This is a genomic window from Streptomyces sp. MAI_2237 (assembly GCF_054189285.1).
This window is the reverse complement of record NZ_JAJPGQ010000005.1, coordinates 952,923-1,407,302: the sequence shown is the minus strand read 5'-3', so window position 1 is coordinate 1,407,302 and position 454,380 is coordinate 952,923. Positions and strand designations below refer to the sequence as shown.

Annotated in this window: 392 protein-coding genes, 15 pseudogenes and 1 riboswitch (2 of these 408 running past the window's edge); of the genes and pseudogenes, 208 read left to right on the top strand and 199 right to left on the bottom strand. The window is 72.7% G+C overall.

Annotated features, from left to right (window positions below; all coding sequences use genetic code 11):
• Window positions 1–999 carry the 3' portion of an acyl-CoA dehydrogenase family protein gene (locus LN251_RS34735; protein WP_458248108.1) on the top strand. Its footprint begins 228 nt before the window's first position, so only the last 999 of its 1,227 coding nucleotides appear in the window; its start codon lies off the left edge, out of view; its stop codon occupies window positions 997–999.
• 158 nt (window positions 1,000–1,157) lie between these two features.
• Here LN251_RS34735 and LN251_RS34730 read toward each other — a convergent pair whose 3' ends face one another.
• Together LN251_RS34730 and LN251_RS34725 are read right to left on the bottom strand one after the other, a co-directional pair.
• Window positions 1,158–1,829 carry a response regulator gene (locus LN251_RS34730; RefSeq protein WP_458248107.1) on the bottom strand — a complete coding sequence of 224 codons (672 nt, stop codon included), beginning with the start codon at window positions 1,827–1,829 and terminating at the stop codon, window positions 1,158–1,160.
• Complete coding sequence (locus tag LN251_RS34725; RefSeq protein WP_458248106.1) at window positions 1,826–3,094, bottom strand: sensor histidine kinase; 1,269 nt, start codon at window positions 3,092–3,094, stop codon at window positions 1,826–1,828. Before LN251_RS34725 ends, LN251_RS34730 begins: the two co-directional genes overlap by 4 nt.
• A 217-nt stretch (window positions 3,095–3,311) precedes the next feature.
• Between LN251_RS34725 and LN251_RS34720 the strand changes: the two genes are divergently transcribed.
• The 3 genes from LN251_RS34720 to LN251_RS34710 all read left to right on the top strand — a co-directional run bounded on the left by LN251_RS34720 (window position 3,312) and on the right by LN251_RS34710 (window position 7,404).
• A complete protein-coding gene (locus LN251_RS34720) occupies window positions 3,312–4,052 on the top strand; it encodes an ABC transporter ATP-binding protein (protein WP_458248105.1) in 741 nt (246 codons plus the stop codon).
• On the top strand, window positions 4,052–6,616 hold the full coding sequence (locus tag LN251_RS34715) for an FtsX-like permease family protein (RefSeq protein ID WP_458248104.1): 2,565 nt from the start codon (window positions 4,052–4,054) through the stop codon (window positions 6,614–6,616). The genes LN251_RS34720 and LN251_RS34715 overlap by 1 nt, the downstream gene beginning before the upstream one ends.
• A gap of 116 nt (window positions 6,617–6,732) precedes the next feature.
• A complete protein-coding gene (locus tag LN251_RS34710) occupies window positions 6,733–7,404 on the top strand; it encodes a thiaminase II/PqqC family protein (RefSeq protein WP_458248103.1) in 672 nt (223 codons plus the stop codon).
• 69 nt (window positions 7,405–7,473) lie between these two features.
• On the opposite strand, the gene LN251_RS34705 is transcribed toward LN251_RS34710, so the two are convergent.
• The 5 genes from LN251_RS34705 to LN251_RS34685 form a co-directional block, all read right to left on the bottom strand.
• Window positions 7,474–7,710, bottom strand: a complete 237-nt coding sequence (locus LN251_RS34705) for a DUF6213 family protein (RefSeq protein ID WP_058926770.1) — start codon at window positions 7,708–7,710, stop codon at window positions 7,474–7,476.
• A gap of 25 nt (window positions 7,711–7,735) precedes the next feature.
• Entirely contained in the window at window positions 7,736–9,121 is a 1,386-nt protein-coding gene (locus LN251_RS34700; RefSeq protein ID WP_458248102.1) for an NADP-dependent succinic semialdehyde dehydrogenase, read from the bottom strand.
• A 73-nt stretch (window positions 9,122–9,194) separates the two neighbouring features.
• Entirely contained in the window at window positions 9,195–9,680 is a 486-nt protein-coding gene (locus LN251_RS34695) for an NUDIX domain-containing protein (RefSeq protein ID WP_458248101.1), read from the bottom strand.
• Window positions 9,677–11,215 carry an ATP-dependent DNA ligase gene (locus LN251_RS34690; protein WP_458248100.1) on the bottom strand — a complete coding sequence of 513 codons (1,539 nt, stop codon included), beginning with the start codon at window positions 11,213–11,215 and terminating at the stop codon, window positions 9,677–9,679. The genes LN251_RS34695 and LN251_RS34690 overlap by 4 nt, the downstream gene beginning before the upstream one ends.
• Before the next feature lie 103 nt (window positions 11,216–11,318).
• Window positions 11,319–12,236, bottom strand: coding sequence for an NAD(P)/FAD-dependent oxidoreductase (locus LN251_RS34685; RefSeq protein WP_458248099.1), 918 nt, complete (start codon window positions 12,234–12,236; stop codon window positions 11,319–11,321).
• A 79-nt stretch (window positions 12,237–12,315) separates the two neighbouring features.
• Here LN251_RS34685 and LN251_RS34680 point away from each other — a divergent pair, with 79 nt between their 5' ends.
• Complete coding sequence (locus LN251_RS34680) at window positions 12,316–12,894, top strand: helix-turn-helix domain-containing protein (RefSeq protein ID WP_458248098.1); 579 nt, start codon at window positions 12,316–12,318, stop codon at window positions 12,892–12,894.
• A gap of 58 nt (window positions 12,895–12,952) precedes the next feature.
• On the opposite strand, the gene LN251_RS34675 is transcribed toward LN251_RS34680, so the two are convergent.
• Entirely contained in the window at window positions 12,953–13,294 is a 342-nt protein-coding gene (locus LN251_RS34675) for a helix-turn-helix transcriptional regulator (protein ID WP_458248097.1), read from the bottom strand.
• A gap of 132 nt (window positions 13,295–13,426) precedes the next feature.
• On the opposite strand from LN251_RS34675, the gene LN251_RS34670 reads away from it, so the two are divergent.
• From LN251_RS34670 to LN251_RS34645, 6 genes are all read left to right on the top strand, one after another.
• A complete protein-coding gene (locus LN251_RS34670; RefSeq protein ID WP_458248096.1) occupies window positions 13,427–14,170 on the top strand; it encodes an ANTAR domain-containing protein in 744 nt (247 codons plus the stop codon).
• A gap of 117 nt (window positions 14,171–14,287) precedes the next feature.
• Complete coding sequence (locus LN251_RS34665; RefSeq protein WP_458248095.1) at window positions 14,288–15,265, top strand: NADPH:quinone oxidoreductase family protein; 978 nt, start codon at window positions 14,288–14,290, stop codon at window positions 15,263–15,265.
• Complete coding sequence (locus LN251_RS34660) at window positions 15,262–16,446, top strand: acyl-CoA dehydrogenase family protein (protein WP_458248094.1); 1,185 nt, start codon at window positions 15,262–15,264, stop codon at window positions 16,444–16,446. Before LN251_RS34665 ends, LN251_RS34660 begins: the two co-directional genes overlap by 4 nt.
• Entirely contained in the window at window positions 16,443–17,516 is a 1,074-nt protein-coding gene (locus LN251_RS34655; protein WP_458248093.1) for an acyl-CoA dehydrogenase family protein, read from the top strand. The genes LN251_RS34660 and LN251_RS34655 overlap by 4 nt, the downstream gene beginning before the upstream one ends.
• A gap of 171 nt (window positions 17,517–17,687) precedes the next feature.
• Window positions 17,688–18,551 (top strand): phosphatidylinositol-specific phospholipase C/glycerophosphodiester phosphodiesterase family protein, encoded by an 864-nt coding sequence (locus LN251_RS34650; RefSeq protein ID WP_458248092.1) that lies wholly within the window; start codon window positions 17,688–17,690, stop codon window positions 18,549–18,551.
• Window positions 18,552–18,653: 102 nt separating this feature from the next.
• The gene (locus LN251_RS34645; RefSeq protein WP_458248091.1) at window positions 18,654–18,848 is read left to right on the top strand and encodes a hypothetical protein; all 195 of its coding nucleotides are present in this window, start codon (window positions 18,654–18,656) and stop codon (window positions 18,846–18,848) included.
• Between the two features lie 12 nt (window positions 18,849–18,860).
• Here LN251_RS34645 and LN251_RS34640 read toward each other — a convergent pair whose 3' ends face one another.
• From LN251_RS34640 to LN251_RS34630, 3 genes are all read right to left on the bottom strand, one after another.
• Complete coding sequence (locus LN251_RS34640; RefSeq protein WP_458248090.1) at window positions 18,861–20,099, bottom strand: phosphodiester glycosidase family protein; 1,239 nt, start codon at window positions 20,097–20,099, stop codon at window positions 18,861–18,863.
• 75 nt (window positions 20,100–20,174) lie between these two features.
• Window positions 20,175–20,534 carry a DUF779 domain-containing protein gene (locus LN251_RS34635; RefSeq protein WP_458248089.1) on the bottom strand — a complete coding sequence of 120 codons (360 nt, stop codon included), beginning with the start codon at window positions 20,532–20,534 and terminating at the stop codon, window positions 20,175–20,177.
• Between the two features lie 65 nt (window positions 20,535–20,599).
• The gene (locus tag LN251_RS34630; RefSeq protein ID WP_458248088.1) at window positions 20,600–21,115 is read right to left on the bottom strand and encodes a GNAT family N-acetyltransferase; all 516 of its coding nucleotides are present in this window, start codon (window positions 21,113–21,115) and stop codon (window positions 20,600–20,602) included.
• Between the two features lie 181 nt (window positions 21,116–21,296).
• On the opposite strand from LN251_RS34630, the gene LN251_RS34625 reads away from it, so the two are divergent.
• From LN251_RS34625 to LN251_RS34610, 4 genes are all read left to right on the top strand, one after another.
• Window positions 21,297–23,372 carry a molybdopterin cofactor-binding domain-containing protein gene (locus LN251_RS34625; RefSeq protein ID WP_458248235.1) on the top strand — a complete coding sequence of 692 codons (2,076 nt, stop codon included), beginning with the start codon at window positions 21,297–21,299 and terminating at the stop codon, window positions 23,370–23,372.
• A 21-nt stretch (window positions 23,373–23,393) separates the two neighbouring features.
• Complete coding sequence (locus LN251_RS34620) at window positions 23,394–23,855, top strand: (2Fe-2S)-binding protein (protein ID WP_458248087.1); 462 nt, start codon at window positions 23,394–23,396, stop codon at window positions 23,853–23,855.
• 79 nt (window positions 23,856–23,934) lie between these two features.
• Window positions 23,935–27,309 (top strand): pyruvate carboxylase, encoded by a 3,375-nt coding sequence (locus LN251_RS34615; protein ID WP_458248234.1) that lies wholly within the window; start codon window positions 23,935–23,937, stop codon window positions 27,307–27,309.
• A 371-nt stretch (window positions 27,310–27,680) separates the two neighbouring features.
• On the top strand, window positions 27,681–28,169 hold the full coding sequence (locus tag LN251_RS34610) for a DUF1360 domain-containing protein (RefSeq protein ID WP_458248086.1): 489 nt from the start codon (window positions 27,681–27,683) through the stop codon (window positions 28,167–28,169).
• Window positions 28,170–28,193: 24 nt separating this feature from the next.
• Here LN251_RS34610 and LN251_RS34605 read toward each other — a convergent pair whose 3' ends face one another.
• From LN251_RS34605 to LN251_RS34590, 4 genes and pseudogenes are all read right to left on the bottom strand, one after another.
• On the bottom strand, window positions 28,194–28,664 hold the full coding sequence (locus tag LN251_RS34605; RefSeq protein ID WP_458248085.1) for a nucleotide triphosphate diphosphatase NUDT15: 471 nt from the start codon (window positions 28,662–28,664) through the stop codon (window positions 28,194–28,196).
• Window positions 28,604–29,244: pseudogene (locus LN251_RS34600) on the bottom strand (beta-galactosidase). Before LN251_RS34600 ends, LN251_RS34605 begins: the two are co-directional and overlap by 61 nt.
• A 142-nt stretch (window positions 29,245–29,386) precedes the next feature.
• A pseudogene (locus LN251_RS34595) lies at window positions 29,387–29,761 on the bottom strand (substrate-binding domain-containing protein); the annotation flags it as partial.
• Window positions 29,762–29,923: 162 nt separating this feature from the next.
• Window positions 29,924–31,081, bottom strand: coding sequence for an FAD-dependent oxidoreductase (locus tag LN251_RS34590; protein WP_458248084.1), 1,158 nt, complete (start codon window positions 31,079–31,081; stop codon window positions 29,924–29,926).
• Between the two features lie 57 nt (window positions 31,082–31,138).
• On the opposite strand from LN251_RS34590, the gene LN251_RS34585 reads away from it, so the two are divergent.
• Window positions 31,139–31,825 carry a TetR/AcrR family transcriptional regulator gene (locus LN251_RS34585; protein ID WP_458248083.1) on the top strand — a complete coding sequence of 229 codons (687 nt, stop codon included), beginning with the start codon at window positions 31,139–31,141 and terminating at the stop codon, window positions 31,823–31,825.
• A gap of 84 nt (window positions 31,826–31,909) precedes the next feature.
• On the opposite strand, the gene exaC is transcribed toward LN251_RS34585, so the two are convergent.
• The 7 genes from exaC to xylB all read right to left on the bottom strand — a co-directional run bounded on the left by exaC (window position 31,910) and on the right by xylB (window position 40,613).
• On the bottom strand, window positions 31,910–33,433 hold the full coding sequence (gene exaC, locus LN251_RS34580; protein WP_458248082.1) for an acetaldehyde dehydrogenase ExaC: 1,524 nt from the start codon (window positions 33,431–33,433) through the stop codon (window positions 31,910–31,912).
• Window positions 33,434–33,556: 123 nt separating this feature from the next.
• Complete coding sequence (locus LN251_RS34575) at window positions 33,557–34,822, bottom strand: GAF domain-containing protein (RefSeq protein ID WP_458248081.1); 1,266 nt, start codon at window positions 34,820–34,822, stop codon at window positions 33,557–33,559.
• Window positions 34,823–34,989: 167 nt separating this feature from the next.
• Window positions 34,990–35,589, bottom strand: coding sequence for an N-acetylmuramoyl-L-alanine amidase (locus LN251_RS34570; protein WP_458248080.1), 600 nt, complete (start codon window positions 35,587–35,589; stop codon window positions 34,990–34,992).
• 40 nt (window positions 35,590–35,629) lie between these two features.
• Window positions 35,630–36,643 carry an acetamidase/formamidase family protein gene (locus LN251_RS34565; protein WP_458248079.1) on the bottom strand — a complete coding sequence of 338 codons (1,014 nt, stop codon included), beginning with the start codon at window positions 36,641–36,643 and terminating at the stop codon, window positions 35,630–35,632.
• Window positions 36,640–37,602 (bottom strand): hypothetical protein, encoded by a 963-nt coding sequence (locus tag LN251_RS34560; protein WP_458248078.1) that lies wholly within the window; start codon window positions 37,600–37,602, stop codon window positions 36,640–36,642. The genes LN251_RS34565 and LN251_RS34560 overlap by 4 nt, the downstream gene beginning before the upstream one ends.
• A gap of 349 nt (window positions 37,603–37,951) precedes the next feature.
• Window positions 37,952–39,160 (bottom strand): ROK family protein, encoded by a 1,209-nt coding sequence (locus LN251_RS34555; protein WP_458248077.1) that lies wholly within the window; start codon window positions 39,158–39,160, stop codon window positions 37,952–37,954.
• 10 nt (window positions 39,161–39,170) lie between these two features.
• Window positions 39,171–40,613, bottom strand: coding sequence for a xylulokinase (xylB, locus tag LN251_RS34550; RefSeq protein WP_458248076.1), 1,443 nt, complete (start codon window positions 40,611–40,613; stop codon window positions 39,171–39,173).
• Window positions 40,614–40,766: 153 nt separating this feature from the next.
• Here xylB and xylA point away from each other — a divergent pair, with 153 nt between their 5' ends.
• Together xylA and LN251_RS34540 are read left to right on the top strand one after the other, a co-directional pair.
• Window positions 40,767–41,933, top strand: coding sequence for a xylose isomerase (xylA, locus tag LN251_RS34545; protein ID WP_403956396.1), 1,167 nt, complete (start codon window positions 40,767–40,769; stop codon window positions 41,931–41,933).
• 132 nt (window positions 41,934–42,065) lie between these two features.
• On the top strand, window positions 42,066–42,494 hold the full coding sequence (locus LN251_RS34540) for a hypothetical protein (RefSeq protein WP_458248075.1): 429 nt from the start codon (window positions 42,066–42,068) through the stop codon (window positions 42,492–42,494).
• A 53-nt stretch (window positions 42,495–42,547) separates the two neighbouring features.
• Here the strand turns inward: LN251_RS34540 and LN251_RS34535 are convergent, their stop codons facing one another.
• Window positions 42,548–43,810: an SWIM zinc finger family protein gene (locus LN251_RS34535; RefSeq protein ID WP_458248074.1), complete on the bottom strand. Its 1,263-nt coding sequence runs from the start codon at window positions 43,808–43,810 to the stop codon at window positions 42,548–42,550.
• Window positions 43,807–46,707: an SNF2-related protein gene (locus tag LN251_RS34530; RefSeq protein WP_458248073.1), complete on the bottom strand. Its 2,901-nt coding sequence runs from the start codon at window positions 46,705–46,707 to the stop codon at window positions 43,807–43,809. Before LN251_RS34530 ends, LN251_RS34535 begins: the two co-directional genes overlap by 4 nt.
• Before the next feature lie 207 nt (window positions 46,708–46,914).
• Between LN251_RS34530 and LN251_RS34525 the strand changes: the two genes are divergently transcribed.
• Window positions 46,915–47,976: a fatty acid desaturase family protein gene (locus tag LN251_RS34525; RefSeq protein ID WP_458248072.1), complete on the top strand. Its 1,062-nt coding sequence runs from the start codon at window positions 46,915–46,917 to the stop codon at window positions 47,974–47,976.
• Window positions 47,977–48,102: 126 nt separating this feature from the next.
• The gene (locus LN251_RS34520) at window positions 48,103–48,285 is read left to right on the top strand and encodes a hypothetical protein (RefSeq protein WP_058928543.1); all 183 of its coding nucleotides are present in this window, start codon (window positions 48,103–48,105) and stop codon (window positions 48,283–48,285) included.
• Window positions 48,286–48,289: 4 nt separating this feature from the next.
• Here LN251_RS34520 and LN251_RS34515 read toward each other — a convergent pair whose 3' ends face one another.
• From LN251_RS34515 to LN251_RS34505, 3 genes are all read right to left on the bottom strand, one after another.
• Complete coding sequence (locus LN251_RS34515; protein ID WP_458248071.1) at window positions 48,290–49,681, bottom strand: tannase/feruloyl esterase family alpha/beta hydrolase; 1,392 nt, start codon at window positions 49,679–49,681, stop codon at window positions 48,290–48,292.
• Window positions 49,682–49,949: 268 nt separating this feature from the next.
• Window positions 49,950–50,834, bottom strand: a complete 885-nt coding sequence (locus tag LN251_RS34510; protein ID WP_458248070.1) for a hypothetical protein — start codon at window positions 50,832–50,834, stop codon at window positions 49,950–49,952.
• 134 nt (window positions 50,835–50,968) lie between these two features.
• On the bottom strand, window positions 50,969–51,265 hold the full coding sequence (locus LN251_RS34505; protein WP_458248069.1) for a hypothetical protein: 297 nt from the start codon (window positions 51,263–51,265) through the stop codon (window positions 50,969–50,971).
• A gap of 99 nt (window positions 51,266–51,364) precedes the next feature.
• On the opposite strand from LN251_RS34505, the gene LN251_RS34500 reads away from it, so the two are divergent.
• Window positions 51,365–52,261: an oxygenase MpaB family protein gene (locus LN251_RS34500; RefSeq protein ID WP_458248068.1), complete on the top strand. Its 897-nt coding sequence runs from the start codon at window positions 51,365–51,367 to the stop codon at window positions 52,259–52,261.
• A 6-nt stretch (window positions 52,262–52,267) separates the two neighbouring features.
• Here LN251_RS34500 and LN251_RS34495 read toward each other — a convergent pair whose 3' ends face one another.
• A complete protein-coding gene (locus LN251_RS34495; RefSeq protein WP_458248067.1) occupies window positions 52,268–52,867 on the bottom strand; it encodes a class I SAM-dependent methyltransferase in 600 nt (199 codons plus the stop codon).
• Window positions 52,868–53,019: 152 nt separating this feature from the next.
• Here LN251_RS34495 and LN251_RS34490 point away from each other — a divergent pair, with 152 nt between their 5' ends.
• From LN251_RS34490 to LN251_RS34470, 5 genes are read left to right on the top strand one after another with little or no spacing between them, the layout of a single operon-like run.
• Window positions 53,020–53,793: an MHYT domain-containing protein gene (locus LN251_RS34490; RefSeq protein ID WP_458248066.1), complete on the top strand. Its 774-nt coding sequence runs from the start codon at window positions 53,020–53,022 to the stop codon at window positions 53,791–53,793.
• Between the two features lie 55 nt (window positions 53,794–53,848).
• On the top strand, window positions 53,849–56,368 hold the full coding sequence (locus LN251_RS34485; RefSeq protein WP_458248065.1) for a sensor histidine kinase: 2,520 nt from the start codon (window positions 53,849–53,851) through the stop codon (window positions 56,366–56,368).
• Complete coding sequence (locus LN251_RS34480) at window positions 56,365–56,802, top strand: roadblock/LC7 domain-containing protein (RefSeq protein WP_458248064.1); 438 nt, start codon at window positions 56,365–56,367, stop codon at window positions 56,800–56,802. The genes LN251_RS34485 and LN251_RS34480 overlap by 4 nt, the downstream gene beginning before the upstream one ends.
• Window positions 56,803–56,824: 22 nt before the next feature.
• Window positions 56,825–57,238: a DUF742 domain-containing protein gene (locus LN251_RS34475; RefSeq protein ID WP_458248063.1), complete on the top strand. Its 414-nt coding sequence runs from the start codon at window positions 56,825–56,827 to the stop codon at window positions 57,236–57,238.
• A gap of 50 nt (window positions 57,239–57,288) precedes the next feature.
• Entirely contained in the window at window positions 57,289–57,957 is a 669-nt protein-coding gene (locus LN251_RS34470) for a GTP-binding protein (protein ID WP_458248062.1), read from the top strand.
• 24 nt (window positions 57,958–57,981) lie between these two features.
• Here LN251_RS34470 and LN251_RS34465 read toward each other — a convergent pair whose 3' ends face one another.
• On the bottom strand, window positions 57,982–58,410 hold the full coding sequence (locus LN251_RS34465) for a PPOX class F420-dependent oxidoreductase (RefSeq protein ID WP_458248061.1): 429 nt from the start codon (window positions 58,408–58,410) through the stop codon (window positions 57,982–57,984).
• Window positions 58,411–58,504: 94 nt separating this feature from the next.
• Between LN251_RS34465 and LN251_RS34460 the strand changes: the two genes are divergently transcribed.
• Both LN251_RS34460 and LN251_RS34455 read left to right on the top strand, forming a co-directional pair.
• Window positions 58,505–58,918: a roadblock/LC7 domain-containing protein gene (locus tag LN251_RS34460; RefSeq protein WP_458248060.1), complete on the top strand. Its 414-nt coding sequence runs from the start codon at window positions 58,505–58,507 to the stop codon at window positions 58,916–58,918.
• Window positions 58,919–59,044: 126 nt separating this feature from the next.
• Complete coding sequence (locus tag LN251_RS34455; protein WP_458248059.1) at window positions 59,045–59,968, top strand: DUF6397 family protein; 924 nt, start codon at window positions 59,045–59,047, stop codon at window positions 59,966–59,968.
• Window position 59,969: 1 nt separating this feature from the next.
• Here the strand turns inward: LN251_RS34455 and LN251_RS34450 are convergent, their stop codons facing one another.
• Together LN251_RS34450 and LN251_RS34445 are read right to left on the bottom strand one after the other, a co-directional pair.
• The gene (locus LN251_RS34450; protein ID WP_458248058.1) at window positions 59,970–60,836 is read right to left on the bottom strand and encodes an acyl-CoA thioesterase; all 867 of its coding nucleotides are present in this window, start codon (window positions 60,834–60,836) and stop codon (window positions 59,970–59,972) included.
• Between the two features lie 19 nt (window positions 60,837–60,855).
• Window positions 60,856–63,369, bottom strand: coding sequence for a DEAD/DEAH box helicase (locus tag LN251_RS34445; protein ID WP_458248057.1), 2,514 nt, complete (start codon window positions 63,367–63,369; stop codon window positions 60,856–60,858).
• 145 nt (window positions 63,370–63,514) lie between these two features.
• Here LN251_RS34445 and LN251_RS34440 point away from each other — a divergent pair, with 145 nt between their 5' ends.
• A complete protein-coding gene (locus LN251_RS34440) occupies window positions 63,515–64,309 on the top strand; it encodes a metal-dependent hydrolase (RefSeq protein WP_058926814.1) in 795 nt (264 codons plus the stop codon).
• 53 nt (window positions 64,310–64,362) lie between these two features.
• On the opposite strand, the gene LN251_RS34435 is transcribed toward LN251_RS34440, so the two are convergent.
• The 4 genes from LN251_RS34435 to LN251_RS34420 form a co-directional block, all read right to left on the bottom strand.
• Window positions 64,363–64,635 carry a type B 50S ribosomal protein L31 gene (locus tag LN251_RS34435; protein ID WP_458248056.1) on the bottom strand — a complete coding sequence of 91 codons (273 nt, stop codon included), beginning with the start codon at window positions 64,633–64,635 and terminating at the stop codon, window positions 64,363–64,365.
• 36 nt (window positions 64,636–64,671) lie between these two features.
• On the bottom strand, window positions 64,672–65,142 hold the full coding sequence (locus LN251_RS34430) for a DUF5709 domain-containing protein (protein WP_458248055.1): 471 nt from the start codon (window positions 65,140–65,142) through the stop codon (window positions 64,672–64,674).
• 417 nt (window positions 65,143–65,559) lie between these two features.
• Window positions 65,560–67,341 carry an ABC transporter ATP-binding protein gene (locus tag LN251_RS34425; protein WP_458248054.1) on the bottom strand — a complete coding sequence of 594 codons (1,782 nt, stop codon included), beginning with the start codon at window positions 67,339–67,341 and terminating at the stop codon, window positions 65,560–65,562.
• Window positions 67,338–69,164, bottom strand: coding sequence for an ABC transporter transmembrane domain-containing protein (locus LN251_RS34420; RefSeq protein ID WP_458248053.1), 1,827 nt, complete (start codon window positions 69,162–69,164; stop codon window positions 67,338–67,340). Before LN251_RS34420 ends, LN251_RS34425 begins: the two co-directional genes overlap by 4 nt.
• A gap of 132 nt (window positions 69,165–69,296) precedes the next feature.
• Between LN251_RS34420 and LN251_RS34415 the strand changes: the two genes are divergently transcribed.
• The gene (locus LN251_RS34415; RefSeq protein WP_458248052.1) at window positions 69,297–70,034 is read left to right on the top strand and encodes a L,D-transpeptidase family protein; all 738 of its coding nucleotides are present in this window, start codon (window positions 69,297–69,299) and stop codon (window positions 70,032–70,034) included.
• 57 nt (window positions 70,035–70,091) lie between these two features.
• On the top strand, window positions 70,092–71,684 hold the full coding sequence (locus LN251_RS34410) for a peptide-N4-asparagine amidase (protein WP_458248051.1): 1,593 nt from the start codon (window positions 70,092–70,094) through the stop codon (window positions 71,682–71,684).
• Between the two features lie 138 nt (window positions 71,685–71,822).
• Here the strand turns inward: LN251_RS34410 and LN251_RS34405 are convergent, their stop codons facing one another.
• The gene (locus tag LN251_RS34405; protein ID WP_458248050.1) at window positions 71,823–72,281 is read right to left on the bottom strand and encodes a MarR family winged helix-turn-helix transcriptional regulator; all 459 of its coding nucleotides are present in this window, start codon (window positions 72,279–72,281) and stop codon (window positions 71,823–71,825) included.
• Window positions 72,282–72,385: 104 nt separating this feature from the next.
• Here LN251_RS34405 and LN251_RS34400 point away from each other — a divergent pair, with 104 nt between their 5' ends.
• Both LN251_RS34400 and mltG read left to right on the top strand, forming a co-directional pair.
• The gene (locus LN251_RS34400; RefSeq protein ID WP_458248049.1) at window positions 72,386–74,188 is read left to right on the top strand and encodes an ABC transporter ATP-binding protein; all 1,803 of its coding nucleotides are present in this window, start codon (window positions 72,386–72,388) and stop codon (window positions 74,186–74,188) included.
• Between the two features lie 43 nt (window positions 74,189–74,231).
• On the top strand, window positions 74,232–75,083 hold the full coding sequence (gene mltG / locus LN251_RS34395) for an endolytic transglycosylase MltG (RefSeq protein ID WP_458248048.1): 852 nt from the start codon (window positions 74,232–74,234) through the stop codon (window positions 75,081–75,083).
• A 13-nt stretch (window positions 75,084–75,096) separates the two neighbouring features.
• Here mltG and LN251_RS34390 read toward each other — a convergent pair whose 3' ends face one another.
• The gene (locus LN251_RS34390; RefSeq protein WP_458248047.1) at window positions 75,097–76,173 is read right to left on the bottom strand and encodes an NAD(P)-binding domain-containing protein; all 1,077 of its coding nucleotides are present in this window, start codon (window positions 76,171–76,173) and stop codon (window positions 75,097–75,099) included.
• 85 nt (window positions 76,174–76,258) lie between these two features.
• Here LN251_RS34390 and LN251_RS34385 point away from each other — a divergent pair, with 85 nt between their 5' ends.
• A complete protein-coding gene (locus LN251_RS34385; protein ID WP_362986669.1) occupies window positions 76,259–76,687 on the top strand; it encodes a YjbQ family protein in 429 nt (142 codons plus the stop codon).
• A gap of 18 nt (window positions 76,688–76,705) precedes the next feature.
• On the opposite strand, the gene LN251_RS34380 is transcribed toward LN251_RS34385, so the two are convergent.
• From LN251_RS34380 to LN251_RS34370, 3 genes are all read right to left on the bottom strand, one after another.
• On the bottom strand, window positions 76,706–77,929 hold the full coding sequence (locus LN251_RS34380; RefSeq protein WP_458248046.1) for a cytochrome P450: 1,224 nt from the start codon (window positions 77,927–77,929) through the stop codon (window positions 76,706–76,708).
• Between the two features lie 157 nt (window positions 77,930–78,086).
• Window positions 78,087–79,271, bottom strand: coding sequence for a cytochrome P450 (locus tag LN251_RS34375; RefSeq protein WP_458248045.1), 1,185 nt, complete (start codon window positions 79,269–79,271; stop codon window positions 78,087–78,089).
• Between the two features lie 181 nt (window positions 79,272–79,452).
• Window positions 79,453–80,241 (bottom strand): IclR family transcriptional regulator, encoded by a 789-nt coding sequence (locus LN251_RS34370; protein WP_458248044.1) that lies wholly within the window; start codon window positions 80,239–80,241, stop codon window positions 79,453–79,455.
• 240 nt (window positions 80,242–80,481) lie between these two features.
• Between LN251_RS34370 and LN251_RS34365 the strand changes: the two genes are divergently transcribed.
• The 5 genes from LN251_RS34365 to LN251_RS34345 all read left to right on the top strand — a co-directional run bounded on the left by LN251_RS34365 (window position 80,482) and on the right by LN251_RS34345 (window position 85,031).
• Complete coding sequence (locus LN251_RS34365; protein WP_458248043.1) at window positions 80,482–80,757, top strand: hypothetical protein; 276 nt, start codon at window positions 80,482–80,484, stop codon at window positions 80,755–80,757.
• A complete protein-coding gene (locus tag LN251_RS34360; protein ID WP_458248233.1) occupies window positions 80,640–81,068 on the top strand; it encodes a tetratricopeptide repeat protein in 429 nt (142 codons plus the stop codon). Before LN251_RS34365 ends, LN251_RS34360 begins: the two co-directional genes overlap by 118 nt.
• Before the next feature lie 74 nt (window positions 81,069–81,142).
• Window positions 81,143–82,405, top strand: coding sequence for an MFS transporter (locus LN251_RS34355; protein ID WP_458248042.1), 1,263 nt, complete (start codon window positions 81,143–81,145; stop codon window positions 82,403–82,405).
• Window positions 82,406–82,547: 142 nt separating this feature from the next.
• On the top strand, window positions 82,548–83,738 hold the full coding sequence (locus LN251_RS34350) for a cytochrome P450 (RefSeq protein ID WP_458248041.1): 1,191 nt from the start codon (window positions 82,548–82,550) through the stop codon (window positions 83,736–83,738).
• Window positions 83,739–83,807: 69 nt separating this feature from the next.
• On the top strand, window positions 83,808–85,031 hold the full coding sequence (locus LN251_RS34345; RefSeq protein WP_458248040.1) for a cysteine desulfurase-like protein: 1,224 nt from the start codon (window positions 83,808–83,810) through the stop codon (window positions 85,029–85,031).
• Between the two features lie 7 nt (window positions 85,032–85,038).
• Here the strand turns inward: LN251_RS34345 and LN251_RS34340 are convergent, their stop codons facing one another.
• Entirely contained in the window at window positions 85,039–85,647 is a 609-nt protein-coding gene (locus tag LN251_RS34340; protein WP_458248039.1) for a nucleoside deaminase, read from the bottom strand.
• Window positions 85,648–85,802: 155 nt separating this feature from the next.
• On the opposite strand from LN251_RS34340, the gene LN251_RS34335 reads away from it, so the two are divergent.
• Window positions 85,803–88,994, top strand: coding sequence for an amidohydrolase family protein (locus LN251_RS34335; protein WP_458248038.1), 3,192 nt, complete (start codon window positions 85,803–85,805; stop codon window positions 88,992–88,994).
• A 363-nt stretch (window positions 88,995–89,357) separates the two neighbouring features.
• On the opposite strand, the pseudogene LN251_RS34330 reads toward LN251_RS34335, so the two are convergent.
• The 3 genes and pseudogenes from LN251_RS34330 to LN251_RS34320 all read right to left on the bottom strand — a co-directional run bounded on the left by LN251_RS34330 (window position 89,358) and on the right by LN251_RS34320 (window position 93,354).
• Window positions 89,358–90,598: pseudogene (locus LN251_RS34330) on the bottom strand (vWA domain-containing protein).
• A pseudogene (locus LN251_RS34325) lies at window positions 90,595–91,831 on the bottom strand (AAA family ATPase). Before LN251_RS34325 ends, LN251_RS34330 begins: the two co-directional pseudogenes overlap by 4 nt.
• Before the next feature lie 131 nt (window positions 91,832–91,962).
• On the bottom strand, window positions 91,963–93,354 hold the full coding sequence (locus tag LN251_RS34320) for a hypothetical protein (protein ID WP_458248037.1): 1,392 nt from the start codon (window positions 93,352–93,354) through the stop codon (window positions 91,963–91,965).
• 137 nt (window positions 93,355–93,491) lie between these two features.
• On the opposite strand from LN251_RS34320, the gene LN251_RS34315 reads away from it, so the two are divergent.
• On the top strand, window positions 93,492–94,478 hold the full coding sequence (locus LN251_RS34315; RefSeq protein ID WP_458248036.1) for a helix-turn-helix domain-containing protein: 987 nt from the start codon (window positions 93,492–93,494) through the stop codon (window positions 94,476–94,478).
• Between the two features lie 297 nt (window positions 94,479–94,775).
• Here the strand turns inward: LN251_RS34315 and LN251_RS34310 are convergent, their stop codons facing one another.
• Window positions 94,776–95,672 carry an SDR family NAD(P)-dependent oxidoreductase gene (locus LN251_RS34310; protein WP_458248035.1) on the bottom strand — a complete coding sequence of 299 codons (897 nt, stop codon included), beginning with the start codon at window positions 95,670–95,672 and terminating at the stop codon, window positions 94,776–94,778.
• Between the two features lie 54 nt (window positions 95,673–95,726).
• Between LN251_RS34310 and LN251_RS34305 the strand changes: the two genes are divergently transcribed.
• The 3 genes from LN251_RS34305 to helR all read left to right on the top strand — a co-directional run bounded on the left by LN251_RS34305 (window position 95,727) and on the right by helR (window position 100,528).
• Entirely contained in the window at window positions 95,727–96,581 is an 855-nt protein-coding gene (locus LN251_RS34305; RefSeq protein WP_458248034.1) for a helix-turn-helix transcriptional regulator, read from the top strand.
• 144 nt (window positions 96,582–96,725) lie between these two features.
• Entirely contained in the window at window positions 96,726–97,934 is a 1,209-nt protein-coding gene (locus tag LN251_RS34300) for a glycosyltransferase (protein WP_458248033.1), read from the top strand.
• Between the two features lie 419 nt (window positions 97,935–98,353).
• Window positions 98,354–100,528 (top strand): RNA polymerase recycling motor ATPase HelR, encoded by a 2,175-nt coding sequence (gene helR, locus LN251_RS34295; RefSeq protein WP_458248032.1) that lies wholly within the window; start codon window positions 98,354–98,356, stop codon window positions 100,526–100,528.
• Here helR and LN251_RS34290 read toward each other — a convergent pair.
• Window positions 100,515–101,450, bottom strand: coding sequence for an EamA family transporter (locus tag LN251_RS34290; RefSeq protein ID WP_458248031.1), 936 nt, complete (start codon window positions 101,448–101,450; stop codon window positions 100,515–100,517). The two genes, helR and LN251_RS34290, sit on opposite strands and share 14 nt — an antisense overlap.
• A gap of 68 nt (window positions 101,451–101,518) precedes the next feature.
• Here LN251_RS34290 and LN251_RS34285 point away from each other — a divergent pair, with 68 nt between their 5' ends.
• A complete protein-coding gene (locus LN251_RS34285) occupies window positions 101,519–102,376 on the top strand; it encodes a LysR family transcriptional regulator (protein WP_458248030.1) in 858 nt (285 codons plus the stop codon).
• A gap of 54 nt (window positions 102,377–102,430) precedes the next feature.
• Here the strand turns inward: LN251_RS34285 and LN251_RS34280 are convergent, their stop codons facing one another.
• From LN251_RS34280 to LN251_RS34255, 6 genes are all read right to left on the bottom strand, one after another.
• On the bottom strand, window positions 102,431–103,147 hold the full coding sequence (locus tag LN251_RS34280) for an alpha/beta fold hydrolase (RefSeq protein WP_458248029.1): 717 nt from the start codon (window positions 103,145–103,147) through the stop codon (window positions 102,431–102,433).
• Window positions 103,148–103,164: 17 nt separating this feature from the next.
• Window positions 103,165–104,139, bottom strand: a complete 975-nt coding sequence (locus LN251_RS34275; protein WP_458248028.1) for an alpha/beta hydrolase — start codon at window positions 104,137–104,139, stop codon at window positions 103,165–103,167.
• A 108-nt stretch (window positions 104,140–104,247) separates the two neighbouring features.
• Complete coding sequence (locus LN251_RS34270) at window positions 104,248–105,123, bottom strand: helix-turn-helix domain-containing protein (protein WP_458248027.1); 876 nt, start codon at window positions 105,121–105,123, stop codon at window positions 104,248–104,250.
• A 110-nt stretch (window positions 105,124–105,233) separates the two neighbouring features.
• A complete protein-coding gene (locus LN251_RS34265) occupies window positions 105,234–107,042 on the bottom strand; it encodes a BTAD domain-containing putative transcriptional regulator (RefSeq protein ID WP_458248026.1) in 1,809 nt (602 codons plus the stop codon).
• 16 nt (window positions 107,043–107,058) lie between these two features.
• On the bottom strand, window positions 107,059–109,845 hold the full coding sequence (locus LN251_RS34260; RefSeq protein ID WP_458248025.1) for a BTAD domain-containing putative transcriptional regulator: 2,787 nt from the start codon (window positions 109,843–109,845) through the stop codon (window positions 107,059–107,061).
• Window positions 109,846–109,932: 87 nt separating this feature from the next.
• Window positions 109,933–110,580 (bottom strand): TetR family transcriptional regulator, encoded by a 648-nt coding sequence (locus LN251_RS34255; protein ID WP_458248024.1) that lies wholly within the window; start codon window positions 110,578–110,580, stop codon window positions 109,933–109,935.
• A 58-nt stretch (window positions 110,581–110,638) separates the two neighbouring features.
• Between LN251_RS34255 and LN251_RS34250 the strand changes: the two genes are divergently transcribed.
• From LN251_RS34250 to LN251_RS34225, 6 genes are all read left to right on the top strand, one after another.
• Window positions 110,639–111,325: a class II aldolase/adducin family protein gene (locus LN251_RS34250; RefSeq protein WP_458248023.1), complete on the top strand. Its 687-nt coding sequence runs from the start codon at window positions 110,639–110,641 to the stop codon at window positions 111,323–111,325.
• Window positions 111,322–112,260, top strand: coding sequence for a carbohydrate kinase family protein (locus tag LN251_RS34245; protein WP_458248022.1), 939 nt, complete (start codon window positions 111,322–111,324; stop codon window positions 112,258–112,260). The genes LN251_RS34250 and LN251_RS34245 overlap by 4 nt, the downstream gene beginning before the upstream one ends.
• Window positions 112,261–112,347: 87 nt before the next feature.
• Window positions 112,348–113,901, top strand: a complete 1,554-nt coding sequence (locus tag LN251_RS34240; RefSeq protein WP_458248021.1) for an MFS transporter — start codon at window positions 112,348–112,350, stop codon at window positions 113,899–113,901.
• Window positions 113,902–113,932: 31 nt separating this feature from the next.
• The gene (locus LN251_RS34235) at window positions 113,933–114,673 is read left to right on the top strand and encodes a VOC family protein (protein WP_458248020.1); all 741 of its coding nucleotides are present in this window, start codon (window positions 113,933–113,935) and stop codon (window positions 114,671–114,673) included.
• A gap of 95 nt (window positions 114,674–114,768) precedes the next feature.
• Window positions 114,769–115,710, top strand: a complete 942-nt coding sequence (locus LN251_RS34230) for an NAD-dependent epimerase/dehydratase family protein (protein WP_458248232.1) — start codon at window positions 114,769–114,771, stop codon at window positions 115,708–115,710.
• Window positions 115,707–116,642, top strand: coding sequence for an RNA polymerase sigma-70 factor (locus LN251_RS34225; RefSeq protein WP_458248019.1), 936 nt, complete (start codon window positions 115,707–115,709; stop codon window positions 116,640–116,642). The genes LN251_RS34230 and LN251_RS34225 overlap by 4 nt, the downstream gene beginning before the upstream one ends.
• Before the next feature lie 9 nt (window positions 116,643–116,651).
• Here LN251_RS34225 and LN251_RS34220 read toward each other — a convergent pair whose 3' ends face one another.
• The 5 genes and pseudogenes from LN251_RS34220 to LN251_RS34200 form a co-directional block, all read right to left on the bottom strand.
• Window positions 116,652–117,077 (bottom strand): VOC family protein, encoded by a 426-nt coding sequence (locus tag LN251_RS34220; protein ID WP_458248018.1) that lies wholly within the window; start codon window positions 117,075–117,077, stop codon window positions 116,652–116,654.
• Window positions 117,078–117,103: 26 nt separating this feature from the next.
• Window positions 117,104–117,859: a LuxR C-terminal-related transcriptional regulator gene (locus LN251_RS34215; protein ID WP_458248231.1), complete on the bottom strand. Its 756-nt coding sequence runs from the start codon at window positions 117,857–117,859 to the stop codon at window positions 117,104–117,106.
• 257 nt (window positions 117,860–118,116) lie between these two features.
• Window positions 118,117–118,398, bottom strand: a pseudogene (locus tag LN251_RS34210) (enolase C-terminal domain-like protein); the annotation flags it as partial.
• A gap of 125 nt (window positions 118,399–118,523) precedes the next feature.
• Window positions 118,524–120,128, bottom strand: coding sequence for an NlpC/P60 family protein (locus LN251_RS34205; protein WP_458248017.1), 1,605 nt, complete (start codon window positions 120,126–120,128; stop codon window positions 118,524–118,526).
• Window positions 120,129–120,136: 8 nt separating this feature from the next.
• Window positions 120,137–120,296: riboswitch (cyclic di-AMP (ydaO/yuaA leader) on the bottom strand.
• 218 nt (window positions 120,297–120,514) lie between these two features.
• Entirely contained in the window at window positions 120,515–120,922 is a 408-nt protein-coding gene (locus LN251_RS34200; protein WP_458248016.1) for a DUF5997 family protein, read from the bottom strand.
• A 58-nt stretch (window positions 120,923–120,980) separates the two neighbouring features.
• Between LN251_RS34200 and LN251_RS34195 the strand changes: the two genes are divergently transcribed.
• From LN251_RS34195 to LN251_RS34185, 3 genes are all read left to right on the top strand, one after another.
• Window positions 120,981–121,727 carry a LysR family substrate-binding domain-containing protein gene (locus LN251_RS34195; RefSeq protein ID WP_458248015.1) on the top strand — a complete coding sequence of 249 codons (747 nt, stop codon included), beginning with the start codon at window positions 120,981–120,983 and terminating at the stop codon, window positions 121,725–121,727.
• A gap of 651 nt (window positions 121,728–122,378) precedes the next feature.
• Window positions 122,379–124,979 carry an ATP-binding protein gene (locus LN251_RS34190; protein WP_458248014.1) on the top strand — a complete coding sequence of 867 codons (2,601 nt, stop codon included), beginning with the start codon at window positions 122,379–122,381 and terminating at the stop codon, window positions 124,977–124,979.
• Between the two features lie 107 nt (window positions 124,980–125,086).
• Window positions 125,087–126,475 carry an FAD-binding oxidoreductase gene (locus LN251_RS34185; RefSeq protein WP_458248013.1) on the top strand — a complete coding sequence of 463 codons (1,389 nt, stop codon included), beginning with the start codon at window positions 125,087–125,089 and terminating at the stop codon, window positions 126,473–126,475.
• A gap of 75 nt (window positions 126,476–126,550) precedes the next feature.
• On the opposite strand, the gene LN251_RS34180 is transcribed toward LN251_RS34185, so the two are convergent.
• Complete coding sequence (locus LN251_RS34180; RefSeq protein ID WP_458248012.1) at window positions 126,551–129,652, bottom strand: carboxyl transferase domain-containing protein; 3,102 nt, start codon at window positions 129,650–129,652, stop codon at window positions 126,551–126,553.
• Between the two features lie 82 nt (window positions 129,653–129,734).
• On the bottom strand, window positions 129,735–130,211 hold the full coding sequence (locus LN251_RS34175; protein WP_058928549.1) for an Lrp/AsnC family transcriptional regulator: 477 nt from the start codon (window positions 130,209–130,211) through the stop codon (window positions 129,735–129,737).
• Window positions 130,212–130,404: 193 nt separating this feature from the next.
• Between LN251_RS34175 and LN251_RS34170 the strand changes: the two genes are divergently transcribed.
• Window positions 130,405–131,901 carry an FUSC family protein gene (locus LN251_RS34170; RefSeq protein WP_458248011.1) on the top strand — a complete coding sequence of 499 codons (1,497 nt, stop codon included), beginning with the start codon at window positions 130,405–130,407 and terminating at the stop codon, window positions 131,899–131,901.
• Window positions 131,902–131,991: 90 nt separating this feature from the next.
• Entirely contained in the window at window positions 131,992–133,023 is a 1,032-nt protein-coding gene (locus LN251_RS34165) for a lactonase family protein (RefSeq protein ID WP_458248010.1), read from the top strand.
• A 102-nt stretch (window positions 133,024–133,125) separates the two neighbouring features.
• Here LN251_RS34165 and LN251_RS34160 read toward each other — a convergent pair whose 3' ends face one another.
• From LN251_RS34160 to LN251_RS34145, 4 genes are all read right to left on the bottom strand, one after another.
• On the bottom strand, window positions 133,126–134,049 hold the full coding sequence (locus tag LN251_RS34160) for a sirohydrochlorin chelatase (RefSeq protein ID WP_383671154.1): 924 nt from the start codon (window positions 134,047–134,049) through the stop codon (window positions 133,126–133,128).
• A gap of 161 nt (window positions 134,050–134,210) precedes the next feature.
• The gene (locus LN251_RS34155; RefSeq protein ID WP_458248009.1) at window positions 134,211–135,233 is read right to left on the bottom strand and encodes an N-acetylglucosamine kinase; all 1,023 of its coding nucleotides are present in this window, start codon (window positions 135,231–135,233) and stop codon (window positions 134,211–134,213) included.
• Window positions 135,230–135,907 (bottom strand): uracil-DNA glycosylase, encoded by a 678-nt coding sequence (locus LN251_RS34150; RefSeq protein ID WP_458248008.1) that lies wholly within the window; start codon window positions 135,905–135,907, stop codon window positions 135,230–135,232. Before LN251_RS34150 ends, LN251_RS34155 begins: the two co-directional genes overlap by 4 nt.
• 73 nt (window positions 135,908–135,980) lie before the next feature.
• Window positions 135,981–137,066 carry a WD40/YVTN/BNR-like repeat-containing protein gene (locus tag LN251_RS34145; protein ID WP_458248007.1) on the bottom strand — a complete coding sequence of 362 codons (1,086 nt, stop codon included), beginning with the start codon at window positions 137,064–137,066 and terminating at the stop codon, window positions 135,981–135,983.
• 270 nt (window positions 137,067–137,336) lie between these two features.
• Here LN251_RS34145 and LN251_RS34140 point away from each other — a divergent pair, with 270 nt between their 5' ends.
• A complete protein-coding gene (locus LN251_RS34140; RefSeq protein WP_458248006.1) occupies window positions 137,337–137,921 on the top strand; it encodes an Rv1733c family protein in 585 nt (194 codons plus the stop codon).
• An 86-nt stretch (window positions 137,922–138,007) separates the two neighbouring features.
• Here LN251_RS34140 and LN251_RS34135 read toward each other — a convergent pair whose 3' ends face one another.
• Together LN251_RS34135 and LN251_RS34130 are read right to left on the bottom strand one after the other, a co-directional pair.
• The gene (locus LN251_RS34135; RefSeq protein ID WP_458248005.1) at window positions 138,008–140,020 is read right to left on the bottom strand and encodes a HEAT repeat domain-containing protein; all 2,013 of its coding nucleotides are present in this window, start codon (window positions 140,018–140,020) and stop codon (window positions 138,008–138,010) included.
• A gap of 96 nt (window positions 140,021–140,116) precedes the next feature.
• A complete protein-coding gene (locus LN251_RS34130; protein ID WP_458248004.1) occupies window positions 140,117–141,796 on the bottom strand; it encodes a DNA alkylation response protein in 1,680 nt (559 codons plus the stop codon).
• 71 nt (window positions 141,797–141,867) lie between these two features.
• Between LN251_RS34130 and LN251_RS34125 the strand changes: the two genes are divergently transcribed.
• A complete protein-coding gene (locus LN251_RS34125; RefSeq protein ID WP_458248003.1) occupies window positions 141,868–142,614 on the top strand; it encodes a PaaX family transcriptional regulator C-terminal domain-containing protein in 747 nt (248 codons plus the stop codon).
• A gap of 66 nt (window positions 142,615–142,680) precedes the next feature.
• On the opposite strand, the gene LN251_RS34120 is transcribed toward LN251_RS34125, so the two are convergent.
• Window positions 142,681–143,484: a pectate lyase gene (locus LN251_RS34120; protein ID WP_458248002.1), complete on the bottom strand. Its 804-nt coding sequence runs from the start codon at window positions 143,482–143,484 to the stop codon at window positions 142,681–142,683.
• A 51-nt stretch (window positions 143,485–143,535) separates the two neighbouring features.
• Window positions 143,536–144,513 carry a pectate lyase family protein gene (locus tag LN251_RS34115; RefSeq protein ID WP_458248001.1) on the bottom strand — a complete coding sequence of 326 codons (978 nt, stop codon included), beginning with the start codon at window positions 144,511–144,513 and terminating at the stop codon, window positions 143,536–143,538.
• 405 nt (window positions 144,514–144,918) lie between these two features.
• On the opposite strand from LN251_RS34115, the gene LN251_RS34110 reads away from it, so the two are divergent.
• The 4 genes from LN251_RS34110 to LN251_RS34095 all read left to right on the top strand — a co-directional run bounded on the left by LN251_RS34110 (window position 144,919) and on the right by LN251_RS34095 (window position 151,992).
• A complete protein-coding gene (locus LN251_RS34110) occupies window positions 144,919–146,253 on the top strand; it encodes an extracellular catalytic domain type 1 short-chain-length polyhydroxyalkanoate depolymerase (protein ID WP_458248230.1) in 1,335 nt (444 codons plus the stop codon).
• Between the two features lie 177 nt (window positions 146,254–146,430).
• Complete coding sequence (locus tag LN251_RS34105) at window positions 146,431–147,414, top strand: hypothetical protein (RefSeq protein WP_458248000.1); 984 nt, start codon at window positions 146,431–146,433, stop codon at window positions 147,412–147,414.
• Window positions 147,414–151,706 (top strand): HAD-IC family P-type ATPase, encoded by a 4,293-nt coding sequence (locus LN251_RS34100; RefSeq protein WP_458247999.1) that lies wholly within the window; start codon window positions 147,414–147,416, stop codon window positions 151,704–151,706. The genes LN251_RS34105 and LN251_RS34100 overlap by 1 nt, the downstream gene beginning before the upstream one ends.
• A 112-nt stretch (window positions 151,707–151,818) precedes the next feature.
• Entirely contained in the window at window positions 151,819–151,992 is a 174-nt protein-coding gene (locus LN251_RS34095) for a hypothetical protein (protein WP_458247998.1), read from the top strand.
• Between the two features lies 1 nt (window position 151,993).
• Here LN251_RS34095 and LN251_RS34090 read toward each other — a convergent pair whose 3' ends face one another.
• Entirely contained in the window at window positions 151,994–153,073 is a 1,080-nt protein-coding gene (locus LN251_RS34090; RefSeq protein WP_458247997.1) for an NADH:flavin oxidoreductase/NADH oxidase, read from the bottom strand.
• 101 nt (window positions 153,074–153,174) lie between these two features.
• On the opposite strand from LN251_RS34090, the gene LN251_RS34085 reads away from it, so the two are divergent.
• Window positions 153,175–153,528 (top strand): ArsR/SmtB family transcription factor, encoded by a 354-nt coding sequence (locus LN251_RS34085; protein ID WP_458247996.1) that lies wholly within the window; start codon window positions 153,175–153,177, stop codon window positions 153,526–153,528.
• Here LN251_RS34085 and LN251_RS34080 read toward each other — a convergent pair.
• Window positions 153,451–154,836 carry a nucleobase:cation symporter-2 family protein gene (locus tag LN251_RS34080; protein WP_458247995.1) on the bottom strand — a complete coding sequence of 462 codons (1,386 nt, stop codon included), beginning with the start codon at window positions 154,834–154,836 and terminating at the stop codon, window positions 153,451–153,453. The genes LN251_RS34085 and LN251_RS34080 overlap by 78 nt on opposite strands.
• A 120-nt stretch (window positions 154,837–154,956) precedes the next feature.
• Window positions 154,957–156,321: an FAD-dependent oxidoreductase gene (locus LN251_RS34075; RefSeq protein WP_458247994.1), complete on the bottom strand. Its 1,365-nt coding sequence runs from the start codon at window positions 156,319–156,321 to the stop codon at window positions 154,957–154,959.
• Window positions 156,322–156,511: 190 nt separating this feature from the next.
• On the opposite strand from LN251_RS34075, the gene LN251_RS34070 reads away from it, so the two are divergent.
• A complete protein-coding gene (locus LN251_RS34070) occupies window positions 156,512–156,979 on the top strand; it encodes a DUF6214 family protein (protein WP_458247993.1) in 468 nt (155 codons plus the stop codon).
• Between the two features lie 33 nt (window positions 156,980–157,012).
• Here the strand turns inward: LN251_RS34070 and LN251_RS34065 are convergent, their stop codons facing one another.
• Window positions 157,013–157,708, bottom strand: a complete 696-nt coding sequence (locus tag LN251_RS34065) for a TetR/AcrR family transcriptional regulator (protein ID WP_458247992.1) — start codon at window positions 157,706–157,708, stop codon at window positions 157,013–157,015.
• 268 nt (window positions 157,709–157,976) lie between these two features.
• Here LN251_RS34065 and LN251_RS34060 point away from each other — a divergent pair, with 268 nt between their 5' ends.
• Complete coding sequence (locus LN251_RS34060; protein ID WP_058926876.1) at window positions 157,977–158,225, top strand: DUF2630 family protein; 249 nt, start codon at window positions 157,977–157,979, stop codon at window positions 158,223–158,225.
• A gap of 17 nt (window positions 158,226–158,242) precedes the next feature.
• On the opposite strand, the gene LN251_RS34055 is transcribed toward LN251_RS34060, so the two are convergent.
• From LN251_RS34055 to LN251_RS34045, 3 genes are all read right to left on the bottom strand, one after another.
• Window positions 158,243–158,932, bottom strand: coding sequence for an HAD family hydrolase (locus LN251_RS34055; protein ID WP_458247991.1), 690 nt, complete (start codon window positions 158,930–158,932; stop codon window positions 158,243–158,245).
• 45 nt (window positions 158,933–158,977) lie between these two features.
• The gene (locus LN251_RS34050) at window positions 158,978–159,667 is read right to left on the bottom strand and encodes a phosphatase PAP2 family protein (protein WP_458247990.1); all 690 of its coding nucleotides are present in this window, start codon (window positions 159,665–159,667) and stop codon (window positions 158,978–158,980) included.
• 222 nt (window positions 159,668–159,889) lie between these two features.
• On the bottom strand, window positions 159,890–160,432 hold the full coding sequence (locus tag LN251_RS34045; RefSeq protein WP_458247989.1) for a DUF5134 domain-containing protein: 543 nt from the start codon (window positions 160,430–160,432) through the stop codon (window positions 159,890–159,892).
• A 164-nt stretch (window positions 160,433–160,596) separates the two neighbouring features.
• Here LN251_RS34045 and LN251_RS34040 point away from each other — a divergent pair, with 164 nt between their 5' ends.
• The 3 genes from LN251_RS34040 (at window position 160,597) to LN251_RS34030 (ending at window position 165,473) form a co-directional block, all read left to right on the top strand.
• Window positions 160,597–162,249 carry an FUSC family protein gene (locus LN251_RS34040; RefSeq protein WP_458247988.1) on the top strand — a complete coding sequence of 551 codons (1,653 nt, stop codon included), beginning with the start codon at window positions 160,597–160,599 and terminating at the stop codon, window positions 162,247–162,249.
• Window positions 162,246–162,785: a MarR family winged helix-turn-helix transcriptional regulator gene (locus LN251_RS34035; RefSeq protein ID WP_458247987.1), complete on the top strand. Its 540-nt coding sequence runs from the start codon at window positions 162,246–162,248 to the stop codon at window positions 162,783–162,785. Before LN251_RS34040 ends, LN251_RS34035 begins: the two co-directional genes overlap by 4 nt.
• A gap of 84 nt (window positions 162,786–162,869) precedes the next feature.
• Window positions 162,870–165,473 (top strand): cellulosome protein, encoded by a 2,604-nt coding sequence (locus tag LN251_RS34030; RefSeq protein ID WP_458248229.1) that lies wholly within the window; start codon window positions 162,870–162,872, stop codon window positions 165,471–165,473.
• Between the two features lie 48 nt (window positions 165,474–165,521).
• Here the strand turns inward: LN251_RS34030 and LN251_RS34025 are convergent, their stop codons facing one another.
• Window positions 165,522–165,914: a VOC family protein gene (locus LN251_RS34025; RefSeq protein WP_458247986.1), complete on the bottom strand. Its 393-nt coding sequence runs from the start codon at window positions 165,912–165,914 to the stop codon at window positions 165,522–165,524.
• A 71-nt stretch (window positions 165,915–165,985) separates the two neighbouring features.
• Between LN251_RS34025 and LN251_RS34020 the strand changes: the two genes are divergently transcribed.
• A complete protein-coding gene (locus LN251_RS34020) occupies window positions 165,986–166,522 on the top strand; it encodes a GNAT family N-acetyltransferase (RefSeq protein ID WP_458247985.1) in 537 nt (178 codons plus the stop codon).
• Between the two features lie 3 nt (window positions 166,523–166,525).
• On the opposite strand, the gene LN251_RS34015 is transcribed toward LN251_RS34020, so the two are convergent.
• Window positions 166,526–167,209, bottom strand: coding sequence for a glycerophosphodiester phosphodiesterase (locus tag LN251_RS34015; RefSeq protein ID WP_142149706.1), 684 nt, complete (start codon window positions 167,207–167,209; stop codon window positions 166,526–166,528).
• A 387-nt stretch (window positions 167,210–167,596) separates the two neighbouring features.
• Here LN251_RS34015 and LN251_RS34010 point away from each other — a divergent pair, with 387 nt between their 5' ends.
• The 5 genes from LN251_RS34010 (at window position 167,597) to LN251_RS33990 (ending at window position 172,239) form a co-directional block, all read left to right on the top strand.
• Window positions 167,597–168,994 carry a DUF6421 family protein gene (locus tag LN251_RS34010; RefSeq protein WP_458247984.1) on the top strand — a complete coding sequence of 466 codons (1,398 nt, stop codon included), beginning with the start codon at window positions 167,597–167,599 and terminating at the stop codon, window positions 168,992–168,994.
• Between the two features lie 59 nt (window positions 168,995–169,053).
• On the top strand, window positions 169,054–169,803 hold the full coding sequence (locus LN251_RS34005) for an SDR family NAD(P)-dependent oxidoreductase (RefSeq protein WP_458247983.1): 750 nt from the start codon (window positions 169,054–169,056) through the stop codon (window positions 169,801–169,803).
• Window positions 169,800–170,873, top strand: a complete 1,074-nt coding sequence (locus LN251_RS34000) for a threonine aldolase family protein (protein WP_362990162.1) — start codon at window positions 169,800–169,802, stop codon at window positions 170,871–170,873. Before LN251_RS34005 ends, LN251_RS34000 begins: the two co-directional genes overlap by 4 nt.
• An 80-nt stretch (window positions 170,874–170,953) precedes the next feature.
• Window positions 170,954–171,538, top strand: a complete 585-nt coding sequence (locus LN251_RS33995) for a transglutaminase-like domain-containing protein (RefSeq protein WP_458247982.1) — start codon at window positions 170,954–170,956, stop codon at window positions 171,536–171,538.
• Entirely contained in the window at window positions 171,535–172,239 is a 705-nt protein-coding gene (locus tag LN251_RS33990) for a B3/B4 domain-containing protein (protein WP_458247981.1), read from the top strand. The genes LN251_RS33995 and LN251_RS33990 overlap by 4 nt, the downstream gene beginning before the upstream one ends.
• A gap of 10 nt (window positions 172,240–172,249) precedes the next feature.
• On the opposite strand, the gene LN251_RS33985 is transcribed toward LN251_RS33990, so the two are convergent.
• The 3 genes from LN251_RS33985 to LN251_RS33975 all read right to left on the bottom strand — a co-directional run bounded on the left by LN251_RS33985 (window position 172,250) and on the right by LN251_RS33975 (window position 174,546).
• Window positions 172,250–172,978, bottom strand: a complete 729-nt coding sequence (locus LN251_RS33985; protein WP_458247980.1) for a class I SAM-dependent methyltransferase — start codon at window positions 172,976–172,978, stop codon at window positions 172,250–172,252.
• Between the two features lie 241 nt (window positions 172,979–173,219).
• Window positions 173,220–173,948, bottom strand: coding sequence for a lysophospholipid acyltransferase family protein (locus tag LN251_RS33980; protein WP_249839314.1), 729 nt, complete (start codon window positions 173,946–173,948; stop codon window positions 173,220–173,222).
• Between the two features lie 190 nt (window positions 173,949–174,138).
• Window positions 174,139–174,546 (bottom strand): DUF4395 domain-containing protein, encoded by a 408-nt coding sequence (locus LN251_RS33975; RefSeq protein WP_458247979.1) that lies wholly within the window; start codon window positions 174,544–174,546, stop codon window positions 174,139–174,141.
• Between the two features lie 75 nt (window positions 174,547–174,621).
• Here LN251_RS33975 and LN251_RS33970 point away from each other — a divergent pair, with 75 nt between their 5' ends.
• The 4 genes from LN251_RS33970 to LN251_RS33955 all read left to right on the top strand — a co-directional run bounded on the left by LN251_RS33970 (window position 174,622) and on the right by LN251_RS33955 (window position 177,807).
• Complete coding sequence (locus LN251_RS33970; RefSeq protein WP_458247978.1) at window positions 174,622–175,035, top strand: TlpA family protein disulfide reductase; 414 nt, start codon at window positions 174,622–174,624, stop codon at window positions 175,033–175,035.
• Between the two features lie 207 nt (window positions 175,036–175,242).
• A complete protein-coding gene (locus LN251_RS33965; protein ID WP_458248228.1) occupies window positions 175,243–175,758 on the top strand; it encodes a flavin reductase family protein in 516 nt (171 codons plus the stop codon).
• A gap of 221 nt (window positions 175,759–175,979) precedes the next feature.
• Entirely contained in the window at window positions 175,980–176,768 is a 789-nt protein-coding gene (locus tag LN251_RS33960; RefSeq protein WP_249839312.1) for an electron transfer flavoprotein subunit beta/FixA family protein, read from the top strand.
• A gap of 76 nt (window positions 176,769–176,844) precedes the next feature.
• Window positions 176,845–177,807, top strand: coding sequence for an electron transfer flavoprotein subunit alpha/FixB family protein (locus LN251_RS33955; RefSeq protein ID WP_458247977.1), 963 nt, complete (start codon window positions 176,845–176,847; stop codon window positions 177,805–177,807).
• Between the two features lie 60 nt (window positions 177,808–177,867).
• Here the strand turns inward: LN251_RS33955 and LN251_RS33950 are convergent, their stop codons facing one another.
• Window positions 177,868–178,812 carry an endonuclease/exonuclease/phosphatase family protein gene (locus LN251_RS33950; protein ID WP_458247976.1) on the bottom strand — a complete coding sequence of 315 codons (945 nt, stop codon included), beginning with the start codon at window positions 178,810–178,812 and terminating at the stop codon, window positions 177,868–177,870.
• A gap of 212 nt (window positions 178,813–179,024) precedes the next feature.
• Between LN251_RS33950 and LN251_RS33945 the strand changes: the two genes are divergently transcribed.
• Window positions 179,025–180,329: a DUF6986 family protein gene (locus tag LN251_RS33945; RefSeq protein WP_458247975.1), complete on the top strand. Its 1,305-nt coding sequence runs from the start codon at window positions 179,025–179,027 to the stop codon at window positions 180,327–180,329.
• 96 nt (window positions 180,330–180,425) lie between these two features.
• Window positions 180,426–182,433 (top strand): annotated as a pseudogene (locus tag LN251_RS33940) (protein kinase domain-containing protein).
• On the opposite strand, the gene LN251_RS33935 reads toward LN251_RS33940, so the two are convergent.
• Both LN251_RS33935 and LN251_RS33930 read right to left on the bottom strand, forming a co-directional pair.
• Window positions 182,379–183,158: a hypothetical protein gene (locus tag LN251_RS33935; RefSeq protein ID WP_458248227.1), complete on the bottom strand. Its 780-nt coding sequence runs from the start codon at window positions 183,156–183,158 to the stop codon at window positions 182,379–182,381. The pseudogene LN251_RS33940 and the gene LN251_RS33935 overlap by 55 nt on opposite strands.
• A 124-nt stretch (window positions 183,159–183,282) precedes the next feature.
• Window positions 183,283–184,392, bottom strand: coding sequence for a LacI family DNA-binding transcriptional regulator (locus tag LN251_RS33930; RefSeq protein WP_079078538.1), 1,110 nt, complete (start codon window positions 184,390–184,392; stop codon window positions 183,283–183,285).
• 188 nt (window positions 184,393–184,580) lie between these two features.
• Here LN251_RS33930 and LN251_RS33925 point away from each other — a divergent pair, with 188 nt between their 5' ends.
• Window positions 184,581–185,528, top strand: a complete 948-nt coding sequence (locus LN251_RS33925; RefSeq protein ID WP_458247974.1) for an ROK family protein — start codon at window positions 184,581–184,583, stop codon at window positions 185,526–185,528.
• A gap of 67 nt (window positions 185,529–185,595) precedes the next feature.
• On the opposite strand, the gene LN251_RS33920 is transcribed toward LN251_RS33925, so the two are convergent.
• On the bottom strand, window positions 185,596–187,641 hold the full coding sequence (locus LN251_RS33920) for an NPCBM/NEW2 domain-containing protein (protein ID WP_458247973.1): 2,046 nt from the start codon (window positions 187,639–187,641) through the stop codon (window positions 185,596–185,598).
• Between the two features lie 215 nt (window positions 187,642–187,856).
• On the opposite strand from LN251_RS33920, the gene LN251_RS33915 reads away from it, so the two are divergent.
• Complete coding sequence (locus LN251_RS33915) at window positions 187,857–188,060, top strand: hypothetical protein (protein ID WP_458247972.1); 204 nt, start codon at window positions 187,857–187,859, stop codon at window positions 188,058–188,060.
• 135 nt (window positions 188,061–188,195) lie between these two features.
• Window positions 188,196–189,239 (top strand): NUDIX hydrolase, encoded by a 1,044-nt coding sequence (locus tag LN251_RS33910; protein ID WP_458247971.1) that lies wholly within the window; start codon window positions 188,196–188,198, stop codon window positions 189,237–189,239.
• A gap of 90 nt (window positions 189,240–189,329) precedes the next feature.
• Here LN251_RS33910 and LN251_RS33905 read toward each other — a convergent pair whose 3' ends face one another.
• Entirely contained in the window at window positions 189,330–189,734 is a 405-nt protein-coding gene (locus tag LN251_RS33905) for a MerR family transcriptional regulator (protein WP_458247970.1), read from the bottom strand.
• 434 nt (window positions 189,735–190,168) lie between these two features.
• Between LN251_RS33905 and LN251_RS33900 the strand changes: the two genes are divergently transcribed.
• Entirely contained in the window at window positions 190,169–191,659 is a 1,491-nt protein-coding gene (locus LN251_RS33900) for a SulP family inorganic anion transporter (RefSeq protein WP_458248226.1), read from the top strand.
• Window positions 191,660–191,698: 39 nt separating this feature from the next.
• Here LN251_RS33900 and LN251_RS33895 read toward each other — a convergent pair whose 3' ends face one another.
• From LN251_RS33895 to LN251_RS33885, 3 genes are all read right to left on the bottom strand, one after another.
• The gene (locus LN251_RS33895) at window positions 191,699–192,778 is read right to left on the bottom strand and encodes a protein kinase family protein (RefSeq protein WP_458247969.1); all 1,080 of its coding nucleotides are present in this window, start codon (window positions 192,776–192,778) and stop codon (window positions 191,699–191,701) included.
• A gap of 11 nt (window positions 192,779–192,789) precedes the next feature.
• The gene (locus tag LN251_RS33890; protein WP_458247968.1) at window positions 192,790–193,494 is read right to left on the bottom strand and encodes an MBL fold metallo-hydrolase; all 705 of its coding nucleotides are present in this window, start codon (window positions 193,492–193,494) and stop codon (window positions 192,790–192,792) included.
• A gap of 62 nt (window positions 193,495–193,556) precedes the next feature.
• The gene (locus LN251_RS33885; protein WP_458247967.1) at window positions 193,557–194,912 is read right to left on the bottom strand and encodes a M20/M25/M40 family metallo-hydrolase; all 1,356 of its coding nucleotides are present in this window, start codon (window positions 194,910–194,912) and stop codon (window positions 193,557–193,559) included.
• A 132-nt stretch (window positions 194,913–195,044) separates the two neighbouring features.
• Between LN251_RS33885 and LN251_RS33880 the strand changes: the two genes are divergently transcribed.
• On the top strand, window positions 195,045–196,346 hold the full coding sequence (locus LN251_RS33880) for a geranylgeranyl reductase family protein (RefSeq protein ID WP_458247966.1): 1,302 nt from the start codon (window positions 195,045–195,047) through the stop codon (window positions 196,344–196,346).
• Here the strand turns inward: LN251_RS33880 and LN251_RS33875 are convergent.
• Entirely contained in the window at window positions 196,336–196,785 is a 450-nt protein-coding gene (locus tag LN251_RS33875) for a nitroreductase family deazaflavin-dependent oxidoreductase (protein ID WP_058926903.1), read from the bottom strand. The genes LN251_RS33880 and LN251_RS33875 overlap by 11 nt on opposite strands.
• A gap of 175 nt (window positions 196,786–196,960) precedes the next feature.
• Between LN251_RS33875 and LN251_RS33870 the strand changes: the two genes are divergently transcribed.
• The 3 genes from LN251_RS33870 to LN251_RS33860 all read left to right on the top strand — a co-directional run bounded on the left by LN251_RS33870 (window position 196,961) and on the right by LN251_RS33860 (window position 200,182).
• The gene (locus LN251_RS33870; protein ID WP_458247965.1) at window positions 196,961–197,668 is read left to right on the top strand and encodes a TetR/AcrR family transcriptional regulator; all 708 of its coding nucleotides are present in this window, start codon (window positions 196,961–196,963) and stop codon (window positions 197,666–197,668) included.
• A gap of 616 nt (window positions 197,669–198,284) precedes the next feature.
• Entirely contained in the window at window positions 198,285–199,520 is a 1,236-nt protein-coding gene (locus LN251_RS33865) for a sensor histidine kinase (RefSeq protein ID WP_458247964.1), read from the top strand.
• Entirely contained in the window at window positions 199,517–200,182 is a 666-nt protein-coding gene (locus tag LN251_RS33860; RefSeq protein WP_458247963.1) for a response regulator, read from the top strand. Before LN251_RS33865 ends, LN251_RS33860 begins: the two co-directional genes overlap by 4 nt.
• On the opposite strand, the gene LN251_RS33855 is transcribed toward LN251_RS33860, so the two are convergent.
• Both LN251_RS33855 and LN251_RS33850 read right to left on the bottom strand, forming a co-directional pair.
• Window positions 200,143–200,427, bottom strand: a complete 285-nt coding sequence (locus tag LN251_RS33855; protein ID WP_458247962.1) for a DUF6332 family protein — start codon at window positions 200,425–200,427, stop codon at window positions 200,143–200,145. The genes LN251_RS33860 and LN251_RS33855 overlap by 40 nt on opposite strands.
• Before the next feature lie 70 nt (window positions 200,428–200,497).
• Window positions 200,498–201,982, bottom strand: coding sequence for an MFS transporter (locus LN251_RS33850; RefSeq protein ID WP_458247961.1), 1,485 nt, complete (start codon window positions 201,980–201,982; stop codon window positions 200,498–200,500).
• An 86-nt stretch (window positions 201,983–202,068) separates the two neighbouring features.
• Here LN251_RS33850 and LN251_RS33845 point away from each other — a divergent pair, with 86 nt between their 5' ends.
• Entirely contained in the window at window positions 202,069–202,446 is a 378-nt protein-coding gene (locus LN251_RS33845; RefSeq protein WP_058926908.1) for a MarR family winged helix-turn-helix transcriptional regulator, read from the top strand.
• Between the two features lie 40 nt (window positions 202,447–202,486).
• Here the strand turns inward: LN251_RS33845 and LN251_RS33840 are convergent, their stop codons facing one another.
• Together LN251_RS33840 and LN251_RS33835 are read right to left on the bottom strand one after the other, a co-directional pair.
• On the bottom strand, window positions 202,487–203,221 hold the full coding sequence (locus LN251_RS33840) for a maleylpyruvate isomerase family mycothiol-dependent enzyme (protein WP_458247960.1): 735 nt from the start codon (window positions 203,219–203,221) through the stop codon (window positions 202,487–202,489).
• A 45-nt stretch (window positions 203,222–203,266) separates the two neighbouring features.
• On the bottom strand, window positions 203,267–203,800 hold the full coding sequence (locus tag LN251_RS33835; protein WP_458247959.1) for a VOC family protein: 534 nt from the start codon (window positions 203,798–203,800) through the stop codon (window positions 203,267–203,269).
• A 120-nt stretch (window positions 203,801–203,920) separates the two neighbouring features.
• Here LN251_RS33835 and LN251_RS33830 point away from each other — a divergent pair, with 120 nt between their 5' ends.
• The gene (locus tag LN251_RS33830; protein WP_458247958.1) at window positions 203,921–204,382 is read left to right on the top strand and encodes a GNAT family N-acetyltransferase; all 462 of its coding nucleotides are present in this window, start codon (window positions 203,921–203,923) and stop codon (window positions 204,380–204,382) included.
• Between the two features lie 213 nt (window positions 204,383–204,595).
• Here LN251_RS33830 and pepN read toward each other — a convergent pair whose 3' ends face one another.
• Window positions 204,596–207,040, bottom strand: coding sequence for an aminopeptidase N (gene pepN / locus LN251_RS33825; protein WP_458247957.1), 2,445 nt, complete (start codon window positions 207,038–207,040; stop codon window positions 204,596–204,598).
• 583 nt (window positions 207,041–207,623) lie between these two features.
• Between pepN and LN251_RS33820 the strand changes: the two genes are divergently transcribed.
• Window positions 207,624–208,388 (top strand): hypothetical protein, encoded by a 765-nt coding sequence (locus LN251_RS33820; RefSeq protein ID WP_458247956.1) that lies wholly within the window; start codon window positions 207,624–207,626, stop codon window positions 208,386–208,388.
• A gap of 25 nt (window positions 208,389–208,413) precedes the next feature.
• Here LN251_RS33820 and LN251_RS33815 read toward each other — a convergent pair whose 3' ends face one another.
• Entirely contained in the window at window positions 208,414–209,586 is a 1,173-nt protein-coding gene (locus tag LN251_RS33815) for an MFS transporter (RefSeq protein ID WP_458247955.1), read from the bottom strand.
• A 184-nt stretch (window positions 209,587–209,770) separates the two neighbouring features.
• Between LN251_RS33815 and LN251_RS33810 the strand changes: the two genes are divergently transcribed.
• From LN251_RS33810 to LN251_RS33800, 3 genes are all read left to right on the top strand, one after another.
• Window positions 209,771–210,310 carry a hypothetical protein gene (locus LN251_RS33810; RefSeq protein ID WP_458247954.1) on the top strand — a complete coding sequence of 180 codons (540 nt, stop codon included), beginning with the start codon at window positions 209,771–209,773 and terminating at the stop codon, window positions 210,308–210,310.
• A 103-nt stretch (window positions 210,311–210,413) separates the two neighbouring features.
• A complete protein-coding gene (locus tag LN251_RS33805) occupies window positions 210,414–211,952 on the top strand; it encodes a CYTH and CHAD domain-containing protein (RefSeq protein ID WP_458247953.1) in 1,539 nt (512 codons plus the stop codon).
• Between the two features lie 67 nt (window positions 211,953–212,019).
• Entirely contained in the window at window positions 212,020–212,259 is a 240-nt protein-coding gene (locus tag LN251_RS33800) for a hypothetical protein (protein WP_458247952.1), read from the top strand.
• Window positions 212,260–212,523: 264 nt separating this feature from the next.
• Here the strand turns inward: LN251_RS33800 and metG are convergent.
• The 3 genes and pseudogenes from metG to LN251_RS33785 all read right to left on the bottom strand — a co-directional run bounded on the left by metG (window position 212,524) and on the right by LN251_RS33785 (window position 216,245).
• Window positions 212,524–214,047, bottom strand: a pseudogene (metG, locus tag LN251_RS33795) (methionine--tRNA ligase).
• Between the two features lie 296 nt (window positions 214,048–214,343).
• Window positions 214,344–215,498 (bottom strand): S1 family peptidase, encoded by a 1,155-nt coding sequence (locus tag LN251_RS33790; protein ID WP_458247951.1) that lies wholly within the window; start codon window positions 215,496–215,498, stop codon window positions 214,344–214,346.
• A 147-nt stretch (window positions 215,499–215,645) separates the two neighbouring features.
• On the bottom strand, window positions 215,646–216,245 hold the full coding sequence (locus LN251_RS33785) for a gamma carbonic anhydrase family protein (protein ID WP_458247950.1): 600 nt from the start codon (window positions 216,243–216,245) through the stop codon (window positions 215,646–215,648).
• Between the two features lie 211 nt (window positions 216,246–216,456).
• Between LN251_RS33785 and LN251_RS33780 the strand changes: the two genes are divergently transcribed.
• Genes LN251_RS33780 through LN251_RS33770 form a run of 3 tightly spaced genes read left to right on the top strand, consistent with a single transcriptional unit; the run spans window position 216,457 to window position 218,885 of the window.
• Complete coding sequence (locus LN251_RS33780) at window positions 216,457–217,800, top strand: sensor histidine kinase (RefSeq protein ID WP_458247949.1); 1,344 nt, start codon at window positions 216,457–216,459, stop codon at window positions 217,798–217,800.
• 15 nt (window positions 217,801–217,815) lie between these two features.
• Complete coding sequence (locus tag LN251_RS33775; protein ID WP_458247948.1) at window positions 217,816–218,253, top strand: glutaredoxin domain-containing protein; 438 nt, start codon at window positions 217,816–217,818, stop codon at window positions 218,251–218,253.
• Complete coding sequence (locus LN251_RS33770) at window positions 218,250–218,885, top strand: hypothetical protein (RefSeq protein WP_458247947.1); 636 nt, start codon at window positions 218,250–218,252, stop codon at window positions 218,883–218,885. Before LN251_RS33775 ends, LN251_RS33770 begins: the two co-directional genes overlap by 4 nt.
• A 7-nt stretch (window positions 218,886–218,892) precedes the next feature.
• On the opposite strand, the gene LN251_RS33765 is transcribed toward LN251_RS33770, so the two are convergent.
• A complete protein-coding gene (locus LN251_RS33765; RefSeq protein ID WP_458247946.1) occupies window positions 218,893–220,113 on the bottom strand; it encodes a GNAT family N-acetyltransferase in 1,221 nt (406 codons plus the stop codon).
• Between the two features lie 108 nt (window positions 220,114–220,221).
• Between LN251_RS33765 and LN251_RS33760 the strand changes: the two genes are divergently transcribed.
• Entirely contained in the window at window positions 220,222–220,866 is a 645-nt protein-coding gene (locus LN251_RS33760; RefSeq protein WP_458247945.1) for a LuxR C-terminal-related transcriptional regulator, read from the top strand.
• Between the two features lie 44 nt (window positions 220,867–220,910).
• Here LN251_RS33760 and acs read toward each other — a convergent pair whose 3' ends face one another.
• Window positions 220,911–222,893 (bottom strand): acetate--CoA ligase, encoded by a 1,983-nt coding sequence (gene acs / locus LN251_RS33755; protein ID WP_458247944.1) that lies wholly within the window; start codon window positions 222,891–222,893, stop codon window positions 220,911–220,913.
• Window positions 222,890–223,534, bottom strand: coding sequence for an acetate uptake transporter (locus LN251_RS33750; RefSeq protein WP_249839278.1), 645 nt, complete (start codon window positions 223,532–223,534; stop codon window positions 222,890–222,892). Before LN251_RS33750 ends, acs begins: the two co-directional genes overlap by 4 nt.
• Before the next feature lie 283 nt (window positions 223,535–223,817).
• Between LN251_RS33750 and LN251_RS33745 the strand changes: the two genes are divergently transcribed.
• Both LN251_RS33745 and LN251_RS33740 read left to right on the top strand, forming a co-directional pair.
• Window positions 223,818–223,949, top strand: coding sequence for a hypothetical protein (locus LN251_RS33745; RefSeq protein WP_458247943.1), 132 nt, complete (start codon window positions 223,818–223,820; stop codon window positions 223,947–223,949).
• Window positions 223,950–224,084: 135 nt separating this feature from the next.
• Window positions 224,085–224,543 carry an SRPBCC family protein gene (locus LN251_RS33740; protein WP_458247942.1) on the top strand — a complete coding sequence of 153 codons (459 nt, stop codon included), beginning with the start codon at window positions 224,085–224,087 and terminating at the stop codon, window positions 224,541–224,543.
• Between the two features lie 87 nt (window positions 224,544–224,630).
• On the opposite strand, the gene LN251_RS33735 is transcribed toward LN251_RS33740, so the two are convergent.
• The gene (locus LN251_RS33735) at window positions 224,631–224,894 is read right to left on the bottom strand and encodes a GlsB/YeaQ/YmgE family stress response membrane protein (protein ID WP_458247941.1); all 264 of its coding nucleotides are present in this window, start codon (window positions 224,892–224,894) and stop codon (window positions 224,631–224,633) included.
• A 115-nt stretch (window positions 224,895–225,009) separates the two neighbouring features.
• Between LN251_RS33735 and LN251_RS33730 the strand changes: the two genes are divergently transcribed.
• Window positions 225,010–225,318: a DUF3040 domain-containing protein gene (locus LN251_RS33730; protein ID WP_458247940.1), complete on the top strand. Its 309-nt coding sequence runs from the start codon at window positions 225,010–225,012 to the stop codon at window positions 225,316–225,318.
• 54 nt (window positions 225,319–225,372) lie between these two features.
• Window positions 225,373–226,903: pseudogene (locus tag LN251_RS33725) on the top strand (FAD-dependent oxidoreductase).
• Between the two features lie 53 nt (window positions 226,904–226,956).
• Here LN251_RS33725 and LN251_RS33720 read toward each other — a convergent pair.
• On the bottom strand, window positions 226,957–228,426 hold the full coding sequence (locus tag LN251_RS33720; protein WP_458247939.1) for an arabinose isomerase: 1,470 nt from the start codon (window positions 228,424–228,426) through the stop codon (window positions 226,957–226,959).
• A 50-nt stretch (window positions 228,427–228,476) separates the two neighbouring features.
• Window positions 228,477–229,778, bottom strand: a complete 1,302-nt coding sequence (locus LN251_RS33715) for an MFS transporter (protein ID WP_458247938.1) — start codon at window positions 229,776–229,778, stop codon at window positions 228,477–228,479.
• A 270-nt stretch (window positions 229,779–230,048) separates the two neighbouring features.
• On the opposite strand from LN251_RS33715, the gene LN251_RS33710 reads away from it, so the two are divergent.
• Window positions 230,049–234,017 carry a glycosyl hydrolase gene (locus tag LN251_RS33710; RefSeq protein WP_458247937.1) on the top strand — a complete coding sequence of 1,323 codons (3,969 nt, stop codon included), beginning with the start codon at window positions 230,049–230,051 and terminating at the stop codon, window positions 234,015–234,017.
• On the opposite strand, the gene LN251_RS33705 is transcribed toward LN251_RS33710, so the two are convergent.
• Window positions 234,000–235,019, bottom strand: a complete 1,020-nt coding sequence (locus LN251_RS33705) for a LacI family DNA-binding transcriptional regulator (protein WP_458247936.1) — start codon at window positions 235,017–235,019, stop codon at window positions 234,000–234,002. The two genes, LN251_RS33710 and LN251_RS33705, sit on opposite strands and share 18 nt — an antisense overlap.
• Window positions 235,020–235,308: 289 nt before the next feature.
• A complete protein-coding gene (locus LN251_RS33700) occupies window positions 235,309–237,603 on the bottom strand; it encodes an FdhF/YdeP family oxidoreductase (RefSeq protein ID WP_458247935.1) in 2,295 nt (764 codons plus the stop codon).
• Between the two features lie 161 nt (window positions 237,604–237,764).
• Between LN251_RS33700 and LN251_RS33695 the strand changes: the two genes are divergently transcribed.
• Window positions 237,765–238,679: a LysR family transcriptional regulator gene (locus LN251_RS33695; protein ID WP_458247934.1), complete on the top strand. Its 915-nt coding sequence runs from the start codon at window positions 237,765–237,767 to the stop codon at window positions 238,677–238,679.
• Between the two features lie 136 nt (window positions 238,680–238,815).
• Window positions 238,816–239,295, top strand: coding sequence for a polyketide cyclase (locus LN251_RS33690; protein ID WP_458247933.1), 480 nt, complete (start codon window positions 238,816–238,818; stop codon window positions 239,293–239,295).
• A gap of 61 nt (window positions 239,296–239,356) precedes the next feature.
• Here LN251_RS33690 and LN251_RS33685 read toward each other — a convergent pair whose 3' ends face one another.
• Window positions 239,357–240,124: an alpha/beta hydrolase gene (locus LN251_RS33685; protein ID WP_458247932.1), complete on the bottom strand. Its 768-nt coding sequence runs from the start codon at window positions 240,122–240,124 to the stop codon at window positions 239,357–239,359.
• A 192-nt stretch (window positions 240,125–240,316) separates the two neighbouring features.
• Complete coding sequence (locus tag LN251_RS33680; protein WP_458247931.1) at window positions 240,317–241,162, bottom strand: SDR family oxidoreductase; 846 nt, start codon at window positions 241,160–241,162, stop codon at window positions 240,317–240,319.
• A gap of 84 nt (window positions 241,163–241,246) precedes the next feature.
• Here LN251_RS33680 and LN251_RS33675 point away from each other — a divergent pair, with 84 nt between their 5' ends.
• From LN251_RS33675 to LN251_RS33650, 6 genes are all read left to right on the top strand, one after another.
• Window positions 241,247–241,852 carry a TetR/AcrR family transcriptional regulator gene (locus tag LN251_RS33675; RefSeq protein WP_458247930.1) on the top strand — a complete coding sequence of 202 codons (606 nt, stop codon included), beginning with the start codon at window positions 241,247–241,249 and terminating at the stop codon, window positions 241,850–241,852.
• 100 nt (window positions 241,853–241,952) lie between these two features.
• A complete protein-coding gene (locus LN251_RS33670; protein WP_458247929.1) occupies window positions 241,953–243,038 on the top strand; it encodes an S-(hydroxymethyl)mycothiol dehydrogenase in 1,086 nt (361 codons plus the stop codon).
• On the top strand, window positions 243,038–243,667 hold the full coding sequence (locus tag LN251_RS33665) for an MBL fold metallo-hydrolase (protein WP_458247928.1): 630 nt from the start codon (window positions 243,038–243,040) through the stop codon (window positions 243,665–243,667). Before LN251_RS33670 ends, LN251_RS33665 begins: the two co-directional genes overlap by 1 nt.
• A 227-nt stretch (window positions 243,668–243,894) precedes the next feature.
• Window positions 243,895–244,257 (top strand): bifunctional 3-phenylpropionate/cinnamic acid dioxygenase ferredoxin subunit, encoded by a 363-nt coding sequence (locus LN251_RS33660; protein WP_458247927.1) that lies wholly within the window; start codon window positions 243,895–243,897, stop codon window positions 244,255–244,257.
• A complete protein-coding gene (locus LN251_RS33655; protein WP_458247926.1) occupies window positions 244,254–245,414 on the top strand; it encodes an NAD(P)/FAD-dependent oxidoreductase in 1,161 nt (386 codons plus the stop codon). Before LN251_RS33660 ends, LN251_RS33655 begins: the two co-directional genes overlap by 4 nt.
• A 160-nt stretch (window positions 245,415–245,574) precedes the next feature.
• A complete protein-coding gene (locus tag LN251_RS33650) occupies window positions 245,575–246,714 on the top strand; it encodes an aromatic ring-hydroxylating oxygenase subunit alpha (RefSeq protein WP_058926938.1) in 1,140 nt (379 codons plus the stop codon).
• Here LN251_RS33650 and LN251_RS33645 read toward each other — a convergent pair.
• Both LN251_RS33645 and LN251_RS33640 read right to left on the bottom strand, forming a co-directional pair.
• A complete protein-coding gene (locus tag LN251_RS33645) occupies window positions 246,702–247,448 on the bottom strand; it encodes an IclR family transcriptional regulator (protein WP_383667606.1) in 747 nt (248 codons plus the stop codon). The two genes, LN251_RS33650 and LN251_RS33645, sit on opposite strands and share 13 nt — an antisense overlap.
• Window positions 247,449–247,589: 141 nt before the next feature.
• Window positions 247,590–248,567: a quinone oxidoreductase family protein gene (locus tag LN251_RS33640; RefSeq protein ID WP_458247925.1), complete on the bottom strand. Its 978-nt coding sequence runs from the start codon at window positions 248,565–248,567 to the stop codon at window positions 247,590–247,592.
• A 145-nt stretch (window positions 248,568–248,712) separates the two neighbouring features.
• Between LN251_RS33640 and LN251_RS33635 the strand changes: the two genes are divergently transcribed.
• The 6 genes from LN251_RS33635 (at window position 248,713) to LN251_RS33610 (ending at window position 254,356) form a co-directional block, all read left to right on the top strand.
• Complete coding sequence (locus LN251_RS33635) at window positions 248,713–249,054, top strand: ArsR/SmtB family transcription factor (protein WP_458247924.1); 342 nt, start codon at window positions 248,713–248,715, stop codon at window positions 249,052–249,054.
• Window positions 249,055–249,200: 146 nt separating this feature from the next.
• A complete protein-coding gene (locus LN251_RS33630; protein ID WP_458247923.1) occupies window positions 249,201–250,139 on the top strand; it encodes an ATP-binding cassette domain-containing protein in 939 nt (312 codons plus the stop codon).
• Window positions 250,136–250,984 (top strand): ABC transporter permease, encoded by an 849-nt coding sequence (locus tag LN251_RS33625; RefSeq protein WP_458247922.1) that lies wholly within the window; start codon window positions 250,136–250,138, stop codon window positions 250,982–250,984. The genes LN251_RS33630 and LN251_RS33625 overlap by 4 nt, the downstream gene beginning before the upstream one ends.
• Window positions 250,985–251,003: 19 nt before the next feature.
• Window positions 251,004–252,299 carry a sensor histidine kinase gene (locus LN251_RS33620; RefSeq protein ID WP_458247921.1) on the top strand — a complete coding sequence of 432 codons (1,296 nt, stop codon included), beginning with the start codon at window positions 251,004–251,006 and terminating at the stop codon, window positions 252,297–252,299.
• Window positions 252,296–252,964 carry a response regulator gene (locus tag LN251_RS33615; protein ID WP_458247920.1) on the top strand — a complete coding sequence of 223 codons (669 nt, stop codon included), beginning with the start codon at window positions 252,296–252,298 and terminating at the stop codon, window positions 252,962–252,964. Before LN251_RS33620 ends, LN251_RS33615 begins: the two co-directional genes overlap by 4 nt.
• Window positions 252,965–253,291: 327 nt before the next feature.
• On the top strand, window positions 253,292–254,356 hold the full coding sequence (locus LN251_RS33610) for a sodium:calcium antiporter (protein WP_458247919.1): 1,065 nt from the start codon (window positions 253,292–253,294) through the stop codon (window positions 254,354–254,356).
• A gap of 21 nt (window positions 254,357–254,377) precedes the next feature.
• On the opposite strand, the gene LN251_RS33605 is transcribed toward LN251_RS33610, so the two are convergent.
• The gene (locus LN251_RS33605) at window positions 254,378–255,595 is read right to left on the bottom strand and encodes an erythromycin esterase family protein (RefSeq protein WP_458247918.1); all 1,218 of its coding nucleotides are present in this window, start codon (window positions 255,593–255,595) and stop codon (window positions 254,378–254,380) included.
• A 58-nt stretch (window positions 255,596–255,653) separates the two neighbouring features.
• Between LN251_RS33605 and LN251_RS33600 the strand changes: the two genes are divergently transcribed.
• The gene (locus tag LN251_RS33600; RefSeq protein ID WP_458247917.1) at window positions 255,654–256,415 is read left to right on the top strand and encodes a TioE family transcriptional regulator; all 762 of its coding nucleotides are present in this window, start codon (window positions 255,654–255,656) and stop codon (window positions 256,413–256,415) included.
• Between the two features lie 37 nt (window positions 256,416–256,452).
• Here LN251_RS33600 and LN251_RS33595 read toward each other — a convergent pair whose 3' ends face one another.
• The gene (locus tag LN251_RS33595) at window positions 256,453–257,385 is read right to left on the bottom strand and encodes a LysR family transcriptional regulator (protein WP_458247916.1); all 933 of its coding nucleotides are present in this window, start codon (window positions 257,383–257,385) and stop codon (window positions 256,453–256,455) included.
• Between the two features lie 117 nt (window positions 257,386–257,502).
• On the opposite strand from LN251_RS33595, the gene LN251_RS33590 reads away from it, so the two are divergent.
• Genes LN251_RS33590 through LN251_RS33580 form a run of 3 tightly spaced genes read left to right on the top strand, consistent with a single transcriptional unit; the run spans window position 257,503 to window position 259,255 of the window.
• Window positions 257,503–258,624, top strand: coding sequence for a diaminopropionate ammonia-lyase (locus LN251_RS33590; RefSeq protein ID WP_458247915.1), 1,122 nt, complete (start codon window positions 257,503–257,505; stop codon window positions 258,622–258,624).
• Window positions 258,618–259,055, top strand: a complete 438-nt coding sequence (locus LN251_RS33585) for a LysE family translocator (RefSeq protein WP_458247914.1) — start codon at window positions 258,618–258,620, stop codon at window positions 259,053–259,055. The genes LN251_RS33590 and LN251_RS33585 overlap by 7 nt, the downstream gene beginning before the upstream one ends.
• The gene (locus tag LN251_RS33580) at window positions 258,959–259,255 is read left to right on the top strand and encodes a LysE family translocator (RefSeq protein ID WP_458248225.1); all 297 of its coding nucleotides are present in this window, start codon (window positions 258,959–258,961) and stop codon (window positions 259,253–259,255) included. The genes LN251_RS33585 and LN251_RS33580 overlap by 97 nt, the downstream gene beginning before the upstream one ends.
• Here LN251_RS33580 and LN251_RS33575 read toward each other — a convergent pair.
• The 13 genes and pseudogenes from LN251_RS33575 to LN251_RS33515 form a co-directional block, all read right to left on the bottom strand.
• Window positions 259,235–259,900, bottom strand: a complete 666-nt coding sequence (locus LN251_RS33575; protein WP_458247913.1) for a carbonic anhydrase — start codon at window positions 259,898–259,900, stop codon at window positions 259,235–259,237. The two genes, LN251_RS33580 and LN251_RS33575, sit on opposite strands and share 21 nt — an antisense overlap.
• A gap of 80 nt (window positions 259,901–259,980) precedes the next feature.
• Window positions 259,981–260,706 (bottom strand): DUF6348 family protein, encoded by a 726-nt coding sequence (locus LN251_RS33570; protein WP_458247912.1) that lies wholly within the window; start codon window positions 260,704–260,706, stop codon window positions 259,981–259,983.
• A gap of 10 nt (window positions 260,707–260,716) precedes the next feature.
• Window positions 260,717–261,496, bottom strand: a complete 780-nt coding sequence (gene arsM / locus LN251_RS33565) for an arsenite methyltransferase (RefSeq protein ID WP_458247911.1) — start codon at window positions 261,494–261,496, stop codon at window positions 260,717–260,719.
• 100 nt (window positions 261,497–261,596) lie between these two features.
• Window positions 261,597–262,253, bottom strand: coding sequence for an aggregation-promoting factor C-terminal-like domain-containing protein (locus LN251_RS33560; protein WP_458247910.1), 657 nt, complete (start codon window positions 262,251–262,253; stop codon window positions 261,597–261,599).
• 189 nt (window positions 262,254–262,442) lie between these two features.
• Window positions 262,443–263,141, bottom strand: coding sequence for a response regulator (locus LN251_RS33555; protein WP_458247909.1), 699 nt, complete (start codon window positions 263,139–263,141; stop codon window positions 262,443–262,445).
• A gap of 23 nt (window positions 263,142–263,164) precedes the next feature.
• On the bottom strand, window positions 263,165–264,346 hold the full coding sequence (locus tag LN251_RS33550) for a sensor histidine kinase (protein ID WP_458247908.1): 1,182 nt from the start codon (window positions 264,344–264,346) through the stop codon (window positions 263,165–263,167).
• Window positions 264,347–264,409: 63 nt separating this feature from the next.
• Window positions 264,410–266,605: an MMPL family transporter gene (locus LN251_RS33545; RefSeq protein ID WP_458247907.1), complete on the bottom strand. Its 2,196-nt coding sequence runs from the start codon at window positions 266,603–266,605 to the stop codon at window positions 264,410–264,412.
• Window positions 266,606–266,875: 270 nt separating this feature from the next.
• Window positions 266,876–269,777: pseudogene (locus LN251_RS33540) on the bottom strand (glycoside hydrolase family 2 TIM barrel-domain containing protein).
• A gap of 27 nt (window positions 269,778–269,804) precedes the next feature.
• The gene (locus tag LN251_RS33535; RefSeq protein WP_458247906.1) at window positions 269,805–270,674 is read right to left on the bottom strand and encodes a carbohydrate ABC transporter permease; all 870 of its coding nucleotides are present in this window, start codon (window positions 270,672–270,674) and stop codon (window positions 269,805–269,807) included.
• The gene (locus LN251_RS33530; protein ID WP_249838458.1) at window positions 270,671–271,639 is read right to left on the bottom strand and encodes a carbohydrate ABC transporter permease; all 969 of its coding nucleotides are present in this window, start codon (window positions 271,637–271,639) and stop codon (window positions 270,671–270,673) included. The genes LN251_RS33535 and LN251_RS33530 overlap by 4 nt, the downstream gene beginning before the upstream one ends.
• Before the next feature lie 20 nt (window positions 271,640–271,659).
• Window positions 271,660–272,926 (bottom strand): annotated as a pseudogene (locus LN251_RS33525) (ABC transporter substrate-binding protein).
• A 245-nt stretch (window positions 272,927–273,171) separates the two neighbouring features.
• On the bottom strand, window positions 273,172–275,016 hold the full coding sequence (locus tag LN251_RS33520) for a glycoside hydrolase (RefSeq protein WP_458247905.1): 1,845 nt from the start codon (window positions 275,014–275,016) through the stop codon (window positions 273,172–273,174).
• Window positions 275,017–275,027: 11 nt separating this feature from the next.
• Complete coding sequence (locus LN251_RS33515) at window positions 275,028–276,272, bottom strand: ROK family transcriptional regulator (RefSeq protein ID WP_458247904.1); 1,245 nt, start codon at window positions 276,270–276,272, stop codon at window positions 275,028–275,030.
• A 320-nt stretch (window positions 276,273–276,592) separates the two neighbouring features.
• Between LN251_RS33515 and betA the strand changes: the two genes are divergently transcribed.
• Complete coding sequence (gene betA / locus LN251_RS33510) at window positions 276,593–278,263, top strand: choline dehydrogenase (RefSeq protein WP_458247903.1); 1,671 nt, start codon at window positions 276,593–276,595, stop codon at window positions 278,261–278,263.
• A 3-nt stretch (window positions 278,264–278,266) separates the two neighbouring features.
• Window positions 278,267–279,103, top strand: a complete 837-nt coding sequence (locus LN251_RS33505; protein WP_458247902.1) for a 5,10-methylenetetrahydrofolate reductase — start codon at window positions 278,267–278,269, stop codon at window positions 279,101–279,103.
• Between the two features lie 152 nt (window positions 279,104–279,255).
• Here the strand turns inward: LN251_RS33505 and purU are convergent, their stop codons facing one another.
• The gene (gene purU / locus LN251_RS33500) at window positions 279,256–280,137 is read right to left on the bottom strand and encodes a formyltetrahydrofolate deformylase (RefSeq protein WP_458247901.1); all 882 of its coding nucleotides are present in this window, start codon (window positions 280,135–280,137) and stop codon (window positions 279,256–279,258) included.
• A gap of 217 nt (window positions 280,138–280,354) precedes the next feature.
• Here purU and LN251_RS33495 point away from each other — a divergent pair, with 217 nt between their 5' ends.
• From LN251_RS33495 to LN251_RS33450, 10 genes are all read left to right on the top strand, one after another.
• A complete protein-coding gene (locus LN251_RS33495) occupies window positions 280,355–281,824 on the top strand; it encodes an aldehyde dehydrogenase family protein (RefSeq protein ID WP_458247900.1) in 1,470 nt (489 codons plus the stop codon).
• A 20-nt stretch (window positions 281,825–281,844) separates the two neighbouring features.
• A complete protein-coding gene (locus LN251_RS33490; protein WP_107416203.1) occupies window positions 281,845–282,933 on the top strand; it encodes a quaternary amine ABC transporter ATP-binding protein in 1,089 nt (362 codons plus the stop codon).
• Window positions 282,933–284,945 (top strand): ABC transporter permease, encoded by a 2,013-nt coding sequence (locus LN251_RS33485; RefSeq protein ID WP_458248224.1) that lies wholly within the window; start codon window positions 282,933–282,935, stop codon window positions 284,943–284,945. The genes LN251_RS33490 and LN251_RS33485 overlap by 1 nt, the downstream gene beginning before the upstream one ends.
• Before the next feature lie 14 nt (window positions 284,946–284,959).
• Complete coding sequence (locus LN251_RS33480) at window positions 284,960–285,928, top strand: ABC transporter substrate-binding protein (protein WP_458247899.1); 969 nt, start codon at window positions 284,960–284,962, stop codon at window positions 285,926–285,928.
• A 215-nt stretch (window positions 285,929–286,143) separates the two neighbouring features.
• Window positions 286,144–288,582 carry a GcvT family protein gene (locus tag LN251_RS33475; RefSeq protein ID WP_458247898.1) on the top strand — a complete coding sequence of 813 codons (2,439 nt, stop codon included), beginning with the start codon at window positions 286,144–286,146 and terminating at the stop codon, window positions 288,580–288,582.
• 127 nt (window positions 288,583–288,709) lie between these two features.
• Complete coding sequence (locus LN251_RS33470; protein ID WP_458247897.1) at window positions 288,710–289,570, top strand: bifunctional methylenetetrahydrofolate dehydrogenase/methenyltetrahydrofolate cyclohydrolase; 861 nt, start codon at window positions 288,710–288,712, stop codon at window positions 289,568–289,570.
• The gene (glyA, locus tag LN251_RS33465) at window positions 289,567–290,853 is read left to right on the top strand and encodes a serine hydroxymethyltransferase (RefSeq protein ID WP_458247896.1); all 1,287 of its coding nucleotides are present in this window, start codon (window positions 289,567–289,569) and stop codon (window positions 290,851–290,853) included. The genes LN251_RS33470 and glyA overlap by 4 nt, the downstream gene beginning before the upstream one ends.
• Window positions 290,850–292,082 (top strand): sarcosine oxidase subunit beta family protein, encoded by a 1,233-nt coding sequence (locus LN251_RS33460; RefSeq protein ID WP_458247895.1) that lies wholly within the window; start codon window positions 290,850–290,852, stop codon window positions 292,080–292,082. The genes glyA and LN251_RS33460 overlap by 4 nt, the downstream gene beginning before the upstream one ends.
• A gap of 20 nt (window positions 292,083–292,102) precedes the next feature.
• Window positions 292,103–295,321, top strand: coding sequence for a sarcosine oxidase subunit alpha family protein (locus tag LN251_RS33455; protein WP_458247894.1), 3,219 nt, complete (start codon window positions 292,103–292,105; stop codon window positions 295,319–295,321).
• A complete protein-coding gene (locus LN251_RS33450) occupies window positions 295,314–295,916 on the top strand; it encodes a sarcosine oxidase subunit gamma (protein ID WP_458247893.1) in 603 nt (200 codons plus the stop codon). The genes LN251_RS33455 and LN251_RS33450 overlap by 8 nt, the downstream gene beginning before the upstream one ends.
• A gap of 10 nt (window positions 295,917–295,926) precedes the next feature.
• Here LN251_RS33450 and LN251_RS33445 read toward each other — a convergent pair whose 3' ends face one another.
• Window positions 295,927–296,778, bottom strand: a complete 852-nt coding sequence (locus LN251_RS33445) for a class I SAM-dependent methyltransferase (protein WP_458247892.1) — start codon at window positions 296,776–296,778, stop codon at window positions 295,927–295,929.
• Window positions 296,779–296,852: 74 nt separating this feature from the next.
• Here LN251_RS33445 and LN251_RS33440 point away from each other — a divergent pair, with 74 nt between their 5' ends.
• Together LN251_RS33440 and LN251_RS33435 are read left to right on the top strand one after the other, a co-directional pair.
• Entirely contained in the window at window positions 296,853–297,326 is a 474-nt protein-coding gene (locus tag LN251_RS33440; protein ID WP_458247891.1) for a helix-turn-helix domain-containing protein, read from the top strand.
• A gap of 108 nt (window positions 297,327–297,434) precedes the next feature.
• Window positions 297,435–298,913 carry a glutamate-cysteine ligase family protein gene (locus LN251_RS33435; protein ID WP_458247890.1) on the top strand — a complete coding sequence of 493 codons (1,479 nt, stop codon included), beginning with the start codon at window positions 297,435–297,437 and terminating at the stop codon, window positions 298,911–298,913.
• A gap of 19 nt (window positions 298,914–298,932) precedes the next feature.
• Here LN251_RS33435 and LN251_RS33430 read toward each other — a convergent pair whose 3' ends face one another.
• Window positions 298,933–299,334: a helix-turn-helix domain-containing protein gene (locus LN251_RS33430; RefSeq protein ID WP_458247889.1), complete on the bottom strand. Its 402-nt coding sequence runs from the start codon at window positions 299,332–299,334 to the stop codon at window positions 298,933–298,935.
• Window positions 299,335–299,542: 208 nt separating this feature from the next.
• Here LN251_RS33430 and LN251_RS33425 point away from each other — a divergent pair.
• The 6 genes and pseudogenes from LN251_RS33425 to LN251_RS33400 form a co-directional block, all read left to right on the top strand.
• Window positions 299,543–299,770, top strand: a pseudogene (locus LN251_RS33425) (YceI family protein); the annotation flags it as partial.
• Window positions 299,771–299,899: 129 nt separating this feature from the next.
• A complete protein-coding gene (locus LN251_RS33420) occupies window positions 299,900–301,123 on the top strand; it encodes an aminotransferase class V-fold PLP-dependent enzyme (protein ID WP_458247888.1) in 1,224 nt (407 codons plus the stop codon).
• Between the two features lie 237 nt (window positions 301,124–301,360).
• Window positions 301,361–303,373: a galactose-binding domain-containing protein gene (locus LN251_RS33415; RefSeq protein ID WP_458247887.1), complete on the top strand. Its 2,013-nt coding sequence runs from the start codon at window positions 301,361–301,363 to the stop codon at window positions 303,371–303,373.
• 28 nt (window positions 303,374–303,401) lie between these two features.
• Complete coding sequence (locus LN251_RS33410; RefSeq protein WP_458247886.1) at window positions 303,402–303,992, top strand: TetR/AcrR family transcriptional regulator; 591 nt, start codon at window positions 303,402–303,404, stop codon at window positions 303,990–303,992.
• Window positions 303,993–304,128: 136 nt separating this feature from the next.
• A complete protein-coding gene (locus LN251_RS33405) occupies window positions 304,129–305,790 on the top strand; it encodes a cellulase family glycosylhydrolase (RefSeq protein ID WP_458247885.1) in 1,662 nt (553 codons plus the stop codon).
• A gap of 85 nt (window positions 305,791–305,875) precedes the next feature.
• Window positions 305,876–306,214 (top strand): PadR family transcriptional regulator, encoded by a 339-nt coding sequence (locus tag LN251_RS33400; protein WP_458247884.1) that lies wholly within the window; start codon window positions 305,876–305,878, stop codon window positions 306,212–306,214.
• Window positions 306,215–306,467: 253 nt separating this feature from the next.
• Here the strand turns inward: LN251_RS33400 and LN251_RS33395 are convergent, their stop codons facing one another.
• A complete protein-coding gene (locus tag LN251_RS33395; protein ID WP_458247883.1) occupies window positions 306,468–307,514 on the bottom strand; it encodes a LacI family DNA-binding transcriptional regulator in 1,047 nt (348 codons plus the stop codon).
• A gap of 199 nt (window positions 307,515–307,713) precedes the next feature.
• Here LN251_RS33395 and LN251_RS33390 point away from each other — a divergent pair, with 199 nt between their 5' ends.
• A complete protein-coding gene (locus tag LN251_RS33390) occupies window positions 307,714–308,775 on the top strand; it encodes a glycoside hydrolase family 5 protein (RefSeq protein ID WP_458247882.1) in 1,062 nt (353 codons plus the stop codon).
• Window positions 308,776–308,854: 79 nt separating this feature from the next.
• Here the strand turns inward: LN251_RS33390 and LN251_RS33385 are convergent, their stop codons facing one another.
• The 7 genes from LN251_RS33385 to LN251_RS33355 form a co-directional block, all read right to left on the bottom strand.
• Window positions 308,855–309,529, bottom strand: a complete 675-nt coding sequence (locus LN251_RS33385; RefSeq protein ID WP_458247881.1) for a LuxR C-terminal-related transcriptional regulator — start codon at window positions 309,527–309,529, stop codon at window positions 308,855–308,857.
• A gap of 105 nt (window positions 309,530–309,634) precedes the next feature.
• Window positions 309,635–311,395: a protein kinase domain-containing protein gene (locus tag LN251_RS33380; protein ID WP_458247880.1), complete on the bottom strand. Its 1,761-nt coding sequence runs from the start codon at window positions 311,393–311,395 to the stop codon at window positions 309,635–309,637.
• A gap of 121 nt (window positions 311,396–311,516) precedes the next feature.
• Window positions 311,517–313,088: an oleate hydratase gene (locus LN251_RS33375; protein ID WP_458247879.1), complete on the bottom strand. Its 1,572-nt coding sequence runs from the start codon at window positions 313,086–313,088 to the stop codon at window positions 311,517–311,519.
• 128 nt (window positions 313,089–313,216) lie between these two features.
• Complete coding sequence (locus tag LN251_RS33370) at window positions 313,217–314,431, bottom strand: globin domain-containing protein (protein WP_458247878.1); 1,215 nt, start codon at window positions 314,429–314,431, stop codon at window positions 313,217–313,219.
• 214 nt (window positions 314,432–314,645) lie between these two features.
• The gene (locus tag LN251_RS33365) at window positions 314,646–315,452 is read right to left on the bottom strand and encodes an SAM-dependent methyltransferase (RefSeq protein ID WP_458247877.1); all 807 of its coding nucleotides are present in this window, start codon (window positions 315,450–315,452) and stop codon (window positions 314,646–314,648) included.
• A gap of 84 nt (window positions 315,453–315,536) precedes the next feature.
• Window positions 315,537–315,788, bottom strand: coding sequence for a DUF397 domain-containing protein (locus LN251_RS33360; RefSeq protein ID WP_058926992.1), 252 nt, complete (start codon window positions 315,786–315,788; stop codon window positions 315,537–315,539).
• Window positions 315,785–316,660 carry a helix-turn-helix domain-containing protein gene (locus tag LN251_RS33355; RefSeq protein WP_458247876.1) on the bottom strand — a complete coding sequence of 292 codons (876 nt, stop codon included), beginning with the start codon at window positions 316,658–316,660 and terminating at the stop codon, window positions 315,785–315,787. Before LN251_RS33355 ends, LN251_RS33360 begins: the two co-directional genes overlap by 4 nt.
• A 263-nt stretch (window positions 316,661–316,923) precedes the next feature.
• On the opposite strand from LN251_RS33355, the gene LN251_RS33350 reads away from it, so the two are divergent.
• Window positions 316,924–317,364 (top strand): ATP-binding protein, encoded by a 441-nt coding sequence (locus LN251_RS33350; protein WP_458247875.1) that lies wholly within the window; start codon window positions 316,924–316,926, stop codon window positions 317,362–317,364.
• A 15-nt stretch (window positions 317,365–317,379) separates the two neighbouring features.
• Here the strand turns inward: LN251_RS33350 and LN251_RS33345 are convergent, their stop codons facing one another.
• Window positions 317,380–318,639 carry a PP2C family protein-serine/threonine phosphatase gene (locus tag LN251_RS33345; protein WP_458248223.1) on the bottom strand — a complete coding sequence of 420 codons (1,260 nt, stop codon included), beginning with the start codon at window positions 318,637–318,639 and terminating at the stop codon, window positions 317,380–317,382.
• Between the two features lie 245 nt (window positions 318,640–318,884).
• Between LN251_RS33345 and LN251_RS33340 the strand changes: the two genes are divergently transcribed.
• Window positions 318,885–319,670 carry an SAM-dependent methyltransferase gene (locus tag LN251_RS33340; RefSeq protein WP_458247874.1) on the top strand — a complete coding sequence of 262 codons (786 nt, stop codon included), beginning with the start codon at window positions 318,885–318,887 and terminating at the stop codon, window positions 319,668–319,670.
• Between the two features lie 558 nt (window positions 319,671–320,228).
• Here LN251_RS33340 and LN251_RS33335 read toward each other — a convergent pair.
• Genes LN251_RS33335 through LN251_RS33325 form a run of 3 tightly spaced genes read right to left on the bottom strand, consistent with a single transcriptional unit; the run spans window position 320,229 to window position 321,459 of the window.
• Window positions 320,229–320,546, bottom strand: coding sequence for a hypothetical protein (locus LN251_RS33335; protein WP_458247873.1), 318 nt, complete (start codon window positions 320,544–320,546; stop codon window positions 320,229–320,231).
• Window positions 320,543–321,013 (bottom strand): nitroreductase family deazaflavin-dependent oxidoreductase, encoded by a 471-nt coding sequence (locus LN251_RS33330; RefSeq protein WP_458247872.1) that lies wholly within the window; start codon window positions 321,011–321,013, stop codon window positions 320,543–320,545. Before LN251_RS33330 ends, LN251_RS33335 begins: the two co-directional genes overlap by 4 nt.
• Window positions 321,010–321,459: an OsmC family protein gene (locus tag LN251_RS33325; protein WP_458247871.1), complete on the bottom strand. Its 450-nt coding sequence runs from the start codon at window positions 321,457–321,459 to the stop codon at window positions 321,010–321,012. Before LN251_RS33325 ends, LN251_RS33330 begins: the two co-directional genes overlap by 4 nt.
• A 246-nt stretch (window positions 321,460–321,705) precedes the next feature.
• Between LN251_RS33325 and sqr the strand changes: the two genes are divergently transcribed.
• Genes sqr through LN251_RS33310 form a run of 3 tightly spaced genes read left to right on the top strand, consistent with a single transcriptional unit; the run spans window position 321,706 to window position 323,770 of the window.
• Window positions 321,706–322,947: a type III sulfide quinone reductase, selenoprotein subtype gene (sqr, locus tag LN251_RS33320; protein ID WP_458247870.1), complete on the top strand. Its 1,242-nt coding sequence runs from the start codon at window positions 321,706–321,708 to the stop codon at window positions 322,945–322,947.
• Between the two features lie 17 nt (window positions 322,948–322,964).
• Window positions 322,965–323,282: a TusE/DsrC/DsvC family sulfur relay protein gene (locus tag LN251_RS33315; protein ID WP_458247869.1), complete on the top strand. Its 318-nt coding sequence runs from the start codon at window positions 322,965–322,967 to the stop codon at window positions 323,280–323,282.
• Window positions 323,283–323,296: 14 nt separating this feature from the next.
• Complete coding sequence (locus tag LN251_RS33310; RefSeq protein WP_404148365.1) at window positions 323,297–323,770, top strand: DsrE/DsrF/DrsH-like family protein; 474 nt, start codon at window positions 323,297–323,299, stop codon at window positions 323,768–323,770.
• Here LN251_RS33310 and LN251_RS33305 read toward each other — a convergent pair.
• From LN251_RS33305 to LN251_RS33295, 3 genes are all read right to left on the bottom strand, one after another.
• On the bottom strand, window positions 323,763–324,038 hold the full coding sequence (locus LN251_RS33305; protein WP_058927000.1) for a hypothetical protein: 276 nt from the start codon (window positions 324,036–324,038) through the stop codon (window positions 323,763–323,765). The genes LN251_RS33310 and LN251_RS33305 overlap by 8 nt on opposite strands.
• Window positions 324,039–324,614: 576 nt before the next feature.
• Window positions 324,615–326,168, bottom strand: coding sequence for an acetolactate synthase large subunit (locus LN251_RS33300; RefSeq protein ID WP_458247868.1), 1,554 nt, complete (start codon window positions 326,166–326,168; stop codon window positions 324,615–324,617).
• Window positions 326,169–326,190: 22 nt separating this feature from the next.
• Window positions 326,191–327,564 carry an FAD-binding oxidoreductase gene (locus LN251_RS33295; protein WP_458247867.1) on the bottom strand — a complete coding sequence of 458 codons (1,374 nt, stop codon included), beginning with the start codon at window positions 327,562–327,564 and terminating at the stop codon, window positions 326,191–326,193.
• Window positions 327,565–327,805: 241 nt separating this feature from the next.
• Here LN251_RS33295 and LN251_RS33290 point away from each other — a divergent pair, with 241 nt between their 5' ends.
• From LN251_RS33290 to LN251_RS33270, 5 genes are all read left to right on the top strand, one after another.
• The gene (locus tag LN251_RS33290; protein ID WP_458247866.1) at window positions 327,806–329,524 is read left to right on the top strand and encodes a SulP family inorganic anion transporter; all 1,719 of its coding nucleotides are present in this window, start codon (window positions 327,806–327,808) and stop codon (window positions 329,522–329,524) included.
• Window positions 329,521–329,943: a pyridoxamine 5'-phosphate oxidase family protein gene (locus LN251_RS33285; protein WP_458247865.1), complete on the top strand. Its 423-nt coding sequence runs from the start codon at window positions 329,521–329,523 to the stop codon at window positions 329,941–329,943. The genes LN251_RS33290 and LN251_RS33285 overlap by 4 nt, the downstream gene beginning before the upstream one ends.
• 3 nt (window positions 329,944–329,946) lie before the next feature.
• Window positions 329,947–330,372, top strand: a complete 426-nt coding sequence (locus LN251_RS33280; RefSeq protein WP_458247864.1) for an ATP-binding protein — start codon at window positions 329,947–329,949, stop codon at window positions 330,370–330,372.
• Between the two features lie 120 nt (window positions 330,373–330,492).
• Window positions 330,493–330,843 (top strand): ArsR/SmtB family transcription factor, encoded by a 351-nt coding sequence (locus LN251_RS33275; RefSeq protein ID WP_058927006.1) that lies wholly within the window; start codon window positions 330,493–330,495, stop codon window positions 330,841–330,843.
• A 256-nt stretch (window positions 330,844–331,099) separates the two neighbouring features.
• Complete coding sequence (locus tag LN251_RS33270) at window positions 331,100–332,821, top strand: LCP family protein (RefSeq protein WP_458247863.1); 1,722 nt, start codon at window positions 331,100–331,102, stop codon at window positions 332,819–332,821.
• 388 nt (window positions 332,822–333,209) lie between these two features.
• Here the strand turns inward: LN251_RS33270 and LN251_RS33265 are convergent, their stop codons facing one another.
• A complete protein-coding gene (locus LN251_RS33265) occupies window positions 333,210–334,496 on the bottom strand; it encodes an MFS transporter (RefSeq protein ID WP_458247862.1) in 1,287 nt (428 codons plus the stop codon).
• 152 nt (window positions 334,497–334,648) lie between these two features.
• Between LN251_RS33265 and LN251_RS33260 the strand changes: the two genes are divergently transcribed.
• Window positions 334,649–335,008, top strand: coding sequence for an ArsR/SmtB family transcription factor (locus LN251_RS33260; protein WP_458247861.1), 360 nt, complete (start codon window positions 334,649–334,651; stop codon window positions 335,006–335,008).
• A 15-nt stretch (window positions 335,009–335,023) separates the two neighbouring features.
• On the opposite strand, the pseudogene LN251_RS33255 reads toward LN251_RS33260, so the two are convergent.
• Both LN251_RS33255 and LN251_RS33250 read right to left on the bottom strand, forming a co-directional pair.
• Window positions 335,024–336,103 (bottom strand): annotated as a pseudogene (locus tag LN251_RS33255) (glycerophosphodiester phosphodiesterase family protein).
• Between the two features lie 177 nt (window positions 336,104–336,280).
• On the bottom strand, window positions 336,281–336,919 hold the full coding sequence (locus LN251_RS33250; RefSeq protein ID WP_458247860.1) for a TetR/AcrR family transcriptional regulator: 639 nt from the start codon (window positions 336,917–336,919) through the stop codon (window positions 336,281–336,283).
• Window positions 336,920–336,968: 49 nt separating this feature from the next.
• Between LN251_RS33250 and LN251_RS33245 the strand changes: the two genes are divergently transcribed.
• The 3 genes from LN251_RS33245 to LN251_RS33235 all read left to right on the top strand — a co-directional run bounded on the left by LN251_RS33245 (window position 336,969) and on the right by LN251_RS33235 (window position 341,273).
• Window positions 336,969–338,708, top strand: coding sequence for an ABC transporter ATP-binding protein/permease (locus LN251_RS33245; RefSeq protein ID WP_458247859.1), 1,740 nt, complete (start codon window positions 336,969–336,971; stop codon window positions 338,706–338,708).
• A 328-nt stretch (window positions 338,709–339,036) separates the two neighbouring features.
• Complete coding sequence (locus tag LN251_RS33240) at window positions 339,037–340,137, top strand: GNAT family N-acetyltransferase (protein WP_458247858.1); 1,101 nt, start codon at window positions 339,037–339,039, stop codon at window positions 340,135–340,137.
• A 152-nt stretch (window positions 340,138–340,289) separates the two neighbouring features.
• Window positions 340,290–341,273 (top strand): S1C family serine protease, encoded by a 984-nt coding sequence (locus LN251_RS33235; protein ID WP_458247857.1) that lies wholly within the window; start codon window positions 340,290–340,292, stop codon window positions 341,271–341,273.
• A gap of 18 nt (window positions 341,274–341,291) precedes the next feature.
• On the opposite strand, the gene LN251_RS33230 is transcribed toward LN251_RS33235, so the two are convergent.
• The 5 genes from LN251_RS33230 to LN251_RS33210 form a co-directional block, all read right to left on the bottom strand.
• On the bottom strand, window positions 341,292–341,873 hold the full coding sequence (locus LN251_RS33230) for an AMIN-like domain-containing (lipo)protein (RefSeq protein ID WP_458247856.1): 582 nt from the start codon (window positions 341,871–341,873) through the stop codon (window positions 341,292–341,294).
• A gap of 82 nt (window positions 341,874–341,955) precedes the next feature.
• Entirely contained in the window at window positions 341,956–343,473 is a 1,518-nt protein-coding gene (locus LN251_RS33225) for an amidohydrolase (protein ID WP_458247855.1), read from the bottom strand.
• Between the two features lie 75 nt (window positions 343,474–343,548).
• A complete protein-coding gene (locus tag LN251_RS33220; protein WP_458247854.1) occupies window positions 343,549–344,202 on the bottom strand; it encodes a hypothetical protein in 654 nt (217 codons plus the stop codon).
• 131 nt (window positions 344,203–344,333) lie between these two features.
• Window positions 344,334–346,172: a glycoside hydrolase family 15 protein gene (locus LN251_RS33215; protein WP_458247853.1), complete on the bottom strand. Its 1,839-nt coding sequence runs from the start codon at window positions 346,170–346,172 to the stop codon at window positions 344,334–344,336.
• Between the two features lie 181 nt (window positions 346,173–346,353).
• The gene (locus tag LN251_RS33210) at window positions 346,354–347,133 is read right to left on the bottom strand and encodes a DeoR/GlpR family DNA-binding transcription regulator (RefSeq protein ID WP_458247852.1); all 780 of its coding nucleotides are present in this window, start codon (window positions 347,131–347,133) and stop codon (window positions 346,354–346,356) included.
• A gap of 121 nt (window positions 347,134–347,254) precedes the next feature.
• Here LN251_RS33210 and LN251_RS33205 point away from each other — a divergent pair, with 121 nt between their 5' ends.
• A complete protein-coding gene (locus LN251_RS33205) occupies window positions 347,255–348,136 on the top strand; it encodes an SIS domain-containing protein (RefSeq protein ID WP_458247851.1) in 882 nt (293 codons plus the stop codon).
• A 25-nt stretch (window positions 348,137–348,161) separates the two neighbouring features.
• Window positions 348,162–349,010: a class II fructose-bisphosphate aldolase gene (locus LN251_RS33200; protein WP_458247850.1), complete on the top strand. Its 849-nt coding sequence runs from the start codon at window positions 348,162–348,164 to the stop codon at window positions 349,008–349,010.
• On the opposite strand, the gene LN251_RS33195 is transcribed toward LN251_RS33200, so the two are convergent.
• Window positions 349,011–350,141, bottom strand: a complete 1,131-nt coding sequence (locus LN251_RS33195) for a methyltransferase (protein ID WP_458248222.1) — start codon at window positions 350,139–350,141, stop codon at window positions 349,011–349,013.
• A 177-nt stretch (window positions 350,142–350,318) separates the two neighbouring features.
• On the opposite strand from LN251_RS33195, the gene LN251_RS33190 reads away from it, so the two are divergent.
• From LN251_RS33190 to LN251_RS33175, 4 genes and pseudogenes are all read left to right on the top strand, one after another.
• Complete coding sequence (locus LN251_RS33190) at window positions 350,319–351,569, top strand: site-2 protease family protein (protein WP_458247849.1); 1,251 nt, start codon at window positions 350,319–350,321, stop codon at window positions 351,567–351,569.
• Between the two features lie 23 nt (window positions 351,570–351,592).
• A pseudogene (locus tag LN251_RS33185) lies at window positions 351,593–352,234 on the top strand (alpha-ketoglutarate-dependent dioxygenase AlkB family protein).
• 36 nt (window positions 352,235–352,270) lie between these two features.
• On the top strand, window positions 352,271–353,509 hold the full coding sequence (locus LN251_RS33180; protein ID WP_458247848.1) for an ROK family protein: 1,239 nt from the start codon (window positions 352,271–352,273) through the stop codon (window positions 353,507–353,509).
• Window positions 353,510–353,645: 136 nt separating this feature from the next.
• On the top strand, window positions 353,646–354,101 hold the full coding sequence (locus tag LN251_RS33175) for an RpiB/LacA/LacB family sugar-phosphate isomerase (protein ID WP_458247847.1): 456 nt from the start codon (window positions 353,646–353,648) through the stop codon (window positions 354,099–354,101).
• Window position 354,102: 1 nt separating this feature from the next.
• Here the strand turns inward: LN251_RS33175 and ilvY are convergent, their stop codons facing one another.
• Window positions 354,103–354,990 (bottom strand): HTH-type transcriptional activator IlvY, encoded by an 888-nt coding sequence (gene ilvY / locus LN251_RS33170; RefSeq protein WP_458248221.1) that lies wholly within the window; start codon window positions 354,988–354,990, stop codon window positions 354,103–354,105.
• Between the two features lie 66 nt (window positions 354,991–355,056).
• Between ilvY and LN251_RS33165 the strand changes: the two genes are divergently transcribed.
• Both LN251_RS33165 and LN251_RS33160 read left to right on the top strand, forming a co-directional pair.
• Entirely contained in the window at window positions 355,057–356,526 is a 1,470-nt protein-coding gene (locus tag LN251_RS33165) for a ketol-acid reductoisomerase (RefSeq protein ID WP_458247846.1), read from the top strand.
• 43 nt (window positions 356,527–356,569) lie between these two features.
• The gene (locus LN251_RS33160) at window positions 356,570–357,097 is read left to right on the top strand and encodes an SMI1/KNR4 family protein (protein ID WP_458247845.1); all 528 of its coding nucleotides are present in this window, start codon (window positions 356,570–356,572) and stop codon (window positions 357,095–357,097) included.
• A 72-nt stretch (window positions 357,098–357,169) separates the two neighbouring features.
• Here LN251_RS33160 and LN251_RS33155 read toward each other — a convergent pair whose 3' ends face one another.
• The 3 genes from LN251_RS33155 to LN251_RS33145 are packed head-to-tail and all read right to left on the bottom strand — an operon-like array spanning window position 357,170 to window position 359,261.
• Complete coding sequence (locus LN251_RS33155) at window positions 357,170–358,078, bottom strand: phosphotriesterase family protein (protein ID WP_458247844.1); 909 nt, start codon at window positions 358,076–358,078, stop codon at window positions 357,170–357,172.
• Window positions 358,075–358,659: a DUF4865 family protein gene (locus LN251_RS33150; protein ID WP_458247843.1), complete on the bottom strand. Its 585-nt coding sequence runs from the start codon at window positions 358,657–358,659 to the stop codon at window positions 358,075–358,077. The genes LN251_RS33155 and LN251_RS33150 overlap by 4 nt, the downstream gene beginning before the upstream one ends.
• An 11-nt stretch (window positions 358,660–358,670) precedes the next feature.
• A complete protein-coding gene (locus LN251_RS33145; RefSeq protein ID WP_458247842.1) occupies window positions 358,671–359,261 on the bottom strand; it encodes a TetR/AcrR family transcriptional regulator in 591 nt (196 codons plus the stop codon).
• 163 nt (window positions 359,262–359,424) lie between these two features.
• Here LN251_RS33145 and LN251_RS33140 point away from each other — a divergent pair, with 163 nt between their 5' ends.
• The 3 genes from LN251_RS33140 to LN251_RS33130 are packed head-to-tail and all read left to right on the top strand — an operon-like array spanning window position 359,425 to window position 363,016.
• Window positions 359,425–359,712, top strand: a complete 288-nt coding sequence (locus tag LN251_RS33140; RefSeq protein WP_200701645.1) for an SHOCT domain-containing protein — start codon at window positions 359,425–359,427, stop codon at window positions 359,710–359,712.
• Window positions 359,709–360,458, top strand: a complete 750-nt coding sequence (locus LN251_RS33135; RefSeq protein WP_458247841.1) for an ABC transporter ATP-binding protein — start codon at window positions 359,709–359,711, stop codon at window positions 360,456–360,458. The genes LN251_RS33140 and LN251_RS33135 overlap by 4 nt, the downstream gene beginning before the upstream one ends.
• Window positions 360,455–363,016, top strand: a complete 2,562-nt coding sequence (locus LN251_RS33130; RefSeq protein ID WP_458247840.1) for an ABC transporter permease — start codon at window positions 360,455–360,457, stop codon at window positions 363,014–363,016. Before LN251_RS33135 ends, LN251_RS33130 begins: the two co-directional genes overlap by 4 nt.
• Window positions 363,017–363,036: 20 nt before the next feature.
• Here LN251_RS33130 and LN251_RS33125 read toward each other — a convergent pair whose 3' ends face one another.
• Window positions 363,037–363,567: an ATP-binding protein gene (locus tag LN251_RS33125; RefSeq protein ID WP_458247839.1), complete on the bottom strand. Its 531-nt coding sequence runs from the start codon at window positions 363,565–363,567 to the stop codon at window positions 363,037–363,039.
• A gap of 216 nt (window positions 363,568–363,783) precedes the next feature.
• The gene (locus LN251_RS33120) at window positions 363,784–364,107 is read right to left on the bottom strand and encodes a hypothetical protein (RefSeq protein WP_458247838.1); all 324 of its coding nucleotides are present in this window, start codon (window positions 364,105–364,107) and stop codon (window positions 363,784–363,786) included.
• 330 nt (window positions 364,108–364,437) lie between these two features.
• On the opposite strand from LN251_RS33120, the gene cds1 reads away from it, so the two are divergent.
• Entirely contained in the window at window positions 364,438–365,559 is a 1,122-nt protein-coding gene (gene cds1 / locus LN251_RS33115) for an L-cysteine desulfhydrase Cds1 (RefSeq protein WP_458247837.1), read from the top strand.
• Between the two features lie 147 nt (window positions 365,560–365,706).
• On the opposite strand, the gene LN251_RS33110 is transcribed toward cds1, so the two are convergent.
• Window positions 365,707–366,183: an SRPBCC family protein gene (locus LN251_RS33110; protein WP_458247836.1), complete on the bottom strand. Its 477-nt coding sequence runs from the start codon at window positions 366,181–366,183 to the stop codon at window positions 365,707–365,709.
• Window positions 366,184–366,280: 97 nt separating this feature from the next.
• Window positions 366,281–367,099 carry a DeoR/GlpR family DNA-binding transcription regulator gene (locus LN251_RS33105; RefSeq protein ID WP_383664808.1) on the bottom strand — a complete coding sequence of 273 codons (819 nt, stop codon included), beginning with the start codon at window positions 367,097–367,099 and terminating at the stop codon, window positions 366,281–366,283.
• Window positions 367,100–367,387: 288 nt separating this feature from the next.
• On the opposite strand from LN251_RS33105, the gene LN251_RS33100 reads away from it, so the two are divergent.
• Window positions 367,388–369,730 carry a hypothetical protein gene (locus LN251_RS33100; RefSeq protein ID WP_458247835.1) on the top strand — a complete coding sequence of 781 codons (2,343 nt, stop codon included), beginning with the start codon at window positions 367,388–367,390 and terminating at the stop codon, window positions 369,728–369,730.
• Here the strand turns inward: LN251_RS33100 and LN251_RS33095 are convergent.
• The 4 genes from LN251_RS33095 to LN251_RS33080 form a co-directional block, all read right to left on the bottom strand.
• Window positions 369,700–372,135 (bottom strand): right-handed parallel beta-helix repeat-containing protein, encoded by a 2,436-nt coding sequence (locus LN251_RS33095; RefSeq protein WP_458247834.1) that lies wholly within the window; start codon window positions 372,133–372,135, stop codon window positions 369,700–369,702. The two genes, LN251_RS33100 and LN251_RS33095, sit on opposite strands and share 31 nt — an antisense overlap.
• A gap of 111 nt (window positions 372,136–372,246) precedes the next feature.
• On the bottom strand, window positions 372,247–372,852 hold the full coding sequence (locus LN251_RS33090) for an Rv1733c family protein (protein ID WP_458247833.1): 606 nt from the start codon (window positions 372,850–372,852) through the stop codon (window positions 372,247–372,249).
• A 202-nt stretch (window positions 372,853–373,054) separates the two neighbouring features.
• Window positions 373,055–373,882, bottom strand: coding sequence for an MOSC domain-containing protein (locus LN251_RS33085; protein ID WP_458247832.1), 828 nt, complete (start codon window positions 373,880–373,882; stop codon window positions 373,055–373,057).
• Window positions 373,883–373,924: 42 nt separating this feature from the next.
• Entirely contained in the window at window positions 373,925–374,359 is a 435-nt protein-coding gene (locus LN251_RS33080) for a DUF6643 family protein (RefSeq protein WP_458247831.1), read from the bottom strand.
• A gap of 299 nt (window positions 374,360–374,658) precedes the next feature.
• On the opposite strand from LN251_RS33080, the gene LN251_RS33075 reads away from it, so the two are divergent.
• Window positions 374,659–375,963: a TerD family protein gene (locus LN251_RS33075; protein ID WP_458248220.1), complete on the top strand. Its 1,305-nt coding sequence runs from the start codon at window positions 374,659–374,661 to the stop codon at window positions 375,961–375,963.
• A gap of 15 nt (window positions 375,964–375,978) precedes the next feature.
• On the opposite strand, the gene LN251_RS33070 is transcribed toward LN251_RS33075, so the two are convergent.
• Window positions 375,979–377,178, bottom strand: coding sequence for a glycosyltransferase (locus tag LN251_RS33070; protein ID WP_458247830.1), 1,200 nt, complete (start codon window positions 377,176–377,178; stop codon window positions 375,979–375,981).
• Between the two features lie 39 nt (window positions 377,179–377,217).
• On the opposite strand from LN251_RS33070, the gene LN251_RS33065 reads away from it, so the two are divergent.
• Both LN251_RS33065 and LN251_RS33060 read left to right on the top strand, forming a co-directional pair.
• Complete coding sequence (locus tag LN251_RS33065; protein WP_458247829.1) at window positions 377,218–378,003, top strand: glutamate racemase; 786 nt, start codon at window positions 377,218–377,220, stop codon at window positions 378,001–378,003.
• 77 nt (window positions 378,004–378,080) lie between these two features.
• The gene (locus LN251_RS33060) at window positions 378,081–378,626 is read left to right on the top strand and encodes a hypothetical protein (RefSeq protein WP_458247828.1); all 546 of its coding nucleotides are present in this window, start codon (window positions 378,081–378,083) and stop codon (window positions 378,624–378,626) included.
• A 42-nt stretch (window positions 378,627–378,668) separates the two neighbouring features.
• Here the strand turns inward: LN251_RS33060 and LN251_RS33055 are convergent, their stop codons facing one another.
• Window positions 378,669–379,718: an O-antigen ligase family protein gene (locus tag LN251_RS33055; RefSeq protein WP_458247827.1), complete on the bottom strand. Its 1,050-nt coding sequence runs from the start codon at window positions 379,716–379,718 to the stop codon at window positions 378,669–378,671.
• 265 nt (window positions 379,719–379,983) lie between these two features.
• On the opposite strand from LN251_RS33055, the gene lnt reads away from it, so the two are divergent.
• From lnt to LN251_RS33035, 4 genes are all read left to right on the top strand, one after another.
• Window positions 379,984–381,594: an apolipoprotein N-acyltransferase gene (gene lnt, locus LN251_RS33050; RefSeq protein ID WP_458247826.1), complete on the top strand. Its 1,611-nt coding sequence runs from the start codon at window positions 379,984–379,986 to the stop codon at window positions 381,592–381,594.
• A 100-nt stretch (window positions 381,595–381,694) separates the two neighbouring features.
• A complete protein-coding gene (locus LN251_RS33045) occupies window positions 381,695–382,174 on the top strand; it encodes an NUDIX hydrolase (protein WP_458247825.1) in 480 nt (159 codons plus the stop codon).
• A 54-nt stretch (window positions 382,175–382,228) separates the two neighbouring features.
• Entirely contained in the window at window positions 382,229–383,029 is an 801-nt protein-coding gene (locus tag LN251_RS33040) for a 3-hydroxybutyrate dehydrogenase (RefSeq protein WP_458247824.1), read from the top strand.
• Between the two features lie 76 nt (window positions 383,030–383,105).
• A complete protein-coding gene (locus LN251_RS33035; protein WP_458247823.1) occupies window positions 383,106–385,055 on the top strand; it encodes a helix-turn-helix domain-containing protein in 1,950 nt (649 codons plus the stop codon).
• 40 nt (window positions 385,056–385,095) lie between these two features.
• On the opposite strand, the gene LN251_RS33030 is transcribed toward LN251_RS33035, so the two are convergent.
• The 9 genes and pseudogenes from LN251_RS33030 to LN251_RS32990 form a co-directional block, all read right to left on the bottom strand.
• Window positions 385,096–386,484 (bottom strand): MFS transporter, encoded by a 1,389-nt coding sequence (locus LN251_RS33030; RefSeq protein ID WP_458247822.1) that lies wholly within the window; start codon window positions 386,482–386,484, stop codon window positions 385,096–385,098.
• Window positions 386,485–386,754: 270 nt separating this feature from the next.
• Complete coding sequence (locus LN251_RS33025) at window positions 386,755–387,396, bottom strand: cutinase family protein (RefSeq protein ID WP_458247821.1); 642 nt, start codon at window positions 387,394–387,396, stop codon at window positions 386,755–386,757.
• A 95-nt stretch (window positions 387,397–387,491) separates the two neighbouring features.
• On the bottom strand, window positions 387,492–388,727 hold the full coding sequence (locus LN251_RS33020) for a PucR family transcriptional regulator (RefSeq protein ID WP_458247820.1): 1,236 nt from the start codon (window positions 388,725–388,727) through the stop codon (window positions 387,492–387,494).
• A gap of 122 nt (window positions 388,728–388,849) precedes the next feature.
• Window positions 388,850–389,794, bottom strand: a complete 945-nt coding sequence (locus LN251_RS33015; protein ID WP_458247819.1) for an alpha/beta hydrolase — start codon at window positions 389,792–389,794, stop codon at window positions 388,850–388,852.
• A gap of 22 nt (window positions 389,795–389,816) precedes the next feature.
• Window positions 389,817–393,779, bottom strand: coding sequence for an acyltransferase domain-containing protein (locus LN251_RS33010; protein WP_458247818.1), 3,963 nt, complete (start codon window positions 393,777–393,779; stop codon window positions 389,817–389,819).
• On the bottom strand, window positions 393,776–395,497 hold the full coding sequence (locus LN251_RS33005; RefSeq protein ID WP_458247817.1) for a fatty acyl-AMP ligase: 1,722 nt from the start codon (window positions 395,495–395,497) through the stop codon (window positions 393,776–393,778). Before LN251_RS33005 ends, LN251_RS33010 begins: the two co-directional genes overlap by 4 nt.
• A gap of 131 nt (window positions 395,498–395,628) precedes the next feature.
• Window positions 395,629–397,098, bottom strand: a complete 1,470-nt coding sequence (locus LN251_RS33000; RefSeq protein WP_458248219.1) for an acyl-CoA carboxylase subunit beta — start codon at window positions 397,096–397,098, stop codon at window positions 395,629–395,631.
• Between the two features lie 233 nt (window positions 397,099–397,331).
• Window positions 397,332–398,759, bottom strand: a complete 1,428-nt coding sequence (locus tag LN251_RS32995) for a purine-cytosine permease family protein (protein WP_458248218.1) — start codon at window positions 398,757–398,759, stop codon at window positions 397,332–397,334.
• A gap of 129 nt (window positions 398,760–398,888) precedes the next feature.
• A pseudogene (locus tag LN251_RS32990) lies at window positions 398,889–400,275 on the bottom strand (glyceraldehyde-3-phosphate dehydrogenase).
• 240 nt (window positions 400,276–400,515) lie between these two features.
• Between LN251_RS32990 and gndA the strand changes: the two are divergent.
• From gndA to LN251_RS32960, 6 genes are all read left to right on the top strand, one after another.
• A complete protein-coding gene (gene gndA, locus LN251_RS32985) occupies window positions 400,516–401,955 on the top strand; it encodes an NADP-dependent phosphogluconate dehydrogenase (protein ID WP_458247816.1) in 1,440 nt (479 codons plus the stop codon).
• 46 nt (window positions 401,956–402,001) lie between these two features.
• Window positions 402,002–402,487, top strand: a complete 486-nt coding sequence (locus LN251_RS32980) for a hypothetical protein (protein WP_458247815.1) — start codon at window positions 402,002–402,004, stop codon at window positions 402,485–402,487.
• Window positions 402,488–402,627: 140 nt separating this feature from the next.
• Window positions 402,628–404,127: a purine-cytosine permease family protein gene (locus LN251_RS32975; RefSeq protein WP_458247814.1), complete on the top strand. Its 1,500-nt coding sequence runs from the start codon at window positions 402,628–402,630 to the stop codon at window positions 404,125–404,127.
• A complete protein-coding gene (locus LN251_RS32970) occupies window positions 404,124–404,672 on the top strand; it encodes a cysteine hydrolase family protein (protein ID WP_458247813.1) in 549 nt (182 codons plus the stop codon). The genes LN251_RS32975 and LN251_RS32970 overlap by 4 nt, the downstream gene beginning before the upstream one ends.
• Entirely contained in the window at window positions 404,669–405,403 is a 735-nt protein-coding gene (locus LN251_RS32965; RefSeq protein ID WP_458247812.1) for a Type 1 glutamine amidotransferase-like domain-containing protein, read from the top strand. The genes LN251_RS32970 and LN251_RS32965 overlap by 4 nt, the downstream gene beginning before the upstream one ends.
• Window positions 405,404–405,590: 187 nt before the next feature.
• The gene (locus LN251_RS32960; RefSeq protein WP_058927056.1) at window positions 405,591–405,992 is read left to right on the top strand and encodes an SseB family protein; all 402 of its coding nucleotides are present in this window, start codon (window positions 405,591–405,593) and stop codon (window positions 405,990–405,992) included.
• A 233-nt stretch (window positions 405,993–406,225) separates the two neighbouring features.
• Here LN251_RS32960 and LN251_RS32955 read toward each other — a convergent pair whose 3' ends face one another.
• The gene (locus LN251_RS32955) at window positions 406,226–407,206 is read right to left on the bottom strand and encodes an AraC family transcriptional regulator (protein ID WP_458248217.1); all 981 of its coding nucleotides are present in this window, start codon (window positions 407,204–407,206) and stop codon (window positions 406,226–406,228) included.
• A 151-nt stretch (window positions 407,207–407,357) separates the two neighbouring features.
• On the opposite strand from LN251_RS32955, the gene LN251_RS32950 reads away from it, so the two are divergent.
• Window positions 407,358–408,479 carry a hypothetical protein gene (locus tag LN251_RS32950; protein ID WP_458247811.1) on the top strand — a complete coding sequence of 374 codons (1,122 nt, stop codon included), beginning with the start codon at window positions 407,358–407,360 and terminating at the stop codon, window positions 408,477–408,479.
• 340 nt (window positions 408,480–408,819) lie between these two features.
• Here LN251_RS32950 and LN251_RS32945 read toward each other — a convergent pair whose 3' ends face one another.
• Window positions 408,820–409,737 carry an oxidoreductase gene (locus tag LN251_RS32945; RefSeq protein WP_458247810.1) on the bottom strand — a complete coding sequence of 306 codons (918 nt, stop codon included), beginning with the start codon at window positions 409,735–409,737 and terminating at the stop codon, window positions 408,820–408,822.
• 100 nt (window positions 409,738–409,837) lie between these two features.
• Between LN251_RS32945 and LN251_RS32940 the strand changes: the two genes are divergently transcribed.
• Window positions 409,838–410,437, top strand: coding sequence for a TetR/AcrR family transcriptional regulator (locus LN251_RS32940; RefSeq protein WP_458247809.1), 600 nt, complete (start codon window positions 409,838–409,840; stop codon window positions 410,435–410,437).
• On the opposite strand, the gene LN251_RS32935 is transcribed toward LN251_RS32940, so the two are convergent.
• The 6 genes from LN251_RS32935 to LN251_RS32910 all read right to left on the bottom strand — a co-directional run bounded on the left by LN251_RS32935 (window position 410,438) and on the right by LN251_RS32910 (window position 415,783).
• Window positions 410,438–410,824: a MarR family winged helix-turn-helix transcriptional regulator gene (locus LN251_RS32935; protein WP_458247808.1), complete on the bottom strand. Its 387-nt coding sequence runs from the start codon at window positions 410,822–410,824 to the stop codon at window positions 410,438–410,440.
• A 72-nt stretch (window positions 410,825–410,896) separates the two neighbouring features.
• A complete protein-coding gene (locus tag LN251_RS32930; protein WP_458247807.1) occupies window positions 410,897–411,247 on the bottom strand; it encodes a VOC family protein in 351 nt (116 codons plus the stop codon).
• A 300-nt stretch (window positions 411,248–411,547) separates the two neighbouring features.
• Window positions 411,548–412,579: a LacI family DNA-binding transcriptional regulator gene (locus tag LN251_RS32925; protein WP_458247806.1), complete on the bottom strand. Its 1,032-nt coding sequence runs from the start codon at window positions 412,577–412,579 to the stop codon at window positions 411,548–411,550.
• Window positions 412,576–413,481: a carbohydrate ABC transporter permease gene (locus tag LN251_RS32920; RefSeq protein ID WP_458247805.1), complete on the bottom strand. Its 906-nt coding sequence runs from the start codon at window positions 413,479–413,481 to the stop codon at window positions 412,576–412,578. Before LN251_RS32920 ends, LN251_RS32925 begins: the two co-directional genes overlap by 4 nt.
• Complete coding sequence (locus tag LN251_RS32915) at window positions 413,478–414,455, bottom strand: carbohydrate ABC transporter permease (protein WP_458247804.1); 978 nt, start codon at window positions 414,453–414,455, stop codon at window positions 413,478–413,480. The genes LN251_RS32920 and LN251_RS32915 overlap by 4 nt, the downstream gene beginning before the upstream one ends.
• Window positions 414,452–415,783 (bottom strand): extracellular solute-binding protein, encoded by a 1,332-nt coding sequence (locus LN251_RS32910; protein ID WP_458247803.1) that lies wholly within the window; start codon window positions 415,781–415,783, stop codon window positions 414,452–414,454. The genes LN251_RS32915 and LN251_RS32910 overlap by 4 nt, the downstream gene beginning before the upstream one ends.
• A 231-nt stretch (window positions 415,784–416,014) precedes the next feature.
• Between LN251_RS32910 and LN251_RS32905 the strand changes: the two genes are divergently transcribed.
• The 3 genes from LN251_RS32905 to LN251_RS32895 all read left to right on the top strand — a co-directional run bounded on the left by LN251_RS32905 (window position 416,015) and on the right by LN251_RS32895 (window position 420,165).
• Entirely contained in the window at window positions 416,015–418,036 is a 2,022-nt protein-coding gene (locus tag LN251_RS32905) for a beta-galactosidase (RefSeq protein WP_458247802.1), read from the top strand.
• 86 nt (window positions 418,037–418,122) lie between these two features.
• Window positions 418,123–419,682, top strand: a complete 1,560-nt coding sequence (locus LN251_RS32900; protein ID WP_458247801.1) for a glycosyl hydrolase 53 family protein — start codon at window positions 418,123–418,125, stop codon at window positions 419,680–419,682.
• Window positions 419,683–419,877: 195 nt separating this feature from the next.
• Complete coding sequence (locus LN251_RS32895; RefSeq protein ID WP_458247800.1) at window positions 419,878–420,165, top strand: ArsR family transcriptional regulator; 288 nt, start codon at window positions 419,878–419,880, stop codon at window positions 420,163–420,165.
• A gap of 34 nt (window positions 420,166–420,199) precedes the next feature.
• On the opposite strand, the gene LN251_RS32890 is transcribed toward LN251_RS32895, so the two are convergent.
• The gene (locus tag LN251_RS32890; RefSeq protein WP_458247799.1) at window positions 420,200–421,039 is read right to left on the bottom strand and encodes a ribonuclease BN; all 840 of its coding nucleotides are present in this window, start codon (window positions 421,037–421,039) and stop codon (window positions 420,200–420,202) included.
• A 181-nt stretch (window positions 421,040–421,220) separates the two neighbouring features.
• On the opposite strand from LN251_RS32890, the gene LN251_RS32885 reads away from it, so the two are divergent.
• From LN251_RS32885 to LN251_RS32840, 10 genes are all read left to right on the top strand, one after another.
• Window positions 421,221–422,183 (top strand): SMP-30/gluconolactonase/LRE family protein, encoded by a 963-nt coding sequence (locus LN251_RS32885; RefSeq protein ID WP_458248216.1) that lies wholly within the window; start codon window positions 421,221–421,223, stop codon window positions 422,181–422,183.
• A 168-nt stretch (window positions 422,184–422,351) separates the two neighbouring features.
• Window positions 422,352–422,813, top strand: a complete 462-nt coding sequence (gene crcB, locus LN251_RS32880; protein WP_458247798.1) for a fluoride efflux transporter CrcB — start codon at window positions 422,352–422,354, stop codon at window positions 422,811–422,813.
• Window positions 422,810–423,190 carry a DUF190 domain-containing protein gene (locus LN251_RS32875; protein ID WP_458247797.1) on the top strand — a complete coding sequence of 127 codons (381 nt, stop codon included), beginning with the start codon at window positions 422,810–422,812 and terminating at the stop codon, window positions 423,188–423,190. Before crcB (LN251_RS32880) ends, LN251_RS32875 begins: the two co-directional genes overlap by 4 nt.
• Window positions 423,187–423,561: a fluoride efflux transporter CrcB gene (crcB, locus tag LN251_RS32870; RefSeq protein WP_458247796.1), complete on the top strand. Its 375-nt coding sequence runs from the start codon at window positions 423,187–423,189 to the stop codon at window positions 423,559–423,561. Before LN251_RS32875 ends, crcB (LN251_RS32870) begins: the two co-directional genes overlap by 4 nt.
• A 73-nt stretch (window positions 423,562–423,634) precedes the next feature.
• On the top strand, window positions 423,635–424,471 hold the full coding sequence (locus LN251_RS32865; protein ID WP_362986260.1) for an undecaprenyl-diphosphate phosphatase: 837 nt from the start codon (window positions 423,635–423,637) through the stop codon (window positions 424,469–424,471).
• 167 nt (window positions 424,472–424,638) lie between these two features.
• A complete protein-coding gene (locus LN251_RS32860; protein ID WP_458247795.1) occupies window positions 424,639–425,316 on the top strand; it encodes a FadR/GntR family transcriptional regulator in 678 nt (225 codons plus the stop codon).
• Window positions 425,313–426,764, top strand: coding sequence for an amino acid permease (locus tag LN251_RS32855; protein WP_458247794.1), 1,452 nt, complete (start codon window positions 425,313–425,315; stop codon window positions 426,762–426,764). Before LN251_RS32860 ends, LN251_RS32855 begins: the two co-directional genes overlap by 4 nt.
• A gap of 31 nt (window positions 426,765–426,795) precedes the next feature.
• Window positions 426,796–427,812, top strand: a complete 1,017-nt coding sequence (locus tag LN251_RS32850; protein ID WP_458247793.1) for an asparaginase — start codon at window positions 426,796–426,798, stop codon at window positions 427,810–427,812.
• A 120-nt stretch (window positions 427,813–427,932) separates the two neighbouring features.
• Complete coding sequence (gene aspA, locus LN251_RS32845) at window positions 427,933–429,345, top strand: aspartate ammonia-lyase (RefSeq protein ID WP_458247792.1); 1,413 nt, start codon at window positions 427,933–427,935, stop codon at window positions 429,343–429,345.
• 46 nt (window positions 429,346–429,391) lie between these two features.
• The gene (locus tag LN251_RS32840; protein WP_458247791.1) at window positions 429,392–430,330 is read left to right on the top strand and encodes a glutaminase; all 939 of its coding nucleotides are present in this window, start codon (window positions 429,392–429,394) and stop codon (window positions 430,328–430,330) included.
• Window positions 430,331–430,343: 13 nt separating this feature from the next.
• Here LN251_RS32840 and LN251_RS32835 read toward each other — a convergent pair whose 3' ends face one another.
• Window positions 430,344–431,108 carry an alpha/beta fold hydrolase gene (locus tag LN251_RS32835; protein WP_458247790.1) on the bottom strand — a complete coding sequence of 255 codons (765 nt, stop codon included), beginning with the start codon at window positions 431,106–431,108 and terminating at the stop codon, window positions 430,344–430,346.
• A 171-nt stretch (window positions 431,109–431,279) separates the two neighbouring features.
• On the opposite strand from LN251_RS32835, the gene mptB reads away from it, so the two are divergent.
• Window positions 431,280–432,677: a polyprenol phosphomannose-dependent alpha 1,6 mannosyltransferase MptB gene (gene mptB, locus LN251_RS32830; protein ID WP_458248215.1), complete on the top strand. Its 1,398-nt coding sequence runs from the start codon at window positions 431,280–431,282 to the stop codon at window positions 432,675–432,677.
• Complete coding sequence (locus tag LN251_RS32825) at window positions 432,674–434,029, top strand: glycosyltransferase 87 family protein (RefSeq protein ID WP_458247789.1); 1,356 nt, start codon at window positions 432,674–432,676, stop codon at window positions 434,027–434,029. Before mptB ends, LN251_RS32825 begins: the two co-directional genes overlap by 4 nt.
• 35 nt (window positions 434,030–434,064) lie before the next feature.
• Here the strand turns inward: LN251_RS32825 and LN251_RS32820 are convergent.
• Window positions 434,065–434,811: pseudogene (locus LN251_RS32820) on the bottom strand (D-alanyl-D-alanine carboxypeptidase family protein); the annotation flags it as partial.
• Between the two features lie 247 nt (window positions 434,812–435,058).
• Window positions 435,059–436,141, bottom strand: coding sequence for a hypothetical protein (locus LN251_RS32815; protein ID WP_458247788.1), 1,083 nt, complete (start codon window positions 436,139–436,141; stop codon window positions 435,059–435,061).
• A gap of 121 nt (window positions 436,142–436,262) precedes the next feature.
• Here LN251_RS32815 and LN251_RS32810 point away from each other — a divergent pair, with 121 nt between their 5' ends.
• Window positions 436,263–436,871 (top strand): cation transporter, encoded by a 609-nt coding sequence (locus LN251_RS32810; protein WP_458247787.1) that lies wholly within the window; start codon window positions 436,263–436,265, stop codon window positions 436,869–436,871.
• A 7-nt stretch (window positions 436,872–436,878) separates the two neighbouring features.
• Here the strand turns inward: LN251_RS32810 and rho are convergent, their stop codons facing one another.
• Window positions 436,879–438,021, bottom strand: a complete 1,143-nt coding sequence (gene rho / locus LN251_RS32805) for a transcription termination factor Rho (protein WP_458247786.1) — start codon at window positions 438,019–438,021, stop codon at window positions 436,879–436,881.
• A gap of 396 nt (window positions 438,022–438,417) precedes the next feature.
• On the opposite strand from rho, the gene LN251_RS32800 reads away from it, so the two are divergent.
• The 3 genes from LN251_RS32800 to LN251_RS32790 are packed head-to-tail and all read left to right on the top strand — an operon-like array spanning window position 438,418 to window position 440,692.
• The gene (locus LN251_RS32800) at window positions 438,418–439,140 is read left to right on the top strand and encodes a nuclear transport factor 2 family protein (RefSeq protein ID WP_458247785.1); all 723 of its coding nucleotides are present in this window, start codon (window positions 438,418–438,420) and stop codon (window positions 439,138–439,140) included.
• Window positions 439,140–439,436, top strand: a complete 297-nt coding sequence (locus tag LN251_RS32795; RefSeq protein ID WP_458247784.1) for a YciI family protein — start codon at window positions 439,140–439,142, stop codon at window positions 439,434–439,436. Before LN251_RS32800 ends, LN251_RS32795 begins: the two co-directional genes overlap by 1 nt.
• A complete protein-coding gene (locus tag LN251_RS32790) occupies window positions 439,433–440,692 on the top strand; it encodes an RNA polymerase sigma factor (RefSeq protein ID WP_458247783.1) in 1,260 nt (419 codons plus the stop codon). Before LN251_RS32795 ends, LN251_RS32790 begins: the two co-directional genes overlap by 4 nt.
• A gap of 21 nt (window positions 440,693–440,713) precedes the next feature.
• Here the strand turns inward: LN251_RS32790 and LN251_RS32785 are convergent, their stop codons facing one another.
• On the bottom strand, window positions 440,714–441,121 hold the full coding sequence (locus LN251_RS32785; protein ID WP_458247782.1) for a nuclear transport factor 2 family protein: 408 nt from the start codon (window positions 441,119–441,121) through the stop codon (window positions 440,714–440,716).
• Window positions 441,122–441,215: 94 nt separating this feature from the next.
• Here LN251_RS32785 and LN251_RS32780 point away from each other — a divergent pair, with 94 nt between their 5' ends.
• Together LN251_RS32780 and LN251_RS32775 are read left to right on the top strand one after the other, a co-directional pair.
• Complete coding sequence (locus LN251_RS32780) at window positions 441,216–441,938, top strand: class I SAM-dependent methyltransferase (RefSeq protein WP_458247781.1); 723 nt, start codon at window positions 441,216–441,218, stop codon at window positions 441,936–441,938.
• A gap of 127 nt (window positions 441,939–442,065) precedes the next feature.
• Window positions 442,066–442,290 (top strand): DUF2180 family protein, encoded by a 225-nt coding sequence (locus tag LN251_RS32775; protein WP_458247780.1) that lies wholly within the window; start codon window positions 442,066–442,068, stop codon window positions 442,288–442,290.
• Between the two features lie 36 nt (window positions 442,291–442,326).
• On the opposite strand, the gene LN251_RS32770 is transcribed toward LN251_RS32775, so the two are convergent.
• The 8 genes from LN251_RS32770 to LN251_RS32735 form a co-directional block, all read right to left on the bottom strand.
• Window positions 442,327–443,217: a universal stress protein gene (locus tag LN251_RS32770; protein WP_458247779.1), complete on the bottom strand. Its 891-nt coding sequence runs from the start codon at window positions 443,215–443,217 to the stop codon at window positions 442,327–442,329.
• A 164-nt stretch (window positions 443,218–443,381) separates the two neighbouring features.
• Window positions 443,382–444,128 (bottom strand): GntR family transcriptional regulator, encoded by a 747-nt coding sequence (locus tag LN251_RS32765; RefSeq protein WP_458247778.1) that lies wholly within the window; start codon window positions 444,126–444,128, stop codon window positions 443,382–443,384.
• A gap of 131 nt (window positions 444,129–444,259) precedes the next feature.
• Window positions 444,260–445,426 carry a serine hydrolase domain-containing protein gene (locus LN251_RS32760; RefSeq protein ID WP_458247777.1) on the bottom strand — a complete coding sequence of 389 codons (1,167 nt, stop codon included), beginning with the start codon at window positions 445,424–445,426 and terminating at the stop codon, window positions 444,260–444,262.
• Window positions 445,427–445,588: 162 nt separating this feature from the next.
• A complete protein-coding gene (locus LN251_RS32755) occupies window positions 445,589–445,993 on the bottom strand; it encodes a nuclear transport factor 2 family protein (RefSeq protein ID WP_458247776.1) in 405 nt (134 codons plus the stop codon).
• A gap of 10 nt (window positions 445,994–446,003) precedes the next feature.
• On the bottom strand, window positions 446,004–446,972 hold the full coding sequence (locus tag LN251_RS32750; RefSeq protein WP_458247775.1) for an acetylxylan esterase: 969 nt from the start codon (window positions 446,970–446,972) through the stop codon (window positions 446,004–446,006).
• A 215-nt stretch (window positions 446,973–447,187) separates the two neighbouring features.
• The gene (locus LN251_RS32745; protein WP_458247774.1) at window positions 447,188–447,781 is read right to left on the bottom strand and encodes an Rv1733c family protein; all 594 of its coding nucleotides are present in this window, start codon (window positions 447,779–447,781) and stop codon (window positions 447,188–447,190) included.
• Window positions 447,782–447,929: 148 nt separating this feature from the next.
• Window positions 447,930–448,706, bottom strand: a complete 777-nt coding sequence (locus tag LN251_RS32740; RefSeq protein ID WP_458247773.1) for a ferredoxin reductase — start codon at window positions 448,704–448,706, stop codon at window positions 447,930–447,932.
• The gene (locus LN251_RS32735; RefSeq protein ID WP_458247772.1) at window positions 448,699–449,304 is read right to left on the bottom strand and encodes a sulfite oxidase-like oxidoreductase; all 606 of its coding nucleotides are present in this window, start codon (window positions 449,302–449,304) and stop codon (window positions 448,699–448,701) included. Before LN251_RS32735 ends, LN251_RS32740 begins: the two co-directional genes overlap by 8 nt.
• 275 nt (window positions 449,305–449,579) lie before the next feature.
• On the opposite strand from LN251_RS32735, the gene LN251_RS32730 reads away from it, so the two are divergent.
• Window positions 449,580–450,323 (top strand): GNAT family N-acetyltransferase, encoded by a 744-nt coding sequence (locus LN251_RS32730; RefSeq protein ID WP_458247771.1) that lies wholly within the window; start codon window positions 449,580–449,582, stop codon window positions 450,321–450,323.
• On the opposite strand, the gene LN251_RS32725 is transcribed toward LN251_RS32730, so the two are convergent.
• Window positions 450,287–450,724 carry a MarR family winged helix-turn-helix transcriptional regulator gene (locus LN251_RS32725; protein ID WP_458248214.1) on the bottom strand — a complete coding sequence of 146 codons (438 nt, stop codon included), beginning with the start codon at window positions 450,722–450,724 and terminating at the stop codon, window positions 450,287–450,289. The genes LN251_RS32730 and LN251_RS32725 overlap by 37 nt on opposite strands.
• An 82-nt stretch (window positions 450,725–450,806) precedes the next feature.
• Between LN251_RS32725 and LN251_RS32720 the strand changes: the two genes are divergently transcribed.
• Together LN251_RS32720 and LN251_RS32715 are read left to right on the top strand one after the other, a co-directional pair.
• The gene (locus LN251_RS32720) at window positions 450,807–451,862 is read left to right on the top strand and encodes a hypothetical protein (RefSeq protein WP_458247770.1); all 1,056 of its coding nucleotides are present in this window, start codon (window positions 450,807–450,809) and stop codon (window positions 451,860–451,862) included.
• Window positions 451,863–452,036: 174 nt separating this feature from the next.
• Window positions 452,037–452,822: a putative protein N(5)-glutamine methyltransferase gene (locus tag LN251_RS32715; RefSeq protein WP_458247769.1), complete on the top strand. Its 786-nt coding sequence runs from the start codon at window positions 452,037–452,039 to the stop codon at window positions 452,820–452,822.
• Between the two features lie 155 nt (window positions 452,823–452,977).
• On the opposite strand, the gene LN251_RS32710 is transcribed toward LN251_RS32715, so the two are convergent.
• Both LN251_RS32710 and LN251_RS32705 read right to left on the bottom strand, forming a co-directional pair.
• Entirely contained in the window at window positions 452,978–453,733 is a 756-nt protein-coding gene (locus tag LN251_RS32710) for a hypothetical protein (protein ID WP_458247768.1), read from the bottom strand.
• Between the two features lie 138 nt (window positions 453,734–453,871).
• Window positions 453,872–454,380, bottom strand: partial view of a SpoIIE family protein phosphatase gene (locus tag LN251_RS32705; protein WP_458247767.1) — the 3' end only. 1,555 nt of this gene lie beyond the right edge of the window; the window shows 509 of its 2,064 coding nt (coding positions 1,556–2,064); its start codon lies off the right edge, out of view — the gene reads right to left on this strand; it ends in the stop codon at window positions 453,872–453,874.

Here is a 454,380-nt window from a genome sequence, read left to right as displayed (position 1 = left end):
GAGCTCTTCTGGGGCGACGCGGGCATCGCCCTGTCGATCGTAGGCACGGGTCTGGCCGCCGTGGGCGTTCTTGCCAACGGAACCGAGGAACAGATCGGCACCTGGATCCCCCAGATGTACGGCGACGCCAACGACGTCAAGGTCGCCGCCTTCTGCTCCTCCGAGCCCGACGCCGGCTCCGACGTGGCCTCCATGCGCACGCGTGCCGTCTACGACGAGGCCAAGGACGAGTGGGTGATCAACGGCACGAAGACCTGGGCGACCAACGGCGGCATCGCCAACGTCCACGTCGTCGTCGCGGTCGTCGACCCCGAGCTCGGCTCCAAGGGCCATGCCTCCTTCATCATCCCGCCGAACACGCCCGGTCTGTCGCAGGGCCAGAAGTTCAAGAAGCACGGCATCCGCGCCTCGCACACCGCCGAGGTCGTCCTGGAGAACGTCCGCGTCCCCGGCTCCTGCCTGCTCGGCGGCAAGGAGAAGCTCGACGAGCGCCTGGCCCGTGCCCGCGAGCGGGCCAAGCAGGGCGGCGAGCGCGTGAAGAACGCCGCCATGGCCACCTTCGAGGCGTCCCGCCCGGCCGTCGGCGCTATGGCGGTCGGCACCGCCCGCGCCGCCTACGAGGTCGCCCTCGACTACGCCAAGACCCGCGAGCAGTTCGGGCGGCCGATCATCGACAACCAGGGCGTCGCCTTCCAGCTCGCCGACATGCGCACCTCCGTCGACGCGGCGCGGCTGCTGGTCTGGCGGGCCTCGTGGATGGCGATCAACGGCAAGCCGTTCACCGCCGCCGAGGGCTCGATGTCCAAGCTGTTCGCGAGCGAGACGGCGAAGAAGGTCACCGCGCAGGCGATCCAGATCCTCGGCGGCAACGGCTACACGCGGGAGTACCCGGTGGAGCGCATGCACCGGGACGCCGCCATCTATACGATCTTCGAGGGCGCGAGTGAGATCCAGCGCCTGGTGATCGCCCGCACCCTGTCGGGCATGCCGATCCGCTGAGCGCTCCGCTGAGGTGCCGCGATGTGCGGTCGGTCGTCCGCGGCGCCGTCGTGGCCGGTCGCGCTCCCGCGGCGGAGCCGCCTGTCGATCGCAGCCCCGCGCCCCTGCGGGGCGCTGCCGGACCGCAGCGGACTTCACCGGGTCCGCTCAGCGCGGGCTCAGCGGCCCGAGCGCGGTACGACCAGGCCGCTGTCGTAGGCCAGGATCACGGCCTGGACCCGGTCGCGCAGGCCGTACTTCTCCAGGATGTGGGCGATGTGCGTCTTCACCGTCGTCTCGCCCACGCCGAGTTCGAGGGCGATCTCCGCGTTCGACAGACCGCGGCTGAGCGCCCTCAGCACGTCCAGCTCGCGCCCGGTGAGGGCGTCGAGCCGGGCCGGCACGGGCGCCTCGGCGGGTGCGCCCAGGTGCGCGAAACGGTCCAGCAGCCGGTGGGTGACGCGCGGCGAGAGCACGGCGTCCCCCTCGGCGACCGTGCGGATCGCCCCCACCAGGGAGTCGGCGGGGCCGTCCTTGACCAGGAACCCGCTGGCTCCGGCGCGCAGGGCGTCCACGACATGGGCGTCCAGGTCGAAGGTCGTCAGAATCACGATCCTGCTGGCCGAACCCCCCTCCACGATGCGCCGCGTGGCCTCCACGCCGTCCGTGCGCGGCATGCGGATGTCCATCAGGACGACGTCCGGGCACAGTGTCCCGGTCAGCTCGACGGCCTCCGTGCCGTCCGCCGCCTCGCCCACGACCGTGATGTCGGGCTCCGCTTCGAGGATGAGCCGGAATCCCGTGCGGATCATGGGCTGGTCGTCGACCAGCAGGACCCGTATGGCCTTCATGCGTTGTGTCCTTCGTGCCGGGGTTCGGGGACCGGGAGCGGGATGACGGCGTGCACGCAGTAGCCGCCGCCCGGTCGGGAGCCGGTGTGCAGGGAGCCGCCCACCGCGCCGACCCGCTCGCGCATGCCGACCAGGCCGTGCCCGGTGCCGTGCGCCGCGACGGGCGGCCGCACCGGCTCGCCGTCGGAGACGGGTCCGTCGTCGCACAGCCGCACCGTGAGCCGCTCGCGCTCCGGCTCCCAGGCCAGGGTGAGCGCGGTTTTGGTGCGGCCCGCGTGCTTGAGCGTGTTGGTGAGCGCTTCCTGTGCGATCCGGTACACGGCGAGGTGTGACCCGGCGGGCAGTTCGACCGGTTCACCGCTGGTGCTGAAGTCGACCCGCAGCCCGGCCGCGCGCACCGAGTCCACCAGCGCGGGCAGTGCCTCGACGGTGGGCTGCGGCGGTTCCCTGCTCGGGTCGCCCGGCCCCTCCTCGTCGGTGCGCAGCACGTCGAGGAGATGGCGCAGTTCGGTGACGGTGGCCCGCCCGGTCTCCTCGATGGCGCCGTGCAGTTCGTGCGCCTTGTCCCGGTCGCGGTCCTGGACGCGGTCGGCGGCGATCGTCTGCACCACCATCAGACTCACGTTGTGCGCCACGATGTCGTGCAGCTCGCGGGCGATCCGGGCGCGCTCCGCCATGACCGCCGCCCGCGCGTCGGCGGCCTGCTCCCGTTCGAGCGCGGCGGCCCGCTCCAGCGCCTGGTCCCGGATCGCGGCCCGTGCCCTCGCCAGCCGCCCCAGCGCCCAGGCGGCGATCAGCAGCACCCCTTCGGTCAGCAGCGCGGCGACGCGGTGCCCGGACGGGGCGACCACCGCCTCCGTCACGGCGGCCGCCGGAATGAGCACCGAGCCGACCAGGGCCGCGATTCGCGGTGTGGTGCGGGTGGCGGTGAGGAAGACGGCCGTGGCGACGGTCAGGTAGGTGGGGCCGATGGACGTGCCGTCGGGCCCGGACAGGTCCGGGACGTAGTGGCGGCCCTGCAGCACGCCCGCGGCCGCCGCCATCACCAGCAGGGCGGGCAGCGGGCACAGCCGGTGCACCGCCAGCGGGAGTGTGGTCAGCAGGACGAGGACCGCCCAGGTGGCGTCCGGCTCGCGCAGTTCCGGGCCGCCGTGCGGCATCGCCAGCGGCAGGAGCAGACAGCCGGCGGTCAGCAGCACGGCGAGAGCCGCGTCGGTGACGGCCCGCGGCCAGGGGCGCCCCGCCAGCGACTCCATCCGGTTCATGGCTCTTACCGTAGACGGACCGCGAACCCCCGTGATCTCACCTGAGGTGGAAAGCCGGGGCCGCCCTCCTCCGTGCAGTCTCCTCCGTGAGGAGGAGACGCCCACCCGCCTCGCCCACCAGGCCGAGACACCGGTTCGACTGCGTGGCCGAGGCCGAGTCCCGTCGCCCGGGATGCACTTGAGACATCACTGACGGACAGTCGCAAGGGGAGTCACGGTGCGCGCAAGCCGGTACGCGGTCCACCTCACGGACGTGACCAAGCGGTACGGGGAGGGCCCGGACGCCGTCCTCGCCCTCGACGAGGTCAGCGCGGGCATCGAACCCGGCACCTTCACGGCGGTGATGGGCCCCTCGGGCTCCGGGAAGAGCACCTTCCTGCACTGCGCGGCCGGCTTGGACCGGCCCACGACGGGCGAGGTGCGCCTCGGCGACCAGGACCTGTCGGCGCTGAAGGAGGGGCGGCTGACGGAACTGCGGCGCACCCGGATCGGGTTCGTCTTCCAGGCCTTCAACCTGCTGCCCTCGCTGACCGTCGAGCAGAACATCCTGCTGCCGCTGCGCCTGGCCGGGCGGCAGCCCGAACCGGACCGGCTGCGCCACATCGTCGGCGCCGTCGGCCTCGGCGGGCGGCTGACCCGCTACCCCGCGCAGCTCTCCGGCGGCCAGCAGCAGCGCGTCGCCATCGCCCGTGCCCTGGTCACCCGGCCCGAGGTGATCTTCGCCGACGAGCCCACCGGCGCCCTCGACCCCGAGACCGCCCGCGACATCCTGCTCCTGCTGCGCCAGGCCGTCACCGACCTGCACCAGACGGTCGTGATGGTCACCCACGACCCGGTCGCCGCCGCCCACACCGACCAGGTCCTCTTCCTCGGCGCCGGACGCGTCGTCGACGGCATGGTCACCCCGAGCGCGGACCGCGTCGCCGAGGTCATGACCGGCCTGCGGAGGGCGGCGTGATGCTCGGACTCGCTCTGCGCACCCTGAAATCCCGTGCGGCCGGGTTCGCCGGCACCTTCGTCGCGCTGCTGCTGGGCGCCGCCGTGCTCAGCGCCTGCGGCATCCTCCTGGAGTCCGGCATCCGGGCGGGCTCCCCGCCCGAGCGGTACGCGGCGGCCGACGTCCTCGTCACCGGCCGGCAGGAGGTCGAGCTCACCCTGAAGGACGTGGACGGCTCGACGCTGAAGCAGTCCCAGCCGCTGCCCGAGCGCGTACCGCTGCGGGCGTCCCTGGCGGAGCGGATCCGGAAGGTGCCCGGCGTCCGCGCGGTGACCGAGGACGACGGCGCGACCGTACGCCTGGCCACGGCGGCGGGCCGGTCCGTGCCGGGCCGGCACGGCAGCGCACCCCAGGCCCACAACTGGTCGGGCCTGGCCCTCGGCGACTTCCGGCTCACCCGCGGCCACGCGCCCCGCACGGCGGGCGAGGCGGTCCTGGACACCGAACTCGCCGGCCGGGCCGGCATCCGCCCCGGCGACACCGTGAGGCTGATGACCGCCTCCGTGCCCCGCGTGTACACCGTGAGCGGACTCGTCGCCCTCGACGGCGGCCGGGCGCCCCGCCAGTCGGTGCTGTTCCTGAGCGGCCCGGGCCTGCGCCAACTCGGCCCCGCGGCCTACGCGTTCGGCGTCCGCGCCACTCCCGGTACCTCACCCGGCCGCCTCGCCGACGCCCTTCGCTCCGCGCTCGGCGACGACCGGCTCGCCGTGCACACCGGGGAGGGGCGCGGCCGGGCGGAGTTCCTCGACGTCGCCGTCAGCGGATCCGACCTCACGGTCCTGGCCGGCGCCGTCGGCGGGAACGTCCTGCTCATCGCCGTCTTCGTCCTGTACGCCACCAGCGCCCTGTCCGTCCGCCACCGCCGCCGCGAGATCGCCATGCTGCGCGCCATCGGCACCACCCCCGGCCAGTTGAGGCGGATGCTGGCCGCGGAGGCGGCCGTCACCGGGCTCGTCGCGGGGCTGCTGGGCTGCCCGCTCGGCCTGCTCCTGGTGCACTGGCTGCGCGACCGGTTCGCCGGACACGGCATCGTGCCGCCCGACTTCGCGCTCGCCCTCAGCCCGCTGCCGTTCCTGGCCGCGGTCCTGGTGACCGTGCTGACCGCGCTGGCCGCCGTCCTGATCGCCGCCCTGCGCGCCGGGCGCATCCGGCCGACCGAGGCGCTGGGGGAGGCGGCCGTGGAGCCCGCCGGCCTCGGCCGCGGACGCCGGATCACCGGCGGGGTGCTGCTGGCCCTCTCCGCGGGCGTCTTCGTCACCGGCCTGGTGCAGCACGCAGACTTCCTCACCCTGGTCGGCCTCGCCAACTCCCTCGTCCTCCTCCTGGTGATCGCCGGCGCCGTCCTCGGGCCGCTCCTCGCCCGGACGGCCGTACGCCTGCTGTCCCCGCTGCTGGAGCGGACCGGCGTCACCGGCCACCTCGCGGCGGCCAACTCCCGTGCCAACGCCGGACGCCTGGCGGGCGCGATCACCCCGCTGATCCTCGCCGTGTCCTTCGCCTCGACCGTCGTCTTCACCCAGACCACCGCCCTGCGGGAGTCCGCCGACCAGATCCGCTCCGGCCTTCTCGCCGACCACGTGCTCACCGCGCCGGCCGGGGTGTCACCCGACCTCGCGGCGAAAGCGCGGGGACTGGGCCAGGTGGCGGCAGCCACCGGACTGGTGAAGTCCAAGGTCGTGGCCGCGGGCGAACTCATGGGTGCACAGGAGGCCGTGTCGCTGAGCGCGCAGGGCGTGGACCCGCGCGCCCTCACCGCCACCCTCGACCTGCGCACCAGCGAGGGCGACCTGGCCTCCCTCGCGCCCGGCACGGTCGCGCTCAGCACCACCGCGGCCTCCTGGCTCGGCCTCGGCGTCGGCGACACCGCACGCCTCCACCTCGGCGACGGCACACCGTTCCGGGGCCGGGTGATCGCCGTCTACGGCCGGGGCCTCGGCTTCGCCGACGTCACCCTCGACCACGCCCTCCTGCTCGCCCACACCACCCGCAAGGCCGACACCTCGGTCCTCGTCCGCGCCGCGCCCCGGGTGCACGGCCTCTCCCACGCCCTGGCCGGGCTCACCGCGGCCTACCCCGGCACGACGGTACGAAGCGGCCTCACCGCCGACGACCAGCTGGCGGAACAGCGCGCGAACGCCTGGGTCAACTACCTCGTCGTCGGCGTCATCATCGCCTACACCGCGATCACCGTCGTCAACTCCCTCGCGATGACGACCGCCGCGCGCCGCCGCGAGTTCGCGCTGCTCAGGCTGTCCGGCACCGCCCGCCGTCAGGTCGCCGGCATGATGCGCAGGGAGAGCGCCGTCGTCGTCCTGGCCGGCGTGGGCACCGGCACGCTGCTGTCCGTCTTCCCGCTCCTCCTGGTCGCCCTCGCGCTGGGCGGAACGCCGTGGCCCGCCGTGCCCCCGCTCGGCTACGCGGTGATCGCCGGCGCCCTCGCGGCCCTGGCCACCGTGGGCGTGATGGTGCCGACACGGCTGCTGCTGCGGATCCGCCCGGTCGAGGCGATCGGCGTCCGCGAGTGAAAGCGCTCCTCGACCACGCGGCCGACAGGGCGATGTTCCCGCGGCGGGCTGCTTCCGCCCCCGCGATCCGTGCCAAGGTCGGAGCAGGAGCCCCCACCCGATCGACGGAGGACACGATGGCGCCGACGGCCGCGGAACTGCTGGAGAGCACCACCGCACAGCTCGCCCCGGACCCGCACGCCAATCCCCTCGTCCCCCTGATCGCCCGCGGCGAGGCCCCGCGCGACGCGCTCGCCACCCTGGCCCTGGAACAGCAGTGGGTGATCCCCGCGGACCGGGCGGCGTTCCGTCATCTGGCCGAGCGCGCGAACGAGGAGCCGGAGGCGGCGGCGTTCTTCACGATGCTCGCCGAGGGGGAGTCGCTGGCCCAGGAGCGGCTGCGGCCGTTCGCTTCGGCGTGCGGCGTCGACGAGGCCCGCTCCCGCGCCTACGACCCCCTGCCCGGCTGCCAGGCCTACCCGGCCTACGTCGCCTGGCTCGCCCTCAACGCCTCCCCGGCCGACACGGTCCTGGCGATCACCGCCAACTTCTCGGCGTGGGGCGGCTACTGCCGGCGGATCGCCAGGGGCCTGCGGCTCCACTACGGCTTCAAGGACGACGCCTGCGCTTTCTTCGACCTCTTCGCGCAGCCGGCGCCCGAACTGGACCGCACGGCGCGGGCGGCGGTGCAGGCGGGCCTGGACGCGGGAACCCTGAGCGAGGAACGCGCCCACGCCTACGGCCGGCTGCTGCAGAGCTACGAGGCGATGTTCTGGAGCACCCTGTCGACGCTGCCCTCGCTGCCCTGAACCCCCTAGGCCCTGTCGTCAAACTCCCGCCTGCTCGGCGGGCGGACGACGGGAATTTGACGACAGGACCTACGGCGCACCTCCGCTGCTGTGGGCGATGCACGCCACGTCGATCCGGTCGGCGAGCTTGGCCAGCTCGATCGTCAGCGCGGCCACCGTGTCCTCGTCAAGACCCTGCTCACCGGCCTCCACGAGGTGCAGCCACCGACCGCCCACGGTCCGCAACAACTTGCTCACGTCGGCGGCGGCCACCTGAAGGGTCCCGCGGTCGTCGACGATCAGAGGCAGAGTCACTTCGCGGTTCACAACCGGGATGTTAGCCGCGCAACACTCACGCCCCGTGCCAAACCGTCGTGATGTTGCAGAACTCGCGGATTCCGTGCCCGGCCAGCTCACGCCCGTACCCGGACCGCTTGACCCCGCCGAACGGGAACGCCGGGTGGGAGGCGGTCATGCCGTTGAAGAACACGCCGCCGGCCTCGAGGTCTCGGACGAACCGGTCCACCTCCGCCTCGTCCCGGGTCCACACGTTCGAACTGAGCCCGAACGGCGAGTCGTTGGCGATGAGTACGGCCTCGTCCAGGTCCGCCGCCCGGTACAGCGTGGCGACCGGCCCGAACGCCTCCTCGCGGTGGATGCGCATCTCCCGGGTGATCCCGGCGAGCACGGTCGGCGGGTAGTACCAGCCGGGTCCGTCCGGCCGCTGCCCGCCGCACAGCACCTCGGCGCCGCTGCGCCGCGCGTCGTCGACCAGTTCCTCCAGATCGGCCCGCCCCTGCTCGCTGGAGAGCGGCCCGACCTCGGTGTCCTCCTCCAGCGGGTCGCCCACCCTGAGCGCCTTCATGCCCTCGACGAACCGCTCGGCGAACCGGTCGTAGACGTCCGTGTGCACGATGAACCGCTTTGCGGCGATGCACGACTGCCCGTTGTTCTGCACCCGCGCGGTGACCGCGATCCGGGCGGCCCGGTCGATGTCGGCGGAGGGCATGACGACGTACGGGTCGCTGCCGCCCAGCTCCAGCACCGTCTTCTTGATCATCTCGCCGCAGGTGGAGGCCACTGCCCGCCCGGCCGGCTCGCTGCCGGTCAGGGTGGCCGCCTTGACCCGGTCGTCGCGCAGGATGTCGTCGATCGCGCCGGAGCCGACGAGCAGCGTCTGGAAGCAGCCCTCGGTAAAGCCGGCCTGGTGGAAGAGGTCCTCCAGGAACAGGGCCGTCTGGGGAACGTTGGAGGCGTGCTTGAGCAGGCCCACGTTGCCCGCCATCAGCGCGGGCGCGGCGAACCGGACCACCTGCCACAGCGGGAAGTTCCACGGCATCACCGCTAGCACGGGGCCCAGCGGCCGGTAGCGCACCCGTACCCGTGACGCACCCGAGTCCTTGACGTCGGAGTCGGCGGGCTCCTCGTCGGCGAGGAGTTCCTCGGCGTGCTCGGCGTACCAGCGCATCGCCTTGGCGCACTTGGCGGCCTCCGCACGGGCCTGCTTGACCGGCTTGCCCATCTCGGTGGTCATCACCCGGCCGATGTCCTGCTGCATCCCGTCGAGCAGTTCGGCGGCCCGGTTCAGCAGGCGGGCGCGCTCGGCGAACGACGTCGTCCGGTACGTGCGGAACGTCGCCTCCGCGAGCTGGAGCCGGCGCTCGAGCTCCTCCTCGCCCATGGCCTCGTACGTCTTGAGCGTCTCGCCGTTCGCCGGGTTCACCGTCGCGATGGGCATGGCCGACCTCCCTGCGGCTTGGTGTTACGACCTTCCCGCGCGGGGCGGGCGACCGCAACGCGTGTGCGTCTGCTCAGGGCTCCACGGAGCCCCGTCGGGCCGAGTGCTCCGCCAGCCGGTCGAGAAACGCGGCCTGCGCCTTGACGATCACCTCGCGGCCCCGGTCCAGGCCGAACCAGGCCACGCGGTCCAGTTCGGGGAACTCCTGCGTCCGGCCCGACCTCGGCGGCCACTCCATGACGAACGTGCCGGGAGTGATCGACGCCGGGTCCAGGTCGGCCTCGATGGCCCACGCCGTGACGGTCTTGCCGTTGGTCTGGCGCACCTCGCCCAGCTCCACGGCCCGCCCGTCGGGCGGCTCCAGTCCCAGCTCCTCGCGGAACTCCCGGCGGGCCGCCTCCCAGGCGGGCTCGTCGGGTTCGTACTCGCCCTTCGGGATGCTCCACGCGCCGGCGTCACGTTTCGCGAAGAACGGCCCACCCATATGGCCCAGCAACACCTCCAGGCCGTCCTCGGTGTGCCGGTACAACAGCAGGCCCGCGCTGCGCCGTGCGGTCACACCCCCACCTCCGGGTGCGCGGCGAGCAGGGTCTCGACGGTGTCGGCGTCCTCGGGGCGCTTGTCCTCGCGGTAGCGCAGCACGCGGGCGAAGCGGAGGGTGACGCCGGCCGGGTAGCGGGTGGAGCGCTGCAGGCCGTCGTAGGCGATCTCGACGACCAGCTCCGGGCGTACGGTCACCACGTGGCCGCTGCTGTCGACGGCCAGGTCCCGCAGCCGCTCGGTCTGCCACTCCAGCATCGCGTCGGTCATGCCCTTGAAGGTCTTGCCGAGCATCGCGAATCCGCCGTCCGCGGTGCGGGCGCCGAGGTGGAGGTTGGAGAGCTTGCCGGTGCGCCGGCCGTGGCCCCACTCGGCGGCCAGGACGACCAGGTCGAGGGTGTGCACCGGCTTGACCTTCAGCCAGGACGCGCCGCGCCGGCCCGTGCTGTAGACGGCGTCGAGGGCCTTGACCACGACCCCCTCGTGGCCGCGTGCGAGGGTCGCGGCCATGAAGGCCTCGGCCATGGCGGTGTCCTCGGGTCCGGTCACGAGCGCGCGGCGCACCCGCATCGGCTCCGGCACCAGCGACGCCAGTTCGGTGTGCCGCTCGGAGAACGGCAGGTCGAGCAGGTCGCGGTCGCCGACGGACAGGGCGTCGAAGAAGACGGGGGAGACGGGGACGGACTTGGCGGCCGTGGCCACGTCGACCCGCGAGCCGACGCGGCCGGCCGTCTCCTGGAAGGAGCGGGGCCGGCCGTCCTCGCCGAAGGAGATGACCTCGCCGTCCAGTACGAACCGCCGCCCCCGCAGCCGCAGCGCGGCGCCGGTCACCTCGGGGAGGCGGTCGGTGATGTCGTCGAGGGTACGGGTGTAGACCCGTACGGCGTCGCCGTCGCGGTGCACCTGGACGCGGATGCCGTCCAGCTTCTCCTCGACGGCGCAGGCGCCGAGCTTGTCGATCGCCTCGGTCACCGAGGAGGCGGTGTGCGCCAGCATCGGCAGGACCGGACGGCCGACGGTGAGGCGGAAGCGGTCCAGCGCCGTGGGGCCCTCGCTCAGCAGGGCCTCGGCGACGGTCTGCAGGGAGCCCGCCAGCATCACCGCCCGGCGGACGTCACCCGGCGGCGCCCCGGTGGCCTGCGCCAGCCCCTCCACGGCGACGGCGTCCAGGGCTCCCTGCCGCACCTCACCGGTGAGCAGGCCGAACAGGAAGCGCTGTTCCTCCTTGGTGGCGGCGCCCATCAACTCGCCCACCAGCCGTCCGCGTTCGGCCTGCGAGCCGGGGCCCGCGACCTTGCCGAGGCCGGTGAGCAGGGCGTCCACCTCGCGCACGGTCAGGGTGGGTTCGGCGGCGGGGGCGACCGGGCGGCTGAGCACCTTCCAGCCGACGCCGAGCCGCCCCTGGGGCAGCCGTCCCGCCAGATACGGGATCACGATCGGTACGTCGTCCGCCTCGGCGTCGCCGAAGAGTTCGGCGAGCAGGGCGATCTTCCGGGACCGCGCCGAGGTGGCGGCGACCTCCTGGGACACATGGGCCAGGCGGGCAAGGAGCATGCTGCCATGGTGCAACGCGCTCGCCCCGGTGACACCTGGACGACCGGGTCCGGGTGCCGGCCGCGCCCGTGCGGCGGGGCCGTACCCCGACCCGGCGGCCCCGCTACGGCGTCGCGTCCAGGTCGGTCATCAGCAGCTCCCCGTTGATCGTCGCGCCCGCCCGGTAGCCGCCCGCCGCCGCGTTGACGACCTGCTCGGCGAAGCCCATCGCGTTGCCGGCCGCCCAGACACCGGGCACGGTCGTCAGTCCGGTCTCGTCGACCACGGGATACGCGCCGAACGGCGTCTCGCGCAGTTCGGCGCCGAGCCGCTCCAGCAGATCCGTCCGCGGCACCGCCCGGGGTGCGACGAAGACGACCTCGCGGGCGTGCGTCGTGCCGTCCGCCAGCCGGACGCCGGTCAGCCGGTCGCCCTCGACGACCAGCTCCGCGACCTCGCCCGGCACCACCTTCACGCCGGCCGCGGCCAGCCTGCGCAGGTCGTCGTCCGTCAGCTCCCGCTCCTCGACGGTGTGCAGGAACAGCGTCACGTCCTTCGACCACTGCGACACCATCAGCGCCTGGTGCACGCTCATCGGAGTGGTGGCCAGCACGCCGAAGGCCCGGTCGCGCACCTCCCAGCCGTGGCAGTACGGGCAGTGCAGCACATCGCGGCCGAACCGCTCGGCGACCCCGGGGACCGCCGGCGGCTCGTCCTTGAGACCGGTGGCCACCACGAGGCGCCGAGCCCGTACCGTCCGCCCGCTCGCGAGCGAGACGGTGAAGCCGGGTGCGACGTCCACCGCCCGATCCCGGACCAGGTCGACGCCGTACCGGGCGATCTCCTCCCGACCGGCGGCCAGGAACTCGGCGGGCGGCATGCCGTCCCGGGTCAGATAGCCGTGCATGTGGGCCGCGGGCGCGTTGCGCGGCTCGCCGGCGTCGACGACCAGGGTGCGGCGCCGGGCCCGGCCCAGCACCAGCGCGGCGGAGAGCCCCGCCGCTCCGCCGCCGACGACGATCACTTCGTACTGCTCGGTCATGGGTGACCACCTCCACGCCCGACGGTCGCCGCACCGGTGCCGGATTGACAAACGCGTTTGCCGAAACTGCAATGACGTCATGACGGACGACACGGACGGTGTCCTCGCGGAGGTCGGCCCCCGGCTGCGCCGCATCCGCAAGGAGCGAGGGGGCACGCTCGCCGGTCTGGCGACGGCGACCGGCATCTCGGTGAGCACGCTGTCCCGGCTGGAGTCGGGGCTGCGCAGACCCAGTCTGGAGCTGCTGCTGCCGATCGCGCGGGCGCACCAGGTGCCGCTGGACGAGCTGGTGGGCCAGCCGCGGACGGAGGACCCGCGCGTCCACGGCAAGCCGGTCGTCCGTCACGGCCGCACCTTCTGGCCGCTCACCCGGCAGCCCGGCGGACTGCAGGCGTTCAAGGTGCTGGTGCCCCGCAGCACGGAGGAACCCGAGCCGCGCACCCACGAGGGCTACGAGTGGATGTACGTGCTGTCCGGGCGGCTGCGGGTGGTGCTCGGCGAGCACGACGTGGTGCTCGCGGCGGGCGAGGCGGCGGAGTTCGACACCCGGGTGCCGCACTGGTTCGGCTCGACCGGGGAGGGGCCGGTGGAGTTCCTGAGCCTGTTCGGGCCGCAGGGGGAGCGGATGCACGTGCGGGCACGGCCCAAGCGGGCGTGACCCGCCCGGACGGCAACGCCCGCGGGTGACCCGGCCCGCGCCTGATCCGGCCCGCGGATCAGGCCGGGGTGTGCGGCCGGTTGTCGGAGGCGGTCCGGTCGGCCTCGGCGCGCGCCAGCACCGACAGCAGGGACGCCACGGTCAGGCCGGCCTCGGCCGGGTGGCGCAGGACCATGCTCGGCTCGATGCGGTAGGTGTTGGTGCGCCCCTCCCGGACATGGGAGAGGTAGCCGTCCCGTTCCAGGTCGGAAATGATCTTCTGCACGGCCCGCTCCGTGAGCCTGCAGTGCGCGGCGATGTCGCGGATCCTGGCGCTCTGGTTGTCGGCGATCGCGGCCAGCACGCGTGCGTGATTCGTCAGAAACGTCCATCCGGTGTGTGACTCGGGCACTCCGTCCATGACTCCACTCTAGCGAGCGACCATTCACGTATTCAAAAACCGGAACATGATTTCGTGTATTGGTTGACGTGCTTGGGGCACAAGGGGGAATCTGAGGGTGCCATGCAGACGTGTACACGAGGGAGAAGGGCCATGCCGGAATCCGCGGACTCGGCGCAGCCCCTCATCGCCCAGGAGTCCCCGGGACGGTCGCCCGTTGACGTTCCGCGAGCCGCGGTGCCGTGTCTGGCCGCGATCGAGTCCGTCACCGAAGGCGACCGCGCGCTGGTCACCGTGCACGGTGAGCTCGATGCCGGCGGCGCCGGGCTGCGGACCGCGCTCGGTGACGTCCTCGACCGCTCGGCCGCCGGGATCGACCTCGACCTGACCGCGGTCGGCTTCTGCGACTGCGGCGGCCTGAACCTCCTGCTCGACCTGCGGCGGCAGGCCCTCGACCGGGGCAAGACCGTCGGGGTGCGGGCCTGCAGTCCGGCGGTGGCCCGGCTGTTCGAACTGACCGGCACGCGCGAGCTGTTCGCGCCCACCGCCGTCGGCGGACGGGGCGCCGCCCCCGTCGCCGGGGCCCCCGTCCGGCGCGTGGACGCCGATCAGGAGCTGCGCACGGAGGTCGCCCAGCTGCGCCGGGCCATGCAGACCCGGCCCGCCATCGACGTGGCCCGCGGCATCCTGATGGCGAGCTTCGGACTGAGCGCCGACGCCGCCTGGGCCGTCCTCGTCACCGCTTCCCAGAACAGCAACACCAAGCTGCACCAGCTCGCCCAGGACCTGATGGGCGCCGTCGACGGCTCCGCGCTGTCCGCGGAGGTGCGGCAGCGGATGGCGGACGCCGTCGCCGTGGTGCGGGAGCGGCAGGACGGCACCCGGCCGCCGGTGTAGTGGACGAGGTGTGACGTTCCCGGCAGTCCTGTTCCCTCTATGGCAAGCGACCGCTTAGTATGCGGTGGATCCCGGTCGATACCCCGGTCCGACGACGCTGTCCCGTGGAGGCACCGCATGCAGGCATGGCAAGTGCACGAGCTCGGCGAGCCGAGTGAGGTGATGCGGCTCCAGGACGTCCCGGCGCCCACCCCCGGCGACGGCCAGGTGCTGCTGAAGGTGCGGGCCGCCAACATCAACTTCCCGGACGTGCTGATGGCCCGCGGCCACTACCAGGTGCGCCCGCCGCTGCCGTTCACGCCCGGCGTGGAGATCTGCGGCGAGACCGAGGACGGCCGCCGCGTGCTGGCCAACCCCGCGCTGCCGTACGGCGGTTTCGCCGAGTACGCCGTCGCGGACGCCGCCGCCGTACTGCCCGCCCCGGACTCGCTGGACGACGCCGAGGCCGCCGCCCTGCACATCGGCTACCAGACCGGCTGGTTCGGCCTGCACCGCCGCGCCCGTCTGGAAGCCGGCGAGACACTCCTCGTCCACGCCGCCGCCGGAGGGGTCGGCAGCGCGGCCGTGCAGCTCGGCAAGGCGGCCGGGGCGACGGTCATCGGTGTCGTCGGCGGCGCCGAGAAGGCCGCCGTGGCCCGCGAGCTGGGCTGTGACGTGGTCGTCGACCGCAAGAGCGAGGACGTCGTCGCCGCGGTCAAGGAGGCGACCGGCGGCCGGGGCGCCGACGTGATCTACGACCCCGTGGGCGGCGAGGCCTACACCCAGTCCACCAAGGTCGTCGCCTTCGAGGGCCGGATCGTCGTCGTCGGCTTCGCCAGCGGGGGCATCCCCAGCCCGGCGCTCAACCACGCCCTGGTGAAGAACTACTCGATCCTGGGCCTGCACTGGGGTCTGTACAACACCAAGAACCCGAAGCTGGTCCTGCACTGCCACGAGCAGCTCACCGAACTGGCTGCCCGGGGCGCCATCAAGCCGCTGGTGAGCGAGCGCGTGCCGCTCGGTGAGGCGGCCGCCGCCGTGCAGCGCGTCGCCGACGGTGTCACCACCGGCCGGGTCGTCGTCGTCCCGTCCCTCGCGAACGGAGCCGCCGCATGAGCGTCGACGCAGCCGAACTCCGGCGGCGCACCGCCGAGTTGCTGAAGGCGCATCCGCCGGCCACGACCGAACGGCTGGACTTCCTGCGCGCCCGCTTCGACGCGGGACTGTCGTGGGTGCACTACCCGGAGGGCCTCGGCGGCCTCGGCGCCCCGCGGACCCTCCAGGCCGTGGTGGACGCCGCGCTGGAGGCCGCGGGCGCCCCCGACAACGACCCCCGCAGGATCGGCATCGGCCTCGGCATGGCCGCGCCGACCATCCTCAAGTACGGCACCGAGGAGCAGAAGCAGCGCTATCTGCGGCCCCTGTGGACCGGCGAGGAGGTCTGGTGCCAGCTCTTCAGCGAGCCCGGCGCCGGCTCCGACCTGGCCGCGCTCGGCACGCGGGCCGTGCGTGAAGGCGAGGACTGGGTCGTCAACGGGCAGAAGGTGTGGACCTCCAGCGCCCACCTCGCCCGCTGGGCCATCCTCATCGCCCGCACCGACCCGGACGTGCCCAAGCACGCCGGCATCACCTACTTCCTGTGCGACATGACCGACCCCGGCGTCGAGGTCCGCCCGCTGCGGCAGATCACCGGCGAGGCCGAGTTCAACGAGGTCTTCCTCACCGACGTCCGCATCCCCGACTCCCGCCGCCTCGGCGAGGTCGGCGACGGCTGGCGGGTCGCGCAGACCACGCTCAACAACGAGCGCGTCGCGATCGGCGGCATGCGGCTGCCCCGCGAGGGCGGCATGATCGCCCCGGTCGCGAAGACCTGGCGCGAGCGGCCCGAACTGCGCACCCACGACCTGCACCAGCGGCTGCTGAAGCTGTGGGTGGAGTCCGAGGTGGCCCGGCTCACCGCCGAGCGGCTGCGCCAGCAGCTCGTCGCCGGCCAGCCCGGCCCGGAGGGCGCCGGCATGAAGCTCGCCTTCGCCCGCCTCAACCAGGAGATCAGCGGCCTGGAGGTGGAACTGCGCGGCGAAGAGGGCCTGTTGTACGACGACTGGACCATGCGCAGGCCCGAACTGGTGGACTTCACCGGCCGCGACGCCGGCTACCGCTACCTGCGCTCCAAGGGCAACAGCATCGAGGGCGGGACCAGCGAGGTCCTGCTGAACATCGTCGCCGAGCGCGTCCTGGGCCTGCCCGCCGAGCCGCGCACCGACAAGGACGTCGCCTGGAAGGACCTGGCCCGATGACCGACCTGCTGTACTCGGAGGAGGAAGAGGCGCTCCGGGCCGCCGTACGGGACCTGCTCGCCGACCACTGCGACGCGCCCGGCGTCATCGCGCGCACCGAGTCCGACGCCCCGCACGACCTCTCCGCCTGGAAGGCGCTCGCCGACGGCATGGGCCTCGCCGGCCTGCTGGTGCCCGAGGCTCAGGGCGGGCAGGGAGCCGGCCACCGCGAAGTGGCGGTCGTGCTGGAGGAGTTGGGGCGGGCCGTCGCCCCCGTGCCCTACCTCACCAGCGCGGTCGTCGCCACCGAGGCCCTGCTGGAGTGCGGGGACGAGGAACTGCTCGGCCGACTGGCCTCCGGGCGGACCGTGGCGGCCCTCGCGGTCGGGCTGCACCGCGCCCCGGGCACCGCCTTCGCCGTCGCACGGCTGGAGAACGGCACACTGCACGGGGAGCTGACCGGCATCGCGGACGCGGCGGCGGCCGACGTGCTGCTCGTGCCGGCCGAGGACGGCGGCCTGTACGCCGTGCAGGGGTCCGACGCCACCGTCACCCCGCAGGTCTCCCTCGACCTCACCCGGCCGCTGGCCGGCGTCGTCCTCGCCGGCGCCCCCGGCCGCCGCCTCGGGGACGCCGAGCCGGCCGTCCGACGGGCCCTGCGTGCCGGCGCCGGACTGCTCGCCTCCGAACAACTCGGCCTGGCGGAATGGGCGTTGACCGAGACCGTGCGCTATTTGAAGGAGCGCAAGCAGTTCAACCGTCCCGTCGGCGGCTTCCAGGCGCTCAAGCACCGGCTCGCCCAGCTGTGGCTGGAGGTCGTCAACCTCCGTGCCGCCGCCCGCAACGCCGCCGACGCGCTCGCGACCGGCGAGGACGTCGACCTGGCCGTCGCGGTCGCCCAGGCCTACGCGGCGCCCGTCGCCGTGCACGCCGCCGAGGAGGCGCTGCAACTGCACGCCGGCATCGGCATGACCTGGGAGCATCCGATCCACCTGTACCTCAAGCGCGCCAAGGCCGACTCGATCGCCTACGGCACGTCGGGCGCGCACCGCTCCGAGGTGGCCGAACTCGTCGACCTGCAGGCCCCTTGAGCATCCGCCGGTGAAGCCCGCCCCACCTGGGGCGGGCTTCTTCGTGCGGCTCGGCACAAGGAGTGAACGGACGGCGGCGGTCCGGCCAACTCCTGGCACGTACAGATACTTTGGGGCTTCGGCGGCCCCATACTCCCTGTGGTTCCGACCCGCCCCACAGGGAGGCAGACCATGGCCCTCGTCACCCGCCGCAGAGCCCTCACCGCCTTCGGCGCCACGCTCGCCGCCGTCCTCGCCCCGCCCGCCGGCAGCGCCTTCGCCGCCCAACGGCGGCACCGCAAAGCCCCGTTGTGGCGCGCCCACGCCCACAACGACTACGAGCACCCCCGCCCCCTCTTCGACGCCCTCGACCACCGCTTCGGCAGCGTCGAGGCCGACATCTTCCTCGTCGACGACCAGCTCCTGATCGGCCACACCGAGAGCGACCTCGACCCGACCCGCACCCTGGAATCGCTCTACCTCGACCCGCTGGCCGCCCTCGTCAAGGCCAACCACGGCTCCGTGTACCGCGGTTACCGCAAGCCGCTGCAGCTGCTGATCGACATCAAGACCGAGGGCTCCTCGACCTACCTCGAACTCGACCGTCACCTGCGGCGCTACCGGCACCTGTTCACGACCTGCGCCCACGGCCGCGTGTACCCCGGAGCGGTCACCAACGTCATCTCCGGCGACCGGGCCGCCCGTATCCCGATGGAGGCGCAGAGCGTGCGCCGCGCCTTCTACGACGGCCGGCTCACCGACCTCGGCACCGCCGCGCCCGCCTCCTTCATCCCGCTGATCAGCGACAACTGGCAGCTCAACTTCACCTGGCTCGGCGCGGGCGCCTTCCCCGACGCCGAGCGGCAGAAGCTGCGCGCCCTCCTCGCCCAGGCCCACGCGGCCGGACAGAAAGTCCGCTTCTGGAACACCCCGGACCTGCCCGGGCCCGCCCGTGACGCGCTGTGGTCCGAACTGCTGGACGCCGGCGTCGACTACCTCAACACCGACGACCTCGCCGGCCTCGAATCCTTCCTCGACGCCCACCGGACGGCGTAGAACCACACGTTCGGCGGACAGGTCAGCCGTGCCGACCGGCCCTCCGCTACGCCACACTTGCGGCCTAACGCCGCGAAACGGGCGTGGCGGAGGAGGTTGACGATGGCGATTTCCATCTCTGTGGTGCTGCTGCTCCTGATCCTGGCGGTGATCTTCCTGCGCAGCGGCGGGCTGAAGTTCTCCCATGCCCTGGTCTGCGCGCTGCTCGGGTTCTTCCTCGCCGGCACGAGCGTGGCGCCCACGATCCACAGCGGCGTCACGGCGACCGCCGGCATCCTCGGCAGCCTGCGGCCCTGAGCCGGCCCGCGGTCAGGGCGTCGTGAACACCCCGATGCCGTTCGGCACCGGGCGTTCCGCGTCGCCCGAGGGATGGTTGCGCACGGTCACCGTGCTCGCGCCCGGAGCACGCGCGACCAGCGTGGTGGAACCGCCGCCGTCCAGACTGAAGGCATCGCTCGCCCCCAACTCGCGCATTTCCTCCGCGACTTCGGCGATGGTCAGACCCTTGCGGTAGTCGGGCGCGCCGTCCAGTGCGAACAGCAGCAGCCGCCTGCCGCCGTCCGTGATGCCGACGGCCGTGCGGACGGCCGAGGTGGTGCCGTCCAGTCCGGGCAGCGGCTGTCCGCGCCGGAGCACGGGATAGCCGCCGAGGGCGAAGCGGTAGGCGACCTTGGAGCGGGTCGCGACCAGGCGATGCGTCACCTTCACCGGCTCGCCCTCGGCGAGTTTCCGCAGCTGCCGGGCGCCCTCCTCGCGGCCGACGAGCACCGTGGTGCCCGCGGCGACGGGCCCCTGCCCCGGGGTGTCGGCCGCCGCCACGACCCGGCCGCGGCGGACGGTGACCTCGTAGGTGTCCGTGCTGCACGCGGCGCCCCGGTCGGTGTCCGTGCCGCAGGTCGCGCGGACCCGGGAGGCCGCCCCCCAGTCCGAGGTGAACGCGCCGATCGAGTTCTCGGGCAGCGCGAACTGGTTGAGTCCGCGCAGCGGCAGGCGTCCGGCCGGGGTGCGGATCGTGCCCTCCAGGGCGAGGCCGTCCAGCCGGGCCCTGCGGTCGACGCCCACGCCGAACACGTCCTCGGTGCTGGTGCCGGGCGGCAGGGCGGGGCCGAAGCGCTGACCGTCGGGCACCGCCCCCTTCAGGACGTGCCCCGCGGCGATCGCGGGTCCGTCGGTGGCGCCGGTCGCCTCGACACCCGGGTGCTGGGTCTCCGAGATGTTGAAGAAGTCGCCGTTGACGCCCGCGACGGCGCCCTGCGCGTCGGCCAGCCGCGAGACCGTGGCCCGGGCGGCGACCGCCCCCGGATACAGCAGGCCGAGCCGTACGCGCGGATCGCGCAGGTCGACGGTGAGCAGGTGCGCGTGGGCCGGCCCCTTGCGCCCCCTGAGGTCGAACTGCCGGTAGGTGACGCCCGGCGCGATCGCGGTGGCGCCGGACGCGGCGCCGGCCGGTGCCGCCCCCACCAGGGCCGCACCGGCCAGCGCGCCGAATGCCGTGACGAACGAGAGTACGGATCTGCCTGCTCTGGAAAGCTTCTGACGGCGCGTCACTGTGCCCCCTGAGGTCTCGTCAACTCTTCGAACGCTCAGGGGAAGTGCAGCAGACCGCGGTGGTCCGCGCAGCGACTACGCGTCGACTACGCGAGAACGGGTGAGAAAACGCACCCCCTCGGGTGCCTCCAGCGAGAAACCGCTGCCGCGGCCGGTGACGACGTCCACGATCAGCCGGGTGTGGCTCCAGGCCGCGTACTGGCCGCGGGACATCCAGAACGACACCGGCTCCGGCACCCCCTCCACCTCCAGCTCCGCCAGCAGCACGTCGGAGTCACCGGTGCGGAACTCGCCCTCCGGGTAGCACATGGGCGCGCTGCCGTCGCAGCAGCCGCCGGACTGATGGAACATCAGCGGACCGTGCGTGGCCCGCAGGGCACGCAGCAGGTCGGCGGCGGCCGGGGTGAGTTCGACGCGCGGGATCTCCTCGTCCATGCCGGCCAGAACACCACGGGCAAGGTTGCGAGAGGGTTGCGCGGCAGCAGGGGCCGCGGCAGTGGCTAGGGAGCGGCCCAACACCCCAGGGACACCAGCTGGTCCGGCGCCCAGCGCCGCTCCACCACGGCCAGCAGCTCCCAGCCGAGCCGCTCGTACAGGGCCGTCGCCGCCGTGTTGGAGACGACGACGTCGAGCACCGGATGCAGACCGCGCGCCCGCGCCTCCGCGACCGCCCGGGCCATCAGTTCGGCGCCGAGACCGTGCCCGTGCGCGGCGGGCGACACGAACAGGCGCCCCACCACGGCGGTGTCGGCCACACCGACCCCGGCGCGGGCGCTCCACAGGCCGGGCGCCACATCGCCGCCGTCGGGCCGAGACAGCTCCACGTGCCCGACGACACGGCCGTCGAGTTCGGCCACCCAGGCGGCCTCCATCGAACGCGGGGTGAGCCAGCGAGCGGGGTCCGGCGGCCAGTTGACCGGGTAGCCGCTGTGCCGGTGCACGGCGGCGAGAGCCGCCACACAGGCGTCGAGATCGTGGTCGGCGCGCCGCCGGACGCGGGATTCGTCGGTCGTCATGATCGGCCAGTATCCCGTGGGCCAGCAGAGGCCACAGAGTCGCCGGTGGCGGGAAGGGAACCCACAGGGCGGCCGGCCCCTCCTATCGGTTGACGCAGTGGCCGACCCGATCGAGGAGTGTCTGTTGGACGGCATCGACGCCTCCACCGCCGGACCGCGCACGGTCTCCCGCCGCCGGTTCATGGTGTACTCCCTGTCCACGGCCGGCCTCGTCGTGGCCGCCCCGCTCGGCTGCGACACCTCGACGGCCCAGGGGTCCGAACCCGCCCGCGCGCCGGCCGACACGGTGGTGACCGGTACCGACGACGAGATGCTGGTCCTGGAGGTCACCCGGGAGAACAAGGTGGTCGTACGACTGCCCCGGGTCGAGGTCGGCCAGGGCATCACGACCGCCGTCGCCATGATGATCGCCGAGGAGTTGGACGCCCGCCTCGCCGACGTCGACATCCCCCTCGCGGACGCGCGGACCAAGGGCAACCAGAACACGGGCGGCTCGGACTCCGTCCGCTCGCTGTACGACCCGGCCCGCCGGCTGGCGGCCACGGCACGCGCGCGCCTGGTGACCGCGGCCGCCCGCCGCTGGCGCGTCCCCGCCTGGAGCCTGCGCACCGAGGACACCAAGGTCATCGCCCCGGACGGGCGCACCGCCACCTTCGGCTCGCTGAGCGCGTCCGCCGCCCGGGTGCGCCGCACCGCGGTGTCCGACCGGCCCAAGCCGGCCTCCCGGCACCAGCTGATCGGCCGGCCCACGAACCGCGTCGACGGCCGCGACATCGTCACCGGCAAGGCCACCTACGCCGGCGACCTGCACGTGGCCGGGGCGAAGCCGACGGTGGTCGCCAGGCCGCCGACGTTCGGGGGGAAGGTGGTCACCGTCGACGACCGGGCCGCCCGCGCCCTGCCGGGGGTCCACGCGGTCGTACGGGTCCCCGGCGGGATCGCCGTCGTGGCCGAGACCTTCCACCACGCCTTCCAGGGCCGCGACGCCCTGAGGATCAAGTGGGCGCCGGGCCCGCTGGGCTCGCTGTCCGACGCCGGCATCCGCGCCCGGCTCAAGGCCGCCGTCCCGAAGCTGGGCACGCCGCCGCGCGGGTCGAAGCAGGTCGAGGGCGAGTTCGAGTTCGCCTTCGTCAGCCACGCCCCGATGGAGGTCCTGACCGCCATCGCGGACGTGCGCGCCCACCGGGCCGAGATGTGGTTCTCCGCCCAGGGCCCCATGTCCGCCCGCGACGACATCGCCTCCGCGGTCGGCCTTCCGGCCTCGGCGGTCACGGTCCACGTCATGCGCGGCGGAGGCTCCTTCGGGCGGCGCCTGACGCATGAGGCCGCCGTCGAGGCCGCCCTGATCTCCAAGGCGGCCGGCCGGCCGGTCAAGCTCATGTGGAGCCGCAACGACGACACCCGCCACGGCCGGATGCGCCCGGCCACCCACCACCGCGTCCGCGCCAGCCACAAGGACGGCCGGGTCGTCGCCTTCGCCCACGCCATGGCCTCCGTCGACGAGTCCTACGGCAGGAAGGGCGGCGCCCAGCAGGCGCTCTTCGTCCGGCCGGCGGCCCGCCCCGCCCCCAGCGACTCCGGGCTGTACAACTTCGGCCGCCTGTCCGGGGATTCGGGTGGCGTCGAACTCGCGATTCCGGTGGGTGCCTGGCGTTCGGTGGACTCCGGGACGATGCGCACCGCGGAGGAGATCCTCGTCGACGAGATCGCCGGGAGCCTGGGCGTCGACCCGGTCGCCTTCCGCCGTACGACCCTGCGGAGCAAGGCGGTGCGGGCCGTGCTCGACAAGGTCGCCGAGGCCGGGAGCTGGAACGCGCCGCTGCCCGCCGGACACGGGCAGGGCGTCGCCGTCCACGAGGAGTACGGGTCCTGCGTGGCCTGCCTCGCCGAGATCGACGCCACCGACCCGGGGAAACCGAGGGTCGTCAAGGTGGTGATGGCCGCCGACGTCGGCACCGCCGTCAACCCGCGCGGCCTTGAGGCCCAGCTCATGGGCACCGCCGTCGACGGGATCTCCACGGTGCTGAGCGCCGGGCTGCACATCGACCGGGGCGCCGTCCGCGAAGGCAGCTTCGCCGACTTCCACTGGGCCCGCCAGCGCAACGCCCCCCTGCACTTCGAGGCGCACATCATGCCGTCCACCGCCGAGCCCGGCGGCGCGGGCGAACTCGGCGTGCCCGCCGCCTCCGGGGCCGTCGCCAACGCCTACGCCCGGGCGACCGGCACCAGGCCCCGCCGCTTCCCGCTGAACTTCTGAGACCCTTTCGAGAAGGTGCCGATGCCGTCCTACTCCTTCGTCCTCAACGGCGAGAAGGTCACCGTCGAGGCCCCGGCCGACATGCCGCTGCTGTGGGTGCTGCGCGACCTGCTGCACGTCACCGGCCCCAAGTACGGCTGCGGTGTCGGCGTCTGCCGGGCCTGCACCAGCCATCTCGACGGCGAGGAGATCCAGCCCTGCGTCGTCAAGGTCAAGGACTGCGCGGACCGCGAGGTCACCACCATCGAAGGCCTGGCCGACGGCGACACCCTGCACCCCGTGCAGCAGGCCTGGCTCGACTGCGACGTCTCCCAGTGCGGCTTCTGCCAGCCCGGGCAGATCATGGCCGCCGTCGCCCTGCTGAAGAAGACGCGCCACCCCACCGACGAAGACATCGACGGCATCGAGAACGTCTGCCGCTGCGGCACCTACGCCCGCATCCGTGAGGCGATCAACAAGGCGGCCACGAAAATCACTCCCTGAGTGGCCCGGGTCACATGGCCACGGGCGCATGGCACCGACACCATGGGGGACGTTCGTCGGCAGGCTGAAGGGAGCGGTGATGTTCCGCAAGGTGCTGGTCGCCAACCGTGGTGAGATCGCGATCAGGGCGTTCCGCGCCGGCTATGAGCTGGGCGCGCGGACGGTCGCCGTCTTCCCGCACGAGGACCGCAACTCGTTGCACCGGCTCAAGGCCGACGAGGCCTACGAGATCGGCCAGCCGGGCCACCCCGTGCGCGCCTACCTGTCGGTCGAGGAGATCGTCCGCGCCGCCCGCCGGGCCGGCGCGGACGCCGTCTACCCCGGCTACGGCTTCCTGTCGGAGAACCCCGAGCTCGCCAAGGCCTGCGAGGAGGCCGGCATCACCTTCGTCGGGCCGAGCGCGCAGACGCTGGAGCTCACCGGCAACAAGGCCCGCGCCGTGGCCGCCGCCCGCGCGGCCGGCGTGCCGGTTCTCGGCTCCTCCCAGCCCTCCACCGACGTCGACGACCTCGTGCGCGCCGCCGAGGAGATCGGCTTCCCGGTGTTCGTGAAGGCGGTCGCGGGCGGCGGCGGGCGCGGCATGCGCCGCGTCGAGGACCCGGCCGCACTGCGCGAGTCCATCGAGGCCGCGTCCCGCGAGGCAGCCTCCGCCTTCGGCGACCCGACCGTCTTCCTGGAGAAGGCCGTCGTCGACCCCCGCCACATCGAGGTGCAGATCCTCGCCGACGGCGCGGGCGACGTGATCCACCTCTTCGAACGCGACTGCTCCCTCCAGCGCCGCCACCAGAAGGTCATCGAGATGGCGCCCGCGCCCAACCTCGACCCGGAGCTGCGGGACCGGATCTGCGCCGACGCGGTCCGCTTCGCGCGCGAGATCGGCTACCGCAACGCGGGCACGGTCGAGTTCCTCCTCGACCGTGACGGCAACCACGTCTTCATCGAGATGAACCCACGCATCCAGGTCGAGCACACGGTCACCGAGGAGGTCACCGACGTCGACCTCGTCCAGGCCCAGCTGCGCATCGCCTCCGGCCAGACCCTCGCCGACCTCGGCCTCTCCCAGGACACGGTCAAGTTGCACGGCGCGGCCCTGCAGTGCCGTATCACCACCGAGGACCCCGCCAACGGCTTCCGCCCCGACACCGGCCGCATCAGCGCCTACCGCTCGCCCGGCGGCTCCGGCATCCGCCTGGACGGCGGAACCACCCACGCCGGGACGGAGATCAGCGCGCACTTCGACTCGATGCTGGTCAAACTCACCTGCCGCGGACGGGACTTCAAGGCCGCGATCGGCCGGTCCCGGCGCGCCGTCGCCGAGTTCCGCATCCGTGGCGTCGCCACCAACATCCCCTTCCTGCAAGCCGTGCTGGACGACCCGGACTTCCAGGCCGGGCGGGTGACGACGTCGTTCATCGAGGAGCGCCCGCACCTGCTGACCGCCCGTTCCTCGGCCGACCGCGGCACCAAGCTGCTCACCTACCTCGCCGACGTCACGGTCAACAAGCCGCACGGCGAGCGGCCCGAGCTGATCGACCCGGACACCAAGCTGCCCCCGCTGCCGGCCGGTGAGCCCCCGGCGGGCTCCCGCCAACGGCTCGTCGAGCTCGGCCCCGAGGGCTTCGCCCGCGCCCTGCGCGAGTCGCCGACCATCGGCATCACCGACACCACCTTCCGCGACGCCCACCAGTCGCTGCTCGCCACCCGGGTGCGCACCAAGGACCTGCTGGCCGTCGCGCCGGTGGTGGCCCGCACGCTGCCCGAGCTGCTCTCCCTGGAGTGCTGGGGCGGAGCGACGTACGACGTCGCCCTGCGCTTCCTCGCCGAGGACCCCTGGGAGCGGCTGGCCGCCCTGCGCGAGGCCGTCCCCAACCTCTGCCTGCAGATGCTGCTGCGCGGCCGCAACACGGTCGGCTACACCCCGTACCCGACGGAGGTCACCGACGCCTTCGTGCACGAGGCCGCCGCCACCGGCATCGACATCTTCCGCATCTTCGACGCCCTCAACGACGTCGGCCAGATGCGCCCCGCCATCGACGCCGTGCGGGAGACGGGCACCGCGGTCGCCGAGGTCGCCCTCTGCTACACCTCGGACCTGTCCGACCCGAACGAGCGCCTGTACACGCTGGACTACTACCTGCGGCTGGCCGAGCAGATCGTCGCGGCCGGCGCGCACGTGCTGGCGATCAAGGACATGGCCGGTCTGCTGCGCGCTCCGGCCGCCGCGAAGCTGGTCTCCGCGCTGCGCCGCGAGTTCGACCTGCCGGTCCACCTGCACACCCACGACACGGCGGGCGGCCAGCTCGCCACCTACCTCGCCGCGATCCAGGCCGGCGCGGACGCGGTGGACGGAGCGGTCGCCTCCATGGCGGGCACCACCTCCCAGCCGTCGCTGTCGGCGATCGTCGCCGCCACCGACCACTCCGAGCGGCCCACCGGGCTCGACCTCCAGGCCGTCGGCGACCTGGAGCCGTACTGGGAGAGCGTCCGCAAGATCTACGCCCCCTTCGAGGCGGGCCTCGCCTCCCCGACCGGACGCGTCTACCACCACGAGATCCCCGGCGGGCAGCTCTCCAACCTGCGCACCCAGGCCGTCGCGCTCGGCCTCGGCGACCGCTTCGAGGAGATCGAGTCGATGTACGCGGCCGCCGACCGCATGCTCGGCCGGCTGGTCAAGGTCACCCCGTCGTCCAAGGTGGTCGGCGACCTCGCCCTGCACCTCGTCGGCGCCGACGTCACCCCGGAGGACTTCGAGGCGACGCCGAACAGGTTCGACATCCCCGACTCGGTGATCGGCTTCCTGCGCGGCGAGCTGGGCACCCCACCCGGTGGCTGGCCGGAGCCCTTCCGCAGCCGGGCGCTGGAGGGCCGTGCGGAGCCCCGGCCGGTGCAGGAGCTGACGCCGGAGGACCGCGAAGGCCTGGCCAAGGAGCCCCGCGCGACCCTCAACCGGCTTCTCTTCCCCGGCCCTACGCGCGAGTTCGACAGCCACCGCCAGACCTACGGCGACACCAGTGTCCTGGACAGCAAGGACTTCTTCTACGGTCTGCGCCCGGGCAAGGAATACGCCGTAGACCTCGAACCCGGCGTCCGGCTGCTCATCGAGCTGGAGGCCGTCGGGGAGGCCGACGAGCGCGGCATGCGCACCGTGATGTCCACGCTGAACGGCCAGCTGCGGCCCATCCAGGTCCGCGACAAGGCGGCCGCCTCCGACGTCCCGGTCACCGAGAAGGCCGACCGGTCCAACCCCGGCCACGTGGCGGCGCCGTTCGCCGGTGTGGTCACGCTCGCGGTCGCCGAGGGCGACGAGGTCGACGCGGGCGCGACCGTGGCCACGATCGAGGCGATGAAGATGGAGGCCGCGATCACCGCGTCCCGGGCGGGCCGGGTGAACCGGCTGGCGATCAACCGGATCCAGCAGGTGGAGGGCGGCGACCTCCTGGTCGAGATCGGCTGAGACGACACCAGGACAGCGTCACCGCGCCGGCGGCGCCTGCGACGACGGGCGCCGCTCAGTGCCGGGGTCCGGTGCGGTCAGGAGTCGCGCAGGGTGCTGTGCCGTGGGCGGACTCCGGGCGCTTCTCCGAGGTGATCGGGCCCTGCGGGCGGAGCTGGCCCGGCGCGCAACGCGCCCGAACCGACCTGCGTGGGCGCCGACCCGCGCGCGAGGGCTGATCTTCCGGCCCACGCCGCGCGGTTCCGGGGGCGGGAGCGCGCGGGGGAGGAGGGGGTGGGGAGCCCGTGTTCCTCTCTCGCGTGTGACCTGCACCGACCTGGGAACCCGGGGCGCGCCCGAGGCAGGGAGCACGGGTGGTCCAGGGAGGTTCCATGAGCGGGCAGACCGCGCAGTACGACGACGGGGGCACCCCTCTCGCGGGGTACGCAACCCTCGCCGCCGCCTTCACGGCCGGTGTCACCGCCTTCGCCGCGTTCGTACGGCGGCGCGGGATCCGGCCGCCCCGTGAAGTCCCGCCCTGGGACGTCGCCCTCATGGGCGCGGCCACGTACAAGGCGTCCAGGCTGTTGACGAAGGACGAGATCACGAGCTTCGTCCGGGCGCCGTTCGCCCGCCGCAGCGGCGAGGGCGAGGGCCCGGAGGTCATGGACGAACCGCGGGGCCACGGCGTGCACCGCGCCGTCGGCGATCTGGTGACCTGCCCGTTCTGCACATCCGTCTGGGCGGCCGGCGTGCTGGTGTGCGGGTACACCGTCGTGCCCCGCGCCACCCGGCTGGTCTGCGCGGGACTCGGCGCCGTGACCATGGCGGACTGGCTGCAGTACGCCTGGACCTGGACCCAGCAGGCGGCCGAGGACTGAGCACCCGCCCCCGGCACGCTCCCGTCAGCCGGAGGACAGCGGGTAGCGGTGAACGGGTGGCAGGTCCCGCAGGACGCCGGGCCGGAAGACATCGATGACGTGCGCGCTCGGTGTGAACAGGGGTTCGGTGAGGACCGGAAGGCGGTCGACGTCGTGCCACTCCCAGCGCTGGACCAGGTGCGGTTCGGTGACGGACGGTTCGCCCTGGTACGCCGTGACGTGGACGGCGGCCGTGAGGCGGGGCATCCCGTCCACGCTGTCCATCAGCAGGGCCAGCAGCCGCACCCCGTCGCGGTCGGCCTTCAGCCCTGTCTCCTCCTCCAGCTCCCGCACGGCCGTGTCGCGGAAGTCCTCGCCCGGCTCGTTCTTGCCGCCGGGCAGCTCCCACACCCCGCGGGTCGACCAGCCCAGCAGGAGGCGACCGGCCGGATCGGTCACCACGACTCCGGCGCCGGTGAGAGCGTGCGGCGAAGGCCGTCCCTTGTCGGCGTACATGAGCCTCCCTGCCCGGTGGGTCGGCCCCGCGCCGGGCCGGTCGACGAGTGCCTACCCAGCGCGGACCCTTGGGAACTCGCCAGGTCGGCCCAGGTGGACAGGCGATGTGACCAGTAGACCAGGCCCCACTCGCGGTTCAGGGTCTCGACGTCGCCGTACTTGTGCCGCAGATGGTCCAGGAAACGCTGGAAGACGCCGTGGTCGTGCAGGAGTTCCGGGCCGGGTTCGTTGTCCACCTGGAAGCCGATGACCGCGGGACGGTCCGCGTACCGGCCGACGATCGCGCGGACGACCCGCTCGGCGTGGAAGCGGAACGCGGGGTGGGTGAGTCCACTTCCTGCCGGGCGCCCCAGCCGATGCGCTCGCCGGTGCGCCGTTCACCGGTGATCTCGGGGTACTGGCGGGCCGGCCACGGCGGGACGGCGTACGTCGGCGTGCCGAGGACGACGGAGATGCCGCGCTCGTGCGCGACGTCCGACACCGGCCGCAGCCAGTCGAGTTCGAACCGTCCGTTCTCCGGCTCCCAGGTCGACCAGACCGACTCGCCCACCCTGATCACGGTGAAGCGGGCCTCGGCCATCAGATCGAGGTCGGCCTTCAGGCGTTCGGCGGGGCGTGCGGTGCCGTAGGAGGGTCGGTACTCGTGGTAGTACGCGGCACCGAACAGGACGCGTGCAGGCAGAACCGCCATGAAGGGAACCTCCGAGACGAGGAAGGAGGGGTCAACGTCCGTTCGGCGGTGCGGTCGACGCGCGGACGATCAGGTCGATCGGCGAGCCGTCCGACGGCAGCGGGTCGGCCTGAGGGTTCTCGAGGGCGTGCACCAGACGCTTGAGTCCTTCCTGTGCCACGGCGTCGAAGGGTTGCCGCACCGTGGTCAGGGGAGGCGTCACATAGGCGGCGACAGGGATGTCGTCGAATCCGACGACGCTGACGTCCTCCGGCACCCGCCGTCCGGCCTCCGTCAGCGCGCGGATCAGGCCGATCGCCATGTCGTCGTTGGCGGCGAAGACCGCCGTGACGCCCGGATCCCGGGCGAACTCGCGTCCCGCCGCGTAACCGGACGCGGCGGACCAGTCGCCCTCGACGGGCTCGGGCCTGTTCGGCCCGCCGGAGCCGCCGCTCCGCCCTGTGCCTCGCGTCATGCTGCCTCCCGACAGGGCCCTGCCTGTCTAACCCCGCGCACCGTCTGACTGCGTAGTCATGTCTGCGCAGTCAGAGAGGTGGCGTCAAGGGTGCCGACACGTCGTCCCGGTGGGTCAGGAAGGCTGGACCTCTTCGAACAGGGTGAGGGCTTCGGCGGGGTCGGGGCTCACCAGGCGTTCCAGACCGGCCGTCGTGATCTTCGCCCACCTCTCGGCCCGGGCCCACATCCGTTCCTCGAAGGCACGGACGGTCGCGTCCAGATCGGCGGGCCCGGTGGCGCCCGCCTCGGTGAGTCCTATGGGTCCGGAGCCCGTGGCGATGGCCTCCGCGAGTTCGGCGCCCTCCAGCATCGCGAGGTTCGCGCCCGCGCCCAGCGGGGGCATCAGATGCGCGGCGTCGCCCAGCAGCGTCACCCCCGGGACGTGCGGCCAGGTGTGGGAGACCGGCAGCACGTACAGGGGGCGGTGGGCGAAAGCGGCGCCCTGGCGCAGGAGTTCGAGAACGGCAGGAGCCCAGCCCTCGTACAGGGTCAGCAGGCTCGATCGCACCGCCTCGGCGTCGGAAAGGTCGAGGCGAGCGTGCCAGTCCAGCGGCGCGCGGAACTGGGCGTACACCTTGACGTGCCCGCCGCTGTTGCGCTGGGCGACGAGCGTCCGGTTCACGCCGTACACGGCCATGGACCCCTCCCCGATCAACCGGGCGAGATCGGGGTGGCGGGTGTCGACGTCGTCCAGTGAGGTCTCCATCGCGGTGATGCCGGTGTAGTGCGGCGTCTTTGGCGAGACCGCCGGCCGGACCCGCGACCAGGCGCCGTCGGCGCCGACCACGAGGTCGAACGTCTCCTGCCGCCCGTCCGCGAAATGGACCAGTACGCCGTCCTCGGCCCCCGGCGTCACTTGCCTCACGCCCCGCCCCCACCGCACGTCGAGCGGGCCGAGCAGCAGGTCACGGAGCTGCCCGCGGTCGATCTCGGGGTTGGCCCGCTCGTCCGGACGCGGCCGCCAGTCGCGCAGGACCGTGCCGTCCGTGTCCAGGATGCGCATGGCCTGCCCCTCGGGACGGGACAGCGCCAGGAACTCCGTGAGCAGCCCCGCCTTGTCCATCGCGAGCTGGCCGAGCCCTTCGTGCAGGTCCAGTGTGCCGCCGGGTGGACGGGCGTCGGGGGAGGGGTCGCGTTCGAAGACGGTGACGGGGTGGCCGTGGCGGTGCAGCACCCGGGCGAAGGTGAGGCCCCCGGGACCGCTCCCGACTACGGCGATACGATGTCTCATGTCGATACACTGTATTTCTCGCTTACGATGCACCGCAAGCAACAGAACGGTGTGATCATGACTGTGTGGGACCGGCCCGAACCGCCGGCTCGCCCCGCGCCGCTCGACCGGGAGCGGATCGTCGCCGCCGCCGTCGCGCTGGCCGACGAGGGCGGCCTGGAGGCGGTGTCCTTGCGCAAGGTCGCCGCCCGGCTCAACGCCGGACCGATGCGGCTCTACGGCTACATCTCCACCAAGCAGGAGCTGTTCGACCTCATGGTCGACGAGGTCCAGGCCGGGATCCTCCCCGAGGAACCGCCCGGTGACTGGCGGGAGGCGTTGAGCACCCTCGCCCACCGCACCAGGCGGGCCGCCCTCCGGCACGAATGGCTGGCCGACCTGCTCGGCGGCCGCCCGAGCCTGGGCCCCAACGGGCTCGCCGTGACCGAGGCCACCCTGGCCGCCCTCGACGGTCTCGCCGACATCGACACGGTCATGCGCGCCGTCGAGACCGTCGGCGCCTATTTCACCGGCGCGATCCGGCGCGAGATCGCGAACATCCGTGCCGAGCGGGCCACGGGCCTGTCGAAACGGGAATGGCAGCGCGCCTCGGGCCCCCATGTGACGCGGATGCTGGCCACGGGCCGCTTCCCGGCACTGAGCAGGGCCGTGCACGACGGCACGGACGTGGACGCCGAGACCACCTTCACGACCGGCCTGGACTGGGTCCTCGACGCCGTGGCCGTGAAGCTGCAGGGCGCCTGACCCGGTGATCGGCGATCGACCGGGTCAGGCGCCTGGTGAGTACGGCTGTGGCTGCCGTGACGGCTGCGGCTGCGGCTAGAAGATCTAGAAGAAGCCGAGCTTCTTCGGCGAGTACGACACCAGCAGGTTCTTCGTCTGCTGGTAGTGCTCCAGCATCATCTTGTGCGTCTCGCGGCCGATGCCCGAACCCTTGTAGCCGCCGAACGCCGCGTGCGCCGGGTAGGCGTGGTAGCAGTTCGTCCAGACGCGGCCCGCCTGGATCGCACGGCCCGCCCGGTACGCCGTGTTGATGTCACGCGTCCACACACCCGCACCGAGCCCGTACAGCGTGTCGTTGGCGATCTTGATGGCGTCGTCGAAGTCGTCGAACGAGGTCACGGACACGACCGGCCCGAAGATCTCCTCCTGGAAGATCCGCATCCGGTTGTCGCCCTCGAAGATCGTCGGCTGGACGTAGTAACCGCCCTTCAACTCACCGTCGTACTCGATGCGTTCGCCACCGGTGAGGATCTTCGCGCCCTCCTGCCGGCCGATGTCCAGGTAGGAGAGGATCTTCTCCAGCTGGTCGTTGGAGGCCTGCGCGCCGATCATCGTGTCCGTGTCCAGCGGGTGGCCCGTCTTGATCTGCTCGGTCCGGGCGACCGCCGCCTCCATGAACTCGGCGTAGTGGCCGCGCTGCACCAGCGCCCGGGACGGGCAGGTGCACACCTCGCCCTGGTTGAGCGCGAACATCGTGAAGCCCTCGAGCGCCTTGTCCCGGAAGACGTCGTCGACCGCGGTGACGTCCTCGAAGAAGATGTTCGGGGACTTGCCGCCCAGTTCCAGGGTGACCGGGGTGATGTTCTCCGACGCGTACTGCATGATCAGACGGCCGGTCGTGGTCTCCCCGGTGAACGCCACCTTCGCCACCCGCGGGCTGGACGCCAGCGGCTTGCCCGCCTCCACGCCGAAACCGTTGACGATGTTGATCACGCCCGGTGGAAGCAGATCGGCGACCAGGCTCAGCCAGTAGTGGATGGACGCCGGCGTCTGCTCGGCCGGCTTCAGCACGACCGCGTTGCCCGCGGCCAGCGCCGGCGCCAGCTTCCAGGTCGCCATCAGGATGGGGAAGTTCCACGGGATGATCTGCGCGACCACCCCGAGCGGCTCGTGGAAGTGGTACGCCACCGTGTCCTCGTCGACCTCGCCGAGCGAACCCTCCTGCGCCCGGATCGCGCCCGCGAAGTAGCGGAAGTGGTCGATGGCGAGCGGGATGTCGGCGGCCAGCGTCTCCCGGATCGGCTTGCCGTTCTCCCAGCTCTCGGCGACCGCGAGCCTCTCGAGGTTGGCCTCCATACGGTCGGCGATCTTCAGCAGAACGTCGGAGCGCTGAGTCATCGACGTACGTCCCCACGCCGGAGCCGCCGCGTGCGCCGCGTCGAGCGCCCGTTCCACGTCCTCCGCGGTGCCGCGCGCGATCTCGGTGAACGGCTGCCCGTTCACCGGGGACGCGTTCTCGAAGTACTGCCCCCGGGCCGGCGGCACGTACTCGCCCCCGATGAAGTGGTCGTAGCGCGCCTGGTAGGAGACGATCGCGCCCTCGGTGCCGGGCGCCGCGTAACGGGTCATGCTGGTGCTCCTTCAGAAGCGCTGCCCGCCGTTGGGCAGCTTTCCTGCGGAGGCTAGGGACGGGGACGTTGCAACCACGTTGCCGGTCGGTCGAACGGGGGTCGCGGCCGGGGAGCTCGTCGGTCAGCGCGGGCGCGCCGTCGGTGCCGCCAGTTCCGTCTCCAGTGCCGTCAGCCGCGACCGTACCGCCGGCGTCGGGCGTACCGCGGCGAGCGCCCGCCACACGTCGAGGTCGTCCTCGCCCCAGGGCGCGTGCGCCCAGTCCGCGAGGAGGTCCGGGTCACGGCGGGCGATCAGCGCCGTGCGCAGGCCGTCGGCGAGGCGCTGCCTGAGCCGCACCACCGCCGGGGCGTGCGAACCGGGCAGCAGCGGTCCCGCGTACGCCCTCGCGGCCGCCGTGACCGCCCCTGTCTCCAGCCGTCGCTCGACCACGGCGACGTCGCACTCCACCGGTACCGTCAGCCGGTAGGGCCGCGAGGCCAGCAGCCCCGGTCCCAGGACCCTGCGCAGCCGGGCCAGTTCGGCACGCAACGTCACCGGCGTCACCGACTCGTCCTCGTACAGCGCGCACAACAGCTCGTCGCCGGTCAGCCCCTCCGGGCGTCGCGCCAGCAGCACGAGGATCTCGCTGTGCCGGCGGCTGAGCCGGATCCTGCGCCCGTCGATGCGGAACTGGGCCTCGTCCCGGCCCAGCACGGTCAGCTCGGGCGTGTCGGTGCCGGGACGCTCCGGCACGAGCAGCGCCAGCTGCGATTCGGCGGCCCGCGCCACGGCCTGCACGAAGCCCAGGCTGTGCGGATGCGCCAGCCCGTCGCCACCGGTGATGTCCACGGCGCCGAGCACCCGCCCGGTCCGCGGATCGTGCACCGGTGCCGCCGCGCAGGTCCAGGGCTGTACCCGCCGGATGAAGTGCTCGGCCGCGAACACCTGCACCGGCCGGTCCACGGCGACCGCGGTCCCCGGCGCGTTCGTCCCCATCGCGTTCTCCGCCCACCGGGCGCCCGGTACGAAGTTCATCCGTCCCGCGTGCCGCCGGGTCGTCGGATGGCCCTCGACCCACAGCAGCCTGCCGTGTGCGTCGCACACCGCCAGCAGATGCTCGCCGTCGGCGGCGAACGTCCCCATCAGCTCCCGGAACAGCGGCATCACCCGCGCCAGCGGATGCTCGGCCCGGTAGGCGCCGAGGTCGCCGTCCATCAGGTCCACGTCCGCCAGTCCGTCGGGTCCCACACCGGCCCGCGCCGAACGCCGCCACGACTCGGCCACGACGGAACGCACCGGGCGGGTCACGGTGCCCGCCTCGGTGAACGTCTCGTGCGCCCGGCGCAGCATCCGTGTGCGCTCGGTGAGGTCGGCCCCCGGCTCCAGGGCCACCCACGGATCGGTCAACTCGGCCTCCCCGGAAAACGATGCGGCTGGGGACATCGTCACTCGGGGTACGCGTCCCGACAACCGTTTCGACCACGATCACCCGGACGGCGCGCCGATCCCTCGTGCATCAAGCGAACAGGTCCCTCGTGCGTCGAGCCAGCCGAAAGGTGCGCCATCCCGCCGGATCACGCGAAGTTGACCATCCTTATAAAACGCGTCCAGTCCCAGTCGGGCCCGGGGTCGGTGTGGTCCGTGCCGGGAACCTCGTAGTGGCCGATGATGTGCGCCCGGTCCTTCGGGATACCGTATTTGGCGCAGACCGCCGCCGTCAGCTTGGCCGACTGCTCGTACAGGGCATCGGTGAAATAGGTGGGTTTGTCCACCCAGCCCTCGTGCTCGATGCCGATGCTGCGGGTGTTGTAGTCCCAGTTGCCCGCGTGCCAGGCGACGTCCTTCTCCCGGACGCACTGCGCCACGTGCCCGTCCGCCGAGCGCACCAGGTAGTGAGCGGACACCGCCTTCGTGGAGTTCTGGAAGATGGCGAGGGTGTCCGCGTAGGTCTCCTGGGTGACGTGGATGATCACGTAGTCGAGCGGATAGGACGTCGGCCGGTTGGACGCCGTGTAGTTGGAGGTCGTCGCGGGCTGCCATTCCGCTGTCGGGTAGTCGACGGCCTGTACGTCGGCGTCGGCCCGCGCGTCGGGCAGCAGCACGTACGGAACGGCGGCCAGCGCGGCCCCCTTGAGGAACCGTCTTCTGGAGATGCCGGGTCTTGCTCGCTCCATCGAGCCGTACCTTTCGTGTGGGGGGACGGGGTGGGCCCGCTCAGCGCCGCAGCGCGGCGGCGGTCTCGCGAAGCCGGGCGTGCATCCCGCGGTAAGTCTCGCGCTCGGGCAGCCACTGCTTGCGGATCTTGGCCACACACGTGTAGTTGGTGTCGCACACGTTGGCCAGCGGTGATTCCACCGCCTGGGTGGCGAACTGGTACGCGTCCAGCTCACTGAACCCGTAGTCGCGCACCAGCCACTGCACCAGGTCGAGCTGCGAGATCCGGAACGCGTCCTCGAGCGGGCGGGCCGAGCCGGTCGAGATGAGGTGCGTGTCCGACTCGATGCGCGGCCAGGGCGTGGCCACTCCCTTGAGCAGCTCGACGATCACCACGGTGTTCATGGCGCACTCGACGGCGACCCCGCAGGTCTCGCCCTCGCCCTGCCGGGCGTGCCCGTCGCCCAGACTGAGCAGCGCCCCTTCCACGTTCACCCCGAGATAGCAGGTGACGGCGGCCCGCATCTCCGGCGTGTCCATGTTGCCGCCGTGCGCGTCGGGCACCAGCGCGGAGCGGACCTCCAGGTTCGCGGGCGCGACGCCCACCGTCCCGTGCATGGGGTCGAGGGGCAGTTCGGCCTCGATGTCGCTGTCGTGCGCCCGGAACAGCGCCGTGCGCCGGGTGAGGTCGAGCTGCCAGATCCACACGGTCTCCGGCAGCGGCGGCTGCAGCGTAGCCGTGGCGTGGGTGGAGGTGAGCGCGCCGAACAGGGGCACGGTGGTCGACGCGGCCCAGTCGCGCGCCGGTTCGATCGACACGAAGTGCACGGCGACGGTGTCTCCCGGCTCGGCGCCCTCCACGTGGAACGGTCCGGTCTGCGGATTGAGGAACGGGAACTCGCAGACCTCGGACACCAGGTCCTTCTCGGACCGAACCCGCCCGGCGAAGCAGTCCTCCGTGTACAGGTCGAGGACCGTGCCGGGCGTCACGCGTGCCACGGGCGGTGCGCCGCCGAACGTCCAGGCGTACTCGCCCGGTTGGGGCCGGACGGTGAGGATGCGGGCGTCGCTCATCGGTGTGTCGCTCCGTTCTGCGCGGGATCGGCGGGATCGGCGGGATGGGTGGGGGCGGGTTCGTCGAGGTAGACGCGGGCGGTCTCGGCTATGCGCCCGGGATGGCGCCGCATCAGTACGACCAGCACCACGATTCCCGCGGCCATCCATATGCCGACTATCGGTCCGCCGTAGGACACCGGAGCGGTCAGTTGGGTGACGAAGTCGAAGACGGGCAGGCCGGCGGCGGTCAGCAACGCGGGAACGAACGCGGCGATACCCAGCGCGGGCAGCAGCAGATGCCGCACCGGCTTGAGCGATTCCCGCCCGCGACGCAGGAAGTAGCCCGCGCAGGCGAGGTTCACCACGATGTACACGCCGATCACGACGGTCACGATCAGCGTGGTGAGCAGCAGGAAGGCAGTCACCGGGTCGTAGCCGAGCCCCAGTCCGAGCACCGCACCGACCGCCACGGCACTCTGTACGGCGATGCCGGCGACGGGGGAGCGGTACCGCGGGTGGAGGACGGCGAAGCCCGCGGCCGTGATGACCGCTCCTCCCGCGAGGGCCCACGGCCACCACAGGTCCGCCGGGTACGAGGACCACTCCTGGTGCAGCGTGCCCGCCGTGGTGAAGCCGAGCTGAAGAAGCGGCAGGGGTGGGACGAGCGCCTCCACGAAGACGTACCCCCAGCCCACCAGGAACCCGACGACGGGGTGCAGCCCCTGTGCCGCGTACGTGGACACCGAGCCGGCCGCCGGGAGTTCCCGGGCCAACTCGGCCATGCGGGAAGCGGTGAACGGACAGGCGACCAGCGCGATCAGCACCGCGAGGGGCAGACTGCCTCCCGCGAACGCCGCGCCGGACGCAATGGACGCAGCGACCGCCGCGGCCGGGGCCATGGCCGTGATGCTCTGGGACAGCACCTCGCGCAGTCCGATCGCGTCGCGCCTGAGCCCCGCCCCCGATTCCCCCGACAAGTGAATCCCCCTTAACCCGCGCCGACTTGCCCGACGCCCTCGACACCGACGGCTGCGCCTCGCGTGATTCACGGTACGGCGCACTCGGGATGGGCAGAAGGGCATGGCGTGCTTCGGTGGACGACGCCGCGGATGTGGATAACTCGGCCACTCGAACGGGTGAAGCGGGCGTGATCCGGCACCCTCGGCGCGGTGGTTCGGGGCCGTGGACGGGGTGGCGCGGTCGGTCTACCGCGTTCCGCCACCGCCGCCGGTGCGGTGGTTCGGGCCCGGTGCCGCGGTCGGGTTCAGCCGTGGTCCGGCGCCTGGGCGATACCGCGGGCCAGTCCTCCGAGCGGCGCGATCGGGGTCACGCCCGCTCCGCCACCGCCGCCGGATCGTCGAGGACTGCCCGTACCACCGAGTGCGCGGCGCCCAGGAGCGGGCCCTCGGAACCGAGGCCCGACACCGTCACCGGGCAGGCGGGGCCGGCGGTGCGCCGGGCCAGCTCGGCCTCCAGCGACGGCAGCAGCCACGGCGCGAGTCCGGCCAGCGCGCCGCCCAGCACCACGCCCTCGGGATCCAGCAGGTTGACCGCCCCCGTCAGGGCTATGCCGAGTGCCTCACCGGCGTCGTGCAGGGCCCGCCGTACCTCGATGTCACCGTCGGCGGCCCGGTTCGCGAGCAGGCCGACGCGATCCTCGCCGGGTTCCAGTCCCGCCGCCCGCAGCACCGCCTCCTCACCGGCGTACTGCTCCAGGCATCCCCGGCCGCCGCAGGGGCAGGGGGGTCCTTCCGGACGCACCGGCACGTGTCCCAGCTCGCCGGCGAACCCACGAGTCCCGCGCAGCAACCCGCCGGCCACGACGACCGCGGCACCGATGCCGATCTCCGCGGACACGTGCAGGAAGTCGCGCGGCGTGCCCTCGCCGAGCCAGAGTTCGGCGAGCGCGCCGAAGTTTGCCTCGTTTCCGACGGTCAGCGGCCAGTCGGGCGGCAGCAGCGCGCCCAGGTCGGTGTCCTGCCATTCCAGGTTCGGGGCGCGGACGACGGTGCGGGCGTCGCGGGCCACCAGGCCGGGCACGGCCACCGCGAGCCCCGCGGGCCACAGCCTCTCGCCCTGTGCCTCTGCGACGACCCGGTGCACCAGTTCGGTGAGTTCCGCGATCACCGGCTCGGGGGAGCGGCCGCGGTTCGCGCCGTGGCGGACGGCCTTCGCCCGCACCTGTCCGCGCAGGTCGACCGCGCACACCGCGAGATGGTCGACACCGACCTCGGCGCCGATGCCGGCGGGGCCGTGCGCGCTGACGGCGAGTGCCGAGCCGGGGCGGCCCACCCGGCCGGGCCGCTCGGGGCCCAGCTCTTCGAGCAGGCCCGAGCGTATGAGCTCGTCGACGAGGCTCGACACCGCCGCCCGGGTCAGTCCGATGCGGGAGGCCACGGTGGCGCGGGAGAGCGGGCCGTCGGCGCTGACGGTGTGCATCACCCGGGCCAGGTTGCGGCGGCGCATGCCCTGCTGGGTGTCCGGCAGTGCCCGGCCGGGCCCGGCCGGGTGTACCTCGTGCAGCGGTGCGCTCATGCCCCCGTCCTCAGCCGTTCTCGGTGCTCCGCTCCAGCAGCGGGGCCGCGTCGGAGAGTACCCCGGCGATCCTTTCCAGCGTCTGGTCGTCCCGCTCCACGGCATCGAGCACCGGCCCCGCGGCCGTGTTCCAGCGCCGGGCGACCGCGGCCGGGTCCTCGCCGGTCAGCAGCCCCGCCGCCTGCGCCGCGGCGCCCAGCGCGACCAGCTCCTTGGCCTCGGGCACCTGCACCGCCCGGCCCGACAGCCGTCGTACGGTCTCCTGCCAGGCCCGGCCGCGAGCGCCGCCACCGATCAGCAGCAGCGGCACGGAGCGGTCCGCGTCCGCGTCGAGGACGAGGTCGAGCGCGCCGAGCAGGGAGTGCACGGCACCGTCGTAGGCGGCCTGCAGGAGCTGGCCGGCGGTCGTGTCGTGACGCAGGCCGTGCAGCAGCCCCGATGCGCCGGGCAGGTTCGGGGTGCGCTCGCCGTCCAGGTAGGGGAGCAGAGTGACGCCGGTCGGTTCCACTGCCTCGCGGTCGAGGCCCAGCAGGGCGGCGACGCGGTCGACGGCGAGGGTGCAGTTCAGGGTGCAGGCCAGTGGCAGCCAGTCGCCGTGGGCGTCGGCGAAGCCCGCGACGGTGCCGGTGGGGTCGGCCGGGCGGCGCCAGGAGACGGCGTACACGGTGCCCGACGTGCCGAGGCTGAGCACGGGGGCGCCGGGCCGCAGCCCGAGGCCCAGCGCGGCCGCCGCGTTGTCGCCCGTGCCCGGCGCGACCAGGGTGCCTTTGGAGAACGGCAGGTCGTGGCTGTCGCGCACGGTGCCCGCCACCTCGCCCGGCCGCACCACGCGGGGCAGCATGGCGGGGTCCAGCCCGACGTGCGCGAGGGTCTCCTCGTCGTACGCCTCCGTCCCGGACGCCCACCAGCCCGTGCCCGAGGCGTCGCCGCGGTCGGTGGTGCCCTGTCCCGTCAGACGCTCGGTGAGGTAGTCGTGGGGCAGACGCACCGCCCGGGTGGCGCGGACCGCCTCCGGCTCGTTCTCGGCCAGCCACGCCCATTTGGTGACCGTGAACGACGGGCCGGGGACGCTGCCGGTGCGCTCCGCCCAGGCCTTCGGGCCACCGAGCTCCTCGATCAGACGGCGGGCCTGGGGGGCCGAGCGCACGTCGTTCCACAGCAGGGCGGGGCGCACCGGTTCGCCCCGCTCGTCCAGCGTGACCAGGCCGTGCTGCTGACCGCCGATCGACACGGCGGCTGCCTCGTGCGCCGCGTCGCCGCACTGGCGCAGCGCCTCGCACAGGGCGTCCCACCACTGGCGCGGGTCGCTCTCGCGGCCGGCCCCGGAGGAGACCGTGTGGGGGGCCTGGCCGCTCGCGACGACCTGGCCGGTGGCCGCGTCGACGACGAGCGCCTTGGTGGACTGGGTGGACGTGTCCACGCCGACGACGAGCGGTCCCTCGGCTGCTGACATCGAGCTCTCCCTCTTCCGCGGCTCAGCGGGATGTTCTGTGACAGACCCCCTGGACTCTTCCCAGGGCTGCGTCCGCATACTAATTTGTAAACGGCCATGACGAAATAGTTCTTCATGGTCCGCCCGACAGTCTGTGAAGCAAGGAGCCGCGGCATGAGCTACCAGCCCACCCCCGAGGACAGGTTCACCTTCGGCCTGTGGACCGTCGGCTGGCAGGGAAGGGACCCGTTCGGCGACGCCACGCGGCGTGCCCTCGACCCGGTCGAGACGGTGCAGCGCCTGAGCGAGCTCGGCGCCTACGGCGTCACTTTCCACGACGACGACCTGATCCCCTTCGGATCCTCCGACAGCGAGCGCGAGTCGCACATCAAGCGCTTCCGCCAGGCCCTCGACACGACCGGCATGACCGTGCCGATGGCCACGACGAACCTCTTCACCCACCCGGTCTTCAAGGACGGCGCGTTCACCGCCAACGACCGCGACGTGCGTCGCTACGCCCTGCGCAAGACCATCCGCAACATCGACCTCGCCGTCGAGCTGGGCGCGAAGACCTACGTCGCCTGGGGCGGCCGCGAGGGCGCCGAGTCCGGCGCCGCCAAGGACGTACGGGTCGCCCTGGACCGCATGAAGGAGGCCTTCGACCTCCTCGGCGAGTACGTGGTCTCCCAGGGCTACGACCTGAAGTTCGCCATCGAGCCCAAGCCGAACGAGCCGCGCGGCGACATCCTGCTGCCCACCGTCGGCCACGCCCTCGCCTTCATCGAGCGCCTTGAGCGCCCCGAGATGTACGGCGTCAACCCCGAGGTCGGCCACGAGCAGATGGCCGGCCTGAACTTCCCGCACGGCATCGCGCAGGCCCTGTGGGCGGGCAAGCTGTTCCACATCGACCTCAACGGCCAGTCCGGCATCAAGTACGACCAGGACCTGCGCTTCGGCGCCGGCGACCTGCGTGCCGCGTTCTGGCTGGTCGACCTCCTGGAGAGCGCCGGCTACGCGGGCCCGAAGCACTTCGACTTCAAGCCGCCGCGGACCGAGGACCTCGACGGCGTCTGGGCGTCGGCCGCGGGCTGCATGCGCAACTACCTGATCCTCAAGGAGCGCGCCGCCGCCTTCCGCGCCGACCCCGAGGTGCAGGAGGCCCTGCGCGCCTCGCGGCTGGACCAGCTCGCCGAGCAGACCGCCGCGGACGGCCTGGAGGCGCTCCTGGCCGACCGCAGCGCGTTCGAGGAGTTCGACGCCGAGGCGGCCGCCGCGCGCGGGATGGCCTTCGAGCGGCTCGACCAGCTGGCGATGGACCACCTGCTGGGGGCGCGCGGCTGATCACACACACGCGCGTGTCGGTGAACGGGCTCCGCACGGAATGCACCGGAATCGTACGGTCCACGGAATGGGGCCGTATCAAGTTCCGTGCGGGGCTCGCACGTCCTCCGCTTCGAGGCGACTCTGGACGGTATGGCCATGCCGCCGGTACCGCCTCGCCCACCCGGACCACCGGGCGACACGCCGCCTCCGGGCGGCGGCTTCGGACCGCCCTCCTACGACGACCGGCCGTCGGGCCCCCGACCGCCGCAGGAGCCGGACCCGCCACCGGGGTCAGGACGGCGGCGAGGCCCGTTCTCCGTCCTGCTGGTGGCGGTCGCCGCGATCGTGGCCGTGGCCGTCGTGGTGCTCATGGCCACCTCCCGGCACGACGGCTCACCGGGCAAGAAGTCGCCGACCCACGGCGGCACCGGTGCCGGCGGCTCACCGTCGGCGTCCCGTGGCTTCCCGACGAAGCTGCCCAGCGCACTGCCGTCGAAGCTGCCCAGTCGACTGCCGAGCGAGATCCCGAGCGGCATCGAGTCGCTCATCCCGTCCTTGGGCAGCGTCCAGCTGCCGTGACCGTCGTCGGACACGGCACCCCTCGCGGGCCGGATCGAGGGAGGCCCCGCCCGTCAGCCCTCCTCCTCTGCCGCGTCCAGTGAGGCCAGTGCCGTCGCCGGGTCCCAGGACGCCCCGCCGGCGGGCACCCAACGCCCGCGCTCCTCGCGATACGGCCACCAGCGCCCGTCCCGCCCCAGCCGCAACTGGGCCGGCGCCTCCACGACCGTCCACCGGTTGCCGACGGCCCGTAGCGACGGCCGCTCCTCGTCGTCCCACGCCCCCTCCAGGGCGGCACGCGCGCGGGTGAGTGTTTCGCCCGAGACGGTCCACTCCTCCTCCAGCACCGCCGACGCGGCCGCGCCGCCGAGCTCCCACGCGCGCGTGGCCAGCGCCAGCCCCTCGCGGTCACGTCCGGAGCCCTCGGCCAGCCGGTCCGCCACGGCCTCCGAGGGCGCGCCGAGGGCCAGCCGCACCGCGTCCTGAGGGACCGTCAACTCTTCCACTGCGCACTGCGGTTCCACTTCCGCATGCAGTACCTCGGCGAGCAGCTCATGCGCCTCCGCGGCGGTCCGCGCCGCCAGATGACGGAGTGCGCCCGGATCGATGCCCGCGGCGGGCGGGGTGTCGGTGTCGAGCGAGGGCGGTGTGCCGGGTTCCGCGGGCAGGTCCGGCAGGGCGGGCAGCGACGGCAGGATGCCGCCGGCCGCGTACGCCTCCGCGGCGTCCACGCCCTCGTCCGTGGACGCTTCCGCCGCAGGTGACGCACTGCGGGCCTGAAGGCCGGTCAACAATGCCCGTTCGCCCCGTCCTCGCATCAGGAGCAGGGCCAGTGGAGCCTCGTCCAGCAGGCGTGCAACCTGGTAGCACAGGGCCGCGGTGTGTCCGCAGTGATCCCAGGCGTCGCAGTCGCACCGCGCCTCAAGGTCGCCCATGCCCGGCAGCAGGTCGACACCGGCGGCGGCCGCGTCCTCGACCAGGTGCGGCGGCATGTCGCGATCCAGAAGGGCCGCGACATGTCCGGCCCGCTCGACCGTCATGTCCAGCAGGCGGTTCCACTGGTCGTCGTCGAGTACCGCCAACAGCACGTCGGCGCGGTACGCACTGCCGTCGCGATCCTGGACCACGGCGGTGATGCGCCCCGGCCGGACGGACACCGCACCCACGCCTCCCAAGCGGGCGAGGCGGCGCCCGGCCTTGAGCTGAGCCGAGTCCAGCGCCGCGTCCTCCAGGGCGTTCAACCAGGATCGGCCCCACCACGTTCGCGCGAAAGCCTGCCCGTGCGCGGGTGGCTGCGGCGCGAACGTGCGCTCGGTGTCTGCGTCGTGCCGGCTCATCGTGCGCTCCCTCGCAGCCTTACCAGATCGGCCAGTTCGGCATCCGTCAGCTCGGTGAGAGCCGCCTCGCCGGAGCCCAGCACCGCCTCGGCGAGCTCCTGCTTGTGGGCCAGCATCTCGGCGATGCGGTCCTCGACGGTCCCCTCCGCGATCAGCCGGTGCACCTGGACGTGCCGGTTCTGGCCGATCCGGTACGCCCGGTCGGTCGCCTGGGCCTCGACGGCCGGGTTCCACCAGCGGTCGTAATGCACGACGTGCTCGGCCCGCGTGAGGTTCAGGCCCGTGCCCGCGGCCTTCAACGACAGCAGGAAGACGGGCACCTCGCCGTCCTGGAACCGCCGCACCATCGCCTCCCGTCCTGCGACGGAGATGCCGCCGTGCAGGAGCTGGGAAGGCACCCCGCGTGCCGTCAGATGCCGTTCCAGCAGGCGTGCCATGCGCACGTACTGGGTGAAGACCAGAACGCTCGCCCCCTCGGAGAGGACGGTGCCGAGCAGTTCGTCCAGCAGTTCCAGCTTCCCGGAGCGCCCGCCGGTCGTCGGCAGCTCCTCCTTGAGGAACTGCGCCGGATGGTTGCAGATCTGCTTCAGCCCCGTCAGCAGCTTCACGATCAGGCCGCGCCGCGCCATGCTGTCGGCTCCGGAGATTTTCGCCAGCGTCTCGCGCACCACCGCCTCGTAGAGCGCCGCCTGTTCCTCGGTGAGCGACACGGCGCGGTCCGTCTCCGTCTTCGGTGGCAGCTCCGGCGCGATGCCCGGGTCCGCCTTGCGCCGCCGCAGCAGGAACGGCCGTACCAGCCGCGCGAGCCGCTCGGCGGCGGCCGGGTCCCCGCCGCCCTCGACGGCCCGCGCGTAGCGGCCGCGGAAGGTGCCGAGCCGGCCGAGCAGCCCCGGGGTCGTCCAGTCGAGAATCGCCCACAGTTCCGACAGGTTGTTCTCCACCGGGGTGCCGGTGAGCGCCACGCGTGCGCGTGCGCCGATGGAACGCAGCTGTCGCGCGGTCGCGGAGTACGGGTTCTTCACGTGCTGTGCCTCGTCCGCGACGAGCATGCCCCAGGGCACCTCCCCGAGTGCGCGGGCGTCCAGGCGCAGCGTGCCGTACGTGGTAAGCACGAACTCTCCGTCGCCCACGCCGTCCAGGCCGCGGCCGGGGCCGTGGAAGCGGCGCACGGGCGTGCCGGGTGCGAACCGCTCGATCTCCCGCTGCCAGTTGCCCATCAGCGACGTCGGACACACCACGAGGGTGGGACCGGCCGTGGGTGTCTCGGCCTGCCGGTGCAGATGCAGGGCGATGAGCGTGATCGTCTTGCCGAGCCCCATGTCGTCGGCGAGACAGCAGCCCAGACCGAGCGAGGTCATCCGGACCAGCCAGCTCAGGCCCCGCACCTGGTAGTCCCGCAGTGTGGCCGCGAGCGCGGCGGGCTGTCCGACGGTCTCGTGGGCCTCGGGATCCGCGAGCCGCTCGCGCAGGGCTTCCAGCCGGCCCGTGAGGTGTACGGCGACCATGTGGCCGTCGACCTCCGTGGAGCCCGTCAGGGCGGCTCTGAGGGCGTCGACGGGCGTGATCCGGTGATCCTGTCGCGCGCGGGCCCGCTGGACTTCCCGGGGGTCGACGAGGACCCACTGGTCGTGCAGGCGCACGACAGGGCGCTTGGCCTCGGCGAGCTGGTCCAGCTCCTGCCTCGTCAGCCGCCGGTCGCCCAGTGCGAAGCGCCAGTCGAAGGCGAGGAGCGCGTCGGCGGACAGCGACGCCGGGGCGTCGTACTCGCCCCGGCGGGCCGTCGCCTCGTCGTCCGGCGGACCGATCACCGCGCCGACGGTCAGCCCGCGGGCCGGCTCCTTCGGCCAGTGCACGTCGACACCGGCCGCGGCGAGCGCCCGCGCTCCCTCGGAGAGGAGGTCGGTGATCTCCTCGTCGGCGAGCTCGACCGCCTCCGGCACGCTTTCCGACAGCAGCGGGGTGAGCGGCGGCCAGGCTCGCGCCGCACGGCGCAGCGCCACCACGGTGTCCAGTCGCGCACGAGGACCGAATCCCATAGCGGTGTCGGCGGCGGCGTCCCACACGTCGGCGGCATCCGCGACGAGCCCCGGATCGTTCACCCCGTGCACCTGCGGCACCGCCCGGAACGTGACCGCCGCGTCGTCCACGGCCGGGTCCGCGAGGCCGGTCATCTCGATCCGCAATGACAGCCGGACACCGGCGTCGTGGCCGGACGCGATGTCGGCGGCCCAGTCGCGCAGCTCCGGCATGCGCCGGGCTTCGCGGGCCGCGTAGGCGGGGCCGCCGGTCACCAGCGGTGCCGCGGGGGAGCGCGGCAAGGTGTCGGCGACCGAGTCCAGGAAGGCGCGCAGCAGCCGTTCCGGGTCCGGGAGACGCCAGGGCCCGGTGCCGCTCAGTGGTGTGGCGTGCGCCTCCGGCGGCATCGCGGCGGCCAGTCGGCGCACGCGCTCGGCGTCCTCCGGGGACAGCGGACCGACACGCCAGGCGTCGTGGTCGCCGGGCGACAGACCGGGCAGCAGCAGTCCGCGTGCCACCAGGTGGAGGGCGAACATGCCCGCGGCGCCCCAGAACACGGTCGCCCGGGGCCCGTGCGCGTCGCCATGCGCGCGCGTGAGGACCGGCAGGGCCGCCCGCACCGGCAGCACGGTGGCGGGCACGTCGACCCGTTCGAGACCGTGCTCGCCCGGCAGGACGAGGCCCACCTCCCGGACGTGTCCGGCGGCGGGGGACGGAGGGGCGGCGCCGTCGGGCCGCCAGAAGGCGACGGTGCCGTCACGGGCTGGGTCACCGGGCAGGAAGACAGCGCTGCACAGGGTCAGTTCATGAGCTTCGGACGGTGTGGCCAGAGGGGTCCTCCGCACGGCTGTACCGCACTCCTCAAATTTGACTACTGACATCGGGAGGTCGAGAGTACAGCAACCCGGCAGGAGATCCGCGGGGATCGGGGGCGAGGGAATTCCTCACCTCCTGGGTGCTGCCAGCCCCCCTGTGTGCCACGGGCTGACACCAGGTCGCACACGGGTGGTGGCGCCATGGTCGCGAGGCGTCGCCGTTCCGTACGTTTCTCCAGGTCAGACCGTTGCCCACAGAGCCGGAGACCGGTCATGCCCGAGCCCGTCACAGCCGTCGTCGACCCGATCCCCCACGCGCGCGCCGCACCGCCCTCCGCAAGCGAGTTCGCGCTCCTGCTGCGTACGGTGAAGGGCCAGGGCCTCCTCGAACGGCGCCGCACCTGGTACGCACTCGGCATCGCCGTCAACGCGCTCGCCCTGGCGGGAGTGGTCACCGGTGTCGTCCTCGCCGGCGACTCCTGGTGGTCCCTCCTCCTGGCCCCGCCGCTGGCGGTCCTCTCCGCCCGCACCGCGTTCATAGGCCACGACGCGGGACACTCCCAGATCACCGGTGACAGGACCCGCGCCCGTGCCATCGGCCTGATCCACGGCAACCTGCTCCTGGGGATGAGCTACGCCTGGTGGAACGACAAGCACAACCGCCACCACGCCAACCCCAACCACATCGACAAGGACCCCGACGTCGTCGCCGACGTCCTGGTCTTCACCGCCGCGCAGGCGGCTCACCGTTCGGGCTTCCGCCGCTGGCTCACCCGCAACCAGGCCTGGCTCTTCTTCCCGCTCACCCTTCTCGAAGGCGTCGCCCTGAAGGTCCACGGCTTCAAGGACCTGCGCCGACAGCCCCTCCGGGAGCGCGCGGTCGAGGGCGGCCTCCTGGTGGCGCACGTCGCCGCGTACGCGACGCTGCTGCTCACCTCGCTGTCGCCCGGCAAGGCGCTGGCCTTCGCCGCCCTGCACCAAGCGCTGTTCGGTCTGCACCTTGGACTGGCCTTCGCCCCGAACCACAAGGGCATGGAGATGCCGGACCCCACCGGCGAGCGGTGGGGGCATCTGCGCCGGCAGGTCCTCACCTCGCGCAACATCCGCGGCGGAGCGCTGACCGACTGGTTCCTCGGCGGCCTCAACTATCAGATCGAGCACCACCTCTTCCCCAGCATGCCCCGCCCGCATCTGCGACTCGCCCGGCCTCTGGTGCGCGCGCGCTGCGAGGAGTTGGGTATCCCCTACGCGGAGACCGGGCTCGTCGACTCCTACCGGCAGGCCCTGCTCCACCTGCGCGAGGTGGGGGAGCCCCTGAGGCCGGCACGGCCGTAAAGGGCTCTCAGGGACGAGTCGGGGTCAGGACTCAGGGTCGTCTCAGGGTCGCGGCCCGGAACCGCGGGGAGCGCGGGCCCGTTTTCAGGACAGAGAGCGGCAGTGGCCGCGAAGGAGGCGACGCACATGTCGAAGAACGCGAAGATCGCCATAGGAGGTGTGGCGCTCGGGCTCTTCCTGTGGATCTGGCTGCCCTTCTGGGCGGTGGTCCTGATAGTCATCGGAGTCCCGACGGCCGCGTACCTGACGCTTGACCCGTCACAGCGGCGCAGGCTGCGTCGCATCAGCCGTAAGGAGCTGGGCCGCTGAGGCGCTACCGCGACGAAGCGCCCGGATCGGCGAGGGCGCACGAGTCGACCACATCGCCGCCCGAGGGCCGTGCGACGGTGTGGTCGGCGGGCGGCCGGGTGCCCTTCTCCACCCAGGAGACCAGCGAGTCGAAGGCCGACCGGTAGCAGGGCAGGATGGGTCGCAGCCGGTCCGGATAGGTGTCGTACAGGCCGTCCACGTGCGTGCCGCCCTCGATCGTGTAGTAGCGGTGCAGCGGGCCGCGTCCGCTCGCGTCCACCATGCGCGCGTACACGTCCGAGTCGGCGGCCTTCGGCAGTAGGGCGTCCAGGTCGCCGTGCAGCGTGATCAGCGGCCTGCCTATCCGGCCGGTGAGCGACACACGCGCCACCGCCCGGTGCACGGCGGCGGGCCGTGCGGCGTAGTCGTACACGGCATCGGCGGGGCACGGCGCCAGGATCCGGTCCGCCGTGCTTCCGGCGGACGCACCGGGGCAGTCGGGGTCGTAACCGGGATCGAACTCGGCGCGGTAGATCTTCTGCGTGACCCCCCAGTAGGCCTTCTCGTGGTACGGCCACAGGAATTCCGAGCCGCGCGCGAAACCGACCGCGTACATGTCCTCGTCCCGTGCCGAACCCAGCGTCCGGGCCACCGCCGTGGGCAGGGAGGTGAGCAGGTTGGGCCCGTCCGGGGTCCACAGCGCGCCCTCCCAGTCCACGCCGCCGTCGTAGAGCTCCGGATGGTTCTCGAGCTGCCACCGGGTCAGATAACCGCCGTTGGAGATGCCGGTCATGTACGTGCGGCGCGGGGCGTGACCGTACCGCTGGGCCACCGCGCGCTTGGCCGCCCGGGTCAGCTGGGTGGTGCGCGCGTTCCATTCGGCGATCGCGTCACCGGGGCGTGTTCCGTCCCGGTAGAAGTCCGCGCCGCTGTTGCCCTTGTCGGTCGCCGCGTAGGCGTAGCCCTCGGCGAGCACCTGGTCGGAGATCGCCTTGTCCGTCGCGTACTGCTTGCGGGTGCCCGGCGCGCCGGTGACCACCAGGCCGCCGTTCCAGCGGTCGGGGAGCCGGATGACGAACTGCGCGTCGTGCGCCCAGCCGTGGGTGGTGTTGACGTGGGAGGAGTCCGGGAAGTACCCGTCGATCTGCAGCCCTGGCACGCCCGACGGAGTGCGGGTGCCGGCGGCGGTGAGTCCCGCCTGGTCGGCCGAGTCGGTGTACGGCGTCCCGGCCAGCCCGGTCGTGGTCAGGTCGGGCAGACAGGCGCCGCGCTGCAGGGCCGCGCCGGGCACGCGCACGCGCTCCTGCCGGGCGCAGTGCTCCCCGCCCACTGCCGCGGCCGACGCGTGGGCCGGCCAGGCCAGGGCCGCCGCGAGCAACGTGGCGGCAGCGAGCGGAACACCGCGGATGGGACGCATGACGGGCCTCCTGAGGCAGCGCTGGGTGACGGCGCCCGAGGGAGACGGGCGCCGAGAGCTGCCTCATGGTGCGGCTCGGCGTTTAGGGCATCCATGGGTCGGGACCCCATGGAATGAGGCTGTCGTATGGGGAATCAGCACAGGCGGCGGGAGCTACCACCCGCCCTGCGCCTCAGGGGAGCACCACGGAACGGGCGAGCCACGGCAGCTGCCGAGCGTGTCCGCGGGAGAGGAGGAGCGCCCTCGAGCACCCTCGACGCCTCGCGGCTCAGCTCGGGCGTACGGCCATCTTGTCCAGGGCCTCCAGCAGCCCCGGCAGCTCCGGCCCTCGGCCGACCGGCAGGACCTCGCCGGGCTCCGCGTCGAGCAGCACGAACGCGATGTCGTCGGTCCGCGCCACCAGCGACCAGCCGGGACCGTCGGCGCGCAGGGTGCGCGCGTCGCCCGGGGCGAACGACGAGCGGACCCGGCCGAGTGGCGGCGGCGAGTCGACGTAGGCGCGGGCCTCGGCGAGCACACGTCGGATCCCGTCGTGGCCCGGGGGATTCGCCGGCCGGCCCTCGGCGCCCGACTCGGCCTGATCGGCCTCACCGGCCTCCTCCGCGTTCTGCGAGCCTTCGTCGGCCGTCGGGGCGCCGTCCGTGTTCGCGAAGGACCCGTCGTCGATCTGCTCCCGCCACAGGGCCCACTGCAGGGCGATCTCGTCGGCGCCGAGGCGCCGCTGGGCCGGACCCCAGGTGGTCGTGTCCGGCGGCGCCAGCGGGGCACGCTCCGCGACCTCGGGATCGGGGTCGTGCGGCTCGGGCACGCCCGGGGCCGCGACGGCGACCGCGAGCGGCCAGCCCGGCAGAGCGGCCACGACGGAACGCTCGTCGGGCGACAGGTCGTACTCCATGCCGCAGTCCCACGACGCGATGGCGACGGCGACCAGCGAGACGTCGTCGACGACGACGGTCCACCGGGCGCCGTCCCCGTCCTGGCCGATCACCAGGCCGTATCCGTCGGCGAGCGGCGCGAGGCCGAGCGCCGCGCAGGCCTCCGGATAGTCGTCGCCCAGCACGCTCGGAAACTTCGCCGGCGTCAACAGCACCGCCGTGAGCACATAGAGCGCGTCGTCCGCGGCGGCGACGGCGCCTTCGTCCGTCCCGGCCATCCCAGCCTCCCCATCGTTCGTCCAACGGCGCGCACCCTAATGCGCGCGGAAGGCGCTTGTCACGACGCACAAGCGCACCCGGAGCTGCAGTTTTCCGGGTGGACGGGGCGAATCGACCTTCGTTCCCGCGCGTGTCAGGCCGCCGGAAGTCCCAGGAGAGTACGGGCCACGGCCCGCGGTGACTCGTCCCGCTCCCGGGCCAGAGCGATCAGCGCACGGCAGGCCAGCTCGTTGACCCCGAAGGACAGCGCCTCCGGCGACACCCAGCCCGCCGCCTCGTCGATCCGCTCCTGGTCGTCCTCAGCGCACGCCGAGACGTACGCGGCAGCGGCTTCGAAAAGATTGTGTGTACGTTTGTCCCGGCCGTCGCTCATCCCCGCGCGCGCGGCGGTGAGGAATCTGGCACCGGACTTGCGCAGCCTGCCCCACATGCTGATCGCCTTCCCCCTGCGTCGTTGCCCTGACCCATCGTCCATCTCCTGCTACTCAACGTAGAGTTGCAGTCGCGGCGGCAGAAGGGGGAGGACGCGGTGAAGCGCTTCACACGGCTCGAGGAGATCCGGCGGCTGGACCCGTACCGGGACGCGTCCGAGATCTACCGCCTCAGCTCGGCCTACGAATTCCCGTGGGACTACACCCGCGCGCTCGAACTCGCCCTCTACCGGACGTACGCGGTGCCCTCCATCGGCCGGTTGCTCGCCGAGACCGCGGAGCTCACCGGGCGCGCGCAGAAGCGGTACGACGACACCACGCTGCTTCTCGACGCCGTCGTGGAGCACGGCTTCCGCAGCGCGGAGGGCCGCACGGCCATCCGCCGGATCAACCAGATGCACCGCAGCTACGAGATCACCAACGAGGACATGCGCTACGTCCTGTGCACGTTCGTGGTGATGCCCAAGCGGTGGATCGACGCCTATGGCTGGCGCAGGCTGTCACGGCACGAGATCGTCGCCACGGCCGAGCACTACCGCACCCTCGGCCGCCACATGGGCATCCAGGGCATCCCCGGGTCCCACGAGGAGTTCGAAGCGCTTCTCGACGCCTACGAGGAGACCCACTTCGCCTTCGACGCGGGGGCGCGGCGGGTCTCCGACGCCACGCTCGACCTGATGACCTCCTGGTATCCGCGCCCGCTGGCTCCCCTCCTGCGCACCTCGACTCTCGCGCTGCTCGACGACCGCCTCCTGAGGGCCTTCCGCTACACGCCGCCGAGCCCCGCCACGCGCGCGTTGGTGGACCGCGGGGTACGCGCGCGTGGACGGCTCGTCCGTCTGATGCCGCCGCGGCGGACACCGCACCACGCGCGACAGAACCGCGAGGTCAAGGGCTACCCCGACGGCTACCGCCTGGAGCGGCTGGGCACCTGGCCGGTTCCGGGCGTGCGGGGTTGCCCCGTCCGGCACCTGGACGTGACCGCCGGCGAATGAGCCGGTCTACCCCTCCCGCACGGCAAGCGCGAGGAAGCGGGTGTCCTCGTCGACGTACGACGTCATCCGCCATCCCGAACCGGCCAGCAGCGGCCGCAGGTTGGGCTCCGCGCGCAGGTCGTCCGGAGTGATCGTGCGGCCCTGGCGCGCCGCGAGCGCCGCCCGGCCGATGGGATGGAACAGGGCGAGCGTCCCGCCGGGACGGACGACGCGCGCCAACTCCCGCAGGTTCTGGTCAGGCCGGGGCAGATGCGCGATCAGTCCGGCGGCGAACACCGCGTCCAGCGACCCCGACCGCAGCGGCAGCGCGGCCACGTCGGCCAGCAGCAGCCGCCCGTCACGGTCCCTGCCCGCCCCTACGGCGGCCTGGAGCATGGCCGGGGTCAGATCGACCCCCACGACCACTCCCGTGGCGCCCACGGCGGCACGCAGGGGCGTCAGGGCCCGCCCGGTGCCGCAGCCGGCGTCGAGCACCCGGTCGCCCTCGCGCAGGCCGAGGTCGGCGACCGCGGAGGCGTAGGCGGGGCCGTCGTCGGGGAACCGGCTGTCCCAGTCGGCGGCGCGGGTGCCGAAGAACTCCTGCACGTGTGTGTGGTCGTCGCTCATAATCCGCATGATCCCTCACCGACACGGATGACGCCCTGGTGCGCATGTTCGGGCGGGACGCGGTCTTTCAGGCGCACCGCTGCGTCACATTGCAACACCTTTCGAAATGCGCCCCCTTCGTGCGCCTGCGCTCCCGCTAGCGTCCCGGGGCCATGGGACACCTGGACCATGCCACCTTCGGCTGGCTGACCCCCGTACTGTCGTACGTGATGGCCTGCACGGGCGCCGCCCTCGGGCTGCGCTGCACGGTCCGCGCTCTCGGCGCCACCGGACGCTCACGCCGCAACTGGCTCCTCACCGCCGCCTCCGCCATCGGCACGGGCATCTGGACCATGCACTTCGTCGCCATGCTCGGCTTCGGCGTCAGCGGCACCGACATCCGCTACGACGTGCCGCTGACGCTCCTGAGCCTGCTCGTCGCCATGCTCGTCGTCTGCGGCGGAGTCTTCGCCGTCGGCTACAGCAAGGACCGCACCCGGGCGCTGCTCCTGGGCGGACTCGCCACCGGCATCGGCGTGGCGAGCATGCACTACCTGGGCATGGCCGCGGTACGGCTGCACGGCCGCGTCGCCTACGACCCGGCTCTCGTCGCGCTCTCCGTGGTGATCGCCGTGGTTGCGGCCACGGCGGCCCTGTGGGCGGGGCTCAACATCAAGTCACCGGTCGCCGTCGCCGTCGCCTCGCTGATCATGGCCGCCGCGGTCACCAGCATGCACTACACCGCGATGTTCGCGGTGCGGGTCCACGTCGTGCCCTCCGCCAGGGCCCTGCCCGGGGCCACGGCGATGCAGTTCATCTTCCCCCTCGCCGTCGGCCTCGGCTCCTACCTGTTCCTGACCTCGGCCTTCGTCGCGCTGTCGCCGACGACCGGGAAGCGCGAGGAGGCCGCCTCCGCCCAGCGGCCGGTCGAGAGCACCGCCTCGTAGGCGCGGCTCCGGCCGCGACGGCACGCATCCCGAACCACTCCCGAGCGAGGAGTCCATGCGCACACCCCGTAGGACGTCCACCAGCGGCGCCGAGACACCCCCCGGGTCTCTCCCGCGCGGTCGGCGCGCCCACGCCGGACCGCCGGCCGACGAACGCGAGCAGGAGTACGACGGCACGGCACCGGGCGAGCTGCCCCCGCGCGCGACGCGGCGCCGAATACGCCCGCGCACCATCCGGGCCAGGGTCGTGTGCCTGCTGATGGTGCCGGTCGTCTCGCTGCTGGCCCTGTGGGCCTACGCCGCCGTCACCACCGCCCAGGACGTCTCCGGGCTGCGGCAGTTGCAGCGCGTCGACGAGGAGATCCGCACGCCCGTCACCGAGGCCGTCGCCGCCCTGCAGGCCGAACGCACCGCCGCTGTGCGCTGCGCCACCGACCCCTCGCCCCGGCACAGGGACGACTACAAGCAGCTCGCGGACCGCACCGATCGCGCCGTGGCCCGGCTGCGGCTCGGGGACGACAGCACCGTCGCCGACGGCACGGAACTCCCCGCGGACGTGTCCCGGCGGCTCAAGGCGTTCGTCACCGGCGCCGGAGAACTGAACTCGCTGCGCAGCGCCGTACTGGACCACCGCGCCGGCTGGACGCGCGCGTACGGGGGTTACACGGGGACCATCGCCACCGCGTTCGCGGTGGACGGCGCGCTCGGCGGCATCCGGGACGCCGACCTCGGCACCGACGCGCGCGTACTGCTCGAGTTCTCCCGCGCGGGCGAAGCCCTCGCCCAGGAGGACGCGATACTGGCCGGCGCGCACCGCGTCCACGGTCTCAGCGACGCGGGACTGCGGCTGTTCACCGGAGCGGTGGACACCCGCAGGACCCTCACCGGGATCGCCGTCGCCGACCTGCACGGCATCGACCGCGACACCTGGCGCGCACTGGCCCGCAGCAGTGCCTACCGGGCGGTCAACGCCGCCGAGTACCACGTCCTGGCCGGCACCCCCGGCCCGCTGAGGGCCACCGCGTCGCAGGACGCCTGGAACAGCGCACACGCACGCGTGCAGGCCGGCATGCGGGCCATCGAGTCCGGCGCCGGACGCGAGGTCGCTGGCCGGGCCGATCCGTTCACCCGCGGCCTGCTCACCCCGGCCGGCGCCGCCGTCCTCCTCGGTCTCGCCGCCGTGGCCGCCTCCCTCGTCATCTCCGTGCGCATCGGCCGCGGCCTCGTCGTCGAGCTGGTGAGCCTGCGAGACAGGGCCCTGGAGATCGCCCGGCGCGGTCTCCCCGAGGCGATGCGGAAGCTGCGCGCCGGCGAGGAGATCGACATCCGGTCCGAGGCCCCGCCCGGACCGCCCGCAGAGGACGAGGCCGGACAGGTCGCCGAGGCCCTCGGCATCGTGCACCGCGCCGCCCTGCGGGCCGCCGTCGAGCGCGCCGAACTCGCCAGCGGCATCTCGGGCGTCTTCGTCAACCTCGCCCGTCGCAGCCAGGTCCTCGTCCACCGCCAGCTGACCCTGCTCGACGGCATGGAACGCCGCTCCGACGACCCGAACGAACTCAGCGACCTCTTCCGGCTCGACCACCTCACCACCCGGATGCGGCGGCACGCCGAGAGCCTGATCATCCTCTCCGGCGCGGCGCCCGGCCGTGCCTGGCGCACGCCGGTGTCGCTGACCGACGTGGTGCGCGCGGCCGTCTCCGAGGTCGAGGACTACGCGCGCGTGGAGGTACGGCAGCTCCCCGAGGCGTCCGTGGTGGGCACGGCCGTCGCCGACCTCACCCACCTGCTGGCCGAACTCGTCGAGAACGCAGCCCAGTTCTCCCCACCGCACACGCGTGTGCGCATCACGGGAGAACCCGTCGGCAACGGCTACGCCCTGGAGGTCGAGGACCGCGGCCTGGGGATGGGCAAGGAGACCCTGGCCGAGGCCAACCGGCGCATCGCCCGGTCCGAGACGCTCGACCTCTTCGACAGCGACCGCCTCGGCCTCTTCGTGGTCAGCAGGCTCGCGGCCCGCCACGGCGTCAAGGTGCAACTGAGCACCTCGCCTTACGGCGGCACGACGGCCGTCGTCCTACTGCCGACCGCACTCCTGCACGCCGAAGCGGCTAAACGTTCCCCCGGTGAGGCGGCCGACCCGCGGCGGCCGGTGGCACGCCAGTACGCGCGCGTGCCCGGCGCCACCCCGCCCAAGGAGTCCGTGCACGCCCTCGCCGAGCGGCCGGCGCTGTCGGCACCGGCCGCGGCGGCGGAACCGGCGTCCGACCCCCCGCCCCCTGGAGTGACCACCTTGCGCCTGCACCGTCCCGAGGACGACGTCGAAGCATCGGATGACCTGCCCCGCCGGGTGCGCCAGGCGAGCCTCGCCCCTCAGCTGCGCGGGCACCGCGCCGAGGAACCGGAACGGCGCCCCTCCGGCACGCTCGCGGACGACCAGCGCACCCCGGAGGTCGTACGCGCACGCATGGCGGCCTACCGCGACGGCTGGGCACGCGGCGGCGGCAGGCAACCGGGCCGCGGGGCCGGCCCTGATTTCACAGCGGGCAGCGACAGCAACGAAGGAGATCGCGCATGATCCAGGACCCGAGCACCAGAGCCGCCCAGCGGGGCGGCGAACTCGACTGGTTGCTGGACGACTTGGTGCTGCGCGTGGCCGAGGTGCGGCACGCCGTGGTGCTGTCCAACGACGGGCTCGCCGTGGGCGCGTCCACCGATCTGCGCCGTGAGGACGCGGAACACCTCGCCGCCGTCGCCTCCGGCTTCCACAGCCTGGCCAAGGGCGCGGGCCGGCACTTCGGGGCCGGCGGCGTGCGCCAGACCATGGTGGAGATGGACGACGCCTTCCTGTTCGTGGCCGCCGCGGGCGACGGCTCCTGCCTGACCGTGCTGACGGCCGTGACCGCCGACATCGGCCTGGTCGCCTACGAGATGGCACGCCTGGTCAAACGCGTCGGCGAGCACCTGTACACCGCGCCGCGCGCCGGCGCGCGGCCGCCCGCCGCAGGATGAGGCGCGAGGACGGTCCGCTCGAATGAACACCGACAGGACCGGCGTGGCCCAGCAACCGGGCAGCCAGTGGTACGACGGCGAGGCGGGGCCGCTCGTGCGCCCGTACGCCATGACGGGCGGACGTACCCGGCCCGGGCCGACCGGTGTCCGCTTCGACCTGATCGCCCTGGTCACCCTGGACGCCGGCGCGCCCGGCGGGGCCGACGACGCCGCGCTCGGCCCGGAACACCGGACCCTGATCGCCCTGTGCCGCACGGAGACGCAGTCGGTCGCCGAACTCGCCGCCGGCACCGACCTGCCCGTGGGCGTGGTCCGTGTCCTCCTCGGCGACCTGCTGGAGTCCGGCCGTGTGACCGTCAGCCGTCCCGTGCCACCCGCTCAGCTTCCCGACGAACGCGTTCTGCGCGAAGTGATCGAGGGGCTACGGGCTCTTTAGAGGGGCTGCGGGTCCTTCAGACGAACCGAAACATCCGAGAGAAGTGATCGATGATCTCCGAGTACCACGAGCAGTCCGAGCAGTCCGAGCAGTTCGAGCAGACCGCGCAGTCCGCGCAGTACGGACACTCCGACGCCCAGGACGGCGAGACGGCCCCGCTCGCGTTGAAGATACTGGTCGCCGGCGGCTTCGGCGTGGGCAAGACCACCCTGGTGGGCGCGGTCAGCGAGATCAAGCCGCTGCGCACCGAGGAACTGCTCAGCGAGGTCGGTCAGTCGGTGGACGACACCGGCGGCGTGGACCAGAAGGTCACGACGACCGTCGCCATGGACTTCGGCCGCATCACCATCCGCTCCGGCCTGTCCCTCTACCTCTTCGGCACACCGGGCCAGGACCGCTTCTGGTTCCTGTGGGACGAGTTGGCGCAAGGGGCGCTGGGTGCCGTGGTCCTCGCCGACACCCGCAGGCTCGACGACTGCTTCCCCGCGGTCGACTACTTCGAGCACCGGCACATCCCGTTCGTGGTGGCCGTCAACTGCTTCACCGGCGCCCGCAGGTACACGGACCAGGAGGTCTCGCGCGCCCTCGACCTGGACCCGGGTACGCCGGTGGTGCTCTGCGACGCCCGGGACCGCGCCTCGGGGAAGGAAGTGCTGATCCGGCTCGTCGAGTACGCCGGGCGGATGCACACCGCCCGGCTGCTCGACTCGGTCGGCTGACGTCCCACGCGGCCCGGTGGACGGTCAGCCGGAGACGGCCTTCTCCGCCAGCACCTTGTCGATCGCCATCCGCACGAGGAGTTCGCCGGGTACGCCGTTGCGGGCCCCGAACTCCTCCGCCCGCTCCTCGCCCATGTACCGCGCGCCGATACGGGTGGCCCAGTGCCGCAGTTCCTCCGGGTCCTCCGAGATCCGGGCCCGGCCCCGCAGCACCACGTAGGCGTAGGGCGGCCGGTCGTCGTCCACACACAGCGCGGCACGCCCGTCGCGGGTCAGATTCCGCCCTTTCACACTGGTCTTCGCGGTGTTGAACACGACGTCGTCCCCGTCCAGCACGAACCAGATAGGCGTCACGTGCGGGCTCCCATCGGCCCGGACGGTCGAGAGTTTCGCGGTGCGGGTGCCGTGCGAGACGAACGCCCGCCATTCCTCATCGGTCATCTTCTGTGCCATGCCCCCATCCTCCTTGCTCGCGGGCGTGGTGTGGGGAAGGCTGACGGGCAGATCCTCCGGCCAGGGGGAGTCGTCACACGGGGAGTTTTCGACCATGGTGCAGAACCAGACACTTGGCTGGCTGCTGGACGATCTGACCGAGCGGGTGGAACAGGTGCGGCACGCCCTGGTCCTGTCCAACGACGGTCTGGTCACCGGCGCGAGCACGAGCCTCAGGCGCGAGGACGCCGAGCATCTCGCCGCCGTCTCGTCAGGACTGCACAGCCTGGCCAAGGGCTCGGGACGCCACTTCGGCGCGGGCGGAGTGCGCCAGACGATGGTGGAGTTCGACGACGCCGTGCTGTTCGTGACCGCGGCCGGCGCGGGCAGCTGTCTGTGCGTGCTCAGCGCGGCGGAGGCCGACATCGGTCAGATCGCCTACGAGATGACCCTGCTCGTCAACCGGGTCGGCGAACACCTCGACATCGAGGCCCGCCAGCCCGACCCGGCCTCGGCAAAAGACTTCTGACCTGCGGGTTCTCCCTCCCCAGTGGAGTTATCCACAGGCCCGCCACATGATCCGCCGGAGCGGCTACGGTTTTTCCCGAGGCCGCGCGGACGGCGCGGACCACCGACTCCACGGGGGAGACCAGTCATGCAGGGCAACATCGTCACGCCATCGACCCGCACGACCTGTACGCCCAGCCGCGCGGCCAGGGAACTGGGCTTGAAACGAGGCGAGTTCGACCTCGCCGTGCACCTCGGACACATCAGGACCGCGCCCGACGAAGGCGGTGGCGGGCCGCGTGTCCCACGCGCCGAGATCGACCGGTTGCGGGCCGGGGAGGGCTTTCCCGAGACCCTGCGCACACGCGTCGCGACCGTGGGCACCAAGGAGGGCGCCAGCCTGCTCGACGTACCGCCGGGCCGGTTCACGCGACTGGCCAGGCTCGGTGTCGTCGTGCCGGTCAAGTTCTATCTCAACCGTTATCGAGCGGTGGTGTGGCTCTATCTCGCCGAGGAGCTGCGGCAGTTCGCGGCGGACGAGAACAACGCGCGTCTGCTGAGCGGGCGTACGCCACGGGGACTGCGGGAACAGCTGAAGGAGGGCCTGGACGTCCGGGCGCGCAACTGGCGGGTACGGCAGCTGGGCTTTCTGCGGCGGCAGAGCGCGGGCCATCCGTGGGCGCAGGCGGCCGCCGTCGCCTCCCTGCTCGATCCGGCCCAGCTCGCGGAGATCGTGCCGGACCCCTACGAACGCGCCCACGTGAACCGGTTCCTGCCCAAACCCACGATGTACGGCGCGCCGGACTCGCCCACCGCCGAGGTGGCCGCACGGATCCTGCGGGCCACCGACCCCGAGGAGATCGCCTGGTACCGTGCCGACCTCGAACAGGCGGTGCGCGAGGCCCATGCCGCCCAGCCCGCACCCCGCCCGGCCGCGGTACACAGCCCGGCCCGACCACAGCGGCCACCCGTCCCGCCCGCCCCGCCCGTCGTGCCGCGACAACCCCCGCGGGCCGCGGAGACCGGAAGGTCGCGCGGCCTGCTGGGCCGGCTCCGCCGCAGGCACGCGTGAGCTACAGCCGGCGGAACAGACCCTCCTGAACCACGGACACCAGCAGCCGGCCCTCCACGTCGTAGATCCGTCCGCGGGCGAGGCCCCTGCCGCCGACCGCGATCGGCGACTCCTGGTCGTACAGGAACCACTCGTCGGCGCGGAACGGGCGGTGGAACCACATGGCGTGGTCCAGCGACGCGATGTCGAAGCTCCGCGGCCCCCACAGGGGCTGGACCGGGATGCGGACGGCGTCCAGGAGGGTCATGTCGCTGGCGTAGGTCAGTGCGCAGGTGTGCACGACCGGGTCGTCGCCGAGCGGCCCGACCGCGCGCATCCACACGGCGCTGCGCGGCTCGGCGTCCTCGATCTCCTCGGGCGTCCAGCGCAACCGGTCCACATAGCGGATGTCGAAGGGCTGGCGGCGGGACATCCGCTCCAACTGCTCGGGCAGCGTGCCGTGGTGCTCACGGATCTCCTGGGCGACCGTCGGCAGGGACTCCGGGTCGGGGACCTTGCGGGCCGGCGGCAGCTGGTGCTCGAAGGACCCTTCCTCAGGTTTGTGAAAGGAGGCGGTGAGGTTGAAGATCGTGCGGCCCTGCTGCACGGCGGTGACCCGGCGCGTGGTGAACGACCTGCCGTCCCGGACCCGTTCGACCTGGTACACGATCGGCACACCCGGCCGGCCCGGACGCAGGAAGTACGCGTGCAGGGAGTGCACGGGGCGTTCGCCGTCGGTGGTGCGGGCGGCGGCGACCAGCGCCTGGCCCGCCACCTGGCCACCGAAGACCCGCTGCAGGGACTCGTTCGGGCTCAGGCCACGGAAGATGTTGACCTCGATCTGCTCCAGGTCGAGCAGGTCGACGAGTCTTTCGGCCGGGTTCGTCATGCGGGAGTCGCTCCTAGGCTCACAGCTGACCGACATCGGTGACACGGACGACCGCACGGCCCTCCGCGTCGGAGGCCGCGAGGTCGATCTCCGCGCTGATGCCCCAGTCGTGGTCGTCGTTCGGGTCGTCGAAGATCTGCCGGACGCGCCAGACGCCGTCCTTGGGCGCCTCCTCGATCACGAGCAGCTTCGGGCCGCGGGCGTCCGGACCGGTACCGAGGTCGTCGTACTCGTCCCAGTACTTGTCCATCGCCTCGCCCCACGCATCGGCGTCCCAGCCGTTCTCGCCGTCCATCTCGCCCAGTTCCTCCACCTGGTCGAGCGCGGCGAGCTCGACGCGGCGGAAGAGGGCGTTGCGGACCAGGACCCGGAAGGCGCGCGCGTTGGCGGTGACCGGCTTGACCTCGTCGGCCTTCTCCTGGGCCTCCTCGGCGGTCATCTCCTCCGGGTTGGCCAGCTGCTCCCACTCGTCCAGCAGGCTGGAGTCGACCTGGCGGACCATCTCGCCGAGCCACTCGATCAGGTCCTGCAGGTCCTCGGACTTCAGGTCGTCCGGGATGTTGTGGTCGAGGGTCTTGTAGGCGCTGGCCAGGTAGCGCAGCACGATGCCCTCGGTGCGGGCCAGCTCGTAGAAGGACACCAACTCCGTGAAAGACATGGCCCGTTCGTACATGTCGCGGATGACGGACTTCGGCGACAGCGGGTGGTCGCCCACCCAGGGATGGCTCTTGCGGTATGTGTTGTAGGCGTGGAAGAGCAGCTCCTCCAGGGGCTTGGGGTAGGAGATGTCCTGGAGACGCTCCATGCGCTCCTCGTACTCCACGCCGTCGGCCTTCATCGCCGCCACGGCCTCGCCCTTGGCCTTGTTCAGCTGGGCGACGAGGATCTGTCGGGGGTCGTCCAGCGTCGACTCGACGACCGACACCATGTCCAGTGCGTAGGACGGGGAGTCCGGGTCGAGGAGCTCGAACGCGGCGAGCGCGAACGTGGACAGCGGCTGGTTGAGCGCGAAGTCCTGCTGCAGATCGACGGTGAGGCGGACGATACGGCCGGTGGGGTCCGGCTTCTCGAGCTTCTCGACGATCCCGCCGTCCAGCAGCGAGCGGTAGATGGCGATCGCCCGCCGGATGTGCCGCAGCTGCTGCTTGCGCGGCTCGTGGTTGTCCTCCAGCAGGTGCCGCATGGCGTCGAAGGCGTTGCCCGGACGGGCGATGACCGACAGCAGCATCGTGTGGGTCACGCGGAAACGGGAGGTCAGCGGCTCCGGCTCGGAGGCGATGAGCTTCTCGAAGGTGTTCTCGGTCCAACCGACGAAGCCCTCGGGCGCCTTCTTGCGGACCACCTTGCGCCGCTTCTTCGGGTCGTCACCGGCCTTCGCGAGGGCCTTCTCGTTCTCGACGACGTGCTCGGGCGCCTGCGCGACGACGAAGCCCGCCGTGTCGAAGCCCGCCCGCCCGGCCCGGCCGGCGATCTGGTGGAACTCACGGGCGCGCAGGGTGCGCACGCGGCTGCCGTCGTACTTGGTCAGCGCCGTGAACAGCACCGTGCGGATGGGGACGTTGACGCCGACGCCCAGCGTGTCCGTGCCGCAGATGACCTTCAGCAGGCCGGCCTGGGCGAGCTTCTCCACCAGACGCCGGTACTTGGGCAGCATCCCGGCGTGGTGGACGCCGATGCCGTGCCGGACGTAGCGGGAGAGGTTGCGGCCGAACTTGGTGGTGAAGCGGAAGTTGCCGATCAGCTCGGCGATCTGCTCCTTCTCCTCCTTCGAGCACATGTTGATGCTCATCAGCGCCTGCGCCCGCTCCACCGCCTGCGCCTGGGTGAAGTGCACGATGTAGACCGGGGCCTGCCTGGTCTGCAGCAGCTCGGTGAGGGTCTCGGTGAGCGGGGTGAGCCGGTACTCGTAGGAGAGGGGAACCGGGCGGGTCGCCGAGCGGACCACCGAGGTGGGGCGGCCGGTGCGGCGCGTGAGGTCCTGCTCGAAGAAGGAGACGTCGCCCAGCGTCGCCGACATCAGGATGAACTGCGCCTGCGGCAGCTCCAGGATCGGGATCTGCCAGGCCCAGCCGCGGTCGCCCTCCGCGTAGAAGTGGAACTCGTCCATGACGACCTGGCCGACGTCGGCGCCCTTGCCGTCACGCAGCGCGATCGACGCCAGCACCTCCGCGGTGCAGCAGATGACGGGGGCGTCGGCGTTCACGGAGGCGTCACCGGTGAGCATGCCCACGTTCTCGGTGCCGAAGAGTTTGCACAGCTCGAAGAACTTCTCCGAGACCAGGGCCTTGATCGGCGCCGTGTAGAAGGTGACCTCGTCACGGGCCAGGGCCGCGAAGTGGGCGCCCGCCGCGATCATGCTCTTGCCCGAACCCGTGGGAGTCGACACGATCACGTTCGCGCCGGAGACCACCTCGATCAGCGCCTCCTCCTGGTGGGGGTAGAGCGTCAGACCGCGCTCCTGGGCCCACGACTCGAAGGCTTCGTAGAGAGCGTCGGGGTCGGCGGTCGGCGGCAGCTGATCGATGAGTGTCACGCACCCATCTTGCCTGGCCTCCTGCTCCATCGGGGAATCGGCTGCGGCGGCGAAGATCACGAGCAGTACGCTGTGACGCCGACGGAGCGTCAGCGCACCCGGTCAACTGGACAGCGGCACACGAAGAATGGGGCGGGGAACGGCCATGATGGGACCAGCACACTCACTGTCGGGGGCCGCGGCCTGGCTGGGCGTCGGCGCGGCGGCCGCCGCGACCGGGCACACGATGCCCTGGCCGGTCCTGCTGGCAGGTGCCCTGATCTGCGCCGGAGCGGCTCTCGCCCCGGATCTGGACCACAAGGCGGCCACCATCTCCCGGTCCTTCGGACCCCTGTCCCGTTGGGTGTGCGAGATCGTCGACAAGCTCTCCTACGCCGTCTACAAGGCGACCAGGAAGCAGGGCGACCCGCGCCGCTCCGGCGGCCATCGCACGCTCACCCACACCTGGCTGTGGGCGGTGCTGATCGGTGCGGGTTCGTCGGCGCTGGCCGTCAGCGGTGGTCGCTGGGCGGTGCTGGCCATCCTCTTCGTCCACATGGTGCTGGCCATCGAGGGCCTGCTGTGGCGGGCGGCGCGCGGCTCCAGCAGCGACGTGCTGGTCTGGCTGCTGGCCGCGACCAGCGCCTGGATCCTCGCCGGGATCCTGGACAAGCCGGGCAACGGTTCCCACTGGCTGTTCACCGAGCCGGGCCAGGCGTACCTGTGGCTGGGTCTGCCGATCGTGCTGGGCTCGATAGTGCACGACATCGGGGACGCACTGACGGTCTCCGGCTGCCCGATCCTGTGGCCGATCCCGGTCGGCCGCAAGCGCTGGTACCCGATCGGCCCGCCGAAGTTCATGCGGTTCCGGGCTGGCAGCTGGGTCGAGCTGAGGGTGCTGATGCCGGTGTTCATGCTGCTCGGCGGGGTGGGCTGTGCGGCGGCCCTGAACTTCATCTGAGGCAGCGGGTCCCTCGGCGGGAAGGGCCGGTGAGGCGGGCGAAGCCGCGGGACTCAGCCGTCGCCGCCCTGGCCCTGAGCCGCCCCGCCCCCGTAGCGCCGCTGGAACTGGGCGATGCGGCCCTCCGAGTCCACGGTCCGCGCCTTGCCGGTGTAGAAGGGGTGGCTCTCGGAGGAGATCTCGACGTCCACCACGGGGTAGGTCTCGCCGTCGTCCCACTCGATGGTCCGGTCGCTGGTGGCGGTGGACCGGGTCAGGAAGGCGTAACCGGCGGCGCGGTCGCGGAAGACGACCGCGTGGTAGTCGGGGTGCTTGTCCTGCTGCATACATGCTCCTCGTGCGCAGTGCGGGCGGCGGACAGGTCAGCCGTAGAGGGAATCGTCGTCGACGATGTGCATCGCCGCCTCCTCGGCGGAGGCCGCGGCGCCGTCGATCCCCACGTCGGTGGCGATCAGGGCGCTCTCCTCGTCCTCGTGCGCTCCCTCGTCGGGGGCCACGAGGCGGCCGGAGCGCACGGCGCCGACCTCGTTGTCCAGCAGCTCCCCGTCCGTGCCGTCGACATCGCCGAGGCCGTCTCCGTCGGGCGCGACCAGGTCCGGGAGCTCCTCGGCCAGGCGTTCCTCCAGCGTCTCCCCGTGGTGCCGCTCGGCGGCCGTCACATCGGCGCGCTCCACCGCCCACGGGCGTTCCGGAGGGGACCAGCCGCGGTCGAGGGGGTCGTCGACACCGTCGTACTCCAGGGTGTCCTCGGAGTCGAGCAGCCCGGTGTCCTCCCGCTGGTCGGATCCGTCGGGCTGGTAGACGTCGTCTCCCCATCCCTCGGCGCTGTTCACGGGGTACCTCCAGGTGCTGGGGACGGGCCCGTTCCGGTCAGGCCCGGCGTCGGGCCGCCGGTGCGCGGAGCACAGGCCGTGCCCGTGCGGACGGTGGGGTCCTCGGGACACTCCCCGAGCCGGTGCCGGTATCCAGACTTCCACTGTCGATCGGCACCGCGCAACGGCACGCCCCGAGCGGGCCGGGCGGCACGGGCGCCGGGCCCGCGGATCACCTCCGTGCGGCGGCGCCCCGCAGCGCCTCCGCGCCGGCCGGCCTGCGAGGACGCCGGCCGGTGGTTCCGCGCCCTCACCGGGACCGGGCTTCGACCCCTCGGTACCGCCCCGGGGCTCGGTCCCGCGCCCTGCGGCCAGGGGTTCCGTACCTGCTCGGCCTCAGCCACAGCGCCTGGCCCGGGGTTCCGTACCCCCTCGGCCTCACCCGTGCCAGGACCGCCACAGGGCCGCGTAGGCCCCCTGGGCGGCGACCAGCTCGTCGTGGCTGCCGAGCTCGCTGATGCGGCCGTTCTCGACGACGGCGATGACGTCCGCGTCGTGCGCGGTGTGCAGACGGTGGGCGATGGCGACCACCGTGCGGCCGTCGAGGACGCGGGCCAGGGAGCGTTCCAGGTGGCGGGCCGCGCGCGGGTCCAGCAGGGACGTCGCCTCGTCCAGGACCAGCGTGTGCGGGTCCGCCAGCACGAGGCGGGCCAGCGCGATCTGCTGGGCCTGGGCCGGGGTCAGCGCCAGGCCGCCGGAGCCGACCTCGCTGTCCAGGCCCTCGTCCAGGGCCCGGGCCCAGCCGTCCGCGTCGACCGCGCCCAGTGCCGCCCACAGCTCGGCGTCCTCGGCGTCGGTCCGGGCGAGCAGGAGGTTGTCGCGCAGGGAGCCCACGAAGACGTGGTGCTCCTGGTTGACGAGGGCCACGTGGGAGCGGACGCGTTCGGCGGGCATCCGGGACAGTTCCGCGCCGCCCAGGGCGACCTGCCCGGTCCGCGGGGCGTAGATCCCGGCGAGCAGCCGGCCCAGGGTGGACTTGCCGGCGCCCGAGGGGCCGACCAGCGCCAGACGGGTGCCGGGAGCGACGTCCAGGGACACCCGGCGCAGTACGTCCACGCCCTCGCGGTAGCCGAAGTGCACCTGGTCGGCGTGGAGGTCACGGCCGTCCGGGGCGAGCGCCTCGTCCCCGGCGTCCGGTTCGATGTCCCGGACCCCGACGAGGCGGGCCAGCGACACCTGGGCCACCTGGGGCTCGTCGTACCAGCGCAGGATGAGGTTCACCGGGTCGACGAGCATCTGTGCGATCAGCGCCCCCGTCGTCAGCTGGCCCACCCCGATCCAGCCCCGCAGGGCGAACCAGCCGCCGATCATCAGGACCGAGGCGAGGACCGTCACATGGGTGAGGTTGATGACCGGGAAGAGCACCGACCGCAGCCACAGGGTGTAGCGCTCCCAGGCTGTCCACTCGCGCACCCGGCGGTCCGACAGCTCGATCCTGCGGTCGCCGAGGCGGTGGGCCTCCACCGTGCGGCCGGCGTCGACCGTCTCGGCGAGGGCGGCGGCCACGGCGGCGTACCCGGCGGCCTCGGAGCGGTAGCCGTGGGGCGCCCGCTTGTAGTACCAGCGGCAGCCGATCACCAGCAGCGGCACGGCGACCAGCACGGCGGGCGCCAGCGGCGGCACGGTGACGACGAGGCCGCCGAGCAGCAGCACCGCCCACACCACGCCGATGGCCAGCTGCGGTACGGCCTCGCGCATCGCGTTGGCGAGCCGGTCGATGTCGGTGGTGATGCGGGAGAGCAGGTCGCCCGTGCCGGCCCGTTCGAGGACGCCCGGCGGCAGCCCGACGGACCGCACCAGGAAGTCCTCGCGCAGGTCGGCCAGCATCCGCTCACCGAGCATCGCCCCGCGCAGGCGCACCTGCCGCACGAACACGGCCTGCACGGCGAGCGCCAGCACGAACAGGGAGACGGTGAGGGGCAGATGGAGTTCCCGGGCGCCGTCCGACACCCGTTCGACGAGGTCGCCCAGCAGCAACGGGCCGGCCAGCGAGGCCAGGACGGACGCCGTGTTGACGGCGATCAGGACCAGGAAGGCACGGCGATGCCGGCGGAACAGCTCGGCCACGTAGGCGCGTACGGTCGCCGGGGCGCCGACGGGCAGGGTGTTCGCCGTGGTCGGGGCCGCCGGGTCGTAGGCCGGTGGCGCCACGCCGATCATGCTGTCTCCTCGATCTCTTCCAGTACGTTCAGTTCCTCGAGCGCGCCGTTCAGGGCGGCCTCTTCGTCGGTCTCGCGGGTCACGACGGCCCGGTACCGGGGTTCGGTGTGCACCAGTTCGCGGTGCACGCCGATCGCCGCGACCTCGCCCTCGTGCACGAGCACGACCCGTTCCGCGCGGTCCAGAAGCAGCGGTGAGGAGGTGAAGACCACGGTCGTGCGCTCCTGCCGCAGGGCGCGCAGCCCTTCCGCGATCCGCGCCTCGGTGTGCGAGTCCACGGCCGAGGTCGGCTCGTCCAGGACCAGCACCTCGGGATCGGTGACGAGCGACCGGGCCAGGGCGAGCCGTTGGCGCTGGCCGCCGGACAGGGACCGTCCGCGTTCGGTGATCCGGATGTCCATCGGGTCCTCGGCGTTCAACGACCCCTGGGCCAGGGCCTCCAGGACGTCCGCGCACTGGGCGGCCGCCAGCGCGTCCCGCGCGGTGACGACACCGGAGGCGGGCACGTCCAGCAGCTCGCGCAGCGAACCGGACAGCAGCACCGGGTCCTTGTCCTGGACCAGTACCGCCGCGCGGGCGGTGTCCAGGGGCAGTTCGTCGAGCGGGACCCCGTCCAGCAGTACGGACGTGCCCGGCTCGGCGGGGTGTCCGCCCAGCCGTTCGGCGAGCAGTCCCGCCGCGTCCGGGTCGCCGCACACCACCGCGGTGAGCAGGCCGGCCGGGGCCAGCAGACCGGTGGCGGGGTCGTACAGGTCACCGGACGGTGCCTCGTCCCGCGGCGCAGCGCCCCCGTCGGGGTCGTCCTGCCGGGCGCCTCCCGAGTCCGTGGCCCGCTCCAGCGACAGCACCCGTGCCGCCCGCTTGGCCGACGGCCGCGAGAAGGAGTACGCCATCGCGATCTCCTCGAAGTGGCGCAAGGGATAGGTAAGGACCATCACCGAGCTGTAGACGGTGATCAGTTCGCCGATGGTGATGCGGCCCTGCCGGGCCAGATGGACGCCGTACCAGACCACGGCGATCAGCAGCAGGCCCGGCAGCAGGACCTGGATCGCGGAGATCAGGGACCACATGCGGGCGCTGCGCACGGCGGCGTGGCGGACCTCCTGGGAGGCGCGGCGGTAGCGGTCGAGGAAGAGTTCCTCGCCGCCGATGCCGCGCAGCACGCGCAGTCCGGCGACGGTGTCCGAGGCCAGTTCGGTGGCCCGTCCGGCCTTCTCGCGCTGGACGTCGGCCCGCCGGGTGGCGCGGGGCAGCAGCGGCAGCACCGCCACCGCCAGCAGGGGCAGTCCGACGGCGACCACCACGCCGAGCGCGGGCTGGTAGACCAGCAGGGCGACGCAGACGATCACGACGGTCGTGGCCGCCGCGGTGAACCGGGAGACGGCCTCCACGAACCAGCCGATCTTCTCGACGTCACCGGTGGACACGGCCACGACCTCGCCGGCCGCCACCCGCCGGGTCAGGGCCGAGCCGAGCACGGCGGCCTTGCGGGCGAGCAGTTGCTGGACGCGGGCGGCGGCCGTGATCCAGTTGGTGACGGCGGCGCGGTGCAGGAAGGTGTCGCCCACCGCGACGCACACGCCGACGAGCAGCAACAGCCCGCCCGTCAGCGCCAGTCGGCGACCGGAGCGGTCGACCACGGCCTGGACGGCGAAACCCACGCAGAAGGGCAGCGCGGAGACGGCCACGAAGTGCAGCAGCCCCCACGCCAGGGACTTGACCTGACCGCCCAGTTGGTTGCGGCCCAGCCACCACAGGAACCGGGGACCCGAGCGCGCGTCCGGCACACCCGGATCGGTATAGGGGAGGTCTTGGATCTGCATGACGACTGTCGTCCCGGTGGCTCGTGTCAGGGGTGGACGGAAACCGCGTTCGGCGGCAGCAAACCGTGACAGGTTCGCCTCGCAGCGTGGTCAATGGCAAACGGTTTTCCGGCCGCCGTACAAAATGGGGCGATGCGAAGGAACGGTGCGCCGCGCGCGGCGATCGCGTTGGCGGCCACGGGAACACTGCTGGCCGTACTGGCGGCATGCGGCGACGGCCGGCACGGTGGCCCCTCGCGGCAAGACGGTCGGACCGGCGCCGCCGGCAAGGCGGCCGACGCCCCCGCCCACAGCGGCATCCCGGGCGTCGGCGAGCGCCTGGCGCGGCGCATCCCCGCCGACGCAGGGCAGGTCGTCGCCGTCTACGGAGAGGGCAGGGATTCGCCGGACTCGAAGGTCGTCCTGTACACGAAACGCGGCTCGGCCTGGCAGGAGACGCGCAGTTGGCCCGCGCACAACGGCAAGAAGGGCTGGAGCGCCGATCACCACGAAGGCGACCGGCGCAGCCCCGTCGGCGTGTTCACGCTCACCGACGCGGGTGGTGTCCTGCCCGACCCCGGCGCCCGGCTGCCGTACACGCGGGACGCGTCCTTCGGGGCCCCGCGCTGGTGGGCCGAGTCGCACTGGCACGACTTCGACTACGTCATCGCCATCGACTACAACCGCGTCAAGGGCACCCCGCCGAACGACCCGTCCCGGCCCGAGGGCGATTCCAAGGGTGGCGGGATCTGGCTGCACATGGACCACGGAAGCGGTACGTCCGCCTGCGTCAGCCTGTCCCGGGCGGCGATGGAGTACCTGCTGCGGACGCTGGACCCGGACCGGCATCCGGTGGTCGTGATGGGGGACAGGGCCGACCTGGAAAGCTAGCCCCCGCGCCGGAGGCGTCATTGCCACACGGTGCCGACTCGCCGTAGAACACCGGCCATGAAGAGACGGATCGTCATGTCCATGCTTGCCGGAGCGACCCTCCTGGCGAGCACCCTCCTCGGGGCCGCCCCGGCGCAGTCCGCCGACGTGCCCGCCGAGTTCGGCACCGACTGGCACGACCCGGTGACCGCCGCGCCGCCGATCGAGAAGCCGTCCGGCAAGTCCTGCCAAGTCACCCTGGCGGAGGCGCAGTTCAGGGACTTCACCCCGTACCGCGGCGCGTACGCCCCGCCGAAGGGCTGCGGCGACCGCTGGAGCAAGGTGGTGCTGCGGCTCGACGGCAAGGTCAAGGGCCGGCAGTACGACCGGCTCGGCTATCTGCACGTCGGCGGCGTCGAGATCCTGCGCACCTCCACGCCGGAGCCCTCGCCCGACGGCATCGCGTGGTCCGTCGAGAAGGACGTCACGCGCTACAGCGACACCTTCCGCCACGAGCAGGACGTCGAGATGCTCATCGGGAACGTCGTCGACGACACCTACACGGGCGTGATCGACGTCAAGGTGACCCTCACCTTCTACGCCGGGAGACCGGCCGCCGCCCCCGACCGCGTCCTCACCCTCGGAGAGGCCAACACCCTCACCACCCCGCGCAACAGCGAACGCATCGTCGCCGAGGTGTACGCCACCGGATCGGGCGGCGGCTGCGAGGAGTTCTGGTATCTGGCGGTGCCCGACAAGGCGCCGTACTCCTGTCAGGCCGACGGCGGGCCCTACCGTGAGGTGCAGATCAAGGTGGACGGCCAACTGGCTGGAATCGCCGCGCCGTTCCCGCACGTGTGGACCGGCGGCTGGTCGAATCCCTTCCTCTGGTACGTCGTTCCGGGCCCGCGCGCCTTCGACGTCAAGCCGATCGAGTACGACCTCACCCCCTTCGCCGGGCTGCTGAACGACGGCCGGCCGCACCGCGTCGACGTCTCGGTCGTGGGCGTGCCCGAGGGGCAGAGCGGCTGGAGCGCGCCGGTCAATGTCCTCGTGTGGCAGGACGCGAAGAGCGACCGGGTGACCGGGAAGCTCACCGTGCACAAGGCCGGCGACCTCGCCAACTCCTCCACCTACACGGCCGGTTCGCCGGAACGGGTGGCCACCGACGCCGGCCACCGGCTGGCCGTGGCCGGGTACGTGGACACCTCGCACGGCCGGGTGACCACCACCGTGAACCGCTCGCTCGCGAACACCTCGCAGCACGTGTGGACCGACGGCGAGAACACGGACACTCTCGACGCCACGTGGACGGACGACGAGTCGGTCACCGTCGACGGCCGCGGGTCGGCCCGTACGACGGCCACGCACCGGACGTACACGATGGACGGCTCGATCACGATCGGCACGGACGACCGCTTGCGGACGGTGCTCTCGCTCGGTGACCGGGCCGTGGTCGCGCGGTCGGTCGGCGACCGGCGGACCGTCCGGTCGCGGCTCGACGACACCGTCTCCGGCGACGCCTCCTGGACGCTGAACGTGCCGCGCGACCAGCGCCATGCGGTCGGCACGACGAGCGAGCGGTATCGGCTGTACGGCTCCGGCGGCTGCTACGACCGGACTCTCACCGCCGTCCAGGGGGTGCTGACGGAGGACCGGAGCGCCTGCTGAGGCCGGGGTCGCATATCGGCTGCGGCTGACTGGGGGCTGATCGCGCGGTTCCCCGCGCCCCTGAAGGTGGGACCGGTGCAGGTCCCTGAGGGGCGCGGGGAACTGCGCGACAAGCCACGACCCACCCGCAGTCGCCCGCTACCCGCAGTGCCGTCCCCGCTCCGGCGCCCCGTCCACCAGCGTGTCCAGCAGTCCGCCCAGGACCTCGCGCTGCTCCTCGGTCAGCGGAGCGAGGATCTCCTGCGCGGCCGCCCTCCGCGCGCCCCGCAGCTCGCCCAGCGCCTTGCGGCCGTCGTCCGTGAGCTCGATCCGGATCACCCGGCGATTCGTCGGGTCCGGCACCCGGCGCACCTTGCCGCTCGCCTCCAGGCCGTCGACCAGGGAGGTCACCGCCCGCGGAACGACCTCCAGGCGCTCGGCGAGATCGGCCATGCGCGGGGGTGCGCTGTAGTGCGCCAGGGTGCGCAGCAGCCGGGACTGGGCCGGGGTGACCCCCATGCCGCACTGTTCGATGTGCCGCTTCTGGATGCGGTGGACCCGGCGGGTGAAGCGCAGCAGCTGCTCGGCGAGCGGGCCGTCGGGATCGGGGGTGGTCATGGAGGGAACAATATCAGGATGCAGTTCATTGTGAGTATAGGTAACAATGAGCTAAGCTCCGTCAGTCTTCACCCTCACCGTTCCCTCACCTCACGCAGGAGCCCATGCATCCCGATCGAGAACCCCGCTGGACACCGCCGGCCGACGCCAAGGAGCAGCCCCGGCAGGTGCGCCGCATCCTGAACCTCTTCCGTCCCTACCGCGGACGCCTCGCGATCGTCGGCCTCCTGGTCGGCGCCTCGTCCCTCGTCTCCGTGGCCACGCCCTTCCTGCTGAAGGCGACACTCGACGTCGCCATCCCGCAGGGCCGCACCGGCCTGCTCAGTCTGCTCGCGCTCGGCATGATCGTCAGCGCCGTGCTGACCAGCGTCTTCGGCGTGCTGCAGACGCTGATCTCCACGACCGTCGGCCAGCGCGTCATGCACGACCTGCGCACCTCGGTCTACGGCCGCCTGCAGCGCATGTCGCTGGCCTTCTTCACCCGTACGCGCACCGGCGAGGTGCAGTCCCGCATCGCCAACGACATCGGCGGCATGCAGGCGACCGTCACCTCGACCGCCACCTCCCTGGTCTCCAACGTCACCAGCGTGGTCGCCACGATCGTCGCGATGGTCGCCCTCGACTGGCGCCTGACCCTCGTCTCCCTGCTGCTGCTCCCGGTCTTCGTCTGGATCAGCCGCCGCGTCGGCAACGAACGCAAGAAGATCACCACGCAGCGCCAGAAGCAGATGGCCGCGATGGCCGCCACGGTCACCGAGTCGCTGTCCGTCAGCGGCATCCTGCTCGGCCGCACGATGGGCCGCTCCGACTCGCTGACGCAGTCCTTCGCCGAGGAGTCCGAGGGCCTGGTCGACCTCGAAGTGCGCTCGAACATGGCCGGGCGCTGGCGCATGGCCGTCATCACGATCGTCATGGCCGCCATGCCGGCCGTCATCTACTGGACCGCGGGCATCGCCCTCCAGTCCGGCGGCCCCGACATCTCCATCGGCACCATCGTCGCCTTCGTCTCGCTCCAGCAGGGCCTGTTCCGGCCGTCCGTGAGCCTTCTGTCGACCGGCGTGCAGATCCAGAGCTCGCTCGCGCTCTTCCAGCGCATCTTCGAGTACCTGGACCTGCCCATCGACATCACCGAGCGGGACGAGCCGGTCCACCTCGACCGGATCAAGGGCGAGGTCCGCTTCGAGGACGTCGAGTTCCGCTACGACGACAAGGGCGCCCCCATCCTCGACGGCATCGACATCACCGTCCCCGCCGGCAGCAGCCTCGCGGTCGTCGGTCCGACCGGCGCGGGGAAGTCGACGCTCGGCTATCTCGTTCCGCGCCTGTACGACGTCACCGGCGGCCGGGTCACCCTGGACGGCGTGGACGTCCGCGACCTCGACTTCGACACCCTGGCCCGCGCGGTCGGCGTCGTCTCCCAGGAGACGTACCTCTTCCACGCCTCCGTCGCGGACAACCTGCGCTTCGCCAAGCCCGACGCCACCGACGAGGAACTGCACGCGGCGGCCAAGGCGGCCCAGATCCACGAGCACATCGCGGCCCTGCCCGACGGCTACGACACGGTCGTCGGCGAGCGCGGCCATCGTTTCTCCGGTGGCGAGAAGCAGCGCCTGGCCATCGCCCGGACCATCCTGCGCGATCCGCCGGTCCTCATCCTCGACGAGGCGACCAGCGCCCTGGACACGCGCACCGAGGCGGCCGTCCAGGAGGCGATCGACGCCCTGTCCGCCAATCGCACCACGCTGACCATCGCCCACCGCCTGTCCACCGTCCGCGCCGCGGACCAGATCGTGGTCCTCGACTCCGGGCGGGTGGCCGAGCGGGGCACGCACGAGCAACTGCTCGACCTCGACGGCCGGTACGCGGCGCTCGTACGCCGGGATGCCCAACTGGAACCGACAAGCTGAAGATATGCCGGGTTTGTGACGGTATGCGGGTTACCGTGCCCGCATGTACCTGAACACTCCGCCACGGAGAACGATTCGACTGACGCGCAGGGGCCGGCTCGCCCTCATCGCGACCGGAGCCGTCGTGGCCGGCACCGCCGTGGCGGTGCCGCTGCTGACCCTGGAGAACGAGAAGGACACCAAGCCCACGTCTTTGGTGATCCCGGAGGGCTGGCGCGCGGGGCAGGTCTACGACGCCGTGGACAAGGCACTCGCCCTGCCACCCGGCAGCACGAGGAACTCCCTGGCGAAGGCCAAGCTGAAGCTCCCGAACGATGCCGAGGGCAACCCGGAGGGTTACCTCTTCCCGGCGACGTACCCGCTGCAGGTGAGCGGGAAGAAGGCGACGCCGGAGGCCCTGCTGTCGTCCATGGTCGACACCGCCGACAAGAAGTTCAACGGCGCCCCGGTCGCCGCCGGTGCGCAGCGCAACGCGATGAACGTCTACCAGGCGGTCACCATCGCCAGCATCGTGCAGGCCGAGGCCGCCTCCAAGGCGGACATGGCCAAGGTGGCGCGGGTCATCTTCAACCGGCTGGAGCGCGGGATGCCGCTGCAGATGGACTCCACCATCAACTACGCGCTGAACCGCTCCACGCTCAGGACGAACGCCGGTGACACACGGATCGACAGCGCGTACAACTCCTACCAGCGCATGGGGCTGCCGCCCACGCCCATCGACAACCCGGGCGAGGACGCGATGCACGCCGCGATCAACCCGGCCCCGGGGGACTGGCTGTACTTCGTGACGGTCAAGCCCGGCGACACCCGCTTCACCGCCGACTTCTCCCAGCACCAGCGCAACGTGGCCGAGTTCAACGCCCTTCAGAAGAAGACCGCGAGCCCGGCCAGGTGACGTCGGCGCAGGGTCAGGCGGCCACCGGCTCGTTCGACAGCAGCCGCCTGATGTCCCGTACGGCGGCCCGGCCGGCCCGGTTGGCGCCGATGGTGCTGGCCGACGGGCCGTAGCCGACGAGATGGATCCGGGGGTCGGCCACCGCGCGCGTGCCGTCGACGCGGATCCCGCCGCCGGGCTCGCGCAGCCGCAGCGGCGCCAGATGGTCGACGGCCGCCCGGAAGCCGGTGGCCCACAGAATGACGTCCGCCTCGACGTGCCGTCCGTCCGCCCAGGTCACGCCGTCCGGCGTGATCCGGTCGAACATGGGCCGGCGGTCGAGGACCCCGTCCGCGATGCCCTGCCGGATCGCGTCGTTGAGGGGCAGTCCGGTCACCGAGACGACGCTGCGGGGCGGCAGCCCCTGGCGCACCCGCTCCTCCACGAGGGCGACGGCCGCGCGGCCCACCTCCTCGGTGAACGGGCCCTCCCGGAAGACGGGCGGGCGCCGGGTGACCCAGGTGGTGGCGGCCGCGTGACCCGCGATCTCCAGCAGATGCTGGGTGCCCGAGGCCCCGCCGCCCACCACGATGACCCGCCGGCCCGCGAACCACTCGGGGCCGGGGTACTGCGCGGTGTGCAACTGCCGCCCCAGGAAGGTCTCCTGGCCGGGATAGCGCGGCCAGAACGGCCGGTCCCAGGTGCCGGTGGCGTTGATCAGCGCCCGGGTGGACCACGTGCCGTCCGAGGTCTCGACGAGCAGCCGGCCGCCGTCGCCCTCGCGCACGGCCCGCACGTCGACGGGCCGGTGCACCGGCAGGTCGAAGCGGCGCTCGTAGGCCGCGAAGTACTCGGAGATCACGTCGGCGGACGGCCGCGCCGGATCGGCGTCCGTCAGCTCCATGCCGGGCAGCGAGTGCATCCCGTGGACCTTGCCGTACGTCAGCGACGGCCAGCGGAACTGCCAGGCCCCGCCCGGACCGGGGGAGTGGTCGAGGACGACGAAGTCCCGCTCCGGTACGAAGCCGGTGCGGCGCAGGTGGTAGGCGCTGGACAGACCGGCCTGACCGGCGCCGGTGACGACGACCTCGACCTCGCGCATGTTGTTCATATTTCTACTAACCGGGGAGGCGGCACGGATCTTCCCCCGACCGCTCTCGGGCGCACGGGGTGATGCATGGGTCAGGATGGGAGGCATGTCAGATGCCTTCACCACCCGAGTCCTGAACATCACCACCGGCTCCGCGGAGAGGGTGGTCGACCTGACCCGAGACTGCGAGGCCTTCCTGCGCGAGGTGGCCCCCGGGCGCGACGGCCTGCTGAACCTCTTCGTGCCCCACGCGACCGCCGGCATCGCGATCATCGAGACGGGCGCCGGCAGCGACGACGACCTGCTCGCCGCCCTGCACACCATCCTTCCTGCCGACGACCGCTGGCAGCACCGGCACGGCAGCCCCGGCCACGGCCGCGACCACGTCCTGCCCGCCTTCGTACCGCCCCACGCGACGCTGCCCGTGGTCGACGGCGGGCTCGAACTGGGGACCTGGCAGTCGGTGTGCCTGGTGGACACCAACCGGGACAACGCCGATCGGAAGGTGCGCCTCACCTTCCTCGCGGGTTCCTGACGGACGCCGGCGGCGCCGTCACCGGAGGGTCAGCCGGCCGCGGAAGTTCTCCGGCACCGGGGCGAACCGCAGCGCCATCGTGATCTCGTCCGGCCTGTGGGCCGTCAGACGGTAGCGCGTGCACAGCAGATGACACAGGACCATCAGCTGGAACGTGCCGACGTTGGCGCCCACGCACTTCTTCGGCGCCCAGCCGAACGGCACGTAACTCGTGCGGTCCGCCGGTCCGTGCGGGGCGCCGGGCAGGAAGCGGTCCGGGTCGAAGACGTCGGGCTGCTTCCAGACCCGTTCGTCGCGGTGGATGAGGTGCGGGCTCAGCAGGTACCACTGCCCCGGCTCCAGCCGGGCCCCGCCCAGGTCGAACGCGTACGTGGAGCGCCGCACCAGCAGCAACGGCGGGCTCCACAGCCGCAGCACCTCCTTCACGAACCGGTGGGTCACCGGAGCCGCCCGGATGGGCGCCGCGTGGAACTCCGCCGGATCGACGGCGCACAGTTCGTCCGCGAGCCGGCGCTGCCACTCGGGGTGCCGTACGAACTCGTACAGCAGGCTCGCCGCGGCGGTGCCGGGCGGGCCGCCGATGGCGGTCAGGACGGTGGTCACCACGTCGAGGGCCCGGTCCATGCCGAGTTCCGGCAGCAGGTCCACGAAGGGGTCGGCGAGATCCGGCTCGCGTTCGCGCCGGCCGTCGGCGCGCTGCCGCAGGACCCGCCGCACCACCAGGCCCGCCCGGATCTGGACCACGATGTGCCGCAGGTGGTGCAAGGGACCGCCCGGCTCGGGCGAGACCAGCCGCGACAGCTTCATCTCCAGGTCCCGGCGCACCAGTTCCTCCTCGGCGCAGGTGAGACCGTCGAGCGCGAGGGGCAGCAGCGAGCGCAGGGTCACGTCCTGCATCAGCATGGTCAGGTCGACGTCCTCCCCGAGCCGCTCGTCCAGGACCCGTTCCATGCGCGCGACCAGCCGGCCCTGGTGCTCGGCCGTCGCCAGAGCGTGCAGGCGGGTCATCCAGGCCGAGCGGACCCGGCTCCACAGGATCTCGGGGCTGCGCCGCCGGCGCACCAGGTCGACCAGGCGGTCGTGCATGACGTACCGGTGCCAGTTCGTGGCACTGACCCGGCGCGCCGCCTCCGGCTCGAACACGCCGAGCCGCTGGTCGTCGACCCAGAAGATCCCGTCCTCCCGGGCGCTGCGGCGCCTGATGGAGTGCAGGAAGTCCTCGGGGTGCTGCGGGGTGGTCATCGTGAGCGTTCCCCTCGTGGGGCGCGGGGAGCCGACCCTGGGGCGCCTCCCCGCGCAGGGCCGGTCAGATGTGGTGGTACAGGTACCAGAAGTGCGAGTAGACCTTGCGGACGTTGAGGACCGACTTGGTCTTGGAGTACAGCGCGCGCATGCGGGTTCACCTCCTTCCGGGGCAGCCGTCGGGACGGCTCAGCGTCGCGGTGAACCGCGGCGGAGCCAGCGCCGGACCCACCCGGGGGGCGGCGCCGTCATGAGGGGTGACCGACAGACGCCAGTCACGGGAGAGCAGGCCCACGAGGTCCTCCAGCAGCCGGACGGTGACGGTCGCGCCGGCACAGGTGTGCGGACCGTGCCCGAACGGCAGGTACGCGGCGTCGGGCACCGCCGTCGCCCAGCGCTGCGGGACGAACTCGTCGGGCCGGTCCCAGTGCCCCGGATGCCGGTGCACCAGGTAGCTGCACACCACGAGCCGGTCCCGGGGGGTCACCCGCGTCCCGCCCAGCTCCTGCACCCGGCTCGGCGTGCGGGCGAACAGCCACGCCACCGGCCACAGCCGCAGCGCCTCGCGCACCGTCCAGCTCGGGTCCGCCGCGACGCGGTCGGGATGGGTGCCCATCAGGAGGACGGACCACCCCAGCGCGAACCCGACCGACCCGACCACGGCGAACAGGAACGAGAGGTAGATCTCGACGAGTTCGCGCGGGTCGGCCGCCGGTCCGCCGCCGCAGACCACCACGTCGATGAGGTCGCGCGGTGCGGAGGGGCCGCCGAGTCGGTCCTGCCGGGCGCGTACTTCCCGGCGCAGGGCCCGCAGGGCACGGCGGCGGAACAGCAGCCGGGACGGGGCCGGGTGACGCCAGCGCGCGCCCGCCAGTACCGCGCGGGCGACGATCGCCTCCACCGTCGTGCGCAGGTCGGCCGGCGCGGCCCGGTGCAGCAGCACCTCACGCAGGTGCGACAGGACCAGCAGGTTTCCGGCGTCCGGCCATTCGCTGTGCGGGGCGAGCCGCTCGGCCACCAGGCGGTCCAAGTCGTCTCGGTGGGCGCTGAGATGAGCGCGTATCAGGTCGCGTGCACCGCGCCCGATGGCGATCTGTGCGGAGCGCGGACCGAAGACGCCGTGCCGGTGGTGGTAGAAGTCGGAGGTCTCCGCCACGGTGCCGTGCCGGTTGCCCATCACCGCGCGGACCGCCTCGGGATCGGCCACGCACACCTCTCCGCGGGCCGAGCGCCACACGCCGTGCACGCCGTCGAACTCGCCCTTGATGCGGGCCAGCGGGTCGGCGCGGCGGTCGAGCGGACGCCCCGCACCGCGCACCGCGTGGGTCGGCGACGACTTCATGGTGGTCCCCCGTAGGTCGTGGAACGGATCAGCGGTCGTCCCGCGCGGTTCCTGGTGCGCGGTGCGGGTGTTGGGTTGCTCGGGGCGACGGGATCAGCCTGCTGGGCGGGGGCCGGCCTGTCGCCCGCTGTGCCGCTGAGCGGAACGGCGGGGCGCTGCGCCCGTGCCCTGCCCGTTCCGCTCAGCGGCGGCGTCCGAGCGCCGCCGTGACCGCCGACGCCGCCCGGCGGGCCGTCTCCGCGAGGCGTTCCAGGCGGTGGTCCGGATCGGTCAGGACGCCCATGGCCGCCACCGGTACGCCGCCGGCCGCGAACACCGGTACGGCGGCGCAGCACACGCCCTCCAGGACCTCCTCGCGGTCGTAGGCGACGCCGGACTCCCGGATGCGGGCGGCCTCGTCCGGCCAGGCCCGGGGGAGCGGACCGAGCGGCAGCCCGGGCCCCGCCGAGGTGGCGAGGACCTTGCCGGCCGCCGTGTACCAGGGCCAGATCCGCCGGTCGTCCGGGACCGGCCGGGACAGGTCGGTGGTGGTCCGGTCGAGGATCAGCGTCTGCCCCTCGTACAGCACGGCCAGGGTGGCGGTCGTGCCGGTGGCGGCGGCCAGCCGGCGCAACGGCCGCTGCGCGGCGGCACGCAGCCCCGGGTGCGGCTGCCAGTCCTGGCCCAGACGGAACATGCCGGGTCCGATGCGGTAGCGGCCGGCACGGCGTTCGACGGCCCCCAGCTCCACGAGTTGGTCGAGCAGCCGGTACGCGGTCGTCTTGGGCAGACCGCACGCCGAGGCCAGGGTGGTCACGCCAGCGTCCTCCCGGTGGTGCAGGGCGTCGAGCAGGGCGAAGGCACCCTCCAGCACGCCGCGTCCGGCCGTCGCGGACAGCGGTCCGGCCGGGTCGGGCGAGGGTGCCGGGGCGAGTGGCCCGGTCCGTGGAGGTGTCGCGGCGGTCGCGGTGGCCGTGGTCGATCGATGCACGTGTCTACCCCCGTGTTCACGTGTGAGCCCCGTGTGGTGCCGGTGTGGTGCGTGGTCGCGCGTGCGCCGCGCCGTCGTCCGGAGCGGCGTCGCTCGAACGAGGGTGGGGTGAGCAGGTGGGCGGAGACTTTGCCGAAAGCTTGTCGCCCTGTACACGGACGTGAGGGGACTGGGGATGCCATGTGAACGGGGGGTGGGTGCGGTGCTGCGCCTGTCTCTGTCGGGACCCGTGGAAGCCTGGTGCGTGAGGCGCCGGTGGACCTGGGACCGCCCCAACGCCGTGCCGTCCTGGCCGCGTTGGCGGTGGACGCCGGCCGGTCCGTGCCGGTCGAGGTGCTCATCGACCGGGCGCAGGGCACCGAGCCCCCGGACGTGCCCGCCGCGCCCTGTACGCGCGCATCGCCCGCATCCGGCGCCTCGCCGAGCGCCTGGACGACGCAGGCGAGGGACGATTACCACTTCCGGCCGGCCCACGACCGCGGCAGACAGGCGGTCGCCCTCCACGACATCGGCTGATATCTCGCCGAACTCGGCGAGCTCCGCCAGGCCCTGACCCACTGCCGCAGGGCGTTGCCCCCGTCCAGGCCACCGGCGACCTCAGCGGCCAGGCGCACACCTGCGACAGCCTCGGCCGCATCCACCGCCACCTCGGGCGCCACGCCGATGCCGTCGAGTGCCACGACCGCGCCCTCGCCCTCTTCCGCAGGACGGGCGACCGCCGCAGCGAGGCCATCGGCCTCACCTACCTCGGGGACACCCACGAGACGGCGGGCGCCCCCGGAATCGGGCGCCGGCGAAGTCCTGAACGCCGTCACCCCTTTGTGTGATCTTTGCCGCGTACCGCGTTGTCCCCTCCGCCGCCCCCACCTAGCCTCACCCGCGGAACCACGGGAGGGCTGGCATGCTGAAGACCGTACGGGAACAGGCATCGGGACTCACCAAGGACCAGCGCAACGCCTTCGTCGCCGCCTATCTGGGGTGGGCGATGGACGCCTTCGACTATTTCCTCGTCGTACTCGTCTACAGCGAGATCGCCGACGACTTCGATGTGTCGCTCACCGACATGGCCTTCCTCACCACCGTCACCCTGGTGATGCGGCCGGTCGGTGCCCTGATCTTCGGCATGTGGGCCGACCGCAAGGGCCGGCGTGTGCCGCTCATGGCCGATGTCGTCTTCTACTCGCTGGTCGGCTTCGCGTGCGCCTTCGCGCCCAACTACACCGTGCTGCTGGTGTTGCGGCTGCTGTACGGCATCGGGATGGGCGGCGAGTGGGGCCTCGGCGCGGCGCTGGCCATGGAGAAGATTCCCGCCGAGCGGCGCGGCTTCTGGTCGGGGCTGCTGCAGAGCGGCTACTCGCTGGGGTACCTGCTCGCCGCCGTCGCGTTCCTCGGCATCGAACCCGCCTTCGGCTGGCGCGGGTTGTTCGCCTTCAGCCTGGTGCCCGCCCTCGTCGCCCTGTGGGTGCGCACGCGGGTCGAGGAGAGCGAGGTGTGGGAGAAGAGCGTGGCGCTCAACCGCACCCCCGCGCACCAGGTGTTCCGGAACCCGGCGGTGCTGCGGCGCTTCGTGTACCTGGTGGCGCTGATGACCGCCTTCAACTGGATGTCGCACGGCACCCAGGACGTCTACCCGACCTTCGTGAAGAAGGGCCTGGGCCTGTCGCCGGACACCGCGATCGCCATCGCCGTGGTCTACAACATCGGCGCCATGATCGGGGGTTCCCTGCTCGGGGCCTACTCCGAGCGGCTGGGCCGCCGCCGTACGATCATGGTCGCGGCCGCCGCGGGCCTGGTCGTGGTGCCCTTCTTCGTGCTGTCCACCACAGCGGGCTGGCTGATGCTCTCCTCCTTCCTGATGCAGGTGTGCGTACAGGGAGCCTGGGGCGTCATCCCCGCGCATCTGACCGAGATGAGCCCGGACGCCGTCCGCGGCTTCTATCCGGGCGTCACCTACCAGCTCGGCAACCTGATCGCCGCCCTCAATCTGCCCATCCAGGAGGCCGTCGCCGAGCGCCACGGCTATCCGGCGGCGATGACCTGGACCGTGGTGCCCGCCCTCACCGCCGTGATCGTGCTCAGCGCCGTCGGGAAGGAGGCCAAGGGCATCCGGTTCGGCGCCACCGGCACCCGGGCGCCGACCACCGCGGCGGCCGACAACGCGTAGAGACCGAGAGCGCCGGCCGGCAACATCTGGCACCCGACGGCTCAGAGCACCCGACGGCTCAGAGCACCCGACGGCTCAGAGCACCCGACGGCTCAGAGCACCCGACGGCGCCGGGCCCGCGGTGTCGCGTTTAGCCTTGGGTGTGATCGGATTCCCCCTCGGCGCCTCGACCACGCTCGCCGAACTCGCCCGCGATCCGCACCCGCGCCTGGCCCTCCTGCGCGCGCACGAGCCGGTGTCGTGGCTGCCGGAACTGAACGGCTGGCTGGTGACCCGCCGCGACCTGGCGCTCGACGTGATGCGGGACGCGGCCGGCTTCACCGTCGACGACCCTCGCTTCACCACCGCCCAGGTCGTCGGGCCGAGCATGCTGTCCCTGGACGGCCCCGAACACACCCGCCACCGCGACCCCTTCGCCGCGCCCTTCCGGCCCCGCGCGGTCCGGGAGGGGTTCGCGTCCTTCATCGAGCGGGAGACCGACCGCCTGATCGCCGGGTTCGAGTCGTCCGGCACCGCCGAGCTGCGCCGCGCCTTCGCGGGCCCCCTCGCGGTCGCCGTCGTCACCGAAGCCCTCGGCCTGGCCGGCACCACCACGGACACCGTGCTCTCCTGGTACGAGGCCATCGTGCGCTCGGTCTCGGACCTCACCGCCGGCGTGGCCGCCGGACCCGACGGCGCCGCCGCCTACGCGCGGCTGAAGGACGCCGTGGAGGCCACCGTCGCGGACCGGCGCACGTCCTCGCTGCTCCTCTCCGCCGCCGACCGGCTGGCACCCGCCGAGGTGGCGTCCAACGCGGCCGTGCTGATGTTCGGCGGCATCGAGACCACCGAGGCGATGATCGTCAACGCGCTGCTGCACCTGTTGAGCCACCCCGACCAGCTCGCCCTGGTGCGAGCCGATCCCGGGCTGCTGGACGGCGCGATCGAGGAGTCCCTGCGGCTCGAACCCGGCGCGGCCGTCGTCGACCGCTACGCCACCCGCGACACGCGGCTCGGTCCGGCCACCGTCCGCCGCGGCGACCTCGTCACCGTCTCCCTGGCCGGCGCCAACCGCGACCCGGCCGTCTTCCCCGACCCGGACCGCTTCGACGTCCGCCGCGACAACGCCCGCCTCCAGCTGGCCTTCGCGCACGGCCCGCACCACTGCCTCGCCGCCCACCTCGCCCGCCTGGAGACCCGCATCGCCCTTCAGCGCCTGCTCGAACGGCTCCCCGGCCTTCGCCTCGACCCCGAGCGGCCCGCCGCGCCGTACGGCCTGGTCTTCCGTAAGCCGGACGCCCTGCACCTGCGCTGGGAAGGCCCGTCCGAACCCGAACCCACCACGCCCTCGTGATCACGCCCGGATGCCCATGACAGGCTGAGGTGTCGGAGAAACGGCCCTCGGCACCCACTGGAGCACCACGTGACCTACGACATCAGCGCACTGCGCTCCCGGTTCCCCGCCCTGGCCGCGGGAACCGCCCACTTCGACGGTCCCGGCGGCACCCAGACACCCGAACCCGTCATCCGGGCCGTCGCGGACGCCCTGGCGAACCCCCTGTCGAACCGGGGACAGGTGACAGTGGGGGAGCGCAACGCCGACGCCATCGTCACCGGGGCCCGGCAGGCCATGGCCGACCTCCTCGGCGCCGAGGCGTCCGGGATCGTCTTCGGCCGCAGCGCCACCCAGCTCACGTACGACTTCTCCCGGACCCTCGCCAAGACCTGGGCGCCCGGCGACGAGGTGGTCGTCACCCGGCTCGACCACGACGCCAACATCCGTCCCTGGGTCCAGGCCGCCGCCCTGGCCGGGGCGACCGTGCGCTGGGCCGACTTCGACCCGGCGACCGGTGAGCTGACCGCCGACCACGTCCGGGCCGAGCTGTCCGAGCGCACCCGGCTGGTCGCCGTCACCGCCGCCTCCAACCTCATCGGCACGCGCCCCGCCGTGGCCGAGATCGCCCGGCTGGCGCGCGAGCACGGCGCGCTGACCTACGTCGACGGCGTCCACCACACCGCCCACGCGCTCGTGGACGTGGAGCTGCTCGGAGCCGACTTCTACGTCTGCTCGCCGTACAAGTTCCTCGGTCCGCACCTCGGAGTGCTCGCCGCCCGGCCGGAGTTGCTCGCGACCCTGCACCCGGACAAGCTGCTGCCGTCCAGCGACGCCGTCCCGGAGCGCTTCGAACTGGGCACCCTGCCCTACGAGTTCCTCGCCGGAACCCGGGCGGCCGTCGACTTCCTCGCCGGGCTCGACAGCAGTGCCGCGGGAAGCCGCCGCGAACGCCTGGCCGCCTCCTTCACGGCCCTCGAAGAACACGAGCAAGTTCTGCGTGCCCGGCTCGACAAGGGGCTGTCGGCGCTGGAGGGCGTCACCGTCCACTCCCGGGCAGCCGACCGCACCCCCACCCTGCTGCTGACCTTCGCGCACCACAGCACGGTCGACGCCTACCACTTCCTCGCCGAACGCGCGGTCCACGCGCCCTCGAGCTCCTTCTACGCCATCGAGGCCTCCCGCCGGCTCGGCCTCGGCGACGCCGGCGGCCTGCGCGTCGGCCTCGCGCCCTACAACGACACCGAGGATGTCGACCGGCTGCTGGCCGGACTCGCCGAGTTCCTGGCCCTCCCCGGGACCGACACCCCCTGACCGGCGGCTACTTGGAGCCGCCGCGTGCGTTGTAGACGACGATGTCCCCGGCGTCGACGGCCTCCCGGTAGGCGCGGAACACCGTCAGGGCCTCCTCGCGCAGCACGTCCCCCACGACCTCGATGCCCCGCTCCTCGAACTGCTCGGCCCAGTCCGTGCGCAGCGGTCCCTCGTCGAAGGTGGTGAGCTCCTCCAGCTCCGGTCCGGCGCCGGCGATCACCAGACGCCGGACGCCGGACCACAGGGTGGCTCCGTAACACTGCACGCAGGGACGCCAGTTGACGACCAGCTCGTGCGCCGGGAGTCCCTCGCCGCCGAGATCCCAGCTGCCGGTCGCCCGCTGGGCCAGACCGAGTGCGAGAACCTCGGCGTGCGCGCTGGAGACACCGCAGGCGAGGACGACGTTGACGCCGACCGAGACGATCCGGCCGGTGTCCCGCTCGGCGACGAGCGCCGCGAACGGACCGCCGTCGCCCGCACGCCAGTTGCGGTCGGCCAGGCGGTGCACCAGCCGCATCCGCTCCTCACGGCCCGGGAGGACGGCCGGTACGTCGGCCAGCTCCTCGTCGATCCACGCCGGCAGCGCGACGCGGTACTCCTTGGCGATGTCGATCATGTTCGGCCTTCTGTGCGGTGGCTGGTGGCGGGCGGACCCCACGGCAACGGGTCACCGCCTCGCCCCTTTGTAACAAGATCGGTCGTTCATTTTTGGTGGCCGTCCGTGTGCCGTCGGTTGAATCCGGGGCGTGCGGTGCACCAGTGTGGGGTCCCATGGACCGTGACTGGAGCCCCACCTTCCGTCCGACCCGCCGTCAACTCCTCGCCGCCGCAGGTTCCTTGCCCCTCCTGGGCGCGGCCCCGGCGGCCGCGGCACGACAGCCCACCGGTGCCGCCTCCCTGACCTTCACCCGAGCCACGAACGGCGCGGCCACCCTCGCCCCCGCCGGTGACCACCTCGCCGCCGAGGTGCAGGGCACGCTGTGGTCGCTGCCCCGCACCGGCGGCACCGCCCGCCCCCTGACCCCCGCCGACCTGGAACCGGGCCGTCCCACCCACTCCCCGGACGGCCGGCTCATCGCCCTGTGCGCCTACCGGGACGGCGGGTTCCATCTGTGGACCGTGCGCCCCGACGGCTCCGAGCTGCGCCGGCGCACCGACGGCCCCTGGGACGACCGCGGCCCCGCCTGGTCGCCCGACGGCACCCGGCTCGCCTTCGCCTCCGAACGCGGCGGCGACCCCGTCGACGGCAGCCCCTACCGCATCCACGTCCTCGACCTGCCGTCCGGCCGGATCACCCGCGTCACGGGCCTGCCCGGACAGCAGGGCCCGCTGCAGGACACGCCGTGGGAGGACTTCGACCCCACCTGGGCACCGGACGGGGCCCACATCCTGTTCGTCCGCGCGAAGACCGTCACCACCTCCCTCGGCCTGACCGTGGAGGCCCGCACCATCGCCGCCGTGCCCGCCGACGGCACCGGCCCCGTCACCGTCCGCCACACCGAGACCGAGGCCGCCCAGGTCATGACGCCGGCCCTCGCCGCCGACGGCCGCCTGGCCCACCTGCGGACCACCACCGCCCCGAACGGCTCCTGCACCCTGGTCGTCGACGGCCGCGCCGTCCCCGTCACCGGCGACATCGCCCCGGTGCCCCCACGCTGGACGCGCGAGGGCGAGCTGCTGCTGACCCTCGACGGCGCCTTCACCCTCCTGCGGCCGGACAGCCCCGACCAGCCGCGGACCGTCCCGTTCGAGGGCGTGCTGCCCGTGCGCCGGCCCCGCTACCGGGTCAAGGAGTACGACCTCGGGCAGGCCCGCTCCCGGTCGGTGCGCGGCATCCACCTGCCCGCCCTCTCGCCCGACGGCCGGCACATCGCCTTCGCCGCCCTCAACTCGCTGTGGATCGCCGACAGCTCGGGCGGCCGCCCGCCCCGGCGACTGCGCAAGGCGGACGCCACCCGCTATCTGCTCGGCCCCTCCTGGGCCCCGGACGGACACACGCTCGTCTACGCCGACGACCGGGACGGACTCCTCGGCGTGTACCGGCACGACCTGGCCACCGGCGAGGAGACCGCGCTCGCCACCGGCGGGCGGGTGCATCCCGCGCTCTCCCCCGACGGGCAGCGGCTGGCGTGCCTCGACATGACCGGCAAGCTGATCGTCCGCGACCTGGCGTCCGGCACCGAGCGCGTCCTGGCCGCGCCGCTCGGCGGCGGCGGTCTGCCCGGCCGCCCCAGCTGGTCGCCCGACGGCCGCCACCTCGCCCTGTGCGACCGCAACCGGCTCAACGCCCGCTTCCGCGAGGGCTACAACCTGATCCGGATCGTCGACGCCGCCACCGGCGCCGACCGCCTCCACGCCGTGACCCCCCACACCTCGATCGCCGACCGGTACGACTCCGGGCCCGTCTGGTCGCCCGACGGCCGCACGCTCGCGGTCGTCGTCGAATCCGCGCTGTGCCTGCTGCCCGTCGACCCCGACGGCACCCCGCGCGGTGCACTGCGCACCCTCACCGACGAACCCGCCGACCACCCCTCCTGGTCCGCCGACTCCTCCACCCTGCTCTACCTCTCCGGCGGCCGGCTGCGCCTCGTCGGCGCCGACGGCGGCCCGGCGCGCACCGTCCGCGTCCCCCTCGACGCCCACAGACCCACCCCGCCCGACCTGGTCGTGCACGCCGGACGGCTGTGGGACGGCACCGGCGAGACGACCCGCGACGACGTCGACATCGTGGTGAGCGGCGGACGCATCACGGCGGTCGAACCGCACCGCCCCGGACGCCGGGCCGCCCTGCGCCGGGTCGACGCCTCCGACCGCACCGTCCTGCCCGGCCTGTGGGACACCCACACCCACCCCTGGCAGAGCACCTACGGCGGCCGCCAGACCGTCGGCCAGCTCACCTACGGCATCACCACCGCCGTCTCCCTGGGCGGGTTCGCCTACGAACAGGCCCGCATCCGCGAGGCGGTGGCCGCCGGACAGCTCGCCGGGCCCCGCCTGCTGGCCACCGGCGAACTCCTCGACGGCGCCCGCGTCGCCTACAGCATGGGCCGCGCCCACCGCACCCCCGAGGGACTGCGCCGCTCGCTGGAGCGCGGCGCCGCACTCGACTGGGACTTCGTCAAGACGTATGTCAGGGCGCCGGGTTGGGTGATGCGGGAAGCGGCCCGCTTCGCCCACGAGCGGCTCGGCGTACGCACCGGAGGACACCTGCTCTCGCCCGGCGTCCAGCTCGGCCAGGACCTGACGACCCATCTGCAGGCTACGCAGCGAGTCGAGTTCGGGCACTCCGTCACCGCCGCGGGCCGCGCCTACCAGGACGTCGTGGAGATCTACACCCAGCGGGGCGTGGACTTCTCGATGATCGCCACCCCGTTCACCGCCGCGCCCCTCCTCGGCGCCGATCCCGCCCTCGCCGACGACCCGCGGGTCACCGTGGTGATGCCCCCGTGGGACACGGCGGCGGTCAGGCAGTCGGCGGGCGTCCCGCCCTCCGCTGCCCAGCTGGCCACCCTGCGCACCGAGACCGACATCTACCGGCGCGTCCTGGCCGCCGGCGGACTCGTCGCCCTCGGCACCGACCAGCCGCTCGTCCCCGTGGGCCTCGCGCTGCACCTCGGCCTGCGCGCGCTGCACCGGGGCGGGCTGTCCCCGGCACAGGCCCTGCGCACGGCCACGGTCCTGCCCGCCCGTCTCTTCGGCCTCGACGACCACCTGGGCACGGTCGAGGAGGGCAGGCTCGCCGATCTGACCGTCGTCGACGGCGATCCGTTCACCGACTTCGCCACCCTCGTCCGCACCGTCGCCGTGCTCAGGGGCGGAGTGCCGTACACGACCGAGGAGTTGGTCGCCGCGTTCGAACCCACGGCCCGGCGGACGGCGGCCGCAGAGGACGACTGGCTCGAAAGGGGACGGCTGATGAGGAGGGACGGCTGCTGCGACGGCCACGGGCCGTACGGCGGCTGACGGGGCGGCATCCGACGATATGGCGTCATGCCGCGCGACGGCCTCGTCGGCGAGGGCGACCGTCCGCTGCCGGGCCGCCGGCGCGCGCAACGACGCGGCCCCCGGAGCGGCCGTGGTGCGGCGCGTCGTAGAAGTGCGGGTCGGTGAGGCAGTACACCTCGTACCGCTTGTCCACCGCAGCCTTCTGACGGGCCGGGCGACGGACGATTCGGCCGCCTTCTCGGCGCCTCTTCCCTCTCACGATGGCAGAGGCCCCGGGCGTGGTCATCGATCGTCTGTCACCGGCCGACCGTGACGTTTGCACAGGGCATCCGTGCGTTTCGCACGGTCGCCGGCCCGAGGTCCGCGGGGCGCCCTGCGGCCTCACCCGGGCCCGACGCGGACCACGCGGGCCCAGGCCGGCGGGGTGTCCGGCACGTACTCCGGGTCGTCCTCGTTCCGGGAGTCGTCCGGCCGGGGGAACAGGCCCACCACCGTCCGGCAGGCGGGCCGTTCCTCGGGCCAGGGCGTCTGCCCGTCGGTCAGGACCACGACGACGTCGGGGCCGGGACGGGTGCGCAGCGCCTTGGCGAACCCGGTGCGCAGGTCCGTACCGCCGCCGCCGAGCAGCGGGATGCCCTCCGCGCGGCACAGGGGTGCGCGACCCGCGCCGCCGCGTCGCACGGCACGACGGTGACCAGGTCCCGACGGCCGCCCACGGCACGGGAGATCGCGGCGACCTCCAGCAGCGCGCTGCCCAACTCGGCGTCGCTGACCGAGCCGGAGGTGTCGATGACCACGCACACGCGGGGCGGCCGGCGCCGCAGGGAGGGCAGCACCACGCCGGGCAGTCCGGCCGAGCGCCGCGCCGGGCGGCCGTAGGAGTAGTCCTCGCCCGCACCCGTGGCGGTCGCCGCCGAGCGCACCGCCGCTCCCAGCAACTCCCGCCAGGGCTGCGGCGGATGGAATGCCTCCTCCGCCCACCGCCGCCACTGCTCCGGGGCGTTGCCGGGGCGGCCCTTGATGCCCTGCGCCACCCGGAAGCGGACCGCGTCCCGCTCCTGCTCGCTCAGCCCGTGCGCGCCGTCCGGGCTGAGATCCCACTCCCGTTCCCGCCCGTCGGCGCCGCTGCCGCAGTCGAGCCAGGCCAGGCCCTCGGTGTGCGGACCGAGCCGGAACTGGCGCAGGTAGTCCTCCATCAGCTGCCCGGTGGGCAGTTGAAGGAGGCCGGGGTGGACGGCGCCCTCGGGGCGGGGCAGTCCGTCGCCGTACACGTCGTCGTTGATCTCGAAGTCGGCGGCTATGTTCATCCGCAGCCGTTCGGCCGGGCCGGTCAGCCCGCGCTCCTTCGCGACCCGGTCCCCGCGCCGGTGGTGCTCGCGCAGCAGGTGGGACACCTCGTGCACCCAGACGCCGGCCAGCTCCTCGACCGGCGTGCGGGCCACGAACCCGGGCGACACGTAACAGCGCCAGTGCCGGTCGACGGCCATGGTCGGCACCGTCCGGGACGCGACGGTGTGCAGGGCGAACAGCGCCGTGGCCAGGTACGGGCGGGCGCGGGCGGCCTGCAGACGGGCGGTGAAGAGCTTGTCCTCGTCCAGGGTCGCCGGCGTCTCCCCGCTCATCGCGCCACCCTGGCGGCCGCCTCGTCCGCGCGCCGGGACAGGGACACCACCCCGGCGAGTCGCTCGATCGACGCCGGTACGTCCCAGTCCTCCCGGCGCAGCGACGCCAGCGTGCTCGCCGGGACGACCACCAGGTCCGGTGCGCCGGTCCGCACCGCCCGCACCAGCAGCTCCCACGCCGCGTCCCAGCGCGACTTGTCCGGGCGGGCGCGGACCGCGGCCACCACACCGTCCAGAGCGGCCTGGCGCAGATCCCCCCGTTCGGGCAGGACGGCACCGGCCGGGTCGGCGAGCAGCTCCTCGGGGTCCGGGAGGTCCATCCGGTCAACGCTCGCCAGCAGTTCCAGCCCCGGACCGTCGCCCACGGTCCCCCTGACCAGCAGGGAGAGCACGTCCCGGGAGGAACCGGCCGCGGTCGCGAAGGCGATCAGACACAGGGTCATCTCCCAGCTGCGGGGCGAGGGCCAGGGCCCGCCCCGGCGGGTCTCGCTGCTGGGCAGCCGGTGCACCAGGGTCGGCCGGGCGGCCAGCAGCCCGCACACCGCCCGGCGCGCGAAGTCCACGGCGTCCGGCAGCCGATGCGGGTCGAGCCGGGGCAGGGTGGCCCGAGGCCAGGTCCCGCCGAGGCCGCGGACGACGACCTCGTGGTCGTGGGTCCACTGCAGGTGCACGAACCGGTTGGCGAGCGGCGGGCTCAGCTCCCAGCCGTCGGCCGCCGAGGAGCGCGGGTTGGCGGCGGCCACGATCCGCACGCCGGGCGGCAGCCGCAGCGCGCCGATGCGCCGTTCCAGCACCAGCCGGAGCAGGGCGGCCCTGCACGGCCGGCGGGGCGGTGGACAACTCGTCCAGGAACAGCAGCCCCCGGCCGGCCCGCACCAGGCGCACCGCCCAGTCCGGCGGGGCCATCGGGACGCCCTGCTCGGCGGGGTCGTCGCCGACGATGGGCAGCCCGGAGAAGTCGGACGGCTCGTGCACGCTGGCGATCACCGTGGTCAGCGGAAGATCCAGCGCCGCGGCCAGCTGGGTCAGCGCGGCGGTCTTCCCGATGCCGGGTTCGCCCCACAGCAGCACGGGCAGATCGGCGGCCACGGCCAGGGTGAGCGCCTCCAGTTGGATGTCGGGGCGGGGTTCGGTGGAGGCATCGCGCAGAAGAGCCGACAGAGCGTCGGCGACGTCGAGTTGGGGGTCGTCGGTGGAGATGGGGGACAGGGTGGGCTGAGAGGGTACGGGCATGAGTGATCACCTCGGGTGTTGTGTGGGGTGGAAAGGGTGAGCGGTGGGGGCCGGTTCGTGGCCTCTGAAGCAGCGGGTGCGGGTCGGTCGCGTGGTGGTGTGGCGGGCGCAGATGTTGTCGCGGGCGCGGGTCAGCGGAAGGTGCTGTGGCGCGGGCGGCGGCGCAGGGAACGTGGGCGTGGGGTGCCCGGGAGGATCCGGCCCGGGGCGGGGCCGGACAGACCGGCGCGGAACAGGCCGTAGGCGATGCGCCGTTGGGTGGCCGCCTCCAGTTCCTCCCGCAACGGCCCGTCCCGCAGCACCGCTTCCGGCCCCAGCAGCCCTTCCACGACGGCCAGCGCGCCGGCGGTGTCGCCGTGGTCCAGGCGTTCGCGGACCCCGGCGAGGCAGTCGGGCCGGCGGTGCGCCCGATCGATCGCCTGCAGACAGGGCAGCGGAGTGCCCGTCAGGGCGGCCAGCAGTTCCTCGCGCCGGATCTCGTCCGCCCGGTGATCGAGCGCGGTCAGCACGCCGTCGACCAGAGCGATCCGGTGCGTCTCTCCCCGGCATTCGACGAGGTGCGGCCGGTCCGCCCGCTCGGGGGCCCGTGGGAAGCCGGACGACACCTGAGCGGGGGCCAGCGCGGCCGCCACCAGCGGGTGCAGCCGACCGGCGTCGATCGCACCGGCGCGCAGCAGTTCCAGGTCGGGCGGCACCCAGGTCGCGGCATCGGGCAGCACCGGCAACCCGGCGCCGTCGCCCGGGCGGAGCCGCAGCGGGGCGCCCCCGAGCGGGTCGAGGAGCAGCCGGTAACGGCGGCCCAGCCGCACCACGACGCCGGACGCGTCCGTCGCCGAGGCGCCCGGCGTCCAGTTCGCCCGCTCGTCGGCGCGCAGCACCAGCCGCGCCTCGGCCGGCCAGCGGTCCACGGCACACCGATGCCGATGCGGCGCCGCCCCCGGCAGGACGCGCTCAGCCGCGCCCGACGGCCCGTCGGCCCCGGATCGGGCCGGCAGTTCACCCGCCCTGCGCGCATCCCACAGGTGCCGGTGCAGATCCATCCGGAATCGCGGATGGGGATGCGGATGCGGGCAGCCGACGGCCCCGGAGCCGGTCCGGGAGCCGTCCCACAGCGCCAGGGCGATCCGCTGGCCGGCATCCGCCCAGGCGGGCGGGGTCCGCGCGACCAGATGCACCGAGTAGGGCCCGTCCCGGCCCACGGCGGTGTACCGGGCCAGACCGACCGTCAGGCCGGGCCGCAGCAGCCCGTCGGGGGCGATCCGCGGCATGTGCCAGCGCAGCAGGTCGGGAGCCAGATGGCGCAGGTCGTCCCGGACTCGGCCGGCCAACTCACGGCCGTGGACCCACGCCACGGAACGCGGATCGAGGTCGACGTCGATCCGAGCGGCGGCACACGCACCCGCCCAGTCCCCGGCGAGGCGCCGGGCGGTCGCGGTCTCGATCATGGAGGGCGGCACGGCGAACTCGCGCACGCGCAGCCACAGGGAGAGGCGGGAATCCTCGTTCGCGAGGTGAGTGACCATCAGCACTCACCTTGCGCGGACGGGACCCCCCATCTGTCAACGCAGGAAGTCGTCATCGCGGGCGAGCGTAGCGTCCCCCGCTCCGCGCTGTCAGCCGCATTTTCCCGGGCCCAGGACGCCTGTGATTGACTACGGCCGTGTTGGACGAATCGGTTCTGCAAACCCTGGACCTCCCGGTGGCCGACCGTTTCGAGGCCTGGACCGAGCGTCTGGGCCGCACCCACGCGCCCATGGATCTGGCCAGCGACCGCGCGGCGGACTACCGCGGAACGCAGCGCCTGATCAGCCTGGGCGACGTGACCGTGTGGCCGGCCACCTTCGACCACCTGGTGTTCCGCCGGACACCGAAGCTCGTACGGTGCTCCGACCCCGAGGTCTACCACCTCTCCCTCCTCAGGAGAGGCGAGGGAGCGGCCAGTTGGGGGCGGGAGCAGCTCGCCTACAGCAGCGACGACATCCACGCCAACAGCTCCTCACGGTCGTACGAGATCCACACCGGGAGCGAACCGGTCAGCATGATCGGCGTCGAGATCCCGCGCGCCCTCGTGGCGCTGCCCGACGACCGGGCGGACCGGGTCATCGGCAACCGCATCTCGAGCCGTGAGGGCATCGGGGCGCTGCTGGCGCAGTTCCTCGTCCAGCTCGTCTCGGACACCACGCCCTACCAGCCGTCCGACGCGCCGCGGCTCGGTGCCGTCGTCGCCGACCTGACCACCGCCGTCTTCGCGCACGCCCTGGACGCCGAGCGCCGGGTGCCGCCCGAGACGCACGCCCGGACGCTGACCCTGCGCATCAAGGCGTTCATCCGCCGCCACCTCGCCGACCACGAACTGACCCCCGCCGGCGTCGCCGCCGCGCACCACATCTCGCGCAGCTACCTGTACCGCCTCTTCCAGGCCGAGGGCACGACCGTCGCCGCGTACATCCGCGAGCAGCGGCTGGCCAACGCCCGCCGGGAGCTCACCGATCCGGCGCTGCGGGCCCTGCCGATCCACGCCGTCGCCGCCCGCTGGGGCTTTCCACGGGCCGCGGAGTTCACCCGAGCCTTCCGCACGGCTTACGGCGTCCCACCGAGCGAACTGCGCCGCGAACCGTCCGCCGAGCAGGCGTCGACCGCGCGCTGAGTAGCCGTGGACCGTCCGCCGAGCAGGCATGGACCGTCCGTCGAGCAGGCGTGGGCTGCGCGTCGAGCAGCCGTGGACCGTGTGCTGAGCAGGCGTGGGCTGTGCGCCGAGCAGCCGTGGACTGTGTGCCAAGTAGCTGTGGACCGTGTGCCAACGACAGATCGGCGCGTGTCCGCGCATCCTGTGATCAGCGCGCCGGACATACGGGGCCGACGAGGGCCGGTGCCAGGACCGCGTGGGGAGTCCTGGCCCCGCCCCCGGAACGGTGAAGAGGTGCCGTCGCGGGACGGTATCCGCTCAGGCCCGTATCCCGCCGTCCACCTGCAGCACCGCGCCCGTCACGAACGAGGCACGGTCGCTGAGCAGCCAGGCCGCGGCCTCGGCGATCTCCGACGGGTCGGCCGCGCGGCCCAACGGCGTCTGGGCGGTGAGCTGCGCGACGATGCCGGGGGAGTCGGCCTCCCAGTCGTCGATCATCTCGGTGAGCGTGGTGCCCGGCGCGATGGCGTTCACGCGGATGCCCTCGGGGCCGTACGTCGCCGCGGCCGACGCGGTGAGGCTGTTGAGCGCCCGCTTCGCCGCGCCGTATACCGGCAGCCACGGGTTGGCCATCAGACTGCCCACGCTGGAGGTGTTGACGATCGCCCCGCGCCCGGCGGTGGCCCGGACGGCGGCTATCTCGGCGCTCATCGCCACCCAGGGTCCCTTGAGGTTCACGGCCACGACGCGGTCGAACTCGTCCTCCGGCAACTCGTCCAGCGGCCCCGGAGGCTGCCCCGTCGCGCCGTTGTTGAAGGCCACGTCGAGGCGGCCGTAGACCTCCACCGTCCGGTCGACGGCGGCCCGGACGCTCGCCGGGTCGGCCAGGTCGCAGCGCACGTGGTCGGCGGTGCCGCCGGCCGCCCGGATCTCCTCCGTCACCGCCTTCAGCTGCGCCTCCGTGCGGGACGCCAGCATCACTCGCGCCCCCTCGCGGGCGAACAGCCGCGCCGCGGCGGCGCCGATCCCGCGACCGGCGCCGGTGACGAAGGCGACCTTGCCGGCCAGCAGACCGTCGGTCGCGGTGGGCGCGTCCGGTGTCGTGTGCGGTGCCGCGTGCGGTGCCGCGTGCGGTGCCGTGTCCGGCGTATCGGTCGGTGTCGTGTTCGGTGTGTCGTTCATGCCGACGAGCCTGTGGCCGCCGCCGTTTCCCATCCAGGCACCGGCGGTACCTGGATGCGCTCACGAGCGCCCCCGCACACTGGATTCGTGGACCGACGAGAACTGGCCGACTTCCTGCGCGGCCGACGCGAGCGCATCACCCCCGCCGACGTCGGGCTCCCTCCGGGCCCGCGCCGTCGCACCCCGGGGCTCAGGCGGGAGGAGGTGGCGCAGCTGGCGTACATCTCGACCGAGTACTACACCCGTCTGGAACAGGCTCGCGCCCCGCACCCCTCCCGCGAGGTGCTCGCCCAACTCGCCCGCGCCCTGCGCCTGTCGGACGCCGAACGCGACCACCTCCACGCCCTCGCGGGCACCCCGCGGGGACCGCTGCCGGGACCCTCGCGCGAGGTCCGGCAGAGCATCGCCGACCTGCTGCACCGGCTGCCGCACGCCGCGGTCCTCGTGCTCTCCGCCGCCTACGACGTCCTCGCCTGGAACGACCTCGCCGCCGCCCTGATGGAGGACTTCTCCGCGCTGCCCCGCCGCGACCGCAACCTCGTGCGCCGCGCCTTCCTCGGACCGCGCCCGCCGGGCCGACGGCGGCTCTACGGAGTCTCGGACGCCGAGGAGTTCGGCCGTTCCGCTGTCCAGCAGTTGCGCGCCACCGCCGCCCGCTATCCGGACGACCCCGAGGTGACCGCGCTCGTCGGTGAACTCCTCGCGGGCAGCGAGGAGTTCGCCCGCCTGTGGGCCACCCACGACGTCACCGCCGTGCCCACGCTGTGCAAGACCTTCGACCACCCGCTGGTCGGCCCCGTCACCGTGAACTGCGACGTCCTGGACATCACCGACCGCGACCAGCACGTCGTCATCTACACCGCGACGCCCGGCACACCGTCCGCGGAGGCGCTGCGCCTGCTGTCGGTCATCGGCACACAGCGGATGGACGTGCGGTCCTAGAAACGACGAAGGCAAGGAGTTCACCCACTCCTTGCCACTCTCAACATATAGCGCACCGGGGGGCTTGCGGCAAGGCCCCCGTCGTGCCGCAGAATCGTCGGCCTGAGGTCAGGACCTGCGGAAACGGGGAGTCACTTAGTGCGTGTGGTGTTGTCGACGTATGGATCACGCGGGGACGTCCAGCCGATGGCGGCGCTCGCGTTGCGCCTGCGGGAACTCGGCGCGCAGGTGCGGGTGTGCGCTCCCGCGGACGAGGAGTTCGCGCGGCTGACGGCAGGTGTCGGCGTGCCGATGGTGCCGTTCGGCCCGTCGGCGCGCGTCCTGACCAGGACGGCGCCGCGCTCGCCGGAGGGCCTGCCCCAGCGCGCCGCCGCGCTGATCGCCGGGCAGTTCGAGGTGCTGCCCTCGGTGGCCGAGGGAGCCGACGTGCTGGTGGCGACCGGGATGACGCCGGCCGCGGCCGGTGCCCGGTCGGTCGCCGAGAAGCTCGGCATCCCTTCGGTGTCCGTGACCTTCCAGCAGGTCACCCTGCCGTCGCCGGTCCGGCCGCCGATCGCGTACCCGGGACGGCCCCTGCCACCGGAGGTGACCGACAACCGGGTTCTGTGGGACCTCGACGCGCGGAACGTCGACGCGTTGTTCGGCGAGGCACTGAACACCAACCGCGCGACGCTCGGCCTGCCCCCGGTGGACCACGTCCGCGACCATGTCGTCGGCGACCGGCCGTGGCTGGCCACCGACCCGGTCCTGGACCCGTGGCAGGGGGAGCCGGACCTCGACGTCGTACAGACCGGTGCGTGGCTCCTGCCCGACGAACGGCCCCTCCCGGCCGACCTGTCGGCCTTCCTGGATGCCGGTGAGCCACCGGTGTACGTGGGTTTCGGCAGCATGCCGCTGCACGCGTCGCCGGACGCCGCCGAGGCGGTCGTCGAGGCGGTGCGCGCGCAGGGGCGGCGCGCGGTCGTCGCCCGTGGCTGGGCCGACCTGGCCCCGATCGACGACCTCGCCGACTGCTTCGCCGTCGGCGAGGTCAACCAGCGGGCGCTGTTCGGGCGGGTCGCCGCGGTCGTGCACCACGGCGGCGCCGGGACCACGACGACCGCCGCCCGGGCCGGCGTGCCGCAGGTGGTCGTGCCGCAGCTGGCGGATCAGCCCTACTGGGCGTCCCGGGTCGCCGAACTGGGCATCGGCGTGGCGCACGACGGTCCGGTTCCGGCCGCCGAGTCCCTCTCGGTCGCGCTCAAGGCGGCCCTGACCCCTGAGGTCCGCGCACGGGCGGCCGCCGTGGCCGGCACGGTCCGCGCCGATGGAGCGGACGTCGCCGCGAAGCTGCTGACCGACACCTTCGGCTGAACCGGACACCCCATGTCGGCCGGCCCGGGACCCGGCCCGACAACCGCCCCCGGACGGCGCCCCAGGGCCCGCCACGGACGGCCCCCCCGCCTCCCGCAAGCCGACCGCCGCCGGACCGCGCGTCCCGGCGACCGGGCCGGAGGCGACTCCCAGAGACACAGCACAGCTCCCGGCGGGCCCGCCTCAGGCGGCGCGCCAGGTCCCGCGCGAGGGTCGGCACCGGCCACGTATCCATCACATCCCAGCGACCGAGGCGCCCGCCACGGCCCTCGAAGGACGACCCCCCTCAGACGGCATTGCGGGTCTCACACACCGGCGATTCGACAACCCCAGGCGCCCGCGTCATTGCGCGCTCCAGCCCCGCACACCGCCGCCCACCGCACCACCCCCGCCGTAACCGCAAGATCGGAGTCCTTTCCGTGAAACCCGCGACCACCAGCGCGTTCGCTCTGCCCGGCCGGCTGGCCGCGAAAGCCGACCCGGCGCTGATCGCCGACGACGAGCGGCATTTCGCGGCGATCGCCGCGTGCCTCGACGAGACCATCGCCGAACTGTCCGGCCGCCTCGACGCCGAACGCCGGGCGCCCGGCGGCCTGGGCAGGCACGCGATGGACCGGGACGCCGAGATCCACCGGCTGACCGGCCGGCTGCGCGCCCTGCGCCGCTTCGGACTCGACCTGTGCCTCGGCCGCATGGTCGGCGCGGACGGCACCGAACCCCTCTACATCGGGCGCCTCGGCCTCACCGACAGCATCGGGCGCCGGCTGCTGGTGGACTGGCGCTCGCCCGCGGCCGAACCGTTCTTCGGTGCCACCCACGCGCGGCCGATGGGCCTCGCCAGCCGCCGCCGGTATCGCTGGACCGACGGCCGGATCAGCGACTACTGGGACGAGGTGTTCACCCCCGACGCCTTCGCGGGGCACGCCGCGCTCGACGACCAGTCCGCCTTCATCGCCAGCCTGGGCACCAACCGGTCGGAACGGATGAGGGACGTGCTCGGCACCATCCAGGCCGACCAGGACGCCATCATCCGGGCGGGCTCCCGGGGTGCCCTCGTCGTGGACGGCGGGCCCGGCACGGGCAAGACCGTCGTCGCCCTGCACCGCTCCGCCTACCTGCTCCACTCCGACCCGCGCCTCGCCCACCGCAAGGGCGGCGTCCTGTTCGTCGGCCCCCACCGGCCCTACCTGGCCTACGTCTCCGATGTCCTGCCCAGCCTCGGCGAGGAGGGCGTGCAGACCTGCGTCCTGCGGGACCTCGTCGAAGAGGGCGCGGCGGCGCGGGAGGAGGACGACGCCGAGGTGGCCCGTCTGAAGGCGTCCGCGGAGCTGGTGACGGCGGTCGAGGCGGCCGTCCGGTTCTACGAGGAGCCGCCCACCCGGGGGATGACCGTCGAGACCCACTGGTCCGACGTGTGGCTGAGCCCCGGGGACTGGGCCGAGGCCTTCGAGGCGGCGGAGCCCGGCACCCCGCACAACGAGGCCCGCGAGCAGGTCTGGCAGGAACTGCTGACGATCCTGGCGGACAAGCACGACGGCGAGGAGGTCCCGCCCGACCTGCTGCACCGTTCGCTGCGGCAGAACCGGGAGCTGCGCGCCGCGTTCGACCGCTCCTGGCCGCTGATCGAGGCGGCGGACCTCGTCGCGGACCTCTGGTCGGTCCCCGCCTACCTGCGCCGGTGCGCCCCCTGGCTGGGCCCCGAGGACGTCCGCAGGCTGCAGCGGCCGGAGTCCCCCCAGGCCTGGACGGTGTCCGACCTGCCGTTCCTGGACGCGGCCCGGCAGCGGCTGGGCGACCCGGAGACGGCACGCCGCAGGCGCCGGGACGAGGCGATCCTGGCCGCCCAGCGCGAGCGCATGGAGCGGGTCGTCGACAACCTGATCGAGGCCGTGGCGCACTCCGGGGCCGACGGCGACGACGGTGAGGGCCTGGTGCGGATGCTGCGCGGCGAGGACGCCCGGGTCAGCCTTGTCGACGAGGGCGAACTCTCCGCGGCCGAACCGGACCTCCTCGCCGGTCCGTTCGCGCACATCGTCGTCGACGAGGCCCAGGAGCTGACCGACGCCGAGTGGCAGATGCTGCTGCTGCGCTGTCCCTCCCGCAGCTTCACCATCGTCGGGGACCGTGCCCAGGCCCGGCACGGCTTCGCCGAGTCGTGGCAAGAACGCCTGGAGCGGATCGGGCTCGACCGGATGGAACTGGCGTCGCTGACCGTCAACTACCGCACCCCGCGGGAGGTGATGGCCGAGGCCGAGCCGGTCATCCGGGCGGCGCTCCCCGACGCCAACGTGCCGACCTCCATCCGCAGCGCCGGCATCCCGGTCGGCCACGGCAGCCTCGCCGACCTGGACTCCGTCCTCGACGCCTGGCTCGCCGCGCACGCCGAAGGCATCGCCTGCGTCATCGGCCACCCCGCCTTCCGGGCGACGGCGCGCGTACGGTCCCTGAGCCCGGAGCTGTCCAAGGGCCTGGAGTTCGACCTGGTCGTCCTCGTCGACCCGCAGAACTTCGGCGACGGCATCGAAGGAGCGGTCGACCGCTACGTGGCGATGACCCGGGCAACCCGGCAACTCGTCGTCCTCACCGGACCCTGACCCGGCGGGCCCGTGGACGCCCCGCGCCGAGGATGCTCAGGGCGTTGGCGGCGACGACCGCGCCGATGCCCGCCCACTCGGCCCAGCCCAGGCGCTGGCCGAGCCCGACCCGGCCCACGGCCGCCGCGAGGACCGGGTTGACGCTCATGAACAGGCCGAACGCGGGTGCGGGGACCCGGCGCAGGGTGAACAGGTCGGCGAGGTAGGGCACCGCGGAGGAGAGCACGCCGGCCGCGACGGCGCAGGCCAGCGCGGTGGCGGTCGGCGGATGCCGGAGCACGACGGCCACGCCGACCGGCAGGAACAGCAGGGCCGAGACACCGGCCGCGGCGGCCGAGCCCTGGGCGCCGGGGAGCCGTCGGCCCACGGTGCGGTTGAGCAGGATGTACGAGGCCCAGCAGGCGGCGGCCAGCAGCCCCAGGCCCATGCCGACGTAGTCCGCGGAGGGTCGCGGCCGCATCAGCGTGATGACACCCACGGCCGCGATCACCGCGCAGCAGGCGTCCGCCCTGCGCCGGGCGGCGGCCAGGGCGATGGTGAGCGGGCCGAGGAACTCCAGGGTCACCGCCAGGCCGAGGCCGACGCGGTCGACGGCGCTGTACAGGGACAGGTTCATCGTGCCGAAGACCACGGCCAGCAGCAGCACGGGCCACCACTGCCGCCAGGCGAACGCCCGTAGCCGGGGCCGGCCCACGGCCAGCAGCACGATCGCGGCGACGTACTGGCGGACCGCCACGACCCCGGCGGGCCCGAGCACGGGAAAGGCGAGGGACCCGATCGCGGCGCCGGTCTGGTTGGACAGCCCGCTGCCGACCATCGCGACCACACCGGCCGCACGGGGCCGGGCGGGTCGCGCGGCCGTGGCGGCCGGGGCGGGGACCGGGGGCACGGGTGCGGGTGCGGAGGTGCGGGCGAGGCGCATGACCCGATCGTGAGACCCGGGCGGCCATGCGCAAAATGCGTCCTGCCGCCGATCTATACGCTTGAGTCATGGATGTGGAGATACGACAGCTGCGCTGCCTGGTGGCCATCGTCGACGAGGGCACGTTCACCGACGCGGCCATCGCCCTCGGCGTCTCCCAGGCGGCCGTGTCCCGCACCCTGGCCTCGCTCGAACGAGCTCTGGGCGTACGCCTGCTGAGGCGGACTGCGCGCACGGTGACGCCGACCGTGGCCGGGCAGCGCGTGCTCCGGCACGCCCGTCGGGTCCTCGGCGAGGTGTCGGACCTGGTCCACGCGGCGACCTCGGACCGTGCCGAACTGCGCGTCGGCTACGCCTGGTCGGCACTCGGCCGGCACACGCCCGCCTTCCAACGGCGCTGGGCCCGCGCCCACCCGGAGACCGACCTGCACCTGATCCGCGTCAACTCCGCCACGGCCGGTCTCGCGGAGGGCGTCTGCGACCTGGCCGTGGTCCGCAGACCGCTGGGGCAGGACCGGCGCTTCGACAGCGCCATCGTCGGTCTGGAACGTCGGCTGTGCGCCCTGTCCTCCGACGACCCGCTGGCCAGGCGCCGCTCGGTGCGCCTCGCCGATCTCGCCGACCGCACGCTCCTCGTCGACCGGCGCACCGGCACCACGACCACCGATCTGTGGCCGCCCGACGCCCGCCCGGCCACCGAGGAGACCCACGACGTCGACGACTGGCTCAACGTGATCGCCGGCGGCCGCCGCATCGGCGTGACGGCGGAGTCGACGGCCCACCAGTACCCGCGGCCCGGCGTGGTCTACCGGCCCGTCCGCGACGCCGAGCCCGTCGCCGTGCGCCTCGCCTGGTGGCGCGACGACCCGCACCCGGCCACCCCCGCGGCGATCGAACTCCTCACCACGCTGTACCGCGAGCCCTGACGCCCCGGGTCCAGCCCGCTTCGGTCCGCCGCGGGGTTCACCGCTCGGTGGGCGTCAGCTCGTCGCGCGCACCGCGTCGCGGATCAGGTCGGCGACCTCCTTGGGCCGGGAGACGGCGACGGCGTGCGAGGCGCCCTCCAGCTCCACGGTCGTCGCGCCCGCCCGCTTCGCGCCGAAGCGCTCCACCTCCGGGTTGATCGCCTCGTCCGCCCCGGCGACGAGCGCCCACGACGGCTTGGTCTGCCACGCGGCGGCCGCCGCCGGCTCGTCGAACACCGAGGTGGCCAGGGGCCGTTGGGACACCGCCAGGACCTTGGTGTCCGGGGCGGGCACGTCGGCGGCGAAGATGCCGGGGAACGCCTCGGCCTGGATGGTGACCTCGACGGCCGCCTCCCCGCCCTCGACCGGGTACGTCCACTGCTTGAGGTTGCTCACCAGCGGCGAGAGCGGGAACCGCCCCTGCAGCTCGCCGAGGCTCTCGCCCTCTTCGGGGACATAGGCCGCGATGTAGACCAGGCCGACGACGTTCTCGACGGTACCGGCCACGGTGATGATCGCGCCGCCGTAGGAGTGCCCGACGAGGACGACGGGGCCCTCGATCTGCGCGGCGACGGACGCGATGTACGCGGCGTCGGAGGCCAGCCCGCGCAGCGGGTTCGGCGGCGCGATCACGGGGATGCCGTGGTTCTGCAGCTCCGCGACGACACCGGACCAGCTGCCGGCGTCGGCGAAGGCGCCGTGCACGAGAAGGACGGTGGGTGTGGTGGTCATGTTCGCTGTCTCCGGGCTCAGTCGGTGTGGAGGGCCGTGCGCAGGGTGGCGACGGCCTGGTTGATGGCGGCTTCGGCGGCGTGGGTCTCGCGCAGGGCGTTGAGCATGACGAAGTCGTGGATGATGCCCTGGTAGCGCACGGCGGTGACGGGGACGCCGGCGGTGCGGAGCTTGTTGGCGTAGGCCTCGCCCTCGTCGCGCAGCACGTCGGCCTCGCCGGTGATGACCAGGGCCGGGGGCAGTCCGGTCAGCTGCTCGGTGGAGGCGCGCAGCGGGGAGGCGGTGATCTGCGCCCGCTCGGCCTCGTCGGTCGTGTACTGGTCCCAGAACCACCGCATGCCGTCGCGGCGCAGGAAGTAGCCGGTGGCGAACTGGTGGTAGGAGGCGGTGTCGAAGCTCGCGTCGGTCACCGGGTAGAACAGCACCTGCTGCACCAGGGGTACGTCACCGCGCTCCTTGGCCATCAAGGTCAGTGCGGCGGTCATGTTGCCGCCGACCGAGTCACCGGCCACCGCGATCCGGCCCGCGTCGAGGGCCTTGGACGCGCCCTCCCGCACGATCCAGCGGGCGACGGCGTAGTTCTGCTCGATGGCGACGGGGTAGCGGGCCTCGGGCGAGAGGTCGTACTCGGGGAAGACCACGGCGGCGTTGGCGCCGACGGCGAGTTCGCGGACCAGGCGGTCGTGGGTGTGGGCGTTGCCGAACACCCAGCCCGCGCCGTGGATGTAGAGGATCACCGGAAGGGTGCCGGTGGCGCCGGCCGGGCGGACGACACGCGCCCGGACGCTGCCCGTCGGGCCGCCGGAGACGGTGATCCACTCCTCGTCGACGGCCGGCTTGCCGATCTCGCCGGACTGCACCTCGTCGACCGCCTTGCGGCCCTCGGCGGGCGGCAGGTCGAACAGGTAGGGCGGGTTGGCGGTGGCCTCGACGAAGGCCTGCGCGGCGGGTTCCAGAACCGGCTTCACCGGCTCCGGGGCGGTCTCGGACATGCGTCTCTCCTGAGGTCTCGCGGTGCTTCGACCGGCACGCTAGGTCCGCCGGGGCGGGACGGGTTGCCTGCGGGCGCACGGCCGCTGGTCCCTCAGCGCACGGCCGTCCTACGAGCCGGAGCCGACGCCCGCCGAATCCCGCCACTGACTGGGCGACATGCCGTACGCGGCGCGGAAGACGCGGCTGAAGTGCGGGGCACTGAGGAAACCCCAGCGGCCGGCGACCGCGGCGATGGTGCGGCGGCCGCGCACGCGGTGCAGCAGGTCACGCCGGCACTCCTCCAGGCGGCGGCGCTGGATCCACCGGCCGACGGTCGTCCCCAGCTCCTGCTGGAACAGTTTGTGCAGGTAGCGCACCGAGATGTGATGGGCGGTGGCGATCACCTCGGGGGAGAGGTCCGGATCGGCCAGGTGCTCGTCGACGAACCCCAGCAGCCGGGACAGCAAGGGTGATCGCTCGTCCCCCGGTACGTCGGTGCCGTCCTCGCCCGCCTGCTCGGCCGCGACCGTGGCGAGCAGGTTGACGGCGTTCCAGGCGAGCATCTCGCCGGTCGCGGCGGGGGAGGACAGGACGGTGTCGGCGAGTTCGGACAGGAACGGCGACACCAGGCGGCCCAGACGCGAGGACCGGCCGACGGGCGTCGGGAGCACCCGCCGCAGCGCACGGCCGTTCAGCCCGAGCGCCTCGCGCGGCACCCGGAACACCTTCAGCCGGGCGGACGCGGGAGCGTCCAGCAACGGCGGGTGGTCGACGTCGTAGAAGCAGATGTCCCCGGGGTCGAGCCGGACGGGGCCGCCCTGTTCCACGGCGCCGGTACCGGCCCGAAGCCCGACGAAGAGGTACTCGCCGGGGCTCCCGGCGACGAGACGGAGGGCCCGGGGGCCGGGATGCCGGTCCGCGGGCAGCCGCGCGGGCCCGGGGCCGGGGACGAGGATGTCGAGAGCCAGGGGCATCCGGCACACCGTGTCGATGTCAGATGTCATCCGTCGCCGCCTCCGAACACGACCGAACAGAACCATTCACTGCTCGGAGCCTAAGGACGGCGTGTGCAAAAAAAGTGACAGAGAAGTGAGGGCGGCTCTCCGGCCTGCGGTCATGCGTCCTGCGCCCCGGCCGCCTCGACGGCGAACGGGTGGAGCAGGGGGTGCCCGGCGAAGCGGCCGGGAGCGGTCTCGGAGACGAGGTGGACGTCCGCGAGTTCGTCGAGGAGCGCCCGGGCCCGGCGGACGGGCAGTCCTGCGAGCTCACCGGCGGCCTCCGCGGTGGGCTCCGCATCGGGGTGGCGGGCGAGCAGGCGCAGCATCCGGGCCGCGTCGGCCGACAGGTGCCGCCCGGACGCGGCGAACGCGGCGCGCACACCGGCCAGGGCGTCGAACGAGCCCCGTGACCGGCGGAGTTCGCCGACGAGGGCAGCGAGGGGGAGTTCGGGGCGGTCGGTGAGGTGGGCCGCCACGGCGGCCAGGGCCAGCGGCAGCCGCCCGCAGCGGCGGAGGATCTCGTCGGCCGCCGCGGGCTCGGCCGCCAGGCGGTCCCGGCCGACATGCGCTGCGAGCAGTTCCAGGGCGTCGGCGGCGGACGGCAGGTCCACCCACAGCGGCCGGGCGCCCGCGGTGACCAGGCCGGACAACCCTCGCCGGCTGGTGACCAGCGTCAGACAACCGGGCGAGGCGGGCAGCAGCGGCCGCACCTGCTCGGTGTCGAAGGCGTCGTCGAGCAGGACGAGCGTCCGCCGCCCCGACAGCGTGCTCCGGTACAGCCCCGCCAGGCCGTCCAGGCCGCTGGGCAGGCGCCGCCCGGACACACCCAGCGCGCCGAGCATGCCCCGCAGGGCCTCCGCCGGGGGCAGGGGGTCGGCGCGTGGGTCGAACCCCCGCAGATCCACGTGGAGTTGCCCATCGGGATACCGTTCGGCGACTTCGTGCGCCCAGTGGACGGCGAGGGCGGTCTTCCCCACACCGGCCGTTCCCGTGAGGAGGACGGCGGGCGGTGCGCCGTCGCTGCCCACGAGCGTCCGCAGACCGCGCAGTTCCGCGTGCCGTCCGGTGAACCGCGGCAGGTCGGGCGGCAGTTGCGAGGGCCGTACGGGCGTTCCGCGTGACGTGTCGTGACGGGGTGCGGCCTCCGCCGGGCGTACGTCCTGGCGGAGCACCCGTGTGTGCGCGGCGGACAGTTCGGCGCCGGGTGTGACGCCCAGCTCCCGGGCCAGCGTCAGGCGCACCGACTCGTGGGCCGCCAGCGCCTCGGCCTGCCGACCGGCTGCGGCCAGCGACAGGACCAGCCGGGCGTGCAGGGACTCGCTGAGCGGGTCGAGCACGAGTGCGCGGCGCAGCTGCGGCAGCACCTCTCGGGTGCGGCCGCACAGCAGCGCCGCGTCGGCGGCCATCACCGTCGTACGGACCAGCTCGCGCTCCACCTCGGTGAACACGGTGTGTTCCCGGACGGCCGGCGGAATCCCGGCGGCCACCGGGCCCCGCCACTCGGCCAGGGCGCCGAGGAAGTGCCGCAGGGCCACCTCGGGTCGTCCGGTCGCGGCCGCCCGCTTGGCCCGCCGGGCCAGGCCGCGGAACCGCAGCAGGTCGACCTCGTCGTCGTCGGCGGCCAGCAGGCAGCCGTCGGAGCCGCGCACGATCCGGCGGCCCCCCGCCCGGGGCGGCAGACCGGGTTCCAGCAGCCGGCGCAGCGAACCCATGTACCGGCGCACCACGTTGAGGGCGCTGGCGGGCGGGCGGCCGGGCCACAGCACGTCGACGATCTCGTCCGCCGGCACCGGGCGGCCGGCCCGCACCAGCAACAGGGCCAGCAGGGCGCGCTGTTGGGGGAAGCCGAGGTCGGGCTCCGCCGGCCCCAGCAGCACCCGGAGCGGCCCGAGCACCTCGAACCGTGCCGGCTCCGTGCCCTCCATGACTCGTCGGCCTCCCTCAGGCGAGATCGCGTCGGCCGGCGTCGCCGGACAGCCGCGCACGGACCTCTTCGGCGTCCGGATGACCGAGGCCGGTGAAGAGCGCGAGGGCCTCGCGCCAGGCATTGTCCGCCTCGTCCGGGGCGCCGGTCGCCAGGTGGGTGTCGCCGATCCGGACCAGGGTGCTCGCCTCCAGGTAGGGCACCCCCAGTTCCCGGTACAGCGTGAGGGCGTTGTGGTAGCCGAGCAGGGCGTGCGGATGGCGGCCCAGGCCGTGCTGGGCGTAGGCGATGCTGTCCCAGGTGGATGCCTGGCCGTAGCGGTCGCCCAGGTCCTGGAGCAGGGCCAGTGCCTCGAAGCAGTGGGACAGGGCCTGCCGGTACTCGCCGAGCAGCGCGTGGTACCAGCCCACGGAGTTGAGGACGCTGGCCCGTGCGGCGGGCCGGTCCTGGGCGCGGAACAGCTCCAGCGCCCGCTGATTGTGTGTCAGGGCACCCCGCAGATCGCCCTGTTGCTCGCACTCCCAGCCGAGACTGCGGTGGGTCTCGGCCTGCCCGATGCCGTCGTCCAGCCCGGTGAACAGCTCCAGGGCGCGGCGCAGCCGGGGCAGGGACCGGTCGTGCAGGCCGAGCCGCCCCTCGGCGCGGGCCAGCCCGAGCAGGCCGCGTGCCTCCCAGCCGGGCTCGGACAGCCGGGCGGCCGAGGCGAGCGCGGTGCGCTGGGCGGCCATGCCGTCGTGCCAGTGGCCCCGCCGGTCGAAGAACGGTTCCAGGGACCAGGCCAGCAGGCACACGACGCGGTCGCGACCCGAGCGGGCGGCCGCGTCGAGCACGGCGAGCAGGACGGGGTACTCGGCGGTCAGCCAGGCCAGCGCCTCCCGGTCGCCGGCCAGGGGCTCGGCGGTGACCCCGGCCGGCGGCGGCCCCGGCGGCAGGGGGTCGGCGTGCGGGGCGAGGATGCGGTCGGCGGCATGCGCGGTGTGCAGGACGTACGCGTACAGCCGGTCCACGGCCGCCTCGCGCTCCTCCAACGGTGTCTCGGCTTCCGTGAGTTCGGCCGCATGGGCGCGCAGCAGGTCGTGCAGCGCGTACCGGCCGGGCGCGTGCTCGCTCGCGAGATGCACGCCGGCCAGCTCGTCCAGCAGCCGACGGGTCTCCCGCGCCGGGAGCCCCGCCAGGGCCGCGGCGGCCGGTACGGAGACGTCCGGCCCGGGATGCAGGCCGAGCAGCCGGAACAGGCGGGCCGCGCCGGGCGACACGGCGGCCAGCGACCAGGAGAACACCGCGCCGACGTTCGCGGCGGTGTCGGTCCGGCTGAACGCGTCGAGGCTGCCGTGCGCGGCCCGCAGCTCGGCCGCCACGGCGGACAGCGGGAAGTGCGGATGGGCCGCGGCGCGGGCGGCGACGCAGGCCAGGGCGAGCGGCAGACCGGCGCACAGCTCGGTGATCTCACCCACCGCCCGCTCCTCGCCGACGAGCCGTGCGGCGCCCAGCCGGCGGGCCAGGAACGCCCTGGCGCGGTCGGCGTCCAGCGGGCGCAGGGTCAGGGTGTGCGCTCCGTGCGCGGCGACCAGGGTGGGCAGCCGGCGGCGGCTGGTGACGATGGCCAGGCAGCCGGGCGTGCCCGGCAGCAGGGGCCGTATCTGATCGGTGTCGCGCGCGTTGTCCAGCAGGACGAGCAGCCGCCGCCCGGACAGCAGGCTGCGGTACAGGGCCGCCTGCGCCTGCGTCTCGTGCGGCACCTGCTCGGGGGGTACGCCGAGGGCGTCCAGGAACAGCCGTACCGCCTCGCCCGCGCTCATCGCCGTGCCGGACGGATCGAAGCCCCGCAGGTCGACGTAGAGCTGCCCGTCGGGGAAGCGGCCGGCGATCCGGTGCGCCCAGTGCACGGCGAGGGTGGTCTTGCCGATGCCGGCCATGCCGTCGACGGCGGTGATGAGCAGCGTCCCGGAGACGTTCTCCAAGGGGGCGAGCACCTCGGCCAGTTCCTCCTCGCGGCCGGTGAACATCGGCAGGTCGTGCGGAAGTTGGGCGGGCACCGGCGACACGGGCACGGGATCGAGCAGGACGGCGCGGTGGGCGTCGCGCAGTTCGGCGCCGGGGTCGATGCCGAGTTCGTCGGCGAGCCGGGCACACACCGCGCGGTACACGTCGAGGGCCTCGGAGCGGCGCCCCTCGGCCGCGAGCACGTGGATCAGCCGGGCCGACAGCGGCTCGTCCAGCGGATGGGCGGCCGCGGCCTCGCGGAGCCGGGCCAGTACGGCGTCCGGGACGCCCGCGTCGAGCGCGGCGTCCGCGGCCTCCCGCAGCGCCGCCAGGCGTTCCCGGTCGACGGCGTCGAAACCGGCCCGTTCCCTCACCTCCGGGGAGAGGCCGCCCGCCACCGGGCCGCGCCACAGGTCCAGCGCCGCCGTGAGGAGTCCGACGGCCCGCGAGGGGGCGGCACGCCCGGCCTCCTCCCGCAGCCGCCGGAACCGCAGCAGGTCCAGCGCGCCGTCGTCGGCCGCCCATCGGTACCCGCCCGCGTCCCGCGCCAGCCAGCGTCCGGCCGCCCGGGCGGGCAGTCCCGGCTCCACGAGGCGGCGCAGCGCACCGACATGGCGGCGGACCACGTTGACGGCGCTGTGCGGCGCACGCGGGCCCCACAGCACCTCGACGATCTCGCTCACCGGCACCGGCTGCCCGGCCCGCACCAGCAGCAATGCCAGCAGCGCCCGCTCCTGCGGGCCGCCGAGGACGACCTCCGACCCCGACCGCAGCACCCGGACCGGCCCCAGGACCGAGAACTCCACAGGCTCGAGCACCACCGGCCCGCCCCCCTTGCCTTCCTCTCCCACGCCCCACCCCGACTTTACGTGATCTTTCGGGCCGTCCGGAGCGCAGGCCGGGGCGCGCTAAGCGCGATAGCGGGCCGTGACCGCGGCGAGGTAACCGCGCAGCATCACCTTGGCCTCATCCAGCAGTGCCGCGTCCCCGAGCGGCTCGCGGCGGAAGGCCTCCTGGGCGAGCGCGTCGGCCGCCAGGACCGCGGAATGGCAGGCACGGGCCAGGGCCTCGTCGTCCCGGGCGAGACCGAGGGTCAGCAGGACACGCCGGATCCCGTCGGCGATCCGGCGTTTGTGGTCACGGTCGGCGGCCCGGGTCCGCTCGGTCAGACCACTGCCGAACCACAGCGCCCTGAAGCCGTGTTCGCTGCGGTAGATCCCGGCGAAGGCGTCGAGGAGGACGCCGACCGGGTCCTCCCAGCGCTCGGCCGCCGCGGCCTCGACGAGAGCGTCCATCGCGGCCTCCAGCTTGGCGAAGTACCCGGCCGCGAGCGCGTCGATGATCGCGTCCCGGTCGGGCAGGTACTGGTACAGCGAGCCGACCGACACCCGCGCCGCCGCCGCGACCCGGGTCGTCGTCAGGGCCTCCACCCCGTCCCTGATCAGGATCTGCTCCGCCGTCTCCAGCACGCGCGCCAACCGGGCCCTGCTGCGCGCCTGTTGAGGGGTGCGCCGCAGGGGAGCGGCCCCGCCCGGACGCGTGGTGGGCTCACTCACGGAACGACCTCCGAACCTGAACGTGACTTTGTTTCATGTTTAGGTTACGGTCGCGCCCATGACCGACTCAAGCTCGGCACTGGGGCCGGAGCGGAGCGCCGTGGCGGACGCCTGCCGCCGCCTGGGTGCCGAGGGGCTGCTCATCGGCACGGCCGGGAACGTCAGCGCGCGCCTGGAGGACCGGGTCGCCATCACCGCGACCGGAGCCGTCCTCGCCGAACTCACCCCGGACCAGGTCACCGTGGTCGATCTCGACGGGCAGGTCGTGGCGGGCACCCTCCGGCCGACCTCCGAACTGGACCTCCATCTCGGCGTCTACCGGCGCTACGGCACCGGCGCGGTCGTCCACACCCATGCGCCCATGGCCACCGCGCTCTCCCTCGTCCTCGACGAACTGCCCTGTGTGCACTACCAGTTGCTTGCCCTGGGCGGCACCGTACGGGTCGCACCGTACGCCACCTTCGGCACCCCGGAACTCGCCGAGTCGGTCCTCGCCGCGCTGGAGGGCCGCAGCGCCGCCCTCATGGCCAACCACGGCGCGCTCACGCACGCGGCCACCCTCGACAAGGCCGTCGAGCACGCCCTGCTGCTGGAGTGGGCGTGCGGTGTCTACCAGCGCGCCGCCGCGCTCGGCACCCCGCGCGTACTCGACGAGAAGCGGCAACTCGCCGTCATCGAGGCCGCGATCGCCCGCGACTACGGCACCACCCATCCCGTACCACCCGCGCAGGAGGGAACCCGATGAAGGCACAGCAGGTCGTCACGATGGGCGTGCACGTGCTGGACGTACTGGTGCGGCCCGTGGAGGAGATACCCGAGGGCCAGGGCGCCACCGTCGTCGACGACATCCGCATGACCGCCGCCGGTACGGCCGCCGGCACCGCGCTCACCCTCGCCAAGCTCGGCGCCGAGGTCCGCACCACCGGGGCGATCGGCACCGACCCGACCGGCGACATGCTCGTCCAGCTGCTGAACAGGGCGGGCATCGACACTGAGTTGCTGGTCCGCCGTATCGACACCTCCACCTCCGCCACCGTCCTGCCGATCCGGCCCAACGGCGACCGGCCCTCCCTCCACCTGCTCGGCGCCAACGTCACCTACGGCCTCGACGACGTCCCCTGGGACGCGGTCGCCGAGGCCGGCCATCTCCACCTCGGCGGCCCGGAGCTGATCGGCGCCGACGTGGCGGCGCGCATCCTGCACTTCGCGCGGGAACACGGCGTGGTCACCTCCGTCGACCTGCTGGCCCCCGGCGAACTGGGCACCTACGACCAGATCGAGCCCCTCCTGCCGTACGTCGACTACCTGCTCCCCAACGACGACCAGGTCCTCGGCTTCAGCGAGGAGGAGGACCTGGTCACCGGCGCGAAGAAGTTCCTGGCCGCCGGGGCGGGGCTCGTCGCCGTCACGCGCGGCGGCGACGGCGCGCTCCTGGTCACCGCCGACGGCACCGAATCGGTCCCCGCCTTCGAGGTGGACGTCGTCGACACCACCGGCTGCGGCGACGCGTTCTCGGCCGGGTTCCTGCGCGGCATCGGCCTGGGCCGCACCCCGCGTGAGGCCGCCGTCCTCGGCAGTGCCGCGGCGGCGCTCGTCGCCCAGGGGCTCGGCAGCGACCACGGCGACTTCGACCTCCCCGAGGCCGACGAGTTCGCCATGACCCACAAGACACGGGACTGAGGGCCGGCACGCACCGAGTGGTGAGGCGTACGGCGGGGGCGTACGGTCGGACACTGAACGCCGTCGTTCACCGAGAGCCAGCGCACCATGAGCAGCAGCCCGCAGCCGACCTCCGCAGCACAGGCCACCACCCGGGAACCGGGCGGCGGGGGACACGGCATGGCGCTGCTGGTCATCGCGTCCTGCCAGCTCATGGTGGTGCTCGACATCACCATCGTGAACATCGCGCTGCCGCACATCCAGAGCGCCCTGAACTTCTCCACCACCAGCCTGTCCTGGGTGGTCAACGCCTACACGCTCACCTTCGGCGGGCTGCTGCTGCTCGGCGGGCGCACCGGCGACATCCTCGGCAGACGCAGGATGTTCGTCTTCGGGGTGCTGCTGTTCGCGCTCGCCTCCCTGCTCGGCGGACTCGCCCAGAGCTCCGGTGAACTCCTCGCCGCCCGCGCCCTGCAGGGCGTCGGCGGGGCCATCGCCTCCCCGACCTCCCTCGCCCTGATCAGCACGACGTTCCGCGAGGGGCCGGAGCGCAACCGCGCCTTCGGCGTCTTCGCCGCGGTCTCCTCCGGCGGCGGCGCGATCGGGCTGCTCGCCGGCGGGATGATCGTCGAGTGGCTCAACTGGCGGTGGGTGCTCTTCGTCAACGTGCCCATCGGGGTGCTGATCGCCCTCGCCGCACCCCGCTGGATCAGGGAGTCCGAACGCCATCCGGGCCACTTCGACATCGCCGGCGCGCTGACCTCCACGGTGGGCATGGTGCTGCTGGTGTACGGGTTCATCAGGGCCGCGCAGGAGGGCTGGCGGGACGCGTTCACGCTGGCCTCGTTCGGTGCCGCCGTGGTCGTCCTCGCCGCCTTCGTCCTGATCGAGCGGCGCTCCGACCAGCCGATCACCCCGCTGCACATGTTCGCCGACCGCAACCGCGCGGGCACCTACGGCATCATGCTGAGCCTCGCCGCCGCGATCTTCGGCATGTTCTTCTTCCTGACGCTCTTCGTCCAGGACGTGCTCGGTTTCAGCCCGTTGCAGGCCGGGCTCGCCTTCCTGCCGGTCAGCGCGGTGATCGCGGTCGGCGCGGCGCTCGCCTCCCGGTTCCTGCCCAGGTTCGGCCCCAAGCCCTTCATGGTGGTGGGGGCCGTGCTCGCGGCGGCCGGTCTGGCCTGGCTCACCCTGACCGACGTCGACTCGACCTACGCCGGCAGCATCCTCGGCCCGATCTGCGTCTTCGGCCTCGGCATGGGCATGGAGTTCGTCTCGCTCACCCTCATGGCGCTCTCCGACGTCTCCGCCCGGGAGACCGGCGCGGCCTCCGGGCTCCTCAACGCCATGCAGCAGGTGGGCGGTTCGCTCGGCCTGTCCATCCTGGTCACCATGTTCGGCACGGCCAGCACCAACGAGGCCCGCAAACAGGTCACCGCCTTCCTGGCGCAGGCAACCCCCGCCGAGCGCCTGCGCTTCCGGCAGACCGGCAAACTGCCGAGCCCCTGGTCCGACGAGGTCCTCACGGCCGGCATCTCCGCCGCCTTCGTCACGGCGGCGATCTTCACCGTCGTCGCCGCCCTGGTCGCCGTCCTCGCCATCCAGGTCCGCCCGTCCGACCTGGAACGCCTCAAGGGCGGCGTGGGCCCCGGAGCGGTCTGAACTCCCGCGGTGGGTGCATAGGATCACCGGCATGGCAGTGCGACCTGTTCAGGTGAACATCAAGGCACTCGATTCCGTGGCGGTCGGCCGGTTCTGGGCGCAGGCGCTCGGCTGGAGCGCGTACCACCCCGGCGTGACCACCTACGTCGGACCCGCGGGCGGCCTGATCTGGCCGGACCCGGTCTTCGTCGGCATCGACGTCGTTCCCGTCCCCGACCCCGGGACGACGACGAAGAACCGCCTGCACCTCGACCTCGCCACCACCTCCGAGGCCCACCGGGCGGAACTGGTGGAGCGGGTGCGGGACCTGGGGGCGACGCCCGTCGACGTGGGCCAGGGCAGCGTGCCGTGGACGGTCCTCGCCGACGTCGAGGGCAACGAGTTCTGCGTGCTGGAGCCCCGGGACGTCTACCGCGACACCGGCCCGATCGCCGCGATCGTGGTCGACTGCGCCGACCCCCGGGCCATGGCCCGCTTCTGGGGCGAGGCGCTGGACCGGACCCCGCACGAGGTGGCCGACGACCGCGCGGTCTGGCGGTCGGCCGAGGGCACCGGCCCGTACCTCGAGTTCCTGCGCACACCCGACGCGAAGACCGTCCCGGACCGCGTCCATCTCGACCTGCTGCCCCGCCCCGGTGACGACAAGGACGGCGAGGTGGCCCGGCTGCGGGCGCTCGGCGCCACCGACCTCGATCTCGGCCAGGGCGACGTCCCCTGGACCTGCCTGGCGGACCCGGAGGGCCACGAGTTCTGCGTGCTCGCCCCGTCCTGACGCACGCGACCCGTGCGCGCGGATCACCCGCCCATGTCACAGACACGGGTGGCCGTCTCGTCCTGTCGGTGAGAACTGATGCGGGGACCGGGAAGGTGATCATCGTGCGGGTGTTCGTGGCGGGCGGATCCGGAGTGCTCGGGCGGCGGCTGGTGCCGCAGCTCGTGGCCACGGGACATCAGGTGACGGCTACGACGACCGGCGCCGTCAAACTCGGGCTGCTGCAGCGGCTGGGCGCGCAGGGCGTAGTGATGGACGGGCTGGACGCGGCCTCGGTCGGCGAGGCCGTCGCACAGGCGCGGCCGGACGTGATCGTGCACCAGATGACCGCGATCTCCGTCGCCCACGCCGGCAAACCGGATCTGAAGCACCCCGACCGCTGGTTCGCCACGACGAACCGGCTGCGCACCGAGGGCACGGACCACCTGCTGGCCGCCGCCCAGGCGACCGGCGTCCCGCACGTCGTCGCGCAGGGCTACGCGAGCTGGAACGGCGTCCGCCGGGGCGACCGGGTCAAGACCGAGGAGGACCCGCTGGACCTCTTGGAGGGCACCGCCGCGCAGGCGGGCATGGAGGCGATGCGGCACGCCGAGGAGGCGGTCCTCGCCTACGGCGGCGCGGTCCTGCGCTACGGCGCCTTCTACGGGCCCGGTGCCATCGACGACCAGGTCGTCCTGGTGCGCAAGCGGCAGTATCCGCTGGTCGGCAGCGCCGCCGGGTACAGCTCCTGGATCCACCTCGACGACGCCGCGAGCGCCACGGTGCTGGCGGTGGAGCACAAGGCGGCCGGCGTGTTCAACATCGTCGACGACGAACCGGCCCCCGCCAGCGAGTGGCTGCCCCACCTCGCCGCGTGCGCCGGGGCCAGACCGCCGCGCCGGGTGCCCGTGTGGCTGGCCCGGCTGCTGGCCGGCGACCAGGCGGTGATCATGATGACGGAGGGGCGCGGCTTCTCCAACGCCAAGGCCAAACGGGAACTGGGATGGGAGCTGCGCCACCCCTCCTGGCGGCAGGGCTTCAAGGAGGAGCTGGCGTGACCCGCACCGAGGAGTTCGAGGAGTTGCGGCCGCTGCTGTTCGCGATCGCCTACCGCATCCTCGGCAGCGTGAGCGAGGCGGAGGACGCGCTCCAGGAGGCGTGGCTGCGCTGGCAGGCCGCCGCGACCCGGCCCACCTCCACCAAGGCCTACCTCTCGGCGGTGGTCACCCGGATCTGCGTCGACGTCCTGCGCTCGGCCCGGGTACGGCGGGAGGAGTACGTCGGCCCGTGGTTCCCCGAGCCGCTGCTGGCCGACCCCTACGAGGACCCGGAGCGCTCAGCCGAACTGTCCGACTCGCTGTCGACGGCCGCCCTGTTGCTGCTGGAGCGGCTGACCCCGCTGGAGCGGGCGGTCTTCGTCCTGCACGAGGTCTTCGGCTTCGGCTTCCCGGACATCGCCTCGGCCGTGGGCCGCTCGCAGGCGGCCTGCCGCCAGCTCGCCGTACGGGCCCGCCGGCACATGGACGCCGGCCGGCCCCGGTTCGAGGCCGGCCGCAAGGAGCGGGAGGAACTCGCCGGGCGGTTCTTCGACGCCTTCCGGGAGGGCGACGTCGACGCGCTGCGCGAACTCCTCGCCGCCGACGTGCACATGGCGGGCGACGGCGGCGGCAAGGCGCCGCAACTGGCCAACGCCGTCGTCGGCGCCGAGCGCGTGGCCCGCGTCCTCGCCGAGTTCGCGCCGCAGATCCGCGGCGTCGGTGTCGTACTGGAGCCGCGGCGGGTCAACGGCGCGCCGGGGGCGATCCTTCGCGACCGGGACGGCAGGGTCGTCAGCGCCATGACGCTCGACGTCGTCGACGGACGGGTCCGGGCGATCCGCTCGGTGATCAACCCCGACAAGCTCGGGCACCTGGGGCCGGTGGCGGACGCGTGGGCGCTGCGGCGGGAGGCGGAGCGGGCACGTCGGCTCCAGGCCGGCCGGACCGGCTGAGCGCGCCGATCAGCCGACCGACGTCCCGCCCCACTCCTCGGGAGCCACGTCCGCGAGCGTCTGGGAGAACGTCCACTGGTGACCGGCCGGGTCCTCGGCCGTGTACTGGCGCTCGCCGTACTCGAAGTCGGTCGGCTCCATGAGGATGCGGGCGCCGTGCTCACGGGCCCGCTCGCAGTGGGCCCGGGCGTCCGCCACCCGGACGGTGACCGAGTGGGTGACCTCGCCGGGGCGGGGCGGCCTGCGGTCCTTGCGGACATCTCCGATGATCACCGCCCCGTCGCCGTAGGCGAGTTGGGCGCGGTGGTCCTCGCCGATCCGCACCCGCTCGACGAAGCCGAAGGCCGCGCCCAGCCAGTCGACCGCCGCGCGCACGTCCGGGTAGATCAGGACGGGGATGACCGTCGCGGCGGGGATCGAGCGGTTCGGCTTCATGGCGGGCTCCGAGGGTGACGGCGCCCCTACCGCCGTGCGGACGGTGCGGGCACCAGGCCGAGTTGCTGGGCGCGCAGGACCGTGCTGATGCGGTCGCGTGTGCCCAGTTTGCGGTAGATCTTCTCGATGTGCTTGTGGACCGTACGATCCGAGATGCCGAGCCGGCGGCCGATCGCGTCCGCGGTCAGAGCGTCCGTGAGCAGCAGCAGGACGGTCGTCTCCCGCGGCGTCAGCCCCGTGTCGGCCGCCCGGTCGCGGGCGCTGCCGGCGGACCGCCGCAGGCGCTCCAGCAGGTGCCGCTGCCGGTCGACCGCGGCCAGCAGCGGCTGCACCTCGCGCGCTGCCCGGACATGGTCGTCGGTGAAGTCCTTACCCGAGCGGTAGACCATGCAGCCGGTGATCGGGCCACCCGCCTTCGGCAGTGGGATCGCCAGCACATGGTCCGCGTCCATGAGGCCGCCGATCAGCCGCGCCGTCGGGCTCGTGGACCAGGCGCGGCCGGCCGCCCGGCGGGCGGTGACCGGGGTGCGGTCCCGGCCCGCCGTGTACAGGGGCGCGAAGGGGTAGCCCTCCCGCAGCAGGCCCAGGGACTCGGCGTCGAGCCGGGCGAAGTCGTCGGCGACGGCGGCGGGCATGCCGACCGTGCCCGAGGACGCGTTCCACTCGTCCAGCTTGTAGATCAGCGTCTCGCCGCCGCACAGCGCCGGCAGTGCCTCGGCCAGCAGCGGCCACAGCCGTTCCGGCTCGCTTTCGTTGAGGGCCGCGACGGCCACCGACAGCATGCGTTCATGGGCTCCGACCAGCGCCTGTGCCACGTTTCCGACTCCGCGTACGCAGTTGTACCCATACCGGACGACGTCCACGGTGCCCCAGAATGCGGACGGGCACCAAGACGCTCTCGGAAACACTCCAGCACATCGTCGCTCCGGCGGCCGCGGCGGGGGAGACCCGGCGGTTCGATACGGGGGGACGGCCGGTTCACCTCCGACCCCGGATCCGGTGCGGGCCGCCGGGACGGGGGACCGGCGGCCCGCGGCGTTCACCAGCGCGGCAGTCGCGGCTCGAAGTCGGGCCGGACCCGCCGCATGCAGCCCGTGGAGTCGCGGGTCCGCACCCCCGACTCCACGTACAGCCGGTGCAGCCTGCCCAGCGCCTCGTGGTCCAGCTCCACGCCCAGTCCCGGTCCTTCGGGGACCGCGACCTGGCCGTCGCGGAACTCCAGCACACCCGGACGGATCACGTCGTCGGCGAAGTTCCACGGATAGTGCGTGTCGCAGGAGTGGTCGAGCCGGGGGATGGCCGCGGCGACGTGCGTCACGGAGCCTGTGCAGGGCCTGCCGACAGGTGTGGTGGAGCGGGACGGCATGACGAAGAGCCCCGCGCCGACTGGCGGCGCGGGGCCCGGAACGCTCTTCGGTTGTGGACGGTCGGAGGTGTGACGGAACCTCAGGCCGGGCGTACGGCGATGCGGATCGCCGCCTCGCCGGCGTTGTGGATCGACTCCTCACGGATGACGGAACCCGGTCCGGGGGCGTGGATCATCAGGCCGTTCCCCGTGTAGAGCCCCACGTGGCTGAAGTTGTCGTGGAAGAAGATCAGGTCACCGGGGCGGCTCTCGGCGAGGGGGATCACCGTGCCGGCACTCGACTGCTCGTGCGTGCTGCGCGGCAGCGCGACCCCGGCGGCCTTCCAGGCGGCCTGGGTGAGTCCCGCGTTGTCGTACGACTCCGGGCCGACGGCCCCCCACAGACACGGCCTGCCGATCTGCGCGCGGGCGAACTCCACGGCACGGTCGGCCTTCGTGCCGGTGGGCGTCTCGACGGCCGGGACGCCCGTCTCCAGGACGGTCGGCTGCGGCGCCCGCTGCTCCTCGACCACCGGCACGCCGGTGTCCAGAACCGACGGCTCCCGCAACCGCCGCGCCTCGTCGGCCGCCCGCCGAGCCCGCTCCTGCGCCACCGGGTCCCGCCAGTCGGTCTGCGCAGCCGCGACGATCTGCTGAGCACCCGTGTCCCAGCCGGTCTGTGCCGGGGCGGACGGTGCCATGGTCTGCGCGACGAGTTGCTGTGCCCCGGTGTCCCAGCCGGGTTGGGCCGGGGCGGACGGTGCCATGGTCTGCGCGACGAGTTGCTGTGCGCCGGTGTCCCAGCCCGGCTGCGTCGGCGCGGCGGCGGGCTGCTGGGGTGTGGCTGTCCAGTCCGGCTGGGCCGGTGCGGAGTCGTTCGTCGTGCGTGCCGCGGCCGCCTGCTGGACCTGGGCCGCCCAGCTGGGCTGGGCCGGCGTGGCCTCGATCGCGGCGGGAGCCGCCGCCTGCGGGCCGGCCTGCCAGGTGCTCCGGTCGGGCTGCGCAGCGACGGCGGGGCGCGGAGCGGAGGTCTGCCGGGCGACGTGCCGGTACAGCAGATCGCTGGCCGCGGCGACCTTGCGCTGGCTCTCCTGCTTGGACTTGCGCAGCGAGGTCTGCCGGGACTCCACGGGCGCCGGGGTGGCCGCTTCCTGCCGGGGCTGCGGCACCGCGGGGAGCGCCGCCGTCGGACCGGCGGGCAGCTCGGCCACCGGGCGCCGGGGTCCGGCGGCGGGCAGCTCGGGCACGGCCCGCGCGGGGGCCTCCAGCTCACGAGCCGCACGGGCCTCCACCGGCCGCGCGGGCCGGCCGGCCGCGGGGCGCCTGGCCGGCGTGCGGTCGCCCGGGAGGATCGCCGGGACCGTCGGCCCGATGGACGTCCGGGCCATGTCGAACCACTGCCGGCTGACGTTGTCGAGGTCGGGGTCCGAGGTCCTGCGCGGCTGACCGCCCCGCTCGCCGGTGCCGCGCGCGTTCTGCACGCGGGTCAGGTTGAACTGGCCGGTGTCGTCCTCGGCACGGGCGTACAGGCTGCTCACGCGCTGCTGGACGTCTTCCCGGCTGGGTGCTTCGTCGCCCGGCTGGGGCGAGGCGTCGGCCGTCTGCGAGAACAGGGCCACCGAGGTGAGGGCGGCCGTCGCGAGGGCGGAGTTGCGCATACCGGGGAGGCCGAAGCCTCCGGCACGCGACGATCGTTCCGGCGCCATGGGGGCCGTACTCCTTCCGTGCTCCGCCTACCGAGTTAGCTGTCGGGTTCGGGCGGTCGATTCCGGAAGGCATGCCCTACGGCCCCTGCCCCGAAGGGCGGTCGGGCCGATTCACCCCATGTTCGGTTGGGTCCCCGGTTCCGGCCGCCGCGAAGGCGTACCGAATTGGGCGGAGGCCGCTCTTCCCGACGGGGTTCGTCGGAGTGACACGAGCGGCCTGAGGCCAAGTTAGCCAACTTGTGCGCCTCGTGTGAAGGTTGACGGCCGGAATGTCCGATACGCTTTTGTGACCTTCGTTGTGACGCACCGTCAGATGCCCCGACGGTGGACCGAGGGCGCGCAGATGGTGACAGGGAGTCACCGAACTGCCCTCGCTCGCAGGGTGATCAGGAACGCCGGCCCTGGTCCTGCTCGGCCGCCCGCTCGGCGTTGCGCTTCTTGATCCGCGCGCCCTCCTTGCGGACCTCGGCCTGCGTGGCGCGCTCCTTGACCAGCCACTCGGGCTGCTCCTGCTTCAGCGCCTCGATCTCCTCGGTGGTGAGGGCCTCGGTGACCCCGCCGCGCGCGAGACCCGAGATGGAGATCCCCAGCTTCGCCGCGACCACCGGACGGGGGTGCGGGCCGTTGGCCCGCAGCTCGCGCAGCCACTCGGGCGGGTTCGCCTGGAGCTCGTCGAGCTGGGCGCGCGAGACGGCGCCCTCCCGGAACTCGGCGGGGGTGGCCTCGAGGTACACACCCAGCTTCTTCGCCGCGGTGGCGGGCTTCATCGTCTGGGCGGTCTGGTGCGACTTCATGGGGTCCAGGGTATCGAGCGTGTACGACGCCTCCGACCACGGCCGGTAACCTGGCGGGGTGACAGGCTCGGAAGCATCCCAGACGTTCCGGCTTGCGTACGTCCCGGGGACGACGCCCGCCAAGTGGGTGCGGATCTGGAACGAGCGCCTGCCCGACATCCCGCTGATCCTCCAGCCCGTACCGGCCGCCGAGGCCCCCGGCGTGCTGCGCGCTGGCGAGGCCGACGCGGGCCTGGTGCGGCTGCCGGTGGACCGTACGTACTTCAGCGCCATTCCCCTCTACACCGAGACGACGGTGGCCGTCGTACCGAAGGATCACGTGATCACGGCGGCGGAGGAGATCACCCTCGCCGACCTGGCCGACGAGGTGCTCTTCCACCCTCTCGACGACGTCTTCGACTGGGACGCCCCGCCGGGCGAGCCCGCCTTCGAACGCCCCGCGACGACCGAGGACGCCGTCGAGCTCGTCGCGGCGGGTGTCGGCCTGCTGGTGGTGCCCCAGTCCCTGGCCCGCCTCCACCACCGCAGGGACCTCACCTACCGTCCGGTGACCGACGCGCCCCAGTCGGGCGTGGCCCTGTGCTGGCCGGAGGACGCCACCACCGACCTGGTGGAGGACTTCATCGGCATCGTGCGCGGCCGTACGGCCAACAGCTCCCGTGGCCGCAAGCCCCAGCCGGCCGAGAAGACCGCGGACAAGCCGGCACCCCGCCGCAAGCCCGCGCCGGCCAAGACGCCGGGCCGCAACCCCAGAGCGGGTACGTCGAAGACCCCCAAGCGAGGAAAGCCCCGCCGCCGCTCGTAGTCCCCACGGCGCGGGCCGGGACGCTCCTGGGGCCGACCTGCCGCTCAACGGGAAACCGGCTGGTCCACGAGGGTGGCGAGGTTCCTCCCTGGCCACGAGGGTGAGCACCCCACCGCCGCTCGCAGTCCCCACGGCGCGGGCCGGGACGCTCCTGGGGCCGACCTGCCGCTCAACGGGAAACCGGCTGGTCCACGAGGGCGGCGAGGTTCCTCCCTGGGCACGCGGGTGAGCTCCCCACCGCAGCTCGTAGTCCCCACGGCGCGGGCCGGGACGCTCCTGGGGCCGACCTGCGGCTCAGCGGGGAAACCGGCTGGTCCACGAGGGTGGCGAGGTTCCTCCCTGGGCACGCGGGTGAGCTCCCCACCGCCGCTCGTAGTCCCCACGGCGCGGGCTGGGACGCTCCTGGGGCCGACCTGCGGCTCAGCGGGAAACCGGCTGGCTCATGAGGGCGGCGAGCTCCGCCCCTGTGCACGCAGGCGACCTCCGCCGCCGCGCACGCACCCGCCCGGCACCTCTCGACGGGTCGGCGAAGTACCGCGCCGCGACCCGCCCGGCCTCGCGCGGCCCGCGCCCCCGCGCCCCCGCGTACCGGGCTCTCCGCAGCACCGCACCGCAGGGACGCCGCCCTCGCCCCGGTGGCACAATCGGTGGGTGGACCGGGGGATCCTCGAGCGTGAGCCCGAGCTGGCACTGCTGGGCTCGGCCGCACGACAGGCGGCCGACGGCGCCGGTGCGGTGGCGCTCGTCTTCGGCGAGGCGGGCATCGGCAAGTCGAGCCTGGTCACAGCCCTGCCGGACCGGTTGCCCGGACGGGCGCGGATGCTGGTCGGCCAGTGCGACGACCTCGCCACCCGGCGCCCCCTCGGACCCTTCCGCGACCTCGTCGGCAGTGTCGGCGCCGACCTCGCCCGAGCCGTTACGGAGGGCGGCGACCGCCACCGCGTCTACGAGGCCCTGCACGCCGAGCTCGCCATGACTCCGCATCCCGCGGTACTCGTCGTCGAGGACGTGCACTGGGCCGACGAGGCGTCCCTGGACGCCCTGCGCTTCCTCGTCCGGCGGATGGACCGGTTGCCCGCCCTGCTCGTCCTGACCTACCGCGACGACGAACTGCACCGTGGCCACCCCCTGCGGCACCTCCTCGGCCAGGTCTCCCGAGCGCCCCGCGTGCACCGCCTTCCCCTGGCCCGGCTCTCCCTCGACGCCGTCACCGAGCTCGGCGCGGCCGGCCGGCTCGACCCGGCGCAGGTGTACCAGGTGACCTCGGGAAACCCCTTCTTCGTCACCGAGGTCCTGGCGGCCGGCGGCACCGGGGGAGTGCCGCCCACGGTCGTCGACGCGGTGCTCGCCCGGCTGCGCGGTCTGCGGCCGGCCACCGTGGACGCCCTGGAGCAGCTCGCCGTCATCCCCTCGGCCGTCGAACGCCCGCTGGTCGACGCGCTGCTCGCCGACGGCGTGACGGTCCTCGCCGAGGCCGAACAGCGCGGGCTGCTCACCGTCACCCCGGAACGGATCGCCTTCCGGCACGAGCTGATCCGGCGGGCCGTCGCCGACTCGGTGCCCGCCGCCCGGCGCATCGACCTCGACCGCCACGTCCTCGCCGCGCTCGTCGCCCGGCCCGGCGCCGACGCCGCCCGCGTCGTCCACCACGCCGCCCGGGCCGGCGATCTGGACGCCATCGCCCGCTACGGTCCGGACGCCGCCCGCGACGCCGCCGACGCCGGTGCCCACCGCGAGGCCGCGGCCCAGCTCGGGCTCGTGCTGGGCCAGCGCCACCGCTACGGCCCGGCCGAGCTCGCCGACCTGCTCGAACGCCACGCCGTGGAGAGCTACACCATCGCCGACACGGCCGCCGCCGTCACCGCCGAGCGCGAGGCGGTCGCGCTGCGCCGCTCCCTCGGCGACATCCTCGCCCTCGGCTCCGACCTGCGCTGGCTCTCCCGCATCCACTGGTGGGCCGGGGACGCCGACCAGGCCCAGGCCGCCGCCCGCGAGGCGGTCACCGTCCTGGAGCACGCGGGCGACGACCGGCTGCTCGCCCTTGCCGTCAGCAACATCGCCCAGCTGCGCATGCTCTCCGACCGTTACCCCGAGGCCGTCGAGCACGCCGAGCGCGCCATCGTGCTGGCCCGCAAGGCCGACGACGCGGCGATCCTCTCGCACGCCCTCAACAACCTCGGCACGGCCCGCTGGCGGGGCGGTGACCCCGACGGGCGCAAGCAGCTGGAGGAGAGCCTGGAGGTCGCCCTCGGCGCGGGCGAGGCCGAGCACGCCTGCCGCTCCTACGCCAACCTGATCTGGACCCTCCTGGACAACCTGCAGTTCACGGACGCCGACCGTCTGCTGCCGCGGGCCCTGGATCTGGCCGACCGCGCCGAGCACCTCGGTTTCCTCACCTACCTCCACGTCGAACTGGCCCTGCGCCGCCTCGCCGCCGCCGACTGGGACGACGCCGAACGGCACGCCGAGTTCGGCGTCCACGACTTCCCGCCGGCCCGCTGCCCCGCCCTGACCGTGCTGGCGCGGGTGCGCGTCCGGTGCGGCAGGCCCGGGGTCGGCGAACTCCTCGCCGAGGCCCGGGAGATCGCCGTACGGGCCAGGGAACTGCAGCGCACCGGTCCCGTCGCGGCCGCGCTGGCGGAGGCGGCCTGGCTGCGCGGGGACGCGGACGCCGTGGTGGAGGCCGCGGCCCCGGTCCACGCCCAGGCCCGCCACCTGACGGGCATCCCCTACGGCGCCGAGCTCGGCTACTGGCTCACCAAGGCCGGGCATCCGGTGCCGGACGGCGACTCCGACCACCCCTACGCCCTGCAGGCGCGCGGCCACTGGCGCGAGGCCGCGGCCCTCTGGAAGGCCGCCGGCTGCCCCTACGAGCACGCCGCCGCCGTCGCGGAGAGCCCGCACCCCGCGGACAAGCTCGACGCCCTCGCCGCACTCGACGCCCTGGGCGCCGAACCACTGGCCCGCCTCGTCCGGGCCGAACTGCGCCGGCTCGGGGTGCGGCACATCCCGCGCGGCCCGCTCGCCGCCACCCGCGGCAACCCCGGAGGGCTCACCGAACGCCAGCTCCAGGTGGTGCGGCTGCTCGCCCAGGGCCTGACCAACGCCGAGATCGCCGCGCGGCTCGTCGTGTCCGTGCGGACCGTCGACAACCACGTCCGCGCCGTCCTCGGCAAGCTGGACGCCCCCACCCGCCGGCACGTCGCCGACCGGGCCGCGGAACTCGGGCTGCTGCCCCGGCGCGAAAGGTAGGTATCCCGGGCGGCCGACGTAGGTGATGCCCACCGATGCCCGCACCCGCGCAACCCGAGTAGAACATGCGTAATCAACCCGACTCACGAAGAAACGGGGGATATCGCATGACCACCACACCCGCCCAGGCGGCACGACGGGAACTCGCGGACTTCACGGGAGAGCTGATCGGCCCCGACGACTCCGGATACGAGCAGGCCCGCGCCGTCTACAACGCGATGATCGACCGGCGTCCCGCCCTCGTCGCGCGCTGCGCCGACGCGGACGCCGTAGCCCGCGTGATCGGCTTCGCCCGCGCCCACGACCTGCCCCTCGCCGTCCGCGGCGGCGGCCACCACGGCGCCGGGATGGGTACCGTCGACGGGGGAGTGGTCGCCGACCTGTCCCCCATGAAGGACATCCACGTCGACCCCGGGGCCCGCACGGTCCGCGTCGGCGGCGGCTGCGTGTGGGGCGAGGTGGACCGCGCCACCCACGCCCACGGCCTCGCCACCCCCAGCGGCATCGTCTCCACCACCGGGGTCGGCGGCCTCGCCACCGGCGGCGGTCTGGGCCACCTCACCCGCAGGTGCGGCCTGACCATCGACAACCTCCTCTCCGCCGACGTCGTCCTGGCCGACGGCCGGCAGGTGCGCGCGAGCGCCGACGAGAACAGCGATCTGTTCTGGGCGCTGCGGGGAGGCGGCGGCAACTTCGGCGTCGTCACCTCCTTCCGGTTCCGGCTCCATGAGATCGACACGGTGGTGGCCGGCCCGACGTTCTGGCCCGTCGAGATCAGCGCAGACGTCCTGACCGCCTACCGGGACTTCCTCCCGAACGCGCCCCGCGAGCTCAACGCCTTCTTCCTCCACGGCACCGTGCCGCCGGCCCCGCCGTTCCCAGAGGAGGTCCAGCTGCGCAAGACCGCGGGCGTCGTCTGGTGCCACACCGGCGGTGACCCCGAGGCCGCGGCACGCGAGATGGCGCCGCTGCTGGACGCGCTGCCGGAGCCGATGCTGCACGCCGTCGGACCGATGCCCCACCCGGACCTGCAGTCCATGTTCGACGGGCTCTACCCGCCCGGCCACCAGTGGTACTGGCGCGCCGACTTCGTCGAGGAGATCCCGGACGAGGCCGTCGGACTGCACGCCAAGTTCGGCGCCGAGGTGCCCACCGTCCAGTCGACGATGCACCTCTACCCGATCGACGGCGCCGCCCACGACGTCGGCCCCGACGAGACTCCGTGGGGTTACCGGAGCGCCCGGTGGTCCACCGTCTACGCGGGCGTCGACCCCGACCCGGCCCACGCCGAGCTGGTCAAGCGCTGGGCGGTCGACTACTCCGACGCCCTGCACCCGTACTCGGCGGGCGGCGCCTACGTGAACATGATGATGGACGAGGGCCAGGAGCGGATCCGCGCCAGCTACGGCGGCAACTACGCACGGCTGGCCCGCATCAAGGCCGACCTCGACCCGGACAACGTCTTCCGCCTCAACCAGAACATCCGGCCCGCCTGACCGCGTCCGAGGACCGGACGGTGCCCCGTGCGGGGGACGGGGCACCGTCCGGTCATGCCCGTACGCCCCCCCCGCTCACCAGGTGTCCACGAACGGCCGGTGGCCCGGCTCCGGGACGGGGTGGCCCTCCAGCGCCGCCACGATCCACTCGCGCGACCCGGCCGGATCGACGACCGCGTCGATCTCCAGCGCGGCCGCCGCGTTGACCGCCTTCCCGCGTTCGTACAGCTCGGCGACGCGCTCCTCGAAGGCGCGGGCCCGCTCGGCCGGGTCCGCGATCGACTCCAGCTCCTTGCGGTAGCCGAGACGGACCGCGCCTTCGAGGCCCATCCCGCCGAACTCCCCGCTCGGCCAGGCCGCCGTGGCCAGCGGAGCCCGGGTGGAGCCGCCCATCATGGCCATCGCACCGAGCCCGTACGCCTTACGCAGCACCAGACTCACCAGCGGCACCCGCAGATTGGCCCCCGTCACGAACAGCCGCGCGAAGTGCCGTACGGTGGCGGTGCGTTCGACGTCCGGGCCGACCATGAACCCCGGGGTGTCGCACAGCGAGACCACCGGCAGCCCGAACGCGTCGCACAGCTGCAGGAAGCGCGCCGCCTTGTCGGCCGCGTCCCGGTCGATCGCCCCGCCCAGATGTGCCGGGTTGCTGGCGATCAGCCCCAGCGGCCGCCCCTCGATCCGCACCAGACACGTCAGCACCCCCACCCCGAACTCCGATCGCAGCTCCAGCACCGAGTCCGTGTCCGCGAGCCCCGCGACCGCCGCCCGCATGTCGTACGCCCGTCGCCGGTTCTCCGGCACGACGTGGCGCAGCAGCCGCTGGTCCGGCGCCTCCCAACTCGCCCGCTCCCCTTGGAAGTACGACAGATACCGGCGGGCCACCCGCACGGCCTCAGTTTCGTCGGCGACCGCCACGTCCACGACCCCGTTGGGGACCTGCACCGACAACGGGCCCACCTCCTCGGGCCGGTACACGCCGAGCCCGCCGCCCTCGATCATCGCGGGCCCGCCCATCCCGATGGTCGCGTCGGGTGTGGCGATCACGACGTCGCAGCAGCCCAGCAGGGCGGCGTTGCCCGCGAAGCACCGGCCCGAGGCGATGCCGACCAGCGGAACCGTCCCGCTCAGCCGCCCCATCCGCCCGAAGGTGGTCACGTCCAGTCCCGCGACGGCGGTGGTGTCCGTGTCCCCGGGCCGCCCCCCACCGCCCTCCGCGAACAGCACCACGGGCAGCCGCCGTTGCTCGGCGAGCTCCAGCATCCGGTCGGTCTTGCGGTGGTTCTGCAGCCCCTGGGTGCCGGCCAGGACCGTGTAGTCGTACGACATCACCACGCACGGCCGGCCGTCGACGCTCCCCGTGCCGGTCACCATGCCGTCGGCCGGCGTGGAGCGGATCAGGTCGTCCAGGGACCGGCGGCGGCGCTGGGCGGCGATCGCCAGGGCCCCGAACTCGGTGAAGGTGCCCGGGTCGCACAGGTCGGCGATGTTCTCCCGGGCGGTGCGGCGCCCGAGGGAGTGCCGCTTGACCACCGCCTCCGGACGGTTCTCGTCCAGGCCGAAGGAGTGCCGGTGGACGGCTTCGGCGAGGTCCGGGCGGATCGCGTCGGGGTCGGCCGGTTCCGCGGTGCCGGTGCCCTCGTGTCCGCCCGACAGCTCGTCGAGGGTGGCCAACAGGGCTCCCACGCCCACCGTTTCGCCCACCCGCGCGTGCAGCAGCCGTACCGCTCCGGAGCCGGGCGCCCGTACCACGTGCTCCATCTTCATCGCCTCCAGCACCAGCAACTGCTGCCCGGCGCCCACGCGTTCGCCCGGGGTGACGTCCACGGAGACGACGGTTCCGCCGAGCGGCGCGAGGACCGCGCCGTCCACGGCCGGCGCCCCCGGGCCGGCGAAGACCTCCGTGAGCTCGGCCACCACGCCCGTGTGCGCCCAGAAGCGGGGCTCGGCGAGCACCTCGCGCAGCAGCGGAATCCCGGTCCGCACCCCCTCCACCCCGAACTCGCCCAGCGCCCGCCGCGCCCGCGCACAGGCCGCCTCCACCCCACCGGACGGGACGTGCGCGACCACCTTCGCCAGCAGCGGGTCGTACCGCGTGCCGATCTCGGCCCCCGACCGGACGGCCGTGTCCACCCGGATGCCAGGACCGGTGGGCAGGTCGAAGCGCGAGATCCGTCCGGCCTCCTCGGCGCCGACCCGCGCCTGCACGGCGAACCCGCGCGGCGCGGCCGGCGGCCCCGACAGCCCCAGTTCCGCGAGCGTCGCCCCGCCGGCGATCCGCAGTTGCAGGGCGACCAGGTCGAGGCCGGTCACCTCCTCGGTGACCGTGTGCTCCACCTGGAGACGGGGATTGGCCTCGATGAAGGCGAACTCCTCGCCGCGCACCAGGAACTCGAAGGTGACGAGGCTGGAGCAGTGGGTGGCACGGGCCAGCCGAAGGGCCGCGTCGAGGATCTGTCCCCGTACGCCGTCGCCGAGTTCCGGAGCGGGCGCGATCTCGATCAGCTTCTGATGGCGTCGCTGGGCGCTGCAGTCCCGGTCCCACAGGTGCGTGACGGCGCCGGCCGGGTCACCGACGATCTGCACCTCGATGTGCCGGGCGCCCTCCAGCAGCCGCTCCGCGTACAACTCGCCCCGTCCGAAGCCCTGTTCCGCCTCCGACCGGCATCGCTCCCACGCCTCCTGAAGCTCCTCGGCCCGGCGTACCACCCGCATCCCGCGCCCGCCGCCCCCGCCGGCCGCCTTGACCATCACGGGCCCGTCCGTCAGCAACTCCCGTGCCCCGTCCGGCCCGTCGGCTCCCGCGAGCACCGGAATCCCGAGCCCGGCGGCGAGTTCCCGGGCCCGTCGCTTGTCCCCGAAGACGTCCAGGACCTCCGGCGAGGGCCCGACGAAGACGATCCCGGCCTCCGCGCACCGGCGCGCGAACCCGGCGTCCTCGCTCAGGAAGCCGTAGCCGGGGTGGAGGAGTGCGCACCCGGTGGCGCGGGCGGCGGCGAGCAGCGCCTCGCCGTCCAGGTAGCCGCGGACCGGTACCGCCTCGTCGGCGGCCCGCGTGTGCGCGGTGTCGCCCTCCTCGTGGACCGCGATCGTCCGCAGCCCGGCTTCCGCCGCGGCGCGCAGGACTCGTACGGCGATCTCCCCGCGGTTGGCGACGAGCACGGCGGCAGCACCCATGGGAGTCCTCCTGGACACGGACCTCATCGACCGGCCCGGTCATGATCTCAGGCGCGCCGGCCGAGCGACTCCCGGGTGCGGGTCACTTCCGTGCCGTGCGGCCGATCGACTCGACCAGCGGCAGCAGCCGCTGCGGGACCCGTTCGCGCAGGGCCACCTCGGTGCGGGTGCGGACCACGCCGGGCATGCTGATCAGCTTCTGGATCACGTCCTCCAGGTGGGCGTTGTCGCGCGCCACGACCCGGGTGAGCAGATCGCCGCCGCCCGTGATGGAGAAGGCCTCCACGATCTCCGGGACGGCCGCCAGCGCGTCCCCCACGTCGTCGAGGTGTCCCTGGGTGACCTCGATGTGCACGAAGGCGAGGACCGGGTGACCGAGCGCGGCGGGGGAGAGGGTGGGGCCCGTTCCCGTGATCACGCCGTCCCGCTCCAGCCGGTCCAGGCGGGCCTGGAGGGTGCCGCGGGCGACCCCCAGGATGCGGGCGTACTCGCGCACGCTCGTACGGGGCTGCTCCAGCAGCAGCCGCAGGATGCGGGTGTCGAGTTCGTCGACGGCCATGAGCGCGTTCTCCTCGTGCATGGTCCGATGGCCCGCCCGTTGCCGCCCCCGGACCGATGTCGCTGTGCCAATGGCCCAGCATAATCGGCACCGCTTGAGCCAGCAGGGCGGCGGATGCTGCAATGAGGCCGTCGATGGCGCTGCGGACCCCGCGGCGCCTTTTTCGTGCCGGTGTCCAAGGGGGCGGGTAGGCGTGCTGAAGAGGGTGTTCGTGGCTCCGGACCCGGGGCGGCTGCGGCTGCGGTTCGCCGCGCGCGCCGTCGCCGGGATCGGGGCGGCCGTGGTCCTGTGCTCCGTGGCCGGCCTCTCCCTTCCCGGCACGGTCACCGGCGGCCTGGCCGCGCTGCTCGCCCTGTTCACCGTCTCCGACGCCACCGTCCGCGGGCAGGCGGTCACCACCGCGCTGCTGCCCGCCGTCGGCCTGCCGGTGCTCGCCGCAGCGGCCGAGCTGCACGCCCACCCGGTCGCCCGCGACCTCGTCTTCCTGACCGTCGTCGGCGCCGGCGTGTACGCCCGCCGCTTCGGCCCGCGCGGCCACAGCCTCGGCGTGTTCGCGTTCATGACCTTCTTCATGGCGCAGTTCCTGCACGCGACGACCGGACAGCTGCCCGAGCTGTACGTCGCCGTCGTCCTGTCCGTGCTCACCGTCGCGGCCGTCCGCTTCGGCCTGTGGTGCTACGAGGCCCACCTGCCCCCGGCCGCGGCGCCCGCCCCGCCGCCGGGCTCCGGGCTGGCCCGGGTGACCACCCGCCAGGCGGTCCAGGCGACCGCCGGCGCGGGCTTCGCGCTCCTCGTCGGCCAGTTGGTGTCCGGGCAGCGCTGGTACTGGGCCGTCGGTGCCACCTGGTGGGTCTTCGTCAACACCACCTCGCGCGGCGAGACCCTGGTGCGCGGCTTCCGCCGGGTCCTGGGCACCGTGATCGGCATCGGCCTGGGCGTCCTGATCGCCGTCCCGGTGGACGGAGCGGCCCTCCCCACGGCCGTCCTGCTCGCCGTCTGCGTCTTCGGGATCTTCTACTCGGCCGCGGTCTCGTACACCTGGATGATGCTCTGCGTGACCCTGCTCGCCGAGCTGCTCTACGGGCTGCTGGGCGTGCTCACCCCCGCCCTGCTGGCGCTGCGCCTGGCGGAGACCGCCGTCGGCGCGCTGGGCGCCGCGCTGGCCGTGCTCCTCGTCCTGCCGGTCACCACCCACACCACCACCGACGCCTGGATCCAGCGCGCCCTGCGCTGCGTGCACGCCTGCACCGCGGAGGCCGCCGCGCGCCTCGCGGGCGTCCTCGGCGCCGACCCGGTGCCGAAGGTGGCCGAGCTGGAGCAGCTGCTGGGCCGCGTACGGCTGTCCGTGGCACCCCTCGTGCACCCCCTCAACCCGATGCTGGGCCGCAAGCGGCGCGCCCGCCGGGTGCTGGACCTGCTCGACGACTGCGCCCGCGAGATCCGCGGCCTCGTCGCGGTCGCCGCCGACCCCGAGGCCTCCCACGACGCCCGCCTCGCCGCCGCCTGCTGGAGGGTGGAGGCGGCCGTCGAGGCGCTGACCGGAGACGGGCGCGAGCACCCCATGGCCCTTCTCGGCGAGCCGCCCGTGACCGAACCCGCCCTCACCCACCTGCACGGCCTGGAACGGGCCCTCGCGGAACTCGCGACACCGCTGCGCACCCCGTCGGGCTCACGGCTGGTGGGCGCGTGACCGCCGGCCTTTCCCACCCCTTTGGTCTAGACCTCGGTTGATCGACTGCTACGGTCGCCTCCGACGGCACCCAACCGAGAGGGGACAGCGGTGACAGACGGTGGCGGGCGGCGACTGCGGGCGTTCATCGGGTCGTTCACGGCGGCGGGAGGCCCCGGCATCGTCACGGCGGCCGTGACGGACGACGGCGGCCTGCGCCTTCTCGGCAGCCTCGACGGCCTGCCCGACCCGTCCTACCTGGCCCTGGGCCCCGGCGCGGACACCCTCTACGCGGTCAGCGAGACGGCCGAGGGCGCGGTGGCCGCGTACCGGGTGCGGGGGGACCGGCTGGAACGGGCCGGCGCTCCCGTCCCGGTGGACGGCCAGGAGCCGACCCACCTGAGCGTCTTCGCCGGACACGTCCTCACCGCCAACTACGGCTCCGGCAGCGTCTCCGCCGTACCCGTCCGCCAGGACGGCAGCCTCGCCGACGCCGCCTCCGGCGTCCTGCGGCACACCGGATCGGGCCCTCACGCCCGCCGTCAGCAAGGACCGCACGCCCACCAGGTGCAGCCCGACCCCAGTGGCCGCTGGGCCGTCAGCGTGGACCTCGGCACGGACTCCGTCCGTGTGTGCTCCCTCGACGGCGGCACCCTCGACCTGCACCGCGAGTGCCCTCTGCGCCCCGGCTCGGGCCCGCGCCACCTCGCCTTCCACCCGGACGGCACGCGCGCGTACGTGGTCAACGAACTCACCCCGACCGTCACCGTCTGCCACTGGGACGCCGACGCGGGCACGCTCAAGCCCCTCGCCGAGATCCAGGTGCTGCCCACCGCCCCGGCGGGCGACGCCTACCCCTCGGGGATCGTCGTCTCGCCCGACGGCCGCTACGTGTGGACGGCCACCCGGGGCGAAAACGTCCTGTCCACCTTCGTCGTGGACGGCGACGAACTGCTGCCGGCCGGCACGGTCCCGTGCGGCGGCGACTGGCCCCGGGCCCTCACCGAGTCCCACGGCTTCCTCTACGCCGCCAACGAGCGCTCGGGCGAGGTGACCTGGTTCGCCGTCGACCCGGCCACGGGACTGCCCCGCTACGAGGGCGCGGTGAAGGTCCCCGCTGCCTCGTGCGTCGTCTTCGCCTGAGCCCGGTACAGCCCGGCACAGCTCGGCACAGAGCCGCAGGGCCCGCTCCGAATCCCGGAGCGGGCCCTGCGGCGTTCGTACGGTCGTGCCGTGCGTGTCGGGTCAGCGGGCCGGCGCACCCTGCGGCTGCTGCGGGGCGATGCCCAGGGCCGTCGTGTACTTGGCCAGCGCGAGCTTGCCGATCGCCGGGTACGGGCCGAGCGCCTCGGCGGCGGAGCAGCCCGCCTCCCTGGCCGCCTCCTCGATCAGACCCGGGTCGATCTCCGGCCCTATCAGGTACGGCGCCAGCGCCAGTTGCTGCGAGCCCGAGGAACGCAGCTGCTCGGCCACGGACGCGATCGCGCCCTCCTGGTCCAGGGCCGCGGCCATCACCGGCACGGCCAGGCGCGCGGCCAGCAGCATGCCGGTGATCCCGGCGGCCTGCACCGCCTCGTCACCGCCGACCGAGGCCAGGATGATGCCGTCCGCGGCGGTCGCCACCGTGAACAGGCGGGCCCGGTCGGCGCGGGCCAGGCCGGCCTCCGACAGCCGCACGTGCAGCGCCTCGGCGAGCAGCGGGTGCGGGCCCAGCACATCGGTCAGGTCGGCCGCGACGCGGCTGTCCATGACGGCCTGGCGGATCACGCGCAGCAGCGCGCTGTCCGGGCCGGCCAGCAGCGGCACGACGACGGCCACGGGGCCGTCCGGCTCCTTGACGTCGAGACCGGCGGCCTTGGCCTGCTCATAGCGGGCCGAGCGCTCCTCGGCGGCGTGCGCGAGCACGGACTGGAGCGTGGGGAACTCCGCGTCGTCCCCGTCCAGGTAGCCGATCCGCGCGTCGAGGCCGGGAAGCTCGGAGCGGGCGATGCTCACGACCTCCTCGGCGAGACTGCGCGTGGGAGCGGCGGGAGTGCCCGGCACCGCGAGGACGAGCGCGGGCGCGCCCTCGGGAGCCGCCAGCGGCTCGGGTCGGCGGTGCCGCCCGGGCTGGCGAGGTCGCGGCATTCGTACTGGCAGGCCGGACGCGGGTCCAGTGGGGGAGCTCATGGCGACGCATGTTACTGGCTTCCTGGGCTCCCCTGTTCGGGGAGGGTGCAGGTGAGCGGTATCCGTCCGGTTTTGTCTGATGAGTAACGTACGGATCAGAAGTGATCGGAGTGCGAACCGGGCGCATCACCAAGCATGGGGAGAAGCCCGGGGATGGTCGCTTATCCGGTCACCACAGACAACATCGCCGCGTCACTCGGCAGAGTGAGATCGCCGGCCGCGAGATCGGCCGCGATGCGCACGGTGCCGGTGAGCGGATCGCCGGCGGCCGGCTCCCGCCGCGCCCCCGGCAGCTTCTCGGCCAGTGCCTCCTCCAGCGGTACGAGGAGGGACTCGCCCATCTTGAACAGGCCGCCCGTGAAGGCGACCCGGGGTCGCCCCTCGGACGGGCACACCGCGGCGGCGGACTCGGCCATGTGCCGGGCCGCCTCGCGCAGGATGTCCGCCGCCACGGGATCGCTCTCGGCGCAGGCGGCGACCTCCGGGGCGAAGGAGGCGAGGACGGCCGGGCGGTCCGGACGCGGGTAGAGCCGGCCCGGCAGTCCCGGCAGCGGCCCGAACAGCCCCTCGGCGCGGGCCCGCAGAGCTGCCGACCCCCCGGCCCGCCCGTCGTACGCGCGCAGCGCCGCCTCCAGCCCGGCCCGCCCGATCCAGGCACCGCCGCCGCAGTCGCCCAGCAGATGGCCCCAGCCGTCCGCCCGACGCCAGCCGGTCAGGTCGGTGCCGACGGCGATCAGTCCCGTGCCGGCCGCGACCACGGCGCCGGCCCGCGGACCGAGCGCACCCACGTACGCGGTGACCGCGTCGGCCGCCAGGGCGACGCGCCCGACCCCGAACTCCCGCCGCAGCGCGCCAGGGAGCTCGGCTCTGAGCCCGTCCCCCAAAGTGGCGAGCCCGGCGGCCCCGACGGCCGCCGCCCGCAGCCGGGTCACACCGCTCTCGGCGAGCAACGTCCGCACCATGGGCACCAGTTGCTCCATCAGATGCCCGGGGTCGATCCCGCGTGGCCCGGTCCGCACCGGCAGCGACGACGACGCCTCGGCGAGCGGGGCCCGCTCCGGGCTCGCGACGGCGACGCGCAGCCCCGAGCCCCCGGAGTCGACGGCGAGGACCCCGGCGACACCCCCGTCCCGCCCGGCGGAGGCCGTCTCCGGCTCCGGTCCGTGCGGGTCCCCGCCGGTCACGGCAGACGCCAGTCCACCGGCTGGCCGCCCTGGCCGATCAGCAGGTCGTTGGCGCGGCTGAAGGGGCGGGAGCCGAAGAAGCCGCGGTCGGCCGACATAGGGGAGGGGTGGGCGGACTCGACCGAGGGGAGGCGGCCGAGCAGGGGCCGCAGATTGCGGGCGTCGCGGCCCCACAGGATGGACACCAGTGGTTTCCCTCGGGCGGCCAGGGCCCGTATCGCCTGCTCGGTGACCTCCTCCCAGCCCTTGCCGCGATGCGCGCCCGGCTTGCGCGGGGAGGTGGTCAGCGCCCTGTTGAGCAACAGCACGCCCTGCCGGGTCCACGGCGTGAGATCACCGTTGGACGGCTGGGGCAGGCCCAGGTCGGTGTTCAGCTCCCGGAAAATGTTGATGAGACTGCCCGGCAGCGGCCGCACGTCCGGTGCCACCGAGAAGGACAGGCCCACCGCGTGTCCCGGGGTCGGATACGGGTCCTGCCCGACGATCAGGACGCGTACCTCGTCGAAGGGCTGCTTGAAGGCCCGCAGGACATTCGCTCCGGCCGGAAGGTAGGTACGCCCCGCGGCGATCTCCGCGCGCAGGAAGTCCCCCATCTCGGCGATCCGTCCGGCGACGGGTTCCAGGGCCTGCGCCCAGCCCGCTTCGACGATTTCATGCAACGGTCGTGGTGCCACGGGCGTCACCCTACTGCCGGACGGGCAGCGGAGATCAACCGGTGGCCAAGGCCGTGCGCTCCCCCCGCCCGGCTCATCCGACCACCGCGGCCCGCACACACAGCACATCCGGCAGATGCGACGCCAACTGCCGCCAGCTGTCGCCGTCGTCGGCCGAGGCGAACACCTCGCCGTTGCGGTTGCCGAAGTACACGCCCGCCGGGTCGGCGTCGTCCGTGCACAGGGCGTCGCGCAGCACCGTGCCGTAGTGGTCCTGCGCGGGCAGGCCCGCCGACAGCGGCTCCCAGCTCTTGCCGGCGTCCGCCGTGCGGAACACCCGGCAGCGGTGGTCGGCCGGCACCCGGTCGGAGTCGGCGTTGATCGGGAAGACGTACGCCGTGTCCCCGCGGTGGGGGTGGGCGGCCACCGCGAAGCCGAAGGTGGACGGCAGCCCCTCGCCGATGTCGGTCCAGTGCGCGCCCGCGTCGTCGCTCCTGTACACACCCCAGTGGTTCTGCAGGTACAGCCGGTCGGGGTCGGCGGCGTCCCGGGCGACCTTGTGCACGCACTGACCGAACTCCGGGTTGGGATCGGGCAGGAACACCGCCGAGACACCGGAGTTGGACGGCGTCCAGCTCGCGCCGCCGTCGGTGGTCCGGAACACTCCGGCCGTCGACACCGCGACCGTCACGGCCCGTGGGTCGCGCTGGTCGGTGAGCACGGTGTGCAGCCCCTCGCCGCCACCGCCGGGCACCCACTGGGAACGGGTCGGGTGCTCCCACAGGGGGCGGATCAGCTCGAAGGTCTCCCCGCGGTCCTCCGAGCGGTACAGCGCGGCCGGCTCCGTGCCCGCGTAGACCACGTCCTCCTCCGCGGCCGCCGGGTGCAGCTGCCACACCCGCTCCAGCGACGCTCCCGTGTCCTTGGGGAACTTCACGGCCGGGCGGGCCGGTTCGGTCCAGCTGCGGCCCAGGTCGTCGGAGTGGAACACCGACGGGCCCCAGTGGGCGCTGTCACCGCCGGCCAGCAGCCGGGGACGCCCGCCCCGGGTGTCGATCGCGATCGAGTACACGGCCTGCGCGTTGAAGTAGGGACTCTCGTCGAACTCCCAGGAGCCACCCCGCCTGCGCCCGATGAAGAGGCCTTTGCGCGTGCCCACGGCGAGCAGTACCTCGGTCATGCCGATCACCTCCGCGACGTCTTCGTCCACGACATCGGCCAGTCTGCACCCAGCCACTGACAGTCACCTCTGGAGACGGCATCGCCGCAGTTCAGCGCGGCCCGGGCGGCTCGGCAGGGCGATCTTTCGGACTCTTTCGCGAAGTGGGCCGCGCGCATCGGGCACCCGTGCGACCGTCGAGTCGGGGTACCCGCCTGAGCATCCGGGGATCCCCGCCCGTAAGGGAGGGGGATCGGGGATGGTCATGTGCTCATGAGGAGGCTGCCTTCTATGGCGTTCCGTGGTCCGAGGGTGTGGCTGTGGCGCTGGCGGCGCAACCCGCTGAAACGCCCCACCGACACGGTGGAGGCCTGGGTCGTGCTCGGCGCCTGGCTGGTCACCGTGGTCGCCGGGGTGCTGGCCGGTCTGGCGGCCACCCAGTCCGTGGAGAGCGGACTGGCCCGCGAGCGCGCCGAATGGCACCGCGTCGACGCGGTGCTGACCGCGAAGGCCCCCGGCAAGGCCACCGCCAACTCCCGGACGGCGAGCGGCGACCAGGTGTGGGGCAACGTCCGCTGGACCGCTCCGGACGGCAGTCGGCACACCGGCCAGGTCCGGGTCCGCCCCGGCAGCCCGGCCGGCACCGCGGTCCCCATCTGGTCGGACCCGCAGGGCCACCTGGTCACCCGGCCCGCGAGCGTCACGCAGGCCCATGTACGGGCCTCCCTCATCGGCGTCCTGGTCGGCATCAGCGCCGCTGCGGTCCCTCTCGTCGGCGGACGGGTGCTGTGCGGCCGACTGGAACGCAGGCGCCTGGACCTGTGGGACACCGAGTGGGCCCGCTTCGGGCCCTTGTGGGGACGCAAGACGAGGTGACGCCGCCCCGGCTCACCCGGCCGCCCCGGCTCACCCGGCCGCGGCGGCCCGCCGCCCAGCGGACGGGCGTCCGGGGTGCGCGCTCCCTAGCCGGCTCTCACCCCTTCCCGGCACAGCCGTAGCAGGCGCACGTCGTCGGCGATGTCGTGGCTGCCGTAGCCGTCGAGGGACGCCTGGTGGCGCCGGGGGGAGGCCAGTTCCGCGCGCAGCAGATCGTGCAGGGGCGCGGCCACCGGGCCCAGTTCGGTGACGCACTCCGCCACGGTGGGCCGGGTGTGCGGGTTCGCCGCCCAGGCCGTCCGCAGCACGGGAGCGGCGACGTCGGTCTCGTCGTCCCCGCCGATCCGCCACAGGGCGCACGCCGCCGACGTCCGCTGCCACAGGTCGTCGGTCGCCGCCATGCGGCGCAGGTCGGCCAGGGCGGGACGGCCCGCCGGACCGAGCCGCCCCAGCGCCTCGGCCGCCACCGCTCGCCCGCGCCGCTCGCCCCGCAACTCCCGCAGCAGCACCGGCAGCACGGCGGCCGCGTCGCCCTCCACCGCCCACAGTGCCGCCGCGGCCGCGACCGCCGGCCCGGTGTCCAGCAGGCCCCGCAGCACGGGCGCCGCCTCACCCGCCGCCTCGCCGAACGCCCCCAGCGCGCGGACCGCCGACTCCACCACCGCCTCCCGCGACCGCAGGCCGTCCGGCATGCCCAGCAGCAGGCGCAGCACCTGCGGTACCGACTCCACGTCCCCGAGCGCCTGAAGGGCCCACAGCAGCGGTGCCGCCCGGTCGTACGTCTCGGGGGAGTCGAGCGCAACTTGCCCGAGTCTCGTCCGCAGGGCCGGTGCCAGCGGACGCGCCGCGGTGCCCAGTTCGACGGCCACGCGTCCCAGTTCGTTCGGCACGACCGGCCCGGCCAGCAGCTGAGCCAGCACCGGCGTCGCCCGCGGATCCCCGCACAGGGCGAGGGACTTGAGCGCGGTGCCCAGGGTCGGCGCCCCGTACTCCCACTGCCGCACCCACAGGTCCGGTCGGGAGACGACCAGGGTGTGCAGGTGGTCCGCGGCCGGGGCGGCCAGGTCGAGCAGGCCTTCGAGAACGGACAGCGCCGCCTCCCGCAACCGGTCGTCGCCCGCGGCGAGTTGCGCGCCGATCAGCTCCACCGGTGCGCGGTAGTCGGCGCGCCACTCGCGGAACAGCCCCATGGACATCCACACCGCGTTGCAACGGTCGGTCGCGTCCGGACTGCTCAACTGCCCCAGCAGCAGGGCGATCCGCTCCTCCACCCGGCCACCGAGCGCGCTGTGCAGGGTCCGCAGCAGCTGCGAGCCCTCCTCGTCGGAGGGGCGCAGCCGCCGCAGCCGGCCGACGAGCGTGTCCGTCTCCGGCCGGTCCGGCTCCCCGGTCCGGCACGGCCGTCGCTTCGAGCGCTCCCCGAGCAGTCGTACGACGGTGGGCACCAGGTCCTCGGGGAGCCGGTCGGGGGCGCAGTCCGCGAGCTGCCCGAGGGCGGCCAGCCGCAGCCCGGGCCCGAACGGGGGCGCGCTCTGGGCCGCCAGCAGCTCCACCGCCCCGGCCGCCTGCCCGGGGTGGCGGCGGGCGAACACCCCGAGGGCCTCGGCGAGGGCGAGCAGGACCCGGTCGTCCCGCTCCACGGTGAGCCGCTCCCGCAACAGCCCCAGCACGCGCGCGGGTGCGTCGAGGAACCTCACGAGCGCGCCCGCCGCCGCGCGCCGCACCTCCGCGTCGGGGTCCCGGGTCAGCCGTACGAAGACCTCGGCGCCCGCGCGGACCGCGGCGCGGGCCATGGCGCGGGTGTCGTCGCCGACCCGCTCCTCGCCCTCCTGCCCGATGCTGACCAGCAGGTCCACGATGCCGCCCCGCTCGGGCACCGTCTCGCTCGCCACGAGGGCTAGCAGGAACGGAAGGGACGCCAGCGTCGAGTCGTACACGTCGCCCTGGTGGTGGACCGCCCCGTACATGCCGTCGAGCGCGGTCTCCCGCTCGGCCGGATCGGCCGAGGCCAGGCCCCTCAGCAGTCCGGGCACGTCCTCCGCGCTGCCGTACGCGTGCCTCAGCGAGGCCCAGTCGACCTCGTCGATCCCCGTGAACACGTTTCCTCCCCCAGGCGAAGCGCCAACTGCTCGTGAGTCTGCACCACGCCACTGACAACGGAGCGGGATCGGGGGGTCACTGTGCGCAGATCTCGCCTATGGCAAGGGCGACCGGCCGTCCGGCAGGGCCCGCTCCAGGATCGCGTCCAGGTCCGCGGCGTCGGGCAGTGTGCCGAAGGCGTGTCCCCAGTCGCCGCCCAGCCGGGTGGCGCAGAACGCGTCGGCGACGGCGTGCGGTGCGTGCCGGACCAGTAGAGAGGCTTGCAGGGCCAGCGCCATGAGCTCCACCAGGCGGCGCGCGCCGGCCTCGGAGCCGGTGGTCAGGAGCCCTTCCAGGCGGACCACGGTGGCGTCCAGCCGGGCGTCCGCGCCCCGGGCCAGGGCGAGTTCGTCGAAGAGGGCCTGCGCGGTGCCGGGCTCCCGGCGCAGCGCCCGCAGCACGTCCAGGGCGTTGACGTTCCCCGAGCCCTCCCAGATCGACAGCAGCGGCGCCTCGCGGTAGTGGCGGGGCATGCCCGACTCCTCGACGTAGCCGTTGCCGCCCAGGCACTCCAGGGCCTCCGCGGTGAAAGCGGGGCCCCGCTTGGTGACCCAGTACTTGCCCACGGCCGTGGCGATCCGCCGGAAGGCCGTCTCGGCGGCGTCCCCGCGGACCGCCCGGTCGGCCGCCCCGGCCAGCCGCAGGGTGAGCGTGGTGGCGGCCTCCGACTCCAGCGCGAGATCGGCCAGAACGTTGCGCATCAGCGGCTGGTCGATCAGCCGCGCCCCGAACGCGCTGCGGTGGCGCACGTGGTGGCCGGCCTCGACCAGCGTCTTGCGCATCAGCGTGGCCGACATCATCACGCAGTCCAGACGGGTGCAGTTGACCATCTCGATGATCGTCTTGACGCCCCGGCCCTCGGGCCCCACCAGCCAGGCCACGGTCCCGTCGAACTCCGGCTCGGAGGAGGCGTTGGAGCGGTTGCCGAGTTTGTCCTTGAGCCGCTGGATGCGGAAGGTGTTACGGCTGCCGTCGGGAAGGATGCGCGGCACCAGGAAGCAGGAGAGCCCCTCCGGGGCCTGCGCGAGGACGAGGAACACGTCGCACATGGGCGCCGAGGTGAACCACTTGTGCCCGCGCAGCTGGTACACGCCGGGCTCGGCGGTCGGCCACGCCGTCGTCGTGTTCGTACGGACGTCGGAGCCGCCCTGCTTCTCGGTCATCCCCATGCCGGCGAGCAGGCCGGGCTTCTCGGTCGGCACCCGTAGCGTGGGGTCGTACTCGCGGGCGGTGAGCAGGGGTTCGTAGACCTCGGCCAGGTCCGGCTGGGCGCGAAGGGCCGGGACGGCCGCGTAGGTCATCGACGTCGGGCAGCCGTGTCCCGCGTCGGTGTGCCCCCACACCAGTCCGCCCGCGGTCCGGGCGACGTGCGCACCGGGCCGCGCGTCCGCCCACGGCGCCCCGGCCAGCCCCTCGGCGACGGCGGCCCGCATCAGGTGGTGCCACGCGGGGTGGAAGTCCACCTCGTCGATCCGGTTGCCGTACCGGTCGTGCGTCCGCAGCACCGGCTCGTGGACATTGGCCAGTTCCGCCCACTCCTGCGCTTCCGCGCTGCCGGCCCGCAGCCCCAGCCGCCGCACGCCCTCCTCGGCCCAGCCGGCACCCTCACGGCGCAGCCCCTCCAGCAGGGCGGTGTCCTCGGAGGCGTCGTACGGGGTCAGGGGAGGCGGCTGGTTGGTGACGTCGTGCGTGGCGTACTGCGGCTGCGGCCGCGCGGGAACGGGTGTCGAGACCATGCCGTCATGTTGCATCTTTCCTGCGTCCGCAGCAATGATGCAACAAGAAGGCGCCCGTAGAGTACGTTCCCATGCGCGTGAACGTCTCGGAGAAGTCCGGCGAGGTCGATCTGCGGCCGCTGTCCGCGAGGTCGGTCGTGCTGAGCCTGCTGCTGGGCACGCACCCGCCGGAGCTCGCGGTCAAGGACCTCGTCCGGGCGGTGGAGCCCTTCGGCGTGGGCGGCTCCACGCTGCGTGCCGCGCTCAGCCGCATGGTCACCGCCGGTGACCTGCGGCGCTCCGAGGACTCCGTCTACCGGCTCAGCGACCGTCTGCTGGCCCGCCAGCGCCGGCAGGACGAGGCGGTGGAGGCCGGCACGCGCGCGTGGAACGGCCAGTGGGAGATGGTGGTGGTCACGGCGACGGGCCGCGGCCCCGCCGAACGCGCCGAGCTGCGTGCCCGCCTCACCGCGCTGCGGCTGGCGGAACTGCGGGAGGGGGTGTGGCTGCGTCCCGCCAACCTCCTGCGCCCGCTGCCGGACGACCTGGCGGCGGTGGCCGAGACCGGCACCGCCCGCCCCGACCGCCCGGCGGGTGAACTGGCCGAACGGCTGTGGCCGTTGGACACCTGGGCCGCCACCGCCCGCGCCCTGCTGGCCCACATCGTCCGGGCGGACCGGCCCGCGGACGTGTTCGCGGCCTTCGCCGCGGTCGTACGCCATCTGCTGACGGACCCCGTGCTGCCCGCCGCGCTCCTCCCCGCCGACTGGCCGGGAGCGGCCCTGCGCGTCGCGTACGCGGACTACCAGCGGCAGATCACCCGGGACATGGGTGCCTGACACGGCGGCCGTACGAAGCGCCGCGCCGCGGGTGTGCTTCGTACGGCCTGATCCACCGTGGGGGGACTACTTGTAGGTGATGTCCGAGCTCGCGTACTTGCAGTACGTCCCGTCCGGGCCCGAACCGTTCTTCGGCGGCTCCGCGCCCGTGTTGTTGCCGATGTACTTCTGGCAGGGCACGATCTTCTTGCCGCTGTCACCGACGATGGTGATCTTCTTCAGGGTGGCGCTGTCGCCGTAGTTGGTGTTGATGCCGACGAGCGCGCTGCCCTTGTAGGTGGCCTCGATGGTGTTGAGGTTGATGGTCCGCTTGTACTGCGTCTTGCAGTTGCCGCAGCTGCGCACCAGCTTGCCGAAGTTCTGCACGGCGAAGTTCGAGACGTTGAGCGTGCCGGCGCCGTTGAACTGGAAGACCTTGTCGCTGGCCTCCTTCGCGCCGCCGCCGGAGACGGTGTACACGTTGGAGGACGAGGAGCCCCGGAACGTCGCCGCGTCCTCGCCGACGTCCTCCCACCACACGTTCTGCAGCGTGCAGCTGCCCTCGCAGTGGATGCCGTCCGCGGCGGGCGCGCCGATGATGACGTTCTTCAGGACGGCGCCGGCCGCCAGGTCCAGGATCGGGTCCTGGCTCTCGCTCTGGCCGCCGGTGCCCAGGTCTCCGCTGCCGTAGAGGCGCTTCATCCCGTAGTCCTTGGTGCCGGAGATCGAGATGGTGGCGGTGACGGCCTGGCTGCCGTTGGCGGTCGGCCAGGTCGCGGCGTTCGCCGGGGCGGCCCCGTCTATCATGATCATGACAGACGTGAGCCCGAGCGCGGCCAGGGCGCCGGTCAGCGCGCGCCTGCGGGCGCGTAAGGAAGCTGGTGAAGTCATGTCCCGATGCCTTCTTCCGGATGGGGGGTGGAGTCGGAGCTTTCCGACGGGTCAGAGCTTTCCGGCGCCCGCGCCGCCGGTCACCGAGGCGACGACGGAGGAGGCCGGCTCGGCGGTGTAGCTGTAGGGCGGGCTGGTGAAGGTCCCGACCTGCGAGATCTCGGTCGTGGCGCCGCCCAGGTCGTTGCCCCTGAGGTTGGCGTGACCGTCCTCGTCGCTGTCGCGGCTGGTGGTGACGGCGACCTGGGTGGAGCGGAAGACGTTGTTCTCGACGAGCATCTGCGCGCCCATGCGGGAGTGAACGGCGGTCTCGGCGCCGACGACGTAGTTGTCGTAGAAGTGCCCGGTGCCGAAACGCAGGCTCGGAATGCGGGAGTTGACGTTGTCGAACCAGTTGTGGTGGTACGTCACCCGCAGGTGCCCGGTGTCCTCGCTCGCGTTGTTGTCGCTGTGACCGACCAGGGAACCCTTGTAGTGGTCCTTGAAGGTGTTCCAGGAGACGGTCACGTAGTCGGACGCGTGGGTGATGTCGACCAGGCCGTCGTAGTAGTCCTTGCCGTGGTCGCGGTCGGAGGACAGGGAGTTGTGGTCGATCCACACCTTGGTCGACTTCTGGACCGTGATGGCGTCCGTGCCGACGGCCTTGCTGATGTTCAGGTTGCGGACGATCACGTTCGTGGCGTTCTTCAGCCGCAGTCCGCCTCCGGTGAACCCGGACGACGAACCGACGCCGAGCACCGTGGTGTTGGAGCCGACGTCCACCTGGCCGCTCAGGGAGATCAGGCCACTGACCCTGACGACCTTCGAGGTGCTTCCGGTCACGGCCGACTTGAACGCCGACAGCGTCGTGACGGTCGTCGCGGAGGCACTGCCGCCGCCGGTGGTGCCGGCACCGAACCCGACCGGTGAGGACTCCGCCGCCGAGGCGGACTGAGGCAGGACGAGGACGGTGACGGCGGCGAGGGCGGCCGCCGCGGCCGTCACTGCCGTGGATCTTTGCGCGTGTGTACGTGGGGGGCGAGTACGCATGCGGGTGCGTCCCTTCGACAGCGTGCGTGATCGTGTATGTGAACGATGTTCGCCATGTTGAGCACTGCGCGGAGCTATTGTGACCGTTTGACCCCATGGGGAGGCCTCTCGGTCACGTCGCTGAACGGACCGTAGGGGGTAAGCGCTTTCTGCGTCAACGCTTTGCGCAGAACGATTCCGTCCGGGCGGCGGGCTGCGGCGCCTTGTCCGGATCCGGCCGCGGCAAGTGGTGTGGGAGCGCTTCCATGGTGGTTGTGTCCATGTCACCATGCGGGACGCACGCCTCCCCTTTCCGGGAGATTCCCGGGAGGTTCCGAGAGATTCCCGGAAGGGGTGGCTCACCTTTCCGGAACGCCGAGAACGGAGTACGAGGACGTGTCCACCCGCACCCGCACCCGCTCCCGCATGACCACGAGTCGACCGCCACGGGCGATCCTGTCGGCGCTGGCCGCCGTACTGCTGCCCTTACTCGCCGCGGTGACCCTCACCGCACCCCCGGCCGCAGCCGCACCCCCGGCCGCCGCCGCCCAACGCGCCGCCGCCCAACGCGCCGCCGTCCCCACCGCCACCCTCACCGAGGTCACGAACTTCGGCGCCAACCCCAGCAACCTGCAGATGTACCTCTACGTGCCGAACAGCGTCACCGCGCACCCGGCGGTCGTCGTGGCCGTGCACTACTGCACCGGCTCCGGGCCCGCCATGTACAACGGCACCGAGTGGGCCCGACTCGCCGACACCCAGGGCTTCGTCGTGATCTACCCCTCGGTCACCCGTGCCAGCAAGTGCTTCGACGTCTCCTCGCCCCAGGCCCTCAAGCGCGGCGGCGGCAGCGACCCCGTCGGCATCAAGTCCATGATCGACTGGGTGACCCGCACCTACGACGCGGACACCGGCAAGATCTTCGCCACCGGCATCTCCTCCGGCGCGATGATGACCAACGTCCTGCTCGGCGACTACCCGGACGTCTTCGCGGCCGGCGCCGCCTTCTCCGGCGTGCCCTTCGGTTGCTTCGCCACCACCGACGGCTCCGAGTGGAACAGCGCCTGCGCGAACGGCACGGTCACCCGCACCCCGCAGCAATGGGGCGACCTGGTCCGTGCCGCGTACCCCGGCTACACCGGGCGCCGGCCGCGTATGCAGCTGTGGCACGGCACCGACGACACGACGCTGCGGTACCCCAACTTCGGAGAGGAGATCAAGCAGTGGACCGATGTCCTCGGCGTCGGCCAGACCCCGGCCGCCACCGACGCCCCCGCCTCCGGCTGGACCCGCACCCGCTACGGTTCCACCGGTGACCAGACGCCCGTAGAGGCGATCAGCCTCCAGGGCGTCGGCCACAACCTCTACACCAACGGGATGGCCTCCCGGGCGCTGACCTTCTTCGGCCTCGACGGCTCGGGTTCCACGCCTCCGCCCCAGCCGGGCACCTGCAAGGTGACCGCCACCACCAGCGCCTGGAGCACGGGACTGACGGCCTCCGTGACCGTCACCAACACCGGCACCACCCCGGTCGACGGCTGGCGGCTCGGCTTCACCCTGCCCGCCGGGCAGGCCATCACCAACGGCTGGGGCGCCACGTACGCGCCGAGCAGTGGAGCGGTGACGGCCACCAACGCCTCGTACGACGGGACGATCGCCCCGAACGCGAGCGTGAGCATCGGCTATCAGGCGAACCACAGCGGCAACAGCGCGGCGCCCGTCGCCTTCACGCTCAACGGGACTGCCTGCACTGTGAGTTGATCTTTCCGGGTGACGCGGTGGCCGGGGACGGGCGATCTCCGGCCACCGCGTCGTTCGCCCCGCCCCTCGGGCACCGCTCCTTCACGGTGCTCTCTCTCCTTCGTATCCGGATGACGTGGCGCTGAACGGGAACCCGGCCAATCCGGCAAAGCGAACTCATACGGAACGAGGAGAGCCATGGCTCGGCAGGAGCAACAGTCGTCGTCGACGACCCTTCCGGAGCCGCTGCGGACCGCGGCCTCGGCGCTGCGGCACGTGCCCGGCGCCGGGACGGTGAGCAGGGTGGCCGGAGGAGCGCTGGACAAGATCGGGGCCGTGTCACCGCGGGGGCGGCGCCTGGCGGTCTACACCGGGGCCGGGGTGCTCGGCGTCGCGGGCATCGTGGAGTGGCCGGTCGCCGTCACGGGGGCGGCGGTGGCCTGGCTGACACAGCCGCGGCCGGAGGAGCAGGAGCCCTCCGGGGACTCGGGGGAGTCTAAAGGCGCCGTGCCCGCGGGTGAGATCGGGGTGATCCCGCTGGACGAGGAGCCCGAGGAGCCTGGGGACGAGGTGGGAGAGATGCGCGCCGGCGAGGTGCGGGAGACGCCCTCGGGCCAGGACTCCCAGACCCCCTCGGGGCAGAAGCCATCCTCCACCTCCTCCGCTCAGGTGTTCGACGCGCCCTCGGGTGACGTGGGCACGACGCCCGGTGTCGGTAAGGGCGGAGCGCCCGGCGGCCTGCCGTCCGACTCGCAGCCGGTGATCACCGGCGACACCCAGCTGCCCACCGGCCCCAAGGCCCCGGCGCCCGGCGAGGCCGGGGCGATGACCGGTGGCCCGGACCCGGTTCTCGGCTCACAGGCGCCGATCCTCGGCGCGATGGAGCCGGTCACCGGTGACGGGTGGCAGGCGTCCGGTGCGCAGATGCCGGAAATGCCGGAGCCTGTGGCCGCCGGTGACGCGGAGGAGGAGCCGGTACCCCGTGCGACGGAGCCGGTACCCGGCGAGATGCGGCACGCGTCCGGTACCGAGGCGCCGGGTCCCGTGCTCGCCCGTGATGTGGAGGACCTGCCTGGTCCCGAGGCGCCGGAGCCCGGGGCCGCCGAAGAGGCTGCCGAGGCAGAGCGGGACGGTTCGGACGGGAGCGGCGTCGGCGGGCGTGCCCCGGGGGAGGGGGTGTGATGGTTCTGGGACTGCTGACACGTCCCGCGGCCACCGCGGGCCGGCTCGCCGTGGCCGGTCCGCGGCTGCTGGTCCGCGGCACGGTTCCCGCGGTGGGCACGGCGGCCGGGGCGGTGGCGGGGGCCGCCCGCGCCGGGGTGCGCGGCGCGGACGGCGTCGCGCACGTCACCCGGGTCGTCCGGGCGGCGCTGCCGGGCGGCCGGGGCCCCTGGCGGGCCGGCACCCGGGCGCACATCGCGCTGCAGCCCAAGGAGCCGGACCGGGTGCATCGGGACGGCGGGAAGGAGCATCTGGCGCGGCGGGTCGCCGAGACGCTGGCCGAGCGGCCGGACGTGGCGTACGCGTACTGGGACGGCGGCCTGCGCAGGCTGGTGGTGGTCGCCGCAGAGGAGGCGCTCGGCGACCATGTCGTGGAGGCGGCGACCGAGGCCGCCGAACGGCACGGCCTGGTGCCGACCGACGAGGCGGTGGAGGAGTTCGCCCACCCCGCCGACCCGGCCGGTGTACGGGCCGCAGCGGCGGCCCTCGCGGCCGACGGACTGGGCGTCGCGTTCGCGCTGGCCGGCTACGGCCTGCGGCTGCCGCCGACGCCCCGCCAGGTGACCGCGCTGGTCACGCTGCTGCGCGAGAACCCAAGGGTCCGCGGCTGGCTGCGCGGCCGTCTCGGCCGTACCCGGATGGATCTGCTGCTGGCCGGCGTCAACGCGGCCGTGCACGGAGCCGGCCGGACCCCGACCGCCCTGGTGCTCGACGGTGCGTTGCGCTCCTGCGAGCTGGTCGAGACGGTGGCCCGGGTGACCGCTTTCGAGACGGCGCACGACGAGGTGTGCACCCCTGAGCGGTTCGGCGTACCGGCGGATCACTCTCCGCGCCCGCCGCTGCGGACGTCCCCGGCGCAGGAGTACGCCGGTCACGCCTCGCTCGGCAGTCTGCTCGGTGCCGTGGCCGCCCTGCTGGTCAAGCGCGACACCACCGAGGCCGCCGAGGCGGTCCTCGCGGGCTCGCCCAAGGCAGCGCGCTACGGTCCCGCCGCCTTCCACGCCGTACTGAGCACCGCGCTGTCCCGGACCGGGGTCCTGGTCCGCGACACCGAACGCCTGCGCGAGCTGGAGATGGCCGACACCGTCGTCCTGCACCCGAGCGCCCTGCGCGCACCGGGCGAGGGAGCGGACAAGTGGGCCGAACCGGTCCTGGACGCGGCACGGCGGGCCGGACTGCGCGTCGTGCTCGGCGACGATCCGGCCCTCGCCGACTTCACCGGTCTCGCCGACACCGTGCTGCCCGCCGGCGCGTCGCTGAGCGAGACGGTGCGCCGGCTGCGGGAGGAGGGCGCCACGGTGGTCACCGTCGCCCGGCCCCGGTCGACGGACGACACGGACGTACTGACCGGGCTGCACGCCGGTGACGTGGCGGTCGCGCTGACCGACCACGGCGGTGCCGTCGTCTGGGGCGCGGACGTGCTGGCGCCGCACGGTCTGACCGACGTGTGGCGGCTGCTGTCCGCGATCCCGGCGGCGCGCGCGGTCGGCCGCCGGTCCCAGACGCTCGCCCGCTCCGGGGCCACCCTGTCCGGAATCCTGGTGGCGGTCGGCGAGGCCCGTGAACGGGGCCGGGGCCGCCCGCCGTGGCCCGGCCTGCGCCACACCCCGGTCGACGTGAGCGCTGCCGTGGCGTTGTTCTCCGGCGCCCGCGCGGCCCTGCGCGCCGCGGCCGCCCCCGCGCCGCACCCCCGTCCACGGGTGGCCTGGCACGAGCTGGACCACAAGGGCGTACGACGGCACCTGGAGCGGCTGGCCGAGGCGGAACCGGGCGAGAGGCGGCAGGTCACGGCCCGGGCGGGCCGGGCCGCCCGCCGCGTGGGCCGGCATCCGCTGTTCGCACCGGCACGCTGGTCGGTGCAGCTGGGCCAGGCCGTGCGCGGGGAACTGCACGATCCCCTCACCCCGGTGCTCGCGGTCGGCTCGGCCGCCGAGGCGATCCTCGGGTCCGCCGTGGACGCCCTGCTCGTCGTGGGGGCCCTGGATCTGAACGCGCTGGTCGGCGGGTTCCAGCGGCTGCGGGCCGAACGGGCCCTGTCCGGGCTGCTGGACGAGCACAAGCAGATGGCACGCGTCGCATCCCCGGACGTGGCCGGGCAGGGCGGCACCCGCACCGTCGACGCCGCCGGGCTGCGACCCGGCGACGTGATCGAACTCGGCACCGACGACGTGGTGCCCGCGGACGCGCGGCTGCTGTGGCAGGACGGTCTGGAGGTCGACGAGTCCGCGCTGACCGGGGAGTCCCTGCCGGTGGAGAAGCAGACCGACCCCACGCCGCACGCCGCGGTCGCCGAACGCAGCTGCATGGTCTTCGAGCACACCACCGTCGTCGCCGGGCAGGCCCGTGCCGTCGTGGTGGACACCGGCGAGCGCACCGAGGCCGCCCGCGCCGTCCACCTCGCCTCCCGCACGCCCCCGGCCGCCGGGGTGCAGGGCAGGCTGCAGGACCTCACCGCGAAGGCGCTGCCGTTGACCCTGGCCGGGGGAGCCGCGGTGACCGGGCTCGCCCTGCTGCGCCGTACCCCCATCCGTGAGGCGGTCGCCGGCGGGGTGGCCGTCTCCGTGGCCGCCGTGCCCGAAGGGCTGCCGCTGGTGGCGACGGTGGCGCAGCTCGCCGCCGCCCGGCGGCTCAGCCGCCGCGGCGTCCTGGTCCGCACCCCGCGCACTCTGGAGGCGCTGGGCCGGATGGACATCATCTGTTTCGACAAGACCGGCACCCTCACCGAGAACGAGCTGCGCCTGACCCGCGTCTCGGACGCCGACGGCGGTGTCCACGCGGTGGACGACGAAGCGGCCGGGCCCACGCTGCGGGCCGCGGCGCGCGCCTGTCCGCAGAACGGCGACACCGACCGGATCGTGCACGCCACCGACGAGGCGGTGCTCGACGCGGCCGGACCCGACCCGGACTGGACCCAGCTGGAGGGGCGGCCGTTCGAGGCCGGCCGCGGTTACGCCGCCGCCGTCGGCCGCAGCGCGGACGGCACCCGCGTGCTGGTGGTCAAGGGGGCGCCGGAGAACGTCCTGCCCGGCTGCACCGGTCTGCCCTGCGGCGCCTCCGACACGGCGTCGGCGCTGGCCACCGACGGACTGCGCGTCCTCGCCGTGGCCGAACGCCGGCTGACGGACGGCGAGAAGGAGAGCGACGTACTCGAACAGCCGCTGCGGGAGCTGGAGTTCACCGGTCTGCTGGCGCTGTCGGACCCCCCGCGGGAGACCTCCCCGGCTCTCCTGCGGGGTCTGAGCGAGGCGGGCGTACGGCCGGTCATGCTCACCGGCGACCATCCGCAGACCGCTCGGTCCATCGCCACCGACCTCGGCTGGCCCCAGGACACGGCCGTGGTCACCGGCGACGAGCTGATGGCCGCGGACCGCTCGGCCAGGGCGCGGATGCTGCGGGACGTGGGCGTGGTCGCCCGGGTCGCGCCCGAGCAGAAGCTGCAGGTCGTCGAGGCGCTGCGGGACGCGGGCCGGGTCGTCGCCATGGTCGGCGACGGCGCGAACGACGCCGCCGCGATCCGGGCCGCCGACGTCGGCGTCGGCATCAACGCCCGGGGCTCGGCGGCCGCGCGCAACGCCGCCGACCTGGTGCTGACCGAGGACGACCTGTCGGTCCTGATCGACGCGATCCACGAGGGCCGCGCGCTGTGGCACAGCGTCGCCGACGCCATCGCCATCCTGATCGGCGGCAACGCCGGTGAGGTCGGCTTCGGCATCCTCGGCACGCTCGTGTCGGGCCGGGCTCCGCTGTCGACCCGGCAGATGCTGCTGGTGAACCTGTTCACCGACCTGTTCCCGGCGATGGCGGTGGCGGTCACGCCGGACGAGGAGGCGCAGGCGGCGACGGCCGGATCGCCGGAGGACACCTCCGACGTGCTGGGCGCGCCGTTGATGCGGCAGATCCGGGCCCGTGCGCTGACCACCAGCCTGGGGGCGCTCATCGCCTGGCTGTTCGGCCGCTTCACGCCGGGCACCGTCCGCCGCTCGGGCACGATGGCCCTGTGCGGAGTGGTCGGCACCCAGCTCGCCCAGACCCTGCTGGACCGCCGGGACAGCCCATTGGTGCGGGTCACGTCCATCGGCTCGGCGGTCGTGCTGGTCGGCCTGATCCAGACGCCGGGCGTCAGCCGGCTCTTCGGCTGCACCCCGCTGGGCCCGGTCGCCTGGGCGGGGGTCGTCGCGGCGATCGTGCTGGCCCTGTCGGGGCAGCGGGCCCTGCCCCGGCTGGAGGAGGCGATCCGGCGGCTGGCACGGTGACACAGGATGTTCGCACCATGGGCACAGAAAGCGTCCGTCTTCTCCGCGGTTAAGACCACCTGGCTCTGTTTTATTTGCTGGTCGGCCGTACCGCACCGAGAAGGATCACGCCGTGACACCGAACGCGCACCCCACCGATCACCTGCCCGTCTACGACAGTCTCGTCCGGGAACGCGGTGACGTCGTGGCCGAGACCCGCGAGGTGGCCGAGCTGGCCCAGCACCAGGCGTGGCAGGGCCTGCACGGCCACGTCGTCGCGGCCGGCTCGGACTTCGACTCGCAGTGAGTCACACGGACCGGTGGTACTGGTCCGGCACGTGCACGTCCCCGCCCAGCTCCCGGGCCGCGTGCCGCGCCCAGGACGGGTTACGCAGCAGCTCGCGGCCCAGCAGTACGGCGTCGGCCTCGTCGTTGGCCAGGATCTTCTCGGCCTGTTCGGCGTCGGTGATGAGGCCCACGGCGGCCACGGGCAGCGTGGTCCCGGCCTTCACCCGGGCCGCGAACGGCACCTGGTAGCCGGGCCGGACCGGGATGCGCACCCCGGACGCGTTGCCCCCGGTGGAGACGTCCAGCAGGTCGATGCCGTGGGCCTGGAGGTCCGCGGCGAACCGCACGGTGTCGTCGACTGTCCAGCCGCCCTCCTCGAGCCAGTCGGTCGCCGAGATCCGGAAGAACACCGGCTTGTCCTCGGGCCAGACCTCTCGTACGGCGTCCACCACCTCGAGGGCGAGACGGGTGCGGTTCTCGTAGGAGCCGCCGTAGGCGTCGGTGCGGTGGTTGGAGTGCGGTGAGAGGAACTCGTTGATCAGGTAGCCGTGGGCGCCGTGGACCTCGGCGACCTCGAAGCCGGCGGCGAGCGCGCGGCGGGCGGCGTCGGCGAACTGGCCGACGATCTCCTGAATCTGATCCACCGTCAGCTCGGTCGGCACCGGGTGCCGGTCGTCGAAGGCGACCGCGCTCGGCGCGAGAGGCTGCCAGCCGTACGCCTCGGGCCCCACCGGACCCCCGCCCTTCCAGGTCCGCTCGGTCGAGGCCTTGCGGCCGGCGTGCGCGAGCTGGATGCCGGGCACCGTGCCCTGGGAGACGAGGAAGCGGGTGATCCTGCGGAACGCCTCGACCTGCGCGTCGTTCCAGATGCCCAGGTCGTACGGCGAGATCCGGCCCTCGGGCGAGACGGCCGTGGCCTCGGTGAGGATCAGGCCCGTGCCGCCGGCCGCGCGGGCCGCGAGGTGGGTGAAGTGCCAGTCGTTCGGAGCGCCGGTGCCGGGGCCCTCGGGCTCGGCCGAGTACTGGCACATGGGGGCCATCCAGACCCGGTTCGGGATGGTCACGCCACGCAGGGTGAAGGGCTGGAAGAGGGCGCTCATGACGAGGCTGCTCCGTTCTCGCGGGACCGCAGGACGCTTCGTACGATAGCCATCGTAGTACGCCGAGTGTCAAACTACGACGCCTCTCGTACAATGGTCCCGTGAGTACCGTCCCCGCCACCAGCAGCCGTGACCTGCCGCACCCCGCCGGTGCGGACATCCGGCTGGAAGCAGTGCTGCACGCGCTCTCCGACCCGATGCGGCTGCAGATCGTGCGTGAGCTCGCCGCGGCCGAGGACGAGCTCACGTGTTCGCAGTTCGCGCTGCCGGTGACGAAGTCCACGACCACCCACCACTTCCGGGTGCTGCGCGAGGCCGGGGTGATCCGGCAGTGCTACCGGGGCACGGCCAAGATGAACGGCCTGCGCCGTGACGACCTAGACGACCTCTTCCCGGGACTGCTCGACGCCCTGCTCGCCGCCGCCGACCGGCAGGCCGCCCGCCTCGGGGACTGAGGCCGCCTTGCCGGGAAGGTGGTTGAACAGCAGGTTCAGCACGATCGCCGTCAGGCAGCCCGCGCTGATGCCGCTGTTCATCACGGTCTGGAACCAGTCGGGGAACTTCGCGTAGACCGCCGGCACGCCGACCGGGAGCATGCCCACGGCCACCGACACCGCCACGACCGTGAGGTTGTGGTTGTCCTCGAAGTCCACCTGGGCGAGGGTGCGCAGGCCGCTCGCGGCCACCGTCCCGAACATCACCAGTCCCGCGCCGCCCAGCACCGGCGCCGGGATCGCCGCGACCACCGCGCCCAGCTTGGGCAGCAGGCCGAGCAGCACGAGAATTCCGCCCGCGGCCGCCACCACCCAGCGGCTGCGCACCCGGGTCATCCCGACGAGGCCCACGTTCTGCGCATACGCCGTGTACGGGAAGGTGTTGAAGACGCCGCCCAGCACGGTCGACAGGCCGTCGGCGCGCAGACCGTCCGCCAGCGAGCGCGGCTCGACCCCGCGCCCGGTCAGCTCGCCGACGGCGATCAGGTCGCCGGTCGTCTCGGTCATCGTCACCAGCGCCACCACCAGCATCGAGACGACCGCCGAGACATGGAAGGTGGGCGTGCCGAAGTGGAAAGGTGTGCTGATGCCCAGCCAGTCGGCGTCGCCGACGCCGCCGAAGTCCGTGAAGCCGAAGGGGATCGCCACCGCGAGACCCACCGCGATGCCGATCAGCACCGCGATCCGGCTCAGGAACGCGGGCGCGAACCGCTGGACGCCCAGCACGACCAGCAGCACGAAGAGCGCCAGGCCCAGATTCTTCGGCTCACCGAAGTCCTTCGAACCGGCGCCGCCCGCGGCCCAGTTGCCCGCCACCGGCAGCAGCGACACCCCGATGATCAAGATGACCGTGCCCGTGACGAGCGGCGGGAAGAAGCGCAGCAGCCTGCCGAACACGGGCGCCAGCAGCACGATCGCGAGTCCCGCGACGATCACCGACCCGTAGATCGCGGGCAGCCCGCCGCCGGTCGTCCCGATGAGCACCATCGGCGACACCGCGGCGAAGGTGCAGCCCTGCATGATCGGCAGCCGGACGCCGAACCGCCAGAACCCCACGCACTGCACGAGCGTGGCGATGCCGCACACCAGGAGATCGGCGGTGATCAGGTACGCCAGATCCGCGGGCGACAGCTTCATCGCCCCGCCGACGATCAGCGGCACGGCCACCGCGCCCGCGTACATCGCGAGCACGTGCTGCAGCCCGAAGGCCGCCAACCGCCGTACGGGCGGTATCTCGTCGACGGGATGGACGGGGGCGGGTGCGGTCATGGGGACTCCAGGGCGGCAGGGGCATCCGAACAGCACGAGACCGTACGAGGCTTGAACAGTTTGTTGATGTCTGGCGTGTTGCCGTTCTGTGTACTGCCCACCCGCAGGTGACCGACTCCGCTACGGGGCCGCCGTCCGCGCCGCCGCCAGCAGCGATCCCCAGTCGGCCAGCTTGACCACGCCGCGCCCCAGCGAGGCTCCGAGTGCCGCCTCGGCGCGTTCGATCGCCTGCCAGCCGGCCCACGTCACCGGCTCGACACCGGCCGCGCGCAGGGCCGCGAGCGGATCGCCGGGCACGTCCTTGCGCAGCAGCGCGGGGGCGTCCTCCAGCAGCGAGGCCGCCGTCTCCTTGGCGTCCGGCCGGTTGGTGCCGATCACGCCGGTCGGGCCGCGCTTGATCCAGCCGGCCACGTACTCGCCGGGCCCGACGGCGCCCTCGCGCAGCACCCGCCCGGCGCGATGCGGCACCGTGCCACGCACCGGGTCGAACGGCAGCCCCTCCAGCGGCAGGCCCCGATAGCCCACCGAGCGCAGCACCAGTTGCGCCTCGATCTCCTCGTACCGGCCCGTGCCCGTGACGCCGCCGCGGCCGTCGCACACGGTCCGCTCGAACCGCACCGCGCCCACCCGCCCCTGATCGGCGAGCAGTTCGACGGGGCGCAGGAAGAAGCGCAGGGCGATGCTGCGGGAGGCGGCGGGTGCGGCCCGTCCCGCCCGGTCGGATGTCTCGCCCGCCCAGCCCCGCAGGACCTCTATGTTGCGGCGGCGCGCCGCCGGCAGCGCGGAGGGATCGGCGTACTCCGGGTCCCTCGCCAACTCCTCCGGATCGACGATGACTTCGGTGTGCGGCAGGCCGCTCAGCTCGCGCAGCTCCTTGGTCGTGAAGCGGGCCTGCGACGGCCCGCGCCGCCCCACCATGTGGATGTCGGTGACCCGGCCGGCGGCCAGCGCGCCGAGCGCCGCCTGCGGTATGTCGGTGGTGCTCAGTTCGGCCGCGCGCCGGGCGAGCATCCGCGTGACGTCCACGGCGACGTTGCCGACGCCGACGACCACGGCGGAGCGGACGCCGCGGACGAACCCGTCGTCGACGGCGTCCGGATGGGCGCTGTACCAGGCCACGAACCGCGTCGCCGACCAGCTGCCCGGCAGGTCCTCGCCCGGGATGCCGAGGTGCCGGTCGGTGGCCGCGCCCACGCAGTACACCACCGCGTGGTACAGCTCCCGCAGCCGCGGGGCGGGTATCCCGCCCGGGCCGACGCGGACGCCGCCGAGGAAACGGACCCGCTCGTGCTCCAGCACCGAACGCAGGTTGTTCTGCAGCGACTTGATCTTCTCGTGGTCCGGTGCCACCCCGTACCGCACCAGGCCGTAGGGGCACGGCAGGCGGTCCAGGACGTCGACGAGGACCCCCGGGTCCGCCTGGACCAGGCTCTGGGCGGTGTAGCAACCGCTCGGCCCGGAGCCGACGACGGCGACATGGAGCACGGCGGAACTCCTCACGGAGCCGGATCGCGGACGGCTCAAGGATGGCACCGCCGGTGTTCCGCTGACAGGGTGTCGGCCGGCCACCCCCGTGCGTGTCCGTTGGTATGGAAAGTGATCATGCGGTTACGTTGCGTGTGTGCTAGAAGCATCCTTTCTTAATCTTTCCGATCGTTGTCCGACGGACGGCGCTGTGTCCGTGTGGCCCGCGTGGGAAGTGCGGGAGGGCGGGGACAGTACGGCGTGGTTCCACGTCCGGCTGGCGTTCACCGACGGCGCCCGGGTCGACGCGCTCGCCGTGGCCGGCGGCGGATGTGTCTGCCTGGAGGACGTCCGGGCCCAGCCGGCGCTGTCCCTCGACGACCTCGCGGTGTTCGCCGAGTGGATCGAGGAACCGCTCTTCGAGGCGTCCGGCTTCACCGGGGAACCGGGCGCGGACGGCGAGGAGTCCGCGAGCGGGCGCCGGGCCCGCCCGTCCTGGCCGCGGGGGATCGAGGGGCGATGGCTGGTGGCGCAGGAGTACCGCGCGGCCCAGGAGGAGGGCGTCGACCCCGTCCTCGCGGTGATGTGCGCGACCGGTCACAGCCGCCGCAAGTCGCTCCGGATGATCTCGCAGGCACGGGACGCGGGCTTCCTGACGCCCCGTCATGCGCGCCGCTGACGCGCGGAGACTCGGGCGCCGGCCGAGGCCGGGCTACTTCGGCCCGGCCGGCACCTCCGATCCCTCGTCCGGACCCTCGCCCGTGGCGAAGAACCGTGACAGGTCGGACGGTTGAGTCCCGCCGGACGCTTCCCCGGTGTCCGGCGGGACGCCCATCTCCCGGTCGAGCCGGTAACGCGCGAACAACTCGGCCCGCATGGCGGCCAGTTGCATCGGGACGTTCGGCAGCACCATCGCGTAGACGGCGCCCATCAACAGGGAGCGCAACATGGGGTAGTCGGTGGCCGCGTCCGGCGATCCGTACCGGGCGACGGTGTCCCGCAGCAGTTCGGCGAGCCGCTGCTGCTCCGGGCACTGCACGAAGCCCTCGGCCTGCAGCAGCCCCGCCATGTGCTGGCGCATCAGTACCGGCCGGTCCCGGGCCAGGCCGAGGATCGCGTCGATGGCCCGCGCCATCCGCTCCCGCCCGTCCTCGGTGCGCGGCTCGCGCTCCAGCGCCTCCTCCAGCGTGCGGTGCATCAGCCGGTGCACCGCCGACTGCACCAACTGCCGCTTCCCCGGGAAGTAGTACGACACCAGGCCGCGCGCCGAACCGGCCCGGTCCGCGATGTCGCCGAGCGTCGTCGCCTCGTAGCCGCGCTCGCCGACCATCTCGACAGCCGCCTGCAGGAGCCGCTCCCGAGAACGTCTCCGCAACTCTTCATTGACCGAGGCGCTGCGCGGGGACATGCTGTAACTCCTGCGTTGACTGGCTGCCAGCCAACTATACTCAACGCATCCGGACCGCCACCTCCCAAGGGCGTGGTCAGGGCTGCCGTCCGTCTGGGGCGACACGGGGGATCGTCTCAGGCGGGCGGTCATCACGCACCGAAGGTGTCCTCAGGCGACTGTTTCGGCTCCTTCGCCGCCGTGACCTCCGGTTCTCCCACTCCCGTCGCACAGCGGCCCCCGCGTCCCTACAGTGGGCATCGGTGTCGAGCCGAGGAGGCGTACGGGCATGGAACAGGACGAGCGGATCCTGGCCAGGATCTCGGAGATGGTCGAGGACGAGCGCAGGCTCCGGACGTCCCTCGCCTCCGGGGAGATCGACGGCGAGACCGAACAGCAGCGGCTCGGCCAACTGGAGCGCGAACTCGACCGCTGCTGGGACCTGTTGCGGCAGCGGCGCGCCAAGGCGGAGTTCGGGGAGAACCCGGACGAGGCGAGCGTGCGCTCCTCGTCGCAGGTCGAGGGGTATCTGGAGTAGCGGGCCGCGGACCCGGCTCAGTCGACCAGGTCCAGCACCGGGCGCAGGCCGTCCGGCCGCTGGGCCACCGGCAGATGGTCGACGAAGTGCACCCGGCACCCCAGAGCCGCCGCGCCGCCGTCCGCCTCGCGGCTGTCGCCGACCATCAGCGCCTCGTGGGGCTCGACCTCGAGGGCCTCGCAGGCGAGGGCGAACAGCCGCGGGTCGGGCTTCTGGATGCCGTGCTCGTACGACAGCACATACGTGTCCACGAACCGGTCCAGGTCGTGGGCCGCGAAGACGGGGCGCGGATCCCAGCCGATGTTGCTGACCACGCCGATGCCGAGCCCACGCTCGCACAGCGCGTACAGCACCTCGGCGGCGTCGGGATACGGCGCCCACGCAGCCGGCGTCATGTGGCGGTCGTACAGCGCGTCGTGCAGGGCGGGGTCGGGCAGCGGCACCTGGCGGGACAGGCCGGTGTAGGCGGCCCGGTGCAGCTCGGCGCTGGCGTCCCGTACCCGCCACAGCTCGGCGAGGTCCGCGGGCACCTGCAGCGGGGAGGCCCCGCCAGGGAGCGCGCCCGCCGCCTCCAGCGCCTTCGCCGCCTGCAGCAACTCCTGCTCCGCGAGCGCCGTCCCGGCTTCTGCCAGCGCGGCGCGCAGCCAGGACTCGGTGGACTCGATGCGGAAGACGGTGCCGGAGAAGTCGAAGAGGACGGCGAGCATGGGGAGATCCTACGTGCGGTGATCCGCCGTAAGGGAAGACCTTGCTCAGGCGCCCTCGGGGCCCCACCGGCGGTGGACCATGACGGCGGCCGCGACCAGCGTCGCCCCCAGCAGCCAGCCCCCCAGCACGTCCGAGGGCCAGTGCACGCCCAGCCACATCCGGGTCAGGCCGACACCGGTCACCGAGACCACCGCCACCCACAGGGCCGTCCGCCGCAGGGCGGTGCCCGCGCCGTAGTGGTGGACCAGCCACAGCAGGAGCCCGCAGGCGACCGTGGCGGTCATCGCGTGACCCGAGGGGAAGGCCGCGTAGTGTGCCGAGTCGACCGGGTCGGGCCAGACGGGGCGGGGGCGGCCGACCGCGGCCTTCAGCCCCTGCTGGACCACCGAGCCCAACGCCACCGTGGCCGCGAACCAGCAGGCGGTCCACCACGCCGACCGCCGCCACGCCAGCCACCCCACCGCGAGCGCGCTGACGAGGCGCATCGTCCAGGGGTCCCAGACCCAGTCGGTGAGGATGCGGCAGGCGTGGGTGAGGCCGGGTTCGTCCACGGCCCAGCGATGGGTGGTCCGGGCGACGTCGCCGTCGAGGTCGATCAGGGGACGCCACTCGGCCGCGACCAGGGCGAGGAGGAGCACCGAGCACACCGCGAGCACCCCCGCGGCAGCCGCGGCGCGCGCCGCGAGGCGGTGGTCCGGCGGGCGGGGCGGGGAGTCGACGGGCGGGTTGTGCATGGAGTGATCCTCGCCGACGGGTGAGGCCCGCGGCCACGACGCGGTCGTCGCCTCCGCGGGTTCCCGGAAGACCCCCGCCCGGCCCGGCGCCCTGTGCGGCCTGACCGTCCGTGCCACGGCGCTCGAAGTGTGCTCGTGCGGCAGCGCCCGGAGCGTGCTCGTGGGACAGCGCTCGAAGTGTGCTCGTGCGACGGCGCCCGGGGCGTGCTCGTGGGGCAGCGCTCAGAGGGTGATCAGCATGGCCACCATCGCGATCCCCATCGACAGCCGGCACGCCCTCGCCAGCTCCGGCCGGTCTCCCCATCCCACGGCCCCGCCGCCCGCGGCCACGGGGACCAGCCGCACCCCGGACAGCAGGACGTAGCCCGTGAAGTAGAGCAGCAGCACCCCCGTGAGCAGCGGCACCCCGGACGGTGCGCCGTGCCCGGCGTGGTGGCCGGGGGAGGCGGCCATCACGACCGCCATGTAGACCATCGCCGAGGCCCCGACCAGGTGGTGCAGATGGTGCGGGTCCCGGCGCGCGGCCCACAGGGCGCGCAGCGCGGCGGACCCGAACAGGACCGCGTAGCCGGGCCAGGCCCACGACGGCTGGCTGACCACCGCCGCCGGTACGGCCATCGCGGCCATCCCGAAGCCCATCAGCGCCTCGCCGCCCGCGGAGCGGCGCTGTTCCTCGACGGTGCTGCGCATCCGCAGCAGACAGTAGGCCCCGGTCGCCGTACACAGCGCGACCAGCAGCCAGCCGGGCGAAGCCGGTCCGTGCACGCGCACCTCCCCGCTCGACGGTCTCGACAGTGCGTCGATGCCCGGGCCGTCCGGTGCTCACGCGAGCGCAAGGGTGTACACGGGGAGCATTCGTGGGAGCACGGCAGGTGAGCAGACCCGCGCTGAAATGATTTACGAGTAAAACACCTGATAATCTTATGCCCATGAGCCGTGCGACCCCCGTCCCCACCGTCCCGCGCACCCGCCGCCTCCCCCTGGCCGGTGTCCTGCGCCTCGGCCGCCCCTCCGCCATCTGGTTCAAGCCCGCGCTGAGCGTGGTCGCCTCGGTCGCCCCGCCCAACCTCCTGCTGCTGGCCCTCGGCCGGCTCGACCTGGCCATGTACACCATGGCCGGATCGCTCTGCGCCCTGTACGCCCACAACCGCCCCTACGCCGCGCGGGCCGGGGTCCTGGCGTGGGTCGTCCTGGGCATGGTCGGCGGCCTCGGCGTCGCCCTGACCGCGGCCTCCCTCACCTCCGATGCCGTCGTCCTGGTCACGGTGGGCGCCGTGCTCGCCGCGGTGCAGAAGGTGCTGTGCGACGCCACCCGGGTCGGCCCGCCCGGCAATGTGGTGCTCACCTTCATCAGCTCCGCCTCCCTCTTCGTCCCGCAGGCCCTCACCCAGCTGCCCGGCCACCTCGCCCTGGCCCTGACGGCGGGCGCCTGGGCCTGGCTGGTCGGTATGGCACCCGGTCTGCTGCGTCCGCACGGCCCGGAACGCCGGGCCGCCGCCCAGGCCCTCGACGCGGCCGCCGCGTACGCCTCCGCCCACGCCGGTGAAGACGGCCACCCCCGCTCCCGCGCCGCCGCGGCCGCCGCGATCCAGGCCGCCTGGCAGGCCCTCCTGGCCTCCGGCGCCCTCTCCGCCCGGCGCGCCCTGGAACACCTCGTGGTGCGCGCGGAGGTCGCCCTCGCCGCCCCCTCCGACACCGACCCCGAACTGCTGCGCACCTGGTCGCGTGCCCTGTGCGGCAGCGGCCCGATCCCCGCGCCGCACGACCCGCGGGACGCCGACGAACTCCTCGGCGTCGACGCCGAACTCGCCGTCCCCGCACGGCCCTTGTGGACCAGGCTCGGCCCGCTCACCCCCCTCGCGGTCCGCACCGCGCTGGGCTGCGCCCTGGCCGGCTACGCCTCCCTCGCCCTCGGTGTCGGGCGCCCCTACTGGGCGCTGGTCACCGCGGCCTCCCTGTACCAGGCCAACCTCACCCTCACCTGGAGCCGGGGCGTCCAGCGCGTCGTCGGCAACATCCTCGGTGTGCTGCTCTTCGCCGCCGTCGCCCCGCTCGCCCATCTCGGGCAGCCGGCCCTGGTCCTGTGCTGCCTGGCCTTCAACTTCGGCGCCGAGGCCCTGATCGGCCGCAACTACTGGCTCGGCACCGTCTGCGTGACCCCCATGGCCCTGCTCATCACCGAGTTCAACCGCTATCAGGCGCCCGGAGAGCTGATCACCGAGCGCGTCGTCGACACCGTCGTCGGCGCCCTGGTCGGCTTCCTCGTCGCCGCGGCCGTGACCAACCGCCGCTCCGGCGACCGCGTCGAGCACGCCCTGGCCGACGTCGAACGCGCCCGCGAACGCACCGCCCGCCTGCTGGCCGGGCCCGCGGCCCCCGCCGCCCTGGAGGCCGCCCGCCGCGCGCTCGCCGCAGCGCTCGCCGACCTGCGGGCCACCGTCGACGCCGCGTCCGGCGAGTGGTGGCAGCGCGCTCTGCCCCAGGAGCGGGTCGTACGCGCCGAGCAGGCCGGACACCGTACGCTCGCGGCGACGGTACGGCAGCTGGGGCTGCGCGGCGCGAGGGAGGACGTACGGCCATGACGGCAGCGAACGGGCGGCGGCAGGGCGCGACCGGGGGCGACACCGTCTCCGCGGTCGTCCGGCAGTGGCGGGCCGTCCACCCCGGCCTCGACACCGCCCCCATGGAGATCATCGGCCGGATCAACCGCTGCGCCGCCCTCCTGCAGCAGGCCGAGGACGCCCCGCTGCGCCGTGCGGGCCTGAGCCGCGCGGAGTTCGACCTGCTCGGCGCGCTGCGGCGCACCGGCCACGAACTCACCCCCAGTGAAGTGGCGCGCGAGACCTTCTCCTCCGGCGCCGCCGTCACCAAGCGGCTGAAGGCGCTCACCGAGCGCGGCCTGGTGGAGCGGCGCGGCGACACGCGTGACCGGCGCGTCGCCCACGTCCGCCTCACCGACGCCGGCCGGGACCTCGTCGACTCGATCCTGCCCGAGCAGCTCGCCTACGAGACCTCCGTGCTCTCCGCCCTCCACCCGCGCGGGCAGGGCGAACTCGCCGGACTGCTGGGCGAGTTGCTCGGCCGGCTGGAGGGCACTCCGGGCATGCCGCGGGCCTGAGCGGCGGCTTTCGGAAGTTTCGGAAGCCCAACCCCCGTTGACGCGATCCCCGCGTGCTCCCTAGGTTCGACCAGGCCGGTTCGGATTGTCGGCTGGCGTACGGTATTTCGAACGAAAGAGAGTGCCGTGACGGCCGAGACGCTCACTGTCGACCTGAGCACCGAGACGGGCCCCTTCCACGGCGGCGCGAGCGGCACGCTCTACGGCCTCTACGGCGACGGCGTGCCCAGCCGCGCGGTCGTCGAGGGCATGTACGTCCGCACGGTCACCACCAAGGCCCAGGACGGCGTCCAGCACCCCGGCGCCGACGCCCTGGAGATCCTGCCGTCCTTCGTCGCCTCGGGCGGCAAGGACGTCTACGTGTACACCACCGACATCCACCGCGGCTTCCCCTACGAGTGGCCCGGCGCCACCGGCGAGGAGAAGCTCGACGGTCACCTGGAGACCGTTCGCCGTCAGGTGCGGCAGGCGCAGAAGCTCGGCGCGCTCACCTCCCACCTCGTGTGGGTGCCGTTCAACGAGCCCGAGGGCAACATGTTCGGCACGGGGGAGTGGAGTTACGACGGCGTCTCCTGGCGGACCGAGCCCGGTCCCTTCTTCTCCGCCTGGGCGCGGGCCTACCGTCTCATCAAGGAGATCGACCCCGCGGCGCGCGTCGCCGGCCCCAACACCAGCATCCTCTACCCCGAGGTGCGGGGCTTCCTGGAGTTCGCGCGCGACCACGGCGTCCTGCCGGACGTGGTGACCTGGCACGAGCTGTCGTCCCCGGACGAGGTCCGCACGAAGGTCGCCGAGTACCGCGCCATGGAACGGGAGCTGGGCATCGGCCCGCTGCCCGTCAACCTCAACGAGTACGCGCACAATTACCACCTCTCCGTCCCCGGGCAGATGATCCAGTGGATCGCCGCCGTCGAGGAGTCGAAGGTCGACGCCGACATGGCGTACTGGAACATCGCCGGCAACCTCAACGACTCGGCGGTGGAGGCGAACAAGGCCAACGGGCAGTGGTGGCTGTTCAACGCCTACGGCCAGATGTCCGGCACCACCGTGCGCGTCACAGCGCCGCACCCCAACGTGCAGTACACGCTGCAGGGCGTCGCCACGCTCGACCGCGACAAGCGGCAGGCGCGCGTGCTGTTCGGCGGGGCGGGCGGGGCCGCTGACCTGGTCGTCGAGGGCATCGACGCGGAGGACTTCGGCACCGAGGTGCACCTGAGACTGCAGGAGATCCCCTGGACCGGCCAAGTCGGCTCCTCGGAACAGCCGTTGCGGCTGCGGGACTTCGAACTTCCGGTCGTCGAGGGCGCGGTGACGCTTCCCCTGACCGGTCTCGACGCGATGTCCGCCTACCAGCTGATCCTCTCCCCGGGCGGCAGCGGCGCCGCCCCGCTCGCGCCGTCGACCGGCTGGCGCGGGACGTACGAGGCGGAGGACGCGGCCTACACCGGCGGCGGTTACTCCAGGAACGGCCCCGAGGGATCCCCCTCCGCCGTCGACCGGTTCGCCACCTCCGGCGGCTACCACGTGGGGGGCCTGCGCACCGGCTCCGACGGGGTGCTCGCCTTCGACGTCGAGGTCCCCCAGGAGGGGACGTACGACATCCGTGTCTTCGCCAACTCCTACAACCGCGCCGAGCTGGTGCGCGAGTCGGGCCCCACCAACGTCTTCCTGCGCATCGACGGCGAGGATCCGCGCGAGCTGCTGCTGCCGCTCGGCTACAAGTGGGCCGTGTGGGGCCACGCCGACACCCGTGCCGCTCTGACCCGGGGCGCGCACCGCATCACCCTCGCCGCCCAGGACCCCGACCTCGGCGAGACCCGGGGCGACGCCGTCATCGACCGGCTGGACCTCGCCCTGCGCGACGAAGGCCAAGTGGACTTCTACGAAGCCGAGTTCGCGGCACTGGGCTCGGATGCGCGAGTCGACTGCACGCAGCGCGGCGCCTCCGGCCCCGGCGCCGCGGTCCTGCCGCGCGGCGGCACCGTCACCTTCTGGGTGCACGCCACCGAGGACGGCGAGGCGACGGTCACCGTCGACCTGCTCGGCCCCGGTGAGGGCCTGCTCACCGTCAACGGCGAGGAGACCGAGCTGCCGGCGCGCGGGCTCGTGCCCCTTTTCCTGGCGGGCGGTGTCAACAAGGTGACGGTGACGGCGACTTCGGAGTGCCTGGTCGTGGACCGGCTGACCGTCGGCCCGTCCCGCGGACTGCTGCCGACGACCGTGTACGCGGCCGAGGAGGGCGTCCTGACCGGTGCCGCCAGGGTGGCCGCGTACTCCCACGCCACGGGCGGCAAGGCGGTCGACGGCATCGGCGCCGGTCCCGCCAACGCGCTCACCCTGACGGTGACGGCGGCACACGCCGGCCGGCACGCGCTGACCATCCGCTACTCCAACGGTGAACAGGCGACCGCGACGCACTACAACCCCGACCCCCTCTGCCGGCACGCGGACATCTCCGTCAACGGGGGTGCCCCGCAAAGGGTGTTGTTCCCGACCACCTTCCACTTCGACGACTTCCGGGACCTCGCGGTCCCCGTCACCCTGGACGAGGGCGCCAACACCGTCACCCTCACCGCCGACGAACTCCCCGACTTCGACGGGGACACGAGGAACCCCCACGGCCAGCGCTCGCCCTACGCCCCGGTGATCGACCGGATCACGGTCACACCCCTCGCGGCCCGCGCCTGATCCGTGGCCCTCTGCTCCATCCGGACCGGGCCGTCCGCCGTGGGAGGTTCAGATGCCGGGCCGGTACCGGATGGGGTGGTCCGCCGGCACCTCCACCAGCACGATCCGCGTCCCGTCCGGGTCCTCGATCCACATCTCGATCAGCCCCCACGGCTCCCGCACCGGCGGCCGCACGATCTCGACCCCCTTGGCGCGCAGCTCCTCGTGCGCCGCGTCGGCGTCCTCGACCTGCAGCCACAGCCGTACCGCGGGGGAGGGCGGAACCTCGGAGCGCCCCGAGACCTCCAGGAAGCCACCGCCGAGGAAGTAGACGGTGCCGCGGTCCGGCCCGTCGCCGAACTCGCGGTAGACGGCGAGCCCGAGCTGCTCGCCGTAGAACCGGCGGGAACGCTCGGGGTCCGAGGGGCGGATCAGGGTCCGACTGCTGAGAACGTGCACCATGCACCCGGAGCCTAGCGGCGGCGTTACCCTCGTCGGTGCCCGTGCCGTGCCAGAGATCGGAGAGCCGCACCATGGAAACCGCCGCCGGACTGACCTTCCGCGACGCCACCGACGCCGATGTCGACGCCCTGGTCGCGCTGATCGAGTCGGCGTACCGCGGGGACTCCAGCCGGGCCGGGTGGACCACCGAGGCGGACATCCTCGAAGGACAGCGCACGAACCAGGAGGGTGTGCTCGCGGTCATCAAGTCGCCCGACAGCCGACTGCTCACGGTCGAGCGCGACGGCGTGGTCATCGCCTGCTGCCAGCTCGAACACCGCGGCGCCCACGCCTACTTCGGAATGTTCGCCGTCAGCCCCGGACTCCAGGGCGGCGGCCTCGGCAAGGTGATCATCGCGGAGGCGGAGCGCGCGGCGCGCGAGACCTGGGGCGTCCGCGAGATGCACATGACCGTGATCTCCGTGCGCGAGGACCTCATCGCCTGGTACGAGCGCCGCGGCTACCGCCGTACGGGAAGGATGACGCCCTTCCCGTACGGCGACGAGCGCTTCGGCATTCCGCGGCGCGACGACCTGCAGTTCGAGCTGCTGGTCAAGGAGCTGGGCTGAGCGTCATGCCGTGAAGCGGGCGGTGCGCTTGATCTCCGGGTAGTCGGTGGTCGCGCCGTCCAGCTGCAGGGCCCGGACCAGACGCAGATGGTCCTGGGTGTTGACCACCCAGCCGATGATCCGCAGGTCGGCCTTGCGGGCCCGTTCCACGATCTCCAGCGTCAGCCGGCGGATGTTGAGGCAGACGGTCGCCGCGCCGGCCTCGACCGCGCGGTCGACGATGTCGGTGCCGAAGCGGCTGCCGATCAGCGCGGTGCGCACACCGGGCACGAGGCGGGCGATCTCGGCGACCGCCTCGTCGTGGAAGGACGACACCTCCACCCGGGCGACCAGGTCCCGCTTGAGCATCACCTCGGCCAGCGCCCGGGCGGCCTGCACGTCCTTGATCTCGGCCTGCAGCGGTGTGCGCACCGCGTCCAGGACCTCCTCGAAGACCGGCACGTGCTCGCCGCGGCCCGCGTCCAGGGCGCGCAGCTCGGCGAGCGTCTTCTCGGCGATGGGGCCGGTGCCGTCGGTCGTGCGGTCCACGTCGGTGTCGTGCATGACGACGAGCGCGCCGTCCTTGCTCAGATGCAGATCGAGTTCGATGACGTCGAGGCCGGCCTGCTGGGCGGCGACGAAGGAACGGAGGGTGTTCTCGGGCTCGACACCCATGACTCCGCGGTGACCGATGGTAAGGAAGTTCAACGTACAACTCGCTTCCGTCGACGGGCGGCTCGGACCGCGCGCGGACCGGAGCGGACGGCCGCGCGGGCAGAGCCGCAGCCTAACGGCCCGGCCGCGCGATGAACCCGTGCGTACACGGGGGGATCGGCGTGGCGTACGGGGCGTGTCCGCCCTCCGGCGCCCCGGCCGCTCACCCGGGCGTGGGCGAGTTGCGCGGGCATTGACCGGTTGGCTGATACCCGTGCGGTGCCGTCGTATACCCGCGGCAACCGACTTCACTGCGTCGGACAGGAAAAAGTTCTGTGACGATGCGAGTGCGCAGGATAATTTCCGGAGGGCACACTTGCTGGGAGAAAGCACGTATGTATACGGTCTCCTTACGCAAGCTTCTCCCGTGGAGGATGGGACATGACGGAAATTCTTGTGCAGGCGGCTTCGGGGGAGCAGGTTCCTCCCGCGACCAGGGTGGTCGAGCACCCGGCGTGGCCGGTGCTCAAGGATGCCGTGGAGCAGATCCGGCCATGGCAGTCCAAGGACGGGTCGATCGACTTCGAGGCCGAGGGCGCACCCGACCGCACCGACGCCGAGGCCGCCGTCCGGCGTGTCGCGGAGGCCGTCGAGGAGCTCTCCCCGCTGCTCCCGCACGACACCGCCTACCACGAGGCCCTGGTCAAGGACCTGGAGCGGTGGGTCGTCGACGGCTTCCAGGTGCCCGACTTCCTCGACTCGCTGCTCGCCTTCCAGCCCGCCGCGCAGCGCGCGGACGGCCTGCAGCACCTGGTCGTCTTCCCGATGTACACCCAGAACGGCAACCCCGACCGCAACCTCGAGGCGGTCGTGCTGCGCATGGTCTGGCCGGACTGGCTGGCCGAGCTGGAGCGCACCCGGTACGACAACCCGCTGTTCTGCGGCATCAAGTTCGAGGACTTCACGGCCGGGTACGACACCAACTCCGCCGTCCTCTTCCCCGAGACGATCGCCGTGCGTGAGGCGCCGGAACGATTCTCCTGGGGTGGCATCTTCTGCGACCGCGAGGCCGCCCGCTTCCGCCGGGTCACCGACGCCGCCGTCGACATCCTGGGCCTCGAGCTGCCCGAGGACATCGCCGCGATGGTCCACGACCAGAAGCGCTGCGAGGAGGCCTTCGTCCTGTGGGACATGGTCCACGACCGCACCCACAGCCACGGCGACCTGCCGTTCGACCCGTTCATGATCAAGCAGCGCCAGCCGTTCTGGATGTACGGCCTGGAGGAGCTGCGCTGCGACCTGACTGCCTTCAAGGAGGCCGTCAAGCTCCAGGCCGACGGCGTCCCGCAGGCCCGTGACGTGCAGTACGCGGTCCTCTTCGACCGCATGTTCCGCTTCCCCGTCACCGGCGAGCGCGTGCGCAACTACGACGGCCTCGGCGGCCAGCTGCTCTTCGCCTACCTGCACAAGCACGACGTCGTCCGCTGGACCGACAACAAGCTGCACATCGACTGGCAGCGTGCCCCGCAGGTCACCAACGAGCTGTGCGCCGAGATCGAGAAGCTCTACCGCGACGGCATCGACCGCCCCAAGCTCGTCCACTGGTTCGCCGGGTACGAGCTCGTCTCCACCTACCTCGCCCCGCACCCGGGCTCCAAGTGGGCCAAGGGTCCCGACGCCCTCGACCTGAGCCAGCCGCCGCGGAAACTCGTCGATGACGTGCTTCCGGACGAGTTTCCGCTGAGCATGTTCTATGAGGCCCTCTCCAAGAAGCTCAAGAACGTGATCGCCTCCACCCGGGGCATCACGGCCCAGAGCGCCGAGCGGGCCGCCGCGTGAGCGTACGCGGCACCGGGAACACTGCTCAGCAAGCTCAGCAAGCTCAGGAGGCGAAGAACATGGCGGGGAACGGAGCTCTCAGCGGTGCGGTGATCGCGGTGGCCGGCGCGGGCGGACCCGCCGGCCGGGCGGCGCTGCTGCGGCTGGCCGAGGCCGGGGCGACCGTGGTCGGCGCCGACAACGATCCCGAACGGCTCGCGGAGGCCGTGGACGCGGCCCGGTACGCCTCGGGCGGCGCCACCGTCACCGGTGAGTCCGTCGACCTGCTGGACCTCGAATCCACCCGTGACTGGGCGATGCACATCGAGAAGGACTTCGGCCGCGTCGACGGCGTCGTCCACCTCGTCGGCGGCTGGCGCGGCAGCGAGACCTTCGTCAAGACCAGCCTCGACGACTGGGACTTCCTGGAGCTGCTGCTCATCCGCACCGTGCAGCACACCTCGCTCGCCTTCTCCGAGGCGCTCCAGCGCAGCGACCGCGGCCGCTACGTCCTGATCAGCGCCGCCGGCGCCTCCAAGCCGACCGCCGGGAACGCCGCGTACGCCGCCGCCAAGGCCGCCTCCGAGGCGTGGACGCTGGCCATGGCCGACTACTTCCGCAAGGCCGCGGCCCCGGAGGAGCTGACGTCGGCGGCTGCGATCCTGGTGGTGAAGGCGTTGGTGCACGATGCCATGCGCGCCGAGCGCCCCAACGCGAAGTTCGCGGGTTTCACGGACGTCAAGGACCTCGCGGAGGCCATCGTCGACGTCTGGAGCAAGCCCGCCGCCGAAGTGAACGGAAAGCGTCTGTGGCTGACCGACAAGCCGTGAACCCCCCGAAGACCGACGCCCGCCGCCACCACGACCCGGACGTCCGCGGCTTCGCCAGCGACAACTACGCCGGGGCCCACCCGGAGGTGCTCGCCGCATTGGCCCTGGCCAACGGCGGTCACCAGGTCGCCTACGGCGAGGACGACTACACCGAGAACCTCCAGCGGATCGTCCGCGGCCACTTCGGTGCCACGGCGGAGGCCTTCCCGGTCTTCAACGGCACCGGCGCCAACGTCGTCGCGCTCCAGGCGGTCACCGACCGCTGGGGCGCGGTGATCTGCGCCGAGAGCGCCCACATCAACGTCGACGAGGGCGGCGCGCCCGAGCGCATGGGCGGCCTGAAGCTGCTCACGGTCCCCACGCCCGACGGCAAGCTCACGCCCGAGCTGATCGACCGGCAGGCGTACGGCTGGGAGGACGAGCACCGTGCCATGCCGCAGGTCGTCTCGATCACCCAGAGCACGGAGCTCGGCACCCTCTACACGCCCGAGGAGATCCGCGCGATCTGCGAGCACGCCCACGCGCACGGCATGAAGGTGCACCTGGACGGCTCCCGCATCGCCAACGCGGCGGCCTCGCTGGACGTCCCCATGCGGACGTTCACCAACGCCGTCGGCGTGGACATCCTCTCCCTCGGCGGGACGAAGAACGGCGCGATCTTCGGCGAGGCGGTCGTGGTGATCAACCCCGACGCCGTGAGCCACATGAAGCACCTGCGCAAGCTGTCCATGCAGCTCGCCTCCAAGATGCGCTTCGTGTCGGTGCAGCTGGAGGCCCTGCTCGCCAAGGACCTGTGGCTGCGCAACGCCCGCCACGCCAACGAGATGGCCCAGCGCCTGGCCGAGGGCGTGCGCGCCGTGCACGGCGTGGAGATCCTCTACCCGGTACAGGCCAACGGCGTCTTCGCCAGGCTCCCGCACGACGTCAGCGAGCGGCTGCAGAAGCGCTTCCGGTTCTACTTCTGGGACGAGGCGGCCGGTGTCGTGCGCTGGATGTGCGCGTTCGACACGACCGAGGACGACGTGGACACGTTCGTGGCGGCGCTCAAGGAGGAGATGGCGCGCCAGTAGACCCCCGATGGATGCATAGATATGCGGTCACTCGTAAAGTCATTGACGGTCGAGTGATCGCGTTTCTATGCTCTGCGGGCATGGAGCTGATCCAGAACACCCCCGACCTGTCCGCCTATCTGGCCGCCGACGAGGTCATCGACCATCACCATCCGCTCGTCAGGCAGACGGCGGCCCGGCTCGCTCGGGATGCCGAGGACTCGTATGCCTATGCGCGGCTGGCCTTCGAGTTCGTCCGCGACACCATCCCGCACTCCCAGGACTCCGGGGACCCGCGCGTCACCTGGCGGGCCTCCGACGTCCTGGAGCAGGGCACCGGCATCTGCTACGCGAAGTCCCACGCGCTGGCGGCCCTGCTGCGGGCCGAGGACATCCCGACCGCGCTGTGCTACCAGAAGTTCGACGTGGTGCACGGCCTGATCGCCGTCCGCTTCCGCGGCGCCTGGCACCGGCAGGACCCGCGCGGCAACAAACCCGGCGTGGACGCGCAGTTCTCCCTCGACGGAGAACGCCTGGCCTTCGTACCGGACCCGAAGTCCAATGAGCTGGACTATCCGGTCCTGTATGCTGAACCGCACCCGGCCGTCCTCGACGCACTCAAGGCCGCTCCCGACCGGGCGTACCTGTGGAAGACGCTCCCCACCGCACTCCGAGGCAGACGATGACCCTCTCGCTGACCGTGTCCGACGAGGTCCGCGCCCTCGCGCCCGGCTTCACCCACCTGGCGATCGAGGCGCACGGCCTGGTCAACGGGCCCAGCACCGAGGAGAGTTCGGCCCTGCTGGACGACGCGGCCCGCCGCCTGGCCGCACGCCTGGACGGCCGCGCCCCGCACGAGGACCCGCACATGGCCGCCTGGCGCGCGGCGTACACCGCGTTCGGCTCCAAGCCCTCCCGCACCCGCAACTCGGCCGAGGCGCTGGCCAAGAGGGCCCTGTCGGACGTGGGCCTGCCGCGCGTCAACCTCCTGGTCGACCTCTACAACGCCGTCAGCGTCGCCCACCTGATCCCGGTCGGCGGCGAGGACATCGACCGCATCCAGGGCGGCATGCGGCTCGTGCGGGCGGCGGGTGACGAGGACTTCGTGACGGTGGCCGGGGGCGAGGAGGCCGTCGAACACCCCGACGCGGGCGAGGTGGTGTGGTGCGACGACGCCGGCGTGACCTGCCGCCGCTGGAACTGGCGCCAGGGCCCGCGCACCCGGCTCACCGAGGAGACCGTCTCGGGCGTCTTCCTGCTGGAGGGCATGTCCCCGCTGCCGGTCGCCGAGTTGGAGGCGGCGGGGGCCGAACTCGCGCAATTGCTGGAGAAATTCAGCCCGGGTGTGCGGATCGACGTACGGGCGGCGGAGTCGTCCGCCGGCTGAGCGCGCGGGCTCAGGAGCGGCGGAACAGGCCCGTCCACAGGAAGGGTTCGCCGAAGCGGGCGGAGTCGGGCGGCTCGTCCCGCATCCGGCGTATCTCGATCTCGGCCAGACCGGAGAAGATCCGGCGCAGCGACTCGGGGGTGTAGGCGAGGCCGCCCTCCAGGCGGCCGCGCAGATAGAACTCCGCGTCCGGCAGCTCGGACCCCATAGCGCCGGCGGCGAAACACGTGAGGCCGAACAGGCCGCCGGGCGCGAGACACCGATCGAGCAGCTCCAGATAGCTGATCCGGCGGTGCGGCGGCAGGTGGTGGAAGCAGCCGGAGTCGTGGACGAGGTCGTAGCGGCCGTGGATCTCCGCACCGAGCAGGGCGAAGGCGTCGCCGCACAGGAAGCGGACCTCGGCGTCCGTCTCGCGGGCCCGCTCCCGCGCCCAGTCGATCGCCACCGGCGACAGGTCGACGGCGTCGACCTCGAAGCCCAGCGAGGCGAGGTACAGCGCGTTGCGGCCGGGACCGCAGCCCAGGTCGAGGGCGCGGCCCGGGGGGACCAGGCCGCGTTCGACGCAGGAGACCAGGTTCTCGTCGGGCTTCCCGGCGAAGAACGGGACGGGTCTCGAGCGGTCGGCGTAGAAGTCGTCCCACCAGGAGCCCGCGTCCTGCGTCCACCGGTCGGCCCCCGTGGCGAACAGCCCGTCCAGGAGCCGCAGGACGTCCTCCACCGTGCGTATGTTCCGGTCCACCAGATCCCCTTCCGCCCCTCGGGACCCTAGCCCTGAGCAGCACGGACGCCGAGACCGAGCGGCCGGCGCGGAAGCCGTGGCCGGCTTCTGGAGGGCCTGAGGGAGGAGGGGAGGGGGCAGTCGTGCGGGGCGGGGTGAACCCGGCGTCCCGGTGGCGCGACGGGCCGTCACGCGGCCGTTTCCGGGGAAGCGGCGGGGACTTTTTCGGCGTCGTCGAGCGCGGACGGCCGCCGACGCCGTCTCAGCGGGTCTCCGACTCCCGCACCTGCTCCGGCGTGGGCGCCGTACCGCCCAGATGGGCCGGCATCCACCAGGTGTCGTCGGCGTCCTTGGGACGCACAGGGTAGGCGCGCTGGGCGGCCTCGAGGAGTTCCTGCACCCGCTCGCGCAGCTGACGGGTGATCGCGCCGGCGTACTTGTCCTTCGACGCCTCGATCGCCTCGCCGACCCGGATGGTGATCGGGATGTGGTTGCGCCCGAAGTTGCGCGGTCGCCCCTTGGTCCACAGCCGCTGCGTGCCCCACACCGCCATCGGGATCAGCGGGACGCCCGCCTCCTGTGCCAGGCGTGCGGCGCCGGACTTGAAGGACTTCAGCGTGAAGGACTGGGAGATGGTCGCCTCGGGGAACACCCCGACGATCTCGCCGGACTTCAGCGAGTCCAGCGCGTGCGCGTACGCCGCCTCACCCTGCTCGCGGTCCACGGGAATGTGCTTCATGCCGCGCATCAGCGGACCGGAGATCTTGTGGCGGAAGACCGACTCCTTCGCCATGAAGCGAACGAGTCGCTTCTGCGGCAGGGCCGCGAGACCGTCGAAGACGAAGTCCAGGTAGCTGATGTGGTTGCTCACCAGCACGGCGCCGCCCGAGCGCGGGATGTTCTCCGACCCCTTGCAGTCGATCTTCAGGTCCCACGCCTTGAACAGCGTGAGCGCGAAACCGATGACGGGGCGGTAGACAAGCTCTGCCATGGGACGGAGTGGACCCTTCCTTCTCAGCCTGGGAAGGGATTCCCAGCGGGAAAGTTACGCAGCCGTAGGTTTACGGCTTGTCGCAGATCGTGCCCCAAGAACGGCCCGGGAGCCAGCCCAAGTTCCGGACGGCGGCGGAGATCCTCGTCACGTCGGCCCCGGTGATCCACCTCGCTCTTTTAACCCTCTTTTACTCGGTGCGCGGTGTCACCCTGCGCACCAGCACATACATCTCGCAGCCCAGGCAGTACCCGAAGGCGGCGTTCAGGAAGGCGGCCGCCAACGCGAGCCCCGTGGCGGCCATCCCCAGCCACGCGGGCCCGAGCCCGTACCCGATGAGACCGACAACGGCGAAAACCAGTCCCACCGCCTGGGCGAACCGCGGCGGCTGCGGCGGCTCGAACGCGGTCGGCGGCCCGATCCGGGGCCGTACGACTCTGCGGAACAGCCAGCCGTAGGGCGAGCGTCCCGCCGTGCCCAGCGCGAAGACGAGCGTCTGCCAGGCCAGCAGCCAGGCACTCCCGGTGACCAGTACGAGGACCAGCACCAGGGTCGTCACGGCCGCGCCGAAGCGCGGGCCCCTCACATCGATGTCCATGAATCAAGCATTCCGCATGGAAAATGATTCGGGGGCCCGGGAATCTTTGCAGTCTTGTGAACGCTGGAGCAGTCGATGAGCGGACTGGTGGTGTGCGTGGCGGTGCTCGCGGTGGCGGGCGCCTACGGAGTGCTGCATCGGCGGCGGAGCGGGAGGGTACGCGTGCGCGGACGTGACGAGGGAAAGCGGCTCGGCGCGGCCGAACTGGGCGGGGAACTCGGCGAGCGCGCCACGCTGGTGCAGTTCTCCAGCGCCTTCTGCGCCCCCTGCCGGGCCACCCGCAGGGTCCTCGGCGAGGTGGCCGGCCTGGTGCCCGGCGTGACCCATGTCGAGATCGACGCGGAGGACCGCCTTGAGCTGGTCCGCGCACTGGACATCCTCAAGACCCCCACGGTGCTGGTCCTCGACGCCGACGGCCGCGTCGTGCGGCGTGCCACCGGACAGCCGCGCAAGGCCGACGTCATCGCGGCCCTGGGGGAGGCGGTCTGAACCCGTGACGTGGACGGTGAGGCATCTCCCATATGCCGGAACGTACTTGACTGTGTGCGCCACGTATCGCCAGCCTGGCTGCATGCCCACGGAACCCCTTCTCCACGGGCGGGTCCACATCGACCTGGCCCGCACCGCGAGCGCGCGCTGTCCCGGCTGTTGAGCAGCCACGACTCCGCTCGCCCCGCCTCGCAGAAGGACATCGCCGTGCCGGTCACCCCCGACCTCGACACCCCCGCCGTTCACCTCGCCTCTCCCGACCTGCTGCGCTCCGTCTTCCGGCGGCACGCGGCGGGTGTCGCCGTGATCACCGCGCGGGGCGAGTCCGGCCCGGTCGGCTTCACCGCCACCTCGCTCAGCTCCGTCTCCGCCGAGCCCCCGATGCTCTCGTTCGGCGTGGGCACCGGCTCCTCCAGCTGGCCTGCCGTGGCGGGGACGGACCACGTCGGCGTCCACATACTCGGCGAGCACCAGCAGGAGCTGGCCGCCACCTTCGCCAAGAGCGGCGCCGACCGCTTCGGGGCGCCCACCGCCTGGCGCGAGGGGCCCGAGGGCGTCCCCGTCCTCGACGACGTCCTCGCCTGGCTCGTGTGCCGGGTCGTCGCCCGTGTGCCGGCCGGCGACCACCGCATCGTGCTCGCCGAGGTCGTCCTCGGCGACCCCGCCGGCCCCGGCCGCCCGCTCCTGTACCACCAGGGCCGGTTCAACGGACTGCGTGACTGATCGTCGCGCGCTTCGCCCTGCGGGACGGTCGAGTTCCGATTACGCTGCGTTGCGAAGGTCACAGTTCAAAGCGCTTGCTTAGCGGGAACCAACTGGGTGTACTGACGAGTAATATTTCGCTCGGAGCGCGGGGTCGCCCCGATCGGGATCGGCCGCTAGAGGCGCCTATGCTGCCTGAAAGTAGGCAGCACCGAAATGACGATTGCAGTAGGAGAGCCGGCGTGAGCTTGAGGATCGTTGTCACTGTGAAGTACGTGCCCGACGCCACTGGCGACCGGCACTTCGCCGATGACCTGACCGTCGACCGGGACGACGTGGACGGTCTGCTCTCCGAGCTCGACGAGTACGCCGTCGAGCAGGCGCTGCAGATCTCGGAGAACTCCGACGACGACGTCGAGGTCACCGTCCTGACGGTCGGCCCCGAGGACGCCAAGGACGCCCTGCGCAAGGCGCTGTCGATGGGTGCGGACAAGGCGATCCACGTCGAGGACGACGACCTGCACGGTACCGACGCCATCGGAACCTCGCTGGTGCTGGCCAAGGCGATCGAGAAGGCCGGCTTCGACCTGGTCGTCTCCGGTATGGCCTCCACCGACGGCACCATGGGCGTGGTCCCGGCGCTGCTGGCCGAGCGTCTGGGCGTGCCGCAGGTGACGCTGCTGTCGGAGGTCTCGGTCGAGGACGGCACGGTCAAGGGCCGCCGCGACGGCGACACCGCCTCGGAGCAGCTCGAGGCCTCGCTCCCGGCGGTGGTCTCGGTGACCGACCAGTCGGGTGAGGCGCGCTACCCGTCCTTCAAGGGCATCATGGCGGCGAAGAAGAAGCCGGTGGAGTCCTGGGACCTGTCCGACCTGGAGATCGACGCCGACGAGGTCGGTCTGGCGGGCTCCTGGACGAAGGTCGAGGCGGCTGCCCAGCGTCCGGCGCGGACCGCGGGCACGATCGTCAAGGACGAGGGCGAGGGCGGCAAGCAGCTCGCCGAGTTCCTCGCGAGCCAGAAGTTCATCTAAGGGCCGTCGGCCCTCTTGAGGCTCACCTCCCTTCCCGCCCCTCAGACTTCGCACATCCGCAAGGAGTTTCGTTCCCATGGCTGAAGTTCTCGTCTACGTCGACCACGTGGACGGTGCCGTCCGCAAGCCCACCCTGGAGCTGCTGACCCTCGCGCGCCGCATCGGCGAGCCCGTCGCCGTCGCGCTGGGCGCCGGTGCCGCCGGCACCGCCGCCGCGCTCGCCGAGCACGGCGCCGTCAAGGTCCTCACCCACGAGGCCTCCGAGTACGCCGACTACCTGGTCGTGCCGAAGGTCGACGCGCTGCAGGCCGCCGTCGCCGTCGTCTCCCCGGCCGCCGTGCTGGTGCCGTCCTCCGCCGAGGGCAAGGAGATCGCCGCGCGTCTGGCGCTGCGCCTTGGCTCGGGCGTCATCACCGACGCCGTCGACCTGGAGGCCGGCGACGAGGGCCCGGTGGCCACGCAGTCGGTGTTCGCCGCCTCCTTCACCACCAAGTCCCGCGTCTCCAAGGGCACGCCGGTCATCACGGTCAAGCCCAACTCCGCCGCGGTGGAGGCCGCCCCGGCCGCCGGCGCGGTCGAGGCCCTGGAGGTGTCCTTCTCCGAGCAGGCCACCGGCACCAAGGTGACCAGCCGCACGCCGCGTGAGTCGACCGGCCGCCCCGAGCTGACCGAGGCCGCGATCGTGGTCTCCGGCGGCCGCGGTGTCAACGGCGCCGAGAACTTCTCGATCATCGAGGCCCTCGCCGACTCGCTGGGTGCCGCGGTGGGCGCCTCGCGCGCCGCCGTCGACGCCGGCTGGTACCCGCACACCAACCAGGTCGGCCAGACCGGCAAGTCCGTCTCGCCGCAGCTGTACATCGCCAACGGCATCTCCGGCGCCATCCAGCACCGGGCGGGCATGCAGACCTCCAAGACCATCGTGGCGGTCAACAAGGACGCCGAGGCCCCGATCTTCGACCTCGTCGACTACGGCGTCGTCGGCGACCTCTTCGACGTCGTCCCGGCCCTCACCGAGGAGATCAAGACCCGCAAGGGCTGATCCCCGGAACACACCGGACGAGGCCTCCGCGACCGCACGAACGGTCGCGGGGGCCTCGTCTCATGCCAGGCTCAGCCAGGCCCGTACCGGCAGGTGGTCGCTGGGGTACTGGCCGTGCGCGGAGAAGGTGTCGATCGCCGCGCGGTGCACGCTCACCCCGGCCGTGGCGAGGATCCAGTCGATACGGTCGCCGTCCGGTTCCAGCCCCTGGTAGCCGTGGAAGGTCGCGTACGGCGCGCCGCGCTCGGCCGCCGCGTCCCAGGTGTCGACCAGGCCCGTGGAGAGCATCCGGTCGTAGACGGGGTTCTTGTGCGCGGCGACGTTGAAGTCACCGGTCACCACGACCGGCAGCGGGTACTGCAGCGCGGCGATCCGCTCGGTCATCAGATCGGCGCTGCGTTCGCGCGCGTACTGGCTCGCGTGGTCGAAGTGGGTGTTGCAGACGTAGAACTCCCGCCCGCCGTCGGCGAGATCGCGGAACCTGATCCAGGTGACGACACGCGGGAAGGCGGCCCCCCAGGTGTTGGAGGCGATGGTCTCCGGGGTGTCGGAGAGCCAGTAGGTGTAGTGCTCGACGGGTGCCAGCCGCCGGTTGTCGTAGTAGATCGCCGTGGACTCGTCGCGGCTGCCGCCCTCGCGGCCGGTGCCGATCCAGTCGTAGTGCGGGCCCAGGTCGGACTCGATGTCCCGCAGCTGCTGATACAGGCCCTCCTGGGTGCCGATGACATGGGGGCGCGCGCCGAGCAGCAGCTCGCGCATCACGGGTCTGCGGTCGTTCCAGCTGTCGGGCTCCTTGGCGCTCGCGAACCGCAGGTTGAAGGTCATCACCTGCAGCCGAGGGCCCTCACGTCCGCGTGCCCTGCCGCCGCGGACCCGTGTCCGCAGCGGTGACGAGGAGGCTGACGAGGTGGAGAGCGCGGCGGCGCCGGAGAGCGGCGCGACGAAGGCCGCGGCGAACAGGGCCCGCAGGCCCAGACGGCGGGTGACTCGGCGCTGGTCGGGCACGGGGGCTCCTTCGGTCGCGCGGGCCGGACGAGTCTCGCGTGGGGGGAGTGGTGCGTCGAGCTGTGTGATACCCGGGGTGCGGCGGAGAGTGAACATGCCGAGGTCATGGCAGGGTCGGCCCGTGGACACGGTGTTGACCGGGCCGACCGGGCACAGATACCTTCACTCTACGGATTGTTGATTCCGTAGAGCGGAAAAGTGGAGGGTGTGGGATGGGTCAGGGCCAGCAGGAGACGGTGGCGACGAGCCTCGCGGGCGCCGTCAGCGAGGAGATCAGCGCCTCCCTCGCCCCGGTCGACGCCGAGCTGGAGCGCCGCTACCCCGGCGATCCCGGCACCCGCCAGCCCGTCCACACCGTCTACGTCCCCGGGGACGTCTTCGCCGCCGACACCATCCGCTCCTGGGGCGATCGGGCCCTTGCCGCTCTCGACGAACACGCCCCGGACGCCGCCTCCTTCGCCGCCGTCCTCGGCCTCGCCGACGAACTCGCCGAGCCCGTTCACACGCGCGTGCGCGCCAAACTGGAGCGCGAACCCGTCGAGGACCTGCGCGTCGACTTCGAGGACGGCTACGGCCCGCGCCCGGACGCCGAGGAGGACGCTGCGGCGGCCCGCGCCGCCCGGCTGATCGCCGAGGCGTACGAGAACGGCACCGCCGCCCCGTACATGGGCATCCGTATGAAGTGCATGGAAGCGCCGGTGCGCGACCGGGGCATCCGCACCCTCGACGTCTTCCTCACCGGCCTGATGCGGGCCGGCGGCCTCCCCGAAGGGCTCGTGCTGACCCTGCCCAAAGTGACGTACGCCGAGCAGGTCGGCGCCTTCGCCCGGCTCCTGGACGTCTTCGAGAAGGCGCACGGCCTGGACGCCGGCCGGATCGGCTTCGAGATCCAGATCGAGACCAGCCAGTCCATCCTCGCCACCGACGGCACCGCCACCGTCGCCCGCATGATCCAGGCCGCCGAGGGACGCGCCACCGGACTGCACTACGGCACCTTCGACTACAGCGCCTGCCTCGGCGTCTCGGCCGCCTACCAGGCGAGCGACCACCCGGCCGCCGACCACGCCAAGGCGGTCATGCAGGTCGCCGCGGCGGGGACGGGCGTACGGGTGTCGGACGGCTCGACCAACGTGCTGCCCGTGGGGCCCACGCAGAAGGTCCACGACGCCTGGCGCCTGCACTACGGACTGACCCGGCGGGCGCTCGCCCGCGCCTACTACCAGGGCTGGGACATGCACCCCGGGCACATCCCCACCCGCTACGCCGCCGTCTTCGCCTTCTACCGCGAGGGCTTCGAGCAGGCCGCCGCCCGGCTCGCCCGCTACGCCAACCGGGCCGGCGGCGACGTCATGGACGAACCCGCCACCGCCAAGGCCCTCAGCGGCTACCTGCTGCGCGGCCTGGACTGCGGTGCCCTCGACATCGCCGAGGTGGCCCGCCTCACCGGCCTGACCCGGGCCGACCTGGAGGGCTTCGCGGCGCCCCGGCGCGGCGACCTGACCGCGTCCGCCAAGTAGCAGGCAGGTCAAGGCAGTCACCATCGGCCGAGGCCGTCACCCGCGCCCCGTAGTCTGTACGCCACGCAGTGACGGGTCACAGGAACGGGGCGTGCGGTGTCTTCGGGGGAGACCTCAGGCGGGAACAACCGGGCCGACGGGACGGGCCGCCTGCTGGCGGGGCGCTACCGCGTCCTCGCGCAGCTCGGCCGGGGCGGCATGGGCGTCGTCTGGAGAGCCGTCGACGAGGTGCTCGGCCGCGAGGTCGCCGTCAAGGAACTGCGCACCTACACCGACGCCGACGGCCCCGAACTCGCCGATCTGCGGGTGCGGATGCAGCGCGAGGCCCGCGCGGCCGCCCGGGTCCGGCATCCCGGTGTCGTCGCCGTGCACGACGTCGCCGAGGTCGACGGCCGTCCGCTGATCGTCATGGAACTCGTCGACGGGCCCTCCCTGGAGCAGGTGCTGCGCGAGCGCGGCTTTCTCGACCCGGTCGAGGCCGCCCGCATCGGCGCCCAGGTGATGGACGCGCTCGCGGCGGCCCACCGGGCCGGCGTCCTGCACCGGGACGTCAAGCCCGGCAACATCCTCCTCGAACGCTCCGGACGCGTCGTCCTGACCGACTTCGGCATCGCGGCCATGGACGACCCGGGCGACGGCGCAGCCACCCATCTGACCCGCAGCGGTGCCCTCGTCGGCTCCCTGGACTACCTGGCGCCCGAGCGGGCCCAGGGCGCCGACGCGAGCGCCGCCTCCGACGTCTGGGCCCTGGGCGCCACGCTGTACGCGGCCGTCGAGGGCTCCTCGCCGTTCCGCCGCACCTCGACGTTCTCCACGCTCACCGCGATCGTCACCGAACCGCTCCCCGAGCCCGAGCGCGCCGGCCCGCTCACCGGCGGACGCGGGCGGCACGGACACACCGACGACGACCCTGCGCGGCGAGGCGCCCGCGACACGGACGAAACCCGGCGGTCCGTCGCTGCCCACGGCATTCGTCATGCCGGGCGCGGCGGCCGCGGGCCCGGCGGCTCCCGATCCGGACGCACCGCACGGGCGGCCGGCTCCGGTATCGGATACGGAGGCACCTGGGCCGGAATCCGCGGCACCTGAGCCGGAATCGGCGGCACCTGGATCGGATACGGCCGCGGCTGGGCCGGTATCCGCCGCACCTGGGCCGGGATCGGCGGCGCATGGGCCGGAATCGGCGGCACCTGGATCGGATACGGCCGCGGCTGGGCCGGTATCCGCCGCACCTGGGCCGGAATCCGCGGCACCCGCCTCGGCTTCGGCGGCGCCTGGTCCTGCCTCGGCGGCCCCTGCGCCCGTGCGGCACACCGCTCCCGTGACGCCCGGCTTCGGTCCGCCGGTGCCGTACGCACCGGTGCCCGACCCGGCGTCGGCCCCCACCGGCCCCATCGCGTCCCCCGGCGCCCCGCGTCGCAAGGGGCGTGTGCTGCTCGCCGCCGCGGCCGTCACCGTGGTCATGGCGGCGGCCGGCGGCACCGTCGCCCTGGTGCACTCCGGAGGCGAGAAGGCGCACGCGGGTGCCTCCGCGCCCGGCAAGGACGCCGCGGCCTCCGTCTCCGCCTCCGGCCACCCCGACGCCGACCGTTCGTCCGGCGCCAAGTCCACGGAACAGGGCGCCAAGAAGTCCCCCGGGCCGACGCCGACCGGCGGCGGTCGGGAGGGCGGGGCCTCGCCCACCGGCCGTGCCTCGGCCGCCGCCATCGCGAGCGCCTCTGGCGGCGGCACCACGGGAGGCGGTGCCCCGGGCGCCACCTCCGGCGGCGGGACGAAAGGCGGCGGCGGCACGACCGGTGGAGGGACCGTGACCACCCCCGCCCCGGCCTGCACCCCCACCGGCGGCGGCAAGTACGACTGCACCGTCTGGCGCACCGCCAAGTCCTACACCGCCTCCGGCGCCGAAGCCGGCGTGCTGAACGCGGGCGTCAACTATTTCTACTGCCAGCAGAATCTGGGACGGCGCGAGACGTACGGGCAGTGGACCAACGTCTGGTGGGCGAAGACGGACGACGACAGCGGCAACAGGAACGTGTACGTCAGCGACGTCTACATCAAGGGCGGGGGCAACGACGAGCCCGTGCCCGGGCTCCCGGTCTGCTGATCCTCGACGAACCGCTCCAGACCGGACGTCGTCACCAGCTTCTCCTCGGCGAACACCCGGGCGCCCCGCTCACGCAGCCACGCGTCGGCACGGGCCCGCGCGCAGAACTCCTCGGGCGTCACCCCGAACAACTCCCTCAACCGGGGCGAGCCGACGAGGAGTTCGGTGAGCAGCCGCCGCTGGCCGGGGTGCCGGCGCGGGGTGTCCGTGCCGTTGCGCAGCACCCCCCGCCGATTGACGTACACGTGGACGCCCGGCAGCCGGGTCCCGTCCTCCAGCTCGATCCGCACCTCGGGTGCGGGCAGCCAGGCGCGCCGGTAGTTGCCGTGCGGCAGCGGTACGCCCTCGCTGGCGTCGATCACCGCGAGCTGCTCGGCGTCGAACCAGGTCACGAACAACTCGCGTACGGCGTCCGGCGCTTGGAACGGTGACGCGGACACATACCCCGGACGGCTCACGTGCGCGGAGACGCCCACGTCGATGCCGGTGACCCGGACGCGGACCATGGGGACGGGCGCGGTGATCCCCGACTCGGCCATCTTGCGGTGCAGTTGTCCGGGGCAGGCGTTGGAGCCGACGGCCAGTACGGGAACGCGGTCCTCGTGGACGAGCCGGTCCAGCGGCAGCAGCCGGTCCCCGTAGAGCAGCCCGGACTCGGCGGGCCAGGTGCCCGGATAGAGCAACGGCTCCTCACGGGGCACACAGTCCAGCCCGAGCGCCGCCAACGACCGCTCCGACCGGTCCGGTCCGTGTGGGCCCCGCCGCGCCCGCCGCCCCTCGCGCAGCCGCTCCCGCGGTGTCCGGTCCGCCGGACCCCGCTCCTTCCGGGCCGCCTCGTCCACGGGCCGCTCAGTCCGCCGGCGGCAGCTCGCCCGAGCCGCGGGTGATCAGGCGGGTGGGCAGTTCGATGCGCTCCGGCGCGATCAGTTCGCCGTCCAGCTGGCGGAAGAGGCGCTCGGCGGCGGTCCGGCCGAGCGCCGCCGCGTCCTGCGCCACCACCGTCACTCCCGGCTGGAGCAGATCCGCGAGCTCGATGTCGTCGAAGCCGACGAAGGCCACCCGGCGGCTCTGCTCGGCGAGGACGCGGACCACGGTGACGGTCACACGGTTGTTGCCCGCGAAGATCGCGGTGACGGGGGCGGGGCCGGTCAGCATGTCCTCGGCGGCCCGGCGCACCCGCTCCGGGTCCGTGACGCCGAGGGACATCCAGGAGTCCTCGACCGGTATGCCGGCGTCCTCCATGGCCGCCCGGTAGCCGCGCAGACGCTCGGCGGCGGTGTGGATGCGGGGCATGTCGCCGATGAAGCCGATCCTGCGGTGGCCGTGGGCGATCAGGTGGGCGACCCCGCTGCGGGCACCCCCGAAGTTGTCCGACAGGACGACGTCCGCGTCGATCCTGCCCGCGGGACGGTCCACGAACACCGTGGCCACGCCGGCCTTGACTTCGGGTTCCAGATAGCGGTGGTCGTCACCGGCCGGGATGATCACGAGTCCGTCCACGCGCCGGGCGCACAGGGCCAGCGCCAGCTCCTGCTCGCGGTCCGGGTCCTCCGCGCTGGAGCCGTTGATCAGCAGGGCGCCGTGCGCGCGGGCCACCTCCTCGACCGCGCGACTGAGGGGGCCGTAGAACGGGTCGGCCAGGTCCTCGAGGACCAGGCCGATGCTGGCGGTGCGGCCCTTGCGCAGGACACGGGCGCTGTCGTTGCGACGGAAGCCCAGCGCGTCGATGGCCTCCTGGACGCGGCGCTCGGTCTCCGGGGTGACCCCCGGCTCGCCGTTGACCACGCGGGAGACGGTCTTCAGCCCGACCCCGGCCCGCGCGGCCACGTCCTTCATGGTCGGACGGTTGCCGTAGCGGGTGCCGGAAAATCGGTCGGTGCGGCGGGCGGTCTCGGGCACGATGCGCTGTCCTGTCCTGTCTCGTCGACGGGTCTTGTCCACGGGGATGCGTCGGACCATGAGTTTGTATGAGGATGTGGCGTCGAGCATAGAGCCTGGACAACGTTGTCATATGCGCGAGAGACTGTCCACCGAATTCTCCGGCCTGCGCCCCCACCGCGAGACCGGCCCGCTCATCTCCGTGGTCGACGGGGTAAGTTCCCCTGGTCCACGGGGATCCGATGGTTTGACGGGGAGATCCGACTCTGATGCACACCGACCTCGTGGCCGCGCTCGACATCGGCGGCACCAAGATCGCCGGGGCGCTGGTGGACGGCCACGGCCAGATCCTGGTCCGCGCGCAGCGCGCGACGCCCGCGCAGGAGAACGGCGACATCGTGATGGGCGCCGTGGAGGAGGTCGTCGGTGAACTGACCGCCTCGCCCCTGTGGGGACGCGCCACGGCCTTCGGCATCGGCAGCGCCGGCCCGGTGGACGCCTCCGCGGGCACGGTCAGCCCCGTCAACGTGCCGGGCTGGCGCGACTACCCGCTCGTGCGCAGAGTGCGGGAGGCGGCCGGCGGGCTGCCCGTCGAGCTGATCGGCGACGGCGTGGCCATCACGGCCGCCGAGCACTGGCAGGGCGCCGCCCGCGGCCACGACAACGCGCTGTGCATGGTGGTCTCCACCGGCGTCGGCGGCGGCCTGGTCCTGAACGGCCAGCTGCATCCGGGACCGACCGGGAACGCCGGTCACATCGGCCACATCAGCGTGGATCTCGACGGGGACTCGTGCCCCTGCGGTTCGCGCGGCTGCGTGGAGCGCATCGCCAGTGGCCCCAACATCGCCCGCCGGGCGATCGGGAACGGATGGCGGCCGGGCCCCGACGGCGACGCCTCCGCCGCGGCGGTGGCCGCCGCCGCGCGGGCCGGTGACCCGGTCGCCGTGGCGTCCTTCGAGCGGGCGGCACAGGCGCTGGCCGCCGGGATCGCGGCCACGGCGACGCTCGTCGAGATCGACATCGCGGTGATCGGCGGGGGAGTGGGCAAGGCCGGCGACGTCCTGTTCACGCCCCTGCGCAAGGCGCTGGGCGACTACGCCACCCTGTCCTTCGTGCAGCGCTTGGAGATCACGCCCGCCCAGATGGGCACGGACGCCGGGCTGGTGGGAGCGGCCGCGGCCGCGCTCGCCAAGCGGGCGGACGCGGCCGCGGTCTGAGGGCCCGCTCCCGGGGCATCGGCGGCAGGAACGTTTCAGGCCGGCCGCCGATGCCCCTTCTCCGGGGTCAGCAGCTCAGTTTCGCCTCCGCCCAGTCCGCGTGGTCCGAGTCGATGCCGTCTCCGCCGTCGGTGACGACGAGCCGGACCACCTGGGCCCCGGTCACGTCCGCGGTGAGGGGCTGGGCGGGCATCGCGTTGGTCAGGACGCCGGTCGAGGCGACCTTCGTGCCGTCGGCCCAGATCTCGAAGGCGACGGTGCCGTTGGCCCCCTTCTCGTCGTCGACCCCGACGTCCGCGCTGACGGTCTCGCAGGCCTTGCCGGTGTAGAACTCGACCGTGCTGTCCGCGTGGACGCCGAGGCCCTTGGCGTACACCACCCCGCCGATGGTGATCGGATGTCCGTCACCGGCGGCGCTCTCCCCGTTGCTGGTGTTGCGCTCGACCGGCCCGTAGCCGTTGGTGGCCGACAGCCACGGCAGGTCGCCGAGCCCGGAGGTTCCGGAGGGCGGCGGTACGACCACGGACACGGTCAGCGGCAGGACCTCTTCGGCGCGCTGACCGGCCGGCGAGCGGTAACTCGCCCTGACCGTCAGGTCGTACGATCCCGTCGGCGTCCCCTGCGGAGCGGTGACCGACCACCTGGTGCTCAGGGAGCGGCCGGTGGGCAGCACGGCGGTGGTCCTGCGGGAGGTCGCCCGGAGTGCCCACCCGTCGGGCCCGGTCAGCGAGACGGAGACCCGTGCAGCCGGCGTGCGGCCCCAGTCGGTGACGACGGAGGTGAGCGTGGCGGCCTTGCCCGCCTCCAGCAACGGGCTGCCGTCGACGCCCAGTTCGACGGCGGGCGGGTGCGTGGCCCAGGCGCGGTCGGCCGAGACGCGCAGCAGCACCGTGCCGTGCGCCGGGACGGTCGCCGAGATCGTGCCGGCGGTGTTGTAGCTGCTGTGCCGCCACAGGTCGCGCAGGGTGTAGGCGCGGGCGTCGGGCAGGCCGACGGCCTCGGCGGTGGTGGAGATGTGCTGGGCGGTGCCGTTCTCGTTGAAGAGGGCCACCGCGCGGCTGCCGTCCTTCATCTCCTTGGCCACGACCCAGCGGCCGCCCGTCGAGGAGAGGACCGTGCCCTGCTTGCCCAGCGGGTCCTGGTCGACGGCGATGACCTCCTTGTTGTCGAGGATGTCGAACGTCGCCGGGGTGGCCTTGCGCAGGTCGGAACCGATGAGCAGCGGGGCGGCCATGATTGACCACAGGGAGAAGTGGCTGCGGTATTCGGTGTCCGTCATGCCGCCGTTGCCCACCTCCAGCATGTCGGGGTCGTTCCAGTGCCCGGGACCGGCGTACGGCGCGAGCGGCAGGTTCTGCTTCAGAATGCCGAGCATCGAGCCCCAGTTGTCACTGATGTCGCCCGTGGTGCGCCACAGATGGCCCACGTCGGCGGCCCATTCCCAGGGCTTGTTCTCGCCCCATTCGCAGATGCTGTAGACGATCGGCCGTCCGGTCGCCTTGAGGGCGTCGCGCATGGTGGTGTAGCGCGACTTGGCGTCCACACCTTGGTTGTTGCAGTTGTCGTACTTGAGGTAGTCCACGCCCCAGTCGGCGAACTGCCGTGCGTCGCTGTACTCGTGGCCGAGCGCGCCCGGAAAGCCGGCGCCGTCGCACGTCTTGGTGCCGGCGCTGGTGTAGATGCCGAGCTTGAGGCCCTTGGAGTGCACATAGTCCGCGACGGCCTTGATCCCGTCGGGGAACCGGGCCGGATCGGGGACGAGCCTGCCGTCGGCGTCACGGTTCGGCAGGGCCCAGCAGTCGTCGAGGTTGACGTACCGGTAGCCCGCGTCCTTGAGGCCCTTCTCGACGAACAGGTCCGCGATCCCCTTGACCATGGACTCGTTGAACTCGGCACGGCAGTGCGTGGAGTTCCAGTTGTTGAATCCCATCGGCGGGGTCAGGGCGAGACCGTCGGCGAGGGAGGGCGTGGTGGAGCCGGCGGCGGGCGCCGGGGCGGGTGCGGCGATCGCGGCCGGTGCGGCGAGTCCGGCGGTGCACAGGAGTCCTGCGGTGAGCGCTCCGACGATTCTCCGGCGGGATGTGCGGGTGTGGCGGGTGTGCGGGTGACGCATCGTTACGTTCCTCCGAACACACAAAGGTGGGATGACGTCATGTCCCCGTCATCGGTGCGCGTTTACGGTAGGACGTGTCGGAGCGTGTTGGAAGAGGATCGGTAGTGTGGGATTGCGTCATTGGTTCAGTCCAAGGCTCAGTGATCATCGGAGGTCCCGGCGAAGCCGACCATCGGATGCGTGACCCCGGGCCGGGTCCGGCAGTTGATCGGGGCATGAAGAAGCGCAGCATGATGGCCATCGCCTCCCTCGCCGCCGGGTTCGTCGTCGCGGCGATCAGCCCCACGCACACCGGGGACCATCACGTCCTCGGCGACCGTCCGGTGCTCGGCGACCTCAGCGTCGACGACACCGTCGGCACGGTCGCCGACACCGTCGGCGAGGGCAGCCTCTCCGACGCGGGCAAGACCCTCCAGTAGGGCCCTGACGGCACGGCGCCGGCGCACCCGCCCAGGGAGCACCGGCGCCCCTCCATGTGCGCCCTCAACTGGGGCTGGTTTCCGTGGCAGGGTGGAGCGGGCAAGCCTCAGGGGGCCAACGGAAGAGGGGGACCTGTGACCGTCGTCTGGATCAACGGCGCGTTCGGTGCGGGGAAGACGACCACCGCACGGGAACTGATCGACATGATCCCGAACAGCACGCTCTTCGACCCCGAGGTCGTCGGCGGAGCGCTGACACACCTGCTTCCGGCCAAGCACCTCGCCGAGGTCGGCGACTACCAGGACCTGCCGATCTGGCGGCGCCTGGTGATCGACACGGCGGCCGCCCTGCTCGCCGAGCTCGGCGGGACACTCGTGGTCCCCATGACCCTGCTGCGCCAGGAGTACCGCGATGAGATCTTCGGCGGCCTCGCCGCCCGCCGCATCGCGGTCCGGCATGTGCTCCTCGCCCCGGCCGAAACGATCCTGCGCGAGCGCATAGCCGGCCGGGAGGTCCCACCCGACCTCCCCGACGGCGAGATACGGATACGGCAGTGGTCGTACGACCACATCGAGCCGTACCGCAGTGCCCTGGCCGGCTGGCTCACCGCCGACGCCCACCCCGTCGACACCAGCGCTCTCACCCCCTACGAGGCCGCGGCCCGTATCGCGGAGGCCGTGGGCAGGGGGGAGGTGCCGGTGTGCGACATCGTGCAGACGCCCGAGCCCACCGCCGAGACGCTCGCCGCTGGCGTCCTCCTTTTCGACGAACAGGACCGCGTCCTGCTCGTCGACCCCACCTACAAGGCCGGCTGGGAGTTCCCCGGCGGCGTCGTGGAACCCGGTGAGGCGCCCGCCCGCGCCGGCATGCGCGAGGTCGCCGAGGAGACCGGCATCCACCTGGACGACGTACCGCCGCTGCTGGTCGTGGACTGGGAGGCGCCCGCACCGCCCGGCTTCGGCGGGCTGCGGCTGCTGTTCGACGGCGGCCGGCTCGACTCCGCCGAGGCGGAGCGGATGCTGCTGCCGGGGCCCGAGCTGCGCGACTGGCGCTTCGTCAGCGAGCAGGAGGCCGCCGACCTGCTGCCGCCGGTCCGCTACGAGCGACTGCGCTGGGCCCTTCGGGCGCGCGAGCGGGGGGCGGCCCACTACCTGGAGGCCGGTGTTCCGCTCGGCTGATCCGGAAGCCGGACTCCGGGCTGCATGCCCGGTCGTTCAGTGGATCGAGCAGAGGCCGTGCTGGCCGGATACGTGTCGCACAGCCCGAGATCACTTCGTCGGCGGGTGCGTGAGGCGCGCGCGGAGCGTGGCCGCGAACTCCTCTGCTCGGGCCAGCTGGGTGCGCAGGTCGGCCACCCGCTGTTGCGCGGCCTGTTCGAAGCCGCGTACCCGCTCGAGGAGATCGTCGCGTTCCTCGGGCGACAGCCGGGCGCCGGAGTCGAGGCGGTCGGTGGCCGCCAGCAGGGCGCGCATCTCGTCCAGGGTGAAGCCGAGCGGCTTCATGCGGCGGATGACCATCAGCCGGGCGACGTCGGCCTCGGTGTAGAGGCGGAAGCCGCCCTGCGAGCGGGCCGAGGGGACGACGAGGCCGCTCTCCTCGTAGTGCCGGATCGTGCGCAGGGACAGCTCGGTGCGCGCGGCGACCTCGCCGATCTGCATGTGTGTGCCGTCCACGCCCCTGATCCGATCCCTCCGCGCTCGCGGGCGCGTCCGCTCCCGCCCGACGATCTCTACCCTAACGTTAGGGTAGAGTCGTCGACGGTGAGGGTGGCCCGCGTGCCGCTCCCGCTCGGTGTGCGGCGCGTGTTCCCGTGCCCGACCGTTGCCGGGGCCGATGCCGCCCCTGGCGAAGACTTCCGACCCCCGCAGGAGAGACGCGTGCGCGAGTTCGTGCTGCCGAGCGCTGCCGCCTGTCCGCCGTGATCCTCCGCCGCTGACGAGAGCCCGTATGCGCGCACCGATCGCGCTCGGCTTTGTCTATCGAGACCTCCGGCCCGTAGCGGCCGATCACGGGATGCCGGTCGGCTTCCGTGTCCTCCGCGCGCCCTGCCCTGTCCTCGGGGTGTGCCCGAGTACGACAGGTAACTGCTTCCTTGTCCTCTTCCGCACTGTCTCCCGCCGCGCGGCTGCGCGGGCTGAAGCCGGACTGGCTGCGCGATCCGAAGGTCTGGCGCACCGAGGTCCTGGCCGGCCTGGTCGTCGCGCTCGCCCTCATCCCCGAGGCGATCTCCTTCTCCGTCATCGCCGGGGTCGACCCGGCGATCGGCCTGTTCGCGTCGTTCACCATGGCCGTGACCATCGCGATCGTCGGCGGCCGCCGCGCGATGATCTCCGCGGCCACCGGCGCGGTGGCCCTGGTCATCGCGCCGTTGAACCGCGAGCACGGCTTCGGCTATCTCGTCGCCGCGGTGATCCTGGCCGGCGTCTTCCAGATCGTCCTCGGCGCGCTCGGAGTGGCCAGGCTGATGCGGTTCGTGCCCCGCTCGGTGATGGTCGGTTTCGTCAACTCCCTGGCCATCCTCATCTTCATGGCGCAGGTGCCGGAGATGACCGACGTGCCCTGGCCGGTCTATCCGCTGATCGCCGCCGGGCTGGCCCTGATGGTGTTCTTCCCGAAGGTCACGACCGTGATCCCGGCTCCGCTGGTGTCCATCGTCGTCCTCACCTGCGTCACGGTCGCGGCCGGCATCGCCGTGCCGACCGTGGGCGACAAGGGCGACCTGCCTTCCTCGCTTCCCGTTCCCGGACTGCCGGACGTCCCCTTCACGGTGGACACGCTGACGACGATCGCGCCCTACGCGCTCGCCATGGCGCTGGTCGGCCTGATGGAGTCGCTGATGACCGCCAAGCTGGTCGACGACATCACCGACACCCACTCCTCCAAGACCCGCGAATCGATCGGCCAGGGCATCGCCAACATCGTCACCGGATTCTTCGGCGGGATGGGCGGCTGCGCCATGATCGGCCAGACGATGATCAACGTACGGGTGTCCGGCGCCCGCACCCGCCTGTCCACCTTCCTGGCGGGCTCGTTCCTGATGGTGCTGTGCGTCGTCTTCGGCCCGGTCGTCTCCGACATCCCCATGGCAGCGCTGGTCGCGGTGATGGTCATGGTGTCCTTCGCGACCTTCGACTGGCACTCCGTCGCCCCGAGGACCCTCAGGCGGCTGCCCGCGGGCGAGATCACCGTCATGGTGATCACGGTGGCGTGCGTGGTCGCCACCCACAACCTCGCCGTCGGTGTCGTCGTCGGCTCGGTCACCGCGATGGTCGTCTTCGCCAAGCGCGTCGCCCACCTCGCGGAGGTCACCGCCGTCACCGACCCCGACCGCGCCACCGTCGTCTACCGGGTCACGGGCGAGCTGTTCTTCGCTTCCTCCAACGACCTCGTCGGCCGGTTCGACTACGCCGCCGACCCCGACAAGGTCGTCATCGACCTCTCCGCCGCCCATGTCTGGGACGCCTCCTCCGTCGCCGCCCTGGACGCCATCGAGACCAAGTACGCCCAGCGCGGCAAGGCCGTCGAGATCATCGGCCTGAACGAACCCAGCGCCCGTATCCACAAGACGCTCAGCGGCGAACTCACCGGCAGCCACTGACCGGCGCGCATGGGCGAGGGAACTCCTCGCATCCACACGTCAGCCACCGCGTCGGGCGCGCTCGTCCGGGGAGAGCGCCGAGCTGTCGTGGGCGAGCCGGAGTTCCTCGTGCGGGTAGGGCGTTCGCCGGCCTTCCTGGCGCAGGCGGCCCAGGAAGCCGTTGAGGACGGCGGTGAGCGGGGCGTCCCGGGAGATGATCGCGGCCGCGGCCTTCGGCGCGCCGTCGGCGCGGGCACCGACCGCGCAGGCCCGCACGAAGGCCTCCCGCTCCAGCCTGTCGTAGCCGTACAGGGCGGTGACGAGCCAGTTCACCAGGTGGGCGCGGCCGTAGAAGAGGTCGTAGTCGCGGTGCCGGTCGAAGAAGGCGTGCTCCGGCCGGGAGAGGTGGAAGCGGGGGCCGAACGCCAGTCCGAAGTCGGTGAGGAAGAAGTCGGTGCCGTCGGTGAGGACGTTGCGGAAGTGGACGTCGCAGTGGAGGAGTCGGCGGCGGCGCAGGAAGCCGGTCAGCGCGCCGAGCCAGTCGTCCACCCGGGTGCAGACCCGATCCGAGTCCTCGGTGCGTACCTGGGTGTCGAGCCAGTCGTGCAGGGTGTGCGGGACGTACTCCAGGAACAGCGCCAGGCTCGCGGAGGCCGTCCGCAGGGCCTCCAGACGCTCACGCACCTGCGGGGCACCGCCCCAGTAGGCCACCGTGCCGTCCACGTCGGCCAGTTCCGCGGGCAGCGGCCGGACCTCGTCCGGCAGCACGCGCCAGTGGTGCAGCAGCGGAAAGCCGGGGAAGGCGTCGGACAGCACCCAGTTCGTCGTCATCGTGTGCGCGGCCAGCTCGCGCCAGGCGCCGAAGCCCGGGCTGTGTCCGGTGCCGTAGTGGCACGCGGCCGGCAGGTCGAAGACGTTCGCCGTGGAACCGGCGTTGTGCGGCAGCGACTCGATGTCCGTGAGCGGCACCCGCTTGACGAACACGGGGGTGCCCGCCACCTCGACCAGCGCACAGCGCCCGCCGATACCGGCGCCCGCCGGCCTTGCTGCCGCCAGCAGCTCGCCCAGCTCGCCGTCCCCCAACAGGGCCAGCTCGGTGGCGACTTCGGTGTGGCGGGCGATGCGGGTGACGGAGCACATGACCTCCATGGTCAGGGTCGGACCGGGTGTCTGTCCGCCGTTCGGCGAAGGACCGCGCCGGCGTCGCCGACGACCGGATCGCCGTGCCCGAAGCACGCCACGTCGCAGTCCAGCGAGGCCAGCCGGTGCAACGAGGCGAGCAGTTGGGGCCGGTCCAGGTTGAACACCCCCGGTATCACAGCGCCGTCGACCGGTGACGCCGCCACGGTGTCCCCCGTGAACAGCACCCGATGGCGCGGCAGATGGACGGCGATGCTGCCGTGCGTGTGGCCGGGCGTGTGCAGCACGCGGGCACCATCGCCGAAGCCGAGGACGTCACCGTCGGCGACCTCGGTGAGCCACGAGGGACGGACGAAGGGGGCCGCGGGCAGGTGCCGGGCGGCTTCCGCGTGGATCGGCCGCTCCCAGTCCTCGAACACCGGCGGCGAGCCGGGGACTTCACCCCGGATCGCGGGGGCGTCCAGGTAATGGGCCAGCACCTCGGCGCCGGTCAGCGCGGCCAGTTCGCCCGCGCCGCCCACATGGTCCTCGTGGAAATGGGTGAGCACGATACGGCGGATCGTGCCCAGCGGCTCGGCGACGGCCGCGACGGCGGCCCCCGAGCCACCCGGACCCGCGTCGAGAAGCGTCAACTCCTCGCCGTCGCACCAGAGATAGGCCTGCCCCACCGGGAAACGCAGAAGACGCAGCCCCGGCACCAGCTCCACGACGTCCATGCGGACGACCGTAGAAGGGCCCCCGCCCGAAGGCGAGGGCCCTCTGCCGACGGCAGAGCGGGTCAGCTCGCGCCGTAGTTGCGCAGGAACAGGGCCTCGGCCACCGACAGCCGCTCCAGCTCCTCGGGCGACACGCTCTCGTTGACCGCGTGGATCTGCGCCTCCGGCTCGCTCAGACCGATCAGCAGGATCTCCGCCTCCGGGTAGAGCGTGGCGAGCGTGTTGCACAGCGGGATGGAGCCGCCCTGGCCGGCGTACTGCATCTCCTGGCCCGGGTAGGCGACCGCCATCGCCTCCGCCATCGCCGTGTACGCCGGGCTCGCGGTGTCCGCGCTGAACGGCTGGCCCTGACCGATCTGCTCGACGGCCACCCGGGCGCCCCACGGGGTGTGCGCCTCCAGGTGGGCCTGCAGCAGCTTGGTCGCCTCGACCGCGTCCACGCCCGGCGGCACCCGCAGGCTGACCAGCGCGCGGGCGCTCGCCTGCACGGACGGGGTGGCGCCGACGACCGGCGGGCAGTCGATGCCGAGGACGGTCACGGCCGGCCGCGCCCAGACGCGGTCGGCGACCGTGCCCGAGCCGATCAGCCGTACGCCGTCCAGCACCTTGGCGTCCTTGCGGAACTGCTCCTCGTCGTACTGCAGGCCCTCCCAGGGGCCCTCCACGGTCAGCCCGTCGACCGTGGTCGAGCCGTCCTCCGCGCGCAGCGAGTCCAGTACGCGGATCAGCGCGGCCAGCGCGTCCGGGGCGGCGCCGCCGAACTGGCCGGAGTGCAGGTTGCCTTCGAGGGTGTCGATGCGGACACGGAGCATCGTCATGCCGCGCAGGGTGGCGGTGACCGTCGGCAGACCGACGCGGAAGTTGCCCGTGTCGCCGATCACGATGGTGTCGGCGGCCAGCAGGTCGGGGTGCTCCTCGGCGTACCGCTCCAGACCGCCCGTGCCCTGCTCCTCCGAGCCCTCGGCGATGACCTTCACATGGACCGGGACGCCGCCGTTGGCCTTCAGGGCGCGCAGCGCCAGCAGGTGCATGATCAGGCCGCCCTTGCAGTCGGCGGCCCCGCGCCCGTACCAGCGGCCGTCGCGCTCGGTCAGCTCGAAGGGCGGGGTGGCCCAGCCGGCCTCGTCCAGCGGGGGCTGCACGTCGTAGTGGGCGTAGAGCAGCACCGTCTTGGCGCCCTCGGGTCCGGGCAGGTGGCCGTAGACGGACTGGGTGCCGTCCGGGGTGTCGAGCACGGCCACGTCCTGGAAGCCCTCGGCGGTCAGCGCGTCGGCGACCCAGCGCGCGGCCCCCTCGCTCTCGCTCCTGGGGAACTGGCTGAAGTCCGCCACCGACTTGAACGCCACCAGTTCGGCGAGCTCGTCCCGCGCTCTCGGCATGAGCGAGGCGACGGTCTCGGCGACCGGATTCGACGACATGGGCACGCTCCTCGTGGGTGCGACGTTGTACAGGTGGATATCCGGATCCTCCCACAGTGGCCTGCGACGACGTCCGCCGTAGGATGCGGTGGACAGGTGCGGCAGCGGCTTGATCGGGAGCAGTAGACCATCGTGAGCAGCGAGAACTCTTCGGCGGACGACGTGCAGCGGGTGTGGGACGTCGTCGTGGTGGGCGCGGGACCCGCGGGGGCCTCGGCCGCCTACGCGGCCGCGGTGGCGGGACGGCGTGTGCTGTTGCTGGAGAAGGCGGAGCTGCCGCGCTACAAGACATGCGGCGGCGGCATCATCGGCCCCTCGCGCGACAGCCTGCCGCCGGGCTTCGAGCTGCCGCTTAGGGACCGCGTGCACGCGGTCACCTTCTCCCACAACGGCCGTTTCACCCGTACCCGCCGCTCCCGGCAGATGCTGTTCGGGCTGATCAACCGGCCCGAGTTCGACCAGCAGCTGGTCGAGCACGCGCAGAAGGCGGGCGCCGAGCTGCGCACGGGCGTCACGGTGCAGCGCGTCGAGCAGCACGGCTCGGCGGTGCCCGACCGGCGCACGGTCGCCGTGGTCCTACAGGGCGGCGAGACGCTGCTCGCCCGGGCCGTGGTCGGCGCGGACGGCAGCGCCAGCCGGATAGGAGCGCATGTCGGGGTCAAGCTCGACCAGGTGGACCTCGGCCTGGAGGCGGAGATCCCGGTGCCCGAGACCGTCGCCGAGGACTGGAAGGGGCGGGTCCTGATCGACTGGGGCCCGATGCCCGGCAGTTACGGCTGGGTCTTCCCCAAGGGGGACACGCTCACCGTCGGGGTGATCTCGGCCCGTGGCGAGGGCGCGGCGACCAAGCGGTACCTGGAGGAGTTCATCGGACGGCTCGGCCTCGCCGGGTTCGAGCCGAGCATCTCCTCCGGCCATCTGACCCGCTGCCGGGCCGACGACTCGCCGCTGTCGCGCGGCCGGGTACTGGTGTGCGGGGACGCGGCCGGGCTGCTGGAGCCGTGGACCCGCGAGGGCATCTCCTTCGCACTGCGCTCCGGGCGGCTCGCGGGGGAGTGGGCGGTGCGGATCGCCGAGGCGCACGACGCGGTGGACGCCCGGCGGCAGGCCCTGAACTACGCGTTCGCCATCAAGGCGGGCCTCGGTGTCGAGATGAGCGTCGGCAAGCGGATGCTGACGGTGTTCGAGCGCCGTCCCGGCCTGTTCCACGCGGTGCTGACGGGGTTCCGGCCCGCGTGGAACGCGTTCAAGGAGATCACCCAGGGGGCGACGTCCCTCGGCGAGCTCGTGCGCAGCCACCCGATGGCCCACCGTGCCCTGAGCGCGCTGGACCGGCGTCCGGCGGTCGACACGGGGCCCGGTGCCGAGGGCGGTGTCGCGGGTGGTGCCGCCGGTGGTGCCGCTGGTGGTGAGGGCGCCGAGCTCAGTTCGTGACGGTGATCCTGAAGACCGGGTGGTCGGGGGCGATGCGGCGCAGGTCGGCGTCGGGGGAGTCCGGGCCCACGCCGTTGAAGAACACCCCGACCTCGGCCTTCCAGCGCTTGAGGTAGGCCCGCAGCAGCGGGACCTTGTCGTCGTCGGCGACCTCGACGGCGGTGAACACGTCCACGTTCTTGCCCAGGCGGAGTTCACCGCCGCCGGCGGCGCGCATGTTGTGCGTCCACTGGACGTGGCCGCGCGGGGCGAGCAGGTACTGCTGGCCATCGACCGTCAGCAGGTTGACGGGGGTGGTGCGCCACTCGCCGCTCTTGCGGCCGCGGACCGCGAGGACCCGGGAGCCCCAGACGCTGAGGCCGCGGCGGGTCATCCAGGCGACCGCCCGGTTGAAGACGTTGACGGTGAACCAGCCGGGCTTCTTGACGTGCGCGGACATGATGACCCCTGTGGAGTGGGCGAGCGGCGCTCTCTTTTGTGAGCGGTGCTCTCGGTTTGCCGTACGGAGAGCAGTCTGCATCAGATCGCCGCTCTAAAGCAAGAGCAGTGCTCTCTTTTTTGATCGGCGCTCTCGTTTGTGTGCACTGCTCTGTTTCCGTGGCACACTGCACCCCATGAGCACCCCCCACAGCGCCCGCGCCCGAGCCCGGATCGAAGTCACCGCCGCCATCAAGGACGAGGCCCGCAGGCAGCTCGCCTCCGAGGGCGCGACCAAGCTCTCGCTGCGCGCCGTCGCCCGCGAGCTCGGCATGGTCTCCTCGGCCCTCTACCGGTACTTCCCCAGCCGCGACGACCTGCTGACGGCGCTCATCATCGACGCCTACGACTCCCTGGGCGAGGCCGCCGAAACGGCGGCGGAAGCCGTCTCGGACGCCACACCCACCCGGCGCTGGATCGCCGTCTGCGAGGCCGTGCGCGCCTGGTCCCTCGCGCATCCCCACGAGTACGCCCTGATCTACGGCTCGCCGGTCCCCGGTTACACCGCCCCGCAGAGCACCGTCCCCGCCGCCTCCCGGGTGGGTCTGCTGCTGATCGGCATCGTGCGCGACGCGATCAAGGGCCCCGGCGTGACCTTCCCTCCGCTGGCCCCCGAACTCCGCCCCGAGGCCGAGCGCCTCGCCGCCGACATCGCCCCCGACCTGCCGCCCGAGGTGGCGGCGGCGCTGGTCGCGGCCTGGGCGCAGCTGTTCGGGCTGGTCGGGTTCGAGCTGTTCGGTCAGTTCAACCGGGTCGTCGAGGACCGGGAGGCGTTCTTCCGGCACGCGGCGGCCCAGCTCGCGCTGGGCGTCGGAATCTCGGACCGCCCGTCGGCGAGGCGCTGACCGGGTCTCGCGCCCACGGAAGAAACGGCGCCGGGCGAGGCCACCGACGCCGCCGGGGCGCGCGCATCGACGTCGTCCCGTCCGGGGGCAGGTGCACCTCGTCGACCAGGGCGGCCGAATCCTCCGTGGCAGGTGCACCTCGTCGACCAGGGCGGCCGAATCGTCCGAGGCAGGCGCACCCCGTCGACCAGGGCAGCCGAATCCCCGGGGCGGGGCACGCCCACGCGTCAGCCTGGGGCGGCCGCGCCCTGTCCACCCGGGCAGGCTCACCTCGGCAACCGAGGCGGCCGCATCCCCCGGGGCGGGCGCGCCCACGTCAGCCTGGGTCGCCGCGCCCCTCCACCCGGGCGGACGTCCCCAAGTCAGCCCAGGCAGACGTTCCCAAGTCAGCCCGGGCAGACGCTCCCAAGTCAGCGCGGGCAGGCGCCCACATTCGCCCGGGCAGGCGTGTCTCCTCAACCCCGTAGCCGTGCCTCGTCTCCCCGTCGGGCAAGCGCACCCCCATCCCGGTGTGTGCGCCCACGGCGACCCCAGCGGCCGTACTTCCGGGGGAGTATGTGTGATCACCTCGTCCGGCTGACGCCCACCAGGCCGGACGGCGTCTAGCGTGGCCGTCATGGACGAGCGGCAGCGCGTGCGCGGGGGTGGCCCGCCGTGGGGGCGGCACGGGCCGCCGTGGGCGGGCCGCGGGGGCGACGGGGAGCGGGCGGCCCGATGGCCGTGGCGCTCCACCCTGCTGCTCACCGTCCTCGTGCTCTTCGGGTCCCACTTCGCCGCCCACCGGCAGCACGGCGAGCGGGCCGCCCTGGACGGCTTCGCGTGGGCGCTGCTGCTGGTCGCCTCGGGGCTGCTGCTGTGGCGGCGGCGGTATCCGGTGGCGGTGGCGTTCGGGACGGCGGCGGCGACGACGGTCTACCTCGGCGCGGGGTATCCGTACGGGCCCGTGTTCCTGACCGTGGTCGTGGCCTGCTTCAGTGCCGTCGTCGAAGGGCACCGCAGGGCGGCCTGGGGTGCGGTCGGCATGCTGTGGGTGGGGCATGTGCTGGTCGCGCACTGGCTGTACCGGTGGCTGCCGCCGGCCGGGGACCACGCCGCCTCCTGGGCGCAGGAGGGCGTGATCGCCGCGTGGGTGGCGGCGATCGTGGCGCTGGCGGAACTCGCGCGCGTCCGCCGGGAGCAGTGGGCCCGCGACCGGGCCGAGCGGGCGCAGGCGGCACGCCGGCGGGCCGACGAGGAGCGGCTGCGCATCGCCCGCGAACTGCACGACGTCCTCGCGCACAGCATCTCGGTGATCAACGTGCAGGCGGGCGTCGGTCTGGCCCTCCTCGACACCGACCCCGAGCAGGCGCGCACAGCGCTCACGACCATCAAGGACGCCAGCAAGGAGGCGCTCGGCGAGGTCCGCCAGGTCCTCGACACGCTCCGCACACCCGGAGACGCGCCGCGCGCGCCCGCCCCTGGCCTGGACCGGCTGCCCGAGCTGGTGCAGCAGGCCGCGAGTGCCGGTCTGACGGTGGACGTGGAGGGCGAGCCGCCGCGGCTCGCGCCCGGCACGGACCTGGCGGCGTTCCGCATCGTGCAGGAGGCGCTCACCAACGTCGTACGGCATTCCGGCTCGCGGCACGCGCGGGTGCGGGTCGGTCACGAAACCGGGACGCTGCGGCTGCGGGTCGACGACGACGGGCCCGCCACCGGCGCGGACGCCGGCGGCAGCGGCAACGGCCTGGCCGGAATGCGGGAGCGGGCCGCCGCCCTGGGTGGCACGATCGAGGCGGGCCCGCGCCCCGACGGCGGCTACCGGGTGCTCGCCGTACTGCCGTTGAAGCCCGCGGCCAAGGAGGACGACCGGTGATCCGTGTACTGCTCGCCGACGACCAGTCACTGGTACGGGCAGGCTTCCGGGCGCTGCTCGACGCGCAGCCGGACATCGAGGTGGCCGGGGAGGCCGCGGACGGCGAGGAGGCGCTGCGCAAGGTGCGCGAACTGCGCCCCGAAGTCGTCCTGATGGACATCCGCATGCCGGCGCTGGACGGTCTGGCCGCGACCCGCCGCATCACCGGGGACTCCGCTCTGGGTGAGGTGAAGGTGGTCATGCTGACCACCTTCGAACTCGACGAGTACGTCTTCGAGGCGATCCGCTCGGGTGCCTCGGGCTTCCTGGTCAAGGACACCGAACCGGAGGAACTGCTGCGTGCTGTGCGGGCGGTGGTCGAGGGGGACGCCCTGCTCTCGCCCGGGGTGACGCGTCGGCTGATCGCCGAGTTCGCCGCCCGTTCGAAGGAGCCCGCCGCCGTCGACGGCCTCGCCGAACTCACCGAGCGGGAGCGGGAGGTGATGGCGCTGGTCGGCATCGGCCTGTCCAACGAGGAGATCGCCCGCCGCCTGGTCGTCAGCCCGCTCACCGCGAAGACCCACGTCAGCCGCACCATGGTCAAGCTCGGCGCCCGGGACCGGGCCCAACTGGTGGTGCTGGCCTACGAGTCGGGGCTGGTCCGGCCGGGCTGGCTGGGCTGAGCCGCACGCCGGAAGTCCACCAGGACGCACACGACCCGGACGACGAACACGATCGGTGCCAGCGCCAGGCCGACCTGCAGCAGCAGCGCCGCCAGCAGGCCGGGCAGGTCGAGGAACAACGCCGGACCGGCGACGGCCGCGAACACCACCCCGGCCAGGAAGACCGCGCTGACCAGCGCGTATCCGACCTCGACGGTCAGTGCGTCCCGCTCGGCCTTGTGCGGCCGTCCCCCGTGCCCGTCCATCCGTGCAGTCTCACACCGGTGCGCCCGGCGGGCAACCAACTCCCGCCGGGCGCACTCGTGGAGGCTCCCCCTAGTCGCGTACGGGTACGCGATCCGCCTCCAGGGAGGTGGACTTGGCGACGACCACCGAGTGGGCCGGCCGGCGGGTGCGCAGGCCGGTGAGGGTGATGAGCAGGCCGGCCACCGCGACCCCGGTGACGACCAGGAAGCCGGGGCGGTAGCTGTCCAGCACGTTCTGGGCGGTGGCGTGCTCCGGGGTGTGGGCGGTCACCACCGCGGTCACGACGGCCAGGAAGATCGCGCCGCCCACCTGCACGGAGGTGTTGAGCAGGCCGGAGACCATGCCCTGCTCGTGGTCCTGCACGCCGTTCGTGGCCTGGATGTTGAGCGAGGGGAAGACCAGTGCGCAGGCCGCGCCGATGAGCAGCATCGACGGCAGGATCACGGCGGCGTAGACGGGGTCGAGATCGACGCGCAGGAACAGCGCGTACCCGAGCACCATCAGGGCGAAGCCGGCCGCGATCAGCCGCTGGGTGCCGAAGCGGTCGACGATCGAGCCGACCTTGGTGGAGGACACCGCGACCAGTGCGCCGGCGGGCAGGAAGGCGAGCGCCGTGTGCAGCGCCGACCAGCCCAGCAGCGACTGCATGTAGAGGGTGGTCAGGAACTGGAAGCCGACGTACGAGCCGAAGAAGGCCAGCGCGCCGAGCTGGGCGCGGATCTGGCTGCCGGAGCGCAGGACGCCGAGCCGGATCAGCGGGCCGGGGGAGCGGCGCTCGACCAGGACGAACACCGTCAGCAGGACGGCGACGGCCAGGAAGGACAGCAGGGTGCGGGCCGAGGCCCAGCCGGCCTGGGGAGCCTGGACGACGGTGAAGACCAGCAGCAGCATCGAGGCGGTGCCGAGGACGGCGCCGGGGATGTCGTAGCCGTTGTGGTCCTTCTCGCGTTCGCTGCGTGGCAGCAGCCTGAGGCCGGCCAGCAGCGCGATCAGGGCGATCGGCGCGGGCAGCAGCATGGTCAGGCGCCAACTGGCCTCCGTCAGCAGGCCGGAGAGGACCAGGCCCATGGAGAAGCCGGTGGCCGCGCAGGTGGTGTAGATCGACAGGGCGCGGTTGCGCAGGGGGCCCTCGGCGAAGGTCGTGGTGATGATGGACAGGCCCGCCGGTGCCGTGAAGGCGGCGCTGAGTCCCTTGATGAACCGGCTGGCGATCAGCAGCGGGCCGGAGTCGACGAGACCGCCCAGCAGCGAGGCGAGCGCGAAGACGCCCAGGGCGATCAGGAAGACCTGGCGGCGGCCGAGCAGGTCGGCGGTGCGGCCGCCGAGCAGGAGCAGACCGCCGTACCCCAGGATGTAGCCGCTGACGATCCACTGCAGGGTCGAGGTGGACAGGCCGAGGTCGGAGCCGATGGACGGCAGGGCGACGCCGACCATCGACACGTCGAGGGCGTCCAGGAACATCGCGGCGCACAGCACCAGCAGGGTGCCCCACAGTCGCGGGGTCCAGCGGACCGCCGACACCGGGGCCGCGGGGTTGGTGAGCGGAGAGGTCATGCCCACAGACACTACATGCGTGTGCATCGAATGCAAACGCATTTAATTCCGATGCAATGAAATCGTTTCTCTGCTACGGTGCGCTCATGGCGGCGAAGAAGGCCGAGCAGGCGCTCGTGGACCAGTGGCGGGACATCCTCGCGCTGCATGCCCGCACCCAGTGCGAACTCGACCGCGCACTGCACGGACACGGCCTGTGCGCCAGCGACTTCGAGGTGCTCGACGTGCTGTCGGGGGACTCCTGCGCCTACCGCGTGCAGGAGATCGCCGAGCGGGTCCACCTGAGCCAGAGCGCGTTGTCCCGCCTGATCGCCCGGCTGGAGAAGGACGGTCTGGTCGACCGCGCCATGTGCGCCGAGGACCGCAGGGGCGTACGGGTGGCACTCACCGACAAGGGGCGCGCGCTGCACGGCGAGGTGCTGCCGGTACAGCGCGCGGTCCTGACGAAGATGCTGGCGGGCTGAGGGCGTTCCGAGGAGGCCGGCGGGCCGGGGGCCCCGTTCCTCAGACGATGGCGGACCTCGCGTGCCACAGCGCGGCGACCGAGGCGTCGCCGGTCACGCCCGGAAAGGGCACCCGGTTCCACAGGGCCAGGTACAACCGCGCGGCAGACCCGGCCACTTCGCAGTCCGCGGCACCGCTGTCGTCCCGCAGGGTCACAGGAGGCTGCGCGGACAGGCGTACGGTCCACACCGCGCCGTCGACGTCCGTCGCCCGCACCCGCAGGGCCCGGGGCTCCTCGCTGCGGACCTTGCTCCTGGCGCGGGCGTGGAACCCCCTCAATAGTTCGTCGACACCGTCCGCGGCGAACTCGCGGGCGATGTCGCCGAACGCCCCGCCCCCTGCCGCCTCGGCGTCGATCCGGTGCACCGTCGTCTCGTGCGCCTGCCGCCTGGTCCAGAACGCGAGCGGTGACGGCGCGGGCAGGAAGTGCCAGCACTCCAGGTCGGACGGGGCGGCGGCGAGGGTGTCGACGAGACGCCGGTGCCCCGCACGGAACCACTCGAGCAGTTCGGGGCCGTCGAGCTCGGGCGGCTCGCCCATGGGGCGGGGGGAGCCGTACCCCTCGCCGACGAAACCGGCCGCCCACCGGTGCACCACCCCGGTGTGGCGCAGCAGGTCCCGCACCGTCCAGTCCGCACACGTCGGCACCTTGGCATGCGTGCCGGCCCGCTCGGCGGCCACGGCCAGCAGTCGGCCCTCCCGGTCCAGGGTCCGCAGGAACTCCACTGTCTCCATGAGGGGAGTGTGCCGCACGGAGCGCGGCCGAGGGCAACCGCTGCGTCAGCCGGTCGTCCGCACGGGCGCGCTGCCGCGCCCCTGGCTCCGGCCGCTGACCTCGGCGTCGAACGTCTCCTGGGCCACGCGCATGACCTCGGCGTACCCGGGTTCCCGCAGCCGTTTCCACATCTCGTCCTCGGATACGTCCTCGACGCGGGCGACCACCCACCAGATGGTGCCGAAGGGATCCTTGACGCGTCCTCCGCGCTGACCGAAGGCGTCGTCGGCGAGGGGAGTGACGACCTTGGCGCCCGCCTCGACGGCCCGCGAGAACGCCTCGTCCGCGTCCGCGACGAACACCCGCAGCAGGCTCGGCATGACCGGCCAGTCGGGGCTTCGGTCGAAGGCCAGCACCACCGTGTCGCCGACGCGGATCTCGGCATGACCGATCGCCCCGCTCTCGGTCGCCACCCGCGCCAGCTCCTCGCCCCCGAACGCGTGGCTGACGAAGTCGAGGAAGGCCCCCGTGTCCTCGGTGACGACCCAGGGCGCGACGGTCGTGTAGCCCTCCGGGGCGTGGTTGCGCGGCTCGGACATGGCGGTCCTTTCGAGGAGGTCGCTCGGACGACGCCGACGGTAGGCGGCCAGTAGGCCGGTCCCGGTCCTAGATGTGGGACGCTTCCGCGCCGGACCGGCCGTCCCGATAGCGTGGTGATCATGGTGGACTGGGGACTGCGGCCGGCGACGCGGGCGGACGTCGAGGCCGCGGCGGAGTTGCGGGCCGTGGTGATGCGCCCGGATCTGGAGCGGCTCGGGCGGTACGACGAGCACCGGGTGCGGCAGCGGCTGCGGGACGCGTTCGCACCGGAGCACACCTGGGTCATCGAGGCCGACGGCGCGTTCGCCGGCTGCGTGGCCCTCCGTCCCGCCGAGGACGCGCACTGGCTGGAGCACTTCCTCCTCGTCCCGTCTCTCCAGGGCCGCGGTGTCGGATCGGCGGTGCTGCGCGAACTGCTCGGGCGGTGCGACCGCGCCGGCGTGCCCGTCCGCCTGAACGTCCTGCGGGGCAGCCCGGCCCGCCGCCTCTACGAACGCTTCGGGTTCGTGTCGCAGCGCGAGGACGCGGTCGACGTGTTCATGCTCCGCGCCCCGGCCGCCGTCGCCGCGGGGAGCCCCTGAGCGGACGGCGGCCGGGTAACGCGCTGCCGCTGCGCCTCGACATCCCCGACCTCGGCGTCCGGGCGCCGGTGGTGCGGCGGGGGCTGGACCGGCGGGGAGCGATCGAATCCCCGCCGTTCGACCGGGCGGGCGTGGTCGGGTGGTACGGGGCGGGCGTCGAGCCGGGGGCCCCGGGAGCCGCCATCATGGTGGGGCGACGGGTGCCGTGGTCCCTCAGGCGGTCCCGGCGCGGGTGCGCAGCATGCGGGCGATGGCGTCCGAGCGTTCCAGCACGGTGGTGCGGACGACCGGGGGCGCCTCGGCGGAGGCCTGCCGGGCCTGGTCGAGGTAGCCGGCATCCACGGCGTACGGCGAGAGCAGGTACCGGGTGTAGCCCATCGCCGGGATCATTCCGCCGATGTGCAGCCGGGGGATCGACTCCAGGTAGAGCCGGGTGTGGGGGGCCAGCAGGTCGTCCTGACCCGGGCGCCAGAAGGCCCCCGCGATCTGGCCGACCGCGGAGACGGGGACCTCGCGGTCCACGGCCAGCCGCTGCCAGACCTCGGCCTTCGCGGCGGCGTCCGGCTGGGCCGCGCGTACGGCCAGGGCGCGGACCCCGGCGTCGGGGTCCGGGTCGCGTTCGAGCAGCAGCGCGGTCTCGGCGGCGACGTCCCCGCCCAGCTCCGCCTCGCGGACCAGCGCACGCCAGCGCAGGTCCACGTCGTCCCCGGCCTGTGCGCGCAGCCACTCCAGATCCTCCGGGCCCGTCGCGGTGCGGGCCAGACCGCGCAGCGCCACCTGCCGGCGGCCGGGGTCCGCGGCGAGGTCCCGGCAGGCCGCGGCCACGGCCGCCGTCAGCCGGGCGCGTTCTGCTGACGGCGCCCACAGTTCGGCGATGTTCGCCGCGAGGTCCAGATACGGCTCGATCACCGCGTCGGACGTCTCGGCCGACAGGACCACGGTGACGCACCGCCCGGCCTCCGCCGCTGTGGCCTCGCCGGTGATCAGCATGTCCCACACCGCGGCCACGGCCACGCCCCGGGAGACGGCCGTGGGCAGCCGCGCCGCCGTGTCGAAGAAGGCGTCCCTCGTCGCGGGGTCGGGGCGGGTGGTGGCGAAGGTGAGGTTGTCGTCGTTGACGAGCAGGACGTCCGCGGCCGGCGGCAGGCCGGTCACCGGGGTGCGGGACCCGGTCACCTCGACGCGGACCAGCGCGGCGCGCTCCAGCGCCTCGCCGGCACCGCCCTTCCCGTGGTACGCACCGACCGCCAGCACCTGCGGACGCGGGGTGCCGGCGGCCACCACCGTCACGCTCTCGCCCTCCCGCTCCAGGGAGAACCGGTCGGTGCCCGCCCGCTCCAGCCAGGCGGCGCGCCAGGCGTCCAGGTCGCGCCCACCGGCCTCGGCGAGAGAGTCGACGAGGTCCTGCAGCGAGGTGTTGCCCCATGCGTGGCGGGCGAAGTAGGCGGCCATGCCCGCCCGGAAGCGGTCCTCGCCGACGTACGTCATCAGCTGGTGCAGGACGGCCGCGCCCTTGGGGTAGGTGATGCTGTCGAAGATGGACGCGGCCTGGGCGACGTCGTGGATGGGCTGGTGGATCGGGTGCGAGGCGGGACCCTGGTCGGCCAGATACGCCCTGAGCCTGTTGCCCGCCAGATGGGCCGCCCACGCGTCGGTGTAGCGGGTGGCGCCCTCGGCGGCCCAGTGGCAGGCGAACTCCGCGAACGCCTCGTTCAGCCACAGGTCGTCCCACCAGCGCATGGTGACGATGTTGCCGAACCACATGTGCGCCATCTCGTGCAGCAGTACCAGGGCGAGCAACTCCCGCTCGGCGGGCGTCGGTTCGGACCGCCGCAGGAAGGCGTCCGACCAGGTCACGCAGCCGTAGTTCTCCATCGCGCCGCCGAACTCCGGCATGAAGACCTGGTCGTAGCGGCGCTGCGGGAACGGCATGGCGAAGGCCTCGCCGTAGAAGGCGAGGCCCTGGCGGGTGAGGGTGAAGATTTCGTCGGCGTCCCGGTCGAGGACCTCGGCGAGCGAGCGGCGGGCGTACAGGCCCAGGTCGTGGCCGTCGGCCTCGCGGCGGATCTCGTGGAAGGGGCCCGCGTTGACGACGGTGTTGTACACCGACAGCGGCGGGGTGTCCGGGTAGGCCCAGCGCCGGGACGCGCCCAGGTCCTCGACGCGGGCGTCACCGGAGTTGCTGGTGACGGTCCAGGCGGCCGGTGCCGTGACGGTGAAGGCGTGCGGCGCCTTGAGGTCGGGCTGGTCGAAGCAGGCCCACACGAACCGGGCCTCGTCCGGCTCGAAGCTCATCCACACATAGACCTCGCCGTCCGCGGGGTCGACGGCCCGGTGCACACCCGGGCCGGCGGCCGTGTCGGACTGGACGCTCTCCACGCGCAGCACGTTGTGCCCGGCCAGGGCGGGCAGCGGGATGCGGCCGTCGTCGCCGGGGGTGAGGGCGGCGCCGTTCAGCGTGGCGCCCTTCACCTGGGCCGCGCAGTCGACGAAGGTGTCGGCGCCGGGCTCGTGGCAGGTGAAGGTGACGGTGGAGACGCAGCGGATCTCCGGCCCGGTGGGCAGAGCGGTGAGATCGATCTCCAGGTCGTACCGCTCGACCGTGAGCAGCGCGGCCCGTCGCTCGGCTTCGCCACGGGTCAGGCTACGGATCCCCATGTGTTCTCCCTCGGCAGACAGCGGAGGTCAGAGTACGTCGGCCGGGGGCGCGGAGCGCAGGCATTTTCGACCGTCCCGGGCGGCCCGCAAAGGGCGGCCGTCCGGGACGGCACGGAGGCGCGGCGCACGACACCCGCCGTCCTGGCCCGTACCCCATCAGCCGCGCGAGTGGCGGTGCTTGACCCCGGCGGGACGTACTCGGGGTCGCCGAAGTCCCGCAGCCGGACCCGAGGCAACTGCCGGGAGTCGGGACGTAGTTCGCGAACTCACTGTTCGGACGCCGCAGTTGCTCGCGCACGGCACGGGCGATCAGGGCCGGGTCACCGTCCCTGCCGGGGGCCGGTTCCACCGTGATCCGCAACTGCGGGACGTGCGCCTCGTCCTCGGCCACCTCCACCGCGAAGCGGCCCGGGACCCAGTCGTGGACGCCGGGCTGTTCCACGCCACCACTCGTGTCGTGTCGGGATCGACCTGCGGAGGCGGACGTTACCGGCAGCGAGAACCCGGGGGGTGAGGGCGTGAGGCGGCGGCCATCGGGTAGGTGCTACGACGCCAGGGAAGACACCGCCCCGCGGGAGATCCCATGAGCGTCACCCTCGTCCATCCCCGCCCGAAGTTCCGTCCGGCCTCGCTCGTCGAGCCGCCGCCGTCGGGCTACGTCCATCTCGCTGCGACGCTCCGGCCGCCGGCGCCCGGCCTCGGCAGGCCGGGCCACAACCGGGACCGGATGCTCCTGCTCGACATGCTGCGCGCCGAGGCCGAGGACCTGGCCAGCCTGGCCGAGGTCAAGCGGGCCAGCGTGTACCGGGCGGCCGCCGCGGCGCCGCCGATCGGCTGGATCCCGCCCGACGGCCCGCCCCGCGCCCCGCACGACGTGGCCGTCCTGGTGGAGACCAGAACGCCGCAGGACATTCCGGCCGTGCAGCGCGCCGTCGCCTTCCGGGACCTGCTCCGACGCCTCGAACACCATGGCCGGGAGGTGCGGGTGCTCACCGCCCGCTGCGGCAAGTGCGTGGCCGACGTCGACCGCACCCGGCAGGGGCTGTTCCTCTTCCACTACCTCGCCGGTGAGGACCCGCGCCGCGTCGCCGAGCTCTGGGAGCACCTCACCGGCTGGTACGCCGCGGAGACCGGCCTGGACAACGCGCTGCTGCTCGAACCCCTCGACTCCGATGCCTCGCCCTACACCCACGTGGGTCACGCCCGCTGGGACCTCAGCCTGCCCGCCGCCGCGTTGCGGCAGTTCGGCAAGCCGAGCTTCTACCGCTTCCTGCGGCCCACGCTCCGGGAGAACCACACCACCGCGATGCCGGTGCTGTATCACCTCGTACGACTGCGGGACCGCTGAGCGCGCCCGGTACGGCCGGCCAGGGTCAGCGCGTCGTCGCGCGCCGCGTCACGAGACCGATGAGCGCGGCGACCGCGGCCAGCGCCGCGACGCTGGTCAGCGCGGCGGGAAGCGAGAACCAGTCCGCCATGAAACCGATGGCCGGCGGGCCGAGCAGCATGCCGCCGTAGCCGAGGGTGGAGGCGATCGCCACCCCGCTGGGGCCCGCGAGGGTCCCCGCGCGTTCGACGGCGACAGGGAAGAGGTTGGCGAGGCCCAGCCCGGTGACGGCGAAACCGATCAGGGCCGCCCACAGGGAGGGCGCCAGGGCGCCGGTCAGCATGCCGGCCGCGGCGGTGGTGCCGCCGACGACGACGGTACGGGTGCGGCCGAGCCGTTCCAGCAGGGTCGTGCCGGTCAGCCGCCCGGCCGTCATGGCCAGCGCGAAGCAGGAGTACCCGAGGGCCGCGGCCCCGGCGGAGCCGCCGAGGTCCTGTTCCAGGTGCAGGGCGCCCCAGTCGGCCATGGCGCCCTCGCCGTAAGCCGTGCACAGGGCGATGAGACCGAAGACGACGACCAGGCCGCGGGTCCGTGCGTCCGGCGGGCGTGTGCCGTCGTGCGGGGCGCCGTCCGGCCGGTCAGGGGGGCGCGGCGGCTCGATGCGCAGCAGGGCGCGTCCGGCGACGGCGGTCACCAGCAGCCCGAGGAGGGTCAGGCCGAAGAGATGCCATGCGGGGGAGAGGTGCCCGGCGACCAGCCCGCCGAGGGCGGCACCGAGCATGCCGCCCAGGCTGAACGCGGCGTGGAAGCTGGGCATGATCGGCCGGCGCAGGGCGGTGACGAGGTCGACGGCCGCGCTGTTGAAGGCGACGTTGATGCCGCCGTAGGCGGCGCCGAAGAGGAGCAGGACGAGACCCAGGGCGAGTGCCGAGTGGGTGTGCGGGGGCAGCGCGACGCTCAGCGACAGCAGGACGCCGCAGACCACGGTCACCGGGTGGCTGCCGAAGCGTCGGCAGAGGCGGCCGGTGAGCATCATCGTGACGACCGCGCCGGCGGAGACGCCGAGGAGGGCCAGGCCGAGGGCGCTGGCGGAGGCCCCGGTCTGCTGTTTGATCGCGGGGATGCGGACGACCCAGCCGGCGAAGACGAAGCCGTCGAGGGCGAAGAAGACCGTGAGGACGACACGGAGCCGGACGAGGTCGCTTCGGGGGCCCGGCACGGCGCTGTGCGAACGGGCTTTGTTTATTTGCGGCACAAACTCAGGCTAGGTGAGGTCCGGCGGCGCGGACAAGGGCGGGGTTCGCATCCGGGAAGGGCGCGGAAGCGGTAGATCCGCCCGGCCGGCGGGCAGAACCGGACCATGGAGCACCGCAAAGTCCCAACACGTATGTGGAGGTGGTGACTTGACCGTCATCGTCGGCCTGGTCCATCGTCGGCGCGTCCACCTCGCGGGCGACTCCGCGGGCAGCAGCGGGTCCCAGCTCACCATCCGCCGCGACCCGAAGGTCTTCACCAACGGCCCCTACGTCCTCGGCTTCACCACCTCGTTCCGCATGGGTCAGCTCCTGCACCACGCCTTCAAGGCCCCGCACCCCGAGGGCGACCTCGACCGTTTCATGGTCACCACCTTCGTCGACGCCGTCCGTACCTGCCTCAAGGACGGCGGATGGGCCCGCAAGGACTCCGAACAGGAACAGGCGGGCTCCTTCCTCGTCGGCGTCCACGGCCGCCTCTTCGAGATCCACGACGACTATCAGGTCGGTGAGCGCGCCGAGGGCTACGCCGCCGTGGGCTGCGGCGACGACCTGGCGCTGGGCGCCCTGCACGCCACGGCCGGGCTCGGCCTCAAACCGCGCGAGCGCCTCACCGCCGCCCTGCGCGCGGCGGACCACCACAGCACGTTCGTCGCCGCGCCGTACGTCTTCGCCAGGACACCCCGCTGAACGCGCCGTCCGCCGGCCCGCTTCCCGCCCGAGCGGCACGATCGGCCGCGCGCGAGAGGGCCGAAAGGTGTTTGAGCGGCCACGATGCGGCCACGCGACATGTATGACCCAGTCGAAGCGTGAGACCGAGCGAAAGTACGCCGCTCCGCCGGCCGGCGACACCGCCTGGCTCCGCGAGCTCACCGGCGTGGACGGCGTCGTGTCGGTCGTGGAGCGGGGGTCCGAGGACCTGGACGCCGTGTACCACGACACCGAGGACCTGCGCCTGGCCGGCGCGTCCGCCACGCTGCGGCGCAGGACGGGCGGCCACGATGCCGGCTGGCACCTGAAGCTGCCCCTGCCCGGAGACAGCCGGGAGGAGGTCCAGGCCCCGGTGTCCCAGACGATCCCGGACGACCTGCGCGCCCTGGCCCTCTCCCGGACCCGCGGGGCGCCGCTGGCCCCCGTGGTCCGCGTCCGCTCCACCCGCAGCACACGCGACCTCCTCGGCCGCGACGACGAGAAGCTGGCCGAGCTGACCATCGACAGCGTCCACGCCGAGTCGCTCGGCGCCACCACCACGCTGGCCGCCTGGACCGAGATGGAGGTCGAGCTCGCCGAGGGCGCCGACCCCGCGGTCCTGGACCGCGTGGACAAGGCGCTGCGCAAGAGCGGCATCGAGCGGGCGCCTCACTCGTCCAAGCTGGCCCGGGCGCTGGAGGAGACGGGTCTCGGCGCGCCGCGCCTGCCGGACGCCCGTGCCGAGAAGGTCGTCCCCGGCTCGGCGGGCGACGAGGTCCTGCGGTACGTCGACGAGCAGGTACGCGCCCTCGTGGACCTCGATCCCGCCGTGCGGCGCGACCTGCCCGACGCGGTGCACCAGTTCCGCGTCGCCTGCCGCAGGCTGCGCAGCGTCCTGCGGTCGTACCGGTCCGTGCTGGACCGGGCGGTCACCGATCCGATCCGCCGGGAGCTGAAGTGGCTGGGCGGGGAGCTGGCCGAGGCGCGCGACCACGAGGTCCTCGAGGAACGCCTCCGCGGACGCGTCGAGGCCTCAACCCCCGAGCTGGTCCTCGGGCCCGTGGCCGCCCGGCTGAAGGCGTGGCACGTCGCGGGCACCGCCGAGGCGCGCCGGCGCACCCTCGACGCCCTGAACTCGCCGCGCTATCTCGCCCTGCTGGACGCGCTCGCCGCGCTGACGCAGCAGCCCCCGGTGCGCCGCAAGGCGGCCCGCAAGCCGAGCAAGGCGATGCCCAAGGCGATCCTCAAGGAGTACGACCGCCTCGCCGCGCGCGTGACGCACGCGCTGGACCTGCCGCCGGGCAAGGACCTCGACGTGGCCCTGCACGAGGCCCGCAAGGCCGCCAAGAAGACGCGCTACGCCACCGAACCGGCGCGGGCCTCGCTCGGCAAGCCCGCCAAGCGGTTCGGCAAACGCGTGAAGGCCGTCCAGAAGGTCCTCGGGGACCACCAGGACAGCGTCGTGGCCCGTGACAGCCTGCGGAAGCAGGCCGTGGCCGCGCACGCCGCCGGAGAGCCCGGTTTCACCTGGGGGCTGCTGTACGGCCAGGAGCAGGCCGCGGCCGCCGAACGCGAGCGGCAACTGCCGGAGGTGTGGGCGCGGACCTCGAAGCGACGCCTGCGCAAGCGGCTCGCCCGCTGAAACCCCGGGCCGCCGTGGGGGCCCGGTCCCTCACCGTCGAGTGTGACCACGTCTCGACGAGGGGGAGATGGCGGTCGCGTCCATCGCCGCCGGGCACGGCCTGGAGACGGCCGCCACGACCCGGCGGCCCGACAGGGCGGACGCGCTCACCGCGGCCGGCGTCGACCACGTGGTCCTCGACGACGGGGAGCCGCCGGCGAAGGGCCTGCACGAGATCTGGCCCGAGGGCCCCGACCTCGTGCTGGACCTGACATCGCCGCCGCCCACCGCCACATGGAGGACGACCGGGCCGAGGGGAAGCTCGTGATGCTGCCCCAGGCCCTGTCGTTTGGATCGGCTCGGCGTCGCGGGGCCTGGCACGCACTCCCCCAGAGGGGGCACCCTCAGCCGCGTTGTCGTCACTCGCCGACTCCCCCACTCTCGGCTTCGCTCGAGCGGGGGGACCCCCATCGCGTCGACTCCCTCCTCCGCCTTGCAGCCGCACGCACCAGACCCCGCTCGGGTCGGCCATGACGCACTGCCCCCGACAGCCGACCTGATACAAACGACAGGACCTAGCCGCGGTCCACGCTCACCGCGCGCCCTGCCGCAGGCGGGCGAAGAGGGGGCGTGTGGGCGGCAGTACGCCGTCCACGGCGCTCACCCGTTCCGCGATCCGTGCCGCCGCCTCGGGGACGAACGGCCGGAGCTCCTCACCCAGCACCCGGCAGCCCGTGACCAGGGCGGCGAGGACCGCGTCGAGGCGTTCGGCCGCGGCGGCGTTGCCCTGCCGCTCCGCCCGGGCGAGCTCCCAGGGGCGGGTGGCGTCGATGCAGCGGTTGGCCTCCTCCACGATGTTCCAGGCGGCCTGCACGGCCCGGCGGAAGTCGTGGTCCGCCAGTGCGGCGTCGATCCCGCCGGGCGCCGCCGCGCACGCTCGCAGCAGCGCGGCCACGGCGAACCGGTCACCGCCCAGGGCGGGCACCACGCCGCCGCGATACCGGTGGACCATGGTCACGACGCGGTGGACCAGGTTGCCCAGGCCGCCGGCGAAGTCGGCGTCGGCGCGTGCGGCGAGCCGGTCACGGGTGAAGTCGGCGTCCCCGACACGGGGGACCTCGCGCAGCAGCCACCAGCGCACCGCGTCCGTGCCGAAGGCGTCGACCAGGGCCACCGGATCGACGTCGGCACCGCCCGACTTGCTGATCTTGCGGCCGTCCACGGTGAGGTAGTCGTGGACGAGGACGTCGGTGGGCAGCGGTAGCCCCGCAGACAGCAGCACGGCCGGCCAGTACACCGCGTGGAAGCGAACAACGCCCTTGCCCACCAGATGTGTTCGGCGTTCGCCGGTCACCCATTACTGCTCGTACGCGGGGTCGTCGGTGCCGTAGCCGAGGCTGGTGACGTAGTTGCCCAGGGCGTCCCACCACACGTAGACGACCTGGCTCGGATCGTCGGGCACGGGGATGCCCCAGCCGCGGGCGCGTGTGTGGGAGCGGGAGACGGAGAAGTCGCGCAGGCCACCCGCGAGGAACGCGAGGACCTCGTTGCGGCGGGCGGCGGGCTCCACCCGCAGGGCGCCCCCGGAGATCAGCTCCTGGAGCCGGCCGGCATAGCGGGACAGCCGGAAGAACCAGTTCTCCTCCGCCACGCGTTGCGGTGCCGTGCCGTGCTCGGCACACCGCCCGTCGACCAGCTCGTCCTCGGTGAAGAACTGCTCGCAGCCCACGCAGTACAGACCCGAGTACTCCTTGCGGTACAGGTCGCCCGCCGCGGCGCACCGCCGCCACAGGCGCTCCACGCCGACCCGGTGGCGCGGGTCGCTGCTGGTGCGGATGAAGTCGTCGGTCGACAGTGCCAGCGGGGTCCGCAGCGCGGCGAACGCGTCGGCGTTGCAGTCGACCAGCGTCCGGACGTCCACGCCTTCCGCCTCGGCGGCCAGGACATTCTTCAGGGAGTTGTCGTCGGTGCCGGTCAGCAGCCGCACCCGGTCACCCCTCAGGCGCCGGTGGCGGGCCAGCGTGTCCGCCTGCACCAGCTCCAGGGCGAAGCCCAGATGCGGGCGTGCGTTGACGTACGGAATGGTCGTGGTGATGTAGTGCCGTCGGGTGCTCATGTGCCCTCCCACCGGGTGGCGGGGCCGGGTGCGCACAACACGTCGAGGCCCCGTCCCGGGGCCTCGGATTCGGTACGCGTACGCGCTCAGCAGCCCCGTGAGCGGGGCATCATCCGGCGCTGAGGCGAAAGCGTGATCATGGCGTCGAGGGTAGCGGCGGCGCCTCGCGGAGGGCACGCGAATTTCTCGACGTCGGGGGCGACGCCGGCGCGGGCTTCCTGATGAGTTCCCGCGGCTCCGGGGTGGGCCGGGAGTCGCACCGGTCCCACCCGGGAGCCCGCGCCGGCGTGCGGGGATCAGGCCGTGTGCAACGTCAGCCCGTACCGGTTGAGGATCTCGTTGACGGGCTGGTACCAGGTCTCTCCGCCGGAGCTGCAGTTGCCCCAGCCGCCGGAGGTGACGCCCTGTGCCTGGTCACCGCTGATGAAGGAGCCGCCGGAGTCGCCCGGCTCGGCGCACACGCTCGTCTTCGTCATCTGGTAGACGGCGCCCTGGCTGTAGTTGACCGTCTCGTTCTTGGCCAGGACGGTGCCGCAGTGCCAGTGGCTGGTGGAGCCGGAGCGGCAGATCGAGGCGCCGACCGGGGCCTCGGCCGAGCCGCGGACGAGCTGGTCGGAGACGGTGCCCCAGCCGAGCACGACCGGGACGGTCCACCAGCCGCTGCCGACGTTCACCCAGGCGTAGTCGTTGTCCGGGAACGAGGAGCCCTGGAAGTTGCCTATGTAGGAGTGGTCCCAGCCGTACACCGCGCCGGTGTGCTGGTCGCAGTGCCCGGCGGTGATGAAGCCGCCGTACACCGAGAAGCCGATGGAGCAGCGGACGTTGCCCGTGTAGTAGGGGTCGCCGCCCACGGTCCCGGCGGCGAAGGTGCGCGGCGCCCCGCCGGACTCCTCGACGCTGACGGGCCCGGCCTGGCGGGCACGGGCCAGGAACGCTCGGACATCGTTGTCATCACGGTGTGCGGCGGCGACGTCCACGACGACCTTGTTGGCCTTCGGATCGACGTGCCAGCTGCCGACCCCGGCGGGCGCGGACAGGGCGTCGATGCGCGCCTTCGCCGCGTCGAGCCGTCGCGCGCTGTGCCGCACGAGCTTCACGGTCGCCCCGGTCGCGCGGACGGCCTCGGTGTTCGCGCCGCGGGTGACGGCGACGGTGAGCCTGCCGGTGGCCGGGTCGAACCAGGAGCCGCCGTAGGAGGCCCCCGCGGCCCGCTTGGCCTTGCGTTCCACGGCCGTGGCGGTCTTCTCGGCGGCCAGCCGGCTCCTGGCCTGCGCGTCGGTGAGGCCGAGGTCGTGCCGCATCGCGGTCAGGAGGGAGGCGGAGGCGGGTGCCTCGGAGGAGGAGTGCGCGGGGGAGTCCGCGGCGGAGGCGGGCAGGCTGCTCGCGGTGGCCCAGGTGCCGAGCAGGAGGAGCGCGGACAGGCCGGTGCGCAGGGATGTGATGCGTCTCAAGGGGGTGCCCCTTCGTTGTTCCAGCAGGGTGGGGGTGGAACAGCAGAACGGTGAGAGCGCTCTCAGGGGGTGCGCGGCAGATCCTAGTCGGTGATCATGGTCAGGTCTATGCCAATCGGCAAGGGAATTGGGGGAATTGGCGGCCCGTCACTCGTCGTCGAGCACCCGGTCGTCCAGATGGGCGCCGTAGAACGCGCTCTGACGGGTCATGATGTCGCGCATCGACGTCCCTCGGGGCACCCCGTACACCGTCCCCGGGAAGTCCAACTCGCGCTGCACCTCCCACAGTTCCTCGTGCTGGTGCGGAGCGAAGAGCCGTGCCGGGTCGCCCGCGGCGATCCAGCCGATGGGGACGACGGTGCCGGGCGCGAGCCGGGAGCCCACGTGCAGCACGCTGTTGATGCGCAGTTCGGCTCCCGCGCCCGCCACCGAGCCCGGGAACAGCGAGGCGCCCGTGGCGACGAAGACCTCGTCCTCGACGACCGCGCCGTTGACATGGGTGTGCGGGCCGATCAGCACGGCGTCCCCGACGACGGCCGGATGCCGGGCGCGTCCGCGCACGAGGGCGTGTTCCATCACCACCGTGTGCGCGCCGACGCGGACCTCGCCGTCCTCGGCCGTCAGCACGGCGCCGTGCAGCACCCGGGCGCCCTCACCCAGGACGACCGCCCCGCAGAGGGTCGCGCCGGGCGCCACGTACGCGGAGTCGGGCACGAGCGGCCGCCGGCCGCGGTGTTCGATCAGCATGGGCGGTGAGCCCCCTTCCGCGCCGTCAGTGATCCGATGCGCGCAGACTAACGCGGGCCGCCGACAGCGGCTCGGCAGCCTGGGGAAAACCCCCGGGCCGGACGGGGGACGGCCGTGTTCCGCCGGAGCGCCTACGCCCGTAGCGTCGCGTCCGTGACCACGATCGGCTGGAAGCGTCCGCCCGGCGTCGGCGGGTCGGCGGCGGGGCCGGATGCGTAGCCGCCCGATGCCCGGCCCCGGCTCAGGGCACCCCGCATCACGGACGGGGCCCGCCCTGCGGAACGTCCTCGGCGCTCCCCTCACCGCCCGCGCCGGGGCCGAACTCGCCTACTGCCTGGTCGGCTTTCCCCTCGCCCTGGCCGGCTTCCTCCCGGTGGCCGTGTTCCTGGCCCTCGGCGCCGGCCTCACCGTCTCCCTCCTCGGTGCCGTCCTCGGCCTGCTGCTGATCGTCACGGCGATCGGCCTCGCGCGCGCCCTCTCCGAGGTCCACCGCCGGCTCGCCGCAGGGCTGCTGGGGGAGCGTGTGCCGGCGCCGGCCGGGACCCGGCCGACGGGAGGGGCGGTCGCACGGCTGGACGCCCGGCTGCGGGACGCGGTGGGCTGGCGGTCGGTGGCGTACGTCCTGGTGAAGCTGCCCGTCGCCACCTTCGGCATGTACGCGGCCGGCTGGTGGCTCACCGGTCTGATCGACCTCTCCGCGCCCCTGCGCTTCGGCCAACGGGACATGCCGACGATCGCCCCGCTCCCGGTGGGTGGGGGAGCACCGTACAGCACCTCTCTCGCCGGCACCTTCGTCGCGGCGGCCGTCGGCGCGGTCACCCTGCTGACGGCGCCCTGGGTCACGCGGGGCGTGGTCGCCGTCGACCGGTGGCTGGTGCGGGCCCTGCTCGGACCCGGCGAACTGGCCGAGCGGGTACGCGACCTGGAGGAGACCCGTGCCCTCGCCGTCGACGACTCGGCCGCCCTGCTGCGCCGCCTGGAACGCGACCTGCACGACGGGGCGCAGGTGAGGCTCGTCGCGCTGGCCCTGAGCCTGGACATGGCCAGGGAACGCCTGGGCGCCGACGGCGATCCGGTGGCCGACCCCGGCCGGGTGCGGCAGCTGGTGGACCTGGCGCACCGCAACGCCACCGAGGCCCTGACCGAGCTGCGCGACCTGGCCCGCGGCCTCCATCCGCCCGCCCTCGACGACGGTCTGCCCGACGCCCTCGCCACGCTCGCGGCGCGCAGCGCCCTCCCCGTCGAGCTGGCCGTCGACGTGCCCGAACGGCCCACCCCCGCCATCGAGACGATCGCCTACTTCTGCGCCGCCGAACTGCTCACCAACGTCATCCGGCACAGCGGCGCCCGCCGCGCCGCGCTGAGAGTCACCGGGCAGCACGGCGCCCTGCGGCTGGGCGTCAGTGACGACGGGCGCGGCGGAGCACGGGAGGGGACCGGCAGCGGTCTGACGGGGCTGGCGCAACGCGTCCGCACGGTCGACGGCACGCTGGAGATCAGCAGTCCGGTGGGCGGGCCCACGACGGTGACGGTGGTGCTGCCGCTGCGTGCGTGAGTAGCCTGCGTGACCATGACGCGCGTTTGGTTGCCGCCCCTGCTGATCCTGCTGTGCGGTGCGGCCCTGGCGGCGGAGCTCGCCCTCGACGGCAGCCCCGTCCAGGCCGCGGTGGTCCTGCTGGTGTTCCTGGTGCTCGCGGCCGTCAACTCCCCCTTGATCTTCCCCAAGTCGGTCGACGCGCAGGAGGCGCAGCGCCGCAGCACCGCCGACGGCCGGCCCGTCGTCTACTGGCGGCCGGGCTGTACGTACTGTGTGCGCCTGCGGCTCCGGCTGGGCCGTCGGGCGAGGCGGCTGCACTGGGTCGACATCCGGCGCGACCCCGCCGGAGCGGCGGTGGTGCGGGCCGCCAACGGCGGCGACGAGACCGTGCCGACCGTCGTCGTCGGGGGCCGGGCGCACACCAACCCCGATCCGGAATGGGTGCGCCGACAGCTCTCCAGCGCCCCGTGACCGGACTCGCCGCACGACTGCGGCACGTCTACTGGATCGGCGGCGGGAGCGGGGCGGGCAAGTCGACGGTCGCCCGCCGGCTCGCCGACCGTCATGGCTGGCGGCTGTACGCGACCGACGACGTGATGCCGGACCACGCCGCCCGGACCACACCCGACGAAGCCCCCTTCCTGCACGCCTTCCTGGCGATGGACATGGACGAGCGATGGGTGAACCGGCCTCCGCAGGTCATGCTGGAGACCTTCCACTGGTTCCGCGGCGAGGGCTTCGGGCTGATCGTCGAGGACCTGCTGCGGCTGCCGCCGCAACCCTGCGTCGTCGTCGAGGGCTTTCGGCTGCTGCCGCACCTCGTGCGGCCGCTCCTGGCCGCTCCCGAGCACGCGGTCTGGCTCCTGCCGACCCGCGAATTCCGCCGGGCTGCCTTCCGGAGCCGCTCGGCTCCCGGCGAAGGGTTCCTGTGGCGGACCAGCGATCCGGAGCGGGCCGGCCGCAACCTCGCCGAACGCGACGGCCTGTTCACCGAACACCTGCGGGCGGAGACCGAGCGCCTGGGACTGCGCGCCGTCCCGGTCGACACCGCCATGACGGAGGACGCCCTCACCCAGGAGGTGACCAGGGCGTTCCGGCTGTGACCGCGGCTCAGAACCAGTGCAGGCAGTGCGGGGTGCGCTCGGCCGCGAAGAACGCGTCGGCGAGGGCGGCCGCACTGCGGTGGTGGGCCCGGACGTGTCCGGCCCGCACGAGTGTGCTCGGTGCGGTGCCGCCGAGGTAGACCGAGCCCAGGTCGCCGATGTCCAGGGACAGGTCGGGCGCCCGGCCCGTCGGGACGCAGTCGGCCTTGCCGTCCCGGACGGACAGCAGGTAGCGGTGCCGCTCGCCGAGGAAGGGGTCGTCGACCTCGAGGACGAGCTCGCCGTCCGTGAACCACCCGCGCGCGGTGAGCGCCCGCGGGACGTCGAGCAGCCGTACCCAGAGCCAGTCGGTGTGGTCGCTCTCCTGGCCGGCCCGGAAGTCCGTGAGCTGCCAGCGCAACGGGTGCCCGGGCGGCACATGTTTGAAGACGACCTGAGTGACCAGGTCATGTCCGAGGACGAACCGGGCCAGGGCCGTGAAGACGGCGTCGTCGGCGGTGATGGTCTCGTCGACCGTCAGGGTGCCGGAGTCGACCGAGTAGCTGGCGTAGCCGTCCGGGACGCCGTCGGAGTCCCGGTGGACGGCGATGTAGCGCGGCTTGGGCGCGATCGGGGGCTGTCCCGCGCGCAGGGCCCACCAGCGGTGCGGCCGGGACAGCGCGCCGGGCTGCGCGCGGCGGTAACGGTCGTAGACCTGCTCCAGGATCTCGCCGCACTCGGCACGCCGCAGCACCTCGACCGAGCCGGTCGCCGGGGCGCCGGCCGCTCCGCCCGCCCGGGGGTGGGCGAGGGCCGCCCGGTGGCGCGGCACCGTCAGCCGCTGCGTGTAGGTCGCCGGTCCGTAGCCGAACCTGCGGTAGATCAGGGCCTCGGAGGCCAGCAGCACCGAGAGGAAGTCGCCGCGGGCCCGCAGGTCGGTGAGCTGGTGCCGCATCATCGCGCTGAGCACGCCCTGGCGCCGGTGCGAGGGAAGGACGCCGACGGCGGTCACGCCGGGGGCCGGGACGAGGTTCTGGCCGGGCAGGGTGAGTTCGAAGGAGTAGGACGCGGCGGTGCCCATGGCCTTGCCGTCCGCCGTGCGGGCGAGCAGGCCGCGGTCCATCTCCAGTGCCGACCACCAGACCCCGCCGCCCCCTTCGGCCGGGGTCTCGGGGAACAGCCCGAACGCGGCGTGGAGCGTGTCGACGAAGACGTCGAGGTCCTCGTCGGTGGTGGGACGGATCTCCATCGCTGCCGCTGCCTCCTCGGACGGACCGGCACCACGACGCGTAGTGTCCCGCCACCATGCGGTGTCACCCCGTGGCGGGGTCAAGCGAATTACGGGATCATGCCGGGCATGCGCGTCGTGATCGCGGAGGACGCAGCCGTGCTGCGGGAACTGCTGGCCCTGATGCTCACCGAACGCGGCCACGAGGTGTGTGCGGCCGTCGGCGACGCCGACGCGCTGCGGACGGCCGTGGACCGACACCGGCCCGATGTCAGCGTGGTGGACATCAGGATGCCGCCGACCCACACCGACGAGGGCCTGCGGGCCGCGATCGACATGCGCCAACGGCGGCCCGGGACCGCGGTGTTGCTGTTCTCGCAGTACATCGAGACCAAGTACGCCACCCGGTTGCTCGCGGCCGGTTCCGCGGGCGTCGGCTATCTGCTCAAGGACCGGGTGGCCCATGTGGCGGAGTTCACCGACGCGTTGGGCCGGGTCGCGGCCGGCGGGACCGCCCTCGATCCCGAGGTGGTCACCCAACTCGCCGGCGCGGCACGGCGCGTCGACGGCCTCGGGGCGCTCACGGCACGCGAACGCGAGGTGCTGGAACTGATGGCGCAGGGCCGCTCGAACGCAGCGATCGGCCGGCGCCTGGAGGTGTCGGCGGGCACGGTGGAGAAACATGTCGCCGCGATCTTCGGCAAGTTGGGGCTGCCGGTGTCGGAAGACGCCAACCGGCGGGTGCTGGCGGTGCTGCGGTACCTGGGCGTGTGAGCGGCGGGGCCGTGCCGGTTCCACGGTCCCGCGCGCTCGCTCTGCTACGCCTCCTCGTCTCCCGTGCCTCCCGCACCCGGCAGCCGGTCGCGGATCTCGTCCATGACCGTCGAGTCGGTCAACGTGGTCACGTCACCGAGCCGCCGGTTCTCGGCGACGTCCCGCAGCAGCCGCCGCATGATCTTCCCGGAGCGGGTCTTGGGCAGCTCGGCGACGACCAGGATCTGCCGCGGCCGGGCGATCGGCCCGATCTCCTTGGCGACGTGGGCACGCAACTCGGTGGACACGTCCTCCGCCTGGGGCGTACCGGCGTCGCCGCGCAGGATGACGAAGGCGACCACGCCCTGCCCGGTCGTCGGGTCGGTGGCGCCCACCACGGCCGCCTCGGCGACCATCGGATGCGAGACCAGGGCCGATTCGACCTCCGTGGTGGAGATGCGGTGGCCGGAGACGTTCATGACGTCGTCGACCCGCCCCAGCAGCCAGATGTCGCCGTCCTCGTCCTTCTTCGCGCCGTCCCCGGCGAAGTACATGCCGGGGAAACGGGACCAGTACGTGTCCCGGTAGCGCTGCTCGTCGCCCCAGATGGTGCGCAGCATCGCCGGCCACGGCTCGGTCAGCACCAGATAGCCGCCGGAGCCGTCGGGCACCGGCTTGCCGGTGTCGTCGACGACGTCGGCCCGGACGCCCGGCAGCGCACGCAGCGCCGAGCCGGGCTTGCAGGTGCTCACCCCGGGCAGCGGGCTGATCATCTGGGCCCCGGTCTCGGTCTGCCACCAGGTGTCCACCACGGGGCACCGGTCCGAGCCGATGTGGTGCCGGTACCAGATCCACGCCTCCGGGTTGATGGGCTCGCCGACGGAGCCCAGCAGCCGCAGCGAGGACAGGTCGAAGCGCTCGGGGTGTTCCCCGCCCCATTTCATGAAGGTGCGGATCGCGGTCGGCGCGCAGTACAGGATCGACACCCGGTACTTCTCGACGATCTCCCACCAGCGCCCCTTGTGCGGGGTGTCGGGCGTCCCCTCGTACATCACGGAGGTGACACCGTTGGCGAGCGGCCCGTAGACGATGTACGAGTGGCCGGTGACCCAGCCGATGTCCGCGGCCGTCCAGAAGACGTCCCGCTCCGGCTTGACGTCGAACACCGCCCAGTGCGACCACGCCACCTGCGTCAGATAGCCGCCGGTGGTGTGCAGGATGCCCTTGGGGCGGGCCGTCGTACCGGAGGTGTACATGATGTACAGCGGGTGTTCGCTGTCGAACGCCTCGGCCTCGTGCTCGGCCGGCTGCCCTGCCACCAGGTCGTGCCACCACACGTCCCGGCCGTCGGTCCAGTCGACCTCCTGCCCGGTGCGCCGCACCACCAGCACGCTGCGCACGTCCGGGCACTCGCGCAGCGCCTCGTCGACGGCCGGTTTCAGCGCCGAGGGGCTGCCCCGGCGGTAGCCGCCGTCCGCGGTGATCACCACATGGGCGTCGCAGTCCAGGATCCGGCCGCGCAGCGCCTCGGCCGAGAAGCCGCCGAAGACCACGGTGTGCGGGGCGCCGATGCGGGCGCACGCCAGCATCGCCACCACCGTCTCCGGGATCATCGGCATGTAGATGGCCACCCGGTCGCCGGTGTGGACGCCGAGTGACACCAGGGCGTTGGCCGCCCGGCAGACCTCGTCCTTCAGATCGGCGTAGGTGAGGGTGCGGGTGTCTCCCGGCTCGCCCTCCCAGTGGAAGGCGACCCGGTCGCCGTTGCCCGCGGCCACGTGCCGGTCCAGGCAGTTGTGGGCCGCGTTCAGGCGCCCGCCGGTGAACCAGCGGGCGAAGGGTGCTCGGCTCCAGTCGAGCACCTGGTCCCAGGGCCGTGCCCAGTCCAGCCGAGCCGCCTGGGCGGCCCAGAAGGACTGGCTGTCGGCGTCGGCCCGCTCGTAGTCCGCCGCGGTGGCGTTCGCCGTGGCGGCCAGCTCCGGTGGCGGCGGGAACCGCCGCTCCTCCCGCAGCAGGTTCGAGAGTGTTTCGCCGCCGGTCTCGGTCATGCCCGCGCCCCGGCCACCGGTCCGCCCCGGTGCAGGTGCAGGCGCGTGGCGACGTTCGGGAAGACCGGTACGACCGGGCGTTCCGAGGTGGAGTTGGTGACACCGGCGAAGGACGCGTACCAGGCGCACACGGCCGTCACCAGACCGAGCCAGCCGCCCGCCTTGACCGTGGTCTCCGACTGGGCGAAGTCGGCGACGCACAGCACGATGAAGGTCGCCGACAGGGTCACGAAGACCGCCAGGATCGCTCCGGTCGTACGGAGCGCGGCGACCGTCATGTACACCGTGAAGATCGACCACACCAGCAGGAACAGGCCGCTCGCCTGATGCGCGGTGGCGGCGGGCAGCCCCGGGGCCACGAACTTGGCGAAGGCGGCGTACGACAGCCAGAAGGCACCGTACGAGCAGAACGCGGTCGCGCCGAAGGTGTTGCCCTTGCGGAACTCCCACATGCCGGCCAGGAGTTGGGCCAGTCCTCCGTAGAAGAGAGCGAGGGGGAGCACGACGGCGACGAGCTTCTTGTCGGTGATCAGATTGGCGTTGAAGGTGCTCAGGACGAAGGTCGTGGCCGCGAAGGCGGCGAGTCCGAGCGGACCGGGGTCGGCGATGTTGCCGGCCGGAGTGGATGTTGGCGTGCTCATGAGTGGCAGCCTCCTGTCTCCGAGGGCACAAAGGTGCAAATGGACCCTAGGCGCCCCAAGTACCCGAACGAAGCCATGCCAGTCCAGGCGTCGGCGAACGGTCGCGACGGTGCGCCGAGCGGCCGTCCCGGCACGACGAACGGCGGCCTCTCCGGTGCGCCGAGCGGCGGTGTCTCCGGCCTGTCGAGCGGCGGTCTTCCAGTGCGCCGAGCGGCGGTGTCTCCGGCCCGTCGGGTGGCGGTGTCTCCGGCCCGTCGGGCGGCGCCGGTCGGCGCGTCGGGGGGTGCCTGTCCGGCCTGTCGGGTGGCGGTGTCTCGGCTGGATCGGCGAGAGCGTCATCGAGGAGGCGCAGCGGGCGGTGGAGGAGCAGGAGCGGGCGGGCGAGTGGGGGCCGATGCGGCGCCGGGCCCGGTGAGCCGCCCCCGGGCGCCGCGCTCCGGTGCTGAGCCGCACCGGCCGGTCCCGGGTCGGTAGCGGCGCCGATCCGGGGTACCCGGCACACCGTTCACGAGCGGACGACCACCAGCGTCGAGGAAAGGGAGGCACTGTCATGGGCAAGGTCAAGGAAGCGGTCGAGGTCGCCGTCCCGGTCCACACCGCGTACAACCAGTGGACCCAGTTCCAGGAGTTCCCGAAGTTCATGGAGGGCGTCGAGGAGGTCACGCAGCTCGACGACACCCACAACCACTGGACCACCAAGATCGGTGGCGTGCGCCGGGAGTTCGACACCGAGATCGTGGATCAGCTGCCCGACGAGAGGATCGCCTGGCGCACCGTCGGCGGCGACACCAAGCAGATGGGCATGGTGCACTTCCAGAGCCTCGACGACATGCACACGCGCGTGGAGATCGTCATGGAGGTCGACGCGAGCGGGGCCGCCGAGAAGGCCGCCGACGCGCTGGGCATGGTGGACCGGCGGGTCAAGGGCGACATGAAGCGGTTCAAGGAGTACATCGAGGAGCGCGGCGGCGAGACCGGGTCCTGGCGCGGCCGGGTCACCCCGGGATGAGAGCGGCACGCGACACGGAGCCCGTCGGCCGGGGCCGGGACCCCGCCGACGGGCTCCGTGCCGTCACCGGCCGTCGGGTCACGACGGTCAGCGACGCATCTTCACCTTGTGGACCGCGGCCACGCCGAGACCGGCGAGGGCGATCTGGATGAGCCATTCGATCCAGTCGACACCCTTGGTGTCGGCGACGCCGAGGCCGGCGGCGATGCCGGTCCCGATGAACGCCGCGACGATGCCGACGAGGATCGTCCACAGCATGCCGATCCGCTGGCGGCCGGGCACGACCAGGTGGCCCAGGACGCCGAGCACGATGCCGATGACGATCGCGCTGATCACACCTGAGATTTCCATGAGCGGTCCGTCACCCCTCACTAGTAGATGACGTTCGCTTGCCCGTTCGAACCGTGGTCACTCCGCGGCCGGGCCTCCGTCCGTTTCGACGGCCGCGCCCGGGTACCCGGCAGGCGTGGACGACCCCAGGCTCTCGCTGCGCGAACGATTCATCCTCAAGGAGATCGAACGCAGGCTGCGACGCGACCCGCGACTGAGGCTCCGTATGCGGGCCGGGCGCCCGATCCGCCCGTTCTGGCTGCCGCTGGCGGTGACCCTGCTCGGCGCCGCCTCCCTCTTCCTCCTGGTCGTCGGCATCCGCACCTCGGCTCCCGGGGTCATCTGGGCCTTCGCCGCACTGTGGCCGCTGACCCTGCTCCAGGGCTTCCGGCTGCTGTGCCGCTGGACGGAGCCCGAACCGACGCCGCCGCTGCCGCTGGGCTGAGACGCGGAGCGTGGGCCGGCGCTTCGGCGGGCCCGCCCGGGGAACCCGGCGGTCATGAACACGGACGCAGCCGAGCAGCGGTCGTACTGGATCGACACGGAGCCCCCGCGCGACCCCCACCCTCCTCTGGACCGGGACACCACCGTCGACGTCGCCGTGATCGGCGCGGGCATCGCGGGCCTCAGCACGGCCTGGGAACTGGCCCGCAGCGGCCGCAGCGTGGCGCTCCTGGAGGCCGACCGGATCGCCTCCGGAGTCACCGGCCACACCACCGCCAAAGTGAGCGTGCTGCACACCCTCGTCTACGAGCGGCTGCGCCGCACCCGGGGCGAGGAGGCGGCGAAGCTGTACGCGCAGTCCCAGACCGAGGCCGTCCGCCACGCCGCCGACACGGCCCGCGAACTCGGCATCGACTGCGACTGGGAGGACACGGCGGCCTACACCTATACCGAGGACCGGTCGCGCGTCGGCGAGCTGAAGGCCGAGGCGGAGGCCGCCCGGGCGGCGGGGCTGCCCGCCGACTTCGTCACCGAGACGGATCTGCCGTTCCCGGTCGCGGGCGCGGTCCGGGTGACCGGCCAGGCCCAGTTCCACCCCCGCAAGTACCTCCTCGGCCTTGCCGACGACCTGCGGCGGCAGGGCGTGTCGATCTACGAGGGGACCCGTGTCGTCGGTCTCAAGGAGGGCGAGCCCTGCCGTGTGACCACCGAGGGCCGGCGTCACCCTGAGCGCCGACGACGTCGTGGTCGCCACGCACTACCCGATCTTCGATCGGGCCATGCTCTTCACCCGGCTCTCCCCGCGCCGCGAACTGGTCTGGGCCGCCCCCGTCCCGGCCGACCTGGACCCGCACGGCATGTTCATCACCCCGGAGCAGGGCACCCGCTCGGTGCGCACCGCCCCGTACGCCGACGGACAGCGGCTGCTGATCGTCACCGGTGAGCACTTCGCCCCCGGCACCGCCGACGTCGAGGAGCGCTTCGGCCGGCTCGCCGGCTGGGCCGTGGAACGCTTCGGGCCACTCGACTTCACCCACCGCTGGGCCACGCAGGACAACGACTCCACCGACTCCGTGCCCCTCGTCGGACCGCTGCCCACGGGGGGCCGCCACACCTACGTGGCCACCGGCTTCGGCGGCTGGGGCATGAGCGGCGGCATCATGGCCGGCCGGCTGCTCAACGACCTGATCACGGGCCGGAGTTCACCGTGGAGCGGGCTCTACGACCCCCGCCGGCTGGGCACCGTCGTCCGTGAGGCGCCCGCCTTCCTCCGCCACCAGGCGAATGTGGCCCGGCACTTCGTCGGCGACCGGCTGCCCTCGCTGTCGGGCAGCGGCTCGGTGGACGACATCGCGCCCGGGGACGGCGCGGTCGTCCTGGCCGGCGGACACCACTGCGCGGTCCACCGCGACGAGTCCGGCGAGCTGCACGCCGTCGCCGCCCGCTGTACGCACCTGGGCTGCCTGGTCGCCTTCAACCGTGCCGAACGGGCCTGGGAGTGCCCCTGCCACGGCTCCCGCTTCGACACCGACGGCAACGTCGTCCAAGGGCCGGCGACGAGGCCGCTGGAGCGGCGGGAGGTCTGACGCCGGCAGACACCGGCCCGGGGGCGCCTGCCGCAGGCGACCCCGGGCCGGTGTCACACGTGCCGGTGGTCGATGCCGAGCAGGCTCGCCGCCGCCCGGAAGTCGGCGGCGCGGCGGCCGACCGCCAACGACCAGTGGTGGCCGACCCCCGTGGCACTCCACGCGTCCACCCACTCGCCGGGGTCGCGCCCGAAGTCGACGCGGCTGGAGGTGTTGCCGATCTCCAGGAGGGGACCGGGGACGACCGTGCCCTCGGAGGTGACGAACGACAGGCTCCCGTCGGCGTCCTGGCCGAGGCCGAGCAGGGTCACCGGGCCGTGCCGGACGTCGAACTCCACGCTGACGCCCCAGCCCCGCTTGCCGTGATAGACGCCGAGCCCGCGCAGCAGCGGATCGCGGGCGCTCACGGCGAGGTGGGCAGGCCCGTCGTGCCCCATCTCCACCACGCCGTCCTCGAAGTTCAGCGCCTGGATCTCGGTGAAGGACCCGCCCGCGCCCACGCTCTGCGAGGCCAACTGCGCGACGCTGGTGCGCAGTTCGTACTCGCCCGCCGTCGGCACGCCCCGGGCGGTGAGCAGAGAGGCACCCAGGATCATGCCGGCGCCGAGCCGCTCGTGCAGTTCGCCGTCCAGGCCCCGGTGGTAGTAGGCGAGGGAGTCCAGGCCGAAGTCCGCGACCAGCCGGTCCAGCGCCACGGACACGGTCGCGCCCCACGCGAAGTCCTCGTCCACCACGCTGTCGTCGAGTGTGAAGATGCGGCGGGCCAGCTCCATGCGCTCCCGGGTCTCCGCCTCGCTCACCCGCTCCACCCGGTGACGCAGGTCGTCGAACTCCAGCACCTCCACGTGCGAGCCGAACGTCGCGGGCAGCAGCGTCAGATCGGTCGACACGTCCAGCATGCCGGGATACAGGTGCCCCATCAGACCGTGCCGGGCGTGCCGCAGCGCGGCGCGGACGTGCGCGGCCCTGATCCACCGCTCGATGCGCCGCCAGGCGGACTCCTGCCGCAGCCAGCCCGACACCGACCGGAACGGGATGCGGGCCCGGCGGAAGACGTTGCCGACCTCGGGCACCGAGCACTGGGCGCAGTAGGCCAGCCAGGCACCCGTGTCGAAGCGGGGGTGGTCCATCCGCTCGGTCGGCTGCAGGTCGATCACCAGGACGGGCGTGTGCGAGCGGCGGGCGATCGGCAGCACCATCGACGACGTCAGATACGTCGTCAGGAACAGCACGATCAGATCGCAGTCCGTGCGCCGCAGCCGCTCGGCCGCGGTGGCACCCTCCTCGGCGTCGGAGACGAAGCCGGCGTCGATCACCTCCGCGTCCATCCCCCGCAGCCGCTCGGCGACGTAGCGGGCCGACTCCCGCAACTGCGGCAGCAGATCGGGGAACTGCGGCCAGTAGGTGCCGAGTCCGCCCGCCACCAGGCCGATGCGCGGCCGTCGGCGGGTCACCGGGGGGAGCAGATCGCGCAAGTCGGCGGCGCGGTCCTCGCTCGCGGTCGGGGTGTCGGTCGTTGCCATGGTCGGTGCTCCTTGTGAGTCCGCGCTCCGGGTGGGGTCGGCTGCGGTGTTCAGGCCCCGGCCACGCCCAGATCCGCTCGTGCGGGCACCGCCTTCGGGGTGCGGCGGACGAGGACCCGGACGATGTACACGCCCGCGACCGCCGACGCCGCCATGCACAGGGTGATCGACCAGAGCAGAAGGGAGGCGCTGTACTCCATGAGGGCCGGCGTGACGAACGCGACGCCCGCGAAGACACCCCGCGACAGCGCGTAGGTCAGGCCTTGGGTGGTGCCCCTGGTGTCCGGGGGGAGGGTCAGCTGCGACCACACCTTGTAACTCGCCTCGCCCGCGAAGGGGTTGGAGATCTGGTAGAGCACGAAGAAGACGAGCATGCCGGCCAGGGCGCCGGCCGTCAGCGAGGCGACGCAGAAGGCGAGGATCTGCGCGAGCGTGAACACGTAGAACAGCCGGTCGCGCCACGGGGTGTCGGCGAGGCGCACGAACACGAAGGTCAGCACCAGCGCGATCGGCAGGAAGGCCAGGTTGATCCCGGTGGCCAGGCTCTGCGAGGCGCCGCTCACCGTGACCAGCAGATAGGTGCCGAACTGGCCGAAGGTGTTGGCGCCGATGCCCCAGGTGACGTAGTAGGCGAAGGTGGCGGCCATCGGCAGCAGGGCGGCACGGTTCCACACGTTCTTCAGCGCGGTGCCCCGTGGCGCCTCCAACACGGCCGCCTCCTGCGCGACTTCGGCGTCGGAGGGCTCGTCGGCCAGCTCCAGCCGGGAGCGCAACTGCCAGGTGACCAGCGCCGCGACGGCCAGATGGCCGGTGATGCAGCGCGCCCCGGTCATGCCGGTGTCCGACAGCAGATAGCCGAGGAAGATGACGACGACGATGCCGGCCACCCACATGACCTGCGTGAAGGACACCAGGCGGGCCCGGCCGTCGGCGGGTGCGGCGTCCGAGACGACGGCCAGCGAGGTCGGCAGATCCGCGCCGGCCGCCAGACCCGCCACGAGCACGCCGACGAAGAGCACGACGTCGTTGGGAGCGAGAGTGATGACGACCGCGCCCAGCGCGAAGCAGAAGATGTCCCAGTTGTAGACGCGGCGGCGGCCGAACATGTCGGCGAGTCGGCCGCCGACGAGGGAACCGACCGCGATGCAGCCGGTGACGATGGCGCTGATCGCGCCCGCCATCCACACGCCCATGTGGTAACTGTCGCGGTAGATGGCCAGATTGACGGCGATGCTGACGATCAGCGCGGCATCGAGGTAGGAGGCCATGCCCGACAGGGCGGCGACCTTCCACAGGTGCCTGGGGAGGGGCGGTTGTCCGGCGTGCGCGGGGGAGTTCGTGGCTGAGGCCATGATGCGACTCCGTCGTCTGGGGAATGGCCGAGCGGAGGGGAACGTCGCGACTCCGCGGCCGGGTGGGCCGGGAGGCCGAGTCACAGTGACTGTAGGATCCGAAAAACGTTCCAACAAGACGTGGCGCACGTAATAGCTGCGAAAGAGGGAACCGAGGGCCCCTGAGGTCGCCACGCTGGTGGGTTCCCTGCCGGTGTTCTACCGTGAATCGCGTATAAAACGTTTTTGATCCGTGAGAGCGTCCGAGCCGCCGCCGGAAGGACCGCATCCGTGATCTCGCCCGCCCTGCAGCACCTGTTCGACGTCCCGCCCCGCGACTTCGGCCCGACACCGCTGTGGTGGTGGTCGGGCGCGAAGGTCACACGGGAACGCCTCGCCTGGCAGATGCGCCGGTTCGCCGAGGGCGGCGTCCACAACCTCGTGGTCATCAACCTGGCCCCCGCCGGGCCCGGTTTCGGCGCCCCGGCCGACGATCCGCCGTGGTTCGGCGACGAGTGGTGGGCCCGCTTCACCGATGCCTGCGCCCTCGCCCGGCAGTCCGGCATGCGCCTGTGGTTCTACGACCAGATCGGGTTCTCCGGCGCCAACGTCCAGGGCGGAGTGACCCGTCTGCACCCTGAGGCGGCCGGCCTGGCGCTGCGCCGTCGGTGGACGACCGTCTCCAACGGCACGGTGGCGTTGGGCGCTTCGGAGATCCTGGTGGGCGCCTACGCCACCGACGGCCGGCGCCTGACCGGCAACGGCTCCGGCACCGGCACCGGGCGGATCGCGGCCCCCGACGGCAGCCCGGTCGACGTCGTCACCGCCGTCCCCACGGCCTTCGACTACCTCGACCCTGACACCGTGGGCCTGCTCATGGACGCCGTCCACCACGCGTTCGACCGCCGCGTCCCTGAGTACCTGGGCAATGTCGTCGCGGGCAGCTTCCAGGACGAACTGCCCGCCACCAACTCCTGGAGCACCCGCTTTCCCAAGGAGTTCCTCGCCCGCCGCGGCTACGACCTCCTCGACCACCTGCCCGCCCTCTTCGGCGCCCCCGCGCCCGGCGACCCGCGGTCCGCGAAGATCCGCGCCGACTACTACGCCGTCCGTGCCGAACTCGCCGAGGAGGCGCTGTTCAAGCCGCTCGCCGCCTGGCACGAGGAACGCGGCATGCTCCTGGGCTGCGACCAGAGCCACCCCGCCCGCTCCGGCTACCCGGCCCAGTCCACCCAGATCTACACCGACTACTTCCGCACCCACCGCTGGTGCAGCGCCGCCGGCAGCGACCACCACGGCGACTCCAAGGTGCACTCCTCCATGGCCCACCTGTACGGCCACGAACGGGTGTGGATCGAGGCGTTCCACTCCTCCGGCTGGGGCGGCACCCTGGAGGACACCTACGACTGGCTGCTGCCGTTCCTGCGCAGCGGCGCCAACCTGTACAACCCGCACGCCAGTTACTTCGGCACCGCGGGCGGCTGGTTCGAGTGGGCGCCGCCCTCCACCGACTGGCGCCAGCCGTACTGGCGGCAGTACCCGGCCTTCTCCCGCGCCGTCGCCCGGATCTGCTCGATCATGTCCTGGGGCGCCTACAGCGCCGACGTCGCCGTCCTGCACCCCACCGCCACCATGCAGGCCCTCATCCCCCTGGACGCACCCGTCCGCCACTTCGGCGACGGCCGCCTCGGCGACGGCCACGCCGACGTCGACGAGACCCAGCGGCACTACCTGGAGCTGTGCGGCACGAACAACTGGCTGCGCCCCCGCATCGGTTCCCTCGACCGCCACGGCATCTCCTTCGACGTCATCGACGACGCCTCGGTCCAGCGCGGCACGGCTGCCGAAGGTGCCTTGCGTGTCGGGGAGTCGGCCTACAGCGCGGTGCTGCTGCCGTCGGCGACGGTCCTGGAGGAGGGCACGGCACGCCGGCTGACCGAACTGCTCGACGCGGGCGGCCGGGTGGTCGCCGTGGGCCGCCTCCCCGAGGCCGCCGCCGGACTCGCCGGCGACGACTCGGCCGTAGCGGCCCTGAGCGCGCATCCGGGGCTGCTGCGGGTGCCGGACGCCGAGGCGGGCGCGGTGGCCGTGGCGGACGCCGCCGGCCACGCGACGGCCGACGTGCCCCTGCTCGTCCGGCGGCAGGGCGCGCAGGCGGTCGCCCTGGTGACGGCGGCCTTCCCCGACGCCCGGGCCCACCCGCCCAAGGGCGACCACACCATCGACCCGGCGCGTTACGCCCCCACCAGGACCGTCACCGTCCGCGCACCGGTCGCCGAGGCCGAGATCTGGAACCCCGCGACCGGCATCCGGCAGCCCGCCCACGTCACCGTCTCCCCGGACGCGTCGGCCATCGAGGTACCGCTGGACGGCGCCCCTGCCGCCCTCGTCGTGTGGCGCGAGGGCGACCCCGACCCGGTGGCCGGCGGTGCGGCACGCGGGCGCGAGCCGGCCCGGACGGTCGACCTCTCGACCGGTTGGCAGGGGAGCCTGGTCCCCACCCTGGACAACACCTGGGGCGACCTCGCGCTCCCGGCCGGCTCAGCCGTCGACGAGCCGCAGATCTGGACCATGGACTGGACGGAGGACGACACCGGCTGGGGCCGGACGCGGGCGACCTACGGCAACCGGGTCCGCCATCTGCCCCCGGTACCCGCCGACCGGGCCCCCGAGCCGCTGGACCGCGCCTCCGTCATCCGCGTCCTGACGGGCGAACTGCCGCTCGTGGCGCCCGCGGAGAGGTGGGCGGTGTCACTGTTCTCGTCGAGCCGCGGCATCCCCGACCCGGACGGTCTGCTCGGCAACAAGGGCCTTGTGCCGGAGGAGTTCGTACGGGTTCCCGTGCCCGGCGCCGGAACCGTCGCCCGCGTCAGGACCATCGTCGAGACCGACCACCGCGGGCCCGCCGACCTCGGCGTCGGCGCGGCGGCGGCCAAACGCGTGTGGTGGAACGGCGAACCGCTGGAAACCGGGGACGGCTATCTGGCCTCCGCCCGCGTGGACGTGGACCGGCGATGCAACGTCCTGGAGTACGAACTGTCCGACGCCGAGGACCGCCCCGCCCAGATCTCCGCCAAGGCCCATGCCCCGCTGGGCAGTTACTTCTGCCTCTCCCACCCGGAAACCTTCGGGCCGCGCCCGCAGTTCATGTGCCTGCCCGACGGCGTGCGGCCGGACGGCGGCGTGACCTACCGGGGGCGGCTGTCCGTCGACGGCGGCGGGACGCGGGCGGTGCTGGTGGTGGGGGCCGCGGCGGGTGTCACCGTGCTGCTCGACGGGGTCGTTGTGGCCCGGCAGGAGAAGGTGGAGTACTACGAGTCCGACTGGGGCGCGGTGCCGATGTTCTTCCGGCACGAACTGACCCCGGCGGTGGGTGACCACGTCCTGGACGTCGTGGTGGACGGTGCCCGAGCGCGGGACGCGGTGTTCGTCGACCTGGTGGCCGGCACGGCCTCGCTGGTCAGCGGCGCCGGGTGGGAGGCCCGGACGGGGGCGTGGAGCGGGCGTACCGTGGAACACATGGGTCGGTGGGGGGAGTTGCGGCACTGTCGTGCCGCGGTACGGCCGCATCCGCTGCCCGACGCCGACTGGCTCGACGGAACCCCCGTTCTCGGGACGGCCGTACTGCCCCTGCGCTGCACCGACGACCTTCGCGAGACGGCACAGCGTTTCCGCTTCACCGTGCCGCCGGGCACCGTCACGCTGGACCTGCCGCTGGCCCTGTCCGCCCGGGTGAGGGTCGGCGGAGGTCCCGAACAGGTTTTCACCGGACCGGAGTTGACGCTGGACCGGCCCTTGGCCGAGGCCGCCGACGTCGAGGTGGTCACCGCACCCACGGCCGTGCTGCGCGGCGGCGGCGCATGGCGCGGGCCGGTACGGGTGCGCACCGTGCCCGCACCGCTCCCCCTGGGGGACTGGCGGTCGCTGGGCCTCGGCGGGTGGAGCGGCGGCGTGACCTACGCCCGCGAACTGGAGGTACCCGCCGGGGCGGACCCGGTACTGGATCTGGGGCGGGTGCGCGGCAGCGTCGAGGTGGCGGTCGACGGCGAACCCGTCGGGGAGGCGTTCTGCCCGCCGTACCGCTTCGAGCTGCGCGGCGCCGCCGGCCGCACGATCAGGATCGAGGTGACCGTGCGCAACACCCTCGCCCCGTATCTCGCCGAAGCCACCCCGACCGCCTGGGCGTTCCCCTCCCAGCTGGCGTCGGGACTCCTGGGGCCGGTGACGCTGACGATTCCCGGCTCAGCTGGCGGAGGCTGACAGGGTGGAGTCCCGCAGGACCAGCCCCGGCGCGAACACCCGTGCCTCGTGGGCGTGTTCGGTCCCCGCCTCCACCTCGTCGAGCAGCATCTCCACGGCCGCCCTGCCCAACTCCTCGACCGGCTGGCGCACCGTCGTCAGGGTCGTCCCCACGAAACTCGCGATGTCGAGGTCGCCGTACCCGACCACCTGCACGTCCTCGGGAACCTTCACCCCCCGCTCGGCCAGCCCGCGGCACAGCCCGGCGGCGAGGAAGTCGTTGGTGCAGAACACCGCGTCGGGCAGCTCGTCGAGGCCGCGGGCGATCTCCAGGCCGTATCCGACGGTCATCTCCTCGGCCACCACCTGACCCAGCCGTGCCCCGCGCCGGCTGCGCACGGCCTGCCGGGCACCCTGGAAGCGGTCGGCGCACTGCCGTATCGACCGCTCGCCGTTGACGACGAGGAGGTCACGCGCCCCGCACTCCAGCAGATGCCGGACGGCGATACGGCCGCCGGCGATGTCGTCGACGGAGACGGAACAGCCGTCCTGGGCGGGCATCGCCCGGTCCGCCAGCACCAGCGGGATGCCCCGCTCGCGCAACCGGGTCAGCCGGGTGGGATCGGCGCTCAGCGGCACCACCACGACACCGACGGCCCGCTGCTCGGCGAGCATGGTGAAGTAGCCCTGCTCCCGTTCCGGCGCGTCCCCGCTGTGGCACAGCACGAGGGAATAGCCGTGGTCGTAGGCGGCGTCGGCGGCGCCTCTGGCGATGCGAGCGTAGAAGGAGTTGGTGACGTCCGGCAGGACCAGGCCGATCGAGGACGAGTGGCCCGTGCGCAGGCCGGCCGCGCCGGGGTGGGGAACGTAGTCGAGTGCCGCGACGGCGTCGCGCACCCGCTCCGCGGTGCGGGCGTTGACGCGCTCGGGGCGGTTGAGGACGTTCGACACCGTCGACACCGAGACCCCGGCGGCGGCCGCGACGTCCTGGATTCGGGCGGGGCTAACCGGAATGGCGTCCACCCCCTCGCTGTGACAGCCGTGCGACCAGGCACGACGTGCTCCATGTAGGCGACGCAAGTCTACCCCGGACGGGGTTGCAACGTTTTGAGCGAAGCCGGGGGAGCTAGGGCCTGTCGTTTGGATCAGCTCGGCGTCGCGGGGTCTGGCACGCACATCTGCGGCGTTGTCGTCACTCGCCGATGCTCCGCATCGACCCCCTACTCCGCCTTGCAGCTGCACGCACCAGACCCCGCTCGGGTCGGCCATGACGCACCGTCCCCCGCAGCCGAGCTGATCCAAACGGCAGGCCCTAGCCGGCCGTGGCGGCCCGCTCCAGCCGTACGATCACGCTCTTCGACGTCGGGGTGTTGCTGATGTCGGCGACGCTGTCGAGCGGCACCAGGACGTTGGTCTCCGGGTAGTAGGCGGCGGCCGACCCCGGGGGAGTGGGGTAGGCGACGACGCGGAAGGCGTCGGCACGGCGCTGGGTGCCGTCGGTCCAGACGCCGACCAGGTCGACCAGGTCGCCGTCCGCCAGGCCGAGACCGGCGAGGTCGGCGGCGTTGACGAGGACGACGCGCCGTCCGCCCTTGATGCCGCGGTAGCGGTCGTCCAGGGTGTAGGGGACGGTGTTCCACTGGTCGTGCGCGCGCAGGGTCTGCAGGACCAGATGGCCCTCGGGGGCCCGGAGCACGGTGAAGTCGTTGACGGTGAGGACGGCCCTGCCGCTGGGCGTGCGGAAGACACGGGAGTTGACGGGGTTGGGCAGGCGGAAGCCGCCGGGGCGCCGCACGCGCTCGTTGAAGTTCTCGAAGCCGTCGACGACGCGCGCGATGCGGTCGCGGACGAGGTCGTAGTCGGCCTCGAACTCCTCCCAGGGGATGGCCGGTTCGGCGCCGAGGACCTTGCGGGCGAGGCGGGTGATGAGGGAGACCTCGCTGAGCAGGTGCGGGGAGGCGGGGGCGAGGCGGCCGCGGGTGGCGTGGACCTCGCTCATGGAGTCCTCGACGGTCATGAACTGCTCCCCGCCCGCCTGCACGTCGCGGTCGCTGCGGCCGAGCGTCGGCAGGATCAGCGCGGTGCGCCCGCACACCGTGTGGGAGCGGTTGAGCTTGGTCGAGATGTGCGCCGTCAGGCGGCAGGTGCGCAGGGCGCGCTCGGTGACGTCGCTGTCGGGCGTGGCCCGCACGAAGTTGCCCGCGACCCCGACGAAGACCTTGGCGCATCCGTCGCGCATGGCCCGGATGGAGTCGACGGAGTCCAGGCCGTGCGCGCTCGGCGGCGTGAACGCGAACTCCCGTCCCAGCCGGTCCAGGAACGGCTGCGGCATCCGCTCCCAGATGCCCATCGTGCGGTCGCCCTGTACGTTGCTGTGCCCGCGCACCGGGCACACGCCCGCACCCGGGCGGCCGATGTTGCCGCGCAGCAGAAGGAAGTTGACGATCTCCCGGATGGTGGGCACGCCGTGCTTGTGCTGGGTCAGGCCCATCGCCCAGCAGACGACGACACCGCGGCTGGCCAGCACGCGTTCGTGGACCTCCTCGATCTCGTCGCGGGTGAGCCCGGTGGCGTCGAGGACCGCGTCCCAGGACGTCTGCCGGATGTGCTCGGCGAAGGCGTCGTAGCCCGTGGTGTGTGTCTCGATGAACTCGCGGTCCAGGACGGTGCCGGGTTCTTTGTCCTCCGCCTCCAGCAGCAGCAGGTTCAGCGCCTGGAACAGGGCGAGGTCTCCGCCGGGCCTGATCTGCAGGAACTGGTCGGCGATCGTCGTGCCGCGGCCGAGCACGCCGCGCGCCTTCTGCGGGTGCTTGAAGCGCAGCAGCCCCGCCTCGGGCAGCGGGTTGACGGCCACGACCCGGCCGCCGCGGCGCTTGGTCTCCTCCAGCGCGGAGAGCATCCGGGGATGGTTGGTGCCGGGGTTCTGGCCGACGACGAACACGAGGTCGGCGTCGTAGAGGTCGTCGAGGCTCACGCTGCCCTTGCCGATGCCCAGCGTCTCGCCGAGGGCCGAGCCGCTGGACTCGTGGCACAGGTTGGAGCAGTCCGGCAGGTTGTTGGTGCCGAAGGCGCGCGCGAACAGCTGGAGCAGGAAGGCGGGTTCGTTGGCCAGCCGCCCGGAGGTGTAGAACAGCGCCTCGTCGGGGTGGTCCAGGGCCCGCAGTTCACCGGCGAGGAGGTCCAACGCCTCGTCCCAGTCGATGGGTTCGTAGTGGGTGGCGCCCTCGCGCAGCACCATCGGCTCGGTCAGCCGGCCCTGCTGGTTGAGCCAGTGGTCGGACCTGCGGCTCAGCTCGTCGACCGAGTGCTCGCGGAAGAAGTCCGCGGTCACCCGTCGCGTGGTGGCCTCGTCGCTGATGTGCTTGGCGCCGTTCTCGCAGTACTCGTTGCGGTGCCGCCGGCCCGGGGCGGGCTCGGGCCAGGCGCAGCCCGGGCAGTCGAAGCCCTTCGCCTGGTTGATGTTGAGCAGCGTCAGGGCGGTGCGGGCGGGGGAGGTCTGGCCCAGGGCGTACTTCAGGGCGTGGGCGACCGCGGGCGCGCCGGTGGCCCAGGTCTTGGGAGCCGTGACGGACAGGTCGTCCGCGTCCGGTTCGTCGAAGTCCCGCATCGGGCCGCACGCCCCTTTCCGTCGATGTGCCTCCCCACTGTTCGGGCGTGCGTCGGGCCGGGTCAAAGCGGAAGTTCCGATCGTCTGACAGGCCGCGCCGATCACGGCTGCGTGTGCGGCCCACCGGTGCCGGTGGCCCGGATGCGGGGGATCATGGGAGGGTGCTGCTGCGCCAACTCGAGTACCTGGTCGCCCTCGCCCGTGCCCGCCACTTCGCGAAGGCGGCGCAGGCCTGCTTCGTCTCCCAGCCGACCCTGTCCGAGGGCATCCGGAAGCTGGAGGACGAGCTCAACATCCCTCTGGTCCGGCGGGGGCGCCGGTTCGACGGCTTCACGCCGGAGGGCGAGCGGGTCGTGGTGTGGGCGCGGCGCATCCTCGCCGACCGGGACGCGATGCAGGACGAGATCCAGGCGCTGCGGGCCGGTCTGACCGGGCGGCTGCGCATCGGGACCGTTCCGACGGCGGCCACGGCGGTCGCGCTGCTGACCCAGCCGTTCTGCGCGGCCAATCCGCTGGCCACCGTGCAGGTCTTCGCCGACCTGCAGTCCGTGGACATCGTCAGCAGGCTGGGCACGTACGAGCTCGACGCCGCCGTCACGTACCACAGCACCGTCGTCGAGCACGGCTTCAGGTTCGTCCCGCTGTACCGGGAGCGCTACGTCCTGCTCATCCGGCGCTCCGCCCCCGACACGGGCCCGGCGGAGATCTCCTGGCAGGACGCGGCCCAGTACCCGCTGTGTCTGCTGCACCCCGGAATGCAGGGACGCCAAGTGCTGGAGGCGGCGTTCGAGGCGGCCGGCGTCTCCGTGACGCCACGCGTGGAGACCGACTCGATCGCCTCCCTCTTCGCCCAGGTCAGAGCGGGTCAGTGGGCGAGCATCGTGCCGCATGCCTGGCTGCACGTCTTCGGCGTGCCCGCGGGCATGGACGCCGTACCCCTGGTCCGCCCGGTCCGCACGGAACGCATCGGCCTGGTCCTGCCGGCCCGCGAACCGGTCTCCGTGATGGGCCAGGCCCTGATCGACGTCGCGGAGCGAGCGGGCATCGCCACCGTGCTGGAAGAACTCCCCGGCTGAGCCCGCGGCGGGAGGAGCCCCCGGCACGACCGATGAGTCGGGTCCCACCGCGCCGTCTGCACTTCGACGGCGTTCCGCCTCCGCGTCCGCGGAAGCGACGGGACGGTTCGGCGGGAGGACGAGGAGCATGGGGACCATGGCCGAGGAAAGCGTGAGCGCGACCCTGACGTTCGACGCGTCCGCCGCGAAGGTGTTCGCGGTGCTGGCGGACCCGACGACGCATGCCGCGATCGACGGCACCGGCTGGGTCCAGGAGGCCGCGGACCGGGCGCGGCTGGCCGAGGTGGGGCAGATCTTCCGGATGGAGATGTACCACGCCGACCATCCGGACGGTGACTACCGGGTGGTCAACAGGGTCGAGGTGTTCGACCCGCCGCGCGCCATCGGCTGGGTGACCGGTCAGGAGAAGGACGACGGCCAGCTGGAGTTCGGCGGCTGGCTCTGGCGTTACGACCTCGCGCCGCTTACACCGTCCGCGACCCGGGTGACGCTCACCTACGACTGGTCGAAGGTGCCTCGGTACATCCGCGACCGAGGCATCCGGTTTCCGCCGTTCGGCCCGGAGCACCTGCCCGACTCCCTGCGCCACCTGGCCGGCCTCGTCGGCGCCGGGTGAGGCCGGTGTCGGCGACGGGTGCCGGCGCCCGACCGGTGGTCCGGCGCCGGCATTCGCTCGGTCAGGCCGGAACGGCGGTCACGGTTCGGCCCAGGTGGCGGGCGAAGAACCGGACCGCGCTGTCGGCCTCGAACCGGGGCAGCTCCTTGTGTCGGCCCGCGTTGACGTGCAGCGACTTCTCCTTGGAGGCGAAGGCGTCGAACAGGGCGAGAGCGGCCTCCCGGGGGATGTGCTCGTCGTCCCACTGCATGTCGAACTCGACCGGGATCGTGATGCGCCGCGCCGCCTCGGCCAGCGCGTCGGGCCAGTGCAGGCCGAAGACGGCGGCGGTGATCCTCGGCTCGGCCGCCGTCAGCGGTACCCCGATCGCGGTGGCCATGTTCAGGCCGTAGTAGCCCACGGGCCCTTCGGACCCGATCTCGGGGAGTTCCTGGAGGGCGTCGAGGGTCGCCCGCCACTCCGGTACGGCGCGCTCGGCGAGGTGGGCGTTGTAGCGGACGACGATCGGGCCGACGGGCCGGCCCGTCGCCATCGCCTCCTGCATGACGGCGATCTCCCGCTCGTCGTGCGCCGTACGCGGCCGGTCGCCGTGACCGGGCGCGTCGATGCAGGCGACGTGGAAACCGGCGCCGGCCACGAGCCGGTGCGCCCGGCCCGTCATGGCGGGCCACCTCTTGTGCGTGCCGCCGCCGTGGCCCATCAGAACGAGGGGCGCGCTGTCGGCGCCGGACGCGGGCGACCAGAGGACACCGGGGACGTCGCCCACGGTGAAGTCGCGTTCGAGGACGCCCTCGGACGTCTTCTCTGCGGTGAAGAAGGAAGAGTTCATGGCGTGTGCCTTTCGGGAGTGCCTGATGATCGCGGCGCTCCCGGCGACGGCTACGTCAGTCGCCCGACCGTGACGGGAGGGGGAGCACCCACACGAATACAGCGTTCACGGGTCTCACCTCCTCGCTCGGTCTCACGGCTGTCGCACGCTACCAAGCGCACGCCGTCGCCCCAACTCCTTTTCCGGTGGGCCTCATCGGAAGGCCGCCGCGTTGCGGGCGACCCATGCGGCGAAGGGCCTCGCGGGGCGGTGCAGCACATGCTGCACGTCGGTGCTGACCGTCTGCTCGGCGGGCAGCGGCCGGCCGAGGATGTCCAGGGTGCCGTCGACGACCTCCTCGGGCATGAACTGGGCCAGGTGAGCGCGCGCCTGTTCGCGGGACAGTTCCACGAAGGCGACGTCCTCGCCCAGTTCCTCGGCGATCACCTCGGCCTGCCGGCGCGGACCGATCGCCTCCGGACCGGTCAGTTCGTACGTCCGTCCCGCGTGCCCGTCCTCCCGCAGCGCTGCCGCCGCGACGTCCGCGATGTCGGCCGGGTCGACGACGGGCAGAGCCACCTCGCCGAACGGCGCGAGCACCGTGCGCCGGGCCCTCACCGACTCGGCCCAGGCGAAGGCGTTGGAGGCGAAGCCGGCCGGGCGCAGGACGGTGAAGTCCACTCCCGAGGCGCGTACGGCCTCCTCGAACTCGCGCAGACGCGCGTGCGAAGGCGCCTGCGGGCGGGTGGAGTTGATCTGCGAGGACAGCAGGACGACCCGTTTGACACCTGCGGCCGTGACCTCGTCCAGCAGGGCCCGCGGGCTCTGTCCGCGGCTGTTGAGCTCGCTGCCCAGTACCACGAAGAGGGCGTCGGCGCCGTCGAGCGCCGGCCGCAGGCTCGCGGCGTCCGCCAGGTCGGCCCGGGCGTGCCGCGCGCCGGCCGGGAGGTCCTCCAGGTGGGCCCGCCGCGAGACGGCCACCACTTCCTCGCCCGCCGAGGCCAGCAACGGCACCAGCGTCCGCCCCACATTGCCGGTCGCACCCGTCACCACGATCATCGTCTTCCCCTACATGAGTTAGTTAGTTGACTGACTGAGAACGACCCTAGCAGCAGAATGCGGCGGCTGCCTATAGTTGGTTGGGTGACTGACTCACTTGCGCCCCGGGTGGCGCGCGCGGCCGACAAGAGGCGTCGCCTGAAGGCGGCGGCGGCGCAGGTGCTGCACGAGCGGGGCGTCGAGCGGACCACGCTGGCCGACATCGCGCGCGAGGCGGACGTGCCGGTGGGAAACGTGTACTACTACTTCAAGACCAAGGACGAGCTGGTCCAGGCCGCGCTGTCCGAGCACAGCTCCCGGCTGGACGAACTCACCGCGGCCCTGGAGCAGTCGGCCGACCCGCTCGACCGCCTCAAGGGGCTGATCGCGGCCTGGATCGACGGGCGTGACACCGCCGCCCGCCGCGGGTGCCCCACCGGAACGCTGGCCGTCGAGCTCGACAAGCGCGAGGAGGGCACCCTCGACGCCGAGGCGGCCGCGGTCGTACGGCAGCTGCTCGACTGGGCCTCGCAGCAGTTCCGCGCCGCCGGGGTTCCCGACCCGGACGGCCACGCCCTCACCCTTGTCTCCGCCTACCAGGGGATGTCGCTGCTGGCCAACGCCCTGCGCGACCCCGAGGTCATGACACGGGAGGGCGCCCGCCTCCTCGGCTGGATCGACTCTCTGAAGGCCGACAGGCCGACTCCTTGACCCCCGCGCACCACTGCGGTGATGCTGTGTTGCGACACGTGAGATGCGTGCCGTAATGAGCAACATCGGGACCAGGTCTCGTACCAGCCGAGGAGTGGCCATGACTCATCAGGTCCGTGCTGTCGTCGCGCGCGCGAAGGGCGCCCCCGTCAGCCTGGAGACGATCCTCGTGCCCGATCCCGGTCCCGGTGAGGCGCTGGTCAAGATCGAGGCCTGCGGGGTGTGCCACACCGACCTCCACTACCGCGAGGGCGGGATCAACGACGACTTCCCGTTCCTGCTCGGGCACGAGGCGGCGGGCATCGTGGAGTCGGTGGGGGAGGGCGTCTCCGACGTGGCGCCCGGTGACTTCGTGATCCTCAACTGGCGTGCGGTGTGCGGGCAGTGCCGGGCGTGTCTGAGGGGCCGTCCCTGGTACTGCTTCAACACTCACAACGCGAAGCAGAAGATGACGCTGACCGACGGCACCGAGTTGTCCCCGGCGCTCGGCATCGGCGCGTTCGCGGAGAAGACCCTGGTCGCGGCCGGGCAGTGCACCAAGGTCGACCCGGCGGCGTCGGCGGCGGCCGCGGGCCTGCTGGGTTGTGGCGTGATGGCGGGCATCGGCGCGGCGATCAACACCGGCAACGTGGGCCGCGGTGACACCGTCGCCGTCATCGGCTGCGGCGGGGTCGGGGACGCGGCGGTCGTCGGTTCCCGGCTGGCCGGCGCGGCGAAGATCATCGCGGTGGACATCGACGACCGGAAGCTGGAGACCGCGAAGAGGCTGGGCGCCACTCATACGGTGAACTCCAAGGAGAACGACGCCGTCGAGGCGATCCGCGAGCTGACCGGCGGCTTCGGCGCGGACGTGGTGATCGAGGCGGTCGGCCGCCCGGAGACGTACAAGCAGGCCTTCTACGCCCGTGACCTGGCCGGCACGGTCGTGCTGGTCGGCGTGCCCACCCCGGAGATGAAGCTGGAGCTGCCGCTGCTGGACGTCTTCGGCCGGGGCGGGTCGCTGAAATCGTCCTGGTACGGCGACTGCCTGCCCTCCCGCGACTTCCCCATGCTCATCGACCTCTACCAGCAGGGGCGGCTCGACCTGGACGCCTTCGTCACCGAGACGATCGCCCTGGACGAGGTGGAGAAGGCGTTCGAGCGGATGCACGGCGGTGACGTGCTGCGCTCGGTGGTGGTGCTGTGATGGCCGCCCGCATCGAACACCTCGTCACCTCGGGCACGTTCTCCCTGGACGGCGGCACCTGGGACGTCGACAACAACGTGTGGATCGTGGGCGACGACCATGAGGTCGTCGTCATCGACGCCGCGCACGACGCCGACGCCATCGCCGCGGCGGTCGGCGAACGCCGGGTGCGCGCGATCGTGTGCACGCACGCCCACAACGACCACATCGACGCCGCGCCGGAACTCGCCGCCCGCACCGGCGCACCCGTCCTCCTCCACCCGGACGACCTGCCCCTGTGGAAGCAGACCCACCCCGACCGCTCGCCCGACGCCGAACTGGCCGACGGGCAGGTGCTCGCGGTCGCGGGCGTCGAGCTGACCGTGCTGCACACCCCCGGCCACGCCCCCGGTGCGGTCTGTCTCCATGTACCGGCCCTGGCGGCGCTCTTCAGCGGCGACACCCTCTTCGCCGGCGGCCCCGGCGCCACGGGGCGGTCGTACTCCCATTTCCCGACCATCGTGGAGTCCATCCGGGACCGGCTGCTGACGCTGCCCGGCGACACGGTCGTCCACACCGGACACGGGGAGACGACCACCGTCGGCGCCGAGGCGCCCCACCTTCAGGAGTGGATCGACCGCGGCTTCTGACCGCCGTCCCCTCCGCCTCGCCCACGCCCGCCGTCCCGTCCGGCCCTCCGCCGGACGGGACGGCGGGCTGCCGCTTTTTATGTCTCGTATCGCGCAAAGTGTTGCAGATGAAGCAACCCAGCGTTACGGGTCGTCGCGGCGTCGGAACTCCTTGACAAGCATTCTGGGCGACCTCAGACTGATGTTGCGCTTACCGCAATCCGTTTCGCTATACGCACCGAGGTGTCATGATGATTCCCGCGTGCCGTCTCGCGGATCTCCCGCGAGGCGAGGCCTTCCGGCTCGACATCGACCCGCCCGTCTCGGTGTTCCACACCGACGACGGCGAGGTCTTCGCCATCGACGACACCTGCACCCACCAGGACGCCTCGCTCGCCGACGGCTGGCTGGAGGGCTGCGAGGTCGAATGCCCGCTGCACGCCTCGAAGTTCGACCTGCGCACCGGTGCCGTCGACGCGCCCCCGGCCAAGTTGCCGGTCCGCACGCACGAGGTCGTCGTCGAGGGCGGCATGATCTATGTGCGGGTGTCGACCGACGCCCCCAACCTTCCGCCGTGCATCGCCTCCCGGCTCGCCGGAGGTCCCGCGTGAGGACCGTCGCCGTGGTGGGCGCGTCGCTGGCGGGTCTGTCGGCGGCGCGCTCACTGCGCCGGCAGGGCTACGACGGACGGCTCGTCGTCATCGGCGACGAGACCCACCGCCCGTACGACAGGCCGCCGCTGTCCAAGGAGTTCCTGGCCGGCACCCTCGGCGAGGCGGACCTGGGGCTGGAGGCCGAGGGTGAGGACCTGGGCGCCGAGTGGCTGCTCGGCACCCGCGCCACCGCGCTCGACCGCGCGTCCCAGGCCCTGCGGCTGGCCGACGGGCGGGAGGTGCGCGCCGACGGCGTCGTCATCGCCACCGGCGCCACCGCCCGCACCCTGCCGGGCTCCGCGGGCCTGGCCGGCGTGCACACCCTGCGTACCCTCGACGACGCCCGCGCCCTGCGGGCCGAACTGGCCCGCGGCGGACGCCTGGTGGTGATCGGCGGCGGGTTCGTCGGCGCCGAGGTGGCCTCCACCGCGTACACCCTCGGCTTGGACGTCACGGTCGTCGAGGCGGCCCCGACCCCCCTCGCCGGGCCTCTCGGCGAGGCCATGGGCGCCGTCGTCTCGGGCCTCCACGCCGACCACGGCGTACGGCTGCTGTGCGGCGTGGGCGTCAAGGGCCTGAGCGGTGAAAAGCGCGTCGACGCCGTGCTGTTGGAGGACGGCCGCAGCGTGCCGGCCGACATCGTCGTCGTCGGCGTGGGCGCCCGCCCGTGCGTCGAGTGGCTGGAAGGCTCGGGCGTCGCGCTCGACAACGGCGTGAAGTGCGGCGCCGACGGGCGTACCAGCCTCGCCGGCGTGGTGGCGGTCGGCGACTGCGCCAACTGGTACGACCCGCGCGCGGGCGCCCACCGCCGCGTCGAGCACTGGACCGGCGCGCGAGAACGCCCCGACGCCGCCGTGACCGCGCTGCTGGCGGGCGGCGCCGTGGAACCGGGCGTGCCCAGGCCGCCGTACTTCTGGTCCGACCAGTACGGCGTGAAGATCCAGTTCGCCGGTCACGCGGCCGGCGCCGACAGTGTGACCGTCGAGGCGGGCGCCGTGGACGACCGCGACGTCCTCGCCGTGTACCGGCGCGCCGGAGAACCGGTCGCCGTGCTCGGGATGAACCAGCCCCGGCTGTTCATGCGGTGGCGCAAGCAGCTCGCCGCCACATCTTGACACCGTCGCCGCGGCATCACATGCTGCGGTCCCAACGGTTGCGTACAGCACGCGCAGTTGCGTAATGGACAACAGAAGCGCGTACCGCCCCAACGCCGTCCGGAGTCGCTCTTCCCGGCGCGTGAATGACCCCTCCACGACGTTCCCCGAGGAGTGCACCGTGACCTCGACCAGCCTGCCGGACAGCCTGATCGCCACCCTGCCCGGCTCCTCCTACACGGACCCGGCGGTCTTCGCCCAGGAGCAGGAGCGCATATTCGAGACGATGTGGTTCTGCGTGGCGCGCGCCTCGGAACTGGCCGCGCCCGGCGCCTTCCGCACCGTCGACGTGGGCCGCGAGTCCATCCTTCTCACCCGTGCCCGCGACCGCTCGATCCGCGCCTACTTCAACGTCTGCCGGCACCGCGGCGCGAAGCTGTGCACCGAGGAGTCCGGCGAGGTCAAGCGCGCCTTCCAATGCCCCTACCACGCCTGGACCTACGGCCTGGACGGCAAGCTCGTCGCCGCCCCCAACCTCACCAAGATGCCCGACGTCGGCCGGACCGAGTACGGCCTCGCGAGCGTCGCCGTGCGCGAATGGCTCGGCTATGTCTGGGTCTGCCTCGCGGAGAACCCGCCGTCCTTCGAGGAGGACGTCATCGGGGCGGTCGTCGAGCGGCTGGGCGACGTCGAGTCGATCGAGCACTACGACATCGACAACCTCTCCGTCGGCAGGCGCATCACCTACGACGTGAAGGCCAACTGGAAGCTCATCATCGAGAACTTCATGGAGTGCTACCACTGCGCCACCATCCACCCCGAACTCACCGAGGTGCTACCGGAGTTCGCGGACGGCTACGCAGCGCAGTACTACGTCGGCCACGGCGCCGAGTTCGGCGAGGAGGTCCGGGGCTTCACCGTCGACGGCGGCGAGGGCCTCGACCGCATCCCGGGCGTCGGCGACGAGCAGGACCGCCGCTACTACGCGATCACCGTCAAGCCGCAGGTGTTCATCAACCTCGTCCCCGACCACGTGATCTTCCACCGCATGTACCCGGTGTCGGTCGACCGCACGATCGTCGAGTGCGACTGGCTCTATCTCCCGCACGTCGTCGACAGCGGCAAGGACGTCACCAGGTCCGTGGAGCTCTTCCACCGCGTCAACCAGCAGGACTTCGACGCGTGCGAGCGCACGCAGCCCGGAATGAGCTCACGGATGTACGCCAAGGGCGGCGTGCTGGTGCCCAGCGAGCACCACATCGGCGCCTTCCACGACTGGGTGAACGAGCGGCTCAGTGGAGGGCTTCCTCAGCCCAGGTAGCCCATGCGGTGGCTGATCTCCTCCGCGCCCTTGATCAGCACCGGGGCCAGCTCGCGCATGCGCTCCTCGGTGAAGCGGTACGAGGGCCCGGAGGCGGTGACCGCCGCGATGACCTCGCCGTCCCGGTCGAGGACCGGGGCGGCCATCGCGTGCAGGCCGATCTCCAACTCCTCCATGGTCCAGGCGTATCCGGCCTCCCGCGCCTCGGCGAGGTGCTTCTCCAGCTTCGCCTTGGAGGTGATGGTGTGCGGGGTGACCTTCTTCAGGCCCGCCTCCGCCAGCAGCGCGGCGCGCTCCTTGGCGGGCAGGTACGCCAGCAGGACCTTGCCGCTCGACGTGGCGTGCAACGGGGTGAGCTGGCCGACCCAGTTGTGCGCGGTGACCGCCCCCGGACCGCGCACCTGGTACAGGTTGATGGCGTAATGCTCCTGCAGCACCGCGATGTTGACGGTCTCACCGATCTCCTCGGCGAGACGCTCGCACACCGGGCGGCCCTGCTGGGTGATGTCGATGCGCCCGGTGACCGCGCCGGCCAGCCGCACGATGCCGAAGCCGAGCCGGTACTTCCCCCGCTCACCCGCCTGCTCCACCAGACCGCGCGCCTCCAGGGCGCCGAGCAGGCGGAACGCGGTCGACTTGTGAACATCGATCTCGGCGGCCACTTCACTGACGCCGGCCTCGCCGCGTTGGGCCAGTATCTCCAGGACGCTGATGGCACGGTCGACCGACTGCACTCCGCCGGCCTGCGAATTTGACGTTTCGGTGTCTGTGCTGTGGTTGCTCACAGCGAAACTATACGCGTAGTACGGCACAAAGAGTTACCTGTCGGTACCTTCGGCGCCGACGCGTTCGCTTGTCCGGTGAGGGGCGCGTCCTCAGTCCCGGACGCGCAGCAGCAGCTTGCCCGTGGAGGTGCGCCCGCCCATCAGCCGGTGCGCCTCGGCCGCCTCCGTCAGCGGGAACTCCGCGGTGACCGGGAGGGTGACCGTGCCGTCGGTCGCCGTGCGGAAGGCGCGCTCGGCGAGGGAGCGCAGCGCCTCGGGGGCGGACTGCGTCAGCCCCAGGATGGAGAAGCCGGCCACGGAACGGCCGTAGGGGTACAGCTCGGGCTGTCCGACCTGCCACGGCTCGGCCCCGCTCGCGTTGCCGAAGGACACCAGGCGTCCGAAGACGGCGAGCGCGTCCAGTCCCCGGCGCAGGGTGTCGCCGCCCACCGGGTCGAGCAGCAGGTCGACCCCCCGGCCCCCGGTGGCGCGGCGGACGTCCTCGGCGAAGGTGTCGGCGAGGAACACCTCGTCGTAGCCGTGCTCGAGGGCGTGGCCGGCCTTGTCCGCCGAGGAGACGACGCCGTAGACGGTGCCGGCGCCGGCCGCCCGCGCGAGCTGTCCGACCGCCGTGCCCACGCCACCGGCCGCGCCGTGCGCCAGCACGCTCTCCCCGGCGCGCAGCCGCCCCACCTCGTGGAGCAGGGCGTGCGCCGTGGGCAGGACGGTGGGCAGTGTCGCCGCGGTGCGAAGGTCCAGGTCCTCGGGGAGCGGGAAGACGGTGGCGGCCTCGGCGAGCACGACCTCCGCGTACGCGCCGCTGTCGACGAGGGCGACGACCTCCTGACCGGCACGCAGTCCCTCGACGTCCGCGCCCACGGCCCGGACCCGTCCGGAGACCTCCAGGCCCGGGCGGAAGGGCAGCGACCGCACGCGGTAACCCTCCGTGCGGGCCTTGAGGTCCGCGAAGTTCACGCCGACGTACGCGGCGTCGATGGTCACCTGCCCGGCCCGCGGCTCGGGGACGTCTGCCTCGACGACCCTCAGTACCTCGGGGCCGCCGTACTCCTGGAACTCCACCGCGCGCATGGGCCGTACCGCCTCTCGGGAAAGTGTTCAAAGTGTTCAATGGAAAGCGAACACTGGGACTGTAAGATACGGATCGAACACTCGGCAAGCGGCGGCGCGCGCCTCGGGGCGAACCCGCACGGCGCGCAGGACAGGGCAGAGGGGCATGGCGAAGCAGGCGGTCGGCGGCGGTCATCGGGCGGCACCGGTGCACACGGATCCCGCGGACGTGTCCGTGCTGACCGCGCTGTCCGCGCTCGCCGACCCCGTGCGGCTGCAGCTCGTCCGCGAGCTCGCGGGCTCCGCGGAGTGGACGCGGAGCTGCGGCGGCTTCGATGTACCCGTGGGCAAGGCGGCACTCAGCCACCACTTCTCCGTCCTGCGCGGCGCCGGCCTGGTCGAACAGCGCGACGAAGGGCCGCGGCGGGTCAACCGGCTGCGCCGCGCGGAGTTCGACGCGCGCTTCCCCGGACTGCTCGACCTCGTGCTGCGCGCCGACACGGACTGATCCGCCCCCCGCCCCGGCTCCGCGTAGTACCCGGGTACCACGCCACGACCGCAGATCGACCCCCGGTACCACCGAAACGGACCGATCACTTCCTAGCGTGGGTGGTGCGGCGTCCGACGGCGCCGCGGACCGAGGGAGAGGCGCGGATGATCGAGGCACAGCAACTCACCAAACGGTACGGGGAGAAGACGGCCGTCGACGGGCTGGACTTCGTCGTGAAACCGGGCACCGTGACCGGCTTCCTGGGGCCCAACGGCGCCGGCAAGTCCACCACCATGCGCATGATCGTCGGGCTGGACGCCCCGACCGCCGGGTCCGTGACGGTCAACGGCCGCCCCTATGCCCGGCACCGGGCACCCCTGCAGGAGGTGGGGGCGCTGCTGGAGGCCAAGTCGATCCACCCGGGGCGCTCGGCCCACAACCACCTCAGGTCGCTGGCGCTGACCCACGGCATTCCCCGCCGCCGCGTCGACGAGGTCATCGACCTCGCCGGTCTGGGCAGCGTGGCGCGCAAGCGGGCCGGTGCCTTCTCCCTCGGTATGGGACAGCGGCTCGGCATCGCGGCCGCGCTGCTCGGCGACCCGCAGACGGTGATGCTGGACGAACCGGTCAACGGGCTCGACCCCGAAGGCGTGCTGTGGATCCGCAACCTGCTGACCACCCTCGCCGAGGAGGGCCGCACGGTCTTCGTCTCCTCGCACCTGATGAGCGAGATGGCACTCGTCGCCGACCACCTGATCATCGTCGGCCGGGGGCGGCTGCTGGCCGACACCACCGTGCGGGACCTGGTCCGCGAGGCGGGCGGCGACACCGTGACGGTCAAGACCCAGGACCCGGCGCGGCTGCGCGAGGCACTGGCCGGACCCGGCGTCGACATCACCGGACACGTCGGCTCCGAAGAGCTCCAGGTCACCGGGGTCACCGCCCGCGAGATCGGTCTGAAAGCGGCCGAGCACGGCATCGCCCTGTTCGAACTCAGCCCCCGCACGGTGTCGCTGGAACAGGCCTTCATGGACCTGACCAGGGACGCGGTGGAGTACCACGGCACCACGGCCACCGCAGAGACCTCTGGGAGGGCGGCATGAGCACGGTCACCGCGACCACGGACACCACCGGAACACCGCCCGCCACCACCTCGCGGCCCGCCTACCGGGTCACCACCGGGGGAGTGCTGCGCTCGGAGTGGGCCAAGCTGTGGTCCCTGCGCTCGACCTGGATCACGCTCGCGCTCGGCCTGCTCTTCCTGGTCGCGTTCGGGCTCATCGCGGCCACCCGCTACAAGTCGGGCTACGCCTCCGGCACCCTGAACAGGGACTTCGCCAGCTCCACCGGCCTGGAAGTGTCCCTGTTCGGCACGAACTTCGCCCAGCTGGCCCTGGGCGTCCTCGGTGTCCTGATCACCGCGGGCGAGTACTCCACCGGCATGATCCGTTCGACCCTGGCCGCCGTGCCACGCCGCCTGCCCGTGCTGTGGTCCAAGGCGGCCCTGTACGGCGTGGTCGTGCTCGTCGTCGGCACCGCCGGCGCGTTCGTCGCCTTCCAGATCGGCAGCGGCATCCTCTCCGGCACACCGGCCGCCATGAGCCTGTCGCACACCGGAGTCGTCCGCAGCCTGTTCGGCGCCGGGCTCTACCTCGGCCTGGTCGGAGTGATCGGCGCGGCCCTCGGCATGCTGCTGCGCTCGGTCGCCGGCGGGATCTCCGTACTGGTCGCCAGCCTGATGCTGATCCCCGGCCTGGTGACGCTGCTGCCCAGCTCCTGGCAGGACGACATCAGCCCCTACCTGCCCGGCAACGCGGGCCAGGCGATGTACGCCCTCAGCCACGACGCCACCACCCTCTCGCCCGGCGCCGGACTGGGCGTCTTCCTCGGCTGGACGGCCCTCGCCCTGGCCGGCGCGGCGTACCGGCTGGTGCGCACCGACGTCTGACCCCCTGCACCATGGACGGGTGACATCCGTGACCTTCGACGACGCCGGCGGACTGGGGCCGCTGGTCGCCCGCCTCGCACGGGCCGGCCAGCGGCTGCGGCAGGCCGACCGTGCCCGCCCCTGGGCGCTGGACACCGCGGTAGTGGTCCTGGTCTTCGCGCTGTTCTGCGTGCCGGACCTGCTGCGCGCCTCGGGCGCGGTCACCGGCGGCGACGGACCGCACCGGCTGCGCCTCGCCCTCACCGACCTGCCGTGGCCGGCCGTGCTGGCGCTGCAGGCCGGGCTGGTCCTGCCCCTGCTGTGGCGGCGGCGACGGCCGCTGGCGACGTTCGGTGTCATCACGGCCGTCTTCCTGCTCCAGTGGTCCCTGGACGCCGGGCTGCGCGCGGACATAGCCCTGTTCATCGCCCTGTACAGCCTGGCGCTGCACGGACGGCTGCGGCAGCTGCCGTGGGCGTGCGCAGTGGTCGCGGCCGCCATGACCGTGGTCGCGCTGCGCGTGGCCCACACGGTGTCCGTCTGGGACGCCCTGTTCTTCCTGCTGAGCACGGCGACCGCGGCGCTCGCGCTCGGCCTGACCGTGCGCATCCGCCGGGCCCAGCTCGCCGGTCTGCGCGAGCGCGCCGCCCGGCTGGAGATCGAGCGCGACCAGCGCGGCAGACTCGCGGTCGCCACCGAGCGGGCCCGCGTGGCCCGCGAGATGCACGACATCGTCGGCCACAACCTGTCCGTCATCATCACCCTCGCCGACGCCGGCCGATACGCCACCGACCTCGCCCCCGAACGCGGCGAGGAGGCCCTGCGGCTCATCGGCGACACCGGCCGGCAGGCGCTGGGCGAACTACGGCGCGTCCTCGGCGTGCTCCGCGAGAGCGCGGACGCGTCCCCCGCCGCGCCCGCGCTCAGCCCGCAACCCGGCCTTGCGGACATCGACGCCCTGTGCGCCGGCGTGCGCGCCGCGGGCCTGGAGGTCGTCTACCGGACCGCCGGAGACGTCGAAGCGCTGGACAGCGGCGTGCAGTTGACGGTGTACCGGATCGTGCAGGAAGCCCTCACCAACACCCTCAAGCACGCCGGTCCCGACACCCGGGTGCACTTGGCCGTCCTCGTGGAGGACACCTCCTTGACCATCCGGGTCCGCGACAGCGGCCCCGCCCTGCTGCCCGGACCGCCGGGCGAGGAAGGACACGGGCTGGTGGGCCTGCGCGAACGAGCGGCACTCTACGGCGGAACCGTCAGCGCCGGCCCGATGCCCGGCGGTGGCTGGAGCGTGCAGGCCACGCTCGACCTCACCCCCCAAGGGGGCGCCCGGTGACCACCGTGCTCATCGTCGACGACCAGCATTTGCAACGCTACGGCTTCCGCATCCTGCTGGAATCGGTTCCGGAGACCGAAGTGGTCGGGGAGGCCGCGCACGGCGCCGAGGCCGTCCGCAAGGCCGCCGAACTGCGCCCCGACGTGGTGCTGATGGACGTACGGATGCCCGGCATGGACGGCATCGAGGCCACCCGCCGCATCGTCGCCTCCGGCGACCGCTCCCGCATTCTGGTCCTGACCACGTTCGACCTCGACGAGTACGTCCACGCCGCCCTGCGCGCCGGAGCCAGCGGCTTCCTCCTGAAGGACGCCCGCCCCGAGGAGCTCCTCGCCGGCATCCGCGCCGTGGCCGCGGGCGACGCCGTCATCGCCCCCGCCCTGACCCGGCGCATCCTCGACGAGTACGCCCGGTACCGGCCCGTCCGCCCGGGCGACCCCGCCGAGGACCCGCGCCTGGGCACGCTGACCGAACGGGAACGCGAGATCCTCGAAGCCGTCGGCAGGGGCTGGACCAACGGCGAGATCGCCGCGCACTTCGTGCTGTCGGAGTCCACCGTCAAGACGCACGTCGGCCGCGTCCTGGCGAAGATCGGCGCCCGCGACCGCGTCCAGGCCGTGATCTTCGCCTACGACATCGGGCTCGCCCGGCCCAGCGAGGGATGAGCGCGCAGCGTTCAGCGGCTCAGACCGCCACCACCGGCCGGTACGCCGGCTCCCCCATCGCCCGGCGGACCCGGTCCTCGACGGTGTCGCCCACCGGCTCGCGGGCGACGCCGTCCCCGGCCGCCGCCCGTGCCACGGCGACCGCCACCGTCCGGCGACCGCGCGGGCCGCGGCGGACGGCATCGATTCGGTGCCCCGCACGGCGCGGGCGACCACGGCGCCGAGACCGAGGCCGGGGAAGACCAGCGCGTTGTTGGCACGGGCCGCCGCGCAGGCCGGGTGCGAGCGTCGTACACGTGTAGACGATCGGTGGGTACCCGCGCGTGCATGGGATCTCTAGGCTCGCCGGTTCTGCTGTTGTTGTTCGTCGTGAGCGCGGCCGTCATCTGGTACGCGGGCATCAAACTGTCCGACACCACCGACGTCCTCGCCCAGCGTCTCCACCTGGGCAGCGCACTGGGCGGGCTGATCCTTCTCGCCGTGGCGACCAACCTGCCCGAGCTCGCCATCACCGTCTCCGCGGCCCTGGCGGGACAGCTGGACGTCGCCGTCGGCAACATCCTCGGCGGCATCGCCATCCAGACCATCGTCCTGGCCGTGCTCGACGCCGCGGGCGTCCGTCCGCGCGCCCCGCTGACCCGTGTCGCCGCCAGCCTCCAACTGGTGCTGGAGGGCGCCCTCGTCGTGGTGGTCCTGGCCGTGGTGGTCATGGGCACCCAGCTCTCCCCGGGGCTGCACGCCGCCCGGCTGGCTCCGGCCTCCGTGGCCATCGCCGTTCTGTGGGTGGTCGGCCTGGTGCTGCTGAACCGGGCCGGCCGCGGGCTGCCGTGGCGGGAGGGCGGCGACGCCCCGGACAGCCAGCCCGAACCGCGCGGCCACTCCCGGGGGAAGAAGGAGAAGGCCGCCACCGACCAGGGCGTGCGTTCCGGTCGCGCCGGGCTGATCTTCGGCACGGCGGCCCTCGCGACGCTCGTCGCCGGTGTGGTCATCGAACGCAGCGGCGAGGAGTTCTTCGCCCGCCAGGGGCTGAGCGGTGTGCTGTTCGGCGCGACCGTCCTGGCCGCCGCCACCTCCCTGCCCGAGGTCAGCACCGGCCTGACCTCCACCAAGCTCGGCGATCACCAACTCGCCGTCAGCGACATCTTCGGCGGCAACGCCTTCCTCCCCGTGCTGTTCCTGCCGGCCGCGATCATCTCCGGCAAGCCCGTCCTCCCCGCCGCGCACGACACGGACATCTACCTCACCGCCCTCGGCATCATCCTCACCATCACCTACATGGCGGGACTCGTCTTCCGCCCGCGCCGGCAGTACGCCCGGATGGGCATCGACAGCGTCACGGCCGTCGTCGTCTACGTCGTGGGCATCGCCGGCCTGGCCACCATCGCCACCTGAACAGGGCCGGCGCGCGGGAAGCTAAACCTGACAACGGACCTCCTCCCGGACGTCCTTGACGAACACGACGCCCGCCGCGTCCCGCAGGTGAGCCGGGTCGAGCGGTGCGTAGCCGAACCAGGGGGACTCGCGGGGCGCGGGGGGCGTGGCGCCGAGAACCGTGGCGAGCCGCCCGGCGTCGACGACACAGCGGTCCTCCGGAAGCGCGTACAGCAGGCCCTCGACGGTGTCCGGCGCGGGCGTGTCCACTCCCCGGTGACGGATCGTGCCCAGGGCCATGGCCAGGAAGGCGTACCGCGCGCCGAGCCGGACGCCCGCCAGGGCACCGGCGCTCCACCACTCCACCGGCCCCTCCCACATCCGCATCGAGCTCTTCGCCCGCTGCAGATGGGAGTTGTGGGCGTGCACCAGCACCGGGCCGCGTTCGGCGAGGGCCAGCAGGTTGCGGGCCATCATCAGATCGCGCAGCGCGCACAGCCGTGTCATGCGGGCCGGTGAGGGGTCGGCCATCGCGTGGTGATAGCGCAGCAGCCCGACGGCGGTACGGCCGTACAGGCGCGCCCGCTCCCAGTCCTCCCGCGAGTCCGCCCCGCTCGGGTCGGGCGGTTGTGTGCCGAGCAGGGCCACGAGGTCGTCGGCGAGCAACCGGAGCCGGCCCGCCTCGGCCGTGCGGCCCACGGACCGGGTCGGGTCGGTCATCGCGGCGGCGTCGGTCCACCGTTCGTCGGGCCCAAGCAGACGGTCGAGCGTCTCCGCGGCGCAGGGCAGCAGGTTCGCGTCGACCCGGTCCGCGAGGTGGGCGTGCAGCGCGGTGAGGGACTGCCGGGGACTCGTGGCCTCGGTGATCTCCAGGGGACCGTCGAAACCGGCGAAGCGCACCCACTCGGACGCGGGCCGTCGCTCGTTGTGGGCGCGCATCCAGCGCACCAGCTCGCGGTTGCCGGCCAGGGCGCCCCAGCCGTGGCTGAACCCGCGCTCCATGACGTCGTCGAGGGTGCCGGTGCCCGAGGTGACGTACTCGTCCACGACCAGGCCCCGCACGCAGTCGCTCTCGATCGCGACGGTCCCGTAGCCCTCCTGTTCGACGAGTTGCCGGAAGAGGTCGTTGCGCAGGTCGAGCAGGGCGCCCTCACCGTGGGTGGGCTCGCCCAGCCCCAGCAGTCGGGGCCGGTCAGGAAGCAGCCTCATGACGGAGGCGGCGTCGACGGTCGCGGTGATGTCTTCGATGTGAGCGGCCATTCCTTCAACGGTATCGTTGAACCTTCCGTGGAAACTTTTGAACGATATGGGCAGCAGCATGGCGCGAAACCCTCAAAACGCAGGACGGCTCAGGCCCGTCGACCTGGCCCGCGCCCACGGTCTGTCCACCCAGGCGGTCAGGAACTACGAGGAGGCCGGCATCCTCCCCCCGGCCGACCGCACCGCTCACGGCTACCGCACCTACACCCCGCTGCACGCGGCGGCTCTTCGGGCGTTTCTCGCGCTGCTGCCCGGGCACGGCCACCCGACGGCGGCGTCGATCATGCGGGCGGTGAACCGGGGCGCGACCGACGAAGCGCTCCGCCACATCGACGAGAGCCATGTACAGCTCCTCGACGACCGGCGGACGTTGCATGCCGTGGAAGAGGCCCTGCGCGACCTGGAACCCGCCCCGGCGTCCGAGCCCGGCGGCATCTTCGTCGGGCCGCTCGCGGACCGGCTCGGCATCCGGCCGGCGACCCTGCGCAAGTGGGAGCGCGCCGGGCTGGTGCGCCCGCACCGCCACCCGCGCACCGGTTACCGCGTCTACGACGACGCCGCAGTACGGGACGCCCGGCTGGTCCACCAGCTCAGGCGCGGGGGCCACCTGCTCCAGCAGATCGTCCCGCTCATCACCCAGGTGCGCGCGGCAGGCGGACTCGAACCCCTGGAGGACGCACTGGCCGACTGGCGCCGTCGGCTGTCCGGCCGGGCACGGGCGATGCTGAACGGGGCGGCCGAGCTGGAGGCGTACCTCCGCCTGACGCCGGCGGCCGACGCCGACACCGACGGCGCCCCGGCGCCCGGTTTCGCCGGGTGAGGGCGACCCCGGCCGGCCGGCAGTCTCTCGACCGCTGTCACGAGGCGGGACGCCACCCTCCTGCTTGCAGCGCCACCGCCTCGCGCAGGGCGCTGCGGCATGCCTGAACGGCGGGGTGCAGGCCGCCGCCGCGGCGTACCACGGTGACGACGCGGCGCGTGCTCCGGGCGCGGGGGAGCCGCCGCAGGGCGACGGTCGGGGGCTGCCCGCTCCACACCAGGTCGGGGAGGAACGCCGCGGCGAGCCGCCGCTCGACGAGGCGCCGGTGGAGCAGGAGGTCGGTGGTCTCGAACCGTACGTCCGGTTCGAAACCGGCGTCCCGGCACAACGACATGGCCCAGTGCCGGGCGGCCGTTCCCTCGGGTTCCATCACCCAGGGGTGACCGGCGAGGGCGCGCAGCGCGGCCTTGGGGCGGCTTCCCTCCTGGGTGCCGGCCGACTCCGGCACGGCGAGGCGCAGGGGGTCGACGAGCAGCGACTCCTGTTCGAGTTCCGCGGGCCGCGGGTGGGGGTCGCCCGGGTACTCCTCGGCGAGGACGAGGTCGAAGTCGCGGGCCTGCAGGGCCATCAGGGCCCTTTCCGGCTCCCGTTGCGTGACGTGGACGCGCAGCCGCGGATGCCGGTCCCGCAGCAGACAGAGCGCGGCCGGAACCAGGGCCAGGGCGGCCGTCTGGAACGAGGCGACGCGCAGCGTGCCGGTCAGGTCGGTCAGGGACGCGGCGATGTCCGCCTCCGCGCGCTCCAGCCGTTCGAGAACCGCTTCGGTGTGGGCGACCAGGATCTCGGCCTGCGCTGTCAGCCGCACCCGCCGTCCCACCGGTTCGAGCAGGGGGACCCCGACCTCGGCCTCCAGCTGCGAGAGCTGCTGGGAGACGGAGGACGGGGCGTAGGAGAGGGCGGCGGCGACGGCCGCCAGGGTGCCCCGGTGCTTGAGTTCGCGCAGCAGCCGCAGCCGGTGCAGATCGAACATGGGCCGCCCGTCCTTCCCGCCCTCGCGGACCTATGACTGATCGTTCGGGTCTTCCGACGTGTAGAGGTCGGAAACATTCGCTGGACCGATCGTACGGGCGCATTGGACCCTGGGCGGGTGGCCGACAACTCTCTCCCTTTCCACGCGCCCTCCTGGTGCGCGCGACCCGACGCCCGCGCCTGGCGGTGCGAACCCGCACCCGCCGACGTGCGGGCCTTCCACCGCTCGCTGCCCGACCACGCGCCCACGCCGCTGACCGAACTCCCCTCACTGACGGTGGAGTTCGGGGTCGGCCGGGTCTTCGTCAAGGACGAGTCGTGCCGGCTGGGGCTGCCCGCGTTCAAGGCCCTGGGCGCGTCCTGGGCGGTCCACCGGGCCCTCGCCGAGCGGGCCGCGCAGGGTGCGGAACCCGGACCGGTCACCCTGGTGGCGGCCACCGACGGCAATCACGGCCGCGCCGTGGCCCGCATGGCACACCGCCACGGCCACGCCGCCCACGTCTTCGTCCCCCAGGGCGTGCACCCGCGGGCTGTCGCGGCCATCGCCGCCGAAGGGGCACGGGTCACCGAGGTCGAAGGCCCATACGACGAGGCCGTGCGCCTGGCGGCGGAGGCGGCCACCGCCCCGGGCACCCTGCTGATCCAGGACACCGGACTGCCGGGCTACGAGCGGATCCCGCGCTGGATCGTCGAGGGCTACTCCACCCTATGCGCCGAGATCGACGAGCAACTGGCCGCCGCGGGGGTCACCGAAGGCCCCGACCTCGTCGCGGTACCCGTGGGTGTGGGCTCCCTGGCCCAGGCCGTGGTCACCCACTACCGCAGCAGCCCCCGCGGACATGCCCCGGCGCTGCTGTCGGTGGAGCCGGAGGCCGCGCCGTGCGTCCTGCGCAGCCTCACTCTGGGCAGGCTCGTCAGTGTGACCACGGGCGAGACCGTCATGGCCGGCCTGAACTGCGGCACCCCGTCCGGCCTCGCCTGGCCGCACCTGCTCGCCGGGCTGGACGCGGCGATCGCCGTCTCGGACGACGACTGTGCCCGGGCCGGCGCCGACCTCGCGGCCTCGGGTGTCTCCTCGGGCCCCTGCGGTGCCGCGGCCCTGGCCGGTCTGCGCGCGGCGGTCACCGGCACGGATGCCGTGGACCGCCGCACGGCCCTGGGGCTCGGGCCGGACTCGGTCGTCGTCCTGCTCAGCACCGAGGGCACGGCCGCCAATCCGGGCAGGCCGGCGGCGTGCTGACCCATCTCATGGCCGCGGCCGGCGTCCTCGGGCTGCTGACCGTCGTGCCCGGCCCGGACATGGCGGTGGTGACCCGGCGTGCGCTCGCGGCCGGTCCCGCCGACGGGCTGCGCACCGTCGGCGGGATCGCCACCGGGCTGCTGCTCTGGGGCGCACTGGCCGCGGCCGGCCACACGGCCGTGCTGGCCGCCTCGCCCGCGCTGTACCGGACCGTCGGGCTCCTCGGCGCCGGCTGCCTGGTGTTCCTGGGGGGTCAGGCGCTGGGGCAGCACCGCGCCACAGCGCCCGCCGTCCCCACGACACCCCACGCGCCGGCAACCCCTGGCGGACGGGCCTGGTCAGCAACATCCTCAACCCGAAGATCGCCGTGTGCTACACCGGCCTGCTGCCCTCACTCGCCCCACCGGGCCTGCCCACCGCCTGGGGCATGACCCTCCTGGTCGTCCTCCACACCGCCCTCACCCTCGTCTGGCTCGGCGGCTGTGTGCTCCTGCTGGCGAAGGCGGGCCCGGTCCTCGACGGACCGCGGGCCGGCCGTGCGCTCGGCCGCGTCACGGGCGTCGTGCTGATCGGCCTGGGCCTGCTGGTCTCCTCGCACGCGGAGAGCGGGTCAGCCGACCTCGGCCCGTGAGGCGGCGCCGGGGCGGTCGGCAGGGAGGTCCAGGCCGCGGGCGGTGACGGGACGGGCGCTGCCGTCGGCCAGCCGGTAGGTCAGGCCCACCACGGCGGTGCGGCCGCGCGTGACCTGGTCGGCCAGTTCCCGCGAGCGGTCCAGGACGAAGTCGACGGTGTGCCGCACGTGCGTGGCGATGAACTCCTCGTCCTCGCTCGCACCGTCGGCGTGAGCGGCCAGCACACTGGGCGTCACCCGCTCTATCACGTCGCGCAGGTACCCGGGCGCCGCCCTGCCGTCCGTCACGGCGGCCCGGGTCGCGGCGACCGCTCCGCAGGCGTCGTGGCCGAGGACCACGACCAGCGGGCAGTCCAGCACGCTCACCCCGTACTCGATGCTGCCGAGCACCTCGGGACCCGCGGCGTGTCCGGCGGTGCGGACGACGAACAGGTCGCCCAGGCCCTGGTCGAAGATGATCTCGGCGGCCAGCCGGGAGTCGGAGCAGCCGAGGAGTACCGCGAACGGGCGCTGGACGGAAGTCAGGTCGGCGCGGCGGGCGGCGTCCTGGTTGGGGTGCAGGGGCGTGCCGGCGGCGAAGCGGTGGTTGCCTGCCAGGAGCAGGTCGTACGCCTCACGCGGGCCGGAAGGAAAGGCATCGCTCATGGTGTCGCAGGTTACGGCGGAACCGGGTCCGGCGTCGCGCCGGGGTCGGCCAGATGCCGCACAGCGAGCCCGGCCGGCCGTCAGCTGTCCGCCGGGAGGAGCAGCGCGTAGTGGCGGACGGCCGTGAACACCGTCGGCTCGGGCAGGCCCAGTTCCGCCATGGCGGCCGAGGCGGGTTCGTGCCGCTCCCCGTTGACGCGGATCTCGGCGTGCATCGCGCCGGGCCGGCCCCCGTAGAAGACCTTGACCCCGTCGAAGAACGGCGACTGCAGGTCCTGGACGAAGGCGTGGGCGACGCGGTGCAGCACGTTCGCGTCGAGCAGGGCGGTCTGCAGGCGCCGGCTCTCCGCGGGGTCGACGCCGAGCCCGACCACGCCGGAGGCGATCATGTGCCGGCCGGGCACGCCGCGCTCGTCATCGGGGTCCGTGTGGTCGGCGAAGCGCCCGCGCGGGTCGAGGAGTTCGAGCATGCAGGCACCTGCGGTCCGCACCCACGTGTCGGCCGCGCGGCGCGGATCGCCGGACATCGCCACGACGCAGTCGGCGAAGCAGGGGACGTCCGGCTGGATGCTCACGTCCGGCAGTGCGACGAGGTCGTAGTGGTGCCCGCCGCCGTGATCCGGCGGTGCCACGCCCACCGCCCATCCCCGCGGACTGCTCAGCGAGTTGCCCTTGAGCGTGGAGCCCTGGGTCGCACCGGGCGCGTACTCCTCGAGACTCGCCTGCACGAGGGCGAGGAACTCCAGGTCGGGCAGGCGATCCTCGGCAGGCCGCGCGCCGCGCGCACGCCGTCGTATCCAGGGCATGCGGTGGATCTTACGGGAGCCGACCGGACCCGTTGCCGGCCTCGGCGGGCTTGACGGCACGGATCAGGGCGGAGTGCATGCCGTCGGCGACCGGATGGGTCGGGGTGATCTCTATGCCGGTGAAACCCGCGGCTTCGAGGCCCGCGCGGTATTCGGCGAAGGACAGGGCGCCGGCGATGCAGCCGACGTAGTCGCCGCGCTCGGCACGCTGCTCGACGGTGAGCGTGTCGTCCGAGACGATGTCGGACACGCCGATCCGGCCGCCGGGCCGCAGCACGCGGAAGGTCTCGGCGAACACGGCCGCCTTGTCCGTGGACAGGTTGATCACGCAGTTGGAGATCACCACGTCGACGGTGTTCGCGGGCAGCGGGATCGCCTCGATGGTGCCCTTGAGGAACTCCACGTTCCGCGCGCCGGCCTTCGCCGCGTTGGCCACGGCCAGTTCGAGCATCTCGTCGGTCATGTCCAGCCCGTACGCCGTGCCGGTCGGCCCGACGCGACGGGCGGACAGCAGGACGTCGATGCCGCCGCCGGAGCCGAGATCCAGGACGCGCTCGCCGGCGCGCAGCTCCGCCACGGCGGTCGGGTTGCCGCAGCCGAGGGAGGCGGCGACGGCCTCCACGGGCAGGGCGTCGCGCTCGTCCGCGGCGTACAGCGAGGAGCCGAAGTCGGCGTCGACCTCGACCGGCTCGGGCCCGCAGCAGGCGGCCGCACCCTCGGTGACCTGGACGGCCGCCGCCGCGTACCGGCGACGGACCGCTTCGCGCAGATCGGTGGACTGCTCGTTCATGACGCACCCCCAGGGTTCCTTGACGCAAGCCTGCGCCTTGGATCGACGGACGTCAACATAGAAGTCCGTCGAAGCAGGCAGGGAGGGGGCCGGGGGTGCCTCAGTACGCGTGGTGGACCTGCCAGAACGCCCAGGCGTCGCAGGGGCTGCCGTAGGCGGCGTTCATGTAGTTGAGCCCCCACTTGATCTGGGTCGCGGGGTTCGTCTGCCAGTCGGCGCCGACCGTGGCGTACTTGGACGCGGGCAGGGCCTGCACGAGGCCGTAGGCGCCGGACGAGGCGTTCATGGCGTGCATGTTCCAGCTGGACTCGCGCTCCACGATGTTGCTGAAGCACTGGTACTGCCCGCTGGGCACGATCTGCCGGGCCAGCGCCTGAAGCTCGGCGACGGAGTACGTCCGCTGCAGGGAGACAGCGGTGCCGCGGCTGGCGGCGCTCTTGGTCTCGGCGCGCTTCGCGGCTTCCTTCTTCGCCGTGGCCGTCCTGGCGGCGGCCTTGCGGGCGGCCTCCTCGGCCTCTTTCCTGGCACCGGCGTCCGCCTGCACGGCCTGCGCGTCGGCCTGCATCGCCAGGGACTCGGTCTGCACCTGGGCCTGCCGGCCCGCCGGAATGTCCGCGAGCAGCGTCGCGTCGGCCGCGCCGGCCTCGGCGCCGCCCGGCTGCGCGGCGCTGCCCGAGGCGACGCCTACAACGCTTCCGACGGCGGTGACCGCGGAGGCCGAGGCCACCGCGAATCCGCGGACCGAGATCGGGCTCACTGGTCTTCCTTCCGGGTGGTCCGTGGCGCCTTGCCCTGGAGGCGCGGGCAACTCGCCTCACGCATCCCGCAGTTGGAACACTCTGCCGCGCCGTGGCAGGGCGCGCAATGGTGAAGGAGGTGTGGATGCTCACATCTGAGGCGACACCCGCGAGCCCCCTTCGCCGGAACGGGGAGCCGCGGGCCGGTGTCACCCGGTGGGCGCCGCCCCCGGGTCCGCACGCCGGCCGGCGCGCACCAGACCGGTCTCGTAGGCGATGACGACGAGCTGGGCGCGGTCGCGGGCGCCCAGTTTCGTCATGGCCCGGTTGGCGTGGGTCTTTGCGGTGACCGGGGTGACGAAGAGGCGTTCGGCGATCTCGTCGTTGGACAGGCCCTGGCCCACCAGCGTCAGCACCTCGCGCTCCCGGGGAGTGAGCGCGGCCAGCCGGTCGGGGTCGACGAGGTCGCCCGCCGAGGGCTGGTCGAGGACGCGCGCGATGAGCCCCTTGGTGGCCGCCGGCGACAGCAGTGCCTCTCCGGCGGTGACCAGGCGGACGGCGTCGAGGAGCTGGGCGGGCTCGACGCCCTTGCCGAGGAACCCGCTCGCGCCCGCCCGCAGGGCCTCGATGACGAACTCGTCCTCCTCGAAGGTGGTCAGGACGAGGACCTTGACGCCGGTCAGGTCCTCGTCCCGGCCGATCAGGCGGGTCGCCTCGATACCGTCGACCCCGGGCATCCGGATGTCCATCACCACGATGTCGGCCCGCTCGGAACGCGCCAGCCGCACCGCCTCCGCGCCGTCGGCGGCCTCCGCGACGACCTCCATGTCCGGCTGGGCGTCGATGAGCAGCCGGAAGGTGCCGCGCAGCAGGGCCTGGTCGTCGGCGAGCAGGACGCGAATCGTCATCGGCGGTGCTTCCTCGGGGGGTCTCAGAGCGGGGCGGGGGCGAGGGACAGCGGCAGTTCGGCGACGACCCGGAAGCCGCCTTCGGGGCGTGGGCCCGCGGTGACGCTGCCGCCGATCGCGGTGGCCCGCTCCCGCATGCCGACCAGACCGTGACCGCCGCCCGTGCCCTTGGGCGGACCGGGGCGTCCGTCGTCGGTCACGGTGATCCGCAGCGCGAGCGGGCCGTAGTCCAGGATGACCTCGGCCCGGGTCGCGGACGCGTGCTTGTGGGCGTTGGTCAAAGACTCCTGGACGATGCGGTAGGCCGTCAGCTCGGTGGCGGGCGCCAGCGGGCAGGCGCTGCCGGTCCGGGTCACCGACACCGGCAGCCCGCCGGCCCGGATCCCGGCGACCAGCGGGTCGAGGTCGGCCAGGCGGGGGATCGGCGCGCGGGAGCCCGGTGCGTCGTCCGGCTGCCGCAACAGGCCGACGGTGGCACGCAGTTCGTCCAGCGCGGCGCGGCTGTTGTCCGTGATGTGGGCCAGGGCCTCGTACGCCCGGTCGGGGTCGGTGCGCATCAGATGGTGGGCCACCCCTGCCTGGGCGTTGACGAGGGTGATGTGGTGCGCGACCACGTCGTGCAGATCGCGCGCGATGCGCACACGCTCCTCGGTGACCCGGCGCCGGGCCTCCTCCTCACGCGTGCGCTCGGCGCGCTCCGCCCGCGCCCTCGCCTCCGTCAGATGCTCGCGGCGGCCGCGCACGGCACGGCCCAGGGCGGTGGCCGCGATCACGAAGTCGAACCGCAGCAGACCGCTCGCCCCCAGCAGGGACTCCGCGTGGGTGGCGGCGAAGACACCGGTGACCGCCACGGCGGCGGCGACGCCGACGATCCACGCCGTGCGCCTGCTGCCCCGGTCGGCGAGCGTGTACAGGGCGACCAGGCTCGCCGCCGGAGTGGCCGCCGTGTGCGGGGAGAAGGCCATCAGCGTGAGATCGACGGCCAGGGTGAGAAGGGCGACGCCCAGCGGCCGGCGGCTGCGGACGACCAGCGGCAGACAGGACAGCGCCGTCCACGCCACCTCCGCCCAGCGCGGCTCCCGCCAGCCCGAGGGGCCCACGGCCGTCGCGGCCGCGGCGATCAGGACCACCGGGACCGCGGGCAGCGCGTCCCTGATCCGTTCATGTCCGGCCGACCACCGCCGCCACACCGTTCCCACGTCCATTCCCTCACTGTAAGGAGCGCGGACCAGCCGGAAGCCGGCCCGCCCCGCCGGGCGCCGGGTGCCCTAGTCGGCCAGTCCGGCGGGCTGCGGCCTTCGATCCAGGTGGTGCGCCGGGGCCGGCTCGTCGTCCGCGGGGCCTTCCACGGACACCCGCGGCAGGGCCGCGTCCAGCCGGCGGGGCAGCCACCAGTTCGCCCGTCCGCACAGGTGCATGAGCGCCGGGACGACCACCATCCGGATCAGCAGCGCGTCGAGGGCGACGGCCACGGCGAGACTGACGCCGAACTCCGAGATCACCCGCATGCCGCCGAAGACGAAGGAGCCGAAGACGCAGAACATGATGGTGGCGGCGACGGCGATCACCCGGCCGGTCTCGGCCTGCCCGACCCGCACCGCCCGATGGCTGTCACCGGTGCGGGCCCACTCCTCACGCATCCGGCTGACCAGGAAGACCTGGTAGTCCATGGACAGCCCGAACATGATGCCGACGACCAGGATCGGCACGAACGACTCGATCGGCCCGGCGGCGCCCAGCCCGAGAAGCGAGGACCCGAAACCGTACTGGAAGACGACGACGATCGCGCCGAACGCCACCCCGATGCTCAGCACGTTCAGTACGGCGCCCACGGCCGGGACCAGCAGGCTGCGGAAGGCGACGGTCAGCAGCAGGAACCCGAGCGCGGCGATCACCAGCACGAACACCGGGAGCTTGGCCATCAGCACCGAGGCGAAGTCGTCGTTGCTCGCGGTGGTGCCGCCGACGTACACCTTCAGGGACGTGCCCCGCTCCACCGGCGGGATCACGTCCTTGCGCAGGCGGTCGATCAGATCGGAGGTGGCCGCCGACTGCGGGGAGGTCGTCGGCACCACGGAGATCACGCCGACCGTCCGCCCCTCGGCCATGGGGGGCGCGCCGACATCGGCGACCCCGTCGACCTGCCGCAGGTCGGTGATGAGCCGCGCCTCGGCGGCCTTGGCGGCGGCGGTGGGCGCCTGCACGGCGAGGACGAGCGGGCCGTTGAAGCCGGGTCCGAACCCGTCCGCGATCATGTCGTACGCCTGCCGGTTCGTGGACGTCGTGGGCAGGTTGCCGTCGTCGGAGGCACCGAGCCGCAGCGACAGCGTGGGAAACGCGAGCGCCGCCAGCACGGCCAGGGCGACCAGGCCGAGAGCCCTGGGCCGGGCCTGGACCCGCGCGGCCCACCGCCCCCACAGTCCGGCTCCGTCAGCGGGCGCGACCGCGCCGGCGGCCACAGCCCGGCGCTCGGCGCGCCCGAGGACCCGCAGGCCGATCATGGCGAGCAGCGCCGGCAGCAGGGTGATGGCGGCCAGCACCGTCAGGACGACGGTGACGGCCGCGCCGACGGCCATGCCGTTGATGATGCCGACGTTCAGGGTGAGCATCCCGAGCAGCGCGACCACGACGGTCAGCCCGGCGAACACCACCGCCCGCCCCGACGTGTTCAGCGACTTGGCGATCGACTCGGCCACTCCCATACCCGCCTTCAGGTGGGCGCGGTGCCGGTTGACGACGAACAGGGCGTAGTCGATCCCCACGCCCAGGCCGATCAGGGAACCGAGGGTCAGCGTCGTGTCGGACAGCGTGATGACGTGGCTGAGCAGGATCACCGCGACCGCGGAGGTGCCGACGCCGACGACGGCCGTCACGATCGGCAGCACCGCGACCCACACCGCGCGGAAGACGCACAGCAGCACCACGAAGGCCAGTGCGATGCCCATGGCGTCGGCGACCGGATTCGGCGCGGGGGCGACGGTGAACGCCTGCCCGTTCAGCGCGATGCGCAGGTTCCCCGACTCCGGGGCGGTCGCCAGATCCTCGACGTGGGCGATCTGCCCGTCGGCCGCCTCGCGGTCGAACGCGACGGTGGCGTAGGCGGTGCGGCCGTCCCCGCTGACCTGCGCCCGGCCCGCGGCCGTGAAGGGGCTGGTGACGGAGGCGACGCCCGGCGCGTCGGCGATACGGCCCAGCGCGCCCGCCATGGCCTTCTCGGCCGTCGGATCGGTGACCCTGCCGTCGTCGACCTGCCAGACGACCCGGCCGCTCTTGCCCGCCGCGCTGTCGGAGGCTCGCTGCAGCAGGGCCGTCGCCTTGGCCGAGTCGGTGTTCTGGGAGGTCGGGCTGTTGCCGAAGGCACTGCCGGCCGCACCGGCCCCGGCCCCGAGGGCGAGCAGCAGGCCCACCCAGACCAGGACGACGGCGAGCCGGTGCCGGTGGCACCAGCGGGCGAGAGGGGACATCGACGAGCCTTTCGGGGGATACGCCACGATCGGGCCGCCGATCACGGCCCGTCCTCACGCTCGCAGCCCCACGTCCTGTCGTCGTCGGCCGTCCGCAGACACTTGCGCCTGCTGCGATCGCAGTACCCCGGCGACCAAGAGCCGAAGGGCGTAGGCCTCGACGACCTGGTAGTCCTCCCCGAGCACCTCCCCGTTCCTGACGGCGGCATGACGCGGCCGCCCCGCCGGCGAGGACGGGACGGCCGCATTGCGAAGGTCACCCGGATCGTGTCACCCGGTGGCCGAGAACACGAAGGAGAACTCGGCCGGCTCGGCCCGCAGCCAGTACGGGGGCAGCACGCCGGGCCCGCAGGACCCGGTGCCGATGCCGTGCAGGCCGTGGTCGAGATTGACCCACACCGTCTCGCCGGGCGTCAGGTCGGTGAGGTGGGTGGCCGCGTCCAGCTGCTCGGTCGTCCAGCGCCGGGCGGTGAGGAAGAACTCCGGGTCGCCCTCCACGCGCAGCCCGCCGATCTCCGCCCAGCGCACGTCGGCACGCGCCCCGTTCTCCTGCGGACGCAGGTACGGCGTCTGCATGCCGTCCACGGTCGACTCCCAACGCGCCACCCGCGAGGCCGACTTGGTGTCGGGGTAGCCCTCGCCGGGGCCGCCGCCGTACCACGTCACCGCGTCGGCCCCCTGAAGTCCGAACCGGACACCCAGCCGGGGCAGCGGCACCGGCCACTCGCCCTCCGGGCCCACGGACACCGTCAGCTTCAGACGGTCGCCGTCCGAGGTCCACCGGTACACGGTGGCGAGGCCGAACTCCCAGGCGGCGGGCGCCACCCGGGTACGCACGGTCAGCGCGTCACCGTCGAGCTCGACGGAGTCCAGCCGGTGCCGCATACGGTGCAGGCCGAACTTGCGCCACAGCTGCGCGTACCGGGTGTCGGACTGCCACTCCGCGCCCTCGTCGTTGTCGGTCGTCGCCCGCCACACGTCCAGCCGCAGGCCGCTGACCGCGACACCGCCGATGGACCTCAGCGCCCCGCTGCGGGCGTCGAACGCGGCCGGGCCGAGCGTGATCACACCGCCGTCGGCCACCGGTGCCGCGCTCGCGGACACCACCGGCAACGGCCGCGCTGCCACGGTCACCTGGCCCCAGGCCACCTCGTGACCCTTCGGCGCCCAGGAGGCATCGGCCGCCAGCGACGCCCGCACCGTCCACAGGGTCTCGGCGCCCGTGTGCCCGTGCGGCGGTTCGGGCAGCTTGACCTCCGCCGACTCGCCCGGGCCGAGCGCGGGCACGGCCAGGGCGCCCGATCCGGCGGTCTCGCCGTCCACTTGGTACGACCACTCGAAGGCGAAGGCCGAAAGGTCGGCGAAGTCCTGCTTGTTCGTCACCCGCACGGTGCCGTCGGACGGCTCGAGGGAGACGGGCTCGATGACCTTCTTGAACTCCAGCAGGCCGGGGGAGGGGCGCCGGTCCGGGAAGATCAGGCCGTCGCACACGAAGTTGCCGTCGTGCAGCTCCTCGCCGAAGTCGCCGCCGTAGGCGTAGCCCAGCTCGGCGTGCTTGACGCCGTGGTCGATCCACTCCCAGATGAAGCCGCCCTGGAGGCGGTCGTAGGAGTCGAACAGCCGCTGGTAGTCGGCGATGCCGCCGGGGCCGTTGCCCATGGCGTGCCCGTACTCGCAGAGAATGAAGGGCAGTTCGCGACGCTTGTGCGTGCCGCCGTCCAGGTCCTTGCCGATGGCCTCGACCTCGGCGTGCGAGGCGTACATCCGCGAATAGACGTCCGTGTCACGGCAGTTCCAGTCGCCCTCGTAGTGCACGAGGCGGGAGGAGTCCCGGCCGTGGATCCACTCGGCCATCGCGGTCAGGCCACGCCCGGTGCCGGCCTCGTTGCCCAGCGACCAGATGACCACCGACGGATGGTTCTTGTCCCGCTCCACCATGCGCTCGGCGCGGTCGAGGAGGGCCGGGGTCCAGCGGTCGTCGTCGACGGGGTTGTCCCGCCAGGGCCTGCTCGGTGAAGCCGTGGGTCTCCAGGTCGCACTCGTCGATGACCCACAGGCCCAACTCGTCGCACAGGTCGAGGAAGGCGGGGTGCGGCGGGTAGTGGGAGGTGCGCACGGCGTTGAGGTTGTGCCGCTTCATCAGCAGCACGTCCTCGCGCATCGTCTCCAGGTCCAGGGCGCGGCCCTGCTCCGGGTGCCACTCGTGGCGGTTGACGCCCTTGAAGAGCACCGGCCGGCCGTTGACCTTGATCAGGCCGTCGGCCAGCTCCACGGTACGGAATCCGATGCGCAGCGGGACCCGTTCGCCCTCGGTGACCAGCTCGCCGTCGTACAGCTTCGGCACCTCGGCCGACCACGGCTGGACCGGGACCGTGACCGTCGTGCCCGTCTCGACATCGATGTCCAGGGCGGGCACGAGCACCCGCCCGTCGACGTCGGAGTCGACGCGCAGGGTGCCCTCGCCCATGGCGTGGTCGTAGGAGGCGTGCACGAAGAAGTCGAGCGCGCTGCCCACCGGGCGGTGCAGCAGCGTTACGTCACGGAAGATGCCGGGCAGCCACCACTGGTCCTGGTCCTCCAGGTAGGAGCCGGCCGACCACTGGTGGACGCGGACGGCGAGCACGTTGCCGCTCGGCTTGAGCAGGTGCCCGACGGCGAACTCGTGCGGCAGCCGGGAGCCCTTGAACTCGCCGATGTCCGTGCCGTTCAGCCAGACACGGGCGCAGGACTCCACGCCGTCGAAGCGGAGCACCGCCCCGCCCTCGGCCGGCCAGTCGGCGGGCAGGTCGAAGACGCGCAGGTGGTCGCCGGTCGGGTTCTCCGTCGGGACGCGCGGCGGGTCGACCGGGAAGGGGTAGAGGTGGTTGGTGTAGATCGGCAGACCGAAGGCGCCGTCGCCCTGGAGCACCCAGTGACCCGGGACCGTGACCTCGCCCCAGTCCCCGGCGTCGAAGCCGGGCTCGGCGAACGAGTCGTCCTCGGCGTCGGCGGTCGGCGACACACGCAGCCGCCAGCTGCCGTTGAGCGAGAGTGACGTCGCGTCGGAGGACGCGTACCAGGCACGGGGCGGAAGGGCCCCGCTGCCGGGCGAGACGTCCTCGACGTAGTCGAAGCATGGGGGTCCCCCCGCTCGAGCGGAGCCGAGAGTGGGGGAGGTGGTACGGAAAGACATCGGTCTCCAGGTCGTGAGTGGAGGGCGTCAGCCCTTGATACCGGTCTGCGCGATCCCCTGCACCAGCCAGCGCTGGAGGAAGAGGAACACGAAGATCAGGGGCAGGATGGAGATGGCGGTGGCCATGAAGATCAGGTGGAAGTTGACCGTCTGGTTCGTCATGAAGGAGGACAGGGCGATCTGGACGGTCCAGGAACTCGGGTCCTGTCCGATGACCAGGGGCCACAGGAAGGAGTTCCAGGCGCTGATGAAGGTGATCGTGGCGATCGCCGCGAAGAAGTTCAGCGAGTTGGGTACGACGATCCGCCAGTACGCACCCCAGTAACCGAGCCCGTCCACGCGTGCCGCCTCCTCCAGCTCCTTGGGGAATCCCAGGAAGTACTGCCGGAAAAGGAAGCACGTGAAACCACTGAACAGCCCCGGGATGATCAGGCCGCGGTAGGTGTCCACCCAGCCGAGGGACGAGACCAGCACGAAGCTGGGCACGAAGGTGACGGCCGTGGGGACCATGAGGGTCGCGAGGACCGCGTAGAAGACCTTGTTGGCGTGCTTGTAGGGGATGCGGGCCAGGCCGTAGCCGGCCAGGGAGCAGACCAGAAGGGTGCCGAGGGTGGTCAGGACGGCGACGATGAGGGAGTTCACCATAGAGCGGCCGAACTCGACCGTGGGATCGTCGAACAGCTCGGAGACGTTGGCCCACTGGAACGACGGCAGCAGCTTCCAGTTCTCGCCCGTGATCTCCGGGTCTGTGGAGAGGGCGTTGCGGAAGATCAGGTAGAACGGGACCAGGAACAGCAGGGCCGCGACGCCGACGGAGAAGTACAGTCCCGTGTTGCCGAGGATCCCCCGGGCCTTCTTGTGCTGCTTGCCGACCTGATGAGGTGCGGTGGTGGTCACTTGGACTCATCCCCCCTTCCGAAGCCCATGAACTTGCCCTGGACCAGGGTGACGAGGCAGATGAGCAGGGACAGGATGACCGCGCCGGCGCTGCCGGCGCCGTAGTCCTGGTTGGTCCCGAGTGCTGCCTTGTAGAGCTCCATGAGCGGTGTCTGGGCCCAGGTCGCCTTGGTGCCGATGATGTTGAAGAACTCGTCGAACGCCTGGTAGGCGGCGATCAGCAGCAGCAGGATCACCGCGGTCGAGGTGGCCCGCAGCTGCGGCAGCGTGATGTACCGGAAGGTCTGCCAGCCCTTCTTGGCGCCGTCGATGGCGGCGGCCTCGTACAGCTCGGCCGGGATGTTCTGCAACGCCGCCAGGAAGAGGATCATGTAGAACCCGGACTGGATCCACAGGCGCAGGGTCACGATGACCAGCCAGTACCAGGGCGGGGTCGGGTCCGCCAGGTAGGCGATGTTGTCGACGCCGAACCAGCCGAGGACGGTGTTCATCAGACCGAAGCGGACGCCGCTGAAGATGGACATCTTCCAGATCAGCGCGGCGGCGACGTAGGACACGGCGGTCGGCAGGAAGAACACCGAGCGGAAGAAGGCCCGCATGAAACGCAGCTGGTTCACCAGCAGTGCCAGCCCCAGCGACAGGGCCCAGGTCGTCGGCACGATGAAGGCGGCGAACACGCTGAACGTCAGCAACGAGTCGGGGAAGTTGCTGTTGGTCAGGATCTGCTTGTAGTTGTCGAGGCCGATGAAGTTGCTCGGCGTGACCGTGTACCGGGCGTCGAAGAAGCTGAGCCAGATGCTCCAGACGATCGGCACGAAGACGAAGATCACCAGGCCGATGAGGAAGGGGCCGGTGAAGAGCCAGAAGTTGAGCGTCGGGTTGCCCCGCAGGCCCCGCCGCGGCCGGGCCTGGGAGGCCTTGGCCGGGGCGGGCTGGGCGACCCCGCGTGTGGTGGTGGTCGACATGTCGTGGTCCGCCCGGCGGCCTATCCGAACAGCTTCTTGAGTTCGACGTTGACCTTCTTGTCGCAGGCGTCGAGCGCCGCCTCCGGGTTGCCGTTCTTGCGCACGGAGGATGCGATCACGTCGTTGAACGCGGTGATCATCACCTGGTCGAAGCCGATGTTGTCGAAGTGGCCGTAGTCGGTGAAGAGCTTGACCGCCTCGGCGGGCAGACCCGACTTGAGCTTGGTGGCCGAGTTGGCTATCGAGGTGCGCGGCGGGATGTGGAAGCCGTAGGACAGCGCCCAGTCCTCCTGGTACTTCTTCTGGTCGATCCACAGCCACTTGACGTATTCCTTGGCGGCGTCGACGTTCTTGCTCTTGGCGTTGACGAAGATCGACCAGCCGCCGTTGTAGACCGACAGCTTGCCTGCGCTGCCGATCTTCGGGAACGGGAAGATACCCAGGTCGTCGCCGAGGGCCTTCTGCATGGCCGGCATCGACCACATGCCGCCCCACTGGATCGCGCACAGACCCTGGTTGAGGGCCGAGGGGTCCCAGAAGTCGGTGGGGGCGTCCAGCAGCACGTGGCCGCTGGTGAACAGCGTGCGCAGCTTCTTCAGGCCCTCGACGACGCCGTCCGTGTGGTACCCGATCTTGTTGCTCGCGTCGAGGGTCTCCGCGCCGGCCGAGAAGATCAGGTTGTTCTGGATCGCCGTGAAGTCGTTGCCGAGGAAGACGCCCTTGACCTTGTCGGTGGTGAGCTTGGCCGCCGCGTCCAGCAGCTCGTCGAGCGTGGTCGGGACGTCGACCTTGGCCTTCTCCAGCATCGACTTGCGGTAGTAGAAGAACTGCGGGTCGTCGATCATCCGGATGCCGTAGATCTTGCCGTCGACCGTGTGCGACTTGATGTCGTTCGGGTTGAAGTCGTCCTTCACCGGGTCGATGAGGTCGCTGAGGTCGGCGACCTGGCCGCTCTTGACCATCTGCAGCTGCGGGTGGAACTCGAAGACGTCCGGGGGCCTGCTTGGTGAGCAGCGCGGAGAAGAGCTTCGCCTCGAAGTTGTTGCCCGTGATCCAGTTGGTGCTGACGCCGGCCTTCTTGTACGCCGCCGCGTACCGCTTGATGGCCTGCTCGGTGCCCGCCTCGCCGTAGGCGTGGAAGTACTGCACGAGCTGGGTGCCGGACCCACCGCTCCCGCCCCGCCCGTTGTTGCTGCCGCACGCGGCGAGGGTGCCGGCGGCGGCCATGCCCGCGGCGGCCCGGAAGAGGGACCGGCGGGAGAAGTTGTCGTTGCTCAATGCCGACATGCTGACGTCCTTGTCTCGAGTGCGGCTGCGGCTCTGCGGCTCAGCGCCCGGTGGCTCGAATCTGATTGCAGGGCCGGACGCTAAGCTTTCGATCAGGGCTTAGGCAAGGGGTTGGACGAAGTCTGCGCGAAATGTTGTCTGCCGTTCGGCATGCCGAACGCAAGCACTTTCCATGGGAGTTGAGATAAGTGAGGGCCGCCGGCCAGGGGTGGCCGGCGGCCCTCGAAACGGCGAGTGCTACGAGGTCACTGCCGGGACCACGCCTCGTTGCCGCCGCCGTTGCAGCTGTAGAGGATCACTCCACTGCCGTCGGCGGTCGCCTGTCCGCTGACGTCCAGGCACTTGCCGGACGCCTCGCTGAGGATCTGGCCGTTGGCGTTGAGCAGCCAGCGCTGGGACGCGTCCCCGGTGAAGTCGGGGGTCGTCGTCAGCCCCGAACTCCCGGCCGTCAGATAGCCGTTCACACTCTTCAGGGCGCCCTTTCCGTCGTACGACCACAACTGTTCCGCCCCGCCCGTGCAGGTGCTGATGGCGGCTCCCGAGGCGTCCGCGGTCAGGCACTTGCCGGACTGCGTGCCCGCCAGGGCGCCCGTGACCGCCGTACTGCCCCGGCCCTTCTGGTCGAAGACGTACGTCGTGACGGAACGCGCGGCGAGGGTGGCCGAGACCGTGCCGCCGCTCACCGACGGCTTGCCCACCTTGGCCCAGTCCTCGGTCGCCGAGGTCCGCACGGCCTGGGTGGCCCGTGCCGGATTCCTGCTGTTGAAGTGCAGACTCAGCGGTGTGTCGGTGGTGTTGTGGTTGTTGACCACGACCACCCACTTGCCGCCGGAGTCGTAGGAGGAGACCTCGACCCCGTCCGGCGCCCCGGTCACGTTGTGCGCGACCGAGCCCGGCCGGACGAACTTGCTGTACTGGCCGAGCGCGTAGTACCGCTTGGTGAAGTACAGGTTCTGGTTGCCGTTCGTCGCGTAGTCGGGGTCGTAGTAGACCAGTCCGTCGTTCCAGCCGGCTTCGTTCTTCTCGGTGGGGGAGGTGCCGTAGCCGCTGGCCAGCGCCACCCACCACTGGAAGGCCGAGTCGTGGGCGCTCGCGAAGTCCTTGTAGATGATCCGCGACATCAGCAGGGCGTTGTCGATGGTGGGGTCGTACTCCTGGTTCCAGCCCGTCGAGCCCTTGCCGAAGCAGCAGATCTCGGTGGCCCAGGACTTCTGGCCGACGGCCCTCGACGTCTCGTAGACGTTGGCGAGCTGTCCGTCGTTCGGATTGTTGTACGTGTGGTGGGCGAGCGCCGACACGTACTGCCGCGTCCCCGGCTGTGAGATCCACTGGGGCAGCTCGGAGACGAACTGGGTGGTCTGGCTGGACTCGTCGGCGATGATCGACGTCTTCTGCTTGCGGGCCCGCTGCTCGGCGCCCAACGTCCGGACGATGTCGTCGCGTTGGTCGACCGTGACCTTCATGCCCTCCTGGCCGCACGAACCGAAGTCGTTGTCGGGCTCGTTGAAGGGGCTGATGTAGTCCAGCTTGACGCCCTGGCGGGCGAAGTGGTCGGTGACGTCGGCGACGTACTTGGCGTAGTCGCCCTCGTTCTCGGCCTTCAACTGCCCGCCGCAGCTCTGCCCGTTGGTGGTCCATGCGGCCGGTGCGCTGTTGACGAACCCGATCAGGTCCTTGACGCCGTACTTCGCGGCGTACTTGAGGAAGGTCCGGCCGCCCTTGTCCCTGCTCCAGTCGTAGGAGCCGTCGGCGTTCAGGAAGTCCTCGGCGGCGCGGGCCGGGGTGGTGACCGCGACTCCGCCGCCGCCGATGTTGTAGCGGTAGGAGGACAGGGCGAGGCCCTGCCTGGAGAACAGCAGCTTCGCCACCCGGGCCTGCACGTCGGGCGCGAAGTGCTGCAGGTCGTTGACCCACCAGGCGCCCGAGGCGCCGATGTCGTCGATTCTCTGGGCGGCGTGGGGGGAGACCTCGGCCGCCGTGGGGGTGGCGGCCGAGGCGGTCGGGGCGGATATCAGGGGGCCGGTGACGGCGAGCGCGGCCGCGGCCGTCAGCAGGAGCGGTCTCCTGCGGTGGGGGTGAGTCACGTGCATCCCTTCCGTCGTCATGAAGGTGGTGCGGTACGGCTCCTTGCGGGGGTGGTGCGTCTGCCCGTCCTCTGGCTCACCGACTGCAGGGCCCCTTCGAGCGCGAACGTGGCCGCGCCCAGGCACACCGGGTCGGTGGGGATGGGGGAGAGGACGATCTCGGTGGCGGCCATCGGCCGCTTCAGCGCGTGCCGCCCGACGGCGGCGCGCACCTCGTCCAGCAGCGGCTCGGCCAGTTTTTTGGCGACCCAGCTGCTCAGGACGACCACTTCGGGGTTGAACAGGTTGACCAGGTCGGCGATGCCCGCGCCGAGGTAACGGGCCGTGTCCCGGACGACCTTGACGGCCTCCGGGTCGTGCGCGGCGACCGCCGCGGCGAGCGCGTCGATGGTGGCCGTCTGGTCCTCGGGGTGCAACAGCGTACTGCGCGGGCTGAGTTCGCGCAGGTTCAGCATGATCCCGGGGGCCCCGACATACGTCTCCACGCAGCCGTGGTTGCCGCAGTGGCACAGCCGGCCGTCCAGGACGATCGTGTTGTGTCCCCACTCGCCGGCGCTGTTGCTCACGCCCCGGTGCAGCGCGCCGTCCAGGATCAGGCCGGCACCCACGCCGGTGCCGAGGTTGACCACCACGGCGTCGCGGCGCCCGCGCGCGGCCCCGAACCACAGCTCGGCCACCGCGCAGGCGCGCAACGGGTTGTCCAGGTGGAGGGGGTAGGCGATGACCTCGGAGAGCAGGTCGAGCAGTGGCACATCGTGCCAGTCCCAGTTGGGCGCGTACTCGGAGATGCCCGTGGCGCGGTCCACCTGCCCGGGCACGCTCACTCCGACGCCCAGCACCCGGGCGCCCTCCACGCCGGCCTGGGTGACGACGGCGCCGACGGCCGCGGCGACATGGCCGACGACCTGCTCGGGCCGGTTCTCGCCGGGCCGCATCTCCTCCATGGCGCGGGCCAGGACGTTCAGCCCGAGGTCGAAGAGCTCGACGCGGACGTACGTCTCCGCGATGTCGACGCCGATCAGGGCGCCGCCCGAGGTGTTGACGGCCACCAGGCCCCGGGGGCGGCCGCCCGCCGAGTCCTCAAAGCCGACCTCGGTGATCATGCGCAGGTCGAGGAGTTCGCCGACGAGTGTGGCGACGGTGGCCAGGCTCAGGCCCGTGGCGGCCGCCAGCTCCTGGCGGGAGGTGGGAGACTCGGCGATGATCTGGCGCAGCACCTCGTAGCGGTTCGCGGTTCGGATGTCACGCGATGTGCGCTTCACTGGAGTCTTCACTGACGTTCGTCCCCATCCCTTCCCAGGCCGGTACCGGCCGGGTCGGCAGTGAACACCAGCACCGGCGCGGCGCAAGGTTATGGCCTGCGGGGGACTTTCGACAAGGGATTGGGAAAGGGTTGAAAAACCCGGACCTGCCGTCTTGGCTGCCGTGGCCGTAAGCATAAGCCCCCGAGGGGGCGGTGCCGGCGCGGATCGGCATGCCGACTCCGGAGTCCGCCAAGTTGCGCGCCTCGCAACCTAGTGCGTATAGCGATACCGGTACTAGCATGCCTCGCGTATCTACGGCGCGAGCGAGACGAGGCACCATGGCTCCCTTGCAGTACGACTTCGTCATCGTCGGCGGCGGTTCGGCCGGCAGTGCACTGGCGAACCGGCTCTCCGCGGACCCGGCGAACAAGGTGCTGGTCCTGGAAGCGGGCCGGTCCGACTACCCGTGGGACGTCTTCATCCACATGCCCGCGGCCCTGACGTATCCCATCGGCAGCCGCTTCTACGACTGGAAGTACGAGTCGGAGCCCGAGCCCCACATGGGCGGCCGGCGCATCTACCACGCCCGCGGCAAGGTGCTCGGCGGTTCCAGCAGCATCAACGGCATGATCTTCCAGCGCGGCAACCCCATGGACTACGAGCGCTGGGCCGCCGATCCGGGGATGGAGGCGTGGGACTACGCCCACTGCCTGCCCTACTTCCGGCGCATGGAGAACTGTCTGGCCGCCGACCCGGACGACGAGTTCCGCGGCCACGACGGCCCCCTCGTCCTGGAGCGCGGCCCCGCCACGAACCCGCTGTTCACCGCCTTCCAGAAGGCCACCGAGGAAGCCGGCTACGCGCCCACGGACGACGTCAACGGCTACCGGCAGGAGGGCTTCGCCAAGTTCGACCGCAACGTCCACCGCGGCCGCCGCCTCTCGGCCTCCAAGGCCTACCTCAAGCCCGTCATGAAGCGGCCCAACCTCACCGTCACCACCCGCGCCCTGGTCACCCGCGTCCTGTTCGAGGGCAAGCGGGCCGTCGGTGTCGAGTACCGGCGCGGCAAGGGCGCCCCCCAGCAGGTCCGCGCCAAGGAGGTCATCCTCTGCGGCGGCGCCATCAACTCCCCGCAGCTCCTGCAGCTCTCCGGCGTCGGCAACGCGCGGGAGCTGAGCGCGCTCGGCATCGACGTCGTCCACGACCTGCCGGGCGTCGGTGAGAACATGCAAGACCACTTGGAGGTGTACGTCCAGTACGCCTGCAAGCAGCCGGTCTCCATGCAGCCGTACATGGCGAAGTGGCGCGCGCCCTTCATCGGCCTGCAATGGCTGTTCCGCACGGGTCCCGCCGCCACCAACCACTTCGAGGCCGGCGGTTTCGCCCGCAGCAACGACGACGTCGACTACCCCAACCTGATGTTCCACTTCCTGCCCGTAGCCGTCCGCTACGACGGCTCCTCGCCCTCCGGCGGCCACGGCTACCAGGTGCACGTGGGCCCCATGTACTCCGACGCGATCGGCTCGGTGAAGATCAAGAGCCGGGACCCGCGCGAGCACCCGGCGCTGCGCTTCAACTACCTGTCCACCGAGCAGGACCGCCGCGAGTGGGTCGAGGCGATCCGGGTCGCCCGCAGGATCCTCAACCAGCCCGCCATGGCCCCCTACAACGGCGGGGAGCTCTCGCCGGGGCCGAAGGTGGAGACCGAGGAGGAGATCCTCGCCTGGGTCGCCGAGGAGGGCGAGACCGCCCTCCACCCGTCCTGCACGTGCAAGATGGGCACGGACGAGATGGCCGTGGTCGACCCGGCCAGTATGCGGGTGCACGGCGTCGAGGGACTGCGCGTCGTCGACGCCTCCGTCATGCCGTACGTCACCAACGGCAACATCTACGCGCCCGTGATGATGGTCGCCGAGAAGGCCGCCGACCTGATCCTCGGCAACGAGCCCCTCGCCCCGTCCAAGGCCGCCTACTACCGCCACCGCGGCGCCCAGAAGCAGGCCGGGTAGACCTTGGCCGGCCAAGCACTGCGCGCGCTGCTGGAGCACGTCCGCTACGAGGTGCTGCCCGCGGCGGCGACGGAGGAGAAGGTGCTCGCGCACGTCCCGCGCGACGTCGTGGTCACGGTCACGGCGTCGCCGGTCAAGGGACTGGAGCCGACCCTGGAACTGACCGGGCGGCTCGCCGCGCACGGCTACCGCGTCGTCCCGCACGTGCCCGCGCGACTGCTGCGGGACGACGTCCACCTCAAGGAGGTCGTCGCCCGGCTGCGCGAGGCGGGCGTGGACGACGTCTTCGTACCGGCGGGTGACGCCGACCCGCCGGCGGGGCCCTACGACGGCGCCCTGCCGGTGCTGGTGAGGCTCGGCGAGCTGGGCGCGCCCTTCGCCCGGGTCGGCATCACGGGCTACCCCGAGAGCCATCCCCGCATCCACGACGACCTGACCGTCCAGGCGATGTGGGACAAGCGTGCGCACGCCACGTACATCGTCAGCAACCTGTGCTTCGACGCGCGGGTGCTGGGGGAGTGGATCGCGCGCGTGAGGCGCCGGGGAGTGACGCTGCCGCTGTACGTGGGCGTCGCCGGCCCCGTGCAGCGGGCCAAGCTGCTGGCCGTCGCGACGAAGATCGGCGTAGGGGAGTCGACGCGGTTCCTGAGCAGGCACCCGTCGTGGTTCCTGCGGTTCGCCGCTCCCGGGGGCCATGCGCCGGAGCGGCTGCTGGAGCGCGGTGAGGCGGCACTGACCGCACCGGCGTCCGGTGTGGCGGGCCTGCACCTGTTCACCTTCAACCAGATCGCCGAGACCGAACGCTGGCGCCGCACCTTTCTGGAGCGGCTGGGCGGCTGACACGACGGCGGGGCCGGGCGGGGCGGATCGATGTCCGTCCCGCCCGGCCCCGCCACTGTGCGCGCCCCCGAGCCGTGCGGTCCCCCTGCACGGCTGTGTGGTCGCCGTATACAGCTGTGTGGTCGCCGTATACAGAGGACGGCCCGCAAGGCTCAGCGGAAGACGACCGTGCGGTTGCCGTCCACCATCACGCGGCTCTCGCTGTGCCACTTCACCGCGTGCGCCAGCACCTGCGCCTCCACGTCCCGGCCGACCGTCACCAGTTCGCCGGGGTCGAGGGAGTGGTCGACGCGGACCACGTCCTGCTCGATGATCTGGCCCTCGTCCAGGTCCGGCGTGACGTAGTGCGCCGTCGCGCCGACCAGCTTCACACCGCGGGCGTACGCCTGCTCGTAGGGGCGCGCCCCCTTGAAGCTCGGGAGGAAGGAGTGGTGGATGTTGATGGCGCGGCCCTCGAGCTGCTTGCACAGGTCGTCGGAGAGGATCTGCATGTAGCGGGCCAGCACGACCAGGTCGACGTCCAGCTCGCGCACCAGCTCCAGCAGTCGGGCCTCGGCCTCGGGCTTGGTGTCCTTGGTGACGGGGACGTGGTGGAAGGGGATGCCGTAGGTCTCGGCCAGCCCCTCGAAGTCCCGGTGGTTGGAGACGATCGCCGGGATCTCGATGTTCAGGGACCCGGTGCGCCGGCGGAAGAGCAGGTCGTTCAGGCAGTGGCCGAACTTGGACACCATGATCAGCGTCCGGGTCGGGGTCGCGGCGTCCCGCATGGTCCAGGAGATGCGGTGGGCCTCCGCGACCGGGCCGAACCGGTAACGCAGGGTTTCCAGGTCCGCGATCGGATCGGAAACGTCGAAGTGGACCCTCATGAAGAAGCGGCCCTTGAGCCGGTCGTCGAACTGCTGGCTCTCCAGGATGTTGCCGGAGTTCCTGACCAGGAAGCCGCTCACGGCATGGACCAGTCCCGCGCTGTCGGGACAGGAGAGGGTGAGGACGTACTCGCGGCCTGACTGCGGACGAGGGAACTTAGGGGACACGGCGGCCTCCGTCGGTGCGCATTGCACAACTCAGTGAGCGATACGCAACATAGTCCGGGCTTGCGGGACTCTCGGTCAAGAGAGAAGGGGCCTTTGGACCCTTGCCGAATCGTCATCGGCGGACCCCTTGACGTATGTCCTCACATTCGCCAGGGTGTTCCACCACAAGCAATACGGTGCACGATGCGCAACGCATTTCGGTTGAAGGGCTGGGCGCGTGGCAGACCTGTATGTGGACGGTGAATGGCGGGAGTCGGTGGCCGGTGGCCGCCGCGAGATCCGCTGTCCCGCTGACGGCACGCTCGCCGCGACCGTCTCCGAGGCGACGCGCCCCGACACCGAGGCGGCGATCGCCGCGGCCCGCCGCGCCTTCGACGAGGGCCCCTGGCCGCGCACCCCCGAGCGCGAGCGCGGCGCCCTCCTGCTGCGCACCGCCGACATCCTGGAGCGGGACGCCAAGGACATCGCCCGCGCCGAGTCGCTGGACACCGGCAAGCGGCTGGTGGAGAGCGAGTACGACATCGCCGACGTCGTCTCCTGCTTCCGCCACTACGGCGGGCTCGCCGGCACCGACGCCGGACGCGTCATCGACACCGGACGCGACGACGCCGTCAGCCGGGTCGAGTACGAGCCGGTCGGGGTGTGCGGACTGATCACACCGTGGAACTACCCTCTGCTGCAGGCGAGTTGGAAGGTCGCCCCGGCCCTCGTGGCCGGCAACACCTTCGTCCTCAAGCCCAGCGAGCTCACCCCCTCCACCTCCATCCTGCTGATGCGGGCCCTTCAGGAAGCGGGACTGCCCGCGGGCGCCGGCAACCTCGTCCTGGGCGCCGGACCCGAGGCGGGCGCCCCGCTCTCCGAACACCCCGCGGTCGACATGGTCTCCTTCACCGGAGGACTGGAGACCGGCAAGCGGATCATGGCCACCGCCGCCGCGACCGTGAAGAAGGTCGCCCTCGAACTCGGCGGCAAGAACCCGAACGTCGTCTTCGCGGACGCCGACTTCGACGCGGCCGTCGACTTCGCCCTGACCGCCGTCTTCCTGCACTCCGGGCAGGTCTGCTCGGCCGGCGCCCGCCTGATCGTCGAGGACGTGCTGCACGACCGGTTCGTCGACGAGGTCGTCCGCCGCGCCCGGAACATCCGGCTCGGCGGCCCCTTCGACCCCGACGCCGAGACAGGCGCGCTGATCTCCGCCCAGCACCTGGCGAAGGTCGAGGCGTACGTCGCCGCCGGGCTCGCCGAGGGCGCCGTACTGCGCTGCGGCGGCGCACGACCCGACGACCCCGCCCTCGCGGGCGGCTTCTACTATCCGCCGACCGTCCTCGACGAGTGCCGGCAGGACATGCGGGTCGTGCACGAGGAGTCCTTCGGACCCGTGCTGACCGTCGAGCGCTTCACCGGCGAGGACGACGCGGTCCGCATCGCCAACGACACCGAGTACGGGCTCGCCGGAGCCGTCTGGACGCAGGACGCGGGCCGCGCCCAGCGGGTCGCCCGGCGGCTGCGCCACGGCACGGTGTGGATCAACGACTACCACCCCTATGTGCCGCAGGCGGAATGGGGTGGCTTCGGGCACTCGGGCACGGGCCGGGAGCTGGGACCGACCGGCCTCAACGAATACCGCGAGCCCAAACACATCTGGCAGAACATCCAACCTCGGCCGCAGCACTGGTTCCGCGGCTGAACGCCGAAATGAGGTCGAACGTGACCACCACACAGACCGAGGTGCCGCAGCGGCGCGGCGGGCCCCAGGACTCGGCCGGCACGCCGGTGATCTCCGTGCGCAGGCTGTGGAAGGTGTTCGGGCCGAAGGCCGAGAAGGTGCCGGAGTCCGAGGAGCTGTGCGGACTCAGCCGCCGCGAGCTCATGGACCGTACCGGCTGCACGGCTGCCGTCCGGGACGTCGGCTTCGACGTCGCCCCCGGCGAGGTCTTCGTCGTCATGGGTCTTTCCGGCTCCGGCAAGTCCACGCTCGTGCGCTGTCTGACCCGGCTGATCGAACCCACCTCCGGCGAGGTCGTCTTCGAGGGCGAGGACATCCGGGGCGCCGACGCGGCCCGGCTGCGCGAGCTGCGCCGCCGCAAGTTCTCCATGGTCTTCCAGCACTTCGGGCTGCTGCCGCACCGCCGGGTCGTCGACAACGTGGCCTTCGGCCTGGAGATCCGCGGCATGAGCAGGGCCGAACGCACCAAGCGGGCCCTGGAGGTCGTGGACCTGGTCGGCCTCTCCGGCTACGAGAACTCCTACCCCGACCAGCTCTCCGGCGGCATGCAGCAACGCGTCGGCCTGGCACGGGCGTTGGCCGGTGAACCGGACGTCCTCTTCTTCGACGAGCCGTTCTCCGCGCTGGACCCGCTGATCCGCCGCGACATGCAGAACGAGGTCATCCGGCTGCACCACGAGGTCGGCAAGACCATGGTGTTCATCACCCACGATCTCTCCGAGGCGCTCAAGCTGGGCGACCGCATCCTGATCATGCGCGACGGCAGGACGGTCCAGTGCGGCACCGGCGACGAACTCGTCGGCGCCCCGGCCGACGACTACGTCCGCGAGTTCGTCAAGGACGTGCCGCGCGGCGAGGTCCTCACCCTGCGCTGGATCATGCGCCCGCCGGCCGACGGCGACGAACTGGACGGCCCCGAACTCGGCCCGGACGTCGTCGTACGGGAGGCCACCCGCACGGTGCTGGCCGCCCACAAGCCGGTCAAGGTCGTCGAGAACGGCAAGCTGCTCGGCATCGTCGGCGACGAGGAGATCCTCTCCGTGGTCGCCGGGCAGGAAGGCGGCGCATGATGGCCGTCACCATCGAGAAACCCGACGAGAAACCGGGCACGGCGGAGAAGACGCTCCCCGCCGCTCCCGTGGAGAAGACCCGCAGGATCAGCCGGGCCATGGTGGTCGGCGCCGTCCTGGTCGTCTGGCTGGTGCTGTTCGCCGTGCTGCGCGGCCGGCAGACCCTGTCCCTGGCCGCGGCCGACCTCACCGGTCTGCACAAGTGGCTGAACGACCTGAACGACTCCATCGGCGCCAACCGCAACTCCAACCCGCTGTTCCTGTACTTCTTCAACGAGATCCGGCTGGTCATCGACAACCTGGTGACCTTCATCCAGCACCTGATCTCCCAGCCGTCGGGCGCCCGTCCGGTCCCGCAGATCGGCTGGCTCGGCGTGGTCGGCCTGGCGGGCTATGTCTCCTGGGCCGTCGGCAACTGGCGGGTGGCGCTGCTGGCGGTGGCGGGCTTCACCTTCTTCGGGCTGCAGGGCCTGTGGCAGGAGAGCATGGACACCCTCGCGCTCACCGTCTCCGCGGTGTTCGTGGCGCTGCTCTTCGCGATCCCGCTCGGGGTGTGGGCCGGTCTGTCGGACCGCTTCAACCGGGTCGTCACGCCGTTCCTCGACTTCATGCAGACGATGCCCACCTTCGTCTACCTCGCCCCGCTGACCCTGATCTTCCTGATCGGCGGTGCCTCGGCCACCATCGCCACCGTCATCTACGCGGCCCCGCCGACGATCCGCATCACCGCGCACGCCATCCGCAACGTGTCGAAGACGACCGTCGAGGCGGCCGACTCGCTGGGCGCCACCCGCCGGCAGTCGCTGCTGAAGGTCCTGCTGCCGATGTCCAAGCGGACCGTGGTGATGGGTGTCAACCAGACCATCATGGCCGCCCTGGCCATGGTGACCATCGCGGCGCTGATCAACGCTCCCGGACTCGGCGCGAACGTCATCCAGGCCCTGCAGTCGCTCGACGTGGGCACGGCCTTCAACGCGGGCCTCGCCATCGTCGTCATGGCGATCGTGCTGGACCGGGTCACCACCGCGGCCAGCGCCCGCGAGGAGACCTCGCGCAACGCCAAGGACCGCTTCGCCAGGTGGCGCCGGCCGCTGCTGGGCGCCGGCGCGGTCCTCACACTGGTCCTGATCTACCTGTCGCACACCTACCTGTGGGCGGCCGACTTCCCCGGCGACGGCACCGTGGGCACCCACATCGCCAGTGCCGCCGACACCGCGACCAACTGGGCGCAGGACCACCTGTCGGGCCTGACCAACGCCATCCGCGACGCCCTCACCAACGGCCTGCTCAACCCGTTCCAGACCCTCCTCACCGACTCCCCGTGGTGGCTGGTGGGTGCGGTGCTGGTCGTGCTGGGCGTGGTGCTCGGCGGCTGGAAGGCAGGCGTCACGGCGGCCGTGTGCGTGGGTCTGCTGGTCGGCACCGGTCTGTGGTCGGACGCCATGACCACGCTGGCCTCGACGCTGGTGGCGACCGTGCTGGTGATGGTCCTCGGCATCGTCTTCGGCGTGTGGATGGGCCGCAGCGCGCTCGTGGACCGCATCATCCGGCCCAGCCTCGACGCGGCCCAGGTCATGCCGCCGTTCGTCTATCTCGTGCCGTTCCTCGCGCTGTTCGGCGCCACCCGCTTCACGGCGATCGTCGCCGCCGTCGTCTACGGCGCGCCCGTCGCCATGAAGATCATCGCCGACGGGATCCGGGCCGTGCCGGAGACCACCGTGGAGGCGGCCACCTCCGCCGGGTGCAACACCTGGCAGATCATCACCAAGGTTCAACTGCCGATGTCACGCAGTGCCCTGACGCTCGCGACCAACCAGGGCCTGATCTACGTGCTGTCGATGGTTGTGGTGGGCGGCCTGGTAGGAGCGGGCGCCCTCGGCTACGACGTCGTGGCCGGATTCTCGCAGGGTGAGCTGTACGGCAAGGGGCTGGCGGCGGGACTCGCCATCGTACTGCTCGGAGTCATGTTCGACCGGATCACTCAGGCAGCGGCGCGACGCGCGAGCGCTTAAAGGAGCAGGACACCATGGCAAGACACTGGCGTGCCGGCGCGGCCGGCCTGGCCGTCCTCGGCCTCACCCTCACCGCCTGCGGCGGCGCGAAGGTCGGCGACACCTCCTCGGGTTCCAACAGCGCGGGCGGCTCCGGCAAGTGCGGCAACTTCAACCTCGCGGTCAACCCGTGGGTGGGCTACGAGGCCGACGCGGCGGTCGTCGCCTACGTCGCCCAGCACAAGCTCGGCTGCACCGTGAACAAGAAGAACCTGAAAGAGGAGATCGCCTGGCAGGGCTTCGGCACCGGCGAGGTCGACACCGTCCTGGAGAACTGGGGCCACGACGACCTGAAGAAGAAGTACATCACCGGCCAGAAGACCGCCCAGGAGGCCGGGCAGACCGGCAACAAGGGCATCATCGGCTGGTACGTGCCGCCGTGGCTGGCCAAGGCGCACCCCGACATCCTCGACTGGAAGAACCTCAACAAGTACGCCGCGAACTTCAAGACCTCCGAGTCCGGCGGCAAGGGCCAGCTCCTGGACGGCGACCCGTCCTACGTCACCAACGACGCGGCCCTGGTGAAGAACCTCAAGCTCAACTTCAAGGTGGTGTACGCGGGCAGCGAGACCGCGCTCATCCAGTCCTTCCGGGACGCCGAGAAGAACAAGAAGTGGGTCATCGGCTACTTCTACGAGCCGCAGTGGTTCCTGTCCGAGGTCCCGCTGAAGAAGGTGGCGCTGCCGAAGTACACCGCCGGCTGTGACGCGGTGGCGGAGAAGATCGCCTGCGACTACCCGATCTACAACCTGGACAAGATCGTCAGTACGAAGTTCGCCAAGTCCGGCAGCCCCGCCTACAAGCTGGTGAAGAACTTCAACTGGACGAACGACGACCAGAACACCGTCGCCAAGTACATCGCGCAGGACAAGATGACCGACGACGCGGCCGCGAAGAAGTGGGTCGACGCCAACAAGGACAAGGTGGACGCCTGGCTCAAGTAGGCCCGGCCCGGGGCCGGTCGAACACGCCCGGCGGGCGGTGCGCACCCTCGCGTACCGCCCGCCGGGCATTGCCGTGTTCAGGCCGTGTTTCGGGCCGTTTTCCGACGTCACGGACCCCTTGACACCCCCCTTCACGAAAGGCACGCTGAGTTGCGCAACCTGAATCACGTTGCGCAGAAAGCAACTGAACGGTTCTTGATTCCGGAGGTGCGGCGATGGCGGGACCCCGAGTGGTGATCATCGGAGCGGGCGTCGTGGGAGCGGCCCTCGCGGACGAGATCTCCGCGCGAGGCTGGACCGAAGTGACCGTGGTCGACCAGGGCCCCCTCCCCGCCACCGGGGGATCCTCGTCGCACGCCCCCGGGCTGGTCTTCCAGACGAACTCGTCCAAGACCATGACCGAACTGGCCCGCTACACCGTCGAGAAGTTCTGCTCCCTCGACGTCGACGGCAAGCCCTGCTTCCTTCAGGTCGGCGGCCTGGAGGTGGCCACCACCCCCGAGCGGCTGACGGAACTGCGCCGCCGTCACGGCTGGATCACCGCCTGGGGCATCGAGTCCCGGCTGCTGACCCCCGACGAGTGCGTCGAGCGCCACCCGCTCGTCGACCGCGACAAGGTCCTCGGCGGCCTCCTCGTCCCCACCGACGGCCTCGCCAAGGCCGTCCTCGCCGTCGAGGCCCAGATCCGCCGCGCCACCGAGCGCGGCGTCACCTTCCTCGCCCGCCACGAGGTCCTGGACATCCTCCGGGCCGACGGCGAGGTCACCGGCGTCCGCACCGACCAGGGAGACCTGGCGGCCGACATCGTCGTGTGCTGCGCCGGCATCTGGGGCCCGAAGATCGCCCGCATGGCCGGGATGAACCTCCCGCTCACCCCGCTCGCCCACCAGCTCGCCTGGACCGGCCCGATCCCCGCCCTCGTCGGCCAGACCGAGGAGGCCGTCCGCCCGATCCTGCGCCACCAGGACGCCGACCTGTACTACCGCGACCGGTTCGACGGCATCGGCATCGGCTACTACGGCCACCGCCCCATGCCCATCACTGCCGACGAGATCCTCTCCGTCGACGAGGCCGACCAGATGCCCTCGGTCCTGAAGTTCACCGAGGAGGACTTCGCGCCCGCCTGGAGCGAGACGCAGAACCTGCTCCCCGCGACCCGGGACGCCAAGGTCGAGGAGGGCATCAACGGCCTGTTCTCCTTCACCACGGACAACTTCCCGCTCCTCGGCGAGTCCCCGGACCTCAAGGGCTTCTGGGTCGCCGAGGCCGTCTGGGTCACCCACTCCGCGGGCGTCGGCCGGGCCATGGCCGAATGGCTGGTGGACGGCCACTGCTCGTCCTTCGACCTGCACGAGTGCGACGTCAACCGCTTCGAGCCGCACCAGCTGACCCCCGAGTACGTCCTGGCCCGCGACTGCCAGAACTTCGTCGAGGTCTACGACATCCTCCACCCCCTGCAGCCGTCCGGTGAGCCGCGCCCGATCCGCAAGAGCCCCTTCTTCGCCCGCCAGCAGGAGCACGGAGCGTTCTTCCTGGAGGCCAACGGCTGGGAACGCCCGCAGTGGTACGAGGCCAACGCGCACCTCGTGGAGGGCCGTTCCATCCCCACGCCCAACGACTGGGCCGCGCGGTACTGGTCGCCGATCGTCGGCGCCGAGGCCCAGGTCACCCGCGAGACGGTCGCCCTGTACGACATGACCGCCCTCAAGCGCCTGGAGGTCAGCGGCCCCGGCGCCGCCGACTTCCTGGAGCGCCTGGTCACCGGCAAGGTCGCCAAGTCCGTCGGCTCGGTGACGTACACGCTGCTCCTGGACCACGACGGCGGCATCCGCAGCGACATCACCGTGGCGCGGCTCGCCCGCGACCTCTTCCAGGTCGGCGCCAACGGCAACCTCGACCTCGACTGGTTCACCCGCCACCTGCCCGCCGACGGCACCGTCCAGGTCCGCGACATCACGCCCGGCACCTGCTGCATCGGCCTGTGGGGGCCCCTGGCCCGCAAGGTCCTGCAGCCGCTGACCGACGAGGACTTCTCGAACGACGGCCTGAAGTACTTCCGCGCCAAGCGCGCCCACATCGGCAGCGTCCCGGTCACCGCGATGCGGCTGTCGTACGTCGGCGAACTCGGCTGGGAGCTGTACACCACCGCCGACCTCGGCGAGAAGCTCTGGGACACCCTGTGGGAGGCCGCCGAACCCCTCGGCGGCATCATCGCCGGCCGCGGCGCCTTCAACAGCCTGCGCCTGGAGAAGGGTTACCGCTCCTTCGGCACCGACATGACCTACGAGCACGACCCCTACGAGGCCGGCGTCGGCTTCGCGGTCAAGCCCGACAAGGAGGACTTCGTCGGCAAGGCGGCGCTGTCGCTCCGCAAGGAGAACGTGGGGCGCAGGCTGACCTGCCTCACCATCGACGACCCGCGGTCCGTCGTGCTGGGCAAGGAGCCCGTGTACGACGGGGAGCGGGCCGTCGGGTACGTCACCAGCGCGGCGTACGGCTACACGATCGGCAAGGGGATCGCGTACGCGTGGCTGCCGGTGGAGGTGGCCGCGCCGGGGGCGGTGCTGCACATCGGGTACTTCGATCAGCTGATAGAGGCGGTCGTCGCCGAGGAGCCGCTGTTCGATCCGACGATGTCCCGTCTCCGTGGGTGAGCTCGGAGGGTCGTTTCTCGGCCGCGGGTTCGTTGTGGCTGATCGCGCCCCGCGGCGGAGCCGCTGATCGACACAGCCCCGTGCCCCTTCACAGCATCCAGTCCTCGTCAGGAAAGGAGCACCGTCGGTGACAGCACAGGTACTCGACGGCAAGGCCACCGCCGACCGCATCCGGCGTGAACTCGCCGACCGTGTGGCCAAGTTGACGGCCGCCGGAGGGCCTGCGCCCGGTCTCGGGACCGTTCTCGTCGGGGACGATCCCGGCAGTCGGGCCTACGTCGCCGGGAAGCACCGGGACTGTGCGCAGGTCGGTATCGCCTCCCTCCGGCGGGAGTTGCCCGCCGACGCGACCCAGCGACAGGTCGAGGACGTCGTCGACGAGCTCAACGCCGACCCCGCCTGCACCGGATACATCGTCCAACTCCCGCTCCCCGCACACCTGGACGCGAACGCGGTACTGGCCCGCATGGACCCGGCCAAGGACGCCGACGGGCTGCACCCCGTGAACCTCGGCCGGCTCGTCCTGGGCAGCGAGGCGCCGCTGCCCTGCACCCCACGCGGCATCGTCGAGCTGCTCCGCCGCCACGAGGTGCCCCTCGCCGGGGCGCGGGTCTGCGTGATCGGGCGCGGCATCACCGTCGGGCGCCCCATCGGCCTGCTGCTGACCCGCCGCTCCGAGAACGCCACCGTCACCCTCTGCCACACCGGCACCAAGGGCCTGGCCTGGCACGTCCGCGAGGCCGACATCGTCGTCGCGGCCGCCGGGTCGCCCGGACTGATCACCAAGGACATGCTGCGCCCGGGCGCGGCCGTCCTGGACGTCGGTATCACCCGCACCGCACACGGGCTGGTCGGCGACGTGCACCCGGAGGCCGCCACGGTCGCCGGATGGGTCGCGCCGATGCCCGGAGGCGTGGGCCCCATGACCCGCGCGATGTTGCTCGCCAACGTCGTCGAGGCCGCCGAGAGGAACGCGAACGCCGTATGAACGCGCTCAACACCCCGCTGTCGGAGATGGACCCCGAGGTCCACGCGGCGCTCGCCGCCGAACTGCACCGCCAGCAGTCCACACTGGAGATGATCGCCTCCGAGAACTTCGCCCCGGTCGCCGTGATGGAGGCCCAGGGCTCGGTCGCCACCAACAAGTACGCCGAGGGCTACCCGGGCCGCCGCTACTACGGCGGCTGCGAACACGTCGACGTCACCGAGCGGTTGGCGATCGAGCGGGTCAAGTCCCTCTTCGGCGCCGGCTTCGCCAACGTGCAGCCGCACTCCGGCGCCCAGGCCAACACGGCCGTCTTCTTCGCCCTGTTGCAGCCCGGCGACACGATCCTCGGTCTCGACCTCGCGCACGGCGGCCACCTCACCCACGGCATGCGCATCAACTACAGCGGCAAGATGCTGAACGTCGTGCCCTACCACGTCTCCGAGGCCGACAACCTGGTCGACCTGGACGAGGTCGAGCGCCTCGCCAAGGAACACCGCCCCAAAATGATCATCGCCGGCTGGTCGGCGTATCCCAGGCAACTCGACTTCGCGGCCTTCCGCCGGATCGCCGACGAGGTGGGCGCGCTGCTGATGGTCGACATGGCGCACTTCGCGGGCCTGGTCGCGGCCGGACTGCACCCCAACCCGGTCCCGCACGCCCACGTCACCACCACGACCACCCACAAGACCCTCGGCGGCCCGCGCGGCGGCGTCATCCTCACCAACGAGGCCGACCTCGCCAAGAAGATCAACTCGGCGGTGTTCCCCGGCATGCAGGGCGGCCCGCTGGAACACGTCATCGCCGCGAAGGCGGTCTCCTTCAAGGTCGCCTCCTCACCGGAGTTCGCCGAACGCCAGGCCCGTACGCTGGCCGGCGCCCGCATCCTCGCCGAGCGCCTCACCCGGCCGGACGCGGCGGCCGCCGGGGTGAGGGTCCTGACCGGCGGCACGGACGTCCACCTGGTCCTCGTCGACCTCAGGGAGTCCCCGCTCGACGGCCGCCAGGCGGAGGACCTCCTCCACGACATCGGCATCACCGTCAACCGGAACGCGGTCCCCTTCGACCCCCGCCCGCCCATGGTCACCTCCGGTCTGCGCATCGGCACCCCGGCCCTGGCCACCCGCGGCTTCACCGAGGACGACTTCGCCGAGGTCGCCGACGTCATCGCCCTCGCCCTCCAGCCGGAGCCGGACACCGCCGCCCTGCGCGTCCGCACGGCCGCGCTGGCCGCCCGGCACCCGCTCTACCCGCACCTTTCCGGACCCGCAGGAGACGCCCGATGAGCCCCACCACCCCCGGCGCCGACCTCCCCGACCACCCGGACTTCCTCTGGCGCACGCCCGAGCCGAAACGGTCGTACGACGTCGTCGTCGTGGGCGGCGGCGGACACGGCCTCGCGACCGCCCACTACCTGGCGAAGAACCACGGCATCACCAACGTCGCCGTGCTGGAGAAGGGCTGGCTGGCCGGCGGCAACATGGCCCGCAACACCACGATCATCCGCTCCAACTACCTGTGGGACGAGAGCGCGGGCATCTACGAACACGCGCTGAAACTGTGGGAGGGCCTGGAGGAGGAGCTGGACTACCCGATCCTCTTCTCCCAGCGCGGCGTGCTGAACCTCGCCCACAGCCTCCAGGACGTCCGCGACAGCGTCCGCCGCGTCGAGGCGAACCGCCTCAACGGCGTCGACGCCGAATGGCTGGACGCCGAGCAGGTCCAGGAAGTCTGCCCGATCGTCAACATCTCGCCCGACGTGCGCTACCCGGTCCTCGGCGGCACCTACCAGCCCCGCGCCGGCATCGCCAAACACGACTACGTCGCCTGGGGCTTCGCCCGCTCCGCCGACGCCGCCGGCATCGACATCATCCAGAACTGCGAGGTCACCGGCCTGGACGTGGTCGACGGCCGGGTGGTGGGCGTCCGCACCAGCCTGGGGCCGATCGCCGCGGGCAAGGTCGCCCTCTGCTCCGCCGGGCACACCTCGGTCCTCGCCGCCATGGCCGGCGTCGAACTCCCGCTGCAGAGCCACCCGTTGCAGGCCCTGGTGTCGGAACTGCTGGAGCCGGTGCACCCGACGGTGGTCATGTCGAACGCCGTCCACGTCTACGTCAGCCAGGCGCACAAGGGCGAGCTGGTGATGGGCGCGGGCATCGACGCCTACAACTCCTACACCCAGCGCGGCGCGTTCCACATCATCGAGGACCAGATGTCCGCCGCCCTGGAACTCTTCCCCGTCTTCGCCCGCGCCCACGTCCTGCGCACCTGGGGCGGCATCGTCGACGTCAGCCCCGACGCCTCCCCGATCGTCGGCCTCAGTCCCGTCGACAACCTCTACGTCAACTGCGGCTGGGGCACCGGCGGTTTCAAGGCCACACCGGGCGTCGGCTGGGTCTACGCCCACACCATCGCCCACGACACCCCGCACCCCCTCAACGCCCCCTTCTCGCTCGACCGTTTCACCACCGGCGCGCTCGTCGACGAGCACGGCGCGGCCGCGGTCGCCCACTAGGACCCCTGGGAGCCGACCCCATGCTGCTCATTTCCTGCCCCTGGTGCGGGCCCCGCGACGAGTCCGAGTTCCACTACGGCGGCCAGGCCCACGTCCCCTACCCCCAGGACCCCTCGGCCCTGACCGACGAGGAGTGGGCCCGCTACCTGTTCTTCCGCGCCAACCCCAAGGGCCCCTTCGCCGAACGCTGGAGCCACGCGACGGGCTGCCGCCGCTGGTTCAACGCGGTACGCGACACCGCCACGAACGAGATCCTCGCGGTGTACCGGACGGGGGAGTCACGCCCCGAGTCCGTGCACTCAAGAGGGGCCGAGTCTGTGAACTCGAGCGCGTCCCACTCTCCGTCGGCCACTTCCCAGCCCGGTCCGCCACAACCAGCCCGTCCGGCGTTTGAGGACAAGGCCCCTTCAGGGCCGATAGGGGGTCTGGGGGCACAGCCCCCAGCACACCGCCGCACCCGACAGCGCACCCTCACCTTTACTTTCGACGGCACCGAATACCAGGGCGTACAAGGGGACACCCTCGCCTCCGCCCTCCTCGCCAACGGCATCATCGCGGCGGCGACCAGCATCAAACGAGGCCGCCCCCGAGGCATCTTCTCCGCCGGCGTGGAAGAACCCAACGCCGTCGTCCAGATCGAGGAACCCTTCCCCGAGCCGATGCTCCCCGCCACCACCGTCGAGCTCTACGACGGCCTGGTCGCGAGCAGCCTCTCCGGCCAGGGCCGCCTCGCCACCACCCCCGACCCGGCCCGCTACGACGCCGTGCACGACCACTGCGACCTGCTGATCGTCGGCGCAGGCCCGGCCGGCCTCGCGGCGGCGGCCGCCGCGGCCCGCAGCGGCGCCCGCGTCATCCTCGCCGACGACCGCCCGGAACCCGGCGGCAGCCTCCTCGGCACCGGCGAACTCCTCGACTGGGTCACCCAGACCACCGCCCTCCTCGACGCCGCCCCCGAGGTCAGGGTCCTGCGCCGCACCACGGTCTTCGGCTACTACGACGACAACCACCTCCTGGCCGTCGAGCGCCGCACCCACCACCTCGGCGCCGCCGCCCCGCCGGACGTCGCCCGCGAACGCGTCCACCGCATCCGCGCCCGCCGCGTCGTCCTCGCCACCGGCGCCCACGAGCGCTCGCTCGCCTTCGCGGACAACGACCGCCCCGGCGTGATGCTGGCCGCCTCGGCCCGCACCTACGTCAACCGGCACGGCGTCCTGCCCGGCCGTCACGCGGTCGTGTTCACCACCAACGACAGCGCGTACGCGGCGGCGCTGGACCTGCACGCGGCCGGCGTCGGGATCGCCGCGATCGTCGACACCCGCACCGACCCGGGCGAGTGGGCGGAGCGCGCCCGGGCGGCCGGGATCGAGGTGCTGCCGGGGCACGCCGTCGTCGGCACGGACGGCGCGGCGCGGCTGACCGCGGTGACCGTCGCCCCGTACGGACAGACCGTGGGGGAGCGGGAGTTCGCCGCCGACCTGCTGCTGGTCTCCGGCGGCTGGAACCCGGTGGCCCATCTGTTCAGCCAGGCGGGCGGCCGACTCCGCTTCGACGACGAGCTCGGCAGCTTCGTCCCCGACACCTGCCGGCAGGCCGTCGAGGTCGCGGGCAGCGCGAGCGGTGTCCTCGACCTGGCCGGGGTCCTCGCGCAGGGCGCGGCGGCCGGGGCCCGGGCACTCGAGGCCGAGGGCTACACCCCCGAGCCCCCTAGCGTCCCCCGGCCGCCCGCCCAGCCGCGGCCGACACCCCCCATGCGGGTCTTCACGGTCCCCGGCCGCGAGGGCGCGCCCCGTTTCGTCGACCTTCAGCGCGACGTCACCGTCGAGGACCTGTCGCGCGCCACCGGCGCCGGGCTGCGCTCGGTGGAGCACACCAAGCGCTACACCACGGCCGGCACCGCCAACGACCAGGGCAAGACCTCCGGCGTCCTGGCTAGCGGAGTCGTAGCCGAACTGCTCGGCGTGGACGTCTCCGAGCTCGGCACGACCACGTTCCGCCCGCCCTACACTCCGGTCTCCTTCGCCGCCCTCGCCGGCCGCGACCGCGGCGCGCTGAGCGACCCGGTGCGCACCACCGCCCTGCACGAGTGGCACGTCGGACACGGTGCCCTGTTCGAGAACGTCGGCCAGTGGAAGCGCCCCTGGTACTACCCGCGGGACGGCGAGGACATGGAGAGCGCGGTGCTGCGCGAGTGCGCCGCCGCCCGGGAGGGCGTCGCCTTCATGGACGCCTCCACCCTCGGCAAGATCGACGTCCAGGGCCCGGACGCCGGCGTCCTCCTGGACCGGCTCTACACCAACATGATGAGCACCCTGAAGGTCGGCATGATCCGCTACGGCGTGATGTGCCGCCCGGACGGCATGATCTTCGACGACGGCACCGTCATCCGCCTCGCCCCCGACCACTTCCTGGTCACCACGACCACCGGCAACGCGGCGGCCGTACTGGACTGGATGGAGGAGTGGCTGCAGACGGAGTGGCCGGAACTGCGCGTGCACTGCACGTCCGTGACCGAGCAGTGGGCCACCGTCGCCCTCGTCGGCCCCAAGTCCCGCGCGGTCCTCGGCTCGCTGGCGCCTCGACTGGCCGTCGCCAACGACGACTTCCCGTTCATGGCCTGGCGGGAGACGACCGTCGCCGGCATCGAGGCACGTGTGTGCCGCATCAGCTTCTCCGGTGAACTCGCCTACGAGATCAACGTCTCGCCCTGGCAGGCCCTCGCCCTGTGGGAGGCGCTGTACGAGGCCGGCGCCCCGTACGGCATCACCCCGTACGGCACCGAGACCATGCACGTCCTGCGCGCCGAGAAGGGCTACCCGATCGTCGGCCAGGACACCGACGGCACGGTCACCCCGCAGGACCTCGGCATGAGCTGGGTGGTGTCGAAGAAGAAGCCGGACTTCATCGGCAAGCGCTCCTACGCCCGCGCCGACACCGTCCGCCCCGACCGCAAGCACCTGGTCGGCCTGCTCCCCGAGGACCCGGCCACCTTCCTGCCCGAGGGCACGCACCTGGTGGCCGACAGCGTGCTGCCCGCCCCGCCGGTGCCGATGCTCGGCCACGTCACCTCCAGCTACCGCAGCGCCGCCCTGGGACGGACCTTCGCCCTGGCCCTGGTCAAGGGCGGCCGGGACCGCATCGGCGAGCGGCTGTACGCGCCCGTCGGCGACCGGCTGGTCCCGGTGACCGTCGCAAGCCCCGTCCTCTACGACCCCGAGGGAGCCCGCCGCGATGGCTGACACCGTGCTCACCGCCCCGCCCCGCAGCCCCCTGGCACGCGCCTCTGGCCGCCTGGCGGCCGCGACACGCGCCTCCGGCGGCGCCGTCCGGCTGGCCGAACTGCCTTTCCTGACCCAGGTGAACGTGCGCCTCGACGCCAAGGGACCGGCGGCGGACGCCGTGGCGCTCGCCCTGGGCCTGCAACTGCCGCTGGAACCCGACACCGTCGTGCGTGCCGGAGAGTTGAGGGCGCTGTGGCTCGGCCCGGACGAATGGCTGCTGGTCGGCCCGCCGGGCACCCGGCACGAGCTGGAGGGCCGGGTCCGGGAGGCGGCCGGCGAGGAACCGGTGTCCGTCACCGACGTCTCCGCCCAGCGCACCACCCTCCTCGTCGCCGGCCCCCGCGCCCGCGACCTGCTGGCCCACGGCTGCGCCCTCGACCTGCACCCGCGAGTCTTCGGCCCCGGCCGCTGCGCTCAGACCGCCCTGGGCCGCACCCAGGTCGTCCTGGTCTCGCGTGACGAGGCCCGGGCGGGTTTCTGGGTGCTGGTCCGCTCGTCCTTCGCCGGCTATCTCACCGACTGGCTGCTGGACGCGGCGACGGAGTACGTGTAGCCCCCGGTATCTAGGAGGCGTGGGCGTCGACCAGCCAGGCGCCCGCCGTGAAGCGGACGTCCGGGCCGTGCACGAACGGCTCGAAGGCGGCACGGACGGTCTCGGTCACCTTCGTCCGGGTCGCCTCGTCCACCTCCCGCAGGGCCTGCCCGACCGTCCCCATCTTCGTGAAGTAGCCGATCAACTGCCGCTCGGGGAAGGCGCATTCGGCGTCGAACGGCCGGACGTCGATACCGGTCCAGCCGCTCTCCGCCAGGATGCTCCGGACCCGGTCGCGGTCGGCGAAGGCGAACTGGCCCGGCTCGTCGGGGCGGCGGGCGGGGAGGCCGGGCAGGTACGGCGCCGCGGCACGCTCGGCCGTCGTCATGAACGGATTGTCCGCCGGGCCGCGCCAGGCGATGAACCGCAGCCCGGCCCCCTCGCGCGCCGCCCGGCGGAGATTGGCGAAGGCCCGGACGGGGTCGGCGAAGAACATCACGCCGAACCGGGAGAAGACGGCGTCGAAGCTGCCCGGCTCGAAGGCGTGCTCGGCCGCGTCGGCGCGGACGAAGGACGCGGCGGTGCCTTCACGCTCGGCGCGCTCCCGGGCGGCGGCGATCATCGCCTCGGAGATGTCGACGCCCACGCAGCGGGCCGCGGGCCCGAGCCGCCGCGCGGCCGCCAGCGTCGTGCCGCCGGTCCCGCAGCCCACGTCCAGTACCCGGCCCGCCGGCCCTGCCGATGCCTCCACCGCGTCGAGGAGGGGTGCCTCGAAGGGCCTGAGCAGCCCGTCCAGCACCGCCTGGGCCTCCACCCAGGCGTGTCCCGCGGCGCCGTTCCAACGGGCCGCCTGTTCGTCACCGGTGCTGCGCTCCACGTCCATGACCGTCTCCTGTGCTTGCCGTCATCGGGCCAGGATGACACCGTGCTACTTCAAGCCGACTTGAGGTCAAGAGGATGACAGAGCTGGACATCGCCGAGGTGGTCCGGCGCGCCGGGGTGCCCGCCTCCACGCTGCGCTACTACGAGGAGAAGGGCCTGATCACACCGGTCGGCCGACGGGGCCTGCGCCGCCAGTACGACCCGTCCGTGCTGGAGCGTCTCGCGCTGATCGCGCTGGCGCGCACCGCCGGGTTCCCGCTCGACGAGATCGCCCGGGTCTTCGCACCGGACGGGGCGATCCACATCGACCGGGAGGCCCTGCTGGACAAGGCCGGGGAACTGGACCGGCGGATCGGCGAACTGGCCGTCCTGCGCGACTCCCTGCGGCACGTCGCCGCCTGCCCGGCGCCCAGCCACATGGAGTGCCCCACGTTCCGGCAGATCCTCGCGGCCACCGCGGCCGCGGACGTTCCGGGCCGCCGGAAGCGGGCACCCGGAACACCGTGGAACGCCTCGATCCCGGGAAGCGCCGACGAGCACGCTCCGTGACCAAGGAGTCGCCGTACCGCCCGTACGTCCGGCTCCGGCTGTCCGCGAGCCGCCCGAGGTGCGACGCTGGGACGACAGGCATCCGCCGAGGGGACGCGGGAGGGCCCGATGGGACGTGACGTGCCGGCCCTGGTGTTCACGCGGGAGGACCGCCGTCGGTACCGGGACAAGATGCACACCTGCCTCGACGTGCTCGCCCAGATGCTGCGCGAGTCCGGTTTCGAGGCCGAGCGCCCCCGGGTCGGACTGGAGATCGAGCTCAACCTCGTCGACGACGACGGCCGGCCGGCGATGCGCAACACGGAGGTGCTGCACGCCATCGCCGACCCCGCCTGGTCCAGCGAGCTGGGCCGCTTCAACCTGGAGATCAACATCCCGCCGCGGGAGCTGACGACCGGCGGGCCGGGCGCCTGGGAGGAGGAGATCCGCCAGGCCCTCAACCACGCCGACGAACGCGCGCGTGCCGTGGGCGCCCACCTGATCATGGTCGGTATCCTGCCGACCCTGCGGGAGTCGGACGTGGGGGAGGCGGCCCTGTCCGGCGATCCGCGCTACAAGCTCCTCAACGAGCAGATCTTCGCGGCGCGGGGCGAGGACCTGCGCATCAGGGTGGACGGCGTGGAGCGCCTGTCGATGTACGCCGACGCCATCACGCCCGAGGCCGCCTGCACCAGCACCCAGTTCCATCTGCAGGTCGATCCCAGGGAGTTCGCGGACTACTGGAACGCGGCGCAGGCGATCGCGGGTGTGCAGATCGCCCTGGCGGCCAACTCGCCGTTCCTCTTCGGCAAGGAGCTGTGGCGCGAGACCCGCGTACCGTTGTTCGAGCAGGCCACCGACACCCGCCCGCAGGAGATCAAGGCTCAGGGTGTGCGCCCCCGGGTGTGGTTCGGGGAGCGCTGGATCACCAGCGTCTTCGACCTGTTCGAGGAGAACGTGCGCTACTTCCCGGCGCTCCTGCCGATCTGCGACGAGGAGAACCCGCAGGAGGCGCTCGACGCAGGCGGCATCCCGGAGCTGGGCGAGCTGACCCTGCACAACGGCACCATCTACCGGTGGAACCGCCCCGTCTACGCCGTCACCGACAGCGGCCCGCACCTGCGCATCGAGAACCGGGTCCTGCCCGCCGGCCCCACGGTCGCCGACGTCATCGCCAACGGCGCCTTCTACTACGGCCTCACGCGCGCCCTCGTCGACGAGGACCGGCCGGTGTGGACAAGGATGTCGTTCGCGGTCGCCGAGGAGAACCTGCACGCCGCGGCCCGCGACGGCATCGACGCCCGCCTGTACTGGCCCGGCGTCGGTGAAGTCCCGGTCACGGAACTGGTGTTGCGCCGCCTGCTGCCACTGGCCCACCGGGGCCTGGAACTGGCCGGCCTGGACGCCGCCTGGCGCGAACCCCTGCTGGGCATCATCGAACAGCGCTGCGTCACCGCCCGCAACGGTGCCCTGTGGCAGGCGGAGACGGTCCACCACCTGCAGAAGGCGGGCGTCCCCGACCGCGAGGAGGCCCTGCGCCGCATGACGACGACCTACATGGACTACATGCACCTCAACGCCCCCGCCCACACCTGGCCGGTGGACTGACGCCACCTGGAGTTCGGGTTCAGGCGCGGTAGCCGCGCAGCTTGCGGTACAGGGTGGCGCGGCCGATGCCCAGGGCCGCCGCCGCCCGGGCCTTGTTGCCGCCGTGGAGGCGCAGGGCGTCGAGGATGGCGGCGCGCTCGGCGTGCTCCATCGGACTGAGCGGGCGCGGTGCGGGGCCCTCGCGCACGGGGTCCGGCAGTTCGGCCCGCCGGACGGGCCCGGTCGAGCGGCGATGCTCGGCCAACGCGCGGACCATATGGGCGAGTTCGGTGACATTGCCGGGCCAGGGGTCCTGCTCCAGCGCGCGCAACGCGTCCAGCGTCCAGGTCAGCGGAGGATGTCCAGGGGCCGGGCGCGGAGTCAGGGCCGTCAGCAACTCCCTCACATCCTCGGGTCGTTCGCGCAGCGCGGGCAACGTCACCGAACGAGCCGCCAGGGTGTCCAGAAGCCGCTGCAGACACGGACCCGGCGAGGCCCCGGGGGTGTGGGTGACCAGCAGGGGCACGCCCGGACGCGAGGCGAGCAGCGTGTTGAGCGCCGCGGTGTCGGACGCCGCGAGGCGCTCGGCATGCCGGACGAGCACAGGCCGCCCGTCCAGCAACTTCTCCAGGCGGTCGCCTGTTTCCCGCCGCTCGGTGTCGCTCGACACCACCTACCTGGGCATGGTCAACGGCGGCTACGGCGAGGAACTGCGCTGCGCCGCGCTGGCCAAGACCGAACTGCACCGCGAGGACTACACCCTCAACTGGCGGTCCATGCTGGCGCGTGGCATCGCCGTCGTCGGCCCGACGGTCCAACTGGAGCTGGACGTCCAGGCGATGTACCGCACCCACGACACCCCGACCCCGCCGGAGTAGCCGCCCACGCGCCGTCGGGACGGCCGTGGTCCGCGCGGCGCGGAGCCTGGCCGCCGGACCGGCCGTCCGGCGGCCCGCGTGCCGTGTCAGGATGCGGGTGATCGACCGTCCTCCCGAAAGCTGCCCGACGTGAGCGAAACCCATCCGACCACCGCGCCGCGCCCCCTGCTGCTGGCCGACGGCCGGCCCGCCGCCGAGGCGTGGTCGCTGGACCCCGCCCTCCGGCACCTCAACCACGGTTCCTTCGGCGCCGTCCCGCTGGCGGCGCAGGAGCGGCAGCAGGAACTGCGCGCCGAGATGGAACGCGCGCCGGTGGTGTGGTTCCCGACGCTGCCCCCGCGTCTGGCCGCCGCCCGCCGGGAACTCGCCGCGTTCCTGCGGGTGGACGCCGGCGGCCTCGCCCTGGTGCCGAACGCCAGCGCCGGCGCGAGCGTCGTCTACGCCGCCCTCGCCCCGCGCCCCGGCGGCGAGATCGTCGTCACCGACCACGGCTACGGCGCCGTGACCATGGGCGCCGAGCGGCTGGCCCGCCGCTGGGGCGGCCGGGTGCGCACCGCCCGGGTGCCGCTGGACGCCGACGCCGAGCAGGCGTACGAGGCCGTGGTGGCCGAACTCGGCGAGGCCACCGGCCTGATCGTCGTCGACCAGATCACCTCGGCGACCGCGCGCAGGCTGCCGGTGGAGGCGATCGGGGCGGAGGCCCGGCGACGCGGCATCCCGATGCTCGTCGACGGCGCGCACGCCCCCGGGCTGCTGCCGGCACCGCTCGCCGACGCCCCGTACGACTTCTGGACCGGCAACCTGCACAAGTGGGGCTGCGCCCCGCGCGGCACCGCGGCGCTCGTCGCGCGCGGCCCTCAGCGCGAGCGGCTGTACCCGCTGATCGACTCGTGGGGCGCCCACGACCCCTATCCCGACCGCTTCGACCAGCAGGGCACGATCGACGCCACCTCCTACCTGGCCGCGCCGGCCGCCCTGGCCTTCATCGACCAGACCTGGGGCTGGGACGCCGCCCGCCGCTACATGGACGACCTGGCCGACCACGGCGCCCAGGTCGTCGGCGCCGCCTTCGCGGAGCTCACCGGCGAGGACAGCCGGGTCGACGTCGGCATGCCCGTGCCCGGCATGCGCCTGGTCCGCCTCCCCGACGGCCTGGGCCGCACCCGCGTCGAGGCCGACGCCCTGCGCGACCGCGTCGCCCGCGAACTCGACGTGGAGGCCGCCTTCACCAGCTTCGCCGGTATCGGCTACTGGCGGCTGTCCGCGCACGTGTACAACACGCCTGCTGACTACGAGTACTTCGCGGAGAAGTGCGTACCCGTGCTCGGCGAATGGACTCGATTCGCGAACTGACCCCCTCCCGGCGCGCTCAAGGGCCGCCGAACGTCCCCGGCGTCATCAGGTCAGGCGTCCCGGACCCTTGACTCGGCGGGCCGTCACCCCGATCCTCGTCCCAGATATTGCGCTGGTCATGACAACCTCATGGTTCCCCCAACGCCATGGGACCGGCCGCGCCATCGCGCCGACGGAGGGACGTGGGCAGTGACGCCGAACCGACGCTCGAACCGCAGACGCAGGAACGTCACCCTGATGTCGCTGCTCCTCCTGGTGCTCGCCGTGGTCCTCGGCCCCACGCCGAGTTCCGCGGCGGGCGGCGACTGGTGGATCCCGACCGCGGCGCCCACCCCGGACGTGCAGATCAACGTCACCGGCGAGCCGTTCAAGGGCACCGACTCGGCCGGAAACGTGCGCGGGTTCGTCGACGCCCACAACCACCTCTTCGGCAACGAGGCTTTTGGCGGACGGCTGATCTGCGGCAAGGTGTTCTCCCTGAACGGTGTCGCCGACGCGCTCAAGGACTGCCCCGAGCACTACCCCGACGGCACCCTCGCGGTCTTCGACTACATCACCCACGGCGGCGACGGCAGGCACGACCCGGTCGGCTGGCCCACCTTCAAGGACTGGCCGGCCTACGACTCGATGACCCACCAGGCCGACTACTACGCCTGGGTGGAACGGGCCTGGCGCGGCGGGCAGCGCGTGCTGGTCAACGACCTCGTCACCAACGGCATGATCTGCTCCATCTACCCGTTCAAGGACCGCAGTTGCGACGAGATGACGTCGATCAGACTGCAGGCGAGGATGACGTACCAGCTCCAGGACTACGTCGACGCCATGTACGGCGGCCCCGGCAAGGGCTGGTTCCGGATCGTCACCGACAGCGCGCAGGCCCGCCAGGTCATCGAACAGGGCAAGCTGGCCGTCATCCTGGGCGTCGAGACCTCCGAACCCTTCGGCTGCAAGCAGGTCCTGGACATCCCGCAGTGCAGCAAGGCCGACATCGACAAGGGCCTGGACGAGCTGTACGGCCTCGGCGTGCGCTCGATGTTCCTGTGCCACAAGTTCGACAACGCCCTGTGCGGCGTCCGCTTCGACTCCGGTGGCCTCGGAACGGCCATCAACGTCGGCCAGTTCCTGTCCACCGGCACCTTCTGGCAGACCGAGAAGTGCACCGGTCCGCAGCACGACAACCCCATCGGCAACGCCTCCTCGGCGGCCGAGTCCGACCTGCCGTCGGGCGTCACGGTGCCGTCGTACGACTCCGACGCCCAGTGCAACAAACGCGGGCTCACCGACCTCGGCGAGTACGCCGTACGCGGGATGATGAAGCGCAAGATGATGCTGGAGATCGACCACATGAGCGTCAAGGCGGTCGGCCAGGCCCTCGACATCCTGGAGTCGGCCTCCTACCCCGGCGTGATCTCCTCGCACAGCTGGATGGACCTGAACTGGACCGAACGGGTCTACTCCCTCGGCGGTTTCGTCGCCCAGTACATGCACGGCTCCGAGGGCTTCGTCGCCGAGGCGGCCCGCACCAAGGCACTGCGCGACAAGTACGGCGTCGGCTACGGCTACGGCACCGACTTCAACGGCGTCGGCGACCACCCCGCCCCGCGCGGCGCGAACACCTCGAACCCGGTGACGTACCCCTTCAAGAGCGTCGACGGCGGCTCGGTCATCGACCGACAGACCTCCGGTGAGCGCACGTTCGACATCAACACCGACGGCGCCGCGCACGTCGGGATGATCCCGGACTGGATCGAGGACATCAGGAAGGTCGGCGGACAGACCGTGGTCGACGACCTGTTCCGGGGCGCGCAGTCCTACCTCGACACCTGGGGTGCCACCGAGCGGCACCAGGCGTCGGTCGACCTCGCCAAGGGGCAGCCGGCGACGGCCAGTTCGTCCGAGTGGAACCCGTTCACCAGCTATCAGCCGGGGCGTGCGGTCGACGGGGACGGCGGCACACGCTGGGCCAGTGACTGGAGCGACGACCAGTGGTGGCAGGTCGACCTCGGCTCCACCCACCTGGTCTCCCGGGTCACCCTCGACTGGGAGCGGGCGTACGGCAAGTCGTACCGGATCGAGCTGTCCACCGACGGCACCACCTGGCAGACCGCCTGGTCCACCACCTCCGGCGACGGCGGGCTGGACACGGCCAGGTTCACCGGCACCCCGGCCCGCTACGTCCGGGTCCACGGCCTCGCCCGCGGCACCTCCTGGGGATACTCGCTCTACGACGTCGGCGTCCACAGCGCCTGACACCCCCGCACGACACCCGAGGACACGCATGGCACGCAGACCGTCGGCCGAACGACGTACCCAGCTGACGGAAGCGGCGATCCGGGCGATGGCCCGGGACGGCGTCCCCAGGACGACGACCCGGTCCATCGCCGCCGAGGCCGGCGTGTCCCTGAGCGTCTTCCACTACTGCTTCGACTCCAAGCAGGCCCTGATCGAATCGGTCATCACCACCCTCACCGACCACTCCGTGATCGTGGTGAAGGAGGCGCTGCGCCCGAAGGCGACGCTGGAGGAGACCGTCCGGGCGGGTTTCCGGGCGTACTGGGACCATGTGCGCGCCCATCCCGATGAGCACATGCTCACCTACGAACTGACGCAGTACGCGCTGCGCGAGCCGGGATTCGAGCATCTGGCCCGGCGCCAGCACGAGCTGTACGCCAGCGCCTTCGCGGAACTCATCGAGCGGCTGCGGCTGGAACGGGATCTCGAACTGAGGGTGCCGGTACCGGTGTTGGCCCGTTACCTGGCCGCCGTCACCGACGGGCTGACCCTCAACTTCCTGGTCCTGGGGGACGAGTCGGCCTGGTCGGAGATCTGCGACACGGTCGTCGCGCACATCGCGGGGCTCGTGGTCTGAGCGGCGCGGGAGGACGGGGCCACGTCCCACTCCTTGACGTGTACTGGGCGATGTGGATTCATGGGAGCGCTCCCATGAATCTGCTCGTGCCATGTCCACGCCTGGATCTCCCGGCGCTCACCCCCATGGAGCCGCAGTGAGAAGAACAAGCAGCACGACACGACAGCACCCCTCGACGGGCCTGAAGGCCCTGCTGGCGAGCCTCGTCGGACTCGTCCTCGTCGGCGCGCTCTTCCCCGCCGCCGCGCACGCCCAGTCGCCCGGCGTCCAGGCCACCGGCCTGCACATCAGCAACGGCCGGTTGGTCGAGGGCAACGGCAACGACTTCGTCATGCGCGGCGTCAACGCCGCCCACACCTGGTATCCGGGGAAGACCAAGCAGTCGCTGGCCGACATCAAGGCCCTCGGCGCCAACTCCGTCCGGGTCGTCCTGGCCGACGGCCACCGCTGGGCCGCCAACAGCGCTTCGGACGTCGCCGACGTGATCGCCCAGTGCAAGGCCAACCGGCTCATCTGCGTCCTGGAGGTGCACGACACCACCGGCTACGGCGAGGACAGCGCGGCCGGCACGCTCGACCAGGCCGCCGACTACTGGATCGGCCTCAAGGACGTCCTGGCCGGCCAGGAGAACTACATCGTCATCGACATCGGCAACGAGCCCTGGGGCAACACGAATCCGGACGGCTGGACCGCCCCCACCATTGCCGCCGTCAAGAAGCTGCGCGCCGCCGGAATCCAGCACACGATCATGGTCGACGCGCCCAACTGGGGCCAGGACTGGCAGGGCGTGATGCGCGCCAACGCCAAGTCGGTCTACGACGCCGACAGCACCGGCAACCTCATCTTCTCGATCCACATGTACAGCGTGTACGACACCGCACAGGAGATCACCGACTACCTCCACGCCTACGTTAACGCCGAACTGCCCATCGTGATCGGTGAGTTCGGCGGTCCCGCCGACCAGTACGGAGACCCCGACGAGGACACCATGATGGCCACCGCCCAGCAGCTGAAACTGGGCTACCTGGCCTGGTCGTGGAGTGGCAACACCGACCCGATCCTGGACCTGGCGGTCAACTTCGACCCCAAGCAGCTCAGTTCCTGGGGACAGCGCGTCTTCAACGGCGCCAACGGCATCGCCCAGACCGCCAAGGAGGCCACGGTCTTCGGGGGCGGTTCCGGCGACACCCAGGCGCCGACGGCCCCGGGCACGCCCGCCGCCTCGGCCGTCACGGCCACGTCCGTCACCCTCACCTGGCCCGCCGCCACCGACGACGTCGGCGTCACCGGCTACGACGTCGTCCGCGTCGCCGGCGGCGACGAGACCCGGGTCGCCACCTCCACCACCAACACCGCCACCGTCTCCGGGCTGAGCGCCGCGACGGCGTACACCTTCGCCGTCTACGCCCATGACGCGGCAGGCAACCGCTCGGCCCGCTCGGCCGGCGTGAACGTCACCACCGACAAGGCCCCCACCACCGCCTGCTCGGTCGGGTACCGCGTCGTGGGGGAGTGGTCGGGAGGCTTCCAGGGCGAGATCAAGATCGGTAATCCGGGCACCGCCGCCGTCAACGGCTGGAAGCTCGGCTTCGCCTTCGCCGACGGCCAGACCGTCTCCAACATGTGGGGCGGTACGGCCGCGCAGTCCGGCGGCGCGGTGACCGTCACCCCGGCCTCCTACACCACCACCATCCCCGCCGGCGGCTCCGTCACCGTCGGCTTCATCGCGAGCAAGGGCACCACCAACACCGCCCCGACCGGGTTCACCCTGAACGGCAGCACCTGCACGACCGGTTGACCCGCGGATCGGCGGGGGCGCCCGCCCCCGCCGATCACCTCCGGGCCCCTGTGCAGCCCATACACAGGCTATGTAGAGTACGAGTATGGGTACGCTCCGTATGACCCTGCAGACCCAACTGGTGCTGCGGGCTTTGCTGGAGGCCCCCGCCAAGGAGCGCTACGGCCTGGAGCTGTGCGAACTGGCGGGACTGCCGTCGGGCACGATCTATCCGATCCTCGCCCGTCTGGAACAGGTCGGCTGGCTGGAGAGCAGCTGGGAGGACCCGGCCGTCCACGAGGAGGCAGGCCGCCCGCGCCGCCGTTTCTACCGCATCACCGAAGACGGCGCCGAACAGGCCCGCCTGGCCCTGGCCCGCACCTACCGCGCCCGCAAACAGCCCCTGCCGGGCTGGGCGGCGAACCGTCCGGTCGGTGAGGGGTAAAAACGCCGTGGGAACCCGGGACCCTGACAACGCGGCACGCGGGCGGACGTGACGGCGCGGCCGCGTTCTCGGCCCAGGTCCTGACCACCGTGCGGCCGCACCACCCCGGTGCCGCCGTTTCCCTCGCCCAGGCCGCCCACTGGCAGGCAGGGCAGATCGGCTGCTGCATAGCTGATCCGGGTCCGGCGGCACCCAGCCGCGCCGGACCGGGGCGCGAGGTAGCGCGGTTCCACTGGACGGGAGCCGGGTTGCGTCACCCTGGTGGCGCCGCCGTGCTCCCCCTCACCACCAGCGATGTCGGCACCAGATCCGTGCCCGCGGGCACCCCGCCGGCTCCGCGGATCTGCTGCAGGGCCTTCTCCACGCACCGTCGGCCCACCTCCGCGAAGTCCTGGTGGACCGTGGTCAGCGGTGGCACGAAGTACGCGGCGTCGGGGATGTCGTCGAAGCCGACCACGCTGATGTCCTCCGGGACGGCGACCCCTCGTTCGTGGAAGGCGCGCAGGACGCCCAGCGCCATCTGGTCGTTGGCCGTGAACACCGCGGTGCAGTCGGGGCGGCCGGCGAGGGTGAGGCCGGCCGCGTAGCCGGACTCGGCCGACCAGTCGCCGTGCAGCAAAGGCGGTACGGGACGGCCGGCCTCCTGAAGTTCCGTACGCCAGGCCTGAGTTCGGCGCTGTCCGGCGTAGGAGCTCTCGGGCCCGGTGACGTGCCACACCGTCTCGTGGCCCAGGTCGAGGAGGTGCCGTACGGCCTTGCGGGCGCCGTCGGCCTGGTCGGTGTCGACGACGCAGTAGCGGTCACCGGCGTCCGAGTCGACGACCACCACGTGGACGCCCGGCGGCAGTTGGACCGTTCCGGTGTCCAGGAGGTGCACCTCCATGATGACGACGACCGCGTCGACGGCCAGCTCGCCCATGCGGGTGAAGGCACCCAGGACGTTGTCCTGGGTCGGCACGTCGATCGGGATCAGGGTGATCGCGTAGCCCTCGGCCGCCGCGTGCGTGGCGATGGCCTCGACCGTGCGGCTGTTGCCGGTCGAGGACAGGCTGAACAGGATGACGCCGATGGTGTTGAACTGCCCGTAACGCAGGGCGCGCGCCGCGCTGTTGGGCCGATAGCCCAGCTCCCGCATCGCCGCCAGCACCTGCTCCCGGGTGGAGGCGATCACCCCGGGATGGCCGTTGGAGACCCGCGAGACCGTCTGTGAGGAGACGCCCGCGAGCTTGGCGACGTCGGCCATCGACACCCGCTGCTTGCGGCGCCCACCGGGCACGCCGGAACCACCCCGCTCCACCACTGGAGCCTCCTTCGACCCGGCCCCGCACCCGTTGCGGAGCCCACCGGATGTTACGCGTGCGACACCTTGACTGCCGCCGGGGCGGATGCCACGATTCCGGCGCCGCCGAGTTTACGTAAACATCCCCCACGACGGCAGTTCATGTTTACGTAAACATCGCGCGGAGCGCCGAGCCGCCACCTCCTGAAAGGGCACGTCGATGCGCAAGACCCCCGCCAAGAACCGCCTCAGCTCCCGGTTGCGCGCCACCTGTGTGGCGGTGGCCATCGCCGCGGTGAGCGGCGCGACACTGGCCGGCAGCCCCGCCTCCGCCTCCACCGCCGCGCCGACCGGCACGAGCCAGTTCCGGGGCGTCAACTGGGCCGACCCGCGTGACAACTTCGCCGACGACTACCTCCAGCTCTCGGGTCTGTCGACCTCCGACACCTACGCGCAGACGTACGCGAAGGCGAGCCGGATCATCACCGCGTTCCGCGCGAACCTGGGCGCCAACACCGTCAGGCTGCCCATCAACCCCTATACGGTCAACGGCGCGTACTGGAAGTCCTACCGCGCGGTCATCGACGCGGCCTCGGCCCATGGCTTCAAGGTCATCGTGTCCTACTGGGAGGGCACCGGCGACAAGCGCGACGGCTACATCGACGACGAAGCCACTTTCTGGCCCATGTGGGACACCGTCGTCAAGACGTACCGGCACGACCCGCGCGTCTACTTCGAGCCGATGAACGAACCGCACGGCTACACCGACGCCCAGTGGGCCGACATCGCCGCCAAGTGGCTCGCGACCTACCCGTCCGTCCCGCGTAATCGCGTCTTCGTCAGCGGTGCCGGCTACAACGACCACGTCACCTCGGTCTGCGCCGACCCGCGCCTGAAGGGCACCTACCTGTCGCTGCACCACTACGGCTTCTGGAAGTCGTACGCCACCTACGACCAGTGGGTGTCCGACCTCAAGGAGCGCATCGGCGACTGCGCGAACCGCACGGTCATCGACGAGTTCGGCGCCCCGATGACGACGGGCCTCGACTACGACAAGCCCGCGCCCGACGACAACTACGTCAACTTCATCCAGGCCGAGACCGACACCGCCCGCGAACTCGGCATGGGTTCCGTGTACTGGCCCGGCCTGCGCACCGACGACATCTACTCGATGCAGAAGCTGGTCGGCGATCCGTCCCGCCCGTGGCTGGCCACCACCAACCAGTCCGGTGCCGACCGGCTGGCGTGGGCCTGGGGCCGCGGCCGGCCCGTCCAGGGCTGACGGACTCCTCGCCGCAACGGCCGTACTGCGCCCGGCCGTTGCGGCGAGGTCTTTCGAGCGATGGGCCGCACCGGTGTGATCAGGCGGCGGCCGGGCGCACCAGCCCCGTCTCGTAGGCGAAGATCACGGCCTGCACCCGGGCCCGCGCGCCGATCTTCGCGAGGATGTGGCTGACGTGGGACTTGACGGTCGTGGGCGCGATGGACAGCCGCTCGCCGATCTCGGCGTTCGACCAGCCGGAGGCCACGGCGGTCAGGATGTCGCGTTCGCGTTCGGTGAGCGTGGCCAGCCCGGACCGCCGTGCGGTGCGGGGGGCCGGCTGCTCCTGGCGGACGGTCTCGATCAGCGCGCGGGTGAGGGCTGGGGTGATGACGGCGTCCCCGGCCGCCACGACGCGGACCGCCGCGGTCAGCTCCTGCGGGGTGGCGTGCTGGGCGAGGAAACCGCCTGCCCCGGCGCGCAGCGCGGCGGAGGCGTAAGCCTCGCTGCTGGTCGGCGTCAGCACCAGGACGCGCGGGCGGCGCTCGCCCGGCATGGCGGGGCGGGTGATGCGGCGGATGGCCGGGACACCGTCCGCGTCGCACGCTCCGCTGCCCAGGACGACCACGTCGGGACGGAGTTCCTCGCACCGGTCGGCGGCATCGAGGGCGTTCGCCGCGTCGCCGATGACGGTCAGGTCGGGTTCGGCCGCGAGGAGCATACGGAGGCCGAGGCGCTGTAGGGACTGGTCATGGACGACGAGTACGGAGGTCATGGCGAGCTTCTCCCCTGAACGAAACCGTTTCGTTCACGTGGAAGCCCAGCGTAGTCCCGCCGCTATCGAAACGGCACCGTGTCGATTGTGGTGTCGATCACGCGCTCAGTCGGTTTCGCGCAGCGCGGTCCAGGTGTCGTGGCTCACGACGCCGTCGGCGTCGAGCCCCTTGTCGTTCTGGAAGCTCTCCACGGCGGCCGTCGTGCCGGGGCCGAACTCGCCGTCGACGCCCGAACCGCCCACGCTGTAGCCGCGCTTGGTCAGCATGCACTGCACCTGCAGGACCCGTTTGCCGCTGTCGCCCTCACGGGTGCGGCCGCTGCCGGCGTAGTAGGTGCAGTCGGAGATCCAGGGCGGGGTCGCGGGGGCCCCGGGCGTGGCGGTCGTCGGCGCCGCCCCGGTCGGTTCGTCGCTCGCGCTCGGCCCCGGCGCCGCCGGGGCGGTGGAGGTGCCGTGGCGCCCGGGCCGGGCCGAGCCGGTGGTGGTGGACGCCGAGGGGGAGCCGGCGGTCCGCGCCCCTCCGTCGACGTTCTTGCCGGAGGCGGACGTGTACGCCGAGGAACCCGATGCCGTCGGCCGGGCGCCGTCGGACACGGAGCCGCCGCCGGCCGCGCGGGAGCCGGGGGAGGCGTGGGAAGCGGGCGGGAGGGGGTTGTCGAGGGCGAGGATGCCCGCGGCCGTCGCGCAGAGCACGACGCCGGCGGCGACGACCAGCAGCGGCTTCCTGCGGCCGGCGGTGCGGGGCTCGTCGGCGGGTAAGCGCTCGGGCGGGTCCGCCGGCGTCATGCCCGCTTCGGCCTCGCCGCCGGCGGGCCACGCCGCAGGCCCGGCGGCGGCGGGAGCCATGGCCCCCGGCTCCTCTGGGGAGCGCAGGCGGGTGGTCCCCTCGCCGGGCAGTCCGTCGAGGACCTCGTACGCCCGCTGCCGGGCCAGCACCCGGCCGGCCAGCGGCTCGGGCCAGTCGGCCGCCTCGGCGTGGCCCGAAGCGGTGTCGACCAGGTCTCGCGGGGTGGGCCGGCCCTCCGGCTCCTTGGCCAGGCAGGCGGACAGCAGGGCCGCGAGGTCCGCGTCCGCCTCCGCGACCTGGCCCAGCAGCTTCCCGTTGGGCTCCTCGAAGGCCACCCGGTGCATCACGTCGACGCCCGTGCCGTCGCCGAACGGCGCATGCCCGGTCGCCGCGTAGACCAGCGTGGCGCCCAGCGAGAACACGTCCGAGGGCGGTTCGCAGGTGCCCGTGCGCAGGTGCTCCGGCGACATGTACGCAGGCGTCCCCACCCGGTTGCCCGTGCCGGTCAGGGCGCTCGCGTCGACGGCCTTCGACAGGCCGAAGTCGATGACGTGCGCGCCGCGCACCGTCAGCAGCACGTTCGACGGTTTCAGGTCCCGGTGCACGATCCCGGCGGCGGCCAGGTCGGCGAGCGCCCGCCCCAGCTCGGCCACCAGCCGCCACACCGCGACGGTCGCCAGGGCGCCGTCCTCGCGCACGGCGTCCGCCAGATCCAGGCCCGGCAGGTACTCGGTGGCCATCCACAGCAGCCGGTCCTCGAAGCCCGTGCCGCACAGCCGGGGCGTACGGGCGGTGGGGACCAGGTCGTGCACCGACGCCTCGCGCTCGAACCGGCGCCGGAAACCGGCGTCCTCCGCGTACTCGGGCCTGATCACCTTCGCCGCGACCAGGCCCGGCCCGCCGCCCGCGGGACGGGCGAGGTACACCCGCCCCATGCCGCCGCTGCCGAGCAGCGCCAGCGGCACGTAGGGGCCGATGCGCCGCGGATCGCCCGAATGCAGAGGCGCGGCGCCGGTCTGCCGCAGTGCCGCGGCCTCGTCCGGTGCCGAGCCCGACGGCACCGACCGCTGTTCTGACACGGGTCCCCCGAAGTGATGTTCGTCGTATGCCAGTTCGCCCAAGAGGGGAACACGAGGCTAACGCAGCAGCGACGCGCGGACAGCGGTTTCGATCAGTATGAGGTCCTGCCCGGGCGCCGGTTCACCGGCGGTGCATGGTCTCCAGCGCGGCGGCCAGCACCTGCGGGTCGTGGTGGCCCTTGTAGACCGCGGGCGGCTGCCGGTCCAGGTGCAGCAGCCGGGACACGGCCGTCCAGGCGGTGCGCACCGAGTACTCCACGGTGAAGACGACGTCGTCCGGCACTTCGGCGAACTGCCCGATGAAGGCGAGGTTCACCGACCCCTCCGGCACCACGTGCGGCCGGTCCTCGCGACGCCGGACCAGGAACTGGCTGGTGATGTACGGCATCACGCACGGCACGACCGTGGAGGTGGCCAGCACACGCTCCGCGACCTCCCCGTCGATGCGCAGGTGGTGCAGGACCTCCTCCAGGATCTCCCGGCCGGAGCACATCGTCATCGGCTTGGGCGTGTAGTTGCCCCCGCGGCCCGGGAAGAGACCGTAGCCCCACCACACCGAGACGCCCTCGGGCTGGTCGCGGTAGACCGGCTGGCGGTTGGCGACGATGGTCAGCAGCCAGTTGGAGTCGGTGAAGGTCATCAGGCCGCCCCGGCCGGTCTCGCGCCCGTTCAACTCGGCGAGCGCGTCCAGGAAGGCGGGGTCCTTGGCGGTGACCGTGAACGACTCCCAGCGCGACTCCTTGACGTGCTTGTCGAAGGCCGCCGGGTTGCCGAACTCCTCGCGCCCCCGGGCCAGTCGGTGCCACAGCAGCCAGGAGCCGGAACGGCCCGGCGCCGGGGGCGGGGCCGAGGTGTGGGTGCCGAGGGAGGAGGCGTCGGTCATGGAGCCGTTCGTGACGAACACGAGGTCCTCGGGCGCCACGGCGATCTTCTCCTCGAGGCCGCCCCGGTGGAGGTGGAGCGTCTCGACCGTGCCGCTGTGCCGCCCCGCGGTGAACCCCAGATCGGTGACCCGGGCGCCGGAGTGCACCACGACACCGCGCTCGCGCAGCCAGGCCGTCAGGGGCAGCACGATCGAGTCGTACTGGTTGTAACGGGTGCGGTGGATCCCCGACATGGACGAGAACTCGGGGAAGAGGTGGATGAAGCGGCGCAGATAGCGGCGGAACTCGATGGCGCTGTGCCAGGGCTGGAAGGCGAACGTGGTGCACCACATGAACCAGAAGTTGGTGGTGAAGAAGTGCTCGCCGAAGCAGTCCGTGATCCGCTTGCCGTCCAGACGGCTCTCGGGGGTCGCCACACAGCGCACGAGCTCCAGCCGGTCGCGCTCGGAGAAGCCCATCGTGGACGTGTCGACGATCCGTCCCTCGCCGTCGACCAGCCGCGCGGCGTCGTCCCAGCCGAACTCCTCGTGCCCGGCCAGGATCTCCTCGGTCACCGACACCGAGGGGTCGTCGAGGGTGGGGATGCCGGACAGCAGATCGTAGGTGCAGCGGAACTCCGCCTCGAACATCCGCCCGCCGCGCATGCTGTAGCCGGCGTCCGGCGAGCCACCGGCGTCCAGGCTGCCGCCCAACTGCCGCTGTTCCTCGAAGAGATGGATGTCCGCCCCCTCGAACCCGCCGTCCCGGATCAGGAACGCGGCCGCCGAGAGCGCCGCGATCCCACCGCCCACCAGGTATGCCTTCGCCATCGCCCGACTCCTCGTCTCCCAACGGTCGCTCCGCGACCGCGCACCTCACTCTTCCCTGGCGGACCAGGGCCGTCTGTGGGCCGTCCGGCACCCTGGGGGACCGGACGGCCCGTGCGGGTGCGGCCCGTTCAGTCGGACTCGCCGGGCAGCCACAGGTCGGGGCCGAAGACCTCGTAGCGGATGTGGCGGGCCGGGATGCCCGCGCCCAGCAGCTGGGTGCGCACGGCGCGCATGAAGGGCAGCGGGCCGCACAGGAACACCGTTGCGTCGGTGGGCAGTTCGATGCCGGTGAGGTCCATCAGGCCGGTGCGGGCGGCGGGTTCCTCCCTGCCGGGCTGCTCGTACCAGAACTCCGCGCGGGCGCCAGGCAGTCGGCCGGCCAGCTCGCGCGTCTCGGCGCGCAGTGCGTGCTCGGCGGGGGAGCGGTCGGCGTGCAGGACGGTGACCGGGCGGGTGGAGCCGATGGCCGCGAGGTGGGCGAGGATGCCCGTCATGGGGGTGCCGCCGATGCCCGCCGAGACCAGCACCACGGGGGTGGTGGCGTCGGCCGGGTCGTCGAGGAACACATCGCCGAAGGGCGCCGACAGCGTCAGTTCGTCGCCCTCGCGCACCTCGGCGTGCAGCAGGTTGGAGACCTCGCCGTCCGGTGCGCCGCCCTCGCCCTCGACCCGCCGGACGGTGATACGCCGCAGGTCCGTGCCGGGAGCCGAGGACAGGCTGTACTGGCGCAGCTGGTGCACCCCGTCGGGCATGCGCACGCGCACGCTGACGTACTGGCCCGCGCGCGCCCGCGGCGCCGCCTCGCCGTCGGCGGGACGCAGCAGGAAGGACACCGCGTCCGGGGTCTCGGTACGGCGTTCGACGACCGTCCACTGCCGCCAGATCCGGCCCGGCTGGACGCCCGCCTCCTGGTACAGCCGCGCCTCCTGGCCGATCAGCGCGCCGGCCATCAGCCAGTACACCTCGTCCCAGGCGGCCGCGACCTCGGGGGTGACCGCGTCGCCGAGCACCTCGGCTATCGCGCCGAAGAGGTACTTGTGCACGATCGTGTACTGGTCGTCGGTGACCCCGACCGCCGCGTGCTTGTGGGCGATGCGGTCCAGCAGGGTGTCGGGCCGGACGTCGGGGTGGTCGAGGAGCATGGTGGCGAACCCGGCGATCGAGCCGGCCAGCGCCCGCCGCTGGGCACCGCTGGCCTGGTTGCCGCGGTTGAACATCCCGTCGAGCAGTTCCGGGCGGTCGTGGAACATCGCGCCGTAGAAGCGCGTCGTGATCTCGTCGAGTGCTCCCGCGACGGCGGGCAGCGTGGCACGGACCACGGCGGCGGACTCTGCGGACAGCATGGGACCTCCCGGAAGGGAACGGTGTGGCAGGAAGAGCGCCGCCCCGTCAGCGGGCGGCGGCCCCAGGTCTAGCAGGCCCCCACCGGACTTTCCGGGCCGTTTTGGGGCGGGGAGGCCAAGAGGGGCCGGTCGGCCCCGGGACCGGGGACCACCGGCCCACAGGGGCCTCCCGGTTCCGGAGCCGACCGGCCCCGCCACGCTCTCCCGTGCGGCCCTACGGCTTGATCCCCACCGCCGTCCACAGGCTGACCTCGGCGTCCGTCGCGTCGGCCTCGCCGTCGGGGCGCCAGCGGTGCCCCACACTGACGCCGGGCTCCAGCAGCTCGAACCCCTCGAAGAAACGGGCGAACTCGTCCTTGGACCGCACCTGCACCTCGGTCCCGGAACTGATGTAGATGTCCACGAGCTTCCGCCAGGTCTCCGGGTCGAAGTCCGGCGTGCAGTGGCTGATGGCCAGCGCGCTGCCCGACGGGAGGGCGTCCATGAGCCGGGCGACGATGTCGTACGGGCCCCAGGCGTCCGGGATGAAGTGCAGCAGCGCGTTGAGGGACAGCGCCACCGGCTGCGTCAGGTCCAGCGCCTCGCCCAGCTCCGGCGCGTTGAGGATGGTGTCGGGCTCGGTGAAGTCGGCGTGGATGTAGGTGGTGCGGCCCTCGCTCGTGCTGCGCATGAGGCGTTCGGCGTACTTGAGCACCAGCGGGTCGTTGTCGGCGTACACCACCCGGGCGTCGGGGACCACGGACTGGGCGACCTGGTGCAGGTTCGGCTCGGTGGGGATGCCGGTGCCGATGTCGAGCCACTGCCGGATGCCGTGCTCCCGGGCCAGCACCCTGGTGGCGCGGTGCATGAACGCCCGGTTCTCGCGGGCGCACGTGTAGATCGCCGGGAAGACGCCGGCGACCTGTTCACCGGCCCGCTCGTCGATGTCGAAGTGGTCCTTGCCGCCCAGGTAGTAGTCGTACATGCGGGCGGAGTGGGGCCGGCTGGTGTCGATGTCCCGCGCGGCGTGGGAGTTGCTCATCCTGTCCCTTTCGGTGGTGATCGTGGGGGTGTCGGGCAGGTCGCGGCCAGGGCCGGCACGGGTCCTTCCCGCTGGGGTTCTCGGTCAGCCGGTGGCCAGATGGTCGGCCAGGCCCCGCTTGACGCCGGCGACGAACGCGGCGATCTCCTCCGGGGTGTAGATGAGGGCGGGCCCGGCCGGGTCGGTCGACTGGCGCAGGGCCACGCGCCCGTCGGCCAGCTGCTTCGTCTGCACGCACTGCCCCCCGTTGGGCCCGCTCCACGGCGACTCCCAGCCCTGTTCGCCGAGGTCCGACGCGGGCATGCCGTTGTACACGTGACAGTCGATGAAGCTCATGAGTACTCCTTGCGCATGCGGTTCAGGAGTGCCCTGCTGTCCGCGTCCGAGGTCAGCAGGGACATGCGGTTGTGCGCCTCGAGATGCGCCACGACGTCGGAGCGCTGGTCCAGGTACATCGCGCCCGAGAGGATCTCGGTGTAGACGATGTCGGGCAGCTCCGGGGCCTCGAAGCGGAAGTAGGTGAACGGCGCGCAGGCCCCGACGTGGGCGCCCGCGGTGAACGGCACGACGTCGACGCTGACGTGCGCCAGCTCCGAGACCTCGAGCAGCCGCTCGATCTGCTCCCGCATCACCTCGGGGCCGCCCACCACCCGGTGCAGCACGGCCTCCTCCATCACCACCCACAGCGTGGGCGCGTCGGGTCTCTCCAGCAGGCTCTGCCGGCGCAGCCGCAGGTCCACCCGGCGGTCGAGGTCCTCGTCGTTGTCGTTCGGGAAGCCGCCGCCGAGCACTCCGCGCGCGTACGTGGGTGTCTGCAGCAGTCCGGTGACGTAGTGCGGCTCGTAGGTGCGCAGCGTCCTGGCTCCGGTCTCCAGGCTCACATAGGCGCTGAACCAGCCGGGCAGCACATCGCGGTAGGTGTGCCACCAGCCGGGCTCGTTGGCCCGCTCGGCGAGGGCGACGAACTCGTCGATCTCCTGCCGGTCGGCCCCGTACGTCTGCAGCAGCAGCTCCACGTACAGGGGGCGCAGCCCCACCTCCGCCTTCTCCAGCCGGCGGATGGTGAGGGGCGTGACGCGCAGCGCCTTGGCGGCCGCCTCCAGCGAGACGCCCGCACCCTGCCGGCGCTCCTGCAGCCGGCGGCCGAGGATCATGCGCAGCACGGTGGGGGCACTGTTGCCACCCGTGCCCTGACGGCCTTCGCTCACGCCCTTACCTCCTGAGGGACTGTCACCTGCCAGAGTCTGACAGCGACTTGATGACCTCACCAGACCGATACCGGCTCGCTGAAATTATCAGCAGGTCTGTTGCAGGCTGAACCTGGGTGCGATCATAGTTACGGGTGTGAACCGTGCCGCCGAACGCGCGCGCGGTCCGTCAACCGCGCCCACCCCAAGCCGAGTTGGCGTGCTCCGACGTTCGAGGCGTTCCCCGCGCCTGGCTGCCGCCCGCCCCACGGAAGGCCAACACCGTGCCCCCCCATTTGACTTCGTCACCACAGCTGTTAGACGTGGCGAACCCCGACCGCACGCACTGGCTCGAGCTGCCCGCCCACCGCTCCAGCGTGAGAGTGGCCCGCCGGTCCATAGGCGCCCGGCTCACCGCCTGGCGGCTGCCGACCGCGCTGTGCGAGGACGCGGTGCTGCTGCTGTCCGAGCTCGCCACCAACGCCGTGCGCCACACGCTCAGCGCACGGATCCTGTGCGGCATCGGCTTCGTCAGCGACGTGTGCCTGCGCCTGGAGGTGCACGACCACGACTACTCGGGCAGCGAACTGCCCCGCCGCGAGGCGGGCCCCGAGGACGAGGGCGGACGCGGGCTGCTCCTGGTGGAACAGCTCGCCGACGCCTGGGGGGTGGACCGGTCCAGACTCACCGGCGGCAACGCCGTGTGGGCGAACCTGACGGCCTGAGGGCGCGCGGCGGTGTCAGTCCTTCGCGGGCGTCAACTCGGCGAGCAGCAGGGTGCGGTCGTCCCCGCCACCCGGTCCGGCCGGCGCGTGCAGCAGCTTGCGGCACACGGCGGACAGCGTGTCGTCGACGGCGCCCGGCGGGGCGAGCGCGGCCTCGTCCACGGCGCCGGCCAGCCGCGCGATCCCGTGGTCGATGTCGTCGTCGCGGGACTCCACCAGGCCGTCGCTGTAGAGCACCAGCACGCTGGGCTCCGCCAGTTCCAGCACGGTCGGCTCGTAGCTGCCCGCGCCCAGCCCGAGGGGCAGGCCCGCGCCGACGAGCGGCACCGGCGCCGTCCGGCCGTCCGCGCCGCGCAGCAGCGGGGGAGGGTGCCCGGCGCCCACCAGGGTGCAGGTGCGCAGCCGCGCGTCCCACTCGGCGTAGATGCAGGTCGCGAAGGACGCGCCCGGGGTCTCGCTGGCGAGGTCGTCCAGCCGCCGTATGAGCTCCGCGGCGGGGATGTCCAGGCCGGCCAGGGTGCGTACCGCGGTGCGCAGCTGGATCATCGCGACCGCGGACTCCGGGCCGTGCCCCATGGCGTCCCCGACGATCAGGCTGACCCGCTCGCCCGGCCGCCGCAGCACGTCGGACCAGTCGCCGCCGATGACCGTGCCCTGCCCGGCCGGCAGCGAGCCGTGCGCGATACGGCAGCCCTCGACCTCCTGGACCGCGCCGGGCAGCAGACTGTTGCGGATGGCCAGGGCGGTGCGGCGCTCGCGCTCGTAGCGGCGCGCGTTGTCCAGCGCGACGGCGGCGCGCGCGGCCAGCGACTCCACGGCGGCGACGTCCGCGGTGGTGAACCGCCCCCGGTCCGGTCCGCGCGTGCAGGCCACGAACCCGATCGCGTCGTTGCGCAACCGCAGCGGCACCACCAGGAAGGACCCCACCTGCAGCAGCCGGTCGATGCGTTCGTCGCCGTCCGCCGAGGCCTTCAGCCGCTCGGTGGTGTGCGCGTCGACGGTGTCCAGCAGCTGCGCATGGCCGTCGGTCAGGGCGCGCGCGTACGGCGTCCCGCGCGGGAAGACGATCACCTCGCCGACCGGCAGGACACCCTCCCAGGTCTCCGGCGCGTCCGCGCCCACGCGGACCGCCAGCCGGCGCGCCTCCCGCTGAGGCGGATCGGCGACGGCGTACGCGCTCTCCTCGCGCCGCCAGCGCTCCAGCAGGTACACGGACGCGGCGTCGCAGAACCCGGGCGTCAGGGCGTGCACGACATGGCTGCCCGTCAACCGCAGATCGAGTTCGGAGCCGATGACGTCGGCCGCAGGGGAGAAGGCCGACCGGCGGGGCGACGGCAGGACGGCGGGGGTGTCGTCGGCGGAGCTGCGCGGTTCGTTCCGCAGGGTCGTGCCTTTCCGGGTGGGGGCCGGCCGCGCGGCTGTGACAACGGATCACCGCGCGTCGACAGCAACTATATGATGAGGCGTCAAGAGCCCTTGTCCGAGAGGATGTTGTGGTGTCCGACAGTGCAGGAACACCGGTGACCGATCCCGACAGGGCCAGTGTCGCCCGTATGTACGACGCGATGCTGGGTGGACAGCACAATTTCGCCATCGACCGGGAGGCGGTGGCGGCCGTCACGGCCATCGATCCCCAGGTGCGCATGCTGGCCCGCGCCAACCGCGCCTTCCTCGGCCGGGCCGTGCGTCACCTCGTCGGAGAGGGGGTGCGGCAGTTCATCGACCTCGGCTCGGGCATCCCGACCCAGGGCAACGTGCACGAGGTGGCGCAGGCGGCCAGTCCCGGGGCCCGCGTGGTCTACGTCGACAAGGACCCGGTGGCCGTCGCCCACAGCACGTCGCTGCTGGCGGACAATCCGGACGCCGACATCGTCGACGCCGACATACGGCGCCCCGCCGACGTCCTGTCCGCGCCCCAGCTGCGCAAGCTGATCGACTTCGACCAGCCGGTCGCCCTGCTGATGGTCGCGATCCTGCACTTCGTCACACCCGAGGAGGACCCGGCCGGCATCGTCGCCGCCTACCGGGACGCTCTGCCCGAGGGCGGCTGGCTGGCCCTGTCCCACGCCACGAACGAGGACCGCCCGCGCACGGCCGCCGCGGTGACGCAGCTGTACAACTCCAAGGCCACCTCGCAGGTCGCGACGCGCTCCCAGGACGAGATCCTCGGCTTCTTCGACGGCTTCGAACTGACCGAACCGGGCCTGGTCCACGTCCCGTTGTGGCGGCCGGACCCGCAGGACGCCGTCCCGGACAACCCTTCGGAGTACTGGGTGTACGCGGGAGTCGGCCGCAAGAACGGATGACGGGGCGCGCCCGGGGGAGACGCACGGTCCCCGCGCACAGGCGAACCCCGGCGGGGAACGGACCGCCCGGCCAGGGACCCGGTGGACGACCCACTCGCGACCGAGGCCCCACGAGCGGCCGTCCCCCTGGCACGGACGCCGTCCCCGAGGGGACGGGGGAGCCCCTTGCAGTGCCGGGTCCGGCGTCCGCGCCTAACTCAATGATCATCGCTGCGACCGCGGATGCAGGAGGGGCGAGCGGCCCGGAGCAGGGGCCGGTCGGTCCCTTGACGCCCACGCCACCGCGCCGGGAGGCCGCGTCACGGGCAGGGTGAGGTGCCGAGGGTGGGGGCCGGCGGCCGGGTGTCGTGCCGCTCCACAGCGTGACGCCGGGTATCGCATCAGCGCCGGCCGCGGTGTCGCGACGGTTGAGGTGCCGGGTGTCGTGCCGCTGCCCGGCGCGGCGCCGCGTATCGCATCAGCGGCGGCCGCGGTGTCGCGACGTGTGCCGCGACAGGGTGTGCGTGGCGCCGCGGCCTGTGCCGACTGCCGACCGATCCGATCGCAGGCCCTCCGCCGTCAGCCGCGTCCCCGCCGGCCCTCCGCGAGCCGGTGGCTTCGGATCAGGGCCCGCCTGCCCTCCGTGAGCGGATGCCACCACACCGCCACCCGTCGCCCCTCCGCGAGCGCGTGCATCGCCTGCCGGTAGGCGACCGCGTCGATCCGGCCGTGCAGCCGTCGCTCCACCAGGCGTCGCTCGGCGGTCTCCAGCGCCGTGCGGCGGCGCCTGGCGCGTGCCACGTGGTGCGGGCCCGTGTCCGGTCCCAGCAGGCGGGCCGTGTCGTACAACGCCCCGGCGAGGATGAGGAGTTGGAGCACTACGGCGACGACGATCATGTCGGTGGCCCCGATCCCTCGCCCAGTACGGGCAGCTCCACGCACTCCTTCGTCCGCACCACGTACCGCAGCGCGGCACCGAACAGCCACGGCATGCCCCGTACCCCCTCCGCGACGGGCACGATCCGCGGGGCGCCGAGCCGCAGCCACTGCCCGCCCAGCCGCATCCGGCCACCGCCGGCGGCCCGGATGTTGCGCAACCAGTCCGATTCTCGACCGAAGTTGATGCCGACGACGACCGTGTCCCCGGTGCGGAAGGCGCGCAGCGGTGTGTGGCGCACGGTGCCGGTGCGGCGGCCGACGTGTTCGAGGTCGGCGAAGGCGAGATGCCCGGCGAGGTGCAGGGTGGCCCGGTTGACGCCGCCGCGCAGCCGGCGGCTCAGGAGCCGGGGAAAGGGCACGGCGGGTTCACCTCCCCGGTACGCGGGGCCCGGCGCGACCGGACGGTACTCGGCGGGCGCGCTCACGGCACCACCTTGATGGCGATCTCGGGCGGCTGCCGCAAGGTGTTGTGGACGGTGCAGTGCGAGACGACGGCCGCCAGGGCGGGCAGCCGCTCCGGGGGCAGCCCGGGCGGCGGCGACACGACGATGCGTACGGCGTCGACCCGGGCCGGCCGGTCGGGCGCCATCGTGAACTCGGCCCGTACACGCAGACCCGTCTGCGCCAGCCCGTGCCGGTGCAGGAAGCGGCCCGCGTAGAAGGCGACGCAGGTGGCCAGCGATGCGGCGAACAGTTCGGTCGGGGTCGGCGCGATGTCGGTCCCGCCCGCGTCCAGGGGCTGGTCGACCAGCAGGCGGTGGTCGCGGACGTCGACGGCGTAGGCGTCTCCGTCGACGTGGGTGACGTCGATGACGTGTGCGTAGTCCCGCACGGGCACTGACGTGGCCGTCTCCGGCGCGGTTCCTGCCATGACCTGCCTCCTGGGTGCCGTACCCGCTGTCCTCTTCAGTGCAGCGCCTGGGCGCCGGGCGGTCAGCGGGCCACCCGGGTGCGCAGGGGGCCGTTCGGCCCTGGCGGGGCGGCCGAGGTGCGGTCACACGTCCCGGCCGTCGCTCCGCGGCCCGGACGAGGGGGCCCCACGGATACCCCGGTGGGTACCCGCCGAGGGGACCATCGGCCCCTGCCCCGGACTGATCTCCGGCCCGACCGTGGAGGCATGGGCAAACACATCGTGATTCTCGGAAGCGGCACCGCCGGCACCATGACGGCCAACCGGCTGCGCCGCGCGTACGACGAGAGTGAGCTGCGGATCACGGTCGTCGATCAGGACGACAGCCACGTCTACCAGCCGGGACTGCTGTTCGTGCCGTTCGGCCTCGCCCAGCAGCACGCCCTGGTCCGCTCCCGGCCGCACCAGCTGCACGACGGCATCGACTACCGGCGGGCCCGGATCGACCGGGTCGACCTCGACGCGCGGACCGTGTACTTCGCGGTCGGCGGCTGGGTCGCCTACGACGTCCTGGTGGTCGCCACCGGTGCCCGGCTGCTCCCGGAGGAGACCGAGGGGCTGACGGGTCCGGGGTGGGGCGAGAACGTCTTCACCTTCTACGACCTGCCCGGGGCGGTGGGCCTGCACGAAGCGCTGGAGCGTTTCGAGGGGGGCCGTGTCGTCGTCGACGTGGCGGACATGCCGGTCAAGTGCCCGGTCGCGCCGCTGGAGTTCGCCTTCCTGGCCGACTGGTACTTCCAGCGCCGGGGCATCAGGGACCGGGTCGAGCTGACGTATGCCACCCCGCTGGACGGGGCGTTCACCAAGCCGGTCGCGGCCCGGACGCTCGGCGGACTGCTCAAGCGCAAGGGCGTGGAGCTGGTCACCGAGTTCACGCTCGGCGAGGTCGACGGCAAGGGCGGCCGGCTGGTGTCGTACGACGAGCGGGAGGTCGGCTTCGATCTCGCCGTCGTCGTGCCGCTGCACGGCGGCGCCGAGTACGTGGAGCGCTCGCCCGGTCTGGGCGACGAGCTGGGGTTCGTGCCGGTCGATGCGCACACCCTGCAACTCCCCGACCGTCCCGAGGTGTTCGCGATCGGTGACGCGGCGGGGCTGTCGGCCTCCAAGGCCGGTTCGGTGGCCCACTTCGAGGGCGAGGTGCTGGTACGCAACATCGGCCGCTTCCTCGCGGGAGAGCCGCTGGACGGCTCCTTCGACGGGCACGCCAACTGCTTCGTCGAGACCGGCTTCCACAAGGCCCTGCTGATCGACTTCAACTACGACACCGAGCCGCTGCCCGGGCACTTCCCGGGCCCGGTGGGTCTGCCGCTGATGAAGGAGTCGCACGCCGCGCACCTCGGCAAGCTCGCCTTCGAGTGGCTGTACTGGCACAGCCTGCTGCCCGGCCGGGAGATGCCCGGCATCGGCTCGGCGATGCCCGAGCGCGGCAAGATCCACTTTCCCGCCTGAACGAGAAGGAGACAGTCATGCCCACCGCCACCTATGACGGACTGGCCGTCCCGGTCGACGACGAGGGCTTCTTCACCGAGCCCGAGCGGTGGACCGAGGCCATGGGCGAGCAGATCGCCAAGGAACTCGGCATCGACACCCTGACCGAGCGGCACTGGACGGTCATCCGCTTCATGCGCGAGCAGTACGCCGCCAAGGGCACCGGACCCACCGTGCGGGTGCTGGGCAAGACCTCCGGCGTGAGCGTCAAGGAGCTCTACCAGCTCTTCCCCAAGGGACCGGCGAAGACGGCCGCGAAGATCGCCGGTATCCCCAAGCCCCGCGGCTGCATCTGAGGAGGACGCCGGTCATGGCCGACACCGCCACGATCCAGAAGGTCTCGATCATCGTCTCCAAGGGGTCCCTGGAGGGGATCTACCCGGCTCTGATCATGGCCAACGGCGCCCGCGCCGAGGGCATCGAGGCCGATCTGTTCTTCACCTTCTTCGGCCTGGACGCCATCACGAAGAAGCACTGGGAGCACATCAAGCTGGCCACCGTCGGCAACCCGGGCCTGCACCTGCCGACCCTGCTCGGCGGCATGCCGGGCGTGCCCGACCTGGTCACCCACTACATGGAACGCAAGATGGACAAGCTCGACATCCCGCCGATCCCCGAGTTCATCGAGATGATCGCCGACACCGGCGCGGGCATCTACGCCTGCAAGGCCTCCGTCGACCTCTTCGAACTCGACAAGGACGACCTCGTCGAGCAGGTCCAGGACATCATCACCGTCGGCGAGTTCTACGAACACGCCGCCGGCGGCCAGATCATCTTCACCTGAGTGTTCCGCGCGGCCCGTCGGTGCCGCGCTCCGCCACGGCGGCCTGGGCCAGCAGCAGTTGGGCCAGGCCGCGGGCCTCGTCCGCGGTCAGCGCGGCCCACGCGCCCGGCACGCCGCCCCCGTCGCGGCCCACGTCCAGTGCGATCCGGGTGATCGGCCGCTCCTGCTTCGTCAAACGCAGGCACTTCACCGCGATACGCCGGCCGCAACCGGTGACCAGATCAGAGTCGGCGATCTCGTGGAACCGCTCTCCTCCCGTGCCCGTCATCGGACTCACGCCCTTCCTTCTCGCTCGCATTCGTACCGGCGGTGGTATTTGAGTGAGCGCCCCCGGAGAGCGAATTGTTCCCGGACACCGCCCCTGAACAGCCGCCGCCGCTGATCCGTACCGCCTGCTGCGCCGTGCGGGTCTGGCCGGCACCCTCGCCCTGCTGCCGGCGGTCGCGGCCTGCACGGCGGGGGAGGACGACGCCGCCGAGAAGCGCGGGACGAGCCGGACAGCGGTCGCGGCCGCACCCGAGGCCGGTGTCGCGGTCGTGGCGCCCGCGAAGGTCGAGGTGATCGCCGGGCTGATCGGCTGCCGCGCCAGGATCCGCGTCGAGGCGGAGGAACTGCGGCAAGGGGTGTGCCACACGAAGCTCCTGCTCGGCGCGCAGCGCGTGCTCGCGGACGAAGGGGGGCGAGGTCCCGCGGGCGTGCCACGAGGCCGGTGTCGGCCGAGGGCGCCGGCGGCGGAGCCATGGCGGACCTCAGGGCGGGCCGACGGGGCCATCACCGTTTCGCGGATCGTCCCGAGTGTCAACGCCGCCTGAGTGAAGGAGAGTTGAGTCGACAGGAGGTTGTCTCAGAACAGCGGGGGGACGTCCGCCTGGATGAGGTGCGGACCGGGTTCGGCGAGCGCCGAGCGCAGTTGGGCGGTGAAGTCCTCGGCGGTCGTCGCCCGGGTGGCGGGCACGCCCATGCCCCGGGCCAGCGCGACGAAGTCGAGGCGGGGACGGGACAGGTCGAGCAGATCGCGGCGGGCCGGCCCGTCCGCGCTCATGCCGAGCCGCTGGGACTCCATGCCGAGGATCGCGTACGCGTTGTTGGCGAAGACGACCGTCGTGATGTCCAGGTGCTCGCGGGCGTGGGTCCACAGCGCGGAGACCGTGTACATCGCGCTGCCATCGGCCTCCAGGCACAGCACCGGCCGGTCCGGGCAGGCGAGCGCGGCGCCCGCGGCGAGCGGCAGGCCCTGGCCGATGGCGCCGCCGGTGAGGGTCAGCCAGTCGTGCCGGGGTGCGCCCGCGGTGGCGCCGGGCAGCCAGAGACCCGAGGTGTTCGCCTCGTCGACCACGATCGCGCCCTCCGGCAGCAGGGCGCCGACGGCCGCCGCCGCGCTCTCGGCGGTCAGCGCGCCGGAGGGCGCCTCGGGCCGCTCCGCGGCCTGCACCACCGGCACGACTCCCGCCGCCACGGTGTCGGCCAGCCGGCCCAGTGCCCCGGCCGCGTCGTCGGCGGCCGTCGCCAGCGTGTGGATCCGGCAGTCGTCGGGCGCGAGCGCACCCGGCAGGCCGGGATGGGCGAAGAACGACACCGGCGCACGGGCGCCGGCCAGCACCAGGTGCCGCACGTCGCGCAGCTGCGCCATCGCCCCCTCGGCGAGATAGCCCAGCCGCTCCACGGACGGCAGACCCGCACCGCGCTCCAGGCGGGCCGGGAACGTCTCGCACAGCAGCCGGGCGCCGGTGGCGGCGGCAATCCGGGCGGCCGCCCGCAACGCCGGTTCGCGGGTGGCCGGTCCGCCCAGCAGGATCGCGGCCGGCTCGCCGCCGCGCAGGGCTTCCGCCACCTCTACGACGGTCTGCTCGGGCACGGCGGCGGGTGGCCGGACGGCCCCGCGCGGTGCGGGCCGGGCACCGTCCGACCAGGACACGTCGGCGGGCAGGATCACCGTGGCCACCTGCCCGGGGGCGCCGGTGGCGGCGGCCACCGCCTCGGCCACATCGCTGCCGGCCGTCGCCGGGTCCTCGCAGCGGCGCACCCAGCCGGACACGGTCCCGGCCAGGGCGTCGACGTCCGACTCCAGCGGGGCGTCGTACTTCTTGTGGAACAGGGCGTGGTCGCCGATCAGGTTGACCAGCGGGGTGTGCGCGCGGCGGGCGTTGTGCAGGTTGGCCAGGCCGTTGCCCAGCCCGGGCCCCAGGTGCAGCAGGGTGGCCGCCGGCCGGCCCGTCATCCGGCCCCAGCCGTCGGCCGCGCCGGTGGCCACCCCCTCGAACAGGCACGGCACGGCCCGCAGGGCGGGTTCGTCGTCCAGGGCGGCCACGAAGTGCAGTTCGGAGGTGCCGGGGTTGGCGAAGCAGATCTCGACACCGCACTCCAGCAGAGTGCGGGCCACGGCATGGGCACCGTTCACGGTGATTCGGCCTTTCACGCGGTCAGTCGAAGAGGATCCCCGGGTTGAGGATCCCGTCGGGGTCGAAGGCGTGCTTGATGCGGCGCATCAGCTCCACCTTGGCCGGGTCCTCCAGTTCGAGGAAGTACCTCTTCTTCGTCGTCCCGATGCCGTGCTCGCCGGAGATCGCGCCACCCAGGTCCGCACCGGCCCGGAACAGCCCGCGCAGCACCCCCTCGCGCCGTACGGGGTCCGGCTGGAAGACGGCCAGGTGCACATTGCCGTCACCGGCGTGCCCGCAGCCGGTGATGATCGAGGCGCTGTCCCGGGCGAGGGCGTCCGCCGCGGCGAACAGCCGCGGCAGCGCGGCCCGGGGGACGACGATGTCCACGACCTCGTCCGCGCCGGCCGCCTTCGACGCCCAGAACGCCCGCTCGCGGGCCTCCATCAGATCCCGTGCGGCGGCCGCGGGCAGCACATAGACGTCGGCCGCGCCCAGGCCGAGCAACTGCTCGCCCAGCCGCTCCACATCCGCCTCCAGCCGCTCGGCGAAGCGCTCTTCCAGAACCACGACGAGATACCCCAGGGCGGTGCGGCGGACCTGCTCGGGAATGCCGAGGGCCAGCTCCTGCCGCTGCGTCATGGCCGCCATCGTGAGCATGTCGACGTACTCCAGAGCCAGCGGATCCACGCCCCCGGCCAGCAGCCGCGGCACCGCGCGCGAGACCTCCTCGGCCGAGCCGAACGGCGCCAGCACCGTCGCGCGGTGCTCGGCCCGGGGACGCAGCCGCAGGACCGCCTCGGTCACCAGGGCGAGCGTGCCCTCCGAACCCACGAGCAGCTGCGTCAGGTCGTAGCCGGTACTGGTCTTCACGTACCGGCCGCCGCTGCGCACGACCTCACCTGAGGCGAGGACGGCCTCGACGCCGAGGACATGGTGCCGGGTCACACCGTGCCGGACGGCGTGCATGCCGCCGGCGTTGGTGTTGACGGTCCCCCCGACCGAGGCGCCCCGCTCACCGGGGCGCACGGGATAGCACAGCCCGGCCGCGGCGGTCCGCTCGTCGAGGTCGGCCAGGGTCACACCGGCCTGGGCGACCGCGACGTGGTTGTCGGTGTCGATCTCGACGATCCGGTTCATCCGCTCGAAGGAGACGACGATCCCGTCGGCGCGCGGCACGCACGCCCCGCACAGCCCGGTCCCCGAACCGCGGGCGGTCACCGCGATCCGCCGCGCCGCGGCCAGCGACACCACCTCCGACACCTCGTCCACCGTGGCGGGACGCACCAGGTACGCGGGCGTCCGGGCCACGGCGGTCAGCGACTCGTCGTGACCGTACTCCGCCGGCACACCCTCCCCGCTCAGCACGTGCTCCGCGCCCACCACCTTGGCCAGCAGCGCTCCGGTGTCGGTCATGATCCGGTCCCTCCTCGGTGACGCGCCACGGGCAGCGCCCGAGGCCGTGCTCGCCATCATGGGACCGGGTCCGCCGCTCGGATGCCGGTCCAACAGGCCTCACCCGGCGGCCGGTTGGCCCTGCCGTCGCCCTCCTCGGCCCTCTCGATGACAGATGCCGAATTGCAAAGTTTCGCAATTCGTTAGATGCTGTCATTGCTGTGAACGCAAGTAATGCCAGGGAAGTCGAGGGCGCCACCCGATGACCACCACGATCCGCCGGGCGGCCACCCGCCTCCTGTCCTTGCTGCCCTCCCGCACCGATCTCGCGCAGGTACGACGGGATCCGCGCCGGGACCTGCTCGCCGGTCTGACCGTGGCCATCGTCGCCCTGCCGCTCGCGCTGGGCTTCGGCGTCTCCTCCGGACTCGGCGCCGCGGCGGGACTGGCGACCGCCGTGGTCGCGGGCGCCGTCGCCGCGGTGTTCGGCGGGTCCAATCTGCAGGTGTCCGGCCCGACCGGCGCCATGACGGTGGTCCTGGTGCCGATCGTGGGCCGGTACGGCCCGGGGGGCGTGCTCACCGTCGGCCTCATGGCGGGCGTCCTGCTGGTCGGTCTGGCGGTGCTGCGCGCCGGCCGCTACATGCAGTACGTGCCCGCCCCGGTCGTCGAGGGCTTCACCCTCGGCATCGCCTGCGTGATCGGCCTGCAGCAGCTCCCGAACGCGCTCGGCGTGCCCAAGCCGGAGGGCGACCGGGTACTGGTGGTGGCCTGGCGGGCCGCCGAGGAGTTCGTCCGGTCCCCGAACTGGACGGCGGCCGGCCTCGCGGTCGGCGTGGCCGCGGTGATGCTGCTGGGGGCGCGGTGGCGGCCGGCCGTGCCGTTCTCGATCGTCGCCGTGATCGCCGCCACGGCCGTGGCCCAGCTGGCGCACCTGGACGCGGCGAAGCCGATCGGCGACCTGCCGTCCGGACTGCCGATGCCGTCCCTGTCCTTCCTGGACCTCGGCTCGCTCGGCACGCTGTTCGCCCCCGCGGTGGCCGTCGCCGCCCTGGCAGCCCTGGAGTCACTGCTGTCGGCCTCGGTCGCCGACGCCATGACGGTGGGCCAGCGGCACGACCCGGACCGGGAGCTGTTCGGGCAGGGGCTGGCGAACATCGCGGCGCCCCTGTTCGGCGGAGTCCCGGCGACCGGCGCCATCGCCCGTACCGCGGTCAACGTCCGCACGGGCGCGAGTTCCCGCCTCGCCTCCCTCGTGCACGCCGCCGTCCTCGCCCTGATCGTCGTCGCGGCCGCGCCCCTGGTGTCGAGGATCCCGCTGGCCGCGCTCGCCGGCGTCCTGCTGGCCACCGCGATCCACATGGTCGAGGTCGGCTCGCTGCGGGCCATGGCGAGGGCGACGCGCTCCGACGCATTGATCCTCGTCCTGACCGCCGTCGCGACCCTGGCGCTCGACCTCGTCTACGCCGTGATCATCGGCCTCGCCGTCGCGGGCGTCCTCGCCCTGCGCGCCGTCGCCCGGCAGGCCCGGGTCGAACAGGTGCCGCTGGACCGCGGCGACCACAGCGACGAGGAGCACGCGCTGCTCGCCGAGCACATCGTGGCGTACCGCATAGACGGTCCGCTGTTCTTCGCCGCCGCCCACCGCTTCCTGCTGGAGCTGACCGAGGTCGCGGACGTCCGCGTCGTCATCCTCCGTATGTCCCGGGTGTCGACGATGGACGCGACCGGCGCCCTGGTGCTGAAGGACGCGGTGGAGAAGCTGCGGCGCCGGGGCATCATGGTGCTCGCCTCCGGCATACGCGCCGGCCAGCTGCAGGTCCTCGAGTCCGTCGGCGCCCTCGACCTGCTGCGGCGCGACGGCCACGAGTTCACCACCACGCCCGAGGCGATCCGTGCGGCGCGCGACCACCTGGAGGCCGCGGGAGTCCTGCCCCCGCCCCGGCCCTCGGGCACCGCCACGGAGGAGGCCCTGCGATGAGCGTCGCCCCCGCCACGCTCCGGACGGTCGAGGTTTCCGGCGCGGAGGCCCTCTGTCTCCTGCGGCGCAGCAGGCTGGGCCGGCTCGTGTACACGCAGCGGGACCTGACCGTGCTGCGGCCCGCCGCCCACGTGTGGGTGGACGGCCGCCTGCTCGTGCGCACGTCGGGCCCGGCCGCCGAAGGGCCCGCGACGGCCACGTACGAGGTGGAGGAGAGCCGCGCCGTGCCCGGCACCGGCTGGACGGTGACCGTCTCCGGTCCTGCCGAAGTCGTCACCGCCACAGACGCCGACGACGCCCTCACCGACGGCACCCGGCAGCCTGCCCCCGGCGGCTGGGCGCCCGGCCCGCAGGACACGATCCTGCGCATCCGCCCCCGGACCGTCACCGGGTTCCGTGTCGCGCGCGGGGAGGTGTGAGGGATGCCCACACGACCGCAGTCCCTTCCTCACCGGCACGTGCTCACACTGCCCACCGCGCCCTCGGCCGTGCGGGCGGCTCGTGAGACCGCCGAGCAGGCCCTGGTCGAGTGGGGGATCGGACTACGGCACCGCGCCGTGGACCCGGCCCTGCTGATCCTGAGCGAGCTGGTCACCAACAGTGTCCGGCACGCCGCCGTGCTCTCCCCGACGGTGACCGTGACGTACGCGGCGGGCGCGGACTGCCTGGCCTTCGCCGTCCACGACCGTCACCCCTACCAGCCGCCGCTGTACGCGGGGCTCACCGGGACCGGCGCGGGAGGGCTCGGTACCGTCATGGAACTCCTGCTCGCCCTGCACGGCACCGCGGTCGTCCGGCCCGACGCCGACGGCGGCGGCAAGAGCATCTGGATCACCCTGCCGCTCTGAGCGGAGCGGACGGGCATGATCCTCACATGACAAACCGTAATTGCTAAAGTCGATAATTGATGATGTCGTTCCGCCCGCCGCGGCGGTTCGGCCTGGTGTGTGGGTGGAGGAGACGGCACGGTGAGTACGCCGCTGTACCAGCTGAAGGCCGAGTTCTTCAAAACCCTCGGTCACCCGGCGCGCATCCGCGTCCTGGAGCTGCTGAGCGAACGCGAGCACGCGGTCGCGGAGATGCTGCCGGAGGTGGGCATCGAACCCGCGCACCTGTCCCAGCAGCTCGCCGTGCTGCGGCGGGCGAACCTGGTCGTGACCCGTAAGGAGGGCTCGACCGTCTACTACTCCCTGACCAGTCCTGAGGTGGCCGAGCTGCTGCGGGTGGCGCGGACGATCCTCTCGGGAGTCCTGGCCGGGCAGGCCGAGCTCCTCGCGGACCTGCGGGCCACGCCGGGGGCGGCGAAGCCGCAGGCGTGACGTCCGCCGCCCGCTTCCCCGACGCACCCCGGTCCACTGACACCCGCGCCCGCCGTCGTGTCGCGTAAGCGTCCTGGTCGGGACCTCGAACGCGCAGGCGGGGATGTGATCCCGCACACGGGCGGGCTCAGGAACGGTTGCTATATTGCGCAATCATCCAACCCGTGGGGTGCGCCCTGACGTGCGGGGCGGTCGCCCACCGCCCGGTCGTTCGCGCCGGGACGGTTGGCGTCGGCCACAGCGTAGGGAGTGGGACTTGAGCGACCCCTGGGGCGAAACCCGCGGCCGCGCGGGCACACGCAGCCGCACGGCCGGTGTCCCCCGGCAGCGGGAGACGAGCGATGAGGCGTTCGACCCCGGCCCCGGCTCAGGCCCCGGCGGCCGGGCGGCCGCCCGGCGGGCAGCCCAGGCGCACGGGCGCCGCGCGGGGCGCCGGGCCAAACCGGTGGCGCGCCGCAGGCGGGTGGCGCGCATAGCCCTGTTCACCGTCTCGGGCCTGGTCCTGGTGACGGCGGGCGCGGGCGCCTGGCTGTACGAGCACCTCAACGGCAACATCAACAGCGTCGCCCTCGACGACGGTGCCGGCGGCCAGGAGAAGGCGGACGCCTTCGGGCGGACCCCGATCAACGTCCTGGTGATCGGCTCGGACGGCCGGAACAACGCCGCCGACTGCAAACTGGGCGGCGGCTGCGGCTCGGCGAAGTCGACCGTCGGGCACAACGCGGACGTGGAGATGCTGGTGCACGTGTCCGCCGACCGCTCCAACGCCACGGTCATGAGCATCCCCCGCGACACCATGACCCACGTCCCCGCCTGCAAGGACCCCGACAGCAGCCAGTCCACGGCCGGCTACTACGGGCAGATCAACAGCGCCCTGCAGTACGGCCCGGCCTGCCAGGTCAAGACCGTCCACGACCTCACCGGCATCCCCGTCGACCACTTCGTGATGCTGGACTTCTCGGGCGTCGTGAAGATGTCCGACGCGGTGGGCGGTGTGTCGGTGTGCGTCAGCGACAACGTCTACGACACCTACTCGCACCTCAAGCTCGCCAAGGGCACCCACACCCTCAAGGGCGACGCGGCACTGGAGTTCGTCCGGTCCCGGCACGGCTTCGGCGACGGCAGCGACCTGGGCCGCACCGTCTCCCAGCACCTCTTCCTCAGCGCCATGATCCGCAAGTTCAAGAGCGCGGGCACTCTGGAGAACCCGGGCAAGGTGTACTCCCTCGCCGACGCGGCCACCAAGGCGCTGACCGTGGACACCGGTCTGGGCAGCGTCTCCAAACTGGTCGACCTCGCGACCGACCTGAACAAGGTCCCCTCCAAGCGGATGACGTTCACCACCATGCAGACGGGGGCCGACCCCTCCGACGCCAACCGTGTCGTGCCCGCAGCCGCCGCGAAGGCCCTGTTCGCCGCCATCGTCAACGACCAGTCGCTGAGCGGCGGCAAGAAGAAGTCGTCCTCCGCGCCGTCCGCGTCCGCGGCGGCCACGGTGCCGGCCTCCGAGGTCGCCGTCGAGGTCGAGAACGGCACTACCACCGGCGGACGCGCCTCGGTCGTCGCCGACGCGCTCCTCGCCAAGGGCTTCGGCTCCGGCACCACCTCGGGCAACGCCCCCGCCCAGTCGTCGAGGACGACGATCACCTACGGTCCCGGGCAGAAGGCCCAGGCCCAGACCGTCGCCTCCGCGCTGGGGCTGCCGGCCTCGCACCTGACCGAGGGCAGCGCGGCCGGCGTGGTCCTGGTCATCGGCAGCGACTGGCCCACCGGCACGGCGTACGCCTCCTCGGGCGGCTCGTCGGCGGCCCCCGCCGACACGCACGCGGCCGTCTCCGACGCCCACGCCCAGACCGCCGACAAGGCCAAGACCTGCGCGAAGGTCAGCCCGTACAAGACCGTCGAGATCAACGGCGTGGCCATGACCCCGGCCCAGGCCTACGCGGCGGCGAGCGACAAGAAGGACTCCGCGCCCTGATCCCGGGACCGCACCCTGATCCCGGAACCGCACCCTGATCCCGGAACCTCGCCCTGATCCCGGGACCTCGCCCTGATCCCGGAACCGCGCGCTGAGTTCGGGGTCTCGCGCTGAGCCCGGGAGCGCTGAGTTCGTGGCCTTGTGCAGAGCCCGGGGTCTTGCGCTGGGTCCGGGGTCTTGTGCTGAGCCCGGGGTCTTGTGCTGAGCCCGGGGTCTTGTGCTGAGCCCGGGGTCTTGTGCTGAGCCCGGGGTCTTGCGCTGAGCCCGGGGTCTCGCGCTGAGCTCGGGGTCTTGCGCTGGGCCCGGCACCTTGCACCGAGTTCGTGGCCTCGCGCTGGGCCCGGCACCTTGCGCTGAGCCCGGGACTTCGCCATGAGCCCGGGGCCTCTCAGCGGTCGTGGGCCAGCCCAGGTGCCGTGGTGAGCGGGCGGGGCGGCACGGCGGGGGCGGCTGCCCCGGCGGCCGGTCGCGGCGACGGCCACAGTCGCGCCGCCCCGGCGGACGCGGCCAGCGCGATCGCGCCCAGGGTGACGACGGCCGCCGTCAGACCGGCCTCCGCGCCGAGCCACCCCGCCAGGGGATAGGTGAGCAGCCAGCAGCCGTGCGAGAGCGAGAACTGGGCCGCGAAGGCCGCTGTCCGCTCCTCGGCCGGCGCGGCGCGGCGCACGAGCCGTCCGGCGGGCGTGAGCACCATCGAACAGGCGGCGCCGAAGGCCGCCCAGACCACCAGCAGGCCGGGCCAGCGCCAACTCCCGCCCCGCGCCGCCGTGATGGCGCCGAGCCCCGCGAAGACGACGCCGAGCAGCAGCGCCCCGCGCAGCATCACGGCACGCTCGGACACCTTCTCCAGCACGCGGGGCAGCACGAGCGCGACGGCCATCGACCCCGCGCCGTACGCGCCCAGCGCGAGAGGCACGGCGCCCGCCGGCCGGGCCAGCACGTCACGCACGTAGACGACGGAATTGACGGTCACCATCGCGCTCGCGGCGGCGACCGCGAGGTTCAGCGCGAGCAGCGCGCGCAGCTGCGGGACGGCGAGGAAGAGCCGGGTGCCCGCGGTGGCCCTGGCGCGGACCCGACCGGATCGCGCGGGGCCCGGTGCCGCCGCTTTCGGCAGCAGTACGGAGACCACGAGCACGGCCGACGAGAGGAAGCCCAGCACGGTACCGGTGAACAGCCAGTTGTAGGTGACCACGGTCAGCAGGGCGGCGGCGAGCGCGGGGGAGAACAGGCTCTCCAGGTCGTAGGCGAGCCGGGACAGCGACAGGGCCTGGGTGTAGTCGCGCTCCTCGGGCAGCACATCCGGGATGACGGCCTGGAAGGCCGGCGTGAACGCGGCCGAGGCCGACTGGAGCAGGAAGACGAGGACGTACACCTGCCACACCTGGTCCACGAACGGCAGCAGCAGCGCCACCCCCGCCCGGGTCAGATCGGCGGTGACCATCAGGGCCCGGCGGGGCAGCCGGTCCGCGACCGCGCCGATCGCCGGGGCGATCAGGACGTAGGCCGCCATCTTGATCGCGAGCGCCGTGCCGAGCACCGAACCGGCGTCACCGCCCGCGATGTCGTACGCGAGCAGCCCGAGGGCCACCGTCGCCAGCCCGGTGCCCACCAGGGCGATGACCTGGGCGGCGAAGAGGTGGCGGTAGGTGCGGTTGCGCAGGACGGCGAGCATGCGGCGGCTCCTGGGCGCGACGGTGTGCGGCGGCTCGGTCCGGCCAGTGTAGCCATCATGTGCGCATCTGCGCACATGATGGCCGGAGGTGGGAGCACGACGGCCCCGACGCTCCTCACCGCGCCGGGCCGCACTGCCTCTACGCTGTTCCCATGTCCGTACGCGACCCCCTGTCAACTGCATCTGGTGCGCATCTGCGGGCCCCGGACAGCGCACGGCTGGCCGAGGCGACCGGGGTCTTCGCGATGCTCTCGGACGCCACCCGGCTGCATCTGCTCTGGCTGCTGGCGCAGGGCGAGTCGGACGTCGGGACGCTCACCGAGCGCACCGACGCCTCACGCACGGCGGTCAGCCAGCACCTGGCGAAGCTGCGCCTGGCCGGGCTCGTCGACACGCGCCGGGAGGGCCGGCACATCCACTACCGCCTCAGCGACGGGCATCTGCGCCGCCTCGTCCTGGAGGCGCTCAGCCACGCCGACCACCGGGTCAGCGGCCAGGCGCCGCACGACTGAGACGGCGCGCGGCGCTCACGTCCCGCCGTGTGTACGTCCGTAGGGCCTCGGCAGGCGCATGCCCCGGTCGGCCATGATCTGCCGGACGTGATTCGGGTAGTTCGTGATGACGCCGTCCACCCCCATGTCCATCAGCGCCTCGACGGTGGCCGGGTCGTCGCAGGTCCACGGAACGACCTTCAGTCCGCGCGCGTGCGCCTCGCGGACCATGGCCCGGTCCGAGTAGAAACGGAAGCCGGGGTCGCCGACCTTGCCGGTCTGCGGGAAGCCGTAGTTGGGGGACAGGGCCCGGACGCCGGGGACCGTGGCGGCGGCCCGGACGAAGTCGCCGCCGTAGTCGTCGGCGTCGATGCCGCCGAGCTACGGCGAGGCGCCGGGCCGGCCGACCTGGAGGAAGTCGTAGTTGGTCAGGGCGACCAGCGGCCACCTGGGGGCCAGCTCGTGCATCGCCTTCAACGCGCCCCAGTCGAAGGACTCGATGGTGACCTGCCGTTCGATGCCCGAGCGGTGGATCTCCTCGTACACCCGGCGCACGAACAGCTCGCGCGGAGCCGTCTCGTCGGGTGCGCCCGCCTCCACCTTGGTCTCGATGTTCAGCTTCAGGCCCCAGGCGTGGTAGCTCTTGACCAGGTTCAGGACGTCCTTCAGCTCGGCCATGCGGTTGCCCTCGACGACCTCCTGCTCAGGGAAGCCGGGCAGTTGCTGATAACCGCAGTCCATGGTCTTGATCTGGGCCAGCGTCAGGTCCTTGACGTATGTGCCGACGTACGGATACACCGGGTCGCCCGGGGTGGCCGGTGCCGTGTCACGGCACTTGACGGAGCTGACCTGCCGGTCGTGGGTGACGACGACCTTCTCGTCCTTGGTGATCTGCGTGTCCAGCTCCAGGGTGGACACGCCGAGCCGCATCGCCTTCGCGAACCCCGCGAGGGACTCCTCCGTCGTCATGCCGATTCCGCCGCGGTGGGCCTGCAGATCGAACCGGATCTTGGGGTGCGGTACGGGAGAGCGGTCGGAGGGCGTGGCGTGAGCGGCCACCGGGAGGGCGAACAGCGCAGCCAGCGCCAGGCCGGCGAGGACGCGTCGTGCGGACATCACTACCTCACTCGTGTCGGGTCGGGCCGTCCGCCGACGCTAGTGCGGTCGGCGGCGACCTCAACGGCCCCGACATGACGGGTCCATGAATGTCCGAAAACGCTTCCAGGACGGGACACCGGGGGACGGGACCGGGTGCCATCACGCCGGGCGGAGGCCGGCCCGCGGCGTGAGCCCTCACGCCCGGGGGCGCTTGCGCGCGGCCGCCTCCACCAAGTGCAGGATGTCCTCCAGGTCGGCCTCGAACTCGGCGCCCAGGTCCAGCGGCAGGTCCAGCCAGGGCGCGAGCCTGCTGTGGCCGGGAAGCGCGCTCTTCGGCAACTGCCCGCGGCGGCCACGCGGGTCGAGCGGGCCGGGCGCGAAACGGCCCGCGGCCTCCGAGGCGGCAAAACCGATCACGAAGGTGCTGACCAGGCGTTCCAGCCGGGGCACTTCGGGTTCGGGCACCCCCGCTTCGAGGAGCGCGGTGTAGATGATGTCCACCGCGCGCACCGCGTCCGGTGTCACGGCCGGCCGGGAGAAGAGCAGCTGCGCCGCCCACGGGTGACGCTGCGTCACCTGGCGGCAGGCCCGCGCCAGGGCGCGCAGCCGCTCGGCCCACGGCTCGTCCCGCTGCGGACCGGACGGCAGCAGCGCGGCCAGCAACCGCCCCACCAGGGCGTCCAGCAGCGCCGACTTGTCCTTCACATGCCGGTACAGCGCCATCGGCGTCACACCGACGCGCTCCGCCAGTGCGCGCATCGACACCGCGTCGAGGCCGCGTTCGTCGGCGATCGCCAGCGCCGCGTCCAGGATCTCTTCCCGTCTCCGGCTCATGGGTCTACAGTGTATACGTGTACGGCGTATACATGAAGTGGGGGAGGACATGCTCGTCGCGGAAGGACTGGTGAAGCGCTACGGCGCCGACCGGGCGCTCGACGGCTTCGACCTGACCGTGGCGGCCGGCGAGATCGTCGGCCTGATCGGTCACAACGGCGCCGGCAAGACCACGTTCGTCGAGGTCGTCACGGGCCTGGTGCGCCCGCACGAGGGCCGCGTCCGCATCGGCGCGTACGACGCGCTGCGAGCCGGCCGCACGGCCCGCCGGCTCCTGGGCGCGGCTCCGCAGGAACTGGCCCTGTACGGCGGCGCGACCGTGCGCGAGAACCTGCGGCTGTTCGCCGGACTGGCCGGCCTGCGCGGGCGGCGCCGGGACACCGAGATCGCCCGCGTGCTGGACGAACTGCGGCTGTCGCCCGTCGCGGACCGGCGGGCCGGCGTCCTGTCCGGAGGGCAGCGCCGCCGGGTGCAGGCGGCCACCGCCCTGGTCGGCTCGCCGCCGCTGCTGTTGCTGGACGAACCGACCGCAGGCGCCGACCCCGAGACCCGCGAGGCCCTGCTGGCCACCGTCAGAGCCCGCGCGGCAGCCGGCGCCGCGGTCGTCTACACCACCCACTACCTGCCGGAACTCGTCGACCTCGACGCCACGTTGGCGATCGCCCGGGCGGGACGCGTCATCGCCCGCGGCACCCAGCAGGAGCTCACCCGCCATCTGCCGGGCGAACTCCGCGTCACCTTCGCCGACCCGGCCGAGCCCGACCTGCGCATGCCGACCACGGACCCCGGACCGACCTGGCGACGCTGCTCGCCTCCGGCCGCACCCCCACTTCCGTGGACATCCACCGCCCGGCCCTGGACGACCTCTACCGCGCCCTGGAATCCGCCGCACCGCAGAAGGAGGCGAGCGATGCGTAGCCCCGACCCCACCGCCGAGGCGGCCTTCCCCCGCGACGTCAGGCACGGCGTCCGCGAACCCGCCGACCCATCCGGCCCGCGGCGCCTCCCGTCCGGGGAGAGGCGAGCCACGGCGGCCCGTGCGTCCGCCGCGCGCCTGACCGTCCTGGTGCGGCACAACGCCCTGCTGATGCTGCGTGAACCGGGACCGCTGCTGAGCCGGATGATCCTGCCGCTGGTCTTCATCACCCTGCTGCGCCCCCTCTACCTCGCCGCCCAGTGGCAGGAGGCCGGGACCGAACAGGCCGTCGTCGGCACACTGGTCACCTTCTCGCTGCTCGCCCTCAGCATCTCCGGCGGCGCCATCCTCACCGAGCGGCTCGGCCGCACCTGGGACCGGCTGCGCGCCACACCCCTGCGCCCCGCCGAACTGCTCCTGGGCAAGGCGATCCCCGTTTTCGCGGCCCTGCTCGCCCAGCAACTGCTGATCGTCGGCTTCGGCACGGCCGTCTGCGGTCTGCGCGTGCCGCACCCCCTCCTGCTGCTGGGCGTCCTGCTGAGCTGGAGCTGCACCCTGCTCGGCCTCGGCGCGCTGATCGGGGTGCTGGTGCGCAGCACCGGCGAGCTGTCGGCCTCCTTCGACATCGGCGGCATGCTGCTCAGCAGCGTCGGCGGCGCGCTCGTCCCGCTCGACGTCCTGCCCGCCTGGGTCTCGCGCCTGGCCCCCGCCTCGCCCGGCTACTGGGCCGTGCGGGGCCTTCACGCGGCCCTGGACGGCGACGCGCGCACCGCCGCGACCGCCGGAGCGCTCCTCCTCGCCGCCGCCCTGATGTGCGGCACGCTGGCCTCGCTCCGCCTGCGCGGGCGCGGCGGACGGCCGGTGGCCCTGTGAACATCGGCGACGCCGGCGGCCGGCCGGTTGGCGCATCACCGACTTCCGCTGCGGCAGGCGCTCTTGACAACATGCGTACTGTTTCGCGAGGTTTGATCCACGTCGGACAGTTCGGCACCGGAAGGGTCAATCGCGAAACGAGCGTGTACACAGCGCGGAATCGGCTGATACTGAATTGAGCGGTAGGACGCGGACAGCGCGTCATGGGGGGACGTCACGGGGGAGCGATCGCCTATGCGATCCAAGAACAGAAGGTCACCCGCCCTTCCGGCCTGCGCCACCGCCGGCGCGTTCCTCGCGGAGCCTGTGGAAGGACGGTTGATCTGAAGTGGACGTCACGATCCACAGAGCCGACGAGCTGAACGCCTCACTGCGCGACGCCTGGCACCGTGCCATGGACGAGTCGCCGGAATACTCCAACCCCTTCCTGGCGCCCGAGTTCGCCCTCGGCGTCGGACACCACCGAGCCGGTACACGCGTCGCCGTCCTGCGCGAGGGCGGGGCGCCGGCCGGGTTCTTCCCGTACGAGCGCAACGCCTTCGGCGTCGGGCGGGCCGTCGGTCTCGGCCTGTCCGACTGCCAGGCCCTCGTGCACCGCCCGGGATTCACCTGGGACGCCCAGGACCTGCTGAAGGCCTGCGGGCTGTCCATCTTCGAGTTCGACCACCTCGTCGCGGAACAGAAACCGTTCGGCAGACATGTCACCGGGACCTTCGCCTCCCCGGTGGTCGACCTCAAGCCCGACCCCAGCGGCTACGCGCAGTGGCTGCGCGGCGCCTACCCGGGGCTCGCCAAGACGACGCTGAAGAAGGAACGCCGCCTCGGCCGCGACGTCGGCGAGGTGCGCTTCGAGTTCGACGAGCGCGACCCGCGGATGCTGCGCCGGCTCATGCAGTGGAAGTCCGCCCAGTACCGCAGGACGGGCCGGATGGACCGCTTCTCCAAGCCGTGGATCGTCGACCTGGTGGACCACCTCTTCCAGGTCCGCGAGCCCCACTTCACCGGGGTGCTCTCCGTCCTCTACGCCGGGGACCGCCCGGTGGCCGCCCACTTCGGGCCGAGATCGCGCACCGTGCTCGCGGCCTGGTTCACCGCCTACGACCCCGAGCTGCACTACTACTCGCCCGGACTGATGATGCATCTGCGCACCGCCGAGGCGGCCGCCCGCAACGGGGTGACGCTCATGGACCTCGGCCGTGGCGACAAGGAGTACAAGGACTGGCTCAAGACCCGCGAACTGCGCGTGTCGGAAGGCTTCGCCAGCCGCCCCCACCCGGTGGCGACGGCCCACCGGCTGTGGCGCAGGCCGGTGCGCGGCCTGCGCAACACCGTCAACGCCCACCCCGAGCTGCGCGCCCCCGCCGACCGTCTGCTGAGGACGATCGGCACGCTGCGCACCTCGCGGGGCTCGGGCACCGGCACCCGCTGACCGTGCGGGGCGGCGGGCAGGCGTCAGCCCGCAGCGAAGTCCGGTCCGCCGGCCGAGACGGGGGTGTAAGCATGTAATCCCAGCCTCTCGGGTGGAGGATCCAGCCTCTCGGGTGGGGGATCAGCCTCCTGGGCAAGCGGAAAGGCCGACTCGTGGCCGAGACACTTTCCGGGCCCGACCGCTCCGGCGAGGAGCAGGCCGCGCTCGACTCCTACTCCCGGACCGTCACCTCCGTCGCCACCGAACTCACCCCGAAGGTGGCGGCCCTGAACGTCGCGCACCGCCGCGCCGGAGGACGCTTCGTCGTCGGCACCGGCTCCGCCGTCGTCTTCACCGACGACGGGTTCCTGCTGACCAACGCCCACGTCGTCGGCCACGCCGACGCCGGTACGGCCTCCTTCGCGGACGGCACCACCACCCCCTTCCACGTCATCGGCGCCGACCCGCTGTCCGACCTCGCCGTGGTCCGCGCCGACGGCCCGACCCCGCCGCCGGCCCGCCTCGGGGAGGCCGACGCCCTCCGGGTCGGCCAGCTGGTGGTCGCCGTCGGCAACCCGCTGGGCCTGACCGGCAGCGTCACCGCGGGCGTGGTCAGCGCGCTGGGCCGGTCCCTGCCGGCCGGCACGGGCCGGGCGACCCGGGTCATCGACGACGTCGTCCAGACCGACGCCACCCTGCACCCCGGCAGCTCGGGCGGCGCCCTCGCCACCGCCGACGGCCGGGTCGTCGGCATCAACACCGCCATCGCCGACATCGGCCTGGGCCTGGCGATCCCCGTGAACGGCACCAGCCGGAAGATCATCGCGGCGCTGCTCGCCACGGGCCGGGTCCGCCGCGCCTACCTCGGCATCGCCGGCACCCCGAGCCCCCTGCCCCCACCGGTGCGCGCCCGCACCGGCCGGCGCACCGGCCTGCGGATCGCCGAGGTCGTCGCCGCCTCCCCGGCAGCCCGGGCCGGCCTGCGCGCCGGCGACCTGCTGCTCACCGCGGGCGACGCGCCCGTCACCAGCGCCCAGGCGCTGCAGCGCCTGATGCTGGAGGACGCCATCGGGCGCCCCCTGGCCCTGACCGCCCTGCGCGGCGACGCCCTGGTGGACGTCGTCGCCGTACCGGCGGAGCTGGTCACCGACGACTGAGCGCGCCCGCCCCCGGCGTCAGGGTGTTCCGTTCCAGCTGTGTGCCACGTCCACGATCAGGTGGCCGTCGGTGCGCAGCACACGGAACGGCAGCCGGGTCCGCACGCCGAGCCCGAGCTGCGTGTCGCCCTCGAAGCTCGCGGCGAAGCGGGTGTCGCGGAAGGCGCGGTAGCCGGTGAGGTCGACGCCCGGCAGCGGGCGGCCGGCCTCGGCCGGATACGTCGCCTTGCCCGTCCCGGGGTCGTAGGCGGGGGCGCTGATCCGTACTTCGAGGATCGCCCCGCCGCCGACGTGGATCAGGCGCCCTGAGCCGTCCTGATGGAGTCGGGCGACGTACCCGACGGAGTAGCCGAGCGCGCTCCGGCGCGCGCCGGGGACGTCGATGACCATCCGGTCGTAGCACGTGTGGCGGCCGGTCCTGACGTTCCGCACCGGTGTCGAGGTGCCGGCCTCGAGGGTCTTGGGAAGGCTGCCCCAGCCCGTGGGGCAGACGGTCGTCGGGGTGGTGGCGGCCGTGGCCGCCTCGGCCGGAAGCGCGCTCGCGCCCAGCGCGGTGAGAAGGAGTGCGACTGCCGTCCAGACTGTTCTGCTTTGTTTCATCTCGTCCCCCGAAGCGTGGTGGGTGCTGATACGGCGGAAGACATTCAGGATGGCCGAAAGGTTGCGCTCTCGCCGGGTCGGGTCAGCCGGGGCCGTGGGTCCAGTGGCCGCCCAGCAGCGTGCCGTGCACCGGCATCTCCCGCAGTGTGCGGGCGTCGGCCGTCGCCGGGTCCGCGTCGACGATCACCAGGTCGGCGGTGTCCCCGGCCCGGATCGCCGTGCGGCCCCGGGCCGACGCGGCCAGCGCCGCCCGTACGGGCACACGCTGCTCGGGATGCCAGGCCGGCCGTCCGTCTCCGGTGCGGTGGACGGCGGCGGCGATGCCGGACCAGGGGTCGAGCGGAGCGACGGGGGCGTCGGAGCCGAACTCCAGCCGGGCGCCGGCCGCCAGCAGATCGGCGTAGGCGAAGGCGCGTCCGGTGCGTCCGGCCCAGTGCCGGTCCGCCACGTCCCGGTCGTCGACGGCGTGCGCCGGCTGCACGCTCGCGGTCACGCCCAGCCGCGCGAACCGGGGCACGTCGGCCGGTCTCAGCAGCTGGGCGTGCTCGATCCGGCCCCGGCAGCCGACGGCCGCGAACGCGTCCAGGGCCAGCGCGTTGGCCCGGTCGCCGATCGCGTGGACGGCGGGCTCGATGCCGTGCGCGGCGGCCCGCCGCATCAGCCGGACCAGTTCGGAGTGGGGCATCTCCTCGATGCCGTGGGCCTCCGGCGTGCCCTCCAGACCCGGATACGGTTCGCAGCACAGGGCGGTGCGGGTGTTGAGGGAACCGTCCGTGAACAGCTTCAGCGGCCCGACCCGGACCAGGCCGCCCGTCCCGGGCAGCACGTCACCGGTGCGCCACCCGCGCTCGATCACCGCGTACAGGTGCCCGGGATACACGGCGGCGCGCACTCGCGTCCCGAGCCGTTCCCGCGCCGCGCGGCGCGCCCAGTCGGCGATGTTGTCGGAGAAGTGGAAGTCGACGATCCCCGTCACACCCCGCCCGGCGGCCTCCCGGCAGGCCTCGGCCACCCACCGGTCCAGGACCTCGACGGGCACCTCGGGCAGCGCCCGCAGCACCTCGAAGCAGTCGTGCTCCCGCAGCAGTCCCGTCGCGTGACCGGGCCGCCCCACCAGGGCCAGGCATGCGGAGTTCAGCCATGCCGCGTGCAGATCGGCGCCGATCAGCGCGACGGGCCGGTCCGGGCACACCGAGTCCAGCAGCGCCTTGTCGGGCGCGTCCGGCCACAGCCCGTCCCGGAAGCCCTGCCCGACGAGCACCTCGCCGTCCGGCAGACCACGCGCGTACGACCGTACGGCTTCGGCCACCGCGTGCGCGGACCCTAGCCCGGCGAGGTCGACCCGCTGCCGGTTGCCGGCCCACTGGGCCATGTGCACATGGCAGTCCCACAGCCCGGGCAGCACCGTACGCCCGTCCATGTCGAGGGCCGTGCCGCCGATTTCGTCCGTCTCCGTGACGGCGACGATCCTGCCGCCGTCGATCCGCACACGGCTCAGCGGCCCGCCCGGTCCCAGCCGCACCCGGCCCAGGGTCAGCGCGGGCGGTTGGGCACCGGCGTCGGCGACGGGGGGAGCGGGTGTGCCGTCGACGGTCGTCATGCGGGCTCCCTGCGTCGAGGACAGGTGCGGCGGGGGCCGGCCGTGGCCCCCGCCGCCTGGTGATCTGACCCGAGGTTACGCGGCCACCGCCGATCGGGTACCGGCCGCGCTGCGGTAGACGGAGATGCCCACGGCCAGCAGCCACCAGCTGAGGAGTGCGCCCATCAGGGCGGTGGTGCCCCAGCCGTTCGCCGCGTAGAAGTGCGCGGGTGTGTTGCCGAAGAACAGCGACGGCACGAACGCCAGGTTGATCACCGCGAGGGCGTAGGCCGACCTGCCGACCCAGCGCGGCAGCAGCCCGGTGCGCGTGACCACGTGGCCCAGCGTGCCGAGGAAGAGTCCCAGCAGCAGCCGGGAGATCGAACCGTAGAGGATGTACGTGCCGCTGACCGTGATCGTCGGATCGATCGGGCGGTCGGCGGCGATGACCGCGCCCGCCTCCAGCCCCGAGGAGACCAGGACGATCGTCGCGTAGACGAGCCCGGTGGTGAAGGCGAGCGCGGCCGCCCACTCGTAGTCGGGGTGGATGCGCCTGACCAGCTCGCGGAAGGCGGTCACGAACAGCACCAGCGAGGTGAGCCCGACGATGCCGAGCAGCAGCCGGGACAGCACGTTCGCGTCCGGCGGTGGCCCCGAGTAGACGAAGTACAGGGGTACTTCGACGATGAACGCGACGGCGGCGACGATGCCCGCGGTGCCGGTCAGGCGCCTGGCGAAGACTTCGTTCATGGCTGTTCCCCCGAGCCGGGACGACGGATGAGGAGTCGGCCGTTGTGCCGACTCATGCATCCTGTCGCTCGCCCGGCGCGCCGTCCCTGGCTCTGGACACCGGATACGGGGTGGTGCCACCGCCACCCGCGTCAGCCCAGCGCCTTGTCCAGGTTGAAGGCCGCGCTGATCAGCGCGAGATGCGTGAACGCCTGCGGGAAGTTGCCCTGTTGCTCCCCGGTGTGGCTGATCTCCTCGGCGTACAGGCCGAGATGGTTGGCGTACGTCAGCATCTTCTCGAACGCCAGGCGGGCCTCGTCGACCCGTCCGGCGTGCACCATCGCCTCGACGTACCAGAACGAGCAGATGGAGAAGGTGCCTTCGTCGCCGCGCAGGCCGTCGGGGCTCGCCAACGGGTCGTAGCGGTAGACGAGCGAGTCGGAGACCAGCTCGTGGGTGAGGGCGTCGAGCGTGGACAGCCACTTGGGGTCGGTCGGCGCGATGAACTTCGTCAGCGGCATCATGAGCACCGCCGCGTCCAGCACATCGCCGCCCTCGTGCTGCACGAAGGCCTGCCGCCGGTCCGACCAGCCTTCTTTCATGATCCGCCGGTAGATCGTGTCACGGCTGTGGCGCCAGCGCGGCAGGTCGGCCGGCAGGCCCCGGCGGTGCGCCATGCGGATGGCCCGCTCGATCGCCACCCAGCACATCAGGCGCGAGTACAGGAAGTTCTTGCGCCCGCCGCGGGTCTCCCAGATCCCCTCGTCCGGCTGGTCCCAGTGCTCGCACACCCAGTCCACCAGGGCGCACACGTCGTCCCACTGGCCGCTGGAGATGGGCTTGGCCCACTTGTCGTAGAGGTAGATCGAGTCGATGAGCGCGCCGTAGATGTCGAGCTGGAGCTGCTCGGCGGCGGCGTTGCCGATCCGGACCGGCGCCGAGCCCTGATGGCCCTCCAGGTGGCCGAGTTCGGCCTCGGTGAGATCGGTGCGGCCGTCGATGCCGTACATGATCTGCAGCGGGCCGGAGGGCCTGCCGTCGCCCGGGCTGATGTGCCGGGTCACGAACGTCATGAACGCCTCGGCCTCGTCGGTGAAGCCGAGCCGCAGCAGCGCGTACACGCAGAACGCCGCGTCGCGCACCCACACGTACCGGTAGTCCCAGTTGCGCTCGCCGCCCAGCTGCTCGGGCAGGCTCGTCGTCGGCGCGGCCACGATGGCGCCGGTGGGCGCGTAGGTGAGGAGCTTGAGGGTGAGTGCCGAACGGTGCACCATCTCCCGCCAGCGGCCCCGGTACTTGGAGGCCGACAGCCAGCGCCGCCAGTACGCCACCGTCGTGTTGAACTGCTCCTCGGCCTCGACCTTCGCGCAGCGCCGCGGCTGTACGTCGCCGCCGACCTGGTCCAGCGCGAACACGGCCGTCTCGCCCTCGGACAGCTTGAAGTCGGCCCGCGCGTCCGGGCCTTCGGCCTCCAGCGGCACGGTCGACGTCAGGGCGAGGGAGAGCCCGTCGGACTCGAAGACCGCGACTTCGCCCGCCATGCGGACGGTGTGCGGCCGGGTGCCGTAGTCGAAGCGCGGCGCGACCCGGGTTCGGAAGGGGACGGAGCCGCGCACGCACACCACGCGCCGGATCAGCCGGTGCCGCTCGGGCTCTCCGAAACCGTCGTCGACCGGCATGAAGTCCTGCACCTCGCCGACACCGTCCTCGGTGAAGAAGCGGGTGATCAGGACGTTGGTGTCGGGGAAGTAGAACTGCTTGGTCTTCGTCGGCACGGACGCGGCCAGCTCGAAGGAGCCGCCCCGCTCGGCGTCCAGGATCGCCGCGAAGACGCTCGGCGCGTCGAAGGCCGAGCAGCAGTACCAGTCGATGGTCCCGTCCGTGCCCACCAGGGCCACGCTGCGCAGATCGCCGATCAGCCCGTGCTCGGCGATCGGCAGGTACCGGGCGGCGGCCGTCGGGGCGTCGTCGTCGCTCGCTCGTGCGCCCATCGCTGCCTCCCGCACCCGGCACGCATCCCGACACGCGTCCGACGCGCATCCCGGCACTCAGCCTAGGCCCTGTCGTCACCTTCCCGCCTGCCCTGCGGGCGGACGACGGGAAGGTGACGACAGGGCCTGGGCGGAAACGGGAGCGGCGGCGCGGGGATCGTCGGCGCCCGGACACGCCGGCTCAGACCGCGACGACCTCGACGCCCGCCTCCTCGAACCGGCGGACCTCCTCCGGGTCCGCCGCCGTGTCCGTCACCAGCGTGTCCACCGCCCCGGCGGCGCAGATCCGCGCGAACGCCCGCCGGCCCAGCTTGCTGGAGTCGGCGGCGACGACGACCCGCTCCGCGCGCTCGCACAGCAGCCGGTTGATCGCGGCCTCCGCCTCGTCGTGGGCCGCGGCCCCGTGCGCGACGTCGAAGGAGACGACGCCGAGCACCGCCACGTCGACGGTGATCTGCCCGAGCACGCCGTCCGCGAGCGGTCCGATCAGCTCGTACGACTGCGGGCGCGCGACTCCGCCGGTCACCACGATCTTGAACTGGGGGCGTACGGCGAGTTCGTTGGCGATGTTGAGCGCGTTAGTGACGACCGTGAGCGCGGGGGAGCCGGAGGCCAGGTCACCGCGCACGGCGAGGGCGCGCGCCACCTCGGTCGTCGTGGTGCCGCCGGTCAGTCCCACCGCCTCGCCGGGCGAGATCAGCTCCGCCACCGCCTTCGCGATCCGCTGCTTCTCGGAGGCGTGCCGGGCGGTCTTGTAGCGCAGCGGCAACTCGTACGACACCCCGTGCACGACCGCGCCGCCGCGGGTGCGCACCAGCATCTGCTGTTCGGCGAGCTGGTCGAAGTCGCGCCGGATCGTCGCCGCGGAGACCTCCAACTCGGCGGCCGCCTGCTCGACGTCCAGCCGCCCCCGCTCGACGAGCAGCTCCAGCAGCGCCTTCCAGCGGGCGTCGCGCGACATCCGGCCTCCCTTCCTCGCCCTCCCGGCGACCCTAGCGCACCCTGAAGACGCCTGAATGCTTGATTATGCTCGAAAGCTCGCTATATCTTGCAAGAACAAGCAAACAGAGGGAGGGTGCGGCATGACGCACGTCGAAGAGGAGCTGACCAGCCAGCCCGAGTGCTGGACACGGGCCGCGGCCGAGGCGCCGCGGCACGCCGAGGCGCTCCCGGTGCCGGGGGAGCGGGTCGCGATCGTCGGATGCGGCACCTCGTACTTCATGGCGCAGGCCGCCGCCGTCCTGCGCGAGTCGGCGGGGCAGGGCGAGACGGACGCCTTCGCCGCCTCCGAGTTCCCCCGCGGCCGCTCCTACGACCGCGTCCTGGCCCTGACCCGCTCGGGCACCACCACCGAAGTCCTCCAGCTCCTCGGCGACCTGAGGGGAAGCACCCGCACGACCGCGCTCACCGCCGACCCGCACACCCCCGTCATGCGGGCGGCCGACGACGTCGTCGTCCTCGACTTCGCCGACGAACGATCCGTCGTCCAGACCCGGTTCGCCACCACCGCGCTCACCCTGCTGCGCGCCCACCTCGGCCTGCACACCGACGCCGCCGTCGCCGACGCCCGCACCGCGCTCGCCCGCCCGCTGCCCGAAGGCCTCGTCGGCTGCACGCAGTTCACCTTCCTGGGCCGCGGCTGGACGGTGGGCCTGGCCAACGAGGCCGGACTGAAGATGCGCGAGGCCGCGCTCGCCTGGACCGAGTCCTACCCGGCGATGGAGTACCGGCACGGCCCCATCAGCGTCACCACCCGCGGCACGGCCACCTGGATGCTCGGCGACGCACCCGAGGGCCTGGCCGAACAGGTCCGCGCCACCGGCGGGCTGTGGATCCCGGGCGACCTGGACCCGCTCGCCGAACTGGTCGGCGCCCAGCGCCTGGCCGTCGCCGTCGCCGCGGCCCGCGGCCTCGACCCGGACCGGCCCCGCCACCTCACCCGCTCGGTGATCCTCGCCCCCTGACGCACCTCTTCGAACGGGAGAAACCGTGCCCCTCGTCACCACCGGCGAACTCGTCACCCGGGCCGCCGCCGCGCACTCCGCCGTCCCGTCCTTCAACATCATCACGCTGGAGCACGTCGAGGCCGTCGTCGCCGGCGCCGAGGCCGCACAGGCCCCCGTGGTGCTCCAAGTCAGCGAGAACGCCGTCAAGTTCCGCTACGGACGGCTGCTCCCGCTGGCCCGCGCCGCCGTCGCCGTCGCCGAACGCGCCGCCGTCGAGGTGGCGTTGCACCTCGACCACGTCCAGAGCGACGACCTGCTGCGCCAGGCGGCGGACGCCGGGTTCAGCTCCGTCATGTACGACGCGGCCCGCCTGCCCTACGAGCGCAACCTCGCCGCGACCCGGGCGGCGGCCGACTGGGCGCACGCCCAAGGGCTGTGGATCGAGGCCGAGTTGGGCCAGGTCGGCGGCAAGGCCGGGCAGCCCGCCCTGGACGCCCATGCCCCCGGCGCCCGCACCGACCCCGACCAGGCCCGCGCCTTCGTCGCCGACTCCGGCGTGGACGCCCTCGCCGTCGCCGTCGGCAGCACGCACGCCATGACGACCCGTACCGCCACCCTCGACCACACCCTCCTCAAGCGCCTCTCGGCCGCCCTGGACGTGCCCCTCGTGCTGCACGGCTCCTCAGGGGTACCGGACGACGAGCTCGTCGCGGCCGTCGCGGGCGGCATCTCCAAGGTGAACGTCGGCACCGCCCTCAACATCGCCATGACCGGCGCGATCCGAGACTTCCTCGCCGCCCACCCCGAGGCGGTCGACTCGCGCAAGTATCTCGGGGTCGGCCGGGAGGCGATGGTGCGGACCGTGACCGGCATCATCCGGACGCTGAGCTGATCACCGCTTGACGGCCTTGAGCACCACGAACTTGGGGTCGCTCGCGATCAGGCGGCTGTTGCCGAACAGCCGCTTGAGCTTGACGTGGTAGCCCAGGTGCCGGTTGCCGACCACCCACAGCTCGCCGCCGGGCCGCAGCACCCGCTTCGCCCCGGTGAACATCCGCCACGCCGTCGCGTCCGTCGTCGCCTGGTGGGAGTGGAACGGCGGATTGTTGAGCACCAGGTCGACACTCCCGGCCGGGACCCCCGCCAGCCCGTCCCCGACCCGGAACTCGGCGTGCCCGGGCACCCCGTTCGCCCGGTACGTCGCCTCGGCGGAGGCCACGGCCTGGAACGACTCGTCCACGAACAGCACCTCGGCGGCCGGGTCGGCGACCGCCACGGCCGTCCCCACGACCCCGTTGCCGCAGCCGAGGTCCACGACCCGGCGGGCGCCCGGGGCGGGCAGGTGCCGCAGGAGGAACCGGGTGCCGATGTCCAGCCGGTCGGCGCAGAACACGCCCGCGTGGTTGACGACCGTACGGCCCGAGACCGCACCGATGTCCTCGGGCAGCGTGTAGGTGTACGGCCACGGGTCGGCGGGCCGTTCCAGCGACGGATCGGGCGCGCAGAAGATCAGCCGGGCCTTCTTCACCGCGAGGGAGGTGCGCGTCGGACCGAGGATCCGCTCGAACAGCTCCAGCGTCGAGGTGTGGATCTCCTTCACCATGCCCGTGCCGACGACGACCGTGCCCTCGTGCACGGCGGGCGCCAGCCGCAGCAACTGGTCCTCCAGCAGCGCGAGGCTCTTCGGCACCCGCACCAGCAGGACGTCGACCCGCTCCGGCGGAGCGTCCTGGGTGGTCAGCAGGCGCACCGCGCCGGTCTCGGCGCCGTTGCGCGCGAGGTTGAGCCGGGTGGCCTCCTGGGCGAGGAAGGAGTCGGTGATCTGCGTGGGCCCGTGCTCGGCCAGCGCCGTGACCAGGGCGCCCCAGCGGTCACCGAGGACCACGACCGTGCCGGACAGCGGGACCTTCTCCTCGGCGAGATGGCCGAGCAGATACTCGTCGGAGGCGTCCCACGCGCGCAGCCTCTCGCGCGGGTCCTCCGGGAAACGGGTCAGCGCGAACTCGCCCCAGGGCGTCGTCATACGGTCGTTCATCGTGCGACCAGGCTAGCGGAGCCGCAGGTCATCCCCGGTCGGGCGGCCCCGTACCGCCCGACCGCCGACGCCACCGCCCCGCCGGGACCGAGGTGGCCCTTGTCAGGGGTCCGGCGACCGGATCAGGATGGCATGACCGAGTCAACGCGGGGGGTGTCCGCTCCGGTGACTGAACCGGCCATGCGTCCGCACAGCACGACTAAGGACGCCGACGGAACGACGATCACGGTGGGGCCGGAGTCCCACGTCCGGCTGCACGCCCTGACCCGGCGACCGGACGGCGCCGAATGGATCGTGGGGCGCCGCGAGACGCGGACGTTCGTCGCCCTCCCCGAAGCCGGCATCAGGGTCGTCCGCCTGCTGGAGCGCGGACTGAGCATCGGCCAGGCCCAGGAGCAGGCGCTCGCCGAGACCGGCGAAGAACTCGACGTGGCCGAATTCGTGCGCGACCTCATCGCCCTGGGCTTCGTGGCCGAGGCCGCGGGCCGCCCGGTGGCGACGGAGCCGGTGCGCCCGCCGACCTTGCCCCGCCTGCGTCCCGAGCACGTGCGCTTCCTGCTCAGCCCCCTGCTGCCGCTGCTGCCCGCCGTCCTCGTCGCCGCCGCCCTGGCCGCCCTCGTCCGGCACCCCGAACTCGCCCCCACCTACCGCGACCTGCTGTGGAGCGACCGGGGCAGCGTGGTGATCCTCTCCGGCGCCGTCGTGGGCTGGTCCATCCTGCTGCTGCACGAACTGGCCCACCTCGCCGTGGCCAGGGCCGCCGGCGTCCCGGGCCGGATCGGCTTCGGCACCCGGCTGCAGTTCCTCGTCGCCCAGACGGACATCAGCGGCATCGAACTCGCCCCGCGCCGCCACCGGTTGACCGCCTACCTGGCCGGCATCGCCGTCAATCTCGCCGTCGCCGCCTCCGCGTTCCTGCTTCTGCTCGTGACGGCCCCCGGGTCCGCCCCGCACCGGCTGCTCGCCGCGACCGTGCTGTGGGCGCTGCTGCCCCTCACCTTCCAGCTCATGGTCTTCATGCGGACGGACGTGTACTTCGTCCTGCAGGATTTGACGGGCTGCCGCGACCTGTACGGGGACGGCCGCGCCCACGCCCGTCACCTGGCCGGCCGCCTGCTGCGCAGGCGTACCCCGGACGCAGACCCCACCAGGGCGCTGCCCCCGGCGGAACGGCGCGCGGTGCGCGTCTACAGCGTCGTCCAGGTCGCCGGAACCACCCTCTGCCTGGCCGGACTCGCCCTCTACACCCTCCCGGCGGACCTCCGGCTCATCCTCACCGCGGTCACCGGTCTGCGCACGGCGCACACCGGCCTCGACCTCGCCGACGCCCTCCTGACCCTGGGATCACTGCTCACGTTCCACGTCCTGTGGTTCACCACCCGCATGCGCGACCGCCGCCGCCGTCGCCGGAGCTGACCGGGTGGAGCAGGATGGCCGGTATGGAAGCCGAGCTGTTCCCCCGACCCCGGACCGAGGTCTCCCCGGGGGCCGTGCACCTGCCGGACTGGCTCGACGACGGCCACCAGCGCGAACTGCTGGACGCCTGCCGGGAGTGGGCGCGCCCGCCGGCCGGACTGCGGACGGTACGCGTACCCGGCGGGGGCACCATGTCCGCCCGCCAGGTCTGCCTCGGCCACCACTGGTACCCGTACGGCTACGCGCCCACGGTCGTCGACGGCGACGGCGCGCCCGTGAAGCCTTTCCCCGCATGGCTCGGCGAGCTGGGGCGGCGGGCCGTCGCCGACGCGCTGGGCGCCCCGGCACCGCCGTACGACATCGCACTGGTCAACTTCTACGACGGCGACGCCCGGATGGGTATGCACCGGGACAGCGACTAAAGCTCGGACGCGCCGGTGGTGTCCCTGAGCCTCGGCGACACGTGCGTCTTCCGCTTCGGCAACACCGAGGACCGCACCAAGCCCTACACGGACGTGGAGCTGCGCAGCGGTGACCTGTTCGTGTTCGGCGGCCCCTCCCGGCTCGCCTACCACGGGGTGCCGCGGGTGCACGCGGGCACCGCGCCGCCCTGGTTGGGGCTGTCCGGACGTCTGAACATCACGCTCCGGGTCAGCGGCCTGTAGCCGGAGACGGCTGCGGATCATGGGAGACTCGCCCTCATGAGCGGCAAGGCTGACCCCCGGCCGGCGGGGGAAGGAACCACCTCGAGGACGCGGCTGGACCGGGGGCGCGGTGCGCTCGGGCCCGCGTTGGAGCTCGTGCACACCGGCCGTGCGCCCACCCGCGCCGTGCTCACCGCCGAACTCGGGGTCACCCGGGCGACGGCGGGCGCGGTCGCCGCCGAACTGGAGGCACTGGGGCTCATCCGGGTCGACGCCCGGCCCGGCGCGGCCGCCGGCTCGCAGGGCCGGCCCTCGCACCGGCTCGCGGTCGCCGACGACGGACCGGTCGTGCTCGCCGCGCAGGTCCACGCCGACGGCTTCCGAGCCGCGCTGGTCGGTCTGGGCGGCCGGATCGTGGCCACCGCGCCCGGCTGCGAGACAGTCGACGCCGACCCGGCGAAGGTCCTCGGCTCGGTCGTGGAAGCGGGCACGGACCTGCTGCGCTCCACCGGACGGCGCTGCGTGGGCGCCGGACTCGCCGTGCCCTCCGCGGTCGCCGAACCCGACGGTCTGGCCCTGAACCCCCTGCACCTGGCCTGGCCCGTCGGCGCGCCGGTCCGGCGGATCTTCGCCGAGCGCGTGCGGGAGGCCGGCATCACCGGGCCGGCCTTCGCGGGCAACGACGTCAACCTCGCCGCCCTCGCCGAGCACCGGCACGGCGCCGGCCGCGGAGCCCGGGACCTGCTGTGCGTGGCCACCGGACACCGGGGCGTGGGCGGCGCCCTGGTCCTCGACGGCCGCCTGCACACCGGCAGTTCGGGCCTGGCCCTGGAGGTCGGCCACCTCACCGTCAACCCCGAGGGCCGCCCCTGCCACTGCGGCAGCCGCGGCTGCCTCGACGTCGAGGCCGATCCGCTCGCCCTCCTCACCGCGGCCGGCCGCGACCCGGGCCCCGAGGTGTCCCTGCTCAGGCAGGCCGACGACCTCGTGCGCGAGCACTACGACGACCCGGCCGTCCGCACGGCCGCCGAGATCCTCATCGACCGCCTCGGCCTCGGCCTCGCGGGCCTGGTCAACATCCTCAACCCGGACCGCATCATCCTCGGCGGCCTGCACCGCACCCTCCTGGACGCCGACCCCGACCGGTTGCGCGCCGTCGTCGCCGACCGCAGCCTGTGGGGCCAGAGCGGGGGAGTGCCCATCCTCGCCTGCACCCTCGACCACAACAGCCTGGTCGGAGCGGCGGAGCTGGCGTGGCAGCCGGTCCTCGACGACCCGCTGGGAGCACTCGCCTAGGTCGGCCTGGGCGGGGCGGGGAGGCTTCTGGGCGGGCCGGTGCGGGAAGGTCCGGGCGGCAGACGCCGCCGGTCCGGGGAGTCCGGGCGGCAGACGCCGCCGATCAGCGGCGGCACGGCGAGTTACGCTCGTCGGCATGCGGATCTCCGTCTCCTCCGACATGGACGAACCCGTCGCCCGCGCTCTCGTCGCAGAGTTGAGCCGGCGCGGCCACGAGGTCCTGGCCCACGGCGCGCTCAGCCCCGGCGACGACCCGCAGTGGGCCGCCTGCTCGGAGGCGGCGGCCCGGGAGGTCGCCGCCGGCCGGGCGGACCAGGCGGTCGTCTGTTGCTGGACCGGCACCGGCGCGTCCATCGCCGCGAACAAGGTGCCCGGCGTACGGGCCGCGCTGTGCACGGACGCCTACAGCGCGGACGGCGCCCGCCGCTGGAACGACGCCAACGTCCTCGCGCTCAGCCTGCGACTGACCTCCGAGCCGCTGCTGAAGGAGATCCTCGACGCCTGGTTCGCCGCCACGGCCAGCGAGGACGCCGAGGACCGGGAGAACGTGGCCCGCGTCGAGCGGCTCGATCTGGGCCGGACCACGCCCTGACTCAGCGGGCGCTCCCCGAGTCACCGGCAAGGCTCCACAGGGCCGCCACCAGGGGCCTTCGCAGATCGGTCCGGCGCACGCACAGCCCGATCGGGAACGGCTCCGGCGCGGGATCGGCGGCCACCACCGCCAACCGGTCCCGCACCGCGCTGTGCTCCAGCACGAGGCGGGGGACCACGCCCGTGCCGCACCCCAGGGCGACCAGGGTCAACAGCGCTTCGTGACCGTCCGGTGCGCACGCCACGTCGGGTGCCGTACCCCGCGCGCGGAACCAGCGGTCGGCGGCCTCACGGACCAGACCCCGCTGCGGCAGGACGAACGGTCCCCGCAGTCCGGGGTCCGGGCGGTCCCGCGCCGTGACCGGCACCAGCTCCGTGACCGCCAGCGTCCGCCCGACCAGCGGCTCCGGCAGCCGCGCCGGGAGGCCTGCCACGGCCGCGTCGACCTCGCCCTCGTCGAGCCGGGCCAGCGCCGCCGCCGCGTCCCCGGTGCGCAGGTCGAGCCGGACCTGCGGATGCGCGGCCCTGAAGGGGGCCAACAGGTCGGGCAGCAGGGCCTGGCAGGCCGTCACCGTCGCGAAGAGAGCCAGACGACCGGTGAGTTGAGCCGGGTCGGGATGTTCTTCACGGTAGGAACGCCACAACTCCAGCGCCTGGACGGCGTATGCGCGGAACCTGTGCCCCTCGGCCGTCAGCCATACTCCGCGGGGCCCCCGCTCGAGGAGCCGGTGCCCGAGATCGGCCTCGAGGCGCTGCACCGTGCGCGTCAGCGTCGCCGGACTGACATGGCAGTCGAGACTCGTCCGTCCGAAGTTCAGCGTCTGCGCCAGATGGAGGAAGAGCCGCAGCTCTTGATGATCGTCCCGAACCTCGCACCTGCATCTTTCAATTCTCGCAACACAGCGCTGCGGAAGTTGCGCTTGCTGCAACGTTCGTGCGGAGCCTACAACTCGACCATGACCTCCACCACGTACTCCTCCCGTGTGTTCCCTCTAGAGACGATGGACGTGCCCGGTGGCACGGAGACCATCCTGCGCGGCGGCCGGCACCTCTTCCCGCTGCTGCCCCAGGCCTTCGCGGGAGTGCGCCGCATCGGCGTGCTCGGCTGGGGCCCGCAGGGCCGCGCCCAGGCCCTGAACCTGCGCGACTCGCTGGCCGGTACGGACATCACGGTGGCGGTCGGACTCCGGCCCGGTTCCGCGTCGGCCGCCGACGCCCGCGCCCAGGGCTTCACCGAGGAGGACGGCACGCTCGGCGACTGGCTCGAAGTCGCCGCGGACAGCGATCTGGTGATCCTCCTCATCGCCGACGCCGCGCTCGCCGCCCACCATCGGGAGATCTTCGCCGCGCTGCAGCCCGGTGCCGCCATCGGCCTCTCGCACGGCTTCCTGCTCGGCCATCTCCGCGAGACCGGCGGGGAGTTCCCGGCCGGTCACCCGGTGATCGCCGTGTGCCCCAAGGGCATGGGCGACTCGGTGCGCCGCCTGTACCGGCAGGGCGAGGAGATCAACGGCGCCGGCATCAACAGCAGTCACGCCGTCCACGTCGATCCCGGCGGCTGCGCCACCGACCTCGCGCTCGGCTGGTCGGTGGCGCTGGGAGCGCCGTACACCTTCCGCACCACCCTCGAGAGCGAGTACCTCTCCGACATCGTCGGCGAACGCGCCATCCTGCTCGGTGCGGTCCATGGCATCGTCGAGAGCCTCTTCTCCCGCTACCGCATCGCGGGTGACGACGAGGTCACCGCCTACGAGCGATCCTGCGAGAGCATCACCGGCCCGATCGCCCGTACCATCTCCCGCTCGGGCCTGCGTGCCGTGCGCGAGCAGCTCGATCCGGCCGCCCGCGACGTCTTCGACCGCGCCTGCACGGCCACCTACACACCCGCCCGCGACCTCGTCGCCGAGATCTACGACGAGGTCGCCGACGGCACCGAGCTGCGCAGCGTCATCCTCGCCGAACGACGCCTGGGCGCACGCCCCATGAGCGAGATCGGCGGCTCGCCGATGTGGGCGGTCAGCGACCGGGCGCACGCCCGCCGCCGTGAACACGACGTGCCCGTGGACCCGTTCACCGCCGGTGTCTTCATGGCCACGATGACCGCGCAGATCGACGAGTTCGCCGAGCGCGGCCACCCCTGGTCGGAGATCGTCAACGAGTCCGTCATCGAGGCCGTCGACTCCCTGCTGCCCTACATGCACGCCCGCGGCATCGCCCACATGGTCGACAACTGCTCCCGCACGGCCCGCCTCGGCGCCCGTCGCTGGGGACCCCGTTTTCAGGCCGCCTACGAGCAGATCGCCTATCCCGCCGCCGAACACCCGGCAGACAAGGCCCTGCTGGCATCCTTCGACACCCACCCGGTGCACGAGGCCCTGTCCGCGGCCGCGAAACTGCGCCCCTCCGTGGACATCTCCGTCGCATAGCGGGCCCAGGGGCGTTGTCAGTGCCCGTCGCTAGCCTGCGGGCATGATCGAGACAACGGACGACTCCCGCCGCTTCCCGCCGGCGCTGGCCGACGTGGCCCAGGTGGAGTTCGACTACGACGACGGCGAGGGCGTCGACTTCGAGCCGTACGGCGCCTTCGACTCCGCCGAGGAGACCACCGACTGGCTGCGCCACTGGACCGGCAACCACGGACTCGACGGCGACGCCTACCGGGTCTTCGGTCAGGACGGCACCGGCGGTCTCGCCGCTCTGTGGTGCGTACGACCCGGTCGGCCGCTCGCCGAGCAGCCCGTGGTGTTGTTCGGTTCCGAGGGGGAGCGGGGTGTCGTCGCGGCGAACCTCTCCGACTTCCTGTGGGTCCTGGCCGACGGCCTCGGGCCCCTGGAGGTCGTGGAGTTCGGACAGCGAGAGGGCCGGCCGAACCCGGCCCTGACCGCGCTCGCCGAGCGCCACGCCACCACGCCCCGCCGCCCCGCCCGGGAGATCGTCGACGAGGCCCGGACCGAGTTCCCGTCCTTCTCCGACGACATCGACGCCCTCTGCCGCTGAACTGCCGTCGGCGCGCGCCCCTCCGACCCGCCTCGGCTCCAAGGCCCAGGCCGCAGACTTCTGTCCGCCGCCTCACCGCCACCGCGCGGCGAACGCCCGGCCGGGGTTCTGCGTCAGCACGTGATCCGTCAGCTCCTCGCCCAGCTCCAGCGCCAGTCGGGGTCGGACACGGCGCAGGAGATACGGCATTCCGGGGCCGCCGTCGACCGACCGGGCTCCGGCGACCACGGTGTCCCCGCCGAGCAGCAGCCGTTGCCCGAAACCGGCCTCGGCCAGGGCCCGCACGGCGTCCGGCATCCGCCAGTCGGTCGAGTGGTGCGCCCGCGACGGGCCGTCGAAGGCGAGATAGGCGCCGGCCTCGGCGGCCTGCCGGTGCACGACCGGGTCGGGGGAGCGGTTGAGGTGCCCGAGGATCACCCGGTGCGGCTCCACGCCGAGGCTGCCGCACAGCAGGTCGAGGACGTCCAGCGCTCCGGTCCCCATCTCCAGGTGCACGGCGATCGGCGCCCCGGTCGCGTGATGGGCCTCGGCGGCCGCGGTCATCGTCCAGCGCGTGTGCGCGTCCAGCGCGTGGAAGCCGCCCGCGACCTTGATCAGCCCGGCCCGCACCCCCGAGGTGCCGATGCCTTGCGTGAGCTCCGCGACGAACACCTCGGCGAGCCGGCCGCGCAGCTCCTCCAGCAACTGCGCGCTGTAGTGCGCCGCTTGGTGCAGACCGGTCGCGCACACCACATGCACTCCCGAGGACCGGGACAGCTCGGGCAGATCGGCGGCCCGCCGCCCCATGCCGTACGGCGTCCACTGCACCACGCTCCCGCCGCCCACCGCCCGGAACGCGGCCAGCTCGGCCCGCGCGGCGGCGCCGTCATTGAGTTCCTGGCCGGGCAACCGGGGACTGCGCAGGAACAGATGGTCGTGTGCGTCGCACGCGCCCAGCTCCTCGGGACGCACGTCCCCCAGCACCGTACGGATCGAAGTCACCACTGCCGGCCCTCCGGCAGGGCATCCCGCCCCGGCGCGGACAGGTGCAGCACCTGGAAGACGTCCCCTTGTGCCTTGGGCGCCGGGTGCTCCCAGAGCGAGATGTGCAGCAGTTCCCAGCGGCTGGTGTCCACGGCGGCCGCCGCGAGCACGGCCCCGTCCTCGGCCGCCAGCCGCGCGACCTCGTCCACCGCCTCCGCCATGACGTCGGACAGTACGACGCCGTCCGGCACGCGCCGCCGCCGGCGTACCGCCCTGCGCGCCGCACCCGAACCGGCCGTGCCTTCCGCGTACGCGAGCCCCGACCACTGCCGCACCGACGGCCGCCCGAAGTCTTCGCTCAGCCCCTGGAAGGCCCCTCCCCAGAGGAAGGAGTTCATGCCCTCCATGGTGTTCCACAGGTAGAACGGCGCGTACTGGTTGACCGGCGAGCCGTCCACCCCGCGCTCGCGCAGCAGGTAGGCCTTGTACCCGAGCCCTTCCCAGTCGTCCAGCAGGTGTCCCTTGCGGTCGACGCGGTCGCGCACGATGTCGGTGTCGTAGTCGGCGGGGAGGGTCAGCTCGTACTGCATGGCGTGCATCGGATGCCTCCTCAGGCGGGTCGCGGGGCGAGCAGGGAGAGCAGCCCCCGGACGCCGGCGTCGAAGTCGGCCGGGGATCCGGAGGCACGGGCGAGCACGTAGCCGCCCTGGACGGTCGCGAGGACGGCCGCGGCGATCTGCTCGCCGTCCAACGAGGGCGCGAACTGGCCGAGTTCCTTGCCCTCCTCCACGATCCCCGCGATCAACTCGCGGATCGCGTCCAGCGTCTCGTCGACCGGAGCGCGCAGTGCGGCACTGGCGACGACGTCCGGGTCCATCGTCAGCCGCCCCACCGGGCAGCCCCGCAACACGTCGCGCTCGCGCAGCAGATACGCCTCGATGCGCTCGTACGGTGTCCCCGGCCCACCCAGCAGCGCCTCGGCGGTGGCCCGCAGCTCCGCGGCCGTCCGCCGGATCGCCGCCAGCGCGAGGTCGGGTTTCCCCTTGAAGTGGTGGTACATGCTGCCCTGTCCGGCGCCCGCCCGCTCCAGGATCGCCTTGGGGCTCGTCCCCACGTACCCGCGCTCCCACAGCAGCTCACGCGTGGCGTCGACGAGTCGGTCCGCGGTGCTCTCCGAAGTGCTCACCCACGCACTGTACATACTAGTAGTTACAGAAATCCAGAGGTTAAGGGAGCAGCCCAGACGTTCGCCGGTACTCCCCGGGAGGTATTCGCACTGCCGCTGGCCGTACGACGACCCGGACCCCCTCCCGGCGCGAATCTCGAGACATCACCACCGACGACCCCTCAGGAGATGACCCGAGATGCAGACCCTCGCAGACTGGCACGGCGGCCCCGGCCCCTGGATCCTGTTCTTCCCGCTGATCTGGGCGGCCGTCGTGATCGGCGTCGCCACCTTCCTGCGCCGCACCGTATGGCGCGGCCGCCGCGGGCCCTGGCGCCCCATGGACGACCCGCGGCCCTCCGGCGACTCACCCCTCGCGGTGCTCGGCCGCCGCTTCGCCTCCGGCGAGATCGACGAGGACGAGTACTGGCGCCGGCTGTCCGTCCTGGACGAGCAGTTCGGGCGCACCAAGGGCGGTGCGGCATGACGACCGCGACCACCGTGCGCGCGGCCGCCCGGGTCGTCGACGCCGTGAAGGTGTACGGCCGCGGCGACACCGAGGTCAGGGCCCTGGACGGGGTGAGCGTCGACTTCCCGGCCGGCCGGTTCACCGCGATCATGGGGCCCTCGGGCTCCGGCAAGTCCACCCTGATGCACTGCGCCGCCGGCCTGGACACCCTCACCTCCGGCACCGCCCACATCGGCGGCACCGACCTCGGCGCGCTGGACGACCGCCGCCTCACCCTGCTGCGCCGCGACCGCGTCGGCTTCGTCTTCCAGGGCTTCAACCTGGTCCCGACGCTCACCGTGGCCGAGAACATCACGCTGCCCCTCGACCTCGCGGGCGGCGGACGCGACCAGGAGTGGCTCGATGCCCTGATCGACGTCGTCGGCCTGCGCGACCGCCTCCACCACCGCCCTTCCGAACTCTCCGGCGGCCAGCAGCAACGCGTCGCCGTGGCACGGGCGTTCGCCGGACGGCCGGACGTCGTCTTCGCCGACGAACCCACCGGCAACCTCGACTCGCGCGCCGGCGGGGAGGTCCTGGGCCTGCTGGGCCGGGCCGTGCGCCAGACCTCCCGCACGGTCGTCATGGTCACGCACGACCCCGTGGCCGCGGCCCACGCCGACGAGGTCGTCTTCCTCGCCGACGGCCGTCTCGTCGACCGCATGGAAGCCCCCACCGCCGACCGGGTCCTGGACCGCATGAAAGCGTTCGAGGTGCCCGTATGAACGCCGCCGTACGCCTGAGCGCGTCCTCCCTGCGCGCCCACAAACGCCGCTTCGCCGGCACCTTCCTGGCCGTCTTCCTCGGCGTCGCGTTCCTGGCCGGCACCCTCGTCATGGGGGACACGCTGCGCGCCGGCTTCGACACCATGTTCGGACGCGCGGCCGCCGGCACGGACGCCGTCGTCCGCAGCGCCGACGCCATCACCACCCCCGGTGAGAGCCAGGGCACCCGTCAACCGGTTCCCGCGACGCTCGCGGACACGATCGAGAAGGTGCCGGGCGTCGCGGCCGCCGAACCCGACATCGAGGGCGCCGGCCAACTCGTCGGCAAGAACGGCAAAGCGATCGGCGGGAAAGGACCGCCCACCCTCGCCGGCAACTGGATCGCCGATCCCGAACTCAACCCCTACCGCCTCGTCGAGGGTCGCGCACCGCGGAGCTCCGGTGAAGTGGTGATCAACCGAGGCACCGCCGACAAGGGCGACCTGAGGATCGGCGACACGACCACCCTGCGCACCCCCGACCCGGTCCGGGTGACCGTCGTGGGTCTCGCGACCTTCGCGGGCGAGGACGGCATGGCCCAGGTGACCTTCACCGGCATGACCCGCGCGGACGCCGAGAAGTACCTCACCGCCCGCCCCGGCGAGGCGGCGAGCATCAAGGTCCGGGCGGCCCCGGGCACCGGTCAGCGCGACCTGGTCGCCCGCCTGACGCCCGTACTCCCCAAGGGAGTCGAGGCGATCACCGGCCAGGAGTCGGCCCAGGAGAACACGGACATGGTCTCCAGCCAGTTCCTGACCCTCTTCACCACCTTCCTCCTGGTCTTCTCCGGCATCGCCCTCCTCGTGGCGACCTTCTCCATCCACAACACCTTCGCGACCGTCGTGGCCCAACGCACCCGCGAGAACGCCCTGTTGCGGGCCCTGGGCGCCTCCCGCCGCCAGATCACCGCCACTACCCTCATCGAGGCCACGGCGGTCGCCCTGACCGCGTCCGCCGCCGGCCTCGCGGGCGGCATCGGCATGGCGGCCGGCCTGCAGGCCCTCTTCCCCGTGATCGGATTCCCCTTCCCCGACGGCGACTTGGTCGTCAAGCCCCTGTCCCTGACGATCCCGCTCGCCGTCGGCATCACCGTCTGTCTGGCCTCCGCCCTCCTGCCGGCTCTCCGGGCGGGCCGCATCGCCCCGTTGGCGGCCCTGCGCGAGACGGCCGTCGACGCCTCCGCCGCCTCCCGTACCCGAGCCATCGCAGGCACCGCCATGGCGGCCCTCGCCACCGCCGCGACCCTCTACGGCGTCCTGGCCTCGCCCTCCCTGCCGCTGGCGGGACTCGGCGCAGTCCTCGCCCTGGCCGCCTTCATCGTCCTGGGCCCGGTCGCCGCCACGAAGGTCGTACGGCTCCTCGGCGCCCCCGTGGACAGGCTGCGCGGCGTCACCGGCTCCCTCGCCCGCCGCAACGCCCTGCGCAGTCCCAAGCGAACGGCCGCCACCGCGGGCGCTCTGATGATCGGCGTGGCGGTCGTCTCCCTGTTCACGGTCTTCGCCGCTTCCCTCAAGGCGACCATGGACCAGACCGTCTCCCGCTCCTTCGCGGGCGACGTGGCGGTCAGCACCCCGTCCTTCGGCGCGGGCGGCAGCGGTCTGAGCCCTCGCCTGGCCGGGGCGATCCGGCAACTGCCCCAGGTCGACACGGCGGTGGGTCTCGGCCGCGGAGTCGCGAAGGTCGACGGCGAGGGACGCGCCCTGACCGTCACTGACCCCGTCGCCCTGGAACGCACCTTCGACCTCGGCCGGATCGACGGTTCCCTCTCCGGCCTGGGCACCGACGGCATCGCGATCACCCGCACCGAGGCCACCCGACGGCACCTCATCCCCGGGGACACCACCCGGCTCACCTTCACCGACGGCCGGCGTCAGGCCTTCACGGTCCGCGCGGTCTACGGCCGCTCCGAACTCGCCGGGGACTACGTCATCACCCGCGCCGCCTGGGCCCCGCACCGCACCCAGGACTCCGACACACTCGTCGCCGTCACCTTCGGTCCGGGCGTGAGCACGAAGGCGGGCAAGGCCGCGGTCGAAAAGGTCGCCGCCCGCTACGGCGACCCCGCCGTCCAGACGCGCGAGGAGTACGCGCAGTCCTCGGCCGGAGGCATCGACATGATGCTCACCCTGGTGTACGCGCTCCTGGCCCTCGCGGTGCTCATCGCGCTGCTGGGCATCGCCAACACCCTCACCCTGGCGATCCACGAACGCACCCGCGAACTGGGCCTGCTGCGCGCCGTGGGCCAGACCCGCTCACAGCTGCGGGCCATGGTCCGCTGGGAGTCGGTCCTCGTGGCGGCCTTCGGTACGGCGGGCGGCCTGGGCCTGGGCGCCTTCCTGGGCTGGGTCCTGGTCAAGGCCTCGGACGGGGCGAGTGACAGCAGCTTCGCCTTCGCCCTCCCCCCGACCCGCCTGCTGGTCGTGGCCCTGGTGGGCCTGACGGCCGGCGCCCTGGCGGGCCTGCGCCCCGCCCGCAGAGCGGCCCGCCTGGACGTACTGCGCGCGACAGCGACGGAGTAGCCGCCCCCGTCACCGCCCGGTCAACCGACAACGGCCGACCGGGCGGGAGCGTGCCCGGCCCTGTGCCCGTCCACCGCGTGCTCGGCCTCGACGAAGCGCCGTACGGGGTTCTCGGCCGTTCGCCGTGGGCGGCGGCTCGGCGCCGTGACCGTCACGGCGGAGGCGGGCAGCGTGAACCAGACGACCTTGCCCGACTCGCCCTCGGGTCGTGCCCCCCAGCTCTCGCTCACGGCGGCCACCATGGCGAGCCCGCGCCCGCTGGTGGCGGAGGGTTCCACGTCCTGCACTTCGGGCAGGCGCGGGTCGTGGTCGCGCACCGAGACCGTGAGCCGGTCCAGCAGAAGCTCTATCTTGACGGTGCACTGCTTGTCCGGCTGGGCGTGCCGGTGGACGTTGGTCAGCAGTTCGGTCACGGCGAGCGCGGCCCGGTCTATGAGGGGATCGAGATGCCAGTAGCGCAACTGCGCTGAAAGGATTCTGCGGACCTGGCCGATCCGCGACGGCAGGGCTTGGAGCTCCACCGTGCAGTGCCTGCTTGGGTGACTGATCACGGCTGCGACTCCCCGACGTGAGGTCCGGAAGAACACGGAGTTCGGATGCAGCAGCGGCCCGGACGGAGATGGTCGGCTGCTGTCGTGCCCGGCGGGCTGGTTCGCAGCGTTATCGCCGGTAAACCCAGAGTGACGTGAGATCAGCGTGACGCAAGGGGCGCGGGAGTGCAACTCGCGGTCACCCCGCACGGGCTCTGCGTCATCGGACCGGGCCGGTCAGCTCCCGCGGCTCGCGGCCCTCCGTACGGCTTCGATGAACCGCCGTGCCGCCGGCGGCCCCCCTTCGCCCGGCGCGGGGTCGTGGTCGCCGAGCGTGAGCGTGTAGCGCTTGCCGTTGAGGTCGGCGAGCGCCCGGTCGTCGGCCGCGAACCACGGCTTGGAGGCGCGCACCGCCTGGACCGGTGCGCTGTCGATCTCGCTGCCGTAGCTGGTCAGCAACTGCACTCTGCCGTCCCTGATCCGGACCTGCCCGGCCCGGGTGAGCGAACGCAGCCGCTTCTCGATCCGCACGCCCGTAGCCGTGAACTCCGGCTCCGCCATGCCGTATGCCCCCTCGTACGCGTGGGTGCGCCGGTCCGTGGCTCCTGTGCGGGCCCTGGTCCAGCGCCTTTCGTGATCCAGTGTGCCGCCCCGTTCGGTGCAGTCTGCCCGCACCCGACGTCGAGCACCAGTGCGCATGGCGCGCTCGCGCAAGGCACTCGGAGCACTCGCGCGAATGCGCCCCCACCCCTGCCCCCCGCGCGCCCCCAGGTTGTCCTTTGGGCTGCTCAAAGTGGTGTTTATGCAGGTGAGACGGGTGCGGAAGGTGTCTATGATCGGTGTGTCGGCAGAGCGACACGCCGTCGGCGCGAAGTGTTAAGGAGCCCCGTGGTGAGCACCACTCAGCAAGCCCCGACCGGCGAGACCCTCGACGTCGACCACAGCGACGCCGCCTACCGCGACTGGCTGAAAGAAGCCGTGCGCAAGGTCCAGGCCGACGCCAACCGTTCGGCCGACACCCACCTTCTGCGCTTCCCGCTGCCCGAGAAGTGGGGCATCGACCTGTACCTGAAGGACGAGTCGACCCACCCGACCGGCAGCCTCAAACACCGGCTCGCCCGCTCGCTCTTCCTCTACGGCCTGTGCAACGGCTGGATCCGGCCGGGCCGCCCGGTGATCGAGGCGTCCAGCGGGTCGACGGCCGTCTCGGAGGCGTACTTCGCGAAGCTGATCGGCGTGCCCTTCATCGCCGTCATGCCGCGCACGACGAGCGCCGAGAAGTGCCGACTGATCGAGTTCCACGGCGGGCAGTGCCACTTCGTGGACGACTCGCGGAAGATGTACGAGGAGTCGGCCCGTCTGGCTGCCGAGACGGGCGGCCACTACATGGACCAGTTCACCTACGCCGAGCGGGCCACCGACTGGCGCGGCAACAACAACATCGCCGAATCCATCTTCCGTCAGCTGGAGTTGGAGCGGTTCCCGGAGCCCGCGTGGATCGTCGCGACGGCCGGCACCGGCGGCACCTCGGCGACCCTCGCCCGCTACGTCCACTACATGCAGTACGACACCCGCATCTGTGTCGCCGACCCGGAGAACTCCTGCTTCTTCGACGGCTGGACGACCGGCGACCCGGACGTCACCTGTGACTGCGGCTCCCGGATCGAGGGCATCGGCCGGCCCCGGATGGAACCGAGCTTCGTCCCCGGCGCGATCGACCGGATGATGAAGGTCCCGGACGCCGCGAGCGTGGCCGCGGTGCGGGCCCTGGAGCGGGCCATCGGTCGCAAGGCGGGCGGTTCGACGGGCACCGGGCTGTGGAGCGCGCTGAAGATCGTCGCGGAGATGGTGGCCGCGGGACGGCGGGGGAGCGTGGTGACCCTGCTGTGCGACCCGGGCGACCGCTACCTCGACAAGTACTACTCGGACGCGTGGCTCGCCGAGCAGGGCCTGGACATCGCCCCGTACACGGCGGCGATCGATTCCCTGCTGGCGACGGGCGTCTGGCGCTGACGCCTGTCGTCGGCGAAGAGCGGAGACCGTGCCGACGCCGGGCGTCGGTGACCGGCGCACCGCAGAAGCGGGGCACCCGGCGCCGACGGCTGGCGTCGCCGTAGAACGGACGCCGCACCGCGGTCCCGGGAACCCGCCGCCGGGCGGCTAGCGCCCTTCCGTCAGGCGTCGGTCCAGGGAGGTCACCGCGTCCCGGAAGGCCCGGCCGAGTCCGGGGCGGGCCGCCTTGAGCACCCACCGGAACGGCGCCGTGCCGTCCGCGCCGAAGGTCCACCGCACGTGGGTGCCGGTCCCGGCCGGGGTCAGCCGCCACTCCTCGGCGAGGGCGCGGGCTCCCGGCGCGTTGGTCACGTCGACCCGGTAGGCGTACAGCTCCGCCTCCTTGGCCGCGATGACCGTCTCCCGGAAGCGTCCGCCGCCCTTGAGCCGGATGTCGCGCCCGGCGCCGTCGTCGATCGAGTGGGCGTGCGTCACGGCCGCGAACCATTCCGCCCAGCCCGGCACGTCGTCGTTGAGGGCGCGGAAGACCGGCTCGGGCGCCGCGGAGATCTCCTGTGCGAAGACCAGCCGCACCGGGGCGGTCGCGATGAAGTCGAGCCCGACAGGGCGCAGACGGTTGGCCATGGACGCGAACCCCCGTGACGGTTAAGGGTGGTTGACCGGGGCGAGCGACGTCACGATAACTGGCGCCCCGTCAGATGTCAGTACCACCTCACCGCCGTCAGTCCTCCGGCTCGCCCGCCACCACCAGCCGCCGCAGATGATCGGCGATCTCCTCGCGGGCCTCGCCCGCCAGCCCCGCATCGGTCACCAGCGTGTCGACCTGCTCCAGCGCCGCGAACGAACTCAGGCCCACCACACCCCACTTGGTGTGGTCGGCGACCACCACGACGCGCCGTGCGGACTGCACCAGACGGCGGTTGGTCTCGGCCTCCGCGAGGTTCGGCGTCGACAGGCCGGCCTCGACCGATATGCCGTGGACGCCGAGGAAGAGCACGTCGAAGTGGAGCGCCGCGATCGCCTGGTCGGCGACCGGCCCCACCAGTGAGTCGGAGGGGGTGCGCACCCCGCCGGTCAGGACCACCGTGGCCGCGCCCTGCCGGGGGCCGGAGCTGCGCTGCGCGGCGTGGAAGACGTCGGCGACGCGCACCGAGTTGGTCACCACGGTCAGATCGGGCACGTCGACCAGCTGGTGGGCCAGCGCGAACGTCGTCGTACCGCCCGACAGCGCGATCGCGCTGCCCGGGGCGACCAGCTCGGCCGCCGAGCGCGCGATGTCCTCCTTGGCCGTCAGCTCCAGACCCGACTTGGCCTCGAAACCCGGCTCGTGCGTGCTCGCCTCGACCACCGGCACCGCGCCGCCGTGCACCTTCTCCAGCACGCCCTGCCGGGCCAGCGCGTCCAGATCACGGCGCACGGTCATGTCCGACACGCCGAGCTTGCGCGTCAGCTCGTTCACGCGGACCCCGCCCCGGCGCCGCACCTCGTCCAGGATCAGGGCGCGCCGCTGCTCCGCGAGGAGGTTCTGATTCTCACTCACGTACGCTCCGGTCCTTTCGCCACATGCAGTCCGACACGCCCGGCACCCTCTCCGACAAGGACATTCTTCCCGGCCCCGGTGCGCGGACGTCCCATCCTCGCACGCCTCGGTCCCGGCGGCGCCACCGACTGTCACGACGCGTGCATGCCGGCCAGGCATCATCCTCCCGCCGCTTGTCACACGTACAGGGGAGATTCGGTGAGAAGAGGTGTAGGGCGCCGTGGCACCGGAGAACCTTCAGGCCGCACGGGCACAAGCCGACGGCTCGTCACGGGGGAAGTGCGAACAGTGGAACGCGCGCAGGAGACCGCCTCGACGGAAGGCGCCGGCCCCGCGGCCGGGAAATCCGGAATCGCCCTGGAACTGCTGGTCCACGGGGTGGGAGGCACCACTCCGCAGGACATGCTCGGTGATCCGCGCACGGTGCGGGTCACCGGCGACGACACGGCCGCCGTCTTCCGCCGCGTCGAGGACGCCGACGCCGAGAGCCGCCCCGAGGACTACCGCGGCCGCCCGGTCCCGGAGGCCTACGTCTGGTGCAACCTCACCTCCGGCAACAGCGCCCGGGCCCTGTGGCTCCTGCTGCTGCCGTTCATGGTCGTCAACCTCGCCCACTGGATGCGCCCCACCGCCCGCGGACGCGCCCGCACGGTCCGCTTCTACGGGCTGCTCGTGCGCCTCGCCGGCCTGACCCTGACCGTGCTGCTGGTCGCCGCCGCCTGCGAGGTCGCCCTGGACCTCGCGGCCTGGCAGTGCGCGGGCACCCGCGCGTGCGCAGGGCGCCACTCCTGGCTGGGCTTCCTGTCGCCGGAGGTCTCCCACGACGGCTGGTGGAGCCGCCCGGGCCGCCGTCTCGCCCTCGCCGCCGTGGTCCCCGCGGCGCTCACCGGCCTGCTGTGGTTTCTCTCGCGCCGCACCTGGAGCGCGTACGAATCGGTGCAGCCGGTCTCCCACCACGACGCGTCCGAGGAGGACAGCACCCGCACCTCCCTGGGCCGCCCCGGCTTCTGGTACGGCCGCCGCCTCGTCGCCCGGCTGCGCGCCGCCCACACCGCGGCCGGCCTGCTGACGGTCGCCGCGGCGCTGGCCTCCTCGGCGGCCCGCTTCGACCGCGAACCGGGCGGCCCGGCCCTCCTCGACCTGCTGGGACGGCTGCTGTACGCCGGGCTCGCCGCCACCGCCGTTGTGACCCTGTGGGTGGTCTGCCGCCGCGGCCGTACCGAGAACCGCCTGGACCGGCGACTCGACCGGCATCTCGTACGACGCCTGCCACTGGCCGCGCTGGGCCTGCTGCTGCTCGCCGCCGTGTACGCCGGCTGGGAGCGCCCGGGCTGGGTTTCCGCGGGCCGGCTGCCGGGCGGCGGCACCGCCTTCGGGTCCATCGCGCTCGCCCAGGGCGGCCTGGTCGTCGCCCTCGCCGTCGTCGCCCGTGTGCTGCACCGCACCCACCCCGATCCGCGGGCGGCGATGCGGGGCCTGGCCGGACCGGCCGTCGCGATGCTGGCCTGCGCCCTGGGAGGGGTGATGTCGGGCGGCGTCTCCCAGCGCGTCTCGGACTGGCTGGACGGCACCAGGGCCTCCCTGCCCGGACCGCCCGTCCTGCTGACCTGGCAGTCCTCCGTCATCCCCGTCCTCCTCCTCGTCCTGCTGGCGCTGTGCGCCTGGCTGGGACGCGGCACCTGGCGGCTGCGCCGCGGCGAGCTGGCCGAGGTGGAGGCGGACTACCCGGGCGAGCGCCGGGACGCCGCGCGTACCCGGGCCGTCGCCACCACGCGCGCGATGGCCACCCTGACCGACCGGGGCCCCCTGATCGCGGCCGTGACCGCCGCCACCACCCTGGCACTGGGCGCCGCCGCGTTAGTGGGCGCCGCCTTCACCGACGAGGCGCCCGGCCCCGCCGCCCGTGACGGTCAGGCCTTCGTGCACGGCACCGCGCAGACCGCCCAGGCGCTGGGCTCCTGGCTGATCGGCGTCGGCTTCGTCCTCTTCGTCACCTGGGGGCGGCGCGCCTACAAGGACGCCTCCGCCCGGCGCACCATCGGCATCCTGTGGGACGTCGGCACGTTCTGGCCGCGGGCCGCCCACCCCTTCGCCCCGCCCTGTTACGCCGAGCGGGCGGTCCCCGACCTCACCTGGCGCATGGCCACCTGGACCCGCTCCACCGGCGGCCGGCTGGTCATCTCCGGCCACTCCCAGGGCAGCGTCCTCGCCGCGGCGGCCGCCTGGCAGCTGAACCCGTCCGACCGCAAGCGGGTCGCCCTGCTGACCTACGGCTCACCCCTGGAGCGCCTCTACGGCCGCTGGTTCCCCGCCCACTTCGGCCCGGCCGCACTCAGCTCCCTGCACCACGAGGTCGACTGCTGGCGCAACCTCTACCGGCTGACCGACCCGATCGGCGGCCCCGTCCGGCTGCCCGGCGACTGCGGCCCCGAGGTCGACCACCCCCCGCTGAAGGACCCCCTCGCCTACGGCCGCACCGCCCGCCACCCGCTGCCCGCGCCGATCCTCGGGCACAGCGACTACCAGGCCGACCCCGTCTTCGCCGAGGAGCGGGAACGGCTGCTGGCCCGGCTGCGCCCGGAGGTGCCGGCCCCGCGTCCTCAGGGGGAGTCGGGCAGGTCCTCGGCGTAGAGGAGCGTCAGGTCGTCCGTGCTGGGCTCGTCGACCTGGGCGACCCGGCTCGCGTGCCGCTCGACCATCGCCTCGAAGGTCTGCCGCGCGGTGCGGCCGTTGCCGAACGCCGGGCCCTTCGGGATCGCCGTGAAGTACTTCAGCAGCGCTTCCCCCGTGCCCTCCGCCAGCCGGTACTCGTGCTCGTCGGCCTGCTGCCCGACGATCCGCAACAGCTCCTCGGGGGTGTAGTCGCTGAAGGTGATGGTCCGTGAGAAACGGGACGCCACACCGGGGTTGACCGAAAGGAACCGTTCCATCTCGGCGGTGTAGCCCGCCACGATGACGACGACCGCGTCCCGGTGGTCCTCCATCAGCTTCACCAGGGTGTCGATGGCCTCCTTGCCGAAGTCCCGCCCCGAGTCCTCCGGCGACAGGGCGTAGGCCTCGTCGATGAACAGCACCCCGCCGCGCGCCCGGTCGAACGCCTCCTGGGTGCGGATCGCCGTTGACCCGATGTGCTCGCCGACCAGGTCGACACGGGAGACCTCGACGAGGTGGCCCTTCTCCAGCACCCCGAGGGAGGCGAGGATCTCGCCGTACAGGCGGGCCACGGTGGTCTTGCCGGTACCGGGGGAGCCGGTGAAGACGAGGTGCCGCTTGACCGAGGCGGCCTTCAGGCCCGCCTGCTGCCGGCGCCGGCCCACCTCGATCATGTCGGTCAGCGCGCGCACCTCCCGCTTGACGCTGTCCAGGCCGACCAGCGCGTCGAGTTCACCGAGCACGGCCTTCGAGGCCCGCACCGGCTGCTGCGGTTCCGCGGGGGCGGCCGGGGCTCCCTGCTCGGTGAGGCGCTGCCCGGGGATGGCGCCCAGCAGCCCGGAGGACTGATGCGCCGTCTGCACCGCCGTCTCCGGCGCGGCCGGCGGGCGGACGCCGGTCTCGTCGCTGGTGCAGTCCTCGACGTCGGGGCCCGCGCCGGCTGCCGCGTCCGGGCCGCCGTCGGCGAACTCGTAACCGCCGCGCGCGCACCGCTCGGTACGGCACTTGCGCAGCGTCGTACGGCAGCCGTCGATGACGTGGAAGCCGTAGCCGCCGCTGCCGGTCACCCGGCAGTTCAGGAAGCTGCCCCGGCCGCCCGCCGACACGTAGAAGCCGGCCTCGGCGGGGGAGTCGACCGTGCACCGCTCGATGGTGGGATCGGCGCCTTTGGTTACGATCACGCCGGTCTGGGTGCCGTCCACCGTGCAGTTGCTGAGGGTGCCGCCGCTGCCGTGGTCGCGGAACCAGGCGCCCGTCGCCGCGTCCCGGATCCGGCAGTCGTCGAGCTGGGCCGTGGCCCCGTCGCTCACCGAGACGGCCGTGTTGCGCACCTGCGACAGGTCGCTGTCGACGACGTCCGCGCGCGAACCGCGGTCCAGGACGAACAGGGCGTCCGGCACGTCGTGCACCCGGCAGGACTCCAGCACCGCCGTGGCGCCGTCGCTGACCCACACCGCCGGGTAGTCGCCGGTGCTGTCGAAGATCTCGCACTGGTTGGCGTCCACCCGGGTGCCCGGGTCCCACACCGACAGGCCGTTGCGCCCGAACTGACGCACCGTCGTGCGCGTCAGCGTCAGCACCGAGCGCGACCGCAGGTCGACCGCGTTCTCCGGGATGTCGTGGATACGGCAGTCCGCGAGCGTGAGCACCGCGTCCGTGTCGAGGGTGACCCCGTCGGCCGTGGTGCGGTGGACGTCGCAGTCCGTGAGGTGGGCGGTGGCCCGGCCGGTGATCTGCACCCCGCTGCCGCGGACCTCGTACACCTCGCAACCGACCGCCTCCAGGGCGGAGTTCTCGCCCGTCGCGGTCAGTCCCGAGCCCGAGGCGTGGTGGATGCGGCAGCGCTCCAGACGCGGGTGCGCGCCGCCGCGGACCGCGACGCCCGCCTGCCCGGCCGCGACCACCTCGCACTCCTCGAACACCCCGCTGCCGCCGTCGAGCACGGCGATGCCGACGCCCGCCGGATTGTCGACGGTGCACCGCCGCACGGTGGGCCGCGCGCCGCCGCGCACCTCGATCCCGGCCGCGGAGCGGGTCACGATCCGTACGTCCAGCAGTTCCGGGGTGCCCTCCTCGACCAGCAGCGCGGGCGCGGCCGCGTCCTGGCCCTCCACGTGCAGGTCCTGGACCACGGCGGAGGCCCGGACGGTCAGCGGCACGCCGTCCAGGGGGGCGATCCGCACCGAGCCGGGGGAGCCCTCGGGGCCGCGCAGGGTCACCACCCGCTCCACGACGAGGTTCTCCCGGTAGGTGCCGGGTGCGACGGTGAGGACGTCTCCCTCGGCCGCGGCCTCCAGGGCGGCGGCGAGCGACGCGTACTCACCCGTGCGGCGCCGCCACCGCGATGTTCCGGTGTGCGTCACCTGGACCGTGCCCTGTGCCATGGCGTTGCTGTGCCCCCACCTCGTCGTACGCGGGTTCGTGCTGCCGAATGAGCTCGGCCGGTCCACCGTAGCGTGCGCGCGGGGGGTGGGTTGACCAGAGCCGGAAGGCCGTCAGCTGCCGGTGCCGGTCCTGCCCCAGTCCGGGCCCGCCCGGTCCCATGCCTGGTCCCAACGGGCGTAGCGGCGAAGGACCATGCGCCACAGGATCAGTCGCCGGGTGCCCTCGACGGCGCCCGCGGTCAGCAGGGCGGCGCCGAATCCGGCGAGCACCGCGTGGGTCGTCGCCGTCGCCGGGTCGAGTGGACGGGCCACCGGGCGGCCGTGGGTGTCCGTCCATATCGTGAAGTGGTCGCCGCGGTGCGGGGACTTGAGGGCGGCGAGGGTCACGGCGTGGTGCGCGGTGCCGTCGGGGGCCGTCCAGTCCGCGAGGACGCGGCTGCGCAGGTCCCGTGCCGAGGACGTCTCGGGGTCGGTGTCCAGCGGGGACCGGTCCAGCTTGCGCACGACCGTGGCCGTGACCGCGTGGCGCGCGGCCCGTTGTTCGCGGACGGACTGCTGCAGGGAGTTCTGGGCGACCCGGCCGACGAGGGAGCCGACGACGGGCGCGGCGGCCAGGATCAGCAGCAGGGCGGCCAGCGCCACCCACGCCTCGACCAGATCGCTCGTGCGGCGCAGCGGATTGTGCCGCCAGCGCCAGAGTCCGCCGATCGCCCGCATCGCCCCCGCACCCCCCTTCCCGCTCCGTGACAGCCCCTGGCGGACTCCTCCACGGCCGGGCCCGGTCGGAGAGAGTGCGAAGTCACCTCCGAGCGGGGCCTGGCATGGAGTTCTCACCGACCGTGCAACGTCCGGCGCCCCGGCGTCGGTTCCCGCCCCACGGGTGTTGGCCGGATCTTTCCCCGTGACCGCTCGGCCGGGCCTACTCGAGGACCGTGACAGGGTCCCCGATCCGGATCGTGCCGCGGTCGAGGGGGACCAGATTCTGGCCGAACGCCAGCTTGTTGCCGATCTTGCGGTGCCGGCCGAGCGTGCGCAGGGGTTCTCGGCCCACCGCGGCCGTGGACTGGTCGGTCGTCGTGACCGCGCAGCGCCCGCACACCTTGGCGACACGGAAGGCGACCTCGCCGATCGCGATGCGGGTCCAGTGGTCCTCGGCCCAGGCATCGGTGCCGGACACGACGACGTTGGGCCGGAACCGGTTCATCGGCAGCGGGCCCTCGTCCGCGTGCGCGCCTTGCGCGATCAGGGAGTTGAGGGCGTCGAGGGAGGCGTCGGTGGTGAGCAGCAGGGGGTAGCCGTCCGCGAAGGTCACCGTCTCGCCCGGAAGGGCGAACTCGGGCTCGACGGGGCGGCACACGGCCGGATCGTCCATGTGCACGAGGCGGGTTCCGGCGCCCAGGTAGGCGCTGCACCAGGCGTGTGCGTCCGGCTGCTCCGCGAGGACGCCCTCCACCTTCTCGCCGAAGATCTCCACCGGCACCGTGCCCTGCGGCCGCGGCACCGGAACCGCCAGCGGGTCCATGCCCGGGGCGGACAGCCGTACGCCGCCGCCGGGCAGGAGCTCGGCGGCGGCCAGTGCGAGGCGTGGCTGCTGACGTTGTGTGACGACCTTTCCCCCGTCGTCGATCAGCGCCCAGCGCCGGTCTCCGGCCAGCCCCCAGGGCTCCACGACGGCCTCCTGGGGCGCGAGACCCCGGAACGCCTTGACCGGATGAACGTGAATCGACCGCAGCCGTGCATTCCCCATGGAGCCATCGTGCCAGGTGGCGGTGACAGCGGGGAGAGCGGCTCAGTAGCCGCCGCGGTACGGCTGCTGGTTCTGGTACGGATCCTGGTAGGGAGCCGCGGTGGGCCGGGGAGCCGCGGGACGCATGGCCTCGTAGCCCGTGCCTGCCGCCATGGGGCGCTGCGGCTGCTGCTGTGGGCCGGGATAGCCGCGCGGCGCGGTGGCCTGCTGCGGGATGTAGGCGGCGGGCGCCTGCTGCAGCGGTGAGGGCTGCTGCGCCTGCGGGTAGCCGTAGGAGGGCTGGGAGGGGCCCGCCGGGAGGGCGGGCAGGGCCGACGGCAGCGCGGGCAGGTTGCTGCCCGGCATGTCGTAGGCGGCGGGGACCCTGATCGGAGCGATCTGCGGGGTGCCCCGCTCGGCGACGAGCCTGTCGTAGATCGGGGTGTCCGGGAAGGCGGAGTAGTAACCGCCGCCATAAGTGGAGCGGGGGGAGGTCATGGCACATAAGTTAAGCCCACGATGTGCTGGTTGGGGAGACCGATAAGAAGGTTGTTTTCCGTGGCTGCAGTGGCCCGGGATGCCCAATGCGAGCGAACAGGCCAAAAAGGGGCGCCCCAGGAGGGCGTGATCCGATAAATGCCGAGTTCCGGACGGGTTACCGGCGGGTCACTCGACGGTCCGGTCGCGCCTCGCATGGGAGTCCGGCGCACTGAGGAATAGGTTGTGCTCAGGAGAACCCGCAGGCGGCTTCCGGGCGCGGAGCGGCGCTGAGACACGCGAGGGGGACGGACATGTCAATGCCCAAGGGATCGAACACTCCGGTGCCGACGGCGGCGCTGCGGGTGGAACTGGGCTGGCGCTCCGGCCCCGGGGTCCCCGACGCGGACGCCTCGGCGCTGCTGCTCGTGGGCCGCAAGGTCCGCTCGGACAGCGACTTCGTCTTCTACAACCAGCCGGCGCACGCCTCCGGCGCGGTCCGGCACGAGGGCAAGAGGGACGGCGGCGGCAGGGTCACCGACACCCTCCTCGTCGATCTCGCGCGCGTGGAGCCGGCGATCGAGACGGTCGTCCTCGCCGCGTCCGCAGACGGCGGTACGTTCGGACAGGTGCCTGATCTCTATATCGAAGTGCGCGATGCCGGCTCCCAAGCGGTGGTCGCGCGATTCGACAGCACGGGCGCGAGTGTAGAAACCGCTTTCGTATTGGGTGAGTTCTATCGTCGGCAGGGCGCGTGGAAATTCCGTGCGGTCGGCCAGGGATACAGCACCGGACTCGAGGGCCTCGCCACCGACTTCGGCATCACCGTGGACGAACCCCAGCAGGCCTCGTCCGCCGCCGCTCCCGTGGTGCCCCCGGTCGCCCCACCGGTGACGGCTCCGCGGCCCGTCGCGCCGCCCGTGACGATGCCGCCGCCGGCCGGGCCCCCGGCCCCCGTCCAGCCCCCGGCGCCGCCCAGCGCGCCGGTCCGGCTGAGCAAGGTCACGCTGACCAAGGCGGCCCCGGCGGTCTCCCTCGCCAAACAGGGCGGCACCTCCGGCGCCCTGCGCGTGAACCTCAACTGGGAGGTGCGCAAGCAGTTCTCGGGCTGGGGCAGCAAGCGCGGCCGCGCGGTCGCCCTGCACGCCGACCTCGACCTCGATCTGTGCGCCCTGTACGAACTCACCGACGGCAGCAAGGGAGTCGTCCAGGCCCTCGGCAACGCTTTCGGCTCCCTGAACCGCCCGCCGTACATCCACCTCGACGGCGACGACCGCACCGGTGCCGTGGCGAGCGGCGAGAACCTCACCGTCAACCTCGACCACAAGGCGAGCTTCCGGCGGATCCTCGTCTTCGTCACCATCTACGAGGGCGCGCGTTCCTTCGCCGACCTGCACGCCACGGTCACCCTCCAGCCGCAGTACGGCGCGCCGATCGACTTCTCGCTCGACGAGTGCACGGTCCCCTCGACCGTGTGCGCGCTCGCCCTGATCACCAACACCGGCGGCGATCTGATCGTCCAGCGCGAGGCCCGCTACCTGGTGCCCGAGCGCGGGGTGAGCCCCCAGCGCACCGTCGACCACACCTACGGCTGGGGCATGAACTGGACCCCCGGCCGGAAGTGACCGCCCCCGGAGCCGTCAGAGGGGCCGCTCGTCCGCAACGGTGTCGGGGCGTGCGTAGGTGCGCCCCTTCCAGGCCGCGCCCCGCCCCCGGTAGTGCTGGACCGCGCTGTCCACGGTCATCAGGAGGTACAGGCACGCGGTGAACGGCAGTAGCGGGGCGAGCCACAGCGGCTGGCGGTAGTAGCGGAGCATGGGCACGTACGTGCCCGTCATCACCAGCCAGGCGAGGCCGCCGAGGACGGCCGCGGGCCAGGCGCCTGCCGCCGCACCCACGAGCAGCGCCAGCGGAGGCGCCAGGTAGACCAGCAGCAGCCCGGCGACCGTCCCGAGCAGCAGCAGGGGGTTGTGCCGCAGCTGGGCGTACGCGCTGCGCGACACCATCCGCCACAGGTCCTGCAGGCGCGGATAGGGCCGGACGCTGTCCACCTTCTCCGCCAGCCCCAGCCAGATGTGCCCACCCGTGCCCTTCACGGTCCGCGCCAGCGCCACGTCGTCGATCACGGCGTGCCGGATGGCGTCCGGGATCCGCGCCCGCTCGGCGGTGTCGGCACGCAGCAGGACGCAGCCGCCCGCCGCGGCCGCCGTCCGTGCCCGCCGCCTGCCGATCCGGCGGAACGGATACAACTGCGCGAAGAAGTAGACGAACGCGGGGACCACCAGGCGCTCCCACGCGCTCTCCACCCGCAGCCGGGCCATCTGCGAGACCATGTCGAAGCCGCCGGCGCGCGCCGCCGCGACCAGTTCCCGCAGGCTGTCCGGCTCGTGCGCGATGTCGGCGTCCGTCAGCAGGAGGTACTGCGGTCCACGCGCGCGTGCCAGGCCGATGCCGTGCCGCACGGCCCACAGCTTGCCCGTCCAGCCGGGCGGCGGCTCGCCGGGGGAGCCGACGGTCAGGGGCAGACCGCCGTGGGAGGCGGCCAGTTCGCGGGCGAGGTCGCCGGTGCCGTCCGAACTGCCGTCGTCGATCAGGAAGATCTCGGCACGCCCCGGATAGTCCTGGGCGAGCAGAGAGGGCAGGGCGGCGGGCAGCACGGCGGCCTCGTCGCGGGCCGGGACGACCACGCAGACAGGGGGCCAGTCGCCGGGATCCGCGCGGCGCGGCAGCCTGACGTCCGTGCGCCAGAAGAAGCCCTGACACAGCAGCAGCCACAGCCAGGCGGCGAGGGACACGGCGGCAATCCACACGAGGGCGCTCACCCGCGCAGTCTGCCCCACCCGACCGGCCCTGAACGGCTCATCGTCTATCGTGGCCGCGTGAAGATCGCGCTCATGGACTCCGGAATCGGTCTGCTTCCCGCCGCCGCCGTGGCGCGCCGTCTGCGGCCCGACGCCGACCTCGTCCTGTCCTGGGACCCCGACGGGATGCCCTGGGGGCCGCGCACACCGGAGGACATCACCGAGCGGGCCCTGGCCGTCGCCGGAGCGGCCGCGGAGCACGACCCGGACGTGCTGATCGTCGCCTGCAACACGGCCTCCGTGCACTCGCTGCCCGCGCTGCGCGCCCGTTTCGAGCCGAAGCTGCCGATCATCGGCACCGTGCCCGCGATCAAGCCCGCCGCCGCCGGCGGCGGCCCCGTCGCGATCTGGGCGACGCCCGCCACCACCGGCAGCCCCTACCAGCGCGGCCTCATCCAGGAGTTCGCGGCGGGCGTCGACGTCGCCGAGGTGCCCTGCCCGGGGCTCGCGGACGCCGTGCACCACGCCGACGACGCGGCGGTCGAGGCCGCCGTCGCCGCGGCCGCCGCGCGCACCCCGGACGACGTCACCACCCTCGTCCTGGGCTGCACCAACTACGAACTGGTCGCCGAGCGCATCCGCGCCGCCGTGCAGCGGCCGGACGGACCGCCGCTCATCCTGCACGGCACCGCCGGCGCGGTTGTCGCCCAGGCGCTGCGCCGGATCGGCGCTCAGCCCGTCCCCGAGGCCGACGCCGAAGGCACCCTCACGGTGCTGCTCAGCGGCCGCCCGGCCGAGCTGCCCGCGACGGCGCTGACGTATGAGGAGGGACGTTTCCTCCAGGCGGTCAGCCCCGCCCGGTGACCGGCGGGTGCCCGGTCGGCGCAGTCACTGTCCGCGACCCGGTACCACCGCTGCGAAACCTAGGTAACCTCATCGGTATGAGGGACCACCCCCAGGACGAGAGCTCCCGGCACCCCGACATCTGGACGGGCCGGGCCACCAACCGTGCCCAGTGGCTGCTGGCGCTCGGCGGCGCGGCCTTCATGGCGCTCGGCGTCGAGCTGGCCGTCGACTCCACCTGGACCTCCGGCATCGCCCCGCTGGTCATGTCCGTCGTCGGCTGCATCGCCGCCGGACTGCTGGTGCTGTTCGGCACGCTCGCCTTCGTGCACGTGGACCTGAAGCTCGACAAGGAGTCCCTCGAGGTGCGCTGCGGCCACATCGGCGTGCCGCGCCGGCGCATCCCCCTCGACCACGTGGCGGGCGCCGAGTTCGCCCCGCACGTCACCCCGCGCCAATGGGGCGGCTGGGGCTACCGCTGGCGGCCCGAGAAGGGCACCGCGGTCGTCGTGCGCCGGGGCGAGGGCGTCGTGCTGCGGTTGTGGGACGGCCACACGTTCACGATCACCGTGGACAACGCCGAGGCCGCCGTGCGGGTCATCAGGGACCGGCTGCGGTCGGGCACCCCCGGCACGGCGCACTGAACGGCGTCACCAGCCGCTCGTCGTGTCCGCACCGCCTCCGTCTCACGGCGTGAGGCGGTCGCCCTGTGGTCGTACCCGTGGCGCCTCCTGCTCGGGCGAGCCGTCGGCGAGCGGCCGCGCAGTGGCCAGGCCCGCCAGGAGCCCCGCTCCCACCGACACGGCGGTGAAGCTCAGCGCGTTGCCGACCGAGGCGATCGCCGCGAGCAGGCTCAGCGTCGCGCCCGCCGTGAGCACGACCGAGGTGGGGCGCGTTGAGCGCCACAGCGTGTACAGCAGCCACCCGAACACCGCCCCCAGCAGCAGCACGCCGACGACCCCCTGCTCCGCCGCCTGCTGCAACAGCGCCGAGTGCGGCTTGCCGTCGGAGGACAGGGTGCGGGTCGCCGTGGTGCTCACCTCGCCGAAGCGCCCCGGCCCGACACCGAGAGCCGCGTTGTCGTGCGACAGGCGCAGGGCGTCGTGCCACAGCCGCAGCCGGTACGGCGTCAGTTCTCCCTGCAGCGACGCGGTCAGCCCGCCGGGCACCGCGCCGGCGGCGATGGTCCAGGTGAGCAGGGCCGCCGCCGCGGCACCGAGCGCCAGACCGGCCATCCCCAGGGCGCGCCGGCGCATCCGGCCGGCGGCGAGCGAGCACAGCAGTACGGCCGTACAGCCGATGAATCCGCTGATCGATCCGAGCAGCGGCGCGGCCACCGTGATCCCGGCCGCCAGCGCGCCCAGGGCGAACCGCAGGGCCGGTGACTCGGCCTCCCACGCGGCGCAGCACGCGGCACCCGTGCAGAGGGTGAGCAGGGCGGCGGTACCCCCGGCGTGACCGAGCGGCGCGTCGATCTGCGGGCCGGCCGCGAGGCGTGGCACGGCCAGCATCACGACGAGCCCGGCCAGCGAGCCCGCGCACAGCGCCGCGACCGGCAGCAACGCACCGCAGATCCGTCCCGCGGCATAGCCGGCCGCAACGGCCAGCACCGCCAGCAGCACGCCCTCCGGGCGGCCGTCGTGCGCGGTCGCCGTGATCAGCGACCAGGTGGCGCAACCACCCAGCGCGATCACGCCCGCCGCGTCCGAAACGTTTCGTCTGTCGCCGTCCTCCATAGGACCGGCGACGGACCTCGTCCCCGTGGAACCCACCCCGCCCCCCACACCCGACCGAAGCCCCCCGACCTCGCACGACCCGCCCGTCGAGGCCGTGACCGGCCGGGCGACTGTGGCTGGGCACACCGTAACCGCTGATGGGCGTTTTGTGGATGAGTTGGACCGAGATGCGCAGGAACGGTGGGGCGGCCGGTTCCCGCGGGCCCACGTGCTGCCATGTGGACCGCGCTGTCCCGGCCAAGGTCACCCGCCGTACACTCCCCGAGTGACCGTCACCGCAACCTCCGTGGACGAGTCGGACCAGTTGCAGCCGCAGACCGCGCCCTCCTCGCGCGCGGCGCGCCTCGTACGCCTCGTTCCGGCCCTCGCCGCCGCACTCTGCGGAGTGCTGCTCTACGTCAGTTTCCCGCCGCGCCCCCTGTGGTGGCTGGCGCTGCCGGCCTTCGCCGGGTTCGGCTGGGTGCTGCGCGGCCGCGGCTGGAAGGCGGGTCTGGGCCTCGGCTATCTGTTCGGCCTCGGCTTCCTGCTGCCGCTGCTGGTGTGGACGGGCGTGGAGGTCGGTCCCGTGCCGTGGATCGCGCTGGCCGCGATCGAGGCGATGTTCATCGCGCTGGTCGGCGCGGGCGTCGCCGCGGTGTCGAGACTGCCCGCCTGGCCGCTGTGGGCGGCGGCGGTGTGGATCGCGGGCGAGGCGGCACGCGCGCGCGTGCCCTTCCACGGCTTCCCCTGGGGCAAGGTCGCCTTCGGCCAGGCGGACGGTGTGTTCCTGCCGCTGGCCGCGGTGGGCGGCACCCCGGTGCTGGGCTTCGCGGTCGTCCTGTGCGGCTTCGGTCTGTGCGAGGCCGTACGCCTGGGCCTTGACGCGCGGCGCACCCGGGAGATCCGGCGGTCGGCCGCGGCGGTGGCCCTGCTCAGCGTGGCCGTACCGGTGGCGGGCGCGGTGGCCGCCCGTGCGCTGGTCAGCGACAAGGCGCAGGACGGCTACACGACCATCGCGCTCATCCAGGGCAACGTGCCCCGCTCCGGGCTGGAGTTCAACGCCCAGCGCAGGGCCGTCCTCGACTACCACGCGCGCGAGACCGAGCGCCTGGCCGCCGAGGTCAAGGCCGGCAAGATCGCCAGGCCCGACCTCGTGCTGTGGCCGGAGAACTCCTCCGACGTCGATCCCTTCGCCAACGCCGACGCGTATGCCGTCATCGACCACGCGGCCAAGGCGATCGGCGCGCCGATCTCGGTCGGCGGCGTCGTCGCCCGCGACGGCAAGCTGTGGAACGAGCAGATCCTCTGGGACCCGAAGAAGGGCCCGACCGACACCTACGACAAGCGGCAGATCCAGCCCTTCGGCGAGTACCTGCCGCTGCGCGGCCTGATCGGCGCGATCAACGGCAACTGGACCTCGATGGTCCGCCAGGACTTCAGCCGGGGCACCAAGCCGGGCGTGTTCACCATGGACCGCGCCAAGGTCGGCCTGGTCACCTGCTACGAGGCCGCCTTCGACTGGGCCGTGCGCTCCGAGGTCACCGACGGCGCCCAGCTGATCTCCGTGCCCAGCAACAACGCGACCTTCGACCGCAGCGAGATGACCTACCAGCAGCTCGCCATGTCCCGGGTCCGCGCCGTCGAGCACAGCCGCACCGTGACCGTGCCCGTCACCAGCGGCGTCAGCGCGATCATCATGCCGGACGGGAGGATCACCCAGAAGACCGGCATGTTCGTCCACGCACACCTGGTGCAGAAGGTGCCGCTGCGCTCCTCCGAGACCCCCGCCACCCGGCTGGGCGTCCTTCCGGAGATCGCCCTGGTACTGGTCGCCGCCGGTGGTCTCGGCTGGGCGATCGGCGCGGGGGTGCGCGGGCGGCGGACGAGGGACGCGTAGCGGTCCCGCGGCCCGCTCGCCGGGGCCGTGCGGTGGGACGCCGGGCGCATGCCCGGGGAGCGCGCCGGGGTGTGGGCGTCGGCATCGTAGGGTCGGTGCCATGCCGACTCCTGACTTCATCCGCGAGATCCGGGCCACCGCGGGCCACCAGCTGCTCTGGCTTCCCGGCGTCAGCGCCGTCGTCTTCGACGACGAGGGCAGAGTGCTGCTCGGACAACGTGCCGACAACCTCAGGTGGGCGCTGATCTCCGGCATCCCGGACCCCGGCGAGCAGCCCGCCGCCGCCGTCGTGCGGGAGGTGGAGGAGGAGACCGGCGTCCGCGTCGCCGTCGAGCGGCTGGTCTCGGTGCGCTCCAGCCGGCAGGTCGCCTACCCGAACGGCGACGTCTGCCAGTTCATGGACCTCTGCTTCCGCTGCCGCGTCCTGGGCGGCGAGGCGCGGGTGAACGACGACGAGTCGCTGGCCGTCGGCTGGTTCTCGCTCGACGAGCTGCCCGAGATGACCGAGTTCCACCACTTCCGCATCAAGCAGGCCCTGTCCGACGAACCCACATGGTTCGACCCCACCGCACCGCAGTGAAGTATGTGCTTTGACCACATGTGGCGAGGGCATAGGGCTGCCTAGGGTCGTTCCATGACCCCGACCGGTGCCCTTCCGCCCTCCCACGCCCTCGCCCTCGACCTCGGTGGCCGCACCGCCCTCGTCACCGGCGCCGCCAGTGGTATCGGCCGCGCCTGTGCGCTGCGGCTCGCGGCCGCCGGGGCCAAGGTCAGAGCCGTCGACCGGGACGCCGAAGGACTCGAGTCCCTGGCCGAGGAGGCCGCCGGTCTCACGGGCGCCATCGAAGCGCACGTCCTGGACCTCACCGACCTCGACGCCGCCGAGCACGCGGCCGCCGGAACCGACGTCCTCGTCAACAACGCGGGCCTGCAACTGGTCCGCCCCATCGAGGAGTTCCCGCCCGACGTCTTCCACACCGTGCTCACGGTCATGCTGGAGGCGCCCTTCCGGCTGATCCGCGGCGCCCTGCCGCACATGTACGGGCAGGGCTGGGGCCGCATCGTCAACGTCTCCTCCGTCCACGGGCTGCGCGCCTCGCCGTACAAATCCGCCTACGTGGCCGCCAAGCACGGACTGGAGGGCCTGTCCAAGACCGCCGCCCTGGAAGGCGCCTCCCATGGAGTGACCTCGAACTGCGTCAACCCCGGCTATGTGCGCACCCCCCTGGTCGAGCGGCAGCTGGCCGACCAGGCCGAGGCGCACGGCATCCCCGTGGAACGCGTCCTGACCGAGGTGCTGCTGCAGGACAGTGCACTCAAGCGCCTCGTCGAACCGGCGGAGGTCGCCGAGGCCGTGGCGTATCTGTGCGGCCCGCAGGCGTCCTTCGTCACGGGCACCTCGCTCGTCCTCGACGGCGGCTGGACCGCCCACTGACCAGGCGTACACCTGTGCGAGGAGGAGTTGTCCACAGGGCTGACGGGGCGGCCGTGCGATGGGTGATGCTGTGAGCATGTCCCGCGATCACGTGCAGTCCGCCGAGCGCTCCGCCGCCGAAGCGCCGCCCGCCGCGCCCACCGGCGTCGAGACGCCGTTCCTGGAGCTGCTGGCCAGGGGAGCGTCGGCCGACGCCTATGAGCAGCCGGTGCTGCTGGCCCGCGCCGAGGGACGGCCCGCCGAGACGATCGGCGGGCTGGAGCGGGCCAAGGTGCTCGCCCTGCGGGTGCGCTCGGAGCTGGAGGGCCGGCGCCGTCGCGAGGCCGAGCTGTCGGCGCTCTTCGAGACCGCCCACGACCTCGCGGGACTGCGCGACCTGGACGCGGTCCTCAAGGCGATCGTGCAGCGCGCCCGCTCGCTGCTGGGCACGGACGTCGCCTACCTCAGCCTGAACGACCCCGAGCGCGGCGACACCTACATGCGGGTGACCGAGGGCTCGGTCGCCGCCCGCTTCCAGCAGCTGCGGCTCGGCATGGGGGAGGGCCTCGGCGGGCTGGTCGCCCAGACGGCCCGCCCCTACGTCACCGACGACTACTTCAAGGACGCCCGCTTCCAGCACACCCGCACGATCGACGCCGGTGTCCGCGACGAGGGCCTGGTCGCCATCCTCGGCGTGCCCCTGACGCTGGGCCATCACGTGATCGGCGTGCTCTTCGCCGCAGACCGGCGCGCCCGGGTCTTCGAACGCGAGCAGATCGCCCTGCTGGGCTCCTTCGCCGCACTGGCCGCGGCCGCCATCGACACCGCCAACCTGCTCACCGAGACCCGCTCGGCCCTCGCCGGCCTTGAGCGGGCCAACGAGATCATCCGGGACCGCAGCGCGGTCATCGAGCGCGCCTCCGACGTCCACGACCGGCTCGCCGAGCTCGTGCTGCGCGGCGGCGGGGTGCACGACGTGGCCGCGGCCGTCGCCCAGGTCCTCGACGGCACGGTCGAGTTCACCGAGGCCGCCGACACCGCCGCGGCGCCCCTGGAGGCCTCCCGGGCGGAGGGCCACGCCGTACGGCACGCGGACGACTGGATCGCCGCCGTCACCGCCGGCGGCGAACTGCTCGGCGCTCTCGTGCTGCGCGGCCACCCCGGCCTCGACCCCGTCGACCAGCTCACCCTGGAGCGGGCCGCGATGGTCACCTCGCTGCTGCTGCTGGCCAGGCGCTCGGCCGCCGACGCCGAGCAGCGCGTCCGCGGCGAGCTCCTGGACGACCTGCTCGACGCCCGCGACCGCGACCCGCGACTGCTGCGGGAGCGCGCCTGCCGGCTGCACGCCGACCTCGACTCCACCCATGTCGTCCTCGCCGCCCGCCTCGACGGCCCCGCCGCCGACGCCGAGCAGGAGGCGGCCGCCCGCAGACGGCTGGGAGCCGCCGCCTCCCACCTCGCGGCGACCCGGCACGGCCTGGCCGCCGCCCGCGACGGCGGCACCGTCCTGCTGCTGCCCCTCACCGCCGGGGAGACCGCGACCGGCCTGGCCCGCCGCACCGCCCGCCAGCTGGGCACCGCAGTCCACGAACCGGTCACCGTCGGCGCCTCCGCTCCCGTCCGGGACCTCGCCGCCCACCCCGACCACGTGGCCGCCGGCTACGCCGAGGGCCGCCGCTGCCTGGAGGCCCTGCGCCCGCTGGGCCGCGCCGGCGACGGCGCCGCCGCCGAGGACTTCGGCTTCCTGGGCCTGCTGCTCGCGGGCGACCGGGACATCGCCGGTTTCGTCGACCGCACCATCGGCCAGGTCGTCGCCTACGACGAACGCCGCGGCACCGACCTGGTGCGCACCCTGGACGCCTACTTCACCTGCGGCATGAGCCCGGCCCGCACCAAGGACGCCCTGCACGTCCACGTCAACACCGTCGCCCAGCGGCTGGAGCGCGTCGGCCGGCTCCTCGGCGAGGACTGGCAGGACCCCGCCCGCGCCCTGGAGATCCAACTCGCTCTGCGGCTGCACCGGTTGTCCGCACCGGCACAGCACTGACCCCCGTACGCGCGGGCGTACGGGGGCCGGTGCCGTCCGCTCAGACGGTGCGCGCGTCCGCCGCCGGAACCGCCGCGGTCTCCGCGCCCACGGACGGCTCGACGTCGGCCAGGTCCCGGTGGCGGGTCTCCTTGGCCGCGAGCACGGCGATCACCGTCAGGGCGGCCGCGGCGACGACGTACAGCGCGATCGGGGTGGAGCTGTCGTAGTCGGCCAGCAGCGCGGTGGCGATCAGCGGGGCCGGCGCGCCCGCGGCGACGGAGGCGAACTGGGCGCCGATGGAGGCACCGGAGTAGCGCATCCGGGTCGCGAACATCTCGGAGAAGAAGGCCGCCTGGGGCGCGTACATGGCACCGTGCAGGATCAGGCCCACGGTGACGGCGAGGAGCAGGGCGCCGAAACCGCCGGTGTCGACGAGGGAGAAGAAGGGGAACATCCACAGCCCGACGCCCACCGCGCCCAGCAGGTACACGGGCCGCCGTCCGACGCGGTCCGACAGGGCGCCCCACGCCGGGATGACCGCGAAGTGCACGGCCGAGGCGATGAGCACCGCGTTCAGCGCGGTCTGCTTGGAGACGCCGGCCGAGGTGGTGGCGTAGACGAGGATGAACGCGGTGATGACGTAGTAGCTGATGTTCTCGGCCATGCGGGCGCCCATCGCGATCAGCACGTCCCGCCAGTGGTGGCGCAGCACCGACACCAGCGGCAGCTTCTCCGCCTCGCCGTTCCGGGCCGCCTTGCGGGCCTCGGCCTGCGCCAGCGCCTCCTTGAACACGGGCGACTCGTCGACGGACAGCCGGATCCACAGACCGACGACCACCAGGACGCCGGAGAGCAGGAACGGAATCCGCCAGCCCCACGATCCGAAGGCGGCGTCCGACAGCAGGGCCGTCAGCAGGGACAGCACACCGGTGGCCAGCAACTGCCCGGCGGGCGCGCCGGTCTGCGGCCACGAGGCCCAGAAGCCGCGCCGCCGCGCGTCGCCGTGCTCGGACACCAGCAGCACCGCGCCGCCCCACTCGCCGCCGAGCGCGAAGCCCTGGACCAGCCGCAGCGTGGTCAGCAGCACCGGAGCGGCGCTGCCGACGGTCGCGTGCGTGGGCAGCAGACCGATCGCGAAGGTCGCCCCGCCCATCATCAGCAGACTCAGCACCAGCAGCTTTTTGCGCCCGATCCGGTCCCCGTAGTGCCCGAAGACCAGGGCGCCCAGCGGCCGGGCCGCGAAACCGACGGCGTACGTCAAAAACGACAGCAGCGTGCCGACCAGCGGGTCGGAGTCCGGGAAGAACAGCTTGTTGAAGACGAGCGCGGCGGCGGAACCGTAGAGGAAGAAGTCGTACCACTCGATCGTGGTGCCGATCAGACTGGCGGCGACGATGCGCTTGAGGTTGGCGGGGGTCGGTGGAGCGGATGCTGCTGCGGAGGCCATGTGCGCCACTTCCTCGTGTGCGATGGGGACGGGTACGTGTCGGCACACCGTAGGAACACGCACGTCGGGCGCACATGTGGTGGGGCTACATAGTTCGGTGGCGAGGTATCCGCGCAACCTCCATGAAGGCCATCCCGGCCGCGCCCCACGGCCCGCTCTGCACATGGCGTGAAGACGACCGTGTCGGCGCACCCGGACGACCCCGGACGCAGGAGACGGGGCCCGGGAGGAGAGCGCCTCCCGGGCCCCCGGCTCGCCCTGCGCCGGCCGTCAGACCTTGGTCGCCGCGAAGTCGGCCGCCGCGCCCGCATCGGCGGTGTAACCGAGGTGGGCCAGGACGTCGCCGCCGCCGTTCTCGCAGATCGGGTCGCCCTTGGCGCAGAAGTCGAGGGTGCGGCTCTGGTAGGGGCCGGTGACGCTCTTGCCCAGGGCCCGGATCGGATTGCCGAACAGCAGTACCGCCGCCACTCTCGGTGCCACGGAGGCCGGAAGCGTGGCCACGATGGGGCTGCCCACGACCGCGCCGTCGCTGCTGATGCCGATGGAATTGTCGACCACGTTCGCGCCCTGCGAATAGCCGACGAGGATGAAACGCTGGTTCGGGCAGGCCGCGGCCTGATCGCTGACGTGATGCACGAGGTCCGCGTTTCCCTGCGCGGCCGACGTCGGAGAAAGGTCGGCCGGGTAGTTCACCTTGTAGCCGGAGAGATTCCGGCCGGTCAGTTTCCGCTGCAGCGCGGAATACACGGGGTCGCCGACGATCGCGCCCAGGGAGCCCGGTTCGAACGTGCCGCGGGCCGCGACGACGTCGATGTCCGAGCAGGTGGCGGCCGATGCGGCGGGCGCCGAGAGCGTGGTGAGTCCGGCGCCGCCGACGAGGGAGAGCGCGGCGAGGCACAAGCGGATACGCATGGGGATCCTTTGCGGGTCGGGCGCGTTTGCGCGCCTGGGGAAAAGGACCCCCCGAACGTATTCGCGTTCGGTGATGGGGTGTTATTGCCGGGAATTCAGAAATTCCCCTGCTTTTGTTGCGTGCGGACGGGGTCCGCGGAACGCAGCGCGAGAATCATCTCCAGCCGGGTGTCCGGATCGTGCAGAGCGTCGCCGAAGACCTTCTCCAGTTGCCGCATCCGGTAGCGGACCGTCTGCGGGTGGACGTGCAGCCGGGTGGCGACGTCGGGGACGTTGCTGCCGCTGAGCAGCCAGGCCAGCAGGGTCTCGGCGAGCCGGGCGCGCTGGCCCTCGGAGACCCGCTCCAGCGGTGCCAGGGCGCGCGCCCGGAGCTGGACGAGCAGCGGCTCGTCGCTGTGCAGCAGCAGGGTCGACAGGTGCTCGTCGCACCGCACCACCCCCTGCCGGGGCAGGATGCCCCGCCCCATCAGCCCCAGAGCCAGCGACGCCCAGCGCAGCGACCGCGCGGCCTCGGCGAGCGGCACCGTCGGCCCGATCGCCGCGGGCCGGCCGCGCAGGGCGAGCGCGAAGGCGCGCCCGGCGAAGCGGCCCGAGCCGTCCGGATCGGGCACCAGCATCCGCGGCGGCCGCGCCCCCATGTCCACCAGCGCCCCGGCGGCCGCGAGCGGCCGGTCGTCCGCGCTCCGTTCGCCGGCGGCGGCGAGCGCGACGACGGCCACGTACCGGGGCACCGTCCATCGGGCCCCGTGCGCCAGTTCGTGCACGGCCTCCACCGGCACCGGCCCCTCGCCCAGCAGGAGGTCCAGCAGACGGCGGCGCCGGCGCTCCAGTTCGTCGGTGCTGCGCAGCCGGGCGTCCGCGTAGCCCTCGGCGGCCGCCTCGGCGACCTCGTGCACGGTCCGGAAGGCGAGTTCGCCCAGCGTGGCCACCACCTGGGAGTCCAGACCGAGTTCCTCCACGGTGCGGCCCATCAGCCGCCAGGCGTGCAGCCCACCGATCCGCAGCGCGGACTGCAGCGCGTCCAGACCGCGGCCCACCAGGGCCTCGCCGCGCCCGAGTTCGTAGTACGTCGCCGCGATCGCGTCGCCCGGACCGCGCGGGTCGGCGATGTGGTCGACGAACAAGGTCAGGGCTTGCACCACGCCGGCCCGCAGATTCCTGGTGTACGCGCCGTCCGCCGGGCCCGCGTACTCGGGGACCTGTCTGCGGACCTCCTCCTCCACCTCGTCGGCGACCGCTTCGAGTCGGGAGCGCAGCACGTCGGCCAGATCGGGCGGAAGCAGGGGCGCCGCCCGCCCGGCCGGCCCGTCGTGGGGGGTGGGGACGGCCATCGAGGTCACTCCTTTCACCCGGATCCGGCTCACCCGCGGGCTGTTGCCCGTGGGACGCGGGGTGTGTCCGGTGTTGGACGGACGTCCCCTGCGCTCCGTTCCGTGCCCCGACGGCACCGACATCACTCCGGCACCCCGAGCGCACGGGCGAGCATCGGCCACGACGCGGTGAACTCCTGCTTCCAGTACGGCCAGCTGTGTCCGCCGCCCGAGTAGAAGTGTTTCGTCACGGCGATGCCGAGCCGGTCGAGGGTGTCGGTGAAGCTGTGGGCCGACGGCCACAGTGTGCTCTCCAGTGCCTCGGGCAGCCAGTCGCCGATGCCGCCCAGCACGCCGCTGCCGCTGGAGACGTACAGGGGCGTGCCGCGCAGTCCCTGCGCGCGGGCCCGGGGGTTGAAGTTCTGCCAGGTGAGCAGGTCCAGGATCGGGTTGCCCCACAGGGACAGGGGAGCGAGGTTCTCGCGGGCCACGATCGCGTCGACGAGCGTGGGCACGCCGGGGAAGGTGGTGTCGAGGATGCCGCTGTAGGAGGCCGCGGCCGTGAACATTCCCGGATGGCGGGCCGCGTGGGCCATGGCACCGTAGCCGCCGGTGGAGACGCCGGCGACGGCCCGCACCGCGGAGGCCCGGTAGTCGCGGGCGAGCAGCGCCGGCACCTCCGAGAGTTGGAAGGTCTCGTAGTCCGGGCCGCCTCGCCAGGCCGTGGGAATGCCCGTGGGCCCCGCGTCCGGCATCGCCACGATCAGGTTCCGGCCCTCGGTGAAGGCCTCGATGTCCGTCTCCCTCGTCCAGGACGTGTAGTCGTCGTGGGCGCCGTGCAGCAGATACAGCACCGGGTAGGTCCGTCCGGGCTGGGTGTCGAAGCCCGACGGCAGGATCAGCCGCACGGGCGCGCCGCGTCCCAGCGCGGCGGACGGGACCGACACGTCGAGGGTGCGGGCCGTCAGCCGGGTGGCGGCCCGCGCGGTGCCGGTCGCGGCGCCGAAGAGCGCGGCCAGTCCGGTGACCGCGGCGGCCTTGGCGACGGTGCGTCGGGACACTGCGGCGGGGCGGTGCGGGTGGGACATGGCGGCTCCTCGGGTCTCGGGTTCAGCGGACCTGCTCGGCGAACTCCCGCCGCAGCCGTGCGGCGAGCTCGTCGACGTGGGGCGGGTCGAGGAGCGACAGATGGTGCCCCGCGACCGGTACGACGGTCAGTCGGGGACACACCTCGTCCCAGCCGAGCGCCGCGTCGTCGCGTTCGTAGGCCAGGTCGCGCACGGTGTGCGGCGCCCGCTCGGTCGCCCGGTACAGCACCACGCGGCCGTCGTAGTGCCGCGGCCGGTGCGCCTCGCCGATCCTCAGGTCCAGGTAGGAGGCGCGCTGATGCTCCAGCGCGGCGGCCGGCACCTCGGCGGCCTCGCGCAGCGCCCGCAGCACGGTGTCGATGCGCTCGCCGTCGTCCTCTAGGGCGACGAGTTCGTCGTACGGCAACTCCAGCCGCACTCCGTAGACGTCGGCGACGTGGGCCGCGAAGCCCGTCAGGTGGGCGCGGAGCCGGTCGGGCCGGGGGAGGGGCCGTACGGAGTCGACGAGCACCACCAGCTCCACCTCGCGTCCGGAGGCCGTCAGCTGCCGTGCCGTCTCCTGCGCGACGAACCCGCCGAAGGACCAACCGCCCAGCAGCAGCGGCCCGTTAGGGCGAGCGGCGGTGATGACCCGGGCGTAGCGGCGGGCCTTCTCGGTGACCGTACGGGCTTCTTCGATCCGGTCGAGGCCGTACACCGGCCGGTCGTCGCCGAGGCGTTCGGCGAGCGTCCGGTAGACGTCGCTCGTCCCGCCGGCGGCGTGGACCAGGAAGAGCGGGGTCCCGGAGCCGGTGGTTTTCAGGGGTCGCAGAGGTGCGAACTCCCCGTCGGGGACGGCTTGTCGGAGGAGGTCGGCGAGGTCGCCGAGGCGGGCGGCGCCCATGAGGTCGCGCAGCGGCAGTTCGGTCCCGAACTCGCGCTCCAGCGCGGTGCGGACGCGGACGGCCATCAGCGAGTCCAGTCCCAGGTCGGCCAGCGGGGTGGCGGCGGTGAGGCGGTCCGGCGAATGGCCGGTGACGGCCGCGACGTGGTGGCGCAGGCGGGCGGTGACGGAGTCGTCGTCCTGGGCGGGCTCCCGCTTCGGCGCCGCGGGGGCCGCCGTCCGCCCGTCCGTCCACCAGTGCCGCACATGCCGCCAGCGGGGCGCGGGCAGGTCGATGACGCGCCCGGGCGGCAGCGGCAGCCGCAGGCCCGCCGTGTACAGGGCGCCCAGCCGGCCGAGGAAGGCTGCCGAGTCGTCGGCGTCACGGTGGAGCGTGCCCAGGGCCAGCGCACCGGGCGCGGACCCGGTGAGGGCTCGAAGCAGCACCGGGTGGGGTGAGATCTCCACGAAGACGGAGTGACCGTCGGCCGCGGCGGCCGCGACGGCCCGGTCCAGACGGACCGGCCGCCGCAGGTTCGCCACCCAGTGGGCGGCGTCGAAGACGCTCTCTCCGCGTGGGTCGTCGAGAACGGTGGAGTAGACGGGAACGCGCGATCGCCTGCCCCGGACATCGGCGAGCGACTCCGCCAGCTCGGTCAGCAGAGGGTCGACCTGTGGGGAGTGGCCGGCGCCGACGACCTTCATCGACCTGGCCGCCCGGCCTTCGTCCCGCAGCCGTCGCACGAGCCGGGCCACCGCCTCCTCCTCACCGGTGACGACCTGCTGTCCGGGTGAGGAGTGCACGGCGACATGGACACCGGGGAACTCCCGTGGCAGCGCGTCGACTTCGGTCTCGTCGAGGTCGACCACGGCCATCGCGCCACCCCGCAGCCGACTGAGCAGCCGCGCCCGTACGGCGACGACCCGTGCCCCGTCCGACAGGTCCAGGGCCCCCGAGCACACCGCCGCCGCGACCTCGCCCATGGAATGGCCGATGACCGCGGCGGGTTCGACGCCGTGGGCACGCCACAACTCCGCCAGGGCCACCTGGACCCCGAACAGCACGGGCTGGGCGACCTCCAGGCGCTCCAGTTCACCGCCGGAGGCGAGGTGGTCGTAAAGGGAGAACCCGCACTCGGCGGCGAGTTGGGCATCCGTCTTCTCCACGGCCGCGGCGAAGGCGGGCTCCTCGGCGAGCAGCCGGCGCCCCATGCCGGCCCACTGACTGCCGTACCCGGAGAAGACCCACACCGGCCCGCGCCCGACACGGTCTCGGTCCTCGGTCACCACCCCTTGATGTGGCCGCCCCGCACCCAACGCGCGCATCGCATCAGCGAGTTCGGTTCGGTGGCGGGCGACGATGGCGGTCCGCACAGGCCCCCGGCCGGTGCGCCCCGCGAGCGTGCGCGCGACGTCGGCCGGGTGCGCGCCCGCGCCCGCGGGGCCGCGCAGCCAGTCGGCGAGCCGGGACGCGGTGTCCCGGAGCCGTTCACCGTCGAGGTCGGACAGCACATGCAGCCGGGCCGCCCGGTTCTCGGCGGCCGGAGTGGGGGCAGGACGCCATTCCTCCAGCACCGCATGGGCGTTGGTGCCGCCGAATCCGAACCCCGAGACGCCCGCCACGGCCGTGCCGCCGTAGCGCGGCCAGGGTTCCGGCTCGGTCACCACCCGCAGTGGTACGCCGCCCAGGGCGCTGCCGTTCGCGCAGTGCAGGGACGGCGGGACGAGGTCGTGGTGCAGGGCGAGGACCGTCTTGATCAGCCCTGCGATGCCCGCCGCCGACTCCAGATGACCGAGGTTGCCCTTGACCGAGCCCAGCAGCAGGGGCTGGTCGGGGTCGCGGTCCGCGCCGAGGACCGCCGCCAGTGCGCCCGCCTCGATCGGGTCGCCGAGCGGGGTGCCGGTGCCGTGCGCCTCGACGTGGTCGACGTGCGCCGGCAGGACACCGGCACGCGCGTACGCGGTGGTCAACAGGGCCTGCTGTGCGGCCGGGTTGGGGGCCAGCAGGCCGTTGGAGCGGCCGTCGGAGTTGACAGCCGTCGCCCTGATGACAGCGAGCACGCGGTCACCGTCCCGTTCGGCGTCCGACAGCCGTTTCAGCAGCACGGCGGCGCAGCCCTCGCCGCGCCCGATGCCGTCCGCCGCCGCGGAGAACGGCTTGCACCGCCCGTCCGGGGCCAGGGCGCCCGCCCGCCGGAACGCGACGGTGACGGTGGGGGAGAGCAGCAGGTTGACTCCGGCGGCGATCGCCGTGTCGCTCTCGCCCGTCCGCAGGCTCACACACGCGTGGTGCACGGCGACCAGCGACGACGAGCAGGCGGTGTCGACGGCCATGCTGGGTCCCCGGGTGTCCAGCACGTACGCCAGCCGCCCCGCGGTCACGCTGAGCGCGGCGCCCGCCGGGGCCCACGGGTCGACCGCCTCCGGGTCGGCGCCGGTGAGCCCGCCGTACTCGGGTGCCGAAACCCCCACGAAAACACCGGTGTTCGTGCCGGCCAAGGAAGCGGTCGGGACGGCAGCGTGGTCGAGCGTCTCCTGGACGATCTCCAGCAGGATCCGCTGCTGCGGGTCCATCACGGCGGCCTCGCGCGGGGTGACGCGGAAGAACTCCGCGTCGAACCCGGCGATGTCGTCCAGGTAGCCGCCGTAGGGGAGTGCGTCGGCGGGCGGGAAGGCGGTGAAGTCACGCCAGCGGTCCTCGGGCACCCGGCGGATCGCGTCGGCGCCCTCGCACAGCAGCCGCCAGTAGTCGTCGGGGCCGTGCACCCCGCCGGGCAGCCGGCAGCCGACGCCGACGACCGCCACGGGCTCCCCGGAGATCGACGGCAGCGAGGCCGGGGCGGCGGCCGTCTCCCGCGGGACCGGCGCGGCGACCGCTGCCCGGGGGCCGCACAGCCGCGCAACGAGCGCCTCCCCGGTGGGCGCCTCCCACACCAGCGTGGCCGGCAGCTCGCGCCCGGCCAGGACCGACAGCTCCCCGGCCAGCGTCACCGCGTCCCGCGAGGACATGCCGAGATCCGCCAACGGGCGGTCCATCGGGGCGTGTTCGGCCTCCGTGCCGCCCCACTCGGCCACTCGCCGGGCGATCAGCCGGCGCACCGCCCGTTCGTCGACGGCGCTCACCGCACCCCCTCGGCCTGGTACGCGCCCGCCAGATAGCGCTCACGGGTCAGCGCCCGCGACACCTTGCCGCTGGAGGTCCGCGGCACGGTGCCCGGCGGCACGAGGACGACGTCGGCCAGCCGCAGCCCGTGCCGGGCCGACACGGCCGCGCGCACGGCCGCCACCAGGGCCGGTACGTCGATCGCGGCCAGTGACGTGCCGCGCACGTGCTCGGCGACGACGACCACCCGCTCGCCCGGGTCCCCGGGTGTGCCGAAGGCGGCGAGCCGGTCGGGCCGCAGCGCCGGGTGGGCGTCCTGGGCGGTGGCCTCCACGTCCTGCGGGTAGTGGTTGCGGCCGTCGACCACGATGAGGTCCTTCAGCCGGCCCGTGACGATCAACTGCCCGTCCAGCAGGGTCCCGAGGTCTCCGGTGCGCAGCCAGCCGCCGGGGCCGAAGACGCGCCGGCCGTGCTCCTCCTGGTTCCAGTAGCCGCGCCCGACGTTCGGCCCCTGGACGCGGATCTCGCCGACCTCGCCCTCGGACAGGACGGCGTCCGTCACCGGATCGGTGATGCGCACCCGCTGGCCCGCCGGAGTGCCGCAGCCCGCGAGCAGCACGGCCCTGGGGTCGTCGGGCCGCGCGGGCAGCGCCTTGCCGGCCGCCAGGGCGTCCCGGTCGAGGGCGAAACGCCGCGGCGGCCGGCCGGGCCGGGCGGCGCTGACGAAGACGGTGGCCTCGGCCAGCCCGTACGACGGGCAGTGCGTCGCCGGATCGAGCCCCTGGGCGGCGAAAGCGGCGTGGAAGCGGTCCGCGGTGCTCGGGCGGACCGGCTCGCTGCCGTTGATCAGCGCGGCGATGCCGGCCAGCCGCAGATCCGCCTTCTGCGCCTCGGTGACGGCGGCGGCGCAGTAGTCGTAGGCGAAGTTGGGTGCCGCGCTGACCACGCGCGGGTGTGCGCCGAGCAGCCGGAGCCAGCGCACCGGCTCGTGCAGGAACGCCGTCGGGTCCATCAGTACCGACAGCAGCCCGCGCGCCACCGGAGCGGCCACGCTCAGCACCAGCCCCATGTCGTGGTAGAGCGGCAGCCAGCCCACGCAGGTCACCGGTCCGGTGTCGGCGCCGTAGGCGGTCAGCGCCTGGTGGGCGTTGGCGACGACGTTGGCGTGGGTGATCTCCACGCCCGCCGGGGTGCGGGTGGAGCCGGAGGTGTACTGCAGGTACGCGACCGCCGACTCCGGCGTCGTCACCGGCTGCCATCCCTCCGCGGCCGCGTCGGGCACCTGGTCCGCGACGACGACCCGGGCCGCGGTGTCCGCGCAGAAGTCCCGCACCATGCCGGCGGCCGGGCTCGTGGTCACCACGACCGCCGGCCGCGCGTCGGCGAGCACGGCCGCGAGCCGGCCGCCGTGCCCGGGCAGGTCCGGCGGATACAGCGGTACGGCGACCAGGCCGGCCGTGAGCGCGGCGAGGAAGGCGGTGACGTACTCCGTGCCCTGCGGACACAGCAGTGCCACCCGGTCTCCCGGTCGGGTGTCCTCGGCGAGCCGGGCGGCCAGGGCGCGCACCCGCAGGTCCAGGCGCCGCCAGGTCAGCGTGCGGTGGACGCCGCGGGAGCCGGGTGCGGGATGGTCGACGTAGGTGAACGCCCGGCGGTCCGGGATCGTCTCGGCCCAGTGCCGCACGCATGCGGGCAGACTGCGGTGGGCGGGCGCGTGCGGGGGACGGCGGCTGTCCATCGGGCATGGCTCCTGTCGTGGTCGGCGTGTGGGGCGCGGCGGTGGGAGCGGTGCGCGGGGTCAGGGAGGGCAGGGGGCCCAAAGCCTTTGCGAGTTCAGCGAGTTCAGCGAGTTCAGAGGCTCCAGCCGCTTCAGAGGGGGATGTTGCCGTGCCGGCGCTCCGGCATCGCGGCACGCTTGCCGCGCAGGGTCCTCAGAGCGCGGCAGACCTGCTCGCGGGTCTCGCGCGGGGCGATGACCGCGTCGATGTAGCCGCGCTCGGCGGCGAGATACGGCGTGCCGTGGGTGCTCTCGTACGCCGCGACGAGCCGGGCGCGCAGTGCCTCGGGGTCGGCCGCGGCGGCGAGTTCGCGCCGGTGCAGGATGCCGACGGCGCCCTCGGCGCCCATCACGGCGATGCGGGCCGTGGGCCAGGCGAGGTTGACGTCCGCGCCCAGGTGCTTGGAGCCCATCACCGCGTAGCCGCCGCCGTAGGCCTTGCGGACCACGACGGTGACCTTGGGGACGGTCGCCTCGGCGTACGCGTACAGCAGTTTGGCGCCCCGGCGGATGATCCCCGCCTGCTCCTGGCGGACGCCGGAGAGGTAGCCCGGCACGTCGGCGAAGGTCAGCAGCGGGATGCCGAACGCGTCGCAGAACCGCACGAAGCGGGCGGCCTTCTCCGAGGCGTCGATGTCCAGCACACCGGCCGCGTGCAGGGGCTGGTTGGCGACGAGGCCGACGGAGCAGCCCTCGACCCGAGCCAGCGCGCAGATGATGTTGGGCGCGAACAGCGCCTGGACCTCCAGGAGTTCGCCGTCGTCCACGACCGCGTGCAGGACGTCCCGCATGTCGTAGGCCTGGCCCAGCCGGTCGGGCACGACCTCGTCCAGCCAGGCGCCGTCGCGCGCGCAGCCCGGGGCGTACTCCGGGGGCCGTTCGAGGTTGTTGGCGGGCAGGTACGACAGCAGGTCACGCACGGTGTCCAGGGCGTCCTCCTCGTCGGCGGCGAGGAAGTGCGCGTTGCCGTTGACGGTGTTGCTGGTGCGGGCGCCGCCCAGCTCCTCGGCACTGGTGCGCTCGCCGGTGACGGCCTCGATGACGTCGGGGCCGGTGACGAACATGTGGGAGGCGCCGTCCACCATCACCGTGAGGTCGGTGATCGCAGGGGAGTAGGCGGCGCCTCCCGCGCAGGGGCCGAGGACGACGGAGATCTGCGGGACGACCCCGGAGGCCCTGACGTTGCGGCGCACGAGTTCGGCGTACAGGGCCAGGGAGGTGACGCCCTCCTGGATGCGGGCCCCGCCGCCGTCGTTGAGCCCGACGACCGGGCAGCCGATCTTCAGGGCGAGGTCCATCAGGGCCACCGCCTTCTCGCCGAAGGACTCGCCCATGCTGCCGCCGAAGACCGTGGAGTCCTGGGCGAACACGCAGACGGGACGGCCGTCGACCGTGCCGTGCCCGGTGACCACCCCGTCCCCGTACGGGCGCCGGGCGTCGTCCCCGGCCCCGCGGGCCCGCACGAACAGACCGGTCTCGGTGAAGGAGCCCGCGTCCAGCAGCCGTTCGATCCGCTCCCGCGCACCGAGCAGCCCCCGGCGTCTCGCGCCGCCCGGGGCCATCGCCCGTATCCGGCGGCTCTCCAGCTCGGCGAGCCGCGCGGCGGTGCGGTCGGGGGCGTGCACCGCCGTGTCCTCGGCCCGGGATGTCGTCGCCTCTCGCGTCACAGCCACCTCCGAAGTGGCTTTCGAATATGGCAGTGACGCCCGTGCGAAGGGGATGGCCGAGGGGTGTGTTGTGCGGGAGTTGAGTGCCCGGGCAGCGCCGTTAGTGCGGCGGTGACAAGGCGGGCGTCTCAGGGTTCACGATGCTCGTGCGCCGCGAGCTCCAGTGCCTCCGCCTCAGCCTCGGCCACCCGCTGCTCGGCCGCCACGTCGATCGAGCGGGTCAGCCACCAGTACAGCAGCGCGGAGACCGGCAGCCCGATGAACAGCGAGATGTCGGCGCCGCCGAGGGCGTCGGCGACCGGGCCGGTGTAGAGGGTGCCGACCGAGAAGAACGGGATCATGACGGCGAAGCCGACCAGGTAGGCGATGATGCCGTGCCAGCCCCAACGGCCGTACATGCCCCGCGGGTTGAAGATCTCGGCGATGGCGTAGTGGCCACGGCGCACCACGTAGTAGTCCATCAGGTTCACCGCGGTCCACGGGATGAAGAGATAGAGGACCAGCAGCAGGAAGTTGTTGAAGTTCTCCAGGAAGTGGGAGGTGGCGGCCAGCGCGCCGACCAGGGAGAGCGCCGCGGTGAGGCCGATGGTGACCAGACGGACGGCGAGGGTGGGCCGCACCCGCTTGAAGGAGTCGATGGCGCTGATGAGGGTGAGCGAGCCGCCGTACATGTTCAGCGCGGTGACGGAGACCAGGCCCAGCGCGGCGAACAGCAGCACGATCGCGCCGAAGCCGCTGAACACCTTGTCGCCCGCCGCGTTGATCGACCTGACCGTGTCGAAGTCCTTGCCCGCCCAGGCGGCGAGCAGGGCGCCGAGGACCATCAGCCAGATGCCGCCGAGGGCGGAGCCGAAGTAGGTCCAGTAGAAGGTCTTGCGGACGGTGACGTTCGGCGGCAGATAGCGGGAGTAGTCGGAGACGTAGATCGCCCAGCTGATCTGGTAGCCGGCGACCACGCCGAACTGGGCCAGGAACGGCGTCCACTTGAAGGCGCCGAGGTCGAAGGAGCCGGCCGGGTAGTGGAGGGTGAGCAGGACCCCGACGGTGAAGATCCCGAAGACGACCAGGAAGGTGTACGTCAGGAACCGTTCGGCCTTGTGGATGATGTCGTAGCCCACCAGCGCGATCACCAGGGCGAGCGCGGTTACCACGACCACCCACAGCTTCACGCCGCCGTGCACGGTGGTGTGCATGGCCTCGCCCGCGAGGATCGTGTTGAAGACGTTGAAGCCCGCGTACTGGACGTACGCGAACAGCCACACGAGCAGGGCGCCGACGTAGCCGAACTGGGGCCGCGACTGGATCATCTGCGGCAGGCCCAGCTGGGGGCCCTGGGCCGAGTGGAAGGCCATGAAGAAGGTGCCGAGGACGGTGCCCGCCACGATCGCGATCAGCGACCAGATGAGGTTGCCGCCCTCGGTGATGCTGATGAGGCCCACGGCCAATGTGGCGATCTGGGCGTTCGACATGAACCACAGCGGGCCGAGGTGCCACAGCTTGCCGTGGCGCTCGTCCAGCGGGACGTAGTCGATCGACCGTATCTCCAGGCCCTGCACCCGCGGTTCCGATGATGTGGTCACGGCGACTCCAGAGAACAGATCCACCCACCCTGTGGCCGGATTCATTCCCTGGAACAGTCTGGCCAAAGGTGGCATTGCCGACCCTTGACCAGACGGGTTCCCAGGTCAGGCCGCCGGACTCGGAAACGTCGGGTACTCGACGCCGGAGACGTGCTGGACGACCCGGATCACCTGGCAGGAGTAGCCGAACTCGTTGTCGTACCAGAGGTAGAGGATCGCGTTGTCGCCCTCCACCTTGGTCGCGCCGGCGTCCACGATCGAGGCGTGCCGCGAGCCGATGAAGTCGCTGGAGACCGCGTCGGGGGCGGTGGTGAAGTCGATCTGGCGCTTGAGCGGCGAGGTCAGCGACACGTCACGCAGGTACTCCAGCACCTCCTCGCGGTCCGTCTCCCGGGCGAGCTGCAGGTTGAGGATCGCGATCGAGACATCCGGGACCGGCACGCGGATCGAACTGCCGGTGATGCGCGCCTTGAGGTCGGGCAGCGCCTTGGCCACGGCGGAGGCGGCACCGGTCTCGGTGATGACCATGTTCAGCGGCGCCGAGCGGCCGCGGCGGTCGGCCTTGTGGTAATTGTCCAGCAGGTTCTGGTCGTTGGTGAACGAGTGGACCGTCTCCACGTGGCCGCGCAGCACGCCGTACTCGTCGTCCATGGCCTTCAGTGGCGGCACGATCGCGTTGGTGGTGCAGGACGCGCAGGACAGGATCTGCTCGTCCGGCTTGATCGTGTCGTGGTTGACGCCGTGCACGATGTTGGGGACGTCCCCCTTGCCCGGCGCGGTCAGCACGACCTTGTCGATGCCGGGACGCAGGTGCTGGGACAGGCCCTCGCGGTCGCGCCACTTGCCGGTGTTGTCGACGAGGATCGCGTTGCGGATGCCGTACGCGGTGTAGTCGACCTCGGAGGGGTCGTTCGCGTAGATCACCTTGATCGCGTTGCCGTTGGCGAAGATCGTGCTGGACGCCTCGTCCACCGTGATGGTGCCCTGGAACTGGCCGTGGATGGAGTCCCGGCGCAGCAGCGAGGCCCGCTTGACGATGTCCTGCTCGCCGCCGCCGCGCACCACGATCGCGCGCAGCCGCAGGCCGTTGCCCGATCCCGACTTCTCGATGAGCAGCCGGGCCACGAGCCGGCCGATGCGGCCGAAGCCGTACAGGACGACGTCCCGGCCCTCGCCCCGCCGGATCTTGTTGGCGCCCGTGGCACCCGCGACGGCCCTCGGCGGTGAACGCCTCCACCGTCAGACCGCGGTCGTCGCTCCGGTAGGTCGCGGCGAGCATGCCCAGGTCGATCTGGGAGGGGCCGAGGTCGAGCTCGGTCAGCGCCTGCAGGAACGGCATGGTCTCGGTGACCGACAGCTCCTCGCCGGCGATCTGCCGGGCGAAGCGGTGGGTCTTGAGGATGCTCACCACCGACTTGTTCACCAGGGAGCGGCTGTGCAGCAGGACGGTGACGTCCCGCTCGCGGTGCAGCTTCCCGATGAGGGGGATCATCGACTCCGCGATCTCCTCGCGGGTCTTCCAGTTGGTGAACGAGTCGTCGTTGACAGCAGTCACGGATCCATCTTTCGAGCTAGGCAGCGCTCATATGTTAAACCCTGGTTGATCGATCGTTTGAGCGGGGTTCGTCACATCCGCTTCCCTCGGACATCGAGACGATCCGGCCGCCCGTCCGTACCTGACGGGCATGGGGCACGCCCGCCCCGCCACCGCTCCGATCGAGGGACGAACTCCATGAACGCAACCGCAGCCATCGGCGTGACCGGCCTGGGCGTGATGGGCCGCAACCTGGCGCGCAACTTCGCCCGCAACGGCTACACCGTCGCCGTCCACAACCGCTCCGCCGGTCGCACGCGCGCGCTGATCGAGGTCTACGGCGACGAGGGCGCGTTCGTGCCCGCCGAGACGGCCGAGGAGTTCGTCGCCGCCCTCGAACGCCCCCGCCGCCTCATGATCATGGTGCAGGCGGGAGCGGCCACCGACGCCGTCATCGACGAGTTCGCCCCGCTCCTGGAGCCCGGCGACATGATCATCGACGGCGGCAACGCGCACTACGCCGACACCCGCCGCCGCGAGGCGGCCCTGCGAGAGCGCGGCATCCACTTCGTCGGCACCGGCGTCTCCGGCGGCGAGGAGGGCGCGCTGGAGGGGCCGTCGATCATGGTCGGCGGCTCGGCGGAGGCGTACGACGTGCTCGGGCCGATGTTCGAGCGGATCAGCGCGAAGGTCGACGGCGAGCCCTGCGCCGCCCACATCGGCAGCGACGGCGCCGGGCACTTCGTCAAGATGGTCCACAACGGCATCGAGTACGCCGACATGCAGCTCATCGCCGAGGCGTACGATCTGCTCCGGCAGGTGGCCGGATACACCCCCGCCGAGATCGCGGACGTCTTCCGCCACTGGAACCGCGGCCGGCTCGGCTCCTACCTGGTGGAGATCACCGCCGACGTCCTCGCCCACACCGACGCCGAGACCGGCCTCCCCTTCGTCGACGTCGTCGCCGACGCCGCCGGCCAGAAGGGCACCGGCCGCTGGACCGTGCAGACCGCGCTCGACCTCGCCTCACCGGTCACCGCGATCGCCCAGGCCACCTTCGCCCGCGCCGCCTCCGGCCAGAGCGAACTGCGCGCCGCCTACGCCGGGCTGCCCGGCGGCACCCGCCCCCAGCTCACCCGCACCGAGGCCGAACGCTTCGCCTCCCAGGTCGAACACGCCCTGTACGCCTCCAAGGTCATCGCCTACGACCAGGGGCTGAAGATGATCCAGGACGCGGCCGCCGAGTACGGCTGGAAGATCGACCTCGGCACGGTCGCGAAGATCTGGCGCGGCGGCTGCATCATCCGCGCCTCCTTCCTCGACCGCATCCGCGCCGCCTACGCCGCCGACCGCGAACTGGTCAGCCTCCTCGGCGAGATGGAGTTCGCCATGGAGATCACCGACGCGCAGGTGCCCTGGCGGGAGACCGTCGCCTCCGCCGCCCGCCGCGGCATCCCCGTCCCCGCCTTCTCCGCCGCGCTCGCCCACTACGACACCCTGCGCGCCGGCCGCCTGCCCGCCGCCCTTCTGCAGGGCCAGCGCGACTACTTCGGCGCCCACACCTATCTGCGCACCGACCGCCCCGGCGCCTTCCACACCCACTGGGCCGCGCCCGACCGTCCCGAGACCCCCGCCTGACCCACACCGCCGTGACCCCCGGGCAGAACGGGTCGTACCGTTCTGCATGATCCACATCAAGCGCGGACTCCTCACGGCCGCCGCGGCGCTCGCCGCCCTGGCGGCCCTGACCGCACCCGCCGCCCACGCCACCGACGACGTCCCCTGCCCCACAGCCCCGTCAAGCGGGACCTCACCGACCCGCTCTCCGGCCGGGGTCCGGCCGGGCACCACCGTCCCGCACTGCAACCTCACCCGCGGCCACGTCCCGGTGTTCGCCTCCCGCTCACCGGGCGCCCCGGTCGTCGGCCATCTCGAACGGGGCGGCGCGGCCAACTGGTTCGTCACCGAGATGAAGGGCCAGACCTTCCGGGACGGCACCGCCGAGAACTACCGGTGGGGCAGCACCATGGCTGACAACGGCCGCTGGGGCTGGGTCCCCGAGGTGTACTTCGCGGGCGGCGACAACAACGAGGACGACGCGGGCCTGCTCATGCCCGGCGGCCACACCTGCGCGAACACCTGCGCCCCCCTGCCGTTCTGGGCCCGCTGAACCGCCTGCTGCCGCCGTCGGACCGGGGCCCCCACCCGGTCCACGGCGAGCCCGGCCGTGGTCCGGACCATTGATCATTGACCGGCCGACCGGACCCCACTTAGCCTCCAGCCATCACGTGCGAACACGGGAGGTCGTCGATGGCAGGGTCCGCGGACAACCCCGAGGGCAGAGCGCCGGCCCGGCAGCTCCAGGTGGAGACCCACGGGCTCGACGTCATCGGCGACACCGAGCGCAAAGGCACCCCGCGCACCCTGTTCTGGCCCTGGTTCGGCGCCAACGTCTCCATCCTCGGACTGAGCTACGGCGCCTTCGCCCTCGGCTTCGGGATCTCCTTCTGGCAGGCGCTGATCGCCGGAGTCGTCGGCATCGTCTTCTCGTTCCTGCTGTGCGGCTTCATCGCCGTCGCCGGCAAGCGCGGCTCGGCGCCGACGATGGTGCTCGGCCGGGCCGCCTACGGCGTACGCGGCAACCGCCTGCCCTCGGTGATCTCCTGGGTGCTCACCGTCGGCTGGGAGACCGTGCTGTGCGCGCTCGCCACCATGGCCACCGCCACCGTCTTCTCCCGCCTCGGCTGGGGCGGCGGCACCGAGACGAAGGTGGTCGCCCTGATCCTGGTCGGCGCGCTCACGGTCGCCGGCGGCGTCATGGGCTTCGACCTGATCATGCGGCTGCAGACGGTGATCACCGTGGTCACGGGCGTCCTCACCGTCGTCTACGTCGTCCTCGTCGCCGATCACATCCACTGGAGCACCGTCAGCGCGATCCCGCCGGGCTCCACCCAGGAGTTCATCGGCGCGCTCGTGTTCATGATGACCGGCTTCGGCCTCGGCTGGGTCAACGCCGCCGCCGACTACTCCCGCTATCTGCCGCGCGGCTCCTCCAGCCGCGGCGTGATCGGCTGGACCACCTTCGGCGCCTCGGTGGCCCCGCTGCTCCTGCTCGTCTTCGGCCTGCTGCTCGCGGGCTCCTCCGACAAGCTCGGCGCCGCGGTCGCCGCCGACCCCATCGGCGCGCTCACGACCCTGCTGCCCACGTGGTTCCTGGTGCCGTTCGCCGTCGTCGCCGTCCTCGGCCTGGTCGGCGGCGCCGTACTCGACATCTACTCCTCCGGACTGGCCCTGCTCTCCGCGGGCCTGCGGATCCCGCGCTACCTGGCCGCCCTCGTCGACGGCGTCCTCATGATCGCGGGCTCGGTCTACATCGTGTTCGTCGCCGACGACTTCCTCGGCCAGTTCATGGGCTTCCTCACCACCCTGGGCGTCCCCATCGCCGCCTGGTGCGGCATCATGCTCGCCGACGTCGCCCTGCGCCGCCGCGACTACGACGAGACCGACCTCTACCGCCCCTCCGGCCGCTACGGCGACGTACCCCCCACCCCGCTCCTGCTCACCGTCGCCGCCACCGCCCTCGGCTGGGGTCTGGTCACCAACTCGGCCGCCCACTGGCTCACCTGGCAGGGCTACCTGCTCCGGCCCCTCGGCCTCGGCGGCAAGACCGGCGCCTGGGCCTACGCCAACCTCGGCGTCCTCGCCGCCCTGGCACTCGGCTTCCTCGGCACCCTCGCCCTGGGCCGCGCCCGGGTGCGCGGCCAGGAAGCGCAGGTCCCCAGCCCGACGGACGCGGGAGCGGTCGTATGACCCGCGGCCTGCTCGCCGTCATCGACATGCAACGCGTCTTCGCCGAACCCGGCAGCCCCTGGGCGGCCCCGCGCTACGCCGAGGCCGCGGCGGGAGTACGACGCCTGCTGCCGGCCCACCGCGGCCGCACCGTCTTCACCCGCTTCGTCGCCCCCGCGCGACCCGAGGGCGCCTGGCGTGCCTACTACGACCGCTGGCCCTTCGCCCTCCAGCCGCCGGACGCCCCGCTGTGGGAGCTGACCGAGGAGTTCGGCGGCCTGGCCCCGCGCGTCCTGGACGCCCCGACCTTCGGCAAGTGGAACCCGTCCCTCGCCGCTCTCGCGGAGCCGGAGGGCCGCCTGGTCCTGGCCGGCGTCAGCACCGACTGCTGCGTGCTGTCCACCGCGCTCGCCGCCGCCGACGCCGGCATCGACGTACTGGTCGCGGCGGACGCCTGCGCGGGCGCCGACGACGACTCGCACGCCAGGGCGCTGCACATCATGGACCTCTACCGGCCGCTGGTGAGAGTCACCACGGTCGACGAACTGCTCGCGGAGGCGCAGTGAGACCCGGAACGAACCCCATCCCGCCCCCGCGGCGGCGCGTGGCCCTCCTCGGCGGAGGCTTCGGCACCGACGACGACGGCCTCCTGGACGACTGGATGCTGAGCCATGTGCGCACCGACTGGCCGCGCATCTGCTTCCTGCCGACCGCCAGCGGCGACGAGCCCGCGTACATCGAGCGGTTCCTCGACGCCTTCCGGCCCCGCCGGCACTGCATGCCCTCCGTAGTGCCCCTGTTCCGAAGGGAGTTGGACGACGAGGCGCTGCGCGCCCACCTGCTCGCCCAGGACGTCGTGTACGTCGGCGGCGGCAACACCGCGAACATGCTCGCGGTGTGGCGCGTGCACGGCGTGGACCGGCTGCTGCGCGAGGCCTACGACCGCGGCACCCTGCTGTGCGGCATCAGCGCCGGCGCCAACTGCTGGGCTGAAGGCTCGCACACCGACTCCTTCGGTCCGCTGACCTTCCTGAAGGACGGACTCGGACTGCTCCCCGGCTCCGTCTGCCCCCACTACGACAGCGAACCGGGCCGGCGCCCCTCCTACCGGTCCGCCGTCGCCGCCGGGTCGCTGCCGGCCGGATGGGCGCTGGACGACGGAACCGGCGCCCTGTTCACGGACGGGCGGCTGACCGAGACGGTGACCCGCCTGCCGCACGCCCGTGTGCACCGCGTGGAACCGGACGGGCGCGGCGGCGCCGACGAGCAGGCACTGGAGTGCCGCCCGCTCCCCTGAACCGCCGGGTCGACGCGGATCGCCCCGACGCCGGGCGGACCACCCGGACCGGGGCGGGCGGGGGCATCCCGTAATTCCCCCGGGTCACAGGAATGCCCTGCCGGGGGCCGGGTACGCGAGCAGAACCCGCCCTGGGGCGATCTTGCCCCGGGGAGACCGTACGACCGCCGCTACCTGGGGATCTTCCATGGACACACCTGCCAACGACCACACCGCCACACCGGCCCGGCAGGCGCTGGACGCGCTGGCCGTGAACACCGACGACACCGCGGCACTGGACACGCTCGCCGGCAGCGAGGTGCTCGTGCCCGTACCCGACGACGCGAACCAGGAGGACGCCGCCGACCCGTCGGCCGTCGCGCTGCCCGTACTGGAGCAGCCGGGCGGCGACCCGGTGGTGCCCGTCTTCACGTCGGAGGGGGAGCTGGCCGACCTGCTGCCCTTCGTCTCGCGCTACCGCCTGGTGCCGCTGGGCGCGCTCGCCTCGCAGTGGCCCGCCGACGATCTGTCGCTGACCATCGACGCGGGTTCCGAGCACCCGCTGACGCTCACCTCGGAGGGCGTGCGCACGCTGCTGGCCCGGCCGTAGCGCGTGCCGGGTGGGCCCGGCCACCGATCACGGAGGGGGAGCAGCCGGGCCCGGACAGGCGCGGATCTCTCCCGCCCCCGCACCCGGGGCGCGCGCGGCCCGAAGGACGAACGGCGCCGACCCCGTCCCTTCCGCGGTGCCACGCCGGCCCCGCGTGACGATACGGCCGGGTGGGCGACCCGTCACTCCGCGTTGCGCGGCGGCTGTCCACCGAACGCGGCCGATCGCAGCGGTCAGGCGGTGCGCAGCGTCTGCGAAGGGGATTCCCCGAAGCGCTCGCGGTAGCGCCGCGCGAACCGGCCGAGATGGGCGAAGCCCCACTGGTGGGCGACGTCCGCGACGGTCGTCGTCCCCGGCACCGAGGCGCGCAACTGCCCGCGCACGCGCTGCAGCCGCACCTCGGTGACGTACGCCATCGGCGGCATCCCGACATGCTTGCGGAACGCCTCCTGCAGGGTGCGCACACTGACCCGGGCGATCTCCGCGAGCCGGGCCGCGTCGTACGGTTCGGCCGGCATCTCCTGGACGGCGTCCATGACCCGCTTCACCGCGGCGGGCCGCATCGGGGGCGGCGGGGCGTCGAGTTCGCCGCGATAGGAGTGCTCGGCGGCCAGTAACACGCCCTCCAGCAAGGCCTGTTCGAGCCGTCCCCGGATGAGGGGCCGACGCAGCAGCCCGTGCGAGACGTCGCGTTCCAGCAGGCTCCACAACGCCAGCCGCGCCCAACTGCGGCCCGGCCCGCCGGAGACGTCGAAGCTCGGCTCGAACGTGGGCGGCCGGCGCAGCGGCCTGCCCAGCTGCACCTCCAGTTCGCGGTGCAGGGCACTCTTGTCGATCTTCACGGTGATGCTGTGGCAGTCGCCCGACCACGCGTCGATCCGGATGCCGTGCCCGGGGTCGAAGAACAGCGCGTGCCGCGAGGTGCCGGACACGGTCCGGCCGAGCCCCTGCCGCACGCTGAAGCCGCCCGCCAGGGGGACGGCCACGTGGTAGACGCCCGGTTCGCCGAAGCTCATCCGCATCTCGGTGCCGAAGCGGATCTCGCCGACGGTCAGGGCACCGAGGTCCAGCACGCTCAGCCGCGTCGAGAACTCCGCCTCGGAGCCGGTCACTTCGAGACACAGGTCGTAGTAGTGGGCCGCGACCGCCGCGTGGGTCTCCTCCACGGAGCGCGTCAGATAGGTGCTGAAAAGGGTGTCGCCGTCCTCGTCCACGCCCAAGGCGCTGTCTCCCCCGTCTCCCGCTCGGCTTCCTCGCTCAGCATGGCACCGTCCGGCCCCCGAATGGAGGCAGACGTTCCGCGCGGTCCCCGCCTCGCTGCCGCGACGCTGATCGCCGGACGCCGACCGGGGCCACAATGACCGCATGACATGGATCTCCGGCGTGGCCGGCGGGCTGCTGCTGGCGGCCATGGCCTTCAGCGTGCTGCGCACCCTGGTGGTTCCCCGCGGCCTGTACTCCACGCTGGTGTACCGGCTGTGGTGGACGCTGCGCCGGCTGCTTCGGCTCGCGGCCCCGCGCGGCGACTACGGCGCCATCGACCGCGCGCAGACCTGGCTCGCCCCGCTGATCCTGATCGGCATGCTCGCCACCTGGCTGGGCGGGGCGCTGGCCGGCTTCGGACTGATGCTGCACGCCCTGTCCGGGCTGTCCTGGGGCAGCTCCTTCCGGGAGGCGGGCTCCAGTCTGCTCACCCTCGGCTTCGCCAGCGGCGCCCGGCTGCGGCTGTCCGCGCTGGACTTCGTGGCGGCGGCCACCGGCCCCGTCCTCATCGCCCTGCAGATCGCCTACCTGCCCACGCTGTACGCCGCCTACAACCGCCGTGAACTGGAGGTGACCCTCCTGCAGTCACGGGCCGGCGAACCGGCCTGGGGGCCGGAGATCCTGGCCCGGCAGTACCTCGTCGACACGGAGACCGCGCTGCCCGAGCTGTACCGGGCCTGGGAGCGGCTGGCCTCCGACATCGGCGAGAGCCACTCCACCTATCCCGTCCTGCTGGCGTTCCGTTCGCCCCGGCCCTACCGGCACTGGCTGGTCGGCCTCGTGGCCGTGATGGACGCGGCGGCCATGCAACTGGCGCTGACCCCGCGCAGCGCTCCGCCCGAGGCGCGCCTCGTGCTGCGGGCGGGGTTCACCGCCCTGCGCGACGTCGCCCGTGCCCTGCGCATCCCCTTCGACCCCGATCCCGACCCCGGCGCCCCGATCCAGCTCGACCCCGTCGAGTTCGAGGCCGCGGTCGCCATGCTGGAGGCGGCGGGCTTCCGCGTCGAACGCGCCACGGAGGAGGCCTGGCCGCACTTCCACGGCTGGCGGGTCAACTACGAGGCGATCGCCTACCGGCTGTGCCGCCGCTGCGATGCCGTCCCGGCCCTGTGGACCGGCCCGCGCGACTTCACCTCGACGCCCATCCCCCCGCGCAGACCGGCCGACCGCAGACCGGGCGAGGGCCCCTCGGACCGGCCACCGGCGGCGGGGCCCACAGCCTGAGGCCGACCGCCTTCGTCAGAAACCGGGACACGGCAGGGTGGCCCGGAGGGCGCGGGTCGCCTCCGACTCCGCCGGGGGTCCGCGGGCACAGGGCGACACGTGTGCCGGGCCGCCGGCGCCCGGAGCGTGCCCGGTCGGGCGGGGCGGAGGGTGACCGCGACAGCCGGGAGGGCGACGTCGCCACCGTTCGCGCCGGCGGGGTCGCCGCCCATTCCGTGCGGTGCCTGCCGGCGCAGGGGCCGTAGGCATGCCGGGCCGCGGCGGGTCACTGGGCGACCGCGGTCACCAGGCAGGCGATGCCGAGCAGGAGGACGGACACGAGGAGCAGAGCCGTCACCGCTCACACCCGTGCGACGGCCGCGGACAACGGGAAGGCGACGCCCGTCAGTTCCTCTGAGACGTCCCACAGGCGGCGGGCGGTGACCGGGTCGCTGGCCGCCGCGGAACGGCCGACCAGGGCCGGGGCGCCGCGCATCTCGCCGAGGCCGTCCGGCCCGACGTAGCTCGCGCCGGGCAGGTCCTGGACGGCGGCGTACAGGGTGGGCAGGGCGCCCGCCCTGTTGTCCTGGGCGACGAAGCGGTTGCCGACCCGCATCACGACGCGGCGCAGCACGCTGCCGTCATGGCTCTGCAGGTTGGTCGCGGCCCATCCCGGGTGCGCGGCGAGCGCCCGCACGGGCGAGCCCGCCGCCTCGAGCCGGCGCTGCAGCTCCAGGGTGAACAGCAGGTTGGCCAGCTTGGACTGGCTGTAGGCCTTGATCGGGGCGTACTCACCGGTGAGGTTCAGGTTGTCGAAGTGGATGCGCGGGCTGCCCGGCATCCGGTGTGCGCCGGACGACACGGTCACCACCCGGTCGGTGAGGTGCGGCAGCAGCAGGTTGGTCAGGGCGAAGTGGCCCAGGTGATTGGTGCCGAACTGCGTCTCGAAGCCGTCCTTCGTGGCCGACTCCGGGATGTTCATGACCCCGGCGTTGTTGACGAGCAGGTCCAGGTCGCCCTGCCACCGCGCCGCGAACTCCCGCACGGAGGCGAGGTCGGCGAGGTCGAGGCGGCGTACCTCCACGCTGCCGTTCACCCGTGCCGCGGCGGCGGTGCCCCGTGCGGGGTCCCGCACGGCGAGCACCACATGCGCGCCCGCGCCGGCCAGCGCCTCCACGGTGGCGATGCCCAGCCCGCTGTTGGCGCCGGTGACGACGGCGGTACGGCCCGTCTGGTCGGGGATGTCGTTGACGTTCCACTTGCTGGATCGAGTAGCCATGGGCGCAAATGTAGGCGCCGCCAACAATGCTGTCAATGACAACAATGGTGACGGCGACAACAATGTAGGCGCCACAAACATGACCGTTACACTGAGGCCCATGCACTCCCGGACTCGCCGCTACCACCACGGAGACCTGCGCGCCGCCCTGCTGGCGCGAGCCGAGCAGACCCTCCGCGAGAGGGGGCCGGCCGACCTGTCCCTGCGCGAACTCGCCCGCGATCTCGGCGTCAGCCACGCCGCGCCGAGCCGCCACTTCAAGGACAAGCAGACGCTGCTGGACGCGCTGGCGCAGACCGGCTTCGAGCGGCTGCGGGACGTCCTGGAGGCGTCACAGGAAGGGCTCGGCGCATCCTTCGCCGAACGCTTCGACGCGATGGTCCGCGCCTACGTCGGGTTCGCCCTGGAGAACGCCGCGCTGCTGGAGCTGATGTACTCGCTCAAGCACGCCCCGGAGGCGTCGGAGGGCCTGTTGGTGGCCACGCAGCGCTGGTCGGAGCTGCTGGAGCGGCTGATCGAGGAGGGGCAGCGCAGCGGAGAGGTGCGCAAGGGGTCGCTGGAGCGGGTCGGAGGGCCCGTCTTCGCGGTGCTGCACGGTTACGCCGACCTCGCGGCGACCGGGCACCTGCCCCCGGAGATGGCCGAGACGGGACTCGACGACGTCATCGCCTTCGTGCTGCGGGGCTGCGCGCCGGACTGATCAGCCCAGCGTGCGTCCCAGGGCGGCGCGCTGCAGCGGGAGCACCTCGGCGTGCAGGTCGCGGCCCTTGCGGGTCAGGGCGACATACACGCCCCGCCGGTCCTCGGCGCAGACGGAACGCTCGACCAGGCCGTCCTTCTCCAGCCGGCCGATGAGCCGGGACAGCGCGCTCTGGCTGAGATGGACCCGTCCCACCAGGTTCTGCACCCGGCACTGGGTGCCCTCCTCGGGCGCCTCGGACGCGAGGATGTCGAGGACCTCGAAATCGCTCGCGCCCAGGCCGTGCGGGTGCAGCGCCCGGTCGATCTCGCACATCGTGCGCGCGTGCGCGGACAGGATGTCCCGCCACTTCGCCTCGAGCCGGGTGTCTGCCGTCTTCACCGCCATACCCGCACGGTAACACCGAATCGGCCAATTGTTGAGTGTGCAACTAGTGCGGGCGCATGCGCTTCGGGGCCGTCAGGCGGCCGGGTCCTGGAGCAGGCCGATCAGGTTGCCGTCCGCGTCCTTGAGGGAGGCGATCAGCCTGCCGTTGCCGACGTCGCGCACGTCCTCCAGCACCTCGGCACCCGCCTCCACCAGCGCGGCGAGCCGTTCCCGGATGTCGGAGACGTGCCAGTACGGCACCGGCCCCGTCCAGCCCTGCGCGTGGCCGTTGGGGTTGAGGCCGACGTCCTGCCCGCCGTCCTTGAAGCCGACGTAGTACGGCTCGTCCGCGTAGGGCTCCGTCTGCAGCAGGGCGCCGAACACCGCCTTCGCCCTGGCGAGGTCCTTGACGGGGTAGATGATCGTGTTGAGGCCGGCGGTCATGGGATGCTCCTCGGCTCGGTGGTGGAACCGACGGTTTTCGTCGGTGATGTCACGCTAGAGCGGGGGAGCGGGGCATGGCTTCTCCGATCCTGACCGGCTGCGATTCGGCCATCCGCCACCGGGAGGTCTCCTGGATGGCCGCGCGGGCCGACATGCCGGGCGCACCGGCGGCAGGGGTGCGAGAGCCTTCTCGCCGGTCCGGGCGGCGAAGGCGGCCGCCGCGGACAGGCACGCCCGCACCAACCGGAACCGCCGGCGTCGGCGGCGCCGTTTCGCAGCGGCGGACGCCCGGTCCCGACGCTACGTCGAGTCCCGCTTGACCAGCTCCGTCGGGAGGATCACCGCCGCCGCGTCCTCGCCGCCGATCTGCGCGAGCAGCACCCGCACCATCTCGGCGCTGATGCGGTCGTAGGGCTGCCGGACGGTGGTGAGGGCGGGGGTGGCCTCCACCGCCGCGACGGAGTCGTCGAAGCCGCCCACGGCCACGTCCTCGGGGACCCGGCGCCCCGCGCGGGCCAGCGCGGTCAGCGCGCCCTGCGCCATCAGGTCGGAGGCGACGAACACCGCGTCCATGTCGGGGGCCTGCGCCAGCAGCCGTTCGGCGCCCGCCTCACCGCTGGCCCGGCTGTAGTCGCCGGAGACGATGAGCCGGTCGTCGATGTCGATGCCCGCCTCCCCGAGCACCTCCTTGTAGCCGGCGAGGCGGTCGACACCGCCCGGCAGGTCCAGCGGGCCGGTCACCATGCCGATGCGGCGACGGCCCAGGGACAGCAGATGGCGCACCATGTCCCGGGCGCCGTCCCGGTCGTCGGCCGCGACGTAACTGACTTTGGAGCCGGGCCCCATGGGCTTGCCGCACTGCACGAGGGGCACCCCCGCCTTGCGCAGCTCCTCCGCGACCGGGTCGCCGGAGTGGCTGGAGACCAGCAGCACCCCGTCGACATGGCCTGCGGTGATGTAGCGCGTGATGCGCCGCCGTTCGTCCTTGGTGCCCGCCAGCATCAGCAGCAGCGGCATGTCGTGCGCCGCCAGCGCCTGCGTGCAGCCGCTGAGCAGGACGTTGAAGTTCGGGTCCTCGAAGAACCGCTCCTGAGGCTCCGTCAGCAGGAAGCCGACGGAGTCGGAACGGCCGGTGATCAGTGAGCGGGCGTGCCGGTTGACGACGTAGCCCGTCTTGCGGATCGCCGCGTTGACCGCCTCCGCCGCGGCCGGGCTGACGTAGTGCCCGCCGTTGAGCACCCGCGAGACGGTGCCCCGTGAGACACCGGCCTCGCGCGCCACGTCGTGGATCGTCGGCGGTCTGCGTCGGCCCCCCGTGTTGCTCATGGTCATGACTTTACGGCCCCGGAGAGCAGATCGAGGCTCCAGAAGCGCTGGATGACCAGGAAGAGCGCGATGAGCGGGAGTACCGCGAGGAACGCGCCCGTGATCACCAGCGTGTAGAGCGCGGGCTGGTTGGAGCCCTGCTCCAGCAGTGTGTACAGACCCAGTGTGATCGGGAACTTCTCGTCGTCGCTGAGCATGATGTACGGCAGCAGGAAGTTGTTCCACACGGCCACGAACTGGAACAGGAACACCGTCACCAGGCCCGGCACCATCATCGGCAGCGCGACCCGGGTGAAGATCCGCCACTCGCCGGCGCCGTCCATCCGTCCGGCCTCCACCACGTCCGTGGGGACGGCGGCGGAGGCGTAGATCCGCGCGAGGTAGACGCCGTAGGGGGAGAGGATCTGCGGCAGCAGCACCGACAGGTAGGAGTCGGTGAGGTCCGCCTTGGCCAGCAGCAGGTACTGCGGGACCGCGAGGATGATCGGCGGCATGAGGACGCCCGCGAGCAGGATGTTGAAGAGCGCCTCGCGGCCGCGGAAGCGGTAGATCGCCAGCGCGTAGCCGCTGAGCGCCGACACGCACGTCGACAGCAGGGCGCCCAGCCCGGCGTACAGGGCGGAGTTGCCCATCCACGTCCAGTACACGCCGTCGCGGTAGGCGTCGAGCTGCCGGATGTTGTCGGCGAAGCCGGTGCCGGGCAGGAAGGTGAAGGTGGAGAACAGCTCGCTGCCCGACTTCGTGGACGCGATGATCACCCACGCCACCGGCAGCAGCGTGTAGACCGCGCCCAGCACCAGGGTGAGCGTGGGGACCAGGGCGATACGGCGGCGCAGGGGCGGCCGGCTCCGGGTGGCGCCGGTCGTGCCCGCGGCCGGCGGGGCCTCCCGGACGGCGAGGGAAGTCATCGCGTGGCCTCCTGCTTCTGGCGGCGGTTCGCGGCCCGCAGGAAGCCGAAGGACATCACCAGCGTCACGACGGCGATGATCACGGCCTCGGCGGCGGCCTGGTAGATGTCGCCCTTGCGGAACGCGTCCTGGTAGACGGTCATCAGCGGACTCCAGGTCAGGGGCAGGGAGTTGGTGAGCGGCTTGAGGGTCGTCGGCTCGTTGAACACCTGGAGCGTGGCGATGATCGAGAAGAAGAAGGTCAGCACCAGCGACGGCGCCACCATCGGGATCTTGATCCGCAGCGCGGTCTGCAGCGGGGTGGCCCCGTCCAGCCGCGCCGCCTCGTACACCTCGGCCGGGATCGAGCGCAGCGAGGTGTAGATGACGATCATGTTGAAGCCGGTGCCGCCCCACACCGCGATGTTCGACATGGCGAGGTAGAGCGGACCGCCGTCGAGGAGGTCCGGCTGCGGCAGGTGGAGCTTTTCGAGCACGTAGTAGAAGGGGCTGACGTCCGGCAGGTACAGGAAGCCCCACATCAGGGCCGCGACGACACCGGGGACGGCGTACGGCAGGAAGATCGCGAGCCGGGTGAAGGGCGCGAGGCGCACCCTCTCGGAGTCGAGCATCAGCGCGAAGAGCAGCGCGAGGCCCAGCATCACCGGGACGACGATGCAGCCGTAGCCCAGCACGCGCAGTGCCCCGTGTGTCAGCTCGCTGTCGGTCAGGGCGTCGGTGTAGTTCTCCAGCCCCGCCCAGACCTCTTTACGGGCCCCCGACCCCAGGCCCAGCCCGGAGACGTGCACCTTGCGGAAGCTGAGATAGACGGCATAGCCGATGGGCAGCGCGAAGAACAGGGCGAAGAGGATCGTCGCCGGAACGAGGAAGAAGTAGGGGGCGCTCCGCGCTCGTTGGAGGGTGGTGGCTGGAGACGGGTGGGCGTACGGGGCCCCCTTGCCCCCGTACGGCCTCCGGCGGGCGGCGCTGGTCACTGAGAGACCCCGAAGCCCTGCTTCTTCAGGTCGGCGACCGTGGCGTCCTGCATCGTGGCCAGGGCGGCGACGAAGTCCGACTTGTTCTTGGCGGCGGCGCCGAAGGCGTCGTTGAAGGTGGTGTAGGCGACGTTCACGTTCGGACCCCAGGCCGAGGGCGCGGTGGTCTTCGCGATCTCGGCGGCCTTGGTGTAGAAGTCCGGCTGGTTGGCGAAGTACGCCGGGGGAGTGGCGAAGGCGCCGCTGGTCTGGGCGTTGGTGGCGGCCGGGTAGATGCCGCTCTCCTTGGCCAGCGCCTGCAGCGCGGAGCCGTCGGTGTTCAGCCAGGCGGCGAACTCGGCGGCGGCCTCCTTGTGGGCGGAGTCCGTGGTGACGGCCGTGGAGGAGCCGCCCCAGCTGCCGGTGACGTCCTGGCCGGTGGACCACTGGGGGAGTGGGGCCATGGCCCACTTGCCCTTGGTGTCGGGCGCGGCCGTGGTCAGTGTGCCGGGCGCCCAGACGGCGGAGACCCAGGCGAGCTGCTTGCCGGTGTTGAGCGCCTTGTTCCAGGCCGGGGTGTACATCGGCTGGTTGTCGACGGCGCCCTCCTTGACCAGATCGCCCCAGAACTTCGCGACCTTCTGCGTCGCCGCGTCGTCGATGGCGACCTTCCACTTGTCGCCGGAGGTCGTCCACCACTTGGCGCCGGCCTGCTGGGCGAGGCCCGCGAACAGCCCCGAGTCGTTGGCGGAGAAGGTCGTCAGGTCCCTGTCCGGGGCCTTCTTCTTCAGCTGCCGGGCGACCTGCGCGAACTCGTCCCAGGTCGTCGGCACCTTCAGGCCGTACTTCTTGAACAGGTCGGCGCGGTAGTAGAACATCATCGGCCCGATGTCCTGCGGGATCGCGTACACCGCGTCCGTGCCCAGCGTGGTCTGCTGCCAGACGCCGGCGGCGAACCTGCCCTTGGCGTCGCCGACCTCCTTCGCTATGTCGGCCAGCGCGTCATTGCTGACCAGCGTCGGAAGCGCCTGGTACTCGGCCTGCACCAGGTCGGGCGCCTTCTTCGCCTTGTGGGCGGTGAGGATCTTGGTGACCAGCGAGTCGCCGGACGCCTGCTTCTTCACGGTGACCGTGATCTTGTCCTTCTTGCCGGGGCCCTTGTTCCACAGGTCCACGACCTTGTCCATGCCGGGCGTCCAGGTCCAGTACGTCAGCGACACCGGACCGGACTCGGCCTTGCTGTCGCCGTCGGACGAACCGCAGGCGGCGAGTGCGGAGGCGCCGAGGGCGACGGCGAGGGCGGACGCTGCACTTCTGACGACGAGACGGCGGCGCTGCGCGTTGGGCATGGATCTCTCCCCTGACCTGGGTCCCCGCCTGCTGCGGGAACGTGCCATGCGAATGACATGAGCGGGGCCCCCGCCCAGCGCGAGGACCTGTGATGCTGCTCTGTGAGCGTTCACAGTAGAGAAACATCCCGGACACTTGTCAATGGTTGTTGCTGTGCGGTTATGTTGGGCTCGCACCGCCAAAGATGTGTGTGCACGTTCCCAAATGATCGACCAATTCGGGAGAGATCCATGCCGGAGAACAGCCCCAGCGGCCTCACCAGGCTCGCCTTCGGTGGGGACTACAACCCCGAGCAGTGGCCGGAGAGCGTGTGGCAGGAGGACGTCGGGCTGATGCGTGAGGCCGGCGTCAGCATGGTGAGCGTCGGGATCTTCTCCTGGGCACTGCTGGAACCCTCACCCGGCGAATACGACTTCGGCTGGCTGGACCGGGTCCTGGACCTGCTGCACGCGGGCGGCATCCGCGTCGACCTGGGCACCCCCACCGTCTGCCCGCCCGCGTGGTTCTACCGGGCCCATCCCGAGGCGCTGCCGGTCAGCCGCGAGGGCGTGCGCTTCGCGTTCGGCTCCCGCGCCGCCATCTGCCACAGCAACACCGACTACCGAGCGGCCGCCGCCGCCATCACCACCCGGCTCGCCGAGCGCTACGGCGACCACCTGGCCGTGGCGATGTGGCACGTGCACAACGAGTACGGCGTCCCGGTCTCGGCCTGCTACTGCGACTCCTGCGCCGCCCACTTCCGGCGCTGGCTCCAGGCCGCGTACGGCAGCGTCGAAGCCGTCAACGAGGCGTGGGGCACGGCCTTCTGGGGCCAGCGCTACTCCGGGTTCGAGGAGATCGGACCGCCGAGTGCCACGCCGACGGCCGTCAACCCGGCCCAGGCGCTGGACTACAAGCGCTTCGCCGACGCCACCATGCGCGAGAACTTCGTGATGGAGCGGGACATCCTGCACCGCCTCTCGCCGGGCGTGCCGGTCACCACGAACTTCATGACCGCCCTCAGCCAGTGCGACTCCGTCGACTACTGGGCCTGGGGCCGCGAGGTCGACATCGTCACCAACGACCACTACCTGATCACCGACGGCCGGCGCACCCACGTCAACCTCGCCATGGCCGCCGACCTCACCCGCTCCGTGGCCGGCGGCGCCCCCTGGCTGCTGCTCGAACACTCCACCTCGGGCGTCAACTGGCAGCCCCGCAACCCCGCCAAGGCGCCGGGCCAGATGGCCCGCAACTCGCTGGCGCACGTGGCACGCGGCTCCGACGGCGCGATGTTCTTCCAGTGGCGCCAGTCCCGGCGCGGCGCCGAGAAGTTCCACTCGGCGATGGTCCCGCACGGCGGCACCGACACGCGCGTGTGGCGCGAGGTCGTCGAACTCGGCGCGGCCCTCGACTCGCTGGGCACGGTCCGCGGCACCCGCACCGAGGCCGACGTGGCCGTCCTGTGGGACTGGCACTCCTGGTGGGCGCAGACCCTCGAATGGCGCCCCACCGAGGACCACGACGCGCGCGAACGTGCCGACGCCTTCTACGAGGCCCTCTACGACCGCCACCTCACCGTCGACTTCGCCCACCCGGAAGCCGACTTGTCGAGATATCCCCTTGTCGTCGTGCCCGCCCTGTACCTGATGACGGAGGCGGCCGGGAACAACCTGCGGGAGTACGTCGAGAACGGCGGCACCGTCGTGGTGTCGTACTTCTCCGGCATCGTCGACGAGCACGACGGGGTCCACGAGGGCGCCTGCCCCGGCGCGCTCCGGGACGTGCTCGGTCTGACCGTCGAGGAGTTCTCGCCGCTGCTGCCCGGGCAGTCGGTGCGCGTGACGGGTCCGGACGGCTCCGAACTCGCCGGGGACGTCTGGACGGAGTTCGTCGTGCCGCACGGCGCGGAGACCGTGTGGACGTACGCCGACGGCCTGACCGCGGGCCACCCGGCCGTCACCCGCCACCGCCTCGGCACGGGCACGGCCTGGTACGTCTCCACCCGCCTCACCCCCGAGGGGCTGGACGCCCTGCTCGGCTGGGCCGTCGAGGACGCCGGTGTCGCGGCGCGGGCCGACCTGCCCCGCGACGTCGAGGTGGTACGCCGCACCGGCGACTCGGGCAGCTACCTCTTCTCGATCAACCACACCGCCACGGACGCCAAGGTGCCGCTGGAGGCGCACGGCACCGAGCTGCTCACCGGCGAACGCGCCGCGGGCCGTCTGGAAGTGCCCGCGGGAGCCGTGCGGGTCGTACGACTCGACGGCTGAGCCGACTCCCTCCGCCCGTGTGTGCCACGAGAGCCGCGGGCGGAGGGGATCCCCATCCCCATTCGTCGAAGGGACGACGGACGACGATGTTCCATCCCAGACGCACCCTCAGGGCCCTGCTGCTGCCGCTCGTGGCCGGGCTCGCCCTCATCGCCCTGCCCGCCACCGCGGCGCATGCGGCGAGCACACTCGCCAACGGCGGCTTCGAGACCGACGGCGCGGGCGTGGCCACCCCCGCGGGCTGGTCCGAGTACGGCGACACCGGCGCCTCGTACACCGAGTCCGGTGGCCACAGCGGCGGCTACCGGCTGTCCCACTACTCTGCGTCCGCCTACAAGGTGGAGACGTACCAGTACCTGTCGGGCCTGACCAACGGCAGCTACACGCTCACCGCCTGGGTGCGTTCCAGCGGCGGGCAGAACGCCGCGTACCTGGCCCTGAAGAACTGCGGCGGTCCCGCACAGCGCACCGAACTGCCGGTGTCCACCAGCGGCTGGGTCCGCGTCGTCGCGTCGGTCAAGGTGACCGACAACCAGTGCACCATCAGCGTCAACAGTGACGCGAACGCCGGTAACTGGATCAACATTGACGACCTGACCTTCGCATCCGGATCGACCGGACTGTCGATCAAGGGCGCCGACATATCCTCCCTCGCCAAGAGCGAGGCCCTCGGCGGCGTCTACCGGACGAGCTCCGGCACCACCGGGGACGCGGTCACCCTCCTCAGGAACGCCGGCATGAACTACGCCCGCCTGAAGGTCTGGGTCGACCCGGCCGACGGCTACAACGACAAGGCCCGCGTGCTGGCCATGGCCAAGCGCGTCAAGGCGGCCGGCATGAAGCTTCTGGTCGACTTCCACTACTCGGACACCTGGGCCGACCCGGGCAAGCAGACCAAGCCGGCCGCCTGGTCCGGTCACACCTACGGTCAGCTCAAGACGGACGTGTACCACCACACGTACGACGTGCTGAACGCGCTGAAGGCGCAGGGCACCACCGCCGACATGGTGCAGGTCGGCAACGAGATCAACGGCGGCATGCTGTGGAGCGAGGGCTCCACCGACAACTGGTCGCAGCTCGCCGGCCTGCTCAACTCCGGCTACAGCGCCGTCAAGGCGGTCTCCTCCGCCACCAAGGTCGCGCTGCACCTGGCGAACGCCGGCGACGACTCCACCGTGCGCTGGTGGTTCGACAACGCCAGGACGTACGGCGTGAACTACGACGTGATCGGCCTGTCCTACTACGGGTACTGGCACGGCTCGCTCGCCGCCGCCCAGACCACCCTGGACGACGTCGTCTCCCGCTACGGCAAGCCGGTGTACGTCGCCGAGACGGCCTACCCGTTCACCCTCGCCCAGGACGACTCGCTGGAGAACCAGATCGACACCACCGGTGAGCTGGTCACCGGCTACCCGGCCACCCAGGCGGGCCAGCTGGCGTGGATGAACGCCGTCGCGAACATCGTGGAGGCCGTCCCCGGCAACAAGGGTCTCGGCCTCTTCTACTGGGAGGCCACCTGGACCGCGGTCACCGGCAACGGCTGGGACCCGGCCGACCCCGCCTCCGGCAACGGCTGGGAGAACCAGGCCCTGTTCGACTACAACGACAGGGCCACCTCGGCCATGAGCTGGTTCAGCCACCGCTGAACCTGGTGGAGGGGGCCCGGTCGCAGGGGAGCGGCCGGGCCCTCGCCCGCATTGCCGGGGCCGGGGCCAACGGCCCACTCCGCACGGGGCCGTTCGGTCCCGGACAAAGGCCACGGAGTCCCGGACACGGCGGCGCACGCTGCGGGACAGTGGGAGGACGCGGTACGCGGTGGCCCGCCAGGTGAGGGGGACGAGATGCTGAGGACTCCCGGCGGCACGCTGCGTCAGGACATCCTGGAGTGGCTCAAGGACCCTGCGGCGCACTTCCCCCCGCAGCCGCACGGCGACCCGGCCGAGAACGGTGTCACCGCGGACGCCGTCGCGGCGAAACTGGGTGTGCCCGTCGCCGTCGCCCTGACCCACCTCGACCTGCTCGCGGACCTGGGCCTGCTGCGCACCCACGGCAGCCGGCAGCACACCCGCTACCGGCGCGACGAGATACGCATCGCCGAGGTGGCCCGCATGTTCGAGAAGGGCTGGTAGACGCGGAGGGAGAGTGGAAGCCGGACAGGTCCGCCTAGATTGTGCCCCGCGACGACGGCACCGTCGACGGCCCCTGGTCCGTGCCGCTCTCGTCCTCGGGCGGCTCCTCCGTGTACCCGAACCGCTCGCACAGCAGCCGCCCGACCAGCGCGCCGCCGAACACCACGAACCCCACGCCGACCAGCCAGGACTCCACCACCACGATGGTGCCCATGGGCCCGTAGCTGACCGCGTTGGTGATCAGCAGCGGCGTGAACACCAGATACGAGAACCAGCGCAGGCCCACCAGACCGGCCATCGTGGCGACGGCCCCCGGCAGCAGATGGCGCCAGCGCACCTCACCGGCGAGCAGGAAATGGGCGCTCCACCAGAAGAACAGAAGCCCGACCACCAGGCTGAGCGGAATGCGGGGCGTCCCGGCCAGCACATTGCGGGTCTGCACCTGCGTGTACACGTACATCATCAGCACCACCAGCCACACCAGTTGGCGGTACAGCCGGTGCCAGGGGCCGGCCGACGGCTTCCAGATCCGCGCGTAGCCGTTCTGCACACTGGACGCGAAGGACAGACCGAACAGCGCGAGCAGCGCCACGCTCCACGCACTGGTGGTGCTGATGACCTTGCGCGGCGGAGTGAAGACGTGCGACAGCGCCTGGGCGGACCGGCCCGACAGGTCCATGCCGTCCACCAGCCACAGCGCGAACCCGCCGTGCCCGAGCGGATCCGCCGCCGCGACGACGATCAGCAGCGGCGCCAGCGTCACCAGGGCGAGCGTGGCGAAGCCCATGGCCCGGTGCAGCAACTCCAGTTCCGCGCCGCGCCGATGGAGTTCGGAGAACCCGAACCGGTGCCACCACGCGGAGGACCGTGACATGGAACCACCCCTTCTTGGTTACCGGGACACCGCTGTGCGCATGGTCCGGTGAAGACACTGGTGGCGATGGACTGAGTGGGCAGAAAAGCCACGAGGTAAACCTGATCGAGTGACGCGGTACCCGTCGGACGCCCGTACGCATGCCAGCATGAACCGTCCCGACCTCGACGAAGGGGTTCTCATGGACCGTCCCGCCGCACTTGTCCCGCTGAAGTACGTCGCCATCGGCGGCCGCGGCCCCGAGGACGTCGTGGCCGACGCCCACGGCCGTGTGCTGACCGGCGTGGAGGACGGCCGCATCCTGCGCGTCGACGGCCTCACCGGCGAGGCACCCATACGCGTCGAGGTGCTCGCCGAGACCGGCGGCCGGCCCCTCGGCCTCGAACTGCTGCCGGACGACGCCCTGCTGGTGTGCGACGCCGAACTCGGCCTGCTCCGCGTCGACCTGCGCGAGGGCATCGTCCGCATCCTCGCCGACTCGGTGGCGGGGGAGCGGCTGCGGTTCTGCAGCAACGTCGTGTCGCTGTCCGACGGCAGCGTCTGCTTCACCGTCTCCAGCCGCCGGTACCCACTCGACGAGTGGATCGGCGACATCGTCGAACACACCGGCACCGGCCGGCTGCTGCGCCTGGCCCCCGGCAGCGAGCATCCCGAAGTGCTGCTGGACGGCCTGCAGTTCGCCAACGGACTGGCGCTGAGCTCCGACGAATCGTTCCTGGTCGTCGCCGAGACCGGCGCCCGCCGGCTCACCCGCTACTGGCTGAGCGGACCGAAGGCCGGGCAGGACGAGCCCTTCGTCGAGAACCTCCCCGGCATGCCCGACAACATCTGGCGCGGCACACCCGACGGACCGGTCTGGCTCTCCCTGGCCGGCCCCCGCATCCCGCCGCTGGACCTGCTGCACCGCGCCGCCCCCGCCGTCCGCGCCGCGGCCGCCCGCGTCGCGGTCCGCGCCCCCTACCGCCCCACGGGCACCGTCGGTGTCCTCGCGGTCGACGACCGGGGCACGATCGTCCACCACCTCACCCACCACCGCTCCGGCTTCCGCTTCGCCACCAGCGTCTGCGAGGCCGGCGGCCGCCTCGTCCTGGGCAGCCTGTGGGAGCGCGGCATCGCGGTGTGCGAGCGACCGGACCCGAAATGACCTCCGCGCGGCCCGGACGCTACGCTGTAGCCCGGCCGCGACCTCCTTCGCGGCGCGGCGGTGGGGCCCGCCGTACCCGAACCGCGGCACCGGTGCCGCCAACGGTCCCTACTTGCGAAGGAGCGGCGCCCGCGCACCCGGGCCCCGGCGAGTAGGAGACGTACGACCATGACCGCACCGGAAGCCGAGAGCCTGCGCGCCCCGGCCCGCACCCGGCGAGCACCGGCCTGGCGCACCCAGGCACCGGTCCTCGCGGTGGTCGCGCTGGGCGGCGCCCTCGGCGCGAGCGCCCGCTACGGGCTCGCCCTGGCGTGGCCCACCCCACCGGGTCACTTCCCGTGGGCGACCTTCTGGACCAACGTCATCGGCTGCGCCGTGATCGGCGTGTTCATGGTCGTCATCACCGACGTCTGGGCCGCCCACCGGCTCGTGCGTCCCTTCTTCGGCACCGGCGTCCTGGGCGGCTTCACGACCTTCTCCACCTACGCCGTCGACATCCAGCGGCTCGTCGACGCTGGCCACCCGGCCCCCGGGCTGGCCTATCTCGCCGCGACCCTGATCGCGGCCCTCACCGCGGTGTGGCTCGCGGTCACCGCCGCCCGCCGCGTCCTGAAGTGGAGGCAGCCATGACGAGACTGACCGGCAGCGCCCTGCGCGTGACCGTCTTCATCGGCGAGAACGACACCTGGCACCACAAACCGCTGTACTCCGAGATCGTCCACCGCGCGCACGCGGCCGGCCTCGCCGGGGCCAGCGTCTTCCGCGGCATCGAGGGTTTCGGGGCCTCCTCGCTGATCCACACCTCGCGGCTGCTGTCGCTGAGCGAGGACCTGCCGGTGGCGATCGTCGTCGTCGACACCGAGGAGCGCGTCCGCGCCTTCCTTCCGCAGCTCGACGAGCTCGTCGAGGAAGGGCTCGTGATCCTCGACGACTGCGAGGTCATCCGGTACGTCGGCCGCGAGAGGGCCGCCGGTGCGTCGGGCAGGAAGGGTAAGAAGTCGTCGTGAACTGGCTGTTGGTCGTCGCGGGCGCCATGGTCGGCGCACCGCTGCGCTACCTCACCGACCGTGCGGTGCAGTCCCGCCACGACTCGGTCTTCCCCTGGGGCACCTTCGCCGTCAACGTCGCCGGCTGCCTGGTCCTTGGACTGCTGACCGGGGCCGTGGCCGAGGGCGCCGCCGGATCCCAGGCCCAGCTGCTCCTCGGGACCGGCCTGTGCGGAGCGCTGACGACTTACTCCACCTTCTCCTACGAGACCCTGCGGCTGACCGAGACCGGGGCGGGGCTCTACGCTGCCGCCAACGTCGTCGGAAGCGTGACGGCGGGCCTCGGCGCCGCCTTCGCCGGGGTGTGGCTCGCCCAGGCGCTGTGGGGGTAGGCGCAAGGCCCCCGCTCGCCCGTAGTAAGACTGTCTACAGCACTGTCGACCAACTCCTCCAGAACTGGATCCCATGAGCGTCATCAACGTCGGTCAAGCCGCCGTCCTCGGAGTCGTGGAAGGACTGACCGAGTTCCTCCCCGTCTCCTCCACCGGGCATCTGAAGATCACCGAGGGGCTCATGGGAATCCCCGTCGACAACGACGCGGTGGTCGGTTTCTCGGCCGTCATCCAGGTCGGCGCGATCGCCGCGGTCTTCCTGTACTTCTTCAAGGACATCGTGCGGATCTGCACCGCCTGGGGCAGGGGACTGGCGAACAAGGAGGAGCGCTACCACCACGACTACAAGTTCGCCTGGTGGGTGATCTACGCCACGATCCCGATCGTCGTCGTGGGCCTTGCCGCCAAGCCGCTCATCGAGGGTCCGCTGGCGTCCCTGTGGGTGGTGGCCGCCTCGCTGATCGTCGGCAGCGGTGTGATGTGGGCCGCGGACCAGATGGGCCGGCACAAGCGCGGTGAGGACGACACCACGTTCAAGGACGCGATGCTGGTCGGCAGCTCGCAGATCCTCGCCCTGCTCTTCCCCGGTTTCTCCCGCTCCGGCGCCACCATGTCCACGGCGCTGGTCCTCGACCTCGACCGGGTCGCGGCGACCCGGCTGTCCTTCTTCCTCGGCCTGCCGGCCCTGACCGGCGCCGGTATCTACGAGCTCAAGGACGCGCTGGGCGCGGGCGTGGGTGCCGCCCCGCTCCTGGTCGGCACGGCCATCTCGTTCGTCGTCGCCTACGGCTCGATCGCCTGGCTGCTGAAGTACGTCGCCAAGCACTCCTTCAACGCCTTCGTGGTCTACCGGATCATCATTGGCGTGCTGTTGCTGGGCCTGCTCGGCACGGGCGCGATCAGCAGCTGACCCGTCCGGTCACCGACGCGGGGTGTGCGATCCGTTTTCAGGTCGCGCGCCCCGCGAATCTTTTCATTCAGCTCCCTTGACAGTCCCCGTACGTCACCCGCAGGATCACTCCCGTGAACCTGTCAGACAGTAAGACAGCCAGTCAGGGTCCGCGGCGCATCAGCGCCATGGAAGCGGTCCTGGCCCATCTGCGCGCCGCCATCGAGAACGGCGAGTACGCGGTGGGGGACAAGCTCCCCTCCGAGGCCGAGCTGTGCCGCACCCTCGAGGTCAGCCGGCCCGTCCTGCGCGAGGCCCTCAGGGCCCTGCAGACCATGGGCCTGACCGTCTCCAAGACGGGCAAGGGCACCTTCGTCGTCGCCAGCGCCGTGGAGGACCCCACCTTCGGCGACTACGCGGCCAGCGACCTGCTGGAAGTGCGCCGCCACGTGGAGATCCCGGTGGCGGGCTACGCGGCCCGGCGCCGCACCCCCGAGGACCTCGACCACCTCACGCACCTGCTGGAGCGCATGGAGCGGGAGACCGACACCACCTCCTGGGTCGCCCTCGACACGCTGTTCCACCTCGCCGTCGCCCAGGCCGCCCAGAATCCGGTCTTCCGCCGGGTCATCGAGGAGATCCGCGACGCACTGGCGCGTCAGTCGGCCTTCCTCAACGAACTGGGCGGACGCCGCGAGCAGTCCAACCGCGAGCACCGGGCGATCGTCGAGGCGCTGATGGACGGTTCCGAACTCGACGCGACGGACGCCATGGCGCACCACCTCGACCGCGTCGAGACCACCCTCACCGACATCGTGCGCCCCTCGCGCGCGCAAACCCCCACGGAAGGCGGACCCGAGGCGTGAGCGAGCACCTCAAAGAAGAGACGCGCACACCGGCCGCACATGTCGACGCCGGCGACGCGGGCTACAGCAAGTCCCTGAAGTCCCGGCACGTCAACATGATCGCCATCGGCGGCGCCATCGGCACCGGTCTCTTCCTCGGCGCGGGCGGCCGTCTCGCCGACGCCGGACCCTCCCTGTTCATCGCGTACGCGGTCTGCGGCGTCTTCGCCTTCCTGGTCGTGCGCGCCCTCGGCGAACTCGTCCTGTACCGCCCCTCCTCCGGCGCCTTCGTGTCGTACGCCCGCGAGTTCCTGGGCGAGAAGGGCGCGTACACCGCAGGCTGGATGTACTTCCTGAACTGGGCGACCACCGGCATCGCCGACATCACCGCCGTGGCCACCTACACGCACTACTGGGGCATGTTCTCCGACGTCCCCCAATGGCTGATCGCCTTGATCGCCCTCGCCGTCGTCCTGACCGTCAACCTGATCTCGGTCAAGATCTTCGGTGAGCTCGAGTTCTGGTTTGCGATCGTCAAGGTCAGCGCGCTGGTGGTCTTCATGTGCATCGGCATCTTCCTTCTGGTCACCCAGCACCCCGTCGACGGTGCGCACCCCGGACCGTCCCTGATCACCGACAACGGCGGCGTCTTCCCCAACGGAATGCTGCCCATGCTGCTGATCATCCAGGGCGTCGTCTTCGCCTACGCCTCCGTCGAACTGGTCGGCGTCGCCGCCGGCGAGACCGAGAACCCCGAGAAGATCATGCCGAAGGCGATCAACTCGATCATGTGGCGCGTCGGCCTGTTCTACGTCGGCTCGGTGCTCCTGCTGTCGATGCTGCTGCCCTGGAACAAGTACACGGCCGGCGAGAGCCCCTTCGTCACCGTGCTGTCCAACATCGGCATCCCGGCGGCCGGCGGCGTGATGAACCTCGTCGTCCTCACCGCGGCGATGTCCTCGCTCAACTCCGGCCTGTACTCCACCGGCCGCATCCTGCGCTCCATGGCGATGTCCGGCTCCGCGCCGAAGTTCACCCGCGTGATGAGCCGCAGCCAGGTCCCGTACGGCGGCATCCTGCTCACCAGCGGTATCTGTGTCCTGGGCGTCGGACTGAACTTCGTGGTCCCGGCGGACGCCTTCGAGATCGTCCTGAACTTCGCGGCGCTCGGCATCCTCTCCACCTGGGGCATGATCATGCTCTGTCACCTCCTCTTCTGGCAGAAGACCCAGAGGGGCGAGCTGACCCGCCCCGGCTACCGGCTGCCGGGCTCCCCCTGGACCGAGATCGTGACGCTGGCCTTCCTCGCCTCCGTCCTGGTCCTCATGTACGCCGACGGAGGCGCCGGCCGCACCACCGTGCTCTGCCTGCCCCTGATCGTCGGTGCCCTGGTCGGCGGGTGGTTCGCCATCCGCGGCCGTGTCGGACGCACCTCCACCGAGAACGCATCTACCGGAGCCGACGCGTGACCCACGCGCCGCTCCCTGACAAGAGGCAGTGATGTTCAGCAGTTCCGTCGCGGACGCACCCCTGATCCGCGAGCCCCTCCACGCCCCCGTCGCCCACCTGATACGCGGCGGGGTCGTGGAGGGCATCCACTACGGTTCCGTCGTCGTCCTCGGCACCGAAGGGAAGGTCGACTTCCAGCTCGGTGACATCGAGGCCGCCTTCTACCCCCGCTCGGCCCTCAAGCCCGTCCAGGCCGTCGCCATGGTCCGGGCGGGCCTGCCGCTCGACGGTGAGCTGCTGTCGCTCACCGCCGCCAGCCATTCCGGCGAGGAGCGGCACCTCGCCGGGACCCGGCGCATCCTCGAACTCGCCGGTCTGACCGAGGACCACCTGCGCAACGTCCCGGACCTGCCCTTCGACCCCGTCGTCCGGGACACCTGGGTGCGAGAGGGCCGGCCGCCGTCCCGGCTCGCCCAGAACTGCTCGGGCAAGCACGCGGCGATGCTGTACACGTGCGTGCTCAACGACTGGCCCCTGGAGGGGTATCTCGACCCCGCGCACCCGCTGCAGCAGGCGATCGCCGAGATCGTCGAGGACCTCACCGGGCAGCGGATCGCGCGGGTCACGGTCGACGGGTGCGGGGCGCCGCTGTTCTCGGTGTCCCTGCACGGGCTCGCCCGGGCCGCCGCGCGCGTCACCACGGCGGCTCCCGGCACGCCGGAGGCGCGCGTCGCCGACGCGATGCGCGCGCACGCCGAGATGGCCTCCGGCTCGGGGCGGGACGTCGCCGCGCTGATGCGAGCCGTGCCGGGGCTGCTCGCCAAGGACGGTTTCGAGGGCGTGCAGGTCGCCGCGCTGCCGGACGGGCGGGCCGTGGCCGTGAAGATCGCCGACGGGGCGAACCGGGCGCGGATTCCCGTGGCCGCGGCCGCGCTGGCGCGGGCCGGCGTCGACCCGGCGTCGCTCGCCGAGTTCCGCGGCGAGACGCTTCTCGGTGGCGGGCAGCCGGTCGGGTGTGTGCGGCCCGCTCGGTCGCTGGACCCCGTTGTCGTTCAAGCGTGCGCCTAGCGGGGCGGAGCCTGTTCGTCCATGGGCGGCTGCGGGCCGGGTGTGGCCGGCCGCGCAGTTCCCCGCGCCCCTTTCGGGGCGCTCCACTTCCCGTACCTCAGAAAGAGGACCTTCTCCCTCATGACCAGCGTCGTCACCCGTAGCGAGCATGATCTGCTCGGCGACCGTGATGTTCCCGCCGATGCCTACTGGGGGGTGCACACCCTCCGGGCCACCGAGAACTTTCCGATCACCGGCACGCCCATCTCCTCCTATCCGCACCTGATCGACGCCCTCGCCGCGGTCAAGGAGGCGGCCGCCCTCGCCAACGAGGAGCTCGGGCTGCTGGCGCCGGAGAAGGCCGCGGCGATCGTCGAGGCATGCCGGGAGATCCGGGACGGCAAGCTGCACGACCAGTTCGTCGTCGACGTCATCCAGGGCGGTGCCGGGACCTCGACCAACATGAACGCCAACGAGGTCGTCGCCAACCGGGCGCTGGAGCTGCTCGGGCACGAGAAGGGGCAGTACGGATTCCTGCACCCCAACGAGGACGTCAACCTCGGCCAGTCCACCAATGACGTCTACCCGACCGCCGTCAAGATCGCGACGGTCTTCGCGGTACGTGGACTGCTCAAGGCGATGTCCGTACTGCAGGACTCCTTCGCCCGCAAGGCCGTCGAGTTCCGTGACGTGCTCAAGATGGGCCGTACACAGTTGCAGGACGCGGTGCCGATGACGCTCGGTCAAGAGTTCTCGGCGTATGCCGTCATGATTGACGAGGACCGCAACCGTCTTGACGAGGCCGTCCAGTTGATCCATGAGATCAACCTGGGGGCCACGGCCATCGGCACCGGACTCAACGCTCCGGCCGGATACGCGGAGGCGGCCCGCCGTCACCTCGCCGCCCTCACCGGGCTGCCCCTGGTCACGGCCGCCAACCTGGTCGAGGCCACCCAGGACTGCGGGGCGTTCGTCCAGATGTCCGGGGTGCTCAAGCGGATCGCCGTCAAGCTGTCCAAGAGCTGCAACGACCTGCGGCTGCTGTCCTCCGGGCCGCGTGCGGGCCTGGGCGAGATCAACCTGCCGCCGGTGCAGGCCGGTTCGAGCATCATGCCCGGCAAGGTCAACCCGGTGATCCCCGAGGTCGTCAACCAGGTCGCCTTCGAGGTGATCGGCAACGACGTCGCCATCACCATGGCCGCCGAGGCCGGGCAGTTGCAGCTGAACGCCTTCGAGCCGATCATCCTGCACTCCCTCTCGGAGAGCATCACCCATTTGGAGCGCGCCTGCCTCACGCTGGCCGCGCGGTGCGTGGACGGCATCACCGCCAACACCGAAGCGCTGCGTGCGAGCGTCGAGAACTCCATCGGCCTGGTGACCGCCCTCAACCCGCACATCGGCTACACGGCCGCCACCGATATCGCCAAGGAGGCTCTCGTCACCGGCCGCGGTGTGGCCGAACTCGTCCTGGAGAAGGGCCTGCTGCCCGCCGAGACGCTCGCCGGCCTGCTGCGGCCCGAGGTCCTCGCGGGCAACGGCGCACGGTTGGTCTGAGCCGCGACGAGGCGTGACGAGGCACCGGGACCGGCACGGAGGCACAATGGTGATCATGAACGCGACGTCGTCCCACTCCTTCCAGCCGGTCCTGGAGCGCATCGCCGAGGAGATGGAGCGCACCCCCGGCCGCGGGCGGCCCGCCGACTACATCCCGGCGCTCGCCGCCCGCGACCCGCGCAGCTTCGGCATGGCCGTGGCGGAGTTGGACGGCACGGTGTACGGCGTGGGGGACTGGCGGGAGCCGTTCTCCACGCAGTCCATCACCAAGGTCTTCACCCTCGCCCTCGACCTGGCCCGCGAGGGCGACGAACTGTGGGAGCACGTGGGCCGCGAACCCTCCGGCAACCCCTTCAACTCCCTGGTCCAGCTGGAGTACGAGAACGGCATCCCGCGGAATCCCTTCATCAACGCCGGCGCGCTGGTCGTCACCGACCGTCTGCACACCCGTACCGGCGACGCGGCGGGCGAGCTGCTGGCGTTCCTGCGCGCCGAGAGCGGCGACACGACGCTCGACTTCGACAAGGACGTCGCCGCCTCCGAGGCCGGGCACGGCGACCGGAACGCGGCCCTGGCCCACTTCATGGCGTCCTACCGCAACATCGACAACGCCGTTCCGGTCCTGCTCGACCAGTACTTCCGCCAGTGCTCCGTCACGGCCTCCTGCGCCGACCTCGCCCTGGCCACCGGCTTCCTGGCCCGGCACGGCATCCGCGCCGACGGCACCCGGCTGCTCACCCGCAGCCAGGCCAAGCAGGTCAACGCGGTGATGCTGACCTGCGGGACGTACGACGCGGCCGGCGAGTTCGCCTACCGGGTCGGGCTGCCCGGCAAGAGCGGGGTGGGCGGCGGCATCATCGCGGTCGTGCCGGGGCGCTGCACGTTGTGCGTGTGGAGCCCCGGGCTCGACGAGCGCGGCAACTCGGTGGCAGGAGTGGCGGCCCTGGACCGCTTCACCACTCTGACGGGCCTGTCGGTGTTCTGAGCCGGAGCCGCGCTCAGTCCAGGAACTCCGTCAGCAGCGGTGCCAGCAGCGAGGTCCGTCGCATCAGGGTCACATGCGTGGTGGCGGGCAGGACGGCGAGCTGCGCCGCCGGGATCAGCGCCTGCATCTGCGCCGCGTGCTCCAGCCGTACGAAGTCGTTGTCGCCGATGATCAGCAGGGTGGGTGCGCTCAGCGCGCGCAGGTCGTCGGCGGTCCAGGGCAGCGGGGCGTGGGCCGCGGCCGTGACCTTGGCGAGGAAGTCCTGGAAGTGCTCGGGGTGCGGGGCGACGGCGGCGTACGCCTCGGCCATCTCCTGGAAGTCGGCCCGGGTCGGCAGGCGCGGAGAGCCGAAGTCCGGTGTGCGGACGTCGTCGTGGTAGCCGTCCTGGTGGTAGTGGGTGGCGGCGAGCACCAGGCGCCCGACGCGTTCGGGGTGCCGTACCGCGATCTCCAGAGCGGTCAGTCCGCCGAGGCTGAAGCCGAGGAAGTCGGCCTGCCCGATGCCGAGTCCGTCGAGCAGCGCCAGGACGTCCGAGGCGAGGTTCGCCACCGTCATCTCGCGCGGGGTGTCGGCCGTGCGGCCGTGTCCCTGCAGTTCGGGCGCGACGATCAGCCGGCCGTCGGCCAGCGCGGGCAGCACGGCCGCGAAGGACAGCTGCACGGTGTGGACCCCGCCGTGCAGCAGCACCAGCGGGCGCCTGGCCCCGTCGTCCGAGCCGTGCAGCTCGTAGTACATCCGAAGACCGTCGACCTCTGCGTGGGCGGAGCTGTCCGGCATGGTCATCACGTCCGTTCGATGGTGGGTCGTATGCCGTGCAGACATCGCGGGCCGGTGGAAGTCATCGCCGCCGCCACGAGATCACACGCCGGTCACATCCAGGTCCCCGACGCGAGGGCGGCGCGTCAATCTCCCGCCATCCGGTCTTGACACGCTTCCCGAGTGTTGGCCTTGGCTTTTCCCGTCGATCTCCGCCGCTGCCAGGTGCTGGGGCTGGCCGGTACCGCCTTCCTCGCGCTGGGAGGTGAGACGGCCGGCGCCCTGCCCGTGGAGGAGCTGCCGGCCCCCGCCGACGTGCGTGTGGCACTGGGGCTGGTCTGCGTGTACTGCGGCGTCGTCCTGCTGATCGCCGCCTGGCTGCTGCTGGGACGCCTCGTGCGGGGCGCCGAACCGCCCACGACGCGGGCCCTGCTGCTGGTCCTCGCCGTCTGGGCGGCACCCCTGCTGCTCGCCCCGCCGCTGTTCAGCCGGGACGTCTACAGCTACCTCGCCCAGGGCGCCATGGTCGACGCCCACCTGGACGTGTACGCGTACGGCCCGGCCCACCTCGGCGGGCCGCTCGCCGGCGAGGTCCCCGCGCTGTGGCGGCACACCGCGACCCCGTACGGCCCGGTGTTCCTCGGCGTCGCCTCGGCCCTGACCGGCCTGACCCGCGGCGAACTCCCGGCCGGGCTGCTCGGGATGCGTCTGGTGGCGCTGCTCGGCGTGGCGCTGATGACGGCGGCGCTGCCCCGCCTCGCCCGCCACTGCGGCGCCGACCCCGCCCAGGCGCTGTGGCTCGGCGTTCTCAACCCTTTGGTGCTGCTGCACCTGGTCGCGGGCGCCCACAACGACGCGATCATGCTCGGGCTGCTCGGCATGGGACTGGTGGCCGCGCTCGGCCGACGGCCGCTGGTGGCGGCCGTGCTCGTCACCCTGGCCGCCCTGGTCAAGGCACCCGCGGTGCTCGGCCTCGCGGCGGTCGTCGCGCTCGCGATCCGCGCGGGCCGTCGACCGGCGCGCGCGGTGGTCACGACCGCCGCGGCCGCCGTCGCCACGACCGCCGCCACCACCGCCCTGACCGGCACCGGCTACGGCTGGCTAGCGGCGCTGAAGACGCCCGTCTCCCCACAGAACTGGGCGCTGACCAGCCTGCTCGGCCGCGCCACCGCCGCACTGCTCACGCGGGCCGGCAGCGGTCTGGCCCCGCTCGCCGTCCCCGCCTGGCAGGCCGCCGGCCTCGCCGCCACCGGCGTCGCGATCCTCGTCATATGGAAGCGGCGAGGGCGCCCGACCCCCGTCTACGCGCTCGGCCTCAGCCTGGCCGCGGTCGTCGTCTTCGGCCCTGCGATCCGCCCGTGGTACGCCCTGTGGGCGCTGTTCCTCATCGCCGCGGCGGCGCCCGGCCCGTCGGTACGGCGCCGCCTGGCGCCGGTCACGGGAGCGGTGGCGTTCCTCGCCCTGCCCAGTGGGGCTCCGGCGGGCGCCGACGAACTGGTGCTGGCCGTCTCCGGCGGTCTGCTGGCCGTGGTCGTGCTGTGGCAGGTGCACCTCGCGGCGCAGGTCCCGGCCCTGGGACGTACCGCGTGAGGCCCCCCGCCACCGACCGCGGCCGCATCCTGCTGGTGGCGGCCGCCACCGTCGCCGTCACGGCCTTCACCGCGACCGTACCGCTGCTGCGGGACTGGTTCGACCTGCGCGTCTACCACGGCGCCGTCACCACCTGGGTCCACCACGCCGGAGGGCTCTACGACTACCGGGTGCCGGGCACGGCGTACGGCTTCACCTACCCGCCGTTCGCCGCGGTCGCCATGCTGCCCATGGCCCTCGTCGGGCTGCGCACCGCGATCGTCCTCGCCCTGCTGCTGAACCTCGCGGCCCTCGCACTGATCGTGCACCTGCTGACGGAAGGAGCGTGGCGGCGCCTGGGCTGGTTCGGCTGCGCTCTGGGGGCCTGTCTGCTCGCCCTGTTCGAGCCCCTGCGCGACACCTTCAGCTTCGGGCAGGTCAACCTCCTGCTGCTGGCCCTGGTGCTCGTCGACGCCCGGCTGCTGCGCACCGGACACGACCGCTGGGCCGGCGTCGGCATCGGCCTCGCGGCGGCGGTCAAACTCACCCCCGCCGTCTTCATCGGCCTGCTGCTGCTCGCCGGCCGCCGACGCGCGGCCGCGACGGCCGCGGCCGTCGCGTGCGCGGCGACCGCACTCGCCGCCTGGGTGGCCCCCGGCGCCTCCCGCTTCTACTGGACACAGGCCCTGTGGGACACCGGCCGGGTGGGCCGCCTTGACTACGTCTCCAACCAGTCGCTGCAGGGCGTCCTGGCCCGGCTCGGCGTGACGGGCCACGCCGTCTGGGCGTGCGCCGTCCTCGTGGGCCTCGCCGTCTGGGCCCGGCGCACCCGGCGCGCCCTCGCGGCGGGCGACTGGCCGGCCGCCTTCGCCCTCACCGGCCTGACCGCGTGCCTGGTCAGCCCGATCACCTGGGTGCACCACCTGGTGTGGGTACTGCCGGCCCTCGCGGTGCTGGTCCGCGCCGGGCACCCGCGGATCGCCGGTGCCGTGTACGCGGTGATGTGCACCAGCGTGGTGTGGCTGTGGTTCGACGACGCCTCCGGCGTCGACGGCTTCCTGGGCGGCAACACCTACGCGTGGATCACCCTCGGTCTTCTGCTGCGGCTGCCGGTCGGTCACCCCTCCGACGAGCGCGCGACCCTGCCCCGCAGCGCGAGTGCCACGGCACCGGCGCCCAGTGCGGCGGCCCCCGAGATGACACCGGTCTCCGGCCATCCGGGCCCGTCCTCCGGCACGACGACCGCGGCCACGGGCGCCGCCGCGTGGGGGCCCGGCCGGGGCCGTACCCGCAGCCCGTCCAGCGACCCCACCGGCGCCACCCGACCGGCCGCCGCGAACCCCCAGTCGAGCAGCTCGCGAGCCTCCTCGTAGACGGTGAACCCGCCCCCGGCCTGCGGGTTCATCACGGTGACGACGAGGGTCCGCCCACCCCGGCGGGCGGCGGCGACGAGGGTGTTGCCCGCGTTGGTGGTGTAGCCGTTCTTGACACCGATCAGCCCGCGGTAGGGCGCCACGCCGTCCGCACCGGTCAGCAGCCGGTTGGTGTTGCGGATGCCGTACGACCCGCCGGCGCCGTCCGGGAACATCGCCTCGGCGGTGCCGCAGTAGCGGGCGAAGTCCGCGTTGCTTAGCCCGGAACGGCCGAAAACCGCGAGGTCGTAGGCCGACGACACCTGCCCCGGCGTGTCGTAGCCGTCGGGCGAGCGCACGTGCGTGTCCAGAGCGCCTAGGGCCCGCGCCTCGGCCTGCATCCGGGCGGTCGTCGTGGCCCAGCCGCCGTTGAGGGAGGCGAGGACGTGCACCGCGTCGTTGCCGGAGTTCAGGAACACCCCCCGCCACAGGTCGGCGACGGTGTAGGTGCGGCCCTCGGCGACCCCGACCATGCTGCTGCCCGGCCCGATGCCCGCCAGTTCCTCCTCCCGCACCTGGTGCCGGATGCCCCCCGGCAGGGTCGGCAGCACGGTGAGCGCGAACAGGGTCTTCAGGGTGCTGGCGGGCGGCAGTCTGCGGTGCGCGTCGTGCGCGGCGAGCACGTCGCCGCTGCGGGTGTCGGCCACCAGCCACGACAGGGCGGAGACGTCGGGAAGCGCGGGAGCGCCGGGCCGGGGGCGCACGAGCGTGCCGTGCCCGTACAGCAGCGACGGGCGCGGCATCACCGCCGTCGGCCCGCCGGCCGGTCCCGGCTTCGGTGCGGCGGCCGCCGCGACGGGCGCGAACGCCAGGACGCCCGCCACACAGACCGCGCAGGTGGCGGCCGCGGCCCGGGGCATACGCAACGCGGCCGCGGTGCGAGGCATACGGAAGGAAAATCCGATGGTCATATTGTCAACGTAGGAATCGGTCCGGCGCTCGGGCCGATGGCCGGGCCGGGCCGCGGGCGGGAGCACCCGGATGCCGCAGTCACCCCACGGCGTCGGCGGTTTCCCGGCGCCCGGCCAGCCGCAGCGTCACGACGGCCGCGATCCCCGCGACGCCGCCGAAGACGAGGGCGGCCGGGACGCCGCCGCCGAGCCCGGCGACCAAGGAAACCGGTCCCCGCACGGTGGTGGTGTCATCCGTCGCCCAGTGCAGGAACTGGCTCGCCAGCAGGCCCAGCACGGTCGCGCAGACCGCGCCCGCCGCCATCGCCGGTGCCGTGGCCTCGGTGAGAAGCCCCGGCAGCAGCCGCAGCGCCCACCACACCACGACCAGCACGACGACGTCGGCGGCCCGGTACAGCAGCCAGTCGCCCAGGGGCGTGGTCGACGGGCCGCTCCAGGCGCCCAGCAGCAGCCACTCGCGCAGCAGGTCGCCGGGCTCGGACAACAGCCCCTCGTCGGGGAAGGACGTCTGGATCCAGGCCGCCACCGACTGGTAGGAGAGGACCACCAGCGACAGCGCCACCACCGCGGTCCCGGCGCTCGCCGCCAGACGGGCCGCGAGCGGCGGCACGTCGCGCCGGGGCAGCGGTTCCGGGTCGCCGTTCATGACACGCGCCAGAACCACCATGACCGGGGCGGTCAGCAGCCCCGCGACCACCGCGGCCGGACCGCCGGAGGCGATGACGCTCGCCACCTGCGGCAGCACCCGGAAACTGCCGTGGCCCCGCGAGGCGATCAGCCACGGCGCGGAGACGGTCACGGCCAGGGTCGCCGCCACCGGAGCCCAGGCCCACAGTGCGAGCAGCGTGGCCGGCGTGCGGCCCTGCACCGGGGGCAGCCGGCGCAGCAGAAGCAGCGCACCGGCCACGAAGAACAGGAAGAGGGTCACGAACCTGATCTGCATCGCGGTGCGGTAGAGGTCGGCGTAGAGGGCGCCACCGGAGACGCCCGAGTACGACCAGGGAGAGAGCAGGGTCCTGAGCGCGGTCGCGGACTCGATGTCGAAGACGTTGCCCGAGCCCTGGAGTTGGAGTGCCGAGGCGCTCGCCCCCGCCCACAGCATCAGCAGGGTGAGCAGGGCGCCTCCGACCGCCGCCGGTATGAGCGCGCGCCGATATGTCATGTGTCGTACCCCCGTGTCGCACCTGTGGTCTGCATGTGCAGGTCAGCCCGAAGGATAAGGGGCGATGATCAGGTGGTGTGCGGCCCCCCGCTGCGCGCATCCTGTGCCGGAGGAGGATTCCGTGGTGACCAGCGCTGACGACACCACCCGCCGGGCGCTCGCCCGTCGGGGCATGACCCTCGAACGCCTCACGCTCGGCTGGAACGTGATCGGCATCGTGGTGCTCGCCGTCGCCGCGGTCTCGGCGCGATCCGTCGCGCTGGCCGGCTTCGGTCTGGACTCCCTCATCGAGATCGGCGCCTCGGCCGTGGTGATCTGGGAGTTGTCCGGTACGGGCGAGGAACGGCGGCGCAGGGCACTGCGGTTGATCGGGGTCGGTTTCGCACTGCTGGCGATGTACCTGCTGGCGCAGTCCACCTGGGTGCTGGCGACCGGCTTCCGGCCACGCCACTCGGCGCTGGGCATCGGCTGGACGGCGGTGACGGCCGTCGTGATGTTCGCCCTCGCCGCGGGCAAGGCGCGCACCGGCGAGGCGCTGGACAATCCGGTGCTCAGGACCGAGGGCCGGGTCACGCTGATCGACGGGCTCCTGGCCGCCGCCGTACTCCTCGGCCTCCTGCTCAACTCCCTGGCCGGCCTGTGGTGGGCCGACCCGGCAGCCGGATACGTTCTGGTCTACTACGCACTGCGCGAGGTGCGGGACATCTTCACCGGCGAGCACGGAATCTGACGATGCGTCAGCCCGTCGGCAGCGTGGGCTGGATGCGCCGCAGGAAGGTCGCGTTGTCCGGGGTGTCGCGCATGCGCTCCAGCAGGGTCTCCAGGTTCGCCTGCCCGTCCCGTGTCTGCAGGGCGCGCCGCAGGCCGCGTACGGTGGTCAACTCGGCGGGGGAGAGGAGGAGTTCCTCGCGGCGGGTGCCGGAGGGGTTGACGTCGACGGCCGGGAAGACGCGGCGCGAGGCGAGTTCGCGGCTCAGGCGCAGCTCCATGTTGCCGGTGCTCTTCAGCTCCTCGAAGAAGTAGTCGTCGGCGCGCGAGCCGGTCTCCACCAGGGCGGTGGCGAGGATCGTCAGCGAACCGCCCTCCTCGGCGAGCCGGGCGGCGCCGAAGAACCGCTTCGGGCCGAGCAGCGCGGAGGCGTCCACGCCGCCGCTGAGGGTACGGCCGCTCGACGCGGCCGCGTTGTTGTGCGCCCGGCACAGCCGGGTCAGGGAGTCGAGCAGGATCACGACGTCCTCGCCGGCCTCGACGAGCCGCTTCGCCCGCTCGATGACGAGGTCGGCGAGCGCGATGTGCTGCTTGGGGCTCCGGTCGAAGGTGGAGGCGTACACCTCGCCGCGCACCGAGCGCCGCATCTCGGTGACCTCCTCGGGCCGTTCGTCCAGCAGCACCACCATCAGGCGGCACTCGGGGTGGTTGCCGGCGACGGCGGCCGCGATCTGCTGCAGCAGTACGGTCTTGCCGGTTTTGGGCGGGGCCACGATCAGGCCGCGCTGGCCCTTTCCGACGGGGGCGAGCAGGTCGGTGACGCGTCCCGCTGGTCCGGCAGCGGGGTGCTCCAGGCGGATGCGCTGCCGTGGATGCAGCGGGGTGAGGTCGCGGAAGTGCGGACGGCCGCGGAGTTCGTCGGGCGTGCGCCCGTTGACCCGTACGACCTCGGTGAGTGCGCGCCGGCCGTCGCGGACGCCGTCGACCAGGTCGCCCTTGCGCAGGCCGTGACGGCGGATCAGCGCGGGCGGAACCGGCAGGTCGGACGGCGTGGCGTGCAGGCCGGGGGCGCGCAGATGACCCTTTCCGCCCGCGTCGATGTCGAGGACACCGGCGGCGACCTGGGCCTGGGGTTCTTGCCGGACAGGGGGGTGTTCGAGAGTGGTGGTCATGTCGGTCGGTCCTTTCGAGGACGAATACAGGGGGACATGCGGGAGGGAGGGGGAGGCCGCGAGAGGAAGGCGGACATGCGCCTTGGGCGGCGGGAACGGCACCTCGGTGCGGGGCGGTGAACGCGCCGGTCACGGGGTGGTGGTGGAAAGCCGGTGCGCCGGCCGGAGGACGGCGGGCGGTCGGCCGACTGAGGTGAAACGGCACCGGCGCCCTCAACGGGGCGTACACAAGTGCTAGCAGGACGGTACCACAGGGGCCGCGGACCCAAACCGCTCTACTGCTCACCGGCGTCAACAAGACGGTGTCCCGGCCTATTCCGCACAGCCGGGTGTCGATTGCGGCCGGTCCCGTTCGTCGGTGGGGTGTAGGAAGCTGATGACGACCGGGAGGACCCCATGAAGTACATGCTGCTCGTCTGCGGCGACGACACCGCCGACGCCTCCGGCATGGCACCCGTCGAACCCTGGGTGGAGGAACTCGGGGAGCGCGGCGCACGCCTGCACGGCCACCGACTGGCCCTGCCCGCCGAGGCGGTCACCGTACGGGTGCGCGGAGGCGAGGTCCTGCGCACCGACGGTCCCTTCGCCGAGACCAAGGAGTACGTCGCCGGATTCGACGTCCTGGAGTGCGACAGTCTGGAGGAGGCGGTCGAGGCGGCCGCCGCGCACCCCGTGGCCGCCATCGGCGCCATGGAGGTACGGCCGTTCTGGCCGATGGTCGGCGAGGACGACGCCGAGAGCGCGATCCGCGCCCTCGACACGGAACTCACCGCCGCCTTCCACGCCCGCGACCTGGACCGCGCGCTCGCCTGCTACACACCGGACGCGGCCGTCTTCCACCTCGCCGACGGCGAGGAACGCCAGGGCCTGGGCGCCCACCGGGAGGCGCTGCGGGAGCTGTTCGCGTCCGTCACCGGTCCGGTGACGCGCGAGGTGCTGGACCTGCGCGTCCAGGTCGACGAGAGCGTCGGCTTCACCCACGCCCTGGTGCGGCTGACGGCGGCCCGCGCCGACGGCACGGCGCTCGACGAGACGCTGCGGGTGACCGCCGGCTACCGCGACACCGGGCTGCGCCGGCTGATCACCCACGAGCACGCCGTGTCCCTGAAGGGGGCGTGATGCGCTACGCCCTGCTGGCCCGCCTCCCGGAAGGGGGCGAGGAACCCCCGCCCGGAGGCATGGACCGCCCGGAGGTCACCGGCGGGGTGCGGCTGCGACCGGCCGTGGACGCCACCACCGTCCGCGTCCGGGACGGTGAAGTCCTGCTCGGCGACGGACCGTTCGCGCCGTCGGAAGAGGACCTCGCGGCGATCGCCCTCGTCGACGCCGAGGACCTCGACGAGGCGATCGCCCTGGCCGCCGGGCACCCCTACGCGTACGGCGGTTCGGTCGAGGTACGGCCGGTCTGGGAGTGAGTGCCACGGACGACGTCGAGGCGGCCGTCGCCGCCGCCTTCCGCGAGGAATGGGGCCAGGTCGTGGCCACCCTCATCCGGGTGACCGGCGACTGGGACCTGGCCGAGGAGTGCGCGCAGGACGCCTTCACCCAGGCCCTCGACCGGTGGCGGCGCGACGGCGTCCCGCGCCGCCCCGGCGCCTGGCTGACCACCACCGCCCGCAACCGCGCCCTCGACGTCCTGCGCCGCAGGGCGGTCGGGGCGGCCAGACTCCGGGAGGCCGCCGTGCCGGCCCGTGACGAGCAGCCGTACGACCCCGAGTACGACCGCGACGACAGCGGCGTGCAGGACGACCGGCTGCGCCTGATCTTCACCTGCTGCCACCCCGCCCTGCCCGTCGAGGCCCGGGTCGCCCTGACCCTGCGCACCCTCGCGGGCCTGACCACGCCGGAGATCGCCCGCGCCTTCCTGGTCCCCGAGGCGACCATGGCCCAGCGCCTGGTGCGGGCCAAGCGGAAGATCCGCAACGCCGGCATCCCCTACCGGGTGCCGCCCGCCCACCTCCTGCCCGAACGCACCACCGGCGTCCTCGGCGTGGTCTACCTCCTGTTCAACGAGGGCTACGCCGCCACCTCCGGAGCCGAACTCGTGCGCACCGGCCTGTGCGCGGAGGCCGTCCGCCTCGCCCGGCTGCTTGCCCGCCTGATGTCCGACGAACCGGAGACGCTCGGCCTGCTCGCCCTCCTGCTGCTGCACGACGCGCGCCGGCACACGCGCGTGGACGCCGCCGGCGACCTGGTGACCCTGGAGGACCAGGACCGCAGCGCCTGGGACCGTGCCGAGATCGACGAGGGCACCGCGCTGGTGGAGACGGTCCTGCGCCGCGGCCGGCCCGGGCCCTACCAGATCCAGGCGGCCATCGCGGCCTGCCACGCGAACGCCGCCACGGCCGACGACACGGACTGGGCCGACATCGCCGCCTTGTACGGCGCCCTGCTCCGCTTCGTGCCCTCCGCCGTCGTACGCCTCAACCGCGCGGTCGCCGTCGGCATGTCCGAGGGCCCGGACGCCGGACTCGCCCTGGTCGCCGAAGTGGAACGCGACGGCGACCTCGCCGACTACCACCTGCTTCCCGCCACCCGGGCCGACCTGCTGCGCCGCGACGGACGGACGGCCGAGGCGGCCGCGGCATACGAGCGGGCCCTGCAACTGGTGCGGAACGACGCCGAACGGAGGTTCCTGCGGAAGCGGCTCGCGCAGTGCCGGCCGGGGTGAGGGCGGGCACCCGGTCCGGGGTCAGGAAGTGGAGGTCGACCGTGCCTCCGCCTCCTTGGCGATCTCCTCGAAGCGGGCGCCCATGGCCGCCGCCAGCGCCTGCGCACCCGACAACGGCCGCACCATGACGGTGAATTCGTCGATCAGGCCGTTCTCGTCCAGGTGGAGGAAGTCGCAGCCCGTCAGCTCGCGGTCGCCCACCCGGGCCGCGAACACCAGGGCGTGGTCGCGGCCGTCGGGCCCGGCGAGCTCGCGCTCGTAGCGGAAGTCCTCGAAGACCTGCGCCACCGCCCGCAGGATCGCCGCGGTGATCGCCTTGCCCGGGTACGGCTTGAACACCACCGGGCTGGAGAACACGACGTCCTCCGCCAGCAGTGCCTCGACCGCGTCGAGATCACCCGCCTCGACCGCTTCGCGGAACGCGCGCATCGCTCACTCCATAGTGAACTAGTGGAATAGGTGCCGATGAGACTAGCCAGGAGGTGTGCCCCTGTCCACGACCGGTTCCCCTAAGCTGACCGAGATGTTCAGCCCCGAAGGTCCCAGCCTGCGTGAACTCGCCGTCCAGGCGCTCTCGTCCGTCGAGCGCGGATACGACCTGCTCGCCCCGAAGTTCGACCACACGCCCTTCCGGACGCCCGAGTCGGTGCTGGAGGCCGTCGCGGCGGCCCTCGCCCGGACCGGGCCCTACGCGGCGGGGCTCGACCTGTGCTGCGGCACCGGCGCGGGGGTCGAGGTGCTCGGCCGGGTCTGCCGGGAGAGCGTGACGGGCGTCGACTTCAGTGCCGGGATGCTCGCCGTGGCCCGGCAGAACGTCCGGCCGGCGGGGCCGGAGGTCTCCTGGGTGCGGGCGGACGTCCGGGCGCTGCCGTTCGGACCGGCCTTCGATCTGGTGGTCAGCTTCGGGGCGTTCGGCCACTTCCTGCCCGGCGAACTACCCGGCCTGTTCCGGCAGGTGCACTCCGTGCTCCGGCCGGGCGGCTGCTTCGCCTTTCCCGTGCTCGCGCCGCCCCGGCCCTCGTCGCCCGCCTTCTGGATGCTGCTCGGCTTCGACGCCGTCATGCGGGTGCGCAACGCCGTGTGGCGCCCGCCCTTCGTCATGTACTACCGGGACTTCCGGCTCGGGGACGTCCGGCGGGAGCTGGAGGGCGCCGGATTCCGCGTCGGCCTGGAGGCCCTGCCGGAGTTCGGGCGGCGAAGCGACGGCAGCCCGCGGGTGCGCCTCGTGCGGGCCGTCAGGTCCTGAGGGCGCAGGGCGGTCACGGCGCCCGGGGCTGGGCCGTCGGTCCCGGGAAAGGCCCGACCGGCCCGGCGCCGGACACCGCGTCGGGCGGGACGATGAGAGTGCGGAACGCGGGTCAGGGAGGTGCGTCGTGAACTGCTACGACTGCGCGCTCAAGGACACGACGGCCCCGGCGGTCGCGGTGTGCGACCGCTGCGGCTGCGGAGTGTGCCTGCGGCACGCCCACGTCGTCGGACGGCTGACGGAGCGCGCCCCCGGCTCGGGGCCGGGCGTCGGCCGCCGGCTCGCGCGGCGCGTGACATGTCCCTCGTGCTATGAGGCCGAGGCGTTCGACCATGTGCGGTGCGCCGGCTGAACGGTCCTGCCCCGGCACGCGGGCCCGCCGGCCGGGTCAGTCGTGCGGGACGACTGCGACCGGACACGGCATGTGGTGCAGGGCCGCGTGGGCCACCGGCCCGAGCCTCCAGGTCAGGTGCGAGGGGTTGCGCCGGCGCCCCAGCACGGTGAGTTCGCTGTGCTCCGCCGCGTACAACAGCACCGCGGCGGCCGGTCCTGCCGCAACCTGCTCCACCACCCGGACGTGGGGGAACTTCTCCCGCCAAGGGGCCAGTGCGGCCGCGAGACGTGCGTGCTCCTCCGCCTCGTGGCGGCTGTCGGCGTGACCGGCGGCCATCGCGTGCACCGGGGCGACCGTGCCGAACGACTGCAGCGCCCGCACCGCGCGCACCCGGGCCCGGCGCCGGTCGGCCGCCGTGAACGCGAACTCGAGCAGCGGGTCGGCGGCCCGGCCCGTCTCCTTGACACCGACCACGACCTCGCCGCGGTCGGCCGCCAGTGGACGGCCCGAACCGTCCTCGACCGCCGGATCGCCGGCCCGGACCACGACGGCCGGACACCGGGCGCGGCCCAGGACGTACAGGCTGGTGGAACCCAGCAGGAAGCTCGCCGTGGAGCCGTGTCCGCGGCTGCCGAGCACCAGCAGCTCCGCGAGCCCGCCGAGGTCCAGCAGCGCCTCCGTGGCGGGCGTCGACGTCAGTTCCGTGGTCAGCGTCAGACCGGGGTAGTGGTGCAGCAGTTCGGTCTCGGTCCGCTGCAGGAGCCGCCCGCCGTTCTGCTGCTTGCCGAGCGCCTCATGGGCGAGGGGCACGTCGAGCGGCTGCGTGGACCAGGAGTGGAGCAGCAGCAGCGGCCGTCCCCTGGTCGCGGCCTCGCGGGCGGCCCACCATGCGGCCGTCGTCCCGGCCGGGGAGCCGTCGATTCCGACGACGACAGGTCCGGTCATGGCCCACCTCCGGTCCCGGCGCGGCGGCCCCGGGCGCGCCGCGCCGCACGCAGTCCCCTCTTTCAGGATCGCCGTCGTATGGCCGCCCGAGCAGGGCCGGAAGGTGCGACGCGGGGGCCGTTCGGCCCGCCCCGGCGGTCCGCCACGAGCGTGGCCCCGACCGCTCAGCCCGCCGACGGCAGCGTGAACTCGTACACCAGGGCCTCCTGTTGGGCGTCGACCAGTAGGTCGGTGATCTCCAGCGGTCGCGCGTACTGGTCGTGCACGCGCCGTCTCACCCGCACCGAGGGGGCGTCGGCGAGCGGGGTGATGGAGTCGCGGTGGTGCAGGGTCAGGCCCGCCTTGCGCATCCAGTCGTAGGCCCGGCGCAGCTGGGCCGTGGCGGCGCCGTCGGCGCGGTCGCGGTAGCGGGCCAGTTCCTCCACCTCCGACAGGGCGACGGCGGAGAAGGAGGTCACGGCGGTACGGCGGCCCCGGCCGTCGGCGCCCGTCGACTCGTAGCGGTGCACCAGCGTCGGCCGGTGCGCGGCGAGACCGAGGGCCTCGGCGTGCTCGGGCGGGGGAGGCTCCCAGGTGACCGTGGCCCGGTCGACCGCGCCGCCGGGGTCGGTGTGCCGGGCGCCCACCGGGAACGTCAGCGAGGACGGGCTGCGGACCGCCGCGCCGGGCAGCGTGGCGTGGCTGCCGCGCCGGTCGGTGGCGACCAGGCCGTCCCGGCGCAGCACCTCCAGCGCCTGCCGTACGGTCTCCCGGCTGACCCCCAGATGCTCGGCCAGCTTCCTTTCGCTCGGCAGGCGTTCGCCCGGCGGGATGCGGCCGTCGCGCAGGTCGTCGAACAGACGCGTGGCGACGCGCCAGTACAGCGGCGGGCCGGTGACGGGGGAGTGGGCGTGCGGAGTGGTGCGGGCCATGCCGCGCCTCCTGTTGGTGACGTGCGGTAGCCGTGCGGGCTCGGTGCGCCACCAGATCTAGCATTGGTCTAAACCACCAGGGAAGGGCAGGCGGGCGGTTCGGCCGAAACCGGCCCGCCGCGCGCCCCCGCTCACAAGGCGCTGTAGAGGGCCTCGATCAGTGCCGTCTTCCGTGGGTCGTCGGCGATATGAGGCCCCATCCGGTTCATGACGTACCCCAGTGACACCCCCGCCTCGGGGTCGGCGAGCCCGCAGGAGCCGCCGAAGCCGTCGTGTCCGAAAGCCCTCGGGTTGGGCCCGTAGGAGCCGTTCGGCCCGCTCAGCCACAGGCCCAGCCCGATCTCCGTCTCGCCGTCGAGTCCGGCGCCGAGCACCAGGTCCCGGCACCTGCCCTGCCCCTCGCGCACCCGCTCCGCCGCCTCGGGCGACAGCACGCGCCGCCCGCCGTACGACCCGCGTCCCGCGAAGATCCCGTACAGGGCGGCGACCGCCCGCGCGGTGCCGTGCCCGTTCGCGGCCGGGATCTCCGCGGCCCGCCACTGCGGCGTGTTCGCCTCGGCCGCGCCCACCAGGGGGTTGGCCAGTGCGGCGAGCACCGCGGGCGTCAACCGGCCGAAGGCGGCGCCCTGTTCGCTGTCGGAGGCGGCCGGGGGATGCACCAGCTCGGCGGCCCGCCCCGCCTCCTTCTCCGGCAGGCCGATGGTGAAGTCGATCCCCAGCGGTCCGGTCACCTCCCGCTCCAGGAACGCCGCGGGCGACCACCCCGAGATCCGCCGTACGACCTCCCCGACCAGGTGGCCGAAGGTGAGTGCGTGATAGCCGGAGACCGTTCCCGGCTCCCACCACGGCTCCGTGGCCGCCAGCCGCCGCGTCGTCAGCTCCCAGTCGTAGAGCTGCTCGACCGAGAGCGGCTCGCGCAGGCCCGCCAGACCGGAGCGGTGCGACAGCAGATGCCGTACGAGGACCTTCTCCTTGCCGGCCGCGGCGAACTCGGGCCAGTAGTCGGCCACCGGCGCGTCGAAGTCGAGCAGGCCCCGGTCCGCCAGGACGTGCGCGCACAGGGCGGTCGGCCCCTTCGACGTCGACCACACGTTGACCAGGGTGTCCCGCTCCCAGGGGCGCGTGCGGTCGGCGTCGGCCCAGCCGCCCCACAGATCCACCACGACGTCGCCGCCGACGATCACGGTGACGGCGGCGCCCAGCTCCGCGCGTTCGCGGAAGTTCTCCTCGAACGCCGTCCGCACCGCTTCGAACCGCGCGTCGCAGTGTCCCTGCGCGACTGGCTCGCGTTCCGTCATGGGCCCCTCCGTCGTCCGCCGGAAGCCCGGGCCGCACGGCCGCGATCCGGGCCCCCTGAACGTACCGACTGGTCGGACTGGAGGGAAGGTCGAGAGGAGGAACAGGTCGCCGACAGGAGGGAAGGCCGAGAGAAGGAACAGGTCTCCGGACGGCAGGCAGGGTCAAAGGAAGAACAGGTCGCCGGCCGGCTCCCCGTGACCGTCCGCCGTGTGCCAGTAGTCCCGTGTCGCGACCGCCAGCCCCTCCTCGTCGAACCGCACGAACACGCAGCCCGCCAGGGTGGACGGCACTCCCTCCTCCTCGGCGAGCACCCGGAACTCGGCCACCGCCACCCCGTCCGGGCCGACGACCGGCGCCGAGAAGCGCACGTCCGTCACCCGCTCCCGCCCGAAGGACCAGCGCAGGTAGTCGGCCAGTTCGGCCCGGCCCCGGTGCGGCTCGCGGAACGGCATGGACCGGTGGACGCACTCCTCGGCATACAGCCGCAGCAGTGCGTCCACGTCGTGCGCGGCCCAGGCCCGCTCCCAGACCCTGACGAAGCGTTCCGCGGCCTCACGTGTCCCCATGCTTGGCCTCTCAGGCGTACGCCCGCAGCCACTTCAGCTTGGCCGCCTGCTGGTAAGGCCCCCCGCCCTCATGGTCGTTGAACTCGTACACCTCGATCCGCTTGTCGTCGTGCGCCCAGTCGTTGAACGCCGCGTAGACCGTCGAGGGCGGGCACGTCTGGTCCTCCAGGGCCGCCGAGAAGAGGGCGGGCGCGCGGCCGCGGGAGGCGAAGTGGACGCCGTCGAAGTAGGACAGGGTGCGCAGGGCGTCCTCGGCACGGCCGCGGTGGGTCTTGAGGAACAGGCCGATCTCCCGGTAGGGGTGACGGTCCGTCAGAGTGGTGGCCCGCGGGAAGTCGCACAGGAACGGCACGTCCGGGGCGATCGCGACCAGATCCGGGACCAGGCCGCCCACGGCGATGGTGATGCCGCCGCCCTGGCTGCCGCCGGTGGCCACCGTGCGCGAGGCGTCGGTCAGCGGATGCGAACGCGCCGCCTCGACGGCGCGCACCGCGTCGGTGAACACACGGCGGTAGTAGTAGTTCTCGGGCGCGTCGATGCCCCGGGTCATGAAGCCCGGGTAGGCGGGGGCGCCGCCCATCGGGTCCGCGGTGCCGCCACCGCCGCCCCAGGCGCTGCCCTGGCCGCGCGTGTCCATCACGAAGTGCGCGCGGGCCGTGGACGCCCACAGCAGATGCTCGTGCGGGAGCCCGCGTCCGCCGCCGTACCCGATGAACTCCACGACCAGCGGGACCGGTTCGTCCGTGCCGGCGGGAAGCGTCAGCCAGCCCTTCACCGGGTGCCCGCCGAACCCGGCGAACGTCACGTCGTACACCTGGACCGTCGTCAGCCCCGTGTCGACCGGCTCGAAGCGGGCGTCCAGGTCGTGCTCGCGGGCCTCCTGGAGGGTCTTGGACCAGAACGCGTCGAAATCCGTGGGCTCGGCGGACGCGCTGCGGTACTCGCGGAGTTCGTCGAGGGGGAGGTCGAACAGGGCCATGCAGGACCGCCTTAAAGTCGGGACCGAACGGGTGATCACACCGTACGTGGGTGGTCGGACGACTCGCCAGACCTGTGCCGCCCGGCCGCTCGCCGGCGGGAATCCGCCACTGGTGAGGAACCCGCTGGTCATCGGGGCAGGGAGTGTCGTTGTCCGACGGATCGGACGAACCCCGTCGGCCGGGCGGGCCTGCTCAGAGGTAGGGCCTCACCGGGTTACGGCCCTCCGGCCTGCCGGCGCGTCCAATGCGGCTCGGTGCGCGCCCACTCCCGTTCCCACTCGCCCAGCCGGTGGCCGGTGGCCACGCGGCGTGCGACGACGTTGGCCAGGAGCACCAGGGCGGCCGCGCCGCCCGCGGCGCATGTGCCGATGGTGACCGTGTGCTGCCAGATCTGGCTCTCTCCCGGTGGCGGGGGGACGCTGCGGTCGCGGGAGTCGAACCACACGTCGACGGTGTCGCCGCGCCGGGTGCCCGCCGGGACGCGCGCCTGCGCGGTGTGCGTCCTGGCCGCGCCGTCCGCCCAGCGCACTCGCACGGGGTAGGCGTGGTCACGGCCGCCCGGTGTGGTGGTGGGCCTGTCGGGCGGGGTGCCGACGACCTCGGCCCGCACCTGGTGGCGTGCGGCCCGGTCCGCGGCCGCGACGGCCCGCGCGTGGTCGTGCGCCCACCAGCCGGCGATCGCCCCCGCCAGCGGGGCGCCCACGAGCAGCAGCACGGCGACGGCCAGCACCGTCCACGCCTCGACGACGTCCGACCGGCGCCGCAGCGGATTGCGCCGCCAGCGCCAGCCGCGCACCCGGGTTCGCATCTCGACCTCCCCGCCGTGACCGGAGCCGGAGGGACTGATGGGGTCCGGTCCGTATTGTCCCTCCGCGCCGCGTGCGCGCGCGAGTTCCCGGGGAAGCGGGTACCCGGCGACGGCAAGATCGCTCACCGTGGAACGCGGAGGCACGGCGTCAGCCGAAGCGCTCGATCCGGATGCGGTCGACGGGCTGGCCGGCCGCGACGAGCAGCCGGGAGGCGTGCTCGGCGAAGGCGTTCGAGCCGCACACATAGGCCTCCCAGCCACCGGGAGGACCGTCGGCCAGGAGCGGCGCCACATGGGAGGCGGCCAGACGCCCCACCGGCACGCCCTCGGGAGCGCTCCGGGTGAAGACGGGTGTCGTCTCCGCGCCGAACTCCCGCGCGTAGATCAGCTCCCGCGGACCGCGCGCGGACACCAGCAGCCGCAGCGGCACGTCCAGGCCGCGCGCCCGGTGGTGGCGCACCATCGACATCAGCGGTACGACACCGGAGCCGGCGCCGATCAGCAGCGCCGGCCGGTTGCCGGGCCAGGCGAAGAAGCCGCTCACCGGGCCGCGCACCTCCACCCGGTCACCGGGCCGCGCCGCCGAGTGGAACCAGCCCGAGACCTCGCCGCCGTCGACGTGGTCGAGGGTCAGCTCGATGTGCCCGCGGTCGTCCGGCGCGGAGGCGATCGAGTAGTGGCGCTGGGCCACGTAGCCGTCCTCGGCGGTGAGCCGGAGCATCAGATGCTGGCCGGGCAGATGCCCCGTCCAGGCCGGCACCGCGAACCGGAACGTCGAGGCGCGCGGCGTCTCGCGCCGGATCTCGGTCAGCGTCGCGGTCTGCCACCGCGCTGCGCCCCCGTCGCTCACCTCGATGCGGCCGGGCACGGCGAAGCGCGTCGGGGGAACGAACACAGGGCGGGTCTGGGTCGGTCGCTCAGTCACCGGAGTACCGCTGCTCCTCCCACGGGTTGCCGCGTTCGTGGTAGCCGTTCTGCTCCCAGAAACCGGGCTCGTCGTGGTCCAGGAGCCGGATGCCCGCGATCCACTTGGCGCTCTTCCAGAAGTACAGATGCGGCACCAGCAGCCGTGCGGGACCGCCGTGTTCGGCGGGCAGCGGCTTGCCGTCGTACTCCCAGGCGATCCACGCCTTCCCGCCGGTCAGGTCCGCCAGGGGGAGACCGGCGGTGTACCCGGTGTGCGCGTAGGCGACGGCGTGCGTGGCGGACGCCAGGGGCCGCGCCGCGTCGAGGAACGCGTCCAGGGACACGCCCGCGAACCGCACGCCGAACTTGGACCAGCCCGTCACGCAGTGGATGTCGCCGTCGTACGCCGAGCCGGGCAGCGCGTGCGCCTGCTCCCAGTCCCAGGTCCGGGGCCGCTCCACCAGCCCGTCGACACGGAAGGTCCACTCGGCCGCCGCCAGCTCGGGCGTGACCTCGGCGGACAGCACGGGCCAGTCGTCGCCCGCGTCGTACTGGCCGGGCGGCAGGCCCGGATCGGCGACGCGGGGACGGCCGGTGAAGCCTCGGGTGACGTTCATACGGATCCAGCGGGAGGGAGGTCGGTTCTCACGCATTCAACCGTACGTGCACGTCAGGTATGCCCCGGGGCCGGGCACCCCGCGATCGTCAACGGCGTGTGACGTCTTCCGGGCCCCGGGAACAACCGCCCCCCGATCTTGCTTGCCGCCTGTGGCAGGGGTGAGCGCGAGGGAGAGGGAGAGCACATGCCGAAGACGTACGGCGGCACGCGGAACGGCGGTACGGAGGCCGCGGGTGCCGGAGTCCGGGACGAGATCGTCGTCGAGGCCGCCGGATGAGCCACGTCCTCGACAATCCTGCCCTCGCCTCCCTGACCGGCCCGCACGCCCGGTTCGCCGAGCGGCGCGGACGGGTGCTGCGCTATCCGGTGGACGTCTCGCCGTGGCTCGCGCTGCCCGACGAACCCGACGCCGGCGACTGGGCCGACCTGGCCGCGCTCGCGGGCCCCGGAGCGGAGGTGCCGCTGAACGGCTACTGCCCCGAGGTGCCCGCCGGCTGGGAAGTCGTCTTCCGTGTCGAGGGCGTGCAGCTCGTCGACGACGGCCTGGCCGCCGCGCCGGACGCGGAGGCCGTCCGGCTCGGCCCCGCCGACGTGCCCGACATGCTCGACCTGGTCGCGCGCACCCGGCCCGGTCCCTTCCTGCCGCGCACCGTCGAGCTCGGCACCTACCTCGGCATCCGCCGCGACGGCGTTCTGGTGGCGATGGCGGGGGAGCGGCTGCGTCCCCCGGGCTGGACCGAGATCAGCGCCGTCTGCACCGACCCCGCCGTCCGCGGCGAGGGACTGGCGACCCGCCTGATCCTCGCCGTAGCCCACGGCATCCGTGAGCGCGGCGAGACCCCGTTCCTGCACACCTCCGCCCGCAACACCGGCGCCATCCGCCTGTACGAGGCCCTCGGTTTCCGGCTCCGCCGCACGACCGCCTTCCTGGCGGCCCGTGCCCCCGAACACCTCGCACGGGCGAGGGAACCGGCAGCGCCTCAGCCCTCCTCGCCGGGCGTGGCCCACGCGTTGTAGCGCGCCAGATAGCCGGCGAACCGCCGCAGATCCTCCTCCGGCCAGTCCGCCAGCCGCTCCCGGAACGCGGCCCGGCGGCTGTCCGTCACCTGGGCGAGGATCCGGCGGCCCGCCTCGGTCAGGTGCAGGACCTGCACCCGGTGGTCGTCCGGATCCAGGCGCCGCTCGACCAGCCGGGCCCGCTCCAGCGCCGCCACCTGACGGCTCACCGTGGACTTGTCCAGGGCGTAGTGGGCCGCCAGATCGGTGGCCCGGCAGCCGTCGCACTCCTCCAGGTGCCCGAGCAGTGTGTACGACACGAGCGACAGCTCGGGATGCATGCGCCCCGCCGAGGCCCGGGCCCGCCGGGCGAAAGCCGTCATCTCGCGCTGGATCGTCTCCACCGCCTCGTCCGCGTCCACCGGAACCTCCCTCACGCCACTGGTTGTATAGTACAACTTGAAACGAGAGTTGTATAAGCCAACTATTTGGAGGCGGTGAGCGATGAGGACCCCGGCACTGCGCCACGTGCTCACGCATCTGATCACCCCGCTGCTGATGTGCATCGGCATGGGACTCGCGTACATGGGGGCGTTCGTGACCCCGCAGCCCCATCACCTGCCCGTCGCCGTCATCGGCTCCGGCCCCGGGACGAAGGTGTTCGCCCAGACCCTCAAGGACGAGGCGGGGGACCGGCTCGACGTCCGCACGGTCGGCACCCGGGCCGAGGCCGTCGGCCTGCTGAGGTCCCGGGACATCACGGGCGCCTACGTGCCCGGCGAGAAGGCGCCGGAGCTCGTCGTCGCCACCGCCGCCTCCGACATGGACGCCACGGCGGCGGAGAAGGTCTTCGCCCCCGTCGCCGCCGAGCGGGGTGCCGCCCTGAAGGTCACGGACATCGCCGCCCCGGCCGACGACGACCCCACCGGACAGGGCCTGTTCTTCCTGCTGATCGCCCTGAGCATCGGCTCCTACGCCTCCGTCGCGGCCCTCGGCGCCGCCGGCGGCGCCCTGTCCATGCGGATTCGCGCCCTGCTGGCCCTCGGCGTCTCCGTCGTCGTCAGCGGCATCGGCGCGCTGCTTGCGGGACCCGTCTTCCACCTCGCCCACCACGACCTCGCCGGGGTGTGGGGCATGGCCTGGCTGTACTCGGCCGGCATCCTCTTCGTCGGCGTGGGCCTGCACACCTTCCTCAGGCGCTGGACCACCCTCGCCATGATGGTGCTGTTCGTGATGCTCAACTTCACCAGTTCCGGCGGGTTGTTCCGGCCCGACCTGCAGAACGCCTTCTTCGGCACCCTGCACGCCTTCTGGAACGGCGCGGGCTTCGTCGAAGGCGTGCGCAGCCTGCTCTACTTCGGCCGTGACGGCCTGTCGAAGAACCTCTGGACGCTGACGGTCTGGTTGCTGCTCGGCCTCGCCGTCACGGCGGTCGCTGCGGCCCACGAGCGGGCGAAGGCGCCCGCGGTCGCGGACCCTTCGGCGGTGTGCGAGGACGTGGCGGCGCAGGAGGCGGAAGAGGCCGAAGAGGAGGAGGCCGAGGAGGCCGTCGGTGTCTGAGCGTTGGGGTAATGTTGCCGTCCGGCCGCGGATCGCCCCGGCCGCCGGTGACCGAGGAGGCGAGACCCATTACCGCTGTGTCAGCTCGGGTGCTCGCTCCTCACGTCGACGCGGATCACCGCCGCTAGGCGACCGCGAGAGCGCCCTTCGCTCCATCGAAAGGCTCTCGGCTCCATGCCACCCTTCCCCCTGACCGTCCGTGACTCGGTCGTGACCGCGCTGCGTGCCGCGGGCTGCGTCTTCGCCGAGGACGAGGCCCGGCTGCTCCTCGCCGCCGCCCGCACACCGGACGAGCTGGCCGCGCTCGTCGAGCGCCGGGCCGCCGGACTTCCCCTCGAACTCGTCCTGGGCTGGGCCGAGTTCCGCGGCCTGCGGATCGCCGTCGAACCCGGCGTCTTCGTGCCCCGCCGCCGTACCGAGTTCCTCGTCGAACAGGCCCTCGCCCACGCCCCCGAGGCGACGGTCGTGGTGGACCTGTGTTGCGGTTCGGGCGCAGTCGGCACGGCCCTGGCCGCCGCCCTCGGCGCCGTGGAACTGCACGCCGCCGACATCGACCCGGCCGCCGTGCGCTGCGCCCGCCGCAACATCGCCGGCGCCGGCGGGCAGGTCCACGAGGGAGACCTGTTCGAGGCGCTCCCCGACGACCTGCGCGGCCGGATCGACATCCTGGCGGCCAACGTGCCCTACGTCCCCACTGGCGACGTCGGCCTGCTCCCCGCGGAGGCCCGCGACCATGAACCGCTCGTCGCCCTCGACGGCGGCACGGACGGCCTGGACGTCCTGCGCCGCGTCGCCGATCAGGCGCCGGACTGGCTCGCACCGGGGGGATGTGTGCTGGTGGAGACCAGCGAACGCCAGGCGGAGACGGCCGTCGACGCGTTCTCCGGCGCCGGACTCAGGACCACGACCGCGGTCTCCGACGAGCTGTACGCGCAGGTGGTGATCGGCGTCAGGCCGTAGCGCGGTCGGGCCGGTGCGAGGGCCGTTCAAGGGCGGGCCGGGCACCCTGACGTGGTGGCGTCCCGCGGCGTCCGTTCACGCACAAGCCGTGGGAATGCGTCGGCGGGGCGGGCAGCGGCCGGGGGAGCCGCCGCGTCAGGCCCGGCCCCGCCCCGTCACGTCGTAGCCCCGTTGCCCGAGGGGCTCACCGAGGGGTCGGGCATGCCCCAGCCGTGCCGGCCGTGGCCCGGGAAGCCACCGCGCCAGTGCGGGTCGGAGCGGTTGCCGCCCGGCCCCTTGCCGTCGAAGCTGCCGGACAGCACCCGCAGTGCCGTCCTGGTTCCGCCGTCCGAGCGGGTGCCCACCAGAAAGACCGTGTCGCCCTTCTTCAGGGCGCCGGCTCCGCTGCCCCTGGTGCCGTCGTGCAGGACGGTGGTGCCCGAGTCGACGGTCCACGTCCACACGGCGCCGTCCTCGCTCTTGACGGTGACCTGATCCCCGCCGGTCTTTTCGACGGTCCCGCGCTGCCAGACCCGTACCACCCACTTGCCGGTGTCCTGGTCCTTCACCGTCGACTCGCCGTGCACGCCCATGCCGCCGAAGTCGAACCAGTGACCGCCGTGCCCGCCCCGGGGCCCGTCCGGGGACGGGGAGGCCGACCCCGACACGGACGGCGTGGCGCCCGAGGCCGGACCGCCCGCGGTGGCGGCGTAGGCGACGGTGCCGCCGAGGGCCAGCACCGCGACGGTCGTGGCCGCGATCACCGCCCGGGCGCGGCCGGAGCGCCGCCGCCACACCCGGTCCCAGGCCGGTTCCGAAGCGGCTTGCGCGCCACCCGGACCCGTCATCACCTCCCACTGCGGTGCCGTCTCGCCGTAGTGCTCGGACGGCCCGCCACCGGCGGCGGATTCCTTGTGCGGATCGTGTGTCACGGCGCGCTCCCATCGGTCACGGCACCCGGCATTCCCATGCCATGCCTAGCTGTGATTGTGCGAGGAGCGCGATAAGGACCGGATAATCAGTAGCTGTGAGAACCGGGTGCGCCCCCTCTGGCGGGCCCCGGGCCGTCGCTACGGCCGCTGCACCCGCGCGATGAGCAGGGCCACGTCGTCGGAGTTGTCCGGCTGGTGCAGCGTGCGCAGCAACAGGTCGCAGACCTCCTCCAGAGGGCGGTCTGGCCCGTCGAGCAGCGACAGCAGCGCGTCCAGGCGCTCGTCGAGGGGATGCTGACGGGTCTCGACGAGACCGTCGGTGTAGAAGACCAGCCGGTCGCCCGGGTCCAGGTCGACCGTGGTGGTGGAGAAGGCGACGCCGCCCACGCCCAGCGGCACGCCGGTGGGCAGTTCGAGCAGTTCCGGCGGATGGCCTTCGCGCAGCCGGACGGGTGGCAGGTGCCCGGCGTTGGCGATCCGGCACTGCCGCAGCGCGGGGTCGTGGATGGCGTAGACGCAGGTGGCGATGGAGTGGTCCAGGCCCTGGGTGATGCGGTCCAGGTGCTCCAGGAGCCGGGCGGGGTCGAGGTCCAGCGAGGCGAGCGTGTTCGTGGCCGTGCGCAGCCGGCCCATGGTGGCGGCGGCCG

What these genes read in the sequence shown, in the direction of transcription:
- LN251_RS34730 (WP_458248107.1), bottom strand. Translation starts at nt 1,829, where the DNA reads ATGAAGGCCATACGGGTCCTGCTGGTCGACGACCAGCCCATGATCCGC.
- LN251_RS34725 (WP_458248106.1), bottom strand. Translation starts at nt 3,094, where the DNA reads ATGAACCGGATGGAGTCGCTGGCGGGGCGCCCCTGGCCGCGGGCCGTC.
- LN251_RS34715 (WP_458248104.1), top strand. Translation starts at nt 4,052, where the DNA reads ATGCTCGGACTCGCTCTGCGCACCCTGAAATCCCGTGCGGCCGGGTTC.
- LN251_RS34710 (WP_458248103.1), top strand. Translation starts at nt 6,733, where the DNA reads ATGGCGCCGACGGCCGCGGAACTGCTGGAGAGCACCACCGCACAGCTC.
- LN251_RS34700 (WP_458248102.1), bottom strand. Translation starts at nt 9,121, where the DNA reads ATGCCCATCGCGACGGTGAACCCGGCGAACGGCGAGACGCTCAAGACG.
- LN251_RS34690 (WP_458248100.1), bottom strand. Translation starts at nt 11,215, where the DNA reads ATGCTCCTTGCCCGCCTGGCCCATGTGTCCCAGGAGGTCGCCGCCACC.
- LN251_RS34685 (WP_458248099.1), bottom strand. Translation starts at nt 12,236, where the DNA reads ATGACCGAGCAGTACGAAGTGATCGTCGTCGGCGGCGGAGCGGCGGGG.
- LN251_RS34680 (WP_458248098.1), top strand. Translation starts at nt 12,316, where the DNA reads ATGACGGACGACACGGACGGTGTCCTCGCGGAGGTCGGCCCCCGGCTG.
- LN251_RS34675 (WP_458248097.1), bottom strand. Translation starts at nt 13,294, where the DNA reads ATGGACGGAGTGCCCGAGTCACACACCGGATGGACGTTTCTGACGAAT.
- LN251_RS34670 (WP_458248096.1), top strand. Translation starts at nt 13,427, where the DNA reads ATGCCGGAATCCGCGGACTCGGCGCAGCCCCTCATCGCCCAGGAGTCC.
- LN251_RS34665 (WP_458248095.1), top strand. Translation starts at nt 14,288, where the DNA reads ATGCAGGCATGGCAAGTGCACGAGCTCGGCGAGCCGAGTGAGGTGATG.
- LN251_RS34660 (WP_458248094.1), top strand. Translation starts at nt 15,262, where the DNA reads ATGAGCGTCGACGCAGCCGAACTCCGGCGGCGCACCGCCGAGTTGCTG.
- LN251_RS34655 (WP_458248093.1), top strand. Translation starts at nt 16,443, where the DNA reads ATGACCGACCTGCTGTACTCGGAGGAGGAAGAGGCGCTCCGGGCCGCC.
- LN251_RS34650 (WP_458248092.1), top strand. Translation starts at nt 17,688, where the DNA reads ATGGCCCTCGTCACCCGCCGCAGAGCCCTCACCGCCTTCGGCGCCACG.
- LN251_RS34645 (WP_458248091.1), top strand. Translation starts at nt 18,654, where the DNA reads ATGGCGATTTCCATCTCTGTGGTGCTGCTGCTCCTGATCCTGGCGGTG.
- LN251_RS34635 (WP_458248089.1), bottom strand. Translation starts at nt 20,534, where the DNA reads ATGGACGAGGAGATCCCGCGCGTCGAACTCACCCCGGCCGCCGCCGAC.
- LN251_RS34630 (WP_458248088.1), bottom strand. Translation starts at nt 21,115, where the DNA reads ATGACGACCGACGAATCCCGCGTCCGGCGGCGCGCCGACCACGATCTC.
- LN251_RS34625 (WP_458248235.1), top strand. Translation starts at nt 21,297, where the DNA reads ATGGTGTACTCCCTGTCCACGGCCGGCCTCGTCGTGGCCGCCCCGCTC.
- LN251_RS34620 (WP_458248087.1), top strand. Translation starts at nt 23,394, where the DNA reads ATGCCGTCCTACTCCTTCGTCCTCAACGGCGAGAAGGTCACCGTCGAG.
- LN251_RS34615 (WP_458248234.1), top strand. Translation starts at nt 23,935, where the DNA reads ATGTTCCGCAAGGTGCTGGTCGCCAACCGTGGTGAGATCGCGATCAGG.
- LN251_RS34610 (WP_458248086.1), top strand. Translation starts at nt 27,681, where the DNA reads ATGAGCGGGCAGACCGCGCAGTACGACGACGGGGGCACCCCTCTCGCG.
- LN251_RS34605 (WP_458248085.1), bottom strand. Translation starts at nt 28,664, where the DNA reads ATGTACGCCGACAAGGGACGGCCTTCGCCGCACGCTCTCACCGGCGCC.
- LN251_RS34590 (WP_458248084.1), bottom strand. Translation starts at nt 31,081, where the DNA reads ATGAGACATCGTATCGCCGTAGTCGGGAGCGGTCCCGGGGGCCTCACC.
- LN251_RS34585 (WP_458248083.1), top strand. Translation starts at nt 31,139, where the DNA reads ATGACTGTGTGGGACCGGCCCGAACCGCCGGCTCGCCCCGCGCCGCTC.
- exaC (WP_458248082.1), bottom strand. Translation starts at nt 33,433, where the DNA reads ATGACCCGTTACGCGGCGCCCGGCACCGAGGGCGCGATCGTCTCCTAC.
- LN251_RS34570 (WP_458248080.1), bottom strand. Translation starts at nt 35,589, where the DNA reads ATGGAGCGAGCAAGACCCGGCATCTCCAGAAGACGGTTCCTCAAGGGG.
- LN251_RS34565 (WP_458248079.1), bottom strand. Translation starts at nt 36,643, where the DNA reads ATGAGCGACGCCCGCATCCTCACCGTCCGGCCCCAACCGGGCGAGTAC.
- LN251_RS34555 (WP_458248077.1), bottom strand. Translation starts at nt 39,160, where the DNA reads ATGAGCGCACCGCTGCACGAGGTACACCCGGCCGGGCCCGGCCGGGCA.
- xylB (WP_458248076.1), bottom strand. Translation starts at nt 40,613, where the DNA reads ATGTCAGCAGCCGAGGGACCGCTCGTCGTCGGCGTGGACACGTCCACC.
- xylA (WP_403956396.1), top strand. Translation starts at nt 40,767, where the DNA reads ATGAGCTACCAGCCCACCCCCGAGGACAGGTTCACCTTCGGCCTGTGG.
- LN251_RS34540 (WP_458248075.1), top strand. Translation starts at nt 42,066, where the DNA reads ATGGCCATGCCGCCGGTACCGCCTCGCCCACCCGGACCACCGGGCGAC.
- LN251_RS34535 (WP_458248074.1), bottom strand. Translation starts at nt 43,810, where the DNA reads ATGAGCCGGCACGACGCAGACACCGAGCGCACGTTCGCGCCGCAGCCA.
- LN251_RS34530 (WP_458248073.1), bottom strand. Translation starts at nt 46,707, where the DNA reads ATGTCAGTAGTCAAATTTGAGGAGTGCGGTACAGCCGTGCGGAGGACC.
- LN251_RS34525 (WP_458248072.1), top strand. Translation starts at nt 46,915, where the DNA reads ATGCCCGAGCCCGTCACAGCCGTCGTCGACCCGATCCCCCACGCGCGC.
- LN251_RS34520 (WP_058928543.1), top strand. Translation starts at nt 48,103, where the DNA reads ATGTCGAAGAACGCGAAGATCGCCATAGGAGGTGTGGCGCTCGGGCTC.
- LN251_RS34515 (WP_458248071.1), bottom strand. Translation starts at nt 49,681, where the DNA reads ATGCGTCCCATCCGCGGTGTTCCGCTCGCTGCCGCCACGTTGCTCGCG.
- LN251_RS34510 (WP_458248070.1), bottom strand. Translation starts at nt 50,834, where the DNA reads ATGGCCGGGACGGACGAAGGCGCCGTCGCCGCCGCGGACGACGCGCTC.
- LN251_RS34505 (WP_458248069.1), bottom strand. Translation starts at nt 51,265, where the DNA reads ATGTGGGGCAGGCTGCGCAAGTCCGGTGCCAGATTCCTCACCGCCGCG.
- LN251_RS34495 (WP_458248067.1), bottom strand. Translation starts at nt 52,867, where the DNA reads ATGAGCGACGACCACACACACGTGCAGGAGTTCTTCGGCACCCGCGCC.
- LN251_RS34490 (WP_458248066.1), top strand. Translation starts at nt 53,020, where the DNA reads ATGGGACACCTGGACCATGCCACCTTCGGCTGGCTGACCCCCGTACTG.
- LN251_RS34485 (WP_458248065.1), top strand. Translation starts at nt 53,849, where the DNA reads ATGCGCACACCCCGTAGGACGTCCACCAGCGGCGCCGAGACACCCCCC.
- LN251_RS34480 (WP_458248064.1), top strand. Translation starts at nt 56,365, where the DNA reads ATGATCCAGGACCCGAGCACCAGAGCCGCCCAGCGGGGCGGCGAACTC.
- LN251_RS34475 (WP_458248063.1), top strand. Translation starts at nt 56,825, where the DNA reads ATGAACACCGACAGGACCGGCGTGGCCCAGCAACCGGGCAGCCAGTGG.
- LN251_RS34470 (WP_458248062.1), top strand. Translation starts at nt 57,289, where the DNA reads ATGATCTCCGAGTACCACGAGCAGTCCGAGCAGTCCGAGCAGTTCGAG.
- LN251_RS34465 (WP_458248061.1), bottom strand. Translation starts at nt 58,410, where the DNA reads ATGGCACAGAAGATGACCGATGAGGAATGGCGGGCGTTCGTCTCGCAC.
- LN251_RS34460 (WP_458248060.1), top strand. Translation starts at nt 58,505, where the DNA reads ATGGTGCAGAACCAGACACTTGGCTGGCTGCTGGACGATCTGACCGAG.
- LN251_RS34455 (WP_458248059.1), top strand. Translation starts at nt 59,045, where the DNA reads ATGCAGGGCAACATCGTCACGCCATCGACCCGCACGACCTGTACGCCC.
- LN251_RS34450 (WP_458248058.1), bottom strand. Translation starts at nt 60,836, where the DNA reads ATGACGAACCCGGCCGAAAGACTCGTCGACCTGCTCGACCTGGAGCAG.
- LN251_RS34440 (WP_058926814.1), top strand. Translation starts at nt 63,515, where the DNA reads ATGATGGGACCAGCACACTCACTGTCGGGGGCCGCGGCCTGGCTGGGC.
- LN251_RS34435 (WP_458248056.1), bottom strand. Translation starts at nt 64,635, where the DNA reads ATGCAGCAGGACAAGCACCCCGACTACCACGCGGTCGTCTTCCGCGAC.
- LN251_RS34425 (WP_458248054.1), bottom strand. Translation starts at nt 67,341, where the DNA reads ATGATCGGCGTGGCGCCACCGGCCTACGACCCGGCGGCCCCGACCACG.
- LN251_RS34420 (WP_458248053.1), bottom strand. Translation starts at nt 69,164, where the DNA reads ATGCAGATCCAAGACCTCCCCTATACCGATCCGGGTGTGCCGGACGCG.
- LN251_RS34415 (WP_458248052.1), top strand. Translation starts at nt 69,297, where the DNA reads ATGCGAAGGAACGGTGCGCCGCGCGCGGCGATCGCGTTGGCGGCCACG.
- LN251_RS34410 (WP_458248051.1), top strand. Translation starts at nt 70,092, where the DNA reads ATGAAGAGACGGATCGTCATGTCCATGCTTGCCGGAGCGACCCTCCTG.
- LN251_RS34405 (WP_458248050.1), bottom strand. Translation starts at nt 72,281, where the DNA reads ATGACCACCCCCGATCCCGACGGCCCGCTCGCCGAGCAGCTGCTGCGC.
- LN251_RS34400 (WP_458248049.1), top strand. Translation starts at nt 72,386, where the DNA reads ATGCATCCCGATCGAGAACCCCGCTGGACACCGCCGGCCGACGCCAAG.
- mltG (WP_458248048.1), top strand. Translation starts at nt 74,232, where the DNA reads ATGTACCTGAACACTCCGCCACGGAGAACGATTCGACTGACGCGCAGG.
- LN251_RS34390 (WP_458248047.1), bottom strand. Translation starts at nt 76,173, where the DNA reads ATGAACAACATGCGCGAGGTCGAGGTCGTCGTCACCGGCGCCGGTCAG.
- LN251_RS34385 (WP_362986669.1), top strand. Translation starts at nt 76,259, where the DNA reads ATGTCAGATGCCTTCACCACCCGAGTCCTGAACATCACCACCGGCTCC.
- LN251_RS34380 (WP_458248046.1), bottom strand. Translation starts at nt 77,929, where the DNA reads ATGACCACCCCGCAGCACCCCGAGGACTTCCTGCACTCCATCAGGCGC.
- LN251_RS34375 (WP_458248045.1), bottom strand. Translation starts at nt 79,271, where the DNA reads ATGAAGTCGTCGCCGACCCACGCGGTGCGCGGTGCGGGGCGTCCGCTC.
- LN251_RS34355 (WP_458248042.1), top strand. Translation starts at nt 81,143, where the DNA reads ATGCTGAAGACCGTACGGGAACAGGCATCGGGACTCACCAAGGACCAG.
- LN251_RS34340 (WP_458248039.1), bottom strand. Translation starts at nt 85,647, where the DNA reads ATGATCGACATCGCCAAGGAGTACCGCGTCGCGCTGCCGGCGTGGATC.
- LN251_RS34335 (WP_458248038.1), top strand. Translation starts at nt 85,803, where the DNA reads ATGGACCGTGACTGGAGCCCCACCTTCCGTCCGACCCGCCGTCAACTC.
- LN251_RS34320 (WP_458248037.1), bottom strand. Translation starts at nt 93,354, where the DNA reads ATGGTCACTCACCTCGCGAACGAGGATTCCCGCCTCTCCCTGTGGCTG.
- LN251_RS34310 (WP_458248035.1), bottom strand. Translation starts at nt 95,672, where the DNA reads ATGGGAAACGGCGGCGGCCACAGGCTCGTCGGCATGAACGACACACCG.
- LN251_RS34290 (WP_458248031.1), bottom strand. Translation starts at nt 101,450, where the DNA reads ATGCGCCTCGCCCGCACCTCCGCACCCGCACCCGTGCCCCCGGTCCCC.
- LN251_RS34285 (WP_458248030.1), top strand. Translation starts at nt 101,519, where the DNA reads ATGGATGTGGAGATACGACAGCTGCGCTGCCTGGTGGCCATCGTCGAC.
- LN251_RS34280 (WP_458248029.1), bottom strand. Translation starts at nt 103,147, where the DNA reads ATGACCACCACACCCACCGTCCTTCTCGTGCACGGCGCCTTCGCCGAC.
- LN251_RS34275 (WP_458248028.1), bottom strand. Translation starts at nt 104,139, where the DNA reads ATGTCCGAGACCGCCCCGGAGCCGGTGAAGCCGGTTCTGGAACCCGCC.
- LN251_RS34270 (WP_458248027.1), bottom strand. Translation starts at nt 105,123, where the DNA reads ATGACATCTGACATCGACACGGTGTGCCGGATGCCCCTGGCTCTCGAC.
- LN251_RS34265 (WP_458248026.1), bottom strand. Translation starts at nt 107,042, where the DNA reads ATGGAGGGCACGGAGCCGGCACGGTTCGAGGTGCTCGGGCCGCTCCGG.
- LN251_RS34250 (WP_458248023.1), top strand. Translation starts at nt 110,639, where the DNA reads ATGACCGACTCAAGCTCGGCACTGGGGCCGGAGCGGAGCGCCGTGGCG.
- LN251_RS34245 (WP_458248022.1), top strand. Translation starts at nt 111,322, where the DNA reads ATGAAGGCACAGCAGGTCGTCACGATGGGCGTGCACGTGCTGGACGTA.
- LN251_RS34240 (WP_458248021.1), top strand. Translation starts at nt 112,348, where the DNA reads ATGAGCAGCAGCCCGCAGCCGACCTCCGCAGCACAGGCCACCACCCGG.
- LN251_RS34235 (WP_458248020.1), top strand. Translation starts at nt 113,933, where the DNA reads ATGGCAGTGCGACCTGTTCAGGTGAACATCAAGGCACTCGATTCCGTG.
- LN251_RS34220 (WP_458248018.1), bottom strand. Translation starts at nt 117,077, where the DNA reads ATGAAGCCGAACCGCTCGATCCCCGCCGCGACGGTCATCCCCGTCCTG.
- LN251_RS34215 (WP_458248231.1), bottom strand. Translation starts at nt 117,859, where the DNA reads ATGCTGTCGGTGGCCGTCGCGGCCCTCAACGAAAGCGAGCCGGAACGG.
- LN251_RS34205 (WP_458248017.1), bottom strand. Translation starts at nt 120,128, where the DNA reads ATGGCGCCGGAACGATCGTCGCGTGCCGGAGGCTTCGGCCTCCCCGGT.
- LN251_RS34200 (WP_458248016.1), bottom strand. Translation starts at nt 120,922, where the DNA reads ATGAAGTCGCACCAGACCGCCCAGACGATGAAGCCCGCCACCGCGGCG.
- LN251_RS34185 (WP_458248013.1), top strand. Translation starts at nt 125,087, where the DNA reads ATGACCACCACACCCGCCCAGGCGGCACGACGGGAACTCGCGGACTTC.
- LN251_RS34180 (WP_458248012.1), bottom strand. Translation starts at nt 129,652, where the DNA reads ATGGGTGCTGCCGCCGTGCTCGTCGCCAACCGCGGGGAGATCGCCGTA.
- LN251_RS34175 (WP_058928549.1), bottom strand. Translation starts at nt 130,211, where the DNA reads ATGGCCGTCGACGAACTCGACACCCGCATCCTGCGGCTGCTGCTGGAG.
- LN251_RS34160 (WP_383671154.1), bottom strand. Translation starts at nt 134,049, where the DNA reads ATGAGCTCCCCCACTGGACCCGCGTCCGGCCTGCCAGTACGAATGCCG.
- LN251_RS34145 (WP_458248007.1), bottom strand. Translation starts at nt 137,066, where the DNA reads ATGACCGAGGTACTGCTCGCCGTGGGCACGCGCAAAGGCCTCTTCATC.
- LN251_RS34140 (WP_458248006.1), top strand. Translation starts at nt 137,337, where the DNA reads ATGGCGTTCCGTGGTCCGAGGGTGTGGCTGTGGCGCTGGCGGCGCAAC.
- LN251_RS34130 (WP_458248004.1), bottom strand. Translation starts at nt 141,796, where the DNA reads ATGGTCTCGACACCCGTTCCCGCGCGGCCGCAGCCGCAGTACGCCACG.
- LN251_RS34125 (WP_458248003.1), top strand. Translation starts at nt 141,868, where the DNA reads ATGCGCGTGAACGTCTCGGAGAAGTCCGGCGAGGTCGATCTGCGGCCG.
- LN251_RS34120 (WP_458248002.1), bottom strand. Translation starts at nt 143,484, where the DNA reads ATGACTTCACCAGCTTCCTTACGCGCCCGCAGGCGCGCGCTGACCGGC.
- LN251_RS34115 (WP_458248001.1), bottom strand. Translation starts at nt 144,513, where the DNA reads ATGCGTACTCGCCCCCCACGTACACACGCGCAAAGATCCACGGCAGTG.
- LN251_RS34110 (WP_458248230.1), top strand. Translation starts at nt 144,919, where the DNA reads ATGACCACGAGTCGACCGCCACGGGCGATCCTGTCGGCGCTGGCCGCC.
- LN251_RS34105 (WP_458248000.1), top strand. Translation starts at nt 146,431, where the DNA reads ATGGCTCGGCAGGAGCAACAGTCGTCGTCGACGACCCTTCCGGAGCCG.
- LN251_RS34100 (WP_458247999.1), top strand. Translation starts at nt 147,414, where the DNA reads ATGGTTCTGGGACTGCTGACACGTCCCGCGGCCACCGCGGGCCGGCTC.
- LN251_RS34090 (WP_458247997.1), bottom strand. Translation starts at nt 153,073, where the DNA reads ATGAGCGCCCTCTTCCAGCCCTTCACCCTGCGTGGCGTGACCATCCCG.
- LN251_RS34080 (WP_458247995.1), bottom strand. Translation starts at nt 154,836, where the DNA reads ATGACCGCACCCGCCCCCGTCCATCCCGTCGACGAGATACCGCCCGTA.
- LN251_RS34065 (WP_458247992.1), bottom strand. Translation starts at nt 157,708, where the DNA reads ATGTCCCCGCGCAGCGCCTCGGTCAATGAAGAGTTGCGGAGACGTTCT.
- LN251_RS34060 (WP_058926876.1), top strand. Translation starts at nt 157,977, where the DNA reads ATGGAACAGGACGAGCGGATCCTGGCCAGGATCTCGGAGATGGTCGAG.
- LN251_RS34055 (WP_458247991.1), bottom strand. Translation starts at nt 158,932, where the DNA reads ATGCTCGCCGTCCTCTTCGACTTCTCCGGCACCGTCTTCCGCATCGAG.
- LN251_RS34050 (WP_458247990.1), bottom strand. Translation starts at nt 159,667, where the DNA reads ATGCACAACCCGCCCGTCGACTCCCCGCCCCGCCCGCCGGACCACCGC.
- LN251_RS34040 (WP_458247988.1), top strand. Translation starts at nt 160,597, where the DNA reads ATGAGCCGTGCGACCCCCGTCCCCACCGTCCCGCGCACCCGCCGCCTC.
- LN251_RS34035 (WP_458247987.1), top strand. Translation starts at nt 162,246, where the DNA reads ATGACGGCAGCGAACGGGCGGCGGCAGGGCGCGACCGGGGGCGACACC.
- LN251_RS34025 (WP_458247986.1), bottom strand. Translation starts at nt 165,914, where the DNA reads ATGGTGCACGTTCTCAGCAGTCGGACCCTGATCCGCCCCTCGGACCCC.
- LN251_RS34020 (WP_458247985.1), top strand. Translation starts at nt 165,986, where the DNA reads ATGGAAACCGCCGCCGGACTGACCTTCCGCGACGCCACCGACGCCGAT.
- LN251_RS34010 (WP_458247984.1), top strand. Translation starts at nt 167,597, where the DNA reads ATGACGGAAATTCTTGTGCAGGCGGCTTCGGGGGAGCAGGTTCCTCCC.
- LN251_RS34005 (WP_458247983.1), top strand. Translation starts at nt 169,054, where the DNA reads ATGGCGGGGAACGGAGCTCTCAGCGGTGCGGTGATCGCGGTGGCCGGC.
- LN251_RS33995 (WP_458247982.1), top strand. Translation starts at nt 170,954, where the DNA reads ATGGAGCTGATCCAGAACACCCCCGACCTGTCCGCCTATCTGGCCGCC.
- LN251_RS33990 (WP_458247981.1), top strand. Translation starts at nt 171,535, where the DNA reads ATGACCCTCTCGCTGACCGTGTCCGACGAGGTCCGCGCCCTCGCGCCC.
- LN251_RS33980 (WP_249839314.1), bottom strand. Translation starts at nt 173,948, where the DNA reads ATGGCAGAGCTTGTCTACCGCCCCGTCATCGGTTTCGCGCTCACGCTG.
- LN251_RS33975 (WP_458247979.1), bottom strand. Translation starts at nt 174,546, where the DNA reads ATGGACATCGATGTGAGGGGCCCGCGCTTCGGCGCGGCCGTGACGACC.
- LN251_RS33970 (WP_458247978.1), top strand. Translation starts at nt 174,622, where the DNA reads ATGAGCGGACTGGTGGTGTGCGTGGCGGTGCTCGCGGTGGCGGGCGCC.
- LN251_RS33955 (WP_458247977.1), top strand. Translation starts at nt 176,845, where the DNA reads ATGGCTGAAGTTCTCGTCTACGTCGACCACGTGGACGGTGCCGTCCGC.
- LN251_RS33945 (WP_458247975.1), top strand. Translation starts at nt 179,025, where the DNA reads ATGGGTCAGGGCCAGCAGGAGACGGTGGCGACGAGCCTCGCGGGCGCC.
- LN251_RS33930 (WP_079078538.1), bottom strand. Translation starts at nt 184,392, where the DNA reads ATGGTCCGACGCATCCCCGTGGACAAGACCCGTCGACGAGACAGGACA.
- LN251_RS33925 (WP_458247974.1), top strand. Translation starts at nt 184,581, where the DNA reads ATGCACACCGACCTCGTGGCCGCGCTCGACATCGGCGGCACCAAGATC.
- LN251_RS33920 (WP_458247973.1), bottom strand. Translation starts at nt 187,641, where the DNA reads ATGCGTCACCCGCACACCCGCCACACCCGCACATCCCGCCGGAGAATC.
- LN251_RS33915 (WP_458247972.1), top strand. Translation starts at nt 187,857, where the DNA reads ATGAAGAAGCGCAGCATGATGGCCATCGCCTCCCTCGCCGCCGGGTTC.
- LN251_RS33895 (WP_458247969.1), bottom strand. Translation starts at nt 192,778, where the DNA reads ATGTGCTCCGTCACCCGCATCGCCCGCCACACCGAAGTCGCCACCGAG.
- LN251_RS33890 (WP_458247968.1), bottom strand. Translation starts at nt 193,494, where the DNA reads ATGGACGTCGTGGAGCTGGTGCCGGGGCTGCGTCTTCTGCGTTTCCCG.
- LN251_RS33885 (WP_458247967.1), bottom strand. Translation starts at nt 194,912, where the DNA reads ATGTCGTCGAATCCGGTCGCCGAGACCGTCGCCTCGCTCATGCCGAGA.
- LN251_RS33875 (WP_058926903.1), bottom strand. Translation starts at nt 196,785, where the DNA reads ATGTCCGCGCACGTCAAGAAGCCCGGCTGGTTCACCGTCAACGTCTTC.
- LN251_RS33870 (WP_458247965.1), top strand. Translation starts at nt 196,961, where the DNA reads ATGAGCACCCCCCACAGCGCCCGCGCCCGAGCCCGGATCGAAGTCACC.
- LN251_RS33865 (WP_458247964.1), top strand. Translation starts at nt 198,285, where the DNA reads ATGGACGAGCGGCAGCGCGTGCGCGGGGGTGGCCCGCCGTGGGGGCGG.
- LN251_RS33855 (WP_458247962.1), bottom strand. Translation starts at nt 200,427, where the DNA reads ATGGACGGGCACGGGGGACGGCCGCACAAGGCCGAGCGGGACGCACTG.
- LN251_RS33850 (WP_458247961.1), bottom strand. Translation starts at nt 201,982, where the DNA reads ATGACCTCTCCGCTCACCAACCCCGCGGCCCCGGTGTCGGCGGTCCGC.
- LN251_RS33845 (WP_058926908.1), top strand. Translation starts at nt 202,069, where the DNA reads ATGGCGGCGAAGAAGGCCGAGCAGGCGCTCGTGGACCAGTGGCGGGAC.
- LN251_RS33840 (WP_458247960.1), bottom strand. Translation starts at nt 203,221, where the DNA reads ATGGAGACAGTGGAGTTCCTGCGGACCCTGGACCGGGAGGGCCGACTG.
- LN251_RS33835 (WP_458247959.1), bottom strand. Translation starts at nt 203,800, where the DNA reads ATGTCCGAGCCGCGCAACCACGCCCCGGAGGGCTACACGACCGTCGCG.
- LN251_RS33830 (WP_458247958.1), top strand. Translation starts at nt 203,921, where the DNA reads ATGGTGGACTGGGGACTGCGGCCGGCGACGCGGGCGGACGTCGAGGCC.
- pepN (WP_458247957.1), bottom strand. Translation starts at nt 207,040, where the DNA reads ATGGGGATCCGTAGCCTGACCCGTGGCGAAGCCGAGCGACGGGCCGCG.
- LN251_RS33820 (WP_458247956.1), top strand. Translation starts at nt 207,624, where the DNA reads ATGAGCGTCACCCTCGTCCATCCCCGCCCGAAGTTCCGTCCGGCCTCG.
- LN251_RS33805 (WP_458247953.1), top strand. Translation starts at nt 210,414, where the DNA reads ATGACCCAGTCGAAGCGTGAGACCGAGCGAAAGTACGCCGCTCCGCCG.
- LN251_RS33800 (WP_458247952.1), top strand. Translation starts at nt 212,020, where the DNA reads ATGGCGGTCGCGTCCATCGCCGCCGGGCACGGCCTGGAGACGGCCGCC.
- LN251_RS33785 (WP_458247950.1), bottom strand. Translation starts at nt 216,245, where the DNA reads ATGCTGATCGAACACCGCGGCCGGCGGCCGCTCGTGCCCGACTCCGCG.
- LN251_RS33780 (WP_458247949.1), top strand. Translation starts at nt 216,457, where the DNA reads ATGCGTAGCCGCCCGATGCCCGGCCCCGGCTCAGGGCACCCCGCATCA.
- LN251_RS33775 (WP_458247948.1), top strand. Translation starts at nt 217,816, where the DNA reads ATGACGCGCGTTTGGTTGCCGCCCCTGCTGATCCTGCTGTGCGGTGCG.
- LN251_RS33765 (WP_458247946.1), bottom strand. Translation starts at nt 220,113, where the DNA reads ATGGAGATCCGTCCCACCACCGACGAGGACCTCGACGTCTTCGTCGAC.
- LN251_RS33760 (WP_458247945.1), top strand. Translation starts at nt 220,222, where the DNA reads ATGCGCGTCGTGATCGCGGAGGACGCAGCCGTGCTGCGGGAACTGCTG.
- acs (WP_458247944.1), bottom strand. Translation starts at nt 222,893, where the DNA reads ATGACCGAGACCGGCGGCGAAACACTCTCGAACCTGCTGCGGGAGGAG.
- LN251_RS33750 (WP_249839278.1), bottom strand. Translation starts at nt 223,534, where the DNA reads ATGAGCACGCCAACATCCACTCCGGCCGGCAACATCGCCGACCCCGGT.
- LN251_RS33740 (WP_458247942.1), top strand. Translation starts at nt 224,085, where the DNA reads ATGGGCAAGGTCAAGGAAGCGGTCGAGGTCGCCGTCCCGGTCCACACC.
- LN251_RS33735 (WP_458247941.1), bottom strand. Translation starts at nt 224,894, where the DNA reads ATGGAAATCTCAGGTGTGATCAGCGCGATCGTCATCGGCATCGTGCTC.
- LN251_RS33720 (WP_458247939.1), bottom strand. Translation starts at nt 228,426, where the DNA reads ATGGCAACGACCGACACCCCGACCGCGAGCGAGGACCGCGCCGCCGAC.
- LN251_RS33715 (WP_458247938.1), bottom strand. Translation starts at nt 229,778, where the DNA reads ATGGCCTCAGCCACGAACTCCCCCGCGCACGCCGGACAACCGCCCCTC.
- LN251_RS33700 (WP_458247935.1), bottom strand. Translation starts at nt 237,603, where the DNA reads ATGCGGGACTTCGACGAACCGGACGCGGACGACCTGTCCGTCACGGCT.
- LN251_RS33690 (WP_458247933.1), top strand. Translation starts at nt 238,816, where the DNA reads ATGGCCGAGGAAAGCGTGAGCGCGACCCTGACGTTCGACGCGTCCGCC.
- LN251_RS33685 (WP_458247932.1), bottom strand. Translation starts at nt 240,124, where the DNA reads ATGAACTCTTCCTTCTTCACCGCAGAGAAGACGTCCGAGGGCGTCCTC.
- LN251_RS33680 (WP_458247931.1), bottom strand. Translation starts at nt 241,162, where the DNA reads ATGATCGTGGTGACGGGTGCGACCGGCAATGTGGGGCGGACGCTGGTG.
- LN251_RS33670 (WP_458247929.1), top strand. Translation starts at nt 241,953, where the DNA reads ATGACTCATCAGGTCCGTGCTGTCGTCGCGCGCGCGAAGGGCGCCCCC.
- LN251_RS33665 (WP_458247928.1), top strand. Translation starts at nt 243,038, where the DNA reads ATGGCCGCCCGCATCGAACACCTCGTCACCTCGGGCACGTTCTCCCTG.
- LN251_RS33660 (WP_458247927.1), top strand. Translation starts at nt 243,895, where the DNA reads ATGATGATTCCCGCGTGCCGTCTCGCGGATCTCCCGCGAGGCGAGGCC.
- LN251_RS33640 (WP_458247925.1), bottom strand. Translation starts at nt 248,567, where the DNA reads ATGCGCGCGGTGGAGTTCCAGGAGTACGGCGGCCCCGAGGTACTGAGG.
- LN251_RS33635 (WP_458247924.1), top strand. Translation starts at nt 248,713, where the DNA reads ATGGCGAAGCAGGCGGTCGGCGGCGGTCATCGGGCGGCACCGGTGCAC.
- LN251_RS33630 (WP_458247923.1), top strand. Translation starts at nt 249,201, where the DNA reads ATGATCGAGGCACAGCAACTCACCAAACGGTACGGGGAGAAGACGGCC.
- LN251_RS33625 (WP_458247922.1), top strand. Translation starts at nt 250,136, where the DNA reads ATGAGCACGGTCACCGCGACCACGGACACCACCGGAACACCGCCCGCC.
- LN251_RS33610 (WP_458247919.1), top strand. Translation starts at nt 253,292, where the DNA reads ATGGGATCTCTAGGCTCGCCGGTTCTGCTGTTGTTGTTCGTCGTGAGC.
- LN251_RS33605 (WP_458247918.1), bottom strand. Translation starts at nt 255,595, where the DNA reads ATGGCCGCTCACATCGAAGACATCACCGCGACCGTCGACGCCGCCTCC.
- LN251_RS33600 (WP_458247917.1), top strand. Translation starts at nt 255,654, where the DNA reads ATGGCGCGAAACCCTCAAAACGCAGGACGGCTCAGGCCCGTCGACCTG.
- LN251_RS33595 (WP_458247916.1), bottom strand. Translation starts at nt 257,385, where the DNA reads ATGTTCGATCTGCACCGGCTGCGGCTGCTGCGCGAACTCAAGCACCGG.
- LN251_RS33575 (WP_458247913.1), bottom strand. Translation starts at nt 259,900, where the DNA reads ATGAGCGATGCCTTTCCTTCCGGCCCGCGTGAGGCGTACGACCTGCTC.
- LN251_RS33570 (WP_458247912.1), bottom strand. Translation starts at nt 260,706, where the DNA reads ATGCCCTGGATACGACGGCGTGCGCGCGGCGCGCGGCCTGCCGAGGAT.
- arsM (WP_458247911.1), bottom strand. Translation starts at nt 261,496, where the DNA reads ATGAACGAGCAGTCCACCGATCTGCGCGAAGCGGTCCGTCGCCGGTAC.
- LN251_RS33555 (WP_458247909.1), bottom strand. Translation starts at nt 263,141, where the DNA reads ATGACGATTCGCGTCCTGCTCGCCGACGACCAGGCCCTGCTGCGCGGC.
- LN251_RS33550 (WP_458247908.1), bottom strand. Translation starts at nt 264,346, where the DNA reads ATGGACGTGGGAACGGTGTGGCGGCGGTGGTCGGCCGGACATGAACGG.
- LN251_RS33545 (WP_458247907.1), bottom strand. Translation starts at nt 266,605, where the DNA reads ATGTCCCCTCTCGCCCGCTGGTGCCACCGGCACCGGCTCGCCGTCGTC.
- LN251_RS33530 (WP_249838458.1), bottom strand. Translation starts at nt 271,639, where the DNA reads ATGTCGACCACCACCACACGCGGGGTCGCCCAGCCCGCCCCGGCCAAG.
- LN251_RS33520 (WP_458247905.1), bottom strand. Translation starts at nt 275,016, where the DNA reads ATGCACGTGACTCACCCCCACCGCAGGAGACCGCTCCTGCTGACGGCC.
- betA (WP_458247903.1), top strand. Translation starts at nt 276,593, where the DNA reads ATGGCTCCCTTGCAGTACGACTTCGTCATCGTCGGCGGCGGTTCGGCC.
- LN251_RS33485 (WP_458248224.1), top strand. Translation starts at nt 282,933, where the DNA reads ATGGCCGTCACCATCGAGAAACCCGACGAGAAACCGGGCACGGCGGAG.
- LN251_RS33480 (WP_458247899.1), top strand. Translation starts at nt 284,960, where the DNA reads ATGGCAAGACACTGGCGTGCCGGCGCGGCCGGCCTGGCCGTCCTCGGC.
- LN251_RS33475 (WP_458247898.1), top strand. Translation starts at nt 286,144, where the DNA reads ATGGCGGGACCCCGAGTGGTGATCATCGGAGCGGGCGTCGTGGGAGCG.
- glyA (WP_458247896.1), top strand. Translation starts at nt 289,567, where the DNA reads ATGAACGCGCTCAACACCCCGCTGTCGGAGATGGACCCCGAGGTCCAC.
- LN251_RS33460 (WP_458247895.1), top strand. Translation starts at nt 290,850, where the DNA reads ATGAGCCCCACCACCCCCGGCGCCGACCTCCCCGACCACCCGGACTTC.
- LN251_RS33455 (WP_458247894.1), top strand. Translation starts at nt 292,103, where the DNA reads ATGCTGCTCATTTCCTGCCCCTGGTGCGGGCCCCGCGACGAGTCCGAG.
- LN251_RS33450 (WP_458247893.1), top strand. Translation starts at nt 295,314, where the DNA reads ATGGCTGACACCGTGCTCACCGCCCCGCCCCGCAGCCCCCTGGCACGC.
- LN251_RS33445 (WP_458247892.1), bottom strand. Translation starts at nt 296,778, where the DNA reads ATGGACGTGGAGCGCAGCACCGGTGACGAACAGGCGGCCCGTTGGAAC.
- LN251_RS33440 (WP_458247891.1), top strand. Translation starts at nt 296,853, where the DNA reads ATGACAGAGCTGGACATCGCCGAGGTGGTCCGGCGCGCCGGGGTGCCC.
- LN251_RS33435 (WP_458247890.1), top strand. Translation starts at nt 297,435, where the DNA reads ATGGGACGTGACGTGCCGGCCCTGGTGTTCACGCGGGAGGACCGCCGT.
- LN251_RS33415 (WP_458247887.1), top strand. Translation starts at nt 301,361, where the DNA reads ATGTCGCTGCTCCTCCTGGTGCTCGCCGTGGTCCTCGGCCCCACGCCG.
- LN251_RS33410 (WP_458247886.1), top strand. Translation starts at nt 303,402, where the DNA reads ATGGCACGCAGACCGTCGGCCGAACGACGTACCCAGCTGACGGAAGCG.
- LN251_RS33400 (WP_458247884.1), top strand. Translation starts at nt 305,876, where the DNA reads ATGGGTACGCTCCGTATGACCCTGCAGACCCAACTGGTGCTGCGGGCT.
- LN251_RS33390 (WP_458247882.1), top strand. Translation starts at nt 307,714, where the DNA reads ATGCGCAAGACCCCCGCCAAGAACCGCCTCAGCTCCCGGTTGCGCGCC.
- LN251_RS33385 (WP_458247881.1), bottom strand. Translation starts at nt 309,529, where the DNA reads ATGACCTCCGTACTCGTCGTCCATGACCAGTCCCTACAGCGCCTCGGC.
- LN251_RS33375 (WP_458247879.1), bottom strand. Translation starts at nt 313,088, where the DNA reads ATGGCGAAGGCATACCTGGTGGGCGGTGGGATCGCGGCGCTCTCGGCG.
- LN251_RS33370 (WP_458247878.1), bottom strand. Translation starts at nt 314,431, where the DNA reads ATGCTGTCCGCAGAGTCCGCCGCCGTGGTCCGTGCCACGCTGCCCGCC.
- LN251_RS33365 (WP_458247877.1), bottom strand. Translation starts at nt 315,452, where the DNA reads ATGAGCAACTCCCACGCCGCGCGGGACATCGACACCAGCCGGCCCCAC.
- LN251_RS33360 (WP_058926992.1), bottom strand. Translation starts at nt 315,788, where the DNA reads ATGAGCTTCATCGACTGTCACGTGTACAACGGCATGCCCGCGTCGGAC.
- LN251_RS33335 (WP_458247873.1), bottom strand. Translation starts at nt 320,546, where the DNA reads ATGATCGTCGTCGCCGTAGTGCTCCAACTCCTCATCCTCGCCGGGGCG.
- LN251_RS33325 (WP_458247871.1), bottom strand. Translation starts at nt 321,459, where the DNA reads ATGGCAGGAACCGCGCCGGAGACGGCCACGTCAGTGCCCGTGCGGGAC.
- sqr (WP_458247870.1), top strand. Translation starts at nt 321,706, where the DNA reads ATGGGCAAACACATCGTGATTCTCGGAAGCGGCACCGCCGGCACCATG.
- LN251_RS33315 (WP_458247869.1), top strand. Translation starts at nt 322,965, where the DNA reads ATGCCCACCGCCACCTATGACGGACTGGCCGTCCCGGTCGACGACGAG.
- LN251_RS33310 (WP_404148365.1), top strand. Translation starts at nt 323,297, where the DNA reads ATGGCCGACACCGCCACGATCCAGAAGGTCTCGATCATCGTCTCCAAG.
- LN251_RS33305 (WP_058927000.1), bottom strand. Translation starts at nt 324,038, where the DNA reads ATGACGGGCACGGGAGGAGAGCGGTTCCACGAGATCGCCGACTCTGAT.
- LN251_RS33295 (WP_458247867.1), bottom strand. Translation starts at nt 327,564, where the DNA reads ATGACCGACACCGGAGCGCTGCTGGCCAAGGTGGTGGGCGCGGAGCAC.
- LN251_RS33290 (WP_458247866.1), top strand. Translation starts at nt 327,806, where the DNA reads ATGACCACCACGATCCGCCGGGCGGCCACCCGCCTCCTGTCCTTGCTG.
- LN251_RS33285 (WP_458247865.1), top strand. Translation starts at nt 329,521, where the DNA reads ATGAGCGTCGCCCCCGCCACGCTCCGGACGGTCGAGGTTTCCGGCGCG.
- LN251_RS33280 (WP_458247864.1), top strand. Translation starts at nt 329,947, where the DNA reads ATGCCCACACGACCGCAGTCCCTTCCTCACCGGCACGTGCTCACACTG.
- LN251_RS33265 (WP_458247862.1), bottom strand. Translation starts at nt 334,496, where the DNA reads ATGCTCGCCGTCCTGCGCAACCGCACCTACCGCCACCTCTTCGCCGCC.
- LN251_RS33260 (WP_458247861.1), top strand. Translation starts at nt 334,649, where the DNA reads ATGTCCGTACGCGACCCCCTGTCAACTGCATCTGGTGCGCATCTGCGG.
- LN251_RS33250 (WP_458247860.1), bottom strand. Translation starts at nt 336,919, where the DNA reads ATGAGCCGGAGACGGGAAGAGATCCTGGACGCGGCGCTGGCGATCGCC.
- LN251_RS33245 (WP_458247859.1), top strand. Translation starts at nt 336,969, where the DNA reads ATGCTCGTCGCGGAAGGACTGGTGAAGCGCTACGGCGCCGACCGGGCG.
- LN251_RS33230 (WP_458247856.1), bottom strand. Translation starts at nt 341,873, where the DNA reads ATGAAACAAAGCAGAACAGTCTGGACGGCAGTCGCACTCCTTCTCACC.
- LN251_RS33225 (WP_458247855.1), bottom strand. Translation starts at nt 343,473, where the DNA reads ATGACGACCGTCGACGGCACACCCGCTCCCCCCGTCGCCGACGCCGGT.
- LN251_RS33220 (WP_458247854.1), bottom strand. Translation starts at nt 344,202, where the DNA reads ATGAACGAAGTCTTCGCCAGGCGCCTGACCGGCACCGCGGGCATCGTC.
- LN251_RS33215 (WP_458247853.1), bottom strand. Translation starts at nt 346,172, where the DNA reads ATGGGCGCACGAGCGAGCGACGACGACGCCCCGACGGCCGCCGCCCGG.
- LN251_RS33210 (WP_458247852.1), bottom strand. Translation starts at nt 347,133, where the DNA reads ATGTCGCGCGACGCCCGCTGGAAGGCGCTGCTGGAGCTGCTCGTCGAG.
- LN251_RS33205 (WP_458247851.1), top strand. Translation starts at nt 347,255, where the DNA reads ATGACGCACGTCGAAGAGGAGCTGACCAGCCAGCCCGAGTGCTGGACA.
- LN251_RS33195 (WP_458248222.1), bottom strand. Translation starts at nt 350,141, where the DNA reads ATGACGACGCCCTGGGGCGAGTTCGCGCTGACCCGTTTCCCGGAGGAC.
- LN251_RS33180 (WP_458247848.1), top strand. Translation starts at nt 352,271, where the DNA reads ATGAGCGGCAAGGCTGACCCCCGGCCGGCGGGGGAAGGAACCACCTCG.
- LN251_RS33175 (WP_458247847.1), top strand. Translation starts at nt 353,646, where the DNA reads ATGCGGATCTCCGTCTCCTCCGACATGGACGAACCCGTCGCCCGCGCT.
- LN251_RS33165 (WP_458247846.1), top strand. Translation starts at nt 355,057, where the DNA reads ATGACCTCCACCACGTACTCCTCCCGTGTGTTCCCTCTAGAGACGATG.
- LN251_RS33160 (WP_458247845.1), top strand. Translation starts at nt 356,570, where the DNA reads ATGATCGAGACAACGGACGACTCCCGCCGCTTCCCGCCGGCGCTGGCC.
- LN251_RS33150 (WP_458247843.1), bottom strand. Translation starts at nt 358,659, where the DNA reads ATGCACGCCATGCAGTACGAGCTGACCCTCCCCGCCGACTACGACACC.
- LN251_RS33145 (WP_458247842.1), bottom strand. Translation starts at nt 359,261, where the DNA reads ATGTACAGTGCGTGGGTGAGCACTTCGGAGAGCACCGCGGACCGACTC.
- LN251_RS33140 (WP_200701645.1), top strand. Translation starts at nt 359,425, where the DNA reads ATGCAGACCCTCGCAGACTGGCACGGCGGCCCCGGCCCCTGGATCCTG.
- LN251_RS33135 (WP_458247841.1), top strand. Translation starts at nt 359,709, where the DNA reads ATGACGACCGCGACCACCGTGCGCGCGGCCGCCCGGGTCGTCGACGCC.
- LN251_RS33130 (WP_458247840.1), top strand. Translation starts at nt 360,455, where the DNA reads ATGAACGCCGCCGTACGCCTGAGCGCGTCCTCCCTGCGCGCCCACAAA.
- LN251_RS33120 (WP_458247838.1), bottom strand. Translation starts at nt 364,107, where the DNA reads ATGGCGGAGCCGGAGTTCACGGCTACGGGCGTGCGGATCGAGAAGCGG.
- LN251_RS33110 (WP_458247836.1), bottom strand. Translation starts at nt 366,183, where the DNA reads ATGGCCAACCGTCTGCGCCCTGTCGGGCTCGACTTCATCGCGACCGCC.
- LN251_RS33095 (WP_458247834.1), bottom strand. Translation starts at nt 372,135, where the DNA reads ATGGCACAGGGCACGGTCCAGGTGACGCACACCGGAACATCGCGGTGG.
- LN251_RS33090 (WP_458247833.1), bottom strand. Translation starts at nt 372,852, where the DNA reads ATGCGGGCGATCGGCGGACTCTGGCGCTGGCGGCACAATCCGCTGCGC.
- LN251_RS33085 (WP_458247832.1), bottom strand. Translation starts at nt 373,882, where the DNA reads ATGGGGAATGCACGGCTGCGGTCGATTCACGTTCATCCGGTCAAGGCG.
- LN251_RS33080 (WP_458247831.1), bottom strand. Translation starts at nt 374,359, where the DNA reads ATGACCTCCCCCCGCTCCACTTATGGCGGCGGTTACTACTCCGCCTTC.
- LN251_RS33075 (WP_458248220.1), top strand. Translation starts at nt 374,659, where the DNA reads ATGCCCAAGGGATCGAACACTCCGGTGCCGACGGCGGCGCTGCGGGTG.
- LN251_RS33060 (WP_458247828.1), top strand. Translation starts at nt 378,081, where the DNA reads ATGAGGGACCACCCCCAGGACGAGAGCTCCCGGCACCCCGACATCTGG.
- LN251_RS33055 (WP_458247827.1), bottom strand. Translation starts at nt 379,718, where the DNA reads ATGGAGGACGGCGACAGACGAAACGTTTCGGACGCGGCGGGCGTGATC.
- LN251_RS33045 (WP_458247825.1), top strand. Translation starts at nt 381,695, where the DNA reads ATGCCGACTCCTGACTTCATCCGCGAGATCCGGGCCACCGCGGGCCAC.
- LN251_RS33040 (WP_458247824.1), top strand. Translation starts at nt 382,229, where the DNA reads ATGACCCCGACCGGTGCCCTTCCGCCCTCCCACGCCCTCGCCCTCGAC.
- LN251_RS33035 (WP_458247823.1), top strand. Translation starts at nt 383,106, where the DNA reads ATGTCCCGCGATCACGTGCAGTCCGCCGAGCGCTCCGCCGCCGAAGCG.
- LN251_RS33030 (WP_458247822.1), bottom strand. Translation starts at nt 386,484, where the DNA reads ATGGCCTCCGCAGCAGCATCCGCTCCACCGACCCCCGCCAACCTCAAG.
- LN251_RS33025 (WP_458247821.1), bottom strand. Translation starts at nt 387,396, where the DNA reads ATGCGTATCCGCTTGTGCCTCGCCGCGCTCTCCCTCGTCGGCGGCGCC.
- LN251_RS33020 (WP_458247820.1), bottom strand. Translation starts at nt 388,727, where the DNA reads ATGGCCGTCCCCACCCCCCACGACGGGCCGGCCGGGCGGGCGGCGCCC.
- LN251_RS33015 (WP_458247819.1), bottom strand. Translation starts at nt 389,794, where the DNA reads ATGTCCCACCCGCACCGCCCCGCCGCAGTGTCCCGACGCACCGTCGCC.
- LN251_RS33005 (WP_458247817.1), bottom strand. Translation starts at nt 395,497, where the DNA reads ATGGACAGCCGCCGTCCCCCGCACGCGCCCGCCCACCGCAGTCTGCCC.
- LN251_RS33000 (WP_458248219.1), bottom strand. Translation starts at nt 397,098, where the DNA reads ATGGCCCCGGGCGGCGCGAGACGCCGGGGGCTGCTCGGTGCGCGGGAG.
- gndA (WP_458247816.1), top strand. Translation starts at nt 400,516, where the DNA reads ATGAACGCAACCGCAGCCATCGGCGTGACCGGCCTGGGCGTGATGGGC.
- LN251_RS32980 (WP_458247815.1), top strand. Translation starts at nt 402,002, where the DNA reads ATGATCCACATCAAGCGCGGACTCCTCACGGCCGCCGCGGCGCTCGCC.
- LN251_RS32975 (WP_458247814.1), top strand. Translation starts at nt 402,628, where the DNA reads ATGGCAGGGTCCGCGGACAACCCCGAGGGCAGAGCGCCGGCCCGGCAG.
- LN251_RS32970 (WP_458247813.1), top strand. Translation starts at nt 404,124, where the DNA reads ATGACCCGCGGCCTGCTCGCCGTCATCGACATGCAACGCGTCTTCGCC.
- LN251_RS32960 (WP_058927056.1), top strand. Translation starts at nt 405,591, where the DNA reads ATGGACACACCTGCCAACGACCACACCGCCACACCGGCCCGGCAGGCG.
- LN251_RS32950 (WP_458247811.1), top strand. Translation starts at nt 407,358, where the DNA reads ATGACATGGATCTCCGGCGTGGCCGGCGGGCTGCTGCTGGCGGCCATG.
- LN251_RS32945 (WP_458247810.1), bottom strand. Translation starts at nt 409,737, where the DNA reads ATGGCTACTCGATCCAGCAAGTGGAACGTCAACGACATCCCCGACCAG.
- LN251_RS32940 (WP_458247809.1), top strand. Translation starts at nt 409,838, where the DNA reads ATGCACTCCCGGACTCGCCGCTACCACCACGGAGACCTGCGCGCCGCC.
- LN251_RS32935 (WP_458247808.1), bottom strand. Translation starts at nt 410,824, where the DNA reads ATGGCGGTGAAGACGGCAGACACCCGGCTCGAGGCGAAGTGGCGGGAC.
- LN251_RS32930 (WP_458247807.1), bottom strand. Translation starts at nt 411,247, where the DNA reads ATGACCGCCGGCCTCAACACGATCATCTACCCCGTCAAGGACCTCGCC.
- LN251_RS32925 (WP_458247806.1), bottom strand. Translation starts at nt 412,579, where the DNA reads ATGACCATGAGCAACACGGGGGGCCGACGCAGACCGCCGACGATCCAC.
- LN251_RS32920 (WP_458247805.1), bottom strand. Translation starts at nt 413,481, where the DNA reads ATGACTTCCCTCGCCGTCCGGGAGGCCCCGCCGGCCGCGGGCACGACC.
- LN251_RS32910 (WP_458247803.1), bottom strand. Translation starts at nt 415,783, where the DNA reads ATGCCCAACGCGCAGCGCCGCCGTCTCGTCGTCAGAAGTGCAGCGTCC.
- LN251_RS32905 (WP_458247802.1), top strand. Translation starts at nt 416,015, where the DNA reads ATGCCGGAGAACAGCCCCAGCGGCCTCACCAGGCTCGCCTTCGGTGGG.
- LN251_RS32900 (WP_458247801.1), top strand. Translation starts at nt 418,123, where the DNA reads ATGTTCCATCCCAGACGCACCCTCAGGGCCCTGCTGCTGCCGCTCGTG.
- LN251_RS32895 (WP_458247800.1), top strand. Translation starts at nt 419,878, where the DNA reads ATGCTGAGGACTCCCGGCGGCACGCTGCGTCAGGACATCCTGGAGTGG.
- LN251_RS32890 (WP_458247799.1), bottom strand. Translation starts at nt 421,039, where the DNA reads ATGTCACGGTCCTCCGCGTGGTGGCACCGGTTCGGGTTCTCCGAACTC.
- LN251_RS32885 (WP_458248216.1), top strand. Translation starts at nt 421,221, where the DNA reads ATGGACCGTCCCGCCGCACTTGTCCCGCTGAAGTACGTCGCCATCGGC.
- crcB (WP_458247798.1), top strand. Translation starts at nt 422,352, where the DNA reads ATGACCGCACCGGAAGCCGAGAGCCTGCGCGCCCCGGCCCGCACCCGG.
- LN251_RS32875 (WP_458247797.1), top strand. Translation starts at nt 422,810, where the DNA reads ATGACGAGACTGACCGGCAGCGCCCTGCGCGTGACCGTCTTCATCGGC.
- LN251_RS32865 (WP_362986260.1), top strand. Translation starts at nt 423,635, where the DNA reads ATGAGCGTCATCAACGTCGGTCAAGCCGCCGTCCTCGGAGTCGTGGAA.
- LN251_RS32860 (WP_458247795.1), top strand. Translation starts at nt 424,639, where the DNA reads ATGGAAGCGGTCCTGGCCCATCTGCGCGCCGCCATCGAGAACGGCGAG.
- LN251_RS32850 (WP_458247793.1), top strand. Translation starts at nt 426,796, where the DNA reads ATGTTCAGCAGTTCCGTCGCGGACGCACCCCTGATCCGCGAGCCCCTC.
- aspA (WP_458247792.1), top strand. Translation starts at nt 427,933, where the DNA reads ATGACCAGCGTCGTCACCCGTAGCGAGCATGATCTGCTCGGCGACCGT.
- LN251_RS32840 (WP_458247791.1), top strand. Translation starts at nt 429,392, where the DNA reads ATGGTGATCATGAACGCGACGTCGTCCCACTCCTTCCAGCCGGTCCTG.
- LN251_RS32835 (WP_458247790.1), bottom strand. Translation starts at nt 431,108, where the DNA reads ATGCCGGACAGCTCCGCCCACGCAGAGGTCGACGGTCTTCGGATGTAC.
- LN251_RS32815 (WP_458247788.1), bottom strand. Translation starts at nt 436,141, where the DNA reads ATGACATATCGGCGCGCGCTCATACCGGCGGCGGTCGGAGGCGCCCTG.
- rho (WP_458247786.1), bottom strand. Translation starts at nt 438,021, where the DNA reads ATGACCACCACTCTCGAACACCCCCCTGTCCGGCAAGAACCCCAGGCC.
- LN251_RS32800 (WP_458247785.1), top strand. Translation starts at nt 438,418, where the DNA reads ATGAAGTACATGCTGCTCGTCTGCGGCGACGACACCGCCGACGCCTCC.
- LN251_RS32795 (WP_458247784.1), top strand. Translation starts at nt 439,140, where the DNA reads ATGCGCTACGCCCTGCTGGCCCGCCTCCCGGAAGGGGGCGAGGAACCC.
- LN251_RS32785 (WP_458247782.1), bottom strand. Translation starts at nt 441,121, where the DNA reads ATGCGCGCGTTCCGCGAAGCGGTCGAGGCGGGTGATCTCGACGCGGTC.
- LN251_RS32780 (WP_458247781.1), top strand. Translation starts at nt 441,216, where the DNA reads ATGTTCAGCCCCGAAGGTCCCAGCCTGCGTGAACTCGCCGTCCAGGCG.
- LN251_RS32770 (WP_458247779.1), bottom strand. Translation starts at nt 443,217, where the DNA reads ATGACCGGACCTGTCGTCGTCGGAATCGACGGCTCCCCGGCCGGGACG.
- LN251_RS32765 (WP_458247778.1), bottom strand. Translation starts at nt 444,128, where the DNA reads ATGGCCCGCACCACTCCGCACGCCCACTCCCCCGTCACCGGCCCGCCG.
- LN251_RS32760 (WP_458247777.1), bottom strand. Translation starts at nt 445,426, where the DNA reads ATGACGGAACGCGAGCCAGTCGCGCAGGGACACTGCGACGCGCGGTTC.
- LN251_RS32755 (WP_458247776.1), bottom strand. Translation starts at nt 445,993, where the DNA reads ATGGGGACACGTGAGGCCGCGGAACGCTTCGTCAGGGTCTGGGAGCGG.
- LN251_RS32750 (WP_458247775.1), bottom strand. Translation starts at nt 446,972, where the DNA reads ATGGCCCTGTTCGACCTCCCCCTCGACGAACTCCGCGAGTACCGCAGC.
- LN251_RS32745 (WP_458247774.1), bottom strand. Translation starts at nt 447,781, where the DNA reads ATGCGAACCCGGGTGCGCGGCTGGCGCTGGCGGCGCAATCCGCTGCGG.
- LN251_RS32735 (WP_458247772.1), bottom strand. Translation starts at nt 449,304, where the DNA reads ATGAACGTCACCCGAGGCTTCACCGGCCGTCCCCGCGTCGCCGATCCG.
- LN251_RS32730 (WP_458247771.1), top strand. Translation starts at nt 449,580, where the DNA reads ATGAGCCACGTCCTCGACAATCCTGCCCTCGCCTCCCTGACCGGCCCG.
- LN251_RS32720 (WP_458247770.1), top strand. Translation starts at nt 450,807, where the DNA reads ATGAGGACCCCGGCACTGCGCCACGTGCTCACGCATCTGATCACCCCG.
- LN251_RS32715 (WP_458247769.1), top strand. Translation starts at nt 452,037, where the DNA reads ATGCCACCCTTCCCCCTGACCGTCCGTGACTCGGTCGTGACCGCGCTG.